The 461,373-nt window shown below is 44.9% G+C and carries 386 protein-coding genes, 3 tRNA genes, 1 other RNA gene, 65 pseudogenes and 1 riboswitch (2 of these 456 only partly in view); of the genes and pseudogenes, 226 read left to right on the top strand and 229 right to left on the bottom strand.

Features of this window, described 5'->3' with window-relative positions; translation table 11 throughout:
- A protein-coding gene (locus V6N89_RS01920) for a DUF2982 domain-containing protein (RefSeq protein ID WP_346993330.1) crosses the window boundary here: on the top strand, nt 1-90 show its 3' end. Its footprint begins 609 nt before the window's first position; 90 of the gene's 699 nt are visible here — the last part of the coding sequence; the start codon falls outside the window, past its left edge; its stop codon occupies nt 88-90.
- 59 nt (nt 91-149) lie between these two features.
- Here V6N89_RS01920 and V6N89_RS01925 read toward each other — a convergent pair whose 3' ends face one another.
- The gene (locus tag V6N89_RS01925; RefSeq protein ID WP_431189781.1) at nt 150-3,263 is read right to left on the bottom strand and encodes a 7TM diverse intracellular signaling domain-containing protein; all 3,114 of its coding nucleotides are present in this window, start codon (nt 3,261-3,263) and stop codon (nt 150-152) included.
- A gap of 300 nt (nt 3,264-3,563) precedes the next feature.
- Between V6N89_RS01925 and parC the strand changes: the two are divergent.
- From parC to V6N89_RS01940, 3 genes and pseudogenes are all read left to right on the top strand, one after another.
- Nucleotides 3,564-5,853, top strand: a pseudogene (gene parC / locus V6N89_RS01930) (DNA topoisomerase IV subunit A).
- 126 nt (nt 5,854-5,979) lie between these two features.
- Entirely contained in the window at nt 5,980-6,516 is a 537-nt protein-coding gene (locus V6N89_RS01935) for a heme NO-binding domain-containing protein (RefSeq protein ID WP_338519891.1), read from the top strand.
- Between the two features lie 11 nt (nt 6,517-6,527).
- Nucleotides 6,528-8,684, top strand: coding sequence for a putative bifunctional diguanylate cyclase/phosphodiesterase (locus V6N89_RS01940; protein ID WP_338519892.1), 2,157 nt, complete (start codon nt 6,528-6,530; stop codon nt 8,682-8,684).
- A gap of 75 nt (nt 8,685-8,759) precedes the next feature.
- On the opposite strand, the pseudogene V6N89_RS01945 reads toward V6N89_RS01940, so the two are convergent.
- From V6N89_RS01945 to rpe, 8 genes and pseudogenes are all read right to left on the bottom strand, one after another.
- A pseudogene (locus V6N89_RS01945) lies at nt 8,760-9,568 on the bottom strand (DUF1338 domain-containing protein).
- A gap of 102 nt (nt 9,569-9,670) precedes the next feature.
- Nucleotides 9,671-11,141, bottom strand: a pseudogene (gene astD, locus V6N89_RS01950) (succinylglutamate-semialdehyde dehydrogenase).
- Nucleotides 11,113-12,195, bottom strand: coding sequence for an arginine N-succinyltransferase (gene astA / locus V6N89_RS01955; RefSeq protein WP_338519893.1), 1,083 nt, complete (start codon nt 12,193-12,195; stop codon nt 11,113-11,115). Before astA ends, astD begins: the two are co-directional and overlap by 29 nt.
- Nucleotides 12,196-12,215: 20 nt before the next feature.
- A complete protein-coding gene (locus tag V6N89_RS01960; protein WP_338519894.1) occupies nt 12,216-13,424 on the bottom strand; it encodes an aspartate aminotransferase family protein in 1,209 nt (402 codons plus the stop codon).
- Nucleotides 13,425-13,819: 395 nt separating this feature from the next.
- Nucleotides 13,820-14,986 (bottom strand): HDOD domain-containing protein, encoded by a 1,167-nt coding sequence (locus V6N89_RS01965; protein WP_346993331.1) that lies wholly within the window; start codon nt 14,984-14,986, stop codon nt 13,820-13,822.
- 202 nt (nt 14,987-15,188) lie between these two features.
- Nucleotides 15,189-15,770, bottom strand: a complete 582-nt coding sequence (locus tag V6N89_RS01970) for an anthranilate synthase component II (RefSeq protein WP_346993332.1) — start codon at nt 15,768-15,770, stop codon at nt 15,189-15,191.
- A gap of 33 nt (nt 15,771-15,803) precedes the next feature.
- Nucleotides 15,804-16,811, bottom strand: a complete 1,008-nt coding sequence (gene trpS, locus V6N89_RS01975) for a tryptophan--tRNA ligase (RefSeq protein ID WP_346993333.1) — start codon at nt 16,809-16,811, stop codon at nt 15,804-15,806.
- A gap of 29 nt (nt 16,812-16,840) precedes the next feature.
- Entirely contained in the window at nt 16,841-17,518 is a 678-nt protein-coding gene (gene rpe / locus V6N89_RS01980) for a ribulose-phosphate 3-epimerase (RefSeq protein WP_338519898.1), read from the bottom strand.
- Nucleotides 17,519-17,926: 408 nt separating this feature from the next.
- Between rpe and V6N89_RS01985 the strand changes: the two genes are divergently transcribed.
- From V6N89_RS01985 to V6N89_RS01995, 3 genes are all read left to right on the top strand, one after another.
- Nucleotides 17,927-18,652 carry a TorF family putative porin gene (locus V6N89_RS01985; RefSeq protein ID WP_338519899.1) on the top strand — a complete coding sequence of 242 codons (726 nt, stop codon included), beginning with the start codon at nt 17,927-17,929 and terminating at the stop codon, nt 18,650-18,652.
- Between the two features lie 259 nt (nt 18,653-18,911).
- On the top strand, nt 18,912-19,220 hold the full coding sequence (locus V6N89_RS01990; RefSeq protein WP_338519900.1) for a hypothetical protein: 309 nt from the start codon (nt 18,912-18,914) through the stop codon (nt 19,218-19,220).
- A 9-nt stretch (nt 19,221-19,229) separates the two neighbouring features.
- Nucleotides 19,230-19,424 carry a DUF2970 domain-containing protein gene (locus tag V6N89_RS01995; protein ID WP_338519901.1) on the top strand — a complete coding sequence of 65 codons (195 nt, stop codon included), beginning with the start codon at nt 19,230-19,232 and terminating at the stop codon, nt 19,422-19,424.
- A 25-nt stretch (nt 19,425-19,449) separates the two neighbouring features.
- Here V6N89_RS01995 and V6N89_RS02000 read toward each other — a convergent pair.
- The 10 genes and pseudogenes from V6N89_RS02000 to pilM form a co-directional block, all read right to left on the bottom strand.
- Nucleotides 19,450-20,341, bottom strand: a pseudogene (locus tag V6N89_RS02000) (Dam family site-specific DNA-(adenine-N6)-methyltransferase).
- 205 nt (nt 20,342-20,546) lie between these two features.
- On the bottom strand, nt 20,547-22,043 hold the full coding sequence (locus V6N89_RS02005) for an SPOR domain-containing protein (RefSeq protein WP_338519903.1): 1,497 nt from the start codon (nt 22,041-22,043) through the stop codon (nt 20,547-20,549).
- A gap of 106 nt (nt 22,044-22,149) precedes the next feature.
- The gene (gene aroB, locus V6N89_RS02010; protein WP_338519904.1) at nt 22,150-23,217 is read right to left on the bottom strand and encodes a 3-dehydroquinate synthase; all 1,068 of its coding nucleotides are present in this window, start codon (nt 23,215-23,217) and stop codon (nt 22,150-22,152) included.
- A gap of 30 nt (nt 23,218-23,247) precedes the next feature.
- A pseudogene (gene aroK / locus V6N89_RS02015) lies at nt 23,248-23,764 on the bottom strand (shikimate kinase AroK).
- Between the two features lie 267 nt (nt 23,765-24,031).
- Complete coding sequence (locus V6N89_RS02020) at nt 24,032-25,804, bottom strand: type IV pilus secretin PilQ (RefSeq protein WP_346993334.1); 1,773 nt, start codon at nt 25,802-25,804, stop codon at nt 24,032-24,034.
- Between the two features lie 57 nt (nt 25,805-25,861).
- The gene (locus V6N89_RS02025; RefSeq protein WP_346993335.1) at nt 25,862-26,107 is read right to left on the bottom strand and encodes a pilus assembly protein PilP; all 246 of its coding nucleotides are present in this window, start codon (nt 26,105-26,107) and stop codon (nt 25,862-25,864) included.
- Between the two features lie 7 nt (nt 26,108-26,114).
- A complete protein-coding gene (locus V6N89_RS02030; RefSeq protein ID WP_346993336.1) occupies nt 26,115-26,333 on the bottom strand; it encodes a pilus assembly protein PilP in 219 nt (72 codons plus the stop codon).
- The gene (locus V6N89_RS02035; protein ID WP_338520198.1) at nt 26,333-26,944 is read right to left on the bottom strand and encodes a type 4a pilus biogenesis protein PilO; all 612 of its coding nucleotides are present in this window, start codon (nt 26,942-26,944) and stop codon (nt 26,333-26,335) included. The genes V6N89_RS02030 and V6N89_RS02035 overlap by 1 nt, the downstream gene beginning before the upstream one ends.
- 3 nt (nt 26,945-26,947) lie before the next feature.
- Entirely contained in the window at nt 26,948-27,526 is a 579-nt protein-coding gene (locus V6N89_RS02040) for a PilN domain-containing protein (RefSeq protein WP_338519907.1), read from the bottom strand.
- Complete coding sequence (gene pilM, locus V6N89_RS02045; RefSeq protein WP_338519908.1) at nt 27,514-28,581, bottom strand: type IV pilus assembly protein PilM; 1,068 nt, start codon at nt 28,579-28,581, stop codon at nt 27,514-27,516. Before pilM ends, V6N89_RS02040 begins: the two co-directional genes overlap by 13 nt.
- A gap of 136 nt (nt 28,582-28,717) precedes the next feature.
- On the opposite strand from pilM, the gene V6N89_RS02050 reads away from it, so the two are divergent.
- The 3 genes from V6N89_RS02050 to yghU all read left to right on the top strand — a co-directional run bounded on the left by V6N89_RS02050 (nt 28,718) and on the right by yghU (nt 34,554).
- Entirely contained in the window at nt 28,718-31,381 is a 2,664-nt protein-coding gene (locus V6N89_RS02050) for a penicillin-binding protein 1A (RefSeq protein WP_346993337.1), read from the top strand.
- 78 nt (nt 31,382-31,459) lie between these two features.
- Entirely contained in the window at nt 31,460-33,151 is a 1,692-nt protein-coding gene (locus V6N89_RS02055) for an NAD-dependent malic enzyme (protein ID WP_346993338.1), read from the top strand.
- Nucleotides 33,152-33,696: 545 nt separating this feature from the next.
- Nucleotides 33,697-34,554 (top strand): glutathione-dependent disulfide-bond oxidoreductase, encoded by an 858-nt coding sequence (gene yghU, locus V6N89_RS02060; protein WP_338519909.1) that lies wholly within the window; start codon nt 33,697-33,699, stop codon nt 34,552-34,554.
- Nucleotides 34,555-34,600: 46 nt separating this feature from the next.
- Here the strand turns inward: yghU and V6N89_RS02065 are convergent, their stop codons facing one another.
- Entirely contained in the window at nt 34,601-35,122 is a 522-nt protein-coding gene (locus tag V6N89_RS02065) for a hypothetical protein (protein WP_338519910.1), read from the bottom strand.
- Nucleotides 35,123-35,697: 575 nt separating this feature from the next.
- Between V6N89_RS02065 and V6N89_RS02070 the strand changes: the two genes are divergently transcribed.
- Nucleotides 35,698-37,176 carry a catalase gene (locus V6N89_RS02070; RefSeq protein WP_346993339.1) on the top strand — a complete coding sequence of 493 codons (1,479 nt, stop codon included), beginning with the start codon at nt 35,698-35,700 and terminating at the stop codon, nt 37,174-37,176.
- Between the two features lie 82 nt (nt 37,177-37,258).
- On the opposite strand, the gene V6N89_RS02075 is transcribed toward V6N89_RS02070, so the two are convergent.
- A complete protein-coding gene (locus V6N89_RS02075) occupies nt 37,259-37,732 on the bottom strand; it encodes a TetR-like C-terminal domain-containing protein (protein ID WP_346993340.1) in 474 nt (157 codons plus the stop codon).
- Between the two features lie 27 nt (nt 37,733-37,759).
- On the opposite strand from V6N89_RS02075, the gene V6N89_RS02080 reads away from it, so the two are divergent.
- The gene (locus tag V6N89_RS02080) at nt 37,760-38,278 is read left to right on the top strand and encodes a DUF2855 family protein (protein WP_338519914.1); all 519 of its coding nucleotides are present in this window, start codon (nt 37,760-37,762) and stop codon (nt 38,276-38,278) included.
- A gap of 197 nt (nt 38,279-38,475) precedes the next feature.
- On the opposite strand, the gene V6N89_RS02085 is transcribed toward V6N89_RS02080, so the two are convergent.
- From V6N89_RS02085 to argC, 9 genes and pseudogenes are all read right to left on the bottom strand, one after another.
- Nucleotides 38,476-39,342: an alpha/beta hydrolase family protein gene (locus V6N89_RS02085; RefSeq protein WP_338519915.1), complete on the bottom strand. Its 867-nt coding sequence runs from the start codon at nt 39,340-39,342 to the stop codon at nt 38,476-38,478.
- 75 nt (nt 39,343-39,417) lie between these two features.
- Nucleotides 39,418-40,029: an EAL domain-containing protein gene (locus V6N89_RS02090; protein ID WP_338519916.1), complete on the bottom strand. Its 612-nt coding sequence runs from the start codon at nt 40,027-40,029 to the stop codon at nt 39,418-39,420.
- Complete coding sequence (locus V6N89_RS02095; RefSeq protein ID WP_338519917.1) at nt 39,980-41,683, bottom strand: GGDEF domain-containing protein; 1,704 nt, start codon at nt 41,681-41,683, stop codon at nt 39,980-39,982. The genes V6N89_RS02090 and V6N89_RS02095 overlap by 50 nt, the downstream gene beginning before the upstream one ends.
- Before the next feature lie 106 nt (nt 41,684-41,789).
- Complete coding sequence (argA, locus tag V6N89_RS02100) at nt 41,790-43,100, bottom strand: amino-acid N-acetyltransferase (protein WP_346993341.1); 1,311 nt, start codon at nt 43,098-43,100, stop codon at nt 41,790-41,792.
- A gap of 17 nt (nt 43,101-43,117) precedes the next feature.
- Nucleotides 43,118-44,500 (bottom strand): argininosuccinate lyase, encoded by a 1,383-nt coding sequence (gene argH, locus V6N89_RS02105; RefSeq protein ID WP_346993342.1) that lies wholly within the window; start codon nt 44,498-44,500, stop codon nt 43,118-43,120.
- Between the two features lie 35 nt (nt 44,501-44,535).
- Nucleotides 44,536-45,741 carry an argininosuccinate synthase gene (locus tag V6N89_RS02110; protein WP_226433351.1) on the bottom strand — a complete coding sequence of 402 codons (1,206 nt, stop codon included), beginning with the start codon at nt 45,739-45,741 and terminating at the stop codon, nt 44,536-44,538.
- A gap of 37 nt (nt 45,742-45,778) precedes the next feature.
- Nucleotides 45,779-46,690 (bottom strand): ornithine carbamoyltransferase, encoded by a 912-nt coding sequence (locus V6N89_RS02115; RefSeq protein WP_346993343.1) that lies wholly within the window; start codon nt 46,688-46,690, stop codon nt 45,779-45,781.
- On the bottom strand, nt 46,690-47,496 hold the full coding sequence (argB, locus tag V6N89_RS02120; protein WP_346993344.1) for an acetylglutamate kinase: 807 nt from the start codon (nt 47,494-47,496) through the stop codon (nt 46,690-46,692). Before argB ends, V6N89_RS02115 begins: the two co-directional genes overlap by 1 nt.
- A pseudogene (gene argC / locus V6N89_RS02125) lies at nt 47,493-48,507 on the bottom strand (N-acetyl-gamma-glutamyl-phosphate reductase). Before argC ends, argB begins: the two are co-directional and overlap by 4 nt.
- Nucleotides 48,508-49,019: 512 nt before the next feature.
- Here argC and V6N89_RS02130 point away from each other — a divergent pair.
- A complete protein-coding gene (locus tag V6N89_RS02130) occupies nt 49,020-49,430 on the top strand; it encodes a methylglyoxal synthase (protein WP_338519918.1) in 411 nt (136 codons plus the stop codon).
- 135 nt (nt 49,431-49,565) lie between these two features.
- Here the strand turns inward: V6N89_RS02130 and V6N89_RS02135 are convergent, their stop codons facing one another.
- Nucleotides 49,566-50,381: a Spy/CpxP family protein refolding chaperone gene (locus tag V6N89_RS02135; protein WP_338519919.1), complete on the bottom strand. Its 816-nt coding sequence runs from the start codon at nt 50,379-50,381 to the stop codon at nt 49,566-49,568.
- Nucleotides 50,382-50,599: 218 nt separating this feature from the next.
- On the opposite strand from V6N89_RS02135, the gene V6N89_RS02140 reads away from it, so the two are divergent.
- The 5 genes and pseudogenes from V6N89_RS02140 to trmL all read left to right on the top strand — a co-directional run bounded on the left by V6N89_RS02140 (nt 50,600) and on the right by trmL (nt 54,292).
- The gene (locus tag V6N89_RS02140) at nt 50,600-51,340 is read left to right on the top strand and encodes a response regulator transcription factor (protein WP_346993345.1); all 741 of its coding nucleotides are present in this window, start codon (nt 50,600-50,602) and stop codon (nt 51,338-51,340) included.
- A gap of 17 nt (nt 51,341-51,357) precedes the next feature.
- On the top strand, nt 51,358-51,717 hold the full coding sequence (locus V6N89_RS02145) for a hypothetical protein (protein ID WP_338519920.1): 360 nt from the start codon (nt 51,358-51,360) through the stop codon (nt 51,715-51,717).
- Nucleotides 51,681-52,727 carry an ATP-binding protein gene (locus V6N89_RS02150; protein ID WP_346993346.1) on the top strand — a complete coding sequence of 349 codons (1,047 nt, stop codon included), beginning with the start codon at nt 51,681-51,683 and terminating at the stop codon, nt 52,725-52,727. Before V6N89_RS02145 ends, V6N89_RS02150 begins: the two co-directional genes overlap by 37 nt.
- A gap of 68 nt (nt 52,728-52,795) precedes the next feature.
- Nucleotides 52,796-53,763, top strand: a pseudogene (locus V6N89_RS02155) (alpha/beta fold hydrolase).
- A gap of 64 nt (nt 53,764-53,827) precedes the next feature.
- Entirely contained in the window at nt 53,828-54,292 is a 465-nt protein-coding gene (gene trmL / locus V6N89_RS02160; RefSeq protein ID WP_338519922.1) for a tRNA (uridine(34)/cytosine(34)/5-carboxymethylaminomethyluridine(34)-2'-O)-methyltransferase TrmL, read from the top strand.
- 51 nt (nt 54,293-54,343) lie between these two features.
- Here the strand turns inward: trmL and gpsA are convergent, their stop codons facing one another.
- The 4 genes from gpsA to V6N89_RS02180 all read right to left on the bottom strand — a co-directional run bounded on the left by gpsA (nt 54,344) and on the right by V6N89_RS02180 (nt 56,644).
- On the bottom strand, nt 54,344-55,363 hold the full coding sequence (gene gpsA / locus V6N89_RS02165; RefSeq protein WP_431189759.1) for an NAD(P)H-dependent glycerol-3-phosphate dehydrogenase: 1,020 nt from the start codon (nt 55,361-55,363) through the stop codon (nt 54,344-54,346).
- Nucleotides 55,364-55,373: 10 nt separating this feature from the next.
- Nucleotides 55,374-55,883: a protein-export chaperone SecB gene (secB, locus tag V6N89_RS02170; RefSeq protein WP_338519924.1), complete on the bottom strand. Its 510-nt coding sequence runs from the start codon at nt 55,881-55,883 to the stop codon at nt 55,374-55,376.
- A gap of 62 nt (nt 55,884-55,945) precedes the next feature.
- Nucleotides 55,946-56,206: a glutaredoxin 3 gene (grxC, locus tag V6N89_RS02175; RefSeq protein ID WP_338519925.1), complete on the bottom strand. Its 261-nt coding sequence runs from the start codon at nt 56,204-56,206 to the stop codon at nt 55,946-55,948.
- Between the two features lie 12 nt (nt 56,207-56,218).
- The gene (locus tag V6N89_RS02180; protein ID WP_338519926.1) at nt 56,219-56,644 is read right to left on the bottom strand and encodes a rhodanese-like domain-containing protein; all 426 of its coding nucleotides are present in this window, start codon (nt 56,642-56,644) and stop codon (nt 56,219-56,221) included.
- 322 nt (nt 56,645-56,966) lie between these two features.
- Here V6N89_RS02180 and V6N89_RS02185 point away from each other — a divergent pair, with 322 nt between their 5' ends.
- From V6N89_RS02185 to V6N89_RS02195, 3 genes are all read left to right on the top strand, one after another.
- A complete protein-coding gene (locus V6N89_RS02185) occupies nt 56,967-58,088 on the top strand; it encodes a murein hydrolase activator EnvC family protein (RefSeq protein ID WP_346993771.1) in 1,122 nt (373 codons plus the stop codon).
- A 254-nt stretch (nt 58,089-58,342) separates the two neighbouring features.
- On the top strand, nt 58,343-59,074 hold the full coding sequence (locus V6N89_RS02190) for a divergent polysaccharide deacetylase family protein (protein ID WP_338519927.1): 732 nt from the start codon (nt 58,343-58,345) through the stop codon (nt 59,072-59,074).
- 174 nt (nt 59,075-59,248) lie between these two features.
- Nucleotides 59,249-59,677 carry a MerC domain-containing protein gene (locus tag V6N89_RS02195; RefSeq protein WP_338519928.1) on the top strand — a complete coding sequence of 143 codons (429 nt, stop codon included), beginning with the start codon at nt 59,249-59,251 and terminating at the stop codon, nt 59,675-59,677.
- Between the two features lie 26 nt (nt 59,678-59,703).
- On the opposite strand, the gene V6N89_RS02200 is transcribed toward V6N89_RS02195, so the two are convergent.
- The 4 genes and pseudogenes from V6N89_RS02200 to rsgA form a co-directional block, all read right to left on the bottom strand.
- Nucleotides 59,704-60,405: a glycerophosphodiester phosphodiesterase gene (locus tag V6N89_RS02200; RefSeq protein WP_338519929.1), complete on the bottom strand. Its 702-nt coding sequence runs from the start codon at nt 60,403-60,405 to the stop codon at nt 59,704-59,706.
- 11 nt (nt 60,406-60,416) lie between these two features.
- Nucleotides 60,417-61,292, bottom strand: coding sequence for a DMT family transporter (locus tag V6N89_RS02205; RefSeq protein WP_338519930.1), 876 nt, complete (start codon nt 61,290-61,292; stop codon nt 60,417-60,419).
- A gap of 3 nt (nt 61,293-61,295) precedes the next feature.
- Nucleotides 61,296-62,219, bottom strand: coding sequence for an archaetidylserine decarboxylase (gene asd / locus V6N89_RS02210; RefSeq protein WP_338519931.1), 924 nt, complete (start codon nt 62,217-62,219; stop codon nt 61,296-61,298).
- 120 nt (nt 62,220-62,339) lie between these two features.
- Nucleotides 62,340-63,382: pseudogene (gene rsgA / locus V6N89_RS02215) on the bottom strand (small ribosomal subunit biogenesis GTPase RsgA).
- An 85-nt stretch (nt 63,383-63,467) separates the two neighbouring features.
- Between rsgA and orn the strand changes: the two are divergent.
- From orn to ilvN, 9 genes and pseudogenes are all read left to right on the top strand, one after another.
- A pseudogene (gene orn, locus V6N89_RS02220) lies at nt 63,468-64,014 on the top strand (oligoribonuclease).
- A gap of 101 nt (nt 64,015-64,115) precedes the next feature.
- A tRNA-Gly gene (locus tag V6N89_RS02225) sits at nt 64,116-64,191 on the top strand.
- Nucleotides 64,192-64,356: 165 nt separating this feature from the next.
- Nucleotides 64,357-64,432 (top strand) — tRNA-Gly (locus V6N89_RS02230).
- A 331-nt stretch (nt 64,433-64,763) separates the two neighbouring features.
- Nucleotides 64,764-65,510: a hypothetical protein gene (locus V6N89_RS02235; RefSeq protein WP_338519932.1), complete on the top strand. Its 747-nt coding sequence runs from the start codon at nt 64,764-64,766 to the stop codon at nt 65,508-65,510.
- 531 nt (nt 65,511-66,041) lie between these two features.
- A complete protein-coding gene (locus V6N89_RS02240) occupies nt 66,042-69,125 on the top strand; it encodes a TonB-dependent receptor domain-containing protein (protein ID WP_346993348.1) in 3,084 nt (1,027 codons plus the stop codon).
- 241 nt (nt 69,126-69,366) lie between these two features.
- Nucleotides 69,367-69,828, top strand: coding sequence for a hotdog fold domain-containing protein (locus V6N89_RS02245; RefSeq protein WP_338519937.1), 462 nt, complete (start codon nt 69,367-69,369; stop codon nt 69,826-69,828).
- A gap of 218 nt (nt 69,829-70,046) precedes the next feature.
- Nucleotides 70,047-70,424: a DUF413 domain-containing protein gene (gene maoP / locus V6N89_RS02250; protein ID WP_338519938.1), complete on the top strand. Its 378-nt coding sequence runs from the start codon at nt 70,047-70,049 to the stop codon at nt 70,422-70,424.
- A gap of 232 nt (nt 70,425-70,656) precedes the next feature.
- Complete coding sequence (locus V6N89_RS02255; protein WP_346993349.1) at nt 70,657-72,375, top strand: acetolactate synthase 3 large subunit; 1,719 nt, start codon at nt 70,657-70,659, stop codon at nt 72,373-72,375.
- Nucleotides 72,375-72,872 (top strand): acetolactate synthase small subunit, encoded by a 498-nt coding sequence (gene ilvN / locus V6N89_RS02260; protein ID WP_338519939.1) that lies wholly within the window; start codon nt 72,375-72,377, stop codon nt 72,870-72,872. The genes V6N89_RS02255 and ilvN overlap by 1 nt, the downstream gene beginning before the upstream one ends.
- Before the next feature lie 125 nt (nt 72,873-72,997).
- On the opposite strand, the pseudogene iadA reads toward ilvN, so the two are convergent.
- From iadA to V6N89_RS21655, 3 genes and pseudogenes are all read right to left on the bottom strand, one after another.
- Nucleotides 72,998-74,165 (bottom strand): annotated as a pseudogene (gene iadA, locus V6N89_RS02265) (beta-aspartyl-peptidase).
- Nucleotides 74,166-75,725 (bottom strand): putative basic amino acid antiporter YfcC, encoded by a 1,560-nt coding sequence (gene yfcC / locus V6N89_RS02270; protein WP_346993350.1) that lies wholly within the window; start codon nt 75,723-75,725, stop codon nt 74,166-74,168.
- 18 nt (nt 75,726-75,743) lie between these two features.
- Nucleotides 75,744-78,691 (bottom strand): annotated as a pseudogene (locus tag V6N89_RS21655) (TonB-dependent receptor plug domain-containing protein).
- A 682-nt stretch (nt 78,692-79,373) separates the two neighbouring features.
- Here V6N89_RS21655 and V6N89_RS02290 point away from each other — a divergent pair.
- Entirely contained in the window at nt 79,374-80,756 is a 1,383-nt protein-coding gene (locus V6N89_RS02290; RefSeq protein WP_346993352.1) for a cyanophycinase, read from the top strand.
- Between the two features lie 118 nt (nt 80,757-80,874).
- Here V6N89_RS02290 and V6N89_RS02295 read toward each other — a convergent pair whose 3' ends face one another.
- A complete protein-coding gene (locus V6N89_RS02295) occupies nt 80,875-81,930 on the bottom strand; it encodes a hypothetical protein (RefSeq protein ID WP_338519944.1) in 1,056 nt (351 codons plus the stop codon).
- 183 nt (nt 81,931-82,113) lie between these two features.
- Here V6N89_RS02295 and tatA point away from each other — a divergent pair, with 183 nt between their 5' ends.
- The 7 genes and pseudogenes from tatA to hemB all read left to right on the top strand — a co-directional run bounded on the left by tatA (nt 82,114) and on the right by hemB (nt 87,666).
- Nucleotides 82,114-82,350, top strand: coding sequence for a Sec-independent protein translocase subunit TatA (tatA, locus tag V6N89_RS02300; protein ID WP_338520199.1), 237 nt, complete (start codon nt 82,114-82,116; stop codon nt 82,348-82,350).
- Nucleotides 82,350-82,649 carry a Sec-independent protein translocase protein TatB gene (gene tatB / locus V6N89_RS02305; RefSeq protein ID WP_014948087.1) on the top strand — a complete coding sequence of 100 codons (300 nt, stop codon included), beginning with the start codon at nt 82,350-82,352 and terminating at the stop codon, nt 82,647-82,649. The genes tatA and tatB overlap by 1 nt, the downstream gene beginning before the upstream one ends.
- A complete protein-coding gene (tatC, locus tag V6N89_RS02310; protein WP_338519945.1) occupies nt 82,650-83,408 on the top strand; it encodes a twin-arginine translocase subunit TatC in 759 nt (252 codons plus the stop codon). It begins immediately after the preceding gene.
- Nucleotides 83,409-83,433: 25 nt separating this feature from the next.
- Nucleotides 83,434-83,982 carry a hypothetical protein gene (locus V6N89_RS02315; protein ID WP_338519946.1) on the top strand — a complete coding sequence of 183 codons (549 nt, stop codon included), beginning with the start codon at nt 83,434-83,436 and terminating at the stop codon, nt 83,980-83,982.
- Entirely contained in the window at nt 83,983-84,759 is a 777-nt protein-coding gene (locus tag V6N89_RS02320; RefSeq protein WP_338519947.1) for a TatD family hydrolase, read from the top strand.
- Between the two features lie 12 nt (nt 84,760-84,771).
- On the top strand, nt 84,772-86,667 hold the full coding sequence (locus V6N89_RS02325) for a sensor domain-containing diguanylate cyclase (protein ID WP_338519948.1): 1,896 nt from the start codon (nt 84,772-84,774) through the stop codon (nt 86,665-86,667).
- Nucleotides 86,664-87,666, top strand: a pseudogene (hemB, locus tag V6N89_RS02330) (porphobilinogen synthase). The gene V6N89_RS02325 and the pseudogene hemB overlap by 4 nt, the downstream one beginning before the upstream one ends.
- A gap of 77 nt (nt 87,667-87,743) precedes the next feature.
- Here the strand turns inward: hemB and V6N89_RS02335 are convergent.
- Both V6N89_RS02335 and rhlB read right to left on the bottom strand, forming a co-directional pair.
- Entirely contained in the window at nt 87,744-89,255 is a 1,512-nt protein-coding gene (locus V6N89_RS02335; protein WP_338519949.1) for a guanosine-5'-triphosphate,3'-diphosphate pyrophosphatase, read from the bottom strand.
- A gap of 18 nt (nt 89,256-89,273) precedes the next feature.
- Nucleotides 89,274-90,561 (bottom strand): annotated as a pseudogene (rhlB, locus tag V6N89_RS02340) (ATP-dependent RNA helicase RhlB).
- A 100-nt stretch (nt 90,562-90,661) separates the two neighbouring features.
- On the opposite strand from rhlB, the gene trxA (V6N89_RS02345) reads away from it, so the two are divergent.
- The 4 genes from trxA (V6N89_RS02345) (at nt 90,662) to V6N89_RS02360 (ending at nt 96,909) form a co-directional block, all read left to right on the top strand.
- On the top strand, nt 90,662-90,988 hold the full coding sequence (gene trxA, locus V6N89_RS02345) for a thioredoxin TrxA (RefSeq protein ID WP_012517074.1): 327 nt from the start codon (nt 90,662-90,664) through the stop codon (nt 90,986-90,988).
- Between the two features lie 270 nt (nt 90,989-91,258).
- A complete protein-coding gene (gene rho, locus V6N89_RS02350) occupies nt 91,259-92,524 on the top strand; it encodes a transcription termination factor Rho (protein WP_014997165.1) in 1,266 nt (421 codons plus the stop codon).
- 248 nt (nt 92,525-92,772) lie between these two features.
- Nucleotides 92,773-94,071 (top strand): amidohydrolase, encoded by a 1,299-nt coding sequence (locus V6N89_RS02355; RefSeq protein ID WP_346993353.1) that lies wholly within the window; start codon nt 92,773-92,775, stop codon nt 94,069-94,071.
- A gap of 21 nt (nt 94,072-94,092) precedes the next feature.
- Nucleotides 94,093-96,909: an ATP-binding protein gene (locus V6N89_RS02360; protein ID WP_338519950.1), complete on the top strand. Its 2,817-nt coding sequence runs from the start codon at nt 94,093-94,095 to the stop codon at nt 96,907-96,909.
- On the opposite strand, the pseudogene nhaA reads toward V6N89_RS02360, so the two are convergent.
- Nucleotides 96,871-98,154: pseudogene (gene nhaA, locus V6N89_RS02365) on the bottom strand (Na+/H+ antiporter NhaA). The gene V6N89_RS02360 and the pseudogene nhaA overlap by 39 nt on opposite strands.
- 261 nt (nt 98,155-98,415) lie before the next feature.
- Here nhaA and purE point away from each other — a divergent pair.
- The 6 genes and pseudogenes from purE to V6N89_RS02395 all read left to right on the top strand — a co-directional run bounded on the left by purE (nt 98,416) and on the right by V6N89_RS02395 (nt 102,756).
- Nucleotides 98,416-98,910 carry a 5-(carboxyamino)imidazole ribonucleotide mutase gene (purE, locus tag V6N89_RS02370; RefSeq protein WP_346993354.1) on the top strand — a complete coding sequence of 165 codons (495 nt, stop codon included), beginning with the start codon at nt 98,416-98,418 and terminating at the stop codon, nt 98,908-98,910.
- Nucleotides 98,907-100,045, top strand: a pseudogene (locus V6N89_RS02375) (5-(carboxyamino)imidazole ribonucleotide synthase). The gene purE and the pseudogene V6N89_RS02375 overlap by 4 nt, the downstream one beginning before the upstream one ends.
- A gap of 62 nt (nt 100,046-100,107) precedes the next feature.
- Nucleotides 100,108-100,183: transfer RNA gene (locus V6N89_RS02380), tRNA-Thr, on the top strand.
- Between the two features lie 191 nt (nt 100,184-100,374).
- Nucleotides 100,375-100,791 (top strand): copper chaperone PCu(A)C, encoded by a 417-nt coding sequence (locus V6N89_RS02385; protein WP_338519951.1) that lies wholly within the window; start codon nt 100,375-100,377, stop codon nt 100,789-100,791.
- 190 nt (nt 100,792-100,981) lie between these two features.
- Complete coding sequence (locus V6N89_RS02390; RefSeq protein WP_338519953.1) at nt 100,982-101,455, top strand: Dps family protein; 474 nt, start codon at nt 100,982-100,984, stop codon at nt 101,453-101,455.
- A 164-nt stretch (nt 101,456-101,619) separates the two neighbouring features.
- The gene (locus V6N89_RS02395; RefSeq protein ID WP_346993355.1) at nt 101,620-102,756 is read left to right on the top strand and encodes a PQQ-dependent sugar dehydrogenase; all 1,137 of its coding nucleotides are present in this window, start codon (nt 101,620-101,622) and stop codon (nt 102,754-102,756) included.
- Between the two features lie 67 nt (nt 102,757-102,823).
- On the opposite strand, the pseudogene V6N89_RS21660 reads toward V6N89_RS02395, so the two are convergent.
- Both V6N89_RS21660 and V6N89_RS02415 read right to left on the bottom strand, forming a co-directional pair.
- Nucleotides 102,824-104,937 (bottom strand): annotated as a pseudogene (locus V6N89_RS21660) (S9 family peptidase).
- A 139-nt stretch (nt 104,938-105,076) separates the two neighbouring features.
- Nucleotides 105,077-105,406 (bottom strand): DUF962 domain-containing protein, encoded by a 330-nt coding sequence (locus V6N89_RS02415; protein WP_338519959.1) that lies wholly within the window; start codon nt 105,404-105,406, stop codon nt 105,077-105,079.
- Between the two features lie 231 nt (nt 105,407-105,637).
- Here V6N89_RS02415 and trxA (V6N89_RS02420) point away from each other — a divergent pair, with 231 nt between their 5' ends.
- A complete protein-coding gene (trxA, locus tag V6N89_RS02420) occupies nt 105,638-106,504 on the top strand; it encodes a thioredoxin (RefSeq protein ID WP_338519961.1) in 867 nt (288 codons plus the stop codon).
- 109 nt (nt 106,505-106,613) lie between these two features.
- Here the strand turns inward: trxA (V6N89_RS02420) and V6N89_RS02425 are convergent, their stop codons facing one another.
- Nucleotides 106,614-107,036: a hypothetical protein gene (locus V6N89_RS02425; protein WP_338519962.1), complete on the bottom strand. Its 423-nt coding sequence runs from the start codon at nt 107,034-107,036 to the stop codon at nt 106,614-106,616.
- Between the two features lie 240 nt (nt 107,037-107,276).
- Here V6N89_RS02425 and V6N89_RS02430 point away from each other — a divergent pair, with 240 nt between their 5' ends.
- The 5 genes and pseudogenes from V6N89_RS02430 (at nt 107,277) to V6N89_RS02450 (ending at nt 112,228) form a co-directional block, all read left to right on the top strand.
- Nucleotides 107,277-108,455 (top strand): aminotransferase class V-fold PLP-dependent enzyme, encoded by a 1,179-nt coding sequence (locus V6N89_RS02430; protein ID WP_338519964.1) that lies wholly within the window; start codon nt 107,277-107,279, stop codon nt 108,453-108,455.
- 12 nt (nt 108,456-108,467) lie between these two features.
- Nucleotides 108,468-108,650 carry a DUF2065 domain-containing protein gene (locus V6N89_RS02435; protein ID WP_338519965.1) on the top strand — a complete coding sequence of 61 codons (183 nt, stop codon included), beginning with the start codon at nt 108,468-108,470 and terminating at the stop codon, nt 108,648-108,650.
- A 225-nt stretch (nt 108,651-108,875) separates the two neighbouring features.
- Nucleotides 108,876-110,175: pseudogene (locus V6N89_RS02440) on the top strand (adenylosuccinate synthase).
- 216 nt (nt 110,176-110,391) lie between these two features.
- Nucleotides 110,392-111,800: pseudogene (locus V6N89_RS02445) on the top strand (aldehyde dehydrogenase family protein).
- Between the two features lie 11 nt (nt 111,801-111,811).
- Nucleotides 111,812-112,228 (top strand): VOC family protein, encoded by a 417-nt coding sequence (locus V6N89_RS02450; protein WP_338519967.1) that lies wholly within the window; start codon nt 111,812-111,814, stop codon nt 112,226-112,228.
- 39 nt (nt 112,229-112,267) lie between these two features.
- Here V6N89_RS02450 and V6N89_RS02455 read toward each other — a convergent pair whose 3' ends face one another.
- The gene (locus V6N89_RS02455) at nt 112,268-112,996 is read right to left on the bottom strand and encodes a PepSY domain-containing protein (protein ID WP_338519969.1); all 729 of its coding nucleotides are present in this window, start codon (nt 112,994-112,996) and stop codon (nt 112,268-112,270) included.
- A 115-nt stretch (nt 112,997-113,111) separates the two neighbouring features.
- On the opposite strand from V6N89_RS02455, the gene V6N89_RS02460 reads away from it, so the two are divergent.
- Nucleotides 113,112-113,582 (top strand): NYN domain-containing protein, encoded by a 471-nt coding sequence (locus V6N89_RS02460; RefSeq protein WP_338519970.1) that lies wholly within the window; start codon nt 113,112-113,114, stop codon nt 113,580-113,582.
- Nucleotides 113,583-113,621: 39 nt separating this feature from the next.
- On the opposite strand, the pseudogene ggt reads toward V6N89_RS02460, so the two are convergent.
- The 4 genes and pseudogenes from ggt to V6N89_RS02480 all read right to left on the bottom strand — a co-directional run bounded on the left by ggt (nt 113,622) and on the right by V6N89_RS02480 (nt 117,052).
- Nucleotides 113,622-115,124 (bottom strand): annotated as a pseudogene (ggt, locus tag V6N89_RS02465) (gamma-glutamyltransferase).
- Entirely contained in the window at nt 115,115-115,369 is a 255-nt protein-coding gene (locus V6N89_RS02470) for a hypothetical protein (RefSeq protein WP_346993358.1), read from the bottom strand. The pseudogene ggt and the gene V6N89_RS02470 overlap by 10 nt, the downstream one beginning before the upstream one ends.
- Nucleotides 115,370-115,429: 60 nt before the next feature.
- Nucleotides 115,430-116,807: pseudogene (locus tag V6N89_RS02475) on the bottom strand (Na+/H+ antiporter NhaC family protein).
- 17 nt (nt 116,808-116,824) lie between these two features.
- Nucleotides 116,825-117,052 (bottom strand): hypothetical protein, encoded by a 228-nt coding sequence (locus V6N89_RS02480; RefSeq protein ID WP_338519972.1) that lies wholly within the window; start codon nt 117,050-117,052, stop codon nt 116,825-116,827.
- Nucleotide 117,053: 1 nt separating this feature from the next.
- Here V6N89_RS02480 and V6N89_RS02485 point away from each other — a divergent pair, with 1 nt between their 5' ends.
- From V6N89_RS02485 to V6N89_RS02500, 4 genes are read left to right on the top strand one after another with little or no spacing between them, the layout of a single operon-like run.
- Complete coding sequence (locus V6N89_RS02485; protein WP_346993359.1) at nt 117,054-117,980, top strand: glycoside hydrolase family 3 N-terminal domain-containing protein; 927 nt, start codon at nt 117,054-117,056, stop codon at nt 117,978-117,980.
- A gap of 8 nt (nt 117,981-117,988) precedes the next feature.
- Complete coding sequence (locus tag V6N89_RS02490; RefSeq protein ID WP_346993360.1) at nt 117,989-118,090, top strand: hypothetical protein; 102 nt, start codon at nt 117,989-117,991, stop codon at nt 118,088-118,090.
- Nucleotides 118,074-119,006 (top strand): hypothetical protein, encoded by a 933-nt coding sequence (locus V6N89_RS02495; protein ID WP_346993361.1) that lies wholly within the window; start codon nt 118,074-118,076, stop codon nt 119,004-119,006. Before V6N89_RS02490 ends, V6N89_RS02495 begins: the two co-directional genes overlap by 17 nt.
- Nucleotides 119,007-119,060: 54 nt before the next feature.
- Entirely contained in the window at nt 119,061-120,125 is a 1,065-nt protein-coding gene (locus tag V6N89_RS02500; RefSeq protein WP_346993362.1) for a mechanosensitive ion channel family protein, read from the top strand.
- 188 nt (nt 120,126-120,313) lie between these two features.
- On the opposite strand, the gene V6N89_RS02505 is transcribed toward V6N89_RS02500, so the two are convergent.
- Together V6N89_RS02505 and murQ are read right to left on the bottom strand one after the other, a co-directional pair.
- On the bottom strand, nt 120,314-121,708 hold the full coding sequence (locus tag V6N89_RS02505; RefSeq protein WP_338519977.1) for an exo-beta-N-acetylmuramidase NamZ family protein: 1,395 nt from the start codon (nt 121,706-121,708) through the stop codon (nt 120,314-120,316).
- Nucleotides 121,708-122,667: an N-acetylmuramic acid 6-phosphate etherase gene (gene murQ, locus V6N89_RS02510; RefSeq protein ID WP_346993363.1), complete on the bottom strand. Its 960-nt coding sequence runs from the start codon at nt 122,665-122,667 to the stop codon at nt 121,708-121,710. The genes V6N89_RS02505 and murQ overlap by 1 nt, the downstream gene beginning before the upstream one ends.
- A 168-nt stretch (nt 122,668-122,835) precedes the next feature.
- Here murQ and alr point away from each other — a divergent pair, with 168 nt between their 5' ends.
- Complete coding sequence (alr, locus tag V6N89_RS02515) at nt 122,836-123,912, top strand: alanine racemase (protein ID WP_338519979.1); 1,077 nt, start codon at nt 122,836-122,838, stop codon at nt 123,910-123,912.
- Nucleotides 123,913-124,349: 437 nt separating this feature from the next.
- Here the strand turns inward: alr and V6N89_RS02520 are convergent, their stop codons facing one another.
- The 4 genes from V6N89_RS02520 to V6N89_RS02535 all read right to left on the bottom strand — a co-directional run bounded on the left by V6N89_RS02520 (nt 124,350) and on the right by V6N89_RS02535 (nt 126,294).
- A complete protein-coding gene (locus tag V6N89_RS02520) occupies nt 124,350-125,036 on the bottom strand; it encodes a YitT family protein (RefSeq protein WP_346993364.1) in 687 nt (228 codons plus the stop codon).
- A 190-nt stretch (nt 125,037-125,226) separates the two neighbouring features.
- Complete coding sequence (locus V6N89_RS02525) at nt 125,227-125,538, bottom strand: hypothetical protein (protein ID WP_338519981.1); 312 nt, start codon at nt 125,536-125,538, stop codon at nt 125,227-125,229.
- Nucleotides 125,539-125,572: 34 nt separating this feature from the next.
- The gene (locus tag V6N89_RS02530; RefSeq protein WP_338519982.1) at nt 125,573-125,959 is read right to left on the bottom strand and encodes a VOC family protein; all 387 of its coding nucleotides are present in this window, start codon (nt 125,957-125,959) and stop codon (nt 125,573-125,575) included.
- Nucleotides 125,960-126,021: 62 nt separating this feature from the next.
- A complete protein-coding gene (locus V6N89_RS02535) occupies nt 126,022-126,294 on the bottom strand; it encodes a Rho-binding antiterminator (RefSeq protein ID WP_338519984.1) in 273 nt (90 codons plus the stop codon).
- Between the two features lie 342 nt (nt 126,295-126,636).
- Between V6N89_RS02535 and V6N89_RS02540 the strand changes: the two genes are divergently transcribed.
- Together V6N89_RS02540 and V6N89_RS02545 are read left to right on the top strand one after the other, a co-directional pair.
- Nucleotides 126,637-127,914 (top strand): alginate export family protein, encoded by a 1,278-nt coding sequence (locus V6N89_RS02540; protein WP_338519985.1) that lies wholly within the window; start codon nt 126,637-126,639, stop codon nt 127,912-127,914.
- Between the two features lie 158 nt (nt 127,915-128,072).
- Nucleotides 128,073-129,267, top strand: a pseudogene (locus V6N89_RS02545) (divalent metal cation transporter).
- On the opposite strand, the gene glyA reads toward V6N89_RS02545, so the two are convergent.
- Nucleotides 129,264-130,523, bottom strand: a complete 1,260-nt coding sequence (glyA, locus tag V6N89_RS02550; RefSeq protein ID WP_338519986.1) for a serine hydroxymethyltransferase — start codon at nt 130,521-130,523, stop codon at nt 129,264-129,266. The pseudogene V6N89_RS02545 and the gene glyA overlap by 4 nt on opposite strands.
- Before the next feature lie 177 nt (nt 130,524-130,700).
- Here glyA and V6N89_RS02555 point away from each other — a divergent pair, with 177 nt between their 5' ends.
- Complete coding sequence (locus V6N89_RS02555) at nt 130,701-131,558, top strand: LysR family transcriptional regulator (protein WP_338519988.1); 858 nt, start codon at nt 130,701-130,703, stop codon at nt 131,556-131,558.
- Here V6N89_RS02555 and V6N89_RS02560 read toward each other — a convergent pair.
- From V6N89_RS02560 to V6N89_RS02695, 28 genes and pseudogenes are all read right to left on the bottom strand, one after another.
- Nucleotides 131,555-131,884, bottom strand: coding sequence for a zinc ribbon domain-containing protein YjdM (locus tag V6N89_RS02560; RefSeq protein ID WP_338519990.1), 330 nt, complete (start codon nt 131,882-131,884; stop codon nt 131,555-131,557). The genes V6N89_RS02555 and V6N89_RS02560 overlap by 4 nt on opposite strands.
- A gap of 38 nt (nt 131,885-131,922) precedes the next feature.
- Nucleotides 131,923-132,387 carry a GNAT family N-acetyltransferase gene (locus V6N89_RS02565; protein WP_338519991.1) on the bottom strand — a complete coding sequence of 155 codons (465 nt, stop codon included), beginning with the start codon at nt 132,385-132,387 and terminating at the stop codon, nt 131,923-131,925.
- Nucleotides 132,384-132,746, bottom strand: a complete 363-nt coding sequence (locus V6N89_RS02570) for a DUF3703 domain-containing protein (RefSeq protein WP_338519992.1) — start codon at nt 132,744-132,746, stop codon at nt 132,384-132,386. Before V6N89_RS02570 ends, V6N89_RS02565 begins: the two co-directional genes overlap by 4 nt.
- A 1-nt stretch (nt 132,747) precedes the next feature.
- Nucleotides 132,748-133,182, bottom strand: a complete 435-nt coding sequence (locus V6N89_RS02575; protein ID WP_338519993.1) for an energy transducer TonB — start codon at nt 133,180-133,182, stop codon at nt 132,748-132,750.
- Between the two features lie 49 nt (nt 133,183-133,231).
- Nucleotides 133,232-133,687, bottom strand: a complete 456-nt coding sequence (locus tag V6N89_RS02580) for a LysE family translocator (RefSeq protein ID WP_346993365.1) — start codon at nt 133,685-133,687, stop codon at nt 133,232-133,234.
- On the bottom strand, nt 133,660-133,821 hold the full coding sequence (locus tag V6N89_RS02585) for a hypothetical protein (protein ID WP_346993366.1): 162 nt from the start codon (nt 133,819-133,821) through the stop codon (nt 133,660-133,662). Before V6N89_RS02585 ends, V6N89_RS02580 begins: the two co-directional genes overlap by 28 nt.
- A 60-nt stretch (nt 133,822-133,881) precedes the next feature.
- The gene (locus tag V6N89_RS02590; RefSeq protein ID WP_338519996.1) at nt 133,882-134,376 is read right to left on the bottom strand and encodes a hypothetical protein; all 495 of its coding nucleotides are present in this window, start codon (nt 134,374-134,376) and stop codon (nt 133,882-133,884) included.
- A gap of 154 nt (nt 134,377-134,530) precedes the next feature.
- Nucleotides 134,531-134,892: pseudogene (locus V6N89_RS02595) on the bottom strand (MmcQ/YjbR family DNA-binding protein).
- A 3-nt stretch (nt 134,893-134,895) separates the two neighbouring features.
- Complete coding sequence (locus V6N89_RS02600; RefSeq protein WP_338520000.1) at nt 134,896-135,435, bottom strand: hypothetical protein; 540 nt, start codon at nt 135,433-135,435, stop codon at nt 134,896-134,898.
- Between the two features lie 49 nt (nt 135,436-135,484).
- A complete protein-coding gene (locus V6N89_RS02605) occupies nt 135,485-136,024 on the bottom strand; it encodes a TlpA family protein disulfide reductase (protein ID WP_338520001.1) in 540 nt (179 codons plus the stop codon).
- A gap of 122 nt (nt 136,025-136,146) precedes the next feature.
- Entirely contained in the window at nt 136,147-136,410 is a 264-nt protein-coding gene (locus V6N89_RS02610; protein WP_338520002.1) for a hypothetical protein, read from the bottom strand.
- Nucleotides 136,411-136,480: 70 nt separating this feature from the next.
- Entirely contained in the window at nt 136,481-136,777 is a 297-nt protein-coding gene (locus V6N89_RS02615; protein ID WP_338520003.1) for a hypothetical protein, read from the bottom strand.
- A gap of 42 nt (nt 136,778-136,819) precedes the next feature.
- A complete protein-coding gene (locus V6N89_RS02620; RefSeq protein WP_338520005.1) occupies nt 136,820-137,200 on the bottom strand; it encodes a VOC family protein in 381 nt (126 codons plus the stop codon).
- 99 nt (nt 137,201-137,299) lie between these two features.
- Entirely contained in the window at nt 137,300-137,713 is a 414-nt protein-coding gene (locus tag V6N89_RS02625) for a GFA family protein (RefSeq protein ID WP_338520007.1), read from the bottom strand.
- A gap of 27 nt (nt 137,714-137,740) precedes the next feature.
- A complete protein-coding gene (locus tag V6N89_RS02630; protein WP_338520009.1) occupies nt 137,741-138,088 on the bottom strand; it encodes a hypothetical protein in 348 nt (115 codons plus the stop codon).
- A 623-nt stretch (nt 138,089-138,711) separates the two neighbouring features.
- Nucleotides 138,712-139,092 carry a hypothetical protein gene (locus tag V6N89_RS02635; RefSeq protein WP_338520011.1) on the bottom strand — a complete coding sequence of 127 codons (381 nt, stop codon included), beginning with the start codon at nt 139,090-139,092 and terminating at the stop codon, nt 138,712-138,714.
- 106 nt (nt 139,093-139,198) lie between these two features.
- Entirely contained in the window at nt 139,199-139,654 is a 456-nt protein-coding gene (locus tag V6N89_RS02640) for a nuclear transport factor 2 family protein (protein ID WP_338520013.1), read from the bottom strand.
- 148 nt (nt 139,655-139,802) lie between these two features.
- On the bottom strand, nt 139,803-140,909 hold the full coding sequence (locus V6N89_RS02645) for a serine hydrolase domain-containing protein (RefSeq protein ID WP_338520014.1): 1,107 nt from the start codon (nt 140,907-140,909) through the stop codon (nt 139,803-139,805).
- A gap of 396 nt (nt 140,910-141,305) precedes the next feature.
- Nucleotides 141,306-141,635: a hypothetical protein gene (locus V6N89_RS02650; RefSeq protein WP_338520016.1), complete on the bottom strand. Its 330-nt coding sequence runs from the start codon at nt 141,633-141,635 to the stop codon at nt 141,306-141,308.
- 94 nt (nt 141,636-141,729) lie between these two features.
- Nucleotides 141,730-142,323, bottom strand: a complete 594-nt coding sequence (locus tag V6N89_RS02655) for a hypothetical protein (RefSeq protein ID WP_338520018.1) — start codon at nt 142,321-142,323, stop codon at nt 141,730-141,732.
- 125 nt (nt 142,324-142,448) lie between these two features.
- A complete protein-coding gene (locus V6N89_RS02660) occupies nt 142,449-142,676 on the bottom strand; it encodes an antibiotic biosynthesis monooxygenase family protein (protein WP_338520019.1) in 228 nt (75 codons plus the stop codon).
- A 49-nt stretch (nt 142,677-142,725) separates the two neighbouring features.
- Complete coding sequence (locus V6N89_RS02665) at nt 142,726-143,181, bottom strand: hypothetical protein (RefSeq protein ID WP_338520021.1); 456 nt, start codon at nt 143,179-143,181, stop codon at nt 142,726-142,728.
- A 125-nt stretch (nt 143,182-143,306) separates the two neighbouring features.
- Entirely contained in the window at nt 143,307-143,582 is a 276-nt protein-coding gene (locus tag V6N89_RS02670) for a hypothetical protein (RefSeq protein ID WP_338520022.1), read from the bottom strand.
- Between the two features lie 1,183 nt (nt 143,583-144,765).
- Nucleotides 144,766-145,017 (bottom strand): hypothetical protein, encoded by a 252-nt coding sequence (locus tag V6N89_RS02675; RefSeq protein ID WP_338520024.1) that lies wholly within the window; start codon nt 145,015-145,017, stop codon nt 144,766-144,768.
- Between the two features lie 111 nt (nt 145,018-145,128).
- The gene (locus V6N89_RS02680) at nt 145,129-145,539 is read right to left on the bottom strand and encodes a hypothetical protein (protein WP_338520026.1); all 411 of its coding nucleotides are present in this window, start codon (nt 145,537-145,539) and stop codon (nt 145,129-145,131) included.
- Between the two features lie 32 nt (nt 145,540-145,571).
- On the bottom strand, nt 145,572-146,069 hold the full coding sequence (locus tag V6N89_RS02685; RefSeq protein WP_338520028.1) for a DUF3592 domain-containing protein: 498 nt from the start codon (nt 146,067-146,069) through the stop codon (nt 145,572-145,574).
- A gap of 85 nt (nt 146,070-146,154) precedes the next feature.
- A complete protein-coding gene (locus V6N89_RS02690) occupies nt 146,155-146,400 on the bottom strand; it encodes a hypothetical protein (protein ID WP_338520030.1) in 246 nt (81 codons plus the stop codon).
- 133 nt (nt 146,401-146,533) lie between these two features.
- Entirely contained in the window at nt 146,534-146,887 is a 354-nt protein-coding gene (locus V6N89_RS02695) for a hypothetical protein (RefSeq protein WP_338520031.1), read from the bottom strand.
- Between the two features lie 86 nt (nt 146,888-146,973).
- Here V6N89_RS02695 and V6N89_RS02700 point away from each other — a divergent pair, with 86 nt between their 5' ends.
- The 3 genes from V6N89_RS02700 to V6N89_RS02710 all read left to right on the top strand — a co-directional run bounded on the left by V6N89_RS02700 (nt 146,974) and on the right by V6N89_RS02710 (nt 147,800).
- Nucleotides 146,974-147,141: a hypothetical protein gene (locus tag V6N89_RS02700; RefSeq protein ID WP_346993367.1), complete on the top strand. Its 168-nt coding sequence runs from the start codon at nt 146,974-146,976 to the stop codon at nt 147,139-147,141.
- A gap of 154 nt (nt 147,142-147,295) precedes the next feature.
- Complete coding sequence (locus V6N89_RS02705) at nt 147,296-147,517, top strand: TA system antitoxin ParD family protein (protein WP_338520202.1); 222 nt, start codon at nt 147,296-147,298, stop codon at nt 147,515-147,517.
- Nucleotides 147,510-147,800 carry a type II toxin-antitoxin system RelE/ParE family toxin gene (locus tag V6N89_RS02710; protein ID WP_338520032.1) on the top strand — a complete coding sequence of 97 codons (291 nt, stop codon included), beginning with the start codon at nt 147,510-147,512 and terminating at the stop codon, nt 147,798-147,800. Before V6N89_RS02705 ends, V6N89_RS02710 begins: the two co-directional genes overlap by 8 nt.
- A gap of 110 nt (nt 147,801-147,910) precedes the next feature.
- Here the strand turns inward: V6N89_RS02710 and V6N89_RS02715 are convergent, their stop codons facing one another.
- The 13 genes and pseudogenes from V6N89_RS02715 to V6N89_RS02770 all read right to left on the bottom strand — a co-directional run bounded on the left by V6N89_RS02715 (nt 147,911) and on the right by V6N89_RS02770 (nt 154,834).
- The gene (locus V6N89_RS02715) at nt 147,911-148,174 is read right to left on the bottom strand and encodes a type II toxin-antitoxin system RelE family toxin (RefSeq protein ID WP_338520034.1); all 264 of its coding nucleotides are present in this window, start codon (nt 148,172-148,174) and stop codon (nt 147,911-147,913) included.
- Nucleotides 148,161-148,394, bottom strand: coding sequence for a ribbon-helix-helix domain-containing protein (locus V6N89_RS02720; protein WP_338520036.1), 234 nt, complete (start codon nt 148,392-148,394; stop codon nt 148,161-148,163). The genes V6N89_RS02715 and V6N89_RS02720 overlap by 14 nt, the downstream gene beginning before the upstream one ends.
- A 140-nt stretch (nt 148,395-148,534) precedes the next feature.
- The gene (locus V6N89_RS02725; protein WP_338520037.1) at nt 148,535-148,894 is read right to left on the bottom strand and encodes a hypothetical protein; all 360 of its coding nucleotides are present in this window, start codon (nt 148,892-148,894) and stop codon (nt 148,535-148,537) included.
- A gap of 464 nt (nt 148,895-149,358) precedes the next feature.
- Nucleotides 149,359-149,652, bottom strand: a complete 294-nt coding sequence (locus V6N89_RS02730; protein ID WP_032095616.1) for a HigA family addiction module antitoxin — start codon at nt 149,650-149,652, stop codon at nt 149,359-149,361.
- Nucleotides 149,652-149,858, bottom strand: a pseudogene (locus V6N89_RS02735) (type II toxin-antitoxin system RelE/ParE family toxin); the annotation flags it as partial. The gene V6N89_RS02730 and the pseudogene V6N89_RS02735, both read right to left, overlap by 1 nt.
- A gap of 8 nt (nt 149,859-149,866) precedes the next feature.
- Nucleotides 149,867-150,226 (bottom strand): cupin domain-containing protein, encoded by a 360-nt coding sequence (locus V6N89_RS02740; protein ID WP_338520041.1) that lies wholly within the window; start codon nt 150,224-150,226, stop codon nt 149,867-149,869.
- A 164-nt stretch (nt 150,227-150,390) separates the two neighbouring features.
- Nucleotides 150,391-150,678 carry a hypothetical protein gene (locus V6N89_RS02745; RefSeq protein ID WP_338520042.1) on the bottom strand — a complete coding sequence of 96 codons (288 nt, stop codon included), beginning with the start codon at nt 150,676-150,678 and terminating at the stop codon, nt 150,391-150,393.
- Nucleotides 150,679-150,803: 125 nt separating this feature from the next.
- Nucleotides 150,804-151,142: a hypothetical protein gene (locus tag V6N89_RS02750; protein ID WP_338517378.1), complete on the bottom strand. Its 339-nt coding sequence runs from the start codon at nt 151,140-151,142 to the stop codon at nt 150,804-150,806.
- A 111-nt stretch (nt 151,143-151,253) separates the two neighbouring features.
- Nucleotides 151,254-152,000, bottom strand: coding sequence for an AAA family ATPase (locus V6N89_RS02755; RefSeq protein WP_279322039.1), 747 nt, complete (start codon nt 151,998-152,000; stop codon nt 151,254-151,256).
- 613 nt (nt 152,001-152,613) lie between these two features.
- Nucleotides 152,614-152,994 (bottom strand): hypothetical protein, encoded by a 381-nt coding sequence (locus V6N89_RS02760; RefSeq protein WP_338520045.1) that lies wholly within the window; start codon nt 152,992-152,994, stop codon nt 152,614-152,616.
- Between the two features lie 152 nt (nt 152,995-153,146).
- Nucleotides 153,147-153,467, bottom strand: a complete 321-nt coding sequence (locus V6N89_RS21665; protein ID WP_431189760.1) for a helix-turn-helix domain-containing protein — start codon at nt 153,465-153,467, stop codon at nt 153,147-153,149.
- Between the two features lie 137 nt (nt 153,468-153,604).
- A complete protein-coding gene (locus V6N89_RS02765; RefSeq protein ID WP_338520047.1) occupies nt 153,605-153,892 on the bottom strand; it encodes a hypothetical protein in 288 nt (95 codons plus the stop codon).
- 114 nt (nt 153,893-154,006) lie between these two features.
- The gene (locus V6N89_RS02770; RefSeq protein ID WP_105930150.1) at nt 154,007-154,834 is read right to left on the bottom strand and encodes a hypothetical protein; all 828 of its coding nucleotides are present in this window, start codon (nt 154,832-154,834) and stop codon (nt 154,007-154,009) included.
- 258 nt (nt 154,835-155,092) lie between these two features.
- Between V6N89_RS02770 and V6N89_RS02775 the strand changes: the two genes are divergently transcribed.
- Nucleotides 155,093-156,061: an integron integrase gene (locus tag V6N89_RS02775; protein WP_338520048.1), complete on the top strand. Its 969-nt coding sequence runs from the start codon at nt 155,093-155,095 to the stop codon at nt 156,059-156,061.
- A gap of 108 nt (nt 156,062-156,169) precedes the next feature.
- Here the strand turns inward: V6N89_RS02775 and fadA are convergent, their stop codons facing one another.
- A complete protein-coding gene (gene fadA / locus V6N89_RS02780) occupies nt 156,170-157,333 on the bottom strand; it encodes an acetyl-CoA C-acyltransferase FadA (RefSeq protein WP_024015658.1) in 1,164 nt (387 codons plus the stop codon).
- 18 nt (nt 157,334-157,351) lie between these two features.
- Nucleotides 157,352-159,502, bottom strand: coding sequence for a fatty acid oxidation complex subunit alpha FadB (fadB, locus tag V6N89_RS02785; protein ID WP_346993368.1), 2,151 nt, complete (start codon nt 159,500-159,502; stop codon nt 157,352-157,354).
- Between the two features lie 461 nt (nt 159,503-159,963).
- Here fadB and V6N89_RS02790 point away from each other — a divergent pair, with 461 nt between their 5' ends.
- From V6N89_RS02790 to V6N89_RS02805, 4 genes are all read left to right on the top strand, one after another.
- Nucleotides 159,964-160,419: a hypothetical protein gene (locus V6N89_RS02790; RefSeq protein ID WP_338520051.1), complete on the top strand. Its 456-nt coding sequence runs from the start codon at nt 159,964-159,966 to the stop codon at nt 160,417-160,419.
- Nucleotides 160,420-160,439: 20 nt separating this feature from the next.
- The gene (locus V6N89_RS02795; RefSeq protein ID WP_346993369.1) at nt 160,440-162,122 is read left to right on the top strand and encodes a transglycosylase SLT domain-containing protein; all 1,683 of its coding nucleotides are present in this window, start codon (nt 160,440-160,442) and stop codon (nt 162,120-162,122) included.
- Nucleotides 162,123-162,265: 143 nt separating this feature from the next.
- Nucleotides 162,266-163,585, top strand: a complete 1,320-nt coding sequence (gene pepQ / locus V6N89_RS02800) for a Xaa-Pro dipeptidase (RefSeq protein WP_338520055.1) — start codon at nt 162,266-162,268, stop codon at nt 163,583-163,585.
- 105 nt (nt 163,586-163,690) lie between these two features.
- Nucleotides 163,691-164,407: a ZIP family metal transporter gene (locus V6N89_RS02805; RefSeq protein ID WP_338520057.1), complete on the top strand. Its 717-nt coding sequence runs from the start codon at nt 163,691-163,693 to the stop codon at nt 164,405-164,407.
- Nucleotides 164,408-164,452: 45 nt separating this feature from the next.
- On the opposite strand, the gene ispB is transcribed toward V6N89_RS02805, so the two are convergent.
- Nucleotides 164,453-165,427: an octaprenyl diphosphate synthase gene (ispB, locus tag V6N89_RS02810; protein WP_338520059.1), complete on the bottom strand. Its 975-nt coding sequence runs from the start codon at nt 165,425-165,427 to the stop codon at nt 164,453-164,455.
- Between the two features lie 703 nt (nt 165,428-166,130).
- Here ispB and rplU point away from each other — a divergent pair.
- The 3 genes from rplU to cgtA all read left to right on the top strand — a co-directional run bounded on the left by rplU (nt 166,131) and on the right by cgtA (nt 168,040).
- A complete protein-coding gene (gene rplU / locus V6N89_RS02815) occupies nt 166,131-166,442 on the top strand; it encodes a 50S ribosomal protein L21 (protein ID WP_012517169.1) in 312 nt (103 codons plus the stop codon).
- 15 nt (nt 166,443-166,457) lie between these two features.
- Entirely contained in the window at nt 166,458-166,715 is a 258-nt protein-coding gene (rpmA, locus tag V6N89_RS02820; protein WP_012517170.1) for a 50S ribosomal protein L27, read from the top strand.
- Between the two features lie 146 nt (nt 166,716-166,861).
- Nucleotides 166,862-168,040: an Obg family GTPase CgtA gene (cgtA, locus tag V6N89_RS02825; protein ID WP_346993370.1), complete on the top strand. Its 1,179-nt coding sequence runs from the start codon at nt 166,862-166,864 to the stop codon at nt 168,038-168,040.
- A 78-nt stretch (nt 168,041-168,118) separates the two neighbouring features.
- Here the strand turns inward: cgtA and V6N89_RS02830 are convergent, their stop codons facing one another.
- On the bottom strand, nt 168,119-169,492 hold the full coding sequence (locus V6N89_RS02830; RefSeq protein WP_346993371.1) for an alpha/beta hydrolase family protein: 1,374 nt from the start codon (nt 169,490-169,492) through the stop codon (nt 168,119-168,121).
- A 490-nt stretch (nt 169,493-169,982) separates the two neighbouring features.
- Here V6N89_RS02830 and V6N89_RS02835 point away from each other — a divergent pair, with 490 nt between their 5' ends.
- Genes V6N89_RS02835 through folA form a run of 3 tightly spaced genes read left to right on the top strand, consistent with a single transcriptional unit; the run spans nt 169,983 to nt 172,586 of the window.
- A complete protein-coding gene (locus tag V6N89_RS02835; protein WP_346993372.1) occupies nt 169,983-171,290 on the top strand; it encodes a methyl-accepting chemotaxis protein in 1,308 nt (435 codons plus the stop codon).
- A 58-nt stretch (nt 171,291-171,348) separates the two neighbouring features.
- Nucleotides 171,349-172,047: a methyl-accepting chemotaxis protein gene (locus V6N89_RS02840; protein ID WP_346993772.1), complete on the top strand. Its 699-nt coding sequence runs from the start codon at nt 171,349-171,351 to the stop codon at nt 172,045-172,047.
- A gap of 38 nt (nt 172,048-172,085) precedes the next feature.
- Entirely contained in the window at nt 172,086-172,586 is a 501-nt protein-coding gene (folA, locus tag V6N89_RS02845) for a type 3 dihydrofolate reductase (protein WP_338520066.1), read from the top strand.
- Between the two features lie 97 nt (nt 172,587-172,683).
- On the opposite strand, the gene rpoS is transcribed toward folA, so the two are convergent.
- From rpoS to V6N89_RS02910, 13 genes and pseudogenes are all read right to left on the bottom strand, one after another.
- Nucleotides 172,684-173,676 carry an RNA polymerase sigma factor RpoS gene (rpoS, locus tag V6N89_RS02850; protein ID WP_338520067.1) on the bottom strand — a complete coding sequence of 331 codons (993 nt, stop codon included), beginning with the start codon at nt 173,674-173,676 and terminating at the stop codon, nt 172,684-172,686.
- Between the two features lie 75 nt (nt 173,677-173,751).
- Nucleotides 173,752-174,618, bottom strand: a complete 867-nt coding sequence (locus tag V6N89_RS02855) for a peptidoglycan DD-metalloendopeptidase family protein (RefSeq protein ID WP_338520069.1) — start codon at nt 174,616-174,618, stop codon at nt 173,752-173,754.
- 1 nt (nt 174,619) lies between these two features.
- A pseudogene (locus V6N89_RS02860) lies at nt 174,620-175,200 on the bottom strand (YqaA family protein).
- Nucleotides 175,197-175,832 carry a protein-L-isoaspartate(D-aspartate) O-methyltransferase gene (locus V6N89_RS02865; protein WP_338520071.1) on the bottom strand — a complete coding sequence of 212 codons (636 nt, stop codon included), beginning with the start codon at nt 175,830-175,832 and terminating at the stop codon, nt 175,197-175,199. The pseudogene V6N89_RS02860 and the gene V6N89_RS02865 overlap by 4 nt, the downstream one beginning before the upstream one ends.
- 47 nt (nt 175,833-175,879) lie before the next feature.
- Nucleotides 175,880-176,624 (bottom strand): annotated as a pseudogene (gene surE / locus V6N89_RS02870) (5'/3'-nucleotidase SurE).
- A gap of 11 nt (nt 176,625-176,635) precedes the next feature.
- A complete protein-coding gene (truD, locus tag V6N89_RS02875) occupies nt 176,636-177,721 on the bottom strand; it encodes a tRNA pseudouridine(13) synthase TruD (protein ID WP_338520072.1) in 1,086 nt (361 codons plus the stop codon).
- The gene (ispF, locus tag V6N89_RS02880) at nt 177,718-178,191 is read right to left on the bottom strand and encodes a 2-C-methyl-D-erythritol 2,4-cyclodiphosphate synthase (protein ID WP_338520074.1); all 474 of its coding nucleotides are present in this window, start codon (nt 178,189-178,191) and stop codon (nt 177,718-177,720) included. The genes truD and ispF overlap by 4 nt, the downstream gene beginning before the upstream one ends.
- Nucleotides 178,182-178,933 (bottom strand): annotated as a pseudogene (gene ispD / locus V6N89_RS02885) (2-C-methyl-D-erythritol 4-phosphate cytidylyltransferase). Before ispD ends, ispF begins: the two are co-directional and overlap by 10 nt.
- 5 nt (nt 178,934-178,938) lie before the next feature.
- Nucleotides 178,939-179,229 carry a cell division protein FtsB gene (gene ftsB, locus V6N89_RS02890; protein ID WP_338520203.1) on the bottom strand — a complete coding sequence of 97 codons (291 nt, stop codon included), beginning with the start codon at nt 179,227-179,229 and terminating at the stop codon, nt 178,939-178,941.
- 163 nt (nt 179,230-179,392) lie between these two features.
- Nucleotides 179,393-179,725 (bottom strand): hypothetical protein, encoded by a 333-nt coding sequence (locus V6N89_RS02895; RefSeq protein ID WP_338520076.1) that lies wholly within the window; start codon nt 179,723-179,725, stop codon nt 179,393-179,395.
- Complete coding sequence (locus V6N89_RS02900; RefSeq protein ID WP_346993373.1) at nt 179,709-179,960, bottom strand: hypothetical protein; 252 nt, start codon at nt 179,958-179,960, stop codon at nt 179,709-179,711. The genes V6N89_RS02895 and V6N89_RS02900 overlap by 17 nt, the downstream gene beginning before the upstream one ends.
- Nucleotides 179,945-181,111, bottom strand: coding sequence for a TIGR03545 family protein (locus tag V6N89_RS02905; protein WP_346993374.1), 1,167 nt, complete (start codon nt 181,109-181,111; stop codon nt 179,945-179,947). The genes V6N89_RS02900 and V6N89_RS02905 overlap by 16 nt, the downstream gene beginning before the upstream one ends.
- A gap of 260 nt (nt 181,112-181,371) precedes the next feature.
- Complete coding sequence (locus tag V6N89_RS02910) at nt 181,372-182,994, bottom strand: methyl-accepting chemotaxis protein (RefSeq protein WP_338520079.1); 1,623 nt, start codon at nt 182,992-182,994, stop codon at nt 181,372-181,374.
- 376 nt (nt 182,995-183,370) lie between these two features.
- Between V6N89_RS02910 and putA the strand changes: the two genes are divergently transcribed.
- Both putA and V6N89_RS21670 read left to right on the top strand, forming a co-directional pair.
- Complete coding sequence (gene putA / locus V6N89_RS02915) at nt 183,371-186,814, top strand: bifunctional proline dehydrogenase/L-glutamate gamma-semialdehyde dehydrogenase PutA (protein ID WP_431189782.1); 3,444 nt, start codon at nt 183,371-183,373, stop codon at nt 186,812-186,814.
- Nucleotides 186,815-186,821: 7 nt separating this feature from the next.
- Complete coding sequence (locus tag V6N89_RS21670) at nt 186,822-187,169, top strand: hypothetical protein (protein ID WP_431189761.1); 348 nt, start codon at nt 186,822-186,824, stop codon at nt 187,167-187,169.
- A 124-nt stretch (nt 187,170-187,293) separates the two neighbouring features.
- On the opposite strand, the gene V6N89_RS02920 is transcribed toward V6N89_RS21670, so the two are convergent.
- Nucleotides 187,294-187,824, bottom strand: coding sequence for a TIGR04211 family SH3 domain-containing protein (locus V6N89_RS02920; RefSeq protein WP_338520080.1), 531 nt, complete (start codon nt 187,822-187,824; stop codon nt 187,294-187,296).
- 144 nt (nt 187,825-187,968) lie between these two features.
- On the opposite strand from V6N89_RS02920, the gene V6N89_RS02925 reads away from it, so the two are divergent.
- Together V6N89_RS02925 and V6N89_RS02930 are read left to right on the top strand one after the other, a co-directional pair.
- Complete coding sequence (locus tag V6N89_RS02925) at nt 187,969-189,474, top strand: inorganic triphosphatase (protein ID WP_346993773.1); 1,506 nt, start codon at nt 187,969-187,971, stop codon at nt 189,472-189,474.
- A 31-nt stretch (nt 189,475-189,505) separates the two neighbouring features.
- Nucleotides 189,506-190,576: a DNA mismatch repair protein gene (locus tag V6N89_RS02930; protein ID WP_338520082.1), complete on the top strand. Its 1,071-nt coding sequence runs from the start codon at nt 189,506-189,508 to the stop codon at nt 190,574-190,576.
- Between the two features lie 48 nt (nt 190,577-190,624).
- Here the strand turns inward: V6N89_RS02930 and mutH are convergent.
- Nucleotides 190,625-191,302 (bottom strand): annotated as a pseudogene (mutH, locus tag V6N89_RS02935) (DNA mismatch repair endonuclease MutH).
- A 114-nt stretch (nt 191,303-191,416) separates the two neighbouring features.
- Here mutH and rppH point away from each other — a divergent pair.
- The 7 genes from rppH (at nt 191,417) to V6N89_RS02970 (ending at nt 198,929) form a co-directional block, all read left to right on the top strand.
- On the top strand, nt 191,417-191,935 hold the full coding sequence (gene rppH / locus V6N89_RS02940) for an RNA pyrophosphohydrolase (RefSeq protein WP_346993375.1): 519 nt from the start codon (nt 191,417-191,419) through the stop codon (nt 191,933-191,935).
- Between the two features lie 118 nt (nt 191,936-192,053).
- On the top strand, nt 192,054-194,345 hold the full coding sequence (gene ptsP / locus V6N89_RS02945; protein ID WP_346993774.1) for a phosphoenolpyruvate--protein phosphotransferase: 2,292 nt from the start codon (nt 192,054-192,056) through the stop codon (nt 194,343-194,345).
- 108 nt (nt 194,346-194,453) lie between these two features.
- On the top strand, nt 194,454-195,260 hold the full coding sequence (locus V6N89_RS02950; protein ID WP_338520087.1) for a sulfite exporter TauE/SafE family protein: 807 nt from the start codon (nt 194,454-194,456) through the stop codon (nt 195,258-195,260).
- A gap of 4 nt (nt 195,261-195,264) precedes the next feature.
- Entirely contained in the window at nt 195,265-196,068 is an 804-nt protein-coding gene (gene lgt / locus V6N89_RS02955; protein WP_338520089.1) for a prolipoprotein diacylglyceryl transferase, read from the top strand.
- Nucleotides 196,069-196,086: 18 nt separating this feature from the next.
- The gene (locus V6N89_RS02960; protein WP_338520091.1) at nt 196,087-196,920 is read left to right on the top strand and encodes a thymidylate synthase; all 834 of its coding nucleotides are present in this window, start codon (nt 196,087-196,089) and stop codon (nt 196,918-196,920) included.
- Nucleotides 196,921-196,929: 9 nt separating this feature from the next.
- The gene (locus tag V6N89_RS02965) at nt 196,930-197,946 is read left to right on the top strand and encodes a response regulator (RefSeq protein ID WP_338520092.1); all 1,017 of its coding nucleotides are present in this window, start codon (nt 196,930-196,932) and stop codon (nt 197,944-197,946) included.
- A complete protein-coding gene (locus tag V6N89_RS02970; protein WP_338520094.1) occupies nt 197,943-198,929 on the top strand; it encodes a sensor domain-containing diguanylate cyclase in 987 nt (328 codons plus the stop codon). Before V6N89_RS02965 ends, V6N89_RS02970 begins: the two co-directional genes overlap by 4 nt.
- Nucleotides 198,930-198,957: 28 nt before the next feature.
- Here V6N89_RS02970 and V6N89_RS02975 read toward each other — a convergent pair whose 3' ends face one another.
- From V6N89_RS02975 to rapA, 8 genes are all read right to left on the bottom strand, one after another.
- The gene (locus V6N89_RS02975) at nt 198,958-199,932 is read right to left on the bottom strand and encodes a response regulator (RefSeq protein WP_338520096.1); all 975 of its coding nucleotides are present in this window, start codon (nt 199,930-199,932) and stop codon (nt 198,958-198,960) included.
- 12 nt (nt 199,933-199,944) lie between these two features.
- A complete protein-coding gene (locus V6N89_RS02980) occupies nt 199,945-201,123 on the bottom strand; it encodes a sensor histidine kinase (RefSeq protein WP_338520098.1) in 1,179 nt (392 codons plus the stop codon).
- Between the two features lie 145 nt (nt 201,124-201,268).
- On the bottom strand, nt 201,269-202,573 hold the full coding sequence (locus tag V6N89_RS02985; RefSeq protein ID WP_338520099.1) for an AmpG family muropeptide MFS transporter: 1,305 nt from the start codon (nt 202,571-202,573) through the stop codon (nt 201,269-201,271).
- Between the two features lie 174 nt (nt 202,574-202,747).
- Nucleotides 202,748-203,071 carry a hypothetical protein gene (locus tag V6N89_RS02990; RefSeq protein WP_338520101.1) on the bottom strand — a complete coding sequence of 108 codons (324 nt, stop codon included), beginning with the start codon at nt 203,069-203,071 and terminating at the stop codon, nt 202,748-202,750.
- 142 nt (nt 203,072-203,213) lie between these two features.
- Nucleotides 203,214-203,747 (bottom strand): hypothetical protein, encoded by a 534-nt coding sequence (locus tag V6N89_RS02995; RefSeq protein ID WP_338520102.1) that lies wholly within the window; start codon nt 203,745-203,747, stop codon nt 203,214-203,216.
- Nucleotides 203,726-204,160, bottom strand: a complete 435-nt coding sequence (locus tag V6N89_RS03000; RefSeq protein WP_338520104.1) for a hypothetical protein — start codon at nt 204,158-204,160, stop codon at nt 203,726-203,728. Before V6N89_RS03000 ends, V6N89_RS02995 begins: the two co-directional genes overlap by 22 nt.
- A 142-nt stretch (nt 204,161-204,302) precedes the next feature.
- Nucleotides 204,303-205,013, bottom strand: a complete 711-nt coding sequence (rluA, locus tag V6N89_RS03005; protein ID WP_338520106.1) for a bifunctional tRNA pseudouridine(32) synthase/23S rRNA pseudouridine(746) synthase RluA — start codon at nt 205,011-205,013, stop codon at nt 204,303-204,305.
- Entirely contained in the window at nt 205,013-207,856 is a 2,844-nt protein-coding gene (gene rapA, locus V6N89_RS03010) for an RNA polymerase-associated protein RapA (RefSeq protein WP_338520108.1), read from the bottom strand. The genes rluA and rapA overlap by 1 nt, the downstream gene beginning before the upstream one ends.
- A gap of 468 nt (nt 207,857-208,324) precedes the next feature.
- Between rapA and V6N89_RS03015 the strand changes: the two genes are divergently transcribed.
- The 4 genes from V6N89_RS03015 (at nt 208,325) to ccoG (V6N89_RS03030) (ending at nt 213,862) form a co-directional block, all read left to right on the top strand.
- Nucleotides 208,325-209,071: a DUF4019 domain-containing protein gene (locus V6N89_RS03015; RefSeq protein WP_338520109.1), complete on the top strand. Its 747-nt coding sequence runs from the start codon at nt 208,325-208,327 to the stop codon at nt 209,069-209,071.
- Nucleotides 209,072-209,360: 289 nt separating this feature from the next.
- Nucleotides 209,361-210,758: a PhoH family protein gene (locus V6N89_RS03020; RefSeq protein WP_338520110.1), complete on the top strand. Its 1,398-nt coding sequence runs from the start codon at nt 209,361-209,363 to the stop codon at nt 210,756-210,758.
- 239 nt (nt 210,759-210,997) lie between these two features.
- On the top strand, nt 210,998-212,419 hold the full coding sequence (locus tag V6N89_RS03025) for a PLP-dependent aminotransferase family protein (protein WP_338520112.1): 1,422 nt from the start codon (nt 210,998-211,000) through the stop codon (nt 212,417-212,419).
- A gap of 114 nt (nt 212,420-212,533) precedes the next feature.
- Entirely contained in the window at nt 212,534-213,862 is a 1,329-nt protein-coding gene (ccoG, locus tag V6N89_RS03030) for a cytochrome c oxidase accessory protein CcoG (RefSeq protein ID WP_346993376.1), read from the top strand.
- 25 nt (nt 213,863-213,887) lie between these two features.
- On the opposite strand, the gene V6N89_RS03035 is transcribed toward ccoG (V6N89_RS03030), so the two are convergent.
- The 3 genes from V6N89_RS03035 to V6N89_RS03045 all read right to left on the bottom strand — a co-directional run bounded on the left by V6N89_RS03035 (nt 213,888) and on the right by V6N89_RS03045 (nt 218,255).
- Nucleotides 213,888-214,769 (bottom strand): hypothetical protein, encoded by an 882-nt coding sequence (locus V6N89_RS03035; protein ID WP_338520115.1) that lies wholly within the window; start codon nt 214,767-214,769, stop codon nt 213,888-213,890.
- A 168-nt stretch (nt 214,770-214,937) separates the two neighbouring features.
- Nucleotides 214,938-216,323 (bottom strand): siroheme synthase CysG, encoded by a 1,386-nt coding sequence (cysG, locus tag V6N89_RS03040; RefSeq protein WP_338520117.1) that lies wholly within the window; start codon nt 216,321-216,323, stop codon nt 214,938-214,940.
- A gap of 129 nt (nt 216,324-216,452) precedes the next feature.
- Entirely contained in the window at nt 216,453-218,255 is a 1,803-nt protein-coding gene (locus tag V6N89_RS03045) for a DEAD/DEAH box helicase (protein WP_338520118.1), read from the bottom strand.
- A 293-nt stretch (nt 218,256-218,548) separates the two neighbouring features.
- Between V6N89_RS03045 and V6N89_RS03050 the strand changes: the two genes are divergently transcribed.
- Genes V6N89_RS03050 through V6N89_RS03065 form a run of 4 tightly spaced genes read left to right on the top strand, consistent with a single transcriptional unit; the run spans nt 218,549 to nt 221,331 of the window.
- Nucleotides 218,549-219,400, top strand: a complete 852-nt coding sequence (locus tag V6N89_RS03050; protein WP_346993377.1) for a tetratricopeptide repeat protein — start codon at nt 218,549-218,551, stop codon at nt 219,398-219,400.
- A gap of 20 nt (nt 219,401-219,420) precedes the next feature.
- Nucleotides 219,421-219,909, top strand: coding sequence for a tetratricopeptide repeat protein (locus V6N89_RS03055; RefSeq protein WP_346993378.1), 489 nt, complete (start codon nt 219,421-219,423; stop codon nt 219,907-219,909).
- 28 nt (nt 219,910-219,937) lie between these two features.
- Nucleotides 219,938-220,954 carry a tetratricopeptide repeat protein gene (locus V6N89_RS03060; protein ID WP_338520123.1) on the top strand — a complete coding sequence of 339 codons (1,017 nt, stop codon included), beginning with the start codon at nt 219,938-219,940 and terminating at the stop codon, nt 220,952-220,954.
- A 29-nt stretch (nt 220,955-220,983) separates the two neighbouring features.
- Nucleotides 220,984-221,331: a tetratricopeptide repeat protein gene (locus V6N89_RS03065; protein WP_338520125.1), complete on the top strand. Its 348-nt coding sequence runs from the start codon at nt 220,984-220,986 to the stop codon at nt 221,329-221,331.
- A gap of 60 nt (nt 221,332-221,391) precedes the next feature.
- Here V6N89_RS03065 and V6N89_RS03070 read toward each other — a convergent pair whose 3' ends face one another.
- Nucleotides 221,392-222,219: an ion transporter gene (locus V6N89_RS03070; protein ID WP_338520126.1), complete on the bottom strand. Its 828-nt coding sequence runs from the start codon at nt 222,217-222,219 to the stop codon at nt 221,392-221,394.
- A gap of 115 nt (nt 222,220-222,334) precedes the next feature.
- Here V6N89_RS03070 and V6N89_RS03075 point away from each other — a divergent pair, with 115 nt between their 5' ends.
- Complete coding sequence (locus V6N89_RS03075) at nt 222,335-222,487, top strand: hypothetical protein (RefSeq protein ID WP_338520127.1); 153 nt, start codon at nt 222,335-222,337, stop codon at nt 222,485-222,487.
- 110 nt (nt 222,488-222,597) lie between these two features.
- On the opposite strand, the gene tolC is transcribed toward V6N89_RS03075, so the two are convergent.
- Nucleotides 222,598-223,980 (bottom strand): outer membrane channel protein TolC, encoded by a 1,383-nt coding sequence (gene tolC / locus V6N89_RS03080; RefSeq protein WP_338520129.1) that lies wholly within the window; start codon nt 223,978-223,980, stop codon nt 222,598-222,600.
- 297 nt (nt 223,981-224,277) lie between these two features.
- Between tolC and nudF the strand changes: the two genes are divergently transcribed.
- From nudF to parE, 6 genes are all read left to right on the top strand, one after another.
- Entirely contained in the window at nt 224,278-224,904 is a 627-nt protein-coding gene (gene nudF / locus V6N89_RS03085) for an ADP-ribose diphosphatase (protein ID WP_346993379.1), read from the top strand.
- A complete protein-coding gene (locus V6N89_RS03090; RefSeq protein WP_431189762.1) occupies nt 224,901-225,341 on the top strand; it encodes a DUF1249 domain-containing protein in 441 nt (146 codons plus the stop codon). The genes nudF and V6N89_RS03090 overlap by 4 nt, the downstream gene beginning before the upstream one ends.
- Nucleotides 225,338-225,514 carry a hypothetical protein gene (locus V6N89_RS03095; RefSeq protein WP_346993380.1) on the top strand — a complete coding sequence of 59 codons (177 nt, stop codon included), beginning with the start codon at nt 225,338-225,340 and terminating at the stop codon, nt 225,512-225,514. The genes V6N89_RS03090 and V6N89_RS03095 overlap by 4 nt, the downstream gene beginning before the upstream one ends.
- A gap of 52 nt (nt 225,515-225,566) precedes the next feature.
- The gene (locus tag V6N89_RS03100; RefSeq protein ID WP_346993381.1) at nt 225,567-226,151 is read left to right on the top strand and encodes a metallophosphoesterase; all 585 of its coding nucleotides are present in this window, start codon (nt 225,567-225,569) and stop codon (nt 226,149-226,151) included.
- Between the two features lie 99 nt (nt 226,152-226,250).
- Nucleotides 226,251-226,832, top strand: a complete 582-nt coding sequence (locus V6N89_RS03105; protein WP_346993382.1) for a YqiA/YcfP family alpha/beta fold hydrolase — start codon at nt 226,251-226,253, stop codon at nt 226,830-226,832.
- A gap of 77 nt (nt 226,833-226,909) precedes the next feature.
- Nucleotides 226,910-228,805, top strand: coding sequence for a DNA topoisomerase IV subunit B (parE, locus tag V6N89_RS03110; protein WP_346993383.1), 1,896 nt, complete (start codon nt 226,910-226,912; stop codon nt 228,803-228,805).
- A 2-nt stretch (nt 228,806-228,807) separates the two neighbouring features.
- On the opposite strand, the gene V6N89_RS03115 is transcribed toward parE, so the two are convergent.
- A complete protein-coding gene (locus tag V6N89_RS03115) occupies nt 228,808-229,479 on the bottom strand; it encodes a hypothetical protein (protein ID WP_338520133.1) in 672 nt (223 codons plus the stop codon).
- A gap of 209 nt (nt 229,480-229,688) precedes the next feature.
- Here V6N89_RS03115 and V6N89_RS03120 point away from each other — a divergent pair, with 209 nt between their 5' ends.
- On the top strand, nt 229,689-230,984 hold the full coding sequence (locus V6N89_RS03120) for a hypothetical protein (protein ID WP_338520134.1): 1,296 nt from the start codon (nt 229,689-229,691) through the stop codon (nt 230,982-230,984).
- Between the two features lie 7 nt (nt 230,985-230,991).
- Here the strand turns inward: V6N89_RS03120 and V6N89_RS03125 are convergent, their stop codons facing one another.
- On the bottom strand, nt 230,992-231,324 hold the full coding sequence (locus V6N89_RS03125) for a hypothetical protein (protein WP_431189763.1): 333 nt from the start codon (nt 231,322-231,324) through the stop codon (nt 230,992-230,994).
- Between the two features lie 177 nt (nt 231,325-231,501).
- Here V6N89_RS03125 and V6N89_RS03130 point away from each other — a divergent pair, with 177 nt between their 5' ends.
- Complete coding sequence (locus tag V6N89_RS03130; RefSeq protein WP_159624108.1) at nt 231,502-231,693, top strand: hypothetical protein; 192 nt, start codon at nt 231,502-231,504, stop codon at nt 231,691-231,693.
- Nucleotide 231,694: 1 nt separating this feature from the next.
- Here V6N89_RS03130 and epmB read toward each other — a convergent pair whose 3' ends face one another.
- The gene (epmB, locus tag V6N89_RS03135; RefSeq protein WP_346993384.1) at nt 231,695-232,720 is read right to left on the bottom strand and encodes an EF-P beta-lysylation protein EpmB; all 1,026 of its coding nucleotides are present in this window, start codon (nt 232,718-232,720) and stop codon (nt 231,695-231,697) included.
- A gap of 36 nt (nt 232,721-232,756) precedes the next feature.
- Between epmB and efp the strand changes: the two genes are divergently transcribed.
- The 5 genes from efp (at nt 232,757) to V6N89_RS03160 (ending at nt 238,528) form a co-directional block, all read left to right on the top strand.
- On the top strand, nt 232,757-233,326 hold the full coding sequence (gene efp, locus V6N89_RS03140; RefSeq protein WP_338520135.1) for an elongation factor P: 570 nt from the start codon (nt 232,757-232,759) through the stop codon (nt 233,324-233,326).
- A gap of 160 nt (nt 233,327-233,486) precedes the next feature.
- Entirely contained in the window at nt 233,487-234,455 is a 969-nt protein-coding gene (gene epmA / locus V6N89_RS03145; RefSeq protein WP_338520136.1) for an elongation factor P--(R)-beta-lysine ligase, read from the top strand.
- Between the two features lie 182 nt (nt 234,456-234,637).
- Nucleotides 234,638-237,184 carry a TonB-dependent receptor gene (locus V6N89_RS03150; protein WP_346993385.1) on the top strand — a complete coding sequence of 849 codons (2,547 nt, stop codon included), beginning with the start codon at nt 234,638-234,640 and terminating at the stop codon, nt 237,182-237,184.
- A gap of 157 nt (nt 237,185-237,341) precedes the next feature.
- A complete protein-coding gene (locus V6N89_RS03155) occupies nt 237,342-237,995 on the top strand; it encodes a gamma-glutamylcyclotransferase (RefSeq protein ID WP_338520137.1) in 654 nt (217 codons plus the stop codon).
- Nucleotides 237,992-238,528, top strand: coding sequence for a GNAT family N-acetyltransferase (locus V6N89_RS03160; protein ID WP_338520138.1), 537 nt, complete (start codon nt 237,992-237,994; stop codon nt 238,526-238,528). The genes V6N89_RS03155 and V6N89_RS03160 overlap by 4 nt, the downstream gene beginning before the upstream one ends.
- 28 nt (nt 238,529-238,556) lie before the next feature.
- Here V6N89_RS03160 and V6N89_RS03165 read toward each other — a convergent pair whose 3' ends face one another.
- A complete protein-coding gene (locus V6N89_RS03165; RefSeq protein WP_338520139.1) occupies nt 238,557-239,165 on the bottom strand; it encodes a peptidylprolyl isomerase in 609 nt (202 codons plus the stop codon).
- 24 nt (nt 239,166-239,189) lie between these two features.
- The gene (locus V6N89_RS03170; protein ID WP_346993386.1) at nt 239,190-240,398 is read right to left on the bottom strand and encodes a methyltransferase; all 1,209 of its coding nucleotides are present in this window, start codon (nt 240,396-240,398) and stop codon (nt 239,190-239,192) included.
- Between the two features lie 226 nt (nt 240,399-240,624).
- On the opposite strand from V6N89_RS03170, the gene V6N89_RS03175 reads away from it, so the two are divergent.
- The 5 genes from V6N89_RS03175 to V6N89_RS03195 all read left to right on the top strand — a co-directional run bounded on the left by V6N89_RS03175 (nt 240,625) and on the right by V6N89_RS03195 (nt 244,262).
- Nucleotides 240,625-241,707 carry a hypothetical protein gene (locus V6N89_RS03175; RefSeq protein WP_346993387.1) on the top strand — a complete coding sequence of 361 codons (1,083 nt, stop codon included), beginning with the start codon at nt 240,625-240,627 and terminating at the stop codon, nt 241,705-241,707.
- Nucleotides 241,708-241,856: 149 nt separating this feature from the next.
- Nucleotides 241,857-242,498, top strand: a complete 642-nt coding sequence (locus V6N89_RS03180; protein WP_338520142.1) for an alpha-ketoglutarate-dependent dioxygenase AlkB family protein — start codon at nt 241,857-241,859, stop codon at nt 242,496-242,498.
- 94 nt (nt 242,499-242,592) lie between these two features.
- Complete coding sequence (locus V6N89_RS03185; RefSeq protein ID WP_338520143.1) at nt 242,593-242,913, top strand: BolA/IbaG family iron-sulfur metabolism protein; 321 nt, start codon at nt 242,593-242,595, stop codon at nt 242,911-242,913.
- A 49-nt stretch (nt 242,914-242,962) separates the two neighbouring features.
- Nucleotides 242,963-243,643 (top strand): phosphatase PAP2 family protein, encoded by a 681-nt coding sequence (locus tag V6N89_RS03190; RefSeq protein WP_338520144.1) that lies wholly within the window; start codon nt 242,963-242,965, stop codon nt 243,641-243,643.
- Nucleotides 243,644-243,758: 115 nt separating this feature from the next.
- Nucleotides 243,759-244,262, top strand: a complete 504-nt coding sequence (locus tag V6N89_RS03195; RefSeq protein WP_431189783.1) for a nucleotidyltransferase family protein — start codon at nt 243,759-243,761, stop codon at nt 244,260-244,262.
- A gap of 36 nt (nt 244,263-244,298) precedes the next feature.
- On the opposite strand, the gene V6N89_RS03200 is transcribed toward V6N89_RS03195, so the two are convergent.
- The gene (locus V6N89_RS03200) at nt 244,299-245,627 is read right to left on the bottom strand and encodes a nitrate- and nitrite sensing domain-containing protein (protein ID WP_346993775.1); all 1,329 of its coding nucleotides are present in this window, start codon (nt 245,625-245,627) and stop codon (nt 244,299-244,301) included.
- 388 nt (nt 245,628-246,015) lie between these two features.
- On the bottom strand, nt 246,016-246,303 hold the full coding sequence (locus V6N89_RS03205; protein ID WP_338516313.1) for a hypothetical protein: 288 nt from the start codon (nt 246,301-246,303) through the stop codon (nt 246,016-246,018).
- 272 nt (nt 246,304-246,575) lie between these two features.
- Here V6N89_RS03205 and V6N89_RS03210 point away from each other — a divergent pair, with 272 nt between their 5' ends.
- The 15 genes and pseudogenes from V6N89_RS03210 (at nt 246,576) to V6N89_RS03280 (ending at nt 266,806) form a co-directional block, all read left to right on the top strand.
- On the top strand, nt 246,576-248,141 hold the full coding sequence (locus V6N89_RS03210; protein WP_346993388.1) for a SulP family inorganic anion transporter: 1,566 nt from the start codon (nt 246,576-246,578) through the stop codon (nt 248,139-248,141).
- A gap of 322 nt (nt 248,142-248,463) precedes the next feature.
- Entirely contained in the window at nt 248,464-251,013 is a 2,550-nt protein-coding gene (nirB, locus tag V6N89_RS03215) for a nitrite reductase large subunit NirB (protein WP_338516315.1), read from the top strand.
- A 33-nt stretch (nt 251,014-251,046) separates the two neighbouring features.
- Nucleotides 251,047-251,418, top strand: a complete 372-nt coding sequence (gene nirD, locus V6N89_RS03220; RefSeq protein WP_346993389.1) for a nitrite reductase small subunit NirD — start codon at nt 251,047-251,049, stop codon at nt 251,416-251,418.
- A gap of 22 nt (nt 251,419-251,440) precedes the next feature.
- The gene (locus tag V6N89_RS03225) at nt 251,441-254,269 is read left to right on the top strand and encodes a nitrate reductase (RefSeq protein WP_338516318.1); all 2,829 of its coding nucleotides are present in this window, start codon (nt 251,441-251,443) and stop codon (nt 254,267-254,269) included.
- 66 nt (nt 254,270-254,335) lie between these two features.
- Nucleotides 254,336-255,325, top strand: coding sequence for a uroporphyrinogen-III C-methyltransferase (cobA, locus tag V6N89_RS03230; protein WP_338516319.1), 990 nt, complete (start codon nt 254,336-254,338; stop codon nt 255,323-255,325).
- A 16-nt stretch (nt 255,326-255,341) separates the two neighbouring features.
- Nucleotides 255,342-256,334: a glycosyl transferase family protein gene (locus tag V6N89_RS03235; RefSeq protein WP_346993776.1), complete on the top strand. Its 993-nt coding sequence runs from the start codon at nt 255,342-255,344 to the stop codon at nt 256,332-256,334.
- Nucleotides 256,335-256,448: 114 nt separating this feature from the next.
- Nucleotides 256,449-257,945: a bifunctional metallophosphatase/5'-nucleotidase gene (locus V6N89_RS03240; protein ID WP_346993390.1), complete on the top strand. Its 1,497-nt coding sequence runs from the start codon at nt 256,449-256,451 to the stop codon at nt 257,943-257,945.
- A 706-nt stretch (nt 257,946-258,651) separates the two neighbouring features.
- Nucleotides 258,652-259,546, top strand: a pseudogene (locus V6N89_RS03245) (GGDEF domain-containing protein).
- Between the two features lie 121 nt (nt 259,547-259,667).
- Nucleotides 259,668-260,984, top strand: coding sequence for a methyl-accepting chemotaxis protein (locus tag V6N89_RS03250; protein WP_346993391.1), 1,317 nt, complete (start codon nt 259,668-259,670; stop codon nt 260,982-260,984).
- A 469-nt stretch (nt 260,985-261,453) separates the two neighbouring features.
- Complete coding sequence (locus V6N89_RS03255) at nt 261,454-262,860, top strand: CmpA/NrtA family ABC transporter substrate-binding protein (RefSeq protein ID WP_346993392.1); 1,407 nt, start codon at nt 261,454-261,456, stop codon at nt 262,858-262,860.
- Nucleotides 262,861-262,932: 72 nt separating this feature from the next.
- Nucleotides 262,933-263,930: pseudogene (locus V6N89_RS03260) on the top strand (ABC transporter permease).
- A gap of 26 nt (nt 263,931-263,956) precedes the next feature.
- Nucleotides 263,957-264,835, top strand: a complete 879-nt coding sequence (locus tag V6N89_RS03265) for an ABC transporter ATP-binding protein (protein ID WP_338516328.1) — start codon at nt 263,957-263,959, stop codon at nt 264,833-264,835.
- Nucleotides 264,836-264,957: 122 nt separating this feature from the next.
- A complete protein-coding gene (locus tag V6N89_RS03270) occupies nt 264,958-266,178 on the top strand; it encodes an alginate export family protein (RefSeq protein ID WP_338516329.1) in 1,221 nt (406 codons plus the stop codon).
- Nucleotides 266,178-266,435, top strand: a complete 258-nt coding sequence (gene mobA, locus V6N89_RS03275) for a molybdenum cofactor guanylyltransferase (RefSeq protein WP_346993393.1) — start codon at nt 266,178-266,180, stop codon at nt 266,433-266,435. The genes V6N89_RS03270 and mobA overlap by 1 nt, the downstream gene beginning before the upstream one ends.
- Nucleotides 266,436-266,512: 77 nt before the next feature.
- Entirely contained in the window at nt 266,513-266,806 is a 294-nt protein-coding gene (locus V6N89_RS03280) for a hypothetical protein (RefSeq protein WP_346993394.1), read from the top strand.
- Here the strand turns inward: V6N89_RS03280 and V6N89_RS03285 are convergent.
- The 5 genes and pseudogenes from V6N89_RS03285 to ccoG (V6N89_RS03305) form a co-directional block, all read right to left on the bottom strand.
- Nucleotides 266,795-267,386 (bottom strand): annotated as a pseudogene (locus V6N89_RS03285) (HD domain-containing protein). The gene V6N89_RS03280 and the pseudogene V6N89_RS03285 overlap by 12 nt on opposite strands.
- Nucleotides 267,387-267,490: 104 nt before the next feature.
- Nucleotides 267,491-268,123 (bottom strand): thiol:disulfide interchange protein DsbA/DsbL, encoded by a 633-nt coding sequence (locus tag V6N89_RS03290; protein WP_338516333.1) that lies wholly within the window; start codon nt 268,121-268,123, stop codon nt 267,491-267,493.
- 288 nt (nt 268,124-268,411) lie between these two features.
- On the bottom strand, nt 268,412-270,334 hold the full coding sequence (locus V6N89_RS03295; RefSeq protein WP_346993395.1) for a TonB-dependent receptor plug domain-containing protein: 1,923 nt from the start codon (nt 270,332-270,334) through the stop codon (nt 268,412-268,414).
- Between the two features lie 82 nt (nt 270,335-270,416).
- A riboswitch (cobalamin riboswitch) is annotated at nt 270,417-270,688 on the bottom strand.
- A 17-nt stretch (nt 270,689-270,705) separates the two neighbouring features.
- Complete coding sequence (locus V6N89_RS03300) at nt 270,706-271,689, bottom strand: serine/threonine protein kinase (RefSeq protein WP_338516338.1); 984 nt, start codon at nt 271,687-271,689, stop codon at nt 270,706-270,708.
- Nucleotides 271,686-273,117 (bottom strand): annotated as a pseudogene (ccoG, locus tag V6N89_RS03305) (cytochrome c oxidase accessory protein CcoG). The gene V6N89_RS03300 and the pseudogene ccoG (V6N89_RS03305) overlap by 4 nt, the downstream one beginning before the upstream one ends.
- Before the next feature lie 458 nt (nt 273,118-273,575).
- On the opposite strand from ccoG (V6N89_RS03305), the gene V6N89_RS03310 reads away from it, so the two are divergent.
- Together V6N89_RS03310 and V6N89_RS03315 are read left to right on the top strand one after the other, a co-directional pair.
- Nucleotides 273,576-273,938 (top strand): hypothetical protein, encoded by a 363-nt coding sequence (locus V6N89_RS03310; RefSeq protein WP_338516339.1) that lies wholly within the window; start codon nt 273,576-273,578, stop codon nt 273,936-273,938.
- Nucleotides 273,939-274,176: 238 nt separating this feature from the next.
- Nucleotides 274,177-274,701: a DUF3016 domain-containing protein gene (locus V6N89_RS03315; protein WP_346993777.1), complete on the top strand. Its 525-nt coding sequence runs from the start codon at nt 274,177-274,179 to the stop codon at nt 274,699-274,701.
- Nucleotides 274,702-274,803: 102 nt separating this feature from the next.
- Here V6N89_RS03315 and V6N89_RS03320 read toward each other — a convergent pair.
- Nucleotides 274,804-276,566, bottom strand: a pseudogene (locus V6N89_RS03320) (acyl-CoA dehydrogenase family protein).
- A 215-nt stretch (nt 276,567-276,781) separates the two neighbouring features.
- Here V6N89_RS03320 and V6N89_RS03325 point away from each other — a divergent pair.
- Together V6N89_RS03325 and V6N89_RS03330 are read left to right on the top strand one after the other, a co-directional pair.
- Nucleotides 276,782-277,533, top strand: a pseudogene (locus tag V6N89_RS03325) (SDR family NAD(P)-dependent oxidoreductase).
- A gap of 49 nt (nt 277,534-277,582) precedes the next feature.
- Nucleotides 277,583-278,455 (top strand): amidohydrolase family protein, encoded by an 873-nt coding sequence (locus V6N89_RS03330; RefSeq protein ID WP_338516344.1) that lies wholly within the window; start codon nt 277,583-277,585, stop codon nt 278,453-278,455.
- A gap of 2 nt (nt 278,456-278,457) precedes the next feature.
- Here V6N89_RS03330 and V6N89_RS03335 read toward each other — a convergent pair whose 3' ends face one another.
- The 3 genes from V6N89_RS03335 to V6N89_RS03345 all read right to left on the bottom strand — a co-directional run bounded on the left by V6N89_RS03335 (nt 278,458) and on the right by V6N89_RS03345 (nt 281,072).
- Nucleotides 278,458-279,642 carry a mandelate racemase/muconate lactonizing enzyme family protein gene (locus V6N89_RS03335; protein WP_338516345.1) on the bottom strand — a complete coding sequence of 395 codons (1,185 nt, stop codon included), beginning with the start codon at nt 279,640-279,642 and terminating at the stop codon, nt 278,458-278,460.
- Between the two features lie 27 nt (nt 279,643-279,669).
- Nucleotides 279,670-280,437, bottom strand: a complete 768-nt coding sequence (locus V6N89_RS03340) for a class II aldolase/adducin family protein (RefSeq protein ID WP_346993396.1) — start codon at nt 280,435-280,437, stop codon at nt 279,670-279,672.
- 89 nt (nt 280,438-280,526) lie between these two features.
- Nucleotides 280,527-281,072 carry an NUDIX hydrolase gene (locus tag V6N89_RS03345; RefSeq protein ID WP_346993397.1) on the bottom strand — a complete coding sequence of 182 codons (546 nt, stop codon included), beginning with the start codon at nt 281,070-281,072 and terminating at the stop codon, nt 280,527-280,529.
- 223 nt (nt 281,073-281,295) lie between these two features.
- On the opposite strand from V6N89_RS03345, the gene V6N89_RS03350 reads away from it, so the two are divergent.
- From V6N89_RS03350 to V6N89_RS03375, 6 genes and pseudogenes are all read left to right on the top strand, one after another.
- On the top strand, nt 281,296-282,345 hold the full coding sequence (locus V6N89_RS03350; RefSeq protein ID WP_338516346.1) for an efflux RND transporter periplasmic adaptor subunit: 1,050 nt from the start codon (nt 281,296-281,298) through the stop codon (nt 282,343-282,345).
- Nucleotides 282,346-282,360: 15 nt separating this feature from the next.
- Complete coding sequence (locus tag V6N89_RS03355; RefSeq protein WP_346993398.1) at nt 282,361-285,465, top strand: efflux RND transporter permease subunit; 3,105 nt, start codon at nt 282,361-282,363, stop codon at nt 285,463-285,465.
- 569 nt (nt 285,466-286,034) lie between these two features.
- A pseudogene (locus tag V6N89_RS03360) lies at nt 286,035-286,441 on the top strand (phosphate ABC transporter substrate-binding protein).
- Between the two features lie 33 nt (nt 286,442-286,474).
- Nucleotides 286,475-286,813 (top strand): hypothetical protein, encoded by a 339-nt coding sequence (locus V6N89_RS03365; RefSeq protein WP_338516347.1) that lies wholly within the window; start codon nt 286,475-286,477, stop codon nt 286,811-286,813.
- Complete coding sequence (locus V6N89_RS03370) at nt 286,800-287,657, top strand: topoisomerase IV (protein ID WP_338516349.1); 858 nt, start codon at nt 286,800-286,802, stop codon at nt 287,655-287,657. Before V6N89_RS03365 ends, V6N89_RS03370 begins: the two co-directional genes overlap by 14 nt.
- A gap of 144 nt (nt 287,658-287,801) precedes the next feature.
- Nucleotides 287,802-289,423: pseudogene (locus tag V6N89_RS03375) on the top strand (methyl-accepting chemotaxis protein).
- A gap of 114 nt (nt 289,424-289,537) precedes the next feature.
- On the opposite strand, the gene rpoD reads toward V6N89_RS03375, so the two are convergent.
- The 4 genes from rpoD to rpsU form a co-directional block, all read right to left on the bottom strand.
- Nucleotides 289,538-291,370 (bottom strand): RNA polymerase sigma factor RpoD, encoded by a 1,833-nt coding sequence (gene rpoD, locus V6N89_RS03380; protein WP_338516350.1) that lies wholly within the window; start codon nt 291,368-291,370, stop codon nt 289,538-289,540.
- 366 nt (nt 291,371-291,736) lie between these two features.
- On the bottom strand, nt 291,737-293,515 hold the full coding sequence (gene dnaG, locus V6N89_RS03385) for a DNA primase (RefSeq protein WP_338516352.1): 1,779 nt from the start codon (nt 293,513-293,515) through the stop codon (nt 291,737-291,739).
- A 121-nt stretch (nt 293,516-293,636) separates the two neighbouring features.
- Nucleotides 293,637-294,083, bottom strand: a complete 447-nt coding sequence (locus tag V6N89_RS03390) for a GatB/YqeY domain-containing protein (protein WP_338516354.1) — start codon at nt 294,081-294,083, stop codon at nt 293,637-293,639.
- Between the two features lie 166 nt (nt 294,084-294,249).
- Nucleotides 294,250-294,465, bottom strand: coding sequence for a 30S ribosomal protein S21 (rpsU, locus tag V6N89_RS03395; protein WP_012517258.1), 216 nt, complete (start codon nt 294,463-294,465; stop codon nt 294,250-294,252).
- 364 nt (nt 294,466-294,829) lie between these two features.
- Between rpsU and tsaD the strand changes: the two are divergent.
- Both tsaD and V6N89_RS03405 read left to right on the top strand, forming a co-directional pair.
- Nucleotides 294,830-295,860, top strand: a pseudogene (gene tsaD / locus V6N89_RS03400) (tRNA (adenosine(37)-N6)-threonylcarbamoyltransferase complex transferase subunit TsaD).
- A gap of 60 nt (nt 295,861-295,920) precedes the next feature.
- Nucleotides 295,921-297,209: pseudogene (locus V6N89_RS03405) on the top strand (ectonucleotide pyrophosphatase/phosphodiesterase).
- Here the strand turns inward: V6N89_RS03405 and plsY are convergent.
- Nucleotides 297,199-297,802: pseudogene (gene plsY, locus V6N89_RS03410) on the bottom strand (glycerol-3-phosphate 1-O-acyltransferase PlsY). The pseudogenes V6N89_RS03405 and plsY sit on opposite strands and share 11 nt — an antisense overlap.
- Before the next feature lie 358 nt (nt 297,803-298,160).
- Here plsY and folB point away from each other — a divergent pair.
- The 5 genes from folB to V6N89_RS03435 are packed head-to-tail and all read left to right on the top strand — an operon-like array spanning nt 298,161 to nt 301,132.
- A complete protein-coding gene (gene folB, locus V6N89_RS03415; RefSeq protein WP_338516357.1) occupies nt 298,161-298,514 on the top strand; it encodes a dihydroneopterin aldolase in 354 nt (117 codons plus the stop codon).
- The gene (gene folK, locus V6N89_RS03420; protein WP_338516359.1) at nt 298,514-299,008 is read left to right on the top strand and encodes a 2-amino-4-hydroxy-6-hydroxymethyldihydropteridine diphosphokinase; all 495 of its coding nucleotides are present in this window, start codon (nt 298,514-298,516) and stop codon (nt 299,006-299,008) included. Before folB ends, folK begins: the two co-directional genes overlap by 1 nt.
- Before the next feature lie 8 nt (nt 299,009-299,016).
- Nucleotides 299,017-299,817, top strand: a complete 801-nt coding sequence (locus V6N89_RS03425) for an undecaprenyl-diphosphate phosphatase (RefSeq protein WP_338516360.1) — start codon at nt 299,017-299,019, stop codon at nt 299,815-299,817.
- A gap of 27 nt (nt 299,818-299,844) precedes the next feature.
- Nucleotides 299,845-300,216, top strand: a complete 372-nt coding sequence (locus V6N89_RS03430; RefSeq protein WP_338516361.1) for a histidine triad nucleotide-binding protein — start codon at nt 299,845-299,847, stop codon at nt 300,214-300,216.
- Nucleotides 300,217-300,232: 16 nt separating this feature from the next.
- Nucleotides 300,233-301,132 (top strand): hypothetical protein, encoded by a 900-nt coding sequence (locus V6N89_RS03435; RefSeq protein WP_338516362.1) that lies wholly within the window; start codon nt 300,233-300,235, stop codon nt 301,130-301,132.
- Between the two features lie 52 nt (nt 301,133-301,184).
- On the opposite strand, the gene V6N89_RS03440 is transcribed toward V6N89_RS03435, so the two are convergent.
- Nucleotides 301,185-302,882 (bottom strand): dipeptidyl-peptidase 3 family protein, encoded by a 1,698-nt coding sequence (locus V6N89_RS03440; protein ID WP_338520211.1) that lies wholly within the window; start codon nt 302,880-302,882, stop codon nt 301,185-301,187.
- Nucleotides 302,883-303,421: 539 nt separating this feature from the next.
- Here V6N89_RS03440 and V6N89_RS03445 point away from each other — a divergent pair.
- Nucleotides 303,422-304,258, top strand: a complete 837-nt coding sequence (locus V6N89_RS03445) for an HDOD domain-containing protein (protein ID WP_338516364.1) — start codon at nt 303,422-303,424, stop codon at nt 304,256-304,258.
- 120 nt (nt 304,259-304,378) lie between these two features.
- Here V6N89_RS03445 and V6N89_RS03450 read toward each other — a convergent pair.
- Nucleotides 304,379-305,537: pseudogene (locus V6N89_RS03450) on the bottom strand (benzoate/H(+) symporter BenE family transporter).
- 172 nt (nt 305,538-305,709) lie between these two features.
- Between V6N89_RS03450 and V6N89_RS03455 the strand changes: the two are divergent.
- The gene (locus V6N89_RS03455; RefSeq protein ID WP_338516367.1) at nt 305,710-306,273 is read left to right on the top strand and encodes a helix-turn-helix domain-containing protein; all 564 of its coding nucleotides are present in this window, start codon (nt 305,710-305,712) and stop codon (nt 306,271-306,273) included.
- Between the two features lie 3 nt (nt 306,274-306,276).
- Here V6N89_RS03455 and rdgC read toward each other — a convergent pair whose 3' ends face one another.
- Entirely contained in the window at nt 306,277-307,188 is a 912-nt protein-coding gene (gene rdgC / locus V6N89_RS03460) for a recombination-associated protein RdgC (RefSeq protein WP_338516369.1), read from the bottom strand.
- 91 nt (nt 307,189-307,279) lie between these two features.
- Nucleotides 307,280-309,023 (bottom strand): annotated as a pseudogene (locus V6N89_RS03465) (ATP-binding protein).
- A gap of 251 nt (nt 309,024-309,274) precedes the next feature.
- Here V6N89_RS03465 and phoB point away from each other — a divergent pair.
- From phoB to V6N89_RS03530, 13 genes are all read left to right on the top strand, one after another.
- Entirely contained in the window at nt 309,275-309,964 is a 690-nt protein-coding gene (gene phoB, locus V6N89_RS03470; RefSeq protein WP_014997327.1) for a phosphate regulon transcriptional regulator PhoB, read from the top strand.
- A gap of 69 nt (nt 309,965-310,033) precedes the next feature.
- On the top strand, nt 310,034-311,335 hold the full coding sequence (phoR, locus tag V6N89_RS03475) for a phosphate regulon sensor histidine kinase PhoR (RefSeq protein ID WP_338516370.1): 1,302 nt from the start codon (nt 310,034-310,036) through the stop codon (nt 311,333-311,335).
- 15 nt (nt 311,336-311,350) lie between these two features.
- Nucleotides 311,351-312,400, top strand: coding sequence for a PstS family phosphate ABC transporter substrate-binding protein (locus V6N89_RS03480; protein WP_431189784.1), 1,050 nt, complete (start codon nt 311,351-311,353; stop codon nt 312,398-312,400).
- 15 nt (nt 312,401-312,415) lie between these two features.
- Entirely contained in the window at nt 312,416-313,216 is an 801-nt protein-coding gene (locus V6N89_RS03485; protein ID WP_338516372.1) for a prolyl hydroxylase family protein, read from the top strand.
- A gap of 205 nt (nt 313,217-313,421) precedes the next feature.
- Nucleotides 313,422-314,999 (top strand): hypothetical protein, encoded by a 1,578-nt coding sequence (locus tag V6N89_RS03490; protein WP_338516374.1) that lies wholly within the window; start codon nt 313,422-313,424, stop codon nt 314,997-314,999.
- A 115-nt stretch (nt 315,000-315,114) separates the two neighbouring features.
- Nucleotides 315,115-317,496 carry a hypothetical protein gene (locus tag V6N89_RS03495; protein ID WP_338516376.1) on the top strand — a complete coding sequence of 794 codons (2,382 nt, stop codon included), beginning with the start codon at nt 315,115-315,117 and terminating at the stop codon, nt 317,494-317,496.
- A gap of 97 nt (nt 317,497-317,593) precedes the next feature.
- Nucleotides 317,594-320,287, top strand: a complete 2,694-nt coding sequence (locus V6N89_RS03500; RefSeq protein WP_346993400.1) for a TonB-dependent receptor domain-containing protein — start codon at nt 317,594-317,596, stop codon at nt 320,285-320,287.
- A 182-nt stretch (nt 320,288-320,469) separates the two neighbouring features.
- Entirely contained in the window at nt 320,470-321,228 is a 759-nt protein-coding gene (locus tag V6N89_RS03505; RefSeq protein ID WP_159623990.1) for a DUF3450 domain-containing protein, read from the top strand.
- 14 nt (nt 321,229-321,242) lie between these two features.
- A complete protein-coding gene (locus tag V6N89_RS03510; RefSeq protein WP_338516380.1) occupies nt 321,243-322,607 on the top strand; it encodes a MotA/TolQ/ExbB proton channel family protein in 1,365 nt (454 codons plus the stop codon).
- A gap of 2 nt (nt 322,608-322,609) precedes the next feature.
- Nucleotides 322,610-323,128: a MotA/TolQ/ExbB proton channel family protein gene (locus tag V6N89_RS03515; RefSeq protein WP_159623988.1), complete on the top strand. Its 519-nt coding sequence runs from the start codon at nt 322,610-322,612 to the stop codon at nt 323,126-323,128.
- A gap of 32 nt (nt 323,129-323,160) precedes the next feature.
- A complete protein-coding gene (locus V6N89_RS03520) occupies nt 323,161-323,568 on the top strand; it encodes an ExbD/TolR family protein (protein ID WP_338516381.1) in 408 nt (135 codons plus the stop codon).
- A 3-nt stretch (nt 323,569-323,571) separates the two neighbouring features.
- Nucleotides 323,572-324,180, top strand: coding sequence for an energy transducer TonB (locus V6N89_RS03525; protein ID WP_338516382.1), 609 nt, complete (start codon nt 323,572-323,574; stop codon nt 324,178-324,180).
- 6 nt (nt 324,181-324,186) lie between these two features.
- A complete protein-coding gene (locus V6N89_RS03530) occupies nt 324,187-325,512 on the top strand; it encodes a tetratricopeptide repeat protein (protein ID WP_338516383.1) in 1,326 nt (441 codons plus the stop codon).
- A gap of 54 nt (nt 325,513-325,566) precedes the next feature.
- Here the strand turns inward: V6N89_RS03530 and V6N89_RS03535 are convergent, their stop codons facing one another.
- From V6N89_RS03535 to V6N89_RS03570, 8 genes and pseudogenes are all read right to left on the bottom strand, one after another.
- Nucleotides 325,567-326,643, bottom strand: coding sequence for a response regulator (locus V6N89_RS03535; RefSeq protein ID WP_431189764.1), 1,077 nt, complete (start codon nt 326,641-326,643; stop codon nt 325,567-325,569).
- Nucleotides 326,636-329,209: an ATP-binding protein gene (locus tag V6N89_RS03540; protein ID WP_338516385.1), complete on the bottom strand. Its 2,574-nt coding sequence runs from the start codon at nt 329,207-329,209 to the stop codon at nt 326,636-326,638. The genes V6N89_RS03535 and V6N89_RS03540 overlap by 8 nt, the downstream gene beginning before the upstream one ends.
- On the bottom strand, nt 329,206-329,574 hold the full coding sequence (locus V6N89_RS03545) for an FIST C-terminal domain-containing protein (protein WP_346993401.1): 369 nt from the start codon (nt 329,572-329,574) through the stop codon (nt 329,206-329,208). The genes V6N89_RS03540 and V6N89_RS03545 overlap by 4 nt, the downstream gene beginning before the upstream one ends.
- Nucleotides 329,575-329,576: 2 nt before the next feature.
- Nucleotides 329,577-329,807: a hypothetical protein gene (locus V6N89_RS03550; protein WP_346993826.1), complete on the bottom strand. Its 231-nt coding sequence runs from the start codon at nt 329,805-329,807 to the stop codon at nt 329,577-329,579.
- Nucleotides 329,702-329,956: an FIST N-terminal domain-containing protein gene (locus tag V6N89_RS03555; protein ID WP_346993402.1), complete on the bottom strand. Its 255-nt coding sequence runs from the start codon at nt 329,954-329,956 to the stop codon at nt 329,702-329,704. The genes V6N89_RS03550 and V6N89_RS03555 overlap by 106 nt, the downstream gene beginning before the upstream one ends.
- Nucleotides 329,910-330,245, bottom strand: coding sequence for an FIST N-terminal domain-containing protein (locus tag V6N89_RS03560; RefSeq protein WP_346993778.1), 336 nt, complete (start codon nt 330,243-330,245; stop codon nt 329,910-329,912). Before V6N89_RS03560 ends, V6N89_RS03555 begins: the two co-directional genes overlap by 47 nt.
- 270 nt (nt 330,246-330,515) lie before the next feature.
- A pseudogene (locus V6N89_RS03565) lies at nt 330,516-332,085 on the bottom strand (AMP-binding protein).
- 117 nt (nt 332,086-332,202) lie between these two features.
- Nucleotides 332,203-332,655, bottom strand: coding sequence for a hypothetical protein (locus V6N89_RS03570; RefSeq protein WP_338516388.1), 453 nt, complete (start codon nt 332,653-332,655; stop codon nt 332,203-332,205).
- Between the two features lie 66 nt (nt 332,656-332,721).
- Here V6N89_RS03570 and V6N89_RS03575 point away from each other — a divergent pair, with 66 nt between their 5' ends.
- The 8 genes and pseudogenes from V6N89_RS03575 (at nt 332,722) to lysC (ending at nt 342,007) form a co-directional block, all read left to right on the top strand.
- Nucleotides 332,722-333,054 (top strand): hypothetical protein, encoded by a 333-nt coding sequence (locus V6N89_RS03575; protein ID WP_346993403.1) that lies wholly within the window; start codon nt 332,722-332,724, stop codon nt 333,052-333,054.
- Nucleotides 333,048-333,404, top strand: coding sequence for a PQQ-dependent sugar dehydrogenase (locus tag V6N89_RS03580; protein WP_346993404.1), 357 nt, complete (start codon nt 333,048-333,050; stop codon nt 333,402-333,404). The genes V6N89_RS03575 and V6N89_RS03580 overlap by 7 nt, the downstream gene beginning before the upstream one ends.
- A gap of 23 nt (nt 333,405-333,427) precedes the next feature.
- Nucleotides 333,428-333,898, top strand: a complete 471-nt coding sequence (locus V6N89_RS03585; RefSeq protein ID WP_346993405.1) for a PQQ-dependent sugar dehydrogenase — start codon at nt 333,428-333,430, stop codon at nt 333,896-333,898.
- A gap of 483 nt (nt 333,899-334,381) precedes the next feature.
- Nucleotides 334,382-337,193, top strand: a pseudogene (locus V6N89_RS03590) (bifunctional aconitate hydratase 2/2-methylisocitrate dehydratase).
- 132 nt (nt 337,194-337,325) lie between these two features.
- A complete protein-coding gene (locus tag V6N89_RS03595) occupies nt 337,326-339,020 on the top strand; it encodes an ATP-binding protein (protein WP_346993406.1) in 1,695 nt (564 codons plus the stop codon).
- A 136-nt stretch (nt 339,021-339,156) separates the two neighbouring features.
- Complete coding sequence (locus V6N89_RS03600; protein WP_338516391.1) at nt 339,157-340,020, top strand: DNA ligase; 864 nt, start codon at nt 339,157-339,159, stop codon at nt 340,018-340,020.
- Nucleotides 340,021-340,158: 138 nt separating this feature from the next.
- Nucleotides 340,159-340,599 carry a DUF192 domain-containing protein gene (locus V6N89_RS03605; RefSeq protein ID WP_338516392.1) on the top strand — a complete coding sequence of 147 codons (441 nt, stop codon included), beginning with the start codon at nt 340,159-340,161 and terminating at the stop codon, nt 340,597-340,599.
- Nucleotides 340,600-340,655: 56 nt separating this feature from the next.
- A pseudogene (gene lysC, locus V6N89_RS03610) lies at nt 340,656-342,007 on the top strand (lysine-sensitive aspartokinase 3).
- A 51-nt stretch (nt 342,008-342,058) separates the two neighbouring features.
- Here the strand turns inward: lysC and V6N89_RS03615 are convergent.
- The 10 genes and pseudogenes from V6N89_RS03615 to V6N89_RS03660 all read right to left on the bottom strand — a co-directional run bounded on the left by V6N89_RS03615 (nt 342,059) and on the right by V6N89_RS03660 (nt 353,527).
- On the bottom strand, nt 342,059-342,373 hold the full coding sequence (locus V6N89_RS03615) for an SOUL family heme-binding protein (RefSeq protein WP_338516393.1): 315 nt from the start codon (nt 342,371-342,373) through the stop codon (nt 342,059-342,061).
- Complete coding sequence (locus V6N89_RS03620) at nt 342,336-342,710, bottom strand: heme-binding protein (RefSeq protein WP_338516394.1); 375 nt, start codon at nt 342,708-342,710, stop codon at nt 342,336-342,338. The genes V6N89_RS03615 and V6N89_RS03620 overlap by 38 nt, the downstream gene beginning before the upstream one ends.
- Before the next feature lie 88 nt (nt 342,711-342,798).
- Nucleotides 342,799-344,400 (bottom strand): diguanylate cyclase, encoded by a 1,602-nt coding sequence (locus tag V6N89_RS03625; protein ID WP_338516395.1) that lies wholly within the window; start codon nt 344,398-344,400, stop codon nt 342,799-342,801.
- 178 nt (nt 344,401-344,578) lie between these two features.
- Complete coding sequence (locus tag V6N89_RS03630) at nt 344,579-346,603, bottom strand: HAMP domain-containing methyl-accepting chemotaxis protein (protein ID WP_338516396.1); 2,025 nt, start codon at nt 346,601-346,603, stop codon at nt 344,579-344,581.
- A 275-nt stretch (nt 346,604-346,878) separates the two neighbouring features.
- Nucleotides 346,879-347,707 (bottom strand): annotated as a pseudogene (locus V6N89_RS03635) (symmetrical bis(5'-nucleosyl)-tetraphosphatase).
- Nucleotides 347,708-347,718: 11 nt separating this feature from the next.
- A complete protein-coding gene (gene apaG, locus V6N89_RS03640) occupies nt 347,719-348,093 on the bottom strand; it encodes a Co2+/Mg2+ efflux protein ApaG (protein WP_346993407.1) in 375 nt (124 codons plus the stop codon).
- 6 nt (nt 348,094-348,099) lie between these two features.
- Entirely contained in the window at nt 348,100-348,927 is an 828-nt protein-coding gene (gene rsmA, locus V6N89_RS03645) for a 16S rRNA (adenine(1518)-N(6)/adenine(1519)-N(6))-dimethyltransferase RsmA (protein ID WP_338516397.1), read from the bottom strand.
- Nucleotides 348,924-349,914: pseudogene (gene pdxA, locus V6N89_RS03650) on the bottom strand (4-hydroxythreonine-4-phosphate dehydrogenase PdxA). The gene rsmA and the pseudogene pdxA overlap by 4 nt, the downstream one beginning before the upstream one ends.
- A 14-nt stretch (nt 349,915-349,928) precedes the next feature.
- Nucleotides 349,929-351,213: pseudogene (surA, locus tag V6N89_RS03655) on the bottom strand (peptidylprolyl isomerase SurA).
- A gap of 61 nt (nt 351,214-351,274) precedes the next feature.
- The gene (locus V6N89_RS03660; protein ID WP_346993408.1) at nt 351,275-353,527 is read right to left on the bottom strand and encodes an LPS-assembly protein LptD; all 2,253 of its coding nucleotides are present in this window, start codon (nt 353,525-353,527) and stop codon (nt 351,275-351,277) included.
- A 420-nt stretch (nt 353,528-353,947) separates the two neighbouring features.
- Between V6N89_RS03660 and djlA the strand changes: the two genes are divergently transcribed.
- The 11 genes and pseudogenes from djlA to mazG all read left to right on the top strand — a co-directional run bounded on the left by djlA (nt 353,948) and on the right by mazG (nt 365,616).
- On the top strand, nt 353,948-354,811 hold the full coding sequence (gene djlA / locus V6N89_RS03665) for a co-chaperone DjlA (protein ID WP_338516400.1): 864 nt from the start codon (nt 353,948-353,950) through the stop codon (nt 354,809-354,811).
- A pseudogene (gene xerD / locus V6N89_RS03670) lies at nt 354,812-355,737 on the top strand (site-specific tyrosine recombinase XerD). It begins immediately after the preceding gene.
- A 283-nt stretch (nt 355,738-356,020) separates the two neighbouring features.
- Complete coding sequence (gene dsbC, locus V6N89_RS03675; protein WP_338516402.1) at nt 356,021-356,743, top strand: bifunctional protein-disulfide isomerase/oxidoreductase DsbC; 723 nt, start codon at nt 356,021-356,023, stop codon at nt 356,741-356,743.
- A gap of 180 nt (nt 356,744-356,923) precedes the next feature.
- The gene (gene recJ / locus V6N89_RS03680) at nt 356,924-358,645 is read left to right on the top strand and encodes a single-stranded-DNA-specific exonuclease RecJ (protein ID WP_338516403.1); all 1,722 of its coding nucleotides are present in this window, start codon (nt 356,924-356,926) and stop codon (nt 358,643-358,645) included.
- 23 nt (nt 358,646-358,668) lie between these two features.
- On the top strand, nt 358,669-358,950 hold the full coding sequence (locus V6N89_RS03685) for a hypothetical protein (RefSeq protein WP_338516404.1): 282 nt from the start codon (nt 358,669-358,671) through the stop codon (nt 358,948-358,950).
- Nucleotides 358,951-359,006: 56 nt separating this feature from the next.
- Nucleotides 359,007-359,714 (top strand): DNA repair protein RecO, encoded by a 708-nt coding sequence (recO, locus tag V6N89_RS03690; RefSeq protein WP_338516405.1) that lies wholly within the window; start codon nt 359,007-359,009, stop codon nt 359,712-359,714.
- A 183-nt stretch (nt 359,715-359,897) separates the two neighbouring features.
- Nucleotides 359,898-360,634: pseudogene (pdxJ, locus tag V6N89_RS03695) on the top strand (pyridoxine 5'-phosphate synthase).
- Nucleotides 360,635-360,660: 26 nt separating this feature from the next.
- A complete protein-coding gene (gene acpS, locus V6N89_RS03700) occupies nt 360,661-361,053 on the top strand; it encodes a holo-ACP synthase (protein ID WP_346993409.1) in 393 nt (130 codons plus the stop codon).
- A 26-nt stretch (nt 361,054-361,079) separates the two neighbouring features.
- Entirely contained in the window at nt 361,080-362,561 is a 1,482-nt protein-coding gene (gene rlmD / locus V6N89_RS03705; protein ID WP_346993410.1) for a 23S rRNA (uracil(1939)-C(5))-methyltransferase RlmD, read from the top strand.
- A 5-nt stretch (nt 362,562-362,566) separates the two neighbouring features.
- Complete coding sequence (gene relA / locus V6N89_RS03710; RefSeq protein WP_346993411.1) at nt 362,567-364,750, top strand: GTP diphosphokinase; 2,184 nt, start codon at nt 362,567-362,569, stop codon at nt 364,748-364,750.
- Nucleotides 364,728-365,616 (top strand): annotated as a pseudogene (gene mazG, locus V6N89_RS03715) (nucleoside triphosphate pyrophosphohydrolase). Before relA ends, mazG begins: the two are co-directional and overlap by 23 nt.
- A gap of 53 nt (nt 365,617-365,669) precedes the next feature.
- On the opposite strand, the gene V6N89_RS03720 reads toward mazG, so the two are convergent.
- The 5 genes and pseudogenes from V6N89_RS03720 to V6N89_RS03740 form a co-directional block, all read right to left on the bottom strand.
- Nucleotides 365,670-366,857, bottom strand: coding sequence for a PepSY-associated TM helix domain-containing protein (locus tag V6N89_RS03720; RefSeq protein ID WP_338516407.1), 1,188 nt, complete (start codon nt 366,855-366,857; stop codon nt 365,670-365,672).
- A gap of 88 nt (nt 366,858-366,945) precedes the next feature.
- Nucleotides 366,946-367,749 carry a TonB-dependent siderophore receptor gene (locus V6N89_RS03725; RefSeq protein ID WP_346993412.1) on the bottom strand — a complete coding sequence of 268 codons (804 nt, stop codon included), beginning with the start codon at nt 367,747-367,749 and terminating at the stop codon, nt 366,946-366,948.
- Entirely contained in the window at nt 367,727-368,659 is a 933-nt protein-coding gene (locus V6N89_RS03730; protein WP_346993413.1) for a hypothetical protein, read from the bottom strand. Before V6N89_RS03730 ends, V6N89_RS03725 begins: the two co-directional genes overlap by 23 nt.
- A 30-nt stretch (nt 368,660-368,689) precedes the next feature.
- Nucleotides 368,690-368,758, bottom strand: a pseudogene (locus tag V6N89_RS03735) (hypothetical protein); the annotation flags it as partial.
- A gap of 56 nt (nt 368,759-368,814) precedes the next feature.
- Nucleotides 368,815-369,111 carry a hypothetical protein gene (locus tag V6N89_RS03740; RefSeq protein WP_338516410.1) on the bottom strand — a complete coding sequence of 99 codons (297 nt, stop codon included), beginning with the start codon at nt 369,109-369,111 and terminating at the stop codon, nt 368,815-368,817.
- A gap of 301 nt (nt 369,112-369,412) precedes the next feature.
- On the opposite strand from V6N89_RS03740, the gene V6N89_RS03745 reads away from it, so the two are divergent.
- Nucleotides 369,413-369,781 (top strand): YbaN family protein, encoded by a 369-nt coding sequence (locus tag V6N89_RS03745; RefSeq protein WP_338516411.1) that lies wholly within the window; start codon nt 369,413-369,415, stop codon nt 369,779-369,781.
- Between the two features lie 12 nt (nt 369,782-369,793).
- On the opposite strand, the gene V6N89_RS03750 is transcribed toward V6N89_RS03745, so the two are convergent.
- The 13 genes from V6N89_RS03750 to V6N89_RS03810 form a co-directional block, all read right to left on the bottom strand.
- Nucleotides 369,794-370,960, bottom strand: a complete 1,167-nt coding sequence (locus V6N89_RS03750; RefSeq protein ID WP_346993414.1) for a hydroxymethylglutaryl-CoA reductase — start codon at nt 370,958-370,960, stop codon at nt 369,794-369,796.
- Between the two features lie 194 nt (nt 370,961-371,154).
- A complete protein-coding gene (locus tag V6N89_RS03755) occupies nt 371,155-371,802 on the bottom strand; it encodes a hypothetical protein (protein WP_431189765.1) in 648 nt (215 codons plus the stop codon).
- Nucleotides 371,803-372,009: 207 nt separating this feature from the next.
- Nucleotides 372,010-372,609: a tetratricopeptide repeat protein gene (locus tag V6N89_RS03760; protein WP_431189785.1), complete on the bottom strand. Its 600-nt coding sequence runs from the start codon at nt 372,607-372,609 to the stop codon at nt 372,010-372,012.
- A 121-nt stretch (nt 372,610-372,730) separates the two neighbouring features.
- Nucleotides 372,731-373,576 carry an SDR family oxidoreductase gene (locus V6N89_RS03765; RefSeq protein ID WP_338520213.1) on the bottom strand — a complete coding sequence of 282 codons (846 nt, stop codon included), beginning with the start codon at nt 373,574-373,576 and terminating at the stop codon, nt 372,731-372,733.
- Between the two features lie 45 nt (nt 373,577-373,621).
- Nucleotides 373,622-374,302, bottom strand: a complete 681-nt coding sequence (locus tag V6N89_RS03770) for a TenA family transcriptional regulator (RefSeq protein WP_159623948.1) — start codon at nt 374,300-374,302, stop codon at nt 373,622-373,624.
- A 3-nt stretch (nt 374,303-374,305) separates the two neighbouring features.
- Nucleotides 374,306-375,829: an AMP-binding protein gene (locus tag V6N89_RS03775; protein WP_346993415.1), complete on the bottom strand. Its 1,524-nt coding sequence runs from the start codon at nt 375,827-375,829 to the stop codon at nt 374,306-374,308.
- Complete coding sequence (locus V6N89_RS03780; RefSeq protein ID WP_338516414.1) at nt 375,819-376,571, bottom strand: thermostable hemolysin; 753 nt, start codon at nt 376,569-376,571, stop codon at nt 375,819-375,821. The genes V6N89_RS03775 and V6N89_RS03780 overlap by 11 nt, the downstream gene beginning before the upstream one ends.
- Nucleotides 376,572-376,652: 81 nt before the next feature.
- Entirely contained in the window at nt 376,653-377,348 is a 696-nt protein-coding gene (locus V6N89_RS03785; RefSeq protein ID WP_338516415.1) for a hypothetical protein, read from the bottom strand.
- Nucleotides 377,345-378,109, bottom strand: a complete 765-nt coding sequence (locus V6N89_RS03790; RefSeq protein WP_338516416.1) for an FTR1 family iron permease — start codon at nt 378,107-378,109, stop codon at nt 377,345-377,347. Before V6N89_RS03790 ends, V6N89_RS03785 begins: the two co-directional genes overlap by 4 nt.
- The gene (locus V6N89_RS03795; RefSeq protein ID WP_346993416.1) at nt 378,099-378,464 is read right to left on the bottom strand and encodes a cupredoxin domain-containing protein; all 366 of its coding nucleotides are present in this window, start codon (nt 378,462-378,464) and stop codon (nt 378,099-378,101) included. Before V6N89_RS03795 ends, V6N89_RS03790 begins: the two co-directional genes overlap by 11 nt.
- Complete coding sequence (locus tag V6N89_RS03800; RefSeq protein WP_346993417.1) at nt 378,448-379,737, bottom strand: ATP-binding protein; 1,290 nt, start codon at nt 379,735-379,737, stop codon at nt 378,448-378,450. Before V6N89_RS03800 ends, V6N89_RS03795 begins: the two co-directional genes overlap by 17 nt.
- A gap of 1 nt (nt 379,738) precedes the next feature.
- On the bottom strand, nt 379,739-380,404 hold the full coding sequence (locus V6N89_RS03805; RefSeq protein WP_338516421.1) for a response regulator transcription factor: 666 nt from the start codon (nt 380,402-380,404) through the stop codon (nt 379,739-379,741).
- 83 nt (nt 380,405-380,487) lie between these two features.
- A complete protein-coding gene (locus V6N89_RS03810) occupies nt 380,488-381,399 on the bottom strand; it encodes a hypothetical protein (protein WP_338516422.1) in 912 nt (303 codons plus the stop codon).
- 268 nt (nt 381,400-381,667) lie between these two features.
- Between V6N89_RS03810 and rplM the strand changes: the two genes are divergently transcribed.
- The 7 genes from rplM to V6N89_RS03845 all read left to right on the top strand — a co-directional run bounded on the left by rplM (nt 381,668) and on the right by V6N89_RS03845 (nt 386,781).
- The gene (gene rplM, locus V6N89_RS03815) at nt 381,668-382,096 is read left to right on the top strand and encodes a 50S ribosomal protein L13 (protein ID WP_014948329.1); all 429 of its coding nucleotides are present in this window, start codon (nt 381,668-381,670) and stop codon (nt 382,094-382,096) included.
- A gap of 12 nt (nt 382,097-382,108) precedes the next feature.
- Nucleotides 382,109-382,501 carry a 30S ribosomal protein S9 gene (gene rpsI, locus V6N89_RS03820; RefSeq protein WP_014948330.1) on the top strand — a complete coding sequence of 131 codons (393 nt, stop codon included), beginning with the start codon at nt 382,109-382,111 and terminating at the stop codon, nt 382,499-382,501.
- A 438-nt stretch (nt 382,502-382,939) separates the two neighbouring features.
- Nucleotides 382,940-383,572 (top strand): ubiquinol-cytochrome c reductase iron-sulfur subunit, encoded by a 633-nt coding sequence (petA, locus tag V6N89_RS03825; RefSeq protein WP_346993418.1) that lies wholly within the window; start codon nt 382,940-382,942, stop codon nt 383,570-383,572.
- A gap of 1 nt (nt 383,573) precedes the next feature.
- Entirely contained in the window at nt 383,574-384,839 is a 1,266-nt protein-coding gene (locus V6N89_RS03830; RefSeq protein ID WP_159623935.1) for a cytochrome b, read from the top strand.
- Nucleotides 384,836-385,570, top strand: a complete 735-nt coding sequence (locus V6N89_RS03835; RefSeq protein ID WP_159623934.1) for a cytochrome c1 — start codon at nt 384,836-384,838, stop codon at nt 385,568-385,570. Before V6N89_RS03830 ends, V6N89_RS03835 begins: the two co-directional genes overlap by 4 nt.
- A gap of 111 nt (nt 385,571-385,681) precedes the next feature.
- The gene (sspA, locus tag V6N89_RS03840; RefSeq protein WP_346993419.1) at nt 385,682-386,314 is read left to right on the top strand and encodes a stringent starvation protein SspA; all 633 of its coding nucleotides are present in this window, start codon (nt 385,682-385,684) and stop codon (nt 386,312-386,314) included.
- On the top strand, nt 386,311-386,781 hold the full coding sequence (locus V6N89_RS03845) for a ClpXP protease specificity-enhancing factor (protein WP_338516423.1): 471 nt from the start codon (nt 386,311-386,313) through the stop codon (nt 386,779-386,781). The genes sspA and V6N89_RS03845 overlap by 4 nt, the downstream gene beginning before the upstream one ends.
- Before the next feature lie 193 nt (nt 386,782-386,974).
- On the opposite strand, the gene V6N89_RS03850 is transcribed toward V6N89_RS03845, so the two are convergent.
- Together V6N89_RS03850 and V6N89_RS03855 are read right to left on the bottom strand one after the other, a co-directional pair.
- On the bottom strand, nt 386,975-387,832 hold the full coding sequence (locus V6N89_RS03850; protein ID WP_346993420.1) for a spondin domain-containing protein: 858 nt from the start codon (nt 387,830-387,832) through the stop codon (nt 386,975-386,977).
- An 11-nt stretch (nt 387,833-387,843) separates the two neighbouring features.
- The gene (locus V6N89_RS03855; RefSeq protein ID WP_338516425.1) at nt 387,844-388,659 is read right to left on the bottom strand and encodes a spondin domain-containing protein; all 816 of its coding nucleotides are present in this window, start codon (nt 388,657-388,659) and stop codon (nt 387,844-387,846) included.
- Nucleotides 388,660-388,951: 292 nt separating this feature from the next.
- Here V6N89_RS03855 and V6N89_RS03860 point away from each other — a divergent pair, with 292 nt between their 5' ends.
- Nucleotides 388,952-389,731, top strand: coding sequence for a response regulator transcription factor (locus tag V6N89_RS03860; RefSeq protein WP_338516426.1), 780 nt, complete (start codon nt 388,952-388,954; stop codon nt 389,729-389,731).
- Between the two features lie 51 nt (nt 389,732-389,782).
- Here the strand turns inward: V6N89_RS03860 and mgtE are convergent.
- The 12 genes and pseudogenes from mgtE to V6N89_RS03920 form a co-directional block, all read right to left on the bottom strand.
- Nucleotides 389,783-391,142: pseudogene (mgtE, locus tag V6N89_RS03865) on the bottom strand (magnesium transporter).
- A 200-nt stretch (nt 391,143-391,342) separates the two neighbouring features.
- On the bottom strand, nt 391,343-391,615 hold the full coding sequence (locus tag V6N89_RS03870; protein ID WP_338516427.1) for an HPr family phosphocarrier protein: 273 nt from the start codon (nt 391,613-391,615) through the stop codon (nt 391,343-391,345).
- A pseudogene (rapZ, locus tag V6N89_RS03875) lies at nt 391,615-392,461 on the bottom strand (RNase adapter RapZ). Before rapZ ends, V6N89_RS03870 begins: the two are co-directional and overlap by 1 nt.
- A 63-nt stretch (nt 392,462-392,524) precedes the next feature.
- Complete coding sequence (gene ptsN, locus V6N89_RS03880; RefSeq protein WP_338516428.1) at nt 392,525-392,968, bottom strand: PTS IIA-like nitrogen regulatory protein PtsN; 444 nt, start codon at nt 392,966-392,968, stop codon at nt 392,525-392,527.
- Nucleotides 392,969-392,981: 13 nt separating this feature from the next.
- Nucleotides 392,982-393,269, bottom strand: a complete 288-nt coding sequence (gene hpf, locus V6N89_RS03885) for a ribosome hibernation promoting factor (protein ID WP_346993421.1) — start codon at nt 393,267-393,269, stop codon at nt 392,982-392,984.
- 29 nt (nt 393,270-393,298) lie between these two features.
- Nucleotides 393,299-394,796: pseudogene (locus tag V6N89_RS03890) on the bottom strand (RNA polymerase factor sigma-54).
- A gap of 73 nt (nt 394,797-394,869) precedes the next feature.
- Complete coding sequence (gene lptB, locus V6N89_RS03895; RefSeq protein WP_338516429.1) at nt 394,870-395,595, bottom strand: LPS export ABC transporter ATP-binding protein; 726 nt, start codon at nt 395,593-395,595, stop codon at nt 394,870-394,872.
- Between the two features lie 2 nt (nt 395,596-395,597).
- Nucleotides 395,598-396,089 carry a lipopolysaccharide transport periplasmic protein LptA gene (lptA, locus tag V6N89_RS03900; RefSeq protein WP_346993422.1) on the bottom strand — a complete coding sequence of 164 codons (492 nt, stop codon included), beginning with the start codon at nt 396,087-396,089 and terminating at the stop codon, nt 395,598-395,600.
- On the bottom strand, nt 396,082-396,699 hold the full coding sequence (gene lptC, locus V6N89_RS03905; protein ID WP_346993423.1) for an LPS export ABC transporter periplasmic protein LptC: 618 nt from the start codon (nt 396,697-396,699) through the stop codon (nt 396,082-396,084). Before lptC ends, lptA begins: the two co-directional genes overlap by 8 nt.
- Nucleotides 396,696-397,244 carry a 3-deoxy-manno-octulosonate-8-phosphatase KdsC gene (gene kdsC, locus V6N89_RS03910; protein WP_346993424.1) on the bottom strand — a complete coding sequence of 183 codons (549 nt, stop codon included), beginning with the start codon at nt 397,242-397,244 and terminating at the stop codon, nt 396,696-396,698. Before kdsC ends, lptC begins: the two co-directional genes overlap by 4 nt.
- Nucleotides 397,245-398,225 carry a KpsF/GutQ family sugar-phosphate isomerase gene (locus V6N89_RS03915; RefSeq protein WP_338516432.1) on the bottom strand — a complete coding sequence of 327 codons (981 nt, stop codon included), beginning with the start codon at nt 398,223-398,225 and terminating at the stop codon, nt 397,245-397,247.
- 2 nt (nt 398,226-398,227) lie between these two features.
- On the bottom strand, nt 398,228-399,184 hold the full coding sequence (locus tag V6N89_RS03920) for a calcium/sodium antiporter (protein WP_338516433.1): 957 nt from the start codon (nt 399,182-399,184) through the stop codon (nt 398,228-398,230).
- A gap of 427 nt (nt 399,185-399,611) precedes the next feature.
- Here V6N89_RS03920 and mlaF point away from each other — a divergent pair, with 427 nt between their 5' ends.
- The 7 genes from mlaF (at nt 399,612) to murA (ending at nt 404,304) form a co-directional block, all read left to right on the top strand.
- On the top strand, nt 399,612-400,412 hold the full coding sequence (gene mlaF, locus V6N89_RS03925; RefSeq protein ID WP_338516434.1) for a phospholipid ABC transporter ATP-binding protein MlaF: 801 nt from the start codon (nt 399,612-399,614) through the stop codon (nt 400,410-400,412).
- Nucleotides 400,409-401,185 carry a lipid asymmetry maintenance ABC transporter permease subunit MlaE gene (gene mlaE, locus V6N89_RS03930; protein WP_338516435.1) on the top strand — a complete coding sequence of 259 codons (777 nt, stop codon included), beginning with the start codon at nt 400,409-400,411 and terminating at the stop codon, nt 401,183-401,185. The genes mlaF and mlaE overlap by 4 nt, the downstream gene beginning before the upstream one ends.
- 9 nt (nt 401,186-401,194) lie before the next feature.
- The gene (gene mlaD, locus V6N89_RS03935) at nt 401,195-401,668 is read left to right on the top strand and encodes an outer membrane lipid asymmetry maintenance protein MlaD (protein ID WP_346993425.1); all 474 of its coding nucleotides are present in this window, start codon (nt 401,195-401,197) and stop codon (nt 401,666-401,668) included.
- Nucleotides 401,669-401,770: 102 nt separating this feature from the next.
- The gene (locus tag V6N89_RS03940) at nt 401,771-402,436 is read left to right on the top strand and encodes an MlaC/ttg2D family ABC transporter substrate-binding protein (RefSeq protein WP_346993426.1); all 666 of its coding nucleotides are present in this window, start codon (nt 401,771-401,773) and stop codon (nt 402,434-402,436) included.
- Complete coding sequence (locus V6N89_RS03945; RefSeq protein ID WP_338516436.1) at nt 402,433-402,741, top strand: STAS domain-containing protein; 309 nt, start codon at nt 402,433-402,435, stop codon at nt 402,739-402,741. Before V6N89_RS03940 ends, V6N89_RS03945 begins: the two co-directional genes overlap by 4 nt.
- A 30-nt stretch (nt 402,742-402,771) precedes the next feature.
- A complete protein-coding gene (locus tag V6N89_RS03950; RefSeq protein WP_159490481.1) occupies nt 402,772-403,029 on the top strand; it encodes a BolA family protein in 258 nt (85 codons plus the stop codon).
- Nucleotides 403,030-403,041: 12 nt separating this feature from the next.
- A complete protein-coding gene (murA, locus tag V6N89_RS03955) occupies nt 403,042-404,304 on the top strand; it encodes a UDP-N-acetylglucosamine 1-carboxyvinyltransferase (protein WP_338516437.1) in 1,263 nt (420 codons plus the stop codon).
- Nucleotides 404,305-404,443: 139 nt separating this feature from the next.
- Here the strand turns inward: murA and V6N89_RS03960 are convergent, their stop codons facing one another.
- The 3 genes and pseudogenes from V6N89_RS03960 to V6N89_RS03970 form a co-directional block, all read right to left on the bottom strand.
- Nucleotides 404,444-405,514, bottom strand: a complete 1,071-nt coding sequence (locus V6N89_RS03960) for a trypsin-like peptidase domain-containing protein (RefSeq protein ID WP_338516438.1) — start codon at nt 405,512-405,514, stop codon at nt 404,444-404,446.
- 255 nt (nt 405,515-405,769) lie between these two features.
- Nucleotides 405,770-407,132: pseudogene (locus V6N89_RS03965) on the bottom strand (DegQ family serine endoprotease).
- Nucleotides 407,133-407,221: 89 nt separating this feature from the next.
- Nucleotides 407,222-407,659: a ZapG family protein gene (locus V6N89_RS03970; protein ID WP_338516439.1), complete on the bottom strand. Its 438-nt coding sequence runs from the start codon at nt 407,657-407,659 to the stop codon at nt 407,222-407,224.
- Between the two features lie 263 nt (nt 407,660-407,922).
- Here V6N89_RS03970 and zapE point away from each other — a divergent pair.
- Together zapE and V6N89_RS03980 are read left to right on the top strand one after the other, a co-directional pair.
- A pseudogene (gene zapE, locus V6N89_RS03975) lies at nt 407,923-409,021 on the top strand (cell division protein ZapE).
- A gap of 235 nt (nt 409,022-409,256) precedes the next feature.
- Nucleotides 409,257-409,979, top strand: a complete 723-nt coding sequence (locus V6N89_RS03980; RefSeq protein ID WP_346993427.1) for a YebC/PmpR family DNA-binding transcriptional regulator — start codon at nt 409,257-409,259, stop codon at nt 409,977-409,979.
- A 90-nt stretch (nt 409,980-410,069) separates the two neighbouring features.
- Here V6N89_RS03980 and V6N89_RS03985 read toward each other — a convergent pair whose 3' ends face one another.
- Together V6N89_RS03985 and V6N89_RS03990 are read right to left on the bottom strand one after the other, a co-directional pair.
- Nucleotides 410,070-410,495, bottom strand: a complete 426-nt coding sequence (locus V6N89_RS03985) for a group I truncated hemoglobin (protein ID WP_338516440.1) — start codon at nt 410,493-410,495, stop codon at nt 410,070-410,072.
- Nucleotides 410,496-410,512: 17 nt separating this feature from the next.
- The gene (locus V6N89_RS03990; protein ID WP_338516441.1) at nt 410,513-411,460 is read right to left on the bottom strand and encodes a DUF3034 family protein; all 948 of its coding nucleotides are present in this window, start codon (nt 411,458-411,460) and stop codon (nt 410,513-410,515) included.
- 263 nt (nt 411,461-411,723) lie between these two features.
- On the opposite strand from V6N89_RS03990, the gene V6N89_RS03995 reads away from it, so the two are divergent.
- The 5 genes and pseudogenes from V6N89_RS03995 to rnpB all read left to right on the top strand — a co-directional run bounded on the left by V6N89_RS03995 (nt 411,724) and on the right by rnpB (nt 417,473).
- Nucleotides 411,724-412,380: an NAD(P)H-dependent oxidoreductase gene (locus tag V6N89_RS03995; protein WP_338516442.1), complete on the top strand. Its 657-nt coding sequence runs from the start codon at nt 411,724-411,726 to the stop codon at nt 412,378-412,380.
- Nucleotides 412,381-412,610: 230 nt separating this feature from the next.
- The gene (locus V6N89_RS04000; protein WP_338516443.1) at nt 412,611-412,961 is read left to right on the top strand and encodes a hypothetical protein; all 351 of its coding nucleotides are present in this window, start codon (nt 412,611-412,613) and stop codon (nt 412,959-412,961) included.
- Between the two features lie 75 nt (nt 412,962-413,036).
- Nucleotides 413,037-415,595 carry a protein translocase subunit SecD gene (gene secD, locus V6N89_RS04005; protein ID WP_346993428.1) on the top strand — a complete coding sequence of 853 codons (2,559 nt, stop codon included), beginning with the start codon at nt 413,037-413,039 and terminating at the stop codon, nt 415,593-415,595.
- 19 nt (nt 415,596-415,614) lie between these two features.
- A pseudogene (locus V6N89_RS21675) lies at nt 415,615-417,064 on the top strand (potassium/proton antiporter).
- Nucleotides 417,065-417,121: 57 nt separating this feature from the next.
- Nucleotides 417,122-417,473: RNase P RNA component class A (rnpB, locus tag V6N89_RS04020), an RNA gene on the top strand.
- Between the two features lie 353 nt (nt 417,474-417,826).
- Here rnpB and V6N89_RS04025 read toward each other — a convergent pair.
- On the bottom strand, nt 417,827-418,687 hold the full coding sequence (locus V6N89_RS04025) for a S1 family peptidase (RefSeq protein ID WP_346993430.1): 861 nt from the start codon (nt 418,685-418,687) through the stop codon (nt 417,827-417,829).
- A 206-nt stretch (nt 418,688-418,893) separates the two neighbouring features.
- Between V6N89_RS04025 and V6N89_RS04030 the strand changes: the two genes are divergently transcribed.
- From V6N89_RS04030 to V6N89_RS04055, 6 genes and pseudogenes are all read left to right on the top strand, one after another.
- On the top strand, nt 418,894-419,736 hold the full coding sequence (locus V6N89_RS04030) for a PAS domain-containing protein (protein WP_346993431.1): 843 nt from the start codon (nt 418,894-418,896) through the stop codon (nt 419,734-419,736).
- Nucleotides 419,737-419,812: 76 nt separating this feature from the next.
- On the top strand, nt 419,813-421,285 hold the full coding sequence (locus tag V6N89_RS04035) for a PAS domain-containing hybrid sensor histidine kinase/response regulator (RefSeq protein ID WP_346993432.1): 1,473 nt from the start codon (nt 419,813-419,815) through the stop codon (nt 421,283-421,285).
- Nucleotides 421,286-421,525: 240 nt separating this feature from the next.
- Nucleotides 421,526-423,105: pseudogene (locus tag V6N89_RS04040) on the top strand (amidohydrolase).
- A 2-nt stretch (nt 423,106-423,107) separates the two neighbouring features.
- Nucleotides 423,108-424,655 (top strand): phospholipase D family protein, encoded by a 1,548-nt coding sequence (locus tag V6N89_RS04045; protein ID WP_338516451.1) that lies wholly within the window; start codon nt 423,108-423,110, stop codon nt 424,653-424,655.
- Nucleotides 424,656-424,758: 103 nt separating this feature from the next.
- A complete protein-coding gene (locus tag V6N89_RS04050) occupies nt 424,759-425,745 on the top strand; it encodes a hypothetical protein (protein ID WP_338516452.1) in 987 nt (328 codons plus the stop codon).
- 64 nt (nt 425,746-425,809) lie between these two features.
- Entirely contained in the window at nt 425,810-426,433 is a 624-nt protein-coding gene (locus tag V6N89_RS04055) for a mechanosensitive ion channel family protein (protein ID WP_431189766.1), read from the top strand.
- 83 nt (nt 426,434-426,516) lie between these two features.
- Here the strand turns inward: V6N89_RS04055 and V6N89_RS04060 are convergent, their stop codons facing one another.
- Together V6N89_RS04060 and V6N89_RS04065 are read right to left on the bottom strand one after the other, a co-directional pair.
- On the bottom strand, nt 426,517-427,293 hold the full coding sequence (locus V6N89_RS04060) for a DUF481 domain-containing protein (protein ID WP_338516453.1): 777 nt from the start codon (nt 427,291-427,293) through the stop codon (nt 426,517-426,519).
- 31 nt (nt 427,294-427,324) lie between these two features.
- Nucleotides 427,325-427,627 (bottom strand): META domain-containing protein, encoded by a 303-nt coding sequence (locus V6N89_RS04065; RefSeq protein WP_346993435.1) that lies wholly within the window; start codon nt 427,625-427,627, stop codon nt 427,325-427,327.
- 218 nt (nt 427,628-427,845) lie between these two features.
- Between V6N89_RS04065 and V6N89_RS04070 the strand changes: the two genes are divergently transcribed.
- Together V6N89_RS04070 and V6N89_RS04075 are read left to right on the top strand one after the other, a co-directional pair.
- A complete protein-coding gene (locus tag V6N89_RS04070) occupies nt 427,846-428,202 on the top strand; it encodes an MliC family protein (protein ID WP_338516455.1) in 357 nt (118 codons plus the stop codon).
- A gap of 105 nt (nt 428,203-428,307) precedes the next feature.
- Nucleotides 428,308-429,236, top strand: a pseudogene (locus V6N89_RS04075) (DMT family transporter).
- Between the two features lie 4 nt (nt 429,237-429,240).
- Here the strand turns inward: V6N89_RS04075 and V6N89_RS04080 are convergent.
- The 5 genes from V6N89_RS04080 to V6N89_RS04100 form a co-directional block, all read right to left on the bottom strand.
- On the bottom strand, nt 429,241-429,489 hold the full coding sequence (locus V6N89_RS04080; protein ID WP_346993436.1) for a transporter substrate-binding domain-containing protein: 249 nt from the start codon (nt 429,487-429,489) through the stop codon (nt 429,241-429,243).
- A gap of 7 nt (nt 429,490-429,496) precedes the next feature.
- Nucleotides 429,497-429,919: a hypothetical protein gene (locus V6N89_RS04085; RefSeq protein WP_346993437.1), complete on the bottom strand. Its 423-nt coding sequence runs from the start codon at nt 429,917-429,919 to the stop codon at nt 429,497-429,499.
- A 122-nt stretch (nt 429,920-430,041) separates the two neighbouring features.
- Nucleotides 430,042-432,909 carry an ATP-binding protein gene (locus V6N89_RS04090; RefSeq protein ID WP_338516458.1) on the bottom strand — a complete coding sequence of 956 codons (2,868 nt, stop codon included), beginning with the start codon at nt 432,907-432,909 and terminating at the stop codon, nt 430,042-430,044.
- A gap of 3 nt (nt 432,910-432,912) precedes the next feature.
- Nucleotides 432,913-433,173, bottom strand: coding sequence for a hypothetical protein (locus tag V6N89_RS04095; protein WP_346993438.1), 261 nt, complete (start codon nt 433,171-433,173; stop codon nt 432,913-432,915).
- Between the two features lie 91 nt (nt 433,174-433,264).
- Nucleotides 433,265-434,098: an ABC transporter substrate-binding protein gene (locus V6N89_RS04100; protein WP_346993439.1), complete on the bottom strand. Its 834-nt coding sequence runs from the start codon at nt 434,096-434,098 to the stop codon at nt 433,265-433,267.
- Nucleotides 434,099-434,432: 334 nt separating this feature from the next.
- On the opposite strand from V6N89_RS04100, the gene V6N89_RS04105 reads away from it, so the two are divergent.
- A complete protein-coding gene (locus tag V6N89_RS04105; protein WP_338516460.1) occupies nt 434,433-434,939 on the top strand; it encodes a 3'-5' exonuclease in 507 nt (168 codons plus the stop codon).
- Between the two features lie 27 nt (nt 434,940-434,966).
- On the opposite strand, the gene V6N89_RS04110 is transcribed toward V6N89_RS04105, so the two are convergent.
- Nucleotides 434,967-435,437, bottom strand: a complete 471-nt coding sequence (locus V6N89_RS04110) for a hypothetical protein (protein WP_338516461.1) — start codon at nt 435,435-435,437, stop codon at nt 434,967-434,969.
- A 249-nt stretch (nt 435,438-435,686) separates the two neighbouring features.
- Between V6N89_RS04110 and V6N89_RS04115 the strand changes: the two genes are divergently transcribed.
- Nucleotides 435,687-436,205, top strand: a complete 519-nt coding sequence (locus tag V6N89_RS04115; RefSeq protein ID WP_346993440.1) for a hypothetical protein — start codon at nt 435,687-435,689, stop codon at nt 436,203-436,205.
- Between the two features lie 100 nt (nt 436,206-436,305).
- Here the strand turns inward: V6N89_RS04115 and metK are convergent.
- Nucleotides 436,306-437,450 (bottom strand): annotated as a pseudogene (gene metK / locus V6N89_RS04120) (methionine adenosyltransferase).
- A 397-nt stretch (nt 437,451-437,847) separates the two neighbouring features.
- Between metK and tkt the strand changes: the two are divergent.
- The 8 genes and pseudogenes from tkt to V6N89_RS04160 all read left to right on the top strand — a co-directional run bounded on the left by tkt (nt 437,848) and on the right by V6N89_RS04160 (nt 449,831).
- Nucleotides 437,848-439,840, top strand: a pseudogene (gene tkt / locus V6N89_RS04125) (transketolase).
- Between the two features lie 19 nt (nt 439,841-439,859).
- Nucleotides 439,860-440,871: pseudogene (gene epd, locus V6N89_RS04130) on the top strand (erythrose-4-phosphate dehydrogenase).
- Nucleotides 440,872-441,016: 145 nt separating this feature from the next.
- Nucleotides 441,017-442,193 (top strand): annotated as a pseudogene (locus tag V6N89_RS04135) (phosphoglycerate kinase).
- A 229-nt stretch (nt 442,194-442,422) separates the two neighbouring features.
- Nucleotides 442,423-443,322: a fructose bisphosphate aldolase gene (locus V6N89_RS04140; RefSeq protein ID WP_338516464.1), complete on the top strand. Its 900-nt coding sequence runs from the start codon at nt 442,423-442,425 to the stop codon at nt 443,320-443,322.
- Nucleotides 443,323-443,510: 188 nt separating this feature from the next.
- Complete coding sequence (locus V6N89_RS04145; RefSeq protein ID WP_346993441.1) at nt 443,511-443,876, top strand: hypothetical protein; 366 nt, start codon at nt 443,511-443,513, stop codon at nt 443,874-443,876.
- Nucleotides 443,877-444,097: 221 nt separating this feature from the next.
- The gene (locus V6N89_RS04150; RefSeq protein ID WP_346993442.1) at nt 444,098-445,183 is read left to right on the top strand and encodes an efflux RND transporter periplasmic adaptor subunit; all 1,086 of its coding nucleotides are present in this window, start codon (nt 444,098-444,100) and stop codon (nt 445,181-445,183) included.
- A 9-nt stretch (nt 445,184-445,192) separates the two neighbouring features.
- A complete protein-coding gene (locus V6N89_RS04155; protein ID WP_346993443.1) occupies nt 445,193-448,375 on the top strand; it encodes an efflux RND transporter permease subunit in 3,183 nt (1,060 codons plus the stop codon).
- The gene (locus V6N89_RS04160; protein ID WP_338516471.1) at nt 448,368-449,831 is read left to right on the top strand and encodes a TolC family protein; all 1,464 of its coding nucleotides are present in this window, start codon (nt 448,368-448,370) and stop codon (nt 449,829-449,831) included. Before V6N89_RS04155 ends, V6N89_RS04160 begins: the two co-directional genes overlap by 8 nt.
- A gap of 49 nt (nt 449,832-449,880) precedes the next feature.
- Here V6N89_RS04160 and V6N89_RS04165 read toward each other — a convergent pair whose 3' ends face one another.
- The gene (locus tag V6N89_RS04165) at nt 449,881-450,333 is read right to left on the bottom strand and encodes a hypothetical protein (RefSeq protein WP_346993444.1); all 453 of its coding nucleotides are present in this window, start codon (nt 450,331-450,333) and stop codon (nt 449,881-449,883) included.
- 193 nt (nt 450,334-450,526) lie between these two features.
- Between V6N89_RS04165 and V6N89_RS04170 the strand changes: the two are divergent.
- Nucleotides 450,527-452,660 (top strand): annotated as a pseudogene (locus V6N89_RS04170) (prolyl oligopeptidase family serine peptidase).
- A gap of 25 nt (nt 452,661-452,685) precedes the next feature.
- Here the strand turns inward: V6N89_RS04170 and V6N89_RS04175 are convergent.
- The 4 genes and pseudogenes from V6N89_RS04175 to V6N89_RS04190 all read right to left on the bottom strand — a co-directional run bounded on the left by V6N89_RS04175 (nt 452,686) and on the right by V6N89_RS04190 (nt 457,885).
- Nucleotides 452,686-453,483 carry a substrate-binding periplasmic protein gene (locus V6N89_RS04175; RefSeq protein ID WP_338516473.1) on the bottom strand — a complete coding sequence of 266 codons (798 nt, stop codon included), beginning with the start codon at nt 453,481-453,483 and terminating at the stop codon, nt 452,686-452,688.
- Between the two features lie 146 nt (nt 453,484-453,629).
- The gene (ppx, locus tag V6N89_RS04180; protein ID WP_346993445.1) at nt 453,630-455,192 is read right to left on the bottom strand and encodes an exopolyphosphatase; all 1,563 of its coding nucleotides are present in this window, start codon (nt 455,190-455,192) and stop codon (nt 453,630-453,632) included.
- 7 nt (nt 455,193-455,199) lie between these two features.
- A pseudogene (ppk1, locus tag V6N89_RS04185) lies at nt 455,200-457,273 on the bottom strand (polyphosphate kinase 1).
- 105 nt (nt 457,274-457,378) lie between these two features.
- A complete protein-coding gene (locus tag V6N89_RS04190) occupies nt 457,379-457,885 on the bottom strand; it encodes a glycine cleavage system protein R (RefSeq protein ID WP_346993446.1) in 507 nt (168 codons plus the stop codon).
- A 212-nt stretch (nt 457,886-458,097) separates the two neighbouring features.
- Between V6N89_RS04190 and V6N89_RS04195 the strand changes: the two genes are divergently transcribed.
- The 3 genes and pseudogenes from V6N89_RS04195 to pstA all read left to right on the top strand — a co-directional run.
- Nucleotides 458,098-459,246, top strand: a complete 1,149-nt coding sequence (locus V6N89_RS04195; RefSeq protein ID WP_346993447.1) for a hypothetical protein — start codon at nt 458,098-458,100, stop codon at nt 459,244-459,246.
- A gap of 23 nt (nt 459,247-459,269) precedes the next feature.
- Entirely contained in the window at nt 459,270-460,283 is a 1,014-nt protein-coding gene (locus V6N89_RS04200; RefSeq protein ID WP_346993448.1) for an ABC transporter permease subunit, read from the top strand.
- Nucleotides 460,276-461,373, top strand: a pseudogene (gene pstA / locus V6N89_RS04205) (phosphate ABC transporter permease PstA); it runs 461 nt beyond the window's last position. Before V6N89_RS04200 ends, pstA begins: the two are co-directional and overlap by 8 nt.

The raw sequence follows: 461,373 nt of genomic DNA on the forward strand, positions 1-461,373 counted from the left end.
AGTTCTGAGTTAGACAGAGACGCGCAATCATTTGCCCAGCTTATTTCGTCCTGCCAAAAAACAAGACTTCAAGACGCCGTGAATGAGTAACTCAACAAAAGCACTTGAAACGACGATTACGACCTGAGTAATAACGCTAACAAGCGGTGCTAGGACTTGTGCTCGGCGAGCACTTTTTCAGCCTCTTGATAAAGTTCTGGCAACAGCGTTTCGACGTCATCATGAAGGTCGAGTTTAAGTGCACTCTCAATCTCATTGACTAAGTGCTGCAAGCGAGGGAGCCCTGTGTAACAGCAAGCGCCGTGTAACTTGTGCACTTCAGCCTTTAACTCAGTGAAGTCTCGTTGTTCCCACAGTACATCAATTTTTTCAATCGCATTTGGCAGTAAGCTAACAAAGCTTCCGAGAAGTTCCCGGGCTGTGGTTTTGTTTTGATTAGCGCGTTTAAGCGCAAGTTGCCAATCGATGGATGGAAAAGCGATATCACTTTGCACAATGTCGTTGCACCATGATTTGACCAAATCAATGAGTAATTCAAATTCAATTGGCTTGGGCAAATAATCATCCATACCCGAGGCAAGCAGTCGTTCTTGCTCTTCTTTAAACGCATGCGCAGTTACGGCCACTATCGGCGTTCCCATATTTAGCGGAGACTTACGTATTTCACGTGTTGCTTGAAGCCCGTCCATGCCCGGCATTTGAACATCCATTAGAATGAGATCAAATTCTTGTGTTTGGCATCGATTGACCGCATCTTGCCCGCTGATAGTTGTCGTTAACTCCGCTGGAGAATTATCAAGCCACGTGTGCAATAGTTTAAGGTTCATCTCCATATCGTCAACGGCAAGAATTCTTGCTGGTGGCAGTACTTCAATTTTTTCCAGCATGGCGTTTTTAGCTGGGGTGTTTTGCTGGTGAATTAAGTTATCAAGCTTCGTCAGTGTCATAGGCATTCTTACTTGTGAGTAAAAATGCTGATGAAGACTTGGGTATTGGGCGTACGGCTCAGGGCCTGAATACCACAACACACGTTTCTTGGCAGGAAAATTCACAAAGCGACTCAAGAAGCGGTCTCGATACGCCAATTTACTTACCGGTACCGTGGCCATTAAAAAGTCGTATTGGTCTTTTAAAGTATCCAAAAACGCGGTCGATTCGACCGAGATTACATGAGCGCCAAGCGCGCAAAGCATATTGGCACTGGCACGTCGCGTTGAAGGTACAGGGTCGAACAGTACAATGCGTTTGTCCAGCCAACTCTCGTCAGTTGATAGGGCAAACTTTTGGCTCAATTGATTCATACGTAGCGACACGCAGAATGTAGAGCCTTGCCCCACAACACTTTTCAGCGTGAGATCCCCATTCATTAAGCGAACAAGCTCTTTACTGATGACAAGCCCAAGCCCTGTGCCTTGATAATTGCGATTTAGTGCATCGTCGACCTGAGAAAACGCATTGAACAGTTTTTTACGGTCCTGGCGACTAATACCTATACCCGTGTCTTCAACGGTTATGTTGACTTCATGGATCCCGTGGGGCAGGGCGCGTCCATGCACGGCAAAGCGGATAGTGCCGTGTGAGGTAAACTTTAGCGCGTTGCTCAAAAGGTTATTGAGCACTTGTTTGATACGGAACACATCTCCAATGAGTTTTTCTGGTAAGGGACCAAGGTCGAAAACAAACTCAATCCGCTTGCTGTGAGATGACTTCGCCATAATAGTGACCATTTCTTCAAGCAGTTTATTTGGCGAAAAAGGTTGGTTGTTTATTTTCAGCTTTCCTGCCTCAATTTTCGAGAAATCGAGCACGTCGTTTACAATGGTCAGCAGGTTATCAGCGGCGGTGTTTACAATGCGCACTTGCTCTTGTTGATCGGGTGGAAGCGAGGCATTGTTTAGTTCTTTGCTGAAGCCAAGTATGGCGTTAAGTGGTGTTCTAATTTCGTGGCTCATATTAGCCAAAAATTGTGACTTAACATTACTGGCCTTTATTGCATCTTTACGTGCAATATCTAGACGGGCATTTTGCTCCTCAATCAGCTCCATGTTATTTCTAAGATCGTTGGTGGCTTGTTCAACCTCACTTTCTAACTGGCTCCGGCTTTTTTCCATCAACGCGAAGGAGAAAAGGCCAGACTCTAGAAATACACCGACTTGAAAGCAATACGTAGTGAAATCATTTGAAGGCAGAACGCCAACCAGGCTTAGCATCCCCACAATCGCCCCTGTTGCCAGCATGGTCCATGCGAAAATAAAGTATCGAGCGGGTTTAAACTTGTTAAAGAATGCCTCAAACCCAGCGTAGATGTAGCTCAATATGGCTACAAGCCCAACACCGTAGACTAAGTTGTTCTTCCAAATAGAAGGAAGCAGATCGACAAAGCACACAAAGCCTGTAATGCCTTGGCATATGAGCAGAATTTTAATAACGGGGTGAGCGGTAGGTGCGTATTGTTCCGTCTCTAAAAACGTTACCGTAAACAGGCCTGAACTTATACCTATGATGACAAAGATGAGTTCTGAATGTCCTACTAACCAAGAGGGAATACCGGATGAAAATATAAGGTGGGTGTGACCTCCCCAAACGAACTGCCAAAGGATGACGGCGAAAATGTAACCCACGTAGGCGATGAGGCTTTTCTCTCTCACGCCAAAAAACAGCGCTAAATTGTAGACGGCCAAAATCAACAAACCGCCATAAAATAGACCCCACAATAGGCTATCCATCTGAAAGTAGCTGCTGTGCAGTGGCTCTGCCTGCACACGCAGCGGCGTGATAAGGCTAGAAGACCGACTTTCAATGCGTATATATAAATCAATAGGCTCGTTATTGTCTAAATTAAGTCGTAGCGTGGGTACACGAAAACGCTGTTCTTTCTGTGCTTTCCCTTGATGGCTCTGCTTAATGACTTCACCGTTTTGAACTACGTAAAAATCAACGCTATCAAGCTGGCTGAAATTGATACTAAATACCCAGTTTGGTTCATTGGACACATTTGCAACGCGCGTCAATAACCACATGCCATTGTTGCGAAACCCAAAGTTGGGGTTGTCATGAGGATGCATCAAAAAATCGTTTCTTCGACGCGACACATCGCTAATGGTCAGCTGATAGTCTGTTTCAAACAAAAAATACAGGGAGTCAGAGAGGTCAAGCGTTGTATTTTCATCAAACAGTTGTTGAATGTGTTGAGCACGAGCGGGAGATGACGTCGCGATGAATGCAAGGAAAGACACTAAAAAGAATACGCGAATATAATGTATTATCGTCATTGTTTTTTCTTTATGTTTTTGGCGTGCTCAGCGAAAGTATTTGGGGTGTAAAGCACCACGCTTATTTGTATTAAACCATTGTCTTTAAGCAATGACAAAGCCTACCTGAATTGCAAGTAAAAACTGTTTGATTCACAAGGATTGCACCCGCTCTCTGTTTACCCCACAATAAGCCTACGGGTTATTGCGCTATAGGGCACTCAAAAGAATGGCGTGTTCTGTATTACCTGCTCGTAAACAATGTGTTCTAGTGAACAATGACAAAATAAATAACAAAACGAAAAAAACATCATGAGTGACGAGATCATCATTAATCGCGATGGGGTAGAGCAACTTCCTCTTCGACGCTTCACCGAAGACGCTTATCTAAACTATTCCATGTACGTCATAATGGATAGGGCGTTGCCGCATATTGCAGACGGACTAAAGCCAGTCCAGCGTCGTATCATTTATGCGATGTCTGACCTTGGATTAAGCGCCAATGCGAAATACAAAAAGTCGGCGCGTACTGTTGGTGACGTACTCGGTAAATTTCATCCTCATGGTGACTCGGCGTGTTATGAAGCTATGGTACTTATGGCTCAACCCTTTTCTTACCGTTACCCTTTGGTTGATGGGCAAGGAAACTGGGGTGCACCTGATGACCCTAAGTCATTTGCTGCGATGCGTTATACCGAGGCCAAGCTATCTCGCTTTTCAGAAGTGCTGCTGAACGAGTTAGGACAAGGCACGGTAGATTGGGTGCCTAACTTCGACGGCACACTAGAAGAACCGAGCGTTCTTCCGGCTCGTCTACCTCATATTTTGCTTAACGGCGTTACTGGTATCGCCGTTGGTATGGCAACAGATATTCCGCCTCACAATGTTAGAGAGTTAGCCAATGCCTGTGCCATGCTATTGGACAACAGTAAGGCAGACTTACAAGATGTATTAGAGCATGTAAACGGCCCTGACTATCCAACAGAAGCGGAAATCATCACACCCAAAGCAGACATACAAAAACTGTATGAAACGGGCCGTGGTTCGATAAAAATGCGCGCGGTATACATGGAAGAAAATGGCGATGTAATTGTCACCGCGTTGCCGCATCAAGCCTCGGGTGCAAAGATTCTTGAGCAAATTGCCGCGCAGATGCAGGCTAAAAAGCTGCCTATGGTTAGCGACCTGCGTGACGAATCAGATCACGAGAACCCGACGCGATTAGTTATTACACCGCGCTCAAATCGCGTAGATGTCACTCAACTTATGCAGCATTTGTTTGCTACCACCGACTTAGAAAAAAACTATCGTGTTAACTTAAACATGATTGGTTTAGATGGCCGTCCACAAGTTAAAGATTTGCGCACTATTTTGTCTGAGTGGCTGCAATATCGAAAAGATACCGTGACGCGACGTCTGCAGTACCGTCTAGACAAAGTGCTAGCGCGCCTGCACATTCTAGAAGGCTTGTTAATTGCGTTTTTAAATATTGATGAAGTCATCGAAATCATCCGCACTTATGACAAACCTAAGCCAGAATTGATGTCGCGCTTTGGTTTAAGTGACAAGCAAGCTGAAGCGATTCTTGAACTTAAGCTTCGTCATCTTGCCAAGCTTGAAGAAATGAAAATTAAGGGTGAGCAAGACGAGCTTGCTGCTGAAAGAGACAAGTTACAGCAGCTATTAGGCTCTGACCGTCGTCTTAAAACGCTGATCAAAAAAGAAATTCTTGCTGACGCCGAAAAGTATGGTGATGATCGCCGTTCGCCAATCATCGAGCGTGGCGAAGCAAAAGCCCTATCTGAAAAAGAACTGGTGCCCGCAGAGTCGGTGACAGTAGTGTTATCTGAAAAAGGCTGGGCGCGATGCGCCAAAGGGCATGACATAGATGCTGAAAGCTTGAGCTACAAAGCAGGGGATGCGTATCAGTCAAGCGCCGAAGGCAAGAGCAACCAACCTACTGTCTTTATGGATACATCGGGACGTACTTTTGCCTGCGATGCGCACGGCCTGCCGTCAGCGCGTAGTCAAGGTGAACCTCTAACCGGGCGTTTTAGTCTTGTTGGCGGTGAATCTTTTGAGCATGTCATTATGGCTCAAGATGAAAGTAAATTTTTGGTCGGCTCGGACGCGGGTTACGGTTTTGTCGGCACCTTTAAAGATATGGTGAGCAAGAATAAAGCCGGTAAGGCATATTTGTCATTACCGACAGCGGCTAAAGTGATGAAACCCAAGCTTGGTCTCAAACCCAGACTCTGACTGGTGTTTAAGTATTTCAAACGAAGGGCGCATGCTTATGTTCCCGTTGCGCGATTTACCAAGTTTAGGAAAAGGTAAGGGAAATAAGCTTATCAATATTCCTTCGGCAAAAGCGCAATCTCGCGAAGAGTTTGTAAAAGTACTTACCGTGGTGCCTGATGGTGCTTCTATCAAAGTGTCTGCAGGAAAACGCAATATGACATTAACTGCAGATGACTTAACCCATTATCAAGGGGAACGCGGGCGCCGAGGAAACAAGCTGCCCCGTGGTTTGCAACGTGTTGACAGTGTGGAAGTGGTTTTTGAGCAAAGCACTCCACCTGAACAAGAGCCAACGGCTTAACACGGTTTGTACTCGCAAAAAGCGCCTTTTAAGGCGCTTTTTTTGTGTGCGTATTAGCGTAAAGTTTAGGTTGTTCTTGTGCTTAGGTGAACTACACTCATAAAAGAAATCAAAAGAGGAAAGTGCATGCTAGGCATAGTTTTTACATCGTTAATCGATATGCTGGAAGAAAAGGTGTCGCCAGAGTTTGCCGACGATGTCATTGTTGAAGCTAAGTTAGAAAACGACGGAGCGTATACTGCGGTGGGGTATTACCCTTTTGAAGAAATGCAGCGTTTACTTGGCGTGTTGGTGGAGAAAAGCGGCAAATCGGCCAATGAATTGCTCTATGACTTTGGTTTTTATCTTTTTGGCAAGTTGGGTCAAGTGCATGGCGAAGTGCTAGCCAACGCAAACTCAATGCTTGATATGCTAGAGCATCTTGACGGTGACATTCATGTACAGGTTAAAAAGCTCTATCCAGACGCAGACTTGCCAAGGTTTACTGTTTTGTCACGTACTGACAATGCAATGCGCATGCAGTACTACTCGGAGCGCGAGCTATTTGCTCTTGCCGAGGGCTTAATGGACGCCGCTGCACAGTTTTACGGGTGTGAACTAAAACGTGAAACTCATCAGTTAGACAAACCTCATACCTATGAATTTAGTATTACCGTTGTGTAAATACATTAGTTATGTCTGGTGACCGCAAGTACACTGAAAAACAATTTGCTGTTATGGAGAGACGGCTAAAGCGACAGCGTGCTGCTCGTGAGTCTGCTGAGGCAATACTTACGCAAAAAAGTCTTTATATGCACAGCACGCTCAAAGAGAGCCGAGTTGCACAAAAAAACTTAGAGCTTGCATTGTGGGCATCGCAGGAGTCGTTTTGGAGTTGGGAGGCGAAAAGCGATGTTATGGAGATTCGCTCGTTCTCTTTGCATTCTGAGAGCATTTCAACATGGTCGGGTACGCTTATTCAGCTGATGAAGATGGTTCATCAAGATGACTTAGATAACCTGCAATTTCATTGGACAATGGCGCTACACGGTAATCGTGAGCGCATTGAGTTTTCATTTCGTTTGAAGTTAGATGAAGACTACCAATGGGTGCGCCTGAGGGGGAGAGTGCTTCAGCGTGGTGCATCAGGTGAAGCCCTACACATAGTGGGCACGACAAAAGACATTACAAAGCAGCGCAAAGCCGAACAGTCTTTCCATTTAATGGCATCTGCATTTGCTAGCTCAAGAGAGCCCATGCTGGTATTAACCCCTAACCTGATCATTACCGAATGCAATGAAGCCTTTATCCAGCTTCTCGACGCGAAGGTAAAAGAGAAGTGCCTGGGGCTTAATTTCAACGATTTACTTAACGAAGTGAAAGTAGAACAATCTCGTTTAATTGACGAGAAGCAAGTGCGTTTCGAGACACAGTTACTGACGCTAAATAATCACACAAAAATTGTCGATGTTTCAGTAGCGCTATTTGACACCTATCAGAAGGCGTCGTCTTACCTTATTGCAACAATGCGAGATATCAGTGATAAAAAACGCAGCGAAATTCGCCTGCGTCAGCTGGCGCTTCACGACGATCTTACCGGGTTATCAAACCGCAATGCGTTAAGAGAGGCGGTAAGCAAGTATGCTAAAGAGGCGCAACATTTTCTGTTGGTATTTGTTGATTTAGATGGATTTAAGGCCATAAACGACAACGCGGGGCATGAACGGGGGGATGCTGAGCTTCAGCGTATTTCCGCACTTTTAACAGGCATGTTCGGCCCAATTGGCGAAGTGGGGCGATGGGGCGGAGATGAATTTATTGTTGTACTGCCCGAGCAAGACGTGGATAGCGTTGTAGAAAAATCTCAGACCTTGATCACACAGATAGAAGAAGATGTTATTTACGCCAAGAACACTGAAATGCGGCTTTCGGCCAGTATTGGTATTGCGCATTACCCTGAACATAGTGACAGCATTGAAAGCCTGATTCAGTGCGCTGATGCGGCCATGTATCGTGCAAAAGAGCTTGGTAAAGGGCAGGCATTTGTTTACGAGGCTGGTTTATATGAAAGTATGACTCAGCAAATAAGCATGGTGAATGACTTAAGGCGAGCGGTAGAAAATCATCTGCTCGACTTTTATATTCAAGGTAAGTACACGGCTAATGGAGACCTAAAAGGTGGTGAAGTGCTCTGCAGGTGGATTTCAGGTCTACACGGCGTTGTCTCGCCGTCGGTTTTTATTCCGTTAGCTGAAGAGCAGAAGCTCGACCGCGCTATTGGTTTGCAAGCATTAGAGTCGGCGTGTGATTACATTTCAATTATGGAGTCACAACAGGGCGAAGCAATTCCGATGTCTGTGAATATTACCGCCAACCAGATGCTTGACCCTCTTTTCCCTGACCAGGCTGTTTCCATTTGCAGTGCAAGTCATGTCCTACCTGAATGCATAGAGCTAGAACTTACTGAATCTGTGTTTATTCGCGACGAAAAGCAGGCGTTACGGGCTCTCAATGAACTTCGAGAGCGAGGCTTTAAATTATCGTTAGATGATTTTGGAACGGGCTTTTCTTCGTTAAGTTATTTGCGCAGCTTTCAGTTTGAAGTGGTTAAAGTCGATAAAAGTTTAGTGCAAGGTATACATAAAGACAGCAAAGCTAATGCGCTCTTTCATGGACTTATAGCAATGTTGAAAAGCTTGCAGATTGACGTTGTTGTAGAAGGTGTTGAACTCGAATCTTACCTTCCTTTTATTGAACAAGCTGACGTACAGTTAATGCAGGGGTTCTATTTTGACAAACCCATGCCGTATGATCAGTTTTTGGCTCGCCATACTACCGAACCCAAACGCTAGACAATATAAAACGCCCACAATGTCGTGGGCGTTTGTATTGGCGATAAAGCCAAGTGATAGCGCGTTTCGAAAAGGTTACTTAACGTTAGTACTCTCGAAAATTTTATCCGCAGACGCAGCTACAAAACCTTGGTAGCGCTCGCCGTTTGGCATGTCATAGCGTTGAGCAAATTCATAGAAACAGCTAGGAATTGATACGGTTTCGTCGCTAAATGCCACATCTGCACGGTCAGCCATTGTCGATGATTGCGCAAGAAAGACATCTGCGCCGCCTTTTATCTCGCCGCCTGATGTATTTAATACAAAACCTGCTTCTTTAAGTAGAGTGTTAACATCGACCAGTTCGTTGGTGCGAGTAAGGTGGTTTACACTAACTGTGAAGTGGTTAGCTCTGAAGCCCCACGCTGCCATCCATGCTGCATATTCAGACTCGTTGAGCAAAGTGTCGTATTCGGCTTTTGTCACTTCCCAGTGCTTGCCTGAGTACAAAAAGTTGTCTGCCTCAACCACTTCTGCTTAAGCATTTGATCTACCATTTTCTTGATGATCGTTTGTGCTTGTTCAGATAACTCATTGACGCGAAGTTCGCTAATAAACACCTTTGGCTTTGTGTCGTCTGGGTGTTCGAAATGCTTCGCCGTTAGCTTTTTTGCTTCAAAGTCGTAGTCGCCTTTTGCTTCATAACCCAACGCAAGAAAATGCGCTGCAAGTTTGTCTAAGCGTGTTTTATCAAGGGCAAATGTTCTGAAAGCTACATGGTCGTTAACGATGTCGTTCGTGTTCTCTTCCCCTGCTAAAAGCGCGTGGATTTTGTGCGCCGAGGGAGTAATAGTCACGTAATCGTCCCACATGTTGCCAAACAACGTATCAATGTTGCTATGCATAGTAGTAGGGTCCTTTCTGTCGTCTACTCTCTAAAGGAGTAAGTAAATATGGGTAGGGTAAGAGTGTGACCGATACATCAATACATATCGGCCACATTTATATTACATGCTTAAGCCAGGGCTCAACTTGCCAGGCATAGTCACTTTTTCTAGTTCAACCGATGCAACTGGGTAGGCGCAATAGTCTGCCGCGTAGAAAGCACTAGCGCGGTGGTTACCACTATCACCAACGCCACCAAATGGTGCAGCGCTGCTGGCACCCGTAATTGGGCGATTCCAGTTAACGATACCGGCACGAATGCGTGCAAAGAAGTAGCGATAGTCTTCTTCGTTATCGCCTAACAGACCCGCCGAAAGACCAAAGCTGGTATTGTTCGCTTCTTCAATGGCTGCGTCAAAGTCAGTATAACGAATGACTTTAAGTAGTGGACCAAAGTGCTCTTCATCAGGTAACGATGACAACATGTCGCTCACATCGATGATACCTGGTGTCGCAAACCCTTTGTTTTCATCTTTTTGTTCTAGACGTACCAGTACATTACCACCTAGGTCTTCTAGCTCTTGCTGAGCTTTAACCATCAGTGCTGCAGCATTGCTAGAAATCATTGCACCCATAAACGGCTGATCTTCAGCGTCGTAATCGCCAACGCTGATATTTTTAGTAACTTCAATTAGACGCGCAAGTATTGCGTCGCCTTGTGCGTCTGCAGGCAAAAACAGGCGACGTGCGCAAGTACAGCGCTGACCTGAAGTAATAAATGCAGATTGCACGATATCGTGCACAGCTGCGTCAACATCAGCTACATCTTTAACGATTAGCGGGTTATTACCGCCCATTTCAAGGGCCAAAATTTTGCCAGGATGACCTGCAAATTGTTCGTGCAAGATCTTACCAGTACGTGAACTACCTGTGAAAAACAGGCCGTCGATGTCGTTGTGAGAGGCAAGTGCTTTACCTGTTTCAACTTCACCCTGTACTAGGTTAAGTACGCTTAGCTGGTAGACCTGCCGCGTCCCATAGTTTAACCATCTCTTGTGCAACCATTGGCGTTAGGTCGCTTGGCTTAAATACCACTGTGTTACCTGCAATCAGCGCAGGTACAATGTGACCGTTTGGAAGGTGACCCGGGAAGTTGTAAGGGCCAAATACCGCTACAACACCATGAGGCTTGTGGCGAATAAACGCTTTGCCCACTGGCATAGGGTTTTCAACGTTACCAGTACGCTCAAAATAGGCTTTTTCTGATATACCAATTTTGCCCATCATGGCGCCGACTTCAGTGGCCGTTTCCCACTCGGGCTTGCCTGTCTCTTTAGCCATAACTTTAGCTAGGTGCGCTTTCGCTTCTTCAAGCTTAGTACCGTATACCTTGATGATTTCAAGGCGCTCTTCTACGGTTTTCATGCTCCACGCAGGCAGTGCTGCGCGCGCTGCTTCTATAGCGCTGTCAATTTGGGCAGATGTTGCAGATTTACCTTCCCAAATGATTTCGTTTTTAGCAGGGTCAATAGACTTAAGGTCGTGACCTTGTCCGGCAACCCATTCACCGTTTATAAAATGTGTATGTAGCATAGTGGGTGTCCTTTATTAGTCTCTGAATGTTACTCGGTGCGAAGCGAACCTCGTCACCTTCTTTAACGTTCAGTGCAGCTGCAGCTTGTCGCGATAACACGGCAACGTTTTGCTCTTCGCTAAGCGTCATCTCGGTAGCAACTGCTCGAAAATCTGATATAGAGGTATTGATGATATAATGCGTTTGACCTTGGGCCGCAGCGCTGTCGTCAATAACTACTGGCAGTTTAAGGCTAGACTGTGCAGTGCGTATATGGCTCAAATTTGCTTCAACAGTTGGGCCAGCATCAAATATGTCTACGTATCCGCGACACGAGAAGCCTTCCTCTTCTAGCAACTGAAGTGCTGGACGGGTTTTCTCGTGAACTTCACCAATAACGTCTTGCGCTTCTTTGCTAAGCAAGTTCACATAAATGGGATACTTAGGCATAAGCTCGGCGATAAACACCTTATTGCCAATTCCTGTTAAGTAATCAGCCGTTGGGAAGTCTAGAGAGAAGAAGTGTGTTTCAAGCCATTCCCAAAATGGTGAACGGCCTTCTTCATCACTTACACCACGCATTTCTGCAATTACAGTCTCAGAGAAACGTTCGCGGTGCTCCATCATAAACAAGAAACGGACTTTTGATAAAAAGCGCCCGTTAATACCGCCTCGTGCCTGTTCGCGAAGGAACAACGTACAAATTTCGGTTACGCCTGTGTAGTCGTTACAGAAAGTAAGAATGTCCACAGTGTTGTGAATGTTAAGCTCGCGTGATGCGTGTACCACTTTACTTAAGTGATAATGGTAAAACGCATCATCAATGCCAACGGCCGCTTCTATACCTGTAGTGCCTACTACCTGACCTGTAGCGGTATCTTCCATTACAAACAAGTATGACTCATCGCCAGGCTCGGTGACGTTTGCTTTGTTAAACGCTGTTTCGGCACGATCAATCTTGCGCTGCAATAACTCGTCGTTCACGGGCAAAGACGTGAAGCCTATGCCCGACTCGACAGCTATCTCTTTAAGCGCGTTATAATCGGCTTTTGTGATAGGGCGAATGATATTCATGTTCGCTACTCGTGTTGTAATTATTCGGCGTTTACAACGGCAGCTACGGCGCGTTCGAAACGTGCAAGACCTTCTTTAATGTCTTCGTCAGGAATAACTAGCGAAGGAGCAAAGCGAACAACGTTCATACCAGCCACTAGACACATAAGGTTTTCTTTTGTTGCTGCCATCATAAAGTCGCGAGCGCGACCTTGATATTTTTCATTTAGTGCACAACCAAGAAGCATACCTTGGCCGCGAACTTCTTCAAATACATTGTATTTTTCGTTGATAGCGCCAAGTAATTCACGGAATAGCGCTTCTTTCTTAAGAACACCTTCCATTACTTCTGGTTGATTTACGATATCAAACGCTTTTTCTGCCACAGCACACGCCAATGGGTTACCACCATATGTACTACCGTGCGTACCCGCTTTTAGGTGAGCGCCAATCTTGGTTGTAGTTAGCATTGCACCAATTGGGAAGCCACCACCAAGTGATTTAGCAGTAGTAAGGATATCTGGTGTTACACCAAGGCCCATGTATGCGTACAAGTGACCTGTACGGCCTACGCCAGATTGCACTTCATCAAAAATAAGTAAAGCATTGTGCTTGTCACAAAGCTCGCGAACGCCTTTAACAAAATCTGCATCTGGTGGAATGATACCGCCTTCACCTTGTAGAGGCTCCATCATTACTGCGCATGTCTTGTCAGAAATCATTGCTTCAAACGCAGCAAGGTCGTTGTAGTCACAGTGAGATACGGCGCCAGGCTTAGGACCGAATCCATCTGAGTATGCCGCTTGACCACCTACCGTTACGGTAAAGAAGGTACGACCGTGGAACCCTTTGTTAAACGCAATAATTTGGTTTTTGTCTTCACCGAAGTTATCTAGCGCAAAGCGACGAGCTAGCTTAAGTGCTGCTTCATTGGCCTCTGCACCTGAGTTGGCAAAGTACACTTTTTCCGCAAATGTTGCATCTGTAAGTTTTTTCGCAAGTCGAAGAGATGGCTCGTTAGTAAATACGTTACTAAGATGCCAAAGCTTACTGCCTTGCTCATTAAGTGCTTTAACTAGCTCTGGGTGGCAGTGACCTAATACGTTTACTGCAATACCGCCTGCAAAGTCGATGTACTCAGCACCATCTTGATCCCAAACACGTGAACCTTCACCGCGAACAGGAACCATTCCCGCTGGGTTGTAGTTAGGGACCATTACATCATCAAATGTAGCGCGAGTTACGTTCATCTTTGTTACCTCTGCGTTGGGCGCCAAGCACACTATGTGGTGGGTATTTTTAAGGCATGATTGCGAGTGATAAGAGCATCGCTTTCGTTACCAATACTCACTGTGGCGCGTAAAAACTATTCGAAATTGGCTAACAGTATGCCATTTTTTTTAACATTTGTCTTCACTGTGAAGCCCTGTAGCCCTTTATTTATAAGGACTGTGGCTTAATTTGCATTAAAAGTGAATAACTATTAAATGCTAAGTTATAGCGTTAGGTAGTAGTGGTGAATGTCAGCACGAGAAAGGCTTTAGCGTCTATATGCGGTGAGTATTCCCTTACAAAAAATCACCGTTAATTGGGTAAAATCAAAGCACTCATTAAAATAAGGAGTGCATGAATATCCAATAAAAATTTACTGGTTTTCTTCGTTTTTCACCAATGGAAGGGTAAATACGTCGACTGATTTCAGTTTTTCCAACGATCCTACAGGGTACTGTTGTTCGATTAGTAACGGTCTTACTTCTTTTATATCAATCAGTTTGAGTTGGTGTAGCATACGAATTTGCGTATAGGTGCGTGCTTGATGCAGCGATTTAGCAAGCGTGTTGAGTTTTGTTGGCGCATTGTCAGCGCACAAACGCATAGTGTCGGCAATACGCAATCGCTTAAGTGCTATGTGCGACAATACATCCGCCGTGACAGCGTCAGCAAATTCTTGTTGTAGCGCAATAAGGTGGTTGGCTGATGGAGCAATTTTGAGAAGCGCGCCATATCGCTTTTGTTCCTTATCCTTTTGACACTCTTGCAATAAATGCATTTGAATTTTGTCAAAGAGTCTAAAATACAGGCGGGTAACAGCACAGCGCCCTAAATTGCTGAGCATACCTAATGTATATGCTTCATTGGTGTTTAGACCTGACTCTGCGGCTAGGTGTTTTGCTGTTAAAGCTACCCCAGTTGCGTAAGATAAATACTTTTGTTTTATCTGCGGATAGGGGTCTGTCACTTGAGGTAGAGCACGCTTAAAAATGAAATAAGGGATAAGCAGTCTTAAGTTGTCTATCCCTATAAAACTCAGTGCTGTTCTCAGAGTTTCTACTACTATTATACGGCCGCGAGAATCTTTGCGTCTAAAGCGAGGCGTATTGACCACCGCAATAAGGTCTTCATAAAGCCATGGCATGGTTGCCGCGATGGGTTCAAGTTTGGAAACCGTGCAAGCTCGGACAGAGAGTGCATCAAGCAGTTCACCGATGTTTTCTGGCATACTTAGCGTGCTTTGGCAGAGTTCGGCGGTTTGCCCTAAATATTCTGTAATTTCACCTAGCAAAATCTCGTGGAGTTGGTGGTTTACTGTTTCTATGTAGCTTGCTTCAGACTTCTCTTGCAGGCGTTTGTTTTCGATCGCAACCTTTTCGACATGCAACAAACGCCTGCGCGCATCACCTTGTTCAGATTGTTCGTAGGTAACCTGGCCCACACGACGTCGCCCCAACATTTCAAGCACGCGCTCGGGCGAGACGACTAGATTCTCAAATCTATCGTCTATAGTAGGTGGCATGGAAGCCCCAGTCGTCATGTCGAAAACGCTCCTACGTAAAACTTTCTTTAAAACGGCAACACTATCGTACATGAGGGCCTACTACTTCGCTGAGCTCAGCACACCGGTTTTGCGTATGCTAAGTATGGTTATATGCCTCTGTTTATGCCTTAACAAAAAGACAGCTAAAAACAGGGCGTCGCGATTAGGGTATCGGCTTTTTAATGTATAACTTAAGGTTTTAGATGTGCTGCTTTAAAAACGCTTCAAGCACAGCGTGACCGTGCTGCGTGAGTAAAGACTCTGGGTGATATTGTACACCCCAAATTGGATACTGCGTATGGGAAATCGCCATAATCTCACGTTGACCACAGGAGGTTTCACACCATGCATCAACACGAAGCGATGACGGTAACGAATCAGGTGACAGCACGAGCGAGTGATAACGTGTAACATCAAAGGTATCGGGAAGACCTTCAAATAGCCCTTTATGCGTATGGTGCAGAGTAGATACTTTACCGTGCTTGATTTCTTTTGCTCCGACCACACTTGCGCCAAAGACTTGTCCGATGGCTTGGTGACCCAAGCAAACGCCCAATATGGGAAGCTTTCCTGCAAATTGTTTAATTGCGGATAAGCTAATACAAGCTTCATTAGGCGTGCAAGGACCTGGAGATATAACCAATTGCGATGGCGCAAGGCGTTCAATGTCGCCAAGTGACAACGCGTTATTGCGCACAACTTCAACGTCAGCACCTAATTCCGTGAAATACCGCGCTAAGTTGTGCGTAAAAGAGTCAAAGTTATCTATTAACAGCAGCACAGCCGTTATCTACCTCGGTGTATCGCGCTTTACTTATGGCTTTGGAATAAAACCAACAGCATCGTAAACTTTCTTGAGCGTTTGGGCTGCACGCGAACTGGCCTTTTCAGCACCCTGACGCATGACTTCGTCTAAGTAAGGGCGGTCTGCGCGTATTTCTGCATAGCGTTGTTGAATTGGTTCAAGTAGCGAAACCACAGCTTCAGCAACGTCGCCTTTCAAGTGACCGTACATTTTATCTGTGTACTCTGGCTCAAGGTCTTTAACTGATTTACCGGTTGATAGCGAAAGTAAAGTCAGCAAATTCGATACACCCGGCTTTTCACTTGGGTTGAAATAGATATTGGCTTGCTCGTCTGAGTCAGTCACAGCGCGTTTTATTTTCTTTGTAAGCTTCTTCGGGTCTTCAAGAAGGCCAATGAAATTATTCGGATTGGTATCCGACTTTGACATCTTCTTCTCTGGCTCTTGTAAACTCATGATGCGAGCACCGAAATCTGGAATGTAAGGGTCGGGCAAGCGGAATACATCACCGTATAGATTGTTTACGCGGGTTGCGATATCACGGGTGAGCTCTAGGTGCTGTTTTTGATCTTCACCCACAGGAACCTTATCAGCTTGATAAAGCAAAATATCTGCAGCTTGCAAAACAGGGTAGCTGTATAGACCAACATTGATATTATTTTCGTTTTTCGCAGACTTATCTTTGAACTGCGTCATACGATTCAACTCACCCATTTGGGCGTAGCAATTTAATACCCATGACAACTGAGCATGCTCAGGTACATGAGACTGCATAAATATAGTGCTTTTTTGTGGGTCGATACCACAAGCAAGATAAAGCGCTAGCCCATCAAGGCAGGCTTCTGCAAGCTGTTTAGGGTCTTGGCGAACAGTAATGGCGTGCAAATCAACAATCATATAAAGACAATCGTGATCGTCTTGCATGGAAACCCACTGTTTAAGTGCACCCATGTAATTGCCAAGGGTTAGTTGTCCTGAAGGCTGACAGCCACTTAATACAACGGGTTTGTTACTCATTTGTCTTTACCTGTAATACGTTTAAATAATTATGCTTGTGATAGCGCAGCAAGTTCTTGGCGCATTTGACCAATAACGTCACTGTAATTTTCCTGAGAAAAAATTGCCGAACCCGCTACGAACATGTCGGCGCCCGCTTCAGCAATCTCGCGAATGTTATCTACTTTTACTCCACCGTCAATTTCTATTCGAATGTCGTAACCACTTTCTTGGACACGTTGTTTTACCGCGCGAACCTTATTAAGAGTGCTGGGTATAAACTTTTGACCACCAAACCCTGGGTTCACTGACATGATCAAAATATGATGAAGTTTATCCATAACATGATCGAGGTAATGTAGAGGGGTTGCAGGGTTAAACACTAAGCCTGGCTTACAACCAGAATCAATAATGAGCTGCAAAGAACGGTCAATATGTTCAGAGGCTTCGGGATGAAAACTAATGTAGCTCGCCCCCGCTTTAGCAAATTTTTCAATAAGGTCGTCTACTGGCTTAACCATTAAATGAACATCAATGGGAGCAGTAATGCCATAGTTCCTTAACGCTTCGCAGATCATCGGGCCAAAGGTCAAATTTGGTACATAGTGGTTGTCCATCACATCAAAATGCACCACATCTGCGCCTGCTTTTAACACCGCATCGACATCATCACCCAGACGGGCAAAATCAGCAGACAAAATTGATGGCGCAATCAAATATGGTTTCATGGTGCATCCTTTATATGAATAGCTAAGCGACAAAACAAAAATACGCGCTTATTTTGCAATCTTCGAATCCTGCGGAAGTGTACCCAAAAGCATTCTTTTTTACTACGGATTGAATAAATCAAGTATGACAGATTCAAAAAAGTCGCCTTATCTCTTCGTGCAACACTGCCCAGTTTTGGTGAGAGCGCGTTAAGTTGGTGCATGAATATGCATTTTGTCTGCATGTGTATTTGGCGTTCGTGCGAATGGTGTATTTTAATTTGCAATATAATCAATGGTTTAAATTTGTTTGTGGTAATTTTCTCAATGAACCAAAAACGGGCATCATGCTTGCGTTATCCAGTCAAAAAATAAGAAGACAGAAAAACAAATTAAAACAACAAATTTGAATTTCACTGGAGAACACACATGAAAACATCTACAAAAAGAACGCTAATTGCCGCTGCTATTTCTTCAGCGTGCCTATTAACTGCAATGCCAAGCTATGCTGAAGGCGAATTTACTGCCAATGCAGGTGTTAGCAGCAACTATATCTGGCGTGGTCTAACGCAAACTACCAATGAAGCTGCCGTTCAAGGTGGTATCGATTACTCACATGAAAGCGGCTTCTACGCAGGTACTTGGGCTTCTAACGTTCAGTACGAAGCAGATGATGAGTATTCTTACGAACACGATATGTATTTTGGTTTTGCGGGCGAAAAAGACGGTATCTCTTACGACTTTGGTTACCTGTACTATAACTACGATGATGAAGCTAACTTCGACTTCGCAGAAGTTTATGGCTCAGTGGGTATGGGCGGTCTAAGCCTAACGGTTTATCTTTTGGCGCACACAGAAGCTGATGAATCTGGTGAGCAAGACTTTGGTTTTGCGCAAGCGTCTTACACTTCTGTGGATTACGCTTTCGAAGTGCTTAACGGCACTGAACTTGGTTTGCACGTAGGCTATCACGAAGGTGACTTTGCTGAAGCATTTAACGGTGTAGAAGGCTATGTTGACTACGGCGTATCAATTGCAAAAGATGGCTTTAGCTTCGCTATCACTGGAACTGACCTTGATGATACAGGTGCGGATAACCTAGATAACGACGCAGTGAAATTCACTGTCGGTTATTCAATGGACTTCCAACTTTAATTAAGCGAAGCTTCTAGCGTTTACAACGCTTTGTAAGTTTTGACAGAAGGCCCAATGCATGTTGTTGGGCCTTTTTAGTTTGTAAAACAGGTAGATACTTATCTTTTTCTGAGCGTCAGTTTTGGGCTCTTGTAATCTTGGTGTGGCTTGATACAAATTATCCGTAAAAACTGGCCATTTTAGGCACAATGTTCTTGTTCATAACGCCGATTTGATTATAATGAGGTTAATATTTAAACGAGTGATAGGAGTATTCAGGATGAAAGTTCTCCCCTTTTTTGCGGTGTGCGGTACAGTTGCGCTTATGAGCGTGGCGGCTTCTTCTACATCTCAAACACACTCGTCAGTTTGTCAGTACCAACCCGTTACTGAGTTCAACCCAAAGCTCCCTGCTAGCCACATTCAAAATCAGTGTGCTCGTCATATGGAAGGAGTTGAAGAAGTCAGCTGGTTTTCTTGGATTGCGGGCAAATCTCCTTCGTTTCAATTTCATTTCTTAGATCTGCTCGAGTTGCTACACAATGACGACAGCAGTGTAGACTTCACTTCTTCTCCTAACGACGCATAAGGCACTATCGTGCAACCTGGTACAGGGTTTTGGTCGGTTTTGGGCAGTGTGATTGCCAGTCTGTTCGGTGTTCAAAGCCACAAAAACTACGAACGCGACTTTACAAAAGGCACTTTTATTAGCTTTGCTGTAATTGGCGTTGTGCTAGTAGTGACGTTTGTTGTGTTGTTGTTTATGTTCGTTAAATGGTACAGCGGACACTAACAGCCAGTTAGTAACTAAATACGTATTACAGCGCACGCTCGGTCTGACGAACGTTTTGCCTTTTCTTTCTTGACGTTTTTTTGGGGTGGATATTTGCAGGTGGGAAAAAAGCCAAAATCTCATCAACAGGCTGTCGCTTTGCGCCGTTTTGGCTAATTGAGCGCTTTACTGACAACATGCTAAAGTCTGCACCTTGGTACAGCCCACGAGTCAGTGGTAAATCGTGATTTGAGATAAGCACAGGTATTCCACGCTTTTTTGATGCGCGTGTTGCTAGTTCTGCCAACTTCTCTTGAGCATCTTGACCAAAGCTGCGTGCAGCGTAACTTGTAAATGCTGCCGTTTTGCTTATCGGCGCATAGGGCGGATCGCAATAGATAACATTTCCTCGTCGAGCACGAGAAAACACCTTTTCAAAAGGTAAACAGGTAAATGTAGCCTTTTGAGATTTCTCAGAAAACACGAACATTTCGTGTTCTGGGAAGTAGGGCTTCTTATAACGCCCAAAAGGGACATTAAATCTGCCCTGCAGACTGTAACGGCATAAGCCATTGTATCCATGTCTATTTAGGTACAGAAAAAGAATGGCGCGATAGTATTCATCCTGCGTGCCGTTGAACTCGTCTCGCAAAGCGTAATACATTTTCTCGTCGTTACGCTTGTCGCAAAAAAATTCTCGCGCATCGTTTATCAGCGCGTCGGGTTGCGCCTTAAGAAAATTGTACAAGTTAATAAGATCGGGGTTGATGTCATTAAGTAAGTAGCGTTTGTACTGCGTATTCAAAAACACAGACCCTGCACCAACAAACGGCTCAATAAGCTTGTTTGCTTGCGGTAATCTGGCTTGAATATGCTCTACCAAGCTGTATTTGCCACCTAGCCCACTTTAAAAAGGCACGGTTTTTCTTTTGCATCATGCTGTAACGCTACTACCTACACGGACTGAAGAAGGTGGTTATTCCTAACGTCGCCGAAGGCATTGCTGGGGAAGGGTCTTTTGACATCACCACACTAAAGGTAGATTGTAACTTTCATCGCTAACGTGAACAACCAGCAAGTGAGATAAGCGTGCGATTTTAGCGCACTATTCTATATTGTATATCCATAAAATGTACTAACTCCCTACTGTTCACTGCTACCGTCAAGCGCCAACTCATTGAGGACTTGGTCGCCGCTTTTAACGAACGTATTTTGCTTTCCTGGGAAGTCAGGTAATGAAGCGCGAGCGCGCTGTGCATCGTCAAACGTTGGGTAAATGGTACTGGCAATGACAACATACCAATCGCCACCGTAACGTTGGGTTTTATAAATTCGTGTACTTTCGTTTAACCCGTTCTCTCGTAAAAAATCCTGTAATACCGACTCATCTTTCATTGCTAACAATTGGATAACGTATTCAGTCGATGTTATCCACTTAGGTTCGCTATTTGAGCTCTGTGACGACACATCGGTTTGCTGTGTTGCTTCTTGTTCGATTGCTTTACCAGTCTCTTCAAGTAATGAAGGTGTAGCGGGAGGCTGCGATATAATACTGCTATCGATAACACTTGTACTTGTACTTGTACTTGTACTTGCACTTGCGCTTTCACTAGTTTCGCCATTTGCGATACTGCTATTAGATGAAGCAGAACTTGGAACAGGTATTGAAGAAAGTGCAGTATTCCAATCGGTGACTAATCCAGCGTCACTACCTACGTTGTCAGCTGTCTCAGTGCGCTTAGAGCCCTGTATCTGTGTATTTAAAGACGTTTGGGTTTCATCAATGCTTCCTGTAGTCGATTCGCTGACAGACGTGTCATTTGTATCCGATAGAGAAGCGCTTGAAACATCTTCAAGCAGCGAGTCGTAGGCGGAGCCTGGCGTTGCCTGAGAAAGATTCTGCGTTGTGTCTTTTGCATCGATGGGAGTAAACAGCCCCGAAATGGCAGCACCATACTGCCAATAGACTAACCCCGAAAAAGTGGTCAAAAACACAGTCGCTATTGCTACAAAAAACCATTTTGACTTTAGCGGATTGTGAAACGTCAGAGCACTCTCTCGCTGCCTATTTTCTAAATGTGCCTGAAAAGCCTCACGCCTCGATGCGATCATTTTATCTAGGTCAGACTCAAACTGTGGTTGTTCACTGATTACCGATTGGCTACTGATAATCAATGGGGTTTCCGTATTCTTTGCTGGAAGCCACTGCTTTGCGCTCTCTGCCCACTGATTCTCTGCAAATAGTAAGACATTCAAATGTTGTTTATTGCCTGCAAAGCGGCTCTGCAATACTAAATCCCATAACTCTTGCAACAACTTGTCAGGTAGGTGATGAGCCTGCGTTATCGCTATTAAGATAGGACCTTCATGGGTGTTTAAGTCTACAAGAAGCTCATTAAGTGGTCTGACAAAACTTCCCACGACCTGACCGAGTAGTTGGCGGCATAACTGACGACGATAATCAGATGCATCCATATTGTCTTGTGCAGTCAGATACGCAATTTCGGTTTCGTCGTGTTGTTGGAATACGAAGGCTTCTAAGGTTTTCTGCTGCTGTGCAATGGAGTCGCCGCTGACAAAAATCAGCTGCGATGAATAATTTACTAAATATTCCAAACGTTCATGCAGTTCACTTTGCATGTGTTTGCCCCTTTGAAAAACGATATTTGCGCGCCTGACGCGTTACAAGCAAATGTTGCCGTACTTAACCACTTGCGCTTTCGTCGTTCAACAAGGTGTTAAACCACTAGGCCAGCAAGAGAGTTAGGATGTCGTCAGTCACTTTTTTAGTTACTACCGCTTTGCCTATCCCTTGTGGCAGTACAAAGCGTATGTTTCCAGCCTCAACTTTCTTGTCGCGTTTCATGTGCTTCACGTAGTCTTCTTTGGTCATGTCATTAGGACCTTCAACCGGAAGCTTGAATGCTTCAAAAAGGTCTTGGACACGACGAGTTTCTGACGGCGTAAACCAAGAAAGTGCTTCTGCAGCTTTACAAGCAATTATAGTACCAGCGGCTACAGCTTCGCCGTGCAGCCAGTTACCGTATCCTTGCTCAGCTTCAATGGCATGTCCGAAGGTGTGGCCTAGATTAAGAATGGCACGCAATCCACCCTCTCGCTCATCCTTTGCTACAACATCCGCTTTGATTTCACAGCAGCGAAGTATCGCCTCACTGAGTGCGTTTTTGTCAAGCGCGGTCAAAGTATCAATATTTTCTTCAAGCCAAATGAAGAAGTCTGCATCGTAAATAATGCCGTACTTGATAACCTCTGCCATACCAGCGGCAAATTCGCGTGAAGGTAAAGTTGTGATGGAGTCGATATCAATGGCAACAAAAACAGGTTGGTAAAACGCACCAATCATATTCTTGCCTAATGGGTGATTTACCGCGGTTTTGCCCCCTACCGATGAATCAACTTGAGATAGCAAGGTTGTCGGTACTTGAATAAAGGGAACGCCCCGTTGATATGTCGCTGCAACAAAACCCGTTAAATCGCCAATAACGCCACCACCAAGGGCGATGAGTGTGGTATCTCTTGCCGCATTTAGCTCAAGCAGGCGTGTCATAACCACCTCAAACTGCGTGAGATTTTTATGTTGCTCACCATCGGGCAAGACAATCGTTTCAACACGTACATCGCCACATGCTGCAATAGCGGTGTCTAGGTACAGTGGGGCAACGGTATCGTTGGTGACAATAACGGCCAATGGGCCTTTGATATAGGGACGAAAAAGGCCGGGTTGCGACAGCAGCCCAGCCTCTATCTGTATAGGATAGCTACGTTCTCCAAGTTCCACAGTTAAGGTTGACATGGGCGTAGCACCTCCTATTACATTGTTAGTTTACAGACCGATTTTACTAATTATTTGATTCGCTACTGCGCGCGCAGACTGGTCATCTGTGTCTACGATGTAGTCAGCCACTTCTTCGTAAAGCGGGTTGCGCATTTCAGCAAGCTCGCGAAGTACCTTCTCAGGATCTTCATTTTGTAGCAAAGGGCGACGCTTGTCGCGTTGTGTACGGGCAACTTGCTTATCGATAGTTGTTTGTAAATAAACAACAATACCGCGGGCAGATAAACGGTTGCGCACAGCTTTGGTTACAATAGAACCACCGTGCGGTGGCAAGCACAATACCTTGCTTATCGGTCAAGTCGTTGATGACGTTTTCTTCGCGTTTACGGAATCCGTCTTCACCTTCAAGGTCAAAGATCCAAGCGATGTCGGCACCAGTGCGGCGCTCTATTTCCTGATCTGAATCAAAAAAGTCTAGGTGAAGTTCATCTGCCAGATGTCTACCGATGGTACTTTTGCCAGCACCCATTGGGCCAACTAAAAAGATATTACGTTTTTCAGCCATATTTGCTTATATCACAACTTAATCATGTTAGGGGCAGCGCACTGTTGCCTTACCAGCCTACCCATTGACTCGTGCCTATTTAGTGTCCAATAAGCACCACTCCTTAAACCTCGCTAAAATTTCGAGGGCGTGATTATCTCAGTTTCCTACAAGGCGATGCAAGTTTTGTTACGAACAATTAGCGGATACCTGTAAGTTTACTTACAAAAAAGCTTAAAAAATAAAAAACGCGCTGTAAAAAGCGCGTTTTTGTCGTTCTAGAAACTTCTAAGGGCGCTCAGTTACGATTTTGGGTGTAACAAAAATCAAAAGTTCTCGTTTTTGTTGTATTTGTGACGTGTTTCTAAATAGTGCACCAACAACGGGTAAATCACCAAACAATGGAACTTTGGTTACGCCATCAGAGCTGGTTTGTTGGAAAATCCCGCCCAATACAATAGTTTCGCCATTTTCTACCAGAACTTGCGTCTTAATCTCTTGTGTATCAATGGCAACAGCGTCACCGGTTGACGTTGAAACGGTTTCACCACGGGTGTCTTGTGTTACTACCAGATCAAGAATAATACGATTGTCAGGTGTTATATGCGGGGTAACTTTCAGCGAAAGTACCGCTTTTTTGAATTCCACCGCCGTTGCACCGCTTGATGTAGCCTGCACAAAAGGAATTTCGGTACCTTGCTCAATATAAGCTTCGTGTTGATTTGCTACGGTAATACGCGGGCTTGCTATGATTTCGCCCTTGTTCTCTGACTCTAGCGCTGATAACTCTAAATCTAGAATAGTACCGTCAACCAAACTGGCTACCTGAAAACCAATGCTAGCTGCAGAGGTACTAGCCACAGGAAGGTTCACGTTTAAACGGTCGCCAATGGTTGGAATTACACCGCCCGCAATGGTATCAGCGCCTTCTATAGAGCCTGAAACACCGTTATCATCTTGGCGATCACTGAAGCCCCAACGTACGCCTAGCTGTTCATCCACGTTATCTAGTACGGTAACCATTCTGCTTTCAATTAATACTTGTTTTACCGGTACGTCTAACACGTCAATCATCTTTCTTGCTTGGTCAATCGACGCAAGCGTATCGCGAATAAGCAGTGTATTTGTTCTGTCATCAACGGTAACACCGCCACGAGCAGACAAAATACCGCCTTCTGTTGACTTCAAAATGGTGGCAAGCGCAGCGGCTTTAGCATAGTTAATGGGTATATTAACCGTGTGCAGAGGGGCTAAGTCTGACACTTGTTTCTTTGACTGTAAGGCTTGTGTCTCGCGGGCTGCAAGTTCTTCTGCTGGTGCAATGAGTAGGATGTTCCCTTCTAAACGTTTATCTAAACCCTTAACGCGTAAAATCATATCTAGCGCCTGATCCCAAGGTACACCTGATAAGCTAATTGTCACATTACCAGTAACTGTGTCTGTCGTGACTAAGTTGAAACCATTCACTTGTGCAATAATTTGAAGGACTTGCCGTACAGGTACATCTTGAAAGTCAAGAGAGATAGGTTCGCCCGTATACACGGTTTCGCCTTCCAACGCTTCTTGCTGCTCTGTATTCATCGCTTTAATTTCAATGCGAAGCACACCGTCTTTTATAGTGTTTTGGACAACGACAGGGCCAGAGTAATTAACTTCTATTCGTGCATCGTTTTTGTCTTCAAACGTTTCGATAGTCGACACTAATGTGCCGAAGTCTGCGACATTTAATTCGACAAGTTGGCCTTCACCTAGGCGAGTATTGGAAAGTGTGACTGATACTTTTCCTTGCGATTCGACAAGCTGCAGCTTGGGCGGCTTTCCTTCGAAAGTGACAAGAGTGACAGCAGCACGTTCAGCACCTTGCGTAAAATCGAGGTTGGTAATCGTAGTGAGTTGCTCAGCGTCTGCTACGCCCTCTACGTCGACTAATACAGGTTCCTGTGCCTTAACGGGCGCCATGATAAGCGTTACAGACAAAAGTGTAGCGATAGCAGTGGCTAACCAATACCACCTTGGCGCTCTACGATTCAGAGATTTGTTAAATATGTATCGTTCGGCCATGCTTACTCTCCCGCCTTCGATGCTGTAGTCATTGTTGTTGTTTTCCTTTGCCAGCAGCTAAGCACCATCTGGTAATGACTGTTCAATAGTAATTGAATCACTGCCAATTTGCGTAATTTTTCCATAAAACAAGCCGATACGACTACCTATTCTTGCTTTATGTAGTACGCCATCGTTACTTCTAATCAACGCCCATTGCACGCCACTCACTTCAAAATTACCTGAAAGTGACAGTGCATCTACGCCATAAGCTTCCAACGCTTCTTTTGGTCTTTGAAAGTTTGGCTGGTAGCAATTTTCCATACTTGGTTTACTCACTAGGTGCTGTATTTCTTTTGGGCTGCTCAAACGGACTGCGCATTGCGCTAGCGCTATAGCTAAACGGCGGGTGAGTGTTAAATTCTGGATAGGGCTCAATTTGCGGCGTTGTTCTGTCCTTCACACTTTGTGTATAGGCTTGTAAGTCATCAATTTTGGGTGCACAACCCATAACAACCATGATGCTTAAAAGAGTTAAAAGGTAGCGCATTATTCTTCCTCCCCATCGATATCAGATGAGTTCTCAGAGCGATACGTTTTTGCCTGTAACTTCAGTGAAAGACCGCTGTTTAAACGCTGAATGTCGAAATCGTGTAGCGTTACAATACGCGGTAAATCAGCAATTTTAGAAACAAATTCGCCAAAATTATGATAGCCACCACTCACTTCCATTTCGATGGGCAGTTCAGTGTAGAATTCCTTTGGTACTTCTTGTTGCCAGTTTAGTAATTCGAAAGTTAGACCGGAAGATGTTCCCACATAGGTAATGTCGTCAAGTAGCCCTGGTGTTTCATTACTGGTTGGGAGGCTCTTGAGCATTGACGAAAAATCTTTCTTAATTTGCGCCAACTGTTCTTGGTAGGCTTCAAGATTTGCTGCAATACGGTATTTTGCTTCAAATTGAAGTTTGAGTTCTTGCTCTTTCAGTTCAGCAGCGTCCAGTGTGGGAAGCTTGGGGCTTACTAGCATGTAATAACTTAAGGCGCCTACTAAAATGGCGACAAAGGCACCCACTACAATGCGCACTTCATGCGGCCAAATAGCCACTTGCTCAAAATCTAGCTCATTGAGCTCTTTCAGCTTTGAAACGTCAAATTTCATCATCTACTGCGCTCCATCTTTGTTCGTTTCCAAAGGAGCAACACTGGGGTTAATTAAGAACGTCAATGTAAAGTTGCTTACCGCGCGTGCTGCAGAGCTATCTGATTTAATGGTAGAAAGTTCAGCCGCAACAAAAACCTTGGACTCGTCTAACCCACGCATAAAGTCAGACAGGCGATTATTCGAATCACTCATGCCTTTAATTTCAATGCGATTTCCCGTGCGCGTCATCGATTCAAACGCTACGCCCGAAGGAACCAGTTTGACTAACTCATCAAAAACGATAGGTGCGACATTGCGGCTTGCTTGAAGCTGCTCAATAAGGGCCATACGTTGCTCAATGGCATTTTTACTGTCTTTCACTTTCTTAATTTGCGCAATTTGTTCGTCAAGTATGGCAATTTCTTGTTCTAAATACTGATTTCGAGAATTTTGATTACTGATTTGCTGGTCAATAGCTTGACCTACAAACCAGAAAATAAGCCCAACAATCGCAGCCACAGCAAGTAGTGCGGCCAGGTATTGTTGTTTTTGATGCTGGCGTTGTTTTTCTCGCCAAGGTAATAAATTTACATGTGCCATGTAGTAAAACTCCTACTGGCGAGACCCGCTGCAATGGCAAGTTGGGGAGCAATTTTTTGCAATCGCTCAGCATCAAGCTTAGGGTTGATAGTCATATTACTAAACGGATTAAAACAACGTACTTCGATACCTAAATCTTGATTAAGCATATCGACAAGAGGGGCTATTGTCGCAGCACCACCGCTCAATAAAATATTGGTGGGCCGTTCTGCGTGAAGGGTGCTCATATACATTTGTAATGCGCGATTAATATTTTGCTGTAAGTTAGCTGCGAATATAGGCAGAGTGTCTTCTACCCAATTACCCGCAAGCGAGCCGTCTAAAAGCTGTCGTTCCGCATCTTCTCTTTCCATCATATGAATAGCGCTTAGATCATTGATAAGCTGATTTAAACCAAACGCGTGCTCTTTTGTGTAAACAACGTTTCCGTCTTTAATAACACATAATTGAAGAAGAGAGGCGCCTACGTTGATGCAGCACAGTGGCTGCTCTGGTGTTTCATTCTGATGGAAATAATCAATTGCATTACCAATGGCGTAGTTTTCCATATCGACAATTTTAGGCTCAAAGTTTGCCTCTCTGGCTAGCAGTAAACGGCTATCAACCAAGTCTTTGTGAGCCGCAGTTAGCAACACATTTACTTTGCCTGTGTGTGTTGTACTTGGGCCCATTTCTTCAAAGTCGAGGTAAACTTCTTCTAATGGATAAGGAATAAGACTGTCCGCTTCAATTTCAATTTGGTTCTCAAGCTCATAATCACTCTGGTCTGGATCCATATAAACAATCTTGCTGATCACAGAGGTACCAGCCACCGCAACATTTGCTTGCTTTATTTTCGTTCTAAGCGCTTTTCTAATTTTCTTAAGTGCAATACTGATAGACTCATAGTCTTTAATATCGCGCTCAGAGAACGCTACTTTATTGATAGGTTCACACGCGTACCCTTGAAGTACGTACCCATCTTTTGATTGCTCAAGCCACACCGCTTTTATTTGACGCGTGCCTATATCTAAGCCCACAATGGGCGGCAGCTTTTTGTTAAACAGCGATTTCATTTGCAAGTGTCCAGTTTCAAAGGTTATTGCTCTACAGTACAATATTACTCTATTCGACTTATACGTATGGTTCTATAGATAACACATACGTATAAAATATACGTCATTTCAACAAAATGTGTTGGTATCCGTTACAGTGAAGTACATCAAACCGTTTATTTTATTTATTTTTCTATCAGGGCTGTTGGGCTCTGTTGCACTGGTAGGTATATACTTTTATATCAAACCAGACCTGCCAAGTGTTACTGTACTTAAGGATGTTCGCCTGCAAACACCCATGCAGATTTACACCAAAGACGGAAAACTTATTTCACAGTATGGAGTTAAACGGCGGATCCCAGTAAAACTTGAGGATGTCCCTCAAGATTTGATCAATGCCATACTCGCTACCGAAGATAGTCGTTTCTATGAGCACCACGGTATTGACCCCATAGGTATTGTGCGTGCAGCAGTAAGTCTAGTACTAACTGGGGAAAAGCGTCAGGGCGCAAGTACACTTACCATGCAGCTTGCGCGTGGTTTCTTCCTTACCAGAGAAAAAACCTACATTCGAAAAGTAAAAGAAATCTTTATCGCGTTGCATATGGAGCAGGAGCTGTCGAAAGAGGAAATCCTTGAGCTCTATCTAAATAAAATCGAGCTGGGGCATCGCGCTTTCGGATTTGGTGCTGCTTCGCAGGTGTACTACGGAAAACCCCTTAATGAGCTTAATTTGGCGCAAATGGCCACAATTGCAGGCTTGCCAAAAGCACCATCGGTACTAAACCCCATTAGCGGGCCAGAACGCTCGGTTGAACGACGGAAAGTCGTCCTGCTTAGAATGCTAGATGAGCAATATATTACCAAAGCGCAGTTTGATGCAGCAGCCAGTGAACCTGTTACTGCGCGTAAGCATGGTGCAGAAATAGAAGTCGATGCGCCTTATCTAGCCGACACTATTTACAATGAGATGGTTGAGATCTACGGCAAAGAAGAAGCGGAGACCGGTGGGTATCAAGTATATGCTACGGCTTCATCTGACATACAGATTGCGGCGCAGGAAGCCGTCGTTCGAAATCTTCATGACTATGATGAACGTCATGGCTATAAAGGGCCATTGGGCTATTTGTGGAACAGTCCCAACCCAGAAACTACAGAGGAGCCTATTGCGCAGCTATCATTAAGTTTTGATATTAGTGACCGCACGGTTAGAGGCGCGTGGGACGAGACATCGATGCTTAACGCATTAAGCGAAATTCCATATATTAAACCTCTTATGCCAGCGGTGGTGACTTCGCTAGATGAGCAATTGATAGAAGTGCTAGGTGTTGATGGTGAAACACGCACGATTACTTGGGATGGTTTAGATTGGGCACGCAAATATATCACGGACTTTCGTCAAGGCAGCGACCCTAAATTAGCGTCGGATATTACCCAAGAGGGTGCAGTGATTTATATCCGTGAACAAGAAGGACAGTGGCGCATTTCACAGATGCCGGAAGTGAGCGGCGCTTTTGTTGCGCTTAATCCTCAAAATGGCGCTGTTGAAGCTGTAGTTGGCGGCTATAGTTTTTATCAAAGTCAGTTCAATCGCGCCACTCAAGCCAAACGTCAGGTAGGCTCAAACATAAAACCATTTGTGTACTCTGCGGCAATCAATAGTGGTTATACCCTAGCGTCAATCATTAATGATGCACCCATTAATCAATGGAACGCGGCTACTGGGGTTGCATGGCGTCCACAAAATTCACCCGCAGAATACGATGGCCCAATTCGAATGCGAAAAGCATTGGGCAAATCAAAGAACGTGGTCTCTGTAAGACTTTTACGTGGAGTTGGCTTGCGTGAAACCGCTGATTATTTAACGCGTTTTGGATTTGACGCTGATGATATCCCGCTAGACGAAACGGTTTCACTAGGCTCAAGTTCACATACGCCGTTGGAAGTGGCTCGCGGAATGGCAGTGATTGCTAATGGCGGCTATTTGGTAAATCCTCACTTTATTAGCAAAGTGCTAGATGAGAACGGCGAGGAGTTATGGCGCGCTAACCCAGTGTGGGCGTGTAATCGTTGCGAAAGTGAAAGTGCCCCAGATTTTGCTCCCGAAAGCGATGAAGATGATATTGAAGCGTTACTTGAAGCACAGCTCAACCAAGACGTTTTCTTGGTAGGTTCAGTGGATGAGAACGAGGAGGAGAAGGTTATCGCTCCCCAGGTTATCAGTGCACAAAATGCCTTCTTAGTGGGAGAAATGATGCGTACTGCGGTAAGAGCTAATGGGAGCTGGAACAAAAAAACCTATTGGCTTGGCACAGGCTGGCGCTCTCGCAACATTTTACAGCGTACCGACATAGTAAGCAAAACAGGTACCACCAATGACTCTCGAGACACCTGGTTTAGCGGCTTTCATAAAGATATTGTGGCTACCACTTGGGTGGGGTTTGACAATATGGGACGCCAGTTGGGTAGAGCAACGCGGAATCAAAACTTAATCAACAAAAATCCTGAGAAGTTCAATTGGATAGGAAATGCGTTGATTGGCACCGAAGATGGTGCGAAGGCCGCAGGGCCTGCATGGATAAGGTTTATGCAGTTTGCTCTGAAAGATAAGCCCCATACACCTATGCCCGTGCCAGAAGATATAGTCAGAGTTCGCATTGATCGTACCAGTGGAAAGTTGACCAGACGAACAGACCATACGACACTATTTGAATATTTCCTGCAAGGCACTGAGCCAACCACCTATGTTCGCGATGACGAGGTGATTGACCCAGCGACCCAGGATACGACTACTGCGCCAGAGCCAGAAGAGATATTCTAATTAAAAAAAGCGTGTGCCACGAGCGCACGGCTTTTGGCTATGGCGATATATTTGCCTGAACCTATTATCGGAAAAACAATGTCAGAAGATTCGCAGCGATATCTTTATATTCCTCACGCTAAGCCCATCATTGCTGGAAACCCCCTACTAAACAAAGGTAGTGCTTTCACTGCTAGAGAGCGAGCCGCATTCAACTTAACTGGGCTTGTGCCACCGCGTTTCGAAACTATCGAAGAGCAGGTTGAACGCGCTTATATGCAATACAGCAGCTTCGATGAGGCGCTTAATAAACATATATACTTGCGTGCCATTCAGGACAATAACGAAACCTTATTTTACCGTCTTATTCAAAAGCATATTGATGAGATGATGCCCATTATCTATACCCCAACGGTAGGGGATGCGTGTGAGCAGTTCTCTGATATCTATCGCAGTTCGCGCGGTTTGTTTGTCTCTTATGAAGAGCGTCATCAGCTAGACGATATTGTGCGTAACGCGACAAAGCGCAAGGTAAAAGTGATTGTGGTCACCGACGGTGAACGCATACTTGGTCTTGGCGACCAAGGTATCGGCGGTATGGGGATCCCAATTGGTAAATTATCGCTTTATACCGCTTGCGGTGGCATTAGTCCCGCATATACGCTGCCTGTGATGCTTGATGTTGGTACTAACAATGAAAAGCTGCTAAACGACCCTATGTATATGGGCGCGAGACATCCACGTATTGGTCAGGAAGAATACGACGAGTTTGTCGATATGTTTATCAAAGCAGTAAAACGTCGTTGGCCTGATGTAATGATTCAGTTCGAAGATTTTGCGCAGCCCAATGCCATGCCGTTGTTAAATCGTTATCGCAATGAGGTATGTTGTTTTAACGACGATATTCAAGGTACGGCAGCGGTTACATTGGGTACCATATTGGCAGCTTGTCGCACCAAGCAGCAAAAGCTTAGCGAAATGAAGGTGGTGTTCGTCGGCGCGGGCTCTGCTGGCTGCGGTATTGCTGAAATGCTTATTCAACAAATGGTGTTTGAAGGCATTAGTGATGAGCAAGCGCGCAAACAAGTATTTATGATTGATCGTTTTGGTCTTGTTACTGAAGGCATGGAAGGATTGCGTGACTTCCAACAAAAACTTCAACAGAAGACAGAAGACTTAGCCGAGTGGACCTTTAGTGGCGATTACGCCTCTTTGTTAGATGTAATGCACTGTGCGCAGCCAGATGTACTCATTGGCGTTTCAGGTCAACCAGGCTTGTTTACTGAACAAGTGATCCGCGCAATGAAGCAATCGTGTGAGTTACCTATTATTTTTCCACTTAGCAACCCTTCTAGACAGGTTGAGGCTCGTCCTGAGCAGGTTATTGAATGGACCGATGGTGAAGTTATCATTGCAACGGGAAGTCCATTTAAGCCAGTTGAATACAACGGTAAAATATTCCCAATTGCCCAGTGCAATAACTCCTATATCTTTCCTGGTATTGGTTTGGGTGTCGTTGCGGCAAAAGCGAAGCTAATTAGCGACGAAATGCTTATGGCAGCAAGTAATGCCTTAGCAGCAGCTTCTCCGTTAGTGAATACCGGTGTAGGCTCGTTATTACCACCGTTAGGCGCGATAGCACAACTGAGTCGAGAAATTGCTTTTGAAGTTGCCAAAGTCGCAATGGAACAAGGGCTTGCACTGGAAATGTCTGATGAGGCATTACGCGAAAGTATTGAACGTAATTTCTGGAAGGCAGAGTACCGACCTTATAAACGCGTGAGTATCTAGTAAGCGAAAGCCATTACTTATTATCGATACTACAAAAAAGCAGGCTCAGCCTGCTTTTTTTATTTGTATTCGAAACGCCACACGTTTTTTATCAAGCCATTAAGTAAAAAGGTGTTGCACATGAGCAACATCTTCATGCATTCATTGTCTGCTCTAAATATAAATATTGACTTATGCAACTGAAAATAAATGAATTTTATTTTCTGGCATGGTCATTGTAATAGCATGTATGAATACGTCGGCGAACATTGTCGTCTTTTTTGCTACGAAGAGACAAACAATGATGTTTCTGCTGACTTTTTGACTAACGGTGTTTCCCAGTTTGCGGGCAATGGACTGCTCGCCTTTTATTTCTTAACCGAGCCAATGTGCTCGGTTTTTTTATGTCGGTTAACGCGAATAGCTGTGTGTTAATCGAAGTATTGAACTATAAATCTTTAAAACCTGTTCTTTGTAATCATGTATAGCAAAGAGAAGTTGCTGGTAGCAGTGCCAATGCAACCCACCTTCATACCCCTAACACTTTAACGCTTAAGGACCCAAGTATGTCGACAACAGAAATTTATACCCCGCCTGATGTGTGGACACAAGCCGAGGATGACGGCAACAAGTGGGCAAGCATCAACCGTCCTGTATCCGGTGCGACACACGAAAAAGCGCGCGACATAGGCGAACATGGATTACAGCTTTACTCACTGGCAACCCCTAATGGGCAAAAAGTGACTATCATGCTTGAAGAGCTTTTGGCCGCAGGAGTAAACGACGCTGATTATGACGCATGGCTAATAAATATAGGAGAGGGCGATCAATTTTCGTCGGGGTTTGTAGACGTAAACCCAAATAGCAAAATACCTGCGTTGGTCGATACCACAACATCACCAGAAACTAAGCTATTTGAGTCAGGGTCTATTTTGGTCTACTTGGCAGAAAAGTTTGACAAGTTTATTCCAAGCGATCCACATGCCAAAGCGCAGTGTTTTAACTGGTTGTTTTGGCAAATGGGATCTGCACCATATTTAGGTGGAGGGTTCGGTCATTTCTACAGTTACGCACCGTATCCAATGGAATATCCCATTAACCGCTTTACTATGGAAACAAAACGCCAGCTTGATGTGCTTGATAAACATCTTGCGAATAATGCGTTTATGGCGGGTGACGAATTTTCAATTGCCGATATCGCAATTTGGCCGTGGTATGGCAACCTAGTATTGGGCAATCTTTATGATGCAGCAACATTTTTACAAGTACACGAGTACAAGCATCTATTAAGTTGGGCGCAGAAAGTCGAACAGCGCGAGGGCGTTAAACGCGGTCGCATTGTGAATAGGACTTGGGGTGAAGACGGTCAACTCCCTAACAGACACAGTGCAAGTGACGTCGACGAAGCGCTGGCTAACAAGTAATGTAAGGAGGGGACCGTGTGAAAGCGGTCCTTTCTCACGCTGTGCACTAAATAAGCTGTGCAGTACTTTTGAGGTAAGCCCGTTGAAGTGGAGTGAAATCCCACTCACTCAAAAAAACGCGAAACTCATAATCACCTACTTTACCTTCCCACACCGTATTAGGCGCAGAAGCCCATGTTTTCATCGAAACGAGTTTGCCTTGTAAACAGTGCAGCACCTGCTGTTTTTCACCACTAGCCGTTCGACTGTCGTAAGCGTTTGTAATGATAGAACCTGGTTCGCAGTCGGCATCAAAAAAAATAAAACCACGAAAAATACCCTCAGAATCTATCGTAACTAAAGACGCATAATGCTTGTCTTGTGCCACTTTGCGAAGTGCAGGAAGGTCTCCTTCAACATATTTAATTTGAAGTCGCGACGCTTCATTGTGCCATTGCCAACCCGTGCTCCCCATAAAGCCAAGCTCTTGGGCTTTGGCGTTACTTTCGCTTAACACACGATAAGAAAACGCAGCACTCGTTGCCACGATAATGAATACAAATACAACGGCAAAAATACCTTTTTTCATGTCAGCTCAACAATGTGTGCAGTGATAAAAAACCTTAATGTAGATTTTACGTTTAGCTCACCATTCCAGTTTCGCCTAGAGATAATGGTTAATGTTATTTAATAACTAGAGCATGTTGACCTTTGCGGTACACTTTTTGTTCATTCCAAGTGAGCATCAGGCAATGAACGAGTTGCGTGGTTTGGTTATTCCAAATTAGCGACGAGTAAAGCCGCATGAGGTTCGCTTGGATGAACCTTTCAGGCAGCAATTGTTTAGCATTTATCCTGCGTCTGCGCACACTTATGTAGATGGCTACACGACGTGTGCACTTCCTTGTCTAAATGCTAAACACTTGCTGCAAAAACGTACGGCAAAGGTCAACATGCTCTAGTACAGACGTCGTTGTAGCGTTGATTTTCTTAATTAAGCTAAAAGGATTTGATATCAATAATAGATTGGAGGGATTGATTTACTTTGTTTTAATTGTTTTTATTAATTGCGGATACTTACAGCTACGATATTTGAGCAAGTCGTGTTGCCCTCTCATATGAGTGCAAGACTTTGTTTACGACATAAATTTGAAGGAATTCGCTATGAGTAAGTGCCCCTTTTCTGGTTCAGAACAACAGACAACGACATTGACATCGAGCAACGGTGCACCTGTTGCTAATGACAATCAAAGTCGCACAGCAGGTGCCAGAGGACCTGTGATATTTGATAACCATTATTTGTTTGAAAAGCTGGCTCATTTTAATCGAGAGCGCATTCCAGAGCGCGTAGTACATGCCAGAGGAAGTGCAGCTTATGGAACATTCACTTTAACCAAAGATCTCTCCAACTACACGATTGCAGATTTTCTTCAAAATGAAGGAAAACAAACTGACGTGTTCTTGCGTTTCTCCACAGTTGGAGGAGGGCAAGATTCAAGTGATTTTGCAAGAGATCCGCGAGGCTTTGCCGTGAAGTTTTACACCGAGCAGGGAAACTGGGATATGGTCGGTAATAATACCCCTGTCTTCTTTCTACGAGACGGTATTAAATTTCCGGACTTCATTCATAGTCAAAAGAAAAATCCGCGCACTAACTTACCCGATCCACAAGCGATATATGAATTTTGGGCCAACAACCCACAATCACTGCATCAATCAACCATTTTGATGTCAGATCGCGGGATTCCAAAATCGTATCGCCATGTAAACGGGTATAGTTCGCATACCTTGAGTTTTTGGAACGCAAGCAGTGAACGTGTTTGGGTAAAATGGCACTTTAAAACCAATCAAGGAATCAAAACACTCACAAACGAAGAGGCTGCACGCATGCTTACTTTTGGCGCACAGCAAGATTTAGTGGAAAGTATAGATAAGGGCGATTTTCCGTCTTGGACCGTCAACGTGCAAATTATGACGGAGGAGGAAGCACGTCAGTACCACATTAACCCTTTCGACGTGACAAAAGTATGGCCGCACAATGACTTCCCATTAATTGAAGTAGGTCAGTTGGAGTTAAACCGGAACGTTGATAACTATTTTGCTGAAACCGAGCAGGTCGCCTTTGCGCCGAGTAATCTTGTTCCAGGTATTAGCGTATCGCCAGATAGAATGCTGCAAGCACGTCTATTAGCATACCAAGACGCCCATCGTTATAGAGTAGGAGCAAATTTTAATCAAATTCCTGTGAATGCACCTAAATGCCCAGTACATAATTATCAGCGTGATGGGGCTTTTGCCGGGGTGAATCCACACTTAGCGGGAAGTGGAGCAAACTTCTATCCGAATAATCGTGCAAAGTATGGTGAACCAATCGAGCAAGCGCAGTATCAAGAACCACCTATGCCACTTGAGCGGGACGCATGGCTTGATATCTTTGATAATCGCGATGAAGACAATTATTCGCAGGCTTATGATTTGTATCGCATTATGAGTGAGGACCAAAAAAATCAGCTTGTGAACAACATTGCTGATGGGTTAAGTCAAGCAACGCAAGATGTGCAAGAAGCCATGTTTGTACAATATGACTTAGCCGATTCTGACTACGGTAAACGTGTGCGCAACGCCGTAGCCAATCGCAGCTAGTGCGCACAATGTAGCTAGACTGCTTAACATAGACTACACGATCAGCCATCATAGTGCTCACCCCTTCTTATGAGGGGGAGTGCTATTGCGTTGCAACTAGCGCATAAACATGGAGTCTAATGGCCTGAAGTGCTCGCTCCTTCCAATTGTACCATGCTATTCGATTGCTGATCTCATGCTGATTCAGCGTAATGTAACCGTGATTGAACGCCCAAATCTGCATGGCGATATCTTGCTTTTCTTCTACAGATAAGTCCTTTTTAACCAGAGTCGCAGTTAGTTTTGTCAACGTAATAAAGGCTTTTTGACCGACGGCAATTGCGTCATCTGAAGGTGTGTAGTCTTTTACATTAGACGCAAAAATAAGACGGTAGTGAGCCGCGTGAGTTTCTGAAAATGTCAGTATTCTTTCGCAGCCGTTAATCACTCTTTCTGCGGGTGTATTGCCAACAGCGGCATTCATTTCTGCTTCTACCAGCTCGAAACCTTCGATATAGAGGGCGTCTAAAATACCTTGCTTACCTTTGAAGTGGCTGTATATGCCAATAGTCGACATACCCGCCCCTTGTGCAGTAGCTACAGATTGCCGCTGCCGCAAGGGTACAACCTTTATCGCTTACTTCCTGCGAGTAATGGGAAGCCTGATAGTTCTCAGCATCATCAGTACAATCTGCAAATGTTGTTATGGCCGCTATTTATTACCTCATATTGCCTGTGGGAGGCGGTCAGTGCCATAGACGTAGCGCAACGCGAGCAAGTTGTTATTGTGAGTGCGTCTAGTAAAACCAGCATGGGGCTTGCTTTTGCGCTAAAAGAAAAGGGGATAAGCGCTACTGGTATTACATCAAGAAAACACGTGGGCATGGTAAAACGTGTCGATGTCTACGATGAGGTCATTAGTTACGACGACCTTGCTTCACTTCCTATGGTGCCCAGTGTGGTTGTTGATATGTCGGGAAGTGCAAAAGTGAAAGAAGCGCTTACAGAATATATCGGCCAACAAAACATGCGCTACATACAAGTAGGGCTAACACATTGGCATGATGTGACTGATCAAGAGCAAACAGACAATACGTTCATTTTTGCGCCAGCCCACATATAACAGCTTGTCGCTGAAATAGGCCCCGCTGAATTTACTAAACAAAGCAGCGCCTTTATTTTCAAAGCAATTGCGTGGAGTAATGCGTGGCTTAAGGTTGAAGAGCGTAGCGGGCTTGAAGCGCTTGCTGAGGACTTTGCTCAGCATTGTGGCGGGAAGATCCCCGCCAATATCGGCCGTGTTTATACGCTGGGGTAGCGCTACAGGTACTGATTAAAGTAGTCTGAAACTTTTGGCCACAAGTGCTGGCATTTTCGAGAGAAAAACTTCATGTGGCCAATTTCGTTGACACCATGTGCTTGTGGTTCGAGCTCTTCTACTTCTGCTTCCATATTTGGAAATACGCTTATCATGTCATGTACGTTGGCGATGTTAGCAATATCATCGTCGGTGGCTAGCATCCACTTTGACGGCAGCGAAATATTGTCGTAGTGATGCGTTTTTACATCATTACCAAACGCCGTTTTCACGTAGCCACTCCCGTTACACCAATGCTGCCATTGGCGCGCTACTTTTTTAGGTAGCGGCTCTCCCATCCCCACCCACTGAGATTTAGTGTGACCAAATAGAAGATTACTCACGGGTATATAAAAATTCATAAAGAAATGCGCTTTAAGCAAATAACTCTTTCGCATGTTGCGCAAACTGCCTGATGAACTGCCAAAGTTACAAAACGCAGTTAAATCGTGCACGTTGTGCATAAGGCCGAGTAGTTGCCCGCCAGCACTGTGGCCTACTAGAAAATAATGTACGTTGGGGAAAGTCACTTTGAGTGTTTCAAGCACGGCTGGCATATCTTGCTCGCCCCATTTAATTAATGAAGCGTCACTTTTACTTACTGTTGAGTGAGCTGATTCACCAATACCTCGATTATCAAAGGTAATGACACCAAAACCCTGTTCGCATAAATAAGTGGCAAAAGCATGGTAAAACTGGCGTTTTATGCCAGTGGCAGGGCCAATCATTATAGCGCCTTTTGCCGAAGATTGAGGTAAGAACAATGTGGCAGCTAAACGTGTACTGTCGCTGCACACTATAGCGATGTCTTTAGATGAAATACTGTTCACAAAAAGGCCTACTTTTATCTCTTTTGACTGGTCAAACCAGTAAAGCTTCTTGCGAGCAAAATTGCAATGGGAAAACTATTTTATTGCGTGATGAGCGTGTATAGATTCCTGACCAACCCAATGTGACACGGGGGCGGGTTTACCAAAAAGATAACCCTGAAACATGGTCACTCCCATGACCTGTAATACTTCAAATTGCGTTATTGTTTCAACGCCTTCAGCCACAGTTTTCATATTTAAACTCTTGGCAAGATTCACCGTCATTTCAACAATTTTTCTGTGCCTTTCAGAGGTTTCGATACTCTCAATAAATTCTCTGTCAATTTTTAAAACAGAGGCAGACATGTCGATGAGCTGAGAAAGAGAGGCATGCCCAGTACCAAAATCATCAATGATAATCGTGGCACCAATGTTGGCCAGTGACTTAAGACGTCGCTTGGTTTCATTATGACTTGCAAGCACAGAGGTTTCGGTAAGCTCGAGCTTTATTTGCTTACATAGCACAGGGTTTTCTGAGAACCGTCTAAGCAGCTTTTCGTAGAAAACGTCACTTAATAGCTCTGGACCTGACAAGTTAATGGCAAGTGGCGCGAATGGCAGGTTTTTGGGCCACGAAGTAATAAGTTCGACGGTGCCATCAATCACTTTTTGGGTAAAAAGTATTTCCCAGCCGTTTTCTTCGACCACTGGGATAAATTGAGCTAAGCTGAAGGATATTATTGCTGGCGCGATCATTAAGTCTTGCAAGCACCTCGTAGCTCACTACATTTTCTTCGGTATCGACTTGCGGTTGAAGAAACAGTGCTAGGCAGCCAGTATCGAGCAGTGACTTAACCTTGTCTTTATGCTGTGTGTTTTCTCTGATAACTCTCACAGCATTCGCACTAAATGGTACAAAAGGCATTTGGTACGTACACTGGCTAAGCGCAATTGTGCAGCATTCCACCGCTGTGTCAGGGCTGATTTCTTTGGTGGGAGTTGCATAACCAGCGCGCCATTCTAGCTGAAAGTTTCTGTCTTCGTTACCTAGGCTGATAATTGAATATCGAGGAAGTTGGCGACTTAACCACGTCTCTATATTCTGGCCAGTCAGTTGTAAATTAGGTAAAGCGAAAAGAAATTTAGCGCCAGGAAAATGATATAGCTCAACGGAAGAAGGTACTACTTCTTTAAGTTGTGATGCGACATCGCGTAGAACATCATCGCCAACTGAATGGCCGTAGCGTAAGTTGATATCACGCAGGTTGCTTAACTTCAGTAACACCACATGTTTATTGATAATGGTATCTTCTGCGTCAGATTTACGCCAATAATTATGGTTCTTAAGTAAAGTAAGCTCGTTAGTATACAGCTTTTCAAACTGTTGCTTGCGAATAGCATCTAGCTCGCGCGTACTTTTTTTCATCGACGATACGTCATGGCAATGAATAAGCTGCTTTTGGTGGTGTGTTAAACTGGCAAATTGCAAAATAAACTCGCAATCTGAGTTGCCCTTAATGGTCGCTGGCTGATTTTTACCTTTTCCAAAAGGCGAAGATAGCTCAAATATATCTTCTATGTTATCCGCGTGCGCATGCTGTGCTCTTTTAAATTTGCGTATCAGTTTTCGCCCAGCTCTGTTTGCCTGCAATATACGCCCTTGCTCATCACAGAAAAAAGAGGGCGTACCTCCGTTGTTAAAAATTTCCTGATACTGGTGCACTAATTTGTTGAGCTTTCGACTTTGTTGGAGGTTGCTTGAAGACTGCTTTTCCAGCGATGACATTACGCGTAAAACGGCCAGCGGAATACAAAAGTTAAAGAACAAAAATAGCAGTGATGCAATGTAAGTATGCGTTTCGGGTAAAGTAATATCTATGCCAGCAAGCGGTGAAAGCGGCTTGTTATTAATAAGCAACATGTAGGGAACAATGTTAAATAACATGACCAAAACAGATGCCTTGGTGCCATACATTAACCTGACAATGATAGGTAGCGTAAACAGCAACAAAAATCCGTAACGGGCTATGGTGAAGTCAACTGTAAAAAACACAATACAGAAAGACGCCGCGACAATTGTGCTAACAAGGCTATAGGAGGCAAGTTTTACTTGCGGTTTCTTGATGGCTAACGTTGCATATAGCAGCAAAGAAAAGCCAATAGTAAGCACGAGAACGTGATACATGCCCTTCATGTAGGCGGTATAAGAAGAGTGAATTACGATAGCAGACGTTAAAACCACTCCCACCAATAAGATTATGCGAAGTACGCTCAAACGCCAAATGCTTGCATCTGTGGTATTAAGATGCTCGCTATCGAGAAGTAAGTATCGTTGTAATGCGCTTTTTAGACGGGATAACACTAGTAAACCACTGATTTAAAATTTGTTATTCAATACTAGAGTTTTTAATATAACCGCTTACAAGGCATTGGGATAGTGCTAAATGAAAACTATTTTAGGTGTTTGGTTACACTGGTAACGTAAACACCTTTGAGTTGCGCTGAAAGTTATAGAGTTCTTTTTTTACAGAGGGCAGTGCGCTGATATCGGCAGGCTCAAAACCTTGCTCCAAAAACCAGTGTGCAGTCACTGTGGTAAGCACAAAAATACGATTAATGTCTGCTTCTTTCGCACGTAGTCGAACTTCATCAAGAATGCGCTCTCCACGGTTTTTACCGCGATAATCCTGATGTGTTGCAACACATGCAAGCTCAGCACAGCCATCTTCAGGGTAGAGATAAAGCGCTGCACAGGCGATGATCATGCCGTCACGTACAATCACAATAAACTGATTAATCTCGTTCTCTAAACGCTCGCGAGAGCGTTTCACAAGCACGCCGCTTTCTTCTAAGGGCTTAATCAATTTTAAAATGCCACCCACGTCATCAATAGTGGCAGCACGCAGCTGCTCATAATGATGCTCCATTACTAGCGATCCCGTACCGTCGCGAGTAAACAGTTCTTGTAGCAGAGCTCCGTCTTGCTCAAAGCTGATGCAGTGAGCACGAGGAACGCCGGCTGCGACGCTGGTGGTCAGTGCGCTAAGTACAGTGTCCTCTGTGGTGATGTCGCCAGCCATCATAAGTTGCTCTAGCTGCGGACGCTCGATAGTACGCAGTAGTCTACCTTCACGGTTGTAAATACCGTCGAAGTTGGAAAACACAATGAGCTTGTCTGCCTTAAGTGCTATAGCGGCTTGTGTTGCCACATCTTCGTGAGACAGATTAAACACTTCACCTGTTGATGAGTAGCCCATTGGCGAGAGCAGAACAATAGAGCCGTCGTTAAGATGGTCATTAATACCGGTGGTGTCAATGCGGCGCACAAGGCCGGTATTCTCAAAGTCTACCCCATTGCGCACGCCCATAGGCTTTGCCACTACCAAGTTGCCTGAGCACACCCGAATTTGGGAGCCATGCATGGGCGAATTCGGCAACCCCATGGTAAGTAGCGCTTCAACCTGAGAGCGCACAGAGCCTGCGGCATCTTTTACGCACTCAAGAGTTTGCTTGTCGGTAATACGCACACCACTATCAAAACGGCCCTCAATATTGCGAAGTGCCACACGCTGATCAATTTGAGGGCGAGCACCATGTACTACCACAACGCGCACGCCCAAACTATTGAGAAGGGCAATGTCGTGGATAATATTGGGGAAGTTTGGGTGTTCAATGGCTTCGCCACCGAACATTAGCACAAAGGTTTTTCCCTGATGCGCGTTTATGTAAGGCAGTGAACTGCGAAACAGTTTAATACCATCGTGATGTGCTAATACCATTTGCGTGTCCTTTGCTACTAGCCTTGTTTATCCAAGTTTTCCAGCTCTTGATACAGCGCTTTTGTCACTGTTTCTTTGCTAGTGCCACCTAAAATATTGCGCTGGTTAACGCCGTATTCCAGTTGAAGCACTGGGTAAACATCGTCTTCTATCTTGTCGCAAATAGCTTGCATATCGCTAAGTGGTAAATCTTCAATTGCGCAGCCTTTATCAATGGCTTGAAGCACCACACGCCCGGCAATATCGTGACCGGTTCTAAAAGGCACGCCTTTACCTACCAGGTAGTCAGCCAGTTCAGTTGCGTTAGAGAAGCCTTGGGTTGCCGCAACACGGCAGCGCTCTTCGTTAAGTTGTAGTGAGTCCAGCACTTCACTGGCAATACACAAACAAATATGCCACTGATTTACCGTATCAATCGCGCCCTCTTTGTCCTCTTGCATGTCTTTATTGTAGGCAAGGGGAAGGCCTTTCATAGTAACCAGTAGGGCTTGTAGCGACCCAAATACGCGACCGCATTTACCGCGCATAAGCTCAAGGGCATCAGGGTTTTTCTTCTGTGGCATCAGAGATGAACCAGACGTCACGCTGTCGCCCAATTGCAGAAAGCCCGCTTCACCTGAGTTATAGAAAATCATATCTTCGGCAAGGCGTGATAAGTGCATCATGCTGGTGCTTGCTACAAACAAAAGTTCCAGCACAAAATCTCTATCAGACACAGCATCTAAGCTATTGAGGCATGGTGAGTCGAAACCAAGCTCCTCAGCAATAGCGTGGCGGTCCACGGGGAAGGTAGTGCCTGCCAAGGCGCCTGAGCCGAGAGGACACTGGTTCATTCGTACTTTTAAGTCATCTAAACGGCTTAAATCACGCTTTAACATTTCTACGTAAGCTAAGCACCAGTGCGCAAAGTGAATAGGCTGTGCACGCTGTAGATGGGTATAACCCGGAATAATGGCTTCCTGGTGACGGCTTGCGGCATTAAGCAGTGACTTAATAACACCCAGTACATCATCGCGCAATGAGGCAATATGCTCGCGTACCCACAGACGAAAGTCGGTGGCTACTTGGTCGTTACGGCTGCGCCCAGTATGAAGTTTACGGCCAATGTCACCAAGCTTCTCAATTAGCGCAGCTTCCACAAAGCTATGAATGTCTTCTTCGCTTGACGCGTTGAAATCTAATTCACCCGCTTCGACGTGTGCTTTTAACTCGCTAAGTGCGCCTTCAAGTTGTGCTTGCTCGTCAGCCGTCAGTACGCCTGCTTTTTGCAAGGCGCGCGACCAGCTTATAGAGCCTTGAATATCTTGGCTTGCCATAACCTGGTCAAACGGCAGCGAGTCGTTAACCTGTTTAAACATACTACTTGCACCGGATTCAAACCGACCACCCCACAACGCCATGTGATGCTCCTTAAATGCTTTTGATACCTACACTATTAACCTTGGTTTTTAAGCGCCGCTATACGACTTGAAAGACTGAACAGGCGAATAAAGCCTTCAGCGTGTTTTTGGTCGTAAACGTCATCGGCACCAAAGGTAGCGAAGTCTTCAGAGTAAAGGCTGTTAGGCGAACGACGCTGCGTTACCGTTGCTTGTCCTTTGTATAACTTAACCACGATATCGCCAGTGACTTTTTGGGCAAACGAGGCAGCACCCGCTAATAGCGCATCGTTAAGCGCAGTAAACCAACGGCCGTCGTACATCACATGCGAAAATTCAAGACCAATTTGCTCGCGATACTTAAGCGCTGCTTTATCAAGCACCATTGTTTCAAGAGCTTTATAAGCTTTAAGTAGTACGGTGCCCCCAGGGGTTTCATAGCAGCCGCGCGACTTCATGCCGACAAGACGGTTTTCAACAATATCGATACGTCCAACACCATGCGCCGCGGCAACGGTGTTTAATTTTACTAACGCCTGATACGGAGACAGTGCTTCACCATCAACATGGGTCAGCTTCCCTTCGTTGAAAGACAGCGTTACACGCTCTGGGGTATCTGGCGCATCTTCAGGGTCGACAGTCATGGTCCACACTTGTTTGGTTGGCTCTTGCCATGGATCCTCAAGCTCGCCACCTTCATGTGAGATGTGCCATGCATTTGCATCGCGGCTGTAAATCTTCGTTGCTGACGCCGTAGTTGGAATATTGCGCTCAGCAAGGTAAGCAAGTAGGTCTTCACGGCTCACCATATCCCATTCACGCCACGGTGCAATAACGGTTAGATCAGGGGCAAGCGCGGCAAAGGTGCTTTCAAAACGCACTTGATCGTTACCTTTACCTGTGCAGCCATGGCAAAGGGCATCAGCACCTACTTTACGTGCAATCTCGACTTGTGCTTTCGCAATCACTGGACGCGCCATTGATGTGCCAAGCAAGTACTCACCTTCGTATACCGCGCCAGTTGTAATGGTCGGGAAGATATACTCGCTAACAAACTCTTCTTTCAAGTCAACAATGTGGCACTCACTTGCGCCCGATGCGATGGCTTTTTCATGAAGGCCCTCAAGCTCTTCATCGCCTTGACCAACATCTGCCGCAAACGCGACAACTTCACAGCCATAGTTTTCTTTAAGCCATGGGATGATGGCTGAAGTATCAAGCCCGCCAGAGTAGGCCAGCACAATTTTTTTAACGTTTTGCATCTAAGTAATCCTCTTAAGCGTCTTTTTATGCGTCTTGCTAGGCGCTAAGTAATTGAGTAAGAATGGCGTTCTGGCCATGCATTCTATTTTCGGCTTGCTGCATCAACAGCGACTTATCACTATCAATCAACGAGCCTGTAATTTCTAAATCGCGATGGGCGGGTTGGCAATGCATTACGTAGCTTGCGCCCGTCGCCTCCATCAGCGCTTCATTCACCTGATACGGTGCAAATTTCTCTTTTATGTCTGCAAGTGGTGTGTCATCACCCATAGATAGCCACGTGTCGGTATAAATGACATCTGCACCGTTAGCGGCACTTAAGTCATGGCTTTGCACAATAGACACACCTGTTTTATCTGCAATAGCTTGCGCTTGCGCCACAATGTCAGCATCTGCTTCGTGACCTTTTGGCGTAACTACTACTTGGTTGCAGCCAAGTAGTGCGCCCACAATTAGCAACGAATGTGTCACGTTGTTACCGTCACCCACGTACGCCATGGTTAATCCTTCGGTCTTGCCGAAACGTTCAAACATAGTGAGGTAGTCAGCAAGTCCTTGGCATGGATGATATTTATCGCAAAGTGCATTGATCATCGGTACATTCGCGGCTTTAGAAAAGGTTTCTAGGGTAGTATGAGAGAAAACGCGCGCCACAATGGCATCGGCCCAGCAGGCTAAGTTTGCCGCGGTATCAACAGCATCTTCACGACCAGCCAATTTGCCCGATTGCACATCTAAATACACCATGTGGCCACCAAGCTTATTAATACCAATATCAAAGCTCACGCGGGTGCGTAGAGACGGTTTCTCAAACAGGGCAACCACAGACTTACCCGCCAGTACATTACTGTAGCTTGCGGGTGCTTGTTTAATTTCTACTGCTAGTTGCAGCAACTGTTGCATTGCATCTGGAGTCCAGTCTGCAAAGGTAAGTAGGTCCTGTTTCATTATACGTCTCCAGCTTGCTGCGCTTTCGCATTTGCAGCATTTGTAGGTCTTATTTGTGTACCTGTGTTTTGGTTAAGAATATCGGCGATGTCAGCTATCCAGCTGGCAATAAATACGGGACGTTGAAGTGTGTCTGCAGAAGCAAGAGCCGCATCGACTTTTACTTTCATACCGTCAGTGATCACGCCCTCATAAGCATAGTGTGCAATGCTTTGTGCATCAAGTTCGCGTATCAGCATTTTTTCCGCGTCTAACACGCCATCTACGTTAGAGAGTAGTAGCAATTCAGCATCTAGAAGCTCAGCGATTACCGTTGCAGCTTGGTCGGCATTAACGTTAAGTAATCTGCCCTGGGGGCTTGAACCGATCGAGCTAATTATAGGTAGGGTATGCTGCGCGAGTACGTTCTTGAGAAACGCTGCATCTGCAGTTGACGGCACACCTACCGCACCGTATTGATCTGCTAGCGGCTCGCAGACCACCATATTGCCATCTAGCAGCGACAGACCCACTGGCGTTAAACCACTGGCGATGGCGGCGGCGCACAATTGCTTATTGGCCGACCCTGCTAAAGCGCCACAGATATACGGCATGTGTTCATCAGGGGTAACGCGTAGCCCATCAATTTTAGTACTTTGCAGCCCAAGACTTGCCATGAGTGTTTCAACTAATGGTCCACCGCCGTGTACCACAACAACGGGCCGTGCAGTTTGTACTTCTTTGATGCTCAAAAATAAACGGGCCATAGCTGGCGCATCATCAAGTAATGCTCCGCCAACTTTTATAACAATAGGAGAATGGCTCATAGTACTAACCCTGTTTCTATTGGCTGCGCTGTCATTATGTTCAGGCATTGAATAGCTTGTGATGCCGCGCCTTTCATGACGTTATCTATCGCTGCTGTAATCACAGCATATCCCGACGTTTCATCTAGCTTCCAATGCAAATCAACAAACGGGGTGTGCGCGACATCATCGATTTTAGGAAAACTGTCACGCAAACGTACAATAGGCTTATCAGCATAGGCCTGGGTATATGCTTGTTCAAGCTGGACTTGGGTTACGCCCGCTTTTACTTTAACGGTAATGGTTGCCAATATGCCGCGTTTGAAATTACCTAGATGTGGAGTGAAAATCACAGGTGTACCCAAATAGGCTTCTATCTCTGGCGTGTGGCGATGCCCTAACACGCCATAGGCTTGCAGGCTCACTTCAAAAAAGCTGGTGGTTAGGCTGGCTTTTCTCACAAGCACCGGATACTCCCGATACGGCATTGATAACGGGTCTAACGCTATCATCAAGCAAATGACTGCTTACCAGTGGCTTAAGCGCACTTAAACTGGCCGTAGGGTAGCAGCCCGGTACGGCAATAATATCGGCATTAGCGATTTCACTGGCATACCATTCGGCAAGGCCGTAAACCGCTTTATTAAGGCTTTCTACTTGAGTGTGGGCGAAGCCATAAAACTGCGCAAACACGTCAGTATCTTGCAGCCTAAATGCACCTGATAGGTCAAGTACCTTAGCTTTACCTGACGTCAGCGTTGGCATCCAGTCATGGCTAGCCTCGTGAGGTGTCGCCAAAAAGACAAAATCTACACTTTGTGACAGCTCCAAGAGCGCTTCATCTGAAATAGGTGTAAGTACCGCATTTACGTGCGCAAGATTGCCATGCAGCTGGGCAATGGACTTATCTGCATCCACGCTATTTTCTGATACAAAAGTACCTTTTAATACGAGTGCAGGGTGTTGTAACACCAGCTGAACAAGCTGTGCTCCTGTGTAACCACTGGCACCAATAATTGCAACGTTATACATAACTAAAAATTCAATAAAGGGAGAAAAAAATCACTTTTTACCTTTGTGAACTGATTGGGCGTATTCCTTTGCCTAACCGCTACCACATCACAAAGGTAAAAAGTGTGCTAACGCAAAAGCATAGACGAATATGCGCGTCGTCGCGCGCTATGCATCACGCAGCCAACCAGGGGAGAGGTTAACTCTTTATCGCTGTTGACTAGATAATCAATAGCGTGAGTTGGTTGTGTCATCACAAGTTCCTATTTCGATTAACCCAAATATTGGGCTAGATGCTTTAACCGTCTACTAGTTTATTCATTTTGAATGTTTATGCAATGTAAATGTATAAATATTTTGATCGTGTATGGTCAAATATACGCGCTAGATTGTGAGTTAACGTCCTAAAGCACAATAAATACAAAGTTATGACAATAAGTTGACAGCGCTGGTAATAAAATTGAATATTTATACTAGGCACATGACTGTGTATTTGTCATTAGAACCAATTTCGACCTGAAACGGATAATAAGATGAGTAGATTAACGTTGGCGCTAGTTGCCCATGATCATAAAAAGCCTGAGTTGCTTGCGTGGGTAAATCAACACATTGAGACGTTGAAGCAGTGCGATTTAGTCGCCACAGGAACAACTGGGGGGCTTATAGCAAATGAAACAGGGTTAGAAGTAACACGGTTCAAAAGTGGGCCTCTTGGTGGCGATCAGCAAATTGGTGCGCTGATAGCCGAAGGCAAGTTGGACGCGCTATTTTTCTTTTGGGACCCGCTAAATGCAGCGCCCCACGACCCTGATGTTAAGGCGTTATTACGGTTGTGTTCAGTTTGGAACGTCCCCGTTGCCTGTACCCCGGCTACCGCGGACTTAGTAGTGACATCACCGCTATTTCTGTCTGCAGACTACAAACCAGTAAAACCGAATTTTTGATGGTTTGAAACCTAGTAAAAAATCACGCTTTCACTATGCTTGCGTGGTTTATCTCATGCGAAAAATAAGTTTGAAGGGTAAAACAATCGCGGTGCATATCCGTTTTTTATAACATGCACCGCAACCGTTAATTGACTAGTTGGGTCTAAACATCTCGCGAAGCTCTCGCTCCTCGGTGCGTTTCGCTTTCAATAGAGCTTGCTGCTCATCCGTTAGCACTGCGAACATAGCTTGACGTTGCTTCGCTTTCTCAACAGCAGCGCTGACCAAGTCATCTTTATACTGTGCGACAAGCGCATCAAACGCATCTTCTGAAAACGCATCACTTCGAATAAGTGTTTGCTGTGCATCTTTAAAGTTTCGCATTGTTTCTCGATGAGATTGCATTGCTACTTTAGCTTCTTCTTTTAACGCCACAAGCTCTGCTTTTTGCTCATCGGTCAGATCCAGTCCTTTGAAAGGTCCGTGATGGCCGCGCATACGTTCGCTACCTTTTGAAAAGCGTGCATCTCGACGCGCCATACTGTCTTGACGCGCTTCGCGTTTCGCTTCACGTTTTGCTTCTTTCTCAAGCATTAGCGTTTGCTGTTCGGGCGTTAGAACATTAAAAATGTTGTGTCGCAACTGGGCAAGGGCAAAAAACTTATCTTCCTTAGCCGTCATTTTCTCGGTTACAAACTCAATAAGCTCAGCTTCAGTCGCGGTTGCCAATGCAAAACCCTCGCGCTCGATATCATCAAATGAAGGTCGAGGGTTGGCACTTCTGAAGTTAGAAACCAGCGTTTTAATTTCGTCTCGCTGTGTCTCAGTAAGTGATAAACCACGCAGGTGCTTTATCATCATTTTAATTGGTTGATGGTGACGCATCTCGTGGCTTGCTGATTTAGCAGCAGCAAGTCCACATACACTGACAGCGGCAACAAGTGCGCTAGCAATAAATAACTTTTTCATTGTCGTCTCCTCATTGTTCGGACAATTCAAGAATAGCGCGACCCGTAAATAAAGCAGTCAAGGCAACGTAAAGCTTGTGTAAAGGGCAGGACGTTTCGAGATTGTAAAGGTCTGAAAAGATATAGTAGGCAAATGTTAAAGCATCAATTCGACGTCCAAACGCACTGGAATTGGTATACACATGGGCTAATTGAGTAATAATGTTATAGGCGACTTACATGAATCAAGCTGTAGGTGAATCAAAAATTATGAGTACAGACTATCATTTGCAATCAATCTTGGTCATTGATGATGACCTTGAGTTAACCGATATGCTTTCGTCATACCTTACCAGTATGGGTTATAAAGTGACTATTTGTAACGATGGCGAAGCCGGTCTTGCCGAAGCCGTGTCTGGACATCATTATGATTTGATTTTGTTAGATGTGATGATGCCTAAAATGGACGGCTTTGATGTACTTAAAAAGCTGCGTGCTAGTCACACAACCCCCGTGCTCATGCTTACCGCCCGAGGCGATGACTACGATAGGATCCTGGGACTTGAGATGGGGGCAGACGATTATTTGCCGAAACCATTTAATCACCGTGAGCTTGTCGCGCGAATTAAAGCTATCGTTCGCAGACATAACATTGCGGCAATGGGCGGAGCAATTGAACAAGACCTTGCCATTAACGGCATTTTTCTGAGTCCAAGTAGTCAGTCGGTTAAAGTGGATGACGTGGTTTTGGCACTAACCACAACCGAGTTTTCAATTTTAAGGTTGCTTATGCTCAATGCCGCAAAACGCGTTACTAAAGAAGAGATAAGTTTGAAAGTGTTGGGGAAGCCCCTGCAAACCTTCGACCGCAGTATCGACATGCATGTTAGTAATTTGCGCAAGAAAATAGTTAGCGTAGCCCATGATGAAAAAATCAAAACCATCCGAGGGGTTGGTTATATGTTGGCAAAGTCTGAATAGTAAGTAGGTGTGCAGTAATGCTGAAAAACGCGTTAACAAAGATTAACCCCACACGCGCCATTATGGGGCGCCTTTTTTTTTGGTTTTGGATCACGCTGATTTTAACAGCATTACTGGCAATTTGGGGTAGTCGAGTTTTATTTGAAGAGCTTGAAGTCGTCGATCTAAAGCCAAGAGAGATCAAGGAACTTCAAGCCACAGCAAAGCGTTTTGAACGACAGCGCTTTGTTGATGCCCCGTTAATGGATTTATTAAATCGAGGCTCGCGAGGTCTACGTGGACGACTAGCCGCAGTAAATATTTCCACTGAACAACTCTTTATCGCTGCAGCGGCCCTCCTTTGCGACAAAACGATAAACGCGACTTATTGCGCTTAGTGAATCAGTCTTCGCCAATTGCTATTAAACGTGGAGCGGTAAAAGTTATTGGCCCAGTTTTCTTTGAGCGCCACGGTGAGAAATATGCGCTCTTTTCAGCCAAATTTGATATGCCAGAGAAAAAGGCGCCGCCGCTCATACTCATACTGTTTATCGCGTTGTTTACCACTACATTGCTGAGTTGGCTTTTCGCGAGAACACTGACTAACCCTATCTTACATATTCAGGGGTCGGTGAAAAAATTGGCCAACGGAGACTGGCAAACCCGTGCAGACAAAGCGGCCAGTCGACAAGATGAATTAGGGCAACTTGCCCGAGACTTTAACACGATGGCCGAGCAATTAGAGTCTATGTGGGGAGCACAAAAACGCTTACTTGCCGATGTATCACATGAGTTGCGCTCTCCTTTAGCACGCTTGCAAATGGCGTTGGGACTTGCACACCAGCAGAATGTTGACCCCACCACGCTTGAGCGTATTGAGCGTGAAGCAGACAGGATGGAAGCGTTAATTAGTCAGCTGTTGGCTTTATCTCGCGCCGAAGCAGGTGAACTGAGCTTGCAAAACATACCTTTGTGCAATGTGCTTAGTGATGTGTTTACCGATGCCAATTTTGAAGCGGCTAACAACGATAAATATCTAAATATTGCCACTGTCCCTGAGAGTATTGTGAAGGTAGACAGCATGATGTTATGTCGTGCTGTCGAAAATGTGCTGCGCAACGCCATTCGTCATTGTCATAGCGCAGTCGACGTCACCTTTAGCGATGATGAGAGTCACTGGAGTATCCACATCACTGATGATGGCGATGGTTTATCAATACAAGAGTGCGAACGCATCTTTGCCCCTTTCTATCGTGCAACACTGGCCCGAGAAAGAGAGTCCGGTGGCGTCGGGCTCGGTTTATCCATTGCAAAAGCGGCGGTTGAGTTGCATCATGGGAGTATAACAGCAGAGCTAGCTAAAACGGGTGGCCTGACAGTAACGCTTTCATTCAAGAAACATAAATGAGCGGCTCAGTTGGGACAGTTGGCACGGCGATAAAACATTAACTCTATTCGGTTAGCGTAGGTGTCCCCATGAACTGGACGTTCACTTCTGAACATAATTTAGCAACCTCATTTGCTACGCAAATTAATCCTTTTTGGCAAGAACATGTCACTGAGGACGCTTTTTTTGGCAAAGGCAACGTCAAAGTACGCTACGCGTTTTGCATACCCCCAGCACCCAAAGCAACCATCGTAGTAAGTTCTGGACGGATAGAGTCTTATTTGAAGTACAAAGAATTCATTTACGACTTGTACCAAAATGGCTTCGCCGTTTTCATTCTTGATCATCGCGGGCAGGGGCTCTCTGGGAGAATGACGCATGATCCTCAGCACGGTTATGTAGCCAGCTTTGACGATTATGTCGATGATTTAGTGACCTTTGTCGATACTATCGTTAAGCCTAAGCAGCAGGGTGAGCTTCAGTTGGTGTGCCATTCGATGGGGGGGCGATTGGTGCCTTGACTCTCATTCGTTTGCCTAACCTTTTTGCCAAAGCAGTATTGGCATCGCCGATGTTTGGCATTAAACCCGCCTTACCCAATTGGCTTGCAAACGGTCTTATTCGAACCGGGCTGGCAGTTAATAGAATGAAAAAACGCGATTCAGGCTACTTTTTTGGGCAGACACCTTACATCGCTTTCCCCTATTCACTCAATAAGCTTACGCATAGCAAGACTCGCTATGCGCTGTTTCGCGAGCTGTATGACGAAGAACAAGAAATACAGTTAGGTGGTGTCACAACTGAGTGGCTAAAAGCGGCGCACGAGGCTATGCATACTATCGAGAGTAGCGCTCGAGCGATAACCACTCCCACATTACTATTTAGTGCCGATGGTGACAGTATTATTGATAATAATAAGCAGCGTCGTGTGGCGCAGCAAATGCCCAATACAACCTTAGAGATTATCCCTCGAGCCTATCACGAATTATTTACCGAATCTGACGATATTCGAGAGCGAACGCTCAAGCGTATGTTTGAGTTTTTGTTAGAGGAGTAGTCTGCATTAAGGGCGTTTTGTTGTAACATGCGCCCTTTGTTTTATCTTAGCGGTCGTATTTAGCATGTTAGATATCGTACTTTATCAGCCAGAAATTCCACCGAATACTGGAAATATTATTCGTCTATGCGCCAATAGTGGGTTTACTCTGCATTTAATTGAGCCACTTGGGTTTGATTGGGATGACAAGCGGGTACGCCGGGCAGGGCTTGACTATCATGAGTTTGCTCACGTTAAGCGACATGCAAATTTAGAAGCCTATTTAGAAGACGCAAAGCCCAATCGTGTATTTGCCTGTACCACAAAAGGTAAAGCCTTCCACAGTGACGTACAATATAAGAAAGGCGACGCCTTGTTATTTGGTCCAGAAACAAGGGGTTTACCCAATGACGTTATAGAAGCGCTTCCACCCGAACAGCGCGTTCGTATTCCAATGTTGCCAGATAGTCGCAGTATGAATTTATCAAATGCGGTGTCGGTATTTGTGTATGAAAGCTGGCGCCAGTTTGGTTATGACGGTGCGCGATAGAAATTAAAAAAGGCTGCCAATAATGTGCAGCCTTTTTTATTGAAAGCGAATTTAAGCTTCTTGCTTTAGGTCTCGACCAAGCAAGGCTAGCGCCGCTTCTTTAGGTGATTTGCCATGATAAAGTACCGCATAAATTTGCTCACATATGGGCATTTCTACGCCTACTTTTTCAGATAAAACATGAACTTCTTCGGTGTTGCGATAACCCTCGACCACTTGACCAATTTCTTCTATCGCCACATCAACGCTCTTGCCTTGACCAAGTGCCAAACCAAAACGTCGGTTACGAGACTGGTTGTCAGTACATGTTAATACGAGGTCGCCAAGTCCTGCCATGCCCATAAAGGTTTCAGGATTTGCACCTAGTTTTACGCCTAAGCGGGTGAGCTCTGCTAACCCACGGGTTATTAGTGCGGTTCTAGCGTTAGCACCAAAGCCTAGCCCGTCAGCGAGGCCCGCGCCAATGGCGATAACATTTTTAACGGCACCGCCTAGCTGTACACCCGTGAAGTCCGAGTTTTTATAAACACGGAAAGACTTTGCACAGTGCAGCTTCGCAGCAAATTCATCACTTAGAGCATCGTCCGTGGATGACAGCGAAATAGCGGTGGGTAACCCTGCTACCATCTCTTTGGCGAAGGTTGGCCCTGATAACACTGCTAGCGGGTAGTCAGTACCGACAATTTCTTCTGCGACATCTCGCAGAAGGCGGCCGGTTTTAGGCTCTAGACCTTTCGTTGCCCATATTACGCGCTGGTGCTTTTGCAGAAGTGGCTTCAGGCTATGTAGCATGGCGCTAAAAGCATGGCTAGGAACCACCACAAGGATGTCTTGGCTTGCAGAAACAACCTGTGCTAAATCGGCATTTACAGTTAGCGCATCTGGGAAGGTGGCGCCAGGCAAATAGCGCGCGTTTTCGCGATGCTCGGCCATTTCAGCGATATGCGTTTCGTCTCTTCCCCACAACAACGTTGGGTTGCCATTTCGGGCAAGACAAAAAGCAAGGGCGGTGCCATAAGACCCCGCCCCCAATACTGAAACCGAATTCGACTTCATGTTCACGTGCTTCATGGTCACCTAATTAGGCGTCCATTTTTGGCGCTTCGCCTTGTGCTTGTTGTGCACGTTTTTGCACGTAAGCCGCGAAGATTGCGTCAAAGTTAACTGGCGCAAGGTTAAGTGGAGGGAAGGTACCACGGTTAACCAAGTTAGAAATTGCTTCACGCGCATATGGGAAAAGCATGTTCGGGCAGAATGAGCCAAGCGTGTGGGCTTTTGCCTGATCTGGCATCTCGCCTAGAGCAAAAATACCTGCCTGTTGTACTTCACAAAGGAATGCTGTTTCTTCGCCAAGAGAAGCTGTTACTGTCACTGAAAGCACAACTTCAAACACGTTTTCTTCAAGTTTGTGAGTGGCAGTATCAATATCAAGTTTGATCTCTGGCTTCCACTCTTTCATGTAAATAGCTGGCGCATTCGGTGATTCAAAAGAAATGTCTTTTGTGTAGATGCGTTGAATGTTGAACTGCGGCCCTTGTTGAGGTTGTGCTGCAGCTGCTTCGCCGTTGTTTGTCTGATTCTCGTCAGCCATGGTATTTCCTATTTAATTGTCGTTTTATTTAATGTAGTGCGTTGCTGTATGCGCTGACGCGTTTAAGCAAGACCCAGCATGGGATCTAGTTTACTTTGCGCTTCCAAGGCCATCATATCATCGCAGCCGCCAACGTGCTGATCATCGATGAAAATTTGTGGAACAGTCCAGCCGCCATTCGCGCGATCAATCATCTCGTCGCGAAGCTCGGGTTTGATATCAATGGGATACTCGATAAATTCTACGCCCTTTTGCGTCAATAACGCCTTTGCGCGATGGCAATATGGGCAATGGCCCTTGGTGTAAAGTTCAACTTTGCTCATAAAGGTTACCTGTTATTTAGAGACGGGAAGGCTGGCGCTTTGCCATGCGTTCATACCGCCCTTTAATACATTCACATTCGCGAAGCCGTCTTTAAGCATCGCATTTGCTGTCCCACGAGCTTGATTACCCATAGCGCATACTACGATAATGGGTTTGTCTTTACTGTTTTCAAGTTTCTTAAAGTTTTTCTCGCGTAATTCTTCTGGTTTTATCTGACGCGCACCTAAGATGTGACCCGCCTTAAACTCTTTTGCAGGGCGCATATCAAGCACAATGGCATCGTCTTTGTTCATTAGAAGCGTTGCTTCATGTGTGCTTAATTCTTTAACCGAAGATGTCCATGCACTGATATAGCTAAATATCAACATGGCAACCAGCGCAACCCAAATACCAGCAAGTACAATGTTGTTGCCAGCAAATTCAATTAGTTGATCCATTACCTCTAACCCTGTCTACAGACCGTAAAAAGAGTGCAAAGTATATAGAAAACTCGGCGAGAAACCAGCCTGCTATGGCTTGCATCTACAACACATTAATCGAATAACGTTAGATGATTGATATTACGGCCAAATTCAACTGGGCATCTGAAGTGGGCTCAGATACACTGAGACGTGATATAGCGCGCAGCATAGTTCGTAACTCAGCGTACTAGATGAAAGCGCGCAACATCGTGAACAATAATCAAGAGTTTAAAACGAAAGGTAGTTATCTGTAATGACGTTTTATCGCCCGATAGTCGCACTAGCTACGGCATTATTTATGCTGGTACTAACTGCGTTTAGTGGCCATTTGTTAGCGCAGGATGATAATTCTTCAGAACAGCGCGAAAAGCTAGCGGAACTTCAGGCCGAGTTGCGAGCGCGTCAACAGGTATTAGAAAATAGTAAAGCCAGTGCGCAAGAGCTAGAAAACGTTCTAAAAGCATCGGAGTTAGAAATTGCAAAGGTGGCTAAGGCGCTAGCAATAACCAAACAAAACCTCGATAGCGTTAAACAAGAACAGTCCGTCTTGCAAAATGAACAAAGCGAACTGAAAACCGCAATTAGAAAGCAGCAATCTTTACTCTCTAGCCAGCTTAAAAGTGCGTTTATGGCAGGGCATTATGACTATGCCAAAATGCTTTTCTACCAAGAGGATGCACGCAATTTTGAACGTGTAATTACCTACTATCAATATGTTGCTAAGGCGCGTCAAAAAGAAATCGAAAGCTTTCGCGACAATGTGGCGAGGCTTGAGGAGGTCAACGAGGCGCTCGTAGAAAAAGCACAATCCCTGTTAAGTCTACAGAAAGATCAAGAAAATCAGCGTGCTGTACTTGTTACCCGTCAAGACGATAGAAAGAATACGCTAAAGAAAATTAACAAGACCATTGCAAGTGAGAACCAAAAAATAGCATCGCTGCAAGCCGATGAACAAGCGCTAAAAAATGCGATTGAGGCAGCTCGAATTGCCGCTGAGCGAGCTGCAAGAGAAGCTAAGGTGTCGCTTGATGGGCTTGCTAAGTTAAAAGGAAAGCTGACTACGCTAGTTGACGGCAGAGTGAGAAATTTGTTTGGAAACAGACGCCAAGGTCAAGTGCGCTGGAAAGGTATTATTATTGATGGAGCAGAAGGCGACCCTGTCACGACTATCGCGCCAGGCAGAGTACTCTATGCAGATTGGCTTCGAGGTTTCGGCCTAGTTTCAATAATCGACCATGGCGAAGGCTACATGAGCGTATACGGTCATAACCAAGCGTTGTTAAAGCAAGTGGGTGATGAAGTGAGAGGCGGTGAGCGTATCGCTTTGGTTGGACGTAGTGGCGGTCAAGAATATCCTAATTTGTATTTTGAGATTCGTCATAAAGGTAAAGCACTTAATCCACGCACTTGGTTTAAGTAGTTTTGATTATTGAATACTTAGCAGGGGGAATAATCGAGGCAATTAGTTGAAACTGTCGCATTAGTTGGTATTCTTATTTTAAAGCGTGATCAACGAACAATATTGCCAAGCGCTAAGGCAAACTGTTGACCACTGGCGGTATTAACCGTCCGACATAAAAAGAACGATAAATAAATGGATAATTGTAGATGCGCTTGCGTCTTATAATAATAAGCCTGTTGTGTGTGCTAAACGGGCTAGTATGCCAAGCTGTAATGGCTAAGTCCGACATTATTATAATTTTAGATGACCTAGGATATAGGCCATCCGATGTCGCTGCTTTTTCTCTCCCCAAAGAAATAACATTCTCTATACTGCCCCAAACGCCGTTAGCCAGCGATATTGCAAGACGCGCTGAACAAGAAGGCCGTGCTGTTATGCTGCACATGCCCATGCAGTCGCAAAAAGATTTGCATATGGGGCCTTTGGGTTTGTCTACAGATATGTATGCAGGGGCAATTACACACACGCTTCGTCGCGCAATAAAAAGCGTACCCAATGCCATTGGTGTTAATAATCACATGGGCAGTGCGTTTACAGGCCAAGAACAAGCAATGGAAACCCTGATGAAAGAAATAAAGCGTCAGGGACTATTTTTTGTTGATAGTCGCACAACCGTGCTTACTAAGGGTGAGCAAGTTGCTCAGCGAATTGGAGTTCCTAGTGTAAGTCGACAGGTCTTTTTAGACCATGAACTGTCAGATGATTTTTTGCTTCGTCAATTTAATCGAATGAAGCGAATTGCAAAGAAAAAAGGGCAAGTGGTGGTCATAGGTCATCCACATCCTCAAACCATTGCGTTTTTGCAAGAGCACCTTCCAACCCTTGAAAGTGAGGGGTTTAACCTCATATCCGTTGCAGACTATTTCTCACCTGCATCCGAGTCTACGCAGGCACTGGCAGCATCAGGCGTTCCTGATTTATCAGTTTCAGCGCCAAACGAATAAACCCTAATACGGTTAATCACTCACGCGACTTAGTGTGAGTGAGCAAAGCGAAGCGCTAACTAATTAGTCTATTTTCTTCTCGCTCAGATTAAAAAATTAATGAAGGGACGTTTTTCATTCAGAGTGAGTTTGCTATAATATAACGTCTCTATAGAAGCATCGGTAACCACGGTAATGAAGCCAATCGAAGATAATCCAACAAAACTAGACAAACTTGGCATTTGGGTGTCGAGCTTGTGCGCGTTGCATTGTCTTGCATTGCCCGTACTTATTCCTTTACTCCCTCTTATAGGCTCTAGTTTTTTTGCGCAAGCGTGGTTTGAACGTACTATTTTAACCTTCTCCATAATAGTGGGTGCTGTCGCACTTTTAGGCGGTGCACTGCGTTATCATGGAAAGTTTTATCCATTGGCTCTCTTGTTCTCAGGGGGAGTCATTTATTGGTTTAAAGATATTTTCGGCCACGAGTTTGAGCCTTTTACCATTGCGCTTGGCGCTTTGTTGATTGTGGCAGGGCATTGGGTCAACATGCGTTTGTGTCGCCAGTGCAAATGCTGCAAAAATACCGTTTTTTCAGAGCACCTTTCTACCGAGCTAAAATAAAGCGTTGTGGTAGCGCTTCAGTGCTGTCACGGCAAGTGCGTTGCGAGGACTTGGCGCGCGGTATCTGGCACGTTCGTAAAAATACCCGTTACACCCCAATCAGCCAGCATTAAAATGTCACGGGGTTCGTCCACCGTATACACGTAAACACTAAAGCCTGCATCAAGCACCGTTTCGACAAATGACTTATCAACAGCATCTAGCGCAATGTTAACCGAGTATGCATGCAATGCGCGGGCACTTGCGGTGCAGTCTAATTCATAACTTGCCGATAGGGCGCCAATTTTCACCTCAGGCCACAGTGCTTTTATATCTTTGAGCCAATGATGGTTAAACGATGAGATTAATACCCTAGTTAGGTCAACTTGGCTTGCGGCTACAGCACGTTTAACGTCGTTTACCCAATGTTCAATGTTGACGAGGTGTTTGATTTCTATATTGCACCATTTGTCGTTTGGAACCGTGTTGAGCGTGTCAGCGAGTGTAGGTATATGCTCTCCGTCACCAATATCCAGTGTGCTTAGAACTGACCATGGTGTATCGAGCAAATACCCATCCTTCTTTGTTCGACGAACAAGCATTCTATCGTGAAACACTATAATGCCACTGTCATGTTGATAGACATCAAACTCAATACCGTCAGCTTGCTGTTCGAATGCGAGTCTAAACGCTTTTAGTGAGTTCTCAGGGGCTTGTTTACTAGCACCTCGGTGAGCATAGATGCGCATGGTCTATTGCCTCAATCTGAAGTGTTACTGTGAAGCTTGTGGGTATTGAGGGTCTCGTAAACCGACGCCGAGGTTATCAATATGCCTCCAATAAGCGCGCTAAGTGTAGGCGTTTCGTCGAGCAGTAATATTGCTAGGAATACGCCATAGAGCGGCTGCATACAAGCAATAAGTGAAAAGGTTTTTGCCCGTAAATGACGAAGGCTGGCCGCAATTAATGCATGGGGTAGTGCAGTAAAAACCGTACCAAGTAAAAGCAGCATTAACCAAGCTTCTGTTGAAGCATTGGAAATACGCTCGCTGCCAAAGGGAAGCAAAATAAGTGCGATCACAAGGGTTTGCCACGCCATCGCTTGCGCGCCGCTGTAATGTTTAAAATGTTTGCGATGTATGAGGTTTCGAAATGAGTACAGCACTGCAGACACAATGCCGATAAGCACCCCAAGGGTAACGTCATTTTCCAAAGACGTTTCCGGCACAATTAAATATACACCGAAAATAACCGTTAGTGTTGAGACTATGTCTTGCCAAACAAGGCGTACGCGCTCAAAAAACGGCTCAATAAGTACAGTAATTACCGGGAAGGTAAATAGCGCTATCATACCCACAGATACCCCTGCATATTGCATGGCGGCAAAGTAGGTGACCCAGTGAAGCGCCATTAATACACCTAATCCGAAGGCTACAGTGTAGTCTTTCTTGGAATTAAGCGTAATTTTGTTTTTGGCAAGCTTGAGAAAAGCAAACAGCGCAATGCAAGCAAATACAGAGCGTACAAGCGTGATGTCACTAGCACTCAATGGCACAAGCTGTGAAAAAAGCGCCGTGCCACCAAGTAAGATCACCGTTAAGTGAAGCGATATTAGGCTTTTTTTAACAGCATCCATAAATTAGCTGTTAGCGTCCTCTGCCGAATTGTCTTTTGATAAAGAGTCAGTCTCAGAATCACCTGATACATTTAGCATATTTGCCATCGGGACACCCAGTCGTGTCACCATGCCTGGCGCCATGTCTTCAAACTCAATCATGTCCTTTTCAAAACACACAACAATGGTCGAGCCAAGTTTGAAACGTCCAAGTTCCGCGCCCTTCTCAAGCTTAACCGCTGCTTCACTGTCTTTTTCGTAAGACCAATGCTGCACATTTTGACCTGCAGGAGGTGTTACCGTACCAGACCACACGGTTTCAATACTTGCAACGATGGTGGCACCTACAAGCACCATGGCCATTTTACCCACTGGTGTATCAAAAAGTGCAACAACGCGCTCGTTTCGTGCGAAAAGGCCGGGGATATTTTGCGCAGTCAGCGGATTTACTGAAAACAGTTCACCTGGTACATAAATCATGTCGGTTAGCGTGCCTTCAACAGGCATATGAATACGATGGTAATCGCGCGGGGCAAGATAGATAGTTGCAAACTTACCGTTTTTGAACGGTGCTGCGACTTCAGGCTTGCCGCCTAATAAAGTGGTAAGGCTGAAATCATGGCCTTTTGCCTGAAAGATACTGTCGCTATTAATATCACCAAACTGGCTTACCGTGCCATCTACAGCATGTATAAGTACATTTTCATTGTCATCAATGGTGCGCACATCAGGCTTTAATGGGCGCGTAAAAAACGCGTTAAAGCTACGATAATGGGTAGGGTCTTCGTACAGCGCTTCGGACATATCGACGTTGTATTGCTTGATAAACGTCTTGATGAAAAAAGTGGTAACACTGCCCATTTCAGCTTCAGCAAGCTTGCCAACAAGGCGAGACAGCAAATGCTTTGGGGTAACGTACTGTAAATTAACTTTAAGCCAATCTAACACAAAATATCTCCATTTCTTTTACCCGAGCAATTGTACCTTAACTGAAGAGGCTTCGGGCAACTTTAACATTATGGATACGACAAATTAGCTATAAGCAGCGTATGTTTAGCAAAGAATGCGCTACGCACCAGGTGGTTGGCTATGGCTAGGGCGTTGCTCTTCCATTGTTGTAAGAATTCTATGGTAGCTTTCAAAGCGCTCGGCGCTGATTTTGCCTTCCTCGACGGCTTCTCTTAGCAAACAGCCAGGGTCATTAAGATGCTTACAGTCTCTGAACTTACAGCCACCAAGATAATCCCTAAACTCTTTAAAACCCCAAGTAATGCGCTCGGTAGGTATATGCCACAGGCCAAATTCGCGTACTCCGGGCGAGTCGATTAGGTCACCGCCCGCGGTAAATGCAATAGTTTTGCTGCTGTTGTAGTGTGTTGGCCTAGGCCCGAGTTATCAGAAATTTCCCCGGTCAATTCATCCGCGTCAGGCAGCACTTGGTTGATTAAGCTAGATTTTCCTACGCCTGATTGTCCAACAAAAACACTAATATTGTCGTTAAGATAGTCGTTTAACGCATCAATACCTTCGCCCGTTTTACAGCTGGTGAAGAGCACTTCATAGCCCAACGCTTCATACGTTTTCAGTTGGCCTTTAACCGTTTCGCGTTCATCATCACTTAAAAGCTCCACTTTGTTTAAGACAATAAGTGGGGTAATGCCAATATCTTCACACGCAACCAGATAACGGTCGATAATATTCAAAGACAGTGAGGGAAGTATGGCGCTTACAACAATGATTCGGTCAATATTGGCTGCAATAGGTTTAATGCCGTCGTAATAGTCCGGACGAGTCAGCACAGAATGTCTGTCGTTTACAATTTCAATAACGCCACTAACGCCAGATTCTGCATCATCACCTTTACTAAATAGAACCTTGTCACCACACACAACGGAGTCGACGGTACGACGAATATGGCAGCGAGATACCACGCCTTGCGCGTCTTCAACATCGGCATGTTTACCGAAGCGGTAGGTTACTGTGCCACTTTCAAGTGCACTTTCGTCAAAGTTTACCGCATTTTTCGATGCGTGTTTCTCGCGTAAGCGCTTGCTTCTATTCGCCGCAACTTGGCGTTTTTGTCGTTGTGTAAGTTTTGGTTTTTTCGCCACGATTCTTTTCTAGTTCACGTATACTATGTCAATAATACCGTTTGTAGGGCATGGTTGCCATGTCTGTAGCGCAAAGAGGAACACAATGAGTAAACATGATAGCAACCTAGTGTGGATTGACATGGAAATGACCGGGCTTGACCCAGAGACTTGCGTGGTCATGGAAATAGCCACCATAGTGACAGATGCACAGTTGAATATTTTAGCTGAAGGGCCTGTTATCGCGGTGTATCAACCGGACAGCGTTTTAGACAATATGGATGAGTGGTGCACACGTGTGCATGGAGAAAGTGGGCTAACTGACCGCTGCAGAGCAAGTACTGTTGATGAAGCGCAGGCCGCTCAACAGACTATCGCATTTTTAGAGCAATGGGTTGATGCTAGGTAAATCACCGCTTTGTGGTAATACAATAGGGCAAGATCGCCGCTTTATGGTGAAATACATGCCAGAGCTAGAAGAGTATTTTCATTACCGCAGCATCGACGTTAGTACGATTAAAGAGCTCACAAAGCGCTGGAAACCAGAAATTCTTGATGGATTCAAAAAGAAAGGCGTGCACTTGGCGCTTGATGATATTCGCGAGTCTATTGAAGAAATGCGCTATTATCGTGAGAAAGTGTTTACGATTTAAGCATTCGAACATCGAGGTGCAAAAAAAGTGTAATTAATGGTTGCGTTAGTCAAAAATTTTTGTAAAATGCGCACCACTTCAAACGAAGTACCTCTTTTGTTGCGGGAATAGCTCAGTTGGTAGAGCACGACCTTGCCAAGGTCGGGGTCGCGAGTTCGAATCTCGTTTCCCGCTCCAAATTTCAAACCTGATAGTAAATTTTACTTTCAGTGGGCGTGAAGAGCGCGACCCCTTGTGGGCCCGCGACCGAGTGTCGGCCAGTTGGCAAATCTCGTTTCCCGCTCCAAATTTAAATCTGACGTCTAGTCAGATTGTCAAAAAGATGCTAAGCATCGACTCTATGCGGGAATAGCTCAGTTGGTAGAGCACGACCTTGCCAAGGTCGGGGTCGCGAGTTCGAATCTCGTTTCCCGCTCCAAATTTTCAAACACCGTTTCAGTATCAAGCTTACACATTTGTGTTTTATGCGACCCCTCGAAGGGCCCGCGACCGAATGTCGGCCAGTTGCGATTCTCGTTTCCCGCTCCAAATTTTCAAACACCATTTCAGTATCAAGCTTACACATTTGTGTTTTATGCGACCCCTCGAATGGTCCGCGACTGAGTGTCGGCCAGTTGCTTCACAACGAGTCAGCAATTCTCGTTTCCCACTCCAAATCTTCAAACATATTGTAAAGAAACCGTCCCCCACTGCGGAACTTATACTCTGTGCTGTGCTCAATAATGATATTGCATAAGGGACTATTTCATGTGGCTGAACGTATTGTTTTGCACGACAGCATTAATATCGACAATGCTGTTTATGCTGATATTACCTCACGCGTAGACGAACACCATTACGTCGATGAGCGCATTCACCGCGGTACATTAAAACCAGCAAGCGTATCGGTGACTTGTCATCTTTTGCTTGCTCTTATTGTTAGCTACTCTGTAAAAGAAATAGTGCAAGACCAGCCGAAACCCTTGTTAGAACCTATAAAAGCCGTGCTGTGGAGTGAAAGGGCACTGTCAAATACGTTGCTTTTCACTGGTAAGGCACAAAGTCGAGCTACTGCCACCAGAAATATTAGCAATCAAGACTCTACTTTAAATGTAGCTGCCAGAGCGAAGGTTGAGTCTAGCCAGACAATTGACGGCGCAAAAAAGGTTGCCAGTGCACCTGTTGAAAATCACTCATCTGAAAGAGAGCTGCCTTTGTCAGGTGCTCTTCCATCTTCTACATCGTCATCTTCGGTGCATAGCATCGACAACATAAAAAAAGCCACACAAACCTATATAGACAACTTAAACAGGGAAGCGCTATCTGCATTACCTACTTCTTCTGCAGCACCTCAAAGGCAAAGAAAGGTATTGCCGTTGACGAGCGATGAGCTATTAAGAGCATCGATAGAAATAACGGTCAACTGTGATACGTGGACCGAGATTTTCCTGCTACATCAGGTGATGATGTTTTACCTCCTAAAGGCTCAGTGGTTTGTACCGAATTTGGCAACATAAACCACTACATCAACAAGCGCCTCACAAAAGGTAAATAGCCTGCATCAAACCCGTTTTATTCACTTAGTTGAATGGTTCGTGGTTATTTATTCACTTTCTGTCTGCACGGATTTGGTGCTATTTTTTTTAAAATCTGAGCGCTGTTATTCCAGCCTGTTGCCCCTGCTGTCTCTCTATCTAGGTGCTAAAGCAATCAGGGGGAGGGGGTGCACTATTGCGGTGCTGCACAATTGTTGTGCGATCGAACTGTGTTTGATGGTTTTTTTGAATATTAAATAGATTTTGCTGGGTAATTATGCATAATGCGCTGTTTTTTAGCGGCGTAGACGGCCATTTTTGTCAGTTTGCTAGGCACGTAGTTTGCAGAGTTTGCAGATGATTGCCAAAGAGTACATAAGGTACAGCGAGTAAGTATTGAACGTTGCACTTTTATGGCGCACTATAAGTGAATAAAAAATAAACACAAATCCTCCCGCGAAGTCACCAACAAGAGTGATGGGGCATAAAACAAAATGACTTGGAGAAACACACATGGCTTTTGATTTATCGAAGCGAAACAATGTTACCGCACTTGCGTGTGCTGTAGCATCAGCACTCGCGCTTAATTCGGGCGTAGTAAACGCTCAAGAAGACACCACTGTTGATGAAAAAGACGTTGAGAAAGTGGTTGTCACAGGTTCTCGTGTGGCACAAGACTCTTCTTTAGAAGCGGCAAGCCCAGTATTGGCTATTGGCGCGGGTGATATTAAAACATCTGGTCAAATTGACCTTGGTGCTATGCTTCGTGAATCGCCTCAGCTACAAGCATCATTGCCGGGTTCATTTTCTGCGTTTAACGGAACGCCACTAGGTGCTAGCTTACTAAACCTAAGAAACTTAGGCAGTGAACGCACCCTTGTAATGGAAAATGGACGTCGTCATGTATCGGGTATTGAAGGTACGGGTTCTGTTGACGTAAACACAATTTCAACCGCGTTAATGCGTAACGTTGAAGTGCTTACTGGTGGTGCATCAGCGGTTTACGGTGCAGACGCTGTGACAGGTGTTGTTAACTTCAATATGCGAAGCGGTGCGTCTTTCGACGGCTTAGAAGTGCGTACACAATCTGGTGTAAGCGATGAAATGGACGCCAATGAGTTTTTCCTTTCAATAGCAAATGGTTTTTCAACAGACAAGGGCGACTTAGTTTTCGCTATAGAGTACCAAGAAACAAGCCCTGTTTTTGCGCGTGATAGAGATTTTGCAGGCTCGGGCTTGTTTAGACGAGTTGCAAACACTTCAGCAACACAAACGGCTTTCGGTATTGACTCTCGTTTTGCTAACACGTGGGTTCCTGACTACCGTCTTCCAATTTCAAGTGACCGCGGTGTTATCTCATTAACCTACAGCGCGTTTGGTGATGTAGCAGGTTCTGGCGGTACACTAGGCTGCTCGACAATTGGCGCATCTATGATCCCTACGTGCCAAGTTGTCGGTGACAACGGTTTAAGACCTTATAACCCGGGCGATGTTTATATCGGTGCCTTTGACGCAAGTGGCGGTGACGGCGTACCTGGAAGCCCTGATAGCGAACTTATTCTTCCTGAATCAAAACGTATCCTTGTTCAAGCTGTAGCAAACTATGAAATTAACGAATACGTGAATTTCTTCATTGATACTAAGTTTGTGCAAAGTGAAACCAAAGAGACCAATCAGGTAAATGGTTTCAATGACGATATTCCTATTTCATTGGATAACCCGTTTATTCCAGCAGAGCTATTATCACAGATTAATCAGTTAGATGCTGAAGGTGAAAGCGTAAGTCTAGTGATGTCTCGCGACGTGCTTGATTTCAACGCGACATCAAATCCAGAAGCCCAGCGTAAAACCTTCAGAGTGGTCACCGGTTTTGACGGGTATATTCCTAATACAGAACTTGAATATGAAGTGTTCTATAACTATGGCCGTACTGATGCGGACATCACCAGCCGTCAACGTATAGAAGACCGTTACTTTGCGGCCATTGACGCCGTTATCGACCCTGCTACGGGTAATGCGGTATGTCGTTCTGATTTAGATAGTAGTGCGCTACCACCAACGTCACCATTCCCAACGGTAAACGGCAACTTCGGCTTCTTAACATTCCAGCCAGGTGATGGTTCGTGTGTACCAGTTAACCTATTTGGTAAAGACTCTATCAGCGTAGAAGCGGCAAATTTCATCTTCCAGCCGGGTACAGACCAAAACGATATTGTGCAAGAGAACTTCCTTGCCGTAGTTTCTGGCACATCTGCCGACTTGTTTGAGCTACCTGTAGGCCCAATTGCTTTTGCTGTTGGTTATGAGTGGCGCAGAGAATCAAGTGAATTTACGCCAAATACTTTTTCAGCTCTTGGCCTGACATTTGGTGAGTTGGACTCTCGAGCAGGCCCAACCAATCCATCTGATGGTGAATACGACGTATCTGAGTACTTTATGGAAGCGACTATTCCTTTACTAGAAGGAATGGATTTTGCTGAAAGACTTGAGCTTCGCGCAGCGTACAGAAGCTCTGACTACGACCCATATGGCACTCATGATGCATGGACTGTTGGTTCTATGTGGTCGCCGGTAGAAACATTCAGTGTTCGCGCTACCTATTCAGAGGCTGTACGTGTTCCAAACATTAATGAGGCGTTTGCGCCAACATTTGCGGCAACCTTGGGTGCAGGTGACGACCCTTGTAACCAAAACTTCATTGGTGCAGGTTCTGAATTCCGTGAAGCAAACTGTATTGCACTAATTGGTGACGCAGTGGCTGACGGCAGCTATGACTCAACCAACTTCCTATCTGCGTTTGTTGCAGGTACGACAGGTGGTAACCCAGATTTGGACCCAGAAGAAGCTGAGACGCTAACAGTGGGTACGGTTTGGAGACCAGATGGTGAGTTTGATGGCTTGTTTGACGGCCTTGTAGTAACGCTAGATTACTACAACATTCAAATCGATGGTCTTATTGATAGCCTGACAGGTTTTGATATTGCATCTAACTGTGTCGATGCGCCAACCATCAACAACCAATTCTGTGATGCGGTAGACAGGGATGCAAGTAACGGCTTTATTACTAACTTCCGTTCAGGCTTTATCAACCTAGCGGCTGTAGAAACGTCAGGTATTGATTTCCGCGTTGACTATGGCTTTGATCTAGCAAAAGTTGCCGAAACTGATGGCAGAATCGAGTTTAGTATCAATGGTACTAACTTCTTGAAGAACGATGAAGTACGCGACGTAAGTGCACCAGACGAAGTGACAGATGTACTTGGCACATTCACGCGTCCTGAGTGGATTGTTAACATGAACGTTGATTACCTAATTGGTGATTTCGTCATTGGCTGGCGTGGACGTTACGAAGGAAGTCAGTTACTTCCTGGCCTAGAAAACCAAGATATTGAGAACAACCCTGACTTCATTAGTCAAACACACACTGGTTCTGCAGTGGTGCATGACTTCTCACTATCTTATAACTTCAAAGATAACCTAGAAGTTTATGGTGGTATTAACAACGCGTTCGAAGAAGACCCGTACTTAGGTACGCTTTCTCGCCCGGCTGGTCCGCGTGGAAGGTTCTACTTCGTTGGTGTTAACTACACCATGTAACAGCAACAAGTGAAAATCAAAGCCCGACACGAGTCGCCTCGTGTCGGGCTTTTTTTTTTATGCAATCTTCACATAAAGCTTTCTGTTGGTAGCAAAGTGCCCATTCTTTGTTGCAACGTACTCACGTAACGATTATGTTAATAGCTATATAACTGGTCTAACCAGATTGAGCTAGCTTTCTTTAATACAAATAAAGCATTAATTCATTTTTTGGGGCTTTTAAAAAGTCAGCGTGAACCCGATGTCAAAAAACTATGTACTAAACACCTACAATAAATTTATAAAACTTCCTTTTGGGAAAAAGCTATTTAGTTGGTATTCCGCACGCAGAGCACCGTACTTTGGTACCGTATCCCCACTCATTACTGACATTAAGCCTAACTTTTGCGAAGTGCATATTAAAAAGCGAAAAGCCGTGGAGAACCACATTGGCACTGTCCACGTTATCGCGATTTGTAACGGCCTTGAGATGGCGATGGGGTTTATGTGTGAAGCGTCAATTCCTAAGCATTTACGTTGGATCCCAAAGGGCATGGAAGTGAAGTATCCTGCTAAAGCCGATTCTGATATTCGCTGTGTGGCAGAAGTGCCAGATGATGCATGGAAGCCAGGTGACTTACCTATTTCGGTTAAAGCGTACAATGCTTCAGGCACGGTAGTGGTTGAGGGAACCATTACTGTATGGGTAAGCGAAAAGCGATAGGCGACAAAGAAACCATGAATAGGCCGCTTAAAGAGCGGCCTTTTTTATTGGCGTAATTCATGTTCTGTTGGCAGCCCTTTATATTAAGTTTTTGCGACGCACGCTTTTCGGTTTGACAGTTTTTCAAAACCCAACTAAGAATAACGAGTGAAGCGATTGAGGCGCTAGATCAAAGGTCTATTTCATTACATTACATTATCGTTGTGGAAGAGGTTAAGATGTCGGTGATCACCAAAGAACAAGTTACAAAAAAGCCGTTTGCAGACAAAAGAAATTACCCCTATGGTTTTGCTCGTTCGGGAGATTTTTCCATTAATGAAGCGAAGCTATTACAGGCCCATGGCAGTCTGTTTGCCGCGCTAGTTGATGGCAAAATTACACCAGAAACTGACGATGAACAGCAGTATTTAGAATCGGCCTTAGGCCATCGCGAACCCGCAACGCCTCAGGAAAAAGCGTGGCTCAAATATCAAGCGCGTATTAACCGCCCTAAAACCGCCAGTATTTATGGTTCAAAACGCGCAGCTGCAGAAGATGTTGACGACGATGACGATATAAGCGATAACAGTGACCTAGATATCGATCTAGATGATTAACCATCCATGCACCAAGTCGACGCCCTTCGATTGTTAACTTGATGTAAATAAATATCCTAATATTTGTCAAGATTACACTTAAGTCGAAATATTTATCCTAATTGTTGCGAATATTGGGATATATATCTCACTTTTGCGCAATTTGGTGTTTTATCTTCCTATTACCTTAGTTATAGTCGGGGCATCGTCAACGTACGCTGACAAACCCCAACCCATTACAGGAGAAAGCACTGTGAAAATGATGTCGGGCGCAGCCATGGTGGTAGAAGCGCTAAAAGATGTAGGAGTGACACACTTGTTCGGTTACCCAGGTGGTGCCGTACTAGACATTTATGACGCACTATTTGCGCAAGATGATGTCAAACATGTCCTCGTGCGTCATGAACAGGCAGCCGCCCATATGGCGGATGGTTATGCACGTTCAACTGGCAAAACCGGCACAGTGCTCGTCACATCAGGTCCAGGCGCGACAAATACCATTACGGGTATAGCGACCGCCTATATGGACTCTATCCCAATGGTTATCTTATCGGGACAGGTGCCGTCAATGCACATCGGTGAAGATGCATTCCAAGAAACTGACATGGTGGGGTGTTCGCGTCCTATCGTAAAACACAGTTTCTTAGTAAAGCGTGCGGTGGATATTCCTGAGGCAATTGCCAAGGCATACTATATTGCAAACACCGGTCGTCCGGGCCCAGTTGTTGTTGATTTACCAAAAGATATTGTAAACGTGGCAGAAGAACACCCTTATGTGTTTCCAAGCGACGTGACCATGCGCTCGTACAACCCAACTGAAAAAGGCCACCCTAAGCAAATCAAAAAAGCGGTTGAGTCACTGCTTAAAGCAGAGCGTCCAGTACTCTATGTAGGTGGCGGTGCTGTGGCATGTGACGCTTCTGAAAAAGTGATTGAGTTGGCCGAAAAGTTAAATGCGCCAGTGACCTGTACCCTAATGGGTCTGGGCGCTATGCCGGGAACGCACAAGCAGTTCATCGGTATGCTAGGTATGCACGGTACGCTTGAAGCAAACAAAACCATGCATAACTCAGATTGCATTATTGCGCTTGGCGCGAGATTTGATGATCGTGTTACGAACAATGTCGATAAGTTCTGTCCTCATGCTGACATTATTCACGTTGATATCGACCCTGCGTCAATTTCTAAAACCGTTAACGCACACATTCCGGTAGTAGGGTCGGTAGATAAAGTTCTTGATCAAATCTTAGGACAGGTAGACAAGAAAGACTTGTCTGGTCAGAAAGACAAACTAGCCGACTGGTGGCAGCAGATTGAAACATGGCGAACTCGCCAGTGCCTTAACTATGCACAAGGCGAAGAGGTGATTAAGCCACAGCGCGTTATAGAAGCCTTGTACAAGCATACCGACGGGAAAGCCTATGTCAGCTCAGACGTTGGGCAACACCAAATGTTTGCTGCTTTATATTACCCGTATGACAAGCCTCGCCAATGGATTAACTCAGGTGGTCTTGGCACGATGGGCTTTGGTCTGCCTGCTGCAATGGGGGTTCAGTTTGCCCACCCTAATTCAACATCAGTGGTAGTAACAGGTGACGGCAGTATTCAAATGAATATTCAAGAACTGTCTACCTGTTTGCAGTACAACCTACCTATAAAGATCATTTCACTGAACAACCGTGCTCTAGGTATGGTGCGTCAGTGGCAAGATATGATTTATAAAGGGCGTCACTCGCATTCGTACATGGATTCAATGCCTGATTTTGTGAAGTTAGCCGAAGCATATGGCCATGTGGGTATCAAAGTAGATAAGCTAGATGAATTAGACGCGGCTATGGAGAAATGTTTCAGTTACACAGATCGCTTGGTGTTCATGGACATCGCAGTAGACCAAAACGAACACGTATATCCAATGCAAATTAAGTACGGCGCAATGGATGACATGCGCTTGAGCAAGACGGAGCGAACCTGATGAAACGTATTATTTCAGTATTAATGGAAAACGCCCCTGGCGCACTTTCACGAATTGTAGGTGTATTTTCGCAGCGCGGTTACAACGTAGACTCGCTTTGTGTAGCGCCAACGGATGATGCGAGTTTGTCGCGTCTTACCATCATCACTCATGGTGATGATAAGGTCATTGAGCAAATCACAAAACAGGTCAACAAGCTTATCGACGTACTCAAAGTGGTCGATTTGTCTGAAGGCGCGCACATTGAACGCGAACTTATGTTGATTAAAGTGGCAACACGCACTGAATCAGTACGTGCAGAAGTGAAACGAAACGCTGATATCTTCCGCGCGCGTATTGTCGATGTTAATGCTAATAACTACACCATTGAAATTACAGGCACCACGGATAAACTCGACGCTTTTGCAACCACTATGGGGCAATGCGCTGAAATTATTGAGTCTTCTCGAACTGGTGTTTGTGGTTTGGCGCGCGGCGACAGGGCACTGCGCCCATAACGACTGACAAATAAGTACCACTCATAAACTAAAAAAGGGCGCTAGCGCCCTTTTTTATTGTCTCTTTAAAGTGTGAAAATGAGGTTTAAGTATTCGTTTCTCTGCGACTGTAAAGGTCTAAAACACTATTCAAATGTACCTTTAACCACCGCCTTTCCATCGATGACCATGCGTTGGCCTTTGGCTAACACATGCACAATATCTAGCGACGTTTTATCGCACAACACTATATCTGCATCACATCCGGCTTTAAGCTTTCCTTTATTGTGCAGTTTCAACCTTTGTGCGGGTGTACTGCTTACTACCGAAATGGCATCTTCTAGTGATACATCATGCTCTATAACAAGGGCTTTGAAAGATTCATACAAGCTGCCAACTTGACCCACTTCCAAACCGACTAACGCACCATCGTCGTCAAAGACGGGCAGGCTAGCATTGCCGTCAGAGCTCATACTAAGGCAACCTGCAGTTATGCCTTGAGATAAACAATACGCGATGGCCTGAGCGGCTGGTATTTCGCCTTCTTCGATAAATTGCTCGTTAGTGCTGGTGGTCATATCGATAACACCACCTTTACGAGCCCAAGCGACGCCAGCGTCTAGCAAACTTTGGTTTCTATTAATATGGGTAGGATAAAACTGCGTAGCGGGAATGTCTGAATTATCTACCACTTCGTGCAGCAAAGAGAGCTGTCGCTTTCCGTCACCCGTGTGTATATAAACGATACCTGCTTTGCCTGAAATCATACCGCCTGTTCGTGCTTGAGCAGCCAACTCGGCAAGAGACTGCGCGGTAGGTTCGGCTGCTCTATGATCTGCAATGGCAACTTCACCCACGCCAATCATACTATCAATGAGCACAATGTCGTTGGTAACATTGTCAGTAATGGTTCTTGCTGGTAAGTGATATGAGCTAGGTGTAGCAATAGGCGCTAATGCCCTCAATACTCAACCCCTTCGCTTTTGCGACCAAATCTGGCAATGTCCGCGTTGTTGCATCTGTTCCCAACGCGCCGATAACCGTTGTTACGCCGTGCAAGGTAGCCTCGGTGAGCGACATTTGTGGCGTTCGCGTATGAAAGCCTCCTTCACCGCCACCGCCAGAAATATGGACCAGGCTATCAACAAACCCAGGTAGTGCAATAAGGTCGCTGCCGTCAATAACATCAACTAGGGGTGAGGTAAGTTCAATATCCGCAGCAATGTGCGCAATGGCATTATTAGCAATAAGAATATCTACTACGCCCTTAGGCAAAGGGGCATAACATTCTACATTTTTGATAAGCGTAAGCATTTAAGATAAACCTATAAGAACGGCAGTAATGACGGTAAGTGACGCCAGTGCGAAAAGACAAGCGAAAAACTTAGCGATGAATTTTACCCATGTTGTCCAGCTTACACCAGCGACGCCCAAACAGCCTATTAACGAAGCTGAGGTAGGAATAACTAAATTAGTCAGGCCATCACCGAGTTGAAAGGCCAACACCGCAACCTGACGCGTCACACCAACAAGATCAGATAAAGGCGCCATCAATGGCATAGTAATGGCCGCTTGCCCAGACCCCGATGCAATAAAGAAATTAAATATACTTTGAAACAACAACATCAACCATGCGCTTATGATAGTGCCTGTTTGTGCCAGCGCCGTGCCCGTATGATGTAGCAAGGTATTTAGCACAGAGGGTGAGGTAACATCGTCACCGCCAAGTACCAACACAATACCTTTGGCCATACCCACAATAAGTGCAGCTGGCAGTAGCGACTGTGCCCCACTGACAAATGCTGCACTTATATCGTTCATACGCATTCGTTTACCACACCATGCAATTGCGCCAATAATTATGCCCATACAGAAAAATTGCGAGGCAATTTGTGGGATGTAGTAGGCATGAATGATAACGCCCCACATAACCCAGCAAATACATGCAAAAAAGGCCACAAGGATAAGCTTGTCAGTGGTACTGAATGATTGAGCTCGCTCGCTGTTGTCTTGCGCATGGCTACCTGGTAAAGAGCTACTTGGTGAAGACTTAAGTGATGAAGGTGCAAACGACGAAGCGTCTTGGGCGACGCTTTCAATGCCCCGGCTACTATCGTGCTGAGCTTTTAGTTGTTTCGCGTAGCGAAGGGTAAAAGCTAAACCAGCTGCAGTGAATACTCCCCAAATCGTCATGCGAAACGACTGACCAGACATTAAGGGAACATCGGCAATGCCTTGGGCGATAGCGACGGAAAAGGGGTTCATCCAACTAGTAGCAAAACCAATTTGTGTGGCTACATAAGTGACCAGTACAGCCATAATGCCGTTGTATCCCATGGCCGTCATCAGTGGTACAAGTACAATACAAAATGCAATGGCTTCTTCGCCCATACCAAATACTGCCCCACCAAGTGAAAACAGTAAAAAGAGAGCGGGTAAAAGCAGGTTGTCGGCATGTTGATAGCGTTTTATTAACGCCATTATGCCGTTATTAATAGCGCCGGTTTGCATTACGATGCCAAAGGCACCACCGACAATCAGGATAAACGCAATAACGCCTACGGCGGCGCCCCATTTATCGCCTGAGACCATGCCATCAAAAGCATAGTTAGCAATTCCTGTGGTCTCGCCACTCCCATCAAAGAGGACAAAACCGCGATGTTGTTCTACATAGGCAAAGCTATCTGCATCGAGCACAGTTTTAACACTGCCATCCAGGGTGGTAATTTGTTTGGTATCAAACGTGCCAGCGGGCACAAGCCATGCCACAAGACCAGCAAGCAGTATCACAAAAAATAGGATAACGAATGCGTCGGGCATGCGCGGCGTTGAAGGTGAATGTTGCAACCTTACCTCCGAAAGTGAAGAGGGCATATCGCCCTCTTATATCACTTATTGAAAATAGTAACTAAACGACAGTGTATAGCGTGTGCCAAATGGGTCGTGGTTAAAAGCATCAAAGCCTCTACCAGAGCCATATGCAGTAGGTGCGTCACGGTCAAATAAGTTATCAACGGTTAAACGTAGGTCGGCATTCTCGAAGTAATAGCCTGCACTTAAGGTTACCGTTGTCCAACTGCTAACGTCACGGGTTTGGTCGTCTTCTGTTATCGCGCCCAGGCCGATTAACTCGTCAATTTCTCTGCCGCGTAAACGAATAATATCGTCATCATAGCTGCCAGTATAGAAGACGTAAGCACCTACGTACCAATCTTCTTCAACGTAGAACAGCTCGGCAGTTGCAACGGTTTCCGGATACAAAAACGTGCCCGCTAGTGACTCAATTTGATCTGAGCCCGGTCTATTTCTGTCATAAGTAAGGTAATGCGTACCTGAGAAACCAAGTTCTAGTGTACCTCTGTCCAGTTCGAAATAATGATCAATGCTCCAGTCAACGCCCTCAAGCTCTTGGTTGCCCGTGTTGTCTAACAGTAAAATGTGATCTCTAAATAGCGGCAGCTCAGCAAAACGAGGATCATCAAAAGCAACCCAAGCATCAAGGATCTCAGTTAAGTTAGCGCCATCATCTTCAATGGTATTTCCTGCGCTATCAGTTACCAGACATAAGTCTTCTAGGTAAGAGATACCAATTTCGCCTTCATCCAATACACCACAATGACGCAGTGACGAATCCGTTATCGCTTGGTCTAGCACGCCAGTCATATTGGTATCGACAATATCCTCATGATCGAAGGTCCAATAATCAACCGTGATAGTGGTGTTATCTGTCGGGCTATAAGCAAAGCCAAATGAATACGTTTCTGACTCTTCAGCGCGAAGCGCTGGGTTGCCCAGTTCAAGTACATTGTTACCGCGTACAGTACCTTGGCCTTCACAATACAAGTCAGCAACAGCACTGTTTACCGAGCAATCAAATGATGCTCGTGTGGTGCGTAATTGCACGCCTGCTTGTGTTAATGAAGGGGCACGGAATGCCGTTGACCATGAGCCGCGAAGTACCAAGTTATCAATAGGGCGATAGGTAAAGCCCACTTTTGGATTAAACGTACTACCAAAATCGTTGTAATCGTCAAATCGTCCAGCAAGGCTAAGATCAAACTGATCGGTTACTGGTACAAAGATTTCAGTGAAAATACCCATTTGGTTTCTGTCTGCGGTTGAGGCACTTGAACCAAATCCAAACACATCTACTAAGAAATCATTCTCGGCTCTCGCTTGTGAGTCCAGAGATGGTAGGTCAGTGATTTCTTCTCGTCTAAATTCTACGCCAGCTGCCAGTAACACTGCATTACCGTTCCACTGTGCAATCTCGCCATTAATTTTGGCATCAAGACCAAATACTTCACTGGTGCCGTCTCGGGTTGGACGAGCTTGAGCAAGCCCTAAGATAGCATCGTTTTGTGCATCGCCCACCAAGAAAGGGTTGTACGCAGGTAACAGTGTGCCACCGCCACAGCTTAAAATATCATCTGCACTGTTGTACTGGGCAATATCGCCGTTGTCACACAGCTCGCCATGCGCCGCTGCGGTATACAAATAGCGATTATAAATACCTTGTGTTGCTACTTGCTCTGACTCGCTACGAGAGTACAACGCGCTTAGCTTCCCACTCCCAGTCGCCAATGTAGCCAAGCAAAGAAGACACTAAACGAACAGCGTTGGTTTCTATTTCAACGGTACGCGGTGTCGCAAAACGTGCATCGTATTGAAACCCTACAAGTTCACGACCCGCTACAGTATCAAACGGATCATCGTACAGGTTATCTAAAATGGTATTTCGCGCGTCTTCGTCAAGCACATCAAGTGCTTCTAGAGCAATCCATGCACCTTCTTCATCATCTACCTGATTAATTGGCGCTGGTGTAGAGAACGACGTCGATTTTGTGTGCGAGGCAAGTAAATCAGTACGCCAGGTAAAGGCATCGGCCTGGTAGGTATAGGTAAATCCACCTGATACCGTTTCTAGTGGTGTTTCAAAATAGTCATCTTCGTTGGCATAGTAGGCACAAATCTCTTCACCAAACTCAGTAATGGTCAGCTCGTCTTGACAGTTTGGCGCAGGCATTTCGTTGCCATCTCGTGCGCTGTTGAAGAAGATATTTGGCTGACCTTTGGCAAGGTATGAGTAGCTACTTTGTAAAATAGGGGCGCGTGTTTGCGAGAAATCTGTCGCGCGAATTGCTTTTCTATCAAAATAGTCGACGAATGCGGTTAAATTGCTCTTTTCAAAGTTCTTACCCCAAAGCATCTGAAAGTTAAGCGCACCGTGATCGTTGCTATTGGTGGTGTTTTCATAGTTGGTCGAGAGTTCAAGGCCTTCGTAGTCATCTTTTAAAATGTAATTGATAACACCGGCTACCGCATCTGCGCCGTAAATGGCGGATGCCCCCGTCGCTAAAATTTCTACTCTTTCCACGGCAGAAGCGGGAATGCTGTTGATATCGACAAAGTTCTCAGTGCCAGAGGCGAAAGAGCTTGCCGCAATTCGACGTCCATTCACCAATGTCAATGTCGAAGAGGGACCAATACCACGTAAGGACGCTGCAGCTTGCCCTGGTGGTGTAGACGTAGACGTTGCGCCGCTTTGTGTTGTATCAAATGTGCCCACACCACCACGTGCTTGGGTTACGGTGCGCATGAGCTCTGAGATAGTGGTTGCACCGAGTACGCGCGATATCGTCTGAAGTTAGTACCGTAAGCGGTTGTGCGCCTTCCATGTTGGCACCACGAATATTAGTACCGGTAACTTGAATACGCTCTACTGTCTCTTCTTCCTCGCTAACCTCTTGGGCGAACGCTGCGCCAGAAATACATAGCGATAAATAACTTAGGGTGCCAACAGACACACTGATTCTGTGAAGTAACGTCGATTTTTTCATTATTGTGATCCCCATAATGCGCACGGTCTAATGCCGCTTGATTGCGCGATTCAACACTTGTTTAAATAGAAATTTGCTGCAAGGCGCAGCGAGACCGCTTCAATAAATTGAAGGGCGAGGGCGCTACTCGTCGAACCACTCCGACAAGTAAAAGTTTTGATAGCGATAGTTGCCTAGGTTGGCAGCTTTCTTGATCATCTAATAAACCAGTGTTGTGACGAATTATGCATTTCGTCTGAATCAAATATTGCTGTACGGCATTAACTTTACCGTTGACATTAATAATTAGTTAACACTACGGTGAATAAAAGTCAATCAATTAAATGTCTTGTTGGAATTAATGAAAGCTACTTCTTTATACCCTAACTTTTACTGCTCAAAGATAATACGCAAACCTTCTTTTCCTGTGCTTGTTGGTTTTTATATTACTGTTTTTAGTGTTTTTTCTTACGCGTCGCCTAATTTATTGTTAGCAGGTGGGGCACTTAAAACATGTTCCAGCATGTCGACAAAAAATTGCACATCAGCCGCGAACTTCGTGTCAGCAAAATCGGACCTTTTGTATGAAATAACCCCTATGTCACTCAACCGATATCATAAATTGATGGAGGAATATTCAATAGGGAATGAATTTTTGTATTCAAAATTAGTGAATATTAATTCATCTAATTCTGGCAAGGCGATGACGAAAAATGATCTGTTCGACAGGTTAAATGATGAAGGGGTTTCAAACGACGCTATCCGTTCACTGTCAGATGAAGAGTATTTCATTTTGCTAGATGCACTTGAGGCGCAGCAAGTTGACGAGAAAGGCCGTCGATTAAAAGAACAGGTGTCACTTGCCAATACCAAAAACCTCTCTTCAGTGAATATATACAATGCATTTATTGATGCCGCTCGCGCAAAAAAACAGACCAAACTGTCGTCAGACGAGGCAGCTGAACAGCAAAATACGCCAGTTAAAATCGGTGTTGTCACGGCATCATCAAGAGACCCCTTCGAGGCCGTCGATTTTTACTTAGGGGTTTTTCAACAGCCGAATGTAGAAGTCGTGTGGTTACCGCTAACCCCTGCATTACAGCAGGCGATGTTTGTCGATAACATGGGTGGGAAAGGGTGTGACAACCTCACTCGATTTAGAGCACAGAACAACGTGTTTGATAGAGAGAGATTGTATCCAGCACGCACAGATATGCAGCGAAAGTGGTGTGAAGATGAAGCGCTACGCATTGAAACACTCTCCACGCTCGATGGTATCTTTTTCAACGGAGGGGATCAAAGTAAAACACTTGCCGCGCTCACAACCCCCGACGGACAAGCAAGTGCATTCTTAACTAAACTTCACACGATGTGGCGTGCAGACAAGCTAATTGTTGGGGGCACAAGCGCGGGAACCGCAGTGCAAGCGGGTGGATTTATGAATAATCGCCCGGTACCTATGTTAACCAGCGGTAACTCAAAAGGCGTATTATCAAGTGGTGTTTTTGCCATACCGCCAGTGTCTCAACGGTGTGAGGATGAAAATGGTTGCGCTAATCGACTTGTTGAAAATGCGGTAACAATTAAGCCTACGGGGGGCTTTGGCCTGTTTACCATTGGATTGCTTGATACGCATTTTTCTGAAAGGAATAGAGAAGTGCGCTTGATTGCTGCGACGGCGCAAAGTTCGCAACAATTTGGTTTTGGCGTTGACGAAACTACTGCGTTACTCGTGGATGCATTTGAGTCAGGAGAAAAGGTGAATTTCAGCGTTATTGGTCAAGGCGGGGTTTACATTGTGGACTTAGGGCAAGGGCGTATTGAAGAGTCTCGAAATGGCGCTGATGGCAAACGCGCTATTGCAGGTATGGCCCACTTTCTACCAGCTGGGAGTCGCGGCAGTATTGATGGTGATATGCTTTCAGTAACGCTTTTACCGCAATCGTTACCAGAACAAACTGCGCTGAAGCGAGCACGAATAAACGTCGTCATAGTGATGACGGTATATGGCGAAATAACGCTATGCGTCTATGCCGTGATGGTAGTGAGGCCTCTTGGGAGCTTGATGGTACCTTACACGTACTAAAAATGTCTTCAGACTCAACCGTTCTGCGAGGCCATTACTGCGGTTACAGTAAGGTTCCGTTTATTGTGTATGACGCAAAGTAGTAGAACCTAAGATAATCAAACAGTGGTGGTAGAGGTTAGCGGTTTTGACCGTAATAAACCTCTACCCGCATGGCGACACCATAAGAGGCGTTGAAACCTTCGTCTCTTAACCACAGCACAAACGGTTCAACTTCAAAAAATAACCATTCGCGCAGCGTGTTGTTTCGCCACCTAACACCAGCGTACACCTCTTCTACACGGTAATTGGGGCGGCTAAGCCCTTCTACCATGGCGCGCCCAACGATGGCGTTGTGCTCATCAATAGCATACAGGTGGTTTACTTCATGACGCCATAGCCAGTCATTGGTATCGTCTCTAAAATACAAGCGGTTGTTCTGTCGTATGAGGTTTTTGTCGTTCATATCATATTGCAGCGCAAGCCCAGTTTCTGCGCCTAATCGGTCACGCGAATAATAATAAAACTCACTGTCATACAGCAGAGCGACAGATTTATTTATTGCGTTGGCGTTGCGGTAACGCGCTTTGACATACAGTTGATCTCCTCGACCAGCGCCTAGGCGAAAAGAGTAGTGAGAATCTTGCTCAGGTCTAAATCGCAGCGCAATAGTCGTGCGGTCTCTATCGGCGTTGTCAGTATTTCGGGCCGCGCGAATGGTATTGTCTTGGGTTTCATCCTCGTTGTCGCTTAAAAGTAAATCTACTCTTTCTTCAAGCGCAGGAAGTTTTACTCGAATTCTAAAGCGCACGTCGGTATCGGTGAAAGATGTGCTTCGTGGCTCCCACGCAAGCTGAATTCGTCCTTCGGCACTTGCTTGCTGTGACGACGAATCGCTATCACTTCCAAACAAACCGTCTAACTGCCTAACGGTAAAGTCCATTGAGTCAGTAAAGCTACGCTGCCACACATCAAACCATTTATCTTGGTTACTGTCTTCATCGCTTTCTGCTTTGTAATGAGGAGTTTCTTCACCTACGGGTTGTTCCTGAGATGTTTCATGGCGCGGAAGTGAATGGTCTTGGGGAGGGCTATCGGTCTTATAAACTGGTGCTTTGACCGACATAGCATTGCCGTCTGCCGCTGTATAGAGCGACAGTGCCATTGAGCAACACAAGGTAAAAGCACTTATCACAACTTACTAACTCCTTGTAATGTGTGCACTTATAAAACTATAGCAAAAGGGCATGAGCTCGCTAGCAGAGCATCGCTCCAAGTACGTAAAACGTCAATCATTATTCATTGTCACAAATATTCAGGTGAAAGCAGCGCCATGCAATGGCATACTGTGTCTAACGATGTAAGGGAGATTATTTTTATGGGTGGTATAAGTATCTGGCAGCTGCTGATCATACTAGTTATAGTCGTGCTTTTATTTGGCACAAAGCGCCTTAAGGGTATAGGTACTGACTTAGGTGGAGCCATTAAAGGGTTCAAAAAAGCAGTAACCGAAGAAGAAAAAGATGCAGACTTTGAGCAGAAAAAGCAGGTTGAAGAAAAAACCGCAGCTGACACTGTTTCAACTACTTCGAGCGACGTTAAAGAAAAATCCTAATGTTCGATATCGGCTTTTGGGAGTTATTAGTAATCGGTGTTCTGGCGCTACTTATATTAGGGCCAGAGCGGTTGCCGGGAGCTATGCGCTCTACCATTAATACAATTCGAAGTGTTCGTAACGTAGCAACGGGGTTCAAACAAGAAGTTGAACATCAGCTGCGCGTCCACGAATTGCACGAGAATTTAAAAAAAGCAGAGCAGCAAGGGCTCAAAGACTTGTCACCAGAATTGGAACAAAGTGTCGATGAGCTCAAGAAAGCCGCTGAATCGGTTCAAGAACCCTATAAAAAGCAATAAATGTCTGACACTAACAACTTAATTTCTCACCTAATCGAGCTCCGTAGCCGCATTTTGAAAGCGCTCTTGAGTGTTTTGATTGTGTTTTTGTGCCTAGCTGCATTTGCACAAGACCTGTATCAGCTGCTAGCCATGCCATTGCTAGAGAGCCTACCTGAAAACGCAAGTATGATTGCAACGGATGTCGCGTCGCCCTTTTTTGCGCCGTTTAAATTGACGCTGGTGTTGTCATTTTTCATTGCGATACCTTATGTACTCTTTCAGGTTTGGGGGTTTGTGGCTCCAGGCCTGTATAGAAACGAAAAACGTTTGGTTGCACCCTTGTTGTTTTCAAGCACCTTGCTGTTTTACGCGGGTATGGCGTTCGCCTACTTTGTTGTTTTCCCTATCGCGTTTGCATTTTTTACTAGTGTCGCGCCAGAGGGAGTCACGGTCAGTACTGATATTTCTAGTTATCTTAACTTTGTACTGAAACTGTTTTTCGCTTTTGGGGTCTCATTCGAGATACCTATTGCCATTATTTTAATGTGTTGGACTGGGGTAACGGATGCCAAGTCACTGCGAGCAAAGCGTCCCTACGTGGTCGTGGGTGCTTTTGTAGTGGGTATGCTTTTAACACCTCCAGATGTTATATCGCAAACCTTGCTGGCTATACCCATGTGGTTGCTGTTTGAAATCGGCGTAATTATTGGTGGCTTATATGCCGGAAAAAGAGCGTCAGAAGATGAAGAGCACACTCAACATCCAGACAACACATAGCAGTTAAAAATAGAAAGGAATAAAAATGAAAACACGCGCACTTTCTCTAATCACTATGCTATGCGCCTTTAGTGCGTTTTCAGCTAATGCTGAGACCGTCGGTGAAGCATTGCAGAAATGCCGTAATACAGAGAACAGTCTTAAGCGTCTAGTGTGCTATGACCGTGTAGCTAAATCGCTTGATCAGTACGATGGCGCTAATGAGCAGGTCGGCGCACTAAAACCGTTTCCAGTAGCTCGTCCACAAGGTGCTGCGCAAAGTCAGCAAGCTGTGCCGCCCACGGCAACACAAAGCGCACCACAAAGTGCAGCCAGCGAATTTGGCTTAGAGAACAGGAAGAAGCCTACCAACCAGCTTGAAGCCGTGTCACTTACAATTACCGACATATCAAAGAGTTTACGTGGTAAGTATGTTGTGACCTTTAGCGATGGTTCTGTATGGCAGCAAACAGACGAAAATTACGTAAAAATTGAAGTGGGACAAACCGTCACCATTGATAGAGGCTTCTTAGGCGCATTCTTCTTGGGCGTAGAAGGCGTAAGTAAGCGAATGAAAGTGAAGCGCTTAAAATAAATGGCGTGGTTTGATGCAGGCGTCAATCTTCTGGATAGCCGTTTTGACGCCGCCGAAGTCATCAATAGAGCCAAGGAAGCAGGTGTTGAAAAACTGTGTGTTATTACCACACACCCCAATGAGTGGGCGCCTGCTTTTGCGCTTTACCAACGGTTTCCTGAACACCTGTGCTATACCATCGGTGTTCATCCACACAACGCAAAAGATGTCACGCCCCAGCATTTTGATGAGTTGAAGGCGCTTGCTCAGCAAGAAGGCTGTGTTGCTGTAGGTGAATGCGGGCTCGATTTTAATCGTGACTTTTCGCCGCGTCCCACTCAAATTCGCGTATTTGAAGCACAGCTTGCCATTGCACAAGAGATTAACCTTCCCGTCTATTTACACGAACGCGATGCGTTCGAGCAGCAGTTGGCCCTTCTTCGACGTTATATGCCATCACTCAAGGGTGGCATTGCACATTGCTTTACAGGTAATGCTGAGCAAGTGAAGCACTATTTGGCCCTTGGGCTGTACATAGGAATTACGGGCTGGGTTTGCGACGAGAAGCGCGGCCAAGACTTAAGAGACGCTGTGGTGCATATCCCACTTAATAAGCTGATCTTAGAAACGGATGCCCCTTATCTTTTTCCTAAAACGTTGCGGCCAAGAAAACGCAATAATGAACCAGCATTTTTACCTCATATCGCTAATCAATTAGGCGAGTATCTGAAGTTAGAGACTGATAAATTGAGCAATTGCAGTTATGCTAATGCGTGTGAGTTGTTTTCACTCGACTAGAAATAGGTTTTTATGCGAATAAACTTAAAGGCAATGCCAAGGTACGATGCAGGGCTTGTTGCCATTACCATTATTGCCGTGGTCGCATTTGTGTTTGTGGTGTTTAGTTTGTCGCCTTCAATGAGTAATGGCCCGCAATTCTCGCAGTTAAAATATCTATCTCAGGCCGAGGATACTCTCAACTTCGACAATATAACGCGCGTTCCCAACGGGCATTGGAAACCAGTTACATCGCCTGTTAATTTGGGCATGCACAACGACATCTACTGGTTTTCGCTACTTATTCCGCCCACCCAAAGTGATGAGCATCGTTATGTTCTTCATATTGATTACCCACTGATTGATAATCTTGATGTGGGTGTCTATAGAAGTATTGGTAGCACGCCTGTCGCCACCTATTCGGCTGGAGATAGTCAGCCACTTCGCCTTCGACCTATTAAGCACGTGACTCCCTTGTTTCCACTTCCGTTGAGTGCAGAAACGCAACGTGTTTTTATCAAGGTTCAAACGTCAGGCACAATTCGATTACCAATCAGTATTTGGGAAGAACGCGAATTTCTGAATTATTCATCTGGTAAAAGCATCGCGCTAGGGATTTTCTTTGGTGTCCTTGTGGCTATGGGCGTTAGTAACGCCTTTTTGACGTTCGCTGCGCGCAATGCATCCTTCCTTTATTATTCGGGTTACGTGTTAAGTTTAGCGTTGACCTTGGCTACCTTGCATGGCTTTGGTTATAAGTATTTGTGGGTAGACAATGCCTGGTTGCAAAGCAAGTCGCTACTGTTGTTTTCAAGCTCGACAATTATGTTCGCTGCAATGTTTACGCGTAGCTTGCTGCCAATCAGAGAATTTAGCGTAAAATTAGATAACATAACGCGCAGTATCGCGTGGATTGTTGGTATCAACATGATTGCGGGCTTTATCCTACCTTATTCATTTATGATAAAGGTCTACCTGCTGCTGTTAACGCTTATTGTCATTTATACGCTTAGCTTGGGGGTTTGGTTAACGCTTAAAGGCGTGGTTGTTGCGCGGTACTTTACCATCGCCTGGGCGTTTTTACTGATAAGCGGCTTAAGTGCGAGTTTAGATAACACTAATCTCATAGAATTGCCCATTTCCTCAAACAGTTTACTGATCATTGGTGGTGCGGTTGAAACCCTGATTTTAGCGTTGATCTTAGCAATAAATTACAGTCACAGTCGCGAGGATTTGATTTCTGCACAGCAGTTTGCGCTTGAGCAAGAAAAGCAGGCAAATATCGCCAAAGAAGACCTGCTTGAAGTACAACAGCGCTATCAAGACGACTTAGAATATAAAGTAGAAGAGCGAACGCTAGAGCTTGAAATTACACTGCGAGAATTGTCAGAGGTTAATCAAGAACTAGAGCGACTTAACGCCATAGATCCGCTCACTGGTGTGCACAATCGACGTCATTTTGATAAGCGCTTGCGCTCAGAAGGGCGGCGTAGTCGACGCGAGCAAACTCCATTGTCTCTCGCTATTATTGATGTTGACCACTTTAAAGCAGTGAACGACAAATATGGGCACGATGGCGGTGACGAATGCCTAATTCACGTTACTCGAATATTTCAAAAGCTTATTCAGCGTCCCACCGATGATTTGTGCCGTATTGGTGGTGAAGAGTTTGCGATTATACTACCAAACACTGACCTTGAGGGCGCGCGCTATGTTATTGAAACCATGCGAGAGGCCCTCGAAGCTTCGCCGCTTTTATACAATGGTGAGCAGGTAACCCTGACAGCGAGTGCGGGAGTCTCAACAACGATCATTCGCGATGAAGATCACGCACAGGTATTGTTTAGACACGCAGATGAACTCTTGTATCAGGCCAAGTCTGCGGGCCGAAACAATGTGAAACACGAATATTTACAGGAAAAAACATGACATCTTCTTCTTTCCCTCTGCGCCGTATGCGCAGATTGCGCGCCAAAGATGCACTACGAGGTCTTGTAGCAGAGCATACGTTGACGGTGGACGACTTAATCTATCCAGTGTTTGTCTTGCCGGGAGAAAACGCCAGAGAAGCCGTGCCGTCGATGCCAGGTGTTGAACGTTTATCTATTGACCTATTGCTTGAGGAAGCAGCGAACTGGGTTGCGTTAGGTATTCGTACACTGGCGTTATTTCCTGTTACACCAATGTCGCTTAAAACCGATTGTGCAAGTGAAGCGTTCAACCCAGATGGATTGGCGCAGTGCGCTATGCGAGCGCTGAAAAAAGCATTTCCAGAGGTTATGTTGATGTCGGACATTGCGCTTGACCCTTTTACCTCTCATGGGCAAGACGGCTTAATCGACGAAAGCGGCTATGTAATGAATGATGAAACTGTCGATGTGCTTATCAAGCAGGCGCTATCACATGCTGAAGCGGGTGCGGATATTGTGGCTCCCTCTGATATGATGGACGGCCGCATAGGCAGTATTAGAAAAGCACTAGAAGAGGCGGGTTACATAAACACGTGCATTATGGCTTACTCAGCGAAATATGCGTCAGCATACTATGGGCCATTCAGAGACGCGGTCGGTTCGGCAGCCAATATTAAAGGTGGTAATAAGAAAACTTACCAGATGGATCCCGCCAATACCGATGAAGCACTGCATGAAATAGCGCTGGATATTGATGAAGGCGCAGACATGGTGATGGTAAAACCTGGCATGCCGTACTTAGATGTAGTGCGTCGTTGCAAAGAAACCTTTAAGGTTCCCACTTTTGCCTATCAGGTAAGTGGTGAATACGCCATGCATCAGGCGGCGTTTGCTAACGGTTGGCTTAACGAAGATGCCGTTATTTTAGAGTCCTTATTAGCCTTTAAGCGTCTTAGGTGCAGATGGGATTTTGACTTACTTTGCGCCCAAAGCCGCTGCGCTTCTCGCTAAGTCATAACACTGAACAAGTAATAGAAAAGCCGCGACATTGTTCGCGGCTTTTTTACACAAGTATGTGATTATGCAAAACATGCTTTATTGACAGATAAGTTCACAGCCTGCTTTGTGCTGAAGCCAGCATTCGTTAGCGAGTTCCGCATTAATCAACGGATGCGCTTTTAACCAACCTTCTGGGAAGGTAAGCGTCCAATTACTTTCATGACATACCAGACTAACTTCTGGAATATGTTTGTTTTGTCGCCTTAAACACAATACTACTGCTATGCGTAATACGCGCAACAACCCCTTTAGCATGGGACGATTGTCTTCGTGATATTTTTCAAATACCGATTTGTCAATATTCAGCCTGTGCTGCGCCACAAGATCGCGTATTGCCGCTCGCTGCAATCGCGTAAAGCCAGGTAAATCGATATGACTTAGAATATATTCGCCATGCTCATGGTGACGCTTGTATTCAATGTGCAGACCGATTTCATGTAATTGTGCTGCAGCCCCTAAAATGGTCTCGGTATCTAGGTGACAAATATTTTGTTGTGCACATAGCTGGTGGCACAAAGTCAGTGCTACCTGCTTGACGTTGTTAGCGTGTTTTGTATCAACGTGATAACGATGCATAGCTTGGTTGAGGGTCTGCTGGCGGCGATCGTTGTCTTGTATATTGTCCAGCATGCCATAAATCAGGCCTTCGCGCAGTGCGCCGCCAGATATGTTCATATGCTTGATGTGCAGTGCTTCAAACAAGCTAATTAGAATGGCAAGACCAGATGGAAAAATTGCTTTGCGGTTATCTTCTAACCCGTCGATGTCCAGTGTTTTAATATTCTCACATTCAATACACTGTTTCTCTAGATGGTAGAGGTAGTCTAGGCGAATGGCGTCGCTGATACCTTGAGCAACCAAAATTTCAGTTATTGCTTGAGGTGTGCCCGAAGCGCCAAGGCAGTTTTCCCAGTCGAAACACAAAAACGCGTCTGAGACTTCTTCAATAAGAGCGTGTGCAGCGGCTTTGGCTTGCGTAAAGTTGGCTTGAGTGATGCTTCCGCCTTCAAAGTAACGTTCCATGTACGTTACGCAGCCCATGTCTAGGCTCTTTAAATGAATGGGTTGCATGTCGTTGCCAATAATAATTTCGGTACTTGCACCGCCTATATCAATGACAAGACTGTTACCCTGATTAGCAGATGTGTAGGCAACACCCAAATAAATTTGACGCGCTTCCTCTTCACCGCTTATGACTTCTAGCTTGTGATTGAGGATCTCTTCAGCCTTGCGAATAAAAACATGTGCATTGGTCGCAAGTCGAAGGGTAGCGGTAGCCACAATTTTAATATTTGAAGGAGGAATGTCCTGTAAACGTTCAGAAAATACCTGCAGGCATTGCCAACCGCGTTCCATGCTTATTTCATCTAGTGCCATGGCGTCGTCCAAACCCGCCGCCAGTCGCACCTTTTGCTTTATTTTCCCTATTATTTGCACGCTTCCATTAACCACATGAACAATAACCATGTGAAAGCTGTTAGACCCTAAGTCGACGGCGGCGTAATACTCACCGTAAGTCTGTGCGTCGTGCTGAAGTTCTGCCTGCATATATAACTCTATCTACATTTACGCCTTGTGATTGCGCTGTTGAGGCTTTCCACGGCCTCGGCCATTGCCACGTCGAGATGAGTTTCTATTGTTCGGAGAACGTCTTCTACGTGGCTTGGGCGCTGTTACATCATCAAGCAAGGCGCTTCGGTCATAATCGGTAACCGGAATCGCTTTTTGAATATACTGTTCTATCGAAGGTAAATTAAGCGCGTACTTTTCACAAGCAAAACTAATTGCTACGCCACTTTGTCCAGCGCGGCCAGTACGACCTATACGGTGAACGTAGTCCTCGGCGTCGTCAGGCAAATCGTAGTTAAATACGTGCGTAACAGCATCTATGTGAAGGCCACGCGCGGCTACGTCAGTGGCAACTAAAATATCTAAGTTGCCTTTTGTGAAGTCTTCTAAAATACCTAAGCGCTTTTTCTGAGGTACGTCACCGCTTAGCAAGCCAACGCGGTGGCCATCGGCGGTAAGCCAGTCGGTAACCTTTTCACAGCTATTTTTTGTATTGGCAAAAACAATCGCTTTTTCCGGCCACTCTTCTTCAAGTAGTGTCAGAAGCAATAGCATTTTATCGTCGTCAGACGGATAGAATAACTCTTGGGTTACACGTGTCGCAGTAGTTTGTTCTGGCGCCACCTGAACATGAGTAGGATTATTCATGTGCTCGTAGGCCAACTCTTGTACGCGATAGCTTAGCGTTGCAGAGAAAAGCATACTCAAACGTTCGCTTGCTAAGCGGCATACGACGGAACAAGAAGCGGATATCTTTAATGAAGCCCAAATCGAACATACGGTCGGCTTCGTCTAGCACTGCAACCTGAATATTATTCAGGGTAAACACATTCTGTTTGTAGTAATCCAGTATGCGTCCTGTCGTGCCAATTATAATATCTACCCCTTCTTCCAACGTTTCCCGTTGACTTTGGTAACCTTCGCCCCCATAAATCAAACCAAGCGACAATCCAGTGTGCTCACTAAGCAGTTTGGCGTCGTTATAGATTTGAACGGCTAGCTCTCTGGTTGGCGCCATAATAATAGCGCGCGGGCCATTTGATTTGCTGTCAGCTGCATTTTCTGCTTTGCTTAGCAAATAATGAAATGTAGCAACCAAAAAGGCGATGGTTTTACCAGTTCCGGTCTGAGCCTGACCTGCAATGTCATGTCCGTCTAGCAACGGGGGCAGAGCAAGTGCCTGAATTGGTGTACAATGTGAAAAATTAGCTGCCGCCAAGGCGTCAACAACCTTGCCATTAATTGGCAAATCGGAAAAATGAGTATCAGTTAAGTGAGTAGGCATAGCTTATAGCTTATCAGTGCTTGCATTAAAAAACAGTTTCTATATAACACTTATGGTCGGGCTGAGACAAATCAGCAACAGACCAAAAATGGAGAAAAGAATGAGCGACAAAATTATCCAGTTATCTGACGATAAATTCGAAGCAGATGTTATCAATGCTGAAGGTCCTGTACTGGTTGACTTCTGGGCCGAATGGTGTGGCCCGTGTAAAATGATCGCACCTATCTTAGAAGAAGTTGCGACCGAGTTTGATGGCAAGTTAACAGTTGGCAAGTTGAATGTCGATGAAAATAACGAAACTCCACCTAAATATGGTATTCGTGGTATTCCTACATTACTTCTTTTCAAAAACGGTAACGTAGCGGCAACGAAAGTTGGCGCACTATCAAAAGCACAGTTAACAGAGTTTCTTAACGAAAATCTGTAAGGCATTGCGCATAGAAAATACCGGGGCCACAGCGGCGCCGGTTTTTTTGTTTTAGGCCCTTTCATCGATCGAGCGGGCGTATCGATAACAAAATAATTAACATTTCGGCAGTAAAACGCTGGACGTTGATTAAATATAGTGCTAACTTTTCCTCAGCGCTCATCCGAGCAGCATTCTGCTTACGCCCATATCCGGGTGATATCAAATCTAAACTAGAACAGAGTGACAATTAGTCCTGTAAGCGAAGTTCAAGCACAAAGACCCACCAGTATGAATTTAACTGAATTAAAGAACAAACCAATAAGCGAGTTGGTTGCCCTGGCCGAGGAAATGGGCCTGGAAAACATGGCACGCGCCAGAAAACAAGACATCATTTTCTCAATCCTAAAGACACACGCAAAAAGCGGTGAAGATATCTTTGGCGATGGGGTACTAGAAATATTACAGGACGGTTTCGGCTTTTTGCGTTCAGCTGACTCATCGTATCTTGCAGGGCCGGACGATATCTATGTATCGCCAAGCCAAATCCGCCGCTTTAACTTGCGCACGGGTGACACTATTGCAGGAAAGATTCGTCCGCCAAAAGATAGCGAACGTTACTTTGCGCTGCTTAAAATCCGTGAAGTAAACTTCGATAAGCCGGAAAACTCTCGCAATAAGATTTTATTTGAGAACCTTACACCGCTACACGCAGCAGACCGTTTGCGTATGGAACGTGGTAATGGCTCTACAGAAGACATCACCGCACGTGTACTAGACCTTGCTTCGCCAATTGGTAAAGGTCAGCGTGGTCTTATTGTTGCTCCGCCTAAAGCGGGTAAAACATTGCTTCTTCAAAATATTGCACAATCGATTGCGGCTAACCACCCAGAGTGTGAGCTAATGGTATTGCTTATTGATGAGCGTCCAGAAGAAGTAACTGAAATGCACCGCCTTGTTCAAGGCGAAGTAGTGGCATCAACGTTTGATGAACCAGCTAGCCGCCACGTTCAGGTTGCTGAAATGGTTATCGAGAAAGCCAAGCGCCTGGTAGAGCACAAAAAAGATGTGGTTATCTTGCTTGACTCAATCACCCGTCTTGCACGCGCGTACAACACGGTTATCCCATCATCAGGTAAAGTACTTACTGGTGGTGTGGACGCAAATGCACTACACAAACCCAAGCGTTTCTTTGGTGCAGCACGTAACGTAGAAGAGGGCGGTAGCTTAACAATTATCGCGACTGCGCTTATCGACACTGGCTCTAAGATGGATGAAGTTATCTACGAAGAGTTTAAAGGTACTGGTAACATGGAATTACACCTTAATCGCAAAATTGCAGAAAAACGTGTATTCCCAGCTATCGACTTTAACCGCTCTGGTACTCGTCGTGAAGAGCTGCTTACTGCGCAAGACGAACTACAGAAAATGTGGATCCTTCGCAAGATTGTTCATGAAATGTCAGAAATTGATGCCATGGAATTCCTCATAAGCAAGCTGTCTATGACTAAGACAAACGATGAGTTCTTCGACGCCATGCGCAGACAAAAAAGCTAATTAGCTTTTAACGATATTCAAAAAGGCGCCTATGGCGCCTTTTTTGTTTCAGTTTGCCAGCAGCGACAAATTCGCTAGACTTCTGTCTACTTCTCATCAAATAAAAAATCACGTATTTTCTCTTATGTAATCAAGCATTGATTTCCTTTGATGAAATCTCTTGTTCTACATCACATATGCGATGAATAAGTGATGTTTTCTTTCCAAAGATGATCTACTCTGTCTAAAACATCAAAGGAAACAATAATATGTACCGGAAATTGTTATCTTTTACCCTGGCAGGGCTTTTCTCTGTTTCGGCCTCTTTCGCTAGCACAGTTGATATTGACGCACTGGCTTCTAAAGTCGAGCCCGACGTTATCAAGTGGCGACATCATTTCCATGAGTTTCCTGAATTGTCTAACCGCGAATTTAAAACCGCCGAGTATGTGGCAGATTATCTGCGTAATTTAGGTCTTGATGTACAAACCGGCGTTGCTAGAACTGGCGTTGTAGCTATTTTAGATTCGGGCAAGCCCGGTCCCGTGGTGGCGCTGCGTGCTGATATGGATGGCTTACCCGTTAAAGAGCAAAACGATTTACCTTATCGCTCCAAGCAAATGGGCGAGTATAACGGTAAAGAAGTGCCAGTTATGCATGCCTGTGGCCACGATACACATATGGCGATGTTGATGGGCGCAGCCAAAATACTTACAGAAATAAAAGGCGAACTAAAAGGAAAGGTTAAGTTTATCTTCCAACCAGCCGAAGAGGGCGCGCCTGCAGGTGAAACCGGTGGTGCTGAGGTTATGGTAAAAGAAGGGGTACTGAAGAACCCTGACGTAGATGCAATTTTTGGCCTGCATATTAGCGCAAATACCGATGTGGGTAAGGTCCGCTACAATTCTGGTGGAACCATGGCGGCGGTTGACCCGTTCAAAATCGTAATACACGGAAAGCAAGCACACGGCGCATACCCATGGAAAAGCGTCGATCCCGTGGTTACTGCCGCACAAATGATCATGGCTATTCAAACCATCGTCAGCCGTGAAATTAGGCTAATCGACGACGCAGCCGTGGTATCTGTGGGGTCTATTCACGGAGGCAATCGCTCTAATATTATTCCTAACGAAGTAGAATTAGTGGGTACCATTCGCACCTTGAATAAAGCCGCCCGAGAGCACATTTACGAGGCCTTACCGCGAAAAGTGAAGGGTATTGCCGAAAGTATGGGGGCTGAAGCAGAGCTTACATTACCGTTAGATTATTATTACCCGATTACATTTAACGACCCTGAGCTTACGCAAGCCATGTTGCCAACAATGCAGCGCACCGCAGGCGTTGAAAATACGTTGCTATCAAAGCCTGTAACTGGTGCAGAAGACTTCTCTTTCTTTCAAGAGCAAATACCCGGTCTTTATGTGTGGGTGGGCGGTAAGCCGCTCGATGTGCCTGAAGAAGAGAGCCCTGCACACCATACTCCTGAATTCTATATCGATGATTCAGGTATGAAATTAGGTGTTAAACTACTTACCAATTTCACGCTAGATTACATGGCGCAACACTAAGCAGGTGGCTGGAGACACGCATTGAAAGATAGTGGTTTTTCTTTTTCACTTTCGTGGTCTTTGGCCCTTGAAGCGCTAGTAGTTTGTTTACTCGGTGCGGGCCTTTGTGCAATACCCGCACCGTTTGACAGTAGCGGATTAGCCGTATTTGGCGTAGGGGCAGCGGTGTATGGCGCTTTGCGCTTTTCTCCCTACATATCAATTCCACTTGCGCTCATTATTAGTCTGCCTCTGTGGCTTTCACCGGGCAGCATAGTTGGCAAAGAAAGCCTTACGCTCCTTCCTGTGGTACTTGCTTTTTTTGGTTATCAAAAATCACTCAAGCAAGTCATTAAGGTAGGTGCAGGTTTTTGGTCCATTGTGTTCTTGCCAATACTTGTCCTTGAACACTCCCTTTATGAAAGCAGCAACATCAATGTGATGTTTTCTGGAGTATTAGTTACTTGGGTAAGCGGTGTGTTTGGGTTGGTTACCGGGCATTTTGCATATCTTGCGCTGCATGGTCTAAAGCGACAAACTTCATCCAAATCTGAACGAGTCACATTACACTTTCTGTTTGGTTATTTTTTCGCAGGTTGCTTTTTTGTCGCCTCTATGGCCGTCATCTATCTCTCGGTAAGCATGTTTCAGGGACTACAAGAACGCCAGATACATAGCTATATGGCGCAGCGCGTAGAGGTACTTGAGTATCAACTGTCTGACTTTATAAAGCGACATCAAAACGCAATTGCGGGGGCTGCGCAAGTACTGTCTAGCAAAGCCGTAACTGAAAACTTTGACGGCTTAGCCAGTGATCAAATGGCCATCTTGGCCAAGCAATATCCAGAGTTTCTTACATTTTTAGTCACTAATGACAAAGGTGATATTACTCAGGCACACCCAAAAGAGTTACTTAGAAGGGCGATAGCCAGTGGTCTGACTAATGTGTCGTACCGCCCCTATTTCTATGAAGCCATGCAAAGCGGCACCCCGTTTTTGTCTAACGTGTTTCAGGGTAAAGGGTTTGGAAACGACCCTATTGTGGCGCTGTCGGCCCCCATCTTAGACAACAAAGGAATGCCAAAAGGAATTATTGAAGGCTCGCTGTCGTTAAAGAGTTTTCAGGGCATAGACGCGCTGAGTTTACGCGGGTTCTCAATGTTAATCGAAGACCAAAAAGGCGAGATTATCTACGCATCCCCCGGTTTAAAGATGAACCCATTAAGCAAAGCGCCTTATTACGCGTGCGAGCCTAATTGCGGTGTTGAGGTGCAAGATCTCCGCTCCGAAACCGTGTGGCTTCGTTTTACTCAACAGCTGTCATATGTCGATTGGAAAGTAAGCTACTACTTTGACAAACGCTGGTTACTCACATCAATGAGTGGCTATTTGTTTAAAGACTTACTGTTGTTATTGGTACTTTCGGCATTTGGAACTTTCACTGGGTACGTAGTAGCTAAAATGGTAGGTGCGCCTATTAGAGGTTTAGTACGCTACGTTGCTGAGTTTGAACCTAACAAATCAAGTGATGCAAAAGTGCCTCGCCGTGCATTGCATATTCAAGAGCTCTCTTCTTTGAATGACGAATTCATGAGCCTTGAAGAACGTCTAGTGGACGCGTTTCAAGATTTAGATAAGGCCCGTAAGACCGAACAGGGTCTCAACATCGAATTGAATAACCTTAATCAATCCTTAGAGCGTCGTATTGATGAAAAGACGGAACACTTAGAAAAGGCGCTTAAAGAGGCAGAAGCTGCCAATGTTGCAAAAACGCAGTTTCTTGCCAATATGAGCCATGAAATACGCACGCCAATGAACGGCATTATTGGTTCTTGTGAACTGCTGCTAGAGTACGATTTACCTACGCATGCCGTCGCTAGAGCTACAACCATTTCCCGATCAGCCAGTAACTTATTGATGATTCTCGACAGCATTTTAGACTGGTCGAAGATAGAGTCTGGCAAGATGCTTATTGATATAGAGAATAACAACGTCGTCGAATTGTTTGAGGCCTCATGTGAGCTCTATCGCTTTTCAGCACAAAGTAAGGGTTTTGATATTGACTTAGACATTGAACCTTCTGTCCCGCCTACTTTAAAAATAGACGCTGGCAAGGTAAGTCAGGTACTGAATAACCTATTGAGCAATGCTATAAAATTCACTCAAGAAGGAAGGGTGGTTGTAAGCGTTAAGTATGAACATGGTGTTTTGCATGTCGCGGTCTCTGACACGGGGATCGGTATAGAGCCCCACAAGCAGCATCTTATTTTCGAGAAGTTTGAGCAAGCTGATGCATCCACTACGCGCCACTTTGGTGGAACAGGTCTCGGGCTTGCCATATCAAAAGGTCTAGTTGAGCTGCTTGGCGGCCAAATGCAGGTAGAGAGCATAGTTAACACAGGCACGACGTTCAGCTTCTATCTACCATGTTCACAGGGAGAAGGAGAGGTGGTTAACAAACCCCTGAATACCGCTTCCTTACCCTCTAATTTGCGTGTGTTACTTGCCGAAGACAACGACATTAACGCCGAAATAGTCATGGATATGTTTGCGTCTGAAGGCATTAAATGTTTGCGTACTCGAAACGGTCGCGACACTGTTGAGGCCGAGAAGAAATACGACTTTGACATTATTCTTATGGACTGCCAAATGCCAGTCATGGATGGACAAACCGCATCCCGATTAATAAGAAAGGAAGGGCGTAATAAAGACAAGGTGCGCATTGTGGCATTGACTGCAAATGCTTTCGCCGAAGACAAAAACGCGTGTTTAGACGCAGGAATGAATGCGCACCTCAGTAAGCCTATTCGTAAAACAGTGCTATTCGACTGTATTTCCCGTGAACTTAGTAGCGTTTGAGGCAATACGCCCGCCTTTGTCATTGTCACCTTTCTGACCGATATAACGCAGCACGATAAAGCCTAGACATGCTGAGACAAGCGAACCCGCTAAAATGCCAACACGTTCGTCAAACATTTGGTTAATACCCGTCTGTTCAAATGCTAAACCGCCAATGAATAGACTCATAGTAAACCCAACACCACACAGCAATGCGCAGCCATAGATGTGTTTGAAAGTAAGATCAGTTGGAAGTTTGGCCAGTCTTAATTTGACCATAAAAAAACAAAAGCTAAAGACGCCCACTTGTTTTCCTAAAAGAAGCCCAAGAAAAATACCAAATGTAACGGGATGAAAGATGCCGTCTGGACTGATATTGCCAAAGCTTATTCCTGCATTCGCAAACGCAAATATGGGTAAGATGGCGAAGTTTACCGAGCCGTTTAAACTGTGCTCAAGCCTTGTAACAGGGGAATAAGACTCATCCTTAGCATCTCGCATAGGAATAAAAGCCGCAAGTACAACTCCAGCAAGGGTTGCATGCACACCGGATTTCAGCATTGCCACCCACAACACAACACCGATCAAAATGTAGGCGGGAATATCTACGACATTTCGACGATTCATCTGCCACAGGAAAAATAAACAAGCTGCAGCGACCATTAAGGCGCTTAAGTGGTAATGTTGTCTGTGTAGAAAAGCGCAATAATGACGATAGCTCCAATGTCGTCAATAATCGCCAGTGTGACCAAAAACACTTTGAGGCTGGTTGGTACTCGGCTTCCAAGTAATGCCAATATGCCTAATGCAAATGCAATATCTGTTGCTGCTGGTATTGCCCAACCTGCTATTGCCACGGGGTTTTCCCAGTTTATGCCCACGTATATGAGTGACGGTAAAATCATGCCACCAATGGCGCTAAGCAGCAGGAAATACCATATTTTTCGGGTTTGAAAGCTCGCCCTCACATACTTCGCGTTTAAGTTCTAGGCCCACATGAAAAAAGAAAACTGCCATCAAGCCATCGTTAATCCACAGCAGAAGCGGTTTATCAATTGCCCAAGAGCCAGCAGAAACTTGCACTGGCATTGTAATAAGTTGGTCGTAAAGGCTATCTAGAGGAGAGTTAGCAATAATGAGGGCAAGTAAAGTCGCGACCATCAGTAAGATGCCAGGCGCTGGCTCCTTACTAAGAAATCGGCTTGCGACATCTTGGACTTCGTCAATTACCTCGTCGATGACATCGGGTTCGTGTTGTTTAGTCATTAAATCACCTTAGTACAATTTACTTAGGTGCTGTGCAGCAGGCGTTATGCATGAAGTGAACGCCTCTTATGTGCTCTACATATTCAGCACGCTTGATCATTAATTTTAGTTAATACGCAGATTTTGAGAGTGAAAGATCATTTTTGGGCACACGGCAGACCACCTATGCGTGTGATCTTTGCGGTGGGATTTTGAACCGTTTTACGCTACAATCGCGGCCTTTCCAAAGTCGACCATTTTACCTACCCCGAGGATCTCTAGATGGCAAAAATCGCGATAGTGATGGGTTCAACTTCAGACTGGCCTACTATGCAGCAGGCTGCCAAAATGCTGAAGTCGTTTGGTGTTGAATTTGAAGCAAAAGTGGTGTCAGCACACCGCACGCCCAACTTGCTAGTAGAGTTTGCAGAAAGCGCAGCTGAAGCGGGTTTCAGCGCAATTATTGCTGGTGCAGGTGGTGCTGCACACTTACCTGGTATGATAGCCGCACACACACACTTACCAGTATTTGGTTGCCCAGTGAAGTCAAAGGCACTAAACGGGCTAGATTCACTGTTATCAATTGTTCAAATGCCAAAAGGTGTAGCGGTGGGTACGCTTGCCATTGGTGAAGCCGGTGCAGCAAACGCAGGTTTATTGGCTGCGCAAGTTGTTGCACTTCAAGACGAGAAAGTACGCGATGCTATTATCGCTTTTAGGCAATCTCAAACCGACACAGTCTTGGCTTCAAGCAATACTTTGGAGCTAGATGAATGAGAGTAGTGGTTTACGGTGCTGGTCAACTTGCACAAATGATGTACCTGGCGGGAAGCCCGCTAGGTATTGACGTTCAAGCTGTAGACGTAAACAACGATACGGTTGTGCACCCGGTCAGCAAAACGCCATTAGATACTTCGTTAGAGCAAGCGTTAGAAAGTGCTGATGCGCTGACGGTAGAGTTTGAACACGTACCTGAGCGTCTACTCGAAGATGCTGCGAAGACCAATAAACTAATGCCGAATATTGAAAGCATTTTGGTTGGCGCAGATCGCGTTCGCGAAAAGAAACTTTTAGAATCAATGGGCGTGGCTAATTGTGAGCATCACATTGTTACGCACCTCGACCAGCTAGACGACTGTGTCTCAAAGCTGGGTAGCAAGCTGATCTTGAAAGCGAGCCGCGATGGCTATGACGGATATGGGCAGTGGCGTTTGAGTGATGAAGCTGATTTACCTGCGCTAAAAAGTGCATTACAAGGGCTTGATCTTGAAGCGGTGCCGCTAGTCGTAGAAAAAATGGTAGCGTTCGATAGAGAATTATCATTAATTGGTGTTCGTAATGCCAATGGTGATGTTCGTACCTATCCGCTAGCAGAAAACCTGCATCATCAAGGCCAACTTCACGTTTCTGTGGCGCTTAAGCAACAAATGTTGATGCCGCGCTTCAAAACCAAGCCCACGACATTTTTGCAAAATTAGCTAAAGGCATGGATTACGTCGGCGTTCTGGCCGTTGAGCTATTCCAAGTAGGAGATAAACTACTGGTTAATGAATTGGCGCCACGCGTGCACAATTCGGGACACTGGAGTCAGTCTGGTGCCGTTACTAGCCAATTTGAAAACCACCTGCGCGCCGTATGTGGTCTACCATTAGGCGATACTACCGCCATCGGTCCTAGCGCTATGGTAAATATTATTGGCTGCAGCAGCTTTTCACGTGACTTGCTCAGTATCGATGGTAGCCACTTACATTGGTATGGCAAATCGGTGCGCGAAAAACGCAAAATGGGTCATATTAACGTCACCACTGATAGCTATGAAAGCTTGGGTGAAAAGCTTATGGCACTAAGCCAATATTTGCCTTTGGAGTACTTTCCGAAATTAGTTGGTGAAGCGACGCGATTAAAAGGTTGACACCACAGTTTTTATCGCTAGAATACGCATCCGCTGTCTAAGGCAGCGGTTTTTTTTAGTGTGCCGACTTAGCTCAGTTGGTAGAGCAACTGACTTGTAATCAGTAGGTCGCCAGTTCGATTCCGGCAGTCGGCACCATTTTTCCTAATGCGCTTTTTTCCTAAAGCGTTATTTCGTACACTACGTTTCGTACTACTTACTGGAGCGTAGCTGTATGTCAAACCCCCCATTTTTTTAAAACTCTTTCGTACTTAATTACATTTTTGTTTTTAGCCAGTCTTTCGACTTCATTTGCACATCAACACGAAAATCATAAACATCACGATGCCATGTCAGACAGCGAAGAATTAGGCATCATGGTAATGGGAGGATACGCTCGCGCTACATTTTCTATGGCAAAAACGGGAGCAGTGTACTTTACTTTGCATAACCAAAACGCGTCAGAAGTAACGCTAACCGCAGTTGATGTAGATGCCAGCATTGCTAGCGATGCGCAAATACACACCACCGAGATGCAAGGTGATGTCATGAAAATGCGAGAAATGACTGAAGGGGTCACGGTGGCACCAGATGCAATGGTAGATTTCAAGCCCGGTGGTTATCACATCATGTTGTTAGGCCTCACAAAAGGTCTTACCGAGGGAAGTGATATCGCACTCACGCTTACTTTCGACAAGCAGCGTAAAGTGCATGTTGTATTGCCAGTTAAAAAGGATGAAAACGTCGGTCATCACCATCATCATTAATGACAGTGACATTTTGCGTGGCGTAAATAGGCAAGCGTGTCACAAGGTTCATTGAATAAGCCGATGAGCACAATCAATTTAATGCGGAATCTTTTTCACCCAATATTCGTTATTATTATTTGCTAAATAATAATTTGAATTGAATTTTATTATTTTAATTCATTAAAAAGATTAATTTGAGGAGTGTGACATGAGTAAGATTGATATTGGTATTTCAGAAAGTGATCGTAATGCAGTTGCCGAAGGGCTTAAGAAGCTGCTTGCAGATTCTTACACGCTTTATCTCCAGACCCACAACTTCCATTGGAACGTTGAGGGCCCACAATTTCGCGAGCTCCACCTTATGTTTGAAGAGCACTATACCGAACTCGCTACTGCCGTTGATGAAATAGCAGAACGCATTCGAACACTGGGTATAGCGGCTCCGGGCACGTACAAAGCATTTGCTCAATTGAGTTCTATTGAAGAAGTTGAAGGGGTGCCAGAAGCCACCGAAATGGTCCGTCTGCTGACTCATGGCCATGAACAAGTGGTTAAAACGTGCCGAGCGTCACTTAAACTGGCGCAAGATGCCGATGATGAGTCGTCAGCCGCGTTGATTGGTGATCGTATGCGCGTGCATGAGAAGACGGCGTGGATGCTAAGAGCGACGCTTCCAAGGTAAGCTGCATTTGCGCGAAATATCGCGTTTAGCGTAACTGTTAGTTCAATTGTCTTAAGGGTACAGCATCGCTGTGCCCTTTTTTGTATACTTACGCGCTATAATAAATGGACGTGACGCAACCCTGTTACTCTGCCCACGTAACAACACACTAATTGAGGCACCTAATGACAAAGTTATCCACCGCGTTAATCACCACAAGTGCACTAGCACTCAGTCAAACCGCACTGGCACACGGTTCTGGCGAGCACGAGCATGGTATCACCGATGCAGACATCACAGTGACTACACTAGCAGAAGGTCTAGTGCATCCGTGGGGTATGGCATTCTTGCCCAACGGTGACATGCTTATAACAGAACGTGCAGGTGGTATACAGCGCTTGTCAAAAGGTGGCAGCCTGTCAGGTCGCTTAGCGAATGTGCCTGCTGTCGTCGCACAGAACCAAGGTGGGATGCTCGACATTGCGATTGACCCAGACTTTACCAGCAACAGCACCGTCTACTTCTGCTACAGCAAAGAGAGCGACGTTGAAGGTAAGAAAGGCAGCAGCAGTAGCGTGGCAAAGGCAACACTTACCGATGCAGGTCTTGCAGATGTTGACGTTATTTTTAGCGCCGACTCAATTGTTGATAACGGCTTTCATTTTGGTTGTCGGTTAGCGTTTGATGCTGAAAAGCAGCTCTATATCACCATGGGCGATCGCTACAAGTACATGAAAGAAGCACAGAATACCAATAACCATTTTGGAAAAATTGTACGAATTAATCGAGACGGAAGTGTACCTACAGATAACCCATTTACTGACGGCGACGCCCCCGAAGTATTTAGCTATGGTCATCGAAATGTACAAGGCGTTACCGTACATCCCGACACGGGAAAGGTCTGGGCTATGGAGCACGGCCCTAAAGGCGGTGACGAGATAAACGTTATTGCATCAGGCGCTAACTATGGTTGGCCTGTGATCACCTACGGTATCGACTATAGCGGCGAGATTATTAGTGATAAAACGCACATGGATGGTATGGAACAACCTTGGGTTTATTGGGACCCGTCTATTGCGCCAAGCGGACTAACGTTCTACCAAGGCGACATGTTCAAAGAGTGGAATGGTGACATTTTGGTGGGATCTCTGAAGTTCACGCACCTTCGTCGTATTGACGTTAAAAACGGTAAACCGGGTGAACAGTTTGAATACTTACGCGATAACCAAGCACGCGTTCGTGATGTTGAGGTTGGCCCAGACGGTGCTATTTACCTGTTAACAGACGCGCCAAACGGTAAAGTACTTCGTTTGTCAAAATAAGCACGTTTAAATCTAAAAAAGCCGAGTTTTCTTCATAACTCGGCTTTTTTGTTTCTGCTATAAACGACTAATCATCTTTTTCTTCTGATGTCTTGTAGCGCTCGAACCAAGCCAAAATATTTCCTACCTTTTGAATTAGTCGAGATGGACGGCTTGCAATACCGTGAGAGGCACCAGGTATGCGAACCATGGCAGAATCGATACCCTGTAGTCTTAATGCCTGATAGTACTGCTCAGATTCACTAATTGGTGTGCGATAGTCTGCTTCGCTTAGTCAACAGCATAGTAGGTGTGGTGACGTTTCCTACTAACGAAAGTGGGCTGCGTTTCCATAGTTTATCTGCAATGTTCCAAGGCTTATCTGCCATCCAGTACTGACTAAAGTACGGGTATGCATCGGCGGTCAACGCAAAGCTTACCCAGTTTATAACTGGCTTGGCGACGACCGCGGCAGCAAATCGGTCAGTCATACCGATAGACCACGCGGTTAACACACCACCACCAGAGCCACCGGTAATAAAGAGATTGTTAGTATCAATGTAGCCCTTAGCTATTACTGCATCTACCACATCCATCAAGTCGTTGTAATCTTTAGAAGGGTAGTTGTGATGGATAAGGTTGCCGAACTCTTCACCGTAGGAACTACTGCCTCGAGGGTTAGACCATACCACCACATATCCTTTTGCTGCCATAAGCTGAATTTCCATGGCAAAGTGAGGACCATAAGCCGCATGTGGCCCGCCGTGAATCTCTAGAATAAGCGGGTATGTTTTACTGCTATCAAAGCCAGGTGGAAGTGCTATCCATGCATCAATGTCTCGACCATCTTCAGAAGAAGTAATGGTGAGATCTTCTACTTGCGCTAGGGTTTTGTAACCTAGCGCATCTTCGTTAAGGTGAGTGAGCACGTCATCATTTTTGCCTTTTCTGTAAAGGGCTAAGTCACCAGGCATTGAGCGTGCCGCCGTGGTGTAAACAATGTCTCCCTTTTTACTAACAGCAAAATCGCCAGAGGTGTAAGGGCGTCCTAATGCTTGCCCACCTATGGTGATATCCAAAGGTTTAATGTCACCTTTCAGGTTTACTCGTGCAAGCTTGGTATCCCCTTTATCCAAATGAGAAAACAACAATCCGCGGCTGTCCTTTCTCCAGACAAATTTACCAATTGACCTATCAAGCGATGTTGTTAAACGCGTCACCTCTTTGGTTTCAAGGTTCATTACCACTAGGTCACTGTTTTGATAAGACAGCTTTCTATCATCAAGTTGAGTGAATGCCAGATGCTTACCATCTGGACTAAGCTGCGGCTTAGCTCTCTGGACCGTTCATCGAAGTGACCTGTTCGGTTTTCCCGTTAGAGACATTCACTCTGTAAATATCGCTTTCTAGCGGGTGTAATGCGTAGTCTTCTCGGTGTGGCGTGGCGAAATAAATCCATTCATCGTTTTTAGAGAAAGCCAACGTTCCGCCGTTTGGAAACTTCCCTGAAGTGAGTTTACGTGGCGTACCGCCTTCTACGGGTAAAACAAAAATTTGGTCGTAGCCTTCGCGCAGGTAACCCCTACCGTCGCCGCGATACCGTGTTGATTCAATATACGTAGCCGTTTCAGCCCAACTAGCGCCCTTTGGTTTTGCAGGCATTGAAGTAAATAGCGGGGCTTGTTTTACTTCATCGAACAAGGTGAATGCGAGTGTGCTACTGTCGTTAGACCAGGTTAGCTGACGTGGAGCCTCTTCAAGATTAGTAAGACGAACCGACTGCTTGGAATCTAAATAGTATAGATGTAGCTGGGTACGTTTATTCGCACTTTTGGTGTAGGCAATGTATTTACCGTCTGGCGACATAGTGGCTTGAGATAAGTTTACGTCATCGCTTATAAACGGACGGTGCTCACCTGACTTAATGTTAACTTGCCACAAACGGCTCTGCCTGCCGTCGGTCATAATATCCATGCTTTGACGGCTGTAAATTACAGTGTCATCGTTGATAAATTGCGGGCTGGCAACAAATTCAAGATTAAACGTATCTTCAAAGTTCAACGGGTTAATCGTATCGGCATCCGTTGACGTGTTTGTTGTGTCTTCTAAGGCAGCGACAAGGCTTGTGTTGAGCATTAATAGAGATAGAGTGGCAGAGGTAAGCGTAAACCGCTTGCGTGTTAAACGGCGAGACGTAAACATGTTGAGTTCCTTGTTGTTTTTCTACTCGCACACTAGGCGCGATAAGTTTTGCTTAACCTTATCGCGTTATTTAAATATGTGTAAAGTTTGTGCGCTAAATGCCCTATAGCATGTGATAAACAACACGGTTACTCGTTATCTAACCTTTTAAACTGACCTTACCTATTAGAATATCTTTAAACATAACCCAGTCACCGATAAGACTATACAAGGGATGCTTAAACGTCGCGGGCTTATTTTTTTCAAAAAAGAAGTGTCCAACCCATGCAAATCCATAGCCAACCACAGGTATAAGCCAAAGTAGCGCGTAGTTTCCGAGATAAATAGACATCGCGATAACAGCAAGCACAAGCCACGAGCCGACAAAGTGAAGCGTTCTGCAGGTCGCGTCGCTGTGCTCGTTTAAATAGAACGGATAAAACTCTTTAAACGACGTAAATTCAGTAGTCGATTCAGTTTCTGCAGTCATAAATCACCTCAATTAAGTCAGGCACGAAGGAAGCCAAATACTCAGCTTATGGTGTATGCCATTTAGCAACAGTAAAACACACAAACGCATTTACAGTAAATTAACATGAGCATGCGCAAATAAATGTCGTGAATATGACATTGTGAAGGGTGCATAGACTGTTGCCCTTGAGTTTTGCATATCAATACCCCATATTTCTTCGCATAAAAGCAATCGTAAAAGGCGCGGGTTATGGAAAATTTAGTTGCAAATCAGGCAACCATAGTTGATATCACAGTTGAAAATTTTCAGCAGGTTATCGTTGAAGCATCACAAGAAAAGTTGGTACTTATCGACTTTTGGGCTGACTGGTGTGAACCCTGCAAAGACTTAATGCCGATACTAGAAAAGTTAGCAGGAGAATACAGTCAGCACTTAATACTGGCGAAAGTAGACTGTGAAGCGCAGCAAGAAGTGGCGGCGCAGTTTGGAATTCGTAGTTTGCCCACAGTGATGGTGGTGCAAAATGGCCAACCTGTAGATGGTTTCGCTGGCGTACAGCCCGAGCAACAGATTCGCGAGATGCTCGCGAAATACCTGCCGAATCCAGAAGACGATTTATTGGCTACAGCAGGTAAAGCGATTCAGCAGGGCAACTATGCTGAGGCGTTACCCGCGGCAAAAGAAGCTGTGGAGCTCAACCCCGACAACATCAACGCAAAATACATGCTGATTGATTGCTACATAGAGACGGGCTCAATTGATTTAGCAAAAACATTGCTACTGGACATCAAGCTTGTTGATCAAGACTCTCGGTATAAGTCGTTGTCAGGCAAAATTGAGCTGGCAGAGCAAGCGGCAGATACGCCTGAAATTAGGCAGCTTACGGCAGCGGTTGAAGCTAACCCAGACGATCTTCAGTTGAAAGTCGACTTAGCGGTGCAATTGCAGCAGGCCAATAAAGCACAGGATGCCTTAGAGTTACTGTATGGTGTACTTAAAAAAGAGCTAAGCTTTGGAGATGCACGCAAGCTTATGATGGATATGATGAATGCGTTGCCTGATGGTGACCCATTAAAATCTGAGTATCGTCGCAAGGTATATAGTTTGTTGTACTAGCGCTTCAGGGGCAAAGAAACAAAAAAGGTCAGCAATGCTGACCTTTTTTCATTAACCTGGACTTTTACTTAAACCATTACTGGCCTAGCAGAATCGCGTTAGCGCTCAGTTAGCGTTCTATGGGTGAGTAGCCATCATTGTGCAGCCAGTTAAGCGCCTTAAAATAGGTTTCAAAGTACTCTCTTTCATACCCAACCACGTCAAACTCACGCTGTTTACCGGGGTGCGTCCGCTCAAGTTGAGCTCGCTTTACCATACCCGTGTCGAGCACGTACGCCGAACGACACAAACCACGCGTTATATTTACCTTTATCGCATCGGCCAGGCATGTTTGGCATTCCGGTGTTGCTAACACCCAGCGGCGGCCATCCATAAGGGCAGCCCAAGGACGATTGTCGAATTTTGCAATAAGCTCGTGCATCTCTTCAACAAACAGCTCTGTGGTACGTAAATTCCATGCGCCCGTGGCAAATACTTCAAGCATATTGCCTGAAATATCAAGAGAATAATTTCCGTATTTTGGAAAACGCATAAGTAACCTTTATAAGTCAAAAAGACCTTTCCGTATTCAAATTAATACGGCATATGTAATTGTATAGCAGACTTACTACGAATTGCAGTGAAAAAAGGTATAAGAAATGACACCTTTTGGGGTGGTCACTACAATTTACACTTTTACATTTTAGTTGGCGTTGGAATTCAATGCTAAACGGTGCGGCCTTTAATGAAATTTGATAGGGTTTACGCGGTTTACATTCGACGGTAATTGACCATGTCATATCAGCAGTTTTACTCAGGGTTTCTTTCAGCCAATTCACACAATCAACACTACGCCTGTCATAGCCACTACTTTTGGCCTGACTGTACGCGAGACGCCATGTTGGCTTACTGGGACGACAGTGCGAAATATGTCGACCATAAGTGGGGCTTTTTTTTCGAAACCTTGGTTCCAGAATTACAGAAGCGTATTAGCACATTGCTAAACACGGGAGCACCTGAACAAATAGTGTTTGCCCCCAATACTCACGAGCTGCTCTACAGAATTATGAGTTGCTTTGATATGACAAAACCGTTTAAAGTGGTATCGACAGACAGCGAGTTTCACAGCTTTCAGCGACAGGCGAGTCGTCTAGAAGAACAAGGCGCAATAGAGCTCATTACCGTAGCCACCCAGCCGTTTGCTACATTCTCAGCGCGAATGAAGGCGGCGATAGCCGAGCATGATCCACACCTCGTGTTTTTTAGTCAGGTATTCTTTAACTCAGGCTACGTCGTTGATGATGTAAGTGGCATTGTAAATAGCGTTTCAAATGACAATACGTTAATTGTCGTTGATGGCTACCACGGATTTATGGCTAAGCCGACTGACTTAAGTGATATTGCCCACCGTGCTTTTTATTTGGCTGGGAGTTATAAATACGCGCAAGCGGGCGAAGGGGCATGTTTTGCTCATGTTCCTTCGGGCTCCACACTTCGTCCCGCATATACTGGCTGGTTCGCAGAGTTCGGTCACCTTGACAAGCCGCGTAAAATTGCTGGAAAAGATGCGGTTCAGTACAGCCAGGATGGTATGCGGTTCGCGGGTGCGACGATGGACTTTACTGCTTTATATCGCCTGCGAGCGGTACTGCGCCTGTTTGAAGAAAATGACCTGACAGTTCAAAAGATTAATGATTACGTCATGCATATACAGCAGCAGTTTCTTAGTGAACTAGCAAAGCAAGACCACAGTGTACTGAACGAGACTAACTTAGTTGTAAAAGAAGCAAGTTGTCGAGGGCATTTTCTGACTTTTGAGTTACCAAATGCTGACGTTACGCAGGCTCTTGCCGCTTCATTAAAAGAAAAAGGAATACTCACAGACTCTCGCGGAAACAGGCTTCGCTTCGGCTTTGGGCTCTATCACACACCGGATTACATCAATCTAGGTGCACTTGGCGAAATAGATTAAGGGGAAGTGACAATGGAATGGTTACTTCCTGCATGTGCGCTAGTACTTATCATTGAAGGATTAGGGCCACTACTTTTCCCTAACAAATGGCGAAATTATCTACTACAGATTAGTCAGCAGCCGAGTAACCAGCTTCGTCAAATTGGCGGAACACTGGTTATAATCGGTGTGCTGTTATTTTTATATTTTACATAGCGTATAGACCATTTGTTCAGGTTCTTGAAAGACGGTAATTGGTAATACCTTTAAAATTAACGTGTTAGAGTTAACGATGCGGTTTTGAATCGATATTCTGCCGGACGGCCGTGCGAGCGCGCCTGAAAATAATCATAGATTCGTTGTATTTTTGTTCGAAAAGGGGGTGATCCTTGGGCAAGAATTTTGTAGAATCCCCGCCTAATTTTCTTACACATATGATTCATGGCAAAGAACGTTGTGGTACTCGGCACTCAATGGGGTGACGAGGGTAAAGGCAAGGTCGTAGACCTACTCACAGATCGCGCAAAATATGTTGTTCGCTACCAAGGCGGGCACAATGCAGGTCACACTCTAGTAATCGACGGTGAAAAAACCGTTCTTCACTTAATCCCATCAGGCATCCTTCGCGATAACGTTACCTGTATCATCGGTAACGGTGTTGTGCTTAGCCCTGACGCACTAATGAAAGAAATTACCATGCTTGAAGAGCGCGGTGTTCCAGTGCGCGAGCGATTGAAAATTAGTGAAGCATGTCCGCTTATTCTTCCTTACCACATTGCTCTTGACGTAGCGCGTGAGAAAGCGCGTGGCGCGAAAGCAATTGGTACGACAGGTCGTGGTATCGGACCAGCATACGAAGATAAAGTAGCGCGTCGCGGCCTGCGTGTTGGCGATTTATTCAACGCGGAAGACTTCGCGGCGAAGCTAAAAGAAGTGCTAGACGTACATAATTTCACGCTTACTCAATACTATGGTGCTGAAGCGGTAGACTTTGATGAAACATTAAAGTGTGCAATGGACGTTGCTGACATGCTTAAGGCGATGGTTGTTGATGTAACTGATGAGCTTGATAAAGCACACAATGCGGGCTTGCCGATCATGTTTGAAGGCGCACAAGGTACGCTTTTAGACATCGACCACGGTACATACCCTTATGTTACGTCGTCAAACACCACTGTGGGTGGTGTTGCAACAGGTGCTTAGCTTTGGCCCACTAAAACTAGACTACGTACTTGGTATTGTAAAAGCATACACGACACGCGTAGGGTCAGGTCCTTTCCCAACTGAACTTGAATGTGAAGTGGGTCAACACCTAGGTGTTAAAGGCCACGAGTTTGGTGCAACCACTGGCCGTAAACGCCGTACAGGTTGGTTTGATGCTGTAGCGATGAAGCGTGCGGTTCAAATCAACTCTATCACTGGTTTCTGCTTGACCAAGCTAGACGTACTTGATGGCCTTGAAAGCCTTCAAATTTGTGTTGGTTATAAAGACGCTGAAGGTAACGTAAAAGATGTACCTCCAATGGCTGCTGACGGTTACGAGAAAGTAACGCCGGTATATGAAGAAATGCCAGGTTGGTCAGATAACACCTTTGGTGTGACTGAGTTTGAAGGGCTTCCACAAGCTGCTAAAAACTACATTAAGCGCCTAGAAGAGCTTACTGGCGTGCCAATTGATATTGTTTCAACAGGTCCAGACAGAAACGAAACGATTGTATTGCGCCACCCTTACGACGCGTAACGATTAGTTTTCGACAACTATTTTAAAGCCCAGCATTTGCTGGGCTTTTTGTTTTATATCTATGAAAAACAAGCGCCAACAGCGCAAAAGGTGCGTAGAACGCACTCATGTCTTAAACATTAATTAACAATTTAGTTGCGTTGACACACAACATCCCTATTAATATAAGATACCAGTAAATTGTTTCGCGCTTGTTTAAGCTATTGGAGCCTTCTTATGCCAAACAGACCTTCTCTTCATGCAGTGGAATCGGGTATTTGTTTTATTGATACTGTAGAAAAGCTGAATAACAGCTTCATTACGGGCAAAACCCAATCGCTTGATTGGCGTAAAACACAGCTATTGGCATTAAAGCGAATGCTGGAGGAAAACCAGCACGACATTTTACAAGCTTTGAAGAAAGATCTCGGCAAATGTGAAACAGAGGCCATGGTAGCAGAGCAGGGGTTTTTGTTGTCTGACATCGACCATACGCTCAAGCACCTCGATAAATGGGTAAAACCTCGAAAAGTGTCTACACCCATGGTGGCGTGGCCGGGTAAAAGTTTTCAACAGCCAGAGCCACTGGGCACGGTCTTAATCATTGGCGCGTGGAACTACCCGCTACAGCTATTACTCGCACCTTATATTGCTGCACTTGCGGCAGGAAATTGTGCGGTACTTAAACCATCTGAGTTAGCAGCAGAGACGTCTTCTCTTATTGCCAAACTAATTCCGCAATATATGGATGCGTCTTGTGTTGAAGTGATTGAAGGCGGTAAAGACGAATCCACGGCATTACTGGCATGTAAATGGGATCATATCTTTTACACAGGCGGCGAAGCTGTCGGTAAAATTGTTATGAGTGCAGCCGCAAGGCACCTAACACCTCAGTCACGCTAGAACTAGGTGGAAAGAGTCCATGTTTTGTCGACAAAAGTACTAACTTAAGTGTTACCGCAAGACGCCTTGTATGGGGTAAATGGATGAATGCCGGGCAAACCTGCATTGCACCGGATTACGTCATTGTCGAAAAGGGCTTTGAGCATAAGCTTATTGATGCCATCAAAAAAGAGCTTAAAAAGCAGTATGGCAAGAACCCTATGGCATCACGAGACTACGGTAATATTATCAATCACCGCCACTTCAAACGCCTAGAAAGCTATCTCGATAGAGTGAATGTGGTTTATGGTGGAGAGCTTGACGAAGCGCGCCCGGCAATGTCGCCAACGCTGGTATTGGAGCCATCGTTAGACAGCCCTGTGATGAAAGAAGAAATTTTCGGCCCCATTCTGCCTATAGTCACCGTTAATAGTATTGATGAGGGGATTGCCTTTGTTAACGACCGTCCGAAACCACTGGCGCTGTATGCATTCAGTGATAGCGACGACGTGCTTGACCATATTATCAATCGCACCAGTTCAGGCAGCGTATGTACCAACGATACGATGATGTTTATGACCAACCCTGAGCTTCCTTTCGGTGGTGTGGGCAATAGCGGTATGGGCAGTTACCACGGGCGCCATGGCTTTGATACGTTTAGTCATTTAAAAACCGTTATGAAGCGTTCATTTGCGCTTGATGTACCGTTTAGATACGCGCCATTTTCAAAGCTAAAGCTTTCACTACTTAAGAAGTTTCTATAAAAGGAATTGTTATGCCACAGCCGTTTCATTTGGCTATTCCCGTCACTAATTTGGACGACGCGAATGCGTTTTATGGTGAATTACTCGGGTGTAAAAAGGGCCGTAGCGATACTCAGTGGATAGATTGGAATTTCTTTGGCCACCAGCTTGTCACGCACTGTGTCGAGCAAATGCCTTCATCGCCTTCGCATAACGGTGTTGATAACCACGCAGTACCTGTACCTCATTTTGGGGTGGTATTGTCTATGGATGATTGGCAAACCTTAGCGACAAAACTTGAGGCGGCCAACGTCAATTTTGTCATTGCGCCTTATGTTCGCTTTAAGGGGCAAACTGGCGAGCAAGCAACGATGTTTTTTGAAGATCCGTTCGGCAATGCACTGGAGTTTAAAGCTTTTGCGAACATAGAGCAGTTATTTGCCGTTTAACGCTTTATGCACGCCGAAACGCATTCATCGCTGTTTAATCTACAGCGATTGTCTTGTAAAAATGCTGCGACGTCGGCGAGGGCGAAAGCGGTGATATAGCAGCACAATACCCGTTAACGTGAATAATAATGCGCTGGCTGAAAAGCCTATCAGCAGTGGGCTGTTAAAATTACTGCGGTCTTTGTAATCCATAATGTGGAGCATCCACATAAAGTCAAATAGCCGCCAGGTGTCTGTTCGTACACGTTGTACGGCACCGGTGTTTGGGTCTAGATAAAAACGCGTGCCGTTGTCATCGTCAAAAGCTATTTGCCAAAGAGGCGGGGCTAGATTTTGTACTTCCTGTGGCAGTTCACTAATAAGCACACTTTCTTTTAACGTGCCTTCTCCCTGATATTGCTTGCTCGCCAGTGCGCTAATGGTCTCTTTGTCGATAGGAGCGATACGCAAACCATCAAGTGCACTGTAGCGATACACTTTGCCAAGATCGCGAACTTCATAAACTGGGTAGCTACTTAATGCGTCGACTTGTTGGTGCAACCGATAGGTCATCGCTATCGACGCTTTTTCACTATGTTGGCTTAAAATAGTAGAGGGGCTAACGGCAGCATTGTGCCACGCGGTATTAATGTTTGTGCGTAAGTGACTCCCTCGTACTTCCTCAATGGGCAAGTACGCCATAACCAAACCACTGAGAAACCACAGACCTATTTGAATACACAAGATAAGGCCCAAGTAATTATGAAGCGCACGCATAAACTTGTTCATTGTTTTTGTCTTATTGTTATTGTTGTATAGCACTATCTATACAAGCAGAATGACTCGTATTCCGCAACTTTTAAAGGCATTATGCGTGTCGCTATTGCTTTAGGGATCAAATAACGTGAAAAATGCACTTGTGTTAGTCGATGTGCAAAATGTCTACTATACCTGTCGTCAGGCATACAAACGTAACTTCAACTACAACCTATTTTGGCGAACTGTTAGTGAGAGCAGTGACATCGATAAAGCTTTTGCCTACGCAATAGATAGAGGGGATAACAAGCAGCGCGAGTTTCAAAATATTCTTCGCGCTATTGGTTTTGAGGTCAAGCTCAAACCCTTTATCCAACGAAGCGATGGTTCGGCTAAAGGCGATTGGGATGTAGGAATAACGGTCGATGCGCTTGAACACGCCGATAGCGTCGATGAGGTTATTCTTGTGTCGGGCGATGGTGATTTTGATATTTTGGTAGACGCGTTAAAAAGTAAAGGTAAAACGGTCAAGGTGTACGGCGTCCCCACATTAACCGCTGACAGCCTAAAAAATGTAGCGTCGAAGTTTGTCGCTATAGAGTCTGCGCTGTTGTTGTAAAGCGCGCAGACCGTTTATTTCAAATAGCGGTGGTTTTTATTAATGGTGAGTGCTCTCTTCCACGCTCTCTACTATGCTTTTTCCTCTGCCGCTTCGCTCGGAGGCAGCCTCAAGACCTGTTGACGTTTTCTTTATGAGGTGAACATCACCAAAACGACGATTATCAATGGTATAGCCAAGTGCCTCTAGGCCCTTGATAGTTTCTTCATTAAAGCCGTCGTGCATGCGTATGGTGTCTTTGGGTAGAAGCTGGTGGTGAAAACGTGGTGTATTCACTGATGCTTCAGCACTCATATCGAATAAAATTGCGTTTAACAGCGATTGTGTTACTGAGGATATTATTGTGGTACCACCCGGTGAACCTGTAACTAATACTACGTTCCCATCTTTAGTTACAAGCGTAGGCGTCATTGAAGAGAGCATGCGCTTGTATGGGGCAATGGCGTTTGCTTCACCACCTACCGCACCAAAGAAGTTGGGAACCCCAGGCTTGGCGCTAAAATCGTCCATTTCATCATTTAATAAAAAGCCCGCTCCTGTTACCACGACACCACTGCCAAAAGTCAGGTTGATAGTGGTGGTATTGGCGACGGCATTCCCCCATTTGTCCATGACTGAAAAGTGCGTGGTATCTTCACTTTCTATAAGACCGGGTTTAATAGCTGGGGTATCGGAAATACGCTTGGGGTTTACTTCCGTTGCGCGCGCTGAAATATAATCTGGGGCGGTTAGCGCTTCAACGGGCACGCTCACAAAATCAGGATCGCCCATGTATTCTGCTCTATCTGCAAACACGCGCTTACCTATTTCAGACATTAGATGAATGTATTCAGGGGTGTTTTGTTGTGGCAGGGCATTCGCTTCGCTAAATGCTTCTAACATGCCAATCCACTGCGCAACGGCAACACCACCAGAGCTAGGTGGTGGCGCGGTAACAAGCTGGTACCCTTGCCAACTAAGGTGAAGCGGGCTTCGCCACACTGCCTTATACGCTAATAAGTCTTCATGGGTAATTAGTCCGCCGTTTTGCTGCATAAAGTTAACAATGTGTTTAGCAACGTCACCCTTATAAAAGCCATCTTGTCCGTTTTCCTGAATGGCCAACAGGGTCCTTGCTAACTCAGGCTGTTTAAACAGCGTACCTGTTTTTGCTTGTCCGAAGTAATCGGCAAAGTTGCTGGTTAGCCCTCTTTTTTTGTTCGCGCAATATAACGCTCAATGTTGTTTGCCAGCTTCTCATGCACAACAAAGCCGTTTTGTGCAAGGTCGACCGCTCAGTGCAAGCAGTCGCTGCCAACTTAATGTGCCGTATTTTTTGTGGGCTGCCCACATGCCCGCCACCGTTCCTGGAATGCCTGACGCTTTGGCGCCAAACAGGAGTTCATAGGTTTTGACATTACCGGCATCGTCAAGATACATATCGCGTTGTGCAGCAGCAGGGGCCATTTCGCGATAGTCTAAGAAATCAGTTGTGTCTTCGAACTTTATTGTCATAAAGCCCCCACCGCCAACATTTCCTGCCTCTGGCAGCGTTACCGCCAAAACAAATTGTGCAGTAATGGCAGCGTCAATGGCGTTACCCCCTCTCTTAACACTTGCATCGCAGCGTCTGCACTATAACTATCAGGCATGGCTACTGCTTGTTCATTTAGGCTGGCGGGCACAGCAGATTCAAAGGACGTAGTATGCGTTGCCTTAGTCGTAGCCGACTGAGTGCAGGCCGTAACCGCACTCAGTGCAAAAAGCAGAATAAGTGAAGTAATACTTTTAGTTGTCCGTTTTGTCATATAAATCTCCATTAAATGCGATCCCCCCAGTTCCGAATAAAAGGTTACAGGCTGCGCGCATCAGCCAAGCATGAGAATGCTGGCAATAAAGTACGCCACTAACGTCAGCGCCCCGGCAAACAGGGCGTAAGGAAATTGTGTCTTAACGTGCGTTAATACATCGCAATAAGCTGCAAGAGACGATACCGCAGTGGTGTCTGAAATAGGGGAGCAGTGATCACCGAAAATGCCGCCGCCTAAAATAGCGCCAATCACAAGCGATGGCGGTAGACCAAGGCTTTGGATAAGCGGAACACCAATGGGAATTAGAATGGCAAATGTGCCCCACGATGTCCCTGTTGTGAAGGACATAATGGCACCTGCAATAAACAGCATAGGGACAATAAGTACAAGTGGCAGGTATTCACCAACAATGCCTAAGCAACAAACACGCCCGTTCCCAAAACTTTTAAGCTATTGCCAAGCGTTAGTGACAGTAAAACAATGGTGACCAAGGGAAGCAACTCTCCCATGCCCTTAAAGCCTATTTCCACTGCCTGCTGATGAGTAAAACGTTTGTGAAATAACAGTAACCCGTAAGCAATAGCCGTGGAGAGTGCTGTGGCATAAAGTACTGACTTGCTGCCACTGCCTTCAGAGAGGACGCCGTTGCCTGTCCAAAACATAAAGCCGACCATGCTGAGTACCATAACCAGCAAAGGGACCAACATAAATCGCGCTTTGGTTGCAGGCTCTGCTACGTGCGTGGCTTCGGTCGAAGACATAGCATGCTCTTCTTCTTGCATGGGGCCATGCACTTTGTCTGCTGAAATGGTGTAGGCGACAATAAGCAGCGTAAAAATGGCGTAGAAGTTAAAAAAGACGCTGCCCCATAAAATAGATGCTGAAGAAGCGGGTAACTCATACGCGTCAAGCAAGCTTAAAATAAATGCGCCCCAACCATTCAGTAAAATCAAAATGCAGACAGGTGCACTGGTCGAGTCAATAATATAAGCCAGTCTTGCTCGGCTCATACCAAAACGGTCAAACAGCCCTCGAGCGAAGATCCCGGCAGTAAGCACACTGAGGTTTGATTCAATGAAAACAGCAACCCCGGTAAACATTGTCAAGCCACCTACTTGTCTACGGCTCTTAGCAACACCTTTGTTTACAAGATAGTTAACGGTAGCTGTCACGCCGCCAGAATCACGTATAAAAGCGAGCAAGGCGCCAACTAACACCGAGAAGATCAACACTCGCGTGTTGCCTGGGCTTGAAGCCGTATCTACCACGCGCTCAATGGCGTTGATTGGGGCTAAATAGCTTTGTGTTATATCGCCATTAACGAGAATAAGTGCTTCTGCACACAGTACGGCAAGCGCCAGCGCCAGAATGACTTCCTTTTTCCAAAATACAACGACAATGGCGACCAAGGGGGGATGACTGACATCCAATCCATACTTCTTTCCAATCTTGTTATGAGTGTGCTGTTAAACGGGCTTGGCTATGTGCGCCAAACAACAGTGTGATGTTAGAGAGTCGGCGCATTTCAGGGTTATCCGAGCAGTTCATTATCCCAGAATGTACCGATTTGTGGTAGCGTACCGTATTGTGCGTTGTGTTACCAAGGATAAGATCAACATTGCAATTTCCAATTCGTATTAAGCCCTTAAGGTTTTCTTTTTTCTTTTGTTTTTCGCTCATTATGTTTGCTGGTTTTGCACATGTAACCGCTGCACAAACATTGAATGTAGACGCTGAAAAGCAAACGCTTCAGTTCAATCAACAAGAAAGTGAATTTGCGTTATTTCGAGATAAACTGGGTCAAAAAGTCATTCTTGATTTTCGCTATTTTTGCCAAGACAACACGACGTCTTCTGCGTGCAAAACGCCCATGACCTCGGCACCTGATGAATTAAAGACACTGCTAAGCACGCAGAATATTGGTGGGGTGATACTGTTCTCAGAGAATATCGTAGATGCGAAGCAAGTCATCTCGTTAAATTACGCATTGCAAGAACACATGGTAACAAACGGGCGTTCACCGCTTTTTATTGCCGTTGATCAAGAAGGGGGACGGGTAGCCAGAATGCCTCCCTCAATACTTGCGCCGTTTGCTGGCAATATGGCCATTGGGGCAACCTATCATAAACACGGCACCGCATTTGCTAAAAATGTTGCCGAGCACATTGGGCACACGTTGCTACCTTTAGGCATCAATACTAACTTTGCGCCGTCTGTCGACGTTAACAGCGAGCCGAAAAACCCTGTTATTAATATTCGCAGTTTCTCTGAAAACCCGCTTCATGTTAGCGCTTTGGGGCAAGCATTTGTTGGCGCGCTGCAAAATGCAGGGGTACTCAGCGCGATAAAACATTTTCCAGGACATGGAGATACGCATGTAGATAGTCACAGCGGCCTACCAAAGGTTGCGCACCCTAAAACTAAAGCATTGGCTACCGACGTTCTTCCTTTTGCCAACATCATTAACAGTACTTCAGCCCCTGCAATGGTAATGAGTGCTCATATTCAATATCCCTCGCTTGATGATACAACGCTGATTGACAAAAATGGTGTTCAACAAGTTGTACGCAAGCAACATTGTCAAAACGAATTCTCACTGAGCTCCTAAGAAATCAATTGGGATACGATGGGCTGGTGGTGACCGACGCGTTAGACATGGCGGGTATAGCTCAGTTTTTTACACAAGAAGAAGCTATGGTTCGTGCCTTTAATGCTTGATGCCGACATTGCCTTAATGCCTTTTATCATTCGAAATAAGCAGGATATTGCGCGCTTTATACAGCTTCTCGATAACGTTGCCAAAACACTTTATTCGCAAAAAGAGAGTAGGGCTGTGCAGCGGGCATCTTTCGCGCGTATTGCAAAAACTAAACAGCGCTTTCAACTAGAACGATTTGTATCAAAGCCTGTTACATGGTGGATTGATGAAGCAGAAGAAAACCAAGACATTAATGAACCTCAGTCACTAAGACGTAAAGGAAATCAACTGAAGAAAGCGCTTTCCAAGGCATCGGTCTCAGTGCTTTATGGAAAGTCATACCTGCCATTAACCTCTCGTCGATTTTTAACTCTCATGCCGGATGCAGCTCGTTGTCTGGCCTTTGAAAACGCACTTTTAACGCGATTTGCTAATAATGAGAAAGCGCTTTCTCATTTTCAGTTTGCCTGCTTGCCAATGGTCGAATTACCCAGTATTTCTTTAGTGAAAAAGTTAATTAACGATACCGATGTACTCGTGGTTGGTGATATCACACCACGGCATGCAACTTATGAACTCGGTGGCTTAGATAGTGTGCAAAATCTGAAACACCGTGCCACACAAACACAGCTTCATACATTTATGAAAGAAGTAATGGGCTATGCTAAAGCTAGAGGGAAGACGGTTGTGTTCGCGCCACTACGTATGCCTTATGTCGCAATGTCTATGCAGCCATATGCAGATATTGCCATTGCAACACATAGTTATGTTATTGAAAAAAATAGTACTGCAGAGAATGACGTAACTTTGGCAAAAGGGCGCGCCCAAGCGTTGCTTGTGGTGACGAGCGAAGTGCTTAATGCGCTTGCTAAAGTGATAGTGGGTGAGATTCAAGGGCAAGGACGCTCTCCTGTCACACTCACTCAATCTAATTAACATGTTGAAATTGCGTTAATTTTACAACATTGATTAAAAATTAAGGAACGTTTTATGGAAGAGGTTTTTTCGCTTTCAGCATTGCTAAATGAAATGAAAGCGTTCCTGCCTTTGGCTATAGCGTTGGTATTTGTGATAGCAACGCTATCGGCGCTGCACTATATGTTGCTTGGCAAACAACGTCACCTGTCTAGCGAACAAAAGCTGCCTCGACAAATAACAATGCTTGTCTCAACGGTAGTTGGAGCCGTAGTCATTGCCATGGCACTGCTTATTAGTGAAAGCACTCGTAACCAAGTTATCGCGCTAATTGGTGTGCTTATTTCTGGTGTCATCGCGTTTTCCTCTACCACCATGGTGGGCAACGTGATGGTAGGCCTTGTACTTCGAGTAAATCGGCCCTTTAAAGTGGGTGATTTTATCAAAGTCGATGGGTACATCGGCCGGGTTACTGAAATGGGGTTGCTCGACACAGAGGTTCAAACTGAAAGCAGGGAACTCATTTCTTTTGCAAATACACTCATGGTAAATACCCCCGTAACCGTCACCCGCGCATCAGGGGCAATTGTGAGCGTTGATATAAGCTTAGGATATGACATTCATCACAGCGTGATAGAAAAGCACCTCATTGATGCCGCTCATAACGCAAAGCTTACTGAGCCTTTTGTACAAGTGATATCTTTGGGTGACTTTTCTGTCAGCTATCGAATAGCGGGTTTATTACTTGAGGTAAAAAGTCTTCTAAGTGCTAGGTCTCGGCTTCATAAGTGTGTGTTGGACGCGCTTCATAATAACGATATTGAAATAGTCTCTCCTGGCTTTATTAATCAGCGACCGCAACCAGACGGTGTAAAAATGATTGCCAAGACACCACAAGCATTAAGTAGCGACAGTGACGTATCCCCCTCTCCTGAAGACGTTATTTTTGACAAAGCCGAAGATGCTGAAAAACACGAAAAAAGCAAAGCCGCAATAGCCGAGTCGTTGGTCTCGATAGAAGCTGCACTTAGCAGTGCTGACGGCAACGAGAAAGACTTACTTAAGACCCAAAAAGCCAAACTTGAGCAAGACTTGGCGAACTTGGTTCAACAAAAACACGACGAAGATGAAAAAGGTTAGTTTTTATTACTCCATTTTTTTATTGGCTTTTATTGATAGTGGGTACTTGCTATTTGTTTTTTTTCGAATTTGGTTCTAGAAATGATACGTCAAATACGAAGTTAAATTTTTAGTATGTAAGTGCTTACTCAAATTTTTGATATGCTCTAACATCGTTCTAGAATACGCCGACCAACATAGATGTTTTTTCACTCAGGATAAAGCAAATAGGGCTGTCTTTGAGCCTTGAAACGTACGAGGTTTTCCTGCCATGACTGGCGAATTTGCTCAGCAGATTTTCCATCTTCTATCATTTTTCTTAAGCGGTTAGTACCCGCTAACTTATCGAAAAATTCCGGGCGTGTGAAAAAGTTAATATCGTCTTTCTTGTTCATTTTGAATAGACGATATGTGGCAATCAGCAACTCTAAATCTAACCCCGATAGAGTATGATCAAAGTGCATTAATGGTGCATTCTTATCATTCATTGAAACCTTATCTGCGCTAAAACTGTGTGCAAATAACGTGGCGTTTTCATGTTTTGGATAAGGGGCTGCATCATTGGCCGAAACCGAGATTGACGATTGACCTAATTCAATTAAAGGGTGGCCTACAAGCTGAAAAGGAAAGTCTGTACCGCGCCCAATACTCACATCGGTACCTTCGAAGAAACATAGCGTGGGGTAAAACTGAATGGCAGCATCGTTCGGCAAATTTGGGCTAGGTGCAACTGGTAGTGAATAAATAACATCACGTGAATAATCTGCGATGGGGACAACGGTAAGCGAAGCACGGGTTTCTTTTGGCGCATCAATCCACATTTCTCCAACTATCATTTGCGCCAATTCACCTAGTGTCATGCCGTGTAATACGGGAATGGGATGCATACCCACAAATGACGAGAAGGTTGGTTCTAAAACTGGACCATCAACAAATCGCCCATTCGGGTTTGGCCTGTCTAGTACCACCACATCGATATCATGAGCGAAGGCTGCTTCAATGACATAGTGTAGCGTACTTAAGTATGTATAAAACCGAACGCCAACATCTTGTATGTCGAATACCACGACATCGATATCTTGCAGCATGGCTGATGTTGGTTTTTTGGTTTTGCCATACAGTGAGTGAATAGGAAGGCCAGTTTTGCTATCCACGGTATTGGTTATTTTTTCTCCCGCGCCTTTGTCACCTCTAAACCCGTGTTCTGGTGACATAATTGCGCGCACATTGACACCGCGTTGCAGTAGCGCATCAAGCAGGTGAACTGAACGCCCCTTTTCAACCTGTTTACTTTCACTTGAAGAGGGTAACGGCACAAGTGCGCTCTGATTGACCACTAACGCTACGCGCTTGTTTTCCAATAACGGCAAATAGTGCTCAAAACGCTGTGCACCCACTGAAAACGTATGAGAGGAATTGTGTGGTGAAGCAGAGACCTTAAGTGAGGGATTAGCGCCCTCATTGTGTAAACTAAAAACGCTGCAACTGACAAACGCCAGTGCCATTAAGGGTATAGTCAGCAGTGTTTTTACACGTTGTTTGATATTCGCCCTAACAGTAAATTGCAACGTATACCTCAATATCTTGCTTGTAGTATTCATCATTAACGCGGGCTTTGGGCTTTTTTATCAGCGGCTGAGCGCAAAAAACCTTGGTGATCATTAAGTTGCTTTTCGGCTTGAGCTGCACTTACGCCTGTCAGAATCATCAAAATGGCTGTTTTTGCTTTGTTTTTGCTGTCGACTAGCGCTTGCTTCGCTGTCGACTCATCACATTGGGTGGCTTGCATAACAATGCGCAGTGCCCTGGCTTTCAGCTTTTCATTTGTTGCATTAACGTCCACCATCAAGTTTTCAAAGGTTTTTCCCAGCTTGATCATGGTAGTGGTACTTATCATATTAAGCACCATCTTTTGTGCAGTACCCGACTTCATCCGTGTACTTCCTGTTAATGCCTCGGGGCCGACAATTGGGCAAATAGCCGCATCGGCATCAGCAAAAATAGCGGCGTTTGGACTGCACGCCAGTGCACCAGTAAAGCAGCCTTGTGTACGAGCATAGTGAAGCGCACCGCTGACATACGGTGTGCGTCCGCTGGCAGAAATGCCTACAACGGTGTCATGTGAGGATAGTGCAATTGCTTTTAGGTCATCACGACCCGCTTCAACGTTGTCTTCAGCACCTTCTATAGCATGTTGAATAGCTTTTTCACCGCCGGCGATTATTCCTACTACCATTGAATCAGGCACACTAAAAGTTGGGCGACATTCCACGGCATCCAAAATACCAAGCCTGCCACTGGTACCCGCTCCAATGTAGATAAGCCGTCCACCTTTTTGGATGCTCTTTGTTGCCGCATCAACAACGCTGGCAATGGCACTTAATTGAGACTTAACAGCGTCTGCCACTTTAGCGTCTTCATCATTAATACGTTGCAATATACCGGTTGTGGAAAGGGTATCTATGTCTAGCGTATCAGGGTTTCTGCCTTCAGAAATAATGCGATTTAATGCATGTGCAAGTGAATGTGTGGTGTCGTTTGCCGATGTCGAAGTTGATGACATAGAAAGCCCTAGTGCATTGCTTGGAGTAAAATCGCAAGCATAGCGATATTTTTTACAACAAGAAACAAACGACGCTCGTTGCCACGCCAAAATGCACGTTTTTCATAAACTCATGATACAATTTGGCTTTGTTTATTTTCTTATTCTTTTTCGGGAAACGAGTTTTCTGTGAGTCGTCAAACGCAAGCTATTATTCACGCCGACGCGCTATTGCACAATTTTAAGCAACTGTCTGCTCGAGCGCCGACAAGCCAGTCTATGGCGGTGGTGAAAGCCGATGCGTATGGACATGGCGCGGTAAACGTTGCGCGAATATTACAGCACGTTTCCTCTCGGTTTGCGGTGGCAATTATCGAAGAAGCTATTGCCCTTCGTGATGCTGGGATAACTGCGCCAATTGTGGTGCTAGAAGGTGCACACCAGGCCAAAGAGTGCCAAATGGCGTTTCAGCATAATTGCATCTTGGTGATGCATTGTGAAGCACAACTACAATGGCTAGATGCATGTCCAAAAGAGATGCGACCGCATATTTGGTTGAAATCAGACAGCGGTATGCACCGTCTTGGGTTTGCGCTCGATGATATGCCCAACATTGTTGAGCGTTACCAGCACCTGTTAAGTGATGAAACGGTTATCGCGACACACTTTGCCTGTGCCGATGATGTTGATAACGCTTTTACCCAACGCCAACTAGACGCGTTTGAAAAGGTTGTTTTACCGCTTAATTTTCCATTGAGCCTCGCAAATTCGCCAGCCACGGTGAACTGGCAAGATAGCCATGCGAAATGGAATAGACTTGGCCTTGGTGTTTATGGGGGCAAGGTGTCATCTATCGACGTTAGCGATATGCCTCTTATGCCAGCCATGACCCTGCGAGCAAGTATTTTGGCCGTAAGAGATGTGCCTCAAGGCGAGGGAGTCGGTTATGGTCAAACATGGACTGCATCAAAGCCCAGTCGAATTGCAACGGTCGGGATAGGCTATGCAGACGGATATCCAAGGCACTGTCCAAACGGCACTCCAGTCATGGTGCGAGGGCAGAGAGCGCAACTTGTTGGCCGCGTTTCTATGGATATGATCACCATTGACGTGACCGACATTGCAAATGTGACTATTGGTGACATGGTCGAATTGTGGGGTGAGCATGTTGCTATAGACGAGGTGGCAAAGTGTGCAGGCACGATTGACTATGAACTCATGACGCGGGTGTCACAACGCGTGCCAAGAATTGTTAAATATCTTTAGTGCAAAGCGGAAATTCATAGTGCAGGCTTGGCAGTATTATAAAAAGCACTATCTTTCAAAAGACTAGCTGTACCGTGCCAATGTGGCCCCCCTCTATATACATTTTTATCTAGCACTATTCACCAAAAGAATGAGACTTACCCCTAGTGTTTGGGTCTATACTGTTGATGTTTTGATGCGGGATTGCGGTGAATGTGTCACCTACAACTGCACAAGACAAACTCATAAGTGAGGTTTGTATGCGTACTTCGTTTTCTCGCCCTAGAGTAAATCGTGGAGTAGTAAGTCGACCGTCTAGACCAGTGCAGAAAAAGCAATAGATATTGGTTTTCGACAGCAAAGAAATACAAATAAGCGTTATCAATTAGAGATATAAAAAAAAGCCCGGTTGTCGCGTAATGCGTAACCGGGCTTTTTATTAGTGTGCCATATGGCTATTAGCCATTTTGTGGATGCATATCACCATCGATTTCGTCATGGTGATGTGACGTTTCAGCCTGAACCTTTGCCTGTTCTTTTTCTTCTTGTACCGGGAAGTAACGTTCTGGGCGGTGGTTCAGTGAAATCACCATGTTTAAACAAAACGCTGCCAATATAGAAATAAGCACAAGGTGCCACTGTATGAAAAATAGGGCGCAAAGTAATATGCAAGTGTCGACCGTTAATTGAAACGAGCCCGCACGTACGTTAAATCGCTGTTGAAGGTAAAATGCCATAATCCCCACACCACCCAAGCTTGAGCTGTGACGGAACATGATTAGCATGCCCACGCCAATCAAAATACCGCCGAAAACCGCGGCAAAAAAAGGATTTACATGGCTAATATCAACAAACGCGGGAATTTGCTCAGTTAATACAGAGACGGTAGTCACTGAAATAAACGTGTTTAAGGTAAATCGCTTGCTAATCTGCGTCCATGCCAGCGCATAAAACGGCAAATTAATAAGGAAAAATAACAGACCGAAATTCATGTCAAAAGCGTACGTGCCAAGCAACGCTAAGCCTGCAGCACCGCCAACCATTAAATCTTGTGATTGAAATAGAAAAACGCCAAACGCAACAAACAAGCTAGCGCTTACTAGGGCGAAAACATCCTCGATGACACTGTGTTTGGTTTTTTGCATAAGAAGACAATTGCGTTGAGAAGACACAATGTAATTATACGTTTACAGCACAACAACTTACAGTTTGACGGAAAGTAAAACAGACTGGCGAAATGGCACATGGTAAGTCTGCCTTTACGACTTTTAGCAGGGCAGTGAATAAGGTGTTGCCGTGATGTAAACGTTGCACCAAAAGAGTTCGTTTTTGCCACTACTCGACAATCGAAAACACCACGATATCTTGTTTATTGAACTCGACACTGCATTGCATATATCCCAAATGAAGTGGGCTATATGCTTCTATTTTACTGCCATTGGCAATAAACGTGGTGTCCCATAGTAGTAATTCGGCAGTGCCTAACTGACGCAAAACGCTTTTTTTAGAAACACCTGGCGTGAAATTATCGCACAGATAGATAACTTCTTTGCGTGCTTCAATCCAATAAAACGTGGTCGTGATCAAAAGCGCGATGGCTGCGATAGCCACAATGTCAGCAATGATTGAACGTTTCATGGCCTGCACGTTATGACTCCCTTAGCCAAGTTGAACTTGTGTGTTATGCATTTTGAATGAGATCCCATTTATTGCCATAGCAGTCTTCAAAAATGGCCACTATGCCGTACACCTCTTCACGCGGTGTCTCAAGAAATTTAACGCCTTTCGCCGTAAACTGCTTATGGTCGCGCCAAAAATCATCAGTGTTAAGAATAAGAAACACCTTCCCCGCCGCTTGACGACCAACGAGTAGTTTTTCTTCATCTGATTTTGCTTTTGCCAGCAGTAAGCTTGTATTCCCACCTTTAGGCGTTACCAAAACAAAACGGTTGTCTTCGCCGTTCGTTTTATCTTCGGTAAGCGTAAAACCAAGAACTTCTGTGAAGTAGTTGATAGAGTTGTCGTAATCATCGACAAAAAAGGTAACAGCTGAAACGTTTTTGGTCATATACTACTCAATAAAACAAGAAGAGCTAAGTTGGTCAGCACTCTATCGCAGCGGGCTTTTTATTAAAAGTACACTTCGCTGAAATGCGGGTTTTCTGTGACTGCAACAAGCTTAACCAAGTTACACAACACAATGGTTTGTAGGTTTTCATCGTTTTGTGTTTTGACCAATAAGCACTCTTGAGCGCCTGAGTCGAATTGGACAATACCCGTATTCATGGCTTGTCCTTCAACTTCATCACCGTTTTTAAATACCGCTTTCACGTGTAATTTATACATACACGCAATTTCAACATAATCATAAAGCTGACAGGCAATTGTATTTGATTTATCCATTTGGCAAATGATCTTTTTGTTAGGGTTGATAAGTTTGCATAACGCGCAATAAGCGCATTGCATGAGTAGCGACTTTTCGCGAACTTTGGAGTGTGCACAGCACATGAAAACAACAAGGCACTTAAACAAAAACATACTCATACAGTGTAGAGTGCGTTACATCGAAAGGGTTCCCCACAGGTTTTAAGTACAGCAGAGTGACTTATGCGTTTTCAGTTTGAATAAAAAACAACATATCACCAGCGCTATTTTCAACAAACCTCTATATACTGCACGACTTTTCGTCGTTTATTTTGGGTTTAAATGCGTCGCACTTTTTGTTTGTTGTTTCTAAGCGCAGTCATGGTTAGTTTGTCATGCGTGGTGAAAGCCGACGACTCTCTCACAGTTGATGTGTCGGGCTCTTTTCGTGTTCGCTACGAAGCATTAAATAACCCCATATTTCCCACACAGATGTCATTGCGTGAAAAGAGCAACCAGCGGTTATCGACCCGCCTTATTGTAAATGCCGACTTATCATACAAAAACTTCGGTGCGACGTTAGACATAAGAGACTCGCGTGCGTTTTTGGATGACAACGACCCTACGTTAACGTCAAGTCAGGTCAATACACGTGAACCCGTACAGCTCTTCGTTACTTATAAGCCCCTCAATGCGCGTGGAAGTGAAAACAACGCTAATGCGTTGGGACACATTTCGCTTATAAAAATGGGAAGAATGGAGCTGGATTACGGCAGCCGACGCTTATTGGCAAAGGCAATTTATCGCAATGCAACCAATAGTTACGATGGGGTAGTGGTACAGGGTAGTCTTGCCAACTGGCGAGTAGATGGTCTTTATATTTTGCCCGTTTCACGGTTTCCAAATGACAGCGCAAGTTTAGATAACAATACGCGTGCATTCGATAAAAGCTTTAGCGAACGAAAACTATTTGGGTTGTATGCAGCATCAAATGACAACGCCATAAAGTTGCAAAGCTACTGGTTTAAAGAGGATGACAGTGAATCACTTGCTACAAGAAACCGTGATTTATTCACGTTTTCAGTTGATTACACAGCGAATTTCTCTAATGGATGGCGAGCTAATACCGAAATTATCGGGCAATTAGGCAGTGCCCACGAAACGGCAGCGTCAAACGATACGCTTGATAAAGACGTTCGCGCCTATTTGCTATTCGCTTACATAGGTAAAAAAATTAATTACCATACCTTTTTGCGCGCTGAATTTGATTTTATTAGCGGTGACAACGACAGCACCGATAACACTATTTCAAATTTTGACAGCCTATATGGTGTAAGACGTTTCGATTTTGGGCCTACAGACGTTTATCAAGGACTATTGCGCAGAAACTTAAAAACCGCTGGTCTTCGCAGTGTATCGACGCCAACAGCTCAGCACAATATCATGTTGGGTTACAAAGCTTATTGGTATCAAAAAGCCCCTCAAGATGTGGACAGCTTTATAGGTCACCAGGTAGAAGCAAGATGGCGTTATCAGATATTGCCAGAATTAAGGCTATCACTGGGCGGTGCATACCTGTTTAAAGGAGATGGATTTGCTCGCGGTGATTATAGCGACAACAGCGCATTTTTATTTACAGGTGCGCTATATACCTTCTAGTTACCCTTGGTAAGCGGCTTTTCTGGCTGCGTTTTACCTGATAAGGTGACTTCTTACTTTGTCATTATCTTCAAGAGGTTACCTTGCAGTCCCACGTTAACTTGTCGTTGTATGCGCGATGTGTCGCGTGGTTGAAACTGTTGGGCCCCGGTGTGCTTATGGCAACGGCTGCCGTTGGAGGAAGTCATTTGGTGGCATCCACTCAGGCAGGAGCCAAGTTTGGGTGGCAGCTAGCGTTGCTAATACTGCTGGTTAATTTACTCAAATACCCCTTTTTTCGCGCAGGGGTAAGTTACACCATCAGCACTAGGAAAACCTTGCAGCAAGGTTATCTGAAAATGGGCAAGCGCTACTTGAGCTTAGCGCTTGGGCTAAATAGTATCGCTTCTGTGGTTAATTCGGCGGCTTTGCTGCTCTTTTCTGCAAGCTTACTTTCTTATTTTGTGCCGTTTGATATCGCGATAACCATGTCGTGTGCCGCGGTTTTAGCACTAATTTTATTAATTTTGTTAGCTGGCCATTTTGAGGGGCTAGACAACATCGCGAAAGCCATTATGGGCGTTCTAGTCGTGGCGACCGTTGCCGTTTTTATTGTGGCGCTTATCAATCATAACCCTGCTAGTGCGCTTAGCCAACCCGCCTTCCCCCTACGCTATCGCCAGTTTAGGTTTTCTTGTTGTTACCATGGGATGGATGCCTGCTCCCATTGAAATATCGTCTATAACGTCACTATGGCTAAAACGACAGTGTGCGACGTCCGCGGTTACCCCAAAAACGGCGCTTTTTGACTTTAATTTGGGCTATGGTGTCACAGCACTTTTAGCGCTGCTGTTCTTGGGGTTAGGGGCACTTATTTTGTACGGTAGTGGTACCGAGCTAAGTACAAGTGGCATAGGCTTTTCTCATCAGCTTATTAGTATGTACTCATCAACAATTGGAGAGTGGGCGCATTGGCTGATTGCGCTGGTGGCATTTCTTTGTATTTTTGGCTCGGCACTTACCGTGTATGACGGGTACGCGAGAGTAGTGGCTGAGGCAATTAGCCTTTTATTAAAGAACGATAAAAGCAAAAGAAATGCGTTGGTTACGCCTGTCCTTCTTATTATGGCGTTGGTGAGCTTTATCATCGTGATGTTTTTCAAGTCGTCGCTACTGGCCATGTTGGGGTTTGCGATGACTTTGGCGTTTGTCACAACACCAATGTTTGCTTGGTTAAATCACAAGTTAGTTAAGCAAACGACACTTCACCCTGATGCAGCACCAAGTAAGGGAATACAAGCCCTAAGTTACCTAGGGCTTGTTTATCTGTTTGGGTTTTTGTTGGTCTTTATTGGTTGGAAGTGGTTTGGTTAGCGTGTTGTATAAACCGGTCGTGCTGCAGTCATGCTTGCTACGCCGTCTTTTACACGTGCCACTACTGCACCGTCATTAGGTGACTCAAGTACGTCACAAATCCAGCCTGCCAACTGCGCGCAGTCTTCTTGCGAAAAGTTTCTAGACGTGACCGCAGGTGTACCAATGCGTATACCGCTTGTTACGAACGGCGATTGAGGGTCGTTAGGTACCGTATTCTTGTTAACTGTAATGTTTACGCTGTTAAGAATAGCGTCAGCTTCTTTTCCAGTTAGTCCTTTATTAATTAGGCTTAGCAAAAACATGTGGTTGTCGGTGCCATTAGACACCACCTCAAAACCACGTTGCATGAAAACGTCTGCCATAGCACGCGCATTCGTTACAACTTGCTTTTGATAGATTCTGAATTCCGCTGACATAGCCTCTTTAAATGCAACTGCTTTAGCTGCAATAACATGCATTAACGGTCCACCTTGAATACCTGGGAAAATTAAAGAATTAAATTTCTTTTCAAGCTCTGGGTTAGACTTACACATAATAAGGCCGCCGCGAGGTCCGCGTAGCGTCTTATGGGTAGTGGTAGTCACTACGTGGGCAGCATTGATTGGTGAGGGGTAAACGCCAGCTGCAACCAAACCTGCCACGTGTGCCATATCAACAAGTAAGTAAGCGCCTACACTGTCTGCAATATCTCTAAAACGTTGCCAATCTACAATACGAGAGTACGCAGAAAAGCCAGCTACAATCATTTTAGGTTGATGTGTTTGCGCAAGCTCTAAAACCTGATCGTAGTCAATTTCACCCGTGTCGGTGTTTAGTCCATATTGTATGGCGTTATATAATTTGCCGGAAAAATTTGGCTTAGCGCCGTGTGTAAGGTGTCCACCGTGATCTAAGCTTAAACCCAAAATGGTGTCACCTGGGTTAAGTAAAGCCATGTACACCGCGGTATTGGCTTGTGATCCTGAATGCGGTTGTACGTTAACGTAATCGGCTTCAAACAACGCTTTTGCTCTATCAATGGCAAGCTGCTCTACCTTATCTACCGCTTCACAACCGCCGTAGTAACGCTTTGCCGGGTAACCCTCTGCGTATTTATTGGTAAGCTGGCTTCCTTGGGCCTGCATAACAGCAACGCTGGTGTAGTTCTCTGAGGCAATCAGTTCTATGTGGTGTTCTTGACGAATATCTTCTTCAGCAATAAAACCAGCGATATCCGGATCGATATCATTCAGGGTGTGGTTAAGGTTATTCATTCTTGCTCCCGTGTACTATGGTGCGCTGACGATTAACTTATAAATAGGGTTTTGCGGTCACTGCGCACGCGTTGTTGTGTTATTTGATAGTAGAAGTGGTAAAAGAATAAATAAAATTAATAAAAAATATGGCATCATAATTTTATTAAATGAGTATATTTTGAACGTGTGTAGCCTATGAAAAATTTGTCCATCGACTTTTTGCGATCTTTTGTGATTATTGCCCAAACAGGCAGCTATACGCAGTGCGCAGAGCAGTTGCAGCGCACACAACCTGCCATAAGCCTCCAAATTAAAAAATTAGAGGAGATGGTGGGTGAAAAACTTTTCTCCCGAGACAAAAATAAGTTATCGCTTACCGTTGCTGGCAGCAAGTTGCTGGCATATGGTGAGAAGATTGTGGCATTGAACGATCAAGCCATGGCTGAATTTGGCAAACCGCAAGTAACGGGGAACATAAAGCTTGGTATACCAAGCGAGTTCTCTACCATACTTATGCCTAAAATCATCCGAAGATTTACCCAAACCTACCCAGAAATATCGTTAGAAGTACACTGTGCGTTAAGTAAAGACTTACTTAGTGAGCCGCTTAAAAGTCAATTTGATTTGATTTTGTCTTTGCAAGAAACACCTGACCCTCAACAAGACGGCTACATCACGACAGATCAGTTGGTTTGGGTGGGGAGTCAGCGATTTGTGAATAGCATTCCAAGCAAGCTACCTCTGATTGCTGCGCCAAATCCGTGTACCTACAGAAAGCGAGCCATAAATTTGCTAACAGCGGCAAAGAAACCCTGGCAGGTGGTTTATACGATAGCTGACTTGAATGGTATTCAGACGGCGATCAACGAAGGGTTGGGAATAACGGTATTGGCAAAAAGCTCAGTGCCACCGGGTTTGCATATATTGCCGAGTTCAGCTGAGTTACCTGAACTCGGTCATATGGGCGTGTGTTTGGTTAATCCACAAAAGGTATCTTCGAAAGCCATTAGTTTGCTTGCCGATACCATTATAAATGAAGTGGCTAACTGCTAGGCCTTTTTAACAAACTGTGCCGTAAGCATCATCTCGCCTGCGCCATCAACTTTACAGTCAAGTTGGTGGTCTTTGCCTTCTTTAACGTGGCGAATTACGGCCTTTGTACCAATTTTAAGAATAAGTGAGCTGCCTTTTACTTTCAGATCTTTCGCCAGCGTAACTTTGTCACCTGCTACTAAAGGGGTGCCGTTTGCGTCATTGGCTGACACCTCTTCTTCTACGTCATTGGGGTTCCACTCATGACCGCACTCAGGGCAAATTAGTAAGGCTTGATCTTCATAAACATATTCTGATTGGCAATGAGGGCATGGAGGTAACGACATAATATTTTCTCAATAGCGGTGCAAGCGCACCTAAAGGCTTAAAGGGCTCGTGTCATAAAGAGACTGTTTGGATCGAGGGTATAGTTGCCAAACGGCCCACATTCTTCAAACTGAAATTTTTTGTAGAGTTGTCGGGCAGCAGAAAAGTAATCCTGTGTCCCTGTTTCTAAACTTACCGAGCTGAATCCTTTTATTTTCGCATGTTCTAGGGCAAAAAGTAATAGCTGTGATGCGACGCCTTGGCCCCGACAGGTGCGAGCCGTTCTCATCGATTTTAGTTCGCACTCTTGGTTATTAAGTGTTTTTATTGCAACACAGCCTGCAAGGTCGGCGCCATTCCATGCGCTAAAGAAAATGATGTTGTCGGCTTTTAGTGCCTCAACGTCTAACGCATGGACACTCTCTGGTGGGGAGGTTGCAAACATATCCGCAAGATGCTCTTCTAACAACGCAATAACGTCGCCACCAGAAAGGTCATCAACTTTAATGTTAAGGGCAATCATCGACCCTGAGCTCGCTGTATTTTTCGTTCAAGATGTGAGGCAATAGGCAAACGCTTAAACGGGCTAATATTGCTGCCCCCTGTGTTACCTGAAGGCACTAAGCCAACGGCGGTTTTGCTCGCGGCCCCAACAATACGAAGAACTTGGCCAAACACTTCGTTTACACTGTGTTTTTGAATGCCCCATATCAGCATTAGACTGTGCACGTACACGTGCCAGCGTGTAGATGATTGCCCAAGAACGTGGGCGTTTTCTAAACAGATAAACGCCTCATCATACTGTTTTTGCTGCTGGAATTGCTTTGCCTTGGCGACTTCGCGTAAAACGGCAAACGCAATATTTTTGCTAAACGAAGTCATATTATTCACATGCCATCTGTGCTTGGGCTTTGCATTGAGCTTCAACACTTTCGCGAGACTCTCGGTTCATACAAAAATCTAACCTTACACGTTTAGACTCTTTTGTTGCTGCTTTACCCTCAACAAGTTTCCAGTCCCAACGAAGTATTTGCTTTTTAACTGGGCGAAAGTTGGCGCCTTTGGGCAGTGATGAAACAATTTCAACATTGGTCGCTTTGCCATCTTCTGTTACATCAAAGTCAAAAACACTGCAGCCACGCACACCGTCCATTACAAGTGCTTTTGGGTATCTTGGCATGACTTGCTTCTCCCTTTCCCACACCTTTTCACTGGCGTTAGGTGATAAGTCAGTAAACTCAACCGCGCCAAACATATCAATGGCTTTTACATTACCTGAAAAAATTAAAGCAAATACGGCGATAACACAAAGTCTCATTATTCTCTCCTTGAATGAGTGGTAAATGGTGATTTATGTTGCTGTGTTTTTACAACAACGAATACAGTACGGCTGATACCATACCAACAGCAAAAATGATTCGCAAAATTCGCGCGTGCAAGGGGTGGCTAAATACAGGTTTCAGAATACCTCCAAACAATAGCCAAACGAAGTCGACCATAACGGCAACCGCGAAACACACTAATGCGGTTAAGACGTAACTTGTTAGTGTATTCGGCGTAGGAATGAGGAACTGAGAAAAGATAGCCAAAAAAGCCGCGTAGGCTTTGGGATTGAGTAAGTTAAGGATGAACCCGTCTCTGAATCGAGGGGCATTAGGGTTTACGGCTGCTAGTGCTACAGGCGCGCTTGCTATCTTTACCGCAATATAGCAAATGTAGCCTGCCCCAATAAACTGACAGGCTACTTTTACATTGGGAAACGCCGTAAACAGCGTCGCGAGGCCTGCGCTTGCGCCTATAATAGCAAATGAAAGCCCGGCCAAAATGCCAAACAGAAAAGGGAGCCCTTGACGAGTGCCATAGGTAGCGCCATTGCTGCAAGGGCAATTGGCGCAGGCCCTGGTGAACCTAAGAGTAACGCGGTTGCCGAGATAAGTGCTAATACTGCATCAAGCAAGTTGATATCCTTTCATTAAGTTAAATAAACAAACTATTTAGTTGCGCAAGGTAACGGCTATCAATTCGCGTGGTCAATTTCCGTGACAGTGAAAGACACTGACGTAATCTTCCATTCAGTGTCCACTTTAACCAAGCTCCAAGACTCGGTCCCCCATGCTTTTTTCTTTCCGTTTTCATGATCGCTGTAATCGAAGTGCACGCTAGCAAGATAGCCATCTGTTTGCACTTTTATATTCCACATTTTTTCTTCTTGTGAATCGGTATCAGAAATCATTTCAACAGGCGCTCCAAATTTCCCAAAATCTACCGCTGCAGGATAGTCAGGATTTTCTAAACGCTTTTTGGCTAGCATTTCTTCGCTGAAAACAGCAATAAAAGGAATGTTGTCATGCAAAAACAAATTGCTAAATACGTCTTTATCTTTATTGATAATGCTGGTTCTAAACTGTTCTACAACGCCTCTGATTTGTGCCTCAGAAGTAGCAACGTCTGCGAAAACGTTATTGCAGACGATAAGGCCTAAAAATATAAGCAGGCGATTTTTATTCTTCATATATTGTCCTTCTTTATGAGAAAAGTTGTGGCTAACAGTGCCAACAAAAATAATTATTCGATTAGAACGGTGAACACAGGGTGAATGAAAAACACAGATGAGTTTTTTACTCGGGAAAAGCGTCTGAGTAACGCGGTTTGGGTCTTACAAATATCTACTGGTTTAATCCAAGCGCTTTTTGCTTTTTCTTTGTAAGTCCTAAAGAGACAATCTTATGAGATTCACTTAGATAATATTTAAGCTCATCACCTTCTGCCAATGCTGTATCGTGCAGCTGAATCCATTTCATCCCCCGTGACGCAAGATAAGGAGCAGGGCGGTAGCCTGGCTTTTCTTCTAGAAAGTAGTAATTTTGTTCAGATGTTTTAAAGGTAAAAGCGGCATTGCCAGACTTTTCCCACCCCCGATGGCAAATACTTTTCCGCCTACTTTCCACACATCAGAATTTCCCCATTGAACAACATGTGTAGTCGCGGGAAGCGACTGACAAAACTCGTTAAATTCGTTATAGTTCACCGCTTATTCCTCTACCTCAATTTCGGCGTTTTCTATCAGTGCAAAATATCCATCTTCCTCGCTAAGCTGCAAATTAATCGATACTACGATGATTTCATTGGGCAATGGTTCTTCATTAAAACCAGCGCTTACCATGAATGAAAAGCCTGCTTTTGATTGCGCGCGCTGCTTCTCTTCAATCGCGCGTTGAAGCTCGGTAAAGTTCGTAAGGCCTTCATCGGAAATCTTAAACGTGTATTGAGTTTGGGCTTTACGAGAAGAAAAGAAGCCAGTTTCCTCGGGTATTTCGGTTTCACTAACCAGTGTAAGAGGAAAAGCAAAGTGACGTGTTCCAAGGTCTGTCTCTGTGTCCAATGTCAGCTTGGTTTTATCGAAGTTTATTGTGTAGGGCTGAGAGACCGCAACCTGAGCGCGCACTTGCTCGCCTTTAAGCAGCAGAAAGCTATCTTCGTCGAAGCTGCTGAGCTTTAGCATGGTTGAAATAGGAATACTTGCGCACCCTGACACCAGCAGAATTAAGAGTATTGTTGCTATCCTATGCATTGATATTGCCCTTCTTTATGCAAAAGTGAGAATGATAAAGCGACTCTTGTTAAAGTTTGCTCGCCTCGCTAAGAGACGTGCTTTGATTTATAACAGCTAACCATTGTTCGGTTGTTTTAATTCTTGAGCCACCCTCACGTAATATGCCTTTTGCATCAACCTTAATGACGTAAGGTAGCGAGCCTGAAAAGTTGGCAAACAGCCGATTAGTTAATACCGCAGTAGCATCAGATGACTTCCATACCTCGCCTGTGAAGCCTGTTTTATCAAGCATGCCTTGAAGGTCATCCCAATCTTCATCCAACGATACTGCCACAACACGAACGGTTGATGGCACATTGCCAATAGCGGCGTTTAAGTTTTTGAGTGATGCATAACATGGCGAGCACCACGAGGCGAAAAAGTACGCAACAATAGATTGCCCGTTCAAGTTTTCAAACGAGATAGTTTGCTTGTCTAGTGTATAAAACTGATGAGTTTGAATTGGCTTATCAATTAATGCTTTCGAGGCTGCGATCTTTTCCTGATAGGTTTGGCTCCAAGCGCTGTGAGCTGAGAGTAAAAATAACACCAATATTATGTTTTTCATGTGAAATCCCTTTTCGCGAAATTACTTCTTGTTTCTGTTTTTTATAATAGTTCGATAGCTAAAGTATGTGATGAATGGCGACTCAACATTGGTGTTAAGTACACTTTTGCTCGCCGACACAGTTAGCGCTTAGCACTAGCAGCTCGTTTAAGCGCAATAGCATTTTCAATGACATCATTGGGGTCTTCCCCCTTGCTCCTAACAAAATCCTTCAAAATTTGTAAGTGCCAAGAAGGGCAGTTTGCGCTTTCGCATGGCTCTTCAGGGTCATTTGGCGTGTGCTCATATGAAAAGTGAAAACACATCCAGTGCATCTGTTCGAACATATTGTAGTTCTCTTCAGAATCTTCAACTGGGCTACCACACCCTTTGCAGAGTTGACTCATAGATTGTCCTTTCATCGTGGGGCCAATGGACATAGGTGATTGTTTAGTGTGCTTTTGCGTCAGCGTTTAACTATGTTGTTCCGTGCTTTGCAGATTCGATGAGTGCTAATACTCTTTGTTCTTTTTCTCTGCATCTATCATTTTCTTCAACCATATCTTGTAAAAAACCACCCAAAAAAGGTTTAAGCATAAACAGAATATTGGAAAGTATTGAGTCGTCATATTCTGACTCTTCATGGGTGCTATAGCCCCTTTCAATTAATAGTCTATAAATCTGAATTGCCCTATCGGGAAACCGATAGTCATCTATTGATGTCCACGCTTCTTTAAGTTCATGCTCGTTATATTTCGAAAAATCAATGTCCATATTTGTATCCTGATGAATATCCCTAAAAACTTAGCTGCGCTATCAACCGCGTTTATTTACTTTCCAAGGGGGAGATAAACGGTTTTTACCTGCCCAAAACAGTTTTATTTTGTTGCCGGAAGGGTCTTTCAAAACAGCTTCTTTCCACAGGTAGCGTTGCTCTGTAGGAAGCTGCTCAAATTCAATTCCTTTGTTTTGCAATGATGATACCAATGCATCTACCTCTTCTGTTTCGAAGTAGATGACTGCACCATTTCTAAACGCTTCTGTCTCTAGTGAAAGAGAGAACGTTGAATTACCCTTAGGGCACGAAAAACTTGCATAGTGCGGGGTGTCCACTATTTGAGTAAACCCGAGTGTAAGGTAAAACGCCACCGCGTCTTCCATATTGTCCACAGGCAGCGTTACTTGGTTCATTTCCATTTAAACCTCCAGAAACGTTGACATGTTGTTAGTAACGATTAAACGCAAAATGGGCTGTGGCGAAAACCAATATAGTAACCTTAAAACCATTGCCCATATCTATGGTTTCGCTCTACTTGGCTCGAAACCATCGTACCTGGGCAACATTGCATCTAAATCATCCCAATTCGCGCGAGATGAAACAAAGTTATGAGACAACGGTCGCTCCTCAATGTCAGTGTCTAGAATGCCCAAACGAAGTCTAAGCTTTGTTGGGTTACTAGCATTTGAACTAAAAACTGGGGAAGCACATACCGAGCAGAAATGCCTTAACTTGCCTTCTTTAAACTCAAAGTAAGTAAGCTTGTTTTCTGGGTCGATAACGCGGAGGTCTTTAGTATTCACAAATCCATTGGTGGCGTACGCTGTACCACTGTTTTTACGGCATAATGAACAGTGGCAATGAATAATGCTTTCAATCGAACCAGTAAGTTCAATGCTAATTGCACCGCACAGGCAAGAGCCTTTGTACATGTAGTTATCCTTCTTTTTTTCTGTTCGCTAGCGAGCTACTACCACTACTTCTGCGTTAGTGAATATGGTTTTTGCACGTTCAAAAATAGATTTGGCAAATTGAACTTTAGGAGCCCAAATGTCTATAGCGTTGCCACTGCTACTAAACAGCGTTACGTAGCTGCCTGCGAGTTGAATTTTAGCAACGTACGATTTTGAAACTGTTTTGCCGTACTTCTTGTGCATTTTTGCTATTGGTAAATGGGATATAAATACTTGGTCGCCCATATCGACCAACACTTTATTTGGGTCGTAATATTTTGGATGAAAACCAAAATAAAGCGAAGCAGTACACATAATAAAACTGCCGAGTAATAGCCAATGCATAAATTCCATAGAAATCTTCCTTAAACTGCTAACGCATTCTTTATTTGTTACTAAGGGCAAAGAGGCTTACTTGTGTAATCAACCACCTTCGCTATGGTGTATTAAGTGAATTTCGTACTTACTGGTATGGGTGCCACGTAGATGGCACTTTTCCTTTAATGGCGACATATGAAAACGGCCATAGCAGATAAGCGGTTATGCCTGCCACATTCACGCTTTTTACAGACTCAGCAAATGAAAAGGGTTCAGACAAAAGTTTCACTACTGCAAAAGAGAATGTGGGTATGCTTACCACAGTTAAAATAATAGCAAGCACTCGAATGACGAGATTGACTTAGCGTTTTTTTGATTACAAATAGACTTTCATAGTGTTTGGTTTTCACTTGTTCAAACTCCCTTTCAATTCTTCCTAAGTCACTCTTGTGACAGACATGCACCAGCGTATTCGAACGCTTACTTATGCAAACATGTTCCACCAAAAAGCTTGTTCGCTTTTTCGATAATACATAACGTCGTCAGAAAATCTGCATTGCTCTTGGTACGTCGCCGATCTCATATTACAAAAAATAAGCTACTTTTGTGAATGATTGATAGATGCTTTTTTGGTCTAAAATTGCCTATTGCTTACCTTTCTAGTTAGCTGTTGAGCGGCTTAATATCGTGCTTTTTGCTATCCAATATCCTAATGACAGTGAACCAAATACCACAAATATATGCGGCCAATATAGGGCGTAGGTGAAAGGATACGTAAGAACAATTTGGCTAATTACGAAGGGGACTAGCAGGCTTTTAAACAATGAGCCTGAGAAGAATTTTGCATGAGCAAACGCCAAGCCCGTTGCCAGAATGCCAAAACCAAGGAACTGAACAACCAGTGTGTCCCATAACCACATTATATCAACGAAGGATTTAGGCATTACAAATGCTGCTGTGTAACCTGTGAAGTACGCACCCAAATAGGCTAACAAGATGCCCGCAATACAGGCTGCAAAAACTGAAATTCCATTTTTCACTTTAAATATATCCTAGGCTAGACGTTTAACGTTCAAGATAGCGGGCAGTATAAGGAGCTTAATGTTTATGGTGCACCTAGTCTGCCTTCTGGCTTAGAAGCTTAAGCTATTCTTCATATTTCCTAATCACTGCCACTTTGCCGTCTTCAATTTCTAAAACTTCCATAGTGGAGTAATGTAATTCTACAAGCTCTTTCGTTTGCGGGTGTATTCCCTGGCTCGATGTTGTGTAAGTGATAACAACCGCGTTGTGCGCGGGAATAACGTGTTCCAATGTTGCTTCATGCGCTGAATGGGCGCCTAAATAAAACAACATACCCTCGCGAATACGCTTTTTGCCGTCAGGTAATCTGGAATCATCTGAGTCGTAGGGTAGGTGCTGATGCGCAACATCAGATTTTAGAAAAGACAGATAATGTTCAATGTCGTTTTTAGTTGCGGAGGGTGATTGTGTTGCGACCCAAGCTGAAAAATATTGTTTACCAAATTCGGATAAGTCATTTTCTGCCGAAGCAACAAAAGACCAGATCAATGCAAAAGAAGCCAGCATCCATCTTTTCATTTTCAATCTCCGTATTTAACGTCAAGCATCATTTGCGTTTCAATCACGCAATACAGTAGCACATGATTTCATACGTGTATTAAGTGTTTTCGCAATAATCCTTTGCAAGCGAAAAGCCACCGCATTGTGCTGACCTTCGAATGTCTTGTTACAGGTCGACAAGATGGTCCACAATGTTGTTCGAAACTTCATTAAGCCTACTTTGCGAAGTTTCGGTCGATACATTTGCCACAATGAATACCCCAATGTGCTTTTTTGGGTAAATAGCCAGCCAGCTAGAAGTGCCTAGTGAGCCCCCACTGTGATACAGCATTTGCGCAGTAGAATTGTATTCGTAGGTATTCCAAAAAAACGCTTTTCCATGATTTGAGCTATTTCCTGAAAGTAGCTCATGGGATAGCGTTACCTCAGGGTTTATTGATGTGAGCTGATAAAGAAGGTAGTTTGTCATTGATTCTGCTGTAGAGCTTAGGCCGCCCTCTGCCCACGAATATAGGCTGAGTAAGGGCATAACTTCGCCTCTCTGGTCTTTCCCAGATATGACATCATTCACTCCTTTTGGGGCTCCCCTGAACTTTGTGTTCGACTCTCCCGATTTGGCTGTTATGAATTCATACACTAAAGAATCAAAAGGTTTGTTATAAACCGACTCTAGGATATAAGCGGTTAACTTGGCACCAGCATTAGAATATTGGTAGCGTTCACCGGGCACAGATCTAAGATTAAATTGGCTCAAGTCGTTAAAAAAATCTTCTTTTGTGTATGCTGACAAGCGCTCAATAATTAGACCATGTTGAGCATCTTCTTTAGTATACGCAAAGTCCTTAGGTAGGCCGCTAGTGTGAGTTGCTAAATGGCGTAAAGTCATAGGCGTATCCGAGCGTTCCAAGTTGTCATATTCTTGATTTTTAAGGTAGGTTCTTATATCCGCATCAAGCGCTACTTTTCCATCGTGTACTGCTTTGGCAAGCACCAACCCTGTGTAGGTTTTGGTAATTGAAGCCAGTTCGTAAATGGTTTGGTTATTTGGACTTGCCCCATTGTTTAGCTTGCCAAAATGGCTTTGGTAAATTCTCCCATCGCTGACGACAACAATCGAGGCAACTTGCGCTTTTTCTTGCCGTAAAAAAACATTCATTTCAGCGCGAACGAATGACTCAAGGCTTACTTCATTCTTGCCATTGCAGGCTGCTATAGCGCTAAGCGCCAGCCCATAAAATACCGCAATTAAAAGCTTTTTGGTAAGGGAGGTCACAATGCGTCCTGTTTTGTGTCCCAGAAGCTCGCGTTGCGAACTTCGAGTTAACTAAATGGTTGTATAGAATCTCAAAATATCTAAGGCAATGTAAAAAAGTCAATCATCACCTCGGCCTTCAGCGCCAGTATACAGCCCATTACTTCCTGATTGATCTTTTACGGGCGAGCCGGGAGATGTATTAGAAAAAGAACTTCTAACAATGAAATATACAGTGGTTGGCCCAACAATTGGCACTAACCAATTAACCACAAAGCATAGTGACATTGAACTTTGTTTTTTAAAAAACGCCCTTTTGATACCAATGCCATTAACAAAGGCTAATATCAGATGTAGACAGATAAAACCTGCGATGAAATAAACAGTAGTCACATGAGCCCTTTAGGTGTTTGCACACTATTTCCTTTTGTGTTCTTGAAGGGCTTTGCGAACAAAAAGGGAAGATAACGGCGTGAGTAAACTTAGCACTAGTACAGACACTATTCCTATCAACATTAATGCACTTGAACCACCTATGAAGGTAACAAGTTGCCCAGAAACTACTCCCAAATACGAAAAGGCTGGGCCAAAAAAGAGTATCGCCCCCACAATGATTAGAGCAATAATGTAATAATAAAAACTGTCAAAAGCTTCTACGTGCCCCGTTATGTCATAGCTGAAATGCCAAATGCTAAACCCAGCAATTGCAGATAGTACAAAAGCCAAAACATCCTTTTTATTCATCACTTTTCTCCTAGATAAGTGGCATTACACATGAATGCTGAATTGAAATTAGGGCGCAAGCCAACAGCCAATTGTTTTATCTCTTCTAAGCAGCTTGCTATGAGCCCGTAGCCGTTAAAATGTTCTTTACTGCTCCTAACTCTAAATCCAATTGAGCTTCACTAATACGACCTTCTTGATAGGCTACTTCTAATTCTAAAAGCTTATGCGTTTGCTCTAGAACCTTGAGATATAATAGCGCATCAAATTTACGGCTTCGTTTAAGGTTGATTAAGTACTCATTTAGATCACTTAACGTTGTGACCGATAAATTGCTGCTCACGATATTTTGCATCAAGAACGTGTCTAAATATTCAGGGTATGGTGGTGGATTTTTTAAATAGAACTCAACCCTCAATTCATCTTCTTTTGGCAAGTTATTAAAGTATTCTATTAACTCTTCACTATATTCATAACATGTCTCTACCGAAGAGATTGATGACTTCAAAAGTTTAATCACATCCTGCTTTTCTTTTTGCTTCGCTTCATAGTTTGTGATGGATATAGCTAATAGAACGCCAACTAATGTAGCAACAAGCGTGAGAAAAAAATTAACGCCTACGCTATGTCGCTCTATAACGCTTTTAAATTTCGGAATAAACGTAAAAACACCAAGAAGGCAAAGAAGAATAGTGGATATTATGTAAAGCATTTCAATCCTTTGACTGACAAATATAAATGAAGCTGATAGGCATATGAGTTTAAAAAGCGCGTTTACCCAACGCTATACCGCCTTTTTATTTCTACTACCTCCACTGTATATGAAGAATACCACTTTTATCTCCCTAATTTTTGAGCAACAGCATGTTGAGCGTCTTGGTGCCAGTTTTTAATATCGGTTTCTGATAGCCAATGAGAAATGGCAATTTCTTGTCCTCCTTCAGTAACGGCAACAAAGTCTTGGCAGTTGTACTTTGAGAAAGCCAAGTCTCGCATGACCCCGACAGTTTCAGAATATTGTGAGTCTTGAATGCCCACCTTGGCTTTAAAAATTACGGCAAACAACTAAGTCACTCCTTGTTTAGTGAATGAAACAAGTGACTGGTTTCTTGTGTTATTTACGCTTTGAAATAACTTCAACTAGCCAGAAAATAAGATACGTAAATGCGCATGCTGCCATCGAGTAAACTGCAGCTGCTATAGGCACCCCGATGTAACCGAGCGCCGATGTAGATGAAGCATGGGCATCAGTATACAGTGGCTCTGTAATACCCCAGTAGCCGATAAACACAATCGACGTCGCGACTACAAAGCCGACCCACAAAGAGACTTTTCCTTTCATGTGTGTCAGTAGGTTTGAATAAATCGCACACGACCCTAAAGAGATGAAAGGTATCAACCGAAAACCACCAACAAAAAGTATCGATTGAATACTTGTGCCTCTAAATGCCTTACTCCAAGCTTGGCCTGCTTCAAGGTCGCTAACAACCAGTATCACTATAAGGTGATTTAAGTCTTCAAATAGAAGTATAAACGCAGCTATACATGCTAAAACAAATCCTTTTTTCATGGTGCTTCCTTTTTCGGTTTAATGTCCATGCATTATGGGCAAAAGTACTTAATCAACAATACTCAAAAATGCTGAGAGACTAAAAACTTCCCTCAGCAGAAGTGGCAGGTGGTTTTGATTGCTTACTATACTCTTCCGTTTCTTACATCGCGTATTTCTTGCATGCGCAGGTGTTCTTCTATTGACGTTAATAGCGCAACTACGCTTGCAACAACGAATAGAAAAACAGACCACGCTGCTATTGGAAATGATAGTGCGATCCATGGGTTATTCGTCAATGTAAACCAAACTGCCGAGCCAATTGACCCAACAAATAAGAGCAAAGCAAGCATTGCCAATACTCTTGCAACGAGCAGCACAAACTTAAAATTGACAGACTTAATATTTGAAAAAGGCTTCATGTAAACTTCCTTATTTTGATAAAGCGACAGCGTAACTTCATGTTAAAAAAGAGCTACGCACTTGGGCTTCAGTTAGATGTTAACTTAGTGGTTAAATGCAAAAATACACTTAATTGCTAGTGGTGGGTTGAACATCGTTTTTTAAGACTAGAACTACTAGAAATAAGAGGGCCACAGGGGGTACAAGCGCAGTAAAAAAAGCCACTACGGCGGTAAGAATAGGAGTTTGAGTTTTCCTCTTGCCCAAGTAGTAACCAAGTATAGCCATTACGACTGCCAGAGCGATAACGACTTGGCCGAAGAGTGTCGCATTAATATTCATTGTTCAAATTCCTTTTACATATAACCTTTAACTATGTGGGCACAGGCTCGACGGTAATAATGCGCTGAAGCTTGTTTGTATGGGCATCAGCGATTTGCTACTTCGGCGGCTTGTTGTGTGATGTTACATCACTGACGTGTTTTAAATCTAGTTGGCATAAACGTATAAATGATTATTGATGGCGCAATGACAGTGATTGAATAAATTACATAGCCGACTGCACTCAGCGCTTCTGGCTCGCACCTAGTTTCCAATATTGCGCAATAAAAAACGTGCAAGAAAGCAGGTGGAAGCATTCCAAACACAAAAATAAGTAGGTAGGCGAGAAGGGGCTTTGGCTTTAGATACGCGATGATTATACCAATTAAAATAACTGGAATTGCGGCCATAACAAAGACATACATATACACTTTCCTTAGTCACTTAAACCTTTGAGCAAACTACGGTTGCGATAGCCTGCATACTCTGTGATTCGTTACCGTGCCAACTACCAGACGTTTTCGCTGCTGACACTCCAGAGTACGAAATTTTTTCACCTAACCCACTATGTTTTAAACTAAATGAGCGCGGCGAGCATAACGCCGATGCTTTCGCGAGCAGGTTACTTTCTAGTGCAGGTTTCCCTTCCTTCGACAGGCCTGTTACTGTGATTCGATATTCATTGTCTGACAATTTTTTAAATGAATAGTCAATACTAGAGCACCCTACAAAGATAATTAAACTTAAAACAAATAACAAGGTATTTCATTTCAAATCCATTGATGCATAGTATTTAGAGTTGGGCGCTGACGTGCGCTAAAATTCAACATCAGCGACTGATGTGTGCGTGCCAACGAGCTTGCGGTCGACGTAGTTAAGTTGTTAGTTAGCATTGCTTGAGGAAAGAGTTGTTTGTCGATGTTTATATTCCACAGTAAGCACAGCGATTTCATTCTTTGAATCTAAATTTTCTTTGTAATCTGAATCCCAAAATACATCCATATAATCGTAGCTAGCAACTAAACTCTCATACTGTGGAGTGTCTAAAAATGTGATCGTTAAGGCCTTGCTTCCCAAAGGAAATCCGTGGTCTTTTGGTATTTTACTTCTATATTGCGTAGGAATCTGATTCATTTGAAGGCATCTATTAAGTTCAATACCAGGTACAGGCACATAGCCTTAAATGCGAAGTAGCCCCGCATGTTTGTTTCCGAGCAGATGAAGTGAATGACTGACTGAATGTTTTTATTTTGCATGCTTCGAAACAGTCTCACATTGAGTTTTGAAGTGATGAAGCATTAAGAAGCCCCCAATCGTAAGACTAGAAATTCCACAAAGATAATTGATATTAAACAGCATTGTTTCAGTGATGCTATCCGGCTTCATAAAAATATAGGATGTAGACAAGGTATACAAAACTGCAACGGGATATACGACAACCTTGTACCGAATAGGCTTGGTTTCTAAAACGGCCAGTACTAATGCTAAAGAAAACCAAACCGAGCTTAATGCGCCAATGTAAGCGGCGGACAGTCGAATGCTTTTTCCTACTTCCATATCGATGAGCATGATAAAGGAGGATATGAACCCTAGCGCCTCGGCTAGTATTGGGCCCAAAAACATACCTACTAAAAACACTTTAACTGCTTTGTGCAATACAAACTCCTTTTTGTGTTTGGTTATACAGGCTAAGCATGAAATCGACTCACGTAACCTATAAAAGGCGCTACTGCGACGATAAGCGTAATCATAATTCCAAATTTGTTTGCTCTGAGTAAAAAGCTTTTTTTAGGCTTTTGGGGATTATAGTAAACGGTAACAGTATCCTTGGTTGGCATATCGATACCAGCTTGCTGTTTAATGAGTATTCCTTTTGCATTGTAGTTTGTCACGAAGACCCAAGGTGAAATACGTGTTCCCTCATATTCTTGGCCATCTACATTGTATGAATATAGTGCTTTGCCCCGGTATTGTTGTTCGGATAAATCACTTGAGGCACCAAATTTTTTAAGTTCTAGGTTGTGGATCTTACCTACCGTAGAGGCCCAAAACCGCGTTTGGATTTGAAAATATGCGGAATAAAGACATACAGCAAGCATGTAACATGAAGCCCAGAACCAAATTCCCTGAAGCTCGCCTTCTGAAGCCAAGTCGACCATTTGCTGCAAGTAATTCAAAATATCCATAGATCACAACTTTTAATAAGTGACGCAGACATTTGGGGGATTATCGCAAAGCTGCCGCATAGTTGCGTCACTGTGAGCACCGTGCTTAATATCTCCTAAGGCTAGAATGGTGAATAACCCAATAGGTTAGGGCAACGAACACACCACCCACGACTACAGCAAGAGACCAAATAATTGGACCCGCAAAAGTAAGTCCCTCGTCTTTTTTTAGATTTTGAGCATCTGCGAAAACTGCAGCGCTAAATGCAATATGAACAATAACTGTAATAATAGTTGGCAAGAAAGCCCATGTTCCGAGCATAGAAAAGATTGTTGTAGAGTGTATATCCATAAAATTTTCTTCCTTTTAAATTTATTGAATTTTGACAGGCACTGAACACCTTACTAAACGGTAGTAGCATGGCGGTGCAATCGCGGCGTGCTGTCCAGTGCACCGATAAGAGGCACACATGTCTAGCGACTTGTTATGCTTTCTGCGTAATGCCCAAAAACGACAGTTCTTTATTGAAGCAGAATATCTCTTCGATGTCTTGGTATGAAGCCTGAACCCAACACTCTGTGCGAAATTTTTCGTAGTGCGAACGGAACTCAGTCTCGATCAAAGATGATTCATCTTGCATGATAGATGAGAAATCTTCGGACTTTAGTACCATATACAAGTTGTTTTCGCCATCCATGAAGAACGAGTCCCAAAAATAACCTTTTTGCTGCATTTCCGAAAAAGGTTCGTTAGGTTTTTGCTTAATGTATTCAATAAGCTCCAATATTTTCTCTTTGGAGTTAGGCCGTAGTTTTACTTTTAATAATTTCGATTCCATTCTTTTCCTAAGTCCTTCACAGAAGACCCGTACAACGGGCAAAAGTATGTAGGCCAGATTACCAGGCGAGGCTTAGGGAGCCTACCATGGATGCTCGCTTACAATTTAAAGTAGACGAAGAAACTAAACGGCTAGCTCAGGTAATGGCTGAAAGCCAAGGGCGCACTTTATGTGACGCTTGTAGAGAGCTTACGGAAGAACCTGCTGAACAGCAACGCAAAATCATTACTCATGATCAGTGGCTTACTGAATAGGTGAATGCCGCGTTTAGTAAATTAGGAAGTGGGAAAAAAGTTCGCTGGACGATCGTGAGGCTATTTTACTGCGCTGTGGCAGCTAGTGCCCCGCATAACGGGTAAATATTCCTAGGCTAAAATACCGAGCAAAGCGAAGGGAGCCTACGTGTATTTGTCCCCCGCGAGCGTAAGACTAGACCAAGCTCTAGTTGAGAAAGCTACTATTATGGGCAAAGCACTAAACAGAACTATGCCAAAACAGATCGAGCATTGGGCAAAGATAGGTGAAATGATGGAAGATAATCCTGATTTACCATACGAGTTCGTGAAACAGGCAATTATTTCCAAAGCGGAAAAAGAGGCAGGAAAATTGGAGCCTTACGATTTTGGTTAAGATTACCAGTGTTTTACAGACAGCTAATATCAAGAGAGCAGTAAAGAAGTTACATCAGAATCAGAAAAAAGACTTGGATAAAGCGGTAAAGGAACAGATGGACGATCCTCTTTTAGGAGAACAGAAAAAAGGCGACCTAGCCTTTCTTCGTGTGCACAAGTTCAAGATGGTTAAGCAGTTAACCTTACTAGGTTACAGCTACGAGGATGGCACTGTAATACTTGAATTGATGGCTCTTGGTTCTACTGAAAACTTTTACCGCGATGCTAAAAAGTTATTCTGACCAATTGCGTATAACTTCCAAATATGGGGCGCAGACACGTGTGCAATAATGGCGAAGCCACCCCGCGTGTATGAATCCCAGAGAGCCACGCGAGCGAGTTTACTGAGTTGTTAGGTACGTTTATAAACATCGGAGCGATGCCCGACTTTTATCACCTGTACTATAAGCTCGGTTTCTCGGATTTCATAAATAATTCTATAAAGACCTTGCCGGATACGATACAAGTCGAGTCCGCTAAGCTTAATTGCCCCATCCCTTCGAGGGTTTTCAGCTAATAAGTCGATTTTGGCGAGGATCTTTTTAACGTCCGACTTGGGAATTGCCCTAAAATCTTTTGCTACTGATTTCTTGAAAGTGACGCTATATTTTTCCATCAGCTTCCAAACTGTTTAGCAAGTCCTCATAGGAAATTTCGGGCTCTTTGGCCCTTTGTCTTACCGCAGCCAAATCTTCTTGATCTTCTCTCATAAGGAGTCTTACTGCTTCATCAATCAGTTCTGATATTGAGGTATCTGATGATGCTGCCCGCAGTTTCAAAGCATTGTGAATTGCTGGTTCGAAGTAAACGGTTGAGCGTTTTGATAAAGTACTCATGAATAAGTCTCCACTCTAGTAACATTAAAACATTATAGCGTTAAAATGTCAGCGGGGCTAATTTTTGCTCAAGAGTTCTGCTTATAGGCACAATGACTCCCTGTGAAATGCTAGCCTCCGCATTTTCCTGGGTTAACTTTTCAGCCAGGGGAGCGAGTTAAGACCGATCGTTGAGATGCGCTTAAGCTCGTTAGGTCGCTAAAGTCTGAAGACCTGACTCCCATCACTGAACTTAGAAGTTCAACAGCAGTTTTTTCACTTAGCCCGATGAGACTACTACCAAACAGTTTGGCCTCTTTATTATGAACTTCTAGCCACCCAAGTCGATTGTCACTTTCTGGTTCAAATGACAACTCAATTTCCAGTTCGTTGTATTGAATACGCTTACAGCCACTATCGGTAAAGTAACTTTTATCTGGGCTCCCCAAAAGTTTTTGAGCTTCGTTTTCAGTGACACCGAATATAAGTGAGTCTATTCCTTTGCCAATGTATAGCTCCATCCATTTACCTCAAAGCACCTAACTAACACCCACATAAGGGGCAGTAACACGTGGGCTAAAATCCGAGCGAAGCGACAGAGCCCACGTGTTACTGTCCCAGCGAGCCTGCGAGCGACTTAATGTGATTGTTATACACCACCCATTTTTTAGTAAAAAGTAAGTCAAAGTTCAGCGCTTTTTTATAACAGCTTTGGGGGTTCGTTTTAGTTTTCGGTCAGCATCGAAGTCAACTTGAAAGCCCTACTTTTCAACTCCAGCTGCCCTCTTCTATAGCAAAAAGTAAAAGTTAAAATCGCTGGTTGTTTTGTTCGGTACTTTTACTCTGTTTTCTCTCAACATGCTGGCAGTTTAGAAACGGTTTGTGTATAACAAAAAAATTAAGTCGCCTGCTAGCGCAGGCTGGGAGGCATACACGTGGGCTGCTTCGCATTATAGCCCACGCGTCTGCGCCCCTTATTTAAAAGTTAGGCGGCATGCAGATCTATTGGCTGCACGTTATCCAAGTTGATGTTTTGCTTTGCCTGCCAAAGTTCATAGTTGTCTTGCATACTAAGCCAACTTTCAGGGCTACGACCTAATACCTTTGACAGCCTTAATGCCATTTCTGGCGTTACTGCACTTTTTCCCTTAACGACACGATTTAGTGTTGAAGCGGCAACACCAAGATGGGTCGCAAGTGTTCTACAACTTATGCCGTGTGGTTCCATGTAGATGGACTCAATAAATTCACCGGGATGTGGTGGGTTGTGCATATTCATTAGTGATAATCCTCGTAATTTAAGATGTAAGCATTACCATCCGTGAACTCGAAAGTTACTCTCCAGTTGCCGTTGACTGATATCGACCAAATATTTGACCTTTCTCCTTTTAGTTGGTGAAGAGAAAACCCGGGCAAATTAATGTCATCAATATCTTGTGCGGTATGGATAGCAGCTAACTGCATGCGAATCACTCTTAAATGCTTTGTTAGCTTTATATCCACACATCGTTACTAGCTGTTAAATTACCGCCTGACTCACCCGTATTTACGACTCCTTTAGGCTCAACTAACATTACTTTGCACTCATTATCTGCAAAAGGTTTGTGCTCAACACCCTTTGGCACAACCATCATTTCACCTTCAGATAAGTGAATAGTTTTATCTCTAAACTCAATACCCATTTCGCCTTGGACTACAAAAAATACTTCATCAGTATCTTTATGCTCATGCCAAGTGAACTCTCCCTTGAACCTTGCTAGCTTGAATTGATAATCATTCATTTCAGCAATCACTTTTGGTGTCCAACATTCAGAAAATTTGGAGAATTTTTCTAGTACATTAATCTTGCTCATTGTCCTATTTCCTTCGTTTAAAGCTAACACTAAGGTAAGGGGCGTAAATGCAATGCGAAAATGGCGAAGCCGCATTGCGTTTGCGTCCCAGCGGTTGCCGAAGGCAACTGCGACTTGATCGTCTTGTTATAAGCCATTCTTAATACATCACTAGTTTAGTGAAATTAATCTCCACTGCCACCACCTGAATCTGCCCCCTCGCTGCCTGAATACAAATTACCACTACCAGAATGGTCTTTTACTGGGTTGCCCCTATTTGATTTTGGATTTATTGAATGAAGTATTAGTACAGTGCCAAGAGGCCCAATTATTGGTACAAACCAATTAACGAGTAAAGTCACAACTTGAGACCTTTTCTTAATAAAGAGTGTGTTGTTAATGGCTAATGTATTGAAGAATGCCCAAGCCAAATGAACACAACAAATCCCTGCCAATAAATAAACCAAATCCATAAATTTTCCTGTGGCTTATAACGCCCAACTAAGGGGCGATAAGACATGGGCTAAAATTAGGAACGAAGTGACGCAGCCCATGTGTTAGCGTCCCAGCGAGCAGCGCGAGCGCCTTTAGTTTTTTGTTAGGTGTAATTGCCAATAAAAGGACCGTACAATTTAAAACTGCCATCTAAGCCATTATGAACCAGTATATAATTTGATGACTCACCTTTAGGACTAAATAGAGTAAAAGCTAAACTATCTGAAACCAATTCACTTCTTAGTTCACACATTTCATTAATACCTAACGTACCTCTTTTAAATTCTCTGTTTGAAATGTTTTTTTGACTTAAATTACCGTTTTGAAGCTGCCGCTTTATATATTCAACTTCTAAATCTTCGCAGCTGCGCGCTTTCACTGCATGAGCATTAAAACTGCAGAACGTAGCCATAACAACGACAAAAGTAAAAATTTTCATCATTACACCTAACACCCACATAAGGGGCAGTAATGCGTGGGCTATAATAGGAGCGAAGCGACAGAGCCCACGTGTTACTGTCCCAGCGAGCCTGCGAGCGGCTTAATGTGTTTGTTAGGTGTCATCATGCTTAAAAAGTTCTCTGAGCATTGGATTTGGGTTATTCAAAAAAGCTTTCGTAATTTCGTAGTGCTCGGTCTCGACGTAATTAACCTTGTGTATACCATTACGATCTATTTGGTAAATCAATGCATTGGGATATGCCATCAATATTGGAGAATGCGTCGCTATTATAAATTGAGAGTTTTGACCGATTAGTTGAAACATTCTGCTTAGAACAGAAAGCTGCCTTGAAGGTGATAAAGCAGCCTCTGGTTCATCAAGCAAATAGAGCCCATTGCCACCAAATCTATTCATCATGAGTGACAGAAACGATTCTCCATGTGATTGAGCATGTAATGACTTCCCCCCATATGAACTATTAATCAGAGTGCCGTCATCAATATCTTCTATATTACTTGCTACATTATAGAAACTCTCTGCTCTCAGAAAAAATCCGTCCTTAAACTGCTTAAAGGATTTTGATAATTTGAGGTGACGGTGCAACTCCGAATGAGTGGTGCGCGTTGAAAAATTGAAGTTTCTTGTTCCCCCTTCAGCGTTGAATCCGAGTGAGACAGCAATAGCTTCTAATAAAGTGGATTTGCCACTGCCATTTTCGCCGACAAAAATCGTGACATTTTTTCCAAAGTGTAATGAAGACAATTCCCTCACTGCAGGAATGCTGAAAGGGTAACGTTCGAAAGATTGAATCTTATCTTTCTTTAGTGAAATACTCTGTAAATACGGTAATGCTTCCAATTACGCTGACACCTAACTTTTCAATAACGGGCGCAGGCACGTAGGGCATAATGGCGAAGCCGCCCTGCGTGTATGCGTCCCAGCGAACGAAGTGAGTGAGTTTATTGAGTTGTTATATGCGTTGTTCATTTAAACCACTCGTCTTTGTGGGAGTTGATGGTGATTTCGTCAACCTCCGGAAGCTCGCTTAACTTTAAGCCACATGAGTTACACGAGACAGCCCACATTCCTGATTTTGAATAAAAACTACCGTTGAATATGATGTTTAACAAGGAATAAAAGCGCTTATTGCAACGTGGGCAGGTTGATAACGACAATCGAAGTAATAAAAAGAGAAAAAGATAGATGAATAGTGGGGCAATAGAACCCAACGGCGGAAACAAGAAGCCAAGAAAGATCCCTATTGATACTAAATAAAAGCATGGCCAACGAGCAGCATGAACGTTGTCAGAACGAAGTTTAATTTTTCTTAGGCCAGCAAAATATTCTTCCATGAGTTAAATACCAATTAGCATATAACTTTTAAATAAGGGGCGCATACATGTGGGCTATAATGCGAAGCAGCCCACGTGTATGCGTCCCAGCGAACGAAGTGAGTGACTTAATTTTTTTGTTATGCGTCATTGCTACCCCAGCCGATTTTGATGTCTGGAATTTTAGTGGTGATTAAGTTGGAGAGCTCGATTACTAATCCGCTGTCTAAGTCTGGATTTGCAGCAATATATAGCGTTCTAGCCTCACATTGGTCTAGCCCTTTACCTAAGCGAAAAACGAATTCACTTAGTAAAATGTCTTCGCCGTTTAAGTTAACTACTGTGCTAGATTTTAAAGTTATCGCATGGTGACCACATGTGGCTAACCCACAGATAACCCGGTCATGATTAACTGTGTTAACTGTGAGCGCTTGTTCTTTTGGCATGAAAGAAAGGTACGCAAAACACATTAATAAACCCAGAAGGGTGGCTATAAATCCATATTGAGCATGGTTACTCATAAAGGTGTCCTTGACGCATAACACCCGCATAACGGGCAAAAATACGTAGGCTACAATACCAAGCGAAGCGCAGGGAGCCTACGTGTTTTTGTCCTTAGCGAGCGCAGCGAGTGTTAATGCGTTTGTTATACATTACTGACTAACTAAAAAAATCATTCTCCCAGCACTTTTAAGATCTTAAGTGCTAGGGTTTTATTGGAAGTAAATAGCTGTCTGTAAGTCGAAACTAATTTTAGTTCATCGTTTGTTAGCGAAATTTCCGCTCGAAAATTGGATTCTTCGACGCCAGATTCTAACCAAAATGGGTCAACATTGAGAGACCTTGCTATTGATAGAAGATATGACGTATTTTGGGTTTCGCCATTCTCAATACTAGCGAGCGCCTGTTGACTAGTGCCTATGAGTTCAGCGAGTTGAACCTGGGTTAACTGACATCGTTTCCTGACTTCCCGAATCCTTTCTCCAATAGACATCCATATTCTCCAAAAATGTATAACGCTAAGCTAACGGGCAGTGACGTAGCGGTATAATCGCGAAGCGCCGCTGCGTTGCTGTCCCAGTGAACGGAGTGAACGTGTTTAGCGCTTTGTTAGGCATTTCCACCATAAGGTTAAGAGAACCTCATAAACAAATTGCTTAAGACTTTATCTCCTGCGCCACAGGTTGAAAGTAAATAGTTGCCTGACCAATTATCCCAACCAGCCTCAATAGAAACTTTGCCATTGACGAAAGAAGGTAAAATTCCTTCATCTAAACCAGCAACTCGTTCCCCACATCTAGAAAATCCTAGGTGGATTTCTAAATGTTTTACGGCATCAGACCACAACTTAGAATCAAATTCTTCGAAGTTTATTACGACGTGATCATTTGCTGCTACTAACATTTTCGGTTGTTTCATAGATGCCTAACGCCCTGCTTAGGGGCGGAAACACATGGGCTAAAATTTAGGAGCGAAGCGACGCAGCCCATGTGTTTGCGTCCCAGCGAGCCTGCGAGCGACTACAGCAGTTTGTTAGCTTTCTGCCGATTCAACCTTATAAACTAAGTATCGTTTTAATACGCCTTTTGCTGAAGTTACCCGCTTCACGTTTAACTTAATTTTGCCGCCATTACCATTTTGCGCATGATGCATTGACCACGTGAGCAGTTGTTTTTGAGCAGAAGTAACTTCATCTTCTAGTTTAAAGGATACAGTGCGTTCCAGCTTATCATCATAAAACCTACCAAACGGGGATAATATATTGTAACGAGTTACATTGCCGACAATTCCGGTTTCCAAATTTGGATTTGTTCTAATAGAAACACTCTTGAGTGTCTGAGAATCGAGCCTAATTACATTGCCGACCTGTTGCCTCTTTATGACTATCGCCATATCTTCACATTGCTTAATTGGTTTATGTGCCTGCTCTAAAGGTATTTCTAAGGCTTCTTCCATTTCGCCTATAAATGGTTCAATCCGTTCATCGAGTCTCTTAACATGAGGAGTTTCAGGGGAGTAATCTAGTTCTAACGTTTTAGACCATGTCCACTTGAGTAGGTCATAGAATACGTTTGCGACGATGCTAGTGCCGATAGAGGTAGCAATTGGATGCTCAACCGCAATAGCTATCAGTTCCTCAAAGCTACCTTTTCGTGATGGATGAATATAAATTTTTGCACCACTAACCTTGTTACCGTGCTTTTTTACCTCTCCTTCGTTCAGCAAAGCATGTGTTGTGATTGACAGAGCTTTTGCAAAACCTTGGAGTGATACAGAAGCATCGTACATATCTAATCTGCCATCGTTAGCATCACCATGGTGGTACGAGATTTTGAACTTTATTATCTTAGGGGAAGCCATGATTACTCCTTGTGGCAAATATTCCTATTTGAAAGCTAACAATTTAGTGTACGGAAAAAATCCTTTTTGCAACGCGGACTATTTCCATATATCACTCAAATAATTGTTTCACTTTCTCACGTAACTTCCTGCATATCAATATTCTGTACTTTGTATCTGAAAACACTGAACTTAAGTACGGAATATTTCTTTTTTATTTTACTGGGCATGAAAAAATTGAAATGCTGTTTATATATACAGCTAAATTGGTGTCGAAAAATGAAATCGATGTTTATGGAAATGGTAGTGCAGCAAATGAGGAATCGACGCTATGCTAAGCGCACTATTGAGCTTTACAGAGGGTGGATTGTTAGCTACATCCGCTTTCATAAAAATAAGCACCCTGCAGAGATGGGAGATAATGAAGTTGCGTCTTTTCTGTCCTACTTGGTTAACGAAAAAAACGTAGCGCCAGCTACGCAAGCTAGCGCGTTAAACGCGCTAGCTTTTCTTTATCGCGACGTTATAGAACGCCCACTTTCGCTCGAGCTCAATTTTGTTTCTAGTCGACGGCAAGCTAAGTTACCCGTAGTGCTTACTCAAGACGAAGTGGTCTCGCTCTTCGAACAATTACCCGCTCAATTGAAACTACCCATTTCTTTATTGTATGGCAGTGGACTTCGATTGATGGAGGCAGTAAGGCTGCGCGTTAAAGACATCGACTTTGACTACAACGCCATTCGGATATGGGATGGAAAAGGTGGAAAGAATCGCATTGTTACTTTAGCTGCAGAGCTTAAGCCGGGTCTTACTCGTCAAATAGCGCTAGTTGAAAACTACTTAGCCGCTGACTTAGAAAATCCGAAATACGCCGGGGCTTATTTACCTTATAGACTGCGCGTGAAATACCAAAATGCCCCTAGGGAGTTAGGCTGGCACTATTTGTTTCCGTCTCCTCGGCTTTCTGTTGACCCCGAAGACAAAAGTGTGAGACGGCACCATATTGATGAGTCGAGCATACAAAAAGCCATCCGGAACACAGCTAAAGAGTGTGATATTAAAAAGAAAGTCACGCCTCATACACTGCGCCATTCTTTTGCAACGCATTTGCTGCAAGCCGGGGCTGATATTAGAACAGTGCAAACCCAGTTAGGGCATTCAGACGTAAAAACTACGCAAATTTACACCCATGTACTTCAGCAAGGGGCGCAAGGTGTTGTTAGTCCGCTATCTCGAGTATTGAAGTAACGCTTGCCATTAAGCATTTAAAGAGATGCTGAAACAATCTTAAAGACAACAAAAAAGGGCCCGAAGGCCCTTTTCAAAACTTAGCTTTTAAAGCACTAGTTCAAACGCTTATACACGCTCGAATACGGTAGCAATACCTTGGCCTAAACCAATACACATTGTCGCTAAGCCTAGGCTTACGTCTTGTGATTCCATTAGGTTAATAAGCGTACCCGAGATACGTGAACCAGAACAACCTAGTGGGTGACCAAGTGCAATCGCACCACCGTTAAGGTTAATCTTAGTATCTAGGTGGTCCATCCAACCTAGCTGCTTAATGCACGATAGTGCTTGTGCCGCGAACGCTTCGTTAAACTCAGCAAGTTCAATATCGTCCATAGTAAGGCCTGCGCGCTTAAGGGCTTTTTGTGTTGCTGGCACTGGGCCGTAACCCATAATTGCCGCATCACAACCCGCCACTGCCATTGCGCGAATTTTCGCACGTGGCGTTAGGCCAAGCTCTTTCGCGCGGTCTGCAGACATAAGTAGCATACCTGATGCACCGTCAGACAGCGCAGAAGACGTACCCGCCGTAACCGTACCGTTTACTGGGTCAAACACAGGGCGAAGTGCCGCCATGCTCTCAGCCGTGCTTTCTGGGCGTACTACTTCATCGTAGTCAATTAGCTTTAATACGCCGTTTGCATCGTGACCTTCAACAGGCACAATCTCGTTAGCCCAGCGGCCTTCAAGGTGTGCTTTGTGCGCTAGCTGGTGCGAACGTGCGCCAAATGCGTCTTGTTGCTCACGAGTAATACCGTTTTGACGGCCAAGTAGCTCGGCTGTCATACCCATCATACCCGACGCTTTCGCGGTGTACTTAGCAAGACCTGGGTGGAAGTCGATGTTGTAGTTCATCGGTACGTGACCCATGTGCTCAACACCACCAATCATGTAAATGTCACCACGACCGCTCATGATGCCGCTCGTTGCATCGTGAAGGGCTTGCATTGATGAACCACATAAACGGTTTACCGTTACCGCGCCTGTTGTGCGTGGAATTTGTGTTAGTAGTTGCGCGTTACGTGCAACGTTGAAGCCTTGTTCTTTAGTTTGCTGAACACAGCCCCAAATAATGTCTTCAATTTCCGCTGGGTTTACGCCAGGGTTACGCTCTAGTAGCGCGGTCATTAGTGCTGCAGATAGGTCTTCTGCGCGCACATTTCTGAAAACACCGTTTTTTGAACGACCCATAGGGGTACGTACGCAATCGATTACGACCACTTCTTTCATTAGATTTTCCTCCGGGTCTTATGCGAAATAGGATTTACCAGCAGCGGCCATTTCACGAACGCCGTCTGAGATCTGATAAATTGGACCAAGTTCAGCGTACTTGTCTGCCATAGCAACAAAGTTCGCCAAGCCAATGGTTTCAATCCAACGGAAAATACCACCGCGGAATGGAGGGAAACCTAAGCCGTAAAGTAGCGCCATATCTGCTTCAGCTGCGCTATCTACAATGCCTTCTTCTAGGCAGCGAATTGCTTCGTTTGCCATAGGGATCATAAGGCGTGCAATAATGTCGTCCGCTTCAAAGTCTGTCTTGTCAGCTACGTGTGGCGCCATTAGTGCGTATGCTTCTTCAGCAGGTGTTTTAGACGGCTTACCGCGCTTATCAACACCGTAGTTGTAGAAACCTTTACCGTTCTTCTGACCTAAACGCTCTTCTTTGTAGAACAGTGTTACAGGGTCGTTGTCTAGGCGAGCCATACGCTCTGGAATACCTGCTGCCATCACGTCTGCTGCGTGATCGCCCGTGTCGATACCTACAACGTCCATTAGGTAAGCAGGTCCCATTGGCCAGCCGAAGATTTTTTCCATTACTTTATCAACGGCAACGAAGTCTGCGCCGTCGATAAGAAGCTTACTGAAGCCCGCAAAGTATGGGAACAATACGCGGTTTACCAAGAACCCTGGGCAGTCGTTAACCACAATTGGGGTTTTGCCCATTTTAAGGGTAGCAGCTACTACTGCATTGATGGTTTCTTCTGACGTTTTTTCGCCACGAATAATTTCAACAAGCGGCATGCGGTGCACTGGGTTGAAGAAGTGCATACCACAGAAGCGCTCTGGCTTGTCTAGGCTTTCAGCTAGCTGATTGATAGAGATAGTAGAAGTGTTTGAAGTGATGATAGCGTCGTCTGCTACATTGCCTTCTACTTCTTTAAGCACAATACCTTTTACTTTCGGGTTTTCTACAACCGCTTCAATCACAAGGTCTGCATCTTTAAGCGTGCTGTACTCAAGGGTAGGTGTAATTGCGTTAAGCGTTTGCGCCATTTTAGTCGCATCAACTTTACCGCGCTTCATACCTTTACCAAGAATTTTTGCTGCTTCTGAAAGGCCAAGGTCTAGTGCACCTTGGTTAATGTCTTTCATGACTACTGGTGTGCCTTTCACTGCGCTTTGGTATGCAATACCGCCACCCATGATGCCTGCACCAAGTACCGCGTTAAGTGTAGACTGCTTGGTGGCTGCTTTTGCTTGCTTCTTGCCTTTGCCTTTCACTAGCTGGTCGGCAAGGAAGATACCAATTTGTGCTTTCGCAGCGTCTGTTTTCGCTAGCGCTACAAAGCCTTCGTTTTCAAGCTTAAGTGCGCCGTCACGGTCTAGGCCAGCTGCTTTTTGTACTGTCTCAACCATTTTGTGCGGTGCTGGGTAATGTTTACCAGCTTGTGCAAATACCATGGCTTGAGCAGTAGAGAAGCTCATCATAGCTTCGTTTTTGTTTAGCTGTAGTGGAGCTTTCTTAACCGCACGACGTGCTTGCCAGTCAAGCTTACCGTCAGCTGCGTCTTTCACCATTGAAAGCGCACCTTCAACTAGTGCTTCTGGAGCAACAACTGCGTCAACCGCACCTTCAGCAAGGGCTTTCGCGCCTTTTCTGTCGCGGCCAGTGGTCATCCACTCAAGTGCATTGTCTGCACCAATTAGACGAGGTAGACGAACTGTACCACCAAAACCAGGCATAAGGCCTAGCTTAACTTCTGGCAAACCAATTGAAGCCGTGGTGTCTGCAATACGCATGTCACATGCCAATGCCATTTCACAGCCGCCACCTAGAGCGAAGCCGTTAACTGCAGCGATGGTAGGGAAAGGTAAGTCTTCGAAGCGGTCGAATACTTGTGAAGTATTGGCAACCCAATTTAGCACTTCTGCGTCGTCCATGGCGAATAGGCCAGTGAACTCGGTGATGTCAGCACCTACGATAAAAGCAGGTTTTGCGCTGCGTACTACTAAGCCTTTTACGTCGCCTTTAGCAAGTAGGGCTTGTGTTGCTTCGTCAAGCTCTGTCACCGTTTGGCGGTCGAACTTGTTTACTGAACCTTGGGCGTCGAATACCAGCTCAGCAAAGCCGTCATCTAACAGGCTGACGGAAAGACTTTTGCCTGTGTATATCATTATCATCTCCTTCGGCATTGGCCAGGATGTTAGTGAATTAAACCAACAAGTTTGTAGGGTCGTACTCAAAACACTAACGCGTTAGGGTGGCTAGATTCTTTACAAAGCCACACAAAATTTCAACGAAAAATTCAAACAGCTGTTTCAATTTGTCTTAAGGTAGTGGTCGGATGACTTAAATTCAAGAGCAAATAGTGAATATAAGCTTCATTTCGGTTTTGGTGATTGTATAATGAGCGTTATTGACGCAAAGCGCCAATCCAGCATAAAAATAATCAACAATCATTGTCGGCTATGTTTGTAAAGCATAGCTAACGGTAGCTGGCACAACATCTTTATTGGCAAGGAGCCACGTTGTGTTTTCCGTCGGTACATTGCACTACCTTCGGTAACAACCATTTATAACGACGCACGACGACCAAAAAACGTCGGGTTGGTAAGGTTAGGCTAGGAGTTTTATTGTGTCTGGTTTAGTTTCTTTTTGGCAACGGTGCACTGCTATATCAACTGCGTATAGCCTGTTACCTAAGTGCTCAGCACCGCCTTTCACGCTGTACTTTTATGAAGGTACGAGGCGCGGCACGCATTCGGCTGCTTTTCTTTTGTCGTGCATTTTGGTTGTTCTGGGCTTGGCTGTTTCTCCAAGTGCGAAAAGTGCAAACCACGCAAACCACGCAAACGCTGCACCGCTTCTTAACTTACCCGACGATATTTATCAGCAAGAGCGCGAACAATTTATTGCGCTCGAAAAGAAGTTACGTACATATTCTCGTCGTCGTATATCCGATTTGGACCGTGATATTCATAGCCTCGCTGAATACCCGCTATATCCTTATTTGCTGCGCCTTCAAATAGAGCGCTCGATGTCGCTTAAAAATAAGCGTCATGTGCGCCAGTTTTTACAAGACTATGCTTAAGCCAACCTGTTAGTTATGGTTTGCGCTATAAGTGGCTTAACTACCTTTCTCGCCATAATCATCAAAAGACGTTTTTAACCGATTACCGTGATGGCATGGGCGCCAAGCTTACATGTACTGCGCTTAATTACCGGCTTAAACAGGGCGAGCAAGCCAACATTGTATTAAAAGAAGTTGATGCGCTATGGCTGCATGGGCAGTCTCAACCCGATGAGTGCGACCCGCTTTTTGCCAAATGGAAGAAAGCGGGCATGATGACGTCAGAGCGAGTAATACAGCGCATAGAGATTGCGGCTAAAGAAGGTAACCGCAGTATTATTCATTATTTGAAGCGTCAGTTGCCAGCAGACAAACAATATATTGCTGATGCTTGGCTTGCGGTAACCCGCGATTCAAGCCGAGTGAGTCGCCAAAATCTTTTTCCATTCGAAAACCAATCACACGAGTCCGAGGTGATTGTATGGGCGTTAGAAAAGCTGGCGTGGAAAAAGCCTGAGCTTGCATCTGGTGTGTATACCCAATACCAAGATAAAGGGCTTTTCTCTAATGCGCAGCAGCATATTATTAAACGCGCTATTGCCCTTAGTTTTACCCTAGACCGCTTACCCCAAGCGTCGCAATGGCTTGAAAAAGCAGACATTGACGGCGCAAGTGATGACATAAAGCTATGGCATGTTTCTCATTTGTTGCGTACCCGAAATTGGCAAGGTGTTGTCGATGTTATTGACAACGCCCCGCTACATATTCAGCAAGAAGAAAACTATCGGTACTGGAAGGCGCGTGCGCTTGAAATGCTGGGGCAATCTATGCAGGCAACGGTTATTTATCAAGAACTTGCTGAAGAACGTCACTACTACGGTTTTATGGCCAGTGCACATATTGGTGAAATACCGTCGTTGTCGCATTCACCCGCGCCCAAAGATGCCGAGGCGATGGCTATTGTTGCCCGCACGCCCGCAACGCTTAGGGCTATTGAATTTTTTAGATTAGACAGAAATACCAGTGCGCGCCGCGAATGGTATTACTTGCTTTCTCATATTCCAGAGTCGCGCGTAACCGATGCAGGTATTTTGGCTTACGAATGGGGTCTTTACGACCAAGCCATCAATAGCTTTGCGCAAAGCGGCTATTGGGATGACGTTGAACGTAGGTTCCCGTTAGCGTTTGACGATGTGTTTAGCCAAAAAGCGCAAACTCACAATATTTCTAAATCTTTGGCTATGGCCATTGCCCGACGCGAGAGTTCGTTTCGCACCGACGCTATATCGTCAGTCGGCGCAACGGGGCTGATGCAGCTTATGCCTGGCACGGCGCGTTATGTGGCGCAAGAGAAAGTAACGCGCAACGCGTTGTTTAATGCCAACGACAATATCGAATACGGTATGCAGTACTTACGTTACTTGATGGATAAATTGAATAACAACCCGGTGTTGGTATCAGCGTCATACAACGCCGGGTGGCGAAAGGTGTTGGAATGGTTACCAGCTGATGAAGCGCTGCCTGTTGATATCTGGATAGAGAACATTCCTTACAAAGAGACCCGCGCCTACGTGAAGGCCGTAATGGCGTATCAGCATATTTACGATATGCAGCTAGGCAGCAATGAGAATATCTTTCCGCAGCTGACCCGCGATATGATCCCTTCAGCCGAGGCTGTCAGTACTCATCCTGTCACAGGTACATTGCAACTAGCCCCGAAGTAACCTGTGTCTAAGGGCTTTATCTGCGATAAGTTGACAGTTAAATACGGGGTGTTCGCACGTGTGACCATGCACGAGGCAATGGCCTCGTGATACACTGATATGAACAGGTAATCCATCTAACGACCATAAAGACAAGAGGGGCTATGTCGCAACATAAAGCAACCTATCAACAGCATATCGAAGAACTTCAAGCGCGCACCCGCGAAGCATTGCAGCGTGAGGGACTAGACGGGCTTGTTATTCATTCAGGCCAGGGTAAACGTTTGTTCTTAGACGATAACCATTATCCATTTAAGGTTAACCCTCAGTTTAAGGCGTGGGTGCCTGTTATTGATAATCCAAACTGCTGGCTGGTGGTAAATGGCGTTGATAAGCCCACACTAATTTTTTATCGTCCAGAGGATTTTTGGCACAAAGTGCCTCCAGAACCAAACGATTTTTGGACAGACAGCTTCGACATTAAATTGCTTCAACAAGCCGACGCGGTAGAGAAGTTCTTACCTTACGACAAGAAGCGTTTTGCTTACATTGGCGAATATATTGAAGTGGCTAAAGCGCTTGGTTTCGACAATATTAACCCTGACCGTGTTTTGCATTACTTGCACTATCAACGAGCGTACAAAACTGACTATGAGCTAGATTGTATGCGCGAAGCGAACAAGCTAGCAGTAGCAGGTCACAAAGCTGCAGAAGAGGCCTTTCGTGCGGGTAAAAGCGAGTTTGATATCAACCTTGCGTATGCAAAAGCGTGCCGTCAGGGCGACAACGATGTGCCTTACACCAGTATTGTCGCGTTAAACGAGCATTCTGCCATTTTGCATTACATGCAGTGCGATACGGTTGCGCCAAGTGAAAACCGTTCGTTCCTCATCGACGCAGGTGCCAACTATCACGGTTATGCGGCAGACATTACCCGCACCTACAGCCAAAACTCAACGCTGTTTAGCGACTTGATAAAAGCCGTTGATAAGGTCACGCTTACGCTGGCCGACAGCCTAAAACCTGGTGTAGCGTACTCAGATATTCACCTACTGGCCCATGATGGTATCGCGCAGATACTCCACGACACTGGGGTAGTAAACCTTACACCGCCTGAAATTGTAGAAATGGGTATCACGCGTACCTTCTTCCCACACGGTATTGGGCACTTTCTTGGGCTTCAAGTGCACGACGTCGGCGGTCTAGTGAACGATGACAGAGGGACGCCTAAGCCTGCACCTGAAGATCATCCGTTCCTGCGCTGTACTCGCATTGTAGAGCCACGCCAAGTATTTACTATCGAGCCGGGGCTTTACTTTATCGACAGCTTGCTACGAGATTTAAAAGCAACACCAGCGTCTAAGTTCATCAATTGGGATACAATAGATGCGTACAAACCATTTGGTGGTATTCGCATTGAAGATAATATTATCGTGCATCGCGATAAGAACGAGAACATGACAAGAGATCTCGACCTAAACTAAATTTTAGTAAAGAGTGTATATTTAAAAGAGCAGCATAGGCTGCTCTTTTTGTTGGGGCATCCGGCCTTAATGGAACCCAAATAACCGTTAGCAAAAGGATCAGGCATGGCGCAAGGTGATATTGTAGGGTTGCTCATCATCGCTACCGTAGCGGGCTTAGCAATGCCAGCTGGTGCCATTTTGGCTACCTACCAAGGTATTCAGCCTAAATGGATTGAAAAGGAATTGCGCCATGGCATTTTGGCTTTGGGCGCTGGCGCCCTGATTTCTGCCGTTGGTTTGGTTTTAGTGCCTGAAGGAGTTAAAGACGTATCAATAACCACAGCGCTGATTTGCTTTATTGCAGGGGCGCTATCGTTTATGGCGCTTGATATCTACTTAGCAAAGAAGAAAACGGCTGGTAGTCAGTTGGCAGCTATGCTTAGTGATTTCGTACCAGAGTCAATTGCACTGGGTACAACGGCAGCATTAGGCGGCGGTACAATGTTACTTGGTTTGCTCATAGCCGTTCAAAATTTGCCTGAAGGGTTTAATGCGTATCGCGAGATGACCCCAAAAAACAAACAGCGCAGTACAAAGCTCATCATACTTTTTGCGCTGATGGCATTGTTAGGGCCGCTGTTCAGTCTTATTGGATTTTATTTCCTGGCGCAGTTTCCAGTGATAACAAGTGCCATTATGCTTTTTGCTGCCGGAGGCATTTTGTATTCTGTGTTTCAAGACATCGCACCGCAAATTCGCATGGATAATCACTGGTTACCACCGTTGGGTGGTATTATCGGTTTCTTGGTGGGAATGCTGGGCTATATGCTTGAAGGGTAGGGCTGTGCTTCCCTACCGCATGCTACCAAGCTATTACTGAGGTATTTAGCTAGTGCGCTCAACTGAAATATGCGCAAGTGCTATCAAGGCGTCTTTGTAATCTGAATCGGGGATAATCGCCAAACTGTCTATCGCCATTTGAACTTCTTTATTCGCACACTCTCGCGTGTAATTTAAGGCTCCGGTTTCTTCCATAATGCCTTGTATACGCGTTAGGTGAGGTAGACCGTTACCTTGTTCAATGGCTTCTTGAATTAATGCACGATCTTCATCGTTTTTGGCATGCCACATAGCGTAAAGCAATGGCAGTGTCGGCTTACCTTCGGCAAGGTCATCACCCGCGTTTTTGCCCATTTCCTCACTGTCAGCCATGTAATCTAAAATATCGTCTGCTAACTGGAATGCAGTGCCTAAGTGCTTTCCGTACTCCTGCATGGCCACTTCAACGTCGTTGCTCTGGTCTGTAAGCACGGCTGAAAGCTGAGTTGCGGCTTCAAACAAACGAGCCGTTTTACCATAAATAACATCGAAGTAACGCGCTTCAGTGGTACTGGCGTCGTTGCAGTTCATCAGCTGTAACACTTCGCCTTCGGCAATCTGGTTAGTGGCTTCTGACAGTATTTCCATTACGCGCATGCGCTTTAGGCTTACCATCATCTGGAAAGAACGCGTATATAAGAAATCGCCCACTAAGACAGACGCTTGATTACCAAAAATGGCATTGGCAGTCTCTCGACCACGACGCATAGTCGACTCATCAACAACATCGTCATGCAGTAAGGTTGCGGTGTGAATAAATTCAACGATAGCAGCGAGGGTATGATGATCGTTATTGTCGATGCCCATAGCACGTGCACTTAGCACGGTAAGCAGTGGACGCAATCGTTTGCCACCACTATTTACTATGTAAAAACCTAGCTGATTAATCAGTGCAACTTCTGAGTCCACTTGTTGTTGAATCAGTTGGTTAACCGCCTGCATATCTTCATTCGACAGGGCGCGGATTTGATCTATATCCATAGGCATGGCAATAAAAACTTACTCTAACGTCTGGCAATAATTGGGGGCGATTGTACCTTAATCACCCATACTATCCACCAAATTGTCTTAAAAAATGGCGGCTTAACGAATTTAGCCGTCAAACGCACGCTCAAATCACGCAATTTAGCAATTGTGTGAATGGGATATTGGCGCAACGCATGGTTGATATTGCGATTTTTAGCAAAAAAGCACCAACGAATATTGTAATTATAGGCACTGGTTGAGGATTTTCACTCGAGATGCGTATTTGTCATATTTATTTAAACTATCGAAATTCAAGTTGCTGTTTACTATCGACTTCGCCACTACAAAACAAAGAGATAAAAAGAACAAGTTTGTGAGATCGACTTAAAGCGATCACAAGCGCGATCGCCTGATTAAAATGCGCGTAGAAATGGCGATCACATGAGGCGGGATCTGACAAATTGATCATCGAAAAACGATCGGTAAATCGTATTTTGTGTGAGTGTAGTCGATCCAATATCATCAATTTCTTCATTTTTTTGCGCTATTTATTGCTTTTAAAGCTGCATCAAATGGGCAATTCAGGCATAATTCCACCCATGTTGGAAAAATAATCATTTTTTCTGCGAATCGGGCTTGTGATTTACGGATGTTTCACGTACAATTCGCGCCCTGTTTTTTGAATTGAAGCGTCAGTGGACGCAGAGCGGAGTTAACTATGTACGCGGTTTTCCAAAGTGGCGGTAAACAACACCGTGTGGCCGAAGGCCAAACCGTTCGTCTTGAAAAAATCGAAGTAGCCCCAGGCGAAACGGTTGAATTTGACAAAGTTTTAATGGTAAGCAACGGTGACGACGTAAAAATCGGCACACCAATCGTTGCTGGTGGTAAGGTGACAGCTGAGGTTGTTACACACGGTCGTGGCGATAAAGTAAAAATCGTTAAGTTCCGTCGTCGTAAGCATTCTCGTAAGCAAGCGGGTCACCGTCAGTGGTTCACGGAAGTGAAAATCACTGGTATCAACGCATAATAGGAGCACGAACACATGGCACACAAAAAAGCTGGTGGTAGTACCAAAAACGGTCGTGATTCAGAAAGTAAACGCCTAGGTGTTAAGCGCTTTGGTGGTGAATCTGTTCTTGCTGGTAACATCATTGTTCGTCAACGTGGTACACGTTTCCACGCTGGTGACAACATGGGTATCGGTAAAGACCACACGTTGTTTGCACTAAAAGACGGTAAAGTTCAGTTCGACGTTAAAGGACCGAAGAACCGTAAATTTGTAAGCATCGTTGCTGAGTAAGCGCGAAAGCTTCTCGCCGAACAGGCTTAGAAAAACCCCGCGCAAGCGGGGTTTTTTGTTTTAACGCGCTTAGGCGCATTATGGTGTAAACTTAGTATTTGCATTAGTAAGTTAATAACCCACGGCATTACAGCCCGGAGTGATAAATGAAATTTGTAGATGAAGCTGAAATTCGCGTTGAAGCCGGCGACGGTGGAAACGGTACCATTGGCTTTAGAAGGGAAAAATACGTACCTAAAGGTGGCCCAGATGGCGGCGACGGTGGTGACGGCGGCAGTGTATATCTACAAGCCGATGAAAACCTGAATACATTGATCGATTATCGTTTTGAGCGTTTTCACCGTGCAGAGCGAGGCCAGAACGGTCAAGGCGGCAACTGTATCGGTAAAAAAGGTAAAGACCTTACGGTTATGGTACCGGTAGGTACACGTGCTACTGACAGCGATACAGGCGAAGTATTGGGCGACCTTACGCGCCATGAGCAAAAGCTTAAAGTCGCGCAAGGCGGTTTTCACGGCTTAGGTAATGCCCGTTTTAAAAGCAGTACTAACCGTGCGCCACGCCAAAAGACCAATGGTACGCCTGGCGAAATTCGCAACCTAAAGCTTGAGTTAATGCTACTTGCTGATGTGGGGCTTTTAGGTATGCCAAATGCCGGCAAATCGACCTTTATTCGCTCGGTTTCTGCTGCAAAGCCAAAAGTAGCTGACTATCCATTTACTACGCTTGTACCTAACCTAGGTGTTGTGCGCCAAGATTCTCAGCGTAGTTTTGTTGTTGCTGATATTCCGGGTCTTATTGAAGGTGCTGCAGACGGCGCGGGCCTTGGTATTCGCTTCCTCAAACACCTTGAGCGCTGCCGTATTTTGCTACATGTGGTTGATATTTTCCCGGTAGACGAGAGCGACCCGGCTGAAAATGCAAAAGCCATTATTGAAGAGCTAGAAAAATACAGCCCAAAACTGGCTGAAAAGCCACGTTGGCTTGTTTTTAACAAAGTCGATTTGTTGCTTGAAGAAGAAGCCGAAGAACGCTGCCAAGCAGTCATTGACGCGCTAGGCTGGGAAGGCCCGGTATACCAGATTTCAGCGTTCCAAAAAATGAACCTCGACCCGCTGTGCAATGATGTTATGGACTTCATTGAAACGCTTCCTGCTGAATTAGAACAGGAAGAAGAGAAGAAAGAGGTAGAGTTCAAGTGGGATACGTATCATAAGAATACGTTAGAAGCCCACGATGAATTTGAAGGCGATTTAGGCGATGACCTAGATGACGATGATTGGGACGAAGACGACTACGACGTAGAAGTAGAATATCGTCGCTAGCCCATACCGAATGTAGTTAAGAAAAGCACGTTATCATGTACGTGCTTTTTTATTGCCTGTTGACATGTGAGAGGTAGATTAGCGCAGTGGTGCAACATCATTTTGCTGCTGAAAGTAATTCACTACGTCTTGAAAATAGCTTTCGACATAGTGGGTGTAGGTACGTTTTCCTTCAGCGTCAGTGGTGTACATCACATTGCCGTGCTCGGCGCCAGGGTACACCGTAAAGTCAATAGGCAGGCCTTGGCTTTTAAGCGCTGCTAAATCTTGGGCTGTTTCTGGAGTTGGCAGGCTTGTATCTTCCCCAGCCAAAAGCCACAGCGATGGTGTGTTGAGTGTAGATAATGTCTCTAGCGGCTGGTAGGTGCGATTAAAGCCTGGGCCCTTGCTGTCACCGCGCTTCCATTGGGTATACCACTTCCAACCTATATCTGGCATTAAACCTACCAATGGATGCGTTAGTTTTGATGAAACGAAGCCCAGCATCGAGTCAGAATTTGCGATAACCTTAAACCACTCTGCGTCTTGGTATTTATCTTTCAGCGCTAAAAGTTCATCCCAGGCCGCTTCATTGTGATACACCACTATTTGAGTAATAAGCGCGTTAATCTCATCGGCGTAGCCAATTTCTTTTTCTCCATAGCTGTTGTCGATAAGACGCTTTACATAACCCCAGCGGTCTTCTCTGGAGGTAGGTACTGATGTACCAAAAGCGATAATGTAAGACTGAATATTAATTTCTTTCGCTACCAATGGTGCTATCCAGCCGCCCTGGCTAAAGCCTAATAGATTTACCTTTTCCATATCAATATTATGTTCTGACCTAAGGTAGTTAATTGCCGCTACAGTATCACCCGCCAAGGTTGGAAAGTGCTGAGTGTATTCTCCTTCTGAGCCACCAGTGCCACGCTTATCATATTTGAACCCTGCAATACCATTGGCGGCTAGCAAATAGGGCCACTGGTAGTAGTCAACCGCACTTGATGACTCAGAACCATGTACTGTCACTACAACAGGGAAGGGGCCTTTGCCTTCTGGTAGCGTGAGCTCTCCTCGCAACATAAGGTCACCACTTTTAAACATAACGGTCTTTCGTACAAGAGGGAGCTTGGTAAGCACTTTTGACACGCCATCTTGAGTCCATTTGGCTGCAATAATCTCTTGTTTATCATCGTAGTGAAAATCACCAGTGGCGAAAAAGTCGGTGGAGCCAAACCCTTTTGCTATGTTAAAACCATCTTCTTGGGTGTAGTACAGCGAATAAGGCTCTCCATTGTCATAATTTAGCATTCTAATACGCGTTTCATTTGAAGGGGAGAGCGAAAAAAGGGTGCCATCTTCAAACCGATAAGCCCCGCTAACACTGGTATCTAATTTGATGGCTTGATTTGATGTGCAGGCGCCTGTTGCCAATAGTATTAACAATAATATTGTCGTATTAAGCCGCGTCATAAAAGTACTCCATTGATGGTTATCCATAGCTATAGTCAGCGCGTATTAATGCCCTTATGACTGCGATGTTTATCAATGTACAAATCAATAGTTAGGCCAATATTTATGTGGCTGTTTTTATTGCGTTTTTGTTTTAAGTAGATGGTTTTGCGCAAGGTGGTGTTCATTAGCGTACACCAAAGCGTTCGAAACTGGACATTTTGGGAACACAAGAAGTGATTATTCAAACCGTCTTTCAACCGCAGATGGCTTTTCGTTAGCAATATTGGAAGGGCGGGGTTAACGGCGCGTCATACAGTTATACTTAAGTCTAGTTTTGCTCTTAAATCGTGTGATTACTTCGTTATTCACTTGCCATAGCACCCGCGTGAACTATACATAAATATTACTTCTATTCGTTCTGCTTAGTTGCTGTTAGTAGTCATTACAGCAAGCGCTGAGTTTATATTGTTTTAAAGCGTCATTCCCACACATGAAATAGGATGTATTGATGCGTAGTAACCCTTCTGTTTTTAACAACCTGCCTATACGCTATAAAGTTTTTGCATCCCCCGTCGCTATTTTGGCTTTGCTATCTATGTTGGTAGTCGTGGTATTTCTAAACTTAAGCGCCGTAGAAAAAGGCATTAAGGGAATTTCTGAAGATCTGGCGCCAGATGCCAATACGGCTAACCGTATATCAGAGTATTTGTTGCTAAAGCGCATCACGGTAAAAGAGTATGTGCGTACTTCACAGCAAAGTGCGGTAGAGGCATTCGATACCTCAGCAACGCAACTAATTAACATGCGAAAAAAAGCACGAGCAGACTTTTCCAACCCTGAAAGGGTGGCCTTGCTCAATGAGTTAGATAAACTGGACGAGCAATACAATAGCGCTTTCTACAACACCGTTATTCCTAAGATGGACATGCGTCACGATATCGTGACCAATACTCTAAACGTTAACGGCCCCAAAATTGAACGAAGTCTTACCAAGGCTATCAACCTTGCTTACGAGTCAGGTAACAGCGATACCACCTATTATTCAAGCAATAGTTTGCGGGCACTGCTGCTTGCACGTATTTATGTATTTAAATTTTTAGATACAAACGATGAGCCATCCGCCCAGCGGGTGCGTGCAGAGCTTGCCAGCGCGCTAAAAAGCATTGAAGATTTATTGTCTATTGTGAATGAAGGCCCAGAATACGCTCTGTTAGTTGAAACCCAACAAGATATTGAAAATTATCGGCAAGGGTTTGAGCGCGTAGTCACGGTGATATACGAGCGCAATGAAGCCATTAACACTATTCTTGACGTCAACGGCCCAAAAGCGGCCGATATTACCGCCAGGCTCAGTGAAAGTGTGTTCAATTCTATGAATGAGCAAGGTGATATCGCTGAGGCATCGCTAGTAGATACTCGGTACATTGCTATTTCGCTGTGGCTTTGTAGCGTTTTGCTAGGCGCCATCGTTACGTGGTGGTTGGCCCGTATGATTACCGTTCCTATTATGTCAGCACGATCGGTGCTTTTTAAAATGGAACGAGACAATAACTTAACTCAACGTTTACCCGTTTTTGGCAATGATGAAATAGGTCAGCAGGCCACCAGTATAAATGCATTTGTAAGCAAGCTTGAAGGCCTAATTGGCGACATCACCAAGGCTTTTGATATCCTCTCTGAGGCGACAGAGAGAATGTCAGTATTGATTAATGACAGTCAAAAATATTCGAAACAACAAGCTGAAGAAACGGCAAATGTTGCCTCGGCAGTCAATCAACTCTCCAGCACTGTGACTAGGCGTAGCCCAAAACGCTGAGCAGGCATCAGACAGTGCAACTGCTGCAGATACCCAAGCGTTATCTGGTCATCGCAAAATAGACGAAACACTAAGCAGCGTGAATCATCTTGATGAAGATTTGTCAGGGTCAGCAGCGGTCATTGAAAGTCTGCACACCAGTAGTCGTGACATTGCATCAATGGTAGATGTCATTAAAAGTATTGCTGAACAAACAAATTTACTGGCACTCAATGCAGCCATCGAAGCGGCGCGAGCTTACGATCAAGGGCGAGGATTCGCTGTAGTTGCTGATGAGGTTCGCTCGTTAGCACAGCGCACGCAAGACTCTACTCAAGAAATTGAAGAGTCAGTTGCCATAGTGCAGCAAGGCGTCGAGAAAGCCGTTAGGAGTATTACAGAGAATAAGCTATTGGCATCGGATTTGGTGGAGAAAGCCAAGTCTGCGGCAAACGCACTTAAAGAAATATCTTCGTCGGTATCGTCTATTTCCAGCTTAAATACGTCTATCGCAACAGCGGCTGAACAGCAAAACATTGTGGTCAATGAACTTAATGTGAGTATTCAAAGCATAGATGATAACGCCAGTGAGGTGTCGGCCACGGCGCAGCAAATCTCTCAATCGAGCGAGGAACTGAAAACACTGGAGGTCACGGTTAAAAAACAACTGGAGCAATTTCAAATAGACAGCTCGGTCGTAGTTGACAGCGTACAGGCAATAAAAACGCGCGAACCGAAAATCTTACGCGAATTTATACCCAATTTTTCCGGCGGATAATGTAGTATAGCCAGCCTAGTAAAAGAGGGTGACCGTGTATGAAGTTATCAATGATTGCCGCCATGGCAAACAACCGCGTAATTGGCGCCGACAATGATATGCCGTGGCATTTACCAGCAGACCTAAAGCACTTTAAAGCAGTAACCTTAGGAAAGCCCGTTATTATGGGGCGAAAGACCTACGAGTCTATTGGTAAGGCCTTACCGGGTCGCCCCAACATTGTGATTACAGGTAATAGTGAATACAGCTTATCAGATGCTACTGTGGTGGACTCGCCAGAATCAGCACTCGAGGTGGCAAAAGCGCTAAGCCCACAGACCAATGAAATTATGGTTATTGGTGGCGGAACTATCTATCAGTCATTTCTCGATAAAGCTGACACACTTTATCTTACGTTTATCGATTTAGATGTAGCGGGTGATACGCAATTTCCAGATTATGAAGCAGCTACAACGTGGAATGAAACAGCGCGAGAAGCGTTTGAACCTGACGACAAAAACCCACATGCATATAGCTTTGTTACGCTAGCGCGAGCATAGAATAAAGCGAAGCTAGGGGTTTATTTACGCAGCGCAAACAACAAAAAGCCAGCATTTACGCTGGCTTTTTGTCTCCTTTAGGGGAATTTTTTACAGGTTATTTCATTTGGTCGAATAAACTTTCTAGTGAAAGCCCTTGGTGACCAAGCATATCGCGCAAGCGGCGCAATGCCTCTACTTGAATTTGGCGAACACGTTCACGTGTTAAGCCAATTTCAGCACCCACGTCCTCTAATGTAGAAGGTTCGTAGCCCATCAGACCAAAGCGTCGTGCTAATACTTCACGTTGTTTAGGGTTTAACTCTTCAAGCCAAGAAATAATATTGGTTTTGATGTCAGAGTCTTGAAGACTTTCTTCAGGGCTAAACTCTTTTTCGTCTGCAATAATATCTAATAAAGCTTTATCGTTTTCGCCACCAATAGGGGTGTCTACCGAAGTAATGCGTTCGTTTAAACGCAGCATTTTGGTCACATCTTCCACTGGTTTATCAAGGGCTAATGCAATTTCTTCAGCAGTTGGCTCGTGATCGAGTTTTTGCGAAAGTTCGCGCGAAGCACGCAAATAAACATTAAGCTCTTTTACCACGTGAATAGGCAGGCGAATGGTGCGCGTTTGGTTCATTATTGCGCGCTCGATTGTCTGGCGAATCCACCATGTGGCGTACGTTGAAAAGCGGAACCCACGTTCCGGGTCAAATTTCTCGACTGCGCGAATTAAACCCAGGTTACCTTCTTCAATAAGGTCTAATAGTGCGAGTCCACGGTTGTTGTATCGGCGAGCAATTTTCACCACAAGGCGAAGGTTACTCACAATCATGCGTTTACGCGAGGCTTCACAGCCTTTCAGTGAGCGGCGTGCAAAATAAACTTCTTCTTCTGCGGTAAGCAGTGGCGAAAAGCCAATCTCACCAAGATAAAGCTGTGTTGCATCCAAGTTTTTAGGTTGGTCATCCTGACTGAAAATAGCATCATCGCTTTCCAGTTCAGCGTCGTTCGTTAAGGTCTCGTCAGCCTTCATATCAGCTGGCGCATCGATGACTTCTAAGTCATCTTGAGGTTTTGATTCTAAGGTTTTCGTTGATTTACCCATGGTGAATCTCCTGCTACAAGGTTTACCTTATGACGTATCTCCTTTCTGCGTTCTTCTTATTATTTATTGTTGTTATTATTGCTTTGGCAGGTATTTCATCGGGTCTAACGATTTCCCTCTATACCTCACTTCAAAATGAAGTTTTACCGAATTAGTGCCGCTGCTACCCATTTTGGCTATTGTTTGGCCTGCAGACACCCATTCTCGCTCTTTCACAACTATGGTGTCATTGTAGGCATAGGCACTAAGGAAGGTGTCGGTATGCTTAATTATCACCAAGTTACCGTAACCTCGAAGTGCATTCCCCGAGTAAACAACTTTTCCATCTGCTGCGGCAACCACATTACTGCCTCTTGCCCCAGCGATATCAATTCCTTTGTTGCCAGACTCCGCTTTACTGAAGGTCTCTACTAGCCTACCTTGTGCGGGCCATACCCACTTTTGTACTTTGCTTGGAAAACCGCTTGGCGCTTTATTTTTGACGCTAGCTGACGGCTTCTTGACAGTGGTAACATTTTGTGGGTTAACAACTTTTTCACTTTCACGATACGCCTGTGTTTTTTTGCGGTCAACCACACTTTTGTCTATAGAGGGAGAGGTCGGATCTGTTGACTGTTTAGTCTTGATCGTAGATTTAGCGGGGGCTCTAGCGGTTTGAGGTGGTGCGGTTACACGTAGGATCTGACCGGGGTAGATCGTATAAGGCGCTGATAAACCGTTATATTTTGCAAGATCTTGATAGTCATTTCCGGTAAACCATGCCACTGCAAAAAGCGTGTCGCCACGCTGTACTTTGTAGGTATCTTGTGTAAATTCTTCGCTGCCATCGGCGACTTGACTATTAAGAAGTATGACAGGGGCAGGGGCGGTTCTTCCTGCACAGCCTTGCAGGAAGATAAGTAGGAGGGCAAATATCGCTAAATAATGCGCTTGCCTTGACATATCATCGCAGTATTAAGTATGCCGCAACGGCTATGAGTACCACGGCCCACCCCAGAATTTCAACGTACTGGCGAAGTTTTTGCTCCATGGCTGCACCACCCCAGCGCATCAAGGCGGCAACCAAAAAGAACCGCGCGCCTCGTCCAATGGCAGAAGCAATAACAAACGGGATAAAGGCCATTTGCAATACGCTTAAGCACTGATGGTGAATATTTTGTAGGGTATAGGAGAGAACCCGGCTAAGAACACCACCCAAATGCCGTATTCTTCAAACCAATTCATGGTGGTTTCAAGTTTATGGGTATAACCCCAACTCTCAATAAGCGGCGCCAGCCACGCATCAAACGCAAAATAACCTAACCAATAACCTGCGATGCCACCGAGAATAGACGCAACTGTCGTAATAAAAGCGAATTGCCATGCGCGGCTGGGTTGCGACAACGCCATTGGGGCAAGCATAACATCGGGTGGGATAGGGAAGAACACAGATTCCGAGAAGCTTAGACCACTCAAATACTTGGTTGCGTGACGATGTCTCGCCCAGCGCAATGCCATGTCATAACACGGCTCAAAAAGCTTCACATTAGCTCTCCTGCAACAAGGGGAACAAACCTCACCGATTCTATGGTCGTGGTTTTGAGCTCACCTTCAATCCTATCTATACACAGCAACGACTGTTGTTCGTTACCTACGGGGATAATTAATCTTCCACCTTCTTTTAGCTGATCACATAAATCTTGGGGAAGACTTGCTGCGGCAGCAGTTACGATAATCGCATCGTAAGGTCCTTTAGATGCCCAGCCTTTCCAACCATCACCGTGTTTCATTGCAATATTATGAAGGTCGAGCTGGTTCATTCTTCGCTTGGCTTGAAATTGAAGTGACTTAATACGCTCTACGCTAAATACTTTGGCAAACAGTTGCGCCAAAATGGCAGTTTGGTAGCCAGAACCCGTGCCGATTTCGAGTACTTTTTCTGGCTTATTTGGGCTATCTAGCAGCAGTTCAGTCATTTTCGCGACAATGTACGGCTGTGAGATAGTCTGCCCCTGACCGATGGGCAAAGCAGTATTTTGATAAGCCTTATGCTTTAACGTATCGGGCAAAAAGCCCTCTCGCGGCGTACCCGCAATGGCGTTTAAAACTGCTTGTGAACGTATTCCTTCGTTATAAAGCAGCTGTGCTAACGCGTCTCCTTTTCTAGAAGCTCTCATGATGTTGCGTACTTTCCTTTATTCTTATTTACAGCTACGCGTATGTATTATTTTGCGAGCCACGCTTTCATATTATCTAAACTTTGATAGGCAGTCATGTCTACACTTAACGGTGTCACCGAACAATAACCGTTAGCAATAGCATGAAAATCGGTGCCAGGACCAGCATCTTGTTCACTTCCTGCGGGTCCATACCAATATACGGTTCGCCCGAAAGGGTCGCTATCTTCTATCATAGGTTCTGCACGGTGCCGTCGGCCTTGGCGAGTCACCTCTATACCCTTAAGCTCATCATACGGCACGTCGGGCACATTAACATTAAGTATCTGATTAGCTAAGCAATGGGTGAGAGATAAGCTTTTCAATGATATCCAGAACCACTTTGGCCGCTGTTTCAAAGTGCTTACCTTCCTTGCTGGTTAGCGACACCGCTATTGCGGGGAGCCCCATGTAGCGTCCTTCAGTTGCCGCGGCTACCGTGCCAGAGTATACAACGTCATCACCCAAATTAGCGCCGTGATTAATACCAGACACAACAAGCTCAGGGTCGCGTTCAAGCACTTTGCTAATGCCTAAGTGCACACAGTCTGATGGCGTGCCTGTTACCGAGTAAAACCCGCTGTCCATTTTCTGAAGTCGCAACGGCTGATGAAGCGACAGTGCATTACTTGCGCCACTGCAGTTTCTATCTGGGGCCACTACTGTAACATCGTGGGCTTGTGCCAGGGTGGCGTGAAGCACACTTAACCCTTTTGCAAACACGCCATCGTCATTACTCATCAGAATTTTCATTGAGACCTCAATTACACACGGTTAATTGGAGATAGTGTTTCGACGCATTCGCGCAATACCGACGTTGCAAAACAACCGCTAGGTAGCGCAAACGAAATAGTAAATGTATCACCCTTACTCTGCCATTCAAGCTGCGAAGGCCAGATTTTAATTGCACGTCGCTCCTGCTCAAATCCGCACTGACTTAAAAAGTCGATGACTTCGCTATTGTGCTGGGCAACCTCGTTTTCTAATGCTTGTGCGTCATGTGCGGCAAGCATGTCGCCTTTACCCCAAAGCGGTGCCGACGGACAAACGTCTTTATCGTCAAAACGCGCTTGTGCGCGAAGATGACGCTCGTCTTCACTGTCGCTATCGTAAATAAAGAAGCTATTCGAACCAGATAGTACCAGCGCATCGCCATTGATGACGCTATCAAAACAGCCTTTTTCTAGTCGGCTAGATAGCATCTCGTTGAACAACCAGCTGCGCAGTGCAGAAAGTGCCATTGAACGTTTATTGCGATGACGAATGGTTTCGCCATTCACCATACGCTCGGCCATGACGAGATTTCCACCACGCTGTACCTCGCCCATATCATTAAGACGCATAACGCCAAAACGTTGCTCACCGTAATAGTTAGGCACGCCGTGTTTGGCAATTTCTTCAAGTCGAACTTCAATGGCTTCAGGGTGCATCACTTGGCGAAGTGTAATTGTAAAGTGGTTGCCTTTAAGCTGGCCCGTGCGCAGTTTCTTGTTATGTCTTACTTGTTTAAGCACGCGAACGCCTTCTAATTCGAAGGTGCTAAAGTCAAAATCAGGTTTGCCAGGCGCATGAATGCCAAACCACTGTTGCGTAACAGCGTATTTGTCCTTTCTGCCAGCGTACGTAATTTGGCGAAGCGGTAAATTAACAAACCGCGCCAGTTGCTCAGCAACATATGCCGTGTTGGTATTGGTTTTTTCAACAAAAATAAATTGATGCTCACCTTCACCACAAGGCTCGTAGCCTAAGTCTTCAACAACTTGAAAGTCATCGGCTTGAAACTTAAAAATTCCCGTAGAAACGGGTTTGTCGAAATAATACAGCCAATGGTCAGTATGTAACGGTTTCATAGTTTTTCTAGCAGCACCACTGCGTGAGCAGCAATACCTTCCTTGCGTCCGGTGTAACCTAATTTTTCAGTCGTCGTTGCTTTCACATTAACATCGTCAATATGCACACCACAGTCTTCAGCTATTAGCGCTCTCATGGTGTCAATGTGCGTCGCCATTTTGGGCGCTTGCGCCACGATAGTCATGTCAGCATTACCCAGCGTATAGCCTTTTTCTTTCACTACACTCACTACGTGACGAAGCAACACGCGGCTGTCTGCGCCTGCATAGGCGTCGTCAGTGTCAGGGAAGTGTTTGCCAATATCGCCAAGGGCTGCTGCACCAAGCAAAGCATCACAAAGTGCGTGAAGTAAAACGTCACCATCTGAATGAGCAAGTAGACCTTGATCATAATCTATCTTCACACCACCAATAGTAATGGGGCCGTCGCCTCCAAATTTATGTACGTCGAATCCGTGTCCTATTCGCATGTTGGTTGTGCCTTTTTTTGCAACGCAGTGTTGTCACGCGTCTCTAATTTCTGTCGTAAATAAAATTCAGCTAGGGGTAAGTCTGCTGGGTGCGTAACTTTAATATTGGCGGGGCTGCCGCTTACCATTGCTACTTTGTACCCGGCAAGCTCTATGGCAGAAGCTTCGTCGGTAATCGTCGCGCCGTTGGCTAAACCTTCGTGTAAGGCTCTCTTTAATAAGTCGGCTGGGAAAAGCTGCGGCGTTAATGCATGCCATAAATTAGTACGCTCTTCAGTGTGAGCAATTATCTCAATAGGTTCGCCAGAGGGGGCGGCGCGCTTCATTGTATCGCGTACTGGCGTGGCAAGAATGCCGCCAGCCACACTCTCGTTTTGCATAACATCAAGCAAAGCGGAAATGTCGTCGTCTTCCACACAAGGCCGAGCCGCATCGTGGACCAGTGCCCACGTAGTATCATCTAATTCTGCAATGCCATTTAACACACTGTCGGCACGTTCTTTTCCACCTTGAACTACCGTTATGCGTTCGTTATCAAGGTGAAGCGAGTCAAAATAAGCGTCACCTAAGCACTAATGGCCACAACAACATGGTCTATTTTAGGGTGGTGTAGCAAGGTGTCGATAGTGTGTTCAAGAATGGTCTTGCCCCCAATTTGTAGATATTGTTTGGGGCGGTCGGCTTGCATACGGCTGCCAACTCCAGCTGCGGGGATAACCGCAACAACGCGCGGGGTAGTCATGTTACTCACTTAGTGTCTGCTGGTAAAATGCGGTAAAAAGTTTCACCTTTCTTAATTAGCCCAAGCTCATTTCTTGCGCGCTCTTCAATGGCTTCAAGGCCAATTTTTAAGTCATTAATGTCGGCCTTTAGCAGCGCGTTACGCTGTGCAAGATTGGCATTTTGAAGTGCTTGGGCCTGTACTTCTTGTTTGCGATTGAAGTAATCGGGGATACTGTTTTTGCCGAACCACAGGCGATATTGCAAAAGTGACAACAGCACTAACAATACAATAGGAAGCCATTTACCTTGCAACACACATTCACCTGAAAGTTGGTTTAGCATAAACGCAGAGGTCGTTTTCTCTGCAATACCCACATTATGCCGCGAACGCGCCCTGAGTCAAAGGCGCATCGCAGCAAAAAATGTAAATAGTCACTTACCTTAGTGAGTTCCATGCAGTGCATCGCACTCGCGCGTGTTACTCACCTTGACCAAATTTGCCCTTAAGTTTATCCAACAGCTTGTTTTTTTGCTGCTCTACTACGTTGTCTAGTTTTGCTTGCAGCAGCTCTTGTAGTGCAGCGTTGTCACCTTGAGCTGCGCTCAGCATGCTGTTTACATCTACCAATTCGCCAGACAGCAAAGACTGCTGATTGCCAATCATGCTATTAAGCTTGTTGTTCAACTCGTCGAGTTTACCCTTTTGACTGTCGGTAAGTTGTGATAGTGCAGCCTGGGCTAATTGGTTGTCCAAATCTGACTTAATGTTAAAACCCGGGTTAGACAGGGTGCCGTCAAGTAGCATCGTCATATTTAAACTGCTCAAGCCTTGCAACGCTTTTGCGATTGCACTTGTGATGTCGCTTGTACCGGCTCGCTTCCATAACCAGCTTCTGCAGGTCGACTTCGCCAGTCCCCGAAAGCATGTTGTCTGTCACCGTCATCGAGCCCGTCGTTTTCATTAACGCTGACTTAAGCACTGCGTTAAGCGCTTCGTTGGTACTAAACGACACGTCTGACATATTTACGCTTAAGCAAGCTGCCATACCTGACTCGCATCCACGCCGTTTGCATCTATCCAAAACTCACCACTTGAGGTAAATGATTTAAGCAAATCGCCCGCCGCCTCAATGGTAAATGTGGTGGGGTTGCCGAAGACTTCGTGCACATTGGTAATGTTGTTCCATTTACTGGTAATGGACTCGTTTTGCCACAGTACAGAGACATTGGCTTCCTTGACCAAGATTGAAGGGATGTCGGCAGGAGCCTCGCTTTTTTCTTCACCTTGAATAAGTGGCATAACTATTTGTATTGCCGCCATTAAATATTCGGTGTATTCAGCTGCTTTGTCGCCAAAGACAAAATACGTAACTTGCGACAGCGCGGCTTGATCGCCTGCAATCACGCCCTTTAATAATGCATAATCTTCTTTTGGTGCATTTTTTAGTGCTTCTGCGCTGGCACTCAGTGCGGCTTTGGCATCGGATGCTTTTTCAGTAAAGCGTGTAATTAGCGTTCTATCAGCTTGAATTTCTTCTTTTAACTTATCAAACGCTGACTTGGCTTGAACCAGTGCTTGAGGGTCTTTGTAGTCGGTTTCCTTTAACTGCGCAATTTGTGTCTTATAGTAGTCAATGCGCGATTTGTCAGGGAGGGCTTTATAGTCTTCTTTAAGACCTGCACCAAAGGTGTCATATGTCGCTTTAGCCTGCTCAATTGCCGCTGTTGTTTTGAGCGGGTTACGTTCAAGCAACTCATCTACCGAAGGTACGGCCTCTTTTGCCTTAGCTTTCATTTCATCAAATGACAAGGACCGCTCTGGCACGCGATACACCTCTCCAGGAGCCGCGCGCTGGGTATCGAACTGCACCTCAAGAAGATTGAGGTTATTCACAATAACTTCGTCTTTTAGTAAAGGAGCAAGCGCCACATCCGCATTGGCCTCTCCCACAAACACTTGGTTGTAGGCAGGCTTAGTAGGGTTGGTTAGTGCAATGCCCTTGAGGGTAACCGTAGTGGGAAACAAAGAGTGGTCAAATTCGTCAATGTTGACCTCGGCGCCATAAGACTCGCCAAGCTTAGACTCCAAAATTGCTTTGATAATGGTATTGGCAAATAAAAAATAAACTAAAAATACGGTAACGAAAAAGCCACCAACCCATAGTAATACCGGTTTACCCTTGCTGTCGCTACTCATTACCCACTCCTTGATTTAATCTACATTTAGTGCGCTTGCGCCGCGCTGTAATAGAACCATGTTCTGCGACGATACCACTTTGCTACGAAAAGGCCGCCACTTTAGTTTGCCACTTCTTTCTTACAAAACGAAAACGACTTTTCTACGGAAATTCAGTGTAATGTACTGGCATGCAATCTTCCAGCATCGAAGATACAGAAATGCGGCGCTGATCTGGGGCGATAGCACACAGCGCGCCGATAAACGAGTAGTAACGTATTTTACAGCTTGAAGCGATCTGCTATTTCCATGATAGCTAAGCAACTGGCTCGCAAAGCTTGGCTTGCTGATGCTAATTCATCAGCCGTGCGTAAGCCGTTGTCAGCAGCACCTGATAGGGCATTTATACGCATGTTAGCCTCGTTTGCAGCCTCAGCTTGTTGCTCGGTTGCGCGTGCAATCTCGCTACTCATGTTAGTAATTTCAGTCATTAGCCTGTCTGCTTCTTGGAGATTCTGGTTGGCCTGACTGGCAGTATCCACTGTCTTGCTCGATGCCGCCTGGCTTACCTTCACGGCATCAACTGCAGCCTTTGCATGACTTTGCAGCTTTTCTATCATCGCTTGAATTTCGTCGGTGCTTTGTCCAGTTCGACTTGCCAGCGTACGCACTTCATCAGCGACTACCGCAAAACCTCGTCCTTGCTCGCCTGCACGTGCAGCCTCGATAGCCGCATTCAGCGCCAACAAATTAGTTTGTTCTGCAATGCCGCGAATGACATCGAGTACCGCACCAATGCTGTCGGTCTGTGCGGCCAGTTCGGTAACTACTGTACTCACACTTTCTATATCTGTGGTTAGCGAGCGTATGTCGTTGACAGTACTATCTACCGCTTGCGCGCCTTGCTGCACGTTGCTTCGCGCACTGCTGGTGTTATTCTCAGCCGAATCAGTATTATGACTGACTTCATTAATCTGAGACGTCATTTGTTCCATAGCGGCTGCAACTTGCAGCATATTCTCATTTTGATCTTGCGCTTGTTGGTTACTACTTTTGCTCGAATTTTCTACCAGTTCAGCCTGCTGAGTTAATGAGTGAATATTCTCTCGTATTCCCAACAGCGACTGACGCATTTTCTCTGTATATTGGTTGAAATATCGCGCTAAACGGGTGACCTCATCCTGACCGCTTTCAGGCAAGGAACGCGTTAGGTCGCCTTCGCCTTGTGAAATGTCTTTCATACGCTCAGTGACTTCTTGCACAGGTTTAACAATACTGCCGCCAATAACGTAAATAAGCAGTACAACTAACGCTACACTCACCACACAAAACACAATCATAACGTTTCGCATGTGCGCATATTCTTTCTCGAGGTTAGTAAGGTAAATTCCAGACCCAACCGTCCATCCCCAGGGAGAAAATCGTTTTACATACGATATTTTGTCAGTGGGCTCAGTTTCGCCAGGTAAGGGCCAAACATAATCGACAAACCCATCTCCTTTTGATTTCACTAAGCGCGCCATTTCTACAAAAAAGGTATCGCCATTGCCGTCTTTGAACGTGCGTAGATCATCACCCTCCAGTGCGGGCTTGATAGGGTGCATTACCATGCTTGGCGTATCGTCTTGGATCCAAAAGTAGTTATTGCCATCGTAGCGAAGCGCCCTTACGGCCTCCAATGCCTGCTGTTTAGCAACATCTTCACTGATATCTTGTCGGGACTGAAAGCTGCCGAGCATGGTGTGAACGACTTCTACCAAGTGCTGGTTTTCTTCGTAAGACTTTTGCTTGAGTGCGTCAAAATGGCGGTTTAGTACTAAACCTGTGAGCACAATAAACAGCAAAATTATTAAGGCAATAATAATGCCTAGGCGTTGGATCAGGCTGAAATTTCTTAACCACATAGCTACCTACCTACTTGCCATTAAAGGTTTTTATTTTTTTACTAAGTGTAGACGGTTTTTTGAAGTCTTCAGCCTTTCGGTAATTTTTCAAAAAAGCCTGTAAAACGCTCCGTAAACGTACGTGGACTTTCTATTCAGGCTTGTTTGCAAAAACTTTGCTGGTAAGAGCTTGGCAGGAGTTTTTTGTGTGCTAACATCCGCGCGAATTTGGCGTCATCGTGATCTTCATCCATAAGTATAAAGTTAAAAAGAAGACTGATGCGTAATTGTGAAGTTTCGACTTCGCTTGTTTTTTAGCCGCTTCCATGACACCGTGGTGCATCTAACCACGGTGGGAACGCTTTTTTATTACAGCTATTTCTATGAAAGGGTTGCAATGCTCATTAACGACACACTTCATACAACATCACCCCTACGCCAGCGCATAAGAGACTATTATCGCATTAGCGAATCAGTCGCGGTGGATCAAATTCTTCCTATAGCAGAGGTGAACCCTCGAGCGCGAAGTCGTGCTTGGGAGCGCGCGCGTAAAATGGTGCTTCAAATTCGTCGTGAACAAGAGGGACACGGTGGTGTAGATGCGCTGCTAAATGAATACTCACTGTCTACCGCCGAAGGTGTGGTATTGATGTGTTTGGCCGAAGCATTACTTCGCGTACCCGACAAAGCGACGCAAGATGAGCTTATTCGCGACAAATTATCACAAGGCCAGTGGACGCCACACCTTGGTAATTCAGAGTCGCTGTTTGTAAATGCATCTGCATGGGGCTTATTGTTCACCTACAACATGGTTAACTATGCCGACAAACGTAAAAAAGAACAGTTTGGTTTATTGAAGAAAACCCTTGGTCGTTTAGGTGAACCTGTTATTCGCCGTGCAATGAACATCGCAATGCGCGTCATGGGCCGCCAGTTTGTTATGGGCGAGACCATTGAAGATGCGGTAGAGCGAGCTAAAGACAAAGAAACCAAAGGGTATGTATATTCTTACGATATGCTTGGTGAAGGCGCGCGCACCATGCGTGATGCTGACCGCTATTATGATGCATACGTAAAAGCAATAAAGGTGATAGGTAAAGCGGCCAATGGCCGTGGTCCAAAGCGTTCGCCTGGTATTTCGGTTAAGTTATCGGCAATACATCCGCGTTTTGAGTTTTCACACCGTGAACGCGCCATGGCGGACATTCCTCCGCGTCTAAAAGCCCTGTGCATGATGGCAAAAGAATACGACATCGGTCTAACAGTTGATGCGGAAGAAGCCGACCGTCTTGAGCTATCACTCGATATCATCGAAGCAGTATTCCGCGACAACGACCTGAACGGTTGGGAAGGCTTTGGTCTTGCGGTTCAGGCATACCAAAAACGTGCTATTCACGTTATTGAGCATCTACGTGAGCTAACCTTGGAAGTAGGCCGTCCGTTAATGGTGCGCCTGGTAAAAGGTGCTTATTGGGACACAGAAATTAAACTTACCCAGCAAGCTGGTTTAGAAGAATTCCCAGTATTTACACGCAAGTCATCAACAGATGTGTCGTATCACGCATGTGCTAACCGCTTGCTGGAGTATCGCGATACCATTTATCCGCAGTTTGCGACTCACAATGCATACACCGCGTCTGTGATTGTTGAACTAGCAGGAGATGACAAAGAAGGTTTTGAGTTCCAGTGTCTTCACGGCATGGGCGATACGTTATACGACCAAGTGGTAACGCAAGATAAAATTCAGTGCCGTGTCTATGCACCTGTTGGTGAGCATGAAGACCTGTTGGCTTATCTTGTTCGCCGTCTTCTTGAAAATGGTGCGAACTCTTCATTCGTTAATGCCATTGTTGATGATGAAAAGCCGGTAGAGTCTTTACTTGAAGATCCTGTTGAGAAAACCCAGCGCTTGAAAGTACGCTATAACAAGCTAATCAAAACACCACGCGGCTTGTACGCGCCTGAACGCGACAATTCGCGAGGACTTGATCTTACCGATACAAACGCGGTGACTGCGCTTAAACACGAGCTAGAGCGTTGGAAGGACTATTACAAAGTGACAGGTGATGTGCCTGAGGGGGCCACGCCAGTATTAAGTCCGACAAACCATAATGACATAGTGGGTTATCATCACTACGCCACGCCGGAGCAAATGCAGACGGCGCTTGATGAAGCACAAACAGGGTTTGAAGCTTGGTCGAAGCGCGATGTGCAAGAGCGTGCTGAGATTTTAAATCGCACTGCAGATGCATTAGAGCGTCACATGGCAGAACTTATCGCCATTTGTATGCGCGAAGCCGGTAAGGTTGCACAAGATAGTATTGACGAAGTGCGCGAAGCCGTGGATTTCTGTCGCTATTACGCCGTTCGCGCCGAAGAACTGGCCGAAGATCAGCGTTTACTTCCTCGTGGCGTGGTACTGTGTATTAGTCCTTGGAACTTCCCACTTGCCATTTTCTTGGGGCAGGTTGCCGCGGCTTTGGTAACGGGTAACACGGTTATCGCTAAGCCCGCCGAGCAAACCAGCATTATTGCGCAGCGCGCTGTGGATATTATGCAATCGGTTGGTTTACCTGAAGATGCGCTAAAACTCATCGTGTCTCCTGGTAAAGCGGTAGGCGATACCTTGCTACCAGACGAGCGCATTAAAGCGGTGATGTTCACAGGCTCTACTCAAACAGGCACGCTAATTTCGCAGGTACTTGCTGAGCGTGGTGGCGAGCAGGTGCCTCTTATTGCAGAGACAGGTGGTCAAAACTGTATGATTGTCGACTCTACTGCATTGCCAGAGCAGGTGGTAGACGACGTTATTCATTCCGGGTTCCAAAGTGCGGGTCAACGCTGTTCTGCGCTACGTGTGCTTTTTGTACAAGAGGAAATCGCTGACGATCTTACTGATATGCTTATCGGCGCGATGAAAGAACTCAGTGTTGGTGACCCTACGCAGCTTGCGACCGATGTAGGCCCTGTGATTGACGAAAAAGCACTGAAGAGCTTGACCGATCACCAGCAATATATGGAAGACAAGGGCAAGCTACTTTATCGCAATGACATGCCTGAAGGCTTTGAAAACGGTACTTTCTTTGCGCCTACATTGTACGAAATCAAGAGCATTGATGTACTGCAAAAAGAAGTGTTTGGCCCAGTTGTTCACCTTGTTCGTTTCAAGTCGAAGGACCTCGAAAATGTCCTAGATCAAATCAACGGCACTGGTTACGGCCTTACTATGGGTATTCACTCGCGCATTGAAGAACGTGCAAGTGAACTCGCCGCGAAGAGCCGTGCAGGTAACGTATACATTAACCGTAATATGATTGGTGCCATTGTAGGCGTTCAGCCGTTTGGTGGCCGTGGTTTATCTGGTACTGGTCCGAAAGCGGGTGGCCCTAACTACTTAACCCGCCTGATGGTTGAGCGTGCAACGCCTAAGCCATCGCATATCGATGACGTAGATGCCACTGACTCAGCACTTGTGGGCGATGAAAAAATTGCTGAACGTGCCAATGTGATGATGGATAAAGCGAAAGCGGTTGAAATACAGTGGCGTCATACACCACTTAACGACCGTATATCAATGGTCCGTCAGCTGCTTGCTAAAATAGCGAAAGTAGACATTGTTGATGAGTTAGCCGATGACTTAAACCGTACGTTAGCGACTGCCCGTCAACAGCTTACCAGCGTTGAACGCAAGTTAGCGAAACCGCAAACATTACCTGGCCCAACGGGTGAGTCGAACAAGCTTTATCTTGAACCGCGCGGTATATTGGTATGTTTTGCCGACAAAGACGTAACGTTCGAGTATTGGTTGTTATCTATTGTGACTGCACTATCTACCGAGTAACCCTGTAGTGTCTGTTGTCTCTGAAATTTTCTACGACGAAGCCGTAGAAATTCAAAACAAGTTTGAGTCGACAGGTGCGCCAAAAGGGTTATTCCAAGTTGCACGTCTCGCGCACTTAGACACGTTATTGATGGATGAAGATCTGTCTGGTGTGGTGGTCGATTCAAATACTGAACGTACCGCGCGTATCACAGCAATGTTGTCATCTCGTGAAGGGGCAATATTGCCAGTTATTACTGCTGAGTATAACGACAACCTTATTCAACGTTTGATGACTGAAAAAACGATCAGTATTGATACTACCGCATCCGGTGGTAACACATCGTTAATGACTTTGGTTGAAGATGACGAGTAAATTGCGTTATTAGAGCACGAACAAAAAAGCCAGCAGTTATGCTGGCTTTTTTTACATCCATTCGCTATTTCTGCGCTTGCGCTTGGGCAAATAGGTTAGCAGCACACCAAGCAAAATTCCGGCGCTAAGCTACCATGCCTCCGCGAGTAAACCACGTTACCAATTCATCTTTATTCGCGCTCTCTACCTTTGCGTTAAGACGAGAGAGTTCACCAGCTTGTTCTTCATTGGAAGTCGTGAGTTGCGAAACCTGCTGTCGGGCGTCATTAAGTTGCTGACGCAGGCGAGCATTTTCTGATTGCGCGCCTTGCAAGCGACTTTGGCTATCTGCAAGTTGCTCTTGAAGCAGCGGTAGCTGTTCTGCTTGTGACATAGTGTTTGATACGAAGCGGCTTTCTACCCAACCCGTGCGCCCTTCGTCGTCACTTATTTGGGTAAATTCAGCGTCATTATCTCTTTCTAGCACCGCAATTGGGGTTCCTGCATTAATAGAACCAAGAATGCGATAGTTTCTTCCTGGTCCTGCGTGCATAAATACAAACAGATCGTCTCGAATGTAGTGCGATGACGATGCGTCTAAATCGGCGGTGTCCTGTAGCGAAAATGCTTGAAAAGAGCATGCAATAAGGGCTGCTGCTAACCACTTTCGAATCATATGAAATCCAATTCTGAGTTTAAAACATAAAGATGGTATTGGTTGACCGCCATAAAGGCAAGCTTGTTCCACTTTTGTCTAAGTTTGCGAAAAGTGACCGACAAAGGTAAGGTGTCAACATCTAAAGCTGTGCTTAGCGCAACCATGTCTGAAATTGAATTAAAATTTGTTACGGGTGAAGATGCCCACCACGCTTTTTCCCAAAGCATATTACCTCTATTTGAGAAGCATTCCATAAACATTAAGTCGCATAAAGAGATGCGCCTAGAGAATGATTACTACGATACTGATAAACTTGATTTTCAGCAGCGAAAAATGGGGTTTCGCGTACGTGGTAATGACGGGCAATATGAGCAAACGCTAAAAACGAATGGCGTGGTTAGCGGTGGGCTGCACCAACGCTCAGAATTTAATGTTCCCCTTGATAACGCGACGCCTGATTTACAATTGTTTGACGCTTCAGTGTGGCCGCAAGACTGGGACGTTGCCGACAAAAATATGAGTCTATCGAAGCAATTCAGCACGCATTTCACGCGACATGCCTATGTGGTTGACGTCGGCAGTAGTACCGTAGAAATTGTGCTCGATTGCGGTGAGGCTTGCACAGACAAAGCAAGTTCGCCAATCAATGAGATAGAGCTTGAGCTAATGTCTGGCGATATCAACAGCTTGTTTACGCTTGCCTCGCTGATAAATGACAACATGCCTGTAAGGCTTAGCGATGTCTCAAAGGCTGCTCAAGGCTATCAGTTACTGCATGGTTTTAATGCGAAAGTCAGGCACCTACCTGACTTCTTAGCACTTGAGGATACAACTACCACAGAAGATGCATTCTGCTTTGCGGTGCAGATGGCATTGGCGCACTGGCAGCACCATGAACATGTTTATTGTGAAAGCGGTTCGATAAAAATGCTGGCAGAAGTTGAAAAAAGCATCAGACTGCTGCTACAAAGCGTTTCCTTATATCTGCTTATGTTACAGTGCCCAGAGTTGCTATCACTGCATAAAAAGCTTGTCGCGCACGCGCAGAAATGGAGCTGGCAAGATGACTTACAAAGCCTACGTTACCTGCTTTCTAAAAAGAGCATGTTCAATAAAACGTTAAGTAAGCAACCTGCCATTGTAAGCTATTTGCAAGGTCGTCAAGCTGGCTTGCTGCATGCGCACGAACCGAAAAAATTGTTATTCGACAACGATGCCACTGACATAAAAGTGCATGCGATAAAGCTTATTCAAAACAAGCCGTGGCAAAATATGGCTACTGGCTTTGACCACCCGGTACTCGACCATGCCAAAGGATGGTTGTCGCAAGGCTGGCAAACGGTACAGCAAAGTATGCCATTAAATAAAACAATGGGGCCTGCAAATTATACAGCTGTAGAAATTTTGTTGCGACAAACTCTGTGGAGCGGCTTCTTGTTAGGCGACTTATTTGTTGAGGAACGTGGAAATTTTCGTGCTCCATGGTTAGATTTACTTACGGGCATTGATGAATTAAACGCGTTACTTATGCTTAAGCAATCTATTGACGAGTCGGATGTCGAACTAAACGATGAACTAAGAAAGTGGACATCGGAAAAGCTAGCAACGCTTATCCGCGTGATGGAACGCACGCGAAAAGTAGCGATGCAGCGTGAGATCTATTGGTGATGAGACACAGTGACAGGGAAGGGCAGTGTCAATGACAACAACGATGTATGACTATCTTCTTTTTGCCCTGATAGCCCTGTATTGCACAGGCTTAGTCAGGCTAATTTATCTAAAAGTTAATTTAACCAGTAGGCGTTATCTTGTGGGTGCCTTTGTGTGTTGGCCACTGTTTATGTTTGACGAGTGGTTACGCATGTTTAGCGCTTTCGACCTTGCTTACTTGTATGGTCTATCTGAGGTGTTTGCGGTTATCGCTGTCACATGCTGCTATCGCGCAATCAAACCCATGCTGATAGCCAATGCTACAGCGCGCCGCAGACTGTGGTGGCCAACCATAGTAACGGGCATAGCGCAGTTAAGTATGCTGCTCATTGCCGAACAAGAAAAGCAGCAGTGGTTTGTTCAGTCACCCACTGGAGAGCCTTTTTTGTTGTGGCCAGCATACATAGCGTCGTTGTTTGCAGGGTTTAGTGTATTGCTTATTGGCATACTGATCACAGAGCAAATTCAACTGTATCATCGTCACCTACCTGAGCACGCGGTGGACATTAAACGGCTAAAAACTCCGCGTTTAGCGGGTGTTATGGGCAGTTTGGTGGGTATCGCTTTTATGAGTATATTGTTGGTTACCGCGGCCACATTCGGTTTTCTGTCAGTACCATTTTGGGAAAGTTTCCATCATCTCATGCTAGGCGGTGCTATCTTGGTGGTGTTGTTTTCTCTTACTTTTGTGCGCCGTACATCTCCTTCTCCATTGGACTTTGAGCGTCTGGAGACAGGTAAACCTAGTCCGTATGAAATTAGCAGCATTATCTCTCGTGCCGAGCGATACACCATCGAGTCAAAGGTGTATAAAAAGCGCTTCATTACTATCGAGGAGTTTTGCAAAGGCGCTGACTTAAACCCCACATCACTTGCCCTTGCATTGAGACTGTCACAGCGAAAAAACTTTAGGCGTTTTATTTTTCACTATCGCCTAGAGTATGCGAAGAACGTGTTATTGCACAGTGACGCTAAGGTCGCGGCTGTGGCAAAACGCTTAGGCGTTGAGTCTGAAAAGTTTCTTAGTGAGTATTTGGTCAAACATCTAAAACAGCGCTAGGGCGGCGATAACGTCCTAGCAAGCCCATTGGTTTTTGCATCTAAGCCGCTAAGCAAAAAACGCATTCATCAGAATCTGATGGGTAAATGTTTTTCTAAGATAAAAGCCGCGTGGGCGCGTTTTTATTCTCTCACCCTCGGGGTTTAGGGCATCGGTTAGTACTTTACCGTTGGCGGCTTTTGGGCGAATGTGAAGCGCATTGCCTTGTCTTGAGGTAATCGACTCAACGTGGCTGGTAATTATTTGTTCGGTTAACTCTTCCCAGTCATCTTTTAATATCTTGTCTTCTCCTTCGCTAGGGCGCCAATAAAAACCAGTAGCAACACGACGCTCAGCAAGCGGGATCTGCCTGTCGCCCTCTACCTACAACCACAACACTTGCTGCAATTTGTTGCGTACGTTAGACGTCTCCCACGTAATGCCGGGTGGCATAAGAAGAGGAGCAAAACAAACATATGTCGTTTCCAGTGGTGCAAATTGACCATCAATGGGAATGGTTTTTAGCTCAATGCCCAGTTCGGGAAAATCTTGCTGTGGTTTAGAGCCCGCACTCGCACCTAACCACTTTTCAATCAGCATGCCCGGCCACCCTTTATGACGTTGTAAATTAGCGGGAATGGCAACGTTAGCCATTTCGGCAAGCTCGCCCAATGTCAGCCCCGCTATGGCATGGCAACGGGCTAATAGGTCGTCTGGTGAGTGTGGGGGCGTCGAAGGGGGCTGCATATTGTTAGTTATTTTCTTTAAACCTTAAGAGACAGTGAATATTAACACTATGATTGGAGCATAGTTTGTGGAAGAATGAAAACATATAACAGTATAGTGTGCCCGGGAGTCTATGTGATAGATGCCGATGGATTCCGTGCGAATGTGGGCATAGTGATTTGCAACAAAATGGGTCAAGTATTTTGGGCAAGACGTTATGGTCAACATTCATGGCAGTTCCCTCAAGGCGGAATTGATGAAGGGGAATCTGCCGAACAAGCTATGTACCGCGAGCTTCACGAAGAAGTAGGGCTGACACCGAAAGATGTCACTATTTTAAGTGTTACCCGTAACTGGCTTAGATACAAACTGCCGAAGCGATTAATTCGTCAAGGAAGCAATCCTGTTTGTATTGGACAAAAACAAAAGTGGTTCTTGCTACAGCTTGACTGTAACGAGAAGGACGTAAATGTACTAAAAACAGGTCATCCTGAATTTGATGATTGGCGTTGGGTAAGTTATTGGTACCCTATTCGCAATGTTGTGTCGTTTAAGCGCGATGTATATCGACGTGTGATGAAAGAGTTCTCACCTAGGTGGTATTGTCTGCGCAGCATCGTACACAGCAGCGCCACCAAGTGGCTTAGGTGCTAAACGTGGTAAAAAACGCAGGCGTGGTTGATAGCGAAGGAGCGCAGAAGCTGCGTGACTCATTGCACAACCAAGAGTAATCAAGGATTAACGGGTGAGTAACCAAAGTAACACAGGTGCAATGTTAACCACGCTTAAACGGATAGTGCAGGAAATGAATAGAATTCCTGCACTAGACACAGCGTTGTTTCGTTTAGCCTCTCGGGTTAAGCAAACTCTTAACGTTGACTCTTGCTCTATTTACCTTGCTGATTACGATACTCAAGAATTTATTTTAAAGGCCACAGACGGACTTCACCCAGATGCGGTTGAACAGGTTCGCATTGGCTTTCAAGAGGGGTTGATCGGCCTTGTTGGACAGCGCGAAGAACCACTGAATGTGGTTAATGCGCACAACCATCCCCGCTTTAAACACTACCCAGAAGTTAAAGAAGAAAATTACAACGCTTTTTTGGGTACCCCTATTATCAATCAGCGACGTGTTCTAGGCGTTATTACCTTACAACAATCGCAGATGCGACGCTTTAGCGAAGATGAGGAAGCGTTTCTTGTTACGCTAGCTGCGCAGTTAGCCCTTGAGATTACTAACGCAGATATTCGTGGAGCATTAACACTATCGTCTTCTCCCGATAGCGTGGCGCAACAAAAAAATGTGCGTGGTATTGCGGGCTCTCCTGGTTTAGCCATAGGTAAAGGGGTTTCCCCTGACAAATCCGTTAACTTGAAAAACTGGGTGGTTAAACGCGCCCATTCGCCGTCAGATCAAATACAGCTTTACCGCAAAGGGGTGGAAATCACGCGAGGCCATGTTGATGCGCTGTCAAAGCGGTTAGACGATGGCATTCCCGATGATGTTAAATCGATTTTCCAGCTGTACCATCACCTTTTAGATGCCAATAGTTTGGGCCGCGAGGTAGAGGAAAAAATTCGCCAAGGATGGGATGCTGCGTCGTCACTAAAAATGGTAGTAGAAGGTTATGCCGCGCGCTTTCAAGCCATGGACGACCCCTACATGCAAGAACGTGCCATTGACATTGTCGATTTGTCGGACCGTATTTTAGCTAACATTCTTTATGAAGCGAACGGCCAGCAGGTACAAGAAAAAACAATCACCGAGGCCAGCATTCTGGTTGCTGACGAAGTATCAGCCCCTATGCTGGCTGAATTTCCCCGCGACAAACTCAAGGGCATAATCTCTATTCGCGGGTCTAACAACTCCCATGCGGCAATTTTAGCGCGCGCTATGGGCGTGCCTGCAGTTATGGGCTGTCAGAACGTGACGCCATCTCTGCTAGAAGATAAAGAAATCCTGCTTGATGGCTACTCAGGCGAAGTCATCGTTTCTCCTGAGCGCAACATCAAGTCTGAATTTATACAGCTAATCGAAGAAGAATCGGCCATCGCCGAAAAAATTGATGCCGAAGCCGATAAGCCTTGTGAAAGTATCGATGGCTGCCGAATGTCGCTTTATATCAATGCGGGATTGTCGGCCGAAGTTGAGTTAAATGCTGAGCAGATTGGCGCTGGTGTGGGGCTGTACCGCACCGAAATCCCTTTTATGCTGCGCGAGCGTTTTCCTTCAGAACAAGAGCAAGTAAGTTTGTATCGTCAAGTGTTAGAGGCCGCCCCTGCGCTACCTATTACCATGCGAACTTTGGATGTTGGAGGGGATAAACCGCTTCCTTACTTCCCAATAAACGAAGAAAACCCGTTTCTTGGCTGGCGCGGTATTCGCTTGACGCTGGACCACCCAGAAATTTTCTTGGTACAAGTACGGGCCATGCTGCGCGCGAGCGTGGGGTTGAGCAATCTACAAATTATGTTGCCAATGATTTCTACAGTGTCAGAAGTACAAGAGGCTAAACGTCTTATCAATCAGGCGTATTATGAAATATCTGATGAAGTGGCTGCAGAAAACAAAACCTTGAATAGGCCCAAGCTGGGCATAATGCTTGAGGTGCCGTCGGTACTTTATCAACTGCCCCAATTGGCAAAACACGTAGATTTCTTTTCCGTAGGTAGTAACGATTTAACCCAATACCTTTTGGCGGTAGATAGAAATAACACCCGTGTGGCAGGGTTATACAATAGTTATCACCCAGCGGTGCTAGGTGCGCTTTATGACGTGGTGCAAAAAGCAAATCAAAGTCAGGTGCCTGTAACTATTTGTGGTGAGATTGCTGGTGAGCCTGCAGGTGCACTACTTCTGATGGGAATGGGCTATCGTCGCCTTAGTATGAACGGTTTCAACTTGAGAAAGATTAACTGGCTGATACGAAAAGTAACACTCGAGGAGTGTAAGCAGTTACTTTCGTTGGCGCTTACGTCTGTAAGCCAAGAAGAAGTGTTTGTGCATCTGAACGAGTATTTAGAAACCAAAGGTCTTGGTGGTCTTATTCGAGCAGGCGCGTAAGCATTTACGTTAGTACAACCTAATAGGTACCCTGATTTGTACACGCTATGCATGCTCTCGATGAGTGTGTGTGATAGGCTTGTGCGCGAAATTTCAAAGGAATAGCAAATGGAACCTATGGTTGTCATCTTAGTATGTTGTTTACTACTAGGATCGGTAGTGGGTATTTTAGCGGGAATGTTGGGCATAGGTGGCGGTTTAATTATCGTTCCTGCGCTGTCTTATCTGTTAGTGCATTTTATGGGAATGACCACCGAAACCGTTATGCCTGTGGCTATTGCGACGTCGCTCTCAACCATTATTTTTACCGGAATGTCTTCGGCTTTTGCGCACTACAAGTTGGGTAATATTCAAGCCAAAGTGGTATTTTATACTGGTTTAGGTATTGCCCTTGGCGCGGTAGTTGGTGCGCAGGTGGCAGCCCACATTTCAGGGGAAACCCTTAAAGATGTGTTTGCTGTTTTGGTAATTTTGATAGCCGCGCAAATGATATTTGGCAAGCAAAAAGCCTCAGATAATGAAGCGTCTAAAGCAACACTGGGTGTTGTGGGTACTGTGGCTGGCACACTTAGCGCAATAATGGGCATCGGTGGCGGCGCGCTACTTGTTCCTGCACTGGTGTGGTTTAAAGTAAACGTGCGCGCTGCAATTGGCTGTGCCGCGTTTTGCGGCTTAGTCATTGCGGTTTTCGGAACGGCTAGCTTTATTGTGGCGGGTCTTCAAGAAACTGCGGTACCGTCGCACAGTTTAGGATATGTCTACTTACCTGCAACAGCGGGCATAGTAGCCACATCGATGTTTACAGCGAACATTGGCGCTAAGTTAGGTCAACGGGTTAACGTTCGCGTATTAAAGTCGATGTTGGCGTGTTTGCTTGTACTGGTCAGTATAAGAATGATTTTAGGAATTGAATAACATAATGGAACAGAGCAGTTACCTGGTTTTCCCCAGTATCGACCCCGTTATTTTTAGCGTAGGGCCCCTAAGTGTACGTTGGTACGGACTTATGTATCTAGTGGGCTTTATTGCAGCGTATTTACTCGCTCAAAAGCGTCTCTCGCAGACATCCTGGAGTAGAGAACAACTTAGTGATTTACTGTTCTGGAGCTTTGTGGGGGTCATCTTAGGCGGGCGCATCGGCTATGTCTTTTTCTACCAATTCGGTATGTTCCTCGAAAACCCCATGTATCTCTTTAAAATATGGGCGGGCGGTATGTCCTTCCACGGGGGGTTGTTGGGTGTGCTAGCCGCGTTGTTCTGGCAAGCCAAGAGAATGAGCACCACGTTTTTACAACTCGGCGATTTTGTTGCCCCCTTGGTACCAATTGGTTTGGGCGCAGGTCGAATAGGCAACTTTTTGAATGCTGAGTTATGGGGTAGAAGCACGGATGTACCATGGGCAGTGATTTTCCCTAATGCGGGCAATGTTCCTCGTCACCCGTCACAGCTCTATGAGTTTGCATTAGAAGGTGTGGTGCTATTTGCCATGCTATGGCTATTTTCAGCTAAAATACGTCCCGTGGGTGCAGTAAGCGGCTTATTCTTACTTGGGTATGGCAGCTTCCGTTTTATTGTCGAATACTTTAGAGAGCCCGATGCGCATATTGGCTTATATCAAATGGGACTAAGCCAAGGGCAACTTCTTTGTTTACCTATGATCGCTTTAGGAATAGGATTACTAGTGCGCGCTTATACACGCAAAAATAATCATGTTGAACCGTAAAAAAATATAAGAATAACGATGAAAGAATATCTCGCTCTAATGCGCCATGTACGTGATACGGGTGTGAAAAAGGAAGATCGAACCGGAACGGGAACACTTAGTGTCTTCGGTTACCAAATGCGTTTTAACCTACAGGAAGGGTTCCCGCTGGTGACAACGAAGAAGTGTCACCTTAAATCAATTATTCATGAGCTACTGTGGTTTCTTAAAGGTGAAACCAACATCGCGTATTTGAAAGAGAATGGCGTAAGCATTTGGGACGAGTGGGCCACAGATGAAGGCGAACTTGGCCCTGTCTACGGCCATCAATGGCGAAGCTGGGACAGAGGTGACGGCACCTCTGTCGACCAAATCGCTGAGGTGGTCGAACAAATAAAGAATAATCCTGATTCAAGACGCCTTATCGTCAGTGGTTGGAATCCTGCGGTGCTCCCAGATACCAACTATTCGCCAAAAGAAAATGCTGCCATGGGCAAGCAGGCGCTTCCGCCTTGCCACACGCTATTTCAATTTTATGTGCTTGACGGCAAGCTCAGTTGTCAACTTTACCAGCGCAGTGGCGATATCTTTTTAGGGGTGCCTTTCAATATTGCCAGCTATGCGTTGTTGACCATGATGATGGCGCAAGTGTGCGACCTTGAACCCGGTGATTTTATTCATACGCTAGGCGATGCCCATTTGTACTCTAATCACTTAGAGCAGGTGGAATTACAATTAAGCCGAGAACCGTTTGAACGTCCTACTATGGAAATTAATCCTGAAGTTAAAGACATTTTTGGTTTTACGTTTGAAGATTTCGAGCTTAAAAATTATCAAGCACATCCACATATCAAAGCACCCGTAGCCATATAGGAGTCACTTATGAGTACTCCTATATTGATTTGCGATGACTCTGGTTTCGCTAGACGTCAAATGGCGCGCAGTATTCCTGATGGGTGGGATGTTGATATTTCGTTTGCTGAAGATGGCGATAAAGCGCTTACCCTGATACGAGAGGGTAAGGGTGATGTGGTCTTTTTGGACTTAAACATGCCTGTCATGGATGGCTATCAGACAATGGAAGTTATTCGTGAAGAAGACTTACCCTGTTTGGTTATTGTGGTGTCTGGTGATGTTCAAGCGCAAGCAAGAGAACGCATGCTTGCTCTGGGAGCGCTAGATTTCATTCGCAAGCCTATCGACAACGAAAAACTCACCCATATTCTGTCTTCTTATGGCATATACAGTGGTAAAGCCGAATCCACCGCTAGCCACGTTAGTGAAACCAGTACGTCTGAAGAAGACAAGCTAGATGCGTGCCGTGAAATGGTTAATATAGCCATGGGGCGAGCCGGGGAAAATCTTGCTGAGTTGCTGGGTGAATTTATCGATTTGCCCATTCCTAACGTTAACCTTATTGAAAGTAATGAGCTATCTATGGCTGTTGCAGACATCAATCGCAATGAACAGGTGTCTGCTGTATCGAAAGGGTTTGTTAGTGAAGGGATAAGCGGTGAGGCATTGGTCATATTTAGTGACACCAATTCACAAAATATTGTCGAGTTGCTGAAGTATCCTCCTTCTGATTCACCCGCAAACTTGGCGCTAGAAGCACTTATGGATGTCTCTAACATTCTTATTGGAGCATGCTTGAACGGCTTGTCTGAACAGCTAAAGGTTGAATTTAACCATACTCACCCGGTATTGCTTGGGCAGCACAAAGGGCTGTCGACACTATTAAGTGACAATGTCCATCGATGGGGTAAGCTATTAGCCATCGAAATTGGCTACGCCATCAAAGCACAAGATATTTCATTCGACCTGCTTTTACTGTTTCCCGGTGACGCGATTAACCAGCTTTATGCTCGACTTCTCAATGATGACAAGGACGGTCTATGAGTAACGTAACAGACTCAATAACGCCATCTTCATTCGCTGCGGCCACAACGCTACCCGCTGAACTATTAAGTTCTATAGAGGTTGGCGTCGTCATCTTAGATCGCAATTTTCAAGTACAGGTGTGGAATAAATTCATGGAGAACCATGGAGGAAAACGCGCGCATGACGTAATAGGTAGCAGCGTGTTTAGCCACTTTCCTGATATTGACCAGCAGTGGCTTCGGACAAAGGTTGATCCTGTTTTTAACCTTAAGAGCCCCGTGTTCATCATTTGGGAACAGCGTCCATATCTCTTTAAATTTGGCTGTAACCGCCCGGTGACTTGTGCCGCAGAGTATATGTACCAAAATGTCACTATGTTTCCTATTGTCGATAAGTCTGGAAACGTCGAGCAGTTTTGTATGCTCGTTTATGATGTCACCGAGCAAGCATTAGGTAAGTTGGGTATGGAACACCTCAACGAAGAGCTGAAAGTGGCGAGCCGAGTTGACGGGCTAACAGGGCTTTACAATCGTCGTTATTGGCAAGAGCGCTTTGATGAGGTGTTTAAATTGTGCAAGCGTCGGGACAAGCCAAGCACGGCTATGATGTTAGACATTGATCACTTCAAGCGTATCAATGATACCTACGGCCACCAAGCGGGTGATAAAGTCATCAAGATGCTCGCGGCATTGATTAAACGCTGCATTCGAGAGACCGATTTGGCGGGGCGCTATGGCGGCGAGGAATTTGCCATCATACTAACTGACTCGGCCGTGAGTAACGCTAAAGTGGTTGCAGAACGTATACGGCAACTAGCTGAACGGTTAGAGGTAGAGCATGAAGGACAGGTCATTCGCTTTACTGTTAGCTTAGGGCTTGCCCAATTTGATACCAATTTTAAAGGTTCAATGGGCTGGCTTGAGCTTGCCGATCAGGCGCTTTACGAAGCGAAACAAAACGGCCGCAATCAGCACCGCGTTTTCGAGACGGTCACCTTATAAACACCAACAAGTGCTTAAAAGTAGTCGGCTATATAGCGAGCTTTAGCGTATTTTTAAGCTCTTGAAAGGTAACTGGCTTTACCAAGTGATAGCGTATGCCTGCGCGTCGAGAGGCCTCTTTATCATCCCGTTGGGCGTTGGCAGTCAAAGCGATAATAGGCAATTGAGGGTGGCGTTCACGCAATATTTTAGCTACTTCCAGGCCGTTAATGTCTGGTAAATTGATATCGAGTAGCACGCAGTCAAACGCGCCTTCATTAGCGCTAATAATCGCATCATCACCGTTGTAACATACCTTCACAACATGACCCATGCAACTTAGCATATGCTCAACCATTTCTGCATTAATAGGTTCATCTTCTACCACCAGTATGCTGGCTCGACGTACAGGGTTAACTGTGTTTGATTTCTTCATTGAGACATTTTCAAGCGCATCGATAAACCTTTGCTTGTCTATAGGTTTGACGAAACTTTGATAGATGGGTAGGTCTGAACTGGCAATGATGTTTGCGATATCAGGTGTTGCTGACAGGACAATAACAGGAGGGATCCTATCTCCATATATTGCCGAAAGGGTCTTCACTAATTCTAAACCAGTCATACCAGGCATATAGAGATCAGCAATGATGGCACTAAACTGAAGCACTCCATCGTGAAGGTTTATAAGTTCTGCGCCAGAAGAAAATGTTCGCGCATTGAAGCCTTGCGACGTGATAATTGATTGTAAGTGAAGCCGAGAAATTTCTAAGTCATCAACAACGGCAAAAGTAGCGTTAGACACCGCTTTTGCTTCTATGATTGGTGTTTCCAACGCTTTAATGGGCAGTAGCACCTTAAACTCAGAGCCTACACTCTCACTGCTATTCACCGTAAGAGAGCCGCCAAGTTTGTCAACATTGCGCTTTGCCACTGAAAGCCCAATACCGAGCACCGGGATAGCGGTATGTGGTGGCGTGCTTTCCACGATAAAAGCGATCAAACATGTGCGCTTGCGTTTCTTCATCAATGCCTATGCCTAGGTATCGCTAATGATAATAACAAGAAAGATCCCTTGATTTTTTACCTGTGTGGTTACCGTCACGTCTATTAGCCCGGTAGACGTGAACTTAACCGCGTTATCTAGGATATTTGTGATCACCTTGGTAATTGCTACTGGGTCAGACTCGATAAAATGCGGAACACTATGGCTACAATGCATATGTAGCTCCACTTTCTTGTCTTTTAGCTGCACAGAAAAAGGCGATATGCATTCATCAAGCAAGCTTATTAAATCAATAGAACGCAGTGCTAAATCATCCTCAATGTTGTCGGTTAACAACTCGGTAAGATTGTTGGTCAGGCTTAACAGTCGGTAACTTGATTGTTCTGCTTTCTGAATAAGCCTTCCTTGTTGCTCTTTCATATTAGGGATGAGCTCTAGAGCACTAATAATAACGCTGATAGGCGCTCTAAATTCGTGACTTAGCAAGCGAATAAATGACTTTTGGTTGACTGTTTCTTTATCAGCAAACGAAACACGTAAGTTTGATTTTGCAAGATGGGCTGACGTTTTATGGGCCTCTTTGTTGCCAAAGAGCCAACTAAGTATACGTACAAGAACAAAGGCAATGAGCGCCAAGGTAATAATTAAAAGTACATATTGGCGGCTTTCGGCTGCGCGCTGCACCAATGACGCTTCTTGTGCTTGCATAGCATCAAGCATAGGGCTCAACGTGAACCCACCGCTTATCATGTTTGCCACTTGCTTGTGCGATACTTCAGAGAGCGTATAAAGCTGTAACAGGGTGTCTTGAATAACACTGTTGGTAGAGTGTTTGTTTAAATTTCGCTGCTTGCTTTTAAACGCTTCTTCAGACAGCACATAGCTTCTATAGCTGGGGTCGATATCTTGCCCATAGTGAGACAAAATTTGCTTGTGTGTGGATAGAAGGGATGCCTGAAGTGGTGTCAACAGTGCCATGTCTTGCGTAGCAAGGAAGTGATGGATATGCTGTTCGCTGTCGATAATAGTATCTTCAATTGCGTTATGTTTTTTGGCATCAGAGAAAGCGTCTTGCTGCTTATCGAGGACAAGCACTAGCGATAAAAGCGCGGCAAACACAATTAAATACACCGCGACGCTCAATTTTGAGAGCGCTAGCTGGCGCCGACGATGTTTAACCTTTTTGCGTAAACGGCTTGTATGCCCTAACACTAATACACTTCCTTGCGGTTATTTACCAACACAATAAATACGAAACATCGCAGTTATCATCAGATGGTAGCGATGCTTTTTTCCTACCTATTTAAATGTAGATAAATTATGTTAGCTTGCAAGTGTGCTTGATGAATATGTAATGTTATTTATTTGAATATTCGACTTTTTTTATATTCTCACGGATCAAGAAAAGGAAGCCCAAACTGGGAATTACCATCAGTGCAGTGATGACAAAAAATAGGCTCCAGTTGCCGTCTAGATAGTCGACTAATATACCGCTGTATGATGCGACGGACGTCCTACCTGCCACACTCAATGATGCCATAAGCGCGTATTGCGTTGCGCTAAATGCTCTGTTACATAGCAAAGAAATGAGTGACACCATAGCGACTGTACTCCATGCTGCAGTGAAACCATCTATAATAACAGCGGCAGCAAGCAGTGAAGTAGAAGGGCCTGTTTGTGCAATGACCGCAAACATGAGGTTTGACGCTGCCATTGCTACACCTGCTATCATCAGGCCTCTGTATATGCCATACCGAATGTTTACCAAACCGCCCACTAAAGAAAAGATAATAGTGACCCACCAATTGAGCAGTTTCGAATAAGTACCAATGTCACTATTGGAAAAGCCAATTTCTTTATAAAAAACAATGCTCATTCGGCCTAAAAAAGCCTCGCCAATCTTAAATAAAAAGATGAACAGCAGAAATGAGGCAGCCAGTTTTACGCCATTTCGGTTAAAAAATTCTGCAAACGGTGTAATCACTGTCGTCTTAAGCCAGTGCAATACGCCTGTATCATCACTTTGCGTGATTGCATGCAACATACTTTCTCTGTCAATAGTGGGCTCGCGAGTTAGTATTGTTGCTACCATCAACGCCAGCATCATTGCAGCAAGCACTAGATACAGGTTAGCCCAACTCCACGAGGTTAAATCGGCAAGGAAAAAAGGAATTGCGCCAAGTCCACCATATCCCGTCCACCATCCCGCAGTGGCCACGGACGAAGCTGCAGACAGACCGTCTTTATCATTCTCGGCAATACTATCAATACGAAACCCATCGATAGCGATATCTTGAGTCGATGAAGCAACGGCAATTAAAAAGCCAAAAAGCGCCATAAAATATAAATCGTTTTGCGCGTTAAGCTGGGACATTACCAAGCAGCATAGCGCGATAGCACCTTGCATGGTAATAATCCAACCCCGGCGCAAACCCAAAAATGGGGGCTTGAGTTTGTCTAGTAACGGTGACCATAAGAAGTTCAGGGAGTAAGCGGTAAAGATAATGCCGAATAGCCCTATTGTTTTGCGTGATAAGCCTTCGTCGGCAAGCCAAGCTGACATGACAGAGCCAATCATGATCCACGGGAACCCACTGGAAATACCAAAACAAAAAATACTGAGGAAACGTTTGTCTTTATAAGTGTTTAGTGCAGAAAACAAGAAGGCGACCCTTGGCTATAGCGCAAAATAGGTATTGAGCCATGAACCCCCAAATTAAGCAACCTGAAGGCTGTACTTTCTGTTTTAATTGGCGACGTGAACAAAACTTGCGCTCAAAAAGCAACGGGCGAATGAAGTACCCAAAAACAGTGAATACAAATTAGAGCGTGTGGGCTAGGGGCGAACACCCACACAATCTAATGGACAATGACCTAACCCTTCGAGATACGTTACGCAATTGTTCAATTCATCGAGAAGATATTTGTCTTTCTTGAGCTTTTCGCCTTGCCAGTAGTGGACTTGATGAAGAAGGTGCCAAAAAACACGTTCTTTGGGAGTGTATGGCTGTGTCAATGTGTAATCAATTTGGCCCCACTCTTCCATACTATCCCAAAAGAACAACTCGAGTTCTTCGGCAGGAATTTCGTTTCGCCAAAATGCTTTCAAATAAAAACACAGTTGCTTCGCTTTGCTATCTACAAAATCTTGAACAGTCACGACGAGCCCAACCGTATTAGTGTTGTATCAGTATTATAGTTCATAACAATCTAACTGCTCGTTAGCAGGGCATTGCTTTTTGCCTTCACCTTATAGGTGTTTGTTTTGGATATAAATTTAGCCTAATCCTGAATGAGCAAATTTACCACCCTAGGTGACGCGTCCAGCCAATTGTGTGATTCGTAACTATCTGAATATGTGAGCTTTTTGATTTCGGGTTTAGACTAAAGGCTAAGGGGTTTTGAGGAATAAGTATTTGGCGATAGTGCATTTTTAGTGCATTTCTTGCACTAATTTTTCTTTGAGCTTGCGTTTCGTTAGCCCAGTCACTTTGATTTTCAATTGAAAAATCGAGTACGGGATACTCAGCTTGCGCAATATCATCAACAACTAATCCATTGAGCGACCTTTCTGGCCAAAACGGAGATATTGCGATAAATGTGTCAGGTTGTAGGGTTGGCTGTGAGTTAGTCAGCGACAGAAAACTTGCAGCAAGCATGCCCTGCGCTATCACTAGTCGATAGCCTTGTCTGTCCTGAAGGTAGTTGTTCAATGCGTTTAACTGTAAATTAAGCGAAGCTTTTGTATCGTCAAAGTCCAAATGCTGAGTGAGTTGGTTACTGCGTGGGTGAATAGGTTCATTTGCTGAGTTTGTCATGGCATTGTTATTTGCCATCTGCGTTTGGTCCGAGGGGGAGTATTTGAACTGTCGGCATCGACCTGTGCATTTTCACTATTGGCTGGTGGCAATTGAAAAGGGCTTATTACTACATTCCAGCCTTTTTGCGCCATTTCTGTCGCTAACATGTCGCCTTGACCCAGTGTAAGGCCAGAAGGAAATGGTTCAGTTATTATAACTGCCGTTCCCAGTGGAAGTGGGGTATGGGCCTCAATTTCGATTATAGGCAGCATGGTGTCGCCTGCCATTAGTTCTTTTACTTGGTCGGGTTGATACGCATGGCTAATGTCAGAATAGTAATTGGCAAAAGCGCTGTTTGTGAGCAGTAACAATAACAACACCGATAGCACAGTCGACTTAATCAAAGCCAACGAATCAAAACTTAGCGCTGTGAAAATATGCCTACTCATTGGCAATAATAGGTTCCAAATAATAAAGTGACGACGTACTTATAAGGATATCGGCACAATAACATTTATCTACACTTCAATTTAAGTGCCTCAGTAATTATCAGCGTGCCTATTCCTTTGAATTGTCTTACCTAGAAGGTACTTAGTTGTCTAAAAGAGGGGCAGGGCGGTATTGGCTAAACGGGACCTGACATTGGAAGTTGAGCCATTGCCCGTTGTTCGGATGCATAAAACACAGGCTTTCAGCGTGGAGCTGTAAACGCGATGCCATCGCAAGGGCGTCAGGATGTGCGTATAGTCGGTCGCCTAATATGGGGTGGCCTAGCGCAAGCATATGTACGCGAAGCTGGTGAGAGCGCCCAGTTATTGGGTATAGCGCAACAAGGGTAAAAGCTTGACCATTGGCATCAACAGCGCGCTCTATCACTTCATAATGCGTTAGGGCACGCTTGCCGCGCTCGTGATCGACCATTTGTTTTGGCCTATTAGGCCAGTCGCAAATTAGCGGTAAATCCACGTCGCCTTTATCATCAGTAATATGGCCGTATACTTTTGCAAAATAGCGCTTTTTTGTTTTTCTTAACTCAAACTGTTTAGAGATATGGCGATGACTGTCTTTATTCAGTGCCATTACCAAAATACCAGACGTGGCCATATCTAACCTATGAACCACCGTCGCGGTAGGCAGTACCGTGTTTACTCGCGTAATTAAGGCATCTTTATGTTCTTGAGCCTTGCCTGGCACACTCAAAAGGCCGCTAGGTTTATGTGCCACCACCATGTCCTCATCTCGATAGATAAAGTCGAGATAAGGTGTCATGGGTGGCTGGTATACAAAACTTGGATTGGCCATTAAGGGTTGTTAACCACAATTCGCAGCGCGTCTAATTGAACATCCGCACTTTGAATAACCTTATCAAGGGCGTTCATTTGCGTTTCGATAAATTCTATCTCACTGTCGCGTACCGCTGGGTTGCGCTTTTGCAAATCTCTCAAGCGCTGAATTTCTTCATTTAACGTGCTATGCATGGTTGAAAGCGCGTCGTGTTGCTTTTGATTGGCTTGCTGGTGCGCCAGTTTTCGTGCTTTTTCGATAGCAAGCTCCAGAGGTTGCTGAAGCGCTTTGATTAATTGCGACGATATTTTTCTGCCCACTTTGCGTTTGACGTCGAAACTCAACTCAGACGGGTTGCCTTGTGCGTCTAAGCATACTCGCACCGGCGTTTGCGGTAAAAAACGACCCAACTGAAGTGACTTTGGTGCTTGAGCATGAAGAACAAATAAAGCTTCAATCCAGTAGGCACCTTTAGGTAGTGATGGCTCGGCAATAAAGCCGATGCTGCTTTTTCCATGAACATCAGTCAGCACCACATCGATGGCAGTATGCACGAGGGGGTGATCCCAGCTTAAGAACTGCACGTTCTCCAAAGTCGTGGCGACACGGCGCTTATAGGTAACTGTCATACCTTCAGGATCTAACCCCGGTAGCTGACTGACCATTGACTCGGTAGGCATAAGAATAAAGCAATCGTTACCTTTCTCGTCTTGCTGCACGCCAATAGCATCAAAAACGCGACCCATAAAACGCGACAGGTCTTGCTCACTGTCTTGCGTAATGATGTCTTCAAGCAGTTGTTCTACACGGCCTTCACCCGAAGCATTAAGTTCAAGTAAGCGGTCTCGTCCGGCTTCAAGCTGCGCCACAAGCTGGCTATTTAGTGTCACACTCATGTTAACAAGCTCATCACGCGCGGCTATGTCGTCAGGGTGTAAGCACGCACCAATTAATAGTGGTTTAACATCGTCAAATACACCTGAGCCAGTTGGGCAGGTTTTTTCAAAGGCGTTTAGCCCTTCGTGGTACCAGTCAAGCAACACGTGCTGTGCAGTCTTGGCCAAGTAAGGCACATGAATTTGTACCGTCTGTGTCTGACCGATACGGTCAAGTCGACCTATACGCTGTTCAAGTAAGTCAGGAGTAATAGGCAAATCAAACAATACTAAGTGATGGGCAAACTGGAAGTTACGGCCTTCACTGCCTATTTCGCTACACAATAATATTTGTGCACCTTCTTCTTCATCGGCAAAGTAGTGTGCAGCTTTGTCGCGCTCGACAATACTCATACCTTCATGGAACACGCTGTGGCGAATACCCGTCTGCGTGCGAATGACTTCACCTAATTCTTGCGCGGTGCGTGCGCTGGCACAAATCAGCAAGATCTTTTCTGGTTTTACATCCTGCATAAAATCTAGCAGCCACGCGACTCTTGGGTCGTGCTTGGTCCAGCTTTTTACCACACTTGCCATGCGCTCTGGATAAAGCGAATAGGTAAGGTCGCCGCCTGAAACGGCATCGCTATATACCTCTGGGAGAGCTAGCTCGTACGCGCTTAGCTTACGCTCTGGAAACCCTTCAATATTTGCGCGACGGTTCCTAAATAGCATGCGCCCTGTGCCGTGGCAGTCAATAAGCTGATGTAAAAGTGCATGGCGGTTGTTTGAATCAGACAAATCGCCTGCGTGCTCCATAACATCAGGCGCAAATTCAGAAAGCTTGTTGCGCTGTTTATCATTAGGCTCTGCGTCTGAAAGCAGTGGGGCAACGGCATCGGCGAGTTGACTGTATTTAGACTCTTCTTCTAAAAACGCATCGTAGCTATGGAAGCGTGCAGGGTCGAGTAGACGCAAACGCGCAAAATGACTTTCATGACCGAGTTGATCAGGCGTCGCGGTAAGCAGCAATACCCCAGGCGTTTTAGTTGCCAGCGCTTCTACGCATAAGTATTCTGCTGACGGTGATTCGCTAGACCATGCAAGGTGATGCGCTTCGTCGACTACCATCACGTCCCAATCGGCTGCTTGAATTTGCTTTTGACGCTTTTCGCTTTGGCTTAAGAAGTCGATACTACACAGCACTAGCTGATCGTTTTCAAATGGATTAACGTCGCCCTCGTCAGACGCCTCGCTTGCTTCTAGTGCTTCGCAGCGACTCTCGTCGTAGATAGAAAACGGCAAGTTTACTCGTCGTAGCATCTCAACCAGCCATTGGTGCACCAAAGAGTCGGGAACCAAAATAAGTACGCGCTCAGCGCGACCTGTTTTTAATTGCTGGTGGATGATGAGTGCAGCTTCAATGGTTTTACCCAAGCCAACTTCGTCGGCTAAAAGTACGCGGGGTGCATGACGCCCACCCACTTCTGAAGCAATGTGAAGCTGATGCGGAATAAGTGATATACGTGCGCCAGCCAGCCCAATTGTGCTAGAGCGAAGGTAGTCGTATTGATAGTCCAAAGCGCGTTCGCGTAAATCAAACCACTTCGGGTGATCAAGCTGTTGGCTGAACAGTCGCTTCTCTGGTTGGTTCAGACGGATATGGTGGTCAAGCATGGTTTCGGGCAAACGCACTTGTGCTTTAGTGTCTTCACGAAGACCGTGATAAATGTAGACACCTTGGCTTTCTTCTTTTTCGGTAATGGTCATTTCCCAGCCGTCTTGGCTTTTTACCGTATCGCCAATTTCAAAAATAAGTCGCGTTAGCGGCGCTTCTTGCTTGGTGTACATACGCGCATCGCCAGTCGCCGGATACAACACTTCCACAGAACGAAAATCGACACCAATAATGGCGCCTAAACCCAGTTCCGTTTCGGTATTACTTAACCAGCGTTGACCTACTGAAAATTGACTGTCTGAACTCATAAATCACTTACCTTTTTTGCGGGGGCGGTATTGTACGCATTGCGTTGTGATAAGTCATTAATACTAGACTATTGGTTGTCGTTTTTACTACTCAGAGGGGCGAGACCCACCTTGCAACACGCATGAACACGTCCGTGTGGCTCTCAAACGGCATCCTTGCCGTTTGAAGGTTGCAAGCTGGCTCTCGCCCCTCTGATATGCAATCAAACCTCAATACTATTAAAGACATATCTCAACGATGCTGAGGGAAAGGATAGAAGGCCAGCTATGTCCAACCACACTCACTCCTTAAATCGCATTTCTCTAGTCTTATCGACTGCGCAACACATGAAGGTTACAAGACTGTCTCTATGCCGCTAAATCGCTCGTGGGGCTTGCTTTGTCGCAGTGTTAGCGTAAAACTGTCGTATCACTGTCAGGAGAAATTTCCTACTGTTAATTGGCGCGATTAACGGAAGGAGACGCGAGATGGATATGAAGATAGACACGCAAAAACTCATTCAACTTCGCAATACAAAAGCGTGGAGCCAACAGCATCTAGCTGAGGTATCTGGCTTAAGCTTGCGAACTATTCAACGCATCGAGAAAACGCAGTCAGCGTCGCAAGAGTCAGTAAAAGCTATTGCCGCTGCATTCGATGGTACGCCAGAAATGTTGCTGGTCGAAGCGCCTGCAGACAAGGAGCAGCTTGATGCAGCGTCTGCGTCAGTTGTGCAACCTCGTCATTCTGGTTTTTCGGTTTCTCGACAACAGTTACTGTGGATTGCCACTGCACTGTTATTGTCATTTACGCTAGCGGTGTATTGGTCGCAATCTGTCAATGCCAATGACAGCAACAAAAAAGAGGTGGGCTCAGGAGCGCCAGTACAAGTGGGCGACATAGCGTTACAGCAAGGTATGAATTGGTTGCAGTTGGTCGATGACGAGCAGTACGCATTAAGTTGGGACGAAAGCGGTCCAATTTTTAAAACCAGCGTGACACAAGCAAAGTGGATAGAGGCGATGCAGCTAGTGCGACAGCCTTTGGGCATAGTAAAGTCTAGAGAGTTAGCCATGGCCCAAGCGCCTTCGACACTGCCCGGATTGCCTGAGGGCGAGTATCTAATTATGACGTTTTCTACCGCGTTCGACGGCAACACGTCGGTATCTACAGAAACGTTATCAATGGTAAAAGTAAACGGTGAATACCGGGCAATTGGCTATTTCATTCGTTAGCGTCAATATACTTTTTAACTGGCATGCCATCACTTTTGCATAAAAAAATAAAAGCAGAAAAACAGTGATAAATTTAAATTTCTGCATTAAGGTGGAATTAGGTCTTCGTTAAATTTTTTAACGAACTCACGAGGCAGGTTGTGTAGTACTGTCTCTCAGTCGACGCGAGTAGGGGAGGATGTCCTGTTTCGAGCGGCACCTTCTCTGAAAGCGGAACTGTAGCTTGTTAGCCTAAGTCATGCTGACTTAAGCCATTGGGCTAATCTGGCTTTATTTACCGGAGTGAAGGATGCCAAGAAAAAACTCTACCGATACCAAAATATACGTCCTCGATACCAATATTCTGCTTCACGAACCCCACGCTTTTCTCTCATTTAAAGAACATGATGTCGTTATTCCAATGACCGTATTGGAAGAACTTGATTATATTAAAGACAGTAAAAAAGATGTCGCGCGCGATGCCCGCGTATCTATTCGTGCGATGGAGGATTTACTTCACGACGCAACACCAGAAGATATGCTGGCTGGCGTATCGATGGAGGGCCTAGGAGCCGGACAAACTGCGCCCACCATTAGCTTGTCTATTTTTGCTGACTTAAATATGGTGGAATCACAACAAGTTTTTACCAGCAACGAAAATGATAACCGCATTATTAACGTTGCACTTCATCTTCAAAAGACCTTTGCGCCACAAAAAGTGGTGTTGGTAACCAAAGACCTCAACATGCGTTTAAAAGCTAAAGGCGCAGGCTTGGCACATGTTGAAGATTACCGCACTGACCAATTGATTACCGATATTAAGTATCTCTCTCGAGGTTTTCACGCTTTTGATGGAAACTTCTGGGACAATGTAAAAAGTGTGGACAGTCGACAAGAAGGCCGCGACACCATTCACACAGTGCCAAAGTCTATGCTACCGGAAGCCTACGTTAATGAGTTTTTACTTGATGAAACAAACCAGTTTGCGGGTTTAGTTGAAGAGGTCTCGAGCGATACGCTTGAAATTCTTGATTTGGGCTATGAACGCTTAATGGGGCGTCATGCATGGGGCATTACTCCGAAGAATATTGGGCAGGCAATGGCGTTACACGCGTTGCTTGACCCTCACATCGATATGGTCATTTTAACGGGGCCCGCAGGAAGCGGTAAAACCTTGTTAGCGCTGGCTGCTGCGCTAGAAATGGTGGTAGAGCGCAACATGTACGACAAAATAATTGTTACGCGAAGTACACCGGAAATTGCCGAGTCTATTGGTTTCTTACCGGGTACTGAAGAAGAAAAAATGTTGCCATGGTTAGCTGCAATTACCGATTCTTTGGAAGTACTGCATAAGCATGATGAAAATACTAAAGGTTCGATGAATTACATCATGGAAAAAGCCAATATCCAGTATAAGTCAGTTAACTTCATGCGCGGACGCAGTATCCAAAATGCCATTGTGATCCTCGATGAATCGCAAAACCTTACAGCGTCACAGCTCAAAACCATCATTACTCGTTGCGGCGAAGGCACAAAACTTATTGTTGGTGGTAACCTCGCGCAAATCGACAGCAATTATTTAAGTGCCGTAACCTCGGGGTTAACCTATCTTGTTGAGAAATTTAAAGACTTCTCTGGCAGCGCCACTATTAATTTAGACGGCGTAGTCAGAAGTCGATTAGCAAGTTTCGCAGAAGAAAACCTGTAGTTTGGTATTCAAGGCGTGCCAGTGACGCCTTGACGGCGTCGTAGTTATACAACACTAAAAAAGCAATAAACTTGTAGCTTATTGCTTTTTGATATCCTTGCTTTTTTCTACTCTTAAAATAGCGTTTTCACCTATAACAGAATATTGCTTCGACTGTTATACTTGCGTTTACATAGTAACGTTACTTTTAGTCCTAGCTGTAAAAACGAAAGTCGAAAATCAATAAGGAAACGTAATCCTTGGCCAAATACGATGCATTGGCGCAACAAGTGAAAGCGCAAATTGAGCAAGGTGTATGGATGGAAAACGAAAAACTTCCGTCTTTGCGAAAGCAAGCCGAGCAAACAGGTTTTAGTTTGATGACCGTTCTTCACGCTTACCAGCTACTCGAAAGCCAAGGACTTATTAGCTCGCATGCACGATCTGGGTTTGTCGTTACTGCCTCAGCCCAAAACGCGCAAAGTCATCGTGTTCAAGCACGAGTGAAAACCACAGATGCTGTTAGCATAAACGACTTTGTTTATGAAGTGCTTCAAGCTTCCCGTGACCCTCATATGTTTAGTTTGGGTTTTGCCTACCCAGACCCTTCGCTGTATCCCAGACAGCATTTGAATAAATCAATCGCATCGGCATCACAACAGATTTCGCTTACCAGCGCGATGGACAACCTTCCACCTGGCAATGTGGAACTCAGAAAAATCATTGCAAAGCGTTATGCTGCGAGGGGGATAAATATTGCGCCTGATGAGATAATCATAACGGCTGGCGCGCTTGAAGCGTTGAATCTTAGTTTACAAGCGTGCACGTCACCCGGCGATTGGGTTGTCATAGAATCTCCTGTATTTTATGGCGCTATGCAGGCACTACAGCGACTGGGGCTAAAAGCCATAACGGTCAAGGTGTCGCCCAAAACTGGGTTAGATGTTGCGGCGCTTGAACGGGCTTTTAAAAGTCACCCGGTTAAAGCTTGCTGGCTTATGAGTAGTTATCAAAACCCACTTGGCTACTCTCTCGATGATCACACCAAACAACGTATAGCTGAGCTACTAGATGCTTACAATGTGGCGCTGGTTGAAGATGATGTTTATGCCGAATTGTACGCACAAGGTAAACCACCGCTTCCCATCAAACACTTTGTTAAGAAAGCCAAAAGTATGCTGTGTTCCTCGTTTTCAAAGTCGCTAGTGGCGGGATATAGAATTGGCTGGGTGGCGGCGGGTGACAACGCGCTGGCAATTCAAAAGCAGCAGTTGATGAGCACGCTGGCAACAAGTGCACCTATTCAACTCGCATTGGTCGACTATCTATCTAAAAAGAACTACGAATCTCACTTAAAACTGTTGCGTAAGCAGCTGGTGTTGCGCAAAAAAGCTATGGTCGAATTTTTAAGTGAAGCATTGTCCGGGGCAGCCACAGTGCATGCGGATAGTGGTGGTTATTTTTTATGGGTTGAGTGTTCAAAACCTATAAATGCGATGGATATCTATCAAGAGGCTTTGCGTCTTCGTATTACCATTGCACCGGGTAAGCTATTTAGCTTATCTGATGAATTTAATCACTGCTTTCGCGTAAATGCCTCGTTTGAACTCAATGAGGCCAGACGCAATCAACTCAACAAGCTCGCGCGTTTTATTCACGTAAAAAGCGCCGCAGCTGAATAGACTTTTTCAGTACAGATAAAAATAAGATCTGATCTATAAACACAGTTCGAAACTGTAGCTATTTTATTCGTGGCGAATCACTACCATTAGCGCAAACTCTCTGGGAGAAGCCTAATGTCTGTAGTAAAAATTCGTCAAGAAGACATTATTGTATGTACGCCCGTCGACGACAATAAAATCTATATTCGAGAAGAAACGGGGCGCTATCAAAAAATACGGCGATATTTAAATGTAGTACTTGTCGCATTGTTTATTTTGCTTCCTTTTATCCAATATCAAGGACAACAAGCTATTTTGTTTGATGTGGGGCAGCAAACGCTGACGGTGTTTAGCTGGGTGTTATATCCACAAGACCTTATGATTTTCGCACTACTGTTTATGCTAGCAGCGTTTACGTTGTTCTTAGTGACGCGGCACTACGGTCGTGTATGGTGTGGCTTCACCTGTCCGCAGACCGTTTGGACATTGGCATTCAATTGGATTGAAAGACGTATAGAAGGCACGCATAACCAAAGTAAGGCACTGGACAAGCAAGCCATGTCCGTACATAAAGTGGCTATCAAAACTGCTAAGCATGCCGCATGGTTAGCGTTCAGCACGCTTACAGCATTAGTGTTCATGTCGTATTTTTACCCTGCGTCACGTCTTTATTTTGAGTTTCTATCCTTTTCGGCTCCTGCGCTCATCACAGGGTGGACCGCATTCTTTGCCGTTTGCACATACGTAAATGCAGGTTGGATAAGAGAAAAAATGTGTACGCATATGTGTCCGTATTCTCGTTTTCAGGCGGCCATGTTTGATAACAGCACGTCACTTGTTACCTACAACAGTAAACGTGGAGAGAGTCGAGGACCGCGCAAACGCAATGCGGCCAAAGGCGATTTGGGTGACTGCGTTGACTGCAACTTGTGTGTGCAAGTGTGTCCAGCAGGTATCGATATTCGTGAGGGCATTCAGTACGAGTGCATTAACTGTGGGCTTTGCATTGATGCCTGTGACAAAGTCATGGCGAAGTTTGGTTATGCTAAAAGGCTCATAGACTTTACTCGTGCTAGCAAAAGCTCCGGACGCAAGTTTACCAATTACCTTTATGGTACGGCTATTGTCGCCATTGTTGTTGCCATGTTTGGTTGGGCGGCTGATAGGCAAGACTTTGAAGCCTCCATTAGCCGAGACCGCAACACGCTATATCGCGAAAATATCGAAGGGCGAATTGAGAATACTTACACGCTTACCGTACTCAATAAAGCGCGTCAAAGTAAGCAATATACTGTTTCAATTGAAACCCCAACTACGATGCGTATTACGCAAGTTCACGATATTATTGTGGCACCTGGTGAAAAGCGCATTATGCCTCTCTCTGTCGAGGCAATGCTTTATCCAGAACATGAAATGACCCAGGTAAGGTTTGTCGTTATCGACAAAGCCACCGCGAAAAAATAGCACACGACGTTATGTTCTACGCTGGCTAGTCTACCATCTCTATTTGATAGCGAACGGTGCTGATGTAGCGCTCGGTATCTTCAGATACCTGCCCAAAAGGAATTTGGGCAGGGCCCGTTGGGTCATACAATACATAGGTCTGCCCCTCATGCTCTAATGTATAGTCACTATTGCGAGGCGTTAGTGCAATACCGAGCAATGCATGATTGGGCAGAAATACCATAATCATTTTTGTCGATGGTAAAAAGGCTCTTACCATCGACGACGCTAGAACAGCCTTGCTATCACAGTCGCCAAGGTTTTGCATTAATAGTCCTATTGGAGGCGCAAACCCAGAGCCATTACTGGATACTCTATCTTCTAGCGTGTCATACGGAATACTTTGTAGCCAGCTTAAAAGCAGCCCAAAGTAGGCCCTTGAGTCCGAATATTCTTTCACTTTTTCGTAAAAAGCCTGAGACGCGGGGACCATTGGCTTAACGGACTCTGCAATATAACGCATATGATCTGGCTTTATGGCTTGTTGGTTAAAAAGCGTAGTAAAACGGGTAAAGTAGTGCTGATGAAGGTATTCATCGTAGGCATTTTGTTGAACGTTGCGTAAATGCTGCAAAACCTCGTCCACTTTGGTGCTATCAAAACCTTTGACCTTAATGTCGATAGCGTCGCGCATGGGTTTTACTTGCACTTTAGCGTCTTTAGGGTTGATTGTTCGCGCTTCTTTTAATAGAGCGACAGTCACGTGACGCTGGGCAATCTTAGGCTTGTAATTCGTTTGCCGCAGCGGTGCATTTTCAAAGGTTTCAGAAGGGATTTCAAAGCTAAGCGTTTGACGTTTATTTTCCGCATCTAGCCACGCATAATCAAACTTCACGCCATTGTCGGTTGTCGACTTTTTGAATAGCAATTGCTCCGCGCTTACGAGGTGCGGAGTCAAACAAAGCAATACGCTTATTAAAGCAATGAAAGTGGGATAACTGTTCCTGAGCATTTAAACGCGACAAATCTCTTCGATTCTATGAGTATGCGCGTCTATCTAAAAAAAACAAGGCTCAGAAACAATGCAGCAAAAAGGCTATTGTTTGAACCAATGAAGCTGAGAATGCAAACTAACCACCGAACCAACAATAATAAGTGTAGGCGGTTTAAGTTGTGCTTCCTTCTGTTTTTCTACGATATCTTCCAGTGTGCCTGTTAACACAGCTTGTTTTTCGGTTGTTGCTGACTGTACCAACGCAATAGGCGTAGTGGGTGAAAGGCCGTGCTCAATCATTTTTTCACAAATGATAGGCAACCCGGTTAAGCCCATGTAAAAAACGGCGGTTTGATTTTGTTGAGCAAGCGCAGGCCAGTTCAAATCAATGGTGCCGTCTTTTAAGTGACCCGTGGCAAACACAACTGACTGTGCATGGTCTCTATGCGTTAACGGAATACCCGCATAGCTTGAGGCGCCGCTTGCAGCAGTAATGCCTGGGACAACCTGAAAGTCGATGCCGTGCTGAATAAGCGTTTGAATCTCTTCGCCGCCGCGCCCAAAGATAAACGGATCACCACCTTTTAGGCGTACCACGCGATTACCTTTTTTAGCTTCTTCAACCATTAACTGGTTAATATCGTCTTGCGGAAGTGTGTGGTTGCTCATGGCTTTACCCACGTAGATTTTTTCAGCGTCTCGACGAACTAGCTCAAGAATTTGTGGCGACACCAAACGGTCGTACACCACTACATCGGCTTTTTGCATTAGGCGTAATGCGCGAAATGTTAATAGATCTGGGTCGCCAGGACCTGCCCCTACCAAATACACTTGGCCTTCTACTCTCTTGTCTTTTGCTGCGGCTTCCAATGCAAGTTCAAAAGCTTCATCAGCTTTTTTGTCCTGCCCTTTTTCTACCATCTCTGCGATATCGCCATCGAGTACATCTTCCCAAAAGTAGCGACGAGCAGTAACACTATTAAGTGTTTGTTTAACTTTGTCTCTAAACTTTTCAGAAAATGCACCAAGCTTGCTTAAATTAGCGGGCAATACCGTTTCTAGTTTTTGTCGCAAATAACGCAGTAATACGGGGGCAACACCACCGCTGCTCATTGCAATAACAATAGGGGAGCGGTCTACAATAGAAGGGGTAATAAACTGACAGAGTGGCGTGTTATCTACCACGTTTACTAATACTTTTTGCGCCTTAGCAAGGTCGTGTATGTGCTGATTCACTTCACCTTTGTCGGTGGCAATAAACACCATGTCATGACCATCGAGATCACTGTCTGAGAACTCGCGTTCAATTAGGGTTACTTTCTCGTTCTTACCTAATAAATTTACGGTATCGCAAATCCATGGCGCCACAACAGTGATGGTTGCTGGCGTTTTCATAATGAGCTCTAACTTGCGCGCGGCAACTTCACCAGCGCCAACAATAAGCACACGTAGTTTTCTAGCATCAAGAAATAACGGAAAGTAATCCATAGTGGTTTTCTGGGCTTTATATACAAAAAAAGAACTGACACTATTTTGCGCCAATTCTTTTTAATAAGAAAACAACGAAAACAGCCTTTATATTTCTATTAGTTATATAAAGGCTGAGTATGTTGCTATTTAGTTCTTACGTTTACGATTTTCACGGTCACCGCGATTTGCGCGATTGCCACGGTCTTCTCGGTTTCCGCGAGGTGCTCTGTCACCACGGTCACCACGGTTGCCGCGATCGCCGCGACCTTTCGGTGGTGGCGTATCTGACCATTCGCGAATATTCAAACGCTGTCCGGCAACGCGAGTACCTTGTAGCGTATCGCGCGTTTCTTTTGGCATGCCGTCAGGTAAGTCAACCGTACTAAAGTTGTCATATATCTCGATGGCACCAATGTGCTTAGAGTTAATGTTCGCCTCGTTTGCAATAGCACCAACAATGTTGCCGGGCTTAGCACCGTGCACATGGCCTACCTCAATACGGAAACGCTGCATGCCTTCTTCCGGCTTACGACTTGTGCGCGGGGCTCTTGGCTTTCTCTCACGGCCATCGCGGCTGTTTCTATCACGGCTGTCACGTTGTGGCTTGCTATGAAGGTCAGGGCGGTCAGACTCTTTAAGAATCAGCGGCTCATCGCCTTGTGCAATTTTAAGCAATGCGGCCATTAGCACTTCAGGCGATGCTTCGTTTTCTTCTTTAATCATTTCAACGATTGGCATTAATGATTCAATGCTATCGTCTTGGGTTGCTTCAGCAACCGACTGCTTAAAGCGGCTTAAGCGCGTTTCGTTAATTTCGCTAATTGAAGGAATTGGCATTGCTTCAATTGGCTGCTTAGTGGTTTTCTCAATTGAGAACAACAAACGCTTTTCTCGGTGAGAAATAAATAAAATGGCATCACCCTGACGGCCAGCACGGCCAGTTCGGCCGATACGGTGAACATATGATTCACTGTCGTATGGAATGTCGAAGTTGATAACGTGGCTTACACGCTCAACATCAAGACCACGGGCCACAACGTCAGTTGCAACAAGAATATCAATTTGACCTTGCTTAAGCTTTTCAACAGTGCGCTCACGGGCTGCCTGAGGGATATCACCATTTAGTGGCTCTACGTCGTAGCCACGGGCAGATAGCTTGTCAGCTAACTCTACCGTTGCAGTTTTAGTGCGCACAAAAATAATCATACCATCGAACGCTTCCACTTCCATAATACGCGTTAGCGCTTCAAGCTTATGGTGCGGTGCAATTTGACAGTAACGCTGACGAATGGTGCTAGCAGTGCTTACCTTAGACGCAATTTTAACGTGCTTAGGGTCTTTTAAGTAACGCTGAGTAATTTTCTTAATTGGGCCAGGCATGGTTGCCGAGAACAGCGCAGTTTGGCGCTCCTCTGGTGCGTGGCTAAGAATAAGCTCAACATCATCAATAAAGCCCATACGAAGCATTTCATCTGCTTCGTCTAGAACAAGGAACTTAAGTTCACTTAAATCTAGCGTTTTACGCTTGATGTGGTCGATGATACGACCTGGCGTACCTACAACAACTTGCACGCCGCGCTTAAGCTGGCGAATTTGGTTGTCGTACGACTGACCGCCGTATACTGGAAGTACTTTAATTTTTTGACTAAAGCTCGCATAAACCTGAAACGCCTCTGCAACCTGAATAGCTAATTCACGGGTTGGGGCCAATACCAGTAGTTGCGGCTTACGTTGCTCAGGATCGATATTTGCCAACATGGGCAGGGCAAACGCAGCGGTTTTTCCTGTCCCTGTCTGTGCCTGACCGAGTAAATCGTGTCCATCAAGCAACAGTGGAATACTTTCCGCTTGAATAGGAGACGGTTTCTCGTAGCCAACTTTTTCAAGGGCTTGTAAGATAGGTTCTGGTAGATTGAGGTCTTTAAATGTCATGTCGACAGTTGTTGTCATTAAGGGTCCTGATGCATTAAGTAAGGAGGGTGCGGCACACGATTAAACCGTACTTTTTCGGTTTAGTATCGCAAGACGCTATACAGCGATGAACTGGCCTTTCGGGCAAGTTTTAAGAGCTTATTTTTAGCGTATTTCGCGATATGCTTGCCAGCAATGTTGCAAAAAACCATATTATATTCGAATAATGGCTAGGTTGCCACGAAATTGCACAAATTTGATGAAATAATAAACAGATTTGCAGTGGGATTGCTATCGGAACCAATAATTTTCAGTAAGGGCAAGGAATTAGAATGAAAACGAACACGCCTAATCAAATGGTAAAGCGCGCCTCTGTGGCGATGCTGCTTCTTGGTACATTATTAACAGGATGTAGTGAGAAGTCGACGGAAAGCCACTTGGCTGATGCCCGCAATTATGTCGCCGCGGCGCAAATCGATGCAGCGGTCGTTGAATACAAAAATGCCATTCAAAAATCCCCTAATCAAGCGCAACCACGATTCGAGCTAGGTAAGCTTTACCTTCAAAAGCAAAACTTTGCAGCGGCTGAAAAAGAGCTGAACAAGGCCTTGGAGCTTGGGCATCCAGCGGGGGAAGTTATTCCACTGCTGTCACTTGCCTATCAGCGTTCAGGGGCTGAAAATGCGCTTGCTGATGTTGATTATCGGGCGCAGGGAATGACCGCAGTAGAGTCTGCAGAAGTCGGGTTTTATAAACTGCAAGCACTACTTCAACTCGGTAAACAAGAAGACGCTGAAATACTGCTGCAAGACCTGATCACATTGGACACGTCTTCCGTTTACAAAGGACTGATAGAAAGCTACGTCTATGTTATTGAAAATGATATTCAGGGAGCACTTGCCGCTACTGAAGCATTAAAAGAGCAGGCGCCGTCAAACAAAGATGTCCTTCAGCAGTTGGCTAAGCTGTACATCCAAAATGATGAGGCGGGCAAAGCAGCAGATGTCTACGGTAGCTATGTCAAACTGTTCCCAGACGATGTTACCAGTAAATTTGCTTATGCGTCTTTGTTGGTAGAGCAGCAACAGCTTGATAAGGCTGAACCTATTGTCGATGACCTATTAGCACTCAATGACGCACACCCATTACTCAATACCTTTAAGGGCATTATTGAATCGGCTTAGGTGGCAATTATGCAAACGCATTGTCACATCTTGAGGTGGCTGTACAAAATGGAAGAAGCGATCTGGTGGTAAGGCTGGTGGCGGGCTTTAGTGCCTATCAAATTCAAGACTTTGAAGCTGCGCAACGTCATCTCACGATGGTTGCTTCTAGTTTACCTGACAATCACCCTGGTTTGAGAATGCTTGCCGATAGCATGCTTCAACTTGGGGACAACGATGAAGCCTTAGCAGTACTCTCTCGGGTTGAAGGCGAACAAAGTGCAGATGCTGCACTGTTTTCTAAGGCCAGTTACCAATTGCTGCGCGACGGTAACGTTGTTGGCGCACAGCAAATGGTCGAAAAATCAGAAGCAGTGAGTACAAGTGCCGACGACTTATCTAGGCTTGGCATTCTTCAGTTGTCGCTTAATGATGTGGAAGGCTTGGTAAATCTTGAGCAGGCGGTAGAAAAGGCGCCTGAGTCTGCGACATCGCAAAGTACCTTGCTACGCGCTTACATAGCAACCTAGCCAGCTAGAAAAAGCCAAAGAGGCGGCTATGTCTTGGCATAAGTCGGCCCCTGATGCTGCTATGCCGTTGGTTTATTTAGGAAGTATAGCGGTGGCGCAAGAGGCATTTGATGACGCGAAAACCTATTTAGATGATGCGGCTAAATTAGACACTGCCAATAATGAAGTGACGTATGCTCAAGCCAAGCTATTGATTGCTCAAGAGCGACAAGATGAAGCCATTGCTATGATGCGAAGTTTTCTTGAAACGCATCCATCAGATATCCAAGCACTATCAATATGGTATGCATTGGCTATTGAAAAAGATGCTGCACAACCTGTTGTCGCCTATGCAGAAAGTCAGTTAAAACAAAGTCCTGATGACGTAAATTTGCGCGTACTGCTAGCAAGAATGTACTCACTTGATGGCAACGTGGATAAAACAATAGCGCTGCTAGATGATGTTGAGGGAGACGACGACTCACCCATGGCCTTTTGGAACCTTAAGGGGCAGGCGCTGATCGCAAGTAACAAAGTGGACAAAGCAAACGCACTCTTTGACCGCTGGCTGTCTTTTTATCCTCAAGACAAAAATGCGGTATTAGGCAAACTGTTAATCTTGGATTCTCAAAAGCAGTTCAAGCAAGGCCTTACACTCACTGAGAAAACATTAGAAAAGCGCAGTGATGCTCAGCTCACCTTATTAAAGGCGTATTTTCACAGTCGATTAGGGCAGTCGCAACCTGCGTGGGATATTATCAATGAAACGTCAGATGACGTAAAAGCTCTGCCTTTTGTAAGAGGCATTGTCGCAAGACTGAAACTTATTGAAGGTAAGCCTGTAGAGGCTGTCGAACACGCCGAAGCAGCTTATGCGTCAAATCAAAACGCAGACAATGCATTATTGGTGGTGGCGGCGCTTGAAATGTCTGATGACAAGGCGCGTGCGTTTTCGTTTTTGTCAAAGCACGTGGCTCAACATAGCGAAGATATTCAAAGCAGCATGCTACTGGCAGAGAGACAGCTACCTAAAGACAGAAATGCAGCCATGGCGACCTATGCTTAGGTATTTTAGAGCAAACCCCAGATAATTTTGTGGTACTTAACAACTTGGCGTATTTAGCGCTTGAGGACAACAAGTTAAAGCAAGCCGAAGAGATGGCTAAACGCGCTGTTGCGCTTCGTCCAGAAAATGCGGAGACGAAGGATACCTTGGCACAAATTTATATTGCCAAAGGTCAAAATGAAGCGGCCTTGAAGCTGTACGACGAAATATTTGTTCGTCCTGTGTCAAACGATGAGGTGTACTTAAACCATGTGGAGCTATTGCTCGAGATGGACAAGAAACCGCTCGCGCAACGCAGGCTCTCAAGCCGTGAGTTTGCTTCACAAGTGTCAAAAGATAGAGTCGAAGCGCTTAAAACAAAGTACGGAGTAAACTAGTCAGCAGCGCCAGCGATAGGTACAGTCCCGTCGATGGCGCTTTTTGTATGCCCACCTAAGTTATTTCTTCTCTGCTAGCTGCGTTTTAATGGTCGCAAGTTCAGCCATAACGTCTTTTAATGTCGGCTCAACGTTGCCCTTTGCCACTTGTTCAGCGAGCAATTCAGCTTGTTTCTCTGCACGGGCTTTTTCATTCTCGCGCTCCATTACGTTGACCACAATGCCTATGACCATGTTTAAGAAGGCAAAAGCAGTGAAGAAGATGAACGTAAGATAAAAAATCCAACTCAACGAGTACACTTCCTGCGTTTCGTACATAACATCTGTCCAATCTTCGAATGTCATTATTCTGAACAGCGTTAGCATCGAAATGGTGATATCTCCCCATAGCACTGGGTTGATGCTTTCAAACAAAGTACTGCCCACGGCGGCGTAAATGTAAAAGATGATAAACATCAGTAGCATCACGTAGCCAAGCTGAGGCAGCGCTTTTACCAGTGAAACAAGAAGAATGCGAAGTTCTGGGATAATAGAGATCATCCTCAATACTCTAAATACACGCACTAATCGCGCTATTAGCGCAAGCTCGGTATCATCGGCAGGTATGAGGCTGATAACAACGATAAGCGTATCGAACCAGTTCCAAAAGCTTTTAAAGAAATAGCGCTTTTGTTTCTCAGCGAGAAAGCGAATAGTGATTTCTGTTAAGAAAAAAGCACTGATAAACCAGTCTAAGAAAAGCGTTACTGTGGAAAACCCTGCTGGCAGCTCATACGTTTTCGCTCCGACTAAGAGCGCGGAAATGACGATGACGCTGATAACAAAGGCTTCAAACCATTTGTTAGCTCGAATGCGTTCAAATTTGTTTTGAAGTTCAGAGGCTTGCATTATTATTAATCACTCAAGAATAAATCTGTCATCCAAAGGGCTTGAGGTAAGCCGCAATGGCGCTATACTAGTTTAGTTAGATATCTGCACAAAGCAGGAAATAAGGGGCCTAATCATGGACGATGAGTTACGTTTGTTGCAAGAAAAATTGCGTTCGGTTTCAGCGCGCTTAAGTAATTTTGCGCTCAACAAGCAAAGCGCTGAAGCACTTCGAGCTGAATACAAACAGCTGTTAAATGCCCTAGAAAAGTTCACGCCTTCCCGTTAAGCCAGCTTATTCTTATCAAATAACTAACTGCCGCTCTTTGGTGTAGTTTACACCATTACTGGCACAAAAAAGGGCAGCCTATGCCACCCTTCGTTACAAAGGTTTAGGACTTAGTCGGCCTTTGACGCCACTAAACCACGGTTTAATGTTTCAATGCCTTCGCCCGTTAACGTTCCTGCAGCTTGCTTAAGTGTCACAACAGACTGAATAAAGTCATATCGAGCACCTGCAAGGTTACGCTGTGCATCAAACAGGTTTCGTGTGCTGTCTAGTACATCAACAATAGTACGAGTGCCTACGTCGAACCCTGCTTCAGTTGCTTTTAAAGCGCTATCCGCTGATACAACAGATTGCTCTAGTGCGCGAATTCGAGATACAGCAGCACGCAAGTCGTTATAAGAACGACGCACGCTTTGTACAGTTTGGCGATGCGCCTGCTCTAGCTGTTCGCTTGCTACCACGTAGTTGTGGCGGGCTTGCGCAGTGCTTGCCGTTACTCGACCACCTTGATAGATAGGAATAGACAGTTGCGCATTTAGGCGAGTAGTATCCTGAATTGGTAGGTTAGCTTCAGGTTGTGACCCGATCGTTTGTGATACATCATCTTCTGTGTATCTCGCTGTGAATGACAACGTTGGATAGTGACCTGCGCGTGCTGCGTCAATGTCGTCTTCCGCGATATCTCTACCAAGACGCTGAACCATCAGTGACAAATTACGCTCTTCTGCTATTTTTAGCCACTCTTCAACCGTCGACGGCTGAGGTAGCGTAGCACTGAAGCGTTCTGTGCTAAGTACGCTTAAACGAGAGTGATATTTACCCGTAATAACGCGAAGGTCTTCAAGCGCAATCTCTACATCGTTTTCTGCTTGAATTTCACGTGCTACCGTGTTGTCAAAGTTAGCCTGTGCTTCATGCACATCGGTAATAGCCGTTAAACCTACTTCAAAGCGCTGTTTGGTTTGTTCTAGCTGACGCTCAATGGCACGTTTTTCTGCTTTGATAAACTCTAGGTTATCCTGGGCACGCAGCACGCCAAGGTATGCTGTTACGGTACGTACAATAAGGTCTTGTACTTGCTGCGCATACTGAGAGTCGCTTTGCTGTGCTACTTTTTCGGCGCGGCCTAGATTTACCCAGTTAGTGTGGTCATAAATCGAAAGCGTGGCTTCAACGCCTTTTTGTAAGTTAGTTTGCTGAAAGTCGAGTAGTGGAAAAGCAAAACCGACAAGCTCATCGTTTTCATCAGTAATAGGAACGGTGTTAGCACTTGTTGCACTTACGTCCGTGTAAGAAATAAACGCTGATATCTGAGGTAGAAGGTTAGCGCGGCTTACGCTAATTCCTTCAAACGCAGCATCACGTTGCGCTTTCGCTTGGTTTACCAATGGATCGTTAGCCAGTGCTTGTTGATAGACCTGCATAAGGTCGTCGGCCAGTGCACTAGTGGTCATCGAAATCCCGACTACCAGCGACAGAAGTGTTCGTTTCATGCTTACGTCTTCCTGTTGTGTTCAAGTTGTGTCGCCTCTATTTTTATTACGGCGACTAATTAAAACCAAGTGTATGAAAATTCAATCACAAACCGAAAGTCCAAACTCGTAACAGTCTTCGTTTAACTGTAACAGAATATGTGATCTACCCACGCAATTTTTATAGTAATAAACGACTTATAAATTGAGTTTTCTGTTAATCGTACACATCATACCCTGCTTTTCGCTCGCGTATACACGGTTGATATGTAAATGTACTATGTATGATAAATCTATTTGAACCATAAGTGTCTGCAAATGAACAAGGAATTCCTTTCATTTACCTCAAATGACGTCGAAATTACTGACATTAAGCCAGTATATCGTGGTTTTTTTACCATGAACGAGTATCAATTTAAGCACAAATGCTTCAACGGCGAATGGAGTGGCACCGTAAAACGCGAAATATTTGAACGCGGCCATGCGGTGGCGGTGCTGCCTTACGATCCGAATCTTCAAGAGTTCGTGCTTATCGAGCAGGTTAGAATTGGGGCATTAGCTACATCTTCAAGTCCATGGTTGATAGAAATTATTGCCGGCATGATTGATAAAGGCGAAACGCAAGAAGCGGTATGCCATCGAGAGTCGATGGAGGAAGCGGGAATTACCCTTGATAAACTCACCAAGGCGCTAAGCTATTTATCTAGCCCAGGCGGGACTACGGAAAGATTACATATTTTTATGGCGAAGACAGATGCTAGCCAAGCGCAGGGTATTCATGGGTTAGAGACCGAGTCTGAAGATATCAAGGTACACCGTGTAAAAGAAAGTAGAGCCCTTGAATGGCTCGAAAATGGCCATATTGACAACGCCGCGGCAGTAATTGCGCTACAATGGTTCTTTATGCACAAAACTCAACTCTTGGAGCAGTGGCAGACATCGTGACTCAACGTAACAACAGAAAATATGTACCTCATCTTCCTTCTATGCAGGCTTTGTGCGAGCTAAATTACTCGCATGTGCTACGTATATTGCCTGATTGCGATACGGAAGATTTAAGCTATGCATTTTCTGTTGGTAAAGGACTGTCTTACGAAATCCGTATTATTGAGTCTGCGCGATACACAAGCACACTAACGATTGTGCAAACAACGTCAGAGCTCCCCGCCTACCTTACCCCTTCAATGACGGTGAGGCTTTACCACGATGCCCGTATGGCCGAAGTGATAAACAGTCAAAACACGGGGGCGCTTCAGCCATCATATGACTACCCGAATTTGAAAATGCGACAGAGAAATGAAAAGCATATGGTAAATATTTTTCTGGCTGAGTGGCTCAATTTCTGTCTTCAACACGCCAGCAATGTAACGTCAGAAGCGTGACAACTCTTTTTCAAATTAGTGATTGTCATTTGTTAAAAAACAAAGACAAGACAGGTTACAAAGATATTGCTCCTTTTCACTCCTTGGAGGCGGTACTTAAAGCGGTTCAGGCAGATGTCAGAAAGGTGCACAAGCTAGACGGCAATAAACCCGTCATTGTGCTAGTAACCTAGTGATATCAGTGGCGATAACTCGAAGGAAAGTTACCATCTTTTCGTTTCGTTGATGAGACAATACATTGAAGCAAAGTCATTGTCTTGGTATGCCATCGCGGGTAACCATGATAACAACCCTTACTTTGATTCCATGCTTGACGGTCACCTTCTCACCGCGGGTACACCACTGCAAATCGGTTCTTGGTTGCTGCATGGATGTGATACACGCCATCCAAACAACCTCCACGGTGCCGTGGGCCAAGTTAAACAAGAAGATGTCCTCGCCATTGCCAACGCGTGCGAAAAAAGTACATTAAACATCAATCCCCAGCATCATCTTGTCGTGCTTCATCATCACATAAAGCCGTCAAATAGCTGGATGGACAAACACGCACTAGAAGGTGCTGAGAAAATTGAAGCACTTGCATCGACACAACCAGGGATAAAAGCCTTATTACATGGTCATGTTCATTCGCCTATACGGCAATCAATTGGTCAAAACGCGACACCATCATTCGGTTGCCCGTCTAGTTGCTGGCAGTGGGCAATGGAAGAAGCATTTGGGATAAGTAATGAAGACCCTGGCTATCAATTCATAATGTTGAGTGATAATGGCGACATTAGCGTTGATGTTAAACGCGTGGCTTACCGTTAAGCCTGCAATAACACTTTTAAAACACAACCTTTTAACTGAGGCTAAGCGCAGCGCGTCAAGCGGTCAAAAGTATCAGTACGACAACAATAAGAGAGCAGTATGCAACATATTCTATATCTTCATGGTTTTTTGAGTTCTCCACAGTCGGTTAAGGCACAGGCGACCAAAGCTTATTTTGAGCAACACCACAGCGATGTCACACTGCATATTCCCGCGCTTTCTAATTTTCCTAGCCAGGTTGAAGCACAGCTTATTGCCCTTATCGAAGCGACGCCGGCGCTTTTAGAAGGCGGCCTCAAGCTCATTGGAAGTTCCATGGGGGGATATCTGTCGACTTTCTTACTTGAAAAATTTGGTGGAAAAGCAGTGCTTGTTAATCCTGCAGTTAAGCCTTATGAGCTTTTGCAGAGCTTTATTGGCCCGCACCAAAACCCTTACAGCGGTGAGAAGTTTGAGATTGTAGAAACGGATTTAGCGGTTATTAAGGCACTCGATACTCCGCACCTTAAGAATGAAGGTTGCTATAAGGTGCTGCTGCAGACCGAGGACGAAACGCTAGACTATCGATTGGCTGCGCAAAAATATGCCAATAGCCAATTGCTGATAGAAGAGGGCGGGGATCACAGCTTCGTTGGCTATGAAAACCACTTGCCTGCTATCGCAGCGTTTCTACTCAAATAAGCACGTTGCCAGTGTCTACAAGCCCTGATAACATCGTTTTATCACGTTTGTTGCTGGCTTAAATAACAACCATAACTATGTCAAATCAATACAATTCAGATGCTATCGAGGTCTTAAACGGCCTCGACCCCGTAAAACGTCGCCCCGGTATGTATACCGATACAACCCGTCCAAATCACCTTGGACAGGAAGTTATCGACAACAGTGTTGATGAAGCACTCGCAGGGCATGCGTCTAACATTAAAGTGATATTGCACGAAGACCAGTCACTGGAAGTGATTGATGATGGTCGTGGTATGCCGGTGGACATTCACCCTGAAGAAGGTATTTCAGGCGTTGAGCTTATCTTAAGTAAACTGCACGCAGGCGGTAAATTCTCAAATAAGAATTACGCTTTCTCAGGTGGTTTGCACGGCGTAGGTATCTCAGTGGTGAATGCACTGTCGACGAGAGTCGAAGTTACCATTCGCCGCGACAGCAACGTATATCAAATAGCCTTCGAAAATGGCGATAAAGTTGAAGATTTGCAAGTTATCGACACGTGCGGCAAACGCAACACAGGTACACGCGTACATTTTTGGCCAGATGCGCAATACTTCGACTCTGCAAAGTTCTCTGTAAGTCGTTTGATTCACAATTTGCGCGCTAAAGCCGTACTTAGTCCTGGGCTTCGTATTCGCTTTGACAACAAGATCACTAAAGAAAGCCAAGAGTGGTACTACGAAGATGGTCTTAAAGACTATCTTTACCAAGCCGTAGAAGAGTTTGAAACACTACCTGCCGACACGCCATTTGTAGGCAGTTTCAGCGGAAATACTGAAGCAGCAGATTGGGCGGTAATGTGGTTACCAGAAGGCGGTGACCTTGTTACCGAAAGCTACGTAAACCTCATTCCAACTGCGCAGGGCGGAACGCACGTTAATGGTTTGCGCCAAGGTTTGCTTGAGTCGATGCGTGAATTTTGTGAATTTAGAAACTTGATGCCGCGCGGCGTTAAGTTGTCGCCAGATGACATTTGGGACCGCTGCGCATATATCTTGTCGACCAAGATGCAAGATCCACAGTTTGCTGGGCAAACCAAAGAGCGCCTATCTTCGCGTCAAGCCAGTGCATTTGTATCGGGCATCGTAAAAGATGCATTTAGCCTATGGCTAAATCAGCATACTGAAATTGCTGAAGCCTTGGCAGAAATGTGTATTAACAACGCGCAACGCCGTCTTCGTCAAACCAAGAAAGTGGCTCGTAAAAAGGTGACTCAAGGCCCTGCGCTTCCCGGTAAACTGACCGATTGTTCTTCGCAAGACATCTCTTACTCAGAATTATTCTTAGTAGAAGGCGACTCGGCAGGTGGCTCTGCAAAACAAGCGCGGGACAGAGAGTTTCAAGCTATCATGCCCCTTCGCGGTAAAATCCTAAACAGTTGGGAAGTTGATTCTTCTCAAGTGTTGGCGTCGCAAGAAATTCACGATATTTCGGTGGCCCTTGGCATTGACCCTGACTCCTCAGATTTATCAGGGCTTCGCTACGGTAAAATTTGTATTTTAGCTGATGCTGACTCTGACGGACTGCATATCGCGACATTGTTATGTGCGCTCTTTGTTCGCCATTTCAGGACGCTAGTGGAACAAGGGCACGTATATGTTGCCATGCCTCCATTATTTCGAATTGATGTGGGCAAAGATGTTTACTACGCGCTAGATGAGGGCGAAAAACAAGGCATTCTCGATAGAATTGAAGCTGAGAAAAAGCGTGGCAAAGTTAACGTGCAGCGCTTTAAAGGTTTGGGTGAGATGAACCCAATGCAGCTTCGTGAAACAACTATGGACCCTAACACCCGTCGTCTTGTGCAGCTGACTATTGAAGATGCAGAAGAAATGATGGAGTTAATGGACATGCTGCTTGCTAAAAAGCGCTCCGGCGACAGAAAAGTGTGGCTGGAAAGCAAAGGCAATATGGCAGAAGTCGCGCTGTAGCGCTACGACGACTCCAAAGCGCCGCGTTCTTCGCGGCGTTTTAGTATCAGCATCTGTATCAGAACCCCACCTCGCATCACAACACTGGTGCCGTTAAGTATCAGCAGCGGCCAACTTTGACTAATCGGCATGGTTAGCCCAAACATCAGTGTACTGACATCCTTTATCAGAATATTTTTAAACAGTGTGAAGGACAGCGAGCCCACTTTCTGTCTTTGTCGCAGCAACACCCATTGGTGCAACGTGCCTTGAAATAAAATGACGGTGACTACCAACATGAGCGAGTTAGTGCCGAATTGCGCCAAGGCAGGGAAGGGGCGAAAATACATAGACACAAACCCTGCCAGCAGCGACATACCAGCTAAAACAGTAACGGAAGCGGTAAGCTTAGTGCGTCGCTGCGACCATATTTTATAAATAATGATAAGTGTGAGTATGAGTGCCCCACAGCGTGTCCACACCAAATAATGATTAAAGGGTTCGACAGAAATACCGAAAAGAAAGATAGAAAAAAACGCAAAATAACTCGAGCCGAACTGATTTAACGATAGACTGTTATTGGCATCTGAGCACAGGTGTTGGTAATGGCTCATGGCGCGAATTTGCGAGTACAATCCTAACCATGTAAGTAAAAACAAGGCAGCACTTATAAGCCCCATTATGTGATAAGACACGTTAAACGCTCGTTATAACAGTAAAATAAAATAAGAGTGTATCACAGCCCATAAGCGGTGTGTGCGAAGGGGGAATTGTCACTTCTCGCAGCAACAGAACCATTCCTCGCGATAGGCTTGCCATTGAACTTGTTACTGGTGACAGTGTTTAACTTCACGTACTATTAGCGCGTATTTTGATTTATCGCAGCAGGGCTACCTATAAATTTATGATGTTACGCAGTGTAAAATGGCTTTTGATTGGTGTGGCCCTTGTCGTTTTGTTAGTCGCGATTTCTGGAGCGGCTTTTACTTATATGGCGGTTCAAAAAACGCCCTTGGTTGACATTGCCGCGCCCCAACAGCTAGACGGTGCAGATAGCGTAAATGCGTTATTAGAACAGCTCCAACGTGCCTTCTCAAAGCGTAAAGATAGTCATCAGTTAGACCTAACTGAAACCCAAGTAGAGAGTTTAGTGGGCGTGCTTCAACGTGCACTGCCTGATTTCAAAGGGCGGGTTAATATCACTCCAATGGGTGGAACCATTAGTGTTACCTACGCCGTTGGTAATACCGGGCATTTTGTTAATGTGTCTGCCCTTGTGCTGCCGGGCGACAGCTTACAAATAGAGCAGGTGCAAATTGGTGATATGACAATTTCAGGCGGGCTACTACTGCGCTTTCTTGAACGTACCGTGAACTCTTATACTAACTCACAAATAGCAAGTGTAGCCTTGACCCGTGTTGAGCGAGTGTCTATGCGCAACGGCGCGCTAACCCTTGATGTTGGGCCGCTTGACCCACTGTTAACTGAACTCAATGTCGTTAGTCTTAACTTATCTGATCAACAAGAAACTGAGCTTGAAACACTGTCGGCCTATTATCTGCGCTATATATCAGGCAGAGAAATAGCACTAAGTCCAACTTCTGTGTCACTTATCGAATATTTGCGCGAGGGCATGGCAAGGGCGCGCGAACAAAGCCACACACCGCAACAAGCCGTATTGCATAATAAAGCAGTTATCATTGCGTTAGCAGCTTATGTTGGGCATCACCGCGTGGGACAGTTGGTGGGTGATATACAGCCTTATTCAGATAAAGCGATAAAACCAAGAAGTGGGGCTGTGCTCCACAAACGAAATGACTTAGCACGCCACTTCATTATCTCGGCTGCGCTGGAATTGCTCTCGAAGCAAGGGATGTCGCTAGCGATTGGTGAATTTAAAGAATTGATGGATAGAGCCAAAGGCGGCTCTGGATACAGTTTTATCGACTTAGCGGCCGATATGTCAGGGACAGAATTCGCTCGTGTTGCCATTGCAGAGGGTAAAGCACATCAGGTGCAAAATGCGATGGCGCGAATACAAAGTGAACTTGAGGTTATCGTCGCTATCGATGGTTTACCTGAAGGACTGAGTAAAAAAGCCTTTACTGAACAGTATGGAAAGGTAGATAGCGAGGCTTACTTAAACGAAGTAAAAGAGATTGAGCGCAGAATCAGAGGGCTTGAACTCTACGCTCAATAGGTTTTTGTCAGTTTGCAGGTTTTGCACTTAGCGATTGCTGAAATTGTGCCAAGGTGACTAGCGCAATTTCAATTTTCTTCACTAGAGGTCCCAAGGCTTTTTTGGCAGCGTCATCGTCTAAGTCTTTCATTGCCTGCCAATCATTGGCGATTTCTTCTACGTAAGGTCCAAAGCGTTTTGCCGAAGTAGAAAAGCCACTGTCAGATGCAAATACTGCTGCAAACTTTCCTTTTTGATCTTGTTGCAAACTATCTAACATCTGATCGGCATCCACTGCTTTGCGATAAAGGGTTTGCATGGTCTCTTGAAGTTGTTGATGAATAGCTTGCATCTCTTGCATTGACACGCCTTTTAAAGTCGATTCGAAGTTTTTATAAATAATGGTTAAAGTTTCGCCTTTCAAGGCCGATAACCTGCTGTATGTTGAAGTGTGCAAATAACGCACTGTTCAACATGGTGTAAAGGGGGCAATTCTGCCCACTTTTTTACTTTGCTACAAGCAACAAAGGAAAATGGTATGGATCTACAAGGTGCTAGTGCCTCTGGAACGTCCGGTGCGTCACTTGAGTTGGCCTCTCTTAAGCTTGCTAAAAGTCAGCAAGAGCAAGAGGGACAAGCGTCGCTTCAGTTGCTGGAATCAGCTTCTGACGTACCAAAATCGTCATCTTCAAACCCCGCGTTAGGCGCCAACATTGATACCTACGCGTAAGTTACGGATGCAACTGTAAGTCGATAGGCGTTTTGCCAGGTTGCCCGCCAATTTCTCTCACCAGTTTTGGCACCAAAAAGCCTGGCAGGCGCTTTATCGTTTCTTCCATAATACCTCTTGCATCGCCGTCGCTAACATAAAAGTGACTCGCCCCCTGCACTTTGTCCAGCACGTGAAGATAATAGGGTAAAACACCCGCTTCAAAGAGTGCTTCGCTTAGCTGGCTAATCGCTTCTCCGGAATCGTTGATACCTTTAAGTAGCACCGATTGGTTAAGTAGCGTAACGCCTTTTTGTTGAAGCTTGCGTAAGCGCACAACGAGCTTCGAAGATATTTCATTGGCGTGATTAGCATGCAGCACCAACACTTTTTGCATGGGCAGGTTGGAAAACCAGTCCATAAACGCGTCATCGAGCCTGTCTGGCAGAACAACGGGTAAACGTGTGTGTATACGCAAGCGTTTCACATGAGCGATATCCGCTATTTCACTCGCTAGCCAAGCAAGGTGATCATCTTTTGCCATTAATGGATCACCACCTGAAAATATGACTTCATTGATATTGCTATTACCGCGAATATAGTCGAGTACGTCTTCCCATTGGTGTTTGCTAACCGCGTTGTCTGCGTAAGGGAAATGGCGGCGGAAGCAGTATCGACAGTTTACCGCGCAGCTGGTGCGAACCATCAATAGCACGCGCGAATCGTACTTATGCAATATGCCTTTACCCGCAGTGTCGTGCTCTTCAAGCGGGTCTTCGCTATATCCAGGGGACGTTAAAAACTCTTCGCTTAGTGGCATAACTTGCAGGAAAAGCGGATCGTTTGGATTACCTTTTTCCATCAACTCAACAAAATGACGCGGTACACGCATGGGAAAAAGGCGCCTCGCTTTGATGTGCTGGGCATAGTTTTCTTCATCTAAACCCAAATGCTGCAGCAGCTTTGCAGGGTCCGTAAAGCTGAAAGCTAATTCTTTTTGCCAGTTATGCTCTACAGAAATCGGTTTTTTAGGTATTATTTGTTCCACGAAACTTTTTGTACCTTATGTTTAGACAGAGGAATTATGGCTAATTACAGCACTAACGAGTTCAAAGGCGGCCTGAAAATCATGCTGGACGGCGAACCATGCAACATTCTAGAAAACGAATACGTAAAGCCGGGTAAGGGCCAAGCGTTTAACCGCGTGAAAATTCGTAAGCTTATTTCAGGTAAAGTTTTAGAAAAAACATTCCGCTCTGGTGAAACAGTAGAAGGCGCTGATGTAATGGATACAGAGCTTGCCTACTTGTACACCGACGGTGAATTCTACCACTTTATGAATAACGATACATTCGAACAAATTGCAGCGGATGAAAAAGCGGTTGGCGAAAACACAAAATGGCTAGTTGAAAACGACGTTTGTGTTATTACGCTTTGGAACGGTTCACCTATCACGGTAACACCACCAAACTTTGTAGAACTTGAGATCACCGAAACTGACCCTGGTCTTAAAGGTGATACTGCAGGTACTGGTGGCAAACCCGCTACACTTAGCACAGGCGCGGTAGTTCGCGTTCCTCTGTTTGTTCAAACAGGTGAAGTGATTCGCGTAGATACACGTTCTGGCGAATACGTATCTCGCGCACAAAAATAATTGTCCGCCTCATTGATTGGCGGCATTTATGCGAATTGAGAGAAACCGGTGTAACAGCGAGAGCTGACACTCGGTTTTTTGTGTTATTACCACTAATGAATTGGCATAGTGCGCTTGGTATAATATTGCGAATATGCGTAATTACCTTACAGGCACATAGATGCAAGCTTGGCAACCAACCACTTCTCATCAAGCGCGACAGGCGCGAGCAGAACTACTTCGCACTATTCGCGAATTCTTTTACTCTCGCGATGTTATGGAAGTTGATACCCCACTACTATCTCATGGAACGGTGACCGACGAGCATTTAGATGCGTTTGAAACACAGTTCAACTTTGCGAATTCAGGCGAGCCAACAACCTTATACTTACAAACGTCGCCAGAATACGCCATGAAACGCTTGTTGTGTGCGCAAAGCGGGTCTATTTATCAGCTTTGCAAAGCATTTCGACATGAAGGAGAGGGCCGCTGGCATAATCCTGAATTTACCATGCTGGAATGGTATCGACTTGGCTTTGACCACTTTGCCTTGATGGACGAGGTTGACGCATTGCTAATGGCTACATTAAACACATCACCTAGCGATAAACTAACCTATCAGAACGCGTTTATCACTTACTTAGACATCGATCCACTTAATACATCTGATGAAGCGCTGTTAAAGGCGATGGAACTGCACAATATAGACATACACCAACCGCAAATGCTGAGTTTTGACAGCAAGCTACAGTTGTTATTTAGCTACTGTATTGAGCCTCAAATTGGAATGAAGAAGCCTTGCTTCGTCTACGACTTTCCAGCATCACAGGCTGCACTAGCTAAAATAAGCCCTCGTGATAGTCGTGTCGCAGAGCGCTTTGAGGTGTACTTCAAAGGTGCTGAACTGGCCAACGGTTTTAACGAGCTAAGTGCCTTCGAAGAGCAACGAATAAGGTTTGAGAAAGACAATCAGAAACGACAAAGCGCTGGGTTGGCGACAAAACCATTGGATGAGCACTTCCTAAACGCACTAGAAGCTGGGTTGCCTGATTGTGCGGGTGTTGCCTTGGGAATAGATAGACTGCTTATGCTCAAAATAAACGCGACGCATATTAAAGACGTTATCAATTTCCCTGTGAGTCGTGCCTAACCATACGTGGGTTAATTAAGCGACTACATTCATTAAAAACGCTGCTATAGCACTTAATCTTTGATTAAATTTCGTTAAACGTGCTTTTTATGGCGATTGACGGTTGTTGACTTCAAAGGACTGATGCTGAACAATGTTACAGTATCACAAAATAATGTTATAACATCCTCAGAGGAAAACCCATGATTATGCGTTCACTGCTAAGTTTAACGATAGCAGGGCTGTTAAGTGCGCCTGTTTATGCTACCACTGTAACAGGTAAGGTGACCGATACGGCAGGTCAGCCTGTGGCTGGAGCTGAAGTCAAAATAGAAGGTACGCGACGCGTTGCTTACACTGATGAAAATGGTATGTATCGTTTCGATGACGTGCAACAACCGCACATCCACCTTCACGTATACTCATCAGAGCATATTCATGGCGACAATGACCTTGGCGATGTTAGTGCTGACCAAAATGTCGATTTTGTCTTGCAACCTTCTTCGGTTGAAAACATTGTAGTAACCGCTAACGCACTTCAAACCTCAGTACTAGAATCAGTGACACCCGTTACCGTTATAAGTGCTGATAAGCTACGTAAAGTTGAAGCACCCACCTTAGGTGAAACGTTAAAGAATTCTCCTGGGGTTCACAGTACCTATTTTGGTCCAGTATCAAGTAGTCCTATCATTCGTGGTAACGATGGCCCTCGTGTCCGTATTGTACAAAATGGATTGGACGTATCTGATGTATCTCGCGTAGGCCCGGACCACAATGTAGCAACAACATTAGCTGGCGCAACACAAGTTGAAATTTTGCGCGGTCCAGCAACGCTACAATACGGTAGCGGTGCTATCGGCGGTGTCGTTAACGTCGTTGACAAGCGTATCCCTCAATATGCAGTTGAAGGTGTAAACGGTGAAGCAGAGGTCAGCTACAGTACGGTAAATGAAGGCAAATACACGCGCGGCGATGTAACCGATGGCAGCGGCAACTGGGCATGGCATGTAGATGGCTTTTATCGCGACACAGAAAATGCTGACATTCCCGGTTTTGCATCTATCGACCCTGATGAAGATGAGCCGAATGGTGAATTAGAAAGCAGTGCAATGGAAACTAGCAACATTGTTGCAGGGTTGTCATATGTAGCTGATGAAGGCTATTTCGGGTTTGCGGTTGAAAAACTAGATAATGAATATGGCGTACCAGGGCATAGCCACGGTCACAGCGAAGAAGAGCATGATGACCATGACGAAGATGGTCATGACGATCATGATGAAGATGGGCACGATGAACACGGCGAAGAAGGGGTATTGCTTGACGTTGATATGACACGATATCAAATGGCAGGCGAATGGCACTCTCCGGTTCAGGGGTTAACCAACCTTAAATTTGCTGCCTCTTACACTGATTATGAGCACGCTGAAATTGAAGACGGCGAGCCGGGCACCGTATTTACCAATGAAACCAGCGATATTCGTTTATCGGCGTATCACGAAGAAATCAATGGATGGCACGGTGTGTTCGGCCTTCAATTCAACTACAGCGATTACAATGCAGTCGGTGAAGAGGCTTTTACGCCAGCTAACACAACGTCTAGCTTTGCGCTTTATGTTGTAGAACAGAAAAAAGTTGGCGATGTTACGTTTGAACTGGGTGGACGTCTTGAGCGAACTACACTTGACGCTGACGACAGTGAAATCGAATTAGATATCGCGCACGAAGAGCATGACGACGAACATAATGAGCACGATGATCATGAAGAACACGAAGGTGAAGATCATGACGATCATGAGGGTGAAGAGCACGAAGCTCACGAGCTTGCGTTTAGCTTCCCAGACTATGATTTTACCAGCTTATCATTGTCAGCAGGTGCGAACTGGGAATACACAGAAGGCCACTCTGTAGCGGTAACCTTATCACGCAGTGAACGTGCTCCTAGCCAACAAGAACTGTTTTCAGCGGGTCAGCATTTGGCAACCCAAAGCTATGAAGTAGGTTTGGTGTTTGATATGGACGAAGAAGGCCATATTGAAGAGTCACTTAATAGCGTTAAAGAAGAAGTCAGTACCAACCTAGATATTACGTTCCGTAAGTTCACAGGCGATTGGGGATACAGTGTTTCATTCTTCTACAACCAAGCCGATGACTACATCTTCCAAACCAACACAGGTCTTGTTGCACTTAGTGAGCATGGCCATGATGAGCACGAAGATGAAATGGACATGCATGACGATGAACATGAGCATGAAGATGAACATGAAGGCGAACATGGTCATGACGAACACGGTGATGAGGAAGGGCTTCCTGTTTACTATTTCCAGCAAGCTGATGCTGATATCTGGGGCTTCGAAGCTGAGACCTACGTCGATCTAAGCGATACGCTGCGTCTTACTGTTTTCGGTGACTACATTCGTGCAGAAATCGAAGATGACAACTTGCCGCGTACTCCGCCTATGCGTTTTGGAAGTGAGTTGAGCTACGTAAACGATGGCTTGACCGCTGACGTCGGCTTCACATGGTATGACGATCAGAAGCACGTGGCGTCTTTTGAAACAGCAACTGACGGATACACATTGATTAATGCAAGCGTTCAATACGAATTTGCAAGCCAAGGTGTCGATTGGGTACTTTTTGCTCGTGGTGAGAACCTGACTGACGAAGAAGCTCGCGTACATACGTCTTTCTTGAAAGACCAAGCACCATTACCTGGTAGAAACTTCACAATGGGTGTGCGCGCTCTGTTCTAATCAATCGAAACGCAACATGTTTTCGTAGAAACAAAGGCGGTGTGAAAACACCGCCTTTTTTGTGTTACTTTCAAAGGATATTCGGTACGCACTAAATGCTAGTAACTAATTATAACTTGCATTCATAACTGACATTTTATACACGGCGAGATAGACAGTGAACGTAACGGAACGAGAAATTGGACAATGGTTTGAAGACCTTAAACATGAACATATTGTTCTGGGCTACGGTAGTTTATTAAGTAAAGACAGTCGAGAGCGCTACTCAAACATCTTCACTCAAGGTATTCCTGTTACAGTAAGCGGTTTTGAACGGGCTTGGGTTACTCGTAGCGAAAGTGAAGCACAAACCTATGTCGGTGCAGTTCCCAAGGCTGAGGCTGCCCTTAATGCACAGCTAATACCCGCCAGTCTTAATCCAGCGTTACAGGCAAGAGAGAAAGATTATCGCTTTGTTCGAGTAAAAAGCCACAGCATTATCTTTAATGATATCGTCTCAGCCGATATCGACAGTGTGTTTGAACAATTAGAAAAATGCTCATTGTGGATTTGCGAAACATTGGATTGCCATGCACCCAATGACGAATACCCGGTACATCAAACCTATGTGGACACTTGCTTGTCTGGGTGCTTAGAACATGGCGGTATTCATGAAGCAAAAGCCTTTGTTGAACACACCAAATTGTGGGACCATCCCAGAGTAAATGATAGAGCGATGCCCAAGTACCCTCGCAGTGCTAACGTTAAAAAAGAGGTGCATCAAACTATTGATTCGTTGCTAGAGCATATTGATGAAGAGAGGGCGTTTTGAGCACCCAATTGCACCTTGCGAATACTGATCTTATAAGCGAAAGACTGTGCTTACGTTTACTTCATTTTGGCGATAAACACTGGGTCTTGCGACTACAGCAGGATGATCTTTGGGTCAGATTTATTGGTAGCCGCGGTGTCAATACACTAGATGATGCATGTGACTACATCGAAAGGACCAATGCACAGCGCGCAGAGTGGGGGTACGGTTTATGGGCTGTAGAGGATAAGCTCAGCCAACAGCCGCTCGGTGTATGTGGACTATTTAATCGATTTGCGTTTGACTGTCCTGATTTAGGCTTTGCGATGTTACCTGAGGCGCGCGGAAAGGGAATATGTAAAGAGGCGTGTAGCCGGGTTATTGAATGGGCCGAGTCACAGCATTATGGTTTTTTAACCGCAATGACACACCCAGAAAACGAAGCATCACAGCACGTACTTAGACGTGTTGGGTTTCAAAAGCATGGCGCTTACTTTGATAAAACATTTCCCAAACAGCATTTGTTTTGGATAGATTTACCGAAGGCACGCTAGCGTTAGCGTGCCCCAGTAGTCCTTGCCCTTACATGGGGGGAAGGACGGTAACTTTTTTAATAATGATAGGGTCAATGGGGACGTTGTTAGCGTTCAGGCGAAGTGAGTACTCAGTTTCAACTTCAGACATCGCGTCAACCACATCTTCGCCCTCAACAATGACGCCGAATACGGCATAACCCCAATCTCTGCCTGGGTTAAGGCTACTATTATCATTCACGTTAAAGAAAAACTGACGATTAGCGGTATGAGGGTCATTTTGCCTTGCCATTGCAATAGTGTGTAAATCATTGGTTAACCCATTGCCCGATTCGTTAAAAATATCCGGGAAATTCGATTTGCCGTTAAAGTCTGCAGTGTAACCCCCTCCCTGAACAACGAAACCAGGCACAATACGATGAAAAATAGTGTCTTCGTATGCGCGTTTGTCCACATAACGCAAAAAATTATTCACAGTAATAGGCGCGCGTCTTCTATCTAGTTCCACAACAATATCGCCCATTGTAGTTTCAAATTTCACACGGGGATAATAGTTGTCAGGTTGTACATGAGAGCCATCATCTTTTGAAGCAGCAACGGCGGTTGCGCTGATAATAAACGTCAAAAATGCGAAAAGATAACGTTGTGTAGTCTTCATGAATAATCCTCTTTCTGTGCGTGACTAGCGTTTAGCTGTGCCTAAGATAACGAACTTTTTATCGCTAGCAAGCACCTTTGTACCGCCAAACAATTTTTTAAGCTTAATGTGGTAATCGAGATGTCGGTTTCCCACCACCACTAAATGACCACTCTTAATTAGAAGCTCTCTAGCGTCGCTAAACATTTGCCACGCGATATGGTCCGTAATAGCATTTTGTTGGTGAAACGGTGGGTTACACAGTATTTTGGTGACTGCTGGACGGTTTTCTCGCCCAAGTAGACTTTCTAAGCAGTTACTTGCGACAAATTCACATTGGTCTATTTTGTCTGGAAAATTATTGAGTACATTCAGGCGTGCGCTTTCTAACGCCATGTATGACTCATCAACAAAAATAACTCTAGCGTCCGGCGCTAGCGCAAGTGCATTTACGCCAAGCACACCATTTCCACACCCTAAATCCACCACAACATCATTTGCGCTAACTGTCATGTGCTCAAGCATAATACGAGCGCCAATATCGAGAGATTGACGTGAAAATACATTGGCTAAGTTATCTAAAACGAGAGACTGCCCCGTGGTGCTCCTTGCTTCCCAACGTGTCGGGTATGGAGATTTTACCTGAGTTAATTTATCCGGAGTGGCAAAGATAAGCCGAGACTTCTTTTTCGCCAGAGATGTTGTCGTAGTCCCAATATACTTTTCAAACAGCGCCAGCACCGACTTAGTAATACTTTTGACTTTACCTGTCGCGACAATTTGAGTGCGTGGGGTAATAAAACGCTGTAAATCGATAAGCTGTTGCTCAAGTAACGCCAGTGCTCGAGGCACTTTCAGAACGACCATGTCGATATCGTTTTCAGGCGAAAACGAGAGACTGTCCACGCTTGTCAGCGTTTTAAGCGGAGCTTGAATGGTGTTGTCATTAACACTTGGGCTTAATGCATTTGCCGTTAAGTTTTCTAATAAAGAGCGATAAGCGATATACGAATCTGATACCCACCATGGGTTGAGATGCGCAAACCAGCAGCCCAGTGTGCCAAAGTCATCATTGAAAAACATGAGTTTAGGATTATCTGCTTCTGCAAGTGCGCCTTCACTAAGCGCGCTCTCGACATGCTCTATGACTAACTCATCAGCACTGTCCCACGCCTGCAAACTAACATGCTGATGTTTTTCTGGATAGCGAATAAGCGTGAGTTGACGGTCTGCAAATAAGAATTCTGTATTCATTGAAGTGTGCTTGATTGACTCGTGTACGGTGTTAAACGGTAAAAGTTGTCACGGCGAAAGCCTAAACTACGTGCGTGTAGAATACCATTTTCGCGAAGTCTCTGCTGCGCTTTACTTACTCATTTTAAGGTAAACGTTTACTTTGTTATTGGTATGTGAAAATATTGTTAAATAAAGCTTGTCCGACCACTCGAAACTCGCAAAACTATAAAAACGAGGAACAACCATGAATAAACGTCACACCCTACTGTGGACGATGCTATTAACGTTATTTTCGTTTCATGTAAAAGCAGAAATAACATTCCCTAATTCTGTGTACAGCAGCCTAGATTACGGTCTCTACTGGTTTGATTATAACGACGCAAAAAAAGCCATAGCAGGTCAATCTAATCCGTATTACAGCAGCAATAAAAAAACGGTAATTTATATACACGGATGGCAAAACGGCTCGGTGACAAACCGAACAAGGGAAACGTTAAACCGCAACCGAGTAGGTGGCCCTAATCAAGATTTGGCTTGGTATTGGTTAGATAGAGGCTACAACGTGGGGATTTTGTATTGGAACCAGTTTGCTGATGAAAGTGAAGTAAAAGATGCCGAGGCAAAAATTCATGCGACCAACGGGCCGCGCGGTATGCGTTGGAAGTCATCCAACGGTAGTTATAGCTCGGGTCCGAATCAGTCAGTCACACAGTTACTATACACATCTTTGTTAAACGGTTTACCTAACTTTACTGGGTCGGAACTTCGAATAGCAGGGCACTCCTTGGGTAATCAACTTGCGCTCACTATTTCTGGCAAACTTAACACGGCAGTAAATCAAGGCAGTTTGTCAGGTGCTTATCGGCCAGATCGCATAGCGCTGCTAGACCCGTTCTATTCTATTGGAAGCAAATCATACTTAAACAATCAATGGACTGGCGAGAGAAGCAAGGCACTTGTTGATACACTAAAAGCAAAGGGCATTGCGATAGAGGCATACCGAAGCTCGCCCGTTACCAGTACATTTCTAGCGGGTGATAACAATGCTAGTCTAATGAACAGTATTGCCTTTTCAGAGCTTAAGCCATGGAATTTTAACTGGTGGCAAGTTGCTGAAAAGCACGGTGCAGCCGTTACGCATTATTTCTGGTCGCGTGCGTTCAGTCCGCTTACCTTAGATCGCAGCAGCACACAGGTACCCAGCGCCTCTGCTAGCAACAGCGTCATCAAAACATGGATGAACAAAAACAAAGGGGTTATCCAAGATAGCGGCGCGTGGAGTGCTACACCCGCCGACGATGATTTTAAAGAAAAATCACGCTTGTAATAAAAACCTGAAAATTACGCTGAGGGCAATAACCGAAGCTTATTTCCCATTAGAGAGTGGGAGGTGAACTACCCACAGCATAATCTGTAAATTTACCGCATACGTACTGTTTAGGTATACTCTACCTAATCTCGGACACGGCAGTACGTATGCAGTTTTCATTATTTGACTCGACGTTCCAAGACGACGAAGTGTTGTCGGGCGAACCCATCACCTTACCACTGGCTGAGGCAGACGTGCGGTATTATTCTCACGCTGTGGACAAGGAGATTGCCGATCAGTTTTTGACGGCGCTCAAAAATGAGCTCCCTTGGCGGCAAGACGCCATAAAAATGTTTGGCAAGTCCATTAATATCCCTCGTTTACAAAGCTGGCACGGCGACGAAGAGTGTGTCTATACCTATTCTAACCTCACCATGCAGCCGCAACCCTGGACAACCACCTTGAAAACGTTGAAAGCGCGTTGCGAGCAGCTGAGTGGTTCAAGCTTTAACAGTGTGTTGGCCAATTGGTATCGGGATGGTAACGATAGCATGAGTTTCCATGCGGATGACGAGCCAGAGTTGGGCATAAACCCCGTCATTGCTTCAGTGACTTTGGGTGAAGCCAGACCTTTTGTTTTCAAACATAAAGAAACAAAAGCCACGTATACCCAACCTCTTGCGCATGGCAGTATTCTCATCATGGCTGGAGCGACTCAAAGCCACTATTTGCATGGTATTGCAAAGACGAAAAAACCGATAGGTGGTAGAATTAATCTCACGTTCAGGCAATTATTAACAGCACCTTGACTATTGATTAGTCAACAAATTTTTCTCGCGCTTTTTAAGCGCATGGCCATCCTTGGCGTCCTTGGTGCTAAACATTAAGTAGGTAATTATTAACATGCAAGTTAAAGCGTTTCTCGAAGAAGCTATACAAAATTCGCTTTCTCCCCTTTACTTAGAAGTACTTGATGAAAGCTTTATGCACAACGTACCTGAAGGGGCACAGAGCCATTTTAAGGTGACGGTGGTCAGCGATACCTTTGAAGGGCAGCGTTTGCTAGCGCGTCACAGAGCCATTAATGCTCTTGCAGCGCCTGCTCTAGACGGCCCAGTGCATGCGCTCGCGCTCCATACGTACACGTTAAAAGAGTGGGAGGCGAGAGGAGGACAGTCTTTAACTTCACCAAATTGTTTAGGCGGTAGTAAGCACGACGCATAACTAAGGCCCACGGCCCCTTGTCATATGAAAGGTTTAAACGGAAGTAACAATGAAATATACGAGCGCTATGTCGGCGGTATTTGATGCATTACGTACGCCATCTATTCAAGTCCTTTTATTAGGCACGACCTTCTTGCTAACGATGTTGTTCGTACATATGGGGGTATTAGCTGAGGCTGACAATGCCCTTTTGATGGCACTTGGTGATGTTGCTCCCTCATCAGGATGGCAGCACGATATGTGGCGAGATATCACTGCAATGGGAAGTAATACGGTACTGGTGTTTGTCACCTTATCGGTTGCTATTGCATTGTCTATATCTGGTGAGCAGAAAAAAGCCCTTACGTTTGTCGCCGCAGTCACACTTGGGTTGGCGATGACGTTCCTACTTAAAGCTGGGATTGCGCGCCCCAGGCCGTCGGAAATGGTTCATGAAACCAATGTATACACGCAAAGTTTTCCCTCTGCGCACGCTACACTCTCCACACTCGTTTATTTTTACATTGCATACTTACTGACACTGTTCTCTAGAAATACTGCTGTGCGTGTATGGGTATATGCTGTTGCAGCATTACTTGTGCTATGTATAGGGCTTAGTCGCATAGTGCTTGGTGTACACTGGCCAAGTGACGTTGTTGCAGGCTGGTGTGCGGGGGGATGCATGGCAGCACTGAGCTTTTTCGTTATTAAATGGAAGCGTAAACTGCGAGTTAAGCCGCAAAAAAGCTAATGGCAACACTAAAAGGGGTAAGCTTATGGATGATCGTTCAACCCTCAATGACTCTGGGAAAACGCTAGACTACAGCGACGCGGTGGCGCGGATTTTGTTGCAAGATACATTTCGCATGCGCTGCTTAGAAGCACTTGCTGAACTTGCTTTGCCGCAAGGTTTTATTGGCGCAGGGTTTCTGAGAAATGCTATTTGGGATGCGCAGCATAACAAAGCGTTGCCAACGCCGTTAAACGACATTGATGTGGTCTACTTTTGTCACCAAAGCCCACGTCAGCGAGACGATGAGTTGGAACGCTGTTTAAGTATGTTAGTGCCACAAGCAAATTGGCAGGTAAAAAACCAGGCAAGAATGCACAAGCAACACAATCATGCTCCCTACAACAGCTGTGAACATGCATTATCATATTGGATAGAGCAAGAGACATGTGTGGCCGTTTCCTTATCTCAGTCTGGCGCGTTTAGCTTACTCGCCCCCTATGGGTTAGAGGCGAATTTTGCACAAACGATCACTATTAACCCTCGTTTTCCAAGGCCTGATGTATTTAAAGATCGTGTTGCAAAAAAGGGCTGGCTTAAACAATGGCCCAACCTTCGTATTCAGCCTTATTCGCTTTAGTAAGAATAAAAGAAAAACGTTAATAATTTAAGGTGATTAACGCGCTTTGGTAATCTTTACCACCTTGAGCGCTATGGCTGCAATGGTCGTGTTTTCACTCATCGCCTGTTTTTGTAATCGGCGGTAAGCATCATTTTCGCTCAAACTGAACTTTTCCATCACTATGAGTTTGGCGCGACTTATCACTTTTTGTTCTTGTATGGTGCGTTTAGCCTCTTCCAGTTCCCTACCCATGTCCTCAATGTGTTTGGCTTGTGCACGCAGTAAATCGTAAAACGACCGATGTGCCGAGAGGGTATGGGTTTGATTGTTTAATGTAGCGGGTTGGTCATTTTGCTTGGTTTCGTCTTCAACTAATCCTGGCATGCTTGGATCAAATAGTAGAGTGAGCGGTGAACCCTCACTGGTGTGTTCGTCATTAAACTTTTCCAGTAACTGCTGGTGGTTGGCCATTTCGTCTTTCGCATTAAGTACTTTTTGGCTAGCCTGCTGCAAAAGCGACTCGGTAAGCTGTACTTCTATCGATTGCATCGCATCAATACGACGTGTTGCTACATCAAACCATACCTCAGAAATGGCTTCGGATATGGGACTTCCATCACCTAGTTGTGCAATCATTTTTCGCAATTGCTGAACTTCGGTTGTCGCGCTTCCCGCATTAAGCTCACTAAAGGCGGTGGCTATTTTGGCCGTACTAAATTCGATGAATATGGCGAAATGATGTTCTTGGGCTTGTTGAAGGGTATGTAGCTTTTCACAAAGGTGTAACTCAAAGTGCGTTTTTGCAAACCCAATCGCTCCCCAGGCTCTTTCTTGGCCCGCGTATTCTTTCGCTTGCATAAAATTAAAAAGCGATACAAGTAGTTTAGTAATAGTCGGGTCGCTGGCGATGTCGGCGGCCTCGAAAATCACGGTAAGTAAACTCGCAATGAGCCTACTGTAAGCGCGCGTAGACTCTAAAGGGGAAAGAGATTGCTTGTCTATTTGTTCGCGTAACCTTGGTAAGTAATCTGCAGCCTGCATAGCAAGCGTAATACTACTAAGTAGTCGAGGATTACAGGCGGAAATATCATCAGAGAGATAAAGTGACTTCAAATGGCTTTTTAACAGCGATTCGGCGTGCTCACTTTGTCTTATGTACTGCTGGCGTTCTTTTACGTAGCGCGACGCTCCTGAGCCGAGATATATGTTGCTGGCGCCACGCTCTTTTTGCAGTTCGTGAATGAGCTCTCGCACTGCAATAACAATTCGGCAATTACTAGAGAGTTGCTCTAGTACGGTTATTTCAGCGTGCTTAGCCGCAAGTAAAAAACGCTTTGTAGCGTCGCTACAAAGTGCTACTGATGATTCTTGGGGGTTAAGCATAGTCAAACGGGTTTACCTTAACAGTGGTTGCTGCGCTTTAATAAGTGTTTAGAACAACGCATCTGTTGTGAAAGCCTGAGTGTCTTTTGCCCCTCAGCCCCAAATGCAATCGCGTAATCAGGGAATCATAAAAACAGGTGACAAAGGGTACTGTAGTGATAAAACAGACCAGCAATAATGCGTCGTGTCGCAAAACAAGCTTGCAACACTTGTGCCCGATTACGTGAACACACAAACGATATAGATAAACGCCAAGCGTTATATGGAATATGCACTCGGCGCCTTGATGATGCAGCCATTTACACGATGAGAGTGCAACGCGACGTATAGAGAACTAAAGAGTACGATGCAGAAATTTCGTAAAGGTTGCGCCTTTTTGGTGCAACTTCTAGTGCCTTACTACGCGTAAGAACCAACCTACGAAGAGTGAAATGAGAAAACCAAAAAACGCGACTAACGTAGTGATGGTGAGCATTTGGCCTGAAAAATCAGCAGTCTCACCAGTGTGTTCACTTACTAACATGCCTGATGCCTGAAAAATAAAGAGCGCAGCAATAGAAAACAATAAGATAATTGCCGTCGAAACCGCCGTAGCTTTCCAGTAGGCTTTGGGGGATACCCAATGAATAGCGCCCGCAACCAACACGCATAAAATAGTCAGAACATAAGGGACCACGTTAACTCCTTAATAATGAGATGATAGTCATACTTTTTTAAGTGGCAAAACGCGTGGGGTTCCACCTACTTCACAAACAATATTGGCGTTACGATGCCACGACACGTCCTATTTGTCAGCATGCGTAGGCTAATAAAGCGTTAACGTGGCGATTTTAAGTGATAATGGTGATAGAATCGCGAATAAATTTTTAAAAGCCGTGTTGGTGTTCCACATTTTGTTGAAACGCCAAGGTGGCCTTTTGTGTTTAACACTAAAGCTTCTGAGAGAACATGTTCGATTTAATTACCAGTAAAGACAGTAATGTAAAGAACGACGTGCTTTCAGGTATAACCGTTGCGCTAGCACTGGTACCTGAAGCCGTAGCTTTTGCATTTGTAGTAAGCGTAGAACCAATGATTGGTTTGTACGCGGCATTTATGATGGGCCTAATTACCTCTGCCATTGGTGGTCGTCCAGGTATGATTTCTGGTGCAACCTGCGCTATGGCGGTTGTAATGGTTGCCCTTGTGGCGCAGCACGGTGTGCAGTATTTGTTTGCCGCTGTAATTCTCGCTGGCCTTTTGCAAATACTATGTGGGGTATTCCGGTTAGGAAAATTTATAAGATTGGTGCCTTACCCCGTAATGCTAGGCTTTGTTAATGGTCTCGCCATTGTCATTTTCCTTGCGCAGCTTGGTCAGTTTAAGGTGATTAATGCCGCAGGTGAGTTGCAATGGATGCAAGGTACATTGCTTTATTGGATGCTAGGCTTGGTGACACTGACGATGGCTATCATTTACCTATTGCCCAAGTTAACAACTGCTGTTCCGGCTTCTTTGGTGGCTATTGTGACGGTAACGGCGCTGGTGCATGGTTTAGATTTAGAAGCGCGCACCGTTATCGATTTTGTACGCGACCTTTTACCAGCTGACCAGCGTGATTCCGCGACACTTGCTGGCGAGCTTCCAAGCTTTGCTATACCTATGGTGCCGTTCACGTGGGAAACCTTCATGATTATCTTACCTACCTCGGTTATTTTATGCTTGGTGGGTTTAATTGAATCGCTACTTACTCTGTCATTGATTGATGAAATGACAGATACCCGTGGTCGCGGAAACAAAGAATGTGTTGGTCAAGGTGTTGCCAACACGGTTAATGGTTTCTTCGGCGGTATGGGCGGCTGTGCCATGATTGGACAGAGCATGATTAATATTAACTCAGGCGGTCGAGGTCGCTTGTCTGGTATTACAGCGGCTGTCGTACTACTAGGCTTTATTCTTTTTGCTGCTCCTCTTATTGAGATGATCCCACTAGCGGCGCTGGTTGGCGTTATGTTTGTTGTGGTAATTGCAACATTTGAGTGGGCGTCGTTTAGAATTATTCGCGGCGTTAACAAAGAAGATGCCTTTGTACTTTTCTTGGTAACTGGCGTTACCGTTATTGCTGACTTGGCAATAGCCGTTGTGGTTGGCGTGATTGTGTCTGCATTGGTGTTTGCATGGAAACACGCACGTCATATCGAGGCAAAATCACATATCGATAACGACGGCTGGAAAGTGTATGAGCTTGATGGTCCGCTTTTCTTCGGCTCAGTGTCTCACTTTAAAGACTTGTTTGATATTGCCAACGACCCAGACGATGTTGTGATTGATTTCAAAGACTCTCGCATTTGGGACTCTTCGGGTATTGATGCGTTAGATACCTTGGCTGACAAATATGAAGAGCAGGGTAAAAAACTGCACATTCGCCATATTAGTGACGAGTGCCGCTGCTTGCTACGTAAGGCAGACAAATTTGTAGAGATTAATGTGGTGGAAGACCCGCGTTATCGCGTGGCTACAGACAAACTTGCATAGCAGGTATGCACACTCAGTAAGTTTGCACCAAGCGAATACATAAATGCGTTTGTTTGGTGCATCTGAGCAGTGTAAATGTCCGAGGTTTTTGTCATATTTAACGTTAAAACAATTAGTTAAGTAATTGGCACTGTTATTGGATATCACTATGCGTAAAGTGTGTACTAGTAATTTTGTGTTGATTGCTAGAAGTGTGATTCATAACACTCCGTAAAATGTGTTAGTTAGGTATCTTGTCAATACTTAACGAAAGTAGGCAACGAAGCCCGCACCAACGAAAGTTGGCGCGGGCTTTTTTTTGTCCCGAAGAAAGGGGAAGAACATGACGTCATCTGATTCAAAAACGCGCATCGTGGTCGTAGGCAATGGCATGGTGGGACACCACTTTGTCGAGCAACTACATAGCAGCGATGCAAACGCCGACATAACCGTACTTTGCGGGGAGTCTCGGCTCGCCTATGACCGTGTATATCTATCATCCTACTTTAGCGGCGCGAGCGCAGATGACTTGGCGCTAACTACGCCTGCACAATATGCGTCATGGGGCGTTAATGTCGTGACCAATGCCATAGTGACAGACATCGACAGAGAGAATAAGACTGTTGTTACTTCTGAAGGTCAAAAATTCGACTACGACAAGCTGGTGTTGGCAACAGGATCATATCCATTTGTGCCGCCAATTAAAGGTAACGACCAAGAACACTGTTTAGTATATAGAACCATTGAAGACTTACTGGCTATTGAAGCCTCTGCCAGTGTCAGTAAGGTTGGGGTTGTTGTTGGTGGTGGTCTACTTGGGTTAGAAGCTGCCAATGCACTTAAGCAGGCAGGGCTTGATACGCATGTTGTCGAATTCGCGCCACAGCTAATGGCTGTGCAGCTAGACACGACAGGCGGTGACGTACTTAAACAAAAAATTTCATCGCTTGGAGTTACTGTTCATACGCAGAAGGCCACGCAGACAATTGAAGCGGGTGATAGCTGTCGTTATAAAATGATCTTCGCTGACGGTAGTGAACTTGAAACTGACATGATCCTATTTTCAGCGGGAATTCGTCCCTCTGATCAACTTGGCAAAAAGGCGTCATTAACGCTTGGTGAGCGTGGCGGTATTGCCATTGATAATCACTGTTTAACGTCTGACCCTAACATTTATGCTATTGGTGAATGTGCACTGTGGGACAACAAAATATTTGGCCTTGTTGCGCCAGGTTATACGATGGCACGCACGGCAGTAAGCCATCTCACAGGTGGTGACAGCGTATTTACTGGCGCAGATATGAGTACCAAATTAAAGCTCATGGGGGTTGAGGTTGGCTCTATTGGTGATGCGCACGAACGTACAAAAGGGGCGTTAAGCTACACTTATCTGAATCAACCTGAGGGTGTCTACAAGAAACTGGTGGTAGACAGCGAACAGAAGAGAGTGCTAGGCGCCGTGTTAGTTGGTGATACCAGCGACTACGACACGCTGTTGCAGTATGCGCTTAATGATATTGCACTTCCCGAATTCCCCGAGAGCCTTATTTTACCATCCTCCGGTGACGCTCCGGCCTTAGGTGCAGACGCGCTACCTGACACAGCATCCATTTGTTCCTGCCTTAATGTAACTAAAGGCGATATTGTGTCAGCCATCGACAGTGGCTGCTGCAGTGTGGCAGACGTAAAAGGCGAAACCAAGGCAAGCACAGGATGCGGTGGTTGTGCGGCATTACTCAAAAATGTTGTCGACGGGGAGCTTGAAAAGCGCGGCGTTGAAGTGTCAAAAGCAATTTGCGAACACTTTAACTATACCCGCCAAGAGCTGTTTCATATTGTCAAAGTCAACGGTATTCGTACTTTTGATGAATTGCTTGAGGCGCACGGTGAAGGCCTTGGATGCGAAATTTGCAAACCCGCTGTAGGCTCAATACTCGCTTCGGTTTATAACGACTATATCCTTAAAGAGTCACATTTACCTTTGCAAGACACCAATGACATTTATTTAGGGAATATGCAAAAAGACGGTACTTACTCAGTAGTGCCACGTGTTCCTGGTGGTGAAATTACGCCAGAGAAGCTCATATTGCTTGGTGAAGTTGCTAAAGAATATCAACTCTATACAAAGATCACAGGTGGCCAGCGTATCGATTTATTCGGCGCCCGTGTTGAGCAACTACCGGATATTTGGCAAAAGCTTGTTGAAGGTGGTTTTGAGACAGGGCATGCCTACGCCAAGGCGCTTCGAACGGTGAAATCTTGTGTAGGCAGTACGTGGTGCCGCTATGGAGTTCAAGACTCTGTGGGGACGGCTATCGACCTTGAAAATCGCTACAAAGGTCTGCGTGCGCCGCACAAAATAAAGTTCGCCGTGTCAGGGTGTACCCGTGAATGTGCAGAGGCACAAAGTAAAGATATCGGTGTTATCGCGACGGAACAAGGTTGGAACCTTTATGTATGCGGAAATGGCGGTATGAAGCCTCGCCATGCCGATCTTTTCGCCACCGACTTAGACACGCAAACCCTAATTAAATACATCGACCGCGTGCTGATGTTCTATGTAAAAACTGCCGATCGACTTCAACGCACGTCGGTGTGGATGGACAACTTAGAAGGAGGGCTGGCCTACCTTCAAGATGTCGTCATCAATGACGCATTAGGCATTAATGGCGAGCTTGAAGCGCAAATGGATGCGGTAGTTGACGCGTACCAATGTGAGTGGAAAACCACGATTGAAGACCCACAGTCTCGCAAGCGTTTCCGCCAGTTTGTAAATAGTTCTGAAACTGATACCAATATTCAGTTTGTCTCTGAGCGCGGGCAAGTAAGGCCTGCAACCGTAGCCGAAAAAGCCGCAGGCGTTGGGCATTTTATCCCAGTGTCTATGGTGTAAAACGACTGAATAAAAGACAAAAGGAGCACACTAATGACGGCAGCACACGATTTCTCTGCAATGCCCACTGAAGAAACAGTATGGCACTGCGCGTGCACTACCTATGATTTAGTTACCAATAGCGGCGTTTGCGCGCTAATAGAGAACGAACAGGTCGCTATCTTTCATATCAAAATGAACGGTGAATCTCAGGTTTACGCTATCAGCAACTTTGATCCTATTGGCAATGCCAATGTGCTGTATCGCGGGTTGTTGGGATCTATTGGTGGTGCGCCAGTAGTGGCATCACCTTTATATAAAGAGCATTACTTCCTAGAGACAGGGCTATGTAAAGAGCGAGACGACGTGTCGGTGCGAGCATTTAAGGTAAAAGTTGAAGACGGCAACGTCTACATTGCCCATTAGCGCAACAATCTAAGGTAAGAACATGAATATGGCTACACAACAACATGATGCTGTGAGCGAGCAGCTTAAACAAACCACGTGCCCTTATTGTGGCGTGGGTTGTGGTGTAGATATCAGTTGCAACGTGAGTAAGCGTACCATTACCCTGGACAACGTTATTGGTACGCCCGAGCATCCCGCCAATTATGGTAGATTGTGTGTAAAAGGAACAAACCTGCTAGAAACAAACGACTTATCAGGTCGCTTGCTTCACCCAACCGTAGCAGGAAAGTCTGTGGATTGGGACACGGCCACAGGCGTTATTGCAGATAAAATCACATCTACTATTACGCAGTATGGCGCGGATGCCGTTGCTTTTTATGTCTCAGGTCAGCTTCTAACGGAAGATTACTATGTTGCCAATAAGCTGATGAAAGGCTTTATCGGCAGCGCCAATATCGATACCAATTCACGTCTATGTATGTCATCAGCGGTGGCTGCATATAAGCGCGCATTTGGTGAAGATGTCGTTCCTTGCGATTATTCAGACTTAGAAAACACCGACCTGATTGTGATTACAGGCAGTAACGCTGCTTGGGCACATCCCGTTCTTTTTCAAAGAATTGAGCGAGCTAAACGCCAAAACCCCGATATGAAAGTGGTCGTCATAGACCCAAGGCAAACCGAGACCTGTACTATTGCTGATATACATTTAGCGATAGCGCCGGGAAGTGATGTCGCACTGTTTAATGGTCTTCTTGCCTATGGAGAGAGTACAGGGCGCATTGATCATAATGCGGTAAATGCATTTGCAGAGGGTCTCGACGACGTTTTGCTAAGCGTTAATGTCCGCTCTATTGAAAACACTGCACGGCTTTGCGATGTTGATGTTTCTCTTCTATCTGCTTTTTATGCACTTTTTTCAACGCAAAAACGTGTCGTGACATTTTATTCCATGGGGATCAATCAGTCGTCCAGTGGTGTCGATAAGGCCCAGTCAATCATCAATTGTCATTTGGCGTTTGACTTGATCAGTAAAACTGGATGTGGCCCCTTTTCGATAACTGGGCAGCCTAACGCAATGGGCGGGCGCGAAGTTGGCGGCCTCGCCAACATGTTGGCCGTGCATTGCGATATTGAGAATCCGGAGCATGTAGATGCGATTAAAACCTACTGGAATGCCCCGGTTATGCCACAAAAGCAGGGACTAAAAGCGGTAGACCTATTTAATGACATTGAGCAAGGAAAGGTTAAATTTGTTTGGATCATGGGCACCAACCCTGTTGTCAGTATGCCAAACCGACGCCAAGTTGAGCGCGCGTTAACCCAGTGCGAGATGGTTGTAGTTTCTGACATTGTTAACGCCAATGACACGCTTCAGTTTGCTCATGTTGCCTTACCCGCCACGGGGTGGTCAGAGAAAGACGGCACAGTTACTAACTCTGAACGACGTATTTCAAGGCAGCGAGGCATTTTGCCTGCCCCAGGTGAAGCAAAGCACGATTGGCAAATTATGTGCGATGTTGCAAGGAGAATGGGTTTTGCAGAAGCATTTGACTACACTCATCCTTCACAAATATTTAGCGAATACGCGGGGCTTACCGGGTTTCGCAACAATGGAAAGCGTCAGTTAGATTTATCGCCATTGCACGGCTTGAGCGAGAGCCAATATAACAACCTCTCGCCAATACAGTGGCCGTTTGAAAAGCGAGACACGAACCATGATGGTGAACCAATCGTAAATTTGCACGCCCGACGCCCATTTGCGGATAAAGTTTTCTCTACATCTTCAGGCAAAGCAAAGCTCATTGCTGTGCAGTATCGCGCGCCATTGCAGCAAACCAGCGACGCATTTCCCTTTATTGTAAACAGTGGGCGCGCTCGCGATCACTGGCACACTATGACCCGTACGGGTAAAGCAGCAAATCTACACGCGCACATGAAGCACGCTAACGTTCATGTTCACCCTGATGACGCCACAAAATATTCTCTGAAACACGGGCAGTTAGTATCACTGGAAAGTCCGGCTATGGCCAAAGGAAGCGCAAAAACGCCACAAGATGCACTGACCGCGAAACCTGTTATTTATCCGGTAAAAATGGATGACAGTATACGAAGAGGCGAAGTTTTTATTCCTATTCATTGGTCGGCGCAGTGGGGATCGCATTGCCATTTAGGGGCATTGTACGCCAGTGCGGTAGACCCTATTTCAGGGCAGCCAGAGCTAAAGCATGCGGCTGCGATGATAAAGCCTGCGCCATTTGATGTCATTGGACACGTATTTTTTGACAACAGTATTGATGAACAAGCGCTACAAGCGGCTGGCCACTATTGGCGCAAAACGCCATTAGAAACAGATAAATGCGCATCAGGGACGGCCTATGATATTGCGTGTGATGTATCTCGTCGCGAGATGCTCGCTAGCTTTCTAGATGCGTTGCCCAAAACCTCACAGATCATTCACTGTCATCATAAAACGCACACGGTGTGTATCGCCACCAATAACAGCGCAGTATGCTTTATTGCGGTACTGGAAGATAACGTTACCGACATTATTAATGCGTCAACGAGTGTGCTCAATGGCGAAGGGCTGACTGCATTGGCAAATCAAATTTTGGGCGATGCCATAGAGTTGCAAACGCAACAGCAGTTGTTGCGAGGGCACGTTGATGAACGATTTATGCAAGGCGAACTCGTGTGTAGCTGTTTTGCAGTAAGAGAAAAAAGCATTGTTGACGCCGTGCATCAGGGGGCTGTAACCGTATCAGCCCTAGGAGAAGCACTTAAATGTGGAACAAACTGTGGCTCGTGTAAACCTGCATTGTCTCAACTTATATCGCGCAATTTGGTTATTGCCACACAGTCTCAATAACCCCTTTTTGTCGTGGGGTTAATAAGCGTGTCTTATTAACCTTGTCATTTTTTGGAGCTTTCAAGTATGTCTTGGTTATCAACACTCATTAAACCGTTTTTCAACCACGTACTCTTTTTAAATAAGCGTACATTTGAGCCTAGTATGCTTAAATTTAGCCTATTTCAAGGTGTTGGGGCAGCGGCGCTCCCTGTCTATCGACGCAGCTCAAATGATGAGTATGGGTCTAATGATCACACATTGACGAGGCTTGGCGACACAAGCCATGTTGAAAGCGCCAAAGGAAGTGTGGGACAAGTGTTTATTGTTGGAGCCGGGCCAGGTGATGCAGAGCTGCTTACATTAAAGGCGCTGCGTTTGTTGCAGCAAGCCGATATTGTGCTTTTTGATGCGCTGGTAAGTGAGGATGTTTTAGCGATTATCCCGCAACATGTGCAAAAAGAATACGTGGGTAAACGTTGCAAAAAACACAGTTTCACACAGCAAGCTATTTGTGAAAGGGTAGTTACGTTGGCATTAGAGGGTAAAAATGTCGTCAGATTGAAGGGAGGAGATCCAGCGCTATTTGCCCGTACCTGCGAAGAAACTGCAGCGCTTGATCACGCTGAAATTGCCTATGCGATAGTGCCTGGCATTACGGCGGCATCTGGCATGTCAGCGTATACGGGTATTCCACTAACAGATAGGCGCTGTGCTCAATCTGTATCGTTTATTACCGCGCACTTTCAAGATGCTTCACAATGGCCTGAAATGAAGCCGCTTGCGCAAAATGTGCTTAAGCAAACCGTGGTGGTATACATGGGGTTAAGCCGACTAGATGGCCTCGCTGAAGGCTTGATGCGCTATGACGTACCCGGTGATTGGCCTGTGGCAGCAGTTGAAAACGCGACGACATCAAGCCAGCGTGTCATCACAGGCACGCTATCATCTATTGGCACTCGTGTGCGAGACGCTAATTTAACAGGCCCTACGTTACTTGTTTTTGGAAAGGTGGTAGAGTCTCGACAATACGTTAATCAGTGTCTGCTTGATGCACGGCACTTTCAACATTACTAACATCATTATCAAAAATATGCAGCAAGCCTTCAGCGAATACATCAAAATCATTGGCAAAGGACAAAAAGGCGGAAGAAGTTTAACCCGCGATGAAGCGTACAACGCCATGAAGATGGTACTTGCTGGTGAAGTGACCGGGGATCAGCGAGGGGTATTTTTGATGTTATTGCGTACTCGCGAAGAAACCCCTGAAGAGGTCATCGGGTTCGTTGATGCGTGTCGCGAACTTATCGAAGGTGACGTTCACACACTGAGTCCTACCCTTGATATAGGCTGTTATGCTGGAAAGCGACGTCAGCTTCCGTGGTATTTATTGGCGGTAGCCGTGCTGGCTGCAGAGGGCCATCGTATCATGTTGCACGGCGCTCATGAGCCTGGTTCTGGACGATTGTACGCCAGTAAGGCGTTACCCATACTCGGGCTTGCTGAGGCAAAAAGCATTTCAGACGCTAAACATCAACTTGATGCCATAGGTGTTACGTATCTAGATTTATCGTATTTATTGCCCGCTTTAGATACGATCATAAAATTGCGAGAAGTATTTGGCTTGCGTTCGTGTGCCAACACACTTGCCCGTTTGCTAAACCCAACCGCAGCGAAATACTGTGTTCAAGGCGTGTATCACATGCACCTCGACCACAAGCACTGCCGTGTTAATGAAAATTACCCTCATATAGATGCATTGTGTTTTCGAGGGGACGGCGGAGATCCAGAAGTCAATGGCGAAAGAGAAACAGAGCTTTTTGTAACCCGCAACGGCGAAACGCAAGAGATAAGACTGCTTGTTATTACGGAAAAATGGGCGCTGAAAGACACTCGAATGGACGTGAATGATATGCTAGAAGTATGGCAAGGCATACGCAATCATGTTTATGGTAAGCAGGCTATCATTAGCTCACTGACAAGCTATTTGGTGTTATTGGAAAAACTATCTCCTTCTGAGGCGTTAGCCAAAGCAGGCCAGCTATGGGAAGCGCGAGCGAAGAGCAGCCTGCCTTTTTCTTGTTAACACAAAACCCTTGGTGTTGATTAGACTATAGTCTTCTTTCACTGACATCGCCTTGACTTATCTACAGGGATAACTGTTAATAACAGCTAGAGACCGTAGTTCGTAAGTGATGTCATGCATGTGAGGTTAGCAATATTCTTCATTGCGTTATTTTCGTCAGCCCTTTGTGCTGAGGAGGCTTCATCAGGTGTGACTTTTGTGCTTGCAGCGGACATGCCCAACATCAGCGATGAGCGTTCTGGAAACTACCCTCAGCTTCGTACTTTAGTTACGCAATATCGCGAACAATCATCCCCTATGTTTTTCGTTTTCGGTGGCGGCTCAATTGGCCCAAGTGCTTTATCCTCGTTCGATAGGGGCTCGCATATCGTCGATATCCTTAATTCTATCGAGCCTGATGTAATGGGTGTTACCAAGCGGGAGTTTAGCTTCTATGAAGACGAACTGTCGCTTCGGTCTTACGAAGCGGCATTTCCCTTAGTCACAAGTAACGTGATTAGTGTAAAACAGGGGCGGGCACCTGATGGCATACATACATCTGTCATCATTGAGCAAAGCGGTGTTTCTCTTGGCGTGATATCAATCCTTCATGATCGCGTGATCAATGAGTACCAACTTTCAGATCTCTCCATTGAGCCACCCCAAAAAGCAATCATTGAAAAAGCCAACGCGTTAAGGCAGCGCGGCGCCGATATTGTCTTATTGCATTACTCTTATCCTTTTAGATTTATCGATACACTCCTGTCAAAGAATGTGGTCGATTTGGCATTCATCTCTGATAGCCGTGTTACCGAGAAGCTGCTCGAGGAAGAGTCTCAAAACCCACGCAATTTAAAAATGTCGGGTGTGGGCTATGCGGTTGTAGCACATGTTGTGCAAGATAAAAATAAAGCTTGGATGGTTTCCAATACGCGCGATGTTGACCTAAGTACACTCGTGCCGGACCCGCAGCTTAAAGAACAAGTTTATGGTTACGAATCTAGATTAAAGCGATTGCTTAATATCCAAATAGGCGAGTGGCGAGTTGAACATTCTACTAATCGCACTGAGGTACGCACAGCCGAGAATGCGTTCGCTAATTTTGTCGTTGACACGGTTAAGGACTATGCAAAGACCGATGTTGTGCTGCTTAATGGCGGCAGCATTAGAGGCAACAAGAATTATGAAGTAGGAATGTCGATAACGCGGCAAGATATTGTGACGGAGATGCCATTTCGCGCCAATGTTGTAACGCTTAAACTTACCTATGAGCAGTTGCTTCTTGCACTCGAACAAGGGTTATCACAGTTTCAGGATATTAAGGGCGGGTTTCCACATGTTTCAGGCATGTCCTATACCTTCGACAGCACGGCAAAGCCATTCTCTCGTGTAGGCGCAGTTAAGGTGGCTGGAAAACCCCTACGATATGAAAAAATGTATTCTCTTGCGACTAGCGACTTTCTGGCCAATGGTGGCGATGGCTATTTTGCTCTTAAAGAAGCGGCGAGGCTTAATGCTCAAAGTGCACGTCCCCCTCAAATTGCCGATTTAGTAGTTCAGCGCATTGCCAACGAATATGATATATCACCACCTATGACGCAGCGCATTGTTGATACTGCTAAGGGACGTTAGCAGTATGGAAAATAAGAAAAAAACACTACATATTTTCATTATTGCGCAATGCACTGTCATGGGACTGTTCTTACTGATATTGACCTTGTCTATTTTACGACTGGATGAAGTAAAACGTGTCTTAGTTGATGTCACAAAGGACTCTATTCCTACGTTAAGCCAGGCCACAGCGATAACACGAGAAGTACAGCATCTTATTTCGTTAACTGCCCGTTTGACGTCAGCTGAACACCAATCTTCACGACGTATCATTAAATCAGATTTAGACAGCACGCTAGGAAGGTTACGCGCCCCTACACTACACGATGAGCATAGCGACAAGTATTTAATGACACAGCTACGTGTACTTGTACAAGAAATTGAAGAGCTTAACGCGCTGGTTAGACAACGCATCGAAGTAGAACGCGAAGTTAGCGTAGAGCGCGATGCACTGTTTGAATATCTCAATAAGATATTTGAAGGCAAAGACGAGCGCTTCATTGATTTGCAGTCTTCGAAAATGTTGGTATCACTTATTCTAGAAATTGCCCAAATTAATCAGCAAGTGCAGCTGCATGAGTTACGTTTACTCAAGGGCAATATAGAGCAAAGCATTGCACAGCTGCGCGCAACGTCTAATACTGATGCCAGTGGGCAGGCGCTTATTTCTTCGCTCGAAGAGGCCGTTTTAGACGAGTGGGGCATGATTGATAAACAAGCGAATGTTATGCGTATTCGAGGACGTTCGAGAGGGCGCGGGAACTTTGTAGCGCATTTAGCAGAAGAAGTCGCCACCAATATTGAGTATCGCGCTAACACAGTGACTCAGTCAACGTCGGAGCACGCCAATCGAGCGAGCAGTCGCGTGAAAGAGCAGATTGGGCTGTCTTTGGCGCTGTCTACTGTTGTCGTGCTTATTTGCTGTGGAATTATTTTCTACATTTATAAACGCATTATTCTTAGATTGATTGCGCTTACTAACTTGGTCGAAAAAGCCAGTGACGAAGTGGCGACATTCGAAGGTAGTGATGAGATATCAAGGCTCGCGCGCAGTTTTGCGCTGTATTTTGAGCGTGTGAAATCACAAGAGTCAGAACTTATTAGGTTGTCCTTAAGCGATGCCTTGACCAATATTCCCAATCGTCGTGCGTTTGAATTGGAAATAGAGAAAAGCATGGCAATGGCGAAGCGACATATGTGGCCGTTGACTGTATTACTGCTCGATGTTGATCATTTCAAAGCCTACAACGACCATTATGGACACACAGGGTGACCTTTGTTTAAAAACAGTGGCGAAAGCACTTAATAAAACCATCGTGCGCAACACAGACTTTTGTGCACGTTATGGCGGCGAAGAATTTGTCGCTATCTTGCCCAATACTGATGAACACGGTGCTAAAGTGAAAGCACAAGAAGTTCGTGAAGCGGTGGAAAACCTAGAAATAGAGCATGTGAAAAGCGGCGTCTCTGACAGTGTAACCGTCAGTATTGGCGTTGCCACATTTTACTTTGACGAAAACAGTACATGGCAGTCCACCACGGTACTTAACCTTGCCGATAAAGCGCTATACGATGCCAAAACCGCTGGTAGAAATCGCTGCGTTTTCATCAGGCAGCCTTAAAAGCACTAATAGCTTCCAGCGCTTTTTACCGCCCTACCTGAGATTCCCTGTGTAACCTAAAATCCTCTGCTATCTTTACTCGTACTGGGCATGTTGTGCCCATTGTGCTTTGGAGTAATACATGTTTTTCAAAAATAAAGAATTGGTCGCTGAGAACCAACGATTGCAGCAAGAGTTGGCTGCATACAAAACCGTACAACAAGAGCTAAGAGAAGAAATGCTTTTCGTTCAGTTAGATACGAAAGGCAGAGTTATCGCTATTAACGACTTATTCAGTCAATCGAGTGGGTACAGCGTAGATGAAATAAAAGGCAAATCACTGGAGTCATTTATACCTAAAAAGAGTTCAAACAAAGCTGAACTTGAGGCCATGCTAAGTGCAATCAAACGCAATGACCACTGGCATGGTGCAATCAATTTTAAACACGCCAATGGTCACGAGTTTTGGGTACGAGGAATTATTCAGCCTGTTGATAATGCTGCAGGGAACGTGGATTACATTGCCTTTTACATGGCTGAGCAAACCAAAAATATTGCTTATAGCAATGAGTTAAAGGATATGATCTCGGCGCTACATCGCTCTTCCGCAGTTATTGAGTTTTCCCTTGATGGCGTCATTCTTAATGCCAACGACAATTTTCTTGCTGGCATGGGTTATAAAAAAGATCAAATTGTGGGCAAGCACCATCGCATATTTTGTACTGAAGAAGAGTCTAAATCTCAGGAGTATAAAAAGTTCTGGAATGACTTGGCGAGCGGTAAAGTTGCATCTGGTCGTTTTAAACGCATAGACAGTTCAGGCAATGACGTATGGCTTGAGGCCTCCTATAACCCAATTCTCAATGAGGATAATAAGCTGTATAAGGTGGCCAAGTTCGCCACGGTGATCACCGAGCAAATGCAGCGAGAAGTTGCCGTCTCTGAGGCGGCAAATGTGGCCTTTAACATATCAAAAGAAACCGGCGAGCAAGCTAGCAAAGGTAGCAAGATACAAGATTCAACGGTCAAAACCATGAATGAACTCACCAAACGCATGGGAGATGCCAGTGCGGGAATTAAAGAGTTGGAAGAACAGTCGCAAAAGGTCGCTGATTTAGTGAAAAGTATTAGCGGAATTGCTGATCAAACTAACTTGCTTGCACTAAATGCGGCGATTGAGGCCGCGCGCGCAGGCGATCAAGGACGAGGGTTTGCGGTTGTTGCAGATGAAGTGCGCCAGCTCGCTTCGCGAACAAGCAGTACAACGGAAGAAATAGTCAGTGTTGTGGTAGAAAACCGAAAGCTAACAGAGAATGCTGTACAGCTGATTGAAGCGGGGCAGGACAAAGCGAGAGAGGCACTGGAATATGCAAACGAGTCAGGTAAAGCCATGAATGAAATTCAAGTCGGCGCCAATGAAGTAGTTAACGCGATAGGACAGTTCACACAAAAACTGTAAGGCAGTAATTGCGCGCACCATGGTTGAACAATAAACCTGTTTTGGTGCATTTCTTGATGCATCCTAATAAAAAGAGCGAGTCTTATACTCGCTCTTTTCGTTTAAATTTAAATAATTCAGTGGTTTACATTTTTGGCATAAAGTCTGCTCTAATCAACATGCATATGGGCTCATTTATTGTGCCCCACTCATTGTTTGACCTAACAACAAGGCTGAAGTCTCAAAGCGACCCGCCATGGAAGCAACCAAGTCGCAGAAGAATTGATGAGTGAATAATAATAACAATACGCTATTTGGTTTTTATAAACCTTCATAAAGAAGAGGTGTGAGCGGGATTTCCTTGCTTACCAATTACAACTTGAAAAGTTTGTAAGTACTCCGAGCTTACAAACCTGGCAACGAAGCCCACCGTGCACGACAGTAAAATGTCGATAGCAGGTGGGTTTTTTTTTGGCTAAGAGGAACACGTATGACTGGGTTAACAACATCACTATTGAAACGCTTTTCAAAGGCTAGCATTACGGTGTGCACTGCACTTGTAGTCTCGCTTGGCTGTGCATCTTCTGTTGCTCTAGCACAAGGTCAACAGGTTGGCTGGCCTGAGAAAGAAGAACTTAAATTTGGTTTTATTAAGCTTACTGACATGGCGCCACTTGCTATTGCATACGAAAAGGGCTTTTTCGAAGACGAAGGGCTATATGTAACGCTTGAAGCGCAAGCTAACTGGAAAGTATTACTGGACCGCGTCATCGACGGACAGTTAGACGGCGCGCATATGCTTGCAGGGCAGCCGTTGGGCGCTACTATTGGTTTTGGTACAGAATCACATGTTGTAACGGCGTTTAGTATGGATCTCAACGGCAACGGTATTACCGTTTCAAATGAGATTTGGGAAAAAATGAAGGCCTACATCCCGCAGGAAAATGGCAAACCCGTGCACCCCATCAAAGCCGATTACCTCAAGCTTATTGTTGAAGAATACCGCAGTGCCGGAAAGCCCTTTAATATGGGAATGGTGTTCCCTGTATCAACGCACAACTATGAGCTGCGTTATTGGCTAGCGGCGGGGGGTATTCACCCTGGTTATTACGCTCCGCACAAAGGCGATACAGCTGGGCAAATTGACGCACAGGCATTACTTTCAGTCACCCCACCACCACAAATGCCAGCCACTATGGAAGCAGGCACCATTTACGGTTACTGCGTGGGTGAACCGTGGAATCAGCAAGCTGTGTTCAAAGACATTGGCGTACCGGTAATTACCGATTACGAAATTTGGAAAAATAACCCAGAAAAAGTCTTTGGTGTAAGCCAAGGCTGGGCAGAAAAATACCCTAATACGCATATTCGTGTTGTTAAAGCGCTTATTCGTGCCGCTATGTGGCTAGACGAAAACAACAATGCTAATCGTCCGGAAGCGGTAAAGATCCTTGCCAAAAGTACTTATGTTGGTGCTGACGAAGACGTACTTGCTAACAGTATGACAGGCACATTTGAGTACGAGAAAGGTGATAAGCGCGAAGTGCCAGATTTTAACGTGTTCTTCCGCTACAACGCGACTTATCCATATTACAGCGATGCCATTTGGTATCTCACGCAAATGCGTCGTTGGGGACAAATCTCTGAAACGAAATCAGATACTTGGTACAAGGAAATTGCAAAGAAAGTTTATAAGCCTGAAGTGTACGCACAAGCAGCACAGGCACTTATCGCTGAAGGTAAAGCGAAAGCATCAGACTTTCCTGAGTTTTCTTCAGAAACAGGTTTCAAACCGCCACAGAGCGAGTTTATTGATGGCGTAACGTTTGACGGCAGTAAACCGAATGAATACCTAGAGCAATTTGCTATTGGATTAAAAGGTGAGGCCGTACTGTAAAGAGCAATACTTGGGGCCCTTTGCTTAGCAAGGGGTAGGTATTTCGCTAACTGAAGGTGTCAGGAGCAAGCGATGAGCAAAATGACCACAATACTTCGAATGCCAACGTCGGCATCGAATACGAATAGCACCCTAGGTCGCTTGTATCAATCGACCCCAGCTTTATTACTTCCTATTATTGGGTTGCTATTGTTTCTTACTGTTTGGAACGGCGTAGCGAAAAGTATCGACACGTCGCTTGGGCAATTCCCAGGGCCTGCACAAGTATGGGAGCAGGCAGGCGCATTGATTGATGAGCATATTGCTCAACGAGAAAAAGCTGATGCATTTTACGAACGACAAGAGGCACGAAATGCTGCGCGTGTCGCCCAAGATCCGACATATGAGCCCAAAGTGCGTAACTTTACTGGTGCCCCAACGTTTTTTGAGCAAATTTGGACAAGCCTATACACTGTCATGGTAGGTTTTTTTATCGCGTCTGTGGTGGCGGTACCTATTGGTATAGTGTGTGGTTTAAGTAAATCTGCATATACTGCAATTAATCCACTGATACAGTTATTTAAGCCAGTATCTCCTTTAGCATGGTTGCCACTTGTGACCATGGTGGTCAGTGCGCTTTATGTTAGTGACGACCCGGCATTTTCTAAGTCATTTGTTACTTCTGCATTCACCGTGTCGCTGTGTTGCCTATGGCCAACATTGATAAACACTGCGGTGGGTGTATCTAATATCGACAAAGATTTAATCAATGTAAGTAAAGTTCTACGCCTTACTCCGTTTGCGCATCTAACCAAAATTGTGCTGCCTTCATCAATTCCTATGATTTTTACTCTAGTCTACGTCTATCGCTAGGTATTGGCTGGATGGTGTTAATTGCGGCAGAAATGCTGGCGCAAAACCCTGGGCTCGGAAAGTTCGTATGGGATGAGTTTCAAAATGGTAGCTCAGAGTCGTTGGCGAGAATTATGGTGGCGGTGCTGACAATTGGGGCGATTGGGTTTGTGCTAGACCGCTTAATGTTATCTATTCAGCGGGCAGTAAGCTGGGATAAGTCTAGCGTTTTACGCTAACACATAGCGGTAAAGAGGGTTTTATTATGACTACAAAACATTTAGAGCTTGCACAGGTTGGCATCGATTTTCCTACACCGAAAGGCTCTTTTACTGCGTTACAGGATGTAAACCTTAAAATTTCAAAAGGGGAGTTTGTGTCCCTCATTGGTCACTCGGGGTGTGGTAAGTCTACTGTACTGAATATTGTTGCAGGTCTGCATCAAGCAACGACTGGCGGCGTAATACTGGATGGAGCAGAAGTGAGAAGCCCTGGTCCAGAAAGGGCGGTGGTTTTTCAAAATCACTCATTACTTCCTTGGCTTAGCGTATACAAAAACGTTGAGTTAGCGGTTAAATCAACCATGCGAGGAAAGTCTAAAAGTGAGATGCGCGATTGGATATTACACAACCTTGAGCTTGTGCACATGACCCACGCGCTTGATAAGCTGCCCAGCGAAATTTCAGGCGGTATGAAACAGCGGGTTGGTATCGCTCGAGCTCTCGCCATGGAGCCTAAGGTGCTGCTAATGGACGAACCTTTTGGTGCGCTTGATGCGCTTACCCGTGCCCACTTGCAAGACTCTCTTATGGAAATTCATGCCGATTTAGGTAACACCGTAATTATGATCACACACGATGTCGATGAAGCTGTATTGCTCTCTGATCGCATTGTGATGATGAACAACGGTCCAGCGGCGACTATCGGTGAAATTCTTGATATTGAACTACCGCGTACCAGAGACAGACTGGCATTGGCAGACCACAAACAATATAACCACTACCGTCACGAAGTACTCACTTTTCTTTATGACAAGCAAAAGAAAGTGGAAACGGTATCGTCCCACAGCAAAAACGCATCAAAGCGACAAACAAGCGAGGTGTCATCTGACAAAAAAGATTCAAGTGACTCAGATGCCGCCTAATATGGCCTGCATCTGAGTTAAGCGGCGTTTAGACCGCACATCAAATTAGCTTTTTCTTCCTTGCCAACTAGGTTGAGGTGGAATGCTGCACGCATAAATAACAAGATTGATAGGGAAAACACATGAACACGCTACAAAAAGCTAGCTTAACGCTTCTTTCAACATCAATACTCGCCACGCTTGGTACTCACGCTTCGGCCAATGCTATTCACGAGGCGCTAAGTAATTCGACGGCGTATGCAGACATTAATCTGCGTTACGAGTCGGTAGAGCAAGACAACGCATTGAATGACGGTAGTGCACTGACGTTAAGGACGTGGATAGGCTTTTCAACAGGAAGCGTCAACGGGTTCTCCGTGACTGCTGAAGTAGAAGACAGCCGCATTGTGATGGGGGAAGATGATTTCAGCGTTGGTCCAACAGGTTTTAATGTTGGTGAGTATTCTGTTATCGCTGACCCTGAAACCACGGAGTTAGACCAAGCTTATCTCCAGTATAAAAACGACAACTTTACCGCACGTGTCGGTCGCCAAGTCATTACGTTAGATGACCACCGTTTTGTCGGTCATGTGGCGTGGCGGCAGGACAAACAAACATTTGATGCGGTGAGTGCTAAATATGCGGTGAACAAGGATCTCGAGTTCTTTTACAGCTACCTGTACAAACGCAATCGTATATTTGCCGAAGCTGCTGATTTGGACTCGAAAGACCATATTGTGCATGCGACCTATAAGTCGGACATTGGTAAGTTTGTAGCGTATGCCTATTTATTAGAAGTCGACAATAACACTGAAAATGCGCTGGATACGTATGGCGTTAGCTATGACGGTAAGACTAAAACGGATAGCGTAAGCTGGGCATATGGTGGTGAGTTTGCAACGCAATCAAGCGAGTCAGGTACAGGGGAAAGTGCTACGGATTTTGACGCGTCATATCTAAATGCGTATGTAGCCGCAACGGTATCAGGTATCACGGCTAAGGTAGACTACGAGGTGTTGGGCTCTGATGATGGACTTTATGGTTTTGCTACACCGCTGGCAACGCTACATAAGTTTAACGGTTTCTCTGACCTCTTTCTCGCTACGCCACAACAGGGGCTTCAAGACTTGAAGTTTTCACTTACAGGTAAGTTGGCTGGGGGCAAATGGCTTTTGGCCTATCACGACTTTTCCGCAGACGAGAGCACGCCTGGCGTGGATGATTTAGGTACAGAAATTAACGCGCAATACACCAAGAAGTTTGCTGGTAAGTATCGCTTCGGTATCAAGTATGCGAACTACGATGCCCAAGACATCAAGGTGGACACAAATCGCTTCTGGATGTGGATAGGCACGCGTTTTTAATGAGCATACTCACGACGCCGAGTTATCACAGTGACGGGCGCGCTAATCGTATTAGCGCGTTCATTCTGTGTGGTGGTCAGTCTCAGCGTATGGGGCAAGACAAAGCGTCGCTTCTGCTACATAACAGGCAATTTTTGGATATCGCGAAGCGTACAACGAAACAAGCTGGCATTGCGCACACGTTTAGTGTGGGACGTAGAGGGAGTGATATTGTTGATAGCATGCCGTTTCAAGGGCTTAGCAGCAGCACTTATTAACGCTGCAAACCAATACATATCTTCACTAAACTATGATGGCGCTAAAAACGACCATCTAGAGGCAATTGAGCATATGCTTGTTCTGCTTAGTAGATATGCCGCTGCTGAAACCTGCTTCGTTGACGTATTTGGTCAATCACGCTCTTTCATTAGCGCAGAGCGTTCACTTTGAGGGGGAATGCTTCCCTTTCTTTTTGTATGACCTAAAACGTCATCAAGATGCCTTAAATGCCTTGTTGTTTGAAAACAAAACACCATCTCTTCGCGCGCTCATTAAAGCGGTGAACGCGCACAGTATTTCCGTACCCAAAGGGCTCTCTCAGTCTTTACTAAACGTGAACACGCCTTTTGAATATGCGTTAATTTCGTAACCAGCCATTTTCAACCGCAACATCCAGTTGCGTCATGACATATTCCCAAAGTGCAGGGGCGCACTGTTTAAGATGAAGGTTGCGTTTCTCTATCTTGCTTCGCGCAATACCATGTTTGCGCCAGCTACCGCCATTGTCTTTCATATTTTGAAAAACGGGCAATACGCGGTCCATGGCTTTGGCAAATTCAGCGTCAGGTGTCGTTGCTTCTTCAAACTCTAACCAAAGGCTTAATAACTCCTCGCTCTGAGGGCTTGGCAGAAGACCAAAAATTCGCTTTGCCGCTGTTAGCTCCTTTTCTGCTTGAGCATCGTGATCTTGTTGGTCGTTAAATGCGAACATATCGCCGAGCATCTATCTCTACTACATCATGAATAAGGATCATGCGAACAACCCGTGAAACGTCTATTGCTTCAATAGCGTATTCGCAAAGCATGGTGGCCATAAGTGCTACATGCCAGCTGTGTTCTGCGGAATTTTCTTGTCGATAACCATCACCAGGCAGCAATATCTGGCGCTTCACCGCTTTTAGACGGTCTAATTCGACAATAAAGTCTGCAAATTCACTTAACCTTTCCATGTTGTCTCAACCTCAATACGTAGAGTATGAATAGCGAGTTTTTTGCTCGCGTTACCCAAATAAAAATGGGCGCGAGTGCGCCCATTTAATAGAAAAAAGAACAATTACTTCTGTTCAGATAGCCAAACAATCAGGTCAGCAATATCATCAAACGTCATGTCTGCGGTGAAGATAGGCTGGTATTTACCGTTGATGATAAAGCTCGGAACGCCCGTTAGATGCTCGCGATATGCGTCGATTTGCTGTTGGTTTTTGCGCAGCATGCTGTTTACGCCAAAACTTTTCGCCATTTTATCAAACTCTTCGCCGTCAACACCGTTCACAACAAAGATATTACGAAGATCGCGAAGTCCAGTTATAGACGCGCGCTGCTTGTGAATATAGTTAAAAATGGCGCCATTCATAGCGTCTTCTTGTTTCATCGCACGGGCAATTAGCATTGCCTTAGTGGCCGCATCCTGAACGTCAGGACCTGTAAAACGCATGAAGTTCACATGCACTTTATTGAACTTAGTGCCTTCACTTTTCTTCTGCTTAATTTGGGCAACGATTGGCTCGAATTGAAAGCAGTGTGGACACCAAAATGAGAAATACTCAGTAATGACGGGTTTATCCGTTGCTTCTTTGTCCAAAACAGCATAGTGCGTGCCTTCCTTCCATTTAGATGAAGACTCTTGTGCACACGCCGTGAGTGGTAAAAGCAGTGCCATGACAAACATTACCGCAAACTTTTTCATGGAAACAATTCCTATAGTATTTAAACAATTAACGCCGATGAGATTATCACAGGCGGTTGAGGTTAACTAGACTGGTATTAATACCACAGTCTGAATACGCGACCAGTCCCACAAAAAACACAACGAATGGACATGGATTGCCTACCAAAGAGAAGGCTTACAATGCGTATTTCTTCGCACTTTCATAGTTTGGAGAAAAATAAATAAGGGGCGCGCAGCCCCTTAAATTAGTTATGTGTGCGTCATTTTGAACAATGACGCTTGTGACCTTTACTAACCATATTAAATCTACATGGTGTAGTGAACAGTTAAGAGAGCCCTTCTTTCTTGCCCAGTAAAGCCCACAATATCTTCATAGTCAGTGTCGAAGGCGTTGTTGACTTTGAGAGCAGTCTGCCATTTGTCGTCTATTTGATAGCTAAGATTAATCGTTGCCAACGTGTAAGCCGATAGCGCCAGGGTTTGTGAAGGCTGCGGGAAAGGAGGGAAGAAAGTGTCAAAGCGAGTACCCGTGTAGGCCAGCTTTGTGTAAAGGGTAAACTTATCGGTACCTAAGTTTGATGTAAAGACCAATGCACCTTGATGTTGAGCGCGTCGCAGTTCTCGTGTTGTGATATCTGCGTTGGTTTGCTGTGCATCAAGATAGCTGTATGAAGCCGCAAAATTACCATAACTCGTCTGCCAATTTAGCTCAAGGTCAACGCCGTCGCGTTCGCTCTCGCCGTCAACATTGTCTGCACTAAACGCCTCTAAATCTGGCACAAAAACAAAACCATTGATTTCGTCTTCAAGTTGCGCGGAGTAAATGCTGATTTGGCCGCTAATAGTTCGCCAGTTAGCTTTGACACCTAGTTCAAACTCTTCACTGGTTTCGGGCTCAAGATTTTCATTGCCAATGAAACTTGCAGGGAAAAAGCCGAATCGCTCGGTGAATGTAGGTGTTTTAACTGCGCGGCCAAAACTGGTAAATAATGCATAATTCTTATGAACCTGCCACGTTAGTCCGGCGCGATAGCTAGTTGCACCGTCAAATTCACTATTATCGTCAATACGAGCACTCAGCGTGGCAAAAACGTTGTCGCTAAGCTCGCCATTGGCTTCTGCAAAAATACTATGGGTGTTGTCATGTTGTTTTTGGTTTGGATCGCCGAACCCGATAGGGCCGCGTTGCTCGAATAAGCGTTGAAGGTATTCCACACCGCTTACTAGCTGCCAATTATCTACGCTGTAGAAGTTTGTCCAATTTAGCTCAAGACGCTCACCAGTGGTGCCTCCAGTATCGACGCCGGAAGTCGTATTGTCATTTTCATCTTTGCGATACTGCGCAGTAAGTGCTGAGCGGTATGATGATGTTGAAGGCGTGTAATCCCAACGCAACCGCGTACTAAGTTGGAATCCGTCTGTTACATTGTCTGAATCTGCTGGTAACCCTGTGTTGACGAAGTCAGTGCCATCATAATTATTTTCGTAGTCAACGGTTCGTAATTGAGCGCTTAATGCGTGTTCCTTATTGGCGTTATAGGTTAGGTTTAGTCCAGCCGTTAGGTTGTCATAACCATCATCTTCACTGCCGCTGCGCGCAATATTGTCGCCATCAGTGGTGACGTAATTAGCGTAGGCACCAACGCGAAGGTTACCTTCTTGCGCCGTTGCATTAACACCGCCTTGGTACGTGCCTTGGGTTCCGGCTCCAGCTGTTAAGCTTACAACAGGAGACGAAAGGTTTGATTGGCTAGCTTTGGTGGTAATACTTAAAACTCCTCCAATAGCGCCGCTTCCCCAACGAGCACTTTGCGGGCCGCGCAGAAGTTCAATTCGCACAACATTAGAGGTAGTCAAATGTGCAAGGTCAATTAGGCTTCCTTGTCCTACATCGTTGGCTACAACACCATCGATAAGTACAAGTAAGTGGTTCGACTCGCTACCGCGAACGCGAACTTCCGTTAGGCCGCCGGGGCTTCCAGATTGTGACAGGCTAACTCCCGGCAGACCGCGAATAAGCTCTGTGAGCTGTAATGCCCCTGAAGCTTGAATATCTGCCTGTGTAATAACCGAGACTGAACCCGGAAACTGAGTCAGCTGAATAGGTAGTCGAGAACCTGTTACGGTCAGCGTTTCAATGTCATTGCTAGTAGATTGAGAAAATACAGGTGTGCTTAGGCTAGACACAATTGCAGCCGTTACAGCAGAACGAATAAAATATGTACGCATGGTTTTATGTGTTTTCGTAAATGTACTCCGCCCGAGTACATGTGGATGAGGTAGTAAGTCGAACCAGTGTGAATAGGTTTTTGCTTACCGTGAAGCACAGGCCGGTATCCGGGCTTACTCATCAACTCATGGTGCAATACCGTGGTCGATTCTTTTACCTTCCCATCAGGGGCAGCTGATATTCATCAAAAATACAACCGCATTAAAGACAGTGGCGTGTGAAAAGAAAATGTCGAGTAACGACATTGAGTTTACCGTTGCGGGGGCAGCATCAGGTTTTCACTGATTTCCCGTTTAACGCCAATAACGGGACAGCTTAGAGGTTATTGGCGCACCTACGCGTCACGCAGTATATAGAAAAGGTAGATAGTTTAAAACCCAAGCTTAAGCGGGGGCTCTTGTAAGGCTGAAAGCTGTTCTTTAAGCGCTAAAATTTGACCTTCCCAGTACTTGTCTTCAGCGAACCATGGGAACGCGCGAGGAAATGCTGGATCTTCCCACCGTCGCGACAGCCATGCCATATAGTGGACCATCCGCATAGCACGTAAAGGCTCAATTAAGGTTAACTGACTTGTATCAAAAGGATGAAACTCTTCGTAAGCTTCTACAAGCGTGTCTAGTTGAAGTAGCTGTTGCTGGCGGTCGCCACTAAGCATCATCCACAAATCTTGAATAGCGGGGCCCATTCTACAGTCATCTAAATCGACAAAAGTAGGGCCGTCACGCCATAAGATATTACCAGGGTGGCAGTCGCCGTGAAGGCGAATAGATGAGGTGGGACGGTAGGCACTTTTAGTCGCCTCAATAACTGGGTTGAGAATAGCGAAAAATGCGGTTTTTAAATGCGCTGGCAACAGCGTGCTTTGCTCAAGCACGGCCTTTGGTTCGTCGAGGTAACTTTCCACATCTATGGCAGGGCGGTGCTCAAAAGAGGTTGCCTGTGCTACCCGATGTATACGCCCGATAAACCGTCCCATCCACTCTAGCTGATCAAGGTTATCATTCTCGAATTGCCTTCCTCCAACAGAGGGAAAGAGGGCAAATCGGTAGTCAGTGCCATTGACACTGTGATGATGAAGCGTTTCGCCATTTAGTTTGATAGGTGCAGCAAGCGGTATCTCATTATCAGCAAGGGCATGAGCAAACCCGTGTTCTTCCAAAATTTGGGCGTCAGTCCAACGCGCTGGTCGGTAAAACTTGGCCACATAGCGCTGTCCATCTTCAGCAAGGAATTGGTACACCCTGTTTTCATAGCTGTTAAGCGCCAGCAGCCCGCTTTGTAAAAAAATGCCCTGTGACTCCAGGGCATCTAAGATGGTGTCGGGGCTAAGCCCCGAGAAAGAAAAATCTGTCATCGATAAAGAAATTTGGTTGGTTCATCAACAGTAACCGTTTCTCCATCAATGGTGGTGGTTACGCTAATAAATATGTCGGTAACCGTATCTTCCAGATTATAGGCGTCGGTTGCAACCGAAATTGGTGTGCTGTAAACCGCACCGCCTTTCACCGTTACTTCTTGCTCGCCAATGTACTTATAATCAGGCAACCCTTTGATGGCTATTGTATAGGTATGCGTTTGCTGAGTTTTGTTTAACACTTTAATGGTGTAAACATTTTCAATTAACCCTTCATTGGTTTCGCGGTACAGCGAATTTCTATCGCGAATAATATCCACTTCTGTAGGGCTGCGTGTCCAGATGTTAGCAAAGAGTAGCCCCATCATAATGACCAGTACGACAAAGTAACCTATAAGTTTGGGGCGAATTATGTGCGTTTTACCCCCAGACAGTTCTTCTTCAGACGTAAAGCTAATGAGGCCTTTGGGATAACCCATTTTATCCATCACGCCGTTGCACGCATCGACGCACGCGCCGCAGTTTATGCACTCATATTGAAGACCATTTCGAATATCAATGTAGGTGGGGCACACTTGCACGCACAGGTTACAATCAATGCAATCTCCAAGCCCCTTTTCTTTTACTTGCTCGTGTGAGAGCTTACGAGGCCGAGGGCCGCGCTGTTCACCGCGATTAGGATTGTACGACACAGTAAACGTATCTTTGTCGAACATGGCTGACTGAAAGCGCGCGTACGGACATATATGCGTACACATGATCTCGCGCATATAGCCAGCGTTACCGTAAGTACAAACAGCAAAGAAAATGACTGAAAACCCTGCCCAAAAGCCAGTGTTGAACGTGAAGAAGTCGACAAAAAGTGCCCCGATAGGGGTGAAGTAGCCCACAAAAGTTAGCGCAGTAAGTAAGGCAACGACTACCCAAGCAGTATGTTTGGCCGTCTTTCTTAAAAACTTATCGGCGTCCATAGGCCTTGCGTCTAGCGCAATACGTTTGTTTCTTGGCCCTTCGCACTTCTCTTCAAACCACGTGTAAATGTATACCCAGGTAGTTTGAGGGCACATAAAGCCACACCACACACGCCCTGCAAACGTAGTTACGAAAAACAAGGCAAAAGCAGATACAATAAAGATGTAAGCAAGCAGTGTGAGGTCCTGCGGCCATAGGGTGAGAGAGAAAATAGTAAAGCGCTGTTCACCAATATCGAGCAGCACAGCTTGCTGACCATTGTATTGAATCCATGGAATGACGGCGAAAAGTGCCAAAAAGAAAAGACCGAAAAATCGTCTGAAAGACTCAAGTGGGCCCTGTACGGCGCGCACATAGATGCGACTGCGAGAGTCGTAGCGTTTCTCACCAGTGACACCTTTGGGCTTGTGTACTTTTACTCAGCGTTACATTTTTTACCGGTATCTGCTCATTCATAATTAAACCTTAGCTGAAGTTGCTAACTGCTTATGCAGTATAACATCTTGCACTACAACATATTTAATATAGATCAATGATGGTGAGCATCATCTATATTTTGAAAGTTTGAGTCAATGATGGCAATGCCTTGCCAGGGGGAATTGATTTCCCTTTGTTAGGTTGTTATTCCGTGCAAGCATCAGTACCTTCTTCTTCGGAAGCGCAAAGTTACATAAGATAAAGACTTAGCTGCGCATACTTGCGTATATTTGTGCGTGTGTACAGTGAATACGACACTATTTTATCATCAGTGGTAACATAATCACGACAAGGAGCGTTATATATCGACAGAAACAGTGGTCAATGCTTGCTGGTTTCCTGTACAGTTGTTCGTGGTCTATAATCTTGAACAACTAAACGTGAGGGAACATGTACCGAATTACCCTTAAACGTCTGTCATAATTAGCTGAGATGTCATGTTACGCTTTTTTATTATTGCTGCTGAAATAATAGTTCTGGTCATCGTTTTGCGTTCACCCTTCGCTCAGTATCTTTTTGAAGATATGCAAAATTCTATATCTAATTGGCTAACAGAAATGGCGACGCTTCCCGAGCGCGAAAAGCTCGATACCCTCAGAGTGCAGATAAATAGTCAGTTAAGCCCACTTAAACCTTATCAACAAGCCTACGTACTAGAAATTACAAAAGACGCCAAAGCGGTAAAGCGATTCCATAAAATGTACTGTGAAAAAAGCGACATTAATCCCAACTTCACGGGAACTAAACGTGCCCACCTATGCCTAATTGTTAAACAGTCGCCCATAATGCAGGAGCCCTAATAGACGGCTCCACGCTTGACTATATTGGCAGCGTAAAATTAGCAGTGTAATTAACAGCGTGTTGTGAACTGCCTTTTTCCTACCAATGTATTTAGTTATGTGGCTTTAAGTATGTGGCGTCTTATTGAGGCATTAAGCATGACTTGCAATAATAGATCGTTGTTGTTGATTAGCGTGTCGTGTTCAATTCAAACGCCTGCGAAAGAGGAGCGTTATTGTGAGTAAATTAAGTTCGCTATTGGTTTTAGGTAGTGCGGCGCTATTGGGATGTTCTGTGTTTTCAATATCTACACATGCCGCTGAAGTCAAAGTGACATGGGAGGAACCCGAGTCATACTCTGATGTTCGCCCGTCAAACGAGACACGCAAACGGTTTAGAGATCGCACGTTTAGCCAACTAGAAGCCCATATCGTTGAATTAGCACAAAGTTTGCCTGAATCGCAAACCTTGTCTATCACGGTCACTAATGTCGATTTGGTAGGTGAAGTCTGGCCTAGTCAATTTGTTGGATTCGGCATGGGTGGACCTAACGATATTCGCGTTATACGTCGAATTGACATTCCAAGAATAACCTTTAGCTATTCGTTATCAGATGAAAATGAGCAAGTCATTGTCAGTGAAGATGACGTAACCATTAAAGACATGAATTTTATGGAGTCGGCGATAAGGCGCCATCGAAACGATCCACTATCGTATGAAAAAAATATGCTGGATGATTGGTTTGCCGATACATTCCCTAAGCAAGTGGCGGTTAATAACTAATGGCTAAATAAGCTTGAGCTTTATCACGTATACAAAATCTTTTTTGAATAAAAAAGGTCGCCAAAGTAGGCGACCTTTTTAATTTTTTGTCTGTATGTTGCTTTACAAGTAATCGAACTCACTGCCAGCAACAGATAACGTGCTTTCAGGGCCAGCTTGATATGCCGACTTATGAGCATCGCGACGTGGCAAAATGCGCTCGATGTAAAAATCTCGTGTCTTTTGTTTAGACGCGGCCAGAACAACATTGCCACCACGCTGCGCAGTGTCTGCCATGCTGTACCACAATACACCAATAAGCGAATACGCGCTGTATGCAAGATAATCACACGCCGCTGATGCTGCGGTGGTCGGATCCATGCCCAAGCACTCTGCCGATGAAGCGCGCCAGTCGTCCAAGATACCTTGCGCAAGTGTTTTGCTGTCTGAATCTTGAATATCAGCAACGAGTGCATTGAATGCGTTGTACGTGGCTTCCATCATCTGACCACCGTCGCGAGTAAGCTTACGGCCGATAAGGTCAAGTGCTTGAATGCCGTTTGTACCCTCATAGAGCATGGCAATGCGCACATCGCGCATAAGTTGTTCCATTCCCCACTCGCGAATAAAGCCATGGCCGCCGAAAACCTGTACACCAATACTGGTGGTTTCAAGACCCATATCAGTCATAAACGCTTTACAGATAGGCGTAAGGAATTGAAGAATTTTGTCGGCATTTTCTTTGTCTTCGCCTTCGCCAAGTTTCTCTACGTCCATAAACTTTGCGTACAGCAATGACAGCGCGCGGCAACCTTCAATCAACGACTTTTGTGTAAGCAGCATACGCGCAACATCAGGCTGGAACACGATTGGATCAGCTTTACCTTCAGGGTTTTGAACGCCTTGTGGGGCGCGTGACTGAACGCGTTCACGGGCGTATGTTAACGCACCTTGGTATGAAGCTTCTGCCGCGCCTAGACCCTGCATGCCCACTTGAAAACGTGCGTCATTCATCATGGTAAACATACACGCAAGGCCTTGGTTCTCTTCACCTACAAGCCAGCCAGTAGCGCCATCAAAGTTCATAACGCAGGTCGGGCTCGCTTTGATACCCATTTTGTGCTCGATGCTTCCAACAGATAGGCTGTTTGCTTCGCCTGGTGCATTGTTCGAATCAGGTAAGAACTTAGGTACTAAAAACAAGCTAATGCCTTTCACACCTTTTGGCGCATCTGGCAAACGAGCCAGTACAAGATGAATAACGTTATCACTCCAATCTTGGTCGCCTGCAGTGATAAAAATTTTGTTGCCAGTCACTTTATAGCTACCATCGCCCTGTGGTTCAGCTTTTGTGCTTAGTAGGCTTAAATCGGTTCCAGCGTGAGGCTCAGTGAGGTTCATGGTACCTGTCCATTCGCCGCTGATAAGCTTGGCTAAATAAATGTCTTTCAGTGTTTTGCTAGCATGCTTGGTAACGGCGAGCGTCGCGCTCTCAGTTAGCATGGTAGTCAGGCGCCAACTTAAGTTTGCCGCATTGAGCATTTCATGAACCTAAGCACAGCCATAGTGTAAGGCAAGTCTTGACCGTCATACTCGGCTGTACCGAGCATAGCATTCCAGCCGTTTGCGACATATTCTTGATAAGCTTCGGCGAAACCTTTAGGCGTAGTCACCTTGCCGTCTTCCAGCCTACAGCCTTCCTCATCGCCCTCGCGATTCAGCGGCGCAACCACATCAAGAGCGAACTTCGCACCTTGTGAAATAATTTCATTGGCCAGATCACTATCGAAATCGCTAATACCGAGCTTTTCGTAGTGGGCATCAAGTCCAAGCCAGTCTTTCAGAAGAAACTGAAAATCAGCTGTTGGGGCATGGTACAGAGGCATGGATGACTCCTTTTTCAAACAAGTGTTTTAATTTTGCCTATTATAGTCATAAAAAGCATAGTCAGAGTAGCCCGTTTAAGGAAAGTTAATGAAAATACCTTTAAGAAGACGCTATCCATACGGATGTTCATGGCGTCCTTCATACGCAAAACTTGCTTTTTTATTGGGTATTGGCATGCTTTAGCGTATCTAAGATCAATTCGTTGCGAATAAGTATGGTGAGTGAGAAACCAGTCTGTATTGTCACAGGTGGAAGTCTAGGTATTGGACTGTCGGTGTGCGAAGTGTTTTCAGAACACGGTTATCAAGTGGTTAATTTAGATATTCGCGATTTTGATGTTGCACCAGAAAACGCGCGTTGGAAGCAGTGCGACGTCAGCAAAGTCAGTGACGTGGATACAGCCGTATCCGAGGTGTTAACGGCGTTCGGACGGGTTGACGCAGTGGTATGCAACGCAGGTATACATGTTTCTGCAACCATTGAAGAAACAGAAGAAGACTTACTCGACGCTGTATTTAATCTTAATGTGAAAGGTGCTTACGCAACGATTAAAGCCTGTTTGCTTAGGTTATGAAAACTCAGAAATCTGGCGCAATTGTGGTAATGGGCTCTGATCAGTCATTTGTGGGCAAACGAAACTCGTTTGCTTATGGACTGACGAAATCAGCCCTTGCGTCGCTTGCTAAAACAACAGCACTTGATTATGCCTCGTATAATATTCGAGCAAATGCGGTTTGTCCTGGCACCATAGAAACACCGCTATTTCACAATGCTATCGATAAATACGTTGCACGCTCTGGCGCTGACAAGGCCGAAGTGGTGGCAGAGGAGGCGGCGGTACAGCCCATTGGTCGCTTAGGACAGCCAAGAGATGTCGCCGAGCTTACGTATTTTTTATGTAGCGACAAGGCCTCGTTTATCACAGGCAGTTTGCACGCGGTAGACGGTGGATATACGGCGCAGTAAACGCAGTATGAACAATCGTTAAAGTCACATACATCGGTAGCACATAGTAATGCAAAACGAACCCATCGCTTGGGTAGACCCACATATACACTTCTTTGCACTCAATGAAGGTGATTATCATTGGCTCAAGCCTGCCAATCCTCCTATGTGGGCTGATAAGTCACATATTGCGAAGCCCCATTACGAACGAGATTTAGTGTCTCACAGCAAAAACTCGTTAGCAGGGTTTGTGCATATTGAAGCTGGTTATGACAACGCCCACCCCTGGCGAGAAGTACAGTTTCTTGAAAAACATTGCACAAAACCTTTTAGAGCAGTGGCAGGTATCGATCTGCTTTCATCAAATGCCGCATCTCACATCAACACGCTCGCATCAATGAAGTCGGTATCGGGTCTTCGACACATTCTCGATGAAGATGCCTTGTTTATATTGCAACACCCAAAAGCGCTTTGGTGTTTTTCACATATGTCTGCGATGGGTCTATCTTTTGATGTACAGGCCGATATGAGTTGTGCGAAGACCGTAAACATCCTACTGCGTATATTAGCCCGCAACCCGTCTTTAAAAATGACGGTTAATCATAGTGCTGTTACGCCACAAGATACCACGAGTTTGGCGTTTTTCACATGGCGAAAAAACATAAAGCTGCTTGGCTCAACCGGACAAGTGGCATTTAAATTTTCGGGGCTTGAGATGCAAGACCGCGTTTGGTCATGGCAGACAGCGCTCAGGCGTTTTGACGTGCTTATGTCTGAGGTGGGGGAGGATGCAATTATGTTTGCCAGCAATTATCCGCTTTGTACATGGCGTATGCCCTACAGTCAACTTTGGCGGGGCTATGAAAGGCTAACTAAGGGGCTAACAACGCAAGCACAACAGAAGCTGTGCTTGCAGAATGCTCTTATTTGGTACAGGTTTTAATGCTATTTCAGTGCACTTACCGTCATATTTGGTGAGCGGTAAACCACTTCATCGTTTAGCTCAATACCAATCCCTGGTGTGTCTGGTGCTTCAATGAAACCATTCACTGGCTGTGGGTCTTGAATACACAGTTCGCGATTCCAGTCTTTTATTGCGTAGGTGTGATGTTCGTGGATAAGAAAGTTGGGGATAGCTGTTTCAAGATGCAAACTTGCCGCTGTGGCGACAGGGCCACCGCAGACGTGTGCCTGTATACGCACATCGTAGATATCGGCATAGTCACATACCTTTTTCGCTTCAGTAAACCCACCACACAAGCCGACGTCGGGCTGTAATACGTCAATAGACTGGTCTTCTAAATAAGGACGTACGTCCCAACGATGATACAAGCGCTCTCCGCCAGCGATTGGTACGTTGACGTTCTTTGCTACTTTATCGTGAAGCTTTGAGTTTAGGTAGTTAACGGGTTCTTCGTAATACAAACAACCGATTTCTTCGACAATGTCACCTAGCTGAATAGCGGTAGAGGCGCCAAGCAAACTATGACACTCAAAAATAATGTCTCCATCTTCACCCATGGTATCGCGAATAGCCTGCAGCCTTGCTTTAAACAGCTTGAGCTCTGGCTTGGTGAAGAGTTTAGTTCTATCAAAGTGCGTATTGCCATCTTTGTCATAAACTATCGGGTCTACTTTCACCGCATCGTATCCGTCCTTTAGTGCCTTTTCTGTGGCACGGGCATAGTCAGCAGGATCGTTCAGCTTGGTTACCTCTTTGTCCCAATCGAACTGAAGTTGACTTGCGTAGCTGCGCAGCTTGCCATTTGTTTTACCGCCTAATAGCTCATAAACGGGCAGACCTAATGCTTTACCCTTGATGTCCCACAATGCTGTATCAATGGCACTCATCGCTGCATAAATAACAGGGCCGCCGCCCAACCCCCAAAATCCTTCGCGCAACATGCGTGACCACAAAAGCTCGGTATGGAACGGGTTAAAGCCAATGAGCATGGCCTCAGCAATTTCCTTAATCATATGTGCCGCTGCACTATGACCCCAGTCATAAGCAAGCCCAGCCTCGCCTACGCCAGTTAGTCCTTCGTCGGTGTAAACTCGCACGAAAACAGGGTTCCATTGCGGACGCTTTGGGCATTCGATATCAAATATTTCTACTTTGGTCACTTTCATAATTGTGATGTCATTCCGTTTTAGAGGCTATTCGCAAAAGCGAGGATCAAGTTTATACGCTTTACGCAGCATCGCTGGCCATGCTTTCTGACCACCTGTTTCGCCACTGTGCACGACATTAGCTTGTTCATATATACCGTCAATAATAGGCTGAGGGATTTCCACGACGTCTTCATTTGACTGCATAAGGGCAAGCTGAATTTCACAAGCCCGCTGTAAGTCGTAAAATCGCATGAAGGCATCACCCACAGTAGGTCCAAGCGTTAGACCACCGTGGTTGGGCAACAACATGTGGTTTGTGTCCCCCAAGTCTTCTTGCAATCGGCGCTTCTCAGTATCGTTTACTGCTAGTCCTTCATATTCGTGATATGACAACGAGGGCAGCGAGAAAAGTGAGTACTGACTCCAAGGTTTTAGTCCGCCTTTTACAGAAGCAACGGAAATGGTTGCTAAGGTATGTAAATGAATGACGCACATGGCGTCATGACGTACTTCGTGAATAGCACTGTGAATAGTAAAGCCGGCGGGGTTAATACCGTATGGAGTATCGTCAAGGATATTGCCGTTAAGGTCTACTTTTACAAGGTTCGAGGCGGTGACTTCTTCGAAAGTCAGACCGAACGCGTTGACAAGGTAATGGTCTGTACCGGGGACTTTAGCTGAAATATGGGTATAAATGAGATCGCCCCAACGCATATCGGCAACCAATAGGTAACAAGCTGCAAGGTCGACTCGTGTTTGCCATTCCTCATCAGATACTTTGCCTTTAAGATTTAAACTTGGCAGTGTGAACAAGTCACTTCTCCTCAATTGATACTATCGGTAATTTACCAACACACATTCGGTTGAACAATGCTTTGTCGGTAGATGATACTACTAGGTTGTTATTGCTTATTTTTAATTGCTATATAGCCGTCACGAAGAGGGATTAAATCATCGGAAAATCGCAGGTCATTGTGATCAAGCATAAAGGGGTCAACCTTTTCCAATGATTTCACTTCTACTGCAGCCCAGGGGGGCGCATCAAAAATGGTGGGTAAGTCATTTAATCCAGCATTTAGGTCGCAACCAAAGAGTAGTAGACCTCGTGATGTTGTGCCTAAAAACTGTTTAACCTCCACGTTGAACCCAGTTTCTTCCCATGTTTCTCTGTGTGCATTGCATGCTGCCGACTTATCCCCATCTTTTCCCTCTGATTTCCCTCCGCCTGCAAAATCAAGTTTGCCCGATAAGCGGTGTCGTATCATAAGCACAGTATTGCCTGAGGTGATGATACAAGCTGCAGCGTCATAGTCATGGTCTTGGATGTCGGGAAATTCGAGAGCCAATGAATCAGAAACACGGCAGCTCGGTATTTCCGGCGCACTCGGTGTACACGCAAAAAGCGTTAAAACTGCCAAAATAGATGATAAGCGAAAAAAGAACGACATTGATTTGGGTAAAATACCTAGCTTAATAAAAGTACGTATAGCTTTGTTATCGCCTCTTGTGATCATTGTATTAAAGGTTATGGCGATAGCAACAGCGCAAAGTAAGAAAGAATAACAATAAAGTAGGTCATTTATCGACTAGAGTTTATCTACTCGAGACGTAATTGCCTGCTTACTGAGTGCAGCCATCAGTTATGGTCGCATATTTAATATAGGAAATGCTATGTCTTCACGATTTTCTCTGTCACCCCTGTTTTTTGGCGTGCTACTTTTGGCAGGTGTTGTCGCGTATCTCAACATTCCTGAGGATGAAGCTGCGAAACAAAATGGGCCGCGAGCAACGCCAGTAAAAACGGCAGTGGTCTCTTCAAAGACGTTTCCAATTACTATTGAGTCATTAGGAACGACCATCGCGAATGAGTCGGTAAATATCACGGCCCAAGTGACAGACACGGTTCAGGCAATCAACTTTGACGATGGTGATAACGTCAATAAAGGCGACTTGCTGGTACAGCTCAACAATACAGAAGAGCGAGCACGAGTAGAAGAACTTAAAGCCAATATTGAGGAAGCGAAGCGACAATTTACCCGTGTTGCCGACCTTAGGCAGTCAAATGCAACGTCTGAGCAGTTGCTAGACGAACAGCAAGCACGAGTAAAAGCGCTTGAAGCGCAACTTGATATTGCCCGCGCACAACTTAGCGACCTGCAAATTCGAGCGCCATTTAGTGGTTTGCTCGGTAATCGAGAAATTAGCATAGGTTCACTTGTCCAGCCGGGTAATACGATCACCACGTTAGACGATATCAGCGTAGTGAAAGTCGACTTTAGTGTAGCGGAAAACCACCTAGCTAGTGTTGCTAAGGGACAGCGCATTGTTGCGTCTTCTGTCGCGTATCCAGGAGTAGAGTTTGAAGGTGTTATTAGCAATATTGATACACGCTTAGACCCTGTAAGCAGAGCGATTCGTGCTCGCGCAATTATCAATAATGATGATAATAAACTGCGTCCAGGTATGTTGCTTACCGTAACGGTGGAAAAGCGTGTGTTAAACACCTTAGTGCTACCAGAGAAGTCTCTTGTTCCTGTTGAAGATAAGCAGTTTGTCTATGTAGTAAAAGACAACGTGGCACATCAAATTGAAGTGCAGATAGGGGAACGTCGACCAGGGCTAGTGCAAATAGTCAGTGGCCTTGAAAGTGGAGATGAAGTTATCACCGAGGGAACGCTGCGTGTGCGAGACCAGTCTCCTGTTAATGTACTTAACCGATAAGTAGGGGCCACAGCTATGTTACTGTCAGATGTCTCGGTTAAGCGCCCGGTTTTTGCTACCGTTATAAACTTACTCTTAATTATCTTTGGTGTTGTAGCCGTCTCTATGCTCTCGCTGCGAGAGTACCCCGACATTGACCCGCCGATAGTGTCGGTATCGACAACCTATACGGGGGCGTCAGCCAATATTGTTGAAACGCGGATTACCCAATTACTTGAAGATCGTATTTCGGGCATCGAAGGCATAAAAAATGTCACATCGACATCTCGCAACGGCCGCTCTGACATCACCATCGAATTTAAACTGTCTCGTGACATCGATGCTGCGGCAAACGACGTAAGAGAACGTGTTAGCCGCGCCCTCAATAATTTGCCAGACCAAGCAGACCCACCTGAGGTATCAAAAGCAAACTCAGATGAGAGCGCCGTGGTGTGGTACAACTTGAGAAGTACAAACCTTAACACAATGGAATTGACCGACTACGCTGAACGCTTTCTTGTCGATAGGCTCTCAATTGTTGATGGTGTCGCGAGAGTTCAAATTGGTGGTGGCCGTCGCTATGCCATGAAAGTCTTTTTAGACAGAAATGCCATGGCTGCGCGAGGTATAACCGTCAGCGATGTAGAGCAAGTTGTGCGCGCTGAAAACGTTGAATTACCAGTAGGTGAAGTTGAGTCCACGGACAGAAATTTTGAAGTACGTGTGGCGAGAACCTTTCTGACGCCTGATGATTTTGCTGCGCTTACGGTTGCGGTGGGTGACAATGGTTATCTGGTAAGACTCGGCGAAATTGCCCATGTTGAGTTGACGGCCGAAGACGACGAGACTGAGTTTCGTGGTGATGGCGTGAATATGATTGGTTTGGGTATCATCAAACAGTCTAAGGCCAATACACTTGATGTGGCACGCGCTGCCAAGGCGCAAATTGAAAGAATAGAAGCATCCCTACCTGACAATATTTTTATTGTCCCGAGTTATGATTCATCGGTATTTATTGAAGCATCAATAGAAGAGGTATATCAAACCCTTGCTATTGCCATGCTAATGGTAGTGATCGTGATTTATCTTTTCTTGGGCAACGTACGTGCAACACTTATCCCCGCAGTTACCGTGCCTGTCTCGGTTATCGCTGCATTCATTGTGATGTACGCACTAGGCTTCTCAATCAACCTACTTACGTTGCTTGCTATGGTTTTAGCAATAGGTCTTGTGGTCGACGATGCCATTGTTGTACTTGAAAATATTTATCGCCGTATCGAAATGGGCGAACCCCCTATTTTGGCTGCCTATCGCGGTGCGAGAGAAGTGGGCTTTGCGGTTATTGCAACGACCTTAGTATTGATATCTGTGTTCGTGCCTTTGGTATTTTTGGAAGGTAATATTGGTCGCTTGTTTACAGAGTTTGCTCTAGCCATTGCGGCTGCCGTGGCATTCTCAAGCTTTACTGCATTAACACTATCACCCATGATGGCGTCCAAAATTCTTAAAAAGCGCGAGCGCTCTTCGGGGTTCGGTAGTTGGATGGATAAGCGTTTTAGCGCGTTAGAAACGCGATATTTTAATAGCCTTGGTAAGACACTTCATCAGCCGATACTCATGCTTCTTATGCTGGTAATTGCCATTGTCGCCATCGTACAACTCTCTGAAAAGGTGCCAAGCGAATTTGTGCCTAAAGAAGATAGAGGTAACTTCTTCATTTTGATGAATGCACAAGAAGGCGCAAGTTTTGAAAGTAACGCAGCCAACTTAAAACAAATTGAAGATGTGCTTATGCCTTACCGAGAAAGCGGCAAAATTAACCGCCTGTTGGTAAGGACGCCGGGGTTCGGTGGCAATGCGGGTATAGCTATTGTAGGGGCAGCTGATTGGGACGAACGGGACTTTAGTACGTTTGAACTAATGGACGAAATTAGCGCAAAACTTAATGCAGTACCTGATGTTCGTGCCTTTGCCATTATGCGAAGTGGTATTTCCGGTGGGGGGTTTGGACGACCCGTACAGTTTGTTTTGCAAGGCGACACTTATGAAAATTTAGTGGCATGGCGTGACACCGTGCTAGAAAAAGCCAGCGAAAATCCCAGCCTAATTCGCCTTGATTCAGACTATAAAGAAACCTCGCCGCAGCTGTTGGTTCAGATTAACCGCGATCGCGCCGCTGACTTAGGGGTATCTATCAGTGATATAGGCCGAACATTAGAGGTGATGTTAGGTCAGCGTCGCGTATCTACGTTTTTAGATCGCGGCGAAGAATATGACGTCATTCTAGAAGGCATCGAGGCTGACTTTAGAAGCCCAAACAGTATAGAGAACTTGTATGTGAGATCATCACGTACTGGCGAGCTCATTCCTATGGACAATTTGCTCACCTTTGAAGAGCAAGCTACATCATCAAGGCTTAATCGCTACAACCGCATGCGCGCCGTTACGATATCGGCAAATTTGGCGGACGGTTATACTTTGGGTGAAGCGTTGGCTTACTTAGAAAATATCGTACGTACAGAGTTGCCTGACAACGTTTCTATCGACTACAAAGGCGAGTCTCAGTTGTATCAAGAGGCAGGGAACTCCTTTATTTATGTCTTTATGTTAGCACTTGCAGTGACATACTTAATTTTGGCCGCGCAGTTTGAAAGCTGGGTACACCCCCTTGTCATTATGCTCACTGTACCGCTAGCACTGGTTGGTGCGTATATTGGACTATTCTTCTCGGATATGACTATCAATATTTACAGTCAGATAGGACTAGTCATGCTGATTGGATTAGCAGCCAAAAACGGTATTCTTATCGTTGAGTTTGCCAACCAACTCCGAGATACAGGCATGGAGTTTGAGCAAGCCTTAAAGCGCGCCGCAGCACAGCGCTTACGCCCTATTGTCATGACCGGCTTTACAACCGTATTCAGTTCTTTGCCGTTGGTACTGGCTTCAGGGCCTGGGGCGGAAAGCCGTATGGTCATTGGGATGGTAATTTTTTCAGGGGTACTTGTTTCGGCATTTATGACATTGTACGTGGTACCGACAGCTTATAGTTGGATGGCGCGCAATACGGGCTCGCCCCTTAAACGTACACTTCTAATTGAAGCCCTTGAGAAAGATATTCCCTATAAAAAAGGCGAATAGTGGTGAAGAATAAGAGCGGGTAAGGTTTTTGGTACACGTTGCTGAAAAAATGCACTAAAAATCTTTGCCCGCGCTTAGCGAACATATTAATTTCGCTCGCTTTTAACTCATCAATTAGTCTAGGAAAGGTATAAATACTGACCATTCACGTATTTAATACTATACCTGTGCATGACTTTATGTATCACATTAGTATATTTAAGTTGCCTGCAAGTGCATGATAATAAATGGATTTATTGAGTGATATTAGTTTCCATTTGTTTTGCTTATCCTTATCTATAATTTCGGCTGAAATCGATTAGACAATTGTATAGTTGATTAAAGCTGCTCTTGCTCTAAACTGCGCTCCAAATTCAAACGCTTGTATAAGTTGCTAATTTTAAAACATTAAAATCCTGACGATATTTTGTTGTTAGGTGGCATATATGCCATTTGTGACTAATACTTATTGTGTATTGCGCGAAGTCAAAGAAGTTTTGGTATAACCGTTGATACACTCAATGAAAAGAAGTGTACACATGGCAAGACGCTAAGCGTGAGCAGCATCCCAAACATTGAGAGGACACATGATGAAGAAATGGATACTTGCAGCAAGCCTATGCTGTAACGTAGCTTTTGCTGAAGTAGCGGTAATCGTTCATCCGAGCAACGGTGATGCGTTGGATAAAGACAGCATCAGTCGCTTGTTTTTAAACAAAGCGAAAGCATTCCCAGGCGGCGCAACCGCTGAACCCGTTGCACTTGGAGAAGGCCAAGCGGCAACCGATGAGTTCAACAGCAAAGTGCTAAACAAATCTGCTGCACAGCTAACCGCATTTTGGTCAAAATTAGTCTTCACAGGTAAAGGCCAGCCACCTAAGGCGCTATCAAGTGACGCAGAAGTTATCTCTACGGTCGCGGGTAATCCTGGCGCTATCGGATACGTAGATGCTTAAGCGCAGTAAACGACAGCGTTCGCGTTGTTGCCACTTTTTAATCTACTGTCATATTTAAGAATCAAGGAACACGCATGAAAACCAAAATTGCTATTCTTTCAATGGTAAGCTTAGTCGCGGCTCCTGCTTTTGCAGATGTTCAAATTAATGGTTTCGCAAACCTTATCGGTGGTATGACACTGGACAGTGATAAAACTGTTTATGACTACGACGATGATTTTAACTTTGACCCAGCTAGTGTATTTGGCCTTCAAGTTCGCGGTGAAGTAAGTGATAAGCTATCGGCCACAGCACAGATTGTTGGTCGCGGCCGTGACGATTATGATGCCGACTTCGAATGGGCTTATATGACCTATGCGTTGAATAACACAACAAGTATTAGCGCTAGGTCGTATTCGTATGCCGTTATTTAAGTACTCTGCATCATTAGACGTAGGTTATGCATACCACTGGATAACGCCACCTGATGCAGTTTATGGCATCGATTTCAACAATATTGATGGTGTGCGCGTTGATTACTCTAACTACTCAGGTGACTGGGAGTATGGCGTACAATTTACCGCTGGACGCACAGAAACAGACACCACCATCTCAGGCACGCCTGCGGCGCTAGAGCTTGAAAATGTTGTGGCACTTTCATTTGAAGCTACACGAGACTGGTTTAGCGTGCGTTCGCTTTTAGCTCGTGGCAAGGTGTCTGCTTCAAATGCTGATTTCGACGGCTTTGTAGGTGCTCTAGGACAGTTTGGTGCGGTAGTTGCGCCAGCACTTAATACGGCTGAAGGGTTCAGTGTTAATGAAGATACGGGAACGTTTTTTGAAGTTGCACTTGATATTGATAAGTACGACTGGTTCGTAGGCGCTGAATTTACACAGACCGAAGTAGACGATTCAATTATTGCTGATAACAAAGCGTATTACATCACAGCAGGCTTACGCCTAGGTAAATTTACACCACATATTACTTATGAAGTAGAAGAGGCTGACAATGCTAGCCAGCTTGGTCTTGTTGGTGCAATGCCAAGCGCTATAGCAACAGGCGATGCGGCTACTGATGCAACCTACAGTGCGCTGTATCAAAGTGCTGCTGGTATAGCTGCAACGCAAGAACTCGAAGTATCTGCCGTAACCGCTGGTCTTCGTTACGATGTTGAGCCTGGCTTTGCACTGAAAGTTGATGTCACATGGTATTCAGATGACATTAACGACACCAACGATGCCACGTTACTGAGAGTTGGTGCTAACTATACTTTCTAATACAAATAAGGCCTTACAATGCTATGTAAGGCCTTTTTTGCTAAAGTTTTTAGTGATTCTGTAGATAAATAATGGCAAGAACTATTTTTTAGGTTAGCCTGATAAGTAGGGAAGCGAAAAATAACCAAAATCGTGAGATAGCTGATGAACTTTCTGAAGAAAATGCCAATTGCGACAAAAATATTTCTGATCCCAGGAATTGCTGCGCTAAGTTTTATTGTTTATTTACTTATAACTATATATACAGCGTTAGATAACGGCGCTACTTTAGATAAAGTCCAAGAAGTACAGTTTCCTGCGCTTCAATTATCAGCGTCTACATTGGTCGAAATGCAAAAGGTTAGAGATACGCTGGCTAGTGCAGTAACGACCTAGTGATCAAGACACTTTGGCTATGGCGCAGGACCTTGCACAAGAAGCGAAGTCAGGTCTTAATCAAATTTCTAGTATCAGCCCAGACTTTCGTTCTGACATTTCCAAAATATCATCTGGATTTGACGACTATTTTCAGGTGGCCTTCGATGTTTCTAAATCCATGGTCAATGGCACTGCGGATTTCAGCCGTTTAGGCGAATTGTCATCAAGAATGAATAACTCCTACGATGGCGTTATTGCCTCAATGACGCGTTTTAGAGATGAGCAAGAAGCTGCATTCACAGAAGCGTTCGAGAACACTGATGCTGCAAACACGTCACTGATCAGCACGGGGGTCATTCTTGCAATTGTTGTAACGGTTCTTCTTTTTGGTACAGCCGTGCCTATAGTGCGTGGTATAAAGCAGAGCATTGACGACGTTGTACGTTCTTTGAAAGACATCGCCCAAGAAAATGGTGACTTAACCGTTCGTATTGATACACAAAGCGAGGATGAAATTGGCGAACTGGTTTACTGGTTCAATCAATTCATGGATAAATTGCAGGGTGTAGTTCGCGATGTGGTTGAAGCAAGTTTACCGCTGTCTAACTTGGCGCAGAATTTACGTGGTGTGACCGAAGAAACACAACGAACGATTGACGTACAGCAACAATCAGCGACCAATGCCAAGCGTGCAGTTGATACTATGAGTGGCTCGGTTGACGGTGTTGCGCACAGCGCCGCTCAGGCAGCGAGTGATGCTAACGAGGCGACCTCGGCCATGCGGCGAAGGGCGTCAAATTGTACAGCAAACGGTTACAAGTATTCAGCAACTGGCTGCAAACGTAAGAGAAACCGCAGACGTTATTGCCCGTCTTGAATCAGATTCAAATAAAGTGGGTTCTGTATTAGATGTAATCAAAGGTATTGCTGAGCAAACCAACTTGCTTGCACTTAACGCTGCCATTGAAGCTGCACGTGCTGGTGAGCAGGGTAGAGGTTTTGCGGTGGTTGCCGATGAAGTTCGAACGCTAGCGTCACGAACTCAGCAGTCAACCGAAGAAATTCAAAGTACCATCGAACAACTTCAAAATGCTGCACATTCAGCAGTTGAAGTAATGTCTCGTGGAACAGAACAGGCCTCTAGCAGTGTAGAAACAGCCAACAAAGCCGGTAGTAGCTTAGAAACCATCACCAGCACAATTGGCCGCATTAACCAAATGAACGAACAGATCGCACAGAATACAGAAGATCAACGTACTGTTGCTGTAGACATCGTGCGACATGTTGACGAGATTCACCAGCGTACCGAACAAACAGCAAGTCGCTCTGGTGAGCTTGGCAGTATGTGTAACGAATTGGCTGACCTTGCTCAGCACTTAGAGTCGATTGCTAAGCAATTTAGAGTCTAACCAACACGACTTAACTGACAACCAAAACGCCTCTTTTTTAAGAGGCGTTTTTTTATGCGCAAAAAAATCCCCAGCTAAGGCTGGGGATTTTGTTGATGAGTTACCTCAATCTATCTACTCGTCTAGGAAGCTTCTAAGCTGCTCTGAGCGGCTAGGGTGGCGAAGCTTGCGAAGCGCTTTCGCTTCAATTTGACGAATACGCTCACGCGTTACGTCAAACTGCTTGCCCACTTCTTCTAGCGTGTGGTCGGTGTTCATATCGATACCAAAACGCATACGTAGTACTTTTGCTTCACGTGCCGTAAGGCCCGCAAGTACTTCCTGAGTCGCATCTTTCAGGCTACCGCCAGTAGCAGAATCGAGGGGCTGAATAATCGTGCTGTCCTCGATAAAGTCACCAAGATGTGAATCTTCATCGTCACCGATAGGCGTTTCCATCGAGATTGGCTCTTTTGCGATTTTAAGTACCTTACGAATTTTATCTTCAGGCATTAACATACGCTCTGACAACTCTTCAGGTGTAGGCTCACGACCCATTTCCTGAAGCATTTGACGAGAAATACGATTAAGCTTGTTAATCGTTTCAATCATGTGAACCGGAATACGAATAGTACGCGCTTGGTCAGCGATTGAACGAGTAATTGCCTGACGAATCCACCATGTGGCGTAAGTTGAGAACTTATAACCACGGCGATATTCGAACTTATCCACCGCCTTCATTAGACCAATATTACCTTCTTGAATAAGGTCAAGGAATTGAAGACCACGGTTGGTGTACTTCTTAGCAATTGAGATAACAAGACGAAGGTTAGCTTCTACCATCTCTTTCTTCGCACGGCGCGCTTTTGCTTCACCGATAGACATACGACGGTTGATATCTTTAATATCAGCGATGACCAAGCCAGTTTCCTGTTCAACTTGATTCATTTTGCTAATGCAGCGCTCGATCTCTTCTTGGTTAACTGCTAAGTCTGACGCGTAAGGTGCGCCCGATTTAACCGCATCATGTAACCATGCTGAAGACGTTTCGTTACCAGCAAATGCCTTGATAAAATCTTTCTTAGGCATTTTGGCGTTAACCACACAGAACTTCATTACAAGACGTTCTTGGATACGCACTTTGTCCATCATTTCACGCATGTTTCTTACCATGCGGTCGAACTGCTTAGGTACTAAACGGAATTCCTTGAACACATCGCTTAGTGCGTTGATCTGTTCGCGAGAGTCAGCGTGTGCACGACCTTTCTTCTCGATTACAGCGCGTGTTTTCTGGTACTGTTCACGAAGCTCTGCAAAGCGCTCTCGTGCCAATTCAGGGTCTACACCGCTATCATCTTCGTCGCTATCGTCATCATCGTCATCATCGTCTTCGTCATCCAATTCTTCTTCAGATAACTCAGAACCAACGTGAGTTGCTGTCGGTGCTAAATCTTGCTCGTCGTTAGGGTCCACAAAACCAGAGATAATGTCGCTAAGGCGAATTTCTTCTGCTTCGTATAGGTCCCATTGGTCAAGAAGATAAGTGATGGCCTCTGGGTATTCGGCAACCGAACACTGAACCTGGTTAATACCGTCTTCAATGCGCTTGGCAATTTCAATTTCGCCTTCGCGTGTAAGTAGCTCAACCGTACCCATTTCTCGCATGTACATGCGGACAGGGTCAGTGGTACGTCCAATTTCACTTTCTACTGTAGCAAGTGCTTGTGCAGCTGCTTCTGCAGCATCTTCATCAGCATTTGCTTCTTGCATGAGAAGTTCATCTGCATCTGGAGCAGATTCAGAAACTTGAATTCCCATGTCGTTAATCATGCGGATAATGTCTTCGATTTGATCAGAATCGACAATATCTTGCGGCAGGTGGTCGTTAACTTCTGCAAAGGTTAAGTAACCTTGCTCTTTACCTTTTGCAATCAGGAGTTTAATCTGAGACTGCTTGCTTTGCGCCATATAACCTACACTTCTCACATTCAATTAGTTTGCAATAGAAAAGACAACATACACTGTCGTATGTTCCCTATCTGCTGTCGTCATGCTTTTGTATCAAGGCCGTATATGCTCGATGCCACGCAGCGTTGTTAGCTGTTGCGGTGCACATCTGCTCGGGTTTGGTTCTGCCCGTTATGTTCGGCTATATCTTTGCTACTCGCATAGCTGCATCTTTGTTCACACTAATCAGTAGATAGTGCAGACTTCTTCACTTGCAGCGAATTAGCCAGTATAGCAGAGTTTACGGTGGTTTTACCAGATTCGTGGCTGAATTTTTAGCCAGTATTCGAATACCAAATCATTGAACAAAGTTGAAATCAGACAGGGTTAGCTTTTCTGCCTTTCCCTCATAAGCAGGGTCAGTTCCTCTTTTTCCGCTTTTGTAAGCGACTGAACCCGCGAGCGTGAAATTAAGGTTTCAATTCGGCTATCGAAATGCCCGTCAAGTAAGCGAGCGAAGCTGTCGTTATAAACCCGTTCAGCATCCTCATCTTTTACCAAGTGTTCTTGCAACAATAATTTCGCGATAGTAGTAGAATGGGGATGACCGCGGAAATTTTCAACAAGTTGTGCAGTATTGGCTTTGGGATTAGCCATACAAAATGAGTGAATATCGCGCAGCAAATCCATACCTGCCGCTTGGCTACCCGCAAAAATTTCTATTTGCACGTCTTCACACAGTGCTGCCAATTCAGGCTTGTCGAGCAAAAGACGAATGAGCATACGAAGTGGAGAGAGCTTAGGTTTGTTCACCTGGGTGAGGTTGGGAGAATATGCTTTTTTAGCTCCCTGATTTGCCTTTGAGATATCTTGTTGAAGTTTGAATCGATCAAATTCACCCGTGTGCTTTGCCAGTTCCTCTAGCAACATTTGTTTTTGGTCTTCACCTAGCGTGCTTTCAATCAGAGGCATAGCCGCTTTCTTCAGTGCAATCTTACCCTCAGGCGTTCCCACGTTATGGGTCTTAAGCAAGTTTTCAAAAAAGAAGCGTGATAGGGGCATAGCTTCATCAAGCATACCCATAAATGCATCCTTACCCACTTGGCGGACCATTGTATCTGGGTCTTCACCGTCGGGCAGAAATAAGAATGACAAGCGAACACCGTCTTTTAATGCAGGTAATGCATTTTCAAGTGCTCGCCATGCTGCCTCGCGTCCGGCTCGGTCACCATCATAACAACATACAATATGTGAAGTAGCGCGAACCAACATTTGGATGTGCTCAGGCGTTGTCGCTGTTCCAAGTGCTGCAGTGGCAATATTGATGTCAAATTGGCTCAAAGCCACTACATCCATATAGCCTTCAACGATAACAACAGTGTCTAACGTACGATTTTGCTGGCGTGCAGAATAGAAACCAAATAACTCACTGCCTTTATGAAATATTCGCGTCTCTGGTGAGTTTAAATATTTAGGACCACCATCATCAAGTACACGCCCTCCAAAACCAACAACACGGCCGCGCTTGTCGCGAATAGGAAACATAATGCGGTCGCGAAAGAAGTCGTATGTTCGACCTTGGTCGTTGCGGTTAACCAGTTTCAAGTCAACAAGTTGCTTAATTCGTTGTGGGTCGGTACCAAATGTTTTTAACAGTGCATCCCAACTGTCGGGTGCATAGCCAATTTCCCATTGCTTAACGATGTCGCCGCTTAGTCCGCGGTTTTTAAGGTAGTCGATGGCTTTCTTACTATTACTGTTTTGGCGAAGCTGGTGTTGAAAAAAGCGAGTGACTTGTTCCATCACGGCGTAGTCATCTTGCTGTTGCTGCTTCTTCTCTTCACTCATCGCTGGACGGCTGCCTTTTTCACGAGGCACTTCAAGACCGTGATAGCGAGCTAGTTCTTCTATCGCTTCGACAAACTCTAGCCTGTCAAATTCCATAATAAAAGAGATAGCGTTGCCGTGGGCTCCACAGCCAAAGCAATGATAAAACTGTTTGTCTTGGCTTACCGTAAAGGAAGGGGTTTTTTCGTTGTGAAACGGGCAGCAAGCTTGGTAATTTTTACCAGCTTTTTTGAGTTTAACTCGACTATCTACCACTTCGACTACATCAGTGCGCGAGAGTAGGTCATCAATGAAATCGCGAGGTATTTTTCCGGCCATGGGGGAATCAAAAACGTAAAACGATGGTTACTGTAACAGGGAAGTCATTAAATGAGAACGACTAACCTAGCATTAGTCGCTCAGCATTAGGCGAATATCGCCACAAAAACAAAATATGTTTTTAAGCGTTTAAGCGTGCCTTTATTTTTGCACTTAAAGCGCCCATATCGGTTCGGCCTTGTACTTGTGGTTTAAGCGCACCCATCACCTTACCCATGTCTTGCATACCAGAAGCACCAGTTGCAGCCATAGTGTCGTCGATTAGTGCGTTTAATTCGTCGTCAGTCAGCGGCTGTGGCAAGAACCCTTCAATATGGGTAATTTCTTCGCGCTCCTTGCTTGCAAGGTCATCACGATTAGCGGCATCGTACTGCGACGCAGCGTCTTGGCGCTGCTTAACCATCTTGGTCAATACCGCTAAGATAGCGCTATCGTCCAGAGTAATTTGCTCGTCGATTTCTTTTTGTTTAATCGCCGCTAGTGCCATGCGGATTGTACCTAAGCGTACTTTTTCTTTCGCACGCATTGCGTCTTTCTGTGCTTCTTTTAAATCATCAATTAGTGCCATGATGCTTCCTGTTTTATTTTTATCGGTGGCTTATTAAGCCTCAGGTTAAAAATCAAATGCAACCATTTGAAAGGGAACAAACGGGTTCGACTGAAAAAATAGGGGCCCAGAAACGCGAAAGGTGCTGCAATTGCAACACCTTTCAGACTCGTTACTTAACCCTATATTAGTAGAGTTTTACGCGACGTGCGTTTTCACGAGCTAGCTTCTTAAGATGACGCTTCTTAGCGGCAGCTTTCTTGCGCTTGCGTTCCCAAGTTGGTTTTTCGAAGAATTCACGACGACGAACTTCAGAAAGAACACCTGCTTTTTCACAAGAACGCTTAAAACGACGCAGCGCCACATCAAACGGCTCGTTTTCTCTAACTTTAACGATAGGCATTAAACACTCACCTCAAAACTTTTACTGTGTAAATCCGGGTAAAATTGTGCGCTAAAAAGGCCACCCGGGTTAAAAATGGTGCGAAATTCTAATCATATCTACAGAGAAAGTAAAGGATGAATTGCTAAAAATTAGCCAATAATGTGCATTTACCCCTTCGTCGGCATTCCATGAACACGGGATTAAAGGTAAACTCTGCGCCCAAGCAAATGGGCATGCCATAGTTCTTGTGCAAATAGATGCAGTTCGAAACAAAATGAGCACGGTTATGATCGCGGCAGGATCATAATGTTGATCGCGCAAGATCGCCAGTAATATTTGCTGATCATTTTTAAACTCAAGGTTGTAAATAGGGTAACTCCCCATGCGTATATTAGGAATTGAGACATCGTGTGACGAAACTGGTATTGCCGTCTATGACGACGAGCACGGCTTGTTGTCTCACGAATTGTATAGTCAAGTGAAGCTTCACGCTGACTACGGAGGCGTAGTGCCTGAATTGGCCTCTCGTGACCACGTCAGAAAAATCATTCCTCTTATCGAAAAAGCCATGGAAGATGCCAATACCTCGCCACAGCAAATTGACGGCGTTGCCTTTACTCAAGGTCCAGGTTTGGTGGGAGCGCTTCTTGTGGGTTCGTCGGTGGGCCGCTCACTGGCCTACGCGTGGAACGTGCCTGCTGTTGGTGTGCATCATATGGAAGGGCATTTGCTCGCCCCCATGTTAGAAGATGAAGCACCTGAGTTTCCGTTTATCGCCCTACTAGTCTCCGGCGGTCATTCAATGCTGGTGAAAGTCGAAGGCATTGGCCAATATGAAGTCCTTGGTGAATCTATTGATGATGCTGCGGGTGAAGCATTCGATAAAACAGCAAAGCTATTAGGGTTAGATTATCCCGGTGGTCCATTATTGGCCAAATTAGCGGAACAAGGTGAAGCGGGTCATTACAAATTCCCGCGCCCGATGACCGACAGGCCTGGACTTGATTTCAGTTTCAGTGGGCTTAAGACGTTTGCAGCCAACACTATTCGTGACGCTGACTTAAGTGGCAACGATGCAGAACAAATAAAAGCCAACATTGCTTATGCCTTTCAAGAGGCTGTTGTCGATACACTCATAATTAAATGCAAGCGCGCGCTTAAACAAACCTAGCATGAAGCGCTTGGTGATTGCTGGAGGTGTAAGTGCAAACACCATGCTTCGTGAACAAATGAAATCGTTGATGAGCACACTCAGTGGCGAAGTGTTTTATCCGAGTTTGGCCTATTGTACCGATAACGGTGCCATGATTGCCTATGCTTGAGTATGCAGCGCTTAAAAGCTTAGGTGAAGTAGTTGGGTTATCATCACAAGCCAAACCTAGATGGCCACTTGATACACTAAGCGCTATTTAATTAGGTATTAATTTACTTTCAGACCATAAAAGGGTTATTTAACAACACGGGATAAAGGTAGTGAAAGGAATAAAAGTAGTCAGTAAACGTGCGATCTTGTTTGTAGTGGGCCTATTTTTGGGTTTTACCAGCCATGCATACGGTAAACAAAATGAGGCAGGTAATGCGAGTACGCCTCTAGCAAATAGTGAACAAAGCGCCCAGCATGTTGTGCTTATTTCTTTGGACGGCTTTAGACACGACTATATCGAATTACATGACGCTAAAAACCTAGCGCGCATTGCCAAAAAAGGTGTGCGCGCACAAGCCATGACGCCCGTTTATCCTGCGAATACATTTCCAAATCATATCTCTTTAGTGACTGGTCTTTTGCCCAAACATCACGGTATCGTAAACAATCGGTTTTATGATAAATCACGCCCAACGAAAGAAGGATATGCGCAATATCAGCTAGGATATGGTCGCATGGACAGTACGTGGATTACGGCGGTGCCTTTGTGGAATCTAGCAGAATTTCACGGTTTAAAAGCAGCGACCTTTTTTGGCCCGAGTCTGATGCCAGAATTTCAGGAGCATTACCGACCTATCACTTTCATTATTCCAAATACGCTGATTATCAGCAGCGTATTGACCAAATTATTCAATGGCTAAGTCTGCCTGAAGTCTCGCGCCCTCGGTTTGTTGCGGGGTACTTTTCACTTACCGATACAGTGGGGCACGATGAAGGACCCACGTCAGTAAAGACGAAACAAGCCGTACAGAAAGTTGATACGCTTGTTGGCCAGCTTTATGACAGACTTCATGCGCTGGATATTGATGTTAACCTCGTGATCGTTTCTGACCATGGTATGTCGGCACTGGATGACTCAAGGTTTATTGAAGTCAGTAATTTGGGCATTCCTGATGATTTTCTTATTGAAAATGAAGGGGCGCAAATTCAGCTGTATGCCAGAGAAGGAATTAGTTCAGAAGAAGTGGACCATGAAATAGCAAGATTAACGGCTCTAGCAAACGGCCGTTTTACTGTGCTTGATACCGACCAGCGTCGCGAGCGTGCAATGGAAGTAGATAATAGAACTGGCGATATCTTAATTGAAATTGCACCTCCAGCACGTTTTGTCGATGACGCGGCAAACTATTCTAGCAAGGGAGGCCACGGCTATCTGAACACTCTCTCCGATATGGGGGCTACGTTTGTTGCGGCTGGACCTGCTTTTAAGCAAAACAAAAAAATCGGTCGTTTTAAAAACCTTGAGCTTTATCCTGCATTGGCGAAAGTGCTTGGCATCAAGCCCATTTCACCTATTGATGGAGAGCTCGACGTACTTGTCGAAGCCCTTACTCTTTGATGTTGCCCTTGTCCCACACTTTGCTCTCGTTACCTTCTAGCAGACGCTGAATATTGTCTTTGTGACGCGCAATGATAAGTAAAGAGAGCATGGCGACGGGCAAGGTGTACAAGGGTTTTATTAGAAACGTAAACAGCGGCGCAAGTGACACTGCGATTAATGCCCCAAGCGACGAGTAGCTAGGTCAAAAACACTACAATCACCCAACTCAGTATCAGCAAACCTGCCAAATCCAAGCCAATAGGAAGCATGGCACCAAACGCTGTTGCAACAGCTTTTCCGCCCTTGAAACCGAAGTACAGCGGGTAAATATGTCCTAAACACGCAGCAATAGCGATCACACCTAAAAGTACCGGTTCTATGCCTAAAAAGTAGCTACCATAAACGGGTATGGTACCTTTCAAAATGTCCATTACTAGCACTAGAACAGCGGGTATTCGTCCCCCTAATCGGTAGACATTCGTTGCCCCCGGGTTTTTTGAGCCTGCTGTGCGTGGGTCAGGAAGAGCAAAGGCGCGACTTATCACAACAGCACTGGATAAAGATCCGAACAGATATGCTACCGCTATCATTAAGATGGTTAATGAAATCATTGGTTGCCCCTTGTTATCATACAGCGTTATAGTTGTGGCAAATTTGCTGCGGTTAGCGAAGTGCACATAGCCTCAAATGAGCCAAACCAATGTGTTTGGTGTAGGCAAGGCATAGTTAGCAGAGGATTAACTAGCGTAATTTCATGTAAAACTACTCCATCCAAACGCGATATACCACCTTTAAACGCTTATTTTCTATCAATTAATTGAGTAGTCCAATGAGTTCGTTTTGAAGCGAACCTGAGTGTTTGGAATAAAAGTGGTATATGAGGAGTACAGGTTTTTCTAAAACTTGTTTATGGTGATACTGCGTTGCCGCTGTTTTGTGTTTATCGAATCTTACAAGTTGAAAGTGTTCATGGGAAAAATTTATATAACGGGCTTGGCCGTTGAGACCTTGATAGGTGTTTATGACTGGGAACGCGTTCGCAATACCGAACTGTTGCTTGATATAACACTAGACGTTGACCTTACAAACGCAATGTCGAGTGATGATGTCAATGACACTGTTGATTACGCAAAAGTGGCCGAATGTATTGTAGATGTAGGTAAAGCAAGTCAATTTGAACTTCTAGAGGCTTTTGGTGCAAGCGTGATGGACGCTGTACTGACAACATTTGCTGTGTCTTCTATTACGCTTAAGATAGTAAAACCTAATATTTTGCCCAACGCACAAACCGTAGCCGTCGAAATGTCACGAGATAAGCGCTAATGTCGACTCACGTAATTCTAATTAGCATCGGTTCAAACATAGACCGAGAACATTATACTAGACGTTCTGTCGTAGCGCTTAAGCAGCATTTTCAAAACGTTGAAGTTTCTTCTGTATATGAAAGCGAAGCGGTAGGCTTCAGCGGTAACCCGTTTTACAACCTGGTGGCACGCGCTACTACCGACATGAATATGGAAGATGTGTGTGCAACGTTAAAAGGCATTGAAAAAGACAATGGACGCGTGCACAGCGACAAAAAGTTTTGTGCGCGAACGCTTGATCTCGATTTGCTTACCTATGATAGTAAAATCACAGATTCACCCATCGTTCTGCCTCGCGAAGAAATAACCTACAATGCCTTCGTGTTGTGGCCTTTGGCTGAACTTGTGCCTGATGATATTCACCCGGAAACAAAACAAACGTATGCCGAGATGTGGCATGCATTTGATAAACAAAAACAACAGCTTTGGCCTGTAGACTTTACGTGGAGTTAAGCGAAGGAATGACGCTTTTTGAAATTATTATTTTGGCTATTATTCAAGGGGTGACTGAGTTTTTGCCCATAAGTAGCTCTGGTCATTTGCTTTTGCCTGCTGAACTTTTTGGTTGGGTAAGCCAAGGTTTAGCTTTTGATGTCGCAGTGCATGTAGGGAGTTTACTGGCCGTGATGATTTACTTTCGCCAAGAGATTGGTCAAATGACGGTGGCATGGGTAACGCAGGGGTTTTCCAAACAACAGTCAACAGACAGCAAATTAGCGTGGTATGTCATTGTAGGGACCATTCCAGCGGTCATTATTGGCTTTCTTATGAAAGGATGGATTGAAGACAATGCACGTACTGCGCTAGTTATTGCAGGTACTACTATCCTATTTGGTTTATTGCTGTGGTACGCAGACGCCACGGCAAAGCGTGAACAAGAATTAGAAGAGTTAACGTTGAAGCAGGCTATTTTTATTGGCCTGGCCCAAGTATTAGCGCTTATTCCAGGTACTTCTCGCTCAGGCATCACTATGACTGCTGGCCTTATGTTGGGGCTTAAGCGTGAAGCCTGCGCGCGCTTTTCGTTTTTGCTATCTATTCCTGTTATTTTAGGTGCTGGATTGCTTGCTACGTTAGATTTGCTCAATGCCAATGAAGCTGTAGATTGGTCTGCATTATTGTATGGTGCGGCATTTTCTTTTGTCAGTGCATATCTATGTATTTTCTTATTTTTAAGCTGGATATCGCGCATCGGCATGCTGCCGTTTGTTATTTACCGCCTTGCACTAGGCGCGATTTTGTTGTGGTTTGTTTTCGCCTAGCGACCGTTTCAATAAGAGGAGATAGAAATGGCTGATACGATTTTTACCAAAATAATTAATAAAGAAATTCCGGCTGACATTCTTTACGAAGATGAGCTTGCGTTGGCTTTTAAAGATATTAATCCTCAGGCTCCATTGCATTTTCTTGTCATCCCCAAAAAAGCGATTGCCACTACCAATGATATTGCACTAGAAGACCGAGAGGTGGTAGGCCATTTATCATATGTTGCCGCAAAGGTTGCAGCGGAGCATGGCTTTGCTGAGCAAGGATTTCGTACAGTAATGAATTGTAACGAGTTTGGCGGGCAAACGGTCTATCACATTCACCTTCATGTATTGGCGGGCAAGCCTTTAGGTTGGCCACCTTATACCGACAATATGAAGCAGCATGTAGAGTAAGCACGCAGGCACGCTTATGTTTGTTGTCAGGCAATTCATTTCTTGGCTATTGGTGGCATTAATTTTTGCCACCAGCACCACCACGTTCGGTAACACTAATCAAACTAGCTTGTTAATTCCTGCGCCTTACTCTAGTAAAGACATTGCCCACGAATATTATGTTGGTTTGGCGTCTCAGGCATTGGCCCTTGGGCTTGATGTTATCGACCCTCCCACACTGGTACCTACCGTTCATATGAATCAAGCAAGGGCTGCGGTAGAGCTAAAAAAGGGGAATCTGGACCTCTTTTGGACGGGCGCTGACAAAGATACCGAATTAGAACTTAACGCTGTCCGTATTCCGCTCGACATGGGGTTAATGGGGTTTCGGCGCTTTATAATATCCTCTCGGCAGCAAGCGTTGTTTGACAAGATTGACAGTCTTGAGCAATTAAAACGTCTTGTAGCATGTCAGGGCACTTATTGGCCTGATACCAAAATTCTAAGGAGTGTGGGGTTGAAAGTACTCGATACTCCCGTGCATGAAGATTTGTTCGAGTTGTTAGGCACTGGACGTTGCGACTACTTTCCCAGAGGCTTTCACGAGGGGCCTGCTGAAGTTGAAGAGTGGAAGCCGATTTTTCCAGATCTGATGGTCTCAGATAGGATCATTATTCATTACCCATTTACCGTCTACTTTTACACGCGCAAAAGTGAAGTTTGGCTGGCTGACGCACTTGAAAGAGGACTAGAAAAAATGATTGATGATGGTTTACTGTTGAAATACATGAAAACACATCCTTCAACGTCTCACTTGTTTCCATTAGAGCAATTTAAAAGTGCTACCTTTATTGAACTTCCCAACCCACATTTCAACGAAGACACACGCTCAGACGACCCGCGTTATTGGCTGACAGAGCAAGCATTCAAGCAATAAAAAAACGCCACTTGCTCTCACAAGTGGCGTTTGAGGAACATAAAGCGTTTGCTTAGTTTGAAAGCCCCAACACTTTCTTACCCTGATTAAAGTGAATATCAACAGGAATATTAGCCGCTTCTAAACGTGCCAGATCGGTGGCTAAATCAGGCTTAATGATGCCCATATTCGAAACAAGGTTCGCCACACCGTTATAATCGCCATCACCTTGCAATGTCAGGATCAGTTCAGACAGCGCTTCTACTGCCGCCCCCATCTTCTCCGTATTCACGCGATAAAGGCCATCTTGCGTTTTTTCAAATGCGCCTTGTTGTGCGAAAAAGTTGAAACGAATCATGTTCGCTTTGCCGTGGGCAGAACTTGCGCCAAAACGCACTGAGCGAAAGATGCCAGCCATAAAGGTCACATAGTAGTCTTCAAGCGTGCCTTCGGTAATTTCGCCTTTTTCCAACAGACTTTGCACCATATACAAACCCAAAATGTCGGCTTTACCTTCTTCGAGTGCTGAGGCGTGCTCTTTAAGTGCGCCACGTACTGTGCTCGTACCATCAAGCGTATTCTTGATACCTAAACCATGTGCAACTTCGTGGAACATAGTGTTGGCAAAGAAGGCATCGAAGGTAATATGGTTGCGCTGCTCTGGCACTATAAGCGTGTCGGCGATAGGTACGAGAATGTTGTCAAACTTCGCCTGCATCGCATTTTTCAATTGTAGGCGGCGGGTGCCTTTTTCCAGCTGAACGCGTTCATCGTTTGGAAGGTTAATAGCAATGGTTTTACTGCCAGCATTTGAATGCCCTGCGTAATAAATCACGTCATAGGCGTTTAAGTCTGCGTCTGATCCCGGCATTTCTGCTTTATAAGCCTCAGCTACTGGTAGACCTTGTTGAAGCTCAGGTAAAAAAGCAGCGAATTTAGCAAGTTTCTCGCTCCAAGCAAGGTCCTTAACCAGTACGTAAGCTTCGAACGCTGCGCGGTAGCCAAACAACTGATCTTCATAGGTTTCAATAGGACCAATAACCAACTCAATGGGGTTAGTTTTCATGTCCATCCATGCCATGTCTGATGCAAGATAGTCGTCTGTCATTAGCGCTTCACTGCGCAATAGAAGATACTGCTTAAAGCTTTCGTTCTCAGCCAGTACTGACGCTTTTTTCAAAAGTTCTGATGCCTTCATTAATTCACCTCTAAAGGCTTCAGAATAGGGCTGCGTATATAGGTTGCCAGCGTCATTGCGTTTGACCATAGAATAAAGCCCTTCTTTGTCATCAACGCTGGCGGTAGCAAATTCCGCTTTATCCATATCGTGTGGATAAAACTCTGCTCCCATCGCTTTCTCGTCATAGCCACTGATAAAAGGAACATCGCCATTAAGGCGATCCCAAGGACCGTAATTTATGCTTGCAAAGTGACGAACTTTTTCATCACTGATGTTAGCAAGAAAAGTCGCTTTATCTTCAAAAAACGCCTGTTTCCAAAACAAGTCATCCATTATTTTGGATGCGTCGATAAGCAAAGAGAGCATATCTTTTTGTTTATCGCTTAAATGTGATAGGTCGCTGGTTAAATCAACGGGGTGATAAATGGATAAGCGCGATGTGTCGACAAGTAGCGTTTGCTCAGTTAATGCCGCTTGTGGTGCAGTTTCATTGTCAGAAACGTCTGGGCTTTTACCACAGGCTGTCAGTAAAAATACACTTGCTATTGCTCCAGCAAGTGGCGAAACCGTCGTTAGCTTTGTTTTTTTCATCATTGTTTTTAACCGTTGTTATTTTATTAAATACTTTTGCAATATGCTTTTACGTGTATGTTCACGCTCACTATGCAGGGCGCGAAGCCATGTTTTAACTGGCTATGCTACTGATTTCATACAAAAGTATGAAAAAAAGTTGCGCAATATCAATAGTGATTTGCGTCGCGTTAGCTATACTCACAATAAGAAAGTAAACGCGATGATACGTATTGGGACAAGAAAAAATATTGGATTACTTGTTCATATAAGGACTTGGCCATTATTTTCTCGCTAAGTTTAAAAAATATGCAGCGTTGCGGGCTTTTTTAGTTGGCCGAAACGAGATGGCTACTATAGTATGGTAAAACCCACGCTACAATAATTAACGCTCTGTTCTCTTTGTTTTGGAACGACATTGAAAACGATAGGAGCAAACGGACTAGACAAACAAATTAACTGAAGAAGTTCACAGTTAGTTAGTGGCTTCTCAGTCGCAAATAAGTTTAGTAAAACGTTGCCTACGTCGGGCTACAAGGAACTCTTTAAGGGTAGGAAATATGTCTACACAGAACGCGCTCTCAACGATTTTGGTTGAAAAAATAAATAACGACACTCTGGTACTTCCTACGTTACCAGCAATTGCGCTTAAAGTAAGAAAAGCGGCAGATGATCCCGATATCAATCTTAACGCCATGGGTGATGTCATTGGGCAAGACCCATCGTTGTCTGCGCGTATGATTAAAATTGCAAACAGTGCATACATGGGGCGAAGTGTAAAAGTTGAGTCGATAGGGCAGGCGGTAACGCGCATTGGTCTACGTCAAATCAAAAACATTTCCACAGCACTCGCAATGGAGCAACTTTTCGTCTCTAAGAACGACGTCGTTGCTAAATACTTGCAAAAAGAATGGGCAAGTACGGTCAATATTGTCGCAAGTTCTATGGCAGTACTTCAGCTTTATATTGCTCGTACTAAAAAGCGTGAAATGAGTATGGACACGATGACACTTGCTGCACTAGTGCACAACATTGGTGTTCTGCCTATTCTAACTGAAGCCGAACGTCACCCAGAAGTTTTCGCTAGTTCTTCATTTTTAGAGGTTGCTATCGACAAGCTTGCAGGACGCATTGGTGCAAGCATTATGGAAGAGTGGAGCTTCGGCGATACCTTCGTTAATGTCGCTAAACACTGGAAAGATCTGAGTTTTATCCCTGATACGTTAAGCTACATCGATTTTGTACGTGTTGGTGCAGCGGTGTCTGGTGCTATTGATAGCCAAAAAGACGCGGTACTGAACTTGGCCATTCAACGTGGTGTGGTAGAAGATATTGCGGAATTACATTCGGACGAATTTGAAGAGCTAGCAAGCGCAGCTAAGCAAATTTTCCTTTAAGCCACCGATACTTAAAGCTGGTTTCAAAAGCCGATAGCATGCTATCGGCTTTTTTGTACGTAATATTGGTTGCAAATTGGCCTAACCCTATAGTTTTTAGTTTTCAGCTGGTCAATACCGCTACCGTCCATCATTATCTTTTTTCTGAAATAAGAGAAGTAACAGTCCGAGCGCAAGACCCCAAACGGCCGAAGTTAGTGAGAAAAGTGTAAATCCAGAGGTTGTGCAAAGCAGCGTTAGTATCGCTGGCGCGCGGTGATGATTAACTTCCATGCTCCGCGATATAGCACCTTGTAGAGTTGCGAGTAAAGCTAGTCCGGCAAGTAGGTGAACGATCACAGCTGGCATGCTGACAAATAAAGCGACTACGATAGATGCAATACCTGCCATTATTAAATATCCAAAGCCTGCAGCAATAGCGGCTCTATATCGCTGTGTTTTATCAATGTCTGCGTGCTCGCCCATACACAGTGCCGCAGTAATAGCTGCAAGGTTAAATGTGAAGCCTCCGAAAGGTGCAAGCAATGCTTGCACAATTGCTATCCCTGAGAGAATAGGTTTGTGATCAGGTTGGTAGCCATGAGCGTGATGAATAGCAATGCCAGGGAGGTTTTGCGACAGCGTAGTGATAATAAAAAGTGGAAAAGCGAGCCCAAGGGTAGCTGTCAATGAAAATGTGGGGGTAACCCAAACTGCTGTTGGGAGCGCTATGTGCAAATTCACGTCTTGTTGCATTGCCATGCTCAGGGCAATTGACAGTATCAGCAGTACCAACATGAGGTATTGCGCAAACCAGCGGCTACCGACGAGATATACCACTAAATAGCTTGCCACAAGTATTGGAGACGTTTTTACATCAGCAAAAATTGCCAAGCATATAGGTAAAAGAATACCAGCCAATAATGCAGAGGATATAGCCGCGGGAATACGACTGATAAGAGACAGCAATACACGACTTTGCGCCGTAATTAGTGAGAATACTGCGCATAGCATAAACGCACCAATCGCTTCAGGCAGCGTGTAGGCGTCAACACTTGTAAGCAAAAACGCGGCGCCCGGTGTAGACCATGCCGTGACGACAGGCATCTTCGTTAGCCAAGAAAATAGAATACAGGTTAGTCCCATACCTAATCCTAGGGCAAGTAACCAACTCACGACCATAGCTTCGGTGGCGCCTAAGACGACGCGCTAGGTCGATGACGATCACCACGGCACTGCTGTAACCTACCGTTACGGCAGTGAGACCCGCACTAATATGACTTAATTTCCATTGATTCATTGTTATGTACTGGCCTTAGAAAGAGTTTGTTGCAAAGGTCATCACGCGCAATCATCGACAAATACGTGTGCGTGCGCTATAACGTACAGAGTCAAAATAGCATTTGTGCGCTATAGCGCACAAGTGCGTGTTGAAAATAAATATCTTTGTAAAAGAATTGAAGCGATAAGTAATGTCTCAAAATACATCGAGAATGGTATCTCAGCGCGTCGCAAGACGCTTGAAAGCGGTAAGAAAAGCGCAAACACTTTCACTTGATAAGGCTGCTGCATCCACTGGGGTATCGAAGGCGATGCTAGGGCAAATTGAGCGAGGTGAGTCTAGCCCTACGATTGCCACATTATGGAAAATTGCCACCGGGCTTAATACGTCATTTTCGTCATTTTTAAGCGATGAGGAAACCGCTTCACAAGATGAGAAAAATGCGGATAACGATGCCTTTATCAATGACCCGAATATGAAAGTGAAAACCTTGTTTGCGTTTAATAGTAATACGGGTTTTGAAATGTTCGAATTACAGATATTTGGACATCATGAGCAACATTCAAGCGCACACCAACTCGGTGTCACTGAACATATTCACGTCACAAAAGGTAAGTTGAGTGTATTTCAAGATGGGCATTGGAAAGCGTATGAGGCAGGTACCCAGTGTGTACTTTACGCTGACCAACCTCATGGGTATCGAGATGAAGCAGGAGAAACCCACTTCATCAATGTCATTCATTATCCCAAGTAAAGGCTAAAGATCTGTATCATTCAGATTTAAAGCGCTACGCAGGAAGTTCAGCAGTGTAGAAATTTCGGCAGACATTAGTGCAAATTCAGCGTCGAGCCTAGCTTCAACTTGATCTTTTGGCACATCATCCGTTTCTTCTTTAATTCTATCAGTAAACTTAACGCGCTTAATGGCACCATCTTCACACATAATAGCGGTAAGTGTGTCAGCGTATTCGAACGCAACTTTTTGTACCAGCTTACCCGCGTCTAAATGGATGGTAATTTCTTCACTGTCCAGTGGCTGGTTTTTACAGCGTATTACGCTGCCCGTATCGTCGGTAGACTTAAATTCTGCTTCTTCCAACAACGCTACACCTTCAGGTGTGCCGTCAGTAAGCCAATGCGTAAGCTCGCTTTGAAGGCTTCTTCGAGCAAAGGGAACAACAGGTAGCGAACCGATGGCTTTTCGAACCATTGCCAAAAAGGCTTCCGCTTTGCCGTCAGACGACGCGTCAACCACAACAAGGTTATCTGCTAGTGAGATAAAGCCGTGCGTATAGCTGTTTTTGGTAAAGGCTTGTGGTAACAAACGTGTTTGAATTTCTTGCTTAAGGTCAGCCTTTGCTTTTTTGCCCACGGGCGAGCCTGTTTCCATCTCAATTTTCGCAACCATTTCTTCGAGCTCAGCATTTACAACCGCACTAGGAAGAATTTTTTCCTGCTTTTTTAGGGTTATCCAATAGCGCTGTTGAACAACGTGAAACATAGTGCCATTTTTGCCTGCCTGCGAAAAGGGTGAAGCGAACCCCATAGTTGCGAGGTCTTGGCTGCCGCAGGGGCGAAAAGCATGTTCATTTAATAGGCGCTCTAGGTCACCGTCATCTAACGAAAGTGGTTGAGTAATTTGATAAGCTTTAACGTTTTTAAACCACATAGTGTAGGCTGTCTCTCATGGAAAAGGGGGCGCAAGCGTAACAATGTCCGCCCCCGGGTGCAATTGGTATTAGTGGTTTAAGCAGAGCGATTTATGCGTTGTCAGATGCAGCGCCCATAGGGAAGCGTATAATGTAGCGAAGGCCTTGAGCCTTACTACTATGCGCTTCAATTTGACCATTGAGGGATTGAGTCACTAGGTTGTACATGATGTGCGTACCAAGGCCGCTGCCGCCTTCGCCACGCTTGGTGGTATAAAAGGCATCAAACAGTTTGTCGAGCTCTTCTTCACACAAACCTCGACCGTCGTCGCAGTAGTCTATCACCACATACTCGTCCTGCAATGAAACGTCCAGCGTAATCGTGCCTGCGTCTTTGCCTTCAAAACCGTGCGTAATAGAGTTAACGACCATGTTTGTGACAATTTGTGCAATGGCGCCAGGAGCACAATTTACGACTAAATTTTCTGGGCAATTAACCGTAATGGTGTGCTCAGTGTGTTTAAAGCTAGGTTGTAGTGATTGGATTATCTCTTGAATGTAGTCGCCAAGGATGAATTCGCGCACTGACTCACTGGTTTGGTCTACGGCAACACGCTTGAAGCTAGCAATAAGATCCGATGCTCTTTCAAGGTTGCTTAGCAGCAGCAGGGCAGTTTGGTCAGCTTCTTCAATGAAACTTGCCATATTCTTGCTGGTCAGGCTCTTGTCTTCGAAATCGGTTTTTAAATTCGACAAACGCTCTTGTAAAAAGCTAGCGGCGGTTACACTAACGCCAAGTGGCGTATTAACATCGTGAGCTATACCGAGCTACCAAGCCCCCAAGAGAGGCCATGCGTTCCGACTCAACGAGTTGCTCTTGTGCTTGATGGAGAGTCTCCATAGAGTTTGCCAGCTCTTCGTTGCGCTTGCGCAACTCTGCTTCTATATATTGGCGGTTCTCGTTTTCTTGACGAAGCTCTCGCTGGTGCGCGATAAGCTCATCTTTTTGCTGTTCCAAATCCAGCATGATTTGAGACAACGAGGCAGTCTTTTTAGCTACCTCTTGTTCAAGAATCAGGTTCTGATCGTCTAACTTCTTGTTTGCCAGGGTAAGTTCGTCTTGGGCATCCCTCAGCCTTTTGTTAGAGACGATGAGGTCGTCAATAACTTGGTTGTATGACTCTTTTAACTGAAGTAATTCGTTGTCATCATCAAGTTTTATACTGAGCTTACTTTCTTCAGGATGCTGTGCATCGAAATTACCCATTTGCTCGGTAATATTCTGCAATGGTTCAGACAACATCGTCCTAAATGCGGTCATAAATAGGAATACGAGGAATGTAGTTTTGACTAGCGCATTACCAATAAGAAAAAACACGCCGACTTCAATTCGGCTAAATATGGTGTCAAAGCTGGAATAAAGCGTTACGTCACCAACCGTTGATTCACGTCCTGAAAATTTGAATACCAAAGGAAAGCTGTAACTAAATACGCCGCCGGGGTGATCTTCAATCATTTCTTTGTCGACAGGGCTTGGCGAGCGCTGCGCTCGAATGCCGTATTCAGCAATATAGTTGCCATTTTCGCCGCGGACCTGTAATCCTTCAACAATAGGTAGCGACATTAAACCTTCGGCGATGGCGCGAACTTGGTCGTTGTTTAATTCCCACAAGGCGCGGGTAAGGCTTGATGAAAAGGTATTCTTGAGCGTTTGTAACTCACCTTCAACGTGGTTTTTTGTGCTTAGGTATTCGGTAAAGATTTGACCCACCGTTACGATGAGCGTCAATGAAAAATATACCGACAATACTCTGGCTAAGAGTTTTCTGGACAACCCTGTTTTTACGGCAGCCATCGATAAACACACCCCTGTTCTAAATCGATTACCTAATACACAACCAAGAATATGCGTATTCGCATTAATAAACAAGGTTATGCACATAAACTTTGGGTTAAACAATAGTCTAGTTATAGATAGTGGCATGCTTAAGGAGAAAATTGAAAAATTATCGTCTTCAACTTGACACAATTATGTAATCGTTTTAATAAAACTGTCATAGACCGCATTAATAATAACGGCGTTTTAACATGACCAGGAAAATATCGATGTCTCGTACAGTGTTGGTGGTTGAGGACGAAGCGCCTATCCGTGAAATGCTTAAGTTCGTGCTTGAGCAATCAGGCTTTAACATTATTGAAGCCGAAGATTTCGACATCGCGCAGGAAAAAATCTGTGAACCTTACCCCGATCTTATTCTTTTAGATTGGATGCTTCCAGGAGGAAGCGGCGTTCAGCTAGCGAAGAGCCTAAAGCAGCACGAGTTTACAAGAGATATTCCTGTAATTATGCTGACAGCGCGCGGAGAAGAGGAAGACAAAATCCGCGGACTAGACGCAGGTGCTGATGACTATGTCACCAAACCATTTTCACCAAAGGAATTGGTGGCACGTATCAAAGCTGTTATGCGTCGTGTTACGCCGACTTCAAGTGAAGAACCCATTGAATTTAACGGCCTTAAACTTGAGCCTGTATCGCATCGTGTAATGGCTAATGATGAGCCACTCGATATGGGGCCGACTGAATTCAAGCTACTTCATTTCTTTATGACACATCCCGAGCGAGTTTATAGCCGAGAGCTATTACTTGATAATGTATGGGGTACAAATGTGTATGTGGAAGACCGCACTGTGGATGTTCACATCCGACGTCTTCGCAAAGCTATCTCTCGTCACGGTCACGATGCTATGATCCAAACAGTTCGTGGAGCGGGCTACCGTTTTTCCACTAAGCTGTAATATTATGAGAAGTGATGCATTGCGTGTCGCTTCTTCATTTTCTAGCAACATAACAAAACGAGTTCATTCATGTACTACCCGTTCTCTTGGTTGAGAAGTTCATTACGCCTAGTGCTATTCCTGTTGGTTTTTGCATTGGTGGGGTGGTACCTAGATGACATGTTGGTAGCCATTGCTGTGGGTGCAACTCTGCTTTTGTTGTTCAACTACTACCATTTGTACAAGCTTAATCGCTGGCTATGGCACAGCCGAAAAATGTCTCCTCCGACGGTACGTGGGGTGTGGGAGCACATTTATGAGGGTATTTATTACCTTCAGCGACGAAACCGCAATAAGCGCAAAGAGCTCGGTGAGTTGGTAAAGCGCTTTAGAGAAGGTTCTGAGGCACTGCCTGATGCGGCAGTCGTTGTAGATTCAAAGGCGTGTATTATTTGGTGCAATCGCCTTGCGCGCTTAGATCTTGGTTTAAAGTGGCCGCAAGATTCAGGACGACGTGTGGATAACTTGCTGCGCCACCCTGAATTTATTCAATACTTTCACGCAGGTAACTACAAGTACCCTATTGAAGTACCGTCTCCTACAAATCCCAACAAAACCTTCGAATACCGAATCATGCCCTACGGTGATGAGCATTTGTTATTGATTGCACGCGATATTACGCGGGTTTCTCAACTTGAAGAAATGCGTAAAGACTTTGTCGCTAACGTGTCTCATGAACTTAGAACGCCGCTCACAGTAATCAATGGGTATCTAGAAATACTGCCTGTTGATCAAGATTCAGACCCTTTTATGCAGAAGGCCATGAAAGAAATGGCTTCACAAACACAACGTATGCAAAACCTTATTGAGGACTTGTTGGTGCTCTCTCGTATAGAGGCAAGTTCTGAACGCATTTATGAAAATGTAGTGAACATTCCTTCTGTACTGTCGCAGGTTGAGCGGGAAGCTCAAGCGCTAAACAAAGAAAAACAGCACACAATACGTTTCCATGTAGAGCCAGAGCTTTTTGTTTTTGGCGTAGAAACAGAGCTTCGTAGTGCCTGCTCAAACCTTGTTTTCAATGCCGTTCATTACACTCCAGCGGGTGGCGAAATAGATGTGTATTGGCACCGCCGGGCTGATGGCGTGCACTTCTCTGTGATAGACAATGGTGAAGGAATCGAACCAAACCATCTCAATCGACTCACCGAACGATTCTACCGAGTAGATAAAGCGCGCTCACGTAAGACTGGAGGGTCGGGTCTTGGGCTTTCCATTGTAAAACATGTGTTAAGTCATCATAATTCACGTCTCGATATCGCCAGTACACTTGGAGAAGGAAGTACATTTTCCTTCATATTGGATAGTGAACTCATTGCAGAACAAATCTAAGAGGTAAGTAGCTTGATGAGGATTGATGTTAGGAGCTTCTCATCAGCGATAAGGCGCACGCTAGGTCGTGGGCTAGCGCTAGCTGTTATCACCACCGTTGCGTCAAATGTTGCGGCTCAAAGTATTGAGTTAACGGCACCCCCACCGAACCTGACGAATGAAGTTACTAAGGCCGGAGGCTATCAAGTTCCTCGATACGAACGCGTACCGGGCGTTGCTGGTAAAGTATCATCCGTCGGCTCTGACACGCTTGCCAACTTAATGACCTTTTGGTCACAAGAGTTTAAAACACTTTATCCTCAAGTCGGTTTTCAAATTCAGGCTTCAGGCTCATCAACCGCACCCCCTGCTTTGATAGAAGGAACGGCGACCATTGGTCCAATGAGCCGAGAGCTAAAGCCTAGTGAAATTCGAGATTTCACCCGTGTACACGGTTACCCACCTACAGTATTGAAAGTGGCCATGGATGCCATCGCTATTTTTGTAGACCGCCGTAACCCCATTGATGGCATGACGCTGGCGCAAGTGGATGCTGTGTTTTCTCAAACCCAGTATTGCGGAAGCGCTGACAAGATTGAGCGCTGGACAGAATTGGGAGTTGATGAACCCGGTTATCGCGCCCCTATCCGCCTTTATGGTCGTAATTCAGTTTCGGGTACCTATGGACTATTTAAAATAATGGCATTATGCGATGGCGATTTCAAAAACACGGTAAATGAACAGCCAGGCTCAGCCTCCGTTGTGTTGTCTGTTGCCAGTGGTACGGGGGCTATCGGTTATGCTGCTTACGGCTATAAAACAGCTGGCGTACGCGCTTTACCGCTTGGTGAAAACCTCGATAGTTTAATACCGCTTTCCATCGATACCGTTAGAAATGAAACTTACCCTTTTGCTCGTTTTCTTTATTTGGTGATCAATAAGAAGCCTGGTGAGCCATTGCCGACCTTAGAACGTGAGTTTCTGCGCTACATTTTATCGACTGAGGGACAACGCCAGGTAGTAAGAGACGGTTATTTTCCGATTAGAGATGATGTCTTGGTAAGACAGCGTCGCTTACTCGACTGACCACGTGGGATTCTTATGAGTTATATGCCGCAGCAATGGAAACAATGGGTGCTTAAGTGCTTACTTGGCGGTACCCCTATCACCACAATCGCAGATACCCTTGTAGAAAATGGCTTTGCGCCAGATGATATACGCAATGTGCTTGGCTCTAACCTTCCCAGACATTATGCATTTGCCAACGATACTGCCTTTTACCAGCACTTAGCGAACAGTGCTATTACCCGTAATTCAAATGCTCGCGCACTAGCTAAGCCAGATGACATTCAGCTGTATGCAGTTGAAGACTTTTTAAGTGCAAATGAATGTGACGCGATAATCAGCCTTACCAAAGATAAGCTTTCACCCTCTAAATTGGCTGGCGCATCGAGTGCTGACAATATTCGGACCTCGACGACATGTGAACTTGCTTTCCTTGATAATGAATTGGTCACCAGTATAAATCAGCGAATAGTTAGTGCATTGAAGCTGGGAGTAGGCGAGAGCGAAGTGATTCAAGCTCAGCACTATAACGCAGGTGAGTATTACAAACCTCACTATGACTTTTTCCCACCAGGTAGTCCCCAATTTAAAGAACACTGTTCACACCGAGGACAACGTACCTGGACATGTATGATTTATCTCAATGATAATTGTGAAGGTGGTCATACGCGTTTTACAAAGCTCGATATTGCGGTAAAGCCTGAGCAGGGTATGGCGTTGTTTTGGAATAACCTGTGCACTAATGGCGAGCCCAATATCAATAGCATTCATTATGCTGAACCCGTCACAAGCGGTAATAAAACTGTCATAACGAAGTGGTTTAGAACCCGCAGTTAACGCAAAAAGTGCACGCAGCTTGTATTATTTTTGTTCTCTTTCCTTTTAAGTAATTGATTCTATTGTTTTTATTTTTTGCTTAGCCTAACGTCGGAAAAGTTCAAATAAAATCACGAAGTTTTTTGTTTTGTAACAAAAATGTCACCGATCTCCTTTAACCTCTACGAAACCTTAAAATCCGTACTAAATTAATCTGGAGAATTTAATGGAAATTCGTAACTTATTTAAGGTAAGTGCAATCACGACTGCACTTGTCCTTGCAGGCTGCGGCGGTGATATTGTAATCAATGAAGGTGATGAGGTTGTAGCACCAACTACACCAACAACTCCGACTACACCAACAACACCTACTACGCCGACTACGCCTGACGTAGACACACCGTTTACTTTAGGTTTGGCTACTGATGTTTCAAGCGAATTCTCAGCAACAATTACAGACAAGCCTGTTTATCGTTTAGATACTGATCTAACTATTACACAGGACATGACACTTACTAATGACGCGCACTGGATCATCAAAGGTCGTACTGCGGTAGGTAATGACAACGCAGATGCTTCTGTACTGACTATCGAAGAAGGTACAACAGTCATCGGTGAAGACGGTAATGACTTCCTAGTCGTTCGCCGTGGTTCACAAATTGAAGCATCAGGTACTTCTTCTGCGCCAATCGTAATGACATCAGTTCAAGACGTAACGGGTGAAGAGACGTCTATCGGTCAATGGGGTGGTGTTGTACTTCTTGGTAACGCACCAACAAACCTATGTAACACGGGTGACGACGCAGATACCTCTGAAGAAGAACTCACTAACTGTGGTGTTTCTGCAGAAGGTGATGCAGGTCTTTACGGCGGCAACAACCCTGAAGATAACTCAGGTACGCTTGAGTACGTAGTGGTTAAGCACGCAGGTAAAGCTCTTGCGTCTGGCGACGAGCTTAACGGTATTTCATTTGCAGGTATCGGTTCAGGTACAACGGTTAACTTTATTCAGGTTCACCAAAACCTTGATGACGGTATCGAATTCTTCGGTGGTACAGTAAATGTAAGCAACGTTGTGCTTACTGACATCGGTGATGATTCTCTAGATTGGTCTTTCGGTTGGACGGGTAGCGCAACTAACGTATACATCCAGCAGTCAGCTGACGGCGGCGACAACGCAATTGAAGCGGACAACAACGAAGATAACCCGTCTTGGTTACCACTTACTAAGCCTACTATCTCTAACGTAACTATCGTAAGTGCAGACGGCACAAACGGTGTACGTCTACGTAACGGTACAGCAGGTGTGCTTTCAAACGTACTAGTAACAGGTTCTTCACTAGCGACTAACTGCCTACGTGTAAATGGTGATGAAGCGATTGCTAACGCAGAGTCTGGTGAACTATCTATCACAGATTCAATCGTGGCGTGTGAAACACCAGCAAACAACTTTGGTTCAGACACCATTGGTGGTGAGTCGACGCAAGCTTGGTTTGAAGGTCAGTCTGGTAACAGCACACTAGCAGCATCTGCACTTCTTCTTGAAGACAACGGTTACTTCCCAACAGCAGCGTCTCCAGTAGCACTGGGTGGCGGTCAATATATTGGTGCATTCAACCCTAACGGCAGCGACTGGACTGTAGGTTGGACAGTAGGCGTTAATGGTGGTTTCCCAACTGACGTTCAAAACGCTTTCGCACAAGGCCTTGCAACTGACGTTTCTGCAGACTTCCCTGATTTTGATAAGTTAGGTTTACGAAGTAGCAGCAGACACTACTTTCACTGCCGACGTAACGTTTACTAACGACGCGTACTGGTTAATCAAAGGCCGTACTGCGGTTGGTAACGATAACGCAGATAGCGCGACATTATTTATCGAGCAAGGTACAACAGTATTTGGTGAGCAAGGTGATGACTTCTTGGTTGTTCGTCGTGGCTCAATGATTGAAGCTAACGGTACAGCAAGTGCGCCAATTACTTTCACTTCAGTACAAGACCTAACAGGTGATGAAACAGGTATCGGCCAATGGGGTGGTATCGTACTTCTAGGTAATGCACCAACTAACCTATGTAACACTGGTGATGACTCAGATACGTCTGAAGCAGAGCTTACAGCGTGTGGTGTTGCAGCTGAAGGTGATGCGGGTCTTTACGGTGGTAACAACCCAGCAGATAGCACAGGTTCACTTCGCTATGTGGTTGTTAAGCACGCAGGTCGAGCTCTTGCAGCAGGTGATGAGCTAAACGGTATTTCATTTGCAGGTATCGGTTCAGGTACCAAAGTTGAGTACATTCAAGTACACCAAAACCTAGATGACGGAATCGAGTTCTTCGGTGGTACAGTGAGCGTACGTAACGTAGTACTTACTGACATTGGTGATGACTCTCTAGATTGGTCTTTCGGTTGGACAGGTAATGCGCAAAACGTATACATCCAGCAGTCTGCAGCAGGTGGCGATAACGCAATTGAAGCAGACAACAACGAAGATAACCCAGCTTGGACGCCACTTACTAAGCCTACTATCTCTAACGTAACTATCGTTGGTGCAGCAGGTACTAACGGTGTTCGTCTACGTAATGGTACGGCTGGTAACGTTCGCAACCTAGTCGTAACTGGCGGTGAAGGTTACTCAAACTGCCTACGTGTTAACGGTGACGAATCAATTGCTAACGCGGTATCTGGTGAGCTTTCAGTAGAAAACGCAGTAGTAGCGTGTGAAACTGACGCAAACTTCGGTTCTGACACTATCGGCGGTGGTACAACGCAAGCATGGTTTGAAGGTCAGGACGGCAACAGCGTATTGACTGCTGAAGCACTAATGCTTTCAACAGATGGCTTCACGCCTCGCTCTGGCTCTCCGCTTCTAGGTAACGGCGCAGACGTTTCTGAAGAAAATGATTTCTTCGTAGCGACTGACTACATCGGTGCCTTCGACGGTGACAACAACTGGATGGAAGGTTGGACTGTAGCGGTTAACGATTCAATTCCAGCTGAAGTAACCAGCGCATTCGCACAGAACCTTGCAACAGACGTTTCTGCAAGCTTCCCGTCAATCACGGATAAGCCGGTATACCAGCTTGCTGCTGACACGGTATTCACGTCAGACGTTTCTTTCACAAACGACGCGCACTGGCTAATCAAAGGCCGTACTGCGGTAGGTAATGACAATGCTGATAGTGCAACGCTTTACATTCAGCGTGGTACAACCGTATTTGGTGAAGACGGTAACGACTTCCTAGTAGTACGCCGCGGTTCAAAAATTGAAGCGAACGGTTCTGCAACACTACCTATCACGTTTACGTCTTCTGAAGACATGACTGGCGGTGAAACTGCAATCGGTCAGTGGGGCGGTATGGTTATCCTAGGTAACGCACCTACTAACCTTTGTAACACTGGTGACGATGCTGATACATCTGATGAAGAGCTAGCTAACTGTGGTGTTGCTGCAGAAGGTGATGCGGGTCTATACGGCGGCGCAGACGAAGATGATAACTCTGGTACGCTTCGCTACGTTATCGTTAAGCATGCGGGTAAAGCACTAGCAGCTGGTGATGAGCTAAACGGTATCTCATTTGCGGGTGTTGGCCGTGGTACTGAAGTTGATTTCGTACAAGTTCACGAAAACCTTGACGATGGTGTTGAGTTCTTCGGTGGCACAGTAAACGTTAGCCACATCGTACTAACTGCGATTGGTGATGACTCTCTAGACTGGTCTTTCGGTTGGACAGGTAAAGCGCAATACGTAGTTATCAAGCAAGGTTCTGCTGGTGGCGACAACGCGTTTGAAGCGGACAACAATGAAGATAACCCTTCTTGGAATCCACTAACTACACCAACAGTATCTAACGTTACAATCGTTGGTGCAGACGGTACTAACGGCGTACGTCTTCGCAACGGTACAGCAGGTACTATCAAAAACCTAGTTGTAACAGGTGGCGAGAACTACAGCAACTGCCTACGTGTTAACGGCGACGAGTCAATTGCTAACGCTGCAGCGGGTTCACTAACGGTTACGCATTCAACAGTTGCTTGCGCATCAACCAGTGCATTCGGTTCAGACACCATTGGCGGTGACACTACACAAGCATGGTTTGAAGGTCAGGAAGGCAACAGCGTTTTAGCAAATACTGATGCACTAAGCCTATCAGGCCTAACGCCAAACAGCGATTCAGTACTACTAGGCTCGGGTTTCGACGCCTCAACATTAGATTCATTCTTCGATAGCACAGACTTCCAAGGTGCATTCGATGGTGAATCTGATTGGACACTGGGTTGGGTAACAGTTGGTCTAGAAGACTAATAAGTGATTGCAAAACACGATAAAGCTAAGGCGTAATTGCGCCTTAGCTTTTGTGTTAAAGCAGCTACCTGATTACAGTTCCTTAGGAGTTTCCATAATGAAAAATAATCAATCGTCAGCGTTTAAGGTCGGTGGACTATCGTTGGCAATCGCGTCAATTCTAAGTGCAAGCGCATTACCTCTTTCTGCTGTAGCACAGCAGTCTGAAGATGAGGTGATCGAAGAAGTTGTTGCCACAGGAACGCGACTTAAAGGTACAGCGACAGCCGTACTACAGGAACGTCAGAATCAGGCGTTCGTTGCCGACATCCTAGGTGCTGAACAAATTTCTCGTACCTATGACGGCGATGCCGCAGCGGCGCTTCGTCGTGTAACTGGTCTTACGCTTGTTGACGGTAAATTTATCTATGTACGTGGTTTGGGTGAGCGCTATTCTAGTACTCAGCTAAACGGCATGACGGTACCAAGTCCGGACCCAACGCGCTCTGTTGTTCCGCTTGACTTATTCCCTGCCACTATCATTGAAAGCTTGAACGTACAGAAGTCGTACTCACCAAACATGCCTGGTCATTTTGGTGGTGGTAACGTAAACATTCGTACCAAGTCTATTCCCACTGAGTTCGTATTCAACGTAAACCTTGGCGCAGGCTGGAATACCCAGAACAGCGATGATGGTGTGTTCTATTCTGGTGGCAGTGATGATTGGACAGGCCGCGACGACGGTACACGTGCACTACCTGATATCATCCGTGCTGGCCTAGCTGCCAACGGCTCTGCAGGTTTTGAAGGCGACCGCTCAAGAACGTTAGCTGAAACCCAAGATATCCTAGGTTCATTTAACTGGGATATCGGCCCAGAAAGCAAATCTGTTGACCCTAACTTTAGCTTTGGTTCAACAATCGGAAACAACTACGTTTTCGATAATGATTCAGTACTCGGTTTTCTTGCGACAGTATCTTACAGCAACCAATGGACCGTAGCAGAAGAGCTGCTTGGTAATGACATTGGTGGTGGTCAAGATAATCCGCGTTTCACCAAATTCCGCGACATGATTTCAACAGAGCAAAACGTGCGCTGGAGCGGTATGTTCAACGTTGGTTACGAATACAACAGTAACCATAAAGTTGAGCTTGTGAACATGATGCTTCACGATATGCGTGACCGTGTACGTGACGGTTTCTACTTTGATGAAAGTGAATCAGATCCTGGCATCGAAGAATTCCGCCGTATGGATATCATTTTCGAAGAACGTGAAATGGTGTCGTCACAGCTTAAAGGTACGCACAATTTCTTGAATCTTCTCGATGGTGTATTCTTTGACTGGTATGTAGGTACAAGTCGTGCATCACGTGAAGCGCCTGACATCATGGAAGTAACCTTCCAGCAGTTTTATGACGATGGTACGCTAACTCTTGAACGTCTTGATGATACGCCTGGAACTAACTTGAACCGTCAGTTCCAAGTTCTGTTTGATGAATCTGATACTTATGGCTTTAATGTGTCTACTGCTTTCTTTGGAGACGGCTATGACATCGAACTTAAAGCAGGTATGGATTACTACGACAAAACCCGTGATGGTAACAACATTGACCTTGCTATCCGTCACTTCGGTATTTCAGCGGACTTTAAAGAAGGCAGCCGTCTAAGTGATATCTTCTCTCCAGAAAATATCTACAACGATGACTTCTACACAAGCTCAACGGGTCGCTCTGTATTCCAAGACAATACGGGTGAAGGCGATAAGTACTCTGCGGCGACTAAGCTAACGGCAGGTTACTTCATGGCTGATGCCTTCTTCAATCAGAAATTCCGCGTAAGTGGCGGTTTCCGTTATGAAGACTTCCAACAGGTATCAATTCCGTTTGTTGAACATACTGACACATTTGCAGACGATACAGATGCTATTGTCGATAGCATTTATAGCGAAACTGACGTGCTTCCTTCATTGGCGTTTACTTATATTCCAAGTGAAGAAATGCAGTACCGTTTCAATGTATCTCAGACGCTAATTCGTCCGGATCTTCGTGACATTAGTTCTACGTTCTTTATCGACCCATTAACTGAGTTCCTAGTGCGTGGTTCACCTTCGCTAGTTGAAACTGAGTTAACTAACGTTGACTTCCGTTGGGAATGGTACATGTCTCAAGGTAACAACCTATCAATTGCACTTTTCTATAAAGACATGGAAAACCCAATTGAAATGGTTCAGTTCGACGGTGGTGAAGGTGTACCTCAGCTACTAACGGCTAACGGTGAAGAAGGTGAGTTGTACGGTATCGAGTTTGAGTTCTTACATGACTTGGCGTTCATCGGTGATAACTTTAGCAACTTCTTTGTGTCAGGCAACATGACGCTATCTGACTCAGAAGTAACTATCGGTGCTGACGACCAAGACTCCCTGTTCTCTCAGCAGGCTCGTGAAGCTTACGGCGGTACGGTTACGGCAACAATAACCAATAACCAGCGTCGTTTAGTTGGTCACTCTGAGTGGGTCGCTAACCTTCAGTTAGGTTGGGACTCTTCAAACGGTGAGCACTCTGCATCATTGGTATATAACTCATTTGGTGAGCGTATCATTGCACCGGGCGTGCGTGGTTTTGAAGATGGTATTGAGAAGCCATTCCATTCATTGGATGCGGTTTACACTTATTATCCTGACTTCAATACGACCATCAAGCTTCGTATTCAGAACATCTTTGATGATGAAAAAGAAATTGAGCAAGAAGGTTTGACCCTACGTCGACTTACGGTAGGTACTGGCTTTAACGCATCAATTACTTACAACTTCTAATGTTACACAGGCCCGGTAATTAACTGGGCCTTTTTGTTTTATCTTGTTGTCCGTTGATTGTTTAGGCAGTCATCGTTTTATGACAGTCCTGTAATAAAACTGTCACAGAAAAATCCTATCCTACGCGCAGAAATTTATAGTCGGAAAAATCCGATTTCTTTTAACTTTAAAGGTTTGAATGTATGAAGCTTATCAATGCTTTGCTTGTTGCGGGTGCGCTAGTTGCGACACCAGTGCTTGCACAAGACGATGAAGTCTTAAAACCCGTTGTCGATGAGGCAGCGAAAATAAACGAGTCAGCGGCAAAATCGCAAGAGAAAATTAACGGTATTACCGATCAAATTGACAGCAAACTTCAACAGTTCAAAACATTGATGAAAGAAATCGAAGGTCTTGAGGTATATAACTCTCAGCTTCGTAAGCAGATCAACAGCCAAGAACAAGAAATGGCTGACCTAAATGCTGCCATTGATGAAGTATCTGTAGTAGAGCGTCAAATCACGCCACTAATGATGCGTATGATTGACGGCCTTGAGCAGTTTGTTGCACTTGATGTGCCTTTCTTGCCTGAAGAACGTGCTAACCGCGTTGCTGACCTTCGCGCCATGATGGACCGCGCAGACGTTGCAGCATCTGAAAAATTCCGCCGCGTGATGGAAGCATACCAAGTAGAAATGGATTACGGTCGCACAATGGAAGCGTACAGCGGCATTCACACGATTAACGGCCAAGAGCGCGACGTTGAATTTTTACGTCTAGGTCGTACAGCGCTAATGTACCAAACACGCGATGCAAGTATGCAAGGTGTTTGGAATAAGCAAACCCGTCAGTGGGAAGAGCTTGATAGCAGCTACCGTACACAAATTACTAAAGGTCTGCGCATGGCTAAGAAGCAACTTGCTCCAGACTTGCTAATGCTGCCAGTGGCAATTACAGACTAAGAGGTTGATGAGAAATGTTTAACACAGTAAAACGTATCGCTGTTGGTCTAGCAGCCCTTAGCATCAGCGTTGGTGCCTTCGCACAAAGCGACCGTGCAATGGACTTAGACGCACTTCTTAAGCAACTAGAAGAAGGTCAGTTTGCACAGTCAGAGCAGAATAAACAGCGTGAGCGCGATTTCCAGGCACAGCGCGCTGAGCAAGATCGTATTCTTCGCGAAACTCGCGAACAACGCGACCAGATGCTTGCACAGTCTGAGCAACTAGAAACACAATTTGAAGAAAACGAATTCAAACTAGCCGACCTTAACGGTGCACTTGACACGCGTCTTGGTTCACTTAAAGAGTTATTCGGTGTGTTGCAGCAAATCGCTGGCGATACAAAGAACAAATTCTACAACTCTGTAGTTTCTGCACAAATTCCAGGCCGTGCTGACTTTCTTGATAAGATGGCACAGGACATGGGTTCAAGCTCTAAGCTAGCGTCGATTGAAGAGATTGAGCGCGTATGGTTTGAAATGCAGCGCGAAATGACAGAAGCGGGCAAAGTGACCACCTTCACAACTGACGTTGTTGAAGCGGGCGGTGCTAAAGTGAATAAGTCTGTAGTACGTGTAGGTCCGTTTGCGCTTGTTGCTGACGGTAAATACCTTGAGTACAACGGTGTTACAGGTACAGTATCTGAACTAGTACGTCAGCCTGCTGACCGTTACATGAGTTCAGCTGCCGAGCTACAAGGTTCTAACGGTGAGCTTGTCCAGTTTGGTATCGACCCAACAGGTGGTTCTATCTTAGGTCTTCTAGTTCAAGCGCCTAACCTTCAAGAGCGTGTAGAGCAAGGTGGTCCGGTAGGTTACATTATCCTTATCGTTGGTGCATTCGGTCTACTATTAGCACTTGAGCGCCTAGTTACACTATCGCTAACGCGCATGAAAGTGAACAAGCAGCTTAAGAGCAAAGAAGTTAACACAAACAACCCGCTTGGCCGTGTACTTAAAGTACGTGATGAGCACCCAGATGCTGATGTTGAAGCGCTTGAGCTTCACCTAACCGAGGCAATTTTGGGTGAGGTGCCTAAGCTAGGTCGTAACCTAACCATTATTAAAATCATCTCTGTTGTAGCACCGCTTATGGGTCTACTAGGTACAGTAACGGGTATGATTAACACCTTCCAAGCAATTACTTTGTTCGGAACAGGTGACCCTAAACTGATGGCTGGTGGTATCTCAACAGCACTTGTAACAACAGTACTCGGTCTTGTTGTAGCGATTCCAATGACACTGCTTTATGCAATGCTTAACACGCGTTCTAAGAACATCGTGTACATCCTACAAGAACAAGCGTCTGGCGTAATTGCAGAGCGCGCTGAGCGAGGCTAATCATGATCGAGTTTCTGGAAGCAATTCGCGATTTCACAGAAACAGGTGGCCAGGTTCTCCTGGTCATCGGTCTGTTGATATTCGTTATGTGGCTTTTGATCCTCGAGCGTGCGTTGTATCTGATGGTTTGGCACAAGCAAGCAAAGAAAGACGCGATTGCAATGTGGACTGCACGTGCAGATCGCTCTTCTTGGTTCGCTGAGCAGGTTCGTCAGAAAACAATTTCACAATTGACCATGCGCCTAAATGGCAGCATTCCCATTATTCAGTCACTGGTTGCGCTTTGTCCGCTACTGGGCTTGATGGGTACGGTAACCGGTATGATTGAAGTGTTCGATGTAATGGCGATTGCGGGCTCAGGTAACGCTCGTTCAATGGCATCAGGTGTATCGAAAGCGACTATCCCCACAATGGCGGGCATGGTTGGCGCACTTTCAGGCGTATTCGCCGCTACGTGGTTAACCCGTATGGTTAAATCAGAACGCACGCATCTTGAGGATGCATTGATTATTCAACGTTAATGCCTCATTGGCATTAAGGTAAGGTATTTATTATGAAGCAGCACTTTCAAAACCTAGTCGATGAGGAAGAAGCAAACATCGACATGACGCCCATGCTGGACGTTGTATTTATCATGTTGATCTTCTTCATCGTGACTGCGTCATTTGTGAAAGAAGCCGGTATTGATGTTAACCGTCCTGAAGCAGCAACGGCTGTTAAAAAGGACCGCGCTAATATCCTTATCGCTATTTCTGATAAAGGCGAAATTTGGATTAATAAGCGTCGTATCGACGTTCGCGCAGTACAGGCGAACATTGAGCGTCTTCGTGCAGAAAACCCGCAGGGTTCTGTTGTTATTCAAGCTGATAAAAAAGCAACAACAGAAACACTGATTAAGGTTATGGATGCGTCACGAGCTGCTGGCGCTTACGATGTTTCGATTGCAGCCCAAGAGCAATAAATCATGCCACGATATTTAATCGCATTTGTTATTTCCCTTGCGATCACGTTAGGCCTGTTCTTCTTGATGCAATCGTTGATCAAGATGGGTGGCAGCGCACTAACCGAACCGCCAAAGGGAAGCGTGCTTGACTTTGTAAGGGTCAAGCAGGATGAACAGGTTGAGAAGAAAGATCGTAAGCCCAAAAAGCCACCTAAGCCTGAAGAGCCGCCTCCACAAATGGAGCAGCCTCAAATGGACTCGCCTTCTCCAGATGCAGAAGGTACGTCGATGGACTTTGGTGCAGACGTTGGTGATGACATTTCACTTGAAGGCGGTTTAGCGCTGGAATCAGGTGACGGTGAATATCTTCCTATTGTTAAGGTGGCGCCAGTTTATCCAAGACGTGCACTTCAACGTGGTATTGAAGGGTTTGTTATTGTTGAGTTTACAGTAACAAAGCAAGGCGCAGTGCGTGATCCAATTGTAGTTGAAGCTAACCCACAAGGTATTTTTGAACAAGCAGCTATTGATGCTGCAATGAAGTTCAAATATAAGCCTCGAGTGGTAAACGGCGAAGCAACAGAAGTATCAGGCATTCAAAACCGTATTACGTTCCAAATTGATGGGTAACAGAACATGATGAGAAAACAGACGAATACATTGCTTAGTGCACTGGCGTTTGCATTTGCATCGGCCTTGGTATCTGTGCCTAGCATGTTGGTTGCCACAGAAGCTGTAGCACAAGAGCAGAAAGCAAGTGAAAAGAAAACGCGCCGTGTACCGACGTTGCGTGGCAAAGTTTACGAACAGCTTGCGCGCGCTCAGTCAGCAGCAGATGATGCAGGTAACGTTGAAGAAGCCATTGCTATTCTCAAAGAGGTAGAAGATAAATCTAGCTCAATGAATGCATACGAAAAAGCGATGATGTACAACTTTTTCGGCTTCATTTATTACAACAACGAAGACTACGCGAAGGCGCTAGAATCGTTTGCCAAAGTTGTTGAGCAGCAGCCTATTCCTGAAAAGTTTGAAATGACGACGCTTTTCAGCTTGGCGCAGCTCAATCTAATGCAGGGCAACTACGACGAAACCATCACGTATCTTGAGCGCTGGGAGTCACTGAATGCTGGTCCGATTCCAGTTAAAAACAAAGTGATCAAAGCACAGGCTTATTACCAAAATAAGCAGTATGAGCAAGCGTCTACTTGGATTTCAGAAGCGGTTGCCGACCATGAAGCTGAAGGTATGATCCCTGACGAAGGTTGGTTGATACTTCAACGCGCTATCTTTTATGAACTAAAACAACCTGAAAAGGTGAAAGATGTTCTTATTAAGATGGTGAAGTTGTTCGACGAGCCTAAGTACTGGATCCAGCTTGCTGGTATGTACGGTGAACTTGGCGAAGAGCGCAAGCAGCTTGCTATCATGGAAACAGCGTACCAGCGCGGTTTCGTTGAAACATCAGCAGACATCTTTAATATGGCACAGCTTTATTATTATCACCGCGTTCCCTATAAAGGCGCGAAGTTGATGGAACAAGCGATGAGTGAAGGTGTGCTTGAAAAGAACCTACGCAATTTGAAATTCTTAGGTCAAAGCTGGTCACTTGCTAAAGAACAAGACAAAGCGATTCCTGTAATGATGCAGGCGGCAGAGCTATCTGAAGACGGTGAATTGGATGCGCAGCTTGCACAAATTCTGCTTAATGAAGAGCGCTTTGACGATGCGATTGCCGCTGCAGATCGTGCTGTAGAAAAGGGCGAACTGCGTAACCCTGGTTTGGTTTACTTGATCAAAGGCATGGCGCTTTATAATAAAAAGCAATACGCCCTTGCACTTAACCAACTAGCTGAGGCCGAAAAGCACCAGAAGAGCCGCGCTATGGCTCAGCAGTGGAAGCAGTTTGTTCAAGGCGAGAAGCGACAAGCTGACGCTATTGCGCAAGAGCTAGGAGCAAGTTAGCTTTTGTGCTGAATAAGTACTAAAAAGGTCACCCATTGGTGACCTTTTTTTGTTTTAATAAACCACTTGTGGCAGAAAGTTATCAATGGAAGGCAAAGTGCCTTCTTTTTCTAAATCATTCCAATATTGCTTGGTCGCCACTATTTCGTCTCTTGCTTCTACAAAAAAATCCACAAGACAAGGGTCGAAATGCAAAGATGCATTCTTTTGTAAATAGTCAAAAGCGTCGTCATCAGACCAAGGTGCTTTATAAGGCCGTTTCATGGTCAGCGCATCAAATACATCAGCAACTGCGACAATGCGGGCACTTTGCGGGATGTCTTCACCAATAAGTCCTGCAGGATACCCAGAACCGTCCCATTTTTCGTGATGACACAATGCTATCTCGGCTGCCATTTTAAAAAGTGGTGTGTCTGATTGTGCAAGTATAGTGTGCCCAATCGTGGCATGGGTTTTCATTATTGTCATTTCGGCGTCGGTAAGCTTACGAGGGGCTTTTAGTATGCTATCGGGAATGCCTATCTTTCCCGTATCATGCATAGGCGCAGCCTGGGCGAGGAGTGATGCTTGTTCGTATGACCATCCACACCGCAGCGCCAAACATTTACTGTACGCTGCCATTCGCCATATATGGTGTCCAGTATCAGTATCGTTGTAATGACCTGCTGCCGCCAGCATGCTGATTGCACTTTGCTGGCTTTTCATTAGGTCTTCGGTGCGCTTTCTCACCAAACTTTCAGTGGTCCTCATTTGATGCGCAAGGCTTAAATGTGTTTTGACTCTAGCAAGCGTGATGCTAGGTGATACAGGTTTTGTGATGTAATCTACAGCACCTTCTGAGAAACCTCGTTCTTCATTTTCGCCCTGTACTAACGCCGTCACAAAGATGATTGGGATCTGTGAAAGTACTGGGTCTGACTTAAGCTTTTGGCATACTTCAAAGCCGTCCATGCCAGGCATCATCACATCAAGAAGAATAAGGTCAGGAGGATATTGTTCGACAATTTTTAGTGCAATTACACCTGAAGGCGCCACTTTGACATTGTAGAAAGGTTTTAAAATCCCTAACAAAATATCGATATTGGCTGGTTCATCATCTACAACAAGTATGCTAAAAGTTTCGTTACTCATGTGGTGTCGGTTGCCCATGTTGAATATCATTTTTAAGCTGCATTGTGTCCTCTAGCGCGCTATCGAAGTCGTAAATGCCTACGTGTTGCCTAATACTGCTTATGCAATGATTGTATTGTGTATGGCGAAGGCGTTTGGCAAGTTCTCCCACTTCGTGAATGGCCTCTGCGTCATAGGCTTCAAGTGCAGTAATAATATTGTCGATTATCGCGATGATGCCGTCTTTATCAAATGAAGGCGTATTACGTTTCGACTCCATATGGTTCACCGAATGCGCAATAAGCCTAAATGTAGCGTCGAGTTGCATCGACATGAGCGACACTCGCTCAGCAAAACTCATCGCCTTGGACGATGATCCTTTCATTATGTCTTTTAATGAAAGCGCCAAATTTGTTGCGCCTATATCGATGGCGTCTTCTAGCAGTTTATCAAGCAAAGGGTCATCTATGTTTTCTGTGGCCATGACCTCTAAAAGCGTTGTCATAACGTCAGCTTGCCTATAGTTATGGTAAAACTTTAATAGGGGGTCATTATGAGGAGTTTCACCTTGTTCAGGCATTAATTCGGTATAACCCGAATGTATGTGCATATCAATGGCATGTAATATGTCGTCAGGGCTTGCAGGTTTAACCAAGTGCTCACACATACCGGATATCAAGGCTTGTTTTTTTCCTTGTGCAGTCTCGTCAGCACTTAAAGCAATGATGGGCGTAAACCAGGTCTCTGAGAGCGTAAGTTGTTCAGCGACCTCAAAACCGCTAATGCCAGGTAGATAGCAATCTAGCAGTACCGCGTCGAAGTTAATATGCTTACAGAGGTCAAGAGCCTGCTCTCCATTTGTTACCGTGGTTACGTCAATATCATGATCGCTGAGTATTTGTTGGCTTATCTCAAGGCTTATGAGGTCGTCATCGACCACCAAAACACGCTTTCCACCTAAGCGTTTTCTGCGCCAGTATTTGCTCTCTAGCCCAAATTCATTCGTGATAATTCTAGACTCATTCACTGGTGAAATTGAAGAAATAAGCTCCGAGTCAGTAAAGGGAAGTTCGATAATATTGTAGCTCTCTTTAAAGAGTTTCCCCATACGTTTTTTAACGTCGAGTTTGCTAAGCGGGCTGATAATCGTGCTTAGATTTAAGTGTTCGAAGTCGCCAAAACGCAACAGATTCAAGAATCGTTTCCAATACTTCTCATCTTCGGGTAAAAAAGCGAGAGATTGTGACGCGAACGAAGGAAACTGATCACATTCCATTTCTAACATAGTGCAACTAACGCCAAGGCGTTTGAAGGCGTCGTGCAGCACACTGACCCCAAGTTTCACTTCTTTGCCAGCAGTTATACACAATACATTTTCGCTTATCGAAATAGGTAGAGGAGCACTTTGACTTTCATCATCACTGTCATCACAGAGTGTAAGAGTGAAAGAGAAGGTACTGCCTTTGCCTACTTCACTTTCTAGTATGAGCTCTCCGCCCATCATCTCAACTAATCGTTTGCCAATAGTGAGGCCTAACCCCGTGCCGCCATAGCGGCGAGAAATGGTCGCGTCGGCTTGTACAAAGGGATTGAAGAGTTTCTCTTTGCTATCAGGGCTTATACCAATGCCCGAGTCGCACACATAAAATGAGAGATTATTTTGCGCTTTGGTTATTCGAAGTAGAACGTAGCCAGACTCAGTAAATTTAATAGCATTGCCTAAAAGATTGACCAGAACTTGGTGAACTTTCTCGCTGTCTCCCGAACACTGAATGTTTGGATTGCACTGAATATCAAACAGGAGCTGAAGATGCTTCTCTCTCGCTTTTATTTGAAAAATATGGCTGAGCTTCTCAATAATTCTGGCAAGAGTGAATAGTTCATTACTTACTTCAATTTTATTCGCTTCAACTTTCGAAAAATCTAAAATGCCGTTGATGAGTTCTAACAAGGATGTTGAGCTTGCCTGCACCTTTTCTAAGTAGGTGTGCTTCATATCGCTGTCGTCACTTTTTAGGGCAAGATGAGTAAGGCCAATAATGGCATTCATTGGCGTTCTTATTTCATGACTAATCGTTGCAAGAAATGCACTTTTTGCTTTATTGGCGTTTTTGGCTTGCTTATAAGCCGATTGAAGTCTGTTTTCCAATCGCTTTTGCTCATTAACAAGCTCAAGTACCAGCGCCGATAGCTCGGAAAGATTAGTATGGTTCTTATCAATTGCGGGCTTGCCTTGCTCTGTCAGCAGTTTGTTTACTGAGTGACGTAAGGTTTCAATAACGTGTTGTTGTCGCTTATTTTCTTGGCGTATTTTTTCGTTTGCCGCCATAAGCTCTTTGGAACTGAGTTGCAAGCTACGGTCGCGCAAACTCAAATCCCGCTGATTAAAATTGTAGCTATCATCCACTTTGGGAATTAACGCTAACAAACCACGCTTAAGTTTCTGTGCGGTCATCAAGGAAGTACCTTGATTGTCGCTCTGTGCATCATCTGAAACGGTGTTGAGCAAGTCTAACCATTCGTTAAGTGCGTCGTCGCTTTGAAGTTTAAACGCTTTGCGAAGTTGACGAGAGAGTAAAGAATTCAAAGGCATTCCTTGATTAATAGCATCGTCATTGTTTGGTTATATAACTCTCTGTTTAACGATTCTGCATTCGAGCTTATTTCTCCATACGAATAAAACCCAGCTATAGCGGTGTTTTGGGGGATAATCCGGCTGGCTTCTTCGATTTCTTCTTCGACTCGGTCGCCCATGACCAATTTTCTCCCTACACAGCTCGTAATTAGAGCAAGCGCGTTTTCTTTGGTGGCGGTTAGCGCAGGTCTAGTTATTTGGTACGCAGGCAGTTGAGATGTAGCTAGTTTGGCGGTTTCTGTGGCGCCGTCGATAAGATCATCGCTTGATGCATGCATTAACCGCAAATAGTGTCCTTCTTCAACTTCTCCCGCCAATATTACGGCTTTTTTTCTTCATCAACGCCCAATATTGTGCGAATTAGCCCTGTTGGTTTTCCTTCGTCTGTGAGCTTTTCAAATGGAAATAATAACCCAGCAGATGGGAGTTGATCGGCGTAGTCACCTAAATACAATTTATAGATGTCGAGCGCCGCAGCTGGCCGTCGAGTTGATATAGAATATTTTCTTGAGCTTGAGTAATGCGCCTGGCGGGGCCGAATGAGCGCCACCCCCCGCGAGCTCCATACCCGAACTGAAGGTTGTCACCATAGAAACCTACCGCTACAACCTGGCGCGAATCAATTCCATCTGGGCCTAATACAAACGTGTTCTCAAATACACCGGCTGTCCCCCGCAAGACCGCCACTAATACCCACATGCTCAGGTAAATGCGTAGTTAAGCCATTGATAAGCGCTGTACCGTTGATGTCTAAGCCTGGAGCCAGCACGTATACACCTTTCAGACTGCTTTTCGCGAGTTGTTGAGAAAGCGCCTCTCCGGTTTTAAATGAGGCATTCATCGACGTAATTTGTTCACTAAAAACATCAACATATGCATTGGTTTCGAAGCGTATGGCGACCAGACAAATACTGTCGTCTGAAACTTGCTGCCCTCTTATTTCACCAGCGGTGCTGCAACCAACACAGTGTTTGCATATAGCTTTTATTGCCGTAAATAGGCGTGAATTGTTTAATAAGGGGGCGCGGCATAAACAATAACCAGTGAAGCGTTAAATTGCTTAATGTGTGCAAGTTGTGCTTCTACTTCCTCTACGTTTTTAAACGTATATGTTTTTGAAAGCATAAATATCGGTATAAATAAAACAGTTACCTGTAGTTATAGTCACAAGCTCCGTGATATACAATAAAGGCTGGTTATTCTTTGGTATTAATAACCTGATTTTAATAATAAAAAAGCAGCCTTGAAGGCTGCTTTTTTATGCTGAACGAAGCTCTCTCCGCAGTATCTTTCCGACGGTCGACTTGGGCAGTTCTTCAAGTACAGTAATTGATTTTGGTACTTTGTAATTGGTGAGGTGTTCTTTACAAAATGAGGTTACCTCATCTTCACTAATCCGATTGGCTCACGGTAATGAAAGCACAAACACGTTCGCCGGTTTTGTCATCGGGCTTACCTACCACAGCAGCTTCCATAACGCTGGGGTGAGAGGTCAATACATCTTCTATTTCGTTTGGGTATACGTTAAAGCCTGAAACAATAATCATGTCTTTGAGTCTATCGACAATTTTTATGGCGCCAGACGCTGTTCTAATGCCAATATCACCCGTTTTAAAGAAGCCATCCTCAGTCATCACCTTGGCGGTTTCATCATCACGTTGCCAATAGCCCATCATAACCTGAGGTCCGCGAACGGCAATTTGGCCTGATTCACCTTCTGCTACGGGTTTGTCATAGGTATCAAGGAGTGCCACTTCGGTATCCATCAACGCATGTCCAACAGAGCCGATTTCTTCTTTACCAGGAATATTGAACGAAACGACTGGTGCAGTCTCAGATAGCCCGTAACCTTCAGTGATCATATTACCTGTAATATCTTTCCAAATAGATACCGCAGCTTGAGTTAATGCAGTACCGCCAGACATCGTAAGGTGCAGCCTTGAGAAGTCGAGTTTGGCAAACTCAGGGTGGCGTCCAAGCCCGACAAAGAGGGTATTTATTCCCATAAATGACGTTATGGAGTGAGGCTTAAGTGTTTGGATAAAGCCATCGATGTCTCGTGGGTTGGGAATGAGGATAATTTGGCTGCCTTTTGCAAACAGTGCCATCATGCCCACCGTGAATGCATAAATATGGTAGAGCGGAAGCGGACATACTAAGACTTCCTCACCGTCTTTGAATCCATCTCCAATGCGTTCAAGCATTTGGATACAATTACTCAGCACATTGTTGTGGCTTAGCGCTGCGCCTTTTGACACACCCGTCGTGCCTCCAGTGTATTGCAGCATAGCAAGTTCGTCGAGGCTAGCGCCTTGACGCTCAAATGCTGGAGATGCCGCGCCCTTTTCAATTGCTGCGGTTAATGAAATAGTGTCTTCGATGCTCGGGGCTGTGTTGGCATCGAGTAATTCAGTGGCTGAAGTGGCAATAACCGTAGAGATATTAGTGTCACATTTGATGTTATCAAATTTTGGCAAAAGGTCGCTGAGAATGACCAGTGCTTTTGCGCCACTATCGGTGAACTGGTGTTTCATTTCCCGTTCGGTATAAAGCGGATTTGTATTGACGACAACAAGACCTGCACGCAGTGCGGCATATACCGCAATTGGGTTTTGGATAAGATTAGGAAGCTGTATGGCGACTTTTGTCCCCGGTGCAAGCTTTGCTTCATGCACAAAGAAGCGAGCGAGTGCTGCTGACTTTTGGTCAATATCCTTGAACGTTAACGTTTGGCCCAATGCTGTATATGCGGGCTTTTCAGCAAACTTTTGTAATACGTTTTCTATGTAATCAGCTAAGCAAGACACATTGTCAGGGTACGTTATCATTGTGCATTATTCCTAAATAGTCAGTGATACCGTACTAACATTAGCAAAGTTAACTTTTTATTTACATGCTTGCTGCTTTATACACGTCTATAAAGCAGCTAAATGAAATACAGTGCCCTATTGTTTTAGCTTGGCAAAAAGTGCCCCGCCCATGGCGCCTGCAAGGCATTGCGCAAGAACGCCTAAGCATGTTCGCGCGCCCGCAATTAAGGTTACATTTAAGACAGGTTGCATGGCGCTTAACATAACCAGAAAGGCGAGTGCGCCTGAAAGTGTATAAAGCAAAATGTTGCGTAAATTTCTGTGTTCACTTTTTACAATAACGTATCGCGTAAATACGAATGCTAGTGACAAGGCTATCGCAATGATAACGCCGTAAGTAGGAAGAAGCCCTAAAAGGTCGCTAGCTATCATAGATAAGGCATCGCTATGGGCAATCTTGATATTAATCTGGGTAAGCCCGCGCAATACGAATACAGAGTGGAAAATGCTGGCTAATACAAAAGCAACGACCCACGCGCTGAAAAAAGGCAGTGCAACAGAGATAATACGCTTTGAGAATTTGGACATAGATTTACCTAAACAAGGTCCCTTGTTTTTGGTATACCATAATTATGACCTTCTTGAGTACAGCTAATGAACAACAATTTTGTTAATTATCGCTTCGTGGTGATGGGCATACGCCTGTTCTTCTACATCTTATTAGCAGCAAGTCACAGTGCAAACGCTGATGAAACAGTCTCAGACGCGGCTACCGCTGAATACCATGATGACCTTTTGGGCGCTTATACCACTGAAGATTATGTAAAAAAACTTTCTTTCCCTAAATCTATTACGCTTCTTTCAAATGATACTCTTCTTGTTGCTCAGCGTGACGGTAGCGTGGAGGTTTTTAGTGAGAAACAGCAGCGGCAACGTTTTCCACTAAATTTGCCTTCACTCTACGCCGAGGGGCAGGGGGATTGTTAGATTTGCTAGTCATCGATGAAATAGTGGCAAGTGATGGCGCTATAAAGGAAATTCGTTTGTTAGTGTCCTACTCAAAAGGTAACGAAGAGGCTAATAAACTGGCGGTTGTGCAAACGAACCTCTCATTAGGTGCGGGATTCTCTGAGGTAAACACTGTGTTTGAGGTCAACGAGGCCAAAGACACGCCCGTGCACTACGGTGGCAAGTTGCTTGCTCTCAACCACGGTGGATACATTGTCACCTCGGGAGATGGCTTTGATTACAGAGAGAAGGCGCAGGTTCCCGCCTCTCATCTAGGGAAAGTACTTGGCTTTACTCTCGAAGGAAAGCCATTGAATTCGCCCCCTTAAATACTTCACCGTTTATTTTTACGATGGGCCACCGAAACCCTCAGGGTCTTGCTTACGGCGCTGACGGAAATATTTATCTTAACGAACATGGGCCTGATGGTGGAGATGAGCTTAATCGCCTTACTGCGGGGGCAAACTATGGCTGGCCTGTGGTGACATTGGGGAAAGACTATTCAGGAGCGAATATTACTCCATTTACTCAGTATAAGGGAATGCAAGATCCATTAATCAATTGGACACCTTCTATCGCGCCGTCTTCCATGGCACTTTATGATCACATGGCGTTTTCTGGGTTACAAAATGCTTTTCTTATAACCTCACTGAAGGCCAAGCAACTTTTTGCCGTCGACTATCAAGGTGAAACATTCACGCCGTATGCTATTGTTAATTCGATTGATGAGAGACTAAGAGACGTTGAAGTAGACAGTCAGGGAAATATTTTGGTTCTGACTGATGGTGAAAGCGCAAGGGTGGTAAAAATTACTCCACGCTAACAAGAGAATGTAGCGTTTAACTTAAACGTTAGGGACTAGCGTTGAAATAGAAATTAATTATCAGATAACGTTAGCGCGTTACTGTAATGGTAAGACCAAAAGTTCGGTTAAAACACCATTTCTGTTTGAAAAGCATACTGGTCTCACCATAAGCTAAAAAAATGTCTGTCATAAATGCAACACTATTATTTATCTTGATGGCGAAGGTAAACAGCGTGTTATTTATCAGGTTGGCGAATGTGGTTTCTGGTTAAGCTGTTGAAATAAAATGCTTTATTTTGTTTTTATTTTATTTTCTGCAATGCAATAAGACAAAAGCCTTACCAGTAATGCTGTAAACTATCATTGTGTTAACCCTGATTTCATTTTGTTTCAAACATTACGTGTTGCGTGAAAATCAGTTAAAATATAGCCCACTTTATATGCGTAAAGCTAAGACCGACTTAACACTACGCCCAAGTAAACTAAGACCGAGAGAACTATATGAGTTTGTATTCAGAATATCTGGCAGAGATCGAGACCCGTAAAACGGAACTTGGTCTTAACCCTAAGCCAATCGACAGTGCAGACCTGCTGTCTGAAATTATTGCTCAAATCAAAGATACAACGAATGAGCACCGCGAAGACTCTCTAAAATTCTTTATTTATAACACGTTGCCAGGTACTACACCTGCGGCAGGTGTTAAAGCGCAATTCCTTAAGGAAATTGTACTTGGCGAAGAAAAAGTAGAAGAAATTACACCTGAATTTGCATTAGAGCTACTTTCACACATGAAAGGTGGCCCATCTGTTGAGGCACTACTTGACCTTGCACTTTCTAGCGACGACGCGGTTGCTAAACCTGCAGCAGAAGTATTGAAAACGCAGGTTTACTTATATGAAGCTGACACTGAGCGTCTAGAAACTGCATTTAAAGCAGGCAATGTCATTGCTAAAGACGTACTAGAAAGCTACGCAAAAGCAGAGTTTTTCACCAAGCTTCCTGAAGTTCCAGAGAAAATTGAAGTAGTAACCTACATTGCTGCTGAAGGTGATATTTCAACTGACCTTCTTTCTCCAGGTAACCAAGCGCACTCTCGTGCCGACCGTGAACTTCACGGCCAGTGCATGATTTCTCCTGAAGCGCAGCAAGAAATTGTTGAGCTAGGTAAAAAGCACCCTAACGCTAAAGTAATGTTAATTGCTGAAAAAGGCACAATGGGTGTAGGTTCATCACGTATGTCTGGTGTGAACAACGTTGCACTATGGGCTAGGTGAGCCAACAAGCCCTTACATTCCATTTGTAAACAAAGCGCCAATTGTTGCTGGTACTAACGGTATCGCGCCAATCTTCCTTACTACGGTAGACGTAACTGGTGGTATTGGTCTTGACCTTAAAAACTGGGTTAAGAAAACTGATGCAAACGGTGAAGTTGTTCGCGATGCAAACGGCGACCCAGTATTAGAGGAAGCCTATTCTGTAGCAATAGGTACGGTTCTAACTATCGATACTAAAGCGAAGAAGCTATACAACGGTTCAGAAGAGCTGGCTGATGTATCTGCGTCATTTACTCCACAAAAAATGGAGTTTATGAAAGCGGGTGGTTCTTACGCGGTAGTATTTGGTAAGCAGCTACAATCTTTCGCAGCACGTACTCTAGGTACAGAAGCGCCAACGGTTTATGCACCGTCTAAAGAAGTATCACACGAAGGCCAAGGCTTAACAGCCGTCGAGAAAATCTTTAACCGTAATGCGGTTGGCGTAAACTCTGATGCTCCACTTCACGCGGGTTCTGACGTTCGCGTTAAAGTAAACATTGTGGGTTCTCAAGACACCACTGGCCCAATGACGTGCCAAGAACTAGAGTCAATGGCAGCATCAACCATTTCTCCACTTGTTGATGGTGCTTACCAGTCTGGCTGTCACACTGCGTCGGTATGGGATAAGAAAGCACAGGCTAACATTCCAAAGCTTATGTCTTTCATGAACAACTTTGGTGTAATCACAGCACGTGATCCTAAAGGTGTTTACCACTCAATGACTGACGTTATCCACAAAGTGCTTAACGACATCACGGTAGACGACCGCGCAATCATCATTGGTGGTGACTCGCATACTCGTATGTCTAAAGGTGTAGCATTCGGTGCCGACTCGGGTACAGTTGCTCTTGCACTTGCTACAGGTGAAGCGGCAATGCCAATTCCAGAGTCTGTAAAAGTGACCTTTAAAGGTAGCATGAAAGAGCACATGGACTTCCGTGATGTGGTTCACGCTACTCAAGCGCAAATGCTTAAGCAGTTCTCTGGCGAGAACGTGTTCCAAGGCCGCGTTATTGAAGTACAAATCGGTACTCTGCTAGCTGACCAAGCGTTTACGTTTACTGACTGGTCTGCAGAAATGAAAGCGAAAGCGTCAATCTGTATCTCTAACGATGAGACTATGATTGCGTCACTTGAGCTTGCTAAGAGCCGTATCCAAATCATGATCGACAAGGGCATGGACAACGAAGCTAACATGCTTCAAGGCCTACTTGACCTTGCTGACAAGCGTATTGCTGAAATCAAGTCTGGTGAAGAGCCAGCGCTTGCACCAGATGACAACGCGAAATACTACGCAGAAGTGGTTATCGACCTAGATCAAATCGATGAGCCAATGATCGCTGACCCAGACGTAAACAACGAAGATGTGTCTAAGCGTTACACGCACGACGTTATTCGTCCGGTTTCTTACTACGATGGTAAGCCAGTAGACCTAGGTTTCGTTGGTTCTTGTATGGTGCACAAAGGCGACATGCAAATTATTGCTCAAATGCTACGTAATCTAGAGAAGCTAAACGGCTCTGTAGAGTTCAAAGCGCCGCTAGTTGTTGCGCCACCAACATACAACATTGTTGACGAGCTTAAAGCAGAAGGCGACTGGGAAGTACTTGCTAAGTATGCAGGCTTTGAATTCGACGATGCTAAGCCTAAAGAAGCGGCGCGTACTAAGTACGACAACATTCTTTACCTAGAGCGTCCGGGATGTAACCTATGTATGGGTAACCAAGAAAAGGCTGAGCCAGGTGACACAGTTATCGCGACATCTACACGTCTTTTCCAAGGCCGTGTTGTAGCTGACTCTGCTGAGAAGAAAGGTGAATCACTACTAGGCTCTACGCCGCTGGTAGTACTTTCAACTGTACTTGGCCGCTTCCCAACCACTGAAGAATACAAGCAAGCAGTTGAAGGCATCGACCTAACTAAGTTTGCTCCACCTTCAGAGGACTTAGCCGTTAAGCCTAAGTTTGAAGCTGATGTAGCAGTTAAGCGCGTATAAGCACTTAACCAAATAGTTAAACATTGAAAGCCCCAACCTAGGTTGGGGCTTTTTTGTTTCTTACATCTTTTAAAGCAGAGTTGTTTTTTACCGTTTATACTCAATTAATACCCTTGCTAACATGCAGTTGTAATGCCTATGCAAAAAAACGATACCTCAGCGTTGGAGTCTCTTGAAGAAGTAACAACGTTACTGCGCAAGGCTGGGTTCAAGGTTTTATTCTTATTTTCCGTGCTAATACTTGTTGTCATTGCTATCGCTCGACCTGACAACGTCTATGTTGCATGCTTTTATGGTTTATCGTGGTTTTTTATCGCTACAGCGGGGCTTTCTTTTCCCGCGTATTCTGCGCCATTGTCAAAACTGTGGGCGTTGCTAACGATTCCATTTGCTCCTCTTTTGGTGATAAGCAATGGATTAATGCCAGCTACTCTGGTGCCAATTGCAACTATATTTCCTATCTTGTTACTTACCTCCTGGTGGAGAAAATCCGCCATGATTATTTTGGCAGGTTGCACGCTGCTCGTACCGTTTTATGAAGGGGAGTACGATCAAGGTTTATGGTTGAGGCTATGTGTAACGAATATCATTGTTTCATTGTTGATTTACGCATTGGCCAACAAGCTTGAGGCTGCTCTTGTTGATAGTCGTCGTAAGTCGGCTGAACTGAACAGCGCGCTTGAAAAAGAGAAACTTGCACTGGCTACACAGTCTCAATTTTTGGCGACTATGTCACATGAAATTCGGACTCCATTGAACGGTATATTGGGGTTAACGGAAGTGATGCTCTCTCGTGCCCTTTCCGAAAATGCTCGACCAGATTTAGAAAAAATACAGCGTTCGGGTATTTCCCTAAATCGAATTTTAAATGATGTACTCGACCTTTCTAAACTTAACGCAGGAAAGCTAACTCTCGAGTCACTGCCTTTTGACATTCAGGCGACAGCAAAAGACAGCATGGCGTTTTACGCTCAGCTTGCCAGTAAAAAAGAAGTAGCGCTGCATATCGATATAGATAAATCGCTGCATACTCTTGTCATTGGTGACGCTACGCGATTGTCCCAAGTGCTGAACAACCTGATTAGTAACGCCATTAAGTTTACAGAAAAAGGAAGTGTGTCGTTGTGTGTGCGCGCTAAAGCCAGCTCAAAGACACATCAATGGGTAGAGTTTATTGTCTCTGATACAGGCTTAGGTATAGAGCAAAGCGAACAAGACCGTGTTTTTGAGGCTTTTACCCAAGCAAACAGCAGTATTGCGCGTTTACATGGCGGCACAGGTCTAGGACTTCAAATTGTCAAAAGCCTTGTTGAGGCGATGGGTGGCACGATTTTTTTAAAAAGCGAAGTAGGTACAGGAAGCGTGTTTTCATTTGAGCTCCCTTTTATACCCGCAGAAAAAGATACACCAGAACGAATAAATGACATTGCCCCAGCATTCGCTGGGCAAGACATTTTGGTAGCAGAAGACAACGAGATAAACCAAGTCGTTGCGAAATCGTTGCTTGAGGATGCAGGCTTGCGTGTCACACTTGTGAGCAACGGTCTAGAGGCACTAGAACAAGCGCTTACCCGCACATTTGACTTAATTTTAATGGATTTAAACATGCCCGAAATGGATGGTGTCGAGGCAACACAAGTTATAAGAAATAAAGGAGTTGCCACTCCCGTAATTGCCTTCACCGCTGCTGTTGTGGCTGATGAAATTGACAGTGCTTTAGCATCAGGCATGAACGGGTACATCACTAAACCAGTAAATAAAGAAGAATTGTTTAGCGTGCTTTCACAGTACCTTGGCAATAATCCTGAATATGAGCAAAAAGCTTAAAAAAAACTGCAGTTATCTTGCTGATTGTAACCAACCTTAATTTTGGTTCCTTCAACCATGCCAAAGCCCAGTTTTAAACTATTGACCTCACTGTACACTTAGCAACCTTAAGAAAGCGTCGTTTTAAGGAAGCTCAGTGATTAAATATAAAATGTTCTCAGCATGTGCTGCCTCGATAATAGTCGCTGCGCACAGTTATGCAGTAACAGACATTGCGCCACTTCAGCTAGCCACAACATTCCATGCTGAGCAAGACACCATCGGCATACAAAATTACTGGGTGAGCGAAAAACTTGATGGTATTCGGGCAAGGTGGACGGGAAGTCAGTTACTAACGAGAAACGGCGTACCTATTCACGCACCCGTATGGTTCACGAAAGATTGGCCTAATGTAGCTCTAGATGGCGAATTGTGGATAGCGCGGGGGCGTTTCGAGCAAACAGCGTCAGTCGTGCTGAGTTATCAGCCTGATGAGCGCTGGCGCAGTGTTGTGTTTAAGGTATTTGATCTACCTAGCTCTGATGCTTCATTTGAAAGTCGTTTGAAAACGCTACGCTTACTTATTGATAATCAAAGCAACACATCATTGTCGCTAATAGCCCAGCACAAATACACATCACTCAGGGTTTTAGAGCACGAACATAGCAGAGTTATTGCAGCGGGTGGTGAAGGCTTGATGCTTCACAACCAGAACGCTTTGTACCATAACGGCAGAAGCCCCGATTTACTTAAATTCAAGCGCTATGAGGATAATGAGGCAAAAGTCATTGCGCATGTTAGGGGAAATGGCAAATATTCAGATATGATGGGTTCGCTTATTGTTCAAACCAAAGATGGTGTCACGTTTAAGCTTGGTACTGGCTTTTCAGAGGCGCAACGCCTGTCTCCTCCTCCAATAAATAGTTGGGTAACGTATAAATTTTATGGAAAGACCCGATATGGCAAACCACGCTTTGCAAGCTTTTTGCGTCAGCGGGACTCGTTAGATATGCCAAGATAACCAACAAGGGTTTTGTGTTGGGCGATGCCGCTACAGCATTGAATATTGTGCAGCGAATAGTGTATAAAGGTTAGCCCGCTCAGTAGGCTGGTAACCATACGGTGACTAAACTTTTTTTATGGCGAAAAGGAATGTCTAATGGAAAAATCTTTCTTTATTGTTCTCGTACTTGTATTAACCTTAGGGTGTGCCCAAGCGCAAGTTGATGGCGAACCTAACATCCAATTTGACAGTGCTTCGCTATTGATTGGTGAGGAAGAGCTGCACGTAGAATATGCTAAAACGTTTGAACAACGTGCGCGTGGCTTAATGTTTCGCAAATCGTTGTGTGAAGACTGCGGAATGTTTTTTAAGTTTGAGTCAGCACGATTTGCGGGGATGTGGATGAAGAACACGTTTATCCCTCTCGATGTGGCATTTATCGATAGAAACGGCGTAATAACGGATATTAAACCTCTCACTCCTCACAGCCTGGAGTCAGTTGGATCATCGAAAGAGGTACTTTACGCGTTGGAAATGAACCAAGGGTGGTTTGCTGAACATAACATTGAAGTCGGCGACCAAATAACGATTGACTGATTACGTTGAACGACGTAAGTGCTAGGTCACACTAGCTAATTCTGGAGTTAAATATAGTGACAAATGCCTTATCGATAGCGAAGTTCGGTGGAACTAGCGTAGCGAATTACGAAGTAATGCAAAACTGCGCCCGAATTGTTGCTTAGGTAATGATAAAACGCGAATTGTTGTAGTCAGTGCGTCCGCTGGCGTAACAAACCATCTTGTTAGTCTTGCGCATACGCCAATGACACAACAACAAATTGAGGATACTTGCAAAGCCATAGAGACTATCGAGTTAGCAATTCTCAATAAGTTAAATGATAAAGAAAGCGTCAAACCTAAACTTAATGATTTGCTTGAGGAAATGCGAAGCCTCGCGTTTCACGAGGAAATACTCCATCGCGACGATTTAAAAGATCAGCTTCTCTCTATGGGGGAGCGCATGTCATCGCTAATGTTTACGTCTGTTTTGGCCGAGCAGGGAGTTAACACCATCAATTTTGACGTGCGTAAAGTGTTGCGCACGGACAGTGAGTTTGGCGAAGGTGCACCGCAAATTGAAGAGATTGAGAAGCTTGCTAAACAGCTGCTCGCCCCGGAGATTGAAAATGCCATCGTGGTGACGCAAGGTTTTGTTGGTGCTGATGAAGAGGGGCGCACCACGACATTAGGACGAGGCGGTTCTGACTTTACTGCTGCCTTGCTTGCAGAAGCACTTGATGCCGAGTCGTGTGAGATTTGGACCGACGTTATTGGTGTATATACTACCGACCCGCGTATCACAGCGGCGGCTCGCCCGTTACCTGAGTTAAGCTTTGAAGAAGCGGCAGAAATGGCAACGTTTGGCGCCAAAGTACTTCACCCTGCCACGATGGAACCTGCACTACGAAAAGATATCAAGGTGTTTGTTGGCTCTAGTAAAGAGCCAGAGAAAGGCGGTACTTGGATTGTAAGAGATTGTGAGCACGAACCTGCCTATCGGGCTATTACACGCCGAAAAGAGCAAGTTATGGTAACGGTAAAAACACCCAAAATGATGTACGCACAGGGCTTTCTACAGCAAGTGTTTGCGATAATAGCAAAGCATAAGCTGAGTGTTGACCTGGTTACTACTTCTGAAATATCCGTGTCGTTTACCTTAGACAACCCTGCTAATTCTGTCGCTCAGCGTCTGAATAAAGAGACTATTGCAGAACTTGAAACGATTTGTGATGTAAAAGTTGAAAAAGGGTACGATTTGGTCACCGTTGTCGGTAACAATATGCAAACCGCTGCGGGTGTCTCAAGTAAGATCCTATCTGCGGTTTCAGACTTCAATTTGCGTATGATTTGTTTTGGCGCAAACCCTCATAACTTGTCATTCTTAGTTAATGAGACTGACAGTGAAGACGTAGTAAGAAAACTACACAAAGCGCTTTTTGAGTAAAGTGGCTTACAAATTATTGTGAAGGAAGGCCAACGTATGTTGGCCTTTTTTCTAATCGCTTTCTGGTGGGGACATTACTTCAATGATCACTTCATGGCGCTTGTTCCACGGCAGCGTAAAGGGAGCGTCATACTCTAAAAAGCTAGGGTTGCCACTAACGCGGTAGCCGTTGTCTTCTAGCACCTTCAGCAGCGTGTTTAAGTAAGCATTGCGTTTGTCATTGTCGTTAAAGCCGCTGTACGTAATTGATGCAACGCGTCTTGCATCAATGACGACCAACTCAACATCAGGGTGAGTGGGGCGAGGTGCATTTTCAGCTGTAAACTGATTAGGTAAGAAGAACATCATGCCCTGAGTCAATGACATTTCGACTAAGCGCTGTCATGGCGATTTTATTTGATGCTGATGCCGTTGGCATTTCCACTGGCGATGTCATTGAGAGTTCTTGACTAGCTTGGTTCGCCCCCGAAATATAATTGAACAAAAGACGAAACGCTCCTTTGTTGTCATTGCCTTTCGACGCGACGGCAACAGCCTCAGGGTAACTTCTTATCTCAATATTTTCCCCCAGCGTTTCTTCAACGCTATAGGGTAGGGTTTCGGTATCTTTGTAATAAACTTTTTCTGATGCGTTATCCTGAGCTTTCGCTGTAGAGATCATCGCCATGCCTATCAATATCAACGCAGTGTTAATAGTTTTCATTGTGCTGTTTCGTGATCGTTTTAGCTTATCTACTCTCAGCACAAGTGTTTCGTTCACTTCATACATTACAATAACTTATATTTGTGATTTAGTGAGATATCGCCACGGTATTGCGCCCTTGCTTTTTCGCTTGATAGAGCGCGTTGTCTGCATCATTGAAAAGGACATGCACATTTAGGCGGGCAAGCGGGGGTTTAGAGGACACGCCTATCGATAGTGTAATGTAGCCAGAAACAAGCGAGGCAGCATGCTCTATATGTAGGCTCTCTACATGTTTCCGTATGTTTTCTGCAACTTTTTGAGCATCCTCAGCGGACGTATCCTGCAGAATGACAATAAACTCTTCACCACCGTAACGAAAAGCGTGATCGGTGGCTTCGTGTAAAGATTGCTTTATGCTGTTTGCAACGATTTTCAAGGTGTCATCGCCTCTCGCATGACCGTAGAAGTCATTGAATCTTTTAAAGTAATCAATATCGATGACAAGCAAGCTGAGTGGCTTCTCAGTTGTGTTTCCGTTCTCTGCTAGGCTTGTCATCCACTCATCCAAGTACCTTCGGTTCGACAAACCCGTTAACGCATCGGTTCTGCTCAAGCCTTCTAGTACACGGTTCTTTTCTGAGACGGCGTGTTGTTGGTCTTCAATAAGAGATAGTAAGTTGTTTAACCGCAGACCAAGTTTTTGCACTTCATTCTCGTGCTCAGTTTTGCCTTCAACTTCACAGCGCATTGAAAAGTCAGATGTTTCTTGTGCACGCTGCAGTAAGCTAAGGATCTCTTCAATGGGGGAAATTAGTTTTCTATTTATAAATCCATAAAAAACAATAAGTGAAAGCACTGAAACAACAATGCCACCGAGAAGACTTCCGTCAACAATGCTGTGATTTTCTGGTCCATCGTGTTTTTCTATCGATAATGCAAACAATACATCGCCTGTTGGGTTTTCGAATCGTATAAAAAGTCGTGGTAAAGAACTGGGGTCGCTGATAAGGCTGTGATTACTAGGGGTTAAAGACGCAAATAAATGACTTTGCGCTACAACCTTTGGGGGAAGAGAATCAGCGGGGTGGAAAGTAATATCATCTTGCAAATTCGGAGTTATCTTATTGATAAATGTCTGGTCAATTCTTTGTAACACGACTGCAGTGCCATTAGGCTCACCTTGCTCATCTGAGGGCAATATTTTGCTCGCGACCAGTAGAACTGGGTTACCGTTGATTGATGCGAATACTGAGCCTACCGTGTTGTTAGTTTGATGGGAAAGAGACGCCAGTATCCCACTTGTCTTCACTTGATTACTCAATGTGGATAATGGAGACGATGGCGATACCACTTGCCCAGTGATGAGGCTGCCTTGGCTATCGAAGAAAAACCAGCCATCTATGCCCAGCGTAGCGTAGCTAGCGGGCAAAAAGTAGGTTCCTTCAAACCAATTGAGGTCACGCTTTTTAGCTGCTTTGAAGGTGCTGTCCCATACTGCGTTGTCGTAAACCAGATTCTCAAGAGACTTTATCTCTTGTTCTACTCCCGAGGCAACACGCTGCATTTCATAAACATGGTGCTGGTTTGAAAGTGTTTTTAACTGTGGGTAGGTGACAAAGCCGCGAATGCACAATTGTACGAATACAAATGTAGTAATCACAATAATCACACCAAGAATAAGTTGGGAGCGTAGCGACTTTGTTCTCAAAACATCTCCTGTGATATTTATCAGTAACTATTAAACCTCATTGCAGTTGTAAAGATGTTTAACGATTTTAGCACATCGTCCTGTAAGGTATTTCCTCAAGTATAGTCGACGAATCTTTGTTTTTTCCAAGCCAAAAAAAGGGCCCTAAACAGAGCCCCTTTAATTAGTTTGTTAATATTTAAACTTTAAACTGTCTAATTGACTGCTGAAGCTCTTCGGCTAGTCGCGCTACCTCGTGACTTGACTCCGATGTTTGCTGAGCGCCCGCTGTCGTCTCTTCCGCAATGCCTACAATTGTCTCTAGCTTTTCGCTTATCTCTTGAGACACAGTGTTTTGTTCGCGTGCAGACTGTTCAATCTGAGAACTAACATCGTGTGCTTTGTGAACGGCGTCCGAAATAATATCAAGCGCTTGTGTTGCACGTTCAGTTTGGGCTACACACGCAGCTGTCTGTTCTTTACCTTGGTTCATCACAGACACTGCTCTTTCAGCACCAGCTTGCAGCACTTCAATCATCGCATTAATTTCCTGCGTCGATTCTTGTGTTCTGCTGGCCAACGTTCTTACTTCATCAGCAACAACGGCAAAGCCTCGGCCTTGCTCACCTGCTCGTGCAGCTTCAATTGCAGCGTTTAATGCAAGCAAATTGGTTTGGTCGGCAACGCCGCGGATAACATCGAGAATACCACCGATACTAGCACTGTCTTGATGAAGTTTGTTGATAACATCTGCTGCATCTTGTACGTCTTTAGCAAGTATCTCGATAGTGTTTTTATTCTCTATAGAAATTTGACGTACATTTTCTGCCTCTGCATCAGCATGGCGAATTTGGCTCAGGGTATCTTCTGCGTTTTGAACAACCAGTTGAGATGTTGAATGCATTTCTGTGGTTGCTGTCGCTACCTGACCAATTTGTGATTTTTGGTCTTGGATTGAATGAGTAGTTTGCGCTGTTACCGCCGATGTTTGCTCAGAAGCTGCCGCAAGCTGTTCTGCACGTACGTTAATCGCGGTGATAAGCTCTTTCAAGTTGCCGATTAACTTATTGCAGTTTCTAGCTAGTAGACCAAATTCATCTTGTGCAGAGTCATCTAATCTGTGCGTCAGGTCGCCAGAAGATGCTACCGTAAGCAGCTCGTTTACTCGATAGAGCGGACGGGTAATGGCGCGTACAGTGACGTAACCGATAAATGCTGCAATAGCAATTGAGAAGATAACTACCGCAATAACAATCGTGTTACCACTTGCAATGGTACCATTGACTTGCTCTTCGATATCACTCGCTTTCTGATCGGCTTCTCTTAGCAAGTTTTCAAGCTCAATCACGCCTTGCGCAATATTCGCATCAGAAGCATTAAGCGCTTTCTCTGCATCGTTTCTGCGCTCTAAGCGGTCTACATGTAGCTGAACCACGCCGTCACTTGCTTTAATTGCGTTAACCGCACCATTAACAAGATCATTGATTTCATCTAGCGTACCTGAGTCGTCACGACCATCTGCTGTTTCAACCATATCACTAAGCTGAGTTACGACTTTTTCTACAACAAGGTCAACTTCGTTACCCAGCGTTTGCGAGCGAACAATCGTTTGTGTTTTAACATATTCGTTCGAAACAGTAAGCAATGAAAGGAGTGATGATTCAAGTTGGCTGCCTATCTCAGACGCTCGACGAAGGTTTGCATTGCTTTGCACCGCGTCTAAGTCTGAAAAATCAAGAAGGTAAGTAGACGCATCGTCGGCGTTATCTTCTGCATCGCCTAATCGGTCTTGAATTGTATTGCGTAGGCTCAAGTACTTTTCATGGTTTTTGTACATGTCTTCTACGTTAGCAGTATAAGCTTCGAAAGCTTGTCGTACTGTATTTAGCGTACTTTTGAGCTTTGGTTGGTCGTCAACCGCGAGGGCAAGCTTTTTATACTCGCTATCAAAGCTGTCTTTCGCTGCGTTAAATGAAGTGCGTTTTTTCTCAAGTCCGTTGAGCTCTTCTTCAATATAACTTTCAAAGGTGAGACGTCCCATGTTTAGGAAACTTGCTTTTAACGCGTTACTACCAGCGACAGTGGGAAGGGCGACATCGTTGACTTCTTCCGTTGCTGAGCCTATGGAATTGAGGTTATAAAGCGAAACAACACTAATGACGATCAGAAGTGCGCTGATCGCGACAAATCCCCCGATTACGCGTGTGGCTACGGTTATTTTCATCGGAACTCCTGGATGAGTGCATTTTTGTTTTTATCACTAACGATATTACCCCTCAACCCTTTCAAAATACACCCAAATCAATTGGAATGTGATTGAACTTTAGAGTGAGGCAATGATACATCATCGTTACTTTCACAAATTATTGTATCGGCTACAGTGACTTAATGTTTACTTTATTTATCTTATCTATACATAAATATTTACTGGTTGTACCAGTTGGCATGCATATATAAGCATTTACAACAATAAAACTACAAACTCACCCTACTTACCTGTTAAGCAGATACGCTAGTCCGTTCCCCAGTTTCTAAGTTTAGCACAGTCATTGACTGTCCCCACACATAACCTGTATCTAGGCCGATAAATTGACTGCGCTCGGTTTGTCCTGACAGTGCTGCCCAGTGACCAAAGATCACTTGCTCAGACTCGAGTAAGGATGTGTTCTCGTGTTCAAACCATGGAAGCAGCGTACTGCTCGTGCCGTGCATCAGTGCACTAGGGTGTGATTTATTGTCAAAATCGAGAGTCATATCTTTGTGTACAAAGCGCATTCTTGTACATGCATTGACGATAAACCTGAGTCTTGCATTGTAGGTCAATGATTCTGACCAATAATCGGGCGTATTGCCGTACATGTCCTTGAGGAACTCAGCGTAGCGATCGCTTCTTAGTTTTTCACTGACTTCGTCGCTAAGTGAGATCAGTTTGTCGATAGACCATTTTGGGTAAAGGCTAAGCATGCACTATTGCTGAGTTGGAGGATACCTTTTGAGCCAACGGAAATCGTCGAAGCCAATCAATAAGTTCACCTAAATCGTTGGCGCCTAACAGTGAAGAAAGATTGTCTGACTTTTTGGCTTTTCGAATACCGTTAGCGACAGCAAGTAAGTGAAGGTCGTGATTGCCTAAAACGCACGAAAAGTGGCGCTTTAGGTCTTTAAGAAAGCGCAGTGTGGCTAGAGAATCTTCGCCTCTTGCGACCAGGTCTCCAACGGCGTACAGCGTGTCGCGGTCAGGGTCAAAGCGCACTTTGTCGAGCACCCTGCGCAAACCTTCATAGCACCCTTGAATATCACCGATAATGTAGGTGTTGCCATGTGCCATGTGTACGCCTATTAGTGAAGTATACTGGGAATAGCTAATCGAAAAACGGCAATGGGGACGCGAAAACGAACGCCGTCTTCTTGTTCCATTTCATAATAGCCTTCCATACTACCTACCGGTGTGTCAATGACAGCGCCACTGGTGTAGTCAAAGCTTTCCCCACTTTTAAGTATTGGCTGCTTGCCAACAACGCCAGCACCTTGAACTTCTGAGGTTTTGCCGTTCGCATCAGTTATGCGCCAGTAGCGATTGATCAACTGAACAGTCACATTACTCTTGTTTTCAATAGTGATGTGGTAAGCAAATGCATATTGCGTTGAATCAGAAGGAAGATGGTCAGGAAGGTGGCGCGTTTTAACGCGCACCTCAATATCTAATGCGTCCATAAAGCCTTACTGCTCTTGTTGACTTTCTTTAACTGAAACGGCGTTTGCAAGTGTTGCAAAGTCGTTCAAAGACAGTACTTCTGCGCGACAGGTAGGGTCGATGTCAAGCGCGCGAATCTCGTCTTCACTCAAGCAATCTTTTAATGAGTTGCGAATTGTTTTTCTGCGCTGGTTGAATGCTTGTGCACAAACGCGTTCAAGTGTATTCACGGATGTCACATCTACCGGAGGCGCAGCGTGAGGAACGAGCCTTACTACCGCAGAATCTACCTTCGGGGGTGGCTTAAATGCACCTGGTGGGACATTGAGTACAGGAATCACATGACAGTAGTACTGGGCCATGACAGAAAGACGCCCGTAGTTTTTGGAGCCCGGCCCCGCTGCAAGTCGATTGACGACCTCTTTTTGTAGCATAAAGTGCATGTCATCAATACTGCTTGCATGATCAAACAGATGAAACATAAGGGGCGTTGAAATGTTATAGGGTAAGTTACCGAATACGCGCAACTTTTTGTCCTTAACTGGCATGTCTTTTAGCAGCGCCGAGAAGTCCATTGTCATGGCGTCTTGTTCGATTACTGTCAACTTATCGCCATTAAAGGGATGATGACGTAAACGCTTTGCCAAATCACGGTCAAGTTCAATGACGGTAAGAGCGTCAACGTCCTCACAAACAGGGTCTGTTAATGCACCAAGGCCTGGGCCAATTTCTACTAAGTTTTGCCCATTTTGCGGAGCAATTGCTGCGACAATTTTTCCAATCACGTAATCGTCGTGAAGGAAATTTTGTCCAAATCGTTTTCTGGCCGTATGGCCTAAATGCGTTTTACTCATTGTTGATGTTGTGCAAGCTCAATGGCTTTTTCCAATGCTTTTCTGAAACTACCTAGGCATCAGCCTCACCTGTTCCGGCTAAATCTAGTGCCGTACCATGATCAACAGACGTTCGAATAAAGGGTAGACCTAGTGTGATATTTACTGACGCACCAAACCCTTTATATTTTAGCACGGGTAACCCCTGGTCGTGATACATCGCCAACACCACGTCGGCATTTTCCAAATATTTCGGTTGAAAAATGGTATCTGCGGGTAATGGACCTGTGATGTTCAGCCCCTCTGCTCTTAACTCTTCAAGCGCAGGCGTAATAGTATGTATTTCTTCGGTTCCAATATGCCCGTCTTCACCTGCATGCGGGTTTAAACCACAAACATAAATATGAGGCTCTTTAATACCAAACTTGAGTTTTAAGTCAGTATTAATGATGTGAATGACTTTATGAAGTCGCTCACGAGTAATGGCCTTGGCCACGTATTCCAAAGGTATGTGCGTCGTTGCCAGAGCAACGTTAAGTCCTTCCGTAGCCAGCAGCATGACGACATCAATGGTGTTTGATTGATAGGCGAAAAATTCAGTGTGACCACTAAATGATACACCAGCTTTGTTGATGATCCCTTTGTGAACTAAGCCCAGTTACAACAGCATCAAAATCACCGTCCATGTTTGCTTGGCAGGCCTCTCTCAACGTTTCTACCACATACAGCCCATTTTCACTGTCTAACGTGCCAGGTATAACGTCGGCGGATTTGTCAATTTGCTTAATAAACAACGAACCCGCAGGTTGTATTTGCGGGTTGCTTGCATCGTATTCTAGTAGCGTAAGCGGTAAGCCCAGAAGCTCTGCTCTTGCACGTAGCATTGGCCCGTCGGCAAATACTACGAGCTGCGCTTGCCAAGATTCTTGGGCCAGCTTGATTATCAAGTCTGGCCCAATACCTGCTCAGTTCTCCCGGCGTAATTGCAATTTTAATTGGTGTACTCATGTATCGCTTAATAGTTATGAATCTACAACTTCAACGTAGGCCGCATCACGCATCTCGCGGATCCAGTTTTCAGTCTCTTCTGCAAATTTACGGTTGAAGATAAGCTGTGAAGCTTTTTCTTCTTTACGTTTGTCTGTCGCGTCATCAATACGACGATCGATAAGTTGAATTAAGTGCCAACCGAATGTTGAACGAACCGGATCACTAAATTCGCCCGGCTCGAGTTGAGCCAATGCTTCTTTGAACAGCCGGTGTATAGTTCTCTGGATCTGACCAGCCCAATTCACCGCCGCGAAGTGCAGAACCTGGGTCTTCAGAGTATTCCTTTGCCAATTCTGCAAAATCAGATTCGCCGCTCTTTACTTCTTCTCTAAAGCGAATAAGCATTGATTTCGCTTTATCTTCACTAAGAATGATAGACGGTTTCACTAGAATGTGACGAGAGTTTACCTCTTGTACCGTGACTTTCTCGATACCGCGAGTGTCAAGTACTTTCAGGATGTGGAAACCTGCTCCACTTCGAATTGGACCGACTAAAACGTTCTTTTCCTTTCCTTGAATGGCTTCAGCAAACAGGGTAGGCATGGCGTTGATATTCATCCATCCCATATCACCACCTTCAAGCGCTTCGTTGCCTGATGATGACGCTATCGCAATTTTTGCGAAATCTGAACCTGACTCTAACAGTGCAATAACTTTATCCGCGCGTTCACGAGCTGCTTGAATATCTTCGTCCGACGGGTCAGTTGGAAAGCCGATAAGAATATGGCCAAGACGATACTCAGCCTGCTCAGCACCTTGTTGTTCCATTAATTCAATGAGTGTATTGATTTCTTGCGGAGTGATGTAAACACGACGGCGAACATTAGCGCGGCGAACTTCACCCATAATAATTTCTTCACGAATATCTTCACGATAATCTTCGTATGCAATACCTTGTGCTGCAATTGATGTACGAAGCTGCTCAATAGTCGCATTCTGGCTGGCCGCGATATTGCCAATGGTTTGTTCAAGCTGAGGGTCGCTGATACGAATTCCCATACGCTCAGCCATTTGAAGCTGAAGGTTCTTGGTAATCAAACGCTCAATTGCCTGCGTTCTTAGTGCGCGGTCAGAAGGTAATTGTTGATTATTGGCCTCTGCATTTCTTTTAACTTCCGCAACAAGGTCTTGGATCTCACTTTCAAGTACCACGCCTTGGTCAACGATTACCGCGACACGGTCTAGCATTACTTCTTGGGCAATGCTGTTAAATGAGAGTAGGGCACCTAACATCAATGCTCGGATCATGAACTTCATACACACTCTTTTATTATTGGTTAAATACACTTGAGCCCCTTTTAATATGCTCAACTGCGGGTTAATTTAAACTATAAGGCTGTCGATAGCCAAACATACCGTCTTCCAGCATGCTTCTGCGGGTACCAGAAGACCCAATACCTTTGAAAATGAACTGAAGCGATATGCCAGAATCAAAATCATCCGTCGATTGCTCACCAACCGCATTAAATCGGTTATTCAAGCTTCGCTGTGCAACTAGGCGAATTGCCCAGCAACACGATTCATACTGAATGCCTGTATACGTTTCTACGCTGCGGTGGCGCTCTAAATCGCGATAGGTTCTTCCAACCCATTGCCAGTTTTCATTGATAGGCCAGCTCGCCGAAACACCAATTTGATCTATGGTTTCACCACTTAAGTCACGAACGTAACGGTGACTTAATTGAATAAAACGCGAATCATCTTTGCGGTATTCGACACCTACACTGCTTAAGTCTACTTTTTCGGTTTCAGTCGTGACCTGTACGTCAGTATGGAAGAACCAATTGTTATTTACGCGCCAATCGATTTCGGCTGCAAGCGCAGAGCGATCTTGATTTTTTGTGGCAGCGACCACTTTGTTATCTTCAAGGTAAAATATCTGACCCACGCTAAACACCAATTGTTCCCGATTGTTTTTATCTAACATGCGGGTGGTGGCGCCAAGGGTGATTTGGTTATTATCGTTGATTCTGTCTAAGCCAGTAAATTCCTGCCCTCTGAATAGACCTTCTACGTCGGTAAGTAGCGGCGTAGAATCATAAAAACCAATGGCAGTTTGGTCTTCAAACGATGTGTATAGATATTGGATCTTAGGTTCAAGTGTCATTGACATATCGTCGCTAAACCAAGAAGTTTCGCGTTCAAAAAAGAGCGCGCCATACAGTCTTCCTTGCCCTAGGGTACGTTCTACTTTCTCGTCAAGATTAGTGCCTTCAACATTGTCTTGGCGGTACACCGTTTGGAAAAGGGTAGTTTCTGCAATAAATTCACCCCATGCAGAGCGAAGGGGCACTGACAATGTGGGTGCTATGTGAAATCGCGTAGCTGTAGGCGCGGTGTCTAAAGTGTTATCAAAATGCGCTATCTCAGAGTTTAAGTTAAATTCGACGTAGTTTCCTAACGGCTTGTTATAATTCATTTTGATTTCTGGCAGCGCGCGATAGCTGTCGGCAGTATTACCCAGTACTTCGAAGTCTTTAATTTGCATGTTGAGAGACAAATTTTCTGAGTAGTAACTTAACCCAATACTTCTATAAAGGTGAGTGTCGGCACGACTGTAGTAGTCAGAGCCTAAATCAAGTAAATAGTTGTTGTCGCTTAGCCCATTAAAATCTACGTTCAGCAGCCAGTTACTGCCAATAAGACCTTGATGTTCTAGTCGATAAAAATAACGATCTGGGTTGCCATCAATGTCAGAGTCGCTGGGGAGATATTCGACATACGCTTGCCCCTGACTACGTTCGGTGAGGTAGCGGAATTCAGTATTAAGTTGCACACCGCGTCTTGTCATAAATCGCGGTGATATTGTCATGTCGTAATTGGGCGAAATATTCCAATAAAAAGGTTGTGTGTAATCTACACCTGTTCTTCTCGAGCTGGTTAATTCAGGAAAGAGAAGGCCTGTTTGACGTTCATTACTGACAGGAAAGGCAAAATAGGGAAGATAAAAAACGGGGACATCGGCAATGTAGAAACGTGTGTGTTTTGCTTGCCCCCACACAGTCCCTTTTTCTAGACTGATTTCGCTTGCGCGAATTAACCAGTCTTCGTCGCCCTCAGGACACGTGGTGAAACTGACTTCTTTTAAAACAATGCCGGTATCGGTATCAAGAACGATATCGTTGGCAACGCCTTGCCCTACAAAGCCTGTAAGTTGATAGCGGGTATTGACCATTTCTAAACGCTCTTCTTCTGAGCGAAGAGAAACCGAATCGCTTTCAACCTTTAACTGCGCATCTTGATAGGTAACGTCGCCTTTGGCGATCAAGTCTTTACCATTGCCGTTCACTTGGGCTTGCGCGGCTTGAATTACCGCAGTGTCAGAAGTGATATCCACATTGCCAGAAAAAAGCGCCACTTTATCTTCGATGATTTCTGTACGATCAGCTTCTACTTTTACGTGTCCCTTTGGCATCAATGCCTTACTGCTAAAAGTAACAGGTTCGACAGAGCAGAACGCAAGAGGTGCTGCATTCGAACTTGTGGAAGATGTTGAATCTGTGGTGTCCTGTGCAAATGCGACCATAGGCAAAAGTGTCGCACAAACAAAGATGGCGCAGGTTTTTTTCATGCGTAAATGGAAGGCCTATTTGTTATATATATTGCTCTTAAAACCCAGCTAAGACGGTATCCGTCTAGAATAGTTCGGTAACGTTCTTGCATCTTTAATCAATAAGCTCGCGGCCACTGATATGCAATTAAAATTATTAAGCGCTCAATTCTAAGCACTTCTCGCACAATTACCAACCATTGAAGTGAAAAAATGCATATTATCTGCATTTCATTCATTTTTTGTTACTAAGCTAGCGCAAATATAAGCTTGAAATTGCTTCATCGATACTTACATCGTATTTTGAATGCAAGATGCCTTTGTTATAGTGAAGCAATTCCGTACCGCTTCGATATTCAAATATTCGTCGAATTCAAGCACCTGTTGAAATGATAAATGACTGCATGGTCAAAGGCCTTGTTAGTTTTGGAGTAAGCGTTAATGTCTATATGGGGAAAAATCCTCGGAGCCTTATTCGGCTTTATGTTTTTAAAAATACCAGGCGCTATTCTTGGTCTTCTTGTTGGGCATTTTTTTGATAAAGCTTATAGTCAAGATTTCAATCAGCTTGGCGGGTTTGGGCGGTTTTTCAGTGATCAAAATAGCGTTAAGCAGCAAGCCATTTTCTTTCATAGCTTATTTAGCGCTTTGGGACACTTGGCAAAATCTGATGGCAAGGTAACCAGCCGAGAAATTCAGATAGCAACGGCTTTAATGGATGAGATGCGTCTAACTGGCGATGCGCGAAAAGAAGCTCAGGATGCATTTAGAGAAGGTAAAGCCAGAGACTTTCCACTGGTAGAGACGCTTAAAGGTTTTTATGAAGCAACGCACGGTCGTCGCGATATTCTGCAAGTCTTTCTCGAAATTCTGATTCAGTCGGCTTTTGCCGATGGCACATTATCGCAAGAAGAGTATGGCGTACTTGAAAAAGTGGCTAAGCCGCTAGGCTTTAGGCGCCGTGATCTCGACTATCTTATTTCTATGTACGAAGCGGAAATTCGTTTTCGTCAACGCGGTGGTCAGCGTACTCACTCAACAGGCGGCAATAGGCAAGGTCAGCGTGGTCAACATCAAGCCTACTCAGAGCAGCAAAGCTTAGACGATGCTTACCGTATTTTAGGCGTAGCACCATCAGACGATGAGAAAGTAGTCAAACGTGCCTATAGAAAACGTATGGCTGAGCACCATCCAGACAAATTGGTTTCAAAAGGGCTGCCTGAGCAGGCCATGGAAATTGCAAAAAAGAAGGCGCAAGACATTCAGTCTGCTTATGAATTGATAAAACAAAAGCGTGGCTTCTAGATGAAAAAAAGCGAACGCGAACTTACTTATGTACCTGCCGCTAGCAAGGCTCATATCGACAGTTTTATAGAGATGTTGTGGCTCGAAAAGGGACTCTCTGAACACACTCAGCAGAGCTATCGAACAGACCTAACCAAACTTGCTATCTTTAGCAACAATCAAGGTTTAAAAGATATTGCGCTCATTACAACCGAGCAGTTACAAGACTATTTGGCGTATCGTTTTGACAAGGGGCTTTCGCCGCGCAGCACGCAAAGGGCTCTCAGCGCAATACGCGCTTTTTTTGTGTTTCTTATCAACAAGCAGGTAAGGGTTGATAGCCCAGTATCGGCACTTGCTAGCCCAAAGACGCCGAAGTCGCTCCCGGCTTCACTGTCTGAGCAGCAAGTTGAGGATTTACTAAGCGCCCCCGGCCAGATGATCCCATTGAATGTCGCGACAAAAGTATGCTGGAAGTCCTCTATGCAACGGGTTTGCGGGTAAGTGAACTCATAGGACTAACAATGGACCAAGTTAGTTTGCAGCAAGGCGTTGTTCGGGTGGTGGGAAAAGGCGACAAAGAGCGTCTTGTGCCACTTGGCGAGGAAGCAATAGAATGGCTGATTACCTATATAAAAACAGCGCGCCCGGTGTTGGCAAGCAAACAGACAGATGTAGTTTTCTTGAGCAAACGCGGACAAAAAATGACAAGGCAGACGTTTTGGCACCGTATTAAATACTACGCGGTCAAAGCGGGGATTGAGCAACACCTATCACCACACACGTTACGTCATGCCTTCGCTACACATTTGCTCAACCACGGCGCTGATTTAAGAGTTGTGCAAATGTTACTAGGCCATAGCGACCTTTCCACTACACAAATTTATACCCATGTAGCGACAGAACGCTTGCAAACCCTTATTCATAGCCATCATCCTAGAGGCTAAAATCGCCCATGCGCTAACCACTGCGATAAGCTGCAATTTAGCTGTATTCTGTTAAAGGTGGTGTGTGTTAGCATTGAGCGACGATTACATGACTGCGATGCCTACCCGCTTACTATTGGGGTAGCGTATAAATGCACAGCGAAGTGTAAGTAAAAATGAAATTTTTATTTTGCTGAAATGGTCTACTGGTTATCTAGGTGCAATATACGGCACCAAAAGCAACATAGTGTGTCCATGCATTTATATACGACCCGCATCAAATAAAACTTAATGGAGTATTTAAGTGAAAGCTGTAAAAAAAGTTTTGGTTGCTAGCGCTATCATCGCAACTAGCCTGGTTAGTCTTGTAGCGAACGCTGCGGATGAGGCGGCAATTCGTGAAAAACTAACAACAATGCTGGGTTTGGAAGTTGATAGCTTTGCTGACTCACCTGTAAAAGGGCTTGTTCAAGTTTCGACCAATCGAGGTTTGTTTTACGTTAGCGAGAACGGTGAGTATTTACTGCAAGCTCGAGTTTTCAATATTGACGAAAATATGCGAAATGAGACCGAGGTAGCTTTGTCTTCGCTTCGTCTTGATGGTGTAAAAGAAATGGCCTCTTCAGCCATAACATTTAAAGCAAAAGAAGAGAAACATGTGATCACTGTTTTCACTGATATTACCTGTGGTTACTGCCGCAAGCTTCACAATGAAATTGGTGAGCTCAACGACAGTGGCATTACCGTTCGCTATCTGGCGTTTCCACGTTCTGGATTGAATAGTGAGAATTATGAAGACATGGTATCTGTATGGTGTGCAGCAAACCCACAACAGGCGTTGACCGATGCGAAAGCAGGTGACAATGTTGCCAGTGCGAGCTGTAAAAACAAAGTGGCTGAGCAATACATGCTGGGCCAAAAATTGGGTGTAAACGGCACGCCAAACATTATTCTTCCTGATGGCTCTCTTGTTCCGGGGTACCAGCCCGCTGAGCTTCTAGTACAAGCGCTAGAACAAGCACAGTAAGCGAAAAGTTTCTCATAAACAAAAAGCGCACCTTGTGCGTTTTTTGTTTTTATAAGGTAGTATTTACACCGAGCTCAATAAAGGTGAGACAATCTCAAGTGATTGCCTCGTTAATTTGGAGTGCTTCAAACTGCACTGGTTTCAAAAATACAACTCACCTAAGATAGATAGTGGTACTTCATGATATTGCCCATAGTACGTAGAGAAGTAACAAACACTTCACTTTGCGCCGACCTTCACCCTGTTATCGATAGAATTTACCGCGGTCGCAATATTACCCACATTGACGATTTGGAAAATGGCCTTAAAGGGCTTACTCACTTTGATAAGTTAAAAGGGATGCAAGATGCCGCACGCATGCTTAGCGATGCCGTCGAGCAAAACAAAAAGCTTATTATTGTCGGCGATTTTGACGCAGATGGCGCGACCAGTACTTCTGTGTGTATCTTAGCCATGCGCATGATGGGGCACCACAAGATCGACTATTTAGTACCAAACCGCTTTGATTTTGGCTATGGCCTGAGTGTGCCTATCGTCGATGTGGCCGCAGAGCAAGGCGCTGACGTAATTGTTACGGTTGATAATGGCATTTCATGTATTGATGGTGTCGCTCATGCTAAGGCAAAGGGAATTGATGTGATTGTCACTGATCATCATTTGCCTGGCGAAGTGCTGCCTGAAGCTGATGCGATAGTAAACCCTAACCAACCCGGTTGTGATTTTCCGTCGAAAAACCTAGCAGGTGTCGGCGTCGCCTTCTACATCATGTTGGCAGTGAAAGCCGAGTTACAATCACGTGGATATTTTGAAAAGGCTAATATTGCTGTTCCCAACTTGGCATCGCTACTTGATATTGTGGCAGTGGGGACGGTGGCCGACGTAGTGGTACTTGATAAAAATAACCGAATTTTAGTCCATCAAGGGTTACAGCGAATACGGGCTGGCAAGTGCCGCCCGGGTATTAAAGCGCTGGTAGAAGTTGCAAACCGAGAATGCGCTCACCTAACGTCAACAGACTTGGGATTTGTCGTAGGACCGCGTTTAAATGCAGCGGGGCGCCTAGATGATATGTCGCAAGGTATAGCGTGCTTGCTGGAAGACGACACCATTCAGGCAAGAATGATTGCCGCGGAACTTGATGCACTTAACAAAGAGCGCAGAGAAATTGAAACGGGTATGAAAGCCCAGGCTGAGCAAACCCTTGAAAGTATGGCCCTTAATGAAGGCGAAATGCCTGAAGCCTTAGTTGTTTACCGAGAAGACTTCCACCAAGGTGTAATTGGTATTGTCGCGGGCAGGCTAAAAGAGAAGTATTTAAAGCCTGTGATTGCCTTTGCACATCAAGACGATGAGATAATTAAAGGGTCTGCACGCTCTATACCTGGCGTTCATATTCGCGACGTACTTGATGAAGTCAATACGCGCTTCCCGGGTGTTATCGATAAATTCGGCGGACACGCCATGGCGGCTGGGCTTAGTTTACCACTAGCTAATCTTAATGCATTTGAAGACGCGTTTGTTGCTATTGCTAGTCAACATATGGCGAAGCTCGATGGCAATCACGCGCTGCTTTCTGATGGCGACTTAACCGACAGCGAGCTGTGTTTGCCGTTTGCTCATCAATTGCGTCAAGCAGGGCCCTTTGGGCAGGGGTTTGAATCTCCATTATTTGATGGCGAATTTACCTTGCTAGACCAAAGGCTTGTTGGGCAAAAACACCTTAAAATGGTGTTAAGAGGTGATGGAAACAACGAAATTGATGCGATTGCGTTTAATGTGGATTTAAACGTTTGGCCTAATGCTATGGTTAAACGGGTTCATATTGCTTACCGTCTTGATGTTAACGTCTTTCGCGGTCAGGAAACGGTGCAGCTCATCATTGAGCAAATCACTGCGTGCTAGCCTTGGGCTGAGGAAGGTCAATCATGAAGAGCGAGCGGCAAAAACTCGTTGAGAAGCACCAGCAGCTTAATCAGACTGACAATGCAAAAGTGGTGTCGCATGTCCAGCGTGAAGAGAAAGACAGTGATTGGATTCGTCACACCATTATGCTTGAAGGTATTGACGTGCCTTTCATCTATCGTCGAAAGCAACAATATCAAAGTCTCAAGGGGGCACGTGTCAACGTGACCTATTATAGACAAGTGGAAGACGTCGCGGGCATCAAGTTTGAAACCATGAAAGTGGTTCGTATAAAGCGCAGCTAGCGTTTTGACACAAAAAGCGAGGGATGCGTAAAAGGTATGAGCAACGTGGAAGAGTTATGAACAACGACTGGCTAAACGCTTATGTACTGCACCGCCGTCCTTATCGTGAAACAAGCTATATTGTTGACTTTTTCACCTTGGAAGAAGGGCGTATAAGCGCAGTAGCGAAAGGTGTCAAAAACAGTAAATCAGACAAGAAGAGCTTGTTGCAGCCATTCCAGCAATTACGTATTCAATTGAGAGGAAAGTCTGATTTAAAAAACTTATCGCATGTTGAAAGTGTTTCGCCCTCAATCCCCCTCGAAGGAACACCACTGTTTTGCGCTATGTACGTAAATGAACTTGCCAATAGAATCATGCCAAATGGGCTTGCCAGTGATGGCGTGTTCAGTGCTTACGAACAGGCGCTAATGTCATTGAGTGAGCAAAGCGACATAGAAGTTACATTGCGCCAATTCGAGTTTGCATTGTTAGATGAAATGGGGCTATTGCCTGATTTTACGACCGATGTTGAATATGAGATGCCCATTGAAGAAAACGGCAGCTATCATTTTCAAGCAGACGCAGGTTTTGTGCAAATGCCCGAGCATATTCAAGGGAATAGAGGCTTTCCCGGAACAGCTTTACTTTCTCTCGCTCAAGGAGAGTTTACGCCACTAAGCAAGAAAGTCGCTAAAGTCCTTTGTCGTGACCTTCTAAAACCGCTCATTGGTGATAAACCGCTTAAGAGTCGTGAATTATTCATGCCCAAAGGTCGCTTATAAAGCTTGCGTGCTTAACTCGCGCATTTGAAATAAAGGCTAGTCCCTCGAATTCATTACATTATTTTCTGTTAACGGATAGCATTTACGCCGCTGTAGTCTGAAAACTTTGCTACAATTGCGCGACTTTATTGGTAAATTTTTTGGCTGTTGCCTTTGTTCAGCCTACAAAACCCAGGTGGTGAAATGAGCACGATTTTATTAGGCGTTAACATCGACCATATCGCAACTCTTCGCAATGCGCGCGGTACCCATTACCCAGACCCAGTTCATGCAGCGGATATCGCAGAGCGCGCTGGCGCTGACGGTATTACTGTGCATCTTCGTGAAGATCGCCGTCATATTAAAGATCGTGATGTGCGCATTTTAGCGCAAACCATAAATACGCGTTTGAATTTAGAAATGGCCGTCACAGATGAGATGTTAGCCATTGCCGAGGAGGTTAAACCTGTCTTTTGTTGTCTAGTGCCTGAAAAGCGCGAAGAATTGACTACAGAGGGGGGCTCGATGTAGCTGGTAACTTTGACACCATTAAGGCGGCTTGTGAGAGGCTAGCCAAGGCCAACATTTTAGTGTCGTTGTTTATTGATGCTGACAAAGCGCAAATTGATGCCGCTGCAAAGTGCAATGCGCCTTACATTGAAATTCACACTGGTCAGTATGCAGAGGCTACTGGTGAAGATGAGCAGCAAAGAGAGCTAGCACGTTTAATTGAAGGTATTGAGTATGCCGATAGCTTAGGGCTTAAAGTGAATGCAGGCCATGGCTTGCATTACCACAACGTAAAACCGATTGCGGCGATACCACAATTAATTGAGCTAAACATTGGCCACGCTATTATTGCGCGCGCAGCGTTCGATGGGCTACATACTGCGGTTACTGATATGCGTAAGCTCATGTTAGAAGCACGCGCAGGTATCTAGAAAACGTAAAAAGGTAGGGCTTTCACGTGGCAATAGCGGGTTTAGGGACTGATATTATTGAAATAGCGCGGTTAGGCAGTCGTCCAAGCGATGGCGATAGCGTTAACGAACGCTTAGCTAAGCGTGTACTTACTCCTGCTGAATATCAACAATTTTGCGAACATAAAACGCCTATGCGGTTTTTGGCTAAGCGTTTTGCCGCTAAAGAAGCGGCGGTAAAGGCGTTAGGGACCGGTATCGGCAACGGCATCAGCTGGCAGCACATCGAAGTGACAAACGATGAGTTGGGGGCACCTCACTTACGTTTCTCTGGTGAGTTTGCATCGCGTTGTGAAGCGAGAGGTATTACTAGCGCTGTAGTGAGTATTTCAGACGAACAGCATTACGCTGTTGCCACTGTCATCCTTGAAACCCTTTAAATACATTTCTGCCACCGGAGATTCACTTGGCAAATCTGTTTAAGCAATCGCGCGATAAGCAAAAGAAAAGCGCTGCGCAAGGCGCTAAAAAACGCACCAATGCTAATGCACAGGTCGCTGGTGTGCGTTTCAAAAAATCACCTTTATCGGAAAAACAGACAGATGTTAAAGCACAGGGTTCTAACATAACGTCTGCACATGACTCCCAAAAAAACTTGGTTTCAATAGATGCACTAGATTGGATGGGGCAAGGGGTGGTGCGCGGCAACCCGGTGATATTCGTCGAAGGGGCGCTACCAAATGAAACCTGTGAAATAGAAATAACGGTTAGCAAAAAGCAGGTAGCCAACGCTTGCGTAAGTCGTGTAGTCAATGCCTCTTCTGATAGAGTTACGCCATTTTGCTCGGTATTTGAACAGTGTGGCGGATGTCAATTACAGCATATAGATGCAGAAGCGGCGTTGTCGCATCGTGACCAAGCATTAAAAGAAATGCTTATTCGACAGCTAGCAATGGACCCCACCATTTGGCAGCCGCCCCTATCGGGCAACCGTGAGCAATACAGGAGAAAAGCAAGACTTGCCATTGATGCACGAAACATCAACCGCATTAAACTTGGCTTCCGTGAAGCGGGCAGTAACAAGGTTGTAAACATTGATGCTTGTCCGATAATGGTGGAACCACTCAAAACGTTACCGAAAGCCCTACGCGAAGCGCTTGAAGGCTTCGAAAGCGCCAAGCATATAGGGCATATTGTGCTGGTGGCGGGTGATAACATTGCGCAAGTCACCATTAAGCACATGAAAGCCCTTGAAAACGAACTTGTTGAAAGCCTCGTTGATTTTGCGTTGCTTAACGATGTTCAAGTTGTGCTAGAGAATAAAAAAGGCGCATTAATGCGACTTCGAGTGCGAGGGCAAACAGCCGTTGATGTGTCGATAGCAACAGCTGAAGGTTTTACCCTAAACCCTTCACCTAACGATTTCATTCAAGTTAATGGGCCAGTCAATCAAAAAATGATCGCTCAAGCACTTGCTTGGTTGGCACCACAACGCGGTGAGCGTATTGCTGATTGGTTCAGTGGTTTGGGTAACTTTACACTACCAATTGCTAAAACGGGAGCTAGCGTACAAGCCATTGAAGGTGTTGCGGTAATGGTGACGCGCGCAAAAGAGAACGCACTTAAACAGGGCATCTCTAATGTTGATTGGCACCATTTAGACTTGTCGAACAAAGACAATGTAACGCATTCACTTAAGGCGGGATTTGACAAAGTGTTGCTTGACCCTTCTCGCGAAGGAGCCTTGACGGTATGTCATGCACTTGTACAAGCGCTACCAAAAGCGATAGTGTATGTTTCTTGCAACCCCAGTACGTTTTCTAGAGATGCAAAAGTACTACTAGAAGGCGGCTATCACATGGAAAAGGCAGGTGTAGCAGAAATGTTTCCCTACACACATCACATGGAAATGATGGCTTTATTTACGCAGCGCAGCAGTAACGAGTAACGGATATGGTATCAACACGTAAGGTACACGAAGCCGATAGACCACCGTTTGAAGCGTGGTTGGATAGTTTGAATTTGACCGCTGAGACCAAAGAAAAACTCACCGCGGTATCAGATATTCCTGAGCGACTCCTTGTCGGTCAGGAAATGGTGGAAATTCTTTGTCAGCTCAACATGGACGATGCCACCCTTCAAGCAGCGCTGGTGTTTCCATACTGTGAACAACATGCGTTGAGTGAAGATGATATCTTCGAGGAATTTGGCGGTGAAATACGCGACCTTGTGGTGGGTGTGCGCCGCATGGATGCTATCAAGTCGCTTCATGCGCGCAAGGTCAATGGTTCTGGATTTGCTGAAAAATCGGATGAGCAGCATATCGACAGCATACGACGTATGCTGTTGGCGATGGTGGAAGATGTGCGTGCTGTGGTTATTAAAATGGCAGAGCGCATTTGTGCACTTCAGCAAGTTAAAAAGGCTGATGAAGAAACCCGTGTAATGGTGGCCCGAGAGTGTGCAAGCATCTATGCGCCGCTTGCTAACCGTTTGGGGATAGGCCAGCTTAAATGGGAACTGGAAGACCTTGCCTTTCGTTACTTGCACCCGAACACATACAAGCAGATCGCGCAGCAATTAGACGGCAAACGCAAAGCGCGTGCCGAATATATAGATACGATTGTTAGCGATTTGCAGGGGATACTTGATGGCGAGCATATACGCGCTGAGGTGTACGGGCGTCCAAAACACATATTCAGTATTTGGAAGAAGATGCAGAAAAAGCGTCTTACTTTCGAGCAACTTTTTGACATTCGTGCGGTCCGTATTATCGCTGAGCGCCTGCAAGATTGTTATGCAGCATTGGGGACGGTTCACGCTAGTTATAAGCATTTGCCTAACGAGTTTGACGATTATATCGCTACACCAAAACCTAACGGCTACCAGTCTATACATACGGTAATTGTTGGCCCTGAGGGTAAGTCGGTTGAAATTCAAATACGCACTCAGAAAATGCATCAAGATGCCGAGCTAGGTGTCGCAGCGCATTGGAAGTACAAAGAGGGCAGTACGGGTAAGCAGTCTGGCTATGACGAGCGCATTAATTGGCTTCGCCGAATATTGGCATGGCAAGAAGAGGTGGCCGAATCGGGCGATTTGGTTGAAGAGCTACGCAGCCAAGTGTTTGATGACCGTGTTTACGTGTTCACGCCAAAAGGCGACGTTATCGACTTACCGCAAGGCGCGACGCCTCTTGATTTCGCTTACTACATTCACAGTAATGTAGGCCACCGCTGTATTGGTGCTAAAGTAAATGGTCGTATTGTGCCCTTTACTTACCTGTTGCAAAGTGGTGATCAGATAGAAGTACTTACTGGCAAAGAGCCAAATCCAAGTCGTGATTGGATGCACCCAGGACTTGGTTATGTGCACTCTTCTCGTGCCCGTGCCACCATTCACTCGTACTTCAAAAAGCAAGATCGCGATAAAAATTTAGCAGCGGGTAAAGAGCTGTTAGAGCGCGAACTTCAGCGAGCGCACTTACCAGCAAAAGTGCCTGCAGAAGCATTTGAAAAGTTTAACTTACAAAGCGTGGATGATCTGTACACGGCGGTAGGTGCCGGTGATGTGCGCGTTATGCAGGTGATTAACTTTATCCACCACCTGCAAGAGCCTGTTCAAACCGAGCCTGAAATAAGTCCGAAGGTGAAAACCCGTAAAACCGCAGCGGGAAGCGGCAAAAAAGACGCTGTTGTGGTGCAGGGTGTAGGCCACCTAATGAGTCAATTAGCGAACTGCTGTAAACCTGTGCCCGGCGAGCCTATTTTGGGGTATATCACCCAAGGACGTGGTGTTAGCGTGCACAAAGAAAGCTGTGATCAGCTTCAGCATTTGTTATCACAACATCCAGAGCGCCAAATTGAGGTTAATTGGTCTGAAGAACTGAAAGTAGGTTTTGAAACCGGGATTGATATTTTCTGCCACGATAGAACGGGCCTACTGCGCGACATTACCACCGTTTTGGCAAATGAAAATGTGCCGCTTTTGGGTGTAAACAGCCTAAGCGATAAAAACAGACAAACCGCGCTAATTACAATCTCTATCGAAGTACAAGATTTAGACACAGTGTCTAAAGTACTTACGCGTTTACGACAGCTTAAAGGCGTGACAGATGCAAAGCGAAAGCAAAGTTAAGGACAGCAAAGTAAAAGAAAGCAAATTTAAGCTTAGTGAAACGCAGCGGCTTCTTGCCATTATGGCGCAGCTGCGTGACAAAGAGACGGGTTGCCCATGGGACGTGAAACAAACCATGGAAAGCTTAACGCGCTACACCATAGAAGAAGCCTACGAAGTGGCAGACGCTATTGCCAGCGGTGATATGGGCGATATCAAAGACGAATTGGGCGATCTATTGTTTCAGGTAGTGTTTTATTCACAGATAGCCAAGGAGCAAGAAGCCTTTACTTTTGATGATGTGGCGCAAAGCATTAGTGATAAGTTAGTGCGGCGACACCCTCATGTGTTTGGTGGCACTAATTGCGGTGATGCGTTAAGTGATGCGTCGCTTAATGCTCAATGGGAAGCGATCAAAGCGCAAGAGAAGCGTGCTAAAAAAGCGACAAGCAACAGTATTTTAGATAACGTACCCTCAGGCATGCCTGCACTTATGCATGCGCAAAAGCTACAAAAAGCATGTGCAAAGGTAGGCTTCGACTGGCCTGAAGTAATGCTTGGTTCTTGATAAAGTGCGCGAAGAAGTCGATGAAATAGCGCAAGAGATACATATTGCGTCAGAGAGTGAATCTTTTGAGGATGGCGGCACATTACCCCTTAATCACGACGCTATAGAAGAAGAGGTTGGCGATGCACTGTTTGCAATGGTCAACCTATCGCGTCATCTAAAAGTGGATGCCGATACGGCACTTCGCAAGGCCAGCCACAAATTTGCAGCGCGTTTTAAGGGCGTTGAGCAATTGGCCCGTGAACAAGGTGCTGAACTCAATTCAATGAGCCTAGAGGAAATGGAAACCCTTTGGCAAACTATCAAGCGCAATAGCTAAACTATTGCGCGTTCAAGCAAGCTAACAAATTTATACTAAGCGCGTTACCTAGTTCACAAATAACGCGATAACCACACCACAAAAAAAATAGCCGATACTGCAAAAACGGGTAGGGTGCGTATTTGCGCCTTCGTCAATGCAGTGCTTTTGGTTCGTTTCCACGTCATCAGTACGCCCGTCGCTGATAGTGCGGTCAGTCCCAGCCCGAAGATAAACCACATAGCCTTGGTGGCAAGCCCTCCAAAATACCCAAAATGAATGGGGTCGGCATACTCATTAATATAATTCGTCCATGCCATATTGTCCGGAGACTGCACAGCAATGACGTCGAGGGTGACAGGGTCGATATCGACCTTGTGTGCTCGGTCTCGCAAAAGCGGGTTGTCGCCGACACCTTTGAAGCGGAGTGTGCTTTTGGGTGAACTAGGAAACTGAATGCTGGTGATTTGCCAGTCCTCGATCGCACTCTCTGCAACCTGCACCGCTTTATCAAGTTGATGTGCTGAAATAGGCGCGTTGTATTTCTCGTGAATACTATGGGTTAGTTTTGGGGCGGGTGGTTCAAATCGAGTGCCGCCGACCGCTGCGCCAAATTCAAACAAATACCACCAACTCGTTAAAACAATTATCACAACAAACCAAATTGCCCATAGCCCACACACTTTATGTAAGTCGCTTAGTAGTACTCGAGGACCCTGGCGAAATCGCAATCGAGTGATTGCTGTCTTCCAATTGCGGGTGGTCTTCAGGCCCGTGTAGAGCGATATTGCCAAAACAAAAGCAAAGAAGGTGACAGTGGGCATGCCCAAATAATTGGGCATAAATAAGTAGCGGTGAAAATCTCGCAAGAAGCGTTGAACCGTAAGAAGCGGGATGTCGCCTGTAACCTCATTAGTATACTGGTCTACATGAACAAACCTGTCTCTACCATCTTCAAATTGCGCGCGCACGCGGTACGTAAAATAATCGCTTCCCATTGTCGAGATAGACTTAATTTTTATCTCTGATGCATGGTGGGATGCGGCGTCATAAATCGCTGCCCAGTCTGGCGCTGATCCTGAATTGCCATTCTGGCTGGTTGCGCGCATTTCGTCGAATACAAGCCAGTCTATTTCATTTGATATAGTGGCAAATGTCCCTGTGATTAAAATAACAAACATAACAATGGCCAGCTGAAAACCAACCCATGCATGTAAGTTATAGAGCTTTTTAAGATATTTACGCTCTTGCGTTTTAGACATGACAGTGACTCTGTTATTTACATTGCTCTGCGCTTAATAAATGAAAAGGCAACGCAGCAAAGTACGTCGCCTTTTAACTTATGCAGCCTTACCACTTATAGGTAAATTCTACGAAGCCATTACGCGGGTTGCCAGGGAAGTGACCAGTACGTGACAAGAAACCAGACTCGGCATACTCTCTATCAAATAGGTTATCAATTCTAAACAATACGCTGTAGTTTTCGACTTCCCAGGTAATAGAGGCATCTGCCACAAAATAAGATTTGACTGTTTGCCCAGACAAGCTCAGCTGTTCATCAACGTAGTTACCGCCAAATGCGAACGCAAGGTCCCACTCAGGTACTTGATAGCGCGTCCAAAAACCTAACTGGTTTTCAGGGGCATTGGCAAATTTATCTCCAACGCTGTTTCGTATTGTAGTACCGCCATTGTCAGCTGTAATGCGTGCATCGTTATAGCTGTAGGCCACGCTCATGATCCAGTTTGGCGTAATGTCAGAGATAACTTCTATTTCTATACCGTCACTGGTGACTTCGCCCACAGGTGCAAGGTTATCAATACCGTCACCTTCAGGATCAAGACCTGTATTTTGCAGTAGGTTTTGACGTTTAATTTGATACACTGCCATGCGAAGTAACGTCGTTTCGTCGAACAACTCTGCGTTCACCCCACCTTCAATGATTTCACCCGTGGTTGGTTCAAAGGGGCCTCCAGCTTGCTGTGCTTGGCTGCCTACTCCTTGCGGCTCGTAAGAGTCAGCCCATTGACCATATAATGAGATGGAAGGGGTGACCTTGTAGATTGCACCCAAACGATAGGTTACGTTGTTGTCATCGAACGCAGTGCCATTTGAGTCGTCTTCAAATTTGTCATAGCGCACGCTGAGTAACAAGCGTAAATTTATCCCAAGCAAGTTCATTAAGCACATATGCACCATTGCGCACCTGTTCTGTCGTACGTGGAGCTCTAAAGTTTACATCGTAGTTGCCCGGTTGAGACTCACCATAGTTAGGAGAAGTCAACCTAAGCGGAATAATGTCTGAGTCGAGTGATGTTCCCGCTAAATAGCGCTCCACAAAATCGGCGCTAAATGCAGTACCACCTAACAATGCATCCTCAGTGCCCTTATACAAGTCCACACCAAAAGCAGTGCGTTGATTTGCGTTAAACAATGTTCCTTCGTAGACAAAGTTTGCCGCGAAACTTATCTGCTCTTGTTCACGTAGCTGGTCTCTAAATTCTCTACCGACCAAGTCGATCGCACCATCACCGTCGCTATCAATTAACGCACGGGGCTCGTGATAGTTTTGCGCTTGCTCATTATCAATATAGCGAAGCTTAGTGTCGTAACTCATTGATGATGTTACTTGGCCTTCAAGTGATAGTTGCACAACATCTGAGCGAAGATTCAAGAAGTCACTGGCCTCGTTATGGTTCCACGAACGATCGGTTAAGAAGTTTCCAGCGTCATCTGTGGGCACACCACGCAGTCGATTGCCATCAAGATCTTGCGAATAATGGGTATATTGGGCCGTGAACAAGTGATTGTTTAAATCGTATGAGTAGCCTGAATCGAAAATAAACACTTCGCTTGCGCTATTATCGCGATAGGTATCTTGCTCTTCGTAAAAAACGCCTAGACGTCCATTTTGGTTGTCGCTTAATGCGCTAGTAATTTCGCCCGAGCCGCCAGTGCGAGAGTGCGAGCCTGCAATTGCACGTGCATTGGCGCTAAATTCTGACTGTGGTTTTTTGGTTACATAATTGAACAGTCCACCTGGTGCGCCAGCACCGTAAAGCATTCCTGCAGGGCCTTTTAGGAAGTCGAGCCGTTCAACATTGAACAGTTGTGGAACGTTAAACCCTACGTAGGGGTCACCGCGTAAGCCGTCAAAGAAAATTTCTTCTTGTCTAAATCCTCGTGCGGTAACGCCTGCATAGCTAAATTGACTAACGCCTAAGCAATATTTCGATAAATATCCTTAGCATTTCGTGCACCTTGGTCACGAATAAGGCTTTCGTTGATTGTGGTAATTTGCTGCGTCGCATTTAGTGGGTCAACACTGAGCTTACCTGTGGATGATTCCCCATTGCGATAAAGGTTTAACGCTCGGCTGGTCACGACAACACGCTCTACTTCTTTTGTATCTGCATTGTTGGTATCTTGTGGTGTGTTTTGTGTTGTAGTTCCGCTTTCTTGGGCAAAGGCGTTGGTTGCCAGCGCGGCGGTAATAACTGCAGCTATATACTTCATTGATACTACTGTCCAATATCTAACGTTAACAAAGGGGTTAAGTTTGGTTTTTAAATATTAGTATAAATGATAACTGTTATTGTTATCATTATCTATAGTGTATTGGTTCAGAATCGTTGATTAGTATTAGCGATTTCTTTTACTGTTTGATTTGTCGCAATGCACACAGCAGTGAAATAAGCTATGGTTAACAATGCACTCGTAAAAACACTTTGTATTGCAGCAAGTTGGCAATATCGTTAAAAAAGTTAAGGGCAAGCTGTTGCTGCAGTGAATGGCATATTCTTGGTATGTAAAGTCTATGAGAAAACCGTTTTATCTTTTGTGTGGTTTTGTACTTACTTCACTTGGAGTGGTTGGCGCATTCTTGCCTGTTATGCCAACAACAGTGTTTCTTATCGGCGCACTTTATTGCTTCACACAGTCTTCGCCGCGCTTGGAGTTCTGGCTAGTAAATCATCCTCGATTTGGCTCCTCTTTGCAGGCGTGGCGGCGTCATGGTGCGATTTCTAAAAAAGTGAAGTGCATTGCCTGTTGCAGTATGCTGTTAAGTTTCGCGGGGCTGTGTTTATTTGCTTCTATGCCGTTACTTGCTTATATCTGTGTTGCAATTTTTATGGGATGCGGCGCGTATTTTGTACTCACGCGCCCAAGTCTTGTTGTTCATTAGCGAGCAACGGTGTTATCGATTCCGGCCTAAACGTTCATGGCTGCTGACCCATTCATCTGAAACGACGGCGGATCCTAGCGACAGGTCACCACACAACACCGTGGCGGCAACAATTTCTGCGAACTTGTTCACGCTGCCTTTGCCGCTACAGCCCAAAACATTTAAGCATTCATTTTGGGTGGCAAGGCCCGTGCCCCCACCATATGTGGCGACAATCAATGACGGGATCGTAACTGAAAAATAGTAATCGCCTTGGGGCGTAATTTCTGCAAAGGTAAACCCTGCAGAGGACTCCGCTACATTCGCCACATCTTGACCGCAAGCAATAAATAGCGCGGTGATACCATTCGCAAAATGAGCACCATTACTCACACTTCCCGCCATCATAGCCCCCATATTTGAGTACTGACGCTGCTTATATAGTGCTTCTGGCGTGCAATGCATTATATCGGTAACAAGTTGACGAGGCAGGGTCACTTCAGCAACTACTCGTTTCCCGCGAGTATGTAGTGAGTTAAGGTGAGAGTGCTTTTTATCTGTGTCTAAGTTAGCGGCTAGCACAAAGTGATCAATGGGGGCAGGGTAATTCGCCATGATCCATTCACAGCCCGCTTTAGTGGCTTTACTTACCATGTTTTGGCCTGCGGCATCACCACAGGTAAAGTTAAATCGTAACCAGCGTAGTTTAGACACTGCGTGCTGTTCGATGTCGCGCAAGCGCCCAACGCTTGTTGTCGCATTACACGCTGCTTTAATGCTTGAAAAATGTTGTTTTACCCAGCTGCCAAAAGCGAGTGCTTCGCGAGCGTCTTTAAAGGCAAACATAGGAGCGCGCTGCATGGCGTCATCAATTACTGTGGTAGTAACACCTCCGGCTTCACGCGTAAGACGCATGCCACGGCTATAACTGGCAACCAAGGTACCTTCTGTAGTGGCCATAGGCACATAAAACTCACCGTTAGCGTGTTCTCCATTTATGTTCATAGGACCTGCAAAACCCACTGGTATTTGTGCAACGCCCGTGAAGTTCTCAATATTCCCTTCAAGCGTTTCTTCTGGCACAGAGTAGTGCCCAGTATGGGTCAATGCTACACCTGTTTGAGCTTCAATAAAGTCGCGACGCGTTTGACTCATTTGTGCGCTGTGATCATTACTCTTTGTACGTGGGATCTTTGCCATCTGCTTATACCATTTACATACACGGTACTCATAGTAGAAGTGAAGTGGATAGAAGAGAAGCGATTGACTTTTATACACATAGATAAGTCGTGTGAATAAATTGTTAATGGTGGTGGCTGGCGCGTTATGCGCGCCAGTTTACAAAACTGATATACCTACAAAGCGCGTGTCTTAAAAGATAATTGAGAGTTTAACTAGAGTTTAGTGCTCAGCTTTTCTTGTAGCTTCGCAATTTCTTGTCGTCGCATTTTGTCGGCCAAAGGTCGGTTTGGTTTTTCAGGGGCATCTTTTGCGATATCAAGGTGCTTTTGTGCTTTTCTAAACTCTTTATCATCAAATAAAAATTCTGCGTAAAAAAAGTTCTGATCCATACCTTGGGGGTTTACCTTTAAAGCGCGTTTAAACAATGCTTCCGCTTTTTTATCACTACCAAAACTGACAGGCCACCCCGGCACTTTATGATAAAGCGCGGCTAAAACGGTAAGTGCAGCACCTTCCAATACATGTTCATCTTTTTCAATAGCTTTTTCTAGGTTGTCTTTGGCGCTTTCTGCATAGTCCAATGCGCCCAGCCCGCCTTTGGCACTTGCTGTACTTGATTGCGAAATGGCTAGCCATGTAAGTGCTTGCGGACTGTTTGATGTCAGTTCGGTTAAGTTCTTGGCTTGGTCTATAAGACGTAAAAACGCGTCAAGTTGTGCATCGCCTTCCATCTCATAGTTTACTGTTGCCCATTGATGTTGAAGAGACAATAAAGGTGCCCCTTGGTCCTCGCCATGTGCCATAAGTGATAGCGATACGATACCTAAGAAGCCCAGACGTTTTAAATACGTTGTTAACATGAAAACGTTCCTTAAAAGAATGAAAGGTGATGGAAAAGTGCGCTAAATGCGCCTAAGTTCTTTGAAAGAGCGGTAATTTAGCGATTCTTTAAAAGAAAAGCGACTATGTCTTGCCATTAACGTTGATAATACTGATGTGAAGCGTACTGGGAGAGGTAACACGCTCGCAATAGCATTATTACGAGCACTTTGAATTTAAGGTTGCTATTAGCTTTTTTGAGCTAGCTTGGCTTCAAGTCGAGAAATTTCTTGTCTTCTTCCTAAATCAGCAAGTGGACGCTCTGCTCTTGCTGGGGCTTGTTTTGCTTTATTGGCATAGATGCGTGCTTGAGCATACTCACCATTGTCATAGAGAAATTCGGCATAGAAATAATTGGGGTCAATCCCATTTGGATTTATTTCCAACGCGTGTTTCAACAACTTTTCGGCTTTCTTGTCATTGCCAAAGCTAATCGGCCAACCAGGCAACTTATGATAGAGCACACCTAAACTTGTCATGGCTGAACCTGCTAAGGCATTTTCATCTAATCGCATAGCATGCTCAAAGCTCTTGCGCGCGGCTTTGGCATAATCTAATGCGCCCAGCCCGCCTTTAGCGCCTGCAGTGCTTGATTGAATAATTCCTTGCCATATTATCAACTCTGGATTGTTGGGATCTTCACTAACAAAAAACTTCGCTTTTTCAATAAGCGCGGCAAATGCTTTTTCTTTTTGCTTTTCCTCTACTTCGTAGTTGATGTGTGCCCATTCATGCTGAAGCATAGAGAGGGGAGATTGTATCTCTTGTTGCACAGAAGATGGCGACATATCGCTTGCTGACGGCCTTGCGTTATCTTGCGCAACTGCATAACTCATTGCGCCTAAAGATAATGTAAGAAGCGTCATTCGGGTTAAAGTGGTTAAATGTTTCATAATGTTCACTCCGGTGTTAAACCAACTTACTGGATAAGTCGTTGGTATTTGTCACAGTATCGATGTGCGTGTTCTGCTCACTTTTGCTGAATGTATGGCGTTTAATAATGGGTAGCTTTTTGGCTAATGCGTTATCAACAATATTGGGTAAAATGGCATTTAATTTGGCGAAAAAGCGTTCTGCAAAGCCAATGCTTAGCCGCGCTTTGTTTTGCTCGAGTGCTTTAACAAGTGCTTGTGCTACAACATCGGGTGTATCAACGTGATTACCCAGTGCGTTATTGAGCGCTACAGCTTTCTCGTCATTAATCGCCGTAGACGTTGCTCTTGGTGCTACATAGTGAAATCCAATATTACTGTTGTGATACTCACGATGAAGGGCCTCAGTCCACCCTTTAAGCGCAAATTTGGTTGCGCAGTAGGTGCTATGCGCAGCAAAACCAATACTGCCGAAGGCAGAGCCAATATTGACGATATGCGCATGAGGGCGTCGCTCTAAAAGGGGAAGCAGCGCTTGGGTTAGCAGCATTGGAGAGAGTAGGTTGGTAGTCACCACTGATTCGATAGGGGCATCACTGAATTGGCCGACATGGGTTGTGCCAGCATTGTTTATCAGCATACTCACTGGTAATCGCTCGCACGTGTGAATCAGTTTTTCTCTGCCTTCACAATGCGAGATATCCGCCGCTACAATGGTATGTTGATGTTTGAGCGACTGTTGCAGCTGTTTGAGTTTTACTTCATTTCTGCCCGTTAAGATGAGGTGCGCACCTTTCTCATCAAGTGCTTTAGCAATGGCATGTCCAATGCCGCCACTAGCACCTGTTACGAGTATTACTTGATTTTGCCATTGAATAGTCATCACGCTTTACCTTGAGTTAACCCTATAAAAACAGTGCTACACACGTTACGCAATCTGTGCAATAGGACGTAAACCGTGCTCAGGAGTAAGTTCACGGAAAATATCCCCATACAAGCGATAAAACATATTGGCGCTGTGAATGATCATGGCTTGTTCTTGAGGGTTTACTATTTGGTTCATTAACCCTTCAAAGAAAACGATGTGCTCTTGGTCAAGCGCACCATGTGAGGTTAAATACTTAAACGCAGATCTAGGCAGTGATAGTTTATCTTTAATTTGCTTTGCTGCAGCGTCTGCCAGCGCAATACTGGTGCCTTCAAGTACAAACACCATGCCGAAAAAATAAAGTGGATTTTTGCGTGCAATGGCATCAAACGCATAAGCGACCATAAGTTCAGTCGCAGGTGCAGGTTGTCCATTTCGAGCTTGTTCCTTATCCACACCACACGCAGCTAAGTCGTTTAAAATCCACTCTTGATGACCCATTTCTTCTTCAATATATTCGCCAATGGCTTCACGCAGCCACTCTTTGTCTTCGCTTAATTTAGCGCCTGTAGCCATAAGAAGCGGTACGGTAAATTTAACGTGGTGATACGCTTGTTGGAGAAACGCAATATAATCGTCAAGGGAAAAGTCGCCATTAAAACAACGTTGAATTATTGGTGCCTGTAAAAACAGGTTTCTAGCTTGCTCAGTACTTTCTTGAAGTTGTTGATAAAAAGACATTATTTACTCTCCAAAGGTGATCGTTTGAGTCGCACAAGATTCAGGATGCGTACAGGTTTCAGTGTGCGAGATTAATTGAGGGTCGCGATACAGCGCAGCTATTGTGCTGCTGTAGTGCGTAATCACATCGTCGCGCTTAATCTTGCCAGTTTGGGTTAACAACCCGTTTTCTGGCGTAAATGGCGCAACCACATCAAAGTTTTCTATTTGGGCATAGTCGGGCAATTGTTGGTTAATCAACGCAATGGCTTTATGTATTCCATCAATGGATATGTGAGGCGATGCAGGGACAAGCAAAGCAACACAGTGTGGACGAGCTTCACAGAAGACGACCACTTGGCGCAGTACGCCACTTCCCATCAACAGAGACTCAATCCATTCAGGCGATACGTTTCTACCTGCGCTGTTCACCATGATGTTTTTCTTGCGGCCACTGAGAGTTAAGACGCCATCCTTTATCACGCCTAAGTCTCCGGTTCTGACGTGCGCTGGGTAAAAGCTTTCTACTTGATTGAGGTATCCCAAAAAGTGGTTGCCCGTTATTACCACTTCACCGTTATCTATATGAAGTGCATTGTGCCCGAGTGCTTTTCCTGCCGTGCCTACTACATTGCATTGCCCCGTATTAAGCGTAGAGACCGAAACGGCTTCTGACAGACCATAGCCTTCATAGACTGGTAGGCCTTTAGCTTGTGCTTGTGCCAGCAGCACAGGTGATACATGTGCACCACCTACGGCGATAAACGACAACGACGAAGGTGGAACCCAACCTTGTGAGCAGGCATGAAGCAATACCATGAGTAACTCGGGTACTAAAATAACCGACGTTGGTTGGACGCTATCAATTAAGCCAATTAGCGCTTGTGGGTTTACAAGACGGCTACCTTCAAAGCCTCTAGTACTTGCTGATGCAAGTTGCACTGTGCCACCGTGAAGCAATGGGGCATAAACACTAGCGATATTTTCAAGTAACGTTGATAGCGGAAGCAGGCACAAGTGGTTGACACAGTCTAGCTCAAAAGTACTGCTAATTGACTCTGCAACTTTCCACTGAGATTTACTGGATAAACATACGCCTTTTGGCGCACCAGTGGACCCTGACGTGAAAGTAATTTTGTTCGTCCCTTCAGGCATACATACAGATGTTTTGTCAGAGGTTAGTGCATAGCCAACAATATCGACACTTTTACACACGCGTTTCATCGTAGTTGACGCGAAAGTAGGGGGCTCTGCATCTGTTAGTAGGTACTCACACTGGCTTTCGCTAAGTATGTGTTGCTGCTGCTGCTCACTGAAAAAGAGTGGGAGAGGCACACAGCACGCTTCAGCTTGCTGGCACGCAAGGTCAGCGACTACCCAAGCGAAACTGTTGTCAAAAGCAATAGCGATACGGCTCACATCATTGGTTGTGATCCAATTTGCGAGTTGCGCGATGGCATCTTTAAGTTCACGGTAGGTTAACGACTTTCCATGATGCTTAAGTGCAACAGAAGCATCATCACTAGTTAAGTACTTTTCAAGCAACATGAGATGCTCCTTTTTGCGGATAAGCCAAAGCGCTGCGCAGCTGAAGCTCGCTATCAGAGCTTGCAATGAGTCCAACCGCTTGTTGATAGTATTGACGAAGAGGGCTGCTGCGCATGACATGGTGAGTAACTTCTTGAAGAGACAACGCCATAACTTGCGGCGCAGTGTCATAGTAGGTGCCCCAATCATCGCGGTCTGCAGCGAGTCTATTAACGTCAGCGTTCGCTAATGTAGTAAGCGAAATACCTGCACCCTGTAATAGTTGTTGCACTTGAGTTGTTGCACTAAACACAAGATATTTTTTGCCAATTTGCGAGAACAAAAAAAATAATGAAAGTAACAAGGGCAGCGTGTAACGCGACGCGCTACTAAATAAGTTACCTACTTCAACAATGTCGTGTCTTTGCGCAAAAATCTCCTGGGCCTCTAACGCGACTTCAATAGGGCTATCAAGATATTGCTCAATGAAAAGTGCGTGATGCGTATTTTGAGTACCACTGCACCTAGCGCCAACAGCTGCCTTTATTCCGTTAACTTCAAGTGCAAATAACATAGGCATGAACGAACTAATATGTGCGTCATAGCGGGTGGCGAAACCATTAGCGATAAAGGTTTCAATATTGTGTCTAGCTGGATGTGTAAGGCTGGCTGTAATGAAAGCTAGTGATGGGCACCGCTTTTCATGTTGACGAGTAGTCTTATCATCACATGAGTTGGGTGCTACTGATAACGTAAGGCTCATACATACACTCTGGTGTTCTTCGATGGTATGAGTATTGATGCGCTACCTTAAGAGAACCTTAAGTTAACGCTTTTTTTAAAATCAAAATTCATATTCGAGGGACATACGTAATGTATGATCCTTGCTATCGCCATTGAGCCCAGCAATGAAACCGAGCTCCCACTTTAATTGCTTTTGTCTGTCGAAGCGTTTTATGCCCATAAAGGCTGGTCCAACACCTACATAGTCCTCAGCCACATACATCTCAATACCAGGTTGTACTTCTGGGATCCAGCGATAGCGGAACTTTGCTTTGAATTCACCTTCCCACTCGTTGGCTACGGTTTCTCCCCACTCATACACTAAGCTTACATTGGTCGTTAGACTGAACTGACCAAACTCTTTTTCAGTAAGAATTCCCGCTTTCGCTGCCCAGTCATCGGTATTGTGCTGCTTTTCTAATTCAAATAGGGTTCCCCAATCAGCCCAATACCGCCCCTGCTCAGTCACCATCCAACGCAGTTCAAGTTCGTAAGATTCCAAACCAAAATCTTGGTTTTCATCGCGTGCACCTACAACGTAGGCTTCTAATATGACAAATTCAGAAAGCGCATGCCCAAATGAGAAGCGTTGCATTAACACATTCCCGTTGTCATTTTGACGTGAGGTTAGGCGCCATTCGAATTCGCGTTCAAAAGGTAAAACGTAAGGTTGGTAGACTCTATCAACGGTGAAATTGTCAGCGCTCGCGGCAAAGGTAGCAAGCACAGAACACATCATTAAAAGAATACGTTTCATCGAATACCCTCCACGTGTTGCCACAGTGCAGGAGTGTGCTTTTTCAAAGCGGCAATGGCATTAGGCACAGCCAAGGATAATAAAAATAGCATCATGTAACTCATTGATGGTGTGGCTTCGTAGCCAATTAGGGCGTTCAATAAATGCCCGTATTCGCTGTTATCACTAATAAGGTGACTGCTGTCCCAGATTTGTTTTGACGTAGGCAAGATATCGATTTGTTCAAGGAGAAGGGCTACATTCGCAACTTGCGCGGCCACAAATAGTGTCGTGAAACAAAACATTACTTTGGCGCTTACAAAATGTGTAAGGGCAATGTTTAGCAAAATAGCGATACTAATACTGATCCCCAAGCCAATTGTAGTGCCAAGAATCAGCAACGAATGATCACTATTACGGGTTAGTTCGGACACAAAATACACCATAAAATGCAGGCTGTTAGGAAGTCCAATACCAAGCACAAGTAGTGTAATACCTAAACTTACTGTGCGTCCTTTTGAATATGGGAATATCGCTAGCATACATATACCGAACCATGCGCTGACCAATAGTAGAGACTTCAGCAATTCAAACCCTGCACCCTCTGCTAGCTCAGAGATAACGCCAAGATATGAATACATAATAACTGCTGTCACAAGCATTAAACCGACACGCCATACTAGTGAGAAACGAGGTACACCCGGCAATGCAATGAGTACACTCAGCAACAGAAAGATTGGCAGCGTGTCGCGCAAAAAAAGTACCACGGTATTAATCAGCATCGCGCACCTCTTCATGTGCTTTTACGACAACTTTACCCACAGCACTGTTGGGGTTAAACTCACCAAAGAACGGGTATTCACCCGGTTTCAAAGGGCCGATATAAATGCTGCCTTTGCTGTTGGCGAAAATCACTTTTTCTCTGTTAAGCGAAAAACTATCAATTTCCTCTGGCGTATCGTCAAAGTTGATAAACGTAAGTCGTACTTTTTTTCCTGCAGGTACCACAACATTCTGAGGATAAAAAAGGTGGTTTTTTATTTCTACCACCACTTCAGGAAGCGCATATGCGCGAGGAGACGCAAACGAGAACACACCGGCTAAAATTGCGAGAGAAGTTTTAAAGTAAGAGTTCATTGTTAAACTCCACTTTTACTTCAAGGCCGCCTAGCTCTGCATCATCAAGTACGACTTTTGCATCATGCAGAGCAACAATTTGCGAAACTATGGCTAAGCCCAAACCACTTCCCGTCGTCGCTTTGGCTTGGGTAGCGCGGTTGAAACGCTTTAGTACACTTTCTCGTTCACTTCGCGGAATTCCAGGGCCAGAGTCTGCGACACTTAATACTACCGTGGAGGCCCGTTTTTTTATTCGTACAACTATTTGTGCCCCATCTGGTGAGTAGTTGCTGGCGTTAGTAATTAGGTTCTGTAGCAAGGTGTACAACATGAAGTGAACGCTGTTTAACCAAATCTCATCGCCCTCCAAAGCAATGTCTTGCTGTTTGGCTTCTATTTTTCCATAGAGATCACTAATCACTTCTTGGGCTACAAAATAAAGATTTACCTGCTCTTTTTGCTCTACAAAGGTTTCTGGACTGGTGCGTGTTAGTAGCAAGAATTGGTTTACCGCGTGGATCATTCTGTCTGTATCGCGTTGCAGTGTTTGAAGCTGTTTGCCGTTTTCCCCCAGCTCTTCTGCAATATTATGGATATTGATTTTCATCACACTGAGCGGGGTGCGCAGTTCATGTGCAGCATTAGAGGCAAACTGTTGCTCTCTTTCAAATGCCGCGCTTAGTCGAGTAAACATTGAATTGAGTGTGGATACAATAGGTTTTAATTCGCTTGGCTCCCTATCTAAAGAGATAGTGGAAAAATCATTACCTGTTCGCTTTGCCAGTTGTCGAGAAAGCTGTTTAAGTGGCGAAAGTCCCCAAGTGATCCCTAAAAACAAAATAATGGCGAGAAGGGGGACACTTATTATAAAGGGGGTAATTGAAGCAACCGTGAGCGCATCGGTTAATACAAAACGATTACTCAATGGTTGCGCTACCATGTACCACTTTTTCTCGCTTCGTAAATAAGCGGTATATACACGCCATCGCGTTCCAAGCACATTTTTTTCAGAGAAACCGTTTTTGAATTCAGATAGCGGTGTGGTTAACGCACTATTTGAGCTCTTTATTAAGGTGTCGTTTTGCCATATCTGGAATAATAAGGTGTGCTCGTTGCCTGATGTTCCGCTATCAAACGATGCAATGGCGCTATTTAACGCAGTCAGTTCATTGTCCAGTAGGGTGGTCGATATACCTATGGTAGCGCGATAGCCGTGTAGTGCCGCACTAAATACAATAAGCACTAGTGCACTGGTAAGCGTTAAGATAAGAAAGCGACGAATTGACGTCACGTTAGTCTCCAGACTTGGATATACAATATCCAACGCCTCTTATAGTGCGAATGAAGTCATCTGGCATTTTCTTTCGCAAATGACTGATATGCACTTCTATTGTGTTACTGGCCACTTCTTCACCCCACTCATAGAGTTTGCTCTCGAGTTGATGCTTACTCAGTATTCGACCCGCGTTTTCAATCAGCGCTTTTAAAAGCATGAGTTCTCGACGAGGGAGGTGTACGTTGCTTTCATCAATAGTAAGTGTGTGGTGGGTTGTATCAAGACTAACGTTTTTTACTGTAATTACGCTTTGAGAAGCAGTGCCAAGTCGTCGCTCTAATACGCGGAGCCGAGCAAGCAACTCGTCAATTTCAAAAGGCTTAGGAAGATAATCGTCTGCACCTGCATCTAACCCTGATATCTTGTCTGAGGTTTTATCTCGCGCGGTAAGAATCAAAACTGGCAAGGTGGGATTGGTTTTGCGGATACGTTTAAGTACGCTTAACCCATCTTGATCTGGAAGCCCAAGATCGAGAACGACTATGTCGTTTTGTGCCGCACGAAGCGCATTAAGAGCGCTAGCACCGTCGTAGACACAATCTATAACATAGTTTGCCTTACTCAATGAGGTTGTGAGTGCACAGGACAATGGCTTATCATCTTCTACCAAGAGTATGCGCATAGTATTCCTACAATTAGTCGGTAAATTAAGGGTATACCAGAAACCTTAAGAAAACCTTAAGGTTTTTCGTATTGGGCATCTGCTCAGTTGCTATTCGTTTCGTCGCGTAATGCTTTAATTGCTGTACTGGCCTGTTTGTCCCACTGCGCGTAGTCAAGGACATAAGGAATGGCGGGGTTTTTTAACGCATGGGTTGTTCGTGACGGTGAATCTACAATTAATGCTGCTTTCTTATGACCTTCTTGCGCTTCAAATAATGCCGACAATTCGCCGTTTTCTAACAGGCGTATCAGTCCAATACGCAACCGATTCGCAAGTGCAGTATTTTGAGGGCTGACAAAAAAATATTCGTAACTTGGGTATCGAAGAATGTGGTTTTTTTCCAATATAATGTTTTTATCAGCGTGACGCGCCAAATCGCGATGCACCTCAATAACGTTGCGGGGAAACCCGTCGACCAAGTCTCTTTCGACCATTGAGAACATCGATTGAAACCATAAACTCCAGTCTTCGCCTGAGACCGTGTAGCCATTATGCTCTAAAATCTCAAGGTCGGGCCAATCATCGCCTTGCACTAGCATCATTGCTTTGAGTTGCTTTATATCAATTTGTTGTGGGAAGTCCGGTTGACGCTCAGGGTTAATAACCAACACCCGGTGACCAGCAAAACCTTTTAAAAGTGGAAGTTTTATCGCGATAAGTTTTTTCTCGCGAGCGCGATTAGTTACGCTCCACATAATATCGGCATCACCGTTAATTAATGATACCAATTGTCGACTTTGACTCATAGGGTGGGGGTGCGGAGCGATTGATGTTGTACCTAGTTCAGGAGTAATATTAAGCGCCGCTTGCAAAACGGCAATATGGTAATGCCCGTAGTCACTGTCAGCAAATGCTCGGGTATAGATTATTTCGTCTGCTTCCTTTGCCTGCGAAATACCTATGCACGTTGAAAACAACCATGCACAAAGTGTAATGCAGAAAGCGTTTTTCATTTTTATTTTTGTTTAAAAATACAACACATCAACCCTACACCAATTTTTAAACCAAGTCACCGATGTTCGTTGAAAAATCATCCTATTTTTTTGGTTTTAGGGGTTCGCATTTGCGACAATTCCTGTATAATTCGCGCCCTGCCCAGTTACGCCCACCTTTGGGAAGGTGGAAGAATCAGCCTACTCGAAGGGGTCATTGTGTTGATTTTAAGGTGATTTCTGGTGTTCAGAAATCAGTAACGACGATATTATTCGGGTGAATTTGAAAATGAAAACTTTTGTTGCTAAGCCAGAAACGGTACAACGTGACTGGTATGTGGTAGACGCCACAGACAAAACTCTAGGCCGTTTGGCTTCTGAAATCGCACTACGCCTTCGTGGTAAGCACAAGCCAGAGTACACGCCTCACGTGGACACTGGTGATTACATCGTAGTAATCAATGCTGAGAAAGTTGCGGTAACAGGCCGTAAAGCGCAAGACAAAATGTACTATGCGCACTCTGGTTACCCAGGTGGTCTTAAAGAGACAAACTTTGAAAAACTAATTGCTCACAAGCCAGAAATGGTTATTGAAAAAGCAGTTAAAGGCATGTTGCCAAAAGGCCCTCTAGGTCGCGCAATGTTCCGTAAAATGAAAGTTTACGCAGGTGCAGAGCACAAGCACACCGCACAGCAACCACAAGTTTTGGACATTTAAGGAGCTATTAACATGGCAGATACTCAATACTACGGCACAGGCCGCCGCAAAAGTTCTACTGCTCGTGTGTTCCTACGTCCAGGCACAGGTAGCATTAAAGTAAACCAACGCGCTCTTGACGAGTACTTTGGTCGTGAAACAGAGTGCATGGTTGTTCGTCAGCCACTTGAACTTGTTGAAATGACTGAAAAGTTTGACGTTTACATCACTGTTAAAGGTGGTGGTTCTAACGGTCAAGCGGGTGCAATCCGTCACGGTCTTACTCGTGCTCTTATGGAGTATGATGAAGCACTACGTCCAGCACTTCGTAAAGCTGGCTTCGTTACTCGTGACGCACGTCGCGTTGAACGTAAGAAAGTTGGTCTACACAAAGCGCGTAAGCGTCCACAATTCTCAAAGCGTTAATTTTTACGCTTTTTGTATTGCAAAAACCCGGCTTATGCCGGGTTTTTTACTATCTCAATATGCGCGACTTCAGTGATTTATACTGCTATATGCCGCACAGCGCTTAGCGACAGTTAAAATAACAAAGGTTTAATTTCTGCCGTGTTTTACGTCAAAACAACAGCAAAACCTTGATTTGCGGTATTTCCTACTTTGATCTTAAATAAAGTTTTCAATTAAATTGTCGCTTAAATATCAGTAAAACCTTGTGTTTATAAGGGCTTTTCTTTTATCATTTGCGGTCGAAAATTTTGTAAAATTTCGTGAATTCGTAAGTTAGTGAAAATTCACTGTTACGTCGCTTTCATGACAAGCCATATGATGCTACGACACAAGCGAGATAAAACCAGTATAAGCTTGTGTTACACATCATAATTATCCAAACCTGGAGAAATGTGGATGAGCAATGTATCTGTAGATGCAACAGAGTCTGCACAAAACGATAACCAGCCAGAAAACAACACTCGTCGTCGGTTTTTGACCGTTGCCACGTCGGTAGTTGGTGGTGTAGGTGTTGTTGGTGCTGCTGTGCCTTTTATTGCGTCCTGGAATCCAAGCGCCAAAGCAAAAGCGGCTGGTGCTGACGTTGAAGTAGATATCAGCGGGATTGAGCCTGGACAGTTAGTACGTGTAATGTGGCGAAGCAAGCCTGTATGGATTGTACGTCGCACGCCAGAAATTCTTGAAGAACTAGGCACGCACGAAGATAAGCTGAAAGATCCTAACTCTGAAGCTGAGCAGCAACCTACTTTTGCTCAAAACCGTTTCCGTTCAATGAAAGAAGAATACCTTATCCTTGTTGGTATTTGTACGCACCTTGGATGCTCTCCACAGCACCTTAAAGATGGCGCTTTCGAAGAGGTAGTTGAAGGGGTTCCAGATGGTTTCTTCTGCCCTTGCCACGGTTCTAAGTTTGATATGGCAGGACGTGTATTTGAAAACGTACTAGCACCATTAAACCTAGTTGTGCCGCCTTATCAGTTCGTTAATGACACAACTGTTATTATCGGCTCAGAAGCGGAGGTTGTTTAATATGAATGCTTTCCTAGGTTGGATTGAAGAACGCATCCCAATGATGCGCGTAGCAAATATGCACGCTCTTCAATACCCTGCGCCAAAGAACATGAACTTTTGGTATGTGTTCGGTTTCTTGGCAACTATCGTTTTAGTTAACCAAATTATTACTGGTATTTGGTTGACCATGAACTTCGTTCCTTCTTCAGAAGGCGCTTTTGCTTCTGTTGAATACATCATGCGTGAGATCGACTACGGTTGGATTATCCGTTACATGCACAGTACTGGCGCGTCAGCGTTCTTTATTGTGGTATATCTGCACATGTTCCGTGGCATGATTTACGGTTCTTATCAGAAGCCACGTGAGCTTCTATGGGTGTTTGGTATGTTTATCTACCTTGCACTTATGGCAGAAGCATTCATGGGTTATGTACTTCCTTGGGGACAAATGTCTTACTGGGGTGCACAGGTAATCGTATCGCTGTTTGGTGCTATACCTGTTGTTGGTCCTGACCTTGTAATCTGGCTACAGGGTGACTACGTTATCTCTGGCGCAACGCTAAACCGTTTCTTCGCACTACACGTTATTGCGCTGCCATTGGTTATTGTAATTCTTGTATTCCTTCACATTATCGCGCTTCACGAAGTGGGTTCTAACAACCCTGATGGTATCGCTATCAAGCATAAGAAGGGATCACTACCTGAGTCTGAAAAGACTAAATATGAAATTCACGAGTACTACACAAGCAAGTACGATATCGCTGACGATGTACTACCGTTCTTCCCGCACATCGTGCTTAAAGATCTAGTGGCGTTCTGTGTATTCTTAGCGCTGTTTACCTATGTGTTGTTCTTTGCGCCAGAAATGGGCGGTAAGTTCCTAGAGCACCCTAACTTTGAAATTGCTAACCCGCTGAAGACACCTGAGCATATCTTCCCTGTGTGGTACTTCACGCCGTTCTACGCCATTTTGAAAGCGGTACCGGATAAGCTATTCGGAGTACTAGCAATGTTTGGCGCAATTGCAGCGCTATTCGCTCTGCCTTGGGTTGATCGCGGACGTGTTAAGTCATGGCGCTATCGCTGTGGTCTACACAAAGTAAACCTTATTGTGTTTGCTATTGTGTTTATCTTCCTAGGTTACCTAGGTGGTACACCACAAGAAAACTGGAAAATCATTGCATCTCAAATCGCGACAGTAATGTATTTCGGTTTCTTCATTGCACTGTTCTTGTACAGCAAAAATGAAAACACTAAACCTGTGCCAGAGAGGATTTCTAAATGAAAAAATTGATGTGCTTTTTAGCCTTCTTCCTACCTGGCGTAGCGCTTGCGGCAGGTGGAAACGTACACCTTGATAAAGCGCCTATCGATTTAACCGATAAGGCCTCTTTACAACGCGGTGCACAATTGTTCATGAACTACTGTTTAGGCTGTCACTCTATGAAGTATCAGCGCTATCAGCGTTCATTCCAAGATTTGGGTATTCCTGATGAATTGGGCCAAGAGCATTTGCAGTTTACGGGTGAAAAGGTTTCTGACTATATTACCCGTGCTATGCCTGAAGAGGCGGCTGCAACATGGTTCGGTGCGGCGCCACCAGACCTTACGCTTGTTGCTCGTGTTCGTGGAGAAGACTGGATTTACACTTACCTTCGTTCTTTCTATGTTGATGAGAGCCGTCCGTTTGGTGTGAACAACACAGTGTTCCCTGAAGTAGGTATGCCACACGTACTTCAACCACTTCAAGGTACGCCAACGCGCACCTATGAAGAGCAAATGGTTGACGGTGAAATGGTTAAGCGTTACGTAGGCATTAAGTCAGATGGTACTGGCGCGATGTCTCCTGACGAGTACGACCAAGCTGTTGCCGATATTGTGAACTTCCTTGAGTACACAGGTGAGCCTTCAAAACTTGAATCTCATAAAATCGGTAAGTGGGTACTTATCTTTATCGCAGTATTGTTTGTATTTGTTTACTTACTGAAGAAAGAATACTGGCGAGAAGTGCACTAATCGCACAGATTTATGTATAATACCAAAAGGGGGCTTCTCGCCCCCTTTTTTGGCATTTGTAATTCGCTCATTTTAGTGGGCATAAACTTGTTTCTCGACGGAGGAAATTGAATGGCCGTAGCCGCGAATAAACGTTCTATTATGACGTTGTTCTCTGACACAATTGATATTTATAGCCACCAGGTGCGCATTGTGTTGGCAGAAAAAGGTGTGGGTGTTGAAATCAGCTACACAGATCCTAGCAACCTGTCTGAAGATCTGTTGGAGCTAAACCCTTACGGTACTGTTCCAACTCTTGTTGATCGTGAACTTGTACTTTACAAGTCACACATCATCATGGAATACCTTGATGAGCGTTTCCCACATCCACCACTTATGCTGGTTTACCCAGTATCGCGTGGTCAAAGCCGTCTTATGATGCATCGCATTGAGCAAGACTGGTACTCTTTGGCAGCACGTATTTTCCGTGGTGAAGGCGATGTTGAAGCAGCGCGCAATGAATTGCGTGAAGCGCTACTTTCTTTAGCGCCTGTGTTTGGTGAAATGCCTTACTTCATGAGTGAAGAATTCAGCTTAGTTGATTGCTATCTTGCTCCGTTATTATGGCGTCTTCCTGCGCTAGGTATTGAGCTAAATGGTGCTGGCAGTAAAGAGATTAACGCGTATATGAACCGTATTTTCTCGCGCAGCTCATTTAAAGCGTCTTTGACGGACCAAGAGCGTGAGATCCACAACCCGCTATGACATCTATGACGTCAAACCAGCCCTATTTACTTAGGGCTTTTTATGAGTGGATTGTTGATAACGATTTAACACCTTACATTGTAGTTGATGCAACCAATGAGTTGGTGGAAGTGCCGCAGGAATTCGTTAAAGACGGACAAATTGTCTTAAACGTATCCCCAAGCGCATGTGTAAACTTCTCACTTGATGTGGAAGGCTTGTCATTTCAAGCGCGATTTGGTGGGCAACCACGTCTTTTAAGCATGCCCTGCGAAGCGGTAATGGCCATATATGCACGCGAGAATGGTGCAGGTACAGTGTTCGCGACAGAAGAAGACATTGCTCGCGCTCAAGAGCAGCGTCAGCAGGACGAGTCTGACACGTCTCAACCACCAAGCGGACCCACTTCGCTTGAAGATGCAGAAGACGTAACAGACGCGCCTGTGCCACCTAAAAAGGGTAAGCCTACCCTGAAGGTCATCAAGTAATACGATGTTGTCTGGTTTTGGCTAAGTTTTGGTCACAGTTTTGTCACTGCTTTGCTAAAACCAGCATATATTATTGCGAACTTGCAAAAGTACCATTTCTTTGTTTTTCAAAATAAAAAGCGCCCTTAACACAATGTGCTAGGGCGCCTTTGAGTTCTAAAACAACGTTTAAGCTATTGCTAACGATTTTGTACTATCGCGTTCGCGTAATTACCACTCTACTCGTTGGAAAATCAAAGCGGTGACTTTCGTCTAACACCGATGTGGCTAAGCCTTCACGGCTTGGATCCGTCGCGTTAGCATTGGTAGTAACACCCGTGTGCAATCGCACTACATCAGCTAAGTCGTCCCTTACAGGGTCATATCCTGCTGCTTCACCGCCACCACCAGCTGCACTCGCTGTAGGTCCAGGCATGGTTGCTGCGGTTTCTGTGTTGGCTTCTGTACCAGCGTCCCATGTTACCGTCATAAAGGTTTTTACGTCACCTACGGCCATGTTGCTTACGTCTGCCGCGTTAAGCCCGGTAAATGCGTCATTGGTGTTTACCAGCATTGTCGTTACGGTTAAACGCAAGTCATCAGCATCAAGCTCAGGTACCACGAGTGTAAATGTATCACCCGTTGTACGTGGACCTAAAATGCCACCTGAGTTTTGCGCATCTAAGAAGTCGGTTGAATCCATAGATTCTTCGATAACCATTGAAGGGTTACCGCCTTCAGCCATAACTTCAATACCCATGCTAGCGGCTTCACCTTCTGCAAACGCGTGATAGCCCGACTCATGCAGAATAATGGCTGCAGGCGCGAAAGGTTGAGAGTAAGTAAGATTAGTAATTTGTACGGTATAGACTGCAGAGTTACCGTTTACGCCGTCTTGCCCGTCCTGACCGTCAGCACCGTCTTGTCCATTCTGACCGTCGGTGCCGTCAGCCCCCGCTTCCCCTTGTGGGCCAGCAGGCCCTTGAGGCCCGGTATCACCATCGTCACCACAGGCAGCCAAAAGTGAAGAAAGGATAAGTAGCGTACTGAGTTTAATTATTGGGTTTTTCATTTTAACGCTCCTTATGACGCAGGAACTGTAATCACAACGCGTGCAACAGGGTTCAACCAACGGTGTACAGTAGAATCTAGGTCGCTGGCACCACCAGCATTATCTGTATCGCCCAGCGCGTTTCTGTGAATGTGAACAGGACCATCTTCACCATCTTCAATTTCACCATTAACAACTTGCGCACCAACACCTGTACCACCGGTACCTAAATCGACAATACGTGTCGGAGCACCGCCACCAGCAACACCCGGTACGCCGTAACCACCTAACGCGTTACCTGTACCTGCTTCAACCACGTCAGTACGTGCGCTGTTAAGCTCGTCGTTAAGCTCTGTACCTGCGTCATAAGCATTCAAATAGTAAGTGTAAGTGCCTGGTTCTGTTGGAATTTCAATACTGTCCATACCGACAAAAGCGTCATTAGTAGGAATAAGCATAGAAAGTAACGAAAGGTAAGGCTTATCCATAGTATCAAACGGGTAGCTTAGGGTTGAGCTTGGCGCTAACAGGCCACCGAAGCGGTGCCATGTATTTGAACCATTGTCGGTATCGGCCGGGCCAAGCAAAGCTTCAAAGTTTGCACCACTTGAATCGGGGTTTTGTTCATCGTCTATAACCCCTGCCTCTGCAAGCCAAGCAAGTGCTGAAGATGCTGGTTGACCCACTTCAAAGGCATCCACTGTGCTGTCATGCGCAATCACAAGGCGAGGCGTAAAGCTTTGGGCCTGAGTTAAATTTGTAATTTCAACGTCAACCGTAACGGCGTGGCTTACAGAAACAGCGGCTAACGATAGCAACGTTGCGCTGGCGATTTTAGTGAATTTCATTTTGTAATCCTTGGTTTTATTGTCTGAGCGCATAAAAATGTAGGTTACGAAAAACGGCAATTCATCACAGAAGTATCACAAAAATTACACAGATTTCTGTCTTAAAAAACGCAAAGTACTAAAGAAGAAAGGGGGGCCGATGTTTCGATTTTTATCGAAGACATTGAGGTAACACTAAATAATTTACTTATTGATTAACGGGGAAAATTATTTTTTATTTTTCTTCGAGAAATGTGAAATTATTTTAAATAAGCGCTGGTCTTGTTTTTAAAGGACAGAACCGGAGGCCGCCATGATCCTTGTTATCTACAGCGATAATCAGTTCCAGCAAACCATTTCAACTTGCCTAAGCAAGCATGGTTTTATATACGATGTGGTATCAAGTCACCAAACGGCGTTGTCCTTACTTAAGGCCCAACATTATTCGCTTGTTATTGTGCAGTCTCACGCAAAATCGTCATGTCTAGATAAGATAACGGCGATGATAGAGTGCAACTCAGATATGTGGATTATGGCAGTTGAAGCAACTGTACTTGTTAGCGTAGATAACACAATTGATGAAGCCGACTATTTCGACGTAGGCGTTGACGACTATTTAAAAGGACCGTTCAATGAGCGGTTGTTTATTGCGCGTATTCGTTCACACATGCGTAGAAGCATTCCCGCTTTAGAAGTGACGAAAGTTGAAAAAGATACTGTGGAAAGTATTCAGGCAGGACCATTTAAAGTCGATCAGCGTTACCACAGCGTGACCCTTAATGGCCATACATTGTCACTTACCGCTAGAGAGTTTGCGTTGATTGACTACCTGTGTCGTCATCCTAACCAAGTATTTTCACGCAATCAGTTGTTAAGTGATGTATGGGGATACAATCATGAAGGTTACGAGCATACGGTTAACACACACATTAACCGCTTACGTAATAAGCTAGATAGCGTCACGGGAATTGATAACGGCGGGCAACTTGTTGAAACCGTTTGGGGAGTAGGGTACAAGCTAAACATCACTGACTACGTGGTGAAGGCTTTATCGTCAGAAAGCCACTTGACGCACGCTTACAAGACAGCGTGAATTAACATGTGCCTTAGCGTCATCTTTGATGTAATTCACCAGGAAAGTTATCTAAATTAAAAACAGTGTCGCGGTACCCAAAAAGGCAAAAATACCCACGACATCAGTAATAGTGGTCAATATCACGCTACCCGCCAATGCAGGGTCTATCTTAAGACGTTTCATGATCATAGGTAGTGTTGCACCTAGCAAGTGCTGCTGCAATCATGTTTACCAACATGGCGAAGGCAATGATGACACCCAGCATATAATCCTGTTTCCACAGCGCGATGACAGAAGCTATAAGCACCGCCCAAATTGCGCCGTTGAGAAAGCCAATCGACATTTCTTTACTTATAAGCCAGCGAGAGTTACTGGCGTTTACGTGTCCAAGGGCCATACCGCGTATCACTAGTGTGAGCGTTTGATTTCCTGCTACGCCACCCATACTCGGGACAATAGTGTTTAATATCGCCAACACAGCTAATTGACTTAAGGTTGCTTCAAATAAATCGCTGACCATCGCAGCCATAAGGGCGGTGACCAAGTTTACCGCTAACCATACAGAGCGACGCTTGGTACTTTGCATAACGGGGGCGAAGGTATCCTCGTCATCGTCTAGACCTGCCATACTCATCATTGAGTGCTCTGCATCTTCACGAATAATGTCGACCACGTCATCAATAGTAATACGACCTACAAGGCGGTGGTTTTCATCTACTACCGGCGCTGACAGCCAGTTATAACGCTCGAATAAGCTCGCGACTTCGTCATCAGGCATATGTACAGGAATAGCCTCAGACTCTTCGTCCATCACGTCTGACACCTTCTCATCGGTGTCTGCGGTAAGTAGGCGAGTCACTGGCACAATACCGACTAAGTTGTCGGTCCTATTTACCACATAAAAGGTGTCAGTATTTTCAGGTAATTCGCCTTTTAGCCTTATATAGCGAAGTACGACATCAATAGTGACATCCGGACGCAGAGTTATTGTGTCCGTATTCATGATAAAGCCAGCAGTCTCTTCACCGTAAGATAGCGCTTGTTCCGCACGAACCCTATCTTGTGCATCCATTGAGTCTAGAATGTCTTGTAAAACGGTGTCTGGCAGGCTACTCAGCGTTTCGGCTAAGTCATCGGTATCCATTTCTTCTAATGCGTCAACCACATTAGCTGGCAGCATTTTGGTAATGATGCCGTTTCTTACGTCGTCGGATAGCTCTTCGAGAATATCACCATGAAAGTCGCCATCAATCAGTTCCCATAGTTCATCACGAGTTCTACTAGGGCTTGATTCTAAGATGTGGGCAACGTCTGAAGGAGGAAGTTCGAGCAAAAGCTTTCGTACAGACACGAACTGTCCGTTATTCAATGCACCGTTTAATGCACGAAGTTGGGTCTGAACGTATTTGGAAACAAGCGCTTCTGCCATAAGTAGCGAGTCCTACTGAGCTAAACTGGGAGAGGTTAATGAAAACCTAACCCGTGAGGTTGAATTTTTATCCTTGGACTTGTGCAGTAGAATATCGTAATTGTGATGTAGCTGTCATGACAATTGCAATCAGATTACCTTTATTATGACTAAGTGTTGTTTATTTCGCCAATTCAAGTGCTTGAAGCGGGCAGAGCTAACTATTCCTCTTCGTTAAACTTACCTTCGATAAGCTGCTCAATGGCGTCTAATGCTGATTGTGCATCAGAACCCTCAACCTCTACATCGACTTGTTCACCTTGGTGACTTTCTAACATCATGAGGCCCAAAACACTATTTGCGTCAGCTTCTTTGTCGCCTTTTTTAAGCACAATTTTCGCGTCGAATTGATTAGCGAGTTTGACAAGTTGTGTCGCCGCACGGGCATGAAGCCCTAATTTGTTGACGATAGTCAGTGTTTTTGCCAGCTTCATTATTGGTTTAGCTCTCTGTGGCGAATCTGTACATCAGGGTGTATTTCGCTGAAAGTCTTGGACAGCGTTTGGGCAATGTATACAGAGCGGTGCTGACCACTAGGTGCAACCGATTGCGACCGTAACATAGCTTCTATTATTGCGTTCCAAATGTGGCAGCCAGGTCGTAATGAGGTTTTGTATTTGCCAAATGAACTTCGTCACAACGGGTTGTGAGCCGAGAAAAACTTCAACAGGGGCGTCCAAACCAGTCAAGTGCTTTAAATCTGGTTCCCAATGTGGGTTTGGAAGAAAACGTGCATCAAATACATAATCAGCGTCTTTTGGTATTCCATGCTTAAAACCAAACGACTCAAAAACAATAACCAAGCGCGAGCTTTTCTTGCCAAGTATACGCTCGCGAATGAGCTCGGCTAGCTGGTGTATCGTGAGTTTGTCAGTATCAAGATACAAATCAGCACGTTCGACAATAGGGGCAAGCAGTGCGGCCTCTGCGCGTATGGCCTCAGATAATGACTTGTTGAGCTTAGCGAGAGGGTGAAGACGGCGTGTCTCGCTAAAGCGTTTCACGAGTACATCATCGCTAGCGTCAATATATACGATGGTCATTGCCCATGAAGAGGGCAGGTAGTCGAGAATTTCTACCAAGTCGTTGGGATTTTTGGGCAAGTTTCGCACATCAATACTGACGGCGACTTGATCATATTCATCGGCAACGGTGTGAGTTAGGGTAGGGAGAAGGTTAACAGGAATATTGTCGACACAATAATACCCCAAATCTTCCAGAGCGCGCAGTGCAATTGACTTGCCTGAACCCGAACGACCACTGATGATAATCAGCTTCACTACATCTCTCCCTTTACCGCGTCGTGCCGTTAAAGCGTTGAATTACTTTGAAATGAAACCTAACTACGCCAAAGCACTTAAAATGTCGTCACTGGTTGTAGCGCGTCTAATTGCTTTAATTGTTTCTTTATTACTAAGTTTACCAGCGACCGTTGCTAGCGTTTGCAAGTGACCTTCTGTTTGTTCTTCAGGTACTAACAACGCAAAAAAGATATCCACGGGTTTTTCATCAAGTGCATCAAAATCGATAGCAGGCGTACTTGTGACAACGATGGCAATGACTCTGTCTAATCCGGCAAGTCGACCATGTGGCAAAGCAATACCATTGCCAATTCCCGTGCTACCCATGCGCTCTCTCGCAAGTAAGCTGTTTAATACGGTAGCTTGTTCAATATGTTCGTTATTTTTTGCTGCAATATCAGCGATAATTTCGAGAATACGCTTCTTACTATTGCATTGGACCGCACATTCAGTGCGGTCCAGACTTACGATGGCTTGAATATCCATACTTAATTAACTACTAGTGTTTTTTCAGTTTTTCCTTATGCTTGATTACCTGTAGGTCGAGCTTATCAACCATGCTGTCAATCGCCGCATACATGTCGGTATTTTCTGAAGATGCGAATACTTCAGCACCACTGAGGTGAACTGTCGCTTCTGCTTTTTGGTTTAATTTTTCAACGTTCAGGATGACATGCACATTAGAAATGTGATCAAAGTGACGTTCAAGTTTGCTGAACTTCGTATCGACATAATTACGCAAAGAGTCGGTGATTTCGACATGATGACCAGTAAGGTTGATTTGCATATTTCGTCTTCCTTATATTATTAAGCCTGTTAAATAAGGCTTTTGCGTTGGTTCGACGGTGGAATCGATAACGATTCCCGGTACTTTGCTATTGTTCGCCGGGCAACTTTAATACCTTGTTCGGCCAACAATGTAGCAATCTTGCTATCACTCAGTGGTTTACTCGGCTTTTCAGCCGCCACTAACTTCTTGATCAGTGCACGAATTGCAGTCGAGGAACATTCACCACCTGACTCGGTTGCAACATGGCTAGAAAAGAAGTATTTCAATTCGTAAATACCACGAGGCGTATGCATATACTTCTGCGTGGTCACACGTGAAATAGTCGATTCGTGCATATCTACCATTTCTGCGACATCATTTAGCACCATTGGTTTCATCATTTCCGGGCCGTGCTCAAAAAAGCCCATTTGTTGCTGCACAATACAATTTGCTACTTTCATTAACGTATCATTGCGTGACTCTAGGCTTTTTATAAACCATTTTGCCTCTTGCATGTGTGAGCGGATGAATTGTGAGTCGCTACTGTTTTTTGCACGACGACTCATGGCTGCGTATTGTTGATTTACGCTTAGTTTCGGCAGGCTATCAGGGTTCAGCTCAACCACCCAACGGCCATTTTTCTTCGTTACTGAAACGTCTGGAATGACATACTCAGGTTCTTTAGTAACTAAAGCACTACCTGGGCGAGGATTCAAGGTCTGTAACAAACGCATCGCTTCTCTAAGCTGGTCTTCCTTCAAACGGCTCTTGCGCATTAACGTGCGGTAATCTTTGCTGCTTAAAAGGTCTGAGTATTCTTCAATAAGCTGCTTAGCTTCGGCAAGCCAAGGCGTGTCATCTGAAAATTGACGAAGCTGAACCATCAAACATTCTTGCGGTGTCCGTGACCCTGAGCCAATAGGATCAAACATTTGGATGCGCTTTAATACGCATTCAATCTCATCCATTTCAATGGCTTCTTCATCGTCATCACCACTGATTTCTTCAGCGTTAACTGCTTCTAAAATGTCATCAAGTGATACGGTCAGATATCCCGACTCATCGATTGAATCGATAATCGCCATGGCAATAGCGCGGTCGGTATCCGAAAAGTGGGTAAGACGCATCTGCCATAGCAGGTGTTCCTGTATATCTTCTGTCGTTTCGCCTTGGAAAACTTGTTCGTCGTCACTGGATGGGCCAGGCGCAGGCGCAGATGAAGCAGAATAATATTCGTCCCACGTGCTGTCGATCGGCAGTTCATCTGGCAGGTCATTCTTTTCAAGTGCATCACTAGGCTTCCAGTGTGTCACTCGATGCTGAAGCGGTAGCATCAGCACCGCTATCGTCATTGTCGATATTATTTTTTTCTAATTGAGGCTCGTCGTGCCCTTCCTCAACCTCTAGCAAGGGGTTTGAGTCTAACGCTTCTTGGATTTCTTGTTGAAGATCAAGCGTAGAAAGCTGCAGCAGTTTTATGGCCTGCTGAAGCTGAGGTGTCATGGTAAGTTGTTGGCTAAACTTTAGCTGTAAAGATGGTTTCATCTACGTCTTATTTAAATGCTCTTAATTGAATATACCTGAGCGAAATTGAAAAATGACAATCCGGTTACGTTAACTATAGCCTGAATTGTTCGCCTAGGTATACATCCCTTACTTTTTGATTACTTAAAACCTGTTCCGCAGTTCCTTGCGCAATAAGCTCGCCATGACTCACAATGTACGCTTTTTCGCAAACATCCAATGTTTCTCGTACGTTGTGGTCAGTAATTAGAATACCAATCCCTCTATCGCGAAGATGCTGTATTATCTTCTTTATATCATTAACTGATATTGGATCAACACCAGCAAATGGTTCATCTAACAAAATAAACTGTGGTTTTGCTGCCAGTGCGCGCGCTATTTCGACACGTCGACGCTCGCCCCCTGACAAACTCATACCCGTACTATTACGTATATGGTTGATATTAAATTCATCAAGTAGGGCATCAGCTTCTTCTTCTTGCTGTTGTGAATTTAAATCTTTACGGGTCTGAAGAATGGCCATGATATTTTCATGTACCGTAAGCTTTCTAAAAATTGATGCCTCCTGCGGTAGGTAACCAATGCCGCGGCGTGCGCGCTCATGCATGGGCTGATGAGTTAGCTCATTCTGATCAATTTCTATCTTGCCTTTGTCCAGCGGAACAAGGCCGACAATCATATAAAATGTTGTGGTCTTACCAGCGCCATTGGGGCCTAATAAGCCTACAATTTGACCAGTTGAGACGCTCAGGCTGACGTCTCGGACAACTTGTCGAGATTTATACGCCTTTGCAAGGTTTTTTGCACTCAATGTTGCCATTGCTATTGATTGCCCTCATTGTCGTCGTCATCGTCTTTGGATGTCGATTTACGAATCGTTTCCGGCGTAAATACAGTGGTTACACGTCCTTCGCCATTATCATCATCACCACCTATTGCAAGAAGCTGCTCAGTAATCATATCAAAGGTAATGCTATCACCCTGAACCATACTGGTATCTTGTTTAAGTTCTGCTTTACCGTTTAGTGAGATTGTGCGGTTAACAACTTCGTAGCGGATTTCGTTTGCTTTGGCAGATACAGGTGTACCGTCCTCTAGTTGCTGCGAATAACTCGCTGGGTTTCCGCGTGCGACAAATACCTCTTTTCCTTCACCTTCACTGGCGATTACTTCTACTTCATCGGCGTTAATAATTAACGAACCTTGCGTAATAAGCACGTCATCTTTGAATAGTGACGTTTTATTTTTGCCATCAACAAATTGCGACTTTGCATCTACCTTAATAGGCTTTGAAAAGTCCGCTTCGCTAAGCATTAACCGAACCACTAGCGATTGCTATAAGAAGGCTAGTTGCTAGGGAATAAGTGGTTTGTACATGATCGATTAGCTCATATTCTTGGGTGCGCAGATTCGCATTAAACCCATTACTTTGAATAACATACTGTGTCCCTAGTATCTCTACTGCTTGGTCAGATGTCATCTGCTTGTTGTCTAAATTTATTTGAATGTATTGCGTCGTTATGGTTTTGACAAAATCATCTGACGTTTGGTTCTCTATAAGAACGTTATTTTCTAACTGAATAAGTTCGTTGTTGTACAGCGTGCCCTCAGCGGCTGTGACAACCCAAGGCGAAGTCGCGTTGTCAGTGTAAAGGGTATACCTTGGTTTTTGGAATAACACGAAACCTAATTGGTCATAGTGTTCCATAGACTCTGCAAACACTTTGTGATTAAGCTGACCGTCTTGGTTGTAAAGTGTTGTTGTAAGGTTTTTCGCTTTGTATGCGGGCTTGAGTGCATCAAGCTCACCATTGCCTTTTACCTCTTCAGGGGCTTCCATCCATGTAGGTAAATACATCAGCAGCGCTAAAATAAACAACCCTGATATGCTTAGTCCAAGTCGGTTAAAGCCAAATTGGCTCATACGCTTGCTCCGAAAATACCTTGCTCTACCCCTTTGGCTTGTAAAATGGTATCAGCAATTTCGCGCACTGCACCAAAACCACCGGGTAGCGTAGTTATCCAATTTGCTTGTTTTGCAACGAAAGGATGTGCATCAGATACAGCGATATTGACACTACTATGCGCATACATGCCAATATCAGGCATATCGTCGCCAACAGAGGCCACATCGTCGGCACTTAGTGAAAGCGTCTCTAAAAGGTTTTTTAATGCGGCAGACTTATTCTCTTCGCCTTGTATGATGTAAGACACGTTTAAGGCTTTCATTCGATTCTCAACAATTGTCGAGCGACGACCAGTAATAACGGCAACCGTTATACCGTGATTTGCTAGCGCCTTTACGCCGTACCCATCTCTTGTATGAAATGCCTTAAGCTCTTCGCCGTCGTTTCCTAAATAAATGCGGCCGTCTGAAAACACGCCATCTACATCACAGACTAATAGCTTGATGTCAGCGAGTTTGCGAAAAAGAGCATCGTCCATGTCTGTGTAAAGCGTTGTCGCCATCTAGAGAACTCCTGCTTTCAGTAGCATATGCATATTGAATGCACCGACTGGGTGACGATTTTCATCAATAACCATAAGTGCACTTATCTTGTGATTTTCCATCAAATTAAGTGCCTCTACGGCAAGTTGTTCGGCAAAGGTTGTTTTACCGCCATGTGTCATGACATCGCTAACCGACGCACTATGTAAATCAATTCGTGCGTCTAAAATACGCCGTAAATCACCGTCAGTAAATACACCTTCTAGTGCGCCGTTATTGTCAATAATACCAGTCATACCAAGACCTTTTTTCGAAATTTCGAGCAAAGCCTCAGCCACCGTTGCGTTAACGCTTATCAGTGGGACATCGTCTCCTGACAGCATGATATCGCCAACCTTTAAGAGCAATTTACGGCCTAAGCTACCGCCAGGGTGAGACAAGGCAAAATCATCAGACGTAAACCCTTTTTTGTCTAATAGCGCCACGGCTAGTGCATCGCCCATAACAAGGGTCGCTGTGGTACTTGATGTAGGAGCAAGTCCTAAAGAGCAGGCTTCCTGTTCGACACTAATATCGAGTACCACATCTGCGTGTTGTCCAAGCGAGCTATCGACACTGTTAGTCATTGCAACAACGCTTATTCCTAAGCGCTTAACCACTGGAAGCAAATTAACGATTTCGCTGGTCTCACCTGAGTTTGAAATGGCCAGTAACACATCGCCTTTACTTAGCATGCCCAAGTCGCCGTGATTGGCTTCACCAGGATGCATAAAAAAGGCAGGTGTTCCGGTGCTTGCCAGTGTTGCTGCTATCTTATTGCCTACATGCCCCGATTTTCCCATTCCTGAGACAACGACTTTGCCCTCGCATTGAAAAAGCATGTCGCATGCAGCGGCAAAATCTTCATTCAAGCGCTCAGATAAATCTGCAATCGCGCGCGTTTCAATTTCGATAACCCGTTTTGCTGAGGCAATGTAATCGTTTTTTTCTGCTTTATTCATGATCATCCAAACAACCAAAACTGATAGCCAATAAAGCACGCCACCAGTAGAAATCCGTTAGGTCGAGAAATGGTTCGTTTACCGATTAAATCAAAACTAAAAAGGAACAATAGTAGTGTTAATCCGAGCATCACATACATATCACGGTTGTAAACATCAGGATCAAGCATGCCAGGGGCAATGAGGCCAGGCATACCCAATACGGCTAACAAATTAAATATATTTGACCCGATTATATTTCCAAGTGCTAAGTCGTCTTCACCCTTAAGCACGCCAGCAATACTCGCGGCAAGCTCGGGTAAGCTTGTGCCTAATGCTATGATAGTCAGGCCGATTATAAGGTCGGAAATACCCAGGTAGCGCGCAATTTCTACCGCTGAATTCACCATGAAATGGGCACTTAATGGCAAGATTACAAGCCCAACGCCAATCCAAATCATTGCAGAGGTTGTCGATACATTTTTAGGAATCTCGCCAGCGGTTTCCGCCACTAAGGGGTCTTCTTTGTCTACCTGAAGTGACAGCCAGGCCATCATTGCAAGCACAAAGATGAAAAGCCCAAGCAGAATGATGCCTTCATACGACTTTAATTCACCATCAAACATGAACCCAATAGCGATAAGTGAAATGATGAGTAACGCTGGTAGTTCACGTTTCAGTGTAATTGAAGAAACAATGAGCGGCTTCACTAAAGCCGTTATCCCTAGAACAAGCGCTACATTGGTGATATTCGACCCCAATGCGTTTCCAACGGCCGTGTTCATATTACCATTAGCCGATGCAATTGCTGATACGACTATCTCAGGTGCCGATGAGCCCATGGCAACGATAGTAAGGCCGATCATCATGGGGGAGATGCCAATGTTTTTAGCCAGAGCAGATGCCCCGTATACGAAACGGTCAGCGCTCCAGCTTAAAATCACCAAGCCTACGATAAAGATTACAATGTTTAAAAGCACAACAACCTGTAATTAATATTATTTCGCTAGATTGTCGCAAAAACAGTGCCATTTGCATATGGGGAAGCGCGTTTTATTTCATGTAAGTCGACCTTTTCGGGACACTTTTTTGTTCATTCAGGTTCGGTTAATGAAATTCAACCTAGTATGCTAGTGTTCGCGATTCTTGTGGCCAAAATGTCCAAAGACGTCGAACACGTATAAACATTCGAATTCATAGAACATAACTTGTAACTTTTTGACTTTGGCGACGCCCTTGAAAAAGCGTAGAATGCCCCTAGATTACACTCCCCAGTAAACTTTACTGGCAATTTGTGTTCGAAGGCATAGAACTTGAATGTTCTCGATGTTGTATAAATTCCAAATTTGCTCGCTAAAACCTCAGTTGTAGCGACTTCATGACGTCAAGGGTCGACATTAATACGCTATGGATCATTTAGTTGAAATAGACAACCTTACCTTCAAACGAGCCGATCGTGTCATTTACGATGGTATTTCGTTGAATGTGCCCAAGGGAAAGATAACTGCAGTAATGGGGCCAAGCGGTATAGGTAAAACGACGTTGCTGCGCTTAATCGGCGGGCAATTGATACCGGATGAAGGTGATATAAAGTTTGATGGAGACTCGATTGTTTCCATGTCGAGAAAGTCGCTTTATCAAACTCGGCGACGAATGAGCATGCTTTTTCAAAGTGGCGCATTGTTCACCGATATGAGCGTTTTCGATAACGTCGCCTTTCCACTTAGAGAACACACCCAACTTTCAGAAAATATTATTGCTACTATTGTCGCTTTAAAGCTACAGGCTGTGGGTTTGCGCGGCGCCGCTAAGCTGATGCCAAGTGAACTTTCAGGCGGTATGGCACGACGAGCTGCGTTGGCAAGAGCAATTTCCCTTGACCCTGACTTGATCATGTATGACGAACCTTTTGCGGGGCAAGATCCTATATCAATGGGGGTGTTGGTTAAGCTTATTCGCGAACTTAACGATGCGCTAAACCTAACTAGTATCGTGGTAACGCACGACGTGACGGAAGTACTCACTATCGCCGACTACATCTACATTCTTGCTGATAAGAGGGTGATTGGTGAGGGCACGGCGCAACAAATTAAAGAAAGTGACAGTGAATTAGTTCAGCAATTTTTGAAAGGAAAAGCGGATGGTCCTGTGCCGTTTCATTATCCTGCGTCGGAACTTAAAGAGAGCTTCCTAGGAGCGGATAAATGAGTTTTTTACAAACGCTCGGCGCTAACACAATTGGCAAGATTACTGCGGTGGGGCGCGCAGCCATCATGCTTTTTGGTGCACTTATCGCGGTTCCACGTCTTAAGAATATTCCGCTTGTTGTTAAGCAGCTGTATGTAGTTGGCGTACAGTCACTGTTAATCATTATGGTGTCTGGTTTGTTCATAGGCATGGTGATGGCACTTCAGGGCTACACTATATTGGTCGATTATGGCGCTGAAGGCAGCTTAGGCCCTATGGTAGCGCTGTCGCTGCTTCGTGAATTAGGACCTGTAGTAACAGCTTTGCTTTTTGCGGGACGCGCAGGCTCTGCACTAACCGCTGAAATTGGATTAATGAAGGCAACAGAGCAACTTAGCAGTCTTGAAATGATGGCGGTTGACCCGCTTCGTCGTATCGTTGCCCCTCGTTTCTGGGCAGGTATGTTCGCCATGCCCATGCTGGCACTTATTTTCAGTGCAATCGGTATTCTTGGAGGACATCTAGTTGGTGTCGACTGGTTAGGCGTCGATGCCGGAAGTTACTGGTCAATAATGCAATCTACCGTCGATTGGAATCAAGATGTAGTAAACGGCGTCATAAAAAGCCTCGTTTTTGCCTTGGTTGTGACGTGGATTGCCATATTTAAAGGTTATGATTCTATTCCAACATCGGAAGGAATTAGTAAAGCGACTACTGAGACAGTAGTGTATTCATCATTAGCAGTATTAGGGCTGGACTTTGTGCTTACCGCCCTTATGTTTGGTATCGAGTAGGGGATCGGAATGAGTAAGTATAAAACGGAAGTCATGGTTGGTGTGTTCGTCATGCTAACAATAGGTGCACTACTACTGTTGGCGCTTAAAGTGGCAAACCAAACTGTTGCTACAGAGGGCGATACCTACACGCTTTACGCAAAGTTTGACAACATTGGTGGATTGAAACCGCGCTCGGCGGTCAAGGTTGGTGGGGTAACTGTGGGTCGCGTTTCATCAATCACGCTAGACCAAGAAGACTTTACGCTTATTGTAGAGCTATCAATCTTACGAGAATACAACGGTTTTCCTGAGACCAGTTCTGTGTCTATTCTGACGTCGGGTTTGTTAGGCGAGCAATATGTCGGTTTTCAGCCAGGCTTCTCGTTTGACGGCGTTGCGAATTTACAAGATGGCGACTATCTGCAAGATACGAAGTCAGCGCTAGTGCTTGAGGACCTGATTGGTCAGTTCTTGTTTAATCGCGGTAGTGACGAAGATTAATTGTCCATCCACGCTAGTTTAGAAAAGTTTAATGCAGGGCCGATGAAACTAATTGAAGTCGATACTGGTCTGGTTATAAGAGATTGTTTTAGGAGAGTTACTTTGAAAAAGTTAATGGTAGCAGTTGGTATCTTCATGATGTCGCTAGTAGGTTCGGTAAGTGCGCAAGACGTAAATGAACAGAACCCGTATGCGTTAGTGCAAGATGTGGCAAACCGAACGTTTGAACGCATAAAAGTGAATCAAGGAGCGATTAAAGCTGATCCAGAAATGCTGCGAACCATCATGGAAGAAGAGCTTGTACCGCACATTGATTATAAGTTTGCTGCTTTTATGGTGTTAGGCAAGCATTTCAAATCAGTGCCGCAGGAAAAAATGGGCGAGTACATTAGCGTTTTTCGTCAGTATCTAATTACAACCTATGCCATCGCGATGGGTTACTACGACAACCAAACCGTTGTTTTTGAACCTGAGTCTAACTTTGACGACAAAAAGTCGGTAACGGTGCGCGCAGTCGTGCAAGACCCAGAACGTCCAGAAATTAAAATTGCATTTAAAGTGCGCAAAGACAGCAAAACCAATGAGTGGAAAGCGTACGATATGGTCGCTGAGGGTATTAGTTTGTTGAACAGTAAACGCAGCGAGTTTGAATCTATCTTACGTCAAGATGGCATCGATTCGGTTATCGCGCTTATGCGTGAGAAGATTGGTCAGCCTGTAGAGCTTAAGCAAGGCGAAGAGCTAGCCATTGAGGGAGAGTCTGAGTGAGCCTGTTTGAGGTAAACAACAAAGGTAATGTTGTTGTTCACGGCCATCTAGACCGTGACACTCTATCTAAAAACTTCTGGGAAAGCTTAACCAACGAGCAGCGCAGCAACTTGGTAGCAGCTAAGAAATGCGTCATAGATTTAGGCGATGTAGAGCGCGCTGATAGCGCAGGTTTAGCTTGGCTTATTAATGCCGTTAGGGATGCCAAGCAAAATGGTGTTAGCATGTCGCTATACAAAATGCCTGAGAAACTGCACAAGCTTGCAAAAATAAGCGACGCAGACAGCTTTTTACCAGTAGAATAGACCCCAATAAGCGAATAAAAGAAGTAAGTTATGGAATTGTCTGAAATTGAAAAGATCTTGAAAGACGCATTAGACCTTCACGAAGTACACGTAAAAGGTGAAGGGTCTCATTACAACATTATTGCGGTTAGTGATGCGTTTAACGAAATGAGCCGAGTTAAGCGACAGCAGGCTGTTTATGCGCCATTGGCTGATAAAATTGCCGATGGAAGCATGCATGCCATTACCATCAAGACGTTTTCAGTAAAAGACTGGGAGCGTGAGCGTCAGTTTAATATCCCTCAATAATAGGCTGTTTTCGTGGATAAACTAGTAATAAAGAAGAGCCCTGCCTTGCAAGGTACGGTGCGAATCTCTGGCGCTAAAAATGCCGCCCTTCCGTTGTTAATGACGAGTCTTCTCACAGACTCGCCATGCCGCTACACCAATGTTCCTCGTCTACGTGACATCAATACTACAACAGCCTTGCTCAGAGAGCTTGGTGTAGAAGTTGCTCAGCCTGCCGCCAACGACATTGTTATTGACGCCAGTACGCTTGAAAGTGTTACGGCATCGTATGAACTCGTTCGCACCATGCGTGCTTCTATTTTGGTGTTAGGGCCATTGTTGGCAAAGCAAGGTAAGGCAAATGTATCATTACCCGGTGGATGCGCAATTGGTGCACGCCCCGTAAACCTTCATTTAACGGGCCTTGAAAAAATGGGCGCGAAGATTGAAGTCGATGAAGGGTACATTCGTGCAGAAGTAGACGGCCGATTGAAAGGTGCGCGAATATTCATGGATATGGTAAGTGTAGGGGCAACCGAAAACTTACTGATGGCTGCAGCACTAGCGGACGGCACAACTGTGCTAGAAAACGCAGCTCGTGAGCCTGAAATTGTTGATTTGGCAAACTGTCTCATTCAGATGGGAGCCAAAATCAGCGGTGCAGGCAGTGACAAGATTACTATAGAAGGTGTGGAAACGCTTACAGGCTGTGATTACGCAGTACTGCCCGACCGTATTGAAACTGGGACGTTTCTTGTAGCAGCAGCTGTGACGGGCGGTAAAATACGTTGTACACATGCTGCGCCAGATACATTAGATGCTGTGCTTGATAAGCTTGAGCAAGCGGGTGCCAAAATCACAACGGGTGATGATTGGATAGAGCTGGATATGCAAGGTAACAAGCCTAAAGCAGTACGCGTCAAAACAGCACCTCACCCTGCGTTTCCAACCGATATGCAGGCGCAGTTTGTCACGCTTAACTGTGTGGCCGAGGGGACGGGTGTTATCACCGAAACCATTTTTGAAAACCGCTTTATGCATGTGCCAGAACTTCAGCGTATGGGGGCTGAAATTGCGCTTGAGGCGAACTCCGCAGTTTCGAAAGGCAGTTCAAAGCTCAAAGGCGCCCCCGTTATGGCTACTGATTTACGCGCTTCCGCAAGCCTGGTTATCGCTGGGCTAATTGCAGAAGGGGAAACACATGTGAATCGCATTTATCACCTTGATAGAGGCTATGAAGCGATTGAAGAGAAGCTAGGTGCGTTAGGTGCAGTGATTACGCGAGTAAAAGAATAGTAAGCTTGGCACTTACAAATAAATAAATGAAAAAGCGCCGATAGGCGCTTTTTTTATGTTGTGTGTGCATTCGATGTTGCCCGCGTAACTTGGATCGACTCTCGGTCTTTTTCTTTGAGCCTCAATCGGGTAACGCGCACTACGGGTTTGTTCTTAGCTCTGCCACTGTAGCGTTTATTGATAATGATTGCCCCTCGCGGCTGATTTCAATCACTAACTCTGTCCCTGGTTCAGTTTCGGCAATCATATCCAGGGTCTTAGAAGCACTTTCTAGCTGCACTCCGTCTATGGCAACAATAATGTCGCCAGGCTGTAAGCCTGCAATATCCGCAGGGCTACCTTTAGCCACGGCTTCAACATCGATACCTGGCCTATTTCTGTTCTCGCTGCCAATAAAACCAAGCTGTCCGCGAATAACGCGACCATTACTAATGATTTCGTCCATGACGCGCTTTGCTAGTTCGTAGGGGACCGCAAAATTTATTCCGTCGACATTTCTGACGCGATTGCGAGAGTCTCTAACTTGGAAGTTAGCGTTGGTGATCCCAAGCAAAATACCGTTGCTGTCTACTAATGCTCCGCCAGAATTACCTTGGTTTAACACGGCATCAGTTTGAATAAAATCAACATAATTAGACAGACCGTTACGTCCTGCTCTGCTCACGATTCCTTGAGTTATGGTTTGTCCTAAATCGAAGGGGTTGCCAATAGCCATCACTACGTCGCCTACGTGTGTGTCAGGCTCTGCTACCTGTGGAATAATATGAAGGTTGTCTGCCGTTACTTTTAACACAGCAAGATCGGTAAGAGGGTCAGTGCCAACAATCTGCGCTTCCAAAACGCGCCCGTCTTGAACGGCGACATAAATACTATCAGCGTCTGCAACAACGTGGTGGCATGTGAGTAGATAACCGTTCTCTGTCATAATGACGCCAGAGCCCAAGCTTGTTCGTTCCCGTGGCTGATTTCTAAATAAACCCGTGTCGTTTTCAATACTTACACTGTAGATATTAACTACGGCAGGTGCCGAGCGACTTAATGCACCAAAGTAGCTTTCTCTATTTGCCCTAACGGAAGGTTCAGTGAACCAACCCGTCGCGAGTCCATTTCCCTGTCTAAGCTCAGGCAAAAGTACTAGTAACAACACCGCTACGGTGATGCCAAGAAATACAGATTTTAATAAAAAGCTAAACGTTGAGCGACCAGTCACAAATTATCTTTCTTGTTGTTTGTTGCATCTGCTTGTTAGCCACGTCGTTAGCCTTCAACCAAGTCGTGCAAGCATATGGAATTCAATACGAAATAATCTCAGATTAGCGTATGTACTGAGTTATTACCTATTATTCAAAGGATATCACTTTATTTAATAAACTACCGTAACGAAAAGCAAATTTTGTTTTTTTGAGTAGAGACAAAAAAGCAGCGCGTAACAAGCGCTGCTTTTCCAGGTAACCCAATTTGCGTACTATTGGCGAATCACCAAGTATAGTGTTGAGTTTCCGCGTTTCACATTAAGTGCAATAACGCCTTTGGCCTCATCTAATGCATTTCTAAATTCAGAGACACTGGTTGTACGCACGCGGTTTACGCCAATGATAACGTCCTCAGCCTGAAGACCGATGCGTGAAGCTGGTGCACCTCGCTCTACTTCTGATACGACAATACCATCTAGGCCAGACTCATCCTTGCCGTTAGTTAGCGTGGCGCCCTCTAATGCTGGATGTATTTGTGCCGCTGTGACGGTAGTATCCGTAGCGTCGTCTAGCACTACCTCTACGTCCATCTTCTCGCCTTTGCGCATAACGGTTAGCTCAACCTCAGCACCCGCGCCCATACTGGCAATTTTCGCACGAAGCTCTTGGAAGCTGTTTAACTGTCGACCATTGATAGCGGTGATAATATCGCTAAGCTTGCAGACCACCTTTCTCTGCCGCAGAATCAGGCTGTACTTCACTCACGAAGGCGCCGATGTTCACCTCTGCATTCATTGCTTCGGCTAAACCAGCGTCAATATCACTGCCCAATATGCCAAGCAGACCTCTGCGAACTTCACCATATTCGGCAATTTGATCGGCAAGGTTTTTCATCATATTAGCAGGAATAGCAAAGCCAATACCCACGTTGCCACCATTTGGCCCGAATATCGCGGTATTAATACCCACTAGTTCGCCGTGCAGGTTGACTAATGCGCCCCCCGAGTTACCACGGTTGATAGCAGCGTCAGTTTGAATAAAGTCTTCATAGCCACCAATGCTTAGCCCAGAACGACCCAATGCACTGACAATGCCTGATGTCACAGTTTGTGATAGACCAAACGGGTTACCAATTGCAACCACAAAATCACCCACACGCAGCTTGTCTGAATCAGCTAGAGGTAACGCTTTAAGGTCATCTGGTTCTATTTTTAGTAGAGCGATATCGCTTTGTTCATCAGCACCAAGTTTCTTTGCTTTGAACTCGCGCCCGTCGGTAAGTTTAACTGTGATTTCATCTGCATTATCAACAACGTGGTTGTTGGTGACCACATAGCCTTTATCGGCATCAATAATAACGCCAGAACCGAGACCTCTGAAAGGACGCTCTTGGACTTGCTCTTGAGGTGCGCCAAAGAAATATCGAAACATCTCAGGTACACGTTGGCGAGAGGTTTGTGTTCCTTCTACAGCAATACTTACTACAGCGGGTGTTGCCTCTTCCAGCATAGGTGCTAGAGAAGGCACTTCATCCTTGCTGTCAGAGAAAAACGGTAACGCCGCCTGTGTGCTAGCAGTAAAGCCTAATGAACTAACTACAACGGCAGACGCCAATAGACAATGGCGAAAAGACATTTTCATGTTCGCTTACACTCCTTCAATATAATATGCGACATAGCATGGTTTCACTAAAAGAGTCTGAGGCCTGCGAAAAGTTCCCGATGTTACTGTTTTTCTGCGTTATTCTGCTCAGAACGTCCGACGAATAACCCAGAACCAGAATTAGCAAAGTCTTTTGGTTGCGTATCGGAAACACGTTTTATTCTCGATTTGTCAGACTTTTTCAGGTTGTTACGTAAATACGTTGTTGCTTGTTCCCCATAAAAAGGAACCTTGCTGTCTTCTTCATCGCTGCCTTGCTCTAGCAGCATTTCGTATTCTTCAATCTGGTGTTTTAACACCTCACATTGACTTTCAATGCTCTCTAAGCTTTGACGCGTTTGGTGGATATGGTGTTGTGCCTGTTGCGCAAGAATTTCTTTCACTTGCTTTTCAGTTTGTGCTGCATTGCCCACACCTTGCTTTTCTTGAAAAAAGCGACCCACAAAAAAGCCAATAATTAGGCCAACTACCAGTAAAGCAAGAGATACTAACAATTCCATTAAATTCTCCGAATCAATCAACATCAGCAGCTGACCCTGTTGTTACGGTCTATACGCTGCTTTCGACCATACTTTGAATATAGCAAGGTCGAACCCGAAAAGCGCACACATACTGACATTTATTACAGTGATAACCGTGTATGCTTATTTTCAAGGTGCGATTCTACCGTGATTTCCAGTAAAATTAAGGTCATAATTGGAAAATTCAAGCAGGTCGGTGCAGCAAGCACTACTATTGACTTTTGTACGGAGTGGTTTCGGCGATGACGCCATGGGAAAAATATCAACAAGACCTAGAGTCGGCTGACTTTCATTATGACGCCGCGCAAGAAAATGCCGTAAAAGAATTACAGCGCTTATATGACGAGCTTACTCAACCAGAGAAGAAAACGACATGGCGCGTTAAATTAAAGGCTGCTTTTGGTAAGGGGCATGCCAAGCCTGGTATTCAAGGTATTTATTTTTATGGCGGAGTGGGACGCGGTAAAACTTACCTAGTGGACACCTTTTATGATTGTTTGCCGTTTGAAAAGAAAATGCGTGTGCACTTTCACCGCTTTATGTATCGCGTCCACGACGAGTTAAAGCAACTGAATAACGCGCAAGACCCACTAAAAATTGTTGCGGCAAAACTAGCCAAAGAAGCGAAAGTGATTTGTTTTGACGAGTTCTTTGTTTCTGATATCACCGACGCGATGATACTAGGTACGCTAATGGAAGCGCTTTTTGGCCATGGCATTGTGTTGGTGGCCACATCAAACATTGTGCCAGACGACCTATATAAAAACGGCCTACAGCGCGCCAGATTTTTACTCAGCTATTGATTTGCTTAATCAAAATACGCGCGTCGTAAATGTTGATAGTGGTATTGACTATCGATTGCGTACCCTTGAGCAAGCTGAGATTTATCATTTCCCGCTCGATGACAAAGCGATCGATAACTTACATTGTTATTTTGAACAGCTTGCGCCCGAAGAGGGAACATCTGGCGAAGACATTGACGTTAATAATCGAAAAATAAAGACATTGCGAAATGCTGATGGCGTACTGATGATTGAGTTTGACACATTGTGTGGCGGTCCGCGCAGTCAAAGTGACTATATTGAACTTAGCCGTTGTTACCACTCGGTATTATTGGCAAACGTTAAAGAAATGGGGCAGCACAACGACGACGTGGCTAGACGATTTATCGCTATGGTCGATGAATTTTATGAACGCAACGTCAAACTGATTATCTCTGCACAAGTTGCGCTAGAAGACCTTTACACCGACGGGTTGCTGAACTTTGAGTTCAAGCGTTGCTTAAGTCGCTTAAAAGAGATGCAGTCGCATGATTACCTGGCAACTGAGCATCTTCCCTAATATTGAAGCCGCCCTGTTTCATGTCAATGTGCATTAGGTCAACAAAAAAGCATAAAGGCTGTATTGTTGGGTGCAAAATAGGGTAGAATTTTGCCACTTTTTTCTGTGCTGGCGCATGATTTTTCATGCATTTGAGGCTGTTGAAAATTGTTTTCAGCCTTTTAGCCCGGTGCAAACATTAAACCCAATAGAAAACCAACGCAGCATTTCAAATTGCGAATAAGAGAATTTTAAGATGGGAAGAGCATTCGAAGTCCGTAAAAACGCCATGGCAAAAACTGCTTACCAAAAAACTAAAGTTTATTCTAAATACGGTAAAGAAATTTACGTATGCGCGAAAAACGGTGGTGCTGATCCAGACACTAACCTTTCGCTTCGTCGCTTGATGGAAAAAGCAAAAAAAGACCAAGTTCCAAGCCACGTTATTGAAAAAGCGATTGATAAAGCGGCTGGTGGTGCAGGCGAAGATTTCCAACCAATGCGTTATGAAGGTTTTGGCCCTGGTAACTGTATGGTAATTGTTGACTGCTTGTCAGATAACGCTAACCGCACCATTACCGAAGTACGTAACTGTTTTACTAAAACAAACGCGAAGCTTGGAGCTCAAGGTTCGGTATCGCACATGTTTGATCATCAAGCGGTGTTCCAGTTTGACGGTGACGACGAAGATGCCATCCTAGAAGTGCTAATGGAAGCTGACGTTGATGTAACTGACGTTGAAGTTGAAGACGGCAAAGTGACGGTCTATGCGCCTCACACTGAGTTTTTCCAAGTTAAGACCGCGCTAACTGAAGCCTACCCAGACATTAATTTCACAGCAGAAGAAATGAGCTGGATGCCACAAACTGAAACTGACATCAGCGAAGAAGACATGCCTATGTTTGAGAAGTTCATGGACATGCTTAATGATTGTGACGACGTTCAGGATGTTTACCACAACGCGGTTACACCGAACTAAAAGACGTTTAAAGCACGTTACAACGCCTATAAGTAATTGGCGCTAATCAGTGTTCAAAAGCCCTCTTGATAGAGGGCTTTTTTGTGGGTGTTACAAGTTGACTGTTTGGTATTTGATAGGAGCAAGTTTGTTTAGAATTCTATTTTCCTGTTGGTAGGTAAGCCCCACATCGCGCATAGCACCTTGCACGATTTCCACCAAAATATAAAATTCACGTTCTTTTATATCCAAGCCAGTGTGCGATTCCAGCATAGTTTTGCCGTCGTACTCGCAAGGACCGCCAATGAGCTCACAGGTTTGCGCAACAAGTTGCTCTCGCAAGTGCTGCTTAGGTACACCTTTGAAGTAATCGCCAATTTCAGGGTGTGTATAAATACGAGTTATTGATACGCCGAAAATGGTATTAAGTGTTTGGTGGCCACCTATTTCATCGTAGAGGCTTTGCTTTTTTGTAGCAGCACATCCTGAAAGCACTAACCCTATGAATGCAACTAAAAACAGCGAAATTCGTGTCATCTTTACTGCTCCGTATTTTAGAAGTTGGCATTGAGTGTTAAATAAAAGCCATTTGAGCTTTGTTGAAGCGGAAGATTTCCCATATCCACATATGCAGCAGTAATCGACAGAGACTTATTAGGAAAAAACGCCACAAAGATATCTGTAATGGTATCTTCTTCAGCAAGGCCTCCAAGGCGGTTTGATTGCGTTCTTACTTCAGCCCCTATGGCAGTTGTTGGGCTGATTAACAAAGCAAGAGAGCCTTCCCACTCAATAGTAGCATCATCATCGACCTCTGAACCAAAACCCAGCAAACCGAGTGTATTGGCTTTTGTATAGCGTGCGGTAACATTGGTTAGCAAGTTAAAGCCGTTTGCAGCACCCAGCCACAGCTTGGTGGCCGATAGATAGACATCTACGCCGCTGTCATCTTTAGCACCTAACAATTGAGGAACGCCAACGTTTGGCAAAGGCACGCTACCATCAGGTAGGCTAAGTGAACTGTCAAAGTCGTTGTTTTTCTTGTACTGAACGCCCAGTGAAACTTGCGGTATCCAAGAGTCTTGGGTAAATACACCATCGCCAAACAGCTTTACTTTCGCACCAATGATATCTTGCTCAATAGTTGCTGAATTAGCATTGGTAACTGCACCGTCAGTAAGCAGTGCAAAAACATTGCTAGTTAATCCCGCTGCGATGTCCAGTTTTTGTCGCTGGATGGTGACTTCCACACGGTCGTACAAACTGATACTTGCGCCTGCGGTAGTTAGAGAATAGTCGTTTAGGCTTAAATACTGGACGTTGCCACCAAAAGAAATCTCTTCTTTACTGGAGTAACCTCCAATAAAGGCCCATGGCGTGATACCTCCTCCTGAAGTGCCCTCTACACCACTGATCCCACCAGATGCCACAAGTCGTGACCCCGAATCTGCGCTAGCAGCTGCGCTAAGTACTATGGCTAGCGCTGCAATACCTCTTTTCATCGTCGCTATTCCTTTTATTTATCATTTTTTGAATAGACCGTAGGGGTACTCTACGTGCATTGCTCGTTTTTGGCTAGGTCAGTCTGACTGAGGGCTGTTTTTTGATGAGCGATTAATAAAGCACGGTTACATGCTGTCGCGATATATTTTCAACAATTTGTTGAAACTGATTTGTTTTTAATAGGACTTATCATTAAAAGCAATATAACTAACATACACCACATCGATTCCCGTATACAGAATAAACACTGAGGAGCAATTTAATGTCTCATCCAATTATCGAAGACCTAAACAAGCGTTACACGGTTAAGAAATATGACAGCAACAAGCGCATTTCCGCTCAAGATCTAGATGTTATTCTTGAGGCTATGAGGTTGTCTGCATCGTCTATCAACTCGCAGCCTTGGAAATTTGTTGTGGTAGAAAGTGACGAGGCAAAACAACGTTTGCACGACACCTTTGCTAATAAACATCAGTTCAATCAGCTTCATGCTAAAGAAGCATCGCATGTTATTTTGTTTGCTTATGACCCTAAATTTACTAAAGAGAAATTTGTAAAAAGGGTTGATGCTGAGGTTGCTTCAGGCCACTTGCCAGCGGATATGCGCGAGAACTTCATGGGTGCGTATGCGTTTGCCGAGATGAACACCGATGAGAACGGCAATAATGCAGAGTGGACGAAAGCACAGGTTTACTTAGCGTTAGGTAATGTTTTACACACAGTGGCGCGTTTAGGTATTGCCTCAACGCCAATGGAAGGTGTAGATCCTGAGCTTATTGGTGAGTTATTTAAAGACGAGCTAGATGGGCATGTTTGTGAAGTGGCACTGGCGATGGGTTACCCAGATACCAAAGAAGACTGGAACTACGGTTTGCCGAAAGCGCGCCTAGCAAAAGACGATGTTATCGCCGTTGTGTAACAGCAAAAAAACAATGATATAAAATATATGCCCTGCGAAGTCAGGGCTTTGTTGTTTTTGCATGCGCATATTGTCTCTTCCTTGAATCGCGGTTACTCTACCCCCATTTTTTCTTAGTCTTTGAGTAAAAGCTGTTATCGATAAAACAATTATTGATGACTCGTTATAGACTAAATTTTTGAGATGTCGTTCTGAAACTAGCTCGTTCACGTTCAACGTATTTTCAGTACATGCCGCTAATGCTGGCATGGGCGTTGTCGTGTCTGATCTTAAGTGCGAGTTTTCAAAATAGTGAGATTGCGACACAAGCACAGATAACCAAGCAATCGCCGCTTGCCCAGTTTAATCACGCGGGTAATAACTACTCGCTACGCTTTAACGGCGCAAAGCTCTATAACGCGAATCCTAACAGCCGCAATAACGATACTGACGGCGATGATGTCTCGCTAGTCTTATCGTTTCCGCTTAGTTCCTTCGCATCCACAGTTGTTGATGCTCCTCACGTTGTTTATTGCTTCAATAAACAAACCTCTGATCCGTATCGTTTAAGGCCCCGAGGTCCACCTTACTTCCTGTCATAAAACACAATAACGAGTAATTCACGCGCCCAAGCGCGGTTTTGCTTTGCCCAATTTTTTATTTCAGGAAAACATAAAATGACACGATTTTCATTTCGTGGCGTTGTGTATGTGCTTATTGTTTTATTAGGCCTAATCAGCGCTGCGCCCAATATTTTGCCACAACCGCTACAACAACAGTTACCTCACTGGTATGCCTCTCACACGTTATCACTGGGGCTGGATCTCCAAGGTGGCTCTCACTTACTTCTCGAGGCTGATGCTGATGCGTTGATAAAAAAACAGCTAGACGGTTTTTCCAGTGACTTACTGAGTGAGTTGAGAGCGCAGGGTATCCGCTATACCAAACAATCTAACTCCAAAGCCTCAAATGACCATACAAGCGGCTTAGTACTTACGTTACGCGATGCTAACGATTCACGAAAAGTCAAAGACTTGGCGTTTAAAGTCTCTGCGCAGCCTTCGGGGGTAGGTGCGCTTAATGTTGATATTGATGATGATATTTTGCGTCTTTCATTAAGTGAACAGTACGTTCAAAAGCTATTGAAAGATGCACTTGCGCGAAGTGTAGAAGTCGTTCGAAAACGCTTAAACGAAACAGGGTTAACTGAGCCCAGTGTTACCCTTCAAGGGCGTGACGGCATATTGGTGCAAATGCCGGGCGTGTCAGACCCAAGCCAAGTTAAAAAGCTACTTGGCACCACCGCACAAATGACATTTCACTGGCAAGTTAACAGTCACTCTGGGCAATCAATGGCCAAGCAGGACGAGCAGGGCAACGTGTATAAACTTGAGCAGCGTGTAGCGCTAGAAGGAGAGCACATCACTGATGCGTCTGGCGTGTTAAGTTCAGAAACCGGGCAACCCGTTGTTACGTTCAAACTAGATAGTACAGGCGCCAAGCAATTTGCCGCAATGACGCGAGAAAATATTGGTCGCGTACTGGCTATCGTGCTTGACGATAAAGTAGTAACTGCACCATTAATTAACACGGCTATTCCTGGTGGACGAGGGGAGATTACCGGTAATTTCACTCTTCCAGAAGCACACAACGTTGCATTGATGCTACGAACTGGCGCATTGCCTGTGCCACTAGATATCATTGAGGAGCGTACAGTAGGGCCTGATTTAGGCAGTGACGCAATTCAAACTGGCATTGAAAGTGGCGTGGCAGGTGCACTGATGGTGCTTGCCTTTATGGTGGCCATTTACGGTCGATGGGGGGCAATTGCAAGCTTTGCGCTATGTATCAATATGGCCCTCGTGTTTGGCGCGTTAACGCTATTTGGTGCAACGCTCACTTTGCCAGGCATCGCTGGTCTTATTTTAACCATGGGTATGGCAGTTGATGCCAATATTCTAATTAACGAACGTATTAGAGAAGAGAGCCGAAAAGGGCGTCCGGCACTAAGTGCTATCAAAGTCGGCTTTGAAAAAGCCTTTGCCACCATTGTTGATTCTAACTTCACCACGCTCATTGCCGTAAGTTTGCTGTTTATGTTTGGCAGCGGGCCAATTAAAGGCTTTGCCATTACCATTGCACTTGGGTTGATATCGTCGGTCTTTACCGCAGTAGCGTTAACTAAAATGCTTATGTTGTGTGTTGTAAAACTGAGAAAAGGGCGTGTAGCAGAACGTGAACCTCTACCTTTTAACTCGCACCTTATTCGCTTAAGCGATACGTTGAAGGGAATCAACTTTTTGTCGAGGCGCAAAATAGCGTTGTCACTGTCAGTACTGTTAACTCTGCTTTCAATTGGACTGTTTGCTAAGCCCGGTTTGCATTATGGCGTTGATTTTACCGGCGGCACTATGATTGAGCTCACCGCGCCCGCGCTATCAACGGACGAACTTCGCAATGTAATTAGAAGTAGCGGTTTTGAGCAGGTGGCTATACAAGAATATGGCAGTGCAAATCACTATTTATTGCGTGCTCCTTTGCAAAGCAGCGATAGTGAGAACAACCAAAGTTCTGGTGCCATGTCTTATACCGATACACTAAAAGCCTCAATTCAACAGGCCGACGGTGACGTAGTATTTGATAAAGTGGACGTTGTTGGGCCAAAGGTAAGCGGCGGCTTTGCGGAGCTTTCCATACTTGCGTTGTTAATCGCAGGAGCGGGCATGTTGATGTACCTGTGGGCAAGATTTGAAGCACATTTTGCCACGGCAGCGCTGTTAACTGTACTGCTGGATTTAACCAAAACCATTGGCTTTTTCGCATTAACCGGGATTGAATTTAACTTAACAGCGGTGGCCGCACTGCTTGCGCTTATCGGTTATTCCATCAACGATAAAGTAGTGGTACTCGACCGTATTCGCGAACTTTTACGCATTGATGCAAACAAACCGTTAGCCGACACGATCAATGATGCGGTAAATAGTACGTTAAGTCGCACAGTATTTACGTCAATCACAACCTTGCTAGCGTTACTCCCAATGGCACTTTTTGGTGGGGATGCCGTCGAAAGTTTTGCCGTTCCTATGGTATTTGCTGTTGTTATAGGCACATCATCTACCCTGTTCATCACTTCAACCTTGCTATATTTATTAGGTAAGCGGCGAGAGCGACTTGGCAAAGCGCAGCTTAAGCCAACAGCAGAGGAGGTGAAAGCCTCTCTTGCCCACATACCATAGCGGAAACAAGGACCTCGACATGTTTGCAGTTGATCACATATTACTTCTCAGCGCCATGCTAGCTATTTTTGGTGTGCTGGCGAGTAAGTTATCACCGCGTTTCGGGGTGCCTGTTTTGGTGTTGTTTTTAGGCGTCGGCATGTTGGCAGGAGAGGACGGCATTGGCCGTATCTTTTTTGACAACGCTGACGCGGCACACGCCATTGGGACATTGGCACTTATTCTTATTTTGTTTGATGGAGGCCTACAAACCTCCAAAAAGTCTATTAAACAGGCGTGGAAGCCCGCCGCGCTTTTAGCCACTTTTGGGGTAGTCGGTACCGCCGCTATCACAGGCCTTGCGGCTATGTTTATACTAGAGTTGCCCTTATACAAAGGACTACTTATAGGGGCGATCGTTGGCTCGACCGATGCCGCCGCCGTGTTTTCGGTATTGCGCAATGCGGGAATACGCATACCTAACAAGGTGAAGTCCACTCTAGAGCTAGAGAGTGCATCGAACGATCCCATGGCTATATTTCTGACCATAGGGCTTATCACTATTATTCAAGATAGCACCACTAGCGCCATTGATTTAGTCGGCCTGTTTGCCAGTCAAATGGGCGTTGGCGCGCTTATTGGTGTTGCTATTGGTGCGCTGGCAGTATGGCTGTTGCGACACATATCGCTAATGGCAATTGGGCTATACCCCGTTTTTGTGATGCTTTTTGGCGTGCTTTCATTTGGTGTGGCCGCCAATTTAAACGGCAGCGGTTTTTTAGCTACGTTCATTAGGTGTAATTGTAGGAAACAGCCGCTTTGCCTACCAACGTAATACTTTTGTATTTCTAGACGGCCTCGCTTGGCTTAGCCAAATTGCCATGTTCGTTATTCTTGGCTTATTAGTTACACCTACTGAGCTTTTTGTTAATTGGAAGGAAGGGCTTTTGATCGCGGCTGTGCTTATTTTCGTTGCAAGGCCACTAGTGGTGATGCCGATGTTGCTGCTTTCTCGTTTCCCGCTTAATGCATCAGTACTTATTTCATGGGTAGGGTTACGCGGGTCAGTGCCCATTATCCTCTCTATTTTCCCGCTTATTTTTAACATGGACTATGCTGAGCTAATTTTTAACGTCGTGTTTTTCATTGTATTAATATCTGCATTACTTCAAGGCTCTACCTTACCTTTCGCGGCACGAAAATTAGGTCTTGTTATTAACAGTGAGGCGGCCTCTTCTAAAACCCTCGAAATTGTGAAGATTGCGAAAAGTAAAAGAGAGCTCATTGAAATAGTGCTAGCGACACCGTCAAACGCCATTGATAAAACGGTCAGCGAGTTGTCATTGCCTGAAGACACTGTGGTCGCCATGATTGCTCGCAAAGACAAGACCCTCATTCCCAAAGGGAAAACCCGTTTTAAAGAAGGGGACAACGTATTTGTCATTACTAAATTGCCAGATAAAGCAAAAGTGGAGCGCTGCTTTATTTAGCGCGGCTTTTAGCTTTGTTTATCGCTATTGGCGTGTTCTTCATGTAGAATGCGCCGCGGAGTTGGCCAGGCAACCGTCGCTTTCGTAAGAAAGGGGAGGAAAGTCCGGGCTCCAAAGGGCAGGGTGCCAGATAACGTCTGGGCGGCGCGAGCCGACGACAAGTGCAGCAGAGAGAAGACCGCCTAAGCATGTTCGCATGCCGGTAAGGCTGAAAGGGTGCGGTAAGAGCGCACCGCGCCTCTGGTAACAGAGTGTGGCGAGGTAAACTCCACCCGGAGCAAGACCAAATAGGATCCCTTAACGTGTGGCCCGCATGGGGATCGGGTAGGTTGCTTGAATCAGTGAGCGATTGCTGATCTAGAGGAATGGTTGCCCACGACAGAACCCGGCTTATCGGCCAACTCCACATTTCTTAAAGCTTTTCACAGCTCACCCTTCCTATTATTTTGAGGGTGAATAGCGCTATTAGTAGACCCTAGTAGTGGCGCAACAAAAAACAGCTAAAGACTAGAGCGTGTTGACCTTTGCGGTACACTTTTTGTTCATTCCAAGCGAGTATCAGGCAATGAACGAGTTGCGTGGTTTGGTTATTCCAAATTAGCGACGAGTAAAGCCGCATGAGGCTCGCTTGGATGAACCTTTCAGGCAGCAATTGTTTAGCATTTATACTGCGTCTGCGCACACTTATGTAGATGGCTACACGACGTGTGCACTTCCTTGTCTAAATGCTAAACACTTTGCTGCAAAAACGTACGGCAAAGGTCAACACGCTCTAATGGATTCACAAATTTGGCCAATGTTGTCAGGCGTCATACCTGATTGTAAAAAAGGGTCTTGTGACGCTATTCTGCTGCGCTGTTCTTTGTCTGCCGCAATTACCTCATCTATCCATTCAGCGTGGACAGATACTCTGGTGTAAAGCTCTTTTACGCCATATTCGCCAACACCCTTAAACCAAGAACCTGTTCTTGAGCTTATACCGAGCAAATAATATTCCCCATCAACTGCTATAAATGCAGGACCTCCGCTATCTCCGTTTCCAGAAACGCCTTCTAATTCAACCCCGTCATCCTCCGAATCAAAAATAAACGTTAAGTCTGATTTTGACACCGACTCAACCCTATTTCGCGCTTTACGTAGTGTTCCATTGTTATCTTTATAGCCGACAGTTTCACCTGTTAACCCAGTACCAGTGCCGCCACTACCAATAAACCATACGGTCTGGCCATCTTCGTTGTGTTTACGATATATTTTTGCAGGCTGAGCATTAACTACTGGCGCTTTCAGTTTTATGAGTGCCAAATCGTTATTTTTGCCCAGTTTGTAAGTTGGATAGCTGTATCTTGCTTCAACTTCAGCACGCTCATCGCCAATCTTAATAATTTGCCCTTCATCTAGACAAAAAACAGTATGTGCAGCAGTGAGCACCCATTGAGGCGCAATCAATGTTCCATGCACGCCTATGTTGTAAAACGTAGCAAGAGGGGGAAAGTCATCCTGATTTGCAAGATAATCGTTTGCAGGTTTGTCATGCCTTATGACTATGGCATTTGAATTGCCAGCCAATACAAAGGTTGCCAGCAAGGTAACGCTTAACATTTTAAGTAGGTAAGGTTTTTTCATTGGGTGTTTTGTTTGATTGCGAACACCAATTAGGGTATCTAAGTACAAACGAATAGTGTGTTATCAAATGTAACTATTTATTTGTAAATTTGGCGTTTTTGTTCGATAAGTTACTTTGCTTATCGAACAAAAGTAGACCTTACATCATATTAGCTTATACTTTAGTTTACAAAACGTTTCATTCAACCGCATGCAGTGAGGGTGTCGTGTTGCAGTCAGAGAATTATCTTTACACCGAGCTCAAAGCGCTGCTTCGAGAAGATGAGCAAGTTTTCGATTTCATTGAAAGCGCGTCTCTTGATGGAATGTGGTTTTGGGATTTAGAGAACCCAGAACACGAATGGATGAGCCCTGGTTTTTGGACAACGCTTGGCTATAACCCCGACACTAAACGCCACCTTGCCAGTGAATGGCAAGACATCATCAATCAAGATGATTTAGAACACGCCACGGCAAATTTCAAAGCGCACTGCGAAAACCCCAATCATCCCTACGACCAAATTGTTAGATATACTCACAAAAGCGGGAAAACGGTTTGGATCCGCTGCCGCGGAGTGGCCATTAGGGATGCCGAGGGTAAGCCAGTAAGGATGCTAGGCACCCACACAGATGTTACTGCACTGAAAGAGAAAGATATTGAGCAGCTTGAACAAGAAAGGGCGCAATCATTAGCGTTCAAAAAGCAAGCAGAGCTATTAAGTAAACTGGAAAAAACCGCCAACATAGGCACATGGGAGGCGGATTTACAAACTAACCAGGTAGTGTGGAGTGAACAGACCAAAAGAATCCATGAAGTGCCTGATGATTTCCTACCGAGCATTGAAGACGGTATCTCGTTTTATAAAGAAGGAAGAAGTCGCGAGCTTATTGCCGAGGCCGTAGAGCAAGGTATAAACCAAGGGAAATCATGGGACTTAGAGCTTGAGCTTATTACCTTTACTGGCAAGAACATTTGGGTAAGAGCACACGGCAACCCCATTTTCACTAACGAAAAATGCACCAAGCCTCTTTGGTGTATTTCAAGATATTACTGCCCAAAAAGAGGCTGAAGCACGCATAAAAGTAGAACGTGAAAAGGCGCTTGCCAGCGCAATTCGACTGCAGCTTGCCAATGATGCAATCGAAATGGGGGTGTGGGAATGGGACATTAAGAACAATGACTTGATGTGGGATGAGTGGATGTATCGCCTATATGGGGTTGAGAAAGCATCATTTAGCGGCGCTATCGAAGCTTGGGAAAGTGCAGTTCATCCAGAAGACCTCGATTTTGCGAAAACATTATTTTTCAAAGCTATTGCCAGTGGTGAAATTTACGATACTGAATTTAGAATAGTGCTTCCGTCAGGGGAGATAAAGCACATTAAAGCAAACGGAAAGGTGGTCTTCGACAGCAAAAATAATCCGGTAAAAGTAATAGGCGTTAACCATGATATTTCAGACAGAATAAGAACGCTTGAGGTGTTGGAGCTAGAAAAACTTAGAGCAGAAGCCGCAACACAAGCAAAGAGCGATTTTCTTGCAAACATGAGCCATGAAATACGCACGCCAATGAATGCCATTCTTGGCGGCTTACAGCTGTTGAAAACGGCGAAACTTGATAACAAACAAACAACTATCCTTAACAATGCCGCATTTTCGGCTCAAAGTCTGCTTACCATAATTAACGACATACTCGACTACTCAAAAATTGAATCGAATACGTTGAGTATTGAAAACGTCCCTTTTACTCTTAATGAAGTATTGAGCTCGATAAAATATGATGTTGACGGCCTTGTCAGCACTAAGGGCATCGATTTCAGCATTGATGTAGAAAGTGATTTTGTTGACGGTTGGTATGGCGATATTGTCAGAGTAAAACAGATTTTACTCAATTTAGTGTCAAATGCCGTTAAATTCACCGAAGAAGGTTCTGTGCTTGTAAAAGTTAGCTATGGCACGCTTAACCATACTAAAGCTATTCGCGTTGATGTTATAGACTCGGGTATAGGCATGAGTGAAGACGCGCAGGCTAGAATTTTTGACCGATTCTCACAAGCCGACTCTTCCACAACGCGCAAGTATGGTGGAACAGGTTTGGGCATGTCAATCACGCTTTGCCTTATTGAGATGATGAAAGGCGATATAAAGCTAAAAAGCACACCGGGTGAAGGGACAACAGTCTCTGTATGGTTGCCGCTTGAGCGCCGAGTGATAGAAAGTAAGGAAGAGATTTCAAAATCGGTAACTGCGCCGTTAATAATGGGCAAGAAGATCCTTATTGCAGAGGATAATGCAATAAATCAAGTGGTTATTCAGACAATGCTTGAACCGACAAAAGCGGCACTGGTGACTGTCGATAATGGGTTACAAGCTATTAATGCTGTAAAAAATGAAGATTTTGATCTGATCCTAATGGATATTCACATGCCTGAAATGGACGGGATGGGGGCACAAAAAGCCATCGCCGCGTTAAAACCCCATGTACCTGTGATTGCGCTAACTGCAAACGTTATGGCCGAGGATGTAGCGCTATATTTGCAGAAGGGCTTTTCAAGCCACATACCAAAGCCAGTGGACATGAATATTCTATACGGGTTGTTGAATCAGTTTTTAAAGTGATTTCGCAAAAAAAGCAAGCTATCTTTTATTGTTGTGAGGCGATGTAGAGCTTAATAGAAAAAATAATTAATGCGTAACGAGCACAGCGGAGAGCGCACGGTGACAAATCAACGCACAACTTGGGTACATTCACTATTCATTTTAATGATTTCAAGCTTAGTATTTTCATGCGCATCAGTGACAACGCATAACAAACAGAGCCAGTCTGCAACGCTTTATAAGGGGGGCCAAATTCTTACCATGGAAGGCGACACACCCGTATATGAAGAAGCGGTTGTTGAGCTAGGTGGAAAGATAGCCTTTATTGGTTCGCTCAGTGATGCGGAAAAAAGTTTTCCTAAGGCCACGATTTACAATTTAGCTGGCAATACCCTAATTCCAGGGTTTATAGACCCTCATAGCCATTTCAGTATGGTTATAAACGCAGTAGGGCAGGCCAATGTATCGTCGCCACCAGTAGGCCCTGTGCAGAACTTTGCAGACTTGATCAACGAGCTTAAAAGCTACAAAGAACAGTTCAATATACTAAAAGACGAATGGATATTTGCATGGGGATATGATGAAACCCAACTAGAGGAAATGCGTCATATTTCAAAAGCTGAGCTTGACGTCGCCTTTCCAAACAATCCTGTGTATTTGCAGCATACAAGCGGACATCTTGGTATTGCAAACTCCTATGCACTGAAACTTGCCAATATCGATAACACGACGCCTGACCCCGAGGGGGGCAAGATTATCAGGTTTCCGAATAGCCAAGAGCCTACTGGCCAAGTGCAAGAAGTGGCTATTTATTTCTTTGCAGGCAAAGCCATTCAAGAATTTATTCCGAAAAAGGCTGCATTGTTTGCTCGCGCCCAAAAGTACTACCTCAAAAATGGTGTTACGACAGCCCAAGATGGCATGACCGATCCACTGAATATGAAGTTTTTCAAGCAAGTGGCCGCGTCTGGTGAACTGACCATGGACCTTGTAACGGTGCATGGCATGGACAGTATGTTAACGAACAATCTGACATTTGGTGTATACCAAAATGGATTAAAGCCACAGGGCATTAAGCTAATAGCCGATGGTTCGCCCCAAGGAAAAACCGCCTACTTTACAGAGGAGTACTTAACAGAGGTCGACGGCTGTGAAGCAAACTGCGTGGGCTATCCCCATATGAGCCAAGAAAACTTAGATGCGCTGATGTTACGCGGGTACAAAAACGGGTTTCAAATGTTCATTCACGGCAATGGTGATGCAGCGATAGATATGATCATTAAAGCACATGAAAAAGCCTGTGCGACATTGGGTGAGCCAATGGATATGGACCGCAGAACAGTAGTTATACACTCTCAGTTTTTAAGGCCTGACCAATTAGAAACCTTCAAGCGATATAACATCATGCCTTCATTTTTTACCAACCATGCCTACTTTTTTGGCGATGTTCATGTCGAGAACCTTGGACCCCAAAGGGCTCACTTTTTAAGTCCACTAAACGCTGCTAGTGAGATGGGGTTGATTTACACTAATCATTCAGATGAAACGGTGACACCTATCGACCCCATATTTGGTGTGCATACCGCCGTCAACCGTCTGACCCGTTCTGGTCAAGTCTTGGGGAAAGCGCAGCGAGTTCCCCCTACATTGCACTTAAGGGGGTAACGATAAATGCAGCACACCAAATTTTTGATGAGAATGTTAAAGGCAGCTTAGCCAAGGGGAAATTAGCAGATTTTGTGATCCTTGATAAAACCCCAATCGAAGTAAATCCTTTAAACATAAAGGATATTAACGTGATCGCTACAATTAAAAATGGCAAAGAAGTGTTTAGTAAATAAGTATGATAATTAAAGGCTTGTTTACTAAAATACGGCTGGTTAGAGGGCTAATCAATAAAAGCGTACTGAGCGTTAGCCTTATTTTACTGCTGGCAGCGTGTTCTTCTATGCCATACGACCCTGCGACTCGCACGTCATCGTTTCATAAAGGCTTTGATAATAGTTCACACTTGGCTGAGTATTTCACTCAATATCAACCGGACAATGCATCGCTATCAGGGTTTTCGCCTCTGGGGGGGGGGCAGTCTTCGTTTTCTACTCGCCTTGAGCTTATCAAGCTGGCCAACTCAACTATCGACCTTCAGTACTACATTTTTAAAGATGACAAAGCGAGTCGAGCTATCTTACTGCGCTTGCAAGATGCTGCAAATAGAGGGGTAAGAATTCGTATTTTAGTCGATGGTATGCAGCAGGTAACTGATTCTCGTATTGTAAAACTGGCTTTGCATGAGAATGTCGAAATAAGAATGTTTAACCCTTTAAAGTATAACGGCTTGAGGTTTCTCTCTTATTTATCAGAATTTGAAAGGGTAAATAGGAGAATGCACAATAAAAGTATAACTGTTGATGGGGTGACTTCTGTTATAGGAGGGCGCAACATTGGCAACGAATATTATGCGGTAGCGTCACACGTCGTGTTTAACGACTTTGATGTTTTGCTCTTTGGCGCTATTGTAGAGAATATTGCACAACAGTTTGATGACTATTGGAATAGCCATTATGCGGTGCCGACCTATATGCTGTACCCAGATGTGGGTACAACAAAAAACGGTTTGTTTAACGAAGCAGAAACCAATGCGCTTACACGCGTTATAGACAAAGCAGAGCAATTAGAGGGCGCCATTCTATTCCCGTCCTTACAAGCTCAAGGCTCTCCTTGGTTTTACGGAAACGCGATACTTGGCTACGACGACCCGAATAAAGTGCATAGCGATTCTAGGCAACTTGTTGAGTTACTAACCGACGTACTTAACAAAACCAGTAAAACGCTCACTATTGTTTCTCCCTACTTCGTACCTACAGAAGACGGTGTTAATGCACTGATTAGGGCTTCACAGCGAGGCATTGATATTACGATTGTAACAAACAGCCTGGCTTCAACTGATGTATTTGCTGTGCATGGATGGTATGCAAAGTATCGCAAATCGCTTGTCAACGCTGGCATTCAATTGTGGGAAGTCAAAGCTACAGGGGATAAAGCGTCATTTGGCATAACGACAGGTTCTAGTAAAGCGAGCCTTCATGCTAAACTTTTGGTCATCGACGATGACATATTCGCCACGGGCTCAATGAATATGGACCCTCGATCAGGGAATTTAAATACGGAGTTAATGGTATTTTTGACCAGCCCAGAATTTGTTTCTTTTATCAAACCAGTAATGCGCGAGCGCCTTACAGAAAGTGCTTACAAGGTAGAGGTAAATAACGACAAACTTATTTGGCGCGATTTACAAAGTAATACCATTACTGAACATGAGCCTGATGCAAGTGTATTTCGGCGTTTTGGCGCGTGGATAGCGGGGCTGTTGCCAATAGAACAACTGCTTTAAGCAATGTTCAGCTTTATCACATTACTTGAAACAGGCCTTTACGATCTTATCGTTTCGATAAAACGTAAATTAATTAACTAAAACTGCTCGAGACTCGTCAAGCATGACGTCTTTCAATAGAAAAGTTATACAAATAGGGCACTGCGGATTATTTCAATGGGTTGCATGCCAGGCGCAAGCTGTTCGCTTATGTGCTTTCGCATTGCTATCAACCCTATTGCTCCCTCCTACTGCATTTGCACAACTTCAGCCGCTGTTGTCCCAGCCACAAACCGTAGAGGAAGAGCCTCAGTCTGAACTTGCTACTCCCCGAGATACTTCGAGGAGCATTTTACAGTCCCTTGCCAACCCTTTAGAGAACCGTCTTTCAAGTAGTTTTATAACGCGACCTACGTCGGATTTATCAAGAGAGTCGATTATTGAGGTCATTGAATTGTTTCCTCATATTGTAGACAGATACGGTGTGCTTATGCCTGTTGCCTTGGTTTCAAATAATCCAGATGGTTCTGAAGAAAACAATCTCACTTCGGACTACGAACAGATAGGTCAGATACGTGCACAGGGGCAAGTTGTCCCTATCTTATTGCAGCGCGTCACGGTGCGAAGTGGAGAAAAGCAATGGCTCGTTTCAAGACAAACCATTAGAGCTATATCTAATCTTGACTTGGAGATTACAAGACCATTTATAGAAACTGTGTCTACCGCTTCGCTGAATGACGCGCGTTTTCGCGGAGCCGCAGTGTCTCACTGGCTAGCAATACCGGTAGCCCTATGTATCGCCTTATTTTTTGCTTGGATGCTATACAAAGGTCTGTGGCGAGCGTCTCAAAGATATATCGAATATTCGGGAAATTCTCGCAACAGCCAAATCCTTTCTTCGAGTATTACACCCCTATGTATGATTTTTGGGGTGTTTATTTTTTACCAACTTGAATTGGCACTTGGGTTGTCAATTTTAGTAAGGCAAGACATGAGCAAGTTAACTGTCTCGGTGATTTGGCTTGCACTATTCATTCTCATCTGGTCTTTACTTAACAATCTGTCTAGTCGTGGCGAACAGATACTTCGACAGAAAAACCGAGTAGCTTAGCGTTTCTCTCATTATCTTTTTTAAAGCTATTGTAAAAAGTATCCTTATTCTTGTTGCTATCATTTTGATACTCGACAACTACGGCGTAGATGTGACTACGGGTATCGCAGCACTTGGGCTAGGAGGAATAGCCATTGCTTTAGGTGCCCAAAAAGCAATCGAAAACATTGTGGGCAGCATTACAATCATCGTTGACCAGCCTTTTAGGGTGGGGGACTTTTGTAAAATGGGCGAATTACTCGGTACGGTTGAGCATATCGGGTTGCGCTCTACTCGCATTCGTACATTGTCAGACACGCTGGTAACGTTTCCAAATGGGGAGCTTTCTACCGCGGAAATCGAAAATTTTACGCTACGGAAAAAGTTCTTACTTCGTACAACGTTGAACTTGCGATACGAGACTTCGTCTGAACATATGCAAGAAATCCTCTCACAACTCAGAGAACTTCTGAAAAATGCTAAAGATGTGATTAACGAAGGCATTAGGGTCAATTTCATCGCTTACGGCGCAGCATCGAAGGATGTTGAAGTGTTTGCGTATATCAGAGCAGCCGATTACGCCATGTTTTTAGCGAAACAAGAGAGTGTGTTGCTGAGCATGTCAAAAATCGTTGAGAGTAACGGAAGTGGTTTTGCGTTCCCGTCTCAAACGCTTTATTTATCTCGAGATACGGCGCCTAGCGAATAGACGCTCTATCTTATTTAAAACAACGGTTTGTGGAATAACTAGAAACGTTATGAATGGGGTTTGTTAGAGCCTAGGGCGTCTTATTAGAACTCGTAACTCAATGAAATGCCGTAATCTACGTCTGTTTTTTCAATATCAATAAACGGTGTGGCGTTGTGTGTGACTTCTATTTCAAATGCCACTGCTACACGTTCCAATATAGGGAATTTCACGCCTCCGACCACAAGGGCTCTTAAATCACTAATATCTTCTAGCGCGGGCTGAAAGTATGCCGATGCGTAAAGTGAGTAGGGGTAGGTGTCTTTGCTGTCATAGACAAAGCGCGTGTAGATATTGGCGCGAATTAAACTATCCTCTAAATCTGTTGCTTCGGAAACTTCAAGTTCATAAAACGCGCCAAGTCCTAAAATGACTTGTGTTTCATTTTGTTCAGATTGTTGGTCAAAGCGGTATCTGACATTGCCGCCTAACAGTTCGCGACGAGATAAGTCTGCAAAATCATCGTACTGATATTGGACAAAGACTTCTGAATCGATGTTGTCACCAAACTGATTAAGTTCCACCCAACGTAAGTGTGCAAACAGTTCATCTTCGTCTCTGACACTATTGGTTTCTGAATAACTATAGTCACCGATAAACACGATGAGGGTTTCATGGGCTCTGTAGCGAAGCAGGTTGTCAAAACCGTACTCTTGCTCATCCTTATTGCCAGACTGACCGTTGATGGTAAACCTTACGTTGCCCGTTAAGCCCTCTGGCGCTGTAATCGCATCGTTGACCTGAACGATTGCTTCGGCCGCTGTGGGTGAAAGCAATGCTAACGCCACAAAAGAGGCGGCATACGGAGTGTATTTTGTCACTGTGAAACCCTTTGCATTAACGCTGCTTTAGCTAGCGTTTATCATTTTCATATTTACTGAAAGTGCGTGAATCGTTTGTTTTTTCTGCGTAAAGAATAAGCGTGTCGTCTTCAACAGAGACTTTTGAAACATTGTTCAAGAATTCAATAAATGCATCGGCGCTGGCTGAATTGTGACAATATTTCTTCGTAACGCCAGAGATAACAATGGACAGGCTTTCATTTCCATCAATAGCGTAGGTACCAAAATACCGATTACATCCATCGTATCCATTTACAATCTCTTGTTGTTCAAACTGAATGGTAGGCGCCTCCTCGCTGTCTGTCTGCGCCATCCACATGCCGCTTATATCTTCAGCTTGATAAAGTGATTGGCACCCGAGTGTTAGAAATAATAACCCAACAACAATTAAGAACTTTGATATAGAAAGAACAGGGGGCTTGCAATCATTGTATTCTTCTCATTTGCTAAACCGAAACCGACTAATTTCTTTATATACATTTATTCGCTATAGTTCAAAAAATATCACTTTTTATAACGGTGACAGAAGGTATGAGAACGATAGCTTTATCTTGCTTATCAACACTACTTTTGACCGGGTGCATGGCTAAGGATAAAGGGCTAAGTTATCGCTATGATTGCGATAACCATTGGATTGTTGATGTGCAGTATGAAAACACTGAAGCAATCGCTAACGCAAGGCTCACATTGAACGACAGGGAATTAGTACTCTATTCAGTAATGGCTGCGTCTGGCGCAAAATACGCTACAGAGAATGGTTTGTCTGAAGGAAAAGGTCTAGTTTGGTGGATAAAAGGTGCCTCGGGCACCCTTTATGAAAACATACTTGACGATAGCGTTGACGACCCATTAGTTGTCCTCACCCATTGCGCTGAATATAAAAGTTGAAGAAAACCGTCTAAAGTGCAAAGAGTATTGGCTTCTAATCCCAATACATAGCCTCATTTCTGCGTACAATCTTTAGTTACACTTTCACCACTAGATTTGCATGGTATGGTTTCACAACAAGGTTTTAAGGGCGTATTTGCTATTGTTATTGCAAGTGTTTTATGGGGAACGACAGGTACAGCGGCTCAGTATGCGCCCGAAATAAGCCCGTTTGCTATAGGCGCCTTTGCAATGGGTGTAGGGGGCGTTCTTTTGTGCTTAACATCTCGAAATTTGCTTTTAAAAGATCGCCATGTGCTCTTAACAAATTTACCCACATTCATATTTGGAAGCCTGTGTGTGGCCATTTATCCATTGGCATTTTATGCGTCAATGCGCTTTTGTGGCGTTGCCATTGGTACGGTGGTGTCTATCGCCAGTGCACCGCTGTTTGCAGCGATTTTCGAATATCTATTCGGCAAAAAAAAGGTGTCAGCACAATGGACAATTAGTTTTCTGTTGGGGGCGCTAGGCATTGTTTTATTAAGCGCTGGCAAAACACCTGATAGCACTGCATCTTTCACTAGTGCCAATACCGAAATTTTAGGCATTATATTAGGACTTGTGGCGGGAGTAACCTATGCTGGCTATTCGTGGGCAGCAAAACAACTCATTAATGCTTAAGCGCACATTCTAAATCAGCGATGGCAAGCTTATTTGGTTGTGCTTCGCTTTTGTTGCTACCTTCACTTTTAGTGACTGGCGACAATTTGTTTTCCAGCCATATAAATACATCCGTTTCGCTTTACATGGCACTCGTCCCTATGTTTTTGGGTTATGTTTTATTTGGGTTCGGGTTGCGTCATGTTGAAGCAAGCCAAGCGACGCTGATAACCCTTATAGAGCCAGTCGTTGCAACGTTATTTGCGGTCTATCTGATAGGAGAAGATTTTTTACCAATAGGCTGGTGTGGCATGGCTTTGGTTTGTTTGTGTCTTGTTATTCAATCTTTCAAACAACGACCTACGCCAGCAATTCCAACATCAACTGTATGAGTATCTACAGTGAAAAGTCGGCGTATTTGTCCAATACAGCTTGAATTTTTCCTGTTTCTCGCAGGTGATCTATCGCTGCATTGATTTTGGGGAGTTTGTCTAGGTGGCGGGTATGAACGCGGATCGCTAAATCACCTTGGGTGTGTATTGGACCAAAAGCGATATCGATTTTATGTTTAGCTGACCAATAGCGAGATACTGTTTCTTCCATAATAATGACGTCGATACGCTTTTTGCCAAGGGCGAGCAGCAAGGTGCTTTCAGATTGAAAATCGAGCTAGGTCAAATCGCTTGTCATCATAATAAACATACCCTGAGATTGTGCCTACGGGTTTTCCATATATGTTATCTACGTTTTTATATTCCAGCTGCTTTTCCGGCAGAGTAATGAAGTATTCTGTTACGGTAAGAATAGGGTGTGAAAAAACAAAGTCGTCATGCGGTTCTTCAGGTGGCAACCAACTGGCACTGAAAAAGTCAAAGTCAAGTTTGCCTGTGTTAAACGCTATCATCGCGCGCTTGGTAGACAGCATCACTTTTTCAGTTTTGATACCAGCGTGGTCCATAATAAGAGGCAATATTTCCACTAATATTCCCTTTCTAGACGCATCGACGGCATTTTCATAAGGCACAGAACTTCCCGACGTGCCAAGGTTGTACCTAAGTACCTCATCGTTGCACATCGCTATTTCACTTGTACAAATAAGTAAAAGAAATACGCTAATACACTTAAACGGCATTGTTAATACGTTTGTCGCTGGTCGTTGCTGTCATGGTCGTCGCTTATTGTTGAAAGGGGCGTATATCAACTGCTCGACTTCTCAGCAGCCGTCTTGTTTGCCCAATAGTCTACTTTATCGACCAAATCATTTACTTCAAAAGGTTTACTTAAGTAATCGTCCATACCCGCTTGTTCACAACGCTCCCTGTCTCCCTTCATCGCGTTTGCAGTGAGAGCAATAATCGGCACATTAACGTACCTTTCTCCCGCTTCACCGCGTCTGATACGTTCGGTCGCTTCAAACCCGTCCATTTCGGGCATTTGGCAATCCATTAAAATAATGTCAAACGTTGGCTTCATTCTAACTAGGGCATCAATGGCTTCTCTGCCAGACTTTGCGCTAAGTGTTGTATGGGCACTTAAGTGTTGTTTAACGATGATTTGATTTATATCGTTATCTTCAACAATAAGTACCTTCTGCTTTTTCGACTTTTGAGGTCGCTTGCTTACGGGTTCTGCATTAAGATAACCTAGCTGGTCATCTGCTTCATCTAGCATGATTTCGAAGCTAAATGTACTGCCTTTGCCCTTCTCACTGCTAAGGCTGATGCTACCGCCCATCAACTCACATAACTGCTTACTTATTGACAATCCAAGTCCCGTGCCACCAAATTTACGCGTTGTGGACAGGTCTTCCTGGGTGAATACTTCGAAAATAGAATTTTGGTTTTCCTTGGCAATGCCAATACCCGTATCTGTAACGCTACAACGCAGCATTAGCTTTCCATCTGAATTTGTCGACAATGCCGTTTGAACTTCAATATGTCCTTGTTCAGTAAATTTAACGGCATTGCCCAGAAGGTTAGTGAGTACTTGTCTAAATCTTACTTCATCACCTAATACGGTATGAAACCCTTGTAAGTCGAAATGAAAATGTAGATCCAGGCCTTTTTCCTGACACATGATAGCGTACTGGCTTTGGATATTTTCAAGCGAGGTAACAATGTCAAAAGGTGAGTGCTCAATTTGCAGCTGACCCGCTTCAATCTTGGAGAAGTCTAATATGTCATTAACAATATGAAGCAAGCTCTGAATACTAAAACTAGCAAGCGACAGGTAATGCTGCTGTTCGCTGTCTAGCTCAGATGCCTCAAGTAATTGAAGTACGCCCGATATTCCATGAATGGGGGTTCTAATTTCATGACTCATACTTGCCAAGAAACTGGACTTCAACCTTGCCGATTCTTCTGCTTTTTCACGGGCCTCTTTTAAATATTGCTCTGTTTGTCGTTGCTGGGTTACGTCCTGTTGAAAACCAATGTAGTGAGTAACTTCACCATCAATGGTAACGGGTGTTAAATTCAACCTGTTGTAAAACGATTCACCACTTTTCTTGTAATTAAGAAGCGTTATTTCTATAGGCTCTCTTTTGGCTATCGCTTTACGTACTTCATCTATGTTCAGGACATCCGTTTTTTGACCTTGCATAGCGCGGCAGTTGTAACCAATGATCTCCTCTTTGGGGTAACCCGTAAGCTCCTCAAAAGCGCTATTTACATAAATAATAGGTTGTCCTGGTTTAGTTATGTCTGAAATGATGATTGATACCGTTGCCTCGTCAATGGCATGACTTAATATCTTGATATTGCTTTCTAACGAGCGGCGTTCCGTCTCATCACTACCCACATAAATTGTTCCTCTAATACTTCCGTTGGCGTCTAATAAAGACGTTTTGGTCCAACGGATATAGCGTTTTTCATCGCTAATTGATGTATGGGTTAGCTCGCTTTCTGTGTTTGATGAGAGCGCCTGAGTGACGCGTTGCAGTACGTCTGTATTGGTTTCTTTTTGATTTTCACAAAAGTGTTCAAAACGTTTGTTAGACACGATGATGTTGTCGCTTTTATCGACAACGATTAGCATGTCTCCCATCGACTCAAGTACGTTTGAAAACTGTTCGTTTGAGAGGGACACTTCTGATAGATCCCAAATGAGCTTTTCAAACGCCTCTCGAATGTCAGCGAGTTCTTGTGCTTCTATTTGTGTGTTTGAGCGCGGTATGTTGGGGTTATTGCTCAATTTACCCTTAATATCTTGATAGAGCGCCGACAGAGTACTTTCAGCCAAAGCCCCCGTGACTTTTAGCATATGCAAAATAATAAATACAAACCCGATGATCATCATCAGCAACACGAGACTAATCCAAGCCACCTCTTGATATGCTGTTATAGTAGGCTTGACGCTATAAAGGGTAAGAGCTCGCCAATTAGTTTGCTTGAGAGAGTAAGCGCCATCATCGAACTCACTCATCTGTGAGTTTGGACTTATCAAATTGGGCTGACTGCTAAATAAAACAAAGCCGTCAACGTCGGTGACCAACTGATTGGTTAAGCGAGGGTAGGGGGCTAATAGTGACTGCAAGCTATCTACATACATCACTAATGCTCCTTCAGCGACACCACCTAACAGTACGGGTACGCTTATAAGAACTCCATATTGTGACACGGATGAGTAAGGCAAAGAAGAGCCTAAGGTTTGTTGTCGCCATGCCGTATCTAGCGTGTCAGGCAAAACCGTATCCCAATTTTTGTCGATAACTTTGCTGCCTGCAAAGTCAAACAAAGCAAACTCGACAACTTTTGCTTGCGTAAGGTTGAGCGAACGGAAAAACATTGGTAGATAGTTATCGCGCTGCTGAACATCGACCAGTGAATTGATGATAATGTCATTTGCCGCCAAATCGGCCAGCTGACGAGTGGTGTCATTGACAATAAATGTTAGATCTTGTTCAAGGCCATCGACAGATTGCTGCTGTAATTGATCTGCTTGCGATACGGCAAAATGAAAAGAAATCGCAAACAAAACCAAAGAGGCAAAAAGAACTAAGGCAATCAGCCGTGGCAGCATGCTCGAGAGTAGGAGTTTCCTTAGCCTCGGTCGCTGTTGCTGCATGTATTAATCCATTGTTTTAAGATGCCCTTGTTCATCAAAAACCGTCATAAAATAGTCTTCTGACCAAAGCGCATCGTGCCGATCTTTGGTGAAAGGTGAAGCGTAAGTTTTTACAGCACCTTCCACATCAGTAAGAGACTCTAAAGCTTCTCTTAATTTATCTACCTTTATAGTAGCAGCTTTCTCAGCGGCAGCAGCAATTAAATGTGTAAGATCATATGCATGAGCGAGTCCCGTTGCTCCTTTAATTGCAGAAGGTGCCACCTCGCCAAACTTGGCGTGATACGAGCGCAGCAATTGCTCGGCACTTTGCGTTTTGGGTTTTTCAAAATGAAAGGTTTGAAGGACGGAAATATTATATTTCGCAATTGGCGTGGCGAGTTTTTGCGCTAGCTGCCCGGATGCAATACCCCAGTGAGAGATTACCTAAGATAGAGGCGATGTCTTGTTGTGCCATTTCATCAAGCACCACAACACCTTCAGGCACATTGGTCACTAAAAGAATTGCCTCGGCATCGCTACCCTTTATCGCGCTGATGTCGTCACTAAAGTTCTTTTGCTGCCAGTTTATCCAGTGAATCGACGAAATAGATAACCCTTTTTCTGCAGCTGCTTGCTTAAGAGAAGTCAGGTTAGAACGGCCCCATCCAGTTCGCTCTAATACCAATGCAATACGCGAAATACCCAACTGCTTTGCATGGTCAATCATGACGCTAGCGGCTTCTGAGTCCCTTACAGAAACACGAAAAATATTATTCGGAGAAAAACCGTTATCAATAATTGGCGTACCTGCTGCCCACGGTACGAGCATAAGCAAATCGTTCTTATGGATAGCTTCTATTTCAGCCAACACTACGGGGGTGTGTACGCCGCCGATCACCGCGAGCAAGTTTGGGTCTTTCGCAAAGCTATCAATATTATGTAAGCCTCTTGCGGGGTTGCCTCTGTGATCCTTAGCCACAATCTTCAGATTACGCCCTAAAACACCGCCTCGTGCATTGATTTCGTCAACGGCAAGTTCAACGCCCTTTTTAATTGCCATACCGCCCTCTACCGCAACGGCGGTGAAGTCGGCGTCAATACCAATAATTAAAGGCTCAGCCTGTGACGCTGCGTTGCTAGAAAAAAGGGGCAACATAGTAACGAGGAATAATAGTAATGCTATTAAGCGCATAAGTTTGCAATCCAAATGATATCCCTAAAAGTGTATAGCATTGCTTTATTTATTTTTACGTAACTATCTTATTCTTTAGTATAGCTCTTGCGTAAAACTTCGCCTTATTGAACATATGCTTTATGCCTTTTTAAGTTAACCTTAATTGTGAGGTGTGTAAGTGAAAAATTGGCATGATTCTACTATCGGCTTATATCTTTGTTGCGAGTTTAACGTCACCGTTATTACTAAATCTCCTAAGCTGCGGCACTGGAGACGGGAAAAAAGGCGTATTTAACACAGCGCAGCCTAGTTTGAATAGTGTTTCCTACAAGAAAAACTGTAGCGACAATAATAGTTTGGAGTATACGTGCAAAAAGATACCCTGCCGTCAATCGTTGATGTGGAAGCGAGTGGTTTTGGGGCAGCGAGTTACCCTATCGAAATCGGTATTGTGCGCTATGATGGTGCAAAGTGGTGCAAGCTTATCCGTCCATTTGACTCTTGGGTGCATTGGGATTGTCAGGCGGAAAAACTTCACGGTATATCGCAGAGTATGCTACTTACTCGAGGGGTAGAGCCAGTCAGGATATGTCATGAGCTCAATCGTTTTCTGGGCAATACGGTTGTGTACAGTGATGGTTGGGTTGTGGATAACCCATGGTTGATAAAGTTGTTTGCTGCCGCACAAGTTGAAATGACATTTACATGTCGGGCATTGGAGTACATTCTTAATCAAACGCAGATGGAGGCTTGGCACGATGTAAAGAAACACGTTGCGAAGGAACTCGATACGCGTCGACATCGTGCAAGCGCTGATGCTCTGCTGATTCAACAGACTTACGCAAAAACCCGGCTGTTGACCAGTAAAGAATAAAATTAAACGTATTTTAAAGTCATTGCATTAAAACAAATAATGAACGCCAAGCGACAGTGCCATATTTTCTTCTTCTCCTACTTGTCGGTGTTCTAATTCAACAGCCATGTTAAGACCCTGCTTATCTCCAAGAAGCCAACCGAGTCGTGTAAACGTGCCTACATCATTGGGAAGATAAAGCCATTCGGCGTAATGTTGAAATGCCGTGTTATTGGTTTTGTACGTCGCGTAGACCGATTGAGTCAGCCGCGTATCGAAACGGCGACTTGCGCTTAGCAAGCTTTGTGAACCCGCGGGATAAGTGAAACTGCTATCATACTGATGAGTTTCAGTCGTCGAATGAGGACGATATTGTGTTTTTAGCTGCCAGCGAGCGATTTTTTTACTTTTAAATTGTATTGGGCTGTAGGAATGCTCTGACGCACTAGCGTGGACGCAGCTTGAGGCGAAGCCAAGTACGATTGCCAGCGAACAACTTGCGAGTGTATTTGCTTTCATGGCATATAACCCAAGTTACGTAGTGAGTGCGTACACAAGCCACTAAATGTCATTTTGTTTTGTGCTTATGTAACTATAAGCATAGCTGTAAAAAATAGATCATAAAAATAAACTTGATGAATTTTCAATTTCTGAACTAATTTTAAAGATAGGAATTGTATTTGGCGCATCGTTGTACGCTGCGTAAGTCAATGGGAATAATGCTTATGAAAGGTTAAGCGTATTCCAGCCATATGGAGAGCTTTTGACATGCATACGGAATGGGAATTCGAAAGAAAGTTTATTGTTACCTATGTGCCAGACGGGCTGCTCGATACACGACAACCGAGTATCTATACGCCAGGGTACCTTGCTAGCGAGCAAGACAAACATATTCGTATAAGGGATGAAGGCGGCGCATTTACGATGACGGTTAAGCAGGGACTAGGATTGAAACGCAGAGACACGCGTGTTGATTTAACCGCCGAACAATTTGATGATCTATGGCCGCTGACACAAAACATGCGCGTCGAGAAGCAAAGGTATCGTATCGACTTTTACGGAGTGCAATTGGTGTTTGATGTATTTACTGGAAATTTGTCGCCATTAAAACTGGTTGAAGTTGAGTTTGATAGTGAAATCAGTAGCAGACAGTTCCTTCCCCCTGATTTTGCGGATGTTGAAGTGACACATCGAAAAGAGTTTCAAAATGTCGCACTCGCTCGGTTTGGCTTACCAGACAGAATTATCACTCCCCCGCTTACTCAGACTCATCGGCTGACCGTTTAATTGCGCAAGAAACTCTTCGTGACGATACCAACAATGAGCTTATAAGTAATTTTTATCAAAAAAAAGCAGCCAATTGGCTGCTTTTTTTGTTTCTTCGAATTTATATTGAAGCTTTAAGAGCTTGCGCCTTATCTGTTGCTTCCCACGGGAACTCGTCACGACCAAAGTGACCATAAGCTGCTGTTGGGCGGTAGATAGGTCGCTCAAGGTCTAGCATTTGGATAAGACCATAAGGACGCAGGTCGAAGTGCTCGCGTACCAACGCAACAAGTGTTTTCTCGTCCACAACACCAGTTCCAAAGGTATCAATGCTGATAGATGTAGGCTCTGCCACACCAATTGCGTAAGACACCTGAATTTCACAACGCTTAGCTAGACCTGCTGCAACAATATTCTTAGCAACATAACGGCCTGCGTATGCTGCGCTGCGGTCTACTTTTGACGGATCTTTACCAGAGAATGCGCCACCGCCGTGACGTGCCATGCCGCCGTAGGTATCTACGATGATTTTACGGCCTGTTAGACCACAGTCGCCCATAGGACCACCAATAACAAAGCGGCCAGTAGGGTTAATATGGAAACGAGTATTGGCATCAATCCATTCGCTTGGCAGAACAGGCTTGATGATTTCTTCCATTACCGCTTCACGAACGGTTTCAGTGCTTACTGAATCACAGTGCTGAGTTGAAAGCACTACCGCATCAATACCAACAGGCTTGTCGTTTTCATATTTAAACGTAATTTGGCTTTTTGCATCAGGGCGCAAAAAGTCTAGCTTGCCAGACTTGCGCAATTCAGCCTGTTTTTGTACCAGGCGGTGCGAATACGTGATGGGAGCGGCATTAATACGTCAGTTTCGTCACTGGCATAACCGAACATAAGACCTTGGTCGCCAGCGCCTTGTTCTTCCAAACTCTCGCGGTCAACACCTTGATTAATATCAGGTGACTGTTTACCAATAGCATTCAATACAGCACACGAGTCTGCATCAAAACCCATATCTGAATGCGTATAACCAATTTCTTTCACTGTGTTGCGGGTAAGCTCTTCAATGTCTACCCATGCTGAGGTGGTCACTTCACCACCTACTAAAACCATACCGGTTTTTACATACGTTTCGCAGGCCACCCGAGCGCGCGGATCTTGCTCTAAAATAGCGTCAAGAACGGCATCTGAGATTTGATCAGCAATCTTGTCCGGATGTCCTTCAGACACTGACTCGGATGTGAATAAATGCGTGGCCATAAATGCTCCGTAAGCGTTAATTTATCAAAATAGTCGTATATTGTACTAAAACAAGTTATAAATACCAGTCTTTACTTCTAGACGTCTAAAAGTCTCTTTGTTACGAATTGTTGACATAACCCGATCACTTTTAGGGTTTTTCAATATAGAACAAAGGGATTGTGGTCATTGAGGGTATCGGCAGTGCCGAGCGCTTTATAAGCCGAATAGACGTTTTTGGATTTACTTTCGATAATGGCAATGAAAATCCATTGAACTGAAAGGTGGCATGGGTAAGAATACCCTCACATTCAAAAGTGCCTAGAAGTAGAGCTAGAGCAGACAATTGGTGTTCCTCAGTGCTCACATCAATTTACTACTGCGGTACCAAAAGATACAAAATAAATCAGGAGACAACATGCCCTCTCGTCGTGAACTCGCCAATGCTATCCGTGCATTAAGCATGGATGCCGTTCAACAAGCTAAATCTGGTCACCCAGGCGCCCCTATGGGGATGGCTGATATCGCGCAGGTACTATGGAGTGATTTCTTATCACACAACCCTGCAAACCCGTCATGGGCTAATCGCGACCGCTTTGTTCTTTCAAACGGCCACGGCTCAATGTTGTTGTACTCTTTACTTCACTTGGCTGGTTACGATTTGCCTATCGAAGAGTTGAAGAACTTCCGTCAGCTACACTCTAAAACACCGGGTCACCCTGAATATGGCTATGCGCCAGGTGTAGAAACCACTACAGGTCCGCTGGGGCAAGGTATCAGCAACGCGGTAGGTATGGCACTTGCTGAAAAAGTACTAGCTGCACAATTTAACCGCGACGGTCACGATATTGTTGATCACTTCACTTATGCATTTATGGGCGACGGCTGCCTAATGGAAGGCATTTCTCACGAAACCTGCTCATTGGTAAGTACACTTGGCCTTGGCAAACTCATCGCGTTTTGGGATGACAACGGCATTTCCATTGACGGTGAAGTAGAAGGTTGGTTTACCGACGATACACCTAGCGCGCTTTAAAAGCTACGGCTGGGATGTGATTGAAGGTGTTGACGGTCACGATGCTGAGCAAGTTAAAGCGGCTATCGAAAAGGCGCAAGCCAACACTGCTCAGCCCACGCTGATTTGTTGTAAAACCACCATTGGTTTTGGTTCGCCTAACAAAGAAGGTACCGAGTCTTGTCACGGTGCACCGCTAGGTGAAGATGAAATTGTTGCTACTCGTGAAAAGCTTGGCTGGAGCCATGGCGCGTTTGAAATCCCAGACGATATTTACGCGGGCTGGGATGGTAAAGACAAAGGTTCAAAGGCAGAAAGTGCATGGAACGATGCCTTCGCTGCCTATGAAGCTGCCTATCCAGAACTTGCTGCAGAGTTTAAACGCCGTGTTAATGGCGAACTGCCTGCAGACTTCAGCGATAAGGCTGATGCAATCATTGCTGAACTTCAAGCAAACCCACAAAACATTGCTTCACGTAAAGCATCGCAAAATGCACTAAACGCATTTGGCCCGTTACTGCCAGAACTTTTAGGTGGCTCAGCTGACCTTGCAGGTTCTAACCTAACCATTTGGGAAGGCAGCAAGGGTGTTGAAGCAAACGATGCATCTGGTAACTACATTTATTACGGCGTACGCGAATTCGGTATGTCTGCCATGATGAACGGTATTGCTCTTCACGGCGGTTTTAAAGCGTACGGCGCAACCTTCCTCATGTTCATGGAATATGCGCGTAACGCAGTACGTATGGCGGCACTAATGAAGCAGCCTGCTATTTTCGTTTACACTCACGACTCAATTGGTTTGGGTGAAGATGGCCCAACGCACCAGCCAGTAGAACAGGTAGTTGCACTACGTGCTACGCCTAATCTTGATAACTGGCGTCCGTGTGACCAAGTTGAATCGGCGGTCTCGTGGAAGTCAGCAATTGAGCGTACAGACGGCCCAACAACGCTAATCTTTACGCGTCAAGGCCTTGCACAGCAAGAAAGAAATGCTCAACAAGTCGCTGATATCGCTAAAGGCGGTTACGTACTTAAAGATTGTGAAGGTACGCCAGAGCTTATTCTTATTGGTACCGGTTCTGAGGTTCAGCTTGCTGTTGAAGCTGCGGCTAAACTCACGGAGCAAGGCAAAGCGGTACGCGTAGTGTCTATGCCATCTACTGACGTATTTGACCGTCAGTCTGCTGACTACCGTGAAAGTGTATTGCCATCGAGCGTTGTTAAACGCGTTGCGGTTGAAGCATTGTCGAAAGACAGCTGGTACAAGTACGTTGGCTTTAATGGCGCGATTGTAGGTATGGACACCTTTGGTGAGTCTGCACCTGCGGGTGACTTGTTCAAGCACTTCAACATTACCACTGACGCTGTAGTAGAGGCTGCACTGTCTCTGTAAGAGGTAAAAAAATAAGCCTATGGTAAATATTGCCATTAATGGGTTTGGTCGTATTGGTCGCAATGTATTGCGCGCACTGTATGAAAGTGGGCGCAATAACGAATTTAATGTTGTGGCCATTAACGACATTGCCAAGCCAGAAGGCATAGCACATTTACTTAAATACGATACCGCCCACGGGCGGTTCCGTTTTGATGTGGCCTTAGAAAATAATACGCTTAACGTCGCGGGCGACGATATTACGCTGCTTGCCGTTAAGGATATTGCAGATCTACCCTGGAAAGCTCTCGGCGTAGATATTGTACTGGAATGTACGGGCAAATTTGACGATAGGGCATCAGGGCAAGCCCACATAGATGCAGGTGCTGGTAAGGTGCTGTTCTCGTCTCCTGGCTCTCCCGATTTAGACAACACTGTCATCTTTGGTACAAACGAAGACACATTGACCAGTGAACAAAAATTAGTCTCTAATGGCTCGTGTACCACCAATTGCATCGTACCTGTCATTCAAGCACTCGATGCAGCCTTTGGCGTTGAAAGTGGTACGATCACTACCATCCACGCCTCTATGCATGACCAGCAAGTCATCGATGCATACCATGAAGATTTACGCCGTACTCGCGCTGCAAGTCAGTCAATTATTCCGGTTGATACGCGCCTTGCCGCTCGGTATAGAGCGCATTCTGCCTAAGTTTGCTGGTAAGTTTGAAGCCATTGCTGTGCGCGTGCCCACTATTAATGTCACAGCCATGGATTTGAGTGTGACACTAAGTAGTAAGGTGACTATTGAAGATGTAAACCGTGCATTGAGACAAGCAAAAGACGGTCGTTTACACGGTATTTTGGACTACACTGAAGAGCCGTTAGTTTCAGTAGATTTTAATCATGACCCGCACTCGTGTATTGTAGATGGCACACAAACAAGGGTCAGTCACAAGCAGCTTGTTAAAACGCTAGTGTGGTGTGACAACGAATGGGGTTTTGCAAACCGTATGCTCGATACAGCTAAAGCGATGTTCGACGCAAAATAAGCATTGATGCTGCCACGGGTTGGTAGCACCAGCCCGCGCAGCTTTCACAGTTAATTAGAGTGTGTACACCGTCAGGTCATGACAAGCGTCATGCACCATAATAGGCCAAGCACTCACCTGAATTTTGAATTAACAAGGAAAGACAATGGCAATTCCAAGCATGAACGATATGGCACTTAACGGTCAACGCGTTCTTATAAGACAAGATCTAAACGTACCGGTAAAAGACGGTAAAGTAACGTCTGATGCGCGTATCAAGGCATCAATCCCTACTATTAAGGCTGCGCTTGAAGCGGGCGCAGCTGTAATGGTGATGTCTCACCTAGGGCGCCCAACCGAAGGTGAGCCTGCCGACGAATTCTCTCTTCAGCCAGTTGTTGATTACTTAAATGATGCGCTAGATGTGCCAGTTAAGCTTGTTACAGACTATTTAGATGGCGTGCAGTTAAACGATGGCGAGTTGGTTATCCTTGAAAACGTGCGCTTTAACAAAGGTGAAAAGAAAGACGACGAAACCTTGGCCAAGCAGTACGCAGCGCTTTGCGATATTTTTGTCATGGACGCATTTGGTACGGCACATCGCGCACAAGCGTCTACGCATGGCGTCGCTAAGTTTGCTCCTAAAGCCTGTGCTGGCCCGCTACTTGCTGCTGAATTAGATGCATTAGGTAAAGCGCTAGATAACCCTAAGCGTCCTATGGTAGCAATTGTAGGTGGTTCAAAGGTATCAACGAAGCTAACCGTGCTTGAATCACTTGCCGAAAAAGTTGACCAGCTAATTGTGGGCGGCGGTATCGCTAATACATTCATCGCTGCTCAAGGCCACAAAGTAGGTAAGTCACTAGTAGAAATGGACCTTACCGAACAAGCTTCTCAGTTAATGAGTGAAGCGCAAGCCAATGGCGGTAATATTCCTGTACCTACCGATGTTGTCGTAGGAAAAGCGTTTGACGAAAACACGGAAGCGACTTTAAAAGCAGTTAGTGATGTTGCCGACGATGATATGATTTTCGACATCGGTCCTGAGTCATCAAAGGCATTAGAAGATATCATCAAAAACGCCGGTACCATTGTATGGAATGGCCCAGTAGGCGTATTTGAATTTGAACAGTTTAGCGCAGGTACCAAGGCACTATCTGAAGCTATTGCGGCTAGCGATGCTTTTTCTATTGCTTAGTGGCGGTGATACACTTGCAGCGGTAGACAAATACGAAATTGCCGACAAAGTGTCTTATATTTCAACTGGTGGTGGTGCTTTCTTAGAATTCCTTGAAGGAAAAACACTTCCAGCAGTAGCTGTACTAGAAGAAAAAAATAAATAAATTAAGCGAAAACAATAATAAAAAAGGCTTAATGGGGCGGTGTAACTTAAATAGGTTAAACCAATAAATATACCGTCGAAATATACGTGGTTGCGTGTTTAACAGCTTTCATACATGCACTCATTAGATCGGAAACGATTTCGCTGGCGATACAGTGACGTACGCCAGCACATAACTATAAACCCTACACCTGCCCTTAGCGGCAGTACAATACAAAAGGAGTGTTGCAATGGCATCACAAGCTCAGCAGGCAATGCTGGATAAACTAAAGACGCAAACCGGTTTTATTGCTGCGTTAGATCAAAGCGGCGGCAGTACACCTAAGGCGCTACGTCTTTACGGCATCGAAGAGTCTGAATACAGCTCAGATGAAGAGATGTTTAATCTTGTTCACGAAATGCGTACTCGCATTATCACCAGCACCCCTTTTAGCGGCGAACGTGTACTTGGCGCTATCTTATTTGAAAATACCCTCGACCGAGAAATTGAAGGCATGTCTTCTGCACACTTTTTGTGGCAGAAAAAGCGTGTCATTCCATTCCTTAAAGTGGATAAAGGGTTAGCCGAAGAAAGCAATGGCGTACAGGTGATGAAGCCGATGCCAGGCCTAGATACATTATTGGCAAAAGCAGTAGCGCAAGATGTGTTTGGTACTAAAATGCGAAGCGTTGTGAAGCTAGCTAATCATCAAGGTATTAAAGATGTTGTTGCACAACAGTTTGAAGTGGGTAAACAAATTCTTGCTGCTGGTTTAGTGCCTATTATTGAGCCTGAAGTTGATATCCATAGCCCAAAAAAAGCAGAAGCGGAAGCACTGCTTAAACTCGAGATTCTTACGCAGCTGAACCTGCTAAATGAAGGTCAAGAGGTTATGTTGAAACTGACGCTTCCTACTGAGGCAAACTTTTACAAAGAGCTTGTTGATCATCCTCGCGTGCTTAAAGTTGTTGCGCTGTCTGGTGGTTATAGTCGTGAAGACGCAAACGCGAAGTTGTCTGAAAATCAAGGCATGATCGCGAGCTTCTCTCGAGCATTAACAGAAGGTGTATCGGCACAACAAACGCAAGAAGAGTTTGAAGCCACGTTAGATGACGCTATTGAAGGTATTTACCAAGCGTCTAAAGCTTAAATGTCTTCGTTGCATTGAATGAAAGAGCGCCACAAGCGCTCTTTGTCGTTGTCCATTGTTAACACATTAAGCGAGGTTATTGACGCCAATGTTATGGGAGCGATGAAAGATAACAGTCCTATAGCATTTACCGTAATCTTTTAGCACCGTATTTTTCTTGTCATTAAATCACACACTGTGTAGCATAAATGCGCATTTTTGCAGTATTTAAAATTCTCAGTACCTTGAATATCGCGCAACCAAACAATAATCAGAGCGTTAAGCAATCATTATCATTTGTGATGATAATGCTATTGTTTACGTGCCTGTTGGGGGTTGAACAAGGTTATGAGCCGATAGATAGCCAGTATCACTTTGATGCGTCTATAAGTGAGCTTGCTCTAGAATTTGAAGCTGAAGAGAGTGGTCATGACAACCCTCTTGCACCTGAAACACAGCAGGTTGAAGATGCGCAATTTGTTCTGCTTAAAACGCTACTTTATGCGCCTTTTATCAGAGTTACGCCCTCCAAAAATTATATAACACCACTTACTCGTGCTCCCCCACTAGTCTAATGCTTTGCGTCTTTGTGCCAATGCGCCAACAGGCTTACAAGCATCTTTTATTTTTTCGATAGTACTTCACCCCAGCTTTTAAAAGTTGGCTAGTTCCGCGTGTCTAATTCACAAGCTTTTGCAGCGTTCAAGCACAAAAGCGTTGTTTGATGTCACGCGAAGATTATGTGTACCCGAGTGAGGGTCTCAAGTCTGAATCTTTTTTAAAACGAAATTACATCATGAGTAAAAAAACACTTGTAGCAGTAAGTATTTTTACTGCTTTACTGGGCGGTTGTGGACATCAAGAACACAATGAGCATCACGCAACATTGCAGTTAAATGTGACACATCCACTACGACAAGATACTACGCTGGTTAAAGAGTATGTAAGTCAAATCCATGCCATTCAGCACATTGAACTGAGAGCGATGGAAAAAGGATATCTTCAAGATACTTTCGTTGATGAAGGCCAAACCGTGAAGAAAGGCGAGCTCATGTTTAAAGTTTCGCCAACGGTTTATGAAGCGGAGCTTCATAAAGCAGAAGCAGAAGCAAAAGCGGTTTATATGGAGTACAACAATACCAAATCTTTGGTCGATCAAAGTATCGTGTCTCCTAATGAATTAGCAGTAGTTGAAGCCCAATACCAAAAGGCATTGGCAGAAGTAGAGTTGGCTAAAGCACATTTAGCATTTACTGATGTTAAAGCGCCATTTACCAGCAAAATGGACCGTCTAGAGGCAAGAACGGGCAGCTTACTTGATGAAGGCGAACTGCTAACAACTATGTCTGATCTAAGTCAAATGTGGGTATATTTCAACGTATCAGAGGCCGAATATCTTGACTATGCACAAAGTGGAACAGCAGATAATACAACGCAAGTGCGCTTAAAACTGGCGAACGGCAGCATATATCCATATGCGGGAGTAATTGACGCGATTGAGGCCGACTTTGACAATCACACTGGGACAATTGAAATGCGTGCAACGTTTCCTAATCCCAGTGAATTACTGCGCCACGGTCAAACGGGTAACATCTTAGTTGATATTGATTTTGCTGATAGTTTGGTAATTCCGCAAAAGGCCACATTTGAAATTCTCGATCAAAGCTATGTCTACGTCCTTGACGGCGATAACAAGCTTGCAACGCGTCACATCAACATAGCGGCTGAGCTGCCTCATATATACGTGGTATCAGAAGGGTTAAAAGACGACGATACCATTCTTATAGAGGGGTTGCGTCGCGTAAGCAATGGGCAACAAATTGACCCCGAACTTGTTTCAGCAAATGACATGTTAGCAGAACTGTCACTTCACGCGGAATAAGGAGGGGATATGTTTGGTGTATTCATAAAACGACCAGTTATGGCAATAATGCTGTCTCTGATGATCATATTTTTAGGTATTTTGTCGGTATTTAGTTTACCAACGTCGCAATTTCCCGATATCGCGCCACCGCGGGTGTTAATTTCTTTAGCCTATCCCGGTTCAAGTGCTGATGTCTTGGTGAAATCATCGCTGGTGACCATTGAGCGCTCAATCAATGGGGTTCCTGGTATGAAGTACATAGTATCAGATGCCACTAGTGCGGGTGAGGCAACTATTCAGGTGATATTTGACCTCGATGTCGACCCCAATCAAGCGCTCATTAACGTGAAAACAAGGCTCGACCAGATAATGAACCTGCTGCCTCAGTTGGTTCAGCTTGAGGGCGTCGTATTAGAACGGGTTCAACCCAGTATGCTTATGTACATTAATGTTTATAGTACAGATGACTCTGCCGATGAAAAGTTCTTGTACAACTATTCGAATATCAATCTCATTCCAGAAATACAAAGGGTTAATGGAATAGCCAGTGCAAAAATACTGGGAAGCAGACAATATGCTATGCGTATTTGGCTCAAACCTGATCGTATGCGTGCATACAATATCTCCGTCGATGAGATAATGGAGGCAATAGACGAACAAAGTTTGATAGGTCGTCCTGGCCGCTTAGGTCGCAGCTCGGGTATTGCGGCACAATCTAAAGAATACGTACTGATTTATGAAGGCCGATACGATGAGCCTGAGGAATATAAAAATATCATCATTCGCGCTGACAGCGATGGTAGGTTGCTAAAACTCGGTGATATTGCTGATGTAGAGCTTAGTAGCGAATTTTTCGATATCTATTCGAACAAAGATGGCTATCCTTCAGCCGCTATTGTGTTAAAGCAAAACTACGGCAGTAGTGCCAACGACGTTATATCGCAAGTAAAAGCCAAAATGGTAGAACTTGAGAAGACCTTCCCAGAAGGCATGAAGTACGAGATAAACTACGATGTTTCAAAGTTCTTAGATGCATCGATTGAACAGGTACTTCATACATTGTTTGAAGCATTCATCCTTGTATCACTGGTTGTTTTTGTGTTCCTTGGTGACTGGCGGTCTACCTTGATCCCCTTATTAGCGGTACCTGTGTCATTGGTTGGTACCTTCTTTTGTATGCAGGCAACGGGCGTCAATATCAACTTAATTACCCTGTTTGCATTGGTATTAGCCATAGGCATCGTAGTCGATAACGCAATTGTTATTGTCGAGGCAGTGCACGCTAAAATGGAAGAAAGCCAAACGCTGACGCCTTATATGGCAACTCAACAGGTACTCGGTGAAATGGGGGGAGCCATTATTGCTATCACCCTAGTGATGACTGCGGTATTTATCCCACTTATCTTTATGACGGGACCTGTTGGCGTCTTCTATCGTCAATTCTCCATAACTATGGCGTCTTCCATCATTATCTCTTGTGTTGTAGCCCTTTCTTTAACGCCTGTGCTTTGCGCGATGTTGCTTAAAAATCCGCATACTCACGTACGAAAAACAACGCCTCTGAGCAAGCTGATTGATGGTTTCAATCGATGGTTTAACAAGTTAACTGGGCGTTATACGGCGATAATAAAGGCGCTAGTGACTCGTCGTTTGGTTACTGTTGTTGTGCTAGGGGGCTTCATTGCTACTACGTTTGGACTAAATCAGGCGCTGCCGACAGGATTTATTCCCGGCGAAGATCAAGGTCAAATATATGCCATTATTCAAACGCCACCGGGCAGTACGCTTGAAGCAACAAACACGGTTGCAAGAGAGCTTCAAAGTCTGGCGCTAGAAGTAGAAGGCGTATCGTCAGTATCGTCACTGGCTGGCTATGAAATACTAACGGAGGGGCGAGGGTCGAATGCAGGGACGTGTTTGATAAACCTAGATGACTGGTCTGACAGAGAACAATCTGTCAGAGACATTATCGAAGCGTTAGAATCAAAGACACATCACCTAGGTGCTGTCATTGAATATTTTGAACCACCTGTCGTACCCGGTTACGGTGCGTCTTCGGGATTATCGTTTAGGCTCTTGGATAAAACCAATACGACCGATTATCAAGAGCTTGATGAAATCAATAAAGACTTTATGAGCGCATTACGTCAGCGCAAAGAATTGAAAGGCTTGTTTACCTTTTATGCTGCTGATTACCCTCAGTACAAAATTGAGATTGATAACCAAGCTGCGATGCAAAAAGGGGTTTCCATTGGTCAAGCGATGGAAAACCTAAATATCTTGATAGGTAGTACCTATGAGCAAGGTTTCACTCGTTTCAATAACTTTTTCAAGGTGTATACGCAAAGTGCTCCAGAATATCGTCGCTATCCTAGTGATTTAATGGATTACTACGTACGCAATGAAGAAGGAGAAATGGTGCCTTACTCTGCATTCATGAAGTTGATAAAAACCCAAGGCCCGAACGAAATTACACGATACAACCTATACACATCTGCTGCCATTAGGGCCGAACCTGCGAAGGGGTACACGTCCGCTGAAGCGATAAAAGCAGTAGAAGAAGTGGCAGCCACTACCCTACCTAAGGGGTATGACATCGGTTGGGAAGGTTTGTCTTATGATGAAGCGAAACGCGGCAATGAAGCTATTGTCATTTTCGCTGTTGTATTGCTTTTCGTTTATATCGTGTTGGCATCTCAGTACGAGAGTCTACTTTTACCACTTGCAGTCATCTTATCGTTACCAACAGGTATTGTGGGTTCTTTCTTGTTTCTTCAGGGCATGGGACTGGCAAATGATGTATATGCACAGTTGGGGCTCGTCATGCTGGTCGGCCTTTTGGGGAAAAATGCGGTTTTGATTGTCGAATATGCCGTACAGAAAAATCAGCAAGGAATGTCAATTGCTGATGCTGCCGTGGAAGCTGCAAAACAGCGTTTTCGTCCAATTCTTATGACGTCATTTTCATTTGTTGCAGGTCTTATCCCGTTAGTCCTAGCGACAGGAGCAGGCGCTGTTGGAAATCGCACGATTGGCGCATCTGCGCTAGGTGGCACCTTATTTGGCACCATTTTCGGAGTGCTTGTTATTCCGGGTCTCTACTACCTTTTTGCCAAGATAGAAGAAGGTAAATCGCTTATTAAAAATGAAGACCATGTTCCTTTAACCGAGATCTACCATTATAACGATGAGGTGCTAAGCGATGACTAAATTACTTTCTCTGAAACGCAATCCGCTGTGGATTGCCCTAGGAAGCGCATTACTGGTACAAGCTTGCGCTATCCCTCAATTAGAAACCCGAGAACCGCAGATAAGTGTGCCAGAATACTACAATGCGCAATCTGCAACTGATGACAGTGTTTCATCTCCCAAGACGGCGAGTATTGATTGGCGAGATTGGTTCAATGACCCTCAGTTAACTGAGTTGGTAGAAACGGCTATCAATAATAATCAAGAGGTAGCCATCTTACTTCAACGTATCAATATGGCAGCTAATGAAGTATACGCTAGAGAAGGGGAGTATTTACCATCAGTTTCTGCTGGCGTTGAGGCTGACACTGAAAAAGTGGGAGAATATACGCGAGATGGAGCCGTTGAAGAGCATCTCAATATAAAAGAGGGTAAGGCATTTCCAGACCCCTTAGCAAACCTAAGACTGGGTCTTAATGCAACGTGGGAGATTGACGTGTGGCATAAGTTGAGGAATGCAACGAAAGTGGCATCACTCGAGTATATGTCGTCAGTGGAAGGCCGTAAGTTCTTTATTACTCAGCTTGTGTCGGAAGTTTCTCGTACTTACTTTGAACTGTTAGCGTTGGATAATAAGCTCTCAACGCTAGATTCAACCATAGCTGTTCAGCAAAATGTGATAAATACCATTAATACGCTAAAACAATATGGTCGCTCTACTTCATTACCTATATCGCGCTTCACCGCAGAGGTGAAGAAGAATGAGAGTGAACGCTTTCTTATTCAGCAGGAAATTGTAGAGAAAGAAAATGCACTCAACTTATTGCTTGGACGTCCCCCACAGCCTATTGCAAGACGCAGTGAGACACTGCTGAGTGCCAATATAATTAAGCCAAATGTTGGGGTGCCATCCGAGCTACTGAGTAATCGTGCCGATATTCGCCAAGCTGAGCTTGCGTTAGAAGCGGCCAAATTAAATATCAGTGTGGCGAAGGCAAATTTCTATCCGTCATTTGAGCTAAAAGCGAGCCTTGGACTTGCCGCTTTTGACTCGCGCTATTTGTTTAATGTGCCTGAGTCATTAGCGTATTCATTGTCTGGTGAGTTATTTGCTCCTTTGATCAACCTTCGAGCTATTGAAGCGGTTTATCAAAATGCCAGCGCTGAGCAAATTCAAGCTGCTTATGAGTATGAGTTGGCACTAGTACGTGCGGTTGTAGAAGTAACTAATAGCTTGTCTAAACTTAACAACTTAGCCCAAAGTGTCAATGCTAAAGAGCAGCAGATCATGTCGTTAGACCAGTCTGTGGATGTCGCCAACAAGTTATTTTCATCAGCCCACGGTGAGTACCTTGAAGTGTTGCTCGCGCAACGCGAAGCATTAGAAGCTCGAAGTGAATTTATTGAAACTCGGCAGCAGCAAATGTCGGCGTTGGTCGACTTGTATCAAGCTTTAGGAGGAGGCTGGCAGTCATAGTGTTTTTCAAAGGAGGGCTGTTGTCCTCCTTATCTTTTTCCGTGCGTTTTTACTTTTCAGTAAAATCAAATTGTTCAAAAAAGCCGATAGCCTCTTCTTTATCAAAACTAATGTTTCTCTCTTCTATAGCGTAAAGCGCGTCCTTCACGTTATCAAAAAAAGCGAAAGGAACTTCGGCTAACTCGTAACACAAGCTTATTTGCTGCTTAATGGTAAGCATAATATCGGTATCAAGGATCACCACAGCCAAAAACGATAGGCCGCGACGCTTTCTTATGCGAGTTTGTTTTACAAAGATGTCGAACGTAGATGGCGGCATAATACTTTCACCATACAAACAGCTTACTTGTGCCCATTGTGAGCCTTCCTCAAATTGTGAGATGTTAGAAGCCATTCGGACGACACCGTTTTTCATGGTCTCGTCATTCCATGGACCTCGTGCTGAAAAGAGTAATAGTTGGTGTGTGACAAAGGTTTCAAACTCACCATGTGGATTGTTCATTCAGCTTACTTCGCTTTCTGACCATACTAAAACGTTAGCATGTGCCATCAACTGCGCAACTATCCATTGGGCTAATAAACCTTCTATCGTCTTTCTTTGTAAGCTCACCGCTTATTGCTAACCTCATTAATTTATTCATTAATATATGTACTGATACAACAAATTTTGAACAATAATAAAAAGTAGGGTTTTTATGAGCTCGATAGTAAATAAACGCACTGAGGCACATCGAAATTTGTCTTCAGTTTTTGCCAATTATATTGCGGGCATCGCACTTAGTACATGCGCATTATCCACAACACTGGCTTTTGCCAACGATGATGCAATACGTGCAGATGAGAGTAATGTGGTAAAAAAGCATTACTTCCAATCTGAAGATATTTTCAATCTTGAGTACGTAAGCGAGGCGCGCGTATCACCTGATGGTGAGCACGTGGTTTATGTCCGTCGTTCTAATGACATAATGACAGACAGCACGCGCTCAAACTTGTGGCTAGCCTCGGTTGACGGAAAATATCATCGTCCGCTTTTGTCTTCGAAAAAAAGCTACTACTCGCCGCGGTGGTCGCCAGATGGTTCGCGCTTAGCTTACCTATCAAATGAAGAAGGGAAGCCGCAACTTTATATTCGCTGGATGGATACCGGGCAAACCGCTTTAGTAACCAACGTTACTTCTTCACTGGGCAACATCACATGGTCCCCAGATGGCAAATACATTGCGTTTACCATGAGCGTAGATGCCAAAGAAAAGCCGTTAAGCGTCAACATGCCCAAAAAGCCAAAAGGCGCCAAGTGGTCTCCGTCGTTTGAGTATATTACCAAAGCGCGATATCAAGCCGATGGACGCGGTGTATTAGAGCCTGCGTATACGCACATTTTTGTTGTACCTGCTGACGGTGGTACGGCGCGACAGTTAACTTCTGGAAATTATCATCACAATGGAAGCTTAAGTTTCTCACCTGATTCAAGCACCATTTACTTTTCTGCGAACCGCAGCGATAACTGGGAATATGAGCCAGTTGAAGCAGATATTTATACGGTGAATATGCGTGGTGAAATTACGCAGATAACCAACTTTAAAGGACTTGAAGTGTCGCCAGTGGTTTCACCTGATGGTAACCACGTTGCATATGCGCGCCGAAGTGATGAAAAGGTGATGTACAAAAATAGTTATCTGTATGTCATGAACGCCGATGGCTCTGAACATAAAAACCTGACTGAAAAAATAGATAACACCGTATCTAATTTTCAGTGGAAAGATAACAAGCACATCTATTTTCAGCAGTCTGTACGGGGCTTGGCGCAAGTTGATAGCGTATCCTTGTCTGGTCAAATTAAGAACATAGCCAATGGCTTGGGAGGGACTACTCTAGGCAGACCCTATGTGTTTGGTACTTTCCATGCAGTGGACGATGTTGTTGCCTTTACTAAAGGGCGTACAGACCGACCTGCAGACTTGTACGTTAAAACTCGAAAAGAAAAACAGCTTACCGCACTTAATGAAGATGTACTTGGGCACAAGAAACTGGGTGAAGTTAAAGAAATTACTTACCCTTCATCGATAGATGGTGAAACTATACAAGGCTGGTATATCCTTCCGCCTGATTATGACAGCAGCAAGCAGTATCCACTTATTTTAGAAATTCATGGTGGACCTAACTTAGCCTATGGGCTAGGTGTTTACCGCCGAGCTTCAGCGTATGGCTGCCGAAGGATATATTGTATTTTACGACAACCATCGAGGTAGCACAGGTTATGGCGAGCGCTTTGCGCTATTGTTGCAGGGTAAATATAGCTCCAAGTATGATTTTGCCGATCATATGTCTGGTATAGATGCGTTAATTGAAAAGGGGATTGTCGACCCTAACCGCCTTTACATCACGGGTGGTTCAGCTGGGGGCATTGCTTCAGCTTATGCTATTGGCTTAACTGACCGCTTCAATGCCGCCGTTGTTGCTAAACCTGTCATCAATTGGCTATCAAAAGTACTGACCGCAGATTCAGGCCTTTATCAAATTCCTTTCCAGTTTCCGGGTAAGCCTTGGGAAAATGTAGAGCATTACTGGAAGCGTTCGCCGCTTTCTCTCGTTGGTAATGTCACAACGCCTACGATGTTAATTACAGGGGTTGAAGATAAGCGCACACCCATGTCAGAAACTGAGCAGTTCTATCAAGCATTAAAGCTTCAAAAGGTAGAAACGGTCTTAGTCAAGGTGCCTGAATCATCTCACGGCATAGCAGCAAAGCCGTCTCGTATGATTGGAAAAGTTGAAAACATTTTGGCGTGGTTTAAGAAATACGACAACCAAGTAAAAGAAGCTGAATAAGCGTTTACTCTGCAGTTTTTTGTATTTACTGCGATGAAACGATGGGGGCGCTGCCAACAGGCTGTAGCCCCCATTTTCTTAAGATGCGCTGATACTCACCAGATTCTTTTAAGGTAACAATAGCTTGCTTAATGGCAGTAGATTCCCGTTCGCCAGTTTTCATTCCCGTGGCAACATGAAGTTCAGCACTGATCTCTTCTAATACTAGCGTGCTTGTAACATCAATTGGGTTAAAACCTGCGGCTTCAATTTCGTAACTGCCCGTGTCTAGGCTTGATAGCACAAAGTCGATGCGTCCGTGATAAAGAAGCTTCCAGAGCTGATTGGGTTCTGAAACCAGGACGAGATTCTTATTTTCTTCAAAACCCTGTTGCAGCAGATAATTTGCTGAACCATAGCCGCGTATTGTGCCTACGCGAAAAGCTTTTGCCTGCGCTAAATTATTGAGCTGCAATTCTTCTCTGCGTTTTAAATGGATGAGTGATGCTTCAACGTTGCTGACTGCGCCTAGCCATTCGAAATCGTCTTCTCGTTTTTTCGTTCGTAATAGTGTTAGAAGCACCATGTCAGGTTTGGTCAATGTTTCTTGATAAGCTCGCGCCCAAGGCATGTGCTCAATAGAACTAGAAAAGGGAAGCAGGGGCGCGATTGCATTAGCGAGATCTACGTTTGCGCCTTTTGCTTTGCCAGAGGCATCGACCCAATAAAAAGGCGGTGTCACTTCGCTTAAGAAGCACACATGTTTGGTAGATGCTTTTACGCCGAGACTTACAAAGGCGAATAAAAGCAACAATAATAAACGCTTAACAATTACGAGTTGCAATACGACTACCTGAAAATTAACAACCAGTATTCAACCTTGCTGCATTGTGGCGATGAGTCTTAACCCTATTGCAGTAGCTACAGCAGGCGAGATTTATTGTCATGCTCTCATTAAATCGTCTATTAGACAATCAATTTACACACTGTCTATTCGGTAATTTGGTGAAGTTTGGTGATGTCTGGGTGCACCACCAACTGCAGGTCTAACGATTTCCAATATTGGCTTTCCCGTAAAAGGTCAGCGGAAATAATCGGTTTTTCATCAAGCCATCCATCGGGAAATGTCACCGTCATGGTGCTCTTATCGGCTTCTACAATAAGGTCGGGCAAAAAGCCTTCTTGACGTTTAATGTTAAGTAATACCCCCAAACGCAATAATGCAATAAGGCGCTTTACGGCAAGTTCATCAAAAAGGTTAAACGATGGGAGGTCACCTGCTCGGATTTTTTTTCGATGAAACCGCACTAAGGTAGCAAGCAAAAACTGCTGCTCTTGAGTAAATCCTGGCATATCCACATTCGCTAAAATATATGCGCTATGCTTTTGTATGCCCCGCGAGTTAATTTGCATACCCACTTCATGCAGTAATGCAGCCCAACCAAGCATGCTCTTAAAATCTTGCCCTCTAAGTTTCCATGCTTTCTCAACTTTGCTATATAGCGATAACGTGGTGTTCAGTACCATGGTGGCTTGCGCAGTATCTACGTCGTATCGCGTTGCTAGACTGCTTGCTGTTCTGCCGCGAATATCGGCATGGTGCAGTTCGTCCTCCATTTGGTAAAGTACACCTTCGCGAAGCGCGGCAGGAGAATAAACCAAACCATCAATTTCTAATGCTTTGAATACTGCAATCAAAATGGCAAGGCCGCCCGCAATCACCACACGTCTATCTTCGCTTAGATCTGGGTAATTAAGCTTGTCGATATGACCGGCATTCACAAATTGTTTCATCAGGTCTCGAAGACTTTTCAGCGTAACGGGAATGTCGTGGCCATTGGGACGGTCTTGCTGGCACAGTGTGAACAAAGAGCGAATAGTGCCTGATGTTCCAATGCACTGTACCCATCCCAAGCGTCGATATTTGTTGTCGATCATTTCGAGTTCTTGCTGGGCAGCGGTAATGGCCCGCTCAAAAGCTTTGTTTTTTAGCTCTCCATTGGCAAAGAATCGTTTGGTGTAACTGACACAGCCCATTTGCAAACTGCGGCATAGAAGTGGCGTAAACCCCTCGCCAATAACAAATTCCGTCGACCCACCACCAATATCAATTACCAATTGTTGGCCATCTGCGTGATTAGTGTGAGCGACACCTGAGTAGATTAGTCGAGCTTCCTCAACACCTGAGATAACTTCAATGGGGTAGGGGAGGATTTCTTTTGCTGCATTGATAAAATCCCGTGCGTTACGCGCTTTTCTCAATGTGTGCGTGGCGACAATGCGTACGGAGTCGGGCTCGAATCCTTTTAAGCTTTCGGCTACTACTTTAAGCATAGAGAGGCCGCGCTCAATGGCCTCATCAGACAAAACATCTTCGTCATTTAAGCCTTCTGCAAGCCTCACTTTTTGTTTTACACGGTGAAGTATTTGAACTGACCCAGCGACAATACGCGCAACGACTAAGTGAAAACTGTTTGAGCCGATATCAAGTGCTGCGACTTTGTTTACTTCTCGAGTTTCCACATCATTAAAAACAGATTCGTGCTGGGTCATGTACTTCCTAAAGTGTTTCTTCGAGCTTCCTCAAATAGTCGTAAATCTCTATTTGCGAACGAAGCTTTTTACGGTTACCTCTGCGAACGTACTTGTTGCTCTGATCCTTGTCAATAACGCGCGCTTTGAGAGTATCTTTAAATTGTAGCTCCATTATATCAACAATGCGTTGTTGAAGTCCCTTATCGTATACTGGACAGCCAACTTCAATCCGATTATCCATGTTTCGCGTCATCCAGTCGGCAGACGAAATATAGACTTTTCTGTCACCACCACCTTCAAAAATCATTACGCGGGGGTGCTCTAAGAAGCGGTCCACTATCGAGATGATTTCAATGTTGTCGCTTACCCCTTTTATTCCCGGGTTTAGCGAGCACATACCGCGTACAATGCCTTTAATTTTAACGCCCGCCTGACTAGCGCGATACAAATCGTCTATAAGCTCTTTATCAACAAGGTTATTGATTTTAAAGGTTATCTGAGCCTTGTGACCTTGGTTAAGGTGCTGGATCTCTTGCCTAATTAACGACTGTATTTTGGTGCGCGCGTTCAGCGGTGAAATTTGCAGATGTTGGAATTTATAGCGTCGGTAAGGGTATTGAATAAGGTCAAATACCGCCACACCTTCGTCAGCTAATTCTTGATTGCGCGTAAATAAGCTGTAGTCGGTGTATATCTTTGCGGTTTTTTCATTGAAGTTACTCGGTGCCGAAATGCGCATAATTTACAAGGCTACCGCGCTCTTCTCGAGTCACAATACAAAGCTTTGAGTGAATCTTTAAGGTTGGCACGCCTAACACAACGCGAATGCCTGCATCTGTCATTCGCTTTGACCATTCAATGTTGGCTTCTTCGTCAAAACGAGCGCGTAGCTCTACCACCACGGTTACTTTTTTACCATTATCAACCGCGTCAATCAGTGAATTGATAATGCGTGAGTTACTTGCGACGCGATAAATATTGATGCGGATAGTTTTTACGTTGGGATCAAATGCCGCTTGGCGAACAAATTCAGTGAAATGCAAAAACCTGTGATACGGATAATACAAAAGAATATCGTGCGCTGTAATAGCGTCGAACACGGTGTTATGTTTTGAAAAAGCGTTACTATCAAGTGCAGGCAACGGCGCATGTTCAAGATATTCACGCCCAACGTTTGGAAAGCCGATAAAATCTTTGAAGTTGCGGTAATGACCCGCTGCATGCATGGTGTCTAACTTTGTTATTTTAAGGCGCTTGCGCAAGTCTTGTTGCATATCTTGCGGCATATCGTTGTCATAAATTACGCGTACAGGCTCGGCGATAAGACGCTGCTTCATACTTTCCGACATCTTTTCAACAAAGCTTTCGTCAATCTCTTCGTTAATTGAGTATTCAGCGTCTCGCGTCATCTTGAAGGAAAATGCTTCAATCGAATCAAACTTAACGAAACCTCTAAAGATATCTTCAATACAAAGTTGAATCATATCATCGAGCATGATGATACTTTTCTTCTTACGGCTTTTTTGCGGAGGAATAAGCATAAAGCGCGACATTTCAGAGGTGGGTACCTGAATAACGGCAAACTTTGGATTACGTTCTGCTCGTCTAAGGGCTACGTATAAATACACCGAGTTACCGTTTAGGCGACTAAGTAAATCTGTTTTTTTATCGATAAGGATAGGAGCAATATGACGCAACACTTTGTTGACAAAAAAGTTGCGAACCCATTGTTTTTGGTAATCGTCTAGATCGTCTTTACGAAGGATGTGAATGTTATAACGTGCAAGTGCCTTTACTACGTCCTTATGAATTTGGTCGAATTTTTCAGAAAGCTGCACCACTTTTTTCTGAATCTGTCCCATTAATTCGGTTTGGCGCACTGCTTCTTCTTCGTTGCCGTCGTTCTGAGCAATGGTAATTTGACGTTTAACGTCAGCTGCACGGACACGATAGAATTCGTCGAGATTATTTGAATAGATGCCTAAAAAACGAATGCGCTCTACGGCAGGGTTGTTCTTATCAGCTGCCTCTTGTAATACGCGTTCATTAAACGCCAGCCAGCTCAATTCTTTGGGATAATATAAAACGTCGCTATCCATAATGTCTCAATTTACGTTCATCAAAATGGTCAAAGACTGCCATGGGTCGGTGACACTACTGTGACAACGCGCAAACCTAGCGCGTTGTTTAATCCGTTGTAAGCGCTATCGTTTGGCTGTTATATCAACCACGAGATCATTTGCGAGAGCCTCGAGCGCTCCCTGCAAAGCATCATCATCAAAATCTTCGGGAACGCCTATTTCAGCTTTTGCCTTGAAGATCAAACTTCCCCAGTTTGGTGCGCTTTCGCAGTGGGAAGCAAATGTCAGAATATTGAGATTAAATTGATTAAGGACAGACGTTAACTCTTGTACGATCCCTGTCTTGTCGTTACCCATAACATCAACGGTCAGCGTGGTTGCGTGAGCATCTGTACTACTTGCAACAGCAACAGATTGAACGCTGAGGTCGGTAATGCCATCAAGTGCATCAATTAAATTCTGTTTCTCGTCTTCATCTACATGAACTTCAACGAATCCCGTAAACATGCTTACCATGTGGGCAAAACTCGATCCTTGCCAATTTCCTTGATGTTTATAGACACACTTTGCCAATGAATCTACCAAACCAGGCTTGTCTTTACCCATAATGCTTATAACCAATGATTGCATGTGGTGCTCCTTAGCGGGTTTGTTAAGAAAAACTTTGATCGTCTTCTTGCAGGGTAATACCATATCGCAGCAGACTGCGCGTAATGAGTATGTGTTAAACTTTCACTTGCTATTAGCATAACAAAACTTACACTGCTCACCAGTGCATTTTTCGTCGAATTATCTTCTTAAAGAAGAATTTCAAAAATAACAATAAAGATAATCAGCCTCTAATGAGTTTCGATAGCGACAGCATTAACAAAAAGCGTCAGCGCAATGATAAGTGGTCGCGATACGTGGTCACTGGGTTTGGTGGCTTGGTGCTGCTCACACTGGTTATTCTGATTACCCACTTAATTAGTCAAGCGTTACCGCTGGCATATACACCCAGTCTTAGTCCATTGGCATCGTATTCTGTTGATAAACATCAGCGTATTTTGCGCGCTGGCGATGTTCTGAATGACCAACCTATTCTCGTACAACCCAATGGCTGTCGATTAGGCCTTAGCGTTATAAAAGACAATAAATTGAAAACGCGCCACGAATATATTCGGCCGTGCGATTATGAGTTATCGACAGTGAGTTTGATGGGGGAGAACTTTATTGTGGATGTCTCTCCCAATGCGCAGGTGAGAATTATGCCCGTGCGTAACTTTCATATGGGTAAACAGACGTCAGAAAAAAATGATGAGATAGATATTGCAGCGTCAATGTTAACCAACTTCATTACATTTTCTTTGCCCAAAGAGCGCTGGCACCAGCGTGAAGCATGGCAGATAGCCCTGTCGGTAAATTGGGTTGTTGTTGCCATCGAAGATGCAAATGGCGTATGGATAAGGTGGATTAACCGTCAGCGCCCTACGCATGTTGTAGACCAGTTTTTCAATGACACAAAGCGCTATTTATTGCTTCCTGGTAGCGAGGGCGTATTGGTGCACAAAGGCAATGCGTTGATGCTCAACCGCCTGCGAGATTCGGGGAACGAGCTTATCCACGCCACACAGGGTGTGATTTCATTTACCGACGATATGGCGTTGTTTGCTTTAGAAAAGCAAAGAACATTTTTTCTCTATAACCCCATTGATTCAACACTAACGCGTTGGGTATTCGTGCGAGATGCTTCTGGTAGTCGGTATGAGAAGACGTATGAGGTATCGCTTGATGGCAAGGAACGGGTTCTGGATGTTGCTGAACATGCAAGTATGAATCTGGTATCTGTACTTACCAATAAGCAGCGTATTTTGCTTATTAATCGGGTGTCTGGGGAACTGGTTAATGCGCAAAAAATCACATCACCTAAGCTAGCAAGATATCCTGGTATGGCGATAATCTATACGGCACGACCGATAATTCACTGTCTATCTGGCAAGGTCAGAATCTAAGTGGTATCACTACCTGGTCTTCATTGTTTCATCCACAGCATTATGAAGGATATGACAACGACGAAACGGTATGGCAAACGACCAGTGCGTCAGACTATCAAGAAGCTAAATTTAGTTTAACGCCTTTGTTGATTGGCAGCATAAAAGCATCATTACTTGCATTGCTGATTGCGATACCTGTGGCGATAGGCGCCGCCATTTACACAGCGTTTTTTGCAAAAAGTAAGTTACGCAATGTGCTTAAGCCCGCCATTGAGTTGTTAGAGGCTATTCCCAGTGTTCTCATTGGTTTCATTGCAGCGATTTGGTTGTCGCCAAAAGCTGAGCAATTCTTATTTTCTTTCGGTTTTTTCCTCATTGTTATTCCCTTCGTGCTTATTGCCGTTGCCGTCGTTCAGCGGCCTGTAGCTGAACTTTTGCCAAAACAATTCAGACATGGTGCCGAACTTGCGTTTGCCATAGGCGGTGTTTTTGTTTTGGGTTATATCAGCGTAGAGCTTGCCCCTTCCTTAATTTTTTCTTTAATGGGAGTTGATGGTTTTACACTGCTTGCAGCCGAATCGGAAAGCCCAATAGGCAAGACGACTATTGTCGTGGCACTGGCATTGGGCGTCGCTATTTCACCCAGTATTTACTCACTGGCAGAAGACGCTATTTATGGTGTGCCAAACGATTTGAAGCATGCGTCGTTTGCACTTGGCGCAACACGGCTACAGACGCTGATTCATGTCGTTATTCAAGTTGCGCTACCGGGGATTGTTGCAGCCATTATGCTAGGGTTCGGTAGGGCATTTGGTGAAACCATGATTGTGTTGATGGTGACAGGTAATACGCCTATTTCGAGTTGGGGCTTGATAGAAGGTTTGCGAGCACTTACTGCTAACCTCGCAATTGAACTGCCTGAAGCGGACGTGTCGTCGGCACACTATCAAATACTCTTTTTGACTGCCTGTATTTTGTTTGCATTTACGTTTGTGGTTAATACCGTAGCAGAGGTTATGCGTCAGCGAATAAAAGGGAGAGTATTCATTGGCTAGCGTTTCGTTTGTGGGGTTGAACCCAGTTCAGCGACAGTCTTTGGTAATCAGCTTAACTGCTTTTTTTACCGCCTTATTACTGATTGCATTAGTAAGTGTACTTATTCTTATCACGTATCGCGGTACCGCGTACTTTTGGCCTGAACCCATATATCAAATTACTGTTTCTAGTGATGAGGAAACAAGGTCAGTGCTTGCTAATATGTATGAGGACGCATCGAGCGATGAGCTCGTTCTTAAGTATGCCGATGCGCAGAACCCTTATGGTTCGCAGATGCGGGTGCAAAGGACTGAACTCAGCGAAGTCGTGCTTGCCCTTAATAGCGCTGAGATAAAGCTTCAAGACGGACGCCGCATACTTGCAATCCCGCAACATATTATTACACCAGAACACCCACTTTTGGCGCTCGATAAGTTCGACGACGTTGCGCAAGAAGTTGCGGTAATTACAGATCAAATAGAGACCATTAATACGCAGCAGCTTGCACCCATTCACGAGGCGCTGTCGCAGTTTGATAAAAGGGACGTGGATGATGATGCGCTTAAGCGCGAGAAAAGCTAGTCGCAACGTTTTCATACTATCAAAACGAGGTGCTCGGATATGAAGCGCGTCGCGATCAATTTCAGCTTCATGTTGTGTTTGCAGATGGCAAGCCCTTTATGTTGCCACTTTCAAGCATTCAAGATGTAGATTTTGTCAGCCGCTTGACAACCTTTGAAAAGTGGAAAGTTGCGTTTAGCGAAATAGGCGTGTTTTTGACCGATTCACCCAAACAAGCAAATACGTCTGGTGGTGTCTTCCCTGCCTTGTTCGGGACAGTATTGATGGTGTTTTTGATGACCATCATTGTAACGCCATTTGGCGTGCTTGCCGCTATTTATCTAAGTGAATACGCGCCGCATAACGCGATGACGACAATTATTCGCGTTAGTGTGAGTAACATGGTAAGCGTGCCTTCTATTGTCTATGGCGTATTTGGATTAGGTTTTTTTGTATATACCTTAGGAGGCAGCATAGACGAGCTGTTCTTCGGCGACACGTTACCTGCGCCCACGATGGGCAGCCCGGGTGTTTTTTGGGCCGCGCTCA

This window comes from Alteromonas gracilis, from assembly GCF_036870955.2.
GTDB lineage: Bacteria > Pseudomonadota > Gammaproteobacteria > Enterobacterales > Alteromonadaceae > Alteromonas > Alteromonas gracilis_A.

Bases quoted from the DNA above. Each gene is read 5' to 3' on its own strand.
- rsmA (WP_338516397.1), bottom strand. From the start codon at position 348,927: ATGAGTAAAACGCATTTAGGCCATACGGCCAGAAAACGATTTGGACAA.
- rpsU (WP_012517258.1), bottom strand. From the start codon at position 294,465: ATGCCTATCGTTAAAGTTAGAGAAAACGAGCCGTTTGATGTGGCGCTG.
- V6N89_RS02075 (WP_346993340.1), bottom strand. From the start codon at position 37,732: ATGTCGACTATTGGCATATACAGCCACTTCAAAGGTAAGCAAGGTATT.
- V6N89_RS02770 (WP_105930150.1), bottom strand. From the start codon at position 154,834: ATGGCTTCCCCTAAGATAATAAAGTTCAAAATCTCGTACCACCATGGT.
- maoP (WP_338519938.1), top strand. From the start codon at position 70,047: ATGTCGGTGATCACCAAAGAACAAGTTACAAAAAAGCCGTTTGCAGAC.
- V6N89_RS02180 (WP_338519926.1), bottom strand. From the start codon at position 56,644: ATGGATCAACTAATTGAATTTGCTGGCAACAACATTGTACTTGCTGGT.
- V6N89_RS02920 (WP_338520080.1), bottom strand. From the start codon at position 187,824: ATGATTCGAAAGTGGTTAGCAGCAGCCCTTATTGCATGCTCTTTTCAA.
- V6N89_RS03855 (WP_338516425.1), bottom strand. From the start codon at position 388,659: ATGAAATTCACTAAAATCGCCAGCGCAACGTTGCTATCGTTAGCCGCT.
- V6N89_RS03330 (WP_338516344.1), top strand. From the start codon at position 277,583: ATGCAAAACGAACCCATCGCTTGGGTAGACCCACATATACACTTCTTT.
- V6N89_RS03740 (WP_338516410.1), bottom strand. From the start codon at position 369,111: ATGAAGTATATAGCTGCAGTTATTACCGCCGCGCTGGCAACCAACGCC.
- V6N89_RS02520 (WP_346993364.1), bottom strand. From the start codon at position 125,036: ATGCAAAAAACCAAACACAGTGTCATCGAGGATGTTTTCGCCCTAGTA.
- V6N89_RS02730 (WP_032095616.1), bottom strand. From the start codon at position 149,652: ATGAATATGCACAACCCACCACATCCCGGTGAATTTATTGAGTCCATC.
- V6N89_RS02240 (WP_346993348.1), top strand. From the start codon at position 66,042: ATGGCTTTTGATTTATCGAAGCGAAACAATGTTACCGCACTTGCGTGT.
- V6N89_RS03100 (WP_346993381.1), top strand. From the start codon at position 225,567: ATGAGACAATACATTGAAGCAAAGTCATTGTCTTGGTATGCCATCGCG.
- V6N89_RS03780 (WP_338516414.1), bottom strand. From the start codon at position 376,571: ATGAGCCTTACGTTATCAGTAGCACCCAACTCATGTGATGATAAGACT.
- V6N89_RS03995 (WP_338516442.1), top strand. From the start codon at position 411,724: ATGTCTCATCCAATTATCGAAGACCTAAACAAGCGTTACACGGTTAAG.
- apaG (WP_346993407.1), bottom strand. From the start codon at position 348,093: ATGGACGCATTAGATATTGAGGTGCGCGTTAAAACGCGCCACCTTCCT.
- V6N89_RS02670 (WP_338520022.1), bottom strand. From the start codon at position 143,582: ATGAAGCCTTTTTCAAATATTAAGTCTGTCAATTTTAAGTTTGTGCTG.
- V6N89_RS03290 (WP_338516333.1), bottom strand. From the start codon at position 268,123: ATGAAAAAGTTTGCGGTAATGTTTGTCATGGCACTGCTTTTACCACTC.
- V6N89_RS03045 (WP_338520118.1), bottom strand. From the start codon at position 218,255: ATGACAACAACTGTCGACATGACATTTAAAGACCTCAATCTACCAGAA.
- lptB (WP_338516429.1), bottom strand. From the start codon at position 395,595: ATGGCAACATTGAGTGCAAAAAACCTTGCAAAGGCGTATAAATCTCGA.
- V6N89_RS04195 (WP_346993447.1), top strand. From the start codon at position 458,098: ATGAGTTTCGATAGCGACAGCATTAACAAAAAGCGTCAGCGCAATGAT.
- ptsP (WP_346993774.1), top strand. From the start codon at position 192,054: ATGTTAACCACGCTTAAACGGATAGTGCAGGAAATGAATAGAATTCCT.
- rpe (WP_338519898.1), bottom strand. From the start codon at position 17,518: ATGAAACCATATTTGATTGCGCCATCAATTTTGTCTGCTGATTTTGCC.
- tatA (WP_338520199.1), top strand. From the start codon at position 82,114: ATGGGTGGTATAAGTATCTGGCAGCTGCTGATCATACTAGTTATAGTC.
- V6N89_RS02615 (WP_338520003.1), bottom strand. From the start codon at position 136,777: ATGGACATTGATTTTTCGAAATATAACGAGCATGAACTTAAAGAAGCG.
- V6N89_RS03185 (WP_338520143.1), top strand. From the start codon at position 242,593: ATGCAAGTTAAAGCGTTTCTCGAAGAAGCTATACAAAATTCGCTTTCT.
- V6N89_RS02970 (WP_338520094.1), top strand. From the start codon at position 197,943: ATGAGTAACGTAACAGACTCAATAACGCCATCTTCATTCGCTGCGGCC.
- V6N89_RS03435 (WP_338516362.1), top strand. From the start codon at position 300,233: ATGTTTGTTGTCAGGCAATTCATTTCTTGGCTATTGGTGGCATTAATT.
- V6N89_RS03790 (WP_338516416.1), bottom strand. From the start codon at position 378,109: ATGCTGATTAATACCGTGGTACTTTTTTTGCGCGACACGCTGCCAATC.
- V6N89_RS03970 (WP_338516439.1), bottom strand. From the start codon at position 407,659: ATGGAATTGTTAGTATCTCTTGCTTTACTGGTAGTTGGCCTAATTATT.
- V6N89_RS03225 (WP_338516318.1), top strand. From the start codon at position 251,441: ATGAATATGGCTACACAACAACATGATGCTGTGAGCGAGCAGCTTAAA.
- V6N89_RS02695 (WP_338520031.1), bottom strand. From the start codon at position 146,887: ATGGAATCGAAATTATTAAAAGTAAAACTACGGCCTAACTCCAAAGAG.
- V6N89_RS03605 (WP_338516392.1), top strand. From the start codon at position 340,159: ATGGAAAAATCTTTCTTTATTGTTCTCGTACTTGTATTAACCTTAGGG.
- V6N89_RS02535 (WP_338519984.1), bottom strand. From the start codon at position 126,294: ATGGATAAATCAAATACAATTGCCTGTCAGCTTTATGATTATGTTGAA.
- V6N89_RS02450 (WP_338519967.1), top strand. From the start codon at position 111,812: ATGCCACAGCCGTTTCATTTGGCTATTCCCGTCACTAATTTGGACGAC.
- V6N89_RS02530 (WP_338519982.1), bottom strand. From the start codon at position 125,959: ATGACCAAAAACGTTTCAGCTGTTACCTTTTTTGTCGATGATTACGAC.
- V6N89_RS03440 (WP_338520211.1), bottom strand. From the start codon at position 302,882: ATGAAAAAAACAAAGCTAACGACGGTTTCGCCACTTGCTGGAGCAATA.
- V6N89_RS02805 (WP_338520057.1), top strand. From the start codon at position 163,691: ATGGCGCAAGGTGATATTGTAGGGTTGCTCATCATCGCTACCGTAGCG.
- V6N89_RS03485 (WP_338516372.1), top strand. From the start codon at position 312,416: ATGAGTTATATGCCGCAGCAATGGAAACAATGGGTGCTTAAGTGCTTA.
- V6N89_RS03310 (WP_338516339.1), top strand. From the start codon at position 273,576: ATGTTACGCTTTTTTATTATTGCTGCTGAAATAATAGTTCTGGTCATC.
- V6N89_RS03520 (WP_338516381.1), top strand. From the start codon at position 323,161: ATGAAGCAGCACTTTCAAAACCTAGTCGATGAGGAAGAAGCAAACATC.
- tatC (WP_338519945.1), top strand. From the start codon at position 82,650: ATGTCTGACACTAACAACTTAATTTCTCACCTAATCGAGCTCCGTAGC.
- V6N89_RS02070 (WP_346993339.1), top strand. From the start codon at position 35,698: ATGAGTAAGTGCCCCTTTTCTGGTTCAGAACAACAGACAACGACATTG.
- V6N89_RS02455 (WP_338519969.1), bottom strand. From the start codon at position 112,996: ATGAACAAGTTTATGCGTGCGCTTCATAATTACTTGGGCCTTATCTTG.
- V6N89_RS02390 (WP_338519953.1), top strand. From the start codon at position 100,982: ATGAGTAAGATTGATATTGGTATTTCAGAAAGTGATCGTAATGCAGTT.
- V6N89_RS03765 (WP_338520213.1), bottom strand. From the start codon at position 373,576: ATGACTATTCAATGGCAAAATCAAGTAATACTCGTAACAGGTGCTAGT.
- V6N89_RS03480 (WP_431189784.1), top strand. From the start codon at position 311,351: ATGAGGATTGATGTTAGGAGCTTCTCATCAGCGATAAGGCGCACGCTA.
- V6N89_RS02035 (WP_338520198.1), bottom strand. From the start codon at position 26,944: ATGAAATTTGACGTTTCAAAGCTGAAAGAGCTCAATGAGCTAGATTTT.
- V6N89_RS02425 (WP_338519962.1), bottom strand. From the start codon at position 107,036: ATGCGTTTTCCAAAATACGGAAATTATTCTCTTGATATTTCAGGCAAT.
- V6N89_RS21665 (WP_431189760.1), bottom strand. From the start codon at position 153,467: ATGTCTATTGGAGAAAGGATTCGGGAAGTCAGGAAACGATGTCAGTTA.
- V6N89_RS03845 (WP_338516423.1), top strand. From the start codon at position 386,311: ATGACATCTATGACGTCAAACCAGCCCTATTTACTTAGGGCTTTTTAT.
- V6N89_RS04115 (WP_346993440.1), top strand. From the start codon at position 435,687: ATGCATACGGAATGGGAATTCGAAAGAAAGTTTATTGTTACCTATGTG.
- V6N89_RS03950 (WP_159490481.1), top strand. From the start codon at position 402,772: ATGGAATTGTCTGAAATTGAAAAGATCTTGAAAGACGCATTAGACCTT.
- V6N89_RS02205 (WP_338519930.1), bottom strand. From the start codon at position 61,292: ATGGATGCTGTTAAAAAAAGCCTAATATCGCTTCACTTAACGGTGATC.
- trpS (WP_346993333.1), bottom strand. From the start codon at position 16,811: ATGAGTAACAAACCCGTTGTATTAAGTGGCTGTCAGCCTTCAGGACAA.
- V6N89_RS03250 (WP_346993391.1), top strand. From the start codon at position 259,668: ATGTTTTTCAAAAATAAAGAATTGGTCGCTGAGAACCAACGATTGCAG.
- V6N89_RS03660 (WP_346993408.1), bottom strand. From the start codon at position 353,527: ATGAAAAAAACCTGCGCCATCTTTGTTTGTGCGACACTTTTGCCTATG.
- folK (WP_338516359.1), top strand. From the start codon at position 298,514: ATGTCGACTCACGTAATTCTAATTAGCATCGGTTCAAACATAGACCGA.
- purE (WP_346993354.1), top strand. From the start codon at position 98,416: ATGGCAAAAATCGCGATAGTGATGGGTTCAACTTCAGACTGGCCTACT.
- V6N89_RS03060 (WP_338520123.1), top strand. From the start codon at position 219,938: ATGTCTTGGCATAAGTCGGCCCCTGATGCTGCTATGCCGTTGGTTTAT.
- V6N89_RS03430 (WP_338516361.1), top strand. From the start codon at position 299,845: ATGGCTGATACGATTTTTACCAAAATAATTAATAAAGAAATTCCGGCT.
- rpsI (WP_014948330.1), top strand. From the start codon at position 382,109: ATGGCAGATACTCAATACTACGGCACAGGCCGCCGCAAAAGTTCTACT.
- ispB (WP_338520059.1), bottom strand. From the start codon at position 165,427: ATGGATATAGATCAAATCCGCGCCCTGTCGAATGAAGATATGCAGGCG.
- efp (WP_338520135.1), top strand. From the start codon at position 232,757: ATGGCTAATTACAGCACTAACGAGTTCAAAGGCGGCCTGAAAATCATG.
- V6N89_RS02320 (WP_338519947.1), top strand. From the start codon at position 83,983: ATGGCGTGGTTTGATGCAGGCGTCAATCTTCTGGATAGCCGTTTTGAC.
- V6N89_RS03555 (WP_346993402.1), bottom strand. From the start codon at position 329,956: ATGTGGGTATTAGTGGCGGTCTTGCGGGGGACAGCCGGTGTATTTGAG.
- V6N89_RS03515 (WP_159623988.1), top strand. From the start codon at position 322,610: ATGATCGAGTTTCTGGAAGCAATTCGCGATTTCACAGAAACAGGTGGC.
- V6N89_RS02560 (WP_338519990.1), bottom strand. From the start codon at position 131,884: ATGTCGTTACCTCCATGCCCTCATTGCCAATCAGAATATGTTTATGAA.
- tolC (WP_338520129.1), bottom strand. From the start codon at position 223,980: ATGAAACGAACACTTCTGTCGCTGGTAGTCGGGATTTCGATGACCACT.
- V6N89_RS03870 (WP_338516427.1), bottom strand. From the start codon at position 391,615: ATGAAGCTGGCAAAAACACTGACTATCGTCAACAAATTAGGGCTTCAT.
- V6N89_RS02290 (WP_346993352.1), top strand. From the start codon at position 79,374: ATGACGAAAAATGATCTGTTCGACAGGTTAAATGATGAAGGGGTTTCA.
- V6N89_RS02115 (WP_346993343.1), bottom strand. From the start codon at position 46,690: ATGAAACAGGACCTACTTACCTTTGCAGACTGGACTCCAGATGCAATG.
- V6N89_RS03165 (WP_338520139.1), bottom strand. From the start codon at position 239,165: ATGAAGACTACACAACGTTATCTTTTCGCATTTTTGACGTTTATTATC.
- trxA (WP_338519961.1), top strand. From the start codon at position 105,638: ATGGAAAATTTAGTTGCAAATCAGGCAACCATAGTTGATATCACAGTT.
- phoB (WP_014997327.1), top strand. From the start codon at position 309,275: ATGTCTCGTACAGTGTTGGTGGTTGAGGACGAAGCGCCTATCCGTGAA.
- V6N89_RS03240 (WP_346993390.1), top strand. From the start codon at position 256,449: ATGCATGTGAGGTTAGCAATATTCTTCATTGCGTTATTTTCGTCAGCC.
- V6N89_RS02040 (WP_338519907.1), bottom strand. From the start codon at position 27,526: ATGGCACATGTAAATTTATTACCTTGGCGAGAAAAACAACGCCAGCAT.
- phoR (WP_338516370.1), top strand. From the start codon at position 310,034: ATGTACTACCCGTTCTCTTGGTTGAGAAGTTCATTACGCCTAGTGCTA.
- V6N89_RS03390 (WP_338516354.1), bottom strand. From the start codon at position 294,083: ATGGCACTAATTGATGATTTAAAAGAAGCACAGAAAGACGCAATGCGT.
- kdsC (WP_346993424.1), bottom strand. From the start codon at position 397,244: ATGGCGACAACGCTTTACACAGACATGGACGATGCTCTTTTTCGCAAA.
- V6N89_RS03785 (WP_338516415.1), bottom strand. From the start codon at position 377,348: ATGAAACGTATTCTTTTAATGATGTGTTCTGTGCTTGCTACCTTTGCC.
- V6N89_RS03805 (WP_338516421.1), bottom strand. From the start codon at position 380,404: ATGCGCATACTCTTGGTAGAAGATGATAAGCCATTGTCCTGTGCACTC.
- V6N89_RS02765 (WP_338520047.1), bottom strand. From the start codon at position 153,892: ATGAAACAACCGAAAATGTTAGTAGCAGCAAATGATCACGTCGTAATA.
- V6N89_RS03210 (WP_346993388.1), top strand. From the start codon at position 246,576: ATGTTCGATTTAATTACCAGTAAAGACAGTAATGTAAAGAACGACGTG.
- V6N89_RS02605 (WP_338520001.1), bottom strand. From the start codon at position 136,024: ATGAAAAACATAATATTGGTGTTATTTTTACTCTCAGCTCACAGCGCT.
- cobA (WP_338516319.1), top strand. From the start codon at position 254,336: ATGTCTTGGTTATCAACACTCATTAAACCGTTTTTCAACCACGTACTC.
- V6N89_RS02565 (WP_338519991.1), bottom strand. From the start codon at position 132,387: ATGATTGCCCTTAACATTAAAGTTGATGACCTTTCTGGTGGCGACGTT.
- V6N89_RS02760 (WP_338520045.1), bottom strand. From the start codon at position 152,994: ATGAGTAACCATGCTCAATATGGATTTATAGCCACCCTTCTGGGTTTA.
- V6N89_RS03345 (WP_346993397.1), bottom strand. From the start codon at position 281,072: ATGTCGTTCTTTTTTCGCTTATCATCTATTTTGGCAGTTTTAACGCTT.
- V6N89_RS02200 (WP_338519929.1), bottom strand. From the start codon at position 60,405: ATGCGCATCTATGCTCACCGAGGTGCTAGTAAACAAGCCCCTGAGAAC.
- V6N89_RS02325 (WP_338519948.1), top strand. From the start codon at position 84,772: ATGCGAATAAACTTAAAGGCAATGCCAAGGTACGATGCAGGGCTTGTT.
- secB (WP_338519924.1), bottom strand. From the start codon at position 55,883: ATGGCTGACGAGAATCAGACAAACAACGGCGAAGCAGCTGCAGCACAA.
- V6N89_RS03270 (WP_338516329.1), top strand. From the start codon at position 264,958: ATGAACACGCTACAAAAAGCTAGCTTAACGCTTCTTTCAACATCAATA.
- V6N89_RS02485 (WP_346993359.1), top strand. From the start codon at position 117,054: ATGTTTGCTGGTTTTGCACATGTAACCGCTGCACAAACATTGAATGTA.
- truD (WP_338520072.1), bottom strand. From the start codon at position 177,721: ATGAAACCGTTACATACTGACCATTGGCTGTATTATTTCGACAAACCC.
- V6N89_RS02700 (WP_346993367.1), top strand. From the start codon at position 146,974: ATGGATGCTCGCTTACAATTTAAAGTAGACGAAGAAACTAAACGGCTA.
- V6N89_RS03105 (WP_346993382.1), top strand. From the start codon at position 226,251: ATGCAACATATTCTATATCTTCATGGTTTTTTGAGTTCTCCACAGTCG.
- V6N89_RS02130 (WP_338519918.1), top strand. From the start codon at position 49,020: ATGAGTAGATTAACGTTGGCGCTAGTTGCCCATGATCATAAAAAGCCT.
- V6N89_RS03505 (WP_159623990.1), top strand. From the start codon at position 320,470: ATGAAGCTTATCAATGCTTTGCTTGTTGCGGGTGCGCTAGTTGCGACA.
- V6N89_RS03770 (WP_159623948.1), bottom strand. From the start codon at position 374,302: ATGTCTTTTTATCAACAACTTCAAGAAAGTACTGAGCAAGCTAGAAAC.
- V6N89_RS03795 (WP_346993416.1), bottom strand. From the start codon at position 378,464: ATGAACTCTTACTTTAAAACTTCTCTCGCAATTTTAGCCGGTGTGTTC.
- tatB (WP_014948087.1), top strand. From the start codon at position 82,350: ATGTTCGATATCGGCTTTTGGGAGTTATTAGTAATCGGTGTTCTGGCG.
- V6N89_RS03595 (WP_346993406.1), top strand. From the start codon at position 337,326: ATGCCTATGCAAAAAAACGATACCTCAGCGTTGGAGTCTCTTGAAGAA.
- djlA (WP_338516400.1), top strand. From the start codon at position 353,948: ATGTCTATATGGGGAAAAATCCTCGGAGCCTTATTCGGCTTTATGTTT.
- V6N89_RS02335 (WP_338519949.1), bottom strand. From the start codon at position 89,255: ATGCAGGCAGAACTTCAGCACGACGCACAGACTTACGGTGAGTATTAC.
- yfcC (WP_346993350.1), bottom strand. From the start codon at position 75,725: ATGCCCTCTTCACTTTCGGAGGTAAGGTTGCAACATTCACCTTCAACG.
- V6N89_RS03445 (WP_338516364.1), top strand. From the start codon at position 303,422: ATGTCTACACAGAACGCGCTCTCAACGATTTTGGTTGAAAAAATAAAT.
- V6N89_RS03985 (WP_338516440.1), bottom strand. From the start codon at position 410,495: ATGACACGAATTTCGCTGTTTTTAGTTGCATTCATAGGGTTAGTGCTT.
- V6N89_RS03050 (WP_346993377.1), top strand. From the start codon at position 218,549: ATGAAAACGAACACGCCTAATCAAATGGTAAAGCGCGCCTCTGTGGCG.
- V6N89_RS04070 (WP_338516455.1), top strand. From the start codon at position 427,846: ATGAGAACGATAGCTTTATCTTGCTTATCAACACTACTTTTGACCGGG.
- V6N89_RS03980 (WP_346993427.1), top strand. From the start codon at position 409,257: ATGGGAAGAGCATTCGAAGTCCGTAAAAACGCCATGGCAAAAACTGCT.
- V6N89_RS02720 (WP_338520036.1), bottom strand. From the start codon at position 148,394: ATGAGTACTTTATCAAAACGCTCAACCGTTTACTTCGAACCAGCAATT.
- gpsA (WP_431189759.1), bottom strand. From the start codon at position 55,363: ATGAAGCACGTGAACATGAAGTCGAATTCGGTTTCAGTATTGGGGGCG.
- V6N89_RS03830 (WP_159623935.1), top strand. From the start codon at position 383,574: ATGAATGCTTTCCTAGGTTGGATTGAAGAACGCATCCCAATGATGCGC.
- V6N89_RS02195 (WP_338519928.1), top strand. From the start codon at position 59,249: ATGAAGCCAATCGAAGATAATCCAACAAAACTAGACAAACTTGGCATT.
- V6N89_RS02610 (WP_338520002.1), bottom strand. From the start codon at position 136,410: ATGAGTCAACTCTGCAAAGGGTGTGGTAGCCCAGTTGAAGATTCTGAA.
- V6N89_RS02655 (WP_338520018.1), bottom strand. From the start codon at position 142,323: ATGCTTTACATAATATCCACTATTCTTCTTTGCCTTCTTGGTGTTTTT.
- parE (WP_346993383.1), top strand. From the start codon at position 226,910: ATGTCAAATCAATACAATTCAGATGCTATCGAGGTCTTAAACGGCCTC.
- V6N89_RS02505 (WP_338519977.1), bottom strand. From the start codon at position 121,708: ATGATGAATACTACAAGCAAGATATTGAGGTATACGTTGCAATTTACT.
- V6N89_RS02430 (WP_338519964.1), top strand. From the start codon at position 107,277: ATGTCATATCAGCAGTTTTACTCAGGGTTTCTTTCAGCCAATTCACAC.
- V6N89_RS02630 (WP_338520009.1), bottom strand. From the start codon at position 138,088: ATGGAATTTATGCATTGGCTATTACTCGGCAGTTTTATTATGTGTACT.
- V6N89_RS02995 (WP_338520102.1), bottom strand. From the start codon at position 203,747: ATGGCAAATAACAATGCCATGACAAACTCAGCAAATGAACCTATTCAC.
- glyA (WP_338519986.1), bottom strand. From the start codon at position 130,523: ATGAATAACCTTAACCACACCCTGAATGATATCGATCCGGATATCGCT.
- V6N89_RS02500 (WP_346993362.1), top strand. From the start codon at position 119,061: ATGGAAGAGGTTTTTTCGCTTTCAGCATTGCTAAATGAAATGAAAGCG.
- V6N89_RS04160 (WP_338516471.1), top strand. From the start codon at position 448,368: ATGACTAAATTACTTTCTCTGAAACGCAATCCGCTGTGGATTGCCCTA.
- V6N89_RS04035 (WP_346993432.1), top strand. From the start codon at position 419,813: ATGGGGGTGTGGGAATGGGACATTAAGAACAATGACTTGATGTGGGAT.
- V6N89_RS02025 (WP_346993335.1), bottom strand. From the start codon at position 26,107: ATGGAAAATTGCTACCAGCCAAACTTTCAAAGACCAAAAGAAGCGTTG.
- V6N89_RS03425 (WP_338516360.1), top strand. From the start codon at position 299,017: ATGACGCTTTTTGAAATTATTATTTTGGCTATTATTCAAGGGGTGACT.
- V6N89_RS03265 (WP_338516328.1), top strand. From the start codon at position 263,957: ATGACTACAAAACATTTAGAGCTTGCACAGGTTGGCATCGATTTTCCT.
- astA (WP_338519893.1), bottom strand. From the start codon at position 12,195: ATGAATATCATTCGCCCTATCACAAAAGCCGATTATAACGCGCTTAAA.
- V6N89_RS03120 (WP_338520134.1), top strand. From the start codon at position 229,689: ATGATGTTACGCAGTGTAAAATGGCTTTTGATTGGTGTGGCCCTTGTC.
- V6N89_RS02600 (WP_338520000.1), bottom strand. From the start codon at position 135,435: ATGCATAGGATAGCAACAATACTCTTAATTCTGCTGGTGTCAGGGTGC.
- V6N89_RS04140 (WP_338516464.1), top strand. From the start codon at position 442,423: ATGGCATCACAAGCTCAGCAGGCAATGCTGGATAAACTAAAGACGCAA.
- folA (WP_338520066.1), top strand. From the start codon at position 172,086: ATGAAGTTATCAATGATTGCCGCCATGGCAAACAACCGCGTAATTGGC.
- V6N89_RS02145 (WP_338519920.1), top strand. From the start codon at position 51,358: ATGCTGAAAAACGCGTTAACAAAGATTAACCCCACACGCGCCATTATG.
- V6N89_RS04000 (WP_338516443.1), top strand. From the start codon at position 412,611: ATGCCGCTAATGCTGGCATGGGCGTTGTCGTGTCTGATCTTAAGTGCG.
- ispF (WP_338520074.1), bottom strand. From the start codon at position 178,191: ATGCGAATAGGACACGGATTCGACGTACATAAATTTGGAGGCGACGGC.
- V6N89_RS03755 (WP_431189765.1), bottom strand. From the start codon at position 371,802: ATGTTAACAACGTATTTAAAACGTCTGGGCTTCTTAGGTATCGTATCG.
- V6N89_RS03750 (WP_346993414.1), bottom strand. From the start codon at position 370,960: ATGGCAAAGATCCCACGTACAAAGAGTAATGATCACAGCGCACAAATG.
- lptC (WP_346993423.1), bottom strand. From the start codon at position 396,699: ATGAGCCAATTTGGCTTTAACCGACTTGGACTAAGCATATCAGGGTTG.
- V6N89_RS02895 (WP_338520076.1), bottom strand. From the start codon at position 179,725: ATGACGATGCTACTTGACGGCACCCTGTCTAACCCGGGTTTTAACATT.
- pepQ (WP_338520055.1), top strand. From the start codon at position 162,266: ATGTCGCAACATAAAGCAACCTATCAACAGCATATCGAAGAACTTCAA.
- V6N89_RS04090 (WP_338516458.1), bottom strand. From the start codon at position 432,909: ATGCAGCAACAGCGACCGAGGCTAAGGAAACTCCTACTCTCGAGCATG.
- putA (WP_431189782.1), top strand. From the start codon at position 183,371: ATGCTCATTAACGACACACTTCATACAACATCACCCCTACGCCAGCGC.
- V6N89_RS04190 (WP_346993446.1), bottom strand. From the start codon at position 457,885: ATGCAATCATTGGTTATAAGCATTATGGGTAAAGACAAGCCTGGTTTG.
- V6N89_RS03190 (WP_338520144.1), top strand. From the start codon at position 242,963: ATGAAATATACGAGCGCTATGTCGGCGGTATTTGATGCATTACGTACG.
- V6N89_RS03915 (WP_338516432.1), bottom strand. From the start codon at position 398,225: ATGAATAAAGCAGAAAAAAACGATTACATTGCCTCAGCAAAACGGGTT.
- V6N89_RS02020 (WP_346993334.1), bottom strand. From the start codon at position 25,804: ATGGCCGAACGATACATATTTAACAAATCTCTGAATCGTAGAGCGCCA.
- fadB (WP_346993368.1), bottom strand. From the start codon at position 159,502: ATGATATACACAGGCAAAAGTCTTTCCGTCAGCCTGTTAGATGACGGC.
- V6N89_RS02315 (WP_338519946.1), top strand. From the start codon at position 83,434: ATGAAAACACGCGCACTTTCTCTAATCACTATGCTATGCGCCTTTAGT.
- folB (WP_338516357.1), top strand. From the start codon at position 298,161: ATGGGAAAAATTTATATAACGGGCTTGGCCGTTGAGACCTTGATAGGT.
- V6N89_RS02905 (WP_346993374.1), bottom strand. From the start codon at position 181,111: ATGAGTAGCGACAGCAAGGGTAAACCGGTATTACTATGGGTTGGTGGC.
- V6N89_RS03575 (WP_346993403.1), top strand. From the start codon at position 332,722: ATGAACAACAATTTTGTTAATTATCGCTTCGTGGTGATGGGCATACGC.
- murQ (WP_346993363.1), bottom strand. From the start codon at position 122,667: ATGTCATCAACTTCGACATCGGCAAACGACACCACACATTCACTTGCA.
- V6N89_RS03350 (WP_338516346.1), top strand. From the start codon at position 281,296: ATGTCTTCACGATTTTCTCTGTCACCCCTGTTTTTTGGCGTGCTACTT.
- V6N89_RS01990 (WP_338519900.1), top strand. From the start codon at position 18,912: ATGAAAGTTCTCCCCTTTTTTGCGGTGTGCGGTACAGTTGCGCTTATG.
- V6N89_RS03835 (WP_159623934.1), top strand. From the start codon at position 384,836: ATGAAAAAATTGATGTGCTTTTTAGCCTTCTTCCTACCTGGCGTAGCG.
- argA (WP_346993341.1), bottom strand. From the start codon at position 43,100: ATGGTATTAGCACATCACGATGGTATTAAACTGTTTCGCAGTTCACTG.
- V6N89_RS02835 (WP_346993372.1), top strand. From the start codon at position 169,983: ATGCGTAGTAACCCTTCTGTTTTTAACAACCTGCCTATACGCTATAAA.
- V6N89_RS02830 (WP_346993371.1), bottom strand. From the start codon at position 169,492: ATGACGCGGCTTAATACGACAATATTATTGTTAATACTATTGGCAACA.
- V6N89_RS03775 (WP_346993415.1), bottom strand. From the start codon at position 375,829: ATGTTGCTTGAAAAGTACTTAACTAGTGATGATGCTTCTGTTGCACTT.
- V6N89_RS03180 (WP_338520142.1), top strand. From the start codon at position 241,857: ATGCAGTTTTCATTATTTGACTCGACGTTCCAAGACGACGAAGTGTTG.
- V6N89_RS03615 (WP_338516393.1), bottom strand. From the start codon at position 342,373: ATGTCATTGACTCAGGGCATGATGTTCTTCTTACCTAATCAGTTTACA.
- V6N89_RS03015 (WP_338520109.1), top strand. From the start codon at position 208,325: ATGGATATGAAGATAGACACGCAAAAACTCATTCAACTTCGCAATACA.
- mobA (WP_346993393.1), top strand. From the start codon at position 266,178: ATGAGCATACTCACGACGCCGAGTTATCACAGTGACGGGCGCGCTAAT.
- V6N89_RS02925 (WP_346993773.1), top strand. From the start codon at position 187,969: ATGTCTGAAATTGAATTAAAATTTGTTACGGGTGAAGATGCCCACCAC.
- grxC (WP_338519925.1), bottom strand. From the start codon at position 56,206: ATGAGCAAAGTTGAACTTTACACCAAGGGCCATTGCCCATATTGCCAT.
- V6N89_RS03850 (WP_346993420.1), bottom strand. From the start codon at position 387,832: ATGAAAAACCCAATAATTAAACTCAGTACGCTACTTATCCTTTCTTCA.
- V6N89_RS02900 (WP_346993373.1), bottom strand. From the start codon at position 179,960: ATGGCAGCTTGCTTAAGCGTAAATATGTCAGACGTGTCGTTTAGTACC.
- V6N89_RS02910 (WP_338520079.1), bottom strand. From the start codon at position 182,994: ATGTGGTTAAGAAATTTCAGCCTGATCCAACGCCTAGGCATTATTATT.
- V6N89_RS01965 (WP_346993331.1), bottom strand. From the start codon at position 14,986: ATGACGACTGGGGCTTCCATGCCACCTACTATAGACGATAGATTTGAG.
- V6N89_RS02110 (WP_226433351.1), bottom strand. From the start codon at position 45,741: ATGCAAAACGTTAAAAAAATTGTGCTGGCCTACTCTGGCGGGCTTGAT.
- rpmA (WP_012517170.1), top strand. From the start codon at position 166,458: ATGGCACACAAAAAAGCTGGTGGTAGTACCAAAAACGGTCGTGATTCA.
- V6N89_RS03535 (WP_431189764.1), bottom strand. From the start codon at position 326,643: ATGAGTAACGAAACTTTTAGCATACTTGTTGTAGATGATGAACCAGCC.
- V6N89_RS01960 (WP_338519894.1), bottom strand. From the start codon at position 13,424: ATGAACGTAACTCGCGCTACATTTGATGATGTAATGGTCCCTAACTAC.
- V6N89_RS01985 (WP_338519899.1), top strand. From the start codon at position 17,927: ATGAAAACATCTACAAAAAGAACGCTAATTGCCGCTGCTATTTCTTCA.
- rdgC (WP_338516369.1), bottom strand. From the start codon at position 307,188: ATGTGGTTTAAAAACGTTAAAGCTTATCAAATTACTCAACCACTTTCG.
- V6N89_RS04045 (WP_338516451.1), top strand. From the start codon at position 423,108: ATGATAATTAAAGGCTTGTTTACTAAAATACGGCTGGTTAGAGGGCTA.
- petA (WP_346993418.1), top strand. From the start codon at position 382,940: ATGAGCAATGTATCTGTAGATGCAACAGAGTCTGCACAAAACGATAAC.
- V6N89_RS02245 (WP_338519937.1), top strand. From the start codon at position 69,367: ATGTCAAAAAACTATGTACTAAACACCTACAATAAATTTATAAAACTT.
- yghU (WP_338519909.1), top strand. From the start codon at position 33,697: ATGTCGACAACAGAAATTTATACCCCGCCTGATGTGTGGACACAAGCC.
- V6N89_RS03170 (WP_346993386.1), bottom strand. From the start codon at position 240,398: ATGAATACAGAATTCTTATTTGCAGACCGTCAACTCACGCTTATTCGC.
- V6N89_RS03585 (WP_346993405.1), top strand. From the start codon at position 333,428: ATGGGCCACCGAAACCCTCAGGGTCTTGCTTACGGCGCTGACGGAAAT.
- V6N89_RS02745 (WP_338520042.1), bottom strand. From the start codon at position 150,678: ATGGATTTGGTTTATTTATTGGCAGGGATTTGTTGTGTTCATTTGGCT.
- V6N89_RS03175 (WP_346993387.1), top strand. From the start codon at position 240,625: ATGAATAAACGTCACACCCTACTGTGGACGATGCTATTAACGTTATTT.
- rplM (WP_014948329.1), top strand. From the start codon at position 381,668: ATGAAAACTTTTGTTGCTAAGCCAGAAACGGTACAACGTGACTGGTAT.
- V6N89_RS02930 (WP_338520082.1), top strand. From the start codon at position 189,506: ATGACAACAACGATGTATGACTATCTTCTTTTTGCCCTGATAGCCCTG.
- V6N89_RS03255 (WP_346993392.1), top strand. From the start codon at position 261,454: ATGACTGGGTTAACAACATCACTATTGAAACGCTTTTCAAAGGCTAGC.
- V6N89_RS01940 (WP_338519892.1), top strand. From the start codon at position 6,528: ATGTCTGGTGACCGCAAGTACACTGAAAAACAATTTGCTGTTATGGAG.
- sspA (WP_346993419.1), top strand. From the start codon at position 385,682: ATGGCCGTAGCCGCGAATAAACGTTCTATTATGACGTTGTTCTCTGAC.
- V6N89_RS02865 (WP_338520071.1), bottom strand. From the start codon at position 175,832: ATGAGAGCTTCTAGAAAAGGAGACGCGTTAGCACAGCTGCTTTATAAC.
- recJ (WP_338516403.1), top strand. From the start codon at position 356,924: ATGATATTGCCCATAGTACGTAGAGAAGTAACAAACACTTCACTTTGC.
- argB (WP_346993344.1), bottom strand. From the start codon at position 47,496: ATGAGCCATTCTCCTATTGTTATAAAAGTTGGCGGAGCATTACTTGAT.
- lptA (WP_346993422.1), bottom strand. From the start codon at position 396,089: ATGCTTAGCGAAGCGGACTTTTCAAAGCCTATTAAGGTAGATGCAAAG.
- V6N89_RS03630 (WP_338516396.1), bottom strand. From the start codon at position 346,603: ATGAAAATAACCGTAGCCACACGCGTAATCGGGGGATTTGTCGCGATC.
- ccoG (WP_346993376.1), top strand. From the start codon at position 212,534: ATGTCTGTAGTAAAAATTCGTCAAGAAGACATTATTGTATGTACGCCC.
- V6N89_RS03150 (WP_346993385.1), top strand. From the start codon at position 234,638: ATGATTATGCGTTCACTGCTAAGTTTAACGATAGCAGGGCTGTTAAGT.
- V6N89_RS02135 (WP_338519919.1), bottom strand. From the start codon at position 50,381: ATGAAAAAGTTATTTATTGCTAGCGCACTTGTTGCCGCTGTCAGTGTA.
- V6N89_RS03295 (WP_346993395.1), bottom strand. From the start codon at position 270,334: ATGCGTACATATTTTATTCGTTCTGCTGTAACGGCTGCAATTGTGTCT.
- V6N89_RS02750 (WP_338517378.1), bottom strand. From the start codon at position 151,142: ATGATGAAAATTTTTACTTTTGTCGTTGTTATGGCTACGTTCTGCAGT.
- V6N89_RS03760 (WP_431189785.1), bottom strand. From the start codon at position 372,609: ATGTCGCCATCTTCTGTGCAACAAGAGATACAATCTCCCCTCTCTATG.
- V6N89_RS03990 (WP_338516441.1), bottom strand. From the start codon at position 411,460: ATGAAAAGAGGTATTGCAGCGCTAGCCATAGTACTTAGCGCAGCTGCT.
- V6N89_RS03810 (WP_338516422.1), bottom strand. From the start codon at position 381,399: ATGAAAAACGCTTTCTGCATTACACTTTGTGCATGGTTGTTTTCAACG.
- mlaF (WP_338516434.1), top strand. From the start codon at position 399,612: ATGGATCATTTAGTTGAAATAGACAACCTTACCTTCAAACGAGCCGAT.
- V6N89_RS02675 (WP_338520024.1), bottom strand. From the start codon at position 145,017: ATGAATCAGATTCCTACGCAATATAGAAGTAAAATACCAAAAGACCAC.
- trxA (WP_012517074.1), top strand. From the start codon at position 90,662: ATGAGCGACAAAATTATCCAGTTATCTGACGATAAATTCGAAGCAGAT.
- V6N89_RS03000 (WP_338520104.1), bottom strand. From the start codon at position 204,160: ATGAGTAGGCATATTTTCACAGCGCTAAGTTTTGATTCGTTGGCTTTG.
- trmL (WP_338519922.1), top strand. From the start codon at position 53,828: ATGTTAGATATCGTACTTTATCAGCCAGAAATTCCACCGAATACTGGA.
- V6N89_RS04065 (WP_346993435.1), bottom strand. From the start codon at position 427,627: ATGGCGCAGACAGACAGCGAGGAGGCGCCTACCATTCAGTTTGAACAA.
- V6N89_RS02665 (WP_338520021.1), bottom strand. From the start codon at position 143,181: ATGAAAAAAGGATTTGTTTTAGCATGTATAGCTGCGTTTATACTTCTA.
- V6N89_RS02140 (WP_346993345.1), top strand. From the start codon at position 50,600: ATGAATCAAGCTGTAGGTGAATCAAAAATTATGAGTACAGACTATCAT.
- ppx (WP_346993445.1), bottom strand. From the start codon at position 455,192: ATGACCCAGCACGAATCTGTTTTTAATGATGTGGAAACTCGAGAAGTA.
- V6N89_RS02570 (WP_338519992.1), bottom strand. From the start codon at position 132,746: ATGACTTCGTTTAGCAAAAATATTGCGTTTGCCGTTTTACGCGAAGTC.
- fadA (WP_024015658.1), bottom strand. From the start codon at position 157,333: ATGAAAGAAGTGGTCGTAATCGATTGCGTACGTACCCCTATGGGTCGT.
- V6N89_RS02960 (WP_338520091.1), top strand. From the start codon at position 196,087: ATGAAAGAATATCTCGCTCTAATGCGCCATGTACGTGATACGGGTGTG.
- rpoD (WP_338516350.1), bottom strand. From the start codon at position 291,370: ATGGCGCAAAGCAAGCAGTCTCAGATTAAACTCCTGATTGCAAAAGGT.
- V6N89_RS03300 (WP_338516338.1), bottom strand. From the start codon at position 271,689: ATGACAGATTTTTCTTTCTCGGGGCTTAGCCCCGACACCATCTTAGAT.
- V6N89_RS01935 (WP_338519891.1), top strand. From the start codon at position 5,980: ATGCTAGGCATAGTTTTTACATCGTTAATCGATATGCTGGAAGAAAAG.
- V6N89_RS04150 (WP_346993442.1), top strand. From the start codon at position 444,098: ATGAGTAAAAAAACACTTGTAGCAGTAAGTATTTTTACTGCTTTACTG.
- V6N89_RS03685 (WP_338516404.1), top strand. From the start codon at position 358,669: ATGAAGAGCGAGCGGCAAAAACTCGTTGAGAAGCACCAGCAGCTTAAT.
- V6N89_RS02480 (WP_338519972.1), bottom strand. From the start codon at position 117,052: ATGAGCGAAAAACAAAAGAAAAAAGAAAACCTTAAGGGCTTAATACGA.
- V6N89_RS03365 (WP_338516347.1), top strand. From the start codon at position 286,475: ATGAAAACCAAAATTGCTATTCTTTCAATGGTAAGCTTAGTCGCGGCT.
- nirB (WP_338516315.1), top strand. From the start codon at position 248,464: ATGACGTCATCTGATTCAAAAACGCGCATCGTGGTCGTAGGCAATGGC.
- V6N89_RS02385 (WP_338519951.1), top strand. From the start codon at position 100,375: ATGTCAGACAGCGAAGAATTAGGCATCATGGTAATGGGAGGATACGCT.
- V6N89_RS02395 (WP_346993355.1), top strand. From the start codon at position 101,620: ATGACAAAGTTATCCACCGCGTTAATCACCACAAGTGCACTAGCACTC.
- mlaD (WP_346993425.1), top strand. From the start codon at position 401,195: ATGAGTAAGTATAAAACGGAAGTCATGGTTGGTGTGTTCGTCATGCTA.
- V6N89_RS02555 (WP_338519988.1), top strand. From the start codon at position 130,701: ATGAAAAATTTGTCCATCGACTTTTTGCGATCTTTTGTGATTATTGCC.
- V6N89_RS02055 (WP_346993338.1), top strand. From the start codon at position 31,460: ATGTCAGAAGATTCGCAGCGATATCTTTATATTCCTCACGCTAAGCCC.
- relA (WP_346993411.1), top strand. From the start codon at position 362,567: ATGGTATCAACACGTAAGGTACACGAAGCCGATAGACCACCGTTTGAA.
- V6N89_RS03860 (WP_338516426.1), top strand. From the start codon at position 388,952: ATGATCCTTGTTATCTACAGCGATAATCAGTTCCAGCAAACCATTTCA.
- lgt (WP_338520089.1), top strand. From the start codon at position 195,265: ATGGAACAGAGCAGTTACCTGGTTTTCCCCAGTATCGACCCCGTTATT.
- V6N89_RS03125 (WP_431189763.1), bottom strand. From the start codon at position 231,324: ATGCAAGAGATGCAAGCTATTCATCAACAACTTCAAGAGACCATGCAA.
- V6N89_RS03355 (WP_346993398.1), top strand. From the start codon at position 282,361: ATGTTACTGTCAGATGTCTCGGTTAAGCGCCCGGTTTTTGCTACCGTT.
- V6N89_RS02625 (WP_338520007.1), bottom strand. From the start codon at position 137,713: ATGTACAAAGGCTCTTGCCTGTGCGGTGCAATTAGCATTGAACTTACT.
- epmA (WP_338520136.1), top strand. From the start codon at position 233,487: ATGCAAGCTTGGCAACCAACCACTTCTCATCAAGCGCGACAGGCGCGA.
- V6N89_RS03455 (WP_338516367.1), top strand. From the start codon at position 305,710: ATGTCTCAAAATACATCGAGAATGGTATCTCAGCGCGTCGCAAGACGC.
- V6N89_RS04155 (WP_346993443.1), top strand. From the start codon at position 445,193: ATGTTTGGTGTATTCATAAAACGACCAGTTATGGCAATAATGCTGTCT.
- V6N89_RS03200 (WP_346993775.1), bottom strand. From the start codon at position 245,627: ATGCTTAACCCCCAAGAATCATCAGTAGCACTTTGTAGCGACGCTACA.
- V6N89_RS03490 (WP_338516374.1), top strand. From the start codon at position 313,422: ATGGAAATTCGTAACTTATTTAAGGTAAGTGCAATCACGACTGCACTT.
- V6N89_RS03570 (WP_338516388.1), bottom strand. From the start codon at position 332,655: ATGTCCAAATTCTCAAAGCGTATTATCTCTGTTGCACTGCCTTTTTTC.
- V6N89_RS02690 (WP_338520030.1), bottom strand. From the start codon at position 146,400: ATGGATATACACTCTACAACAATCTTTTCTATGCTCGGAACATGGGCT.
- V6N89_RS02415 (WP_338519959.1), bottom strand. From the start codon at position 105,406: ATGACTGCAGAAACTGAATCGACTACTGAATTTACGTCGTTTAAAGAG.
- V6N89_RS03130 (WP_159624108.1), top strand. From the start codon at position 231,502: ATGGATCTACAAGGTGCTAGTGCCTCTGGAACGTCCGGTGCGTCACTT.
- V6N89_RS03620 (WP_338516394.1), bottom strand. From the start codon at position 342,710: ATGAAAACTATTAACACTGCGTTGATATTGATAGGCATGGCGATGATC.
- hpf (WP_346993421.1), bottom strand. From the start codon at position 393,269: ATGCAAATCAACCTTACTGGTCATCATGTCGAAATCACCGACTCTTTG.
- V6N89_RS03075 (WP_338520127.1), top strand. From the start codon at position 222,335: ATGGACGATGAGTTACGTTTGTTGCAAGAAAAATTGCGTTCGGTTTCA.
- V6N89_RS02685 (WP_338520028.1), bottom strand. From the start codon at position 146,069: ATGGATATTTTGAATTACTTGCAGCAAATGGTCGACTTGGCTTCAGAA.
- V6N89_RS03530 (WP_338516383.1), top strand. From the start codon at position 324,187: ATGATGAGAAAACAGACGAATACATTGCTTAGTGCACTGGCGTTTGCA.
- V6N89_RS02640 (WP_338520013.1), bottom strand. From the start codon at position 139,654: ATGAAAAGATGGATGCTGGCTTCTTTTGCATTGATCTGGTCTTTTGTT.
- pilM (WP_338519908.1), bottom strand. From the start codon at position 28,581: ATGAAATCGCTGTTTAACAAAAAGCTGCCGCCCATTGTGGGCTTAGAT.
- V6N89_RS03500 (WP_346993400.1), top strand. From the start codon at position 317,594: ATGAAAAATAATCAATCGTCAGCGTTTAAGGTCGGTGGACTATCGTTG.
- V6N89_RS02435 (WP_338519965.1), top strand. From the start codon at position 108,468: ATGGAATGGTTACTTCCTGCATGTGCGCTAGTACTTATCATTGAAGGA.
- V6N89_RS03235 (WP_346993776.1), top strand. From the start codon at position 255,342: ATGCAGCAAGCCTTCAGCGAATACATCAAAATCATTGGCAAAGGACAA.
- V6N89_RS03335 (WP_338516345.1), bottom strand. From the start codon at position 279,642: ATGAAAGTGACCAAAGTAGAAATATTTGATATCGAATGCCCAAAGCGT.
- V6N89_RS02950 (WP_338520087.1), top strand. From the start codon at position 194,454: ATGGAACCTATGGTTGTCATCTTAGTATGTTGTTTACTACTAGGATCG.
- V6N89_RS02725 (WP_338520037.1), bottom strand. From the start codon at position 148,894: ATGGAGCTATACATTGGCAAAGGAATAGACTCACTTATATTCGGTGTC.
- V6N89_RS03720 (WP_338516407.1), bottom strand. From the start codon at position 366,857: ATGTCTAAAACGCAAGAGCGTAAATATCTTAAAAAGCTCTATAACTTA.
- V6N89_RS02185 (WP_346993771.1), top strand. From the start codon at position 56,967: ATGCTGGTACTAACTGCGTTTAGTGGCCATTTGTTAGCGCAGGATGAT.
- V6N89_RS03745 (WP_338516411.1), top strand. From the start codon at position 369,413: ATGAGAAAACCGTTTTATCTTTTGTGTGGTTTTGTACTTACTTCACTT.
- V6N89_RS02715 (WP_338520034.1), bottom strand. From the start codon at position 148,174: ATGGAAAAATATAGCGTCACTTTCAAGAAATCAGTAGCAAAAGATTTT.
- V6N89_RS03525 (WP_338516382.1), top strand. From the start codon at position 323,572: ATGCCACGATATTTAATCGCATTTGTTATTTCCCTTGCGATCACGTTA.
- V6N89_RS04085 (WP_346993437.1), bottom strand. From the start codon at position 429,919: ATGTGCAACGATGAGGTACTTAGGTACAACCTTGGCACGTCGGGAAGT.
- secD (WP_346993428.1), top strand. From the start codon at position 413,037: ATGACACGATTTTCATTTCGTGGCGTTGTGTATGTGCTTATTGTTTTA.
- rapA (WP_338520108.1), bottom strand. From the start codon at position 207,856: ATGAGTTCAGACAGTCAATTTTCAGTAGGTCAACGCTGGTTAAGTAAT.
- V6N89_RS02740 (WP_338520041.1), bottom strand. From the start codon at position 150,226: ATGAGCAAGATTAATGTACTAGAAAAATTCTCCAAATTTTCTGAATGT.
- V6N89_RS02855 (WP_338520069.1), bottom strand. From the start codon at position 174,618: ATGTCAAGGCAAGCGCATTATTTAGCGATATTTGCCCTCCTACTTATC.
- V6N89_RS02620 (WP_338520005.1), bottom strand. From the start codon at position 137,200: ATGGAAATGAACCAAGTAACGCTGCCTGTGGACAATATGGAAGACGCG.
- V6N89_RS02540 (WP_338519985.1), top strand. From the start codon at position 126,637: ATGGTTAGTTTGTCATGCGTGGTGAAAGCCGACGACTCTCTCACAGTT.
- cysG (WP_338520117.1), bottom strand. From the start codon at position 216,323: ATGGATTACTTTCCGTTATTTCTTGATGCTAGAAAACTACGTGTGCTT.
- V6N89_RS03070 (WP_338520126.1), bottom strand. From the start codon at position 222,219: ATGCAAGCCTCTGAACTTCAAAACAAATTTGAACGCATTCGAGCTAAC.
- rplU (WP_012517169.1), top strand. From the start codon at position 166,131: ATGTACGCGGTTTTCCAAAGTGGCGGTAAACAACACCGTGTGGCCGAA.
- rpoS (WP_338520067.1), bottom strand. From the start codon at position 173,676: ATGGGTAAATCAACGAAAACCTTAGAATCAAAACCTCAAGATGACTTA.
- ptsN (WP_338516428.1), bottom strand. From the start codon at position 392,968: ATGGATATTCAAGCCATCGTAAGTCTGGACCGCACTGAATGTGCGGTC.
- V6N89_RS02030 (WP_346993336.1), bottom strand. From the start codon at position 26,333: ATGCGCTACCTTTTAACTCTTTTAAGCATCATGGTTGTTATGGGTTGT.
- V6N89_RS04110 (WP_338516461.1), bottom strand. From the start codon at position 435,437: ATGAAAGCAAATACACTCGCAAGTTGTTCGCTGGCAATCGTACTTGGC.
- V6N89_RS02470 (WP_346993358.1), bottom strand. From the start codon at position 115,369: ATGACAAAACGGACAACTAAAAGTATTACTTCACTTATTCTGCTTTTT.
- V6N89_RS03730 (WP_346993413.1), bottom strand. From the start codon at position 368,659: ATGCTTTACGGTGCTGGCGCACCAGGTGGACTGTTCAATTATGTAACC.
- V6N89_RS03370 (WP_338516349.1), top strand. From the start codon at position 286,800: ATGCCGTTATTTAAGTACTCTGCATCATTAGACGTAGGTTATGCATAC.
- nudF (WP_346993379.1), top strand. From the start codon at position 224,278: ATGAACAAGGAATTCCTTTCATTTACCTCAAATGACGTCGAAATTACT.
- V6N89_RS04025 (WP_346993430.1), bottom strand. From the start codon at position 418,687: ATGAAAAAACCTTACCTACTTAAAATGTTAAGCGTTACCTTGCTGGCA.
- argH (WP_346993342.1), bottom strand. From the start codon at position 44,500: ATGGCGTTGTGGGGTGGTCGGTTTGAATCCGGTGCAAGTAGTATGTTT.
- mlaE (WP_338516435.1), top strand. From the start codon at position 400,409: ATGAGTTTTTTACAAACGCTCGGCGCTAACACAATTGGCAAGATTACT.
- rluA (WP_338520106.1), bottom strand. From the start codon at position 205,013: ATGGCCAATCCAAGTTTTGTATACCAGCCACCCATGACACCTTATCTC.
- V6N89_RS02005 (WP_338519903.1), bottom strand. From the start codon at position 22,043: ATGCAAAGTGAACTGCATGAACGTTTGGAATATTTAGTAAATTATTCA.
- nirD (WP_346993389.1), top strand. From the start codon at position 251,047: ATGACGGCAGCACACGATTTCTCTGCAATGCCCACTGAAGAAACAGTA.
- cgtA (WP_346993370.1), top strand. From the start codon at position 166,862: ATGAAATTTGTAGATGAAGCTGAAATTCGCGTTGAAGCCGGCGACGGT.
- V6N89_RS02965 (WP_338520092.1), top strand. From the start codon at position 196,930: ATGAGTACTCCTATATTGATTTGCGATGACTCTGGTTTCGCTAGACGT.
- V6N89_RS02355 (WP_346993353.1), top strand. From the start codon at position 92,773: ATGTACCGGAAATTGTTATCTTTTACCCTGGCAGGGCTTTTCTCTGTT.
- V6N89_RS03020 (WP_338520110.1), top strand. From the start codon at position 209,361: ATGCCAAGAAAAAACTCTACCGATACCAAAATATACGTCCTCGATACC.
- aroB (WP_338519904.1), bottom strand. From the start codon at position 23,217: ATGTCAACCTTAACTGTGGAACTTGGAGAACGTAGCTATCCTATACAG.
- rho (WP_014997165.1), top strand. From the start codon at position 91,259: ATGAATTTAACTGAATTAAAGAACAAACCAATAAGCGAGTTGGTTGCC.
- V6N89_RS04145 (WP_346993441.1), top strand. From the start codon at position 443,511: ATGCGCATTTTTGCAGTATTTAAAATTCTCAGTACCTTGAATATCGCG.
- V6N89_RS02775 (WP_338520048.1), top strand. From the start codon at position 155,093: ATGAAATCGATGTTTATGGAAATGGTAGTGCAGCAAATGAGGAATCGA.
- V6N89_RS04165 (WP_346993444.1), bottom strand. From the start codon at position 450,333: ATGAACAATCCACATGGTGAGTTTGAAACCTTTGTCACACACCAACTA.
- V6N89_RS02190 (WP_338519927.1), top strand. From the start codon at position 58,343: ATGGCTAAGTCCGACATTATTATAATTTTAGATGACCTAGGATATAGG.
- V6N89_RS02065 (WP_338519910.1), bottom strand. From the start codon at position 35,122: ATGAAAAAAGGTATTTTTGCCGTTGTATTTGTATTCATTATCGTGGCA.
- V6N89_RS02590 (WP_338519996.1), bottom strand. From the start codon at position 134,376: ATGAAGAATAAAAATCGCCTGCTTATATTTTTAGGCCTTATCGTCTGC.
- ilvN (WP_338519939.1), top strand. From the start codon at position 72,375: ATGAAACGTATTATTTCAGTATTAATGGAAAACGCCCCTGGCGCACTT.
- V6N89_RS02575 (WP_338519993.1), bottom strand. From the start codon at position 133,182: ATGAGACTTTGTGTTATCGCCGTATTTGCTTTAATTTTTTCAGGTAAT.
- V6N89_RS02975 (WP_338520096.1), bottom strand. From the start codon at position 199,932: ATGAAGAAACGCAAGCGCACATGTTTGATCGCTTTTATCGTGGAAAGC.
- dnaG (WP_338516352.1), bottom strand. From the start codon at position 293,515: ATGGCCGGAAAAATACCTCGCGATTTCATTGATGACCTACTCTCGCGC.
- V6N89_RS04050 (WP_338516452.1), top strand. From the start codon at position 424,759: ATGACGTCTTTCAATAGAAAAGTTATACAAATAGGGCACTGCGGATTA.
- V6N89_RS03510 (WP_338516380.1), top strand. From the start codon at position 321,243: ATGTTTAACACAGTAAAACGTATCGCTGTTGGTCTAGCAGCCCTTAGC.
- V6N89_RS03195 (WP_431189783.1), top strand. From the start codon at position 243,759: ATGCGCTGCTTAGAAGCACTTGCTGAACTTGCTTTGCCGCAAGGTTTT.
- recO (WP_338516405.1), top strand. From the start codon at position 359,007: ATGAACAACGACTGGCTAAACGCTTATGTACTGCACCGCCGTCCTTAT.